This window comes from Arthrobacter sp. C2, from assembly GCA_024207135.1.
In the GTDB taxonomy this organism is placed as follows: Bacteria; Actinomycetota; Actinomycetes; order Actinomycetales; family Micrococcaceae; genus Paeniglutamicibacter.
In genome coordinates this window covers 3,523,888-3,985,260 of the sequence record CP042428.1, presented here as the reverse complement: position 1 = coordinate 3,985,260, position 461,373 = coordinate 3,523,888, and the positions used below count along the sequence as shown (strand labels likewise).

The 461,373-nt window shown below is 66.3% G+C and carries 402 protein-coding genes, 10 tRNA genes, 7 rRNA genes, 1 pseudogene and 6 riboswitches (2 of these 426 cut by a window edge); of the genes and pseudogenes, 200 read left to right on the top strand and 220 right to left on the bottom strand.

Features of this window, described 5'->3' with window-relative positions; translation table 11 throughout:
• From FPY90_RS18285 to FPY90_RS18260, 6 genes are all read right to left on the bottom strand, one after another.
• Positions 1-556 carry the 5' portion of an iron ABC transporter substrate-binding protein gene (locus tag FPY90_RS18285; protein WP_498682623.1) on the bottom strand. The gene continues 479 nt to the left of window position 1, outside the view, so 556 of the gene's 1,035 nt are visible here — the first part of the coding sequence; its start codon is at positions 554-556; its stop codon lies off the left edge, out of view.
• 468 nt (positions 557-1,024) lie between these two features.
• Positions 1,025-2,131 (bottom strand): fatty acid desaturase family protein, encoded by a 1,107-nt coding sequence (locus FPY90_RS18280; RefSeq protein WP_071215930.1) that lies wholly within the window; start codon positions 2,129-2,131, stop codon positions 1,025-1,027.
• 355 nt (positions 2,132-2,486) lie between these two features.
• Entirely contained in the window at positions 2,487-2,759 is a 273-nt protein-coding gene (locus FPY90_RS18275; protein ID WP_071215931.1) for an SHOCT domain-containing protein, read from the bottom strand.
• Between the two features lie 157 nt (positions 2,760-2,916).
• Positions 2,917-3,618 (bottom strand): response regulator, encoded by a 702-nt coding sequence (locus FPY90_RS18270; protein WP_498682621.1) that lies wholly within the window; start codon positions 3,616-3,618, stop codon positions 2,917-2,919.
• Positions 3,619-3,655: 37 nt separating this feature from the next.
• On the bottom strand, positions 3,656-4,783 hold the full coding sequence (locus FPY90_RS18265; protein WP_498682619.1) for a sensor histidine kinase: 1,128 nt from the start codon (positions 4,781-4,783) through the stop codon (positions 3,656-3,658).
• A gap of 85 nt (positions 4,784-4,868) precedes the next feature.
• Positions 4,869-5,891 (bottom strand): Lrp/AsnC family transcriptional regulator, encoded by a 1,023-nt coding sequence (locus FPY90_RS18260; RefSeq protein WP_498682618.1) that lies wholly within the window; start codon positions 5,889-5,891, stop codon positions 4,869-4,871.
• 146 nt (positions 5,892-6,037) lie between these two features.
• On the opposite strand from FPY90_RS18260, the gene FPY90_RS18255 reads away from it, so the two are divergent.
• The gene (locus FPY90_RS18255; protein ID WP_498682616.1) at positions 6,038-7,573 is read left to right on the top strand and encodes an AbgT family transporter; all 1,536 of its coding nucleotides are present in this window, start codon (positions 6,038-6,040) and stop codon (positions 7,571-7,573) included.
• Between the two features lie 48 nt (positions 7,574-7,621).
• Positions 7,622-8,797, top strand: a complete 1,176-nt coding sequence (locus tag FPY90_RS18250) for a M20 family metallopeptidase (protein ID WP_498682614.1) — start codon at positions 7,622-7,624, stop codon at positions 8,795-8,797.
• A 232-nt stretch (positions 8,798-9,029) separates the two neighbouring features.
• On the opposite strand, the gene FPY90_RS18245 is transcribed toward FPY90_RS18250, so the two are convergent.
• The 3 genes from FPY90_RS18245 to glyA (FPY90_RS18235) form a co-directional block, all read right to left on the bottom strand.
• Positions 9,030-9,635, bottom strand: coding sequence for a hypothetical protein (locus FPY90_RS18245; RefSeq protein WP_498682612.1), 606 nt, complete (start codon positions 9,633-9,635; stop codon positions 9,030-9,032).
• 120 nt (positions 9,636-9,755) lie between these two features.
• Positions 9,756-10,637: a bifunctional methylenetetrahydrofolate dehydrogenase/methenyltetrahydrofolate cyclohydrolase gene (locus FPY90_RS18240; RefSeq protein ID WP_498682610.1), complete on the bottom strand. Its 882-nt coding sequence runs from the start codon at positions 10,635-10,637 to the stop codon at positions 9,756-9,758.
• An 82-nt stretch (positions 10,638-10,719) separates the two neighbouring features.
• Positions 10,720-12,006, bottom strand: a complete 1,287-nt coding sequence (gene glyA / locus FPY90_RS18235; protein WP_498682608.1) for a serine hydroxymethyltransferase — start codon at positions 12,004-12,006, stop codon at positions 10,720-10,722.
• A 62-nt stretch (positions 12,007-12,068) separates the two neighbouring features.
• A riboswitch (ZMP/ZTP riboswitch) is annotated at positions 12,069-12,156 on the bottom strand.
• A gap of 93 nt (positions 12,157-12,249) precedes the next feature.
• Between glyA (FPY90_RS18235) and FPY90_RS18230 the strand changes: the two genes are divergently transcribed.
• The 5 genes from FPY90_RS18230 (at position 12,250) to FPY90_RS18210 (ending at position 16,702) form a co-directional block, all read left to right on the top strand.
• Complete coding sequence (locus FPY90_RS18230; protein WP_498682607.1) at positions 12,250-13,356, top strand: NAD(P)-binding domain-containing protein; 1,107 nt, start codon at positions 12,250-12,252, stop codon at positions 13,354-13,356.
• A 62-nt stretch (positions 13,357-13,418) separates the two neighbouring features.
• Positions 13,419-14,267 carry a formyltetrahydrofolate deformylase gene (purU, locus tag FPY90_RS18225; protein WP_498682605.1) on the top strand — a complete coding sequence of 283 codons (849 nt, stop codon included), beginning with the start codon at positions 13,419-13,421 and terminating at the stop codon, positions 14,265-14,267.
• A gap of 462 nt (positions 14,268-14,729) precedes the next feature.
• Positions 14,730-15,044 carry a hypothetical protein gene (locus FPY90_RS18220; protein WP_498682603.1) on the top strand — a complete coding sequence of 105 codons (315 nt, stop codon included), beginning with the start codon at positions 14,730-14,732 and terminating at the stop codon, positions 15,042-15,044.
• 423 nt (positions 15,045-15,467) lie between these two features.
• Positions 15,468-15,902 (top strand): hypothetical protein, encoded by a 435-nt coding sequence (locus tag FPY90_RS18215; protein ID WP_498682601.1) that lies wholly within the window; start codon positions 15,468-15,470, stop codon positions 15,900-15,902.
• Positions 15,887-16,702, top strand: coding sequence for an HTTM domain-containing protein (locus tag FPY90_RS18210; protein ID WP_498682599.1), 816 nt, complete (start codon positions 15,887-15,889; stop codon positions 16,700-16,702). The genes FPY90_RS18215 and FPY90_RS18210 overlap by 16 nt, the downstream gene beginning before the upstream one ends.
• Before the next feature lie 91 nt (positions 16,703-16,793).
• Here the strand turns inward: FPY90_RS18210 and FPY90_RS18205 are convergent, their stop codons facing one another.
• Positions 16,794-17,246, bottom strand: coding sequence for an OsmC family protein (locus tag FPY90_RS18205; protein ID WP_498682596.1), 453 nt, complete (start codon positions 17,244-17,246; stop codon positions 16,794-16,796).
• A gap of 72 nt (positions 17,247-17,318) precedes the next feature.
• On the opposite strand from FPY90_RS18205, the gene FPY90_RS18200 reads away from it, so the two are divergent.
• Positions 17,319-18,686 (top strand): APC family permease, encoded by a 1,368-nt coding sequence (locus FPY90_RS18200; protein WP_498682595.1) that lies wholly within the window; start codon positions 17,319-17,321, stop codon positions 18,684-18,686.
• Positions 18,687-18,761: 75 nt separating this feature from the next.
• Here the strand turns inward: FPY90_RS18200 and FPY90_RS18195 are convergent, their stop codons facing one another.
• Positions 18,762-19,298, bottom strand: coding sequence for a hypothetical protein (locus FPY90_RS18195; protein WP_498682593.1), 537 nt, complete (start codon positions 19,296-19,298; stop codon positions 18,762-18,764).
• 317 nt (positions 19,299-19,615) lie between these two features.
• Here FPY90_RS18195 and FPY90_RS18190 point away from each other — a divergent pair, with 317 nt between their 5' ends.
• From FPY90_RS18190 to FPY90_RS18175, 4 genes are all read left to right on the top strand, one after another.
• Positions 19,616-20,140: a gamma carbonic anhydrase family protein gene (locus tag FPY90_RS18190; protein WP_498682590.1), complete on the top strand. Its 525-nt coding sequence runs from the start codon at positions 19,616-19,618 to the stop codon at positions 20,138-20,140.
• A 43-nt stretch (positions 20,141-20,183) separates the two neighbouring features.
• Positions 20,184-21,245: a Gfo/Idh/MocA family protein gene (locus FPY90_RS18185; protein ID WP_498682588.1), complete on the top strand. Its 1,062-nt coding sequence runs from the start codon at positions 20,184-20,186 to the stop codon at positions 21,243-21,245.
• 97 nt (positions 21,246-21,342) lie between these two features.
• A complete protein-coding gene (locus FPY90_RS18180; protein WP_498682585.1) occupies positions 21,343-21,939 on the top strand; it encodes a hypothetical protein in 597 nt (198 codons plus the stop codon).
• Between the two features lie 169 nt (positions 21,940-22,108).
• Positions 22,109-22,408 (top strand): hypothetical protein, encoded by a 300-nt coding sequence (locus FPY90_RS18175; RefSeq protein WP_498682584.1) that lies wholly within the window; start codon positions 22,109-22,111, stop codon positions 22,406-22,408.
• A 123-nt stretch (positions 22,409-22,531) separates the two neighbouring features.
• Here FPY90_RS18175 and FPY90_RS18170 read toward each other — a convergent pair whose 3' ends face one another.
• The 6 genes from FPY90_RS18170 to FPY90_RS18145 all read right to left on the bottom strand — a co-directional run bounded on the left by FPY90_RS18170 (position 22,532) and on the right by FPY90_RS18145 (position 31,245).
• The gene (locus tag FPY90_RS18170; protein ID WP_498682583.1) at positions 22,532-23,539 is read right to left on the bottom strand and encodes a bile acid:sodium symporter family protein; all 1,008 of its coding nucleotides are present in this window, start codon (positions 23,537-23,539) and stop codon (positions 22,532-22,534) included.
• A gap of 207 nt (positions 23,540-23,746) precedes the next feature.
• Complete coding sequence (locus tag FPY90_RS18165) at positions 23,747-24,955, bottom strand: cystathionine gamma-synthase (RefSeq protein WP_498682582.1); 1,209 nt, start codon at positions 24,953-24,955, stop codon at positions 23,747-23,749.
• An 18-nt stretch (positions 24,956-24,973) separates the two neighbouring features.
• Positions 24,974-26,311: an O-acetylhomoserine aminocarboxypropyltransferase/cysteine synthase family protein gene (locus tag FPY90_RS18160; protein WP_498682581.1), complete on the bottom strand. Its 1,338-nt coding sequence runs from the start codon at positions 26,309-26,311 to the stop codon at positions 24,974-24,976.
• Between the two features lie 104 nt (positions 26,312-26,415).
• Positions 26,416-28,773: a 5-methyltetrahydropteroyltriglutamate--homocysteine S-methyltransferase gene (gene metE, locus FPY90_RS18155; protein ID WP_498682580.1), complete on the bottom strand. Its 2,358-nt coding sequence runs from the start codon at positions 28,771-28,773 to the stop codon at positions 26,416-26,418.
• 54 nt (positions 28,774-28,827) lie between these two features.
• Positions 28,828-29,754: a methylenetetrahydrofolate reductase gene (locus FPY90_RS18150; RefSeq protein WP_498682579.1), complete on the bottom strand. Its 927-nt coding sequence runs from the start codon at positions 29,752-29,754 to the stop codon at positions 28,828-28,830.
• Positions 29,755-29,859: 105 nt separating this feature from the next.
• A riboswitch (SAM riboswitch) is annotated at positions 29,860-29,977 on the bottom strand.
• Positions 29,978-30,408: 431 nt separating this feature from the next.
• The gene (locus FPY90_RS18145; RefSeq protein WP_498682578.1) at positions 30,409-31,245 is read right to left on the bottom strand and encodes a helix-turn-helix transcriptional regulator; all 837 of its coding nucleotides are present in this window, start codon (positions 31,243-31,245) and stop codon (positions 30,409-30,411) included.
• A 77-nt stretch (positions 31,246-31,322) separates the two neighbouring features.
• On the opposite strand from FPY90_RS18145, the gene ilvD reads away from it, so the two are divergent.
• The 4 genes from ilvD to FPY90_RS18125 all read left to right on the top strand — a co-directional run bounded on the left by ilvD (position 31,323) and on the right by FPY90_RS18125 (position 37,371).
• Entirely contained in the window at positions 31,323-33,191 is a 1,869-nt protein-coding gene (gene ilvD / locus FPY90_RS18140; protein WP_498682577.1) for a dihydroxy-acid dehydratase, read from the top strand.
• Positions 33,192-33,352: 161 nt separating this feature from the next.
• Positions 33,353-33,856, top strand: a complete 504-nt coding sequence (locus tag FPY90_RS18135) for a hypothetical protein (RefSeq protein WP_498682576.1) — start codon at positions 33,353-33,355, stop codon at positions 33,854-33,856.
• A 146-nt stretch (positions 33,857-34,002) separates the two neighbouring features.
• Positions 34,003-35,535 carry a deoxyguanosinetriphosphate triphosphohydrolase family protein gene (locus tag FPY90_RS18130; protein WP_498682575.1) on the top strand — a complete coding sequence of 511 codons (1,533 nt, stop codon included), beginning with the start codon at positions 34,003-34,005 and terminating at the stop codon, positions 35,533-35,535.
• Positions 35,536-36,078: 543 nt separating this feature from the next.
• The gene (locus tag FPY90_RS18125; protein WP_498682573.1) at positions 36,079-37,371 is read left to right on the top strand and encodes a glycosyltransferase; all 1,293 of its coding nucleotides are present in this window, start codon (positions 36,079-36,081) and stop codon (positions 37,369-37,371) included.
• Between the two features lie 374 nt (positions 37,372-37,745).
• On the opposite strand, the gene FPY90_RS18120 is transcribed toward FPY90_RS18125, so the two are convergent.
• Both FPY90_RS18120 and FPY90_RS18115 read right to left on the bottom strand, forming a co-directional pair.
• Complete coding sequence (locus FPY90_RS18120) at positions 37,746-39,968, bottom strand: NADP-dependent isocitrate dehydrogenase (RefSeq protein WP_498682571.1); 2,223 nt, start codon at positions 39,966-39,968, stop codon at positions 37,746-37,748.
• Positions 39,969-40,189: 221 nt separating this feature from the next.
• Positions 40,190-40,774, bottom strand: coding sequence for a TetR/AcrR family transcriptional regulator (locus FPY90_RS18115; protein ID WP_498682569.1), 585 nt, complete (start codon positions 40,772-40,774; stop codon positions 40,190-40,192).
• A 155-nt stretch (positions 40,775-40,929) separates the two neighbouring features.
• Here FPY90_RS18115 and FPY90_RS18110 point away from each other — a divergent pair, with 155 nt between their 5' ends.
• The 3 genes from FPY90_RS18110 to FPY90_RS18100 all read left to right on the top strand — a co-directional run bounded on the left by FPY90_RS18110 (position 40,930) and on the right by FPY90_RS18100 (position 43,660).
• On the top strand, positions 40,930-42,390 hold the full coding sequence (locus FPY90_RS18110; protein ID WP_498682567.1) for an MDR family MFS transporter: 1,461 nt from the start codon (positions 40,930-40,932) through the stop codon (positions 42,388-42,390).
• Between the two features lie 135 nt (positions 42,391-42,525).
• A complete protein-coding gene (locus FPY90_RS18105; RefSeq protein WP_071215963.1) occupies positions 42,526-42,921 on the top strand; it encodes a VOC family protein in 396 nt (131 codons plus the stop codon).
• A gap of 295 nt (positions 42,922-43,216) precedes the next feature.
• The gene (locus tag FPY90_RS18100) at positions 43,217-43,660 is read left to right on the top strand and encodes a YdeI/OmpD-associated family protein (protein WP_071215964.1); all 444 of its coding nucleotides are present in this window, start codon (positions 43,217-43,219) and stop codon (positions 43,658-43,660) included.
• Between the two features lie 583 nt (positions 43,661-44,243).
• On the opposite strand, the gene purH is transcribed toward FPY90_RS18100, so the two are convergent.
• Positions 44,244-45,911, bottom strand: coding sequence for a bifunctional phosphoribosylaminoimidazolecarboxamide formyltransferase/IMP cyclohydrolase (purH, locus tag FPY90_RS18095; protein ID WP_071215965.1), 1,668 nt, complete (start codon positions 45,909-45,911; stop codon positions 44,244-44,246).
• A gap of 90 nt (positions 45,912-46,001) precedes the next feature.
• The gene (locus FPY90_RS18090) at positions 46,002-46,550 is read right to left on the bottom strand and encodes a COG4315 family predicted lipoprotein (protein WP_498682565.1); all 549 of its coding nucleotides are present in this window, start codon (positions 46,548-46,550) and stop codon (positions 46,002-46,004) included.
• A 244-nt stretch (positions 46,551-46,794) separates the two neighbouring features.
• Here FPY90_RS18090 and FPY90_RS18085 point away from each other — a divergent pair, with 244 nt between their 5' ends.
• Positions 46,795-47,298 (top strand): sigma-70 family RNA polymerase sigma factor, encoded by a 504-nt coding sequence (locus FPY90_RS18085; RefSeq protein ID WP_498682563.1) that lies wholly within the window; start codon positions 46,795-46,797, stop codon positions 47,296-47,298.
• Entirely contained in the window at positions 47,295-47,963 is a 669-nt protein-coding gene (locus FPY90_RS18080; RefSeq protein WP_498682562.1) for an anti-sigma factor, read from the top strand. The genes FPY90_RS18085 and FPY90_RS18080 overlap by 4 nt, the downstream gene beginning before the upstream one ends.
• On the opposite strand, the gene FPY90_RS18075 is transcribed toward FPY90_RS18080, so the two are convergent.
• Positions 47,960-48,706, bottom strand: a complete 747-nt coding sequence (locus FPY90_RS18075) for a hypothetical protein (RefSeq protein ID WP_498682560.1) — start codon at positions 48,704-48,706, stop codon at positions 47,960-47,962. The genes FPY90_RS18080 and FPY90_RS18075 overlap by 4 nt on opposite strands.
• Before the next feature lie 267 nt (positions 48,707-48,973).
• On the opposite strand from FPY90_RS18075, the gene FPY90_RS18070 reads away from it, so the two are divergent.
• Positions 48,974-50,323 (top strand): MFS transporter, encoded by a 1,350-nt coding sequence (locus FPY90_RS18070; RefSeq protein ID WP_071215970.1) that lies wholly within the window; start codon positions 48,974-48,976, stop codon positions 50,321-50,323.
• A 28-nt stretch (positions 50,324-50,351) separates the two neighbouring features.
• On the opposite strand, the gene FPY90_RS18065 is transcribed toward FPY90_RS18070, so the two are convergent.
• Positions 50,352-51,269: an N-acetylglucosamine kinase gene (locus FPY90_RS18065; RefSeq protein ID WP_498682558.1), complete on the bottom strand. Its 918-nt coding sequence runs from the start codon at positions 51,267-51,269 to the stop codon at positions 50,352-50,354.
• A 543-nt stretch (positions 51,270-51,812) separates the two neighbouring features.
• Here FPY90_RS18065 and FPY90_RS18060 point away from each other — a divergent pair.
• A complete protein-coding gene (locus tag FPY90_RS18060) occupies positions 51,813-54,845 on the top strand; it encodes an alpha-mannosidase (RefSeq protein ID WP_498682557.1) in 3,033 nt (1,010 codons plus the stop codon).
• Positions 54,846-55,156: 311 nt separating this feature from the next.
• Here FPY90_RS18060 and FPY90_RS18055 read toward each other — a convergent pair whose 3' ends face one another.
• Entirely contained in the window at positions 55,157-56,623 is a 1,467-nt protein-coding gene (locus FPY90_RS18055) for an FAD-dependent monooxygenase (RefSeq protein WP_498682555.1), read from the bottom strand.
• A gap of 333 nt (positions 56,624-56,956) precedes the next feature.
• On the opposite strand from FPY90_RS18055, the gene FPY90_RS18050 reads away from it, so the two are divergent.
• On the top strand, positions 56,957-57,475 hold the full coding sequence (locus tag FPY90_RS18050; RefSeq protein WP_071215974.1) for a putative immunity protein: 519 nt from the start codon (positions 56,957-56,959) through the stop codon (positions 57,473-57,475).
• Between the two features lie 128 nt (positions 57,476-57,603).
• Positions 57,604-58,287, top strand: coding sequence for a helix-turn-helix domain-containing protein (locus FPY90_RS18045; protein WP_498682553.1), 684 nt, complete (start codon positions 57,604-57,606; stop codon positions 58,285-58,287).
• 228 nt (positions 58,288-58,515) lie between these two features.
• Here FPY90_RS18045 and purN read toward each other — a convergent pair whose 3' ends face one another.
• Genes purN through FPY90_RS18015 form a run of 6 tightly spaced genes read right to left on the bottom strand, consistent with a single transcriptional unit; the run spans position 58,516 to position 64,332 of the window.
• Entirely contained in the window at positions 58,516-59,082 is a 567-nt protein-coding gene (gene purN, locus FPY90_RS18040; RefSeq protein WP_071215976.1) for a phosphoribosylglycinamide formyltransferase, read from the bottom strand.
• A 22-nt stretch (positions 59,083-59,104) separates the two neighbouring features.
• On the bottom strand, positions 59,105-59,242 hold the full coding sequence (locus tag FPY90_RS18035; protein ID WP_175475517.1) for a YbaK/EbsC family protein: 138 nt from the start codon (positions 59,240-59,242) through the stop codon (positions 59,105-59,107).
• Between the two features lie 45 nt (positions 59,243-59,287).
• Entirely contained in the window at positions 59,288-61,015 is a 1,728-nt protein-coding gene (locus tag FPY90_RS18030) for a dipeptide ABC transporter ATP-binding protein (RefSeq protein WP_498682550.1), read from the bottom strand.
• Positions 61,012-61,839, bottom strand: a complete 828-nt coding sequence (locus tag FPY90_RS18025; protein WP_498682549.1) for an ABC transporter permease — start codon at positions 61,837-61,839, stop codon at positions 61,012-61,014. Before FPY90_RS18025 ends, FPY90_RS18030 begins: the two co-directional genes overlap by 4 nt.
• Positions 61,836-62,795, bottom strand: coding sequence for an ABC transporter permease (locus FPY90_RS18020; RefSeq protein WP_071215979.1), 960 nt, complete (start codon positions 62,793-62,795; stop codon positions 61,836-61,838). The genes FPY90_RS18025 and FPY90_RS18020 overlap by 4 nt, the downstream gene beginning before the upstream one ends.
• Before the next feature lie 10 nt (positions 62,796-62,805).
• Complete coding sequence (locus FPY90_RS18015; RefSeq protein WP_498682546.1) at positions 62,806-64,332, bottom strand: ABC transporter substrate-binding protein; 1,527 nt, start codon at positions 64,330-64,332, stop codon at positions 62,806-62,808.
• 153 nt (positions 64,333-64,485) lie between these two features.
• Between FPY90_RS18015 and FPY90_RS18010 the strand changes: the two genes are divergently transcribed.
• Positions 64,486-64,893 (top strand): hypothetical protein, encoded by a 408-nt coding sequence (locus FPY90_RS18010; RefSeq protein WP_071215981.1) that lies wholly within the window; start codon positions 64,486-64,488, stop codon positions 64,891-64,893.
• On the top strand, positions 64,890-65,432 hold the full coding sequence (locus FPY90_RS18005; protein ID WP_071215982.1) for a DinB family protein: 543 nt from the start codon (positions 64,890-64,892) through the stop codon (positions 65,430-65,432). The genes FPY90_RS18010 and FPY90_RS18005 overlap by 4 nt, the downstream gene beginning before the upstream one ends.
• A gap of 9 nt (positions 65,433-65,441) precedes the next feature.
• Here FPY90_RS18005 and FPY90_RS18000 read toward each other — a convergent pair whose 3' ends face one another.
• Positions 65,442-66,770, bottom strand: coding sequence for a cell division protein PerM (locus FPY90_RS18000; RefSeq protein ID WP_139194935.1), 1,329 nt, complete (start codon positions 66,768-66,770; stop codon positions 65,442-65,444).
• A 66-nt stretch (positions 66,771-66,836) separates the two neighbouring features.
• Positions 66,837-67,583, bottom strand: a complete 747-nt coding sequence (locus FPY90_RS17995) for a TSUP family transporter (RefSeq protein ID WP_498682542.1) — start codon at positions 67,581-67,583, stop codon at positions 66,837-66,839.
• 200 nt (positions 67,584-67,783) lie between these two features.
• Between FPY90_RS17995 and FPY90_RS17990 the strand changes: the two genes are divergently transcribed.
• Complete coding sequence (locus FPY90_RS17990; protein WP_498682540.1) at positions 67,784-68,938, top strand: Fic family protein; 1,155 nt, start codon at positions 67,784-67,786, stop codon at positions 68,936-68,938.
• A gap of 272 nt (positions 68,939-69,210) precedes the next feature.
• Here FPY90_RS17990 and FPY90_RS17985 read toward each other — a convergent pair whose 3' ends face one another.
• The 5 genes from FPY90_RS17985 to FPY90_RS17965 all read right to left on the bottom strand — a co-directional run bounded on the left by FPY90_RS17985 (position 69,211) and on the right by FPY90_RS17965 (position 74,459).
• Complete coding sequence (locus FPY90_RS17985) at positions 69,211-70,026, bottom strand: aldolase/citrate lyase family protein (RefSeq protein ID WP_498682538.1); 816 nt, start codon at positions 70,024-70,026, stop codon at positions 69,211-69,213.
• On the bottom strand, positions 70,011-70,796 hold the full coding sequence (hpaH, locus tag FPY90_RS17980) for a 2-oxo-hept-4-ene-1,7-dioate hydratase (protein WP_071215985.1): 786 nt from the start codon (positions 70,794-70,796) through the stop codon (positions 70,011-70,013). Before hpaH ends, FPY90_RS17985 begins: the two co-directional genes overlap by 16 nt.
• Before the next feature lie 169 nt (positions 70,797-70,965).
• Positions 70,966-71,697 (bottom strand): copper homeostasis protein CutC, encoded by a 732-nt coding sequence (locus FPY90_RS17975; RefSeq protein WP_498682536.1) that lies wholly within the window; start codon positions 71,695-71,697, stop codon positions 70,966-70,968.
• Between the two features lie 4 nt (positions 71,698-71,701).
• Positions 71,702-73,240, bottom strand: a complete 1,539-nt coding sequence (locus FPY90_RS17970) for a M81 family metallopeptidase (RefSeq protein WP_498682535.1) — start codon at positions 73,238-73,240, stop codon at positions 71,702-71,704.
• Between the two features lie 61 nt (positions 73,241-73,301).
• Entirely contained in the window at positions 73,302-74,459 is a 1,158-nt protein-coding gene (locus FPY90_RS17965; RefSeq protein WP_498682534.1) for an ROK family protein, read from the bottom strand.
• A 224-nt stretch (positions 74,460-74,683) separates the two neighbouring features.
• On the opposite strand from FPY90_RS17965, the gene FPY90_RS17960 reads away from it, so the two are divergent.
• Genes FPY90_RS17960 through FPY90_RS17940 form a run of 5 tightly spaced genes read left to right on the top strand, consistent with a single transcriptional unit; the run spans position 74,684 to position 81,093 of the window.
• Positions 74,684-76,525, top strand: coding sequence for a peptide ABC transporter substrate-binding protein (locus tag FPY90_RS17960; protein ID WP_498682533.1), 1,842 nt, complete (start codon positions 74,684-74,686; stop codon positions 76,523-76,525).
• Between the two features lie 59 nt (positions 76,526-76,584).
• The gene (locus FPY90_RS17955) at positions 76,585-77,586 is read left to right on the top strand and encodes an ABC transporter permease (protein ID WP_498682531.1); all 1,002 of its coding nucleotides are present in this window, start codon (positions 76,585-76,587) and stop codon (positions 77,584-77,586) included.
• Entirely contained in the window at positions 77,583-78,464 is an 882-nt protein-coding gene (locus FPY90_RS17950) for an ABC transporter permease (RefSeq protein WP_498682530.1), read from the top strand. The genes FPY90_RS17955 and FPY90_RS17950 overlap by 4 nt, the downstream gene beginning before the upstream one ends.
• On the top strand, positions 78,461-80,191 hold the full coding sequence (locus FPY90_RS17945) for an ABC transporter ATP-binding protein (RefSeq protein WP_498682528.1): 1,731 nt from the start codon (positions 78,461-78,463) through the stop codon (positions 80,189-80,191). The genes FPY90_RS17950 and FPY90_RS17945 overlap by 4 nt, the downstream gene beginning before the upstream one ends.
• Before the next feature lie 2 nt (positions 80,192-80,193).
• On the top strand, positions 80,194-81,093 hold the full coding sequence (locus FPY90_RS17940) for an ROK family protein (RefSeq protein ID WP_498682526.1): 900 nt from the start codon (positions 80,194-80,196) through the stop codon (positions 81,091-81,093).
• A 48-nt stretch (positions 81,094-81,141) separates the two neighbouring features.
• Here the strand turns inward: FPY90_RS17940 and FPY90_RS17935 are convergent, their stop codons facing one another.
• Complete coding sequence (locus tag FPY90_RS17935; RefSeq protein WP_498682524.1) at positions 81,142-81,633, bottom strand: DUF6328 family protein; 492 nt, start codon at positions 81,631-81,633, stop codon at positions 81,142-81,144.
• Between the two features lie 177 nt (positions 81,634-81,810).
• Between FPY90_RS17935 and FPY90_RS17930 the strand changes: the two genes are divergently transcribed.
• Positions 81,811-83,016: a MalY/PatB family protein gene (locus tag FPY90_RS17930; protein WP_498682523.1), complete on the top strand. Its 1,206-nt coding sequence runs from the start codon at positions 81,811-81,813 to the stop codon at positions 83,014-83,016.
• Between the two features lie 16 nt (positions 83,017-83,032).
• Here the strand turns inward: FPY90_RS17930 and FPY90_RS17925 are convergent, their stop codons facing one another.
• From FPY90_RS17925 to FPY90_RS17895, 7 genes are all read right to left on the bottom strand, one after another.
• Positions 83,033-83,713: a CE1759 family FMN reductase gene (locus FPY90_RS17925; RefSeq protein WP_071216079.1), complete on the bottom strand. Its 681-nt coding sequence runs from the start codon at positions 83,711-83,713 to the stop codon at positions 83,033-83,035.
• A 60-nt stretch (positions 83,714-83,773) separates the two neighbouring features.
• The gene (locus FPY90_RS17920) at positions 83,774-83,992 is read right to left on the bottom strand and encodes a hypothetical protein (protein ID WP_071215989.1); all 219 of its coding nucleotides are present in this window, start codon (positions 83,990-83,992) and stop codon (positions 83,774-83,776) included.
• Between the two features lie 87 nt (positions 83,993-84,079).
• Complete coding sequence (locus FPY90_RS17915) at positions 84,080-84,745, bottom strand: Pr6Pr family membrane protein (protein ID WP_498682520.1); 666 nt, start codon at positions 84,743-84,745, stop codon at positions 84,080-84,082.
• A 181-nt stretch (positions 84,746-84,926) separates the two neighbouring features.
• On the bottom strand, positions 84,927-85,214 hold the full coding sequence (locus FPY90_RS17910; protein ID WP_071215991.1) for a hypothetical protein: 288 nt from the start codon (positions 85,212-85,214) through the stop codon (positions 84,927-84,929).
• 86 nt (positions 85,215-85,300) lie between these two features.
• Positions 85,301-85,465, bottom strand: a complete 165-nt coding sequence (locus tag FPY90_RS17905; protein ID WP_175475519.1) for a hypothetical protein — start codon at positions 85,463-85,465, stop codon at positions 85,301-85,303.
• A 372-nt stretch (positions 85,466-85,837) separates the two neighbouring features.
• Positions 85,838-86,569 (bottom strand): cache domain-containing protein, encoded by a 732-nt coding sequence (locus FPY90_RS17900; RefSeq protein WP_498682516.1) that lies wholly within the window; start codon positions 86,567-86,569, stop codon positions 85,838-85,840.
• Entirely contained in the window at positions 86,566-87,363 is a 798-nt protein-coding gene (locus FPY90_RS17895) for a FadR/GntR family transcriptional regulator (RefSeq protein ID WP_498682514.1), read from the bottom strand. The genes FPY90_RS17900 and FPY90_RS17895 overlap by 4 nt, the downstream gene beginning before the upstream one ends.
• A 170-nt stretch (positions 87,364-87,533) precedes the next feature.
• On the opposite strand from FPY90_RS17895, the gene FPY90_RS17890 reads away from it, so the two are divergent.
• From FPY90_RS17890 to FPY90_RS17875, 4 genes are all read left to right on the top strand, one after another.
• Positions 87,534-88,598 (top strand): ABC transporter ATP-binding protein, encoded by a 1,065-nt coding sequence (locus tag FPY90_RS17890; protein WP_498682513.1) that lies wholly within the window; start codon positions 87,534-87,536, stop codon positions 88,596-88,598.
• Positions 88,599-88,677: 79 nt separating this feature from the next.
• Positions 88,678-89,877: an extracellular solute-binding protein gene (locus FPY90_RS17885; protein ID WP_498682512.1), complete on the top strand. Its 1,200-nt coding sequence runs from the start codon at positions 88,678-88,680 to the stop codon at positions 89,875-89,877.
• A gap of 137 nt (positions 89,878-90,014) precedes the next feature.
• Positions 90,015-90,944: an ABC transporter permease gene (locus FPY90_RS17880; protein ID WP_498682509.1), complete on the top strand. Its 930-nt coding sequence runs from the start codon at positions 90,015-90,017 to the stop codon at positions 90,942-90,944.
• A 10-nt stretch (positions 90,945-90,954) separates the two neighbouring features.
• The gene (locus FPY90_RS17875) at positions 90,955-91,758 is read left to right on the top strand and encodes an ABC transporter permease (protein WP_071215995.1); all 804 of its coding nucleotides are present in this window, start codon (positions 90,955-90,957) and stop codon (positions 91,756-91,758) included.
• A gap of 122 nt (positions 91,759-91,880) precedes the next feature.
• On the opposite strand, the gene FPY90_RS17870 is transcribed toward FPY90_RS17875, so the two are convergent.
• From FPY90_RS17870 to FPY90_RS17850, 5 genes are all read right to left on the bottom strand, one after another.
• Positions 91,881-93,440, bottom strand: a complete 1,560-nt coding sequence (locus FPY90_RS17870) for a molybdopterin-dependent oxidoreductase (RefSeq protein ID WP_498682508.1) — start codon at positions 93,438-93,440, stop codon at positions 91,881-91,883.
• Between the two features lie 124 nt (positions 93,441-93,564).
• On the bottom strand, positions 93,565-94,428 hold the full coding sequence (locus tag FPY90_RS17865; protein ID WP_071215996.1) for an anti-sigma factor: 864 nt from the start codon (positions 94,426-94,428) through the stop codon (positions 93,565-93,567).
• Positions 94,428-95,009 (bottom strand): ECF RNA polymerase sigma factor SigK, encoded by a 582-nt coding sequence (gene sigK, locus FPY90_RS17860; RefSeq protein ID WP_071215997.1) that lies wholly within the window; start codon positions 95,007-95,009, stop codon positions 94,428-94,430. The genes FPY90_RS17865 and sigK overlap by 1 nt, the downstream gene beginning before the upstream one ends.
• Positions 95,010-95,202: 193 nt before the next feature.
• Entirely contained in the window at positions 95,203-95,880 is a 678-nt protein-coding gene (locus FPY90_RS17855) for a fasciclin domain-containing protein (RefSeq protein WP_113763338.1), read from the bottom strand.
• Positions 95,881-96,280: 400 nt separating this feature from the next.
• Positions 96,281-96,472 carry a hypothetical protein gene (locus FPY90_RS17850; protein ID WP_498685647.1) on the bottom strand — a complete coding sequence of 64 codons (192 nt, stop codon included), beginning with the start codon at positions 96,470-96,472 and terminating at the stop codon, positions 96,281-96,283.
• Between FPY90_RS17850 and FPY90_RS17845 the strand changes: the two genes are divergently transcribed.
• Genes FPY90_RS17845 through FPY90_RS17835 form a run of 3 tightly spaced genes read left to right on the top strand, consistent with a single transcriptional unit; the run spans position 96,450 to position 99,460 of the window.
• Positions 96,450-97,589 carry a type III polyketide synthase gene (locus FPY90_RS17845; protein ID WP_498682506.1) on the top strand — a complete coding sequence of 380 codons (1,140 nt, stop codon included), beginning with the start codon at positions 96,450-96,452 and terminating at the stop codon, positions 97,587-97,589. The genes FPY90_RS17850 and FPY90_RS17845 overlap by 23 nt on opposite strands.
• Positions 97,590-97,598: 9 nt before the next feature.
• Positions 97,599-98,309 (top strand): class I SAM-dependent methyltransferase, encoded by a 711-nt coding sequence (locus FPY90_RS17840; RefSeq protein ID WP_071216000.1) that lies wholly within the window; start codon positions 97,599-97,601, stop codon positions 98,307-98,309.
• Positions 98,306-99,460, top strand: coding sequence for an FAD-dependent oxidoreductase (locus FPY90_RS17835; protein WP_498682504.1), 1,155 nt, complete (start codon positions 98,306-98,308; stop codon positions 99,458-99,460). Before FPY90_RS17840 ends, FPY90_RS17835 begins: the two co-directional genes overlap by 4 nt.
• 100 nt (positions 99,461-99,560) lie before the next feature.
• Here the strand turns inward: FPY90_RS17835 and FPY90_RS17830 are convergent, their stop codons facing one another.
• Complete coding sequence (locus FPY90_RS17830) at positions 99,561-101,030, bottom strand: MFS transporter (RefSeq protein ID WP_498682502.1); 1,470 nt, start codon at positions 101,028-101,030, stop codon at positions 99,561-99,563.
• Positions 101,027-102,070: an MBL fold metallo-hydrolase gene (locus FPY90_RS17825; RefSeq protein WP_498682500.1), complete on the bottom strand. Its 1,044-nt coding sequence runs from the start codon at positions 102,068-102,070 to the stop codon at positions 101,027-101,029. Before FPY90_RS17825 ends, FPY90_RS17830 begins: the two co-directional genes overlap by 4 nt.
• Before the next feature lie 243 nt (positions 102,071-102,313).
• Here FPY90_RS17825 and FPY90_RS17820 point away from each other — a divergent pair, with 243 nt between their 5' ends.
• Positions 102,314-102,799, top strand: a complete 486-nt coding sequence (locus FPY90_RS17820) for a cupin domain-containing protein (protein WP_083411405.1) — start codon at positions 102,314-102,316, stop codon at positions 102,797-102,799.
• Between the two features lie 84 nt (positions 102,800-102,883).
• Complete coding sequence (locus FPY90_RS17815; RefSeq protein ID WP_083411406.1) at positions 102,884-103,651, top strand: alpha/beta hydrolase family protein; 768 nt, start codon at positions 102,884-102,886, stop codon at positions 103,649-103,651.
• On the opposite strand, the gene FPY90_RS17810 is transcribed toward FPY90_RS17815, so the two are convergent.
• Positions 103,573-104,457 carry a PaaX family transcriptional regulator gene (locus FPY90_RS17810; RefSeq protein ID WP_286135475.1) on the bottom strand — a complete coding sequence of 295 codons (885 nt, stop codon included), beginning with the start codon at positions 104,455-104,457 and terminating at the stop codon, positions 103,573-103,575. The two genes, FPY90_RS17815 and FPY90_RS17810, sit on opposite strands and share 79 nt — an antisense overlap.
• 386 nt (positions 104,458-104,843) lie before the next feature.
• Here FPY90_RS17810 and FPY90_RS17805 point away from each other — a divergent pair, with 386 nt between their 5' ends.
• Both FPY90_RS17805 and FPY90_RS17800 read left to right on the top strand, forming a co-directional pair.
• Positions 104,844-105,803, top strand: coding sequence for an RNase H family protein (locus FPY90_RS17805; RefSeq protein WP_175475520.1), 960 nt, complete (start codon positions 104,844-104,846; stop codon positions 105,801-105,803).
• Between the two features lie 98 nt (positions 105,804-105,901).
• Positions 105,902-106,141, top strand: a complete 240-nt coding sequence (locus FPY90_RS17800; RefSeq protein WP_498682498.1) for a DUF8730 family Cys-rich protein — start codon at positions 105,902-105,904, stop codon at positions 106,139-106,141.
• A gap of 104 nt (positions 106,142-106,245) precedes the next feature.
• Here the strand turns inward: FPY90_RS17800 and FPY90_RS17795 are convergent, their stop codons facing one another.
• Together FPY90_RS17795 and FPY90_RS17790 are read right to left on the bottom strand one after the other, a co-directional pair.
• Complete coding sequence (locus tag FPY90_RS17795; RefSeq protein WP_498682495.1) at positions 106,246-107,232, bottom strand: HNH endonuclease family protein; 987 nt, start codon at positions 107,230-107,232, stop codon at positions 106,246-106,248.
• Between the two features lie 111 nt (positions 107,233-107,343).
• Entirely contained in the window at positions 107,344-107,943 is a 600-nt protein-coding gene (locus tag FPY90_RS17790) for a sunset domain-containing protein (protein ID WP_071216009.1), read from the bottom strand.
• 247 nt (positions 107,944-108,190) lie between these two features.
• Here FPY90_RS17790 and kynA point away from each other — a divergent pair, with 247 nt between their 5' ends.
• The 7 genes from kynA (at position 108,191) to FPY90_RS17755 (ending at position 114,957) form a co-directional block, all read left to right on the top strand.
• Positions 108,191-109,060, top strand: a complete 870-nt coding sequence (gene kynA, locus FPY90_RS17785) for a tryptophan 2,3-dioxygenase (protein WP_071216010.1) — start codon at positions 108,191-108,193, stop codon at positions 109,058-109,060.
• A gap of 9 nt (positions 109,061-109,069) precedes the next feature.
• Positions 109,070-109,894: a PaaX family transcriptional regulator gene (locus tag FPY90_RS17780; protein WP_071216011.1), complete on the top strand. Its 825-nt coding sequence runs from the start codon at positions 109,070-109,072 to the stop codon at positions 109,892-109,894.
• Between the two features lie 192 nt (positions 109,895-110,086).
• Positions 110,087-110,428, top strand: a complete 342-nt coding sequence (locus tag FPY90_RS17775; protein WP_071216012.1) for an ArsR/SmtB family transcription factor — start codon at positions 110,087-110,089, stop codon at positions 110,426-110,428.
• A 12-nt stretch (positions 110,429-110,440) separates the two neighbouring features.
• Complete coding sequence (locus tag FPY90_RS17770; protein WP_071216013.1) at positions 110,441-110,914, top strand: SRPBCC family protein; 474 nt, start codon at positions 110,441-110,443, stop codon at positions 110,912-110,914.
• Positions 110,915-111,675: 761 nt separating this feature from the next.
• On the top strand, positions 111,676-113,085 hold the full coding sequence (locus tag FPY90_RS17765) for a trimethylamine monooxygenase (protein WP_498682491.1): 1,410 nt from the start codon (positions 111,676-111,678) through the stop codon (positions 113,083-113,085).
• A 157-nt stretch (positions 113,086-113,242) separates the two neighbouring features.
• On the top strand, positions 113,243-113,608 hold the full coding sequence (locus FPY90_RS17760) for a PadR family transcriptional regulator (protein ID WP_071216015.1): 366 nt from the start codon (positions 113,243-113,245) through the stop codon (positions 113,606-113,608).
• The gene (locus tag FPY90_RS17755) at positions 113,608-114,957 is read left to right on the top strand and encodes a permease prefix domain 1-containing protein (RefSeq protein ID WP_071216084.1); all 1,350 of its coding nucleotides are present in this window, start codon (positions 113,608-113,610) and stop codon (positions 114,955-114,957) included. The genes FPY90_RS17760 and FPY90_RS17755 overlap by 1 nt, the downstream gene beginning before the upstream one ends.
• A 122-nt stretch (positions 114,958-115,079) precedes the next feature.
• Here the strand turns inward: FPY90_RS17755 and FPY90_RS17750 are convergent, their stop codons facing one another.
• From FPY90_RS17750 to FPY90_RS17740, 3 genes are all read right to left on the bottom strand, one after another.
• Positions 115,080-115,784: a transglycosylase family protein gene (locus FPY90_RS17750; protein WP_071216016.1), complete on the bottom strand. Its 705-nt coding sequence runs from the start codon at positions 115,782-115,784 to the stop codon at positions 115,080-115,082.
• A gap of 320 nt (positions 115,785-116,104) precedes the next feature.
• The gene (locus tag FPY90_RS17745; protein WP_071216017.1) at positions 116,105-116,794 is read right to left on the bottom strand and encodes a phosphonatase-like hydrolase; all 690 of its coding nucleotides are present in this window, start codon (positions 116,792-116,794) and stop codon (positions 116,105-116,107) included.
• 31 nt (positions 116,795-116,825) lie between these two features.
• On the bottom strand, positions 116,826-117,584 hold the full coding sequence (locus FPY90_RS17740) for a GntR family transcriptional regulator (protein WP_217641930.1): 759 nt from the start codon (positions 117,582-117,584) through the stop codon (positions 116,826-116,828).
• A 172-nt stretch (positions 117,585-117,756) separates the two neighbouring features.
• Between FPY90_RS17740 and FPY90_RS17735 the strand changes: the two genes are divergently transcribed.
• The 6 genes from FPY90_RS17735 (at position 117,757) to FPY90_RS17710 (ending at position 123,602) form a co-directional block, all read left to right on the top strand.
• Positions 117,757-118,953, top strand: a complete 1,197-nt coding sequence (locus tag FPY90_RS17735) for a TIGR03364 family FAD-dependent oxidoreductase (RefSeq protein ID WP_071216085.1) — start codon at positions 117,757-117,759, stop codon at positions 118,951-118,953.
• Positions 118,954-118,967: 14 nt separating this feature from the next.
• Complete coding sequence (locus FPY90_RS17730) at positions 118,968-119,882, top strand: phosphate/phosphite/phosphonate ABC transporter substrate-binding protein (protein ID WP_498682486.1); 915 nt, start codon at positions 118,968-118,970, stop codon at positions 119,880-119,882.
• The gene (locus tag FPY90_RS17725; RefSeq protein ID WP_498682484.1) at positions 119,882-120,691 is read left to right on the top strand and encodes a phosphonate ABC transporter ATP-binding protein; all 810 of its coding nucleotides are present in this window, start codon (positions 119,882-119,884) and stop codon (positions 120,689-120,691) included. Before FPY90_RS17730 ends, FPY90_RS17725 begins: the two co-directional genes overlap by 1 nt.
• Positions 120,688-121,506 carry a phosphonate ABC transporter, permease protein PhnE gene (gene phnE, locus FPY90_RS17720; RefSeq protein WP_498682483.1) on the top strand — a complete coding sequence of 273 codons (819 nt, stop codon included), beginning with the start codon at positions 120,688-120,690 and terminating at the stop codon, positions 121,504-121,506. Before FPY90_RS17725 ends, phnE begins: the two co-directional genes overlap by 4 nt.
• A 59-nt stretch (positions 121,507-121,565) precedes the next feature.
• Positions 121,566-122,426: an EamA family transporter RarD gene (rarD, locus tag FPY90_RS17715; RefSeq protein WP_498682481.1), complete on the top strand. Its 861-nt coding sequence runs from the start codon at positions 121,566-121,568 to the stop codon at positions 122,424-122,426.
• 66 nt (positions 122,427-122,492) lie between these two features.
• On the top strand, positions 122,493-123,602 hold the full coding sequence (locus FPY90_RS17710; protein ID WP_071216022.1) for a YihY/virulence factor BrkB family protein: 1,110 nt from the start codon (positions 122,493-122,495) through the stop codon (positions 123,600-123,602).
• A 13-nt stretch (positions 123,603-123,615) separates the two neighbouring features.
• On the opposite strand, the gene FPY90_RS17705 is transcribed toward FPY90_RS17710, so the two are convergent.
• Positions 123,616-125,106, bottom strand: a complete 1,491-nt coding sequence (locus FPY90_RS17705) for a TIGR01777 family oxidoreductase (protein ID WP_071216087.1) — start codon at positions 125,104-125,106, stop codon at positions 123,616-123,618.
• Between the two features lie 183 nt (positions 125,107-125,289).
• Between FPY90_RS17705 and FPY90_RS17700 the strand changes: the two genes are divergently transcribed.
• Positions 125,290-125,451 (top strand): hypothetical protein, encoded by a 162-nt coding sequence (locus tag FPY90_RS17700; RefSeq protein WP_175475521.1) that lies wholly within the window; start codon positions 125,290-125,292, stop codon positions 125,449-125,451.
• 21 nt (positions 125,452-125,472) lie between these two features.
• Here the strand turns inward: FPY90_RS17700 and FPY90_RS17695 are convergent, their stop codons facing one another.
• Both FPY90_RS17695 and FPY90_RS17690 read right to left on the bottom strand, forming a co-directional pair.
• Positions 125,473-127,221 (bottom strand): hypothetical protein, encoded by a 1,749-nt coding sequence (locus FPY90_RS17695; RefSeq protein ID WP_498682479.1) that lies wholly within the window; start codon positions 127,219-127,221, stop codon positions 125,473-125,475.
• A 92-nt stretch (positions 127,222-127,313) separates the two neighbouring features.
• Positions 127,314-128,045 (bottom strand): M50 family metallopeptidase, encoded by a 732-nt coding sequence (locus tag FPY90_RS17690; RefSeq protein WP_071216024.1) that lies wholly within the window; start codon positions 128,043-128,045, stop codon positions 127,314-127,316.
• A 152-nt stretch (positions 128,046-128,197) separates the two neighbouring features.
• Here FPY90_RS17690 and FPY90_RS17685 point away from each other — a divergent pair, with 152 nt between their 5' ends.
• The 16 genes from FPY90_RS17685 to FPY90_RS17610 all read left to right on the top strand — a co-directional run bounded on the left by FPY90_RS17685 (position 128,198) and on the right by FPY90_RS17610 (position 146,131).
• Entirely contained in the window at positions 128,198-128,539 is a 342-nt protein-coding gene (locus tag FPY90_RS17685; protein WP_071216025.1) for a hypothetical protein, read from the top strand.
• A 74-nt stretch (positions 128,540-128,613) separates the two neighbouring features.
• Positions 128,614-129,258 (top strand): DUF305 domain-containing protein, encoded by a 645-nt coding sequence (locus tag FPY90_RS17680; protein ID WP_498682476.1) that lies wholly within the window; start codon positions 128,614-128,616, stop codon positions 129,256-129,258.
• A 14-nt stretch (positions 129,259-129,272) separates the two neighbouring features.
• The gene (locus FPY90_RS17675) at positions 129,273-129,881 is read left to right on the top strand and encodes a thioredoxin-like domain-containing protein (protein WP_498682474.1); all 609 of its coding nucleotides are present in this window, start codon (positions 129,273-129,275) and stop codon (positions 129,879-129,881) included.
• Between the two features lie 35 nt (positions 129,882-129,916).
• Positions 129,917-130,213 (top strand): hypothetical protein, encoded by a 297-nt coding sequence (locus tag FPY90_RS17670; RefSeq protein ID WP_498682472.1) that lies wholly within the window; start codon positions 129,917-129,919, stop codon positions 130,211-130,213.
• A gap of 90 nt (positions 130,214-130,303) precedes the next feature.
• The gene (locus FPY90_RS17665) at positions 130,304-131,875 is read left to right on the top strand and encodes an AMP-binding protein (protein WP_498682470.1); all 1,572 of its coding nucleotides are present in this window, start codon (positions 130,304-130,306) and stop codon (positions 131,873-131,875) included.
• 102 nt (positions 131,876-131,977) lie between these two features.
• Positions 131,978-132,661 (top strand): SGNH/GDSL hydrolase family protein, encoded by a 684-nt coding sequence (locus tag FPY90_RS17660; RefSeq protein ID WP_498682469.1) that lies wholly within the window; start codon positions 131,978-131,980, stop codon positions 132,659-132,661.
• Positions 132,662-132,666: 5 nt separating this feature from the next.
• Entirely contained in the window at positions 132,667-134,454 is a 1,788-nt protein-coding gene (gene glsA / locus FPY90_RS17655; protein WP_071216031.1) for a glutaminase A, read from the top strand.
• A gap of 216 nt (positions 134,455-134,670) precedes the next feature.
• Positions 134,671-135,339, top strand: coding sequence for an alpha/beta hydrolase family protein (locus FPY90_RS17650; protein WP_498682467.1), 669 nt, complete (start codon positions 134,671-134,673; stop codon positions 135,337-135,339).
• 49 nt (positions 135,340-135,388) lie between these two features.
• Complete coding sequence (locus tag FPY90_RS17645; protein WP_071216033.1) at positions 135,389-136,141, top strand: FadR/GntR family transcriptional regulator; 753 nt, start codon at positions 135,389-135,391, stop codon at positions 136,139-136,141.
• Complete coding sequence (locus FPY90_RS17640) at positions 136,138-136,848, top strand: PDC sensor domain-containing protein (protein WP_071216034.1); 711 nt, start codon at positions 136,138-136,140, stop codon at positions 136,846-136,848. The genes FPY90_RS17645 and FPY90_RS17640 overlap by 4 nt, the downstream gene beginning before the upstream one ends.
• A gap of 117 nt (positions 136,849-136,965) precedes the next feature.
• The gene (locus FPY90_RS17635; protein WP_071216035.1) at positions 136,966-138,456 is read left to right on the top strand and encodes an APC family permease; all 1,491 of its coding nucleotides are present in this window, start codon (positions 136,966-136,968) and stop codon (positions 138,454-138,456) included.
• Between the two features lie 153 nt (positions 138,457-138,609).
• On the top strand, positions 138,610-142,074 hold the full coding sequence (locus tag FPY90_RS17630; RefSeq protein ID WP_498682463.1) for a TM0106 family RecB-like putative nuclease: 3,465 nt from the start codon (positions 138,610-138,612) through the stop codon (positions 142,072-142,074).
• Between the two features lie 88 nt (positions 142,075-142,162).
• Positions 142,163-142,384 carry a hypothetical protein gene (locus FPY90_RS17625; protein ID WP_498682461.1) on the top strand — a complete coding sequence of 74 codons (222 nt, stop codon included), beginning with the start codon at positions 142,163-142,165 and terminating at the stop codon, positions 142,382-142,384.
• A gap of 48 nt (positions 142,385-142,432) precedes the next feature.
• The gene (locus FPY90_RS17620; protein ID WP_498682460.1) at positions 142,433-143,443 is read left to right on the top strand and encodes an aldo/keto reductase; all 1,011 of its coding nucleotides are present in this window, start codon (positions 142,433-142,435) and stop codon (positions 143,441-143,443) included.
• A 620-nt stretch (positions 143,444-144,063) separates the two neighbouring features.
• A complete protein-coding gene (locus FPY90_RS17615; protein ID WP_498682459.1) occupies positions 144,064-145,059 on the top strand; it encodes a hypothetical protein in 996 nt (331 codons plus the stop codon).
• 190 nt (positions 145,060-145,249) lie between these two features.
• A complete protein-coding gene (locus tag FPY90_RS17610; RefSeq protein ID WP_139194938.1) occupies positions 145,250-146,131 on the top strand; it encodes a hypothetical protein in 882 nt (293 codons plus the stop codon).
• 9 nt (positions 146,132-146,140) lie between these two features.
• Here the strand turns inward: FPY90_RS17610 and FPY90_RS17605 are convergent, their stop codons facing one another.
• On the bottom strand, positions 146,141-147,448 hold the full coding sequence (locus tag FPY90_RS17605; protein WP_307577573.1) for a polysaccharide deacetylase family protein: 1,308 nt from the start codon (positions 147,446-147,448) through the stop codon (positions 146,141-146,143).
• 160 nt (positions 147,449-147,608) lie between these two features.
• Here FPY90_RS17605 and FPY90_RS17600 point away from each other — a divergent pair, with 160 nt between their 5' ends.
• From FPY90_RS17600 to FPY90_RS17580, 5 genes are read left to right on the top strand one after another with little or no spacing between them, the layout of a single operon-like run.
• A complete protein-coding gene (locus FPY90_RS17600; RefSeq protein WP_071216043.1) occupies positions 147,609-149,066 on the top strand; it encodes a DUF3375 domain-containing protein in 1,458 nt (485 codons plus the stop codon).
• A complete protein-coding gene (locus FPY90_RS17595; RefSeq protein ID WP_307577571.1) occupies positions 149,063-149,722 on the top strand; it encodes a DUF4194 domain-containing protein in 660 nt (219 codons plus the stop codon). The genes FPY90_RS17600 and FPY90_RS17595 overlap by 4 nt, the downstream gene beginning before the upstream one ends.
• Positions 149,719-153,042, top strand: coding sequence for an ATP-binding protein (locus FPY90_RS17590; RefSeq protein ID WP_498682455.1), 3,324 nt, complete (start codon positions 149,719-149,721; stop codon positions 153,040-153,042). Before FPY90_RS17595 ends, FPY90_RS17590 begins: the two co-directional genes overlap by 4 nt.
• Positions 153,043-153,085: 43 nt before the next feature.
• Positions 153,086-153,565, top strand: a complete 480-nt coding sequence (locus FPY90_RS17585; protein WP_498682453.1) for an RNA polymerase sigma factor — start codon at positions 153,086-153,088, stop codon at positions 153,563-153,565.
• Positions 153,562-154,152 carry a methylated-DNA--[protein]-cysteine S-methyltransferase gene (locus FPY90_RS17580; RefSeq protein WP_498682452.1) on the top strand — a complete coding sequence of 197 codons (591 nt, stop codon included), beginning with the start codon at positions 153,562-153,564 and terminating at the stop codon, positions 154,150-154,152. The genes FPY90_RS17585 and FPY90_RS17580 overlap by 4 nt, the downstream gene beginning before the upstream one ends.
• Before the next feature lie 188 nt (positions 154,153-154,340).
• On the opposite strand, the gene FPY90_RS17575 is transcribed toward FPY90_RS17580, so the two are convergent.
• Together FPY90_RS17575 and FPY90_RS17570 are read right to left on the bottom strand one after the other, a co-directional pair.
• Entirely contained in the window at positions 154,341-156,875 is a 2,535-nt protein-coding gene (locus FPY90_RS17575; RefSeq protein ID WP_498682451.1) for an ABC transporter permease, read from the bottom strand.
• Between the two features lie 3 nt (positions 156,876-156,878).
• Positions 156,879-157,631, bottom strand: a complete 753-nt coding sequence (locus FPY90_RS17570; RefSeq protein ID WP_498682449.1) for an ABC transporter ATP-binding protein — start codon at positions 157,629-157,631, stop codon at positions 156,879-156,881.
• A gap of 126 nt (positions 157,632-157,757) precedes the next feature.
• Here FPY90_RS17570 and FPY90_RS17565 point away from each other — a divergent pair, with 126 nt between their 5' ends.
• Positions 157,758-158,315, top strand: coding sequence for a VanZ family protein (locus FPY90_RS17565; protein ID WP_498682447.1), 558 nt, complete (start codon positions 157,758-157,760; stop codon positions 158,313-158,315).
• Between the two features lie 241 nt (positions 158,316-158,556).
• Here FPY90_RS17565 and FPY90_RS17560 read toward each other — a convergent pair whose 3' ends face one another.
• Complete coding sequence (locus FPY90_RS17560; protein ID WP_071216055.1) at positions 158,557-159,471, bottom strand: cation diffusion facilitator family transporter; 915 nt, start codon at positions 159,469-159,471, stop codon at positions 158,557-158,559.
• Positions 159,468-159,866, bottom strand: coding sequence for an ArsR/SmtB family transcription factor (locus tag FPY90_RS17555; RefSeq protein ID WP_498682445.1), 399 nt, complete (start codon positions 159,864-159,866; stop codon positions 159,468-159,470). The genes FPY90_RS17560 and FPY90_RS17555 overlap by 4 nt, the downstream gene beginning before the upstream one ends.
• 64 nt (positions 159,867-159,930) lie before the next feature.
• Between FPY90_RS17555 and FPY90_RS17550 the strand changes: the two genes are divergently transcribed.
• Both FPY90_RS17550 and FPY90_RS17545 read left to right on the top strand, forming a co-directional pair.
• Complete coding sequence (locus tag FPY90_RS17550; RefSeq protein WP_498682443.1) at positions 159,931-160,527, top strand: DNA-3-methyladenine glycosylase I; 597 nt, start codon at positions 159,931-159,933, stop codon at positions 160,525-160,527.
• Positions 160,524-161,375: a DNA-3-methyladenine glycosylase family protein gene (locus FPY90_RS17545; RefSeq protein ID WP_498682441.1), complete on the top strand. Its 852-nt coding sequence runs from the start codon at positions 160,524-160,526 to the stop codon at positions 161,373-161,375. Before FPY90_RS17550 ends, FPY90_RS17545 begins: the two co-directional genes overlap by 4 nt.
• Positions 161,376-161,457: 82 nt before the next feature.
• Here the strand turns inward: FPY90_RS17545 and FPY90_RS17540 are convergent, their stop codons facing one another.
• Positions 161,458-162,126 carry a biliverdin-producing heme oxygenase gene (locus FPY90_RS17540; RefSeq protein WP_071216059.1) on the bottom strand — a complete coding sequence of 223 codons (669 nt, stop codon included), beginning with the start codon at positions 162,124-162,126 and terminating at the stop codon, positions 161,458-161,460.
• A gap of 264 nt (positions 162,127-162,390) precedes the next feature.
• On the opposite strand from FPY90_RS17540, the gene FPY90_RS17535 reads away from it, so the two are divergent.
• From FPY90_RS17535 to FPY90_RS17520, 4 genes are all read left to right on the top strand, one after another.
• Positions 162,391-164,490, top strand: coding sequence for an HtaA domain-containing protein (locus FPY90_RS17535; RefSeq protein WP_498682439.1), 2,100 nt, complete (start codon positions 162,391-162,393; stop codon positions 164,488-164,490).
• A 318-nt stretch (positions 164,491-164,808) separates the two neighbouring features.
• Positions 164,809-165,657: a heme/hemin ABC transporter substrate-binding protein gene (locus FPY90_RS17530; RefSeq protein WP_175475523.1), complete on the top strand. Its 849-nt coding sequence runs from the start codon at positions 164,809-164,811 to the stop codon at positions 165,655-165,657.
• Positions 165,654-166,748, top strand: coding sequence for a FecCD family ABC transporter permease (locus FPY90_RS17525; RefSeq protein ID WP_498682437.1), 1,095 nt, complete (start codon positions 165,654-165,656; stop codon positions 166,746-166,748). The genes FPY90_RS17530 and FPY90_RS17525 overlap by 4 nt, the downstream gene beginning before the upstream one ends.
• On the top strand, positions 166,745-167,530 hold the full coding sequence (locus tag FPY90_RS17520; protein ID WP_498682435.1) for a heme ABC transporter ATP-binding protein: 786 nt from the start codon (positions 166,745-166,747) through the stop codon (positions 167,528-167,530). Before FPY90_RS17525 ends, FPY90_RS17520 begins: the two co-directional genes overlap by 4 nt.
• Here the strand turns inward: FPY90_RS17520 and FPY90_RS17515 are convergent.
• Positions 167,520-168,368 (bottom strand): siderophore-interacting protein, encoded by an 849-nt coding sequence (locus tag FPY90_RS17515; RefSeq protein WP_498682434.1) that lies wholly within the window; start codon positions 168,366-168,368, stop codon positions 167,520-167,522. The two genes, FPY90_RS17520 and FPY90_RS17515, sit on opposite strands and share 11 nt — an antisense overlap.
• 133 nt (positions 168,369-168,501) lie before the next feature.
• Positions 168,502-169,113, bottom strand: a complete 612-nt coding sequence (locus tag FPY90_RS17510; RefSeq protein ID WP_498682432.1) for a histidine phosphatase family protein — start codon at positions 169,111-169,113, stop codon at positions 168,502-168,504.
• A gap of 46 nt (positions 169,114-169,159) precedes the next feature.
• Positions 169,160-169,281: riboswitch (SAM riboswitch) on the top strand.
• A gap of 14 nt (positions 169,282-169,295) precedes the next feature.
• Here FPY90_RS17510 and FPY90_RS17505 point away from each other — a divergent pair.
• Complete coding sequence (locus tag FPY90_RS17505; RefSeq protein ID WP_498682429.1) at positions 169,296-169,730, top strand: hypothetical protein; 435 nt, start codon at positions 169,296-169,298, stop codon at positions 169,728-169,730.
• Here FPY90_RS17505 and FPY90_RS17500 read toward each other — a convergent pair.
• Entirely contained in the window at positions 169,727-170,158 is a 432-nt protein-coding gene (locus FPY90_RS17500; RefSeq protein ID WP_071216090.1) for an acyl-CoA thioesterase, read from the bottom strand. The genes FPY90_RS17505 and FPY90_RS17500 overlap by 4 nt on opposite strands.
• 29 nt (positions 170,159-170,187) lie before the next feature.
• Positions 170,188-171,270 (bottom strand): App1 family protein phosphatidate phosphatase, encoded by a 1,083-nt coding sequence (locus tag FPY90_RS17495; RefSeq protein WP_498682428.1) that lies wholly within the window; start codon positions 171,268-171,270, stop codon positions 170,188-170,190.
• Between the two features lie 129 nt (positions 171,271-171,399).
• On the opposite strand from FPY90_RS17495, the gene FPY90_RS17490 reads away from it, so the two are divergent.
• On the top strand, positions 171,400-171,831 hold the full coding sequence (locus tag FPY90_RS17490; protein ID WP_498682427.1) for a pyridoxamine 5'-phosphate oxidase family protein: 432 nt from the start codon (positions 171,400-171,402) through the stop codon (positions 171,829-171,831).
• Between the two features lie 215 nt (positions 171,832-172,046).
• Here FPY90_RS17490 and FPY90_RS17485 read toward each other — a convergent pair whose 3' ends face one another.
• The 8 genes from FPY90_RS17485 to FPY90_RS17450 form a co-directional block, all read right to left on the bottom strand.
• Positions 172,047-173,606 carry a nucleobase:cation symporter-2 family protein gene (locus tag FPY90_RS17485; protein WP_498685609.1) on the bottom strand — a complete coding sequence of 520 codons (1,560 nt, stop codon included), beginning with the start codon at positions 173,604-173,606 and terminating at the stop codon, positions 172,047-172,049.
• A 109-nt stretch (positions 173,607-173,715) separates the two neighbouring features.
• Positions 173,716-174,522 (bottom strand): xanthine dehydrogenase accessory protein XdhC, encoded by an 807-nt coding sequence (gene xdhC / locus FPY90_RS17480; protein ID WP_498682426.1) that lies wholly within the window; start codon positions 174,520-174,522, stop codon positions 173,716-173,718.
• Entirely contained in the window at positions 174,519-176,876 is a 2,358-nt protein-coding gene (xdhB, locus tag FPY90_RS17475) for a xanthine dehydrogenase molybdopterin binding subunit (RefSeq protein WP_498682424.1), read from the bottom strand. Before xdhB ends, xdhC begins: the two co-directional genes overlap by 4 nt.
• On the bottom strand, positions 176,873-178,381 hold the full coding sequence (locus FPY90_RS17470; RefSeq protein ID WP_498682423.1) for a xanthine dehydrogenase small subunit: 1,509 nt from the start codon (positions 178,379-178,381) through the stop codon (positions 176,873-176,875). The genes xdhB and FPY90_RS17470 overlap by 4 nt, the downstream gene beginning before the upstream one ends.
• 1,015 nt (positions 178,382-179,396) lie before the next feature.
• Entirely contained in the window at positions 179,397-180,278 is an 882-nt protein-coding gene (locus FPY90_RS17465; protein ID WP_498682421.1) for a 3-hydroxyacyl-CoA dehydrogenase family protein, read from the bottom strand.
• A 137-nt stretch (positions 180,279-180,415) separates the two neighbouring features.
• Positions 180,416-181,876, bottom strand: coding sequence for an aldehyde dehydrogenase family protein (locus tag FPY90_RS17460; protein ID WP_498682419.1), 1,461 nt, complete (start codon positions 181,874-181,876; stop codon positions 180,416-180,418).
• A 33-nt stretch (positions 181,877-181,909) separates the two neighbouring features.
• Positions 181,910-183,103 (bottom strand): acyl-CoA dehydrogenase family protein, encoded by a 1,194-nt coding sequence (locus FPY90_RS17455; RefSeq protein ID WP_498682417.1) that lies wholly within the window; start codon positions 183,101-183,103, stop codon positions 181,910-181,912.
• Between the two features lie 49 nt (positions 183,104-183,152).
• Positions 183,153-184,514, bottom strand: a complete 1,362-nt coding sequence (locus tag FPY90_RS17450) for an aminotransferase class III-fold pyridoxal phosphate-dependent enzyme (protein ID WP_498682414.1) — start codon at positions 184,512-184,514, stop codon at positions 183,153-183,155.
• A gap of 82 nt (positions 184,515-184,596) precedes the next feature.
• Between FPY90_RS17450 and FPY90_RS17445 the strand changes: the two genes are divergently transcribed.
• Entirely contained in the window at positions 184,597-186,159 is a 1,563-nt protein-coding gene (locus FPY90_RS17445) for a PucR family transcriptional regulator (RefSeq protein WP_498682412.1), read from the top strand.
• Here FPY90_RS17445 and FPY90_RS17440 read toward each other — a convergent pair.
• The 4 genes from FPY90_RS17440 to FPY90_RS17425 form a co-directional block, all read right to left on the bottom strand.
• Complete coding sequence (locus FPY90_RS17440; protein WP_498682410.1) at positions 186,130-187,329, bottom strand: CaiB/BaiF CoA transferase family protein; 1,200 nt, start codon at positions 187,327-187,329, stop codon at positions 186,130-186,132. The genes FPY90_RS17445 and FPY90_RS17440 overlap by 30 nt on opposite strands.
• Complete coding sequence (locus FPY90_RS17435) at positions 187,326-188,846, bottom strand: APC family permease (protein WP_498682409.1); 1,521 nt, start codon at positions 188,844-188,846, stop codon at positions 187,326-187,328. Before FPY90_RS17435 ends, FPY90_RS17440 begins: the two co-directional genes overlap by 4 nt.
• Before the next feature lie 137 nt (positions 188,847-188,983).
• A complete protein-coding gene (locus tag FPY90_RS17430) occupies positions 188,984-190,546 on the bottom strand; it encodes an MFS transporter (protein WP_071216298.1) in 1,563 nt (520 codons plus the stop codon).
• A complete protein-coding gene (locus FPY90_RS17425) occupies positions 190,539-191,039 on the bottom strand; it encodes a MarR family winged helix-turn-helix transcriptional regulator (protein ID WP_498682406.1) in 501 nt (166 codons plus the stop codon). The genes FPY90_RS17430 and FPY90_RS17425 overlap by 8 nt, the downstream gene beginning before the upstream one ends.
• Before the next feature lie 126 nt (positions 191,040-191,165).
• On the opposite strand from FPY90_RS17425, the gene FPY90_RS17420 reads away from it, so the two are divergent.
• Positions 191,166-192,026 (top strand): inositol monophosphatase family protein, encoded by an 861-nt coding sequence (locus FPY90_RS17420; RefSeq protein WP_071216300.1) that lies wholly within the window; start codon positions 191,166-191,168, stop codon positions 192,024-192,026.
• On the opposite strand, the gene FPY90_RS17415 is transcribed toward FPY90_RS17420, so the two are convergent.
• Both FPY90_RS17415 and FPY90_RS17410 read right to left on the bottom strand, forming a co-directional pair.
• Positions 192,027-192,782, bottom strand: coding sequence for a hypothetical protein (locus tag FPY90_RS17415; RefSeq protein ID WP_498682404.1), 756 nt, complete (start codon positions 192,780-192,782; stop codon positions 192,027-192,029).
• A 94-nt stretch (positions 192,783-192,876) separates the two neighbouring features.
• Positions 192,877-193,380, bottom strand: coding sequence for a DUF2087 domain-containing protein (locus FPY90_RS17410; RefSeq protein ID WP_498682402.1), 504 nt, complete (start codon positions 193,378-193,380; stop codon positions 192,877-192,879).
• Between FPY90_RS17410 and FPY90_RS17405 the strand changes: the two genes are divergently transcribed.
• A complete protein-coding gene (locus FPY90_RS17405; protein ID WP_139194967.1) occupies positions 193,379-193,639 on the top strand; it encodes a hypothetical protein in 261 nt (86 codons plus the stop codon). The genes FPY90_RS17410 and FPY90_RS17405 overlap by 2 nt on opposite strands.
• 39 nt (positions 193,640-193,678) lie before the next feature.
• On the opposite strand, the gene FPY90_RS17400 is transcribed toward FPY90_RS17405, so the two are convergent.
• The gene (locus FPY90_RS17400; protein WP_498682399.1) at positions 193,679-195,379 is read right to left on the bottom strand and encodes an FAD-binding dehydrogenase; all 1,701 of its coding nucleotides are present in this window, start codon (positions 195,377-195,379) and stop codon (positions 193,679-193,681) included.
• Between the two features lie 85 nt (positions 195,380-195,464).
• Between FPY90_RS17400 and FPY90_RS17395 the strand changes: the two genes are divergently transcribed.
• On the top strand, positions 195,465-196,277 hold the full coding sequence (locus FPY90_RS17395; protein WP_498682397.1) for an alpha/beta fold hydrolase: 813 nt from the start codon (positions 195,465-195,467) through the stop codon (positions 196,275-196,277).
• A gap of 10 nt (positions 196,278-196,287) precedes the next feature.
• Here FPY90_RS17395 and FPY90_RS17390 read toward each other — a convergent pair whose 3' ends face one another.
• From FPY90_RS17390 to FPY90_RS17360, 7 genes are all read right to left on the bottom strand, one after another.
• A complete protein-coding gene (locus FPY90_RS17390) occupies positions 196,288-196,698 on the bottom strand; it encodes a cupin domain-containing protein (protein WP_498682396.1) in 411 nt (136 codons plus the stop codon).
• Between the two features lie 15 nt (positions 196,699-196,713).
• On the bottom strand, positions 196,714-197,508 hold the full coding sequence (locus tag FPY90_RS17385; RefSeq protein ID WP_498682395.1) for an IclR family transcriptional regulator: 795 nt from the start codon (positions 197,506-197,508) through the stop codon (positions 196,714-196,716).
• A 51-nt stretch (positions 197,509-197,559) separates the two neighbouring features.
• On the bottom strand, positions 197,560-198,036 hold the full coding sequence (locus FPY90_RS17380) for a nucleoside deaminase (protein ID WP_498682394.1): 477 nt from the start codon (positions 198,034-198,036) through the stop codon (positions 197,560-197,562).
• Between the two features lie 89 nt (positions 198,037-198,125).
• On the bottom strand, positions 198,126-199,382 hold the full coding sequence (locus FPY90_RS17375; RefSeq protein WP_498682392.1) for an aminopeptidase P family protein: 1,257 nt from the start codon (positions 199,380-199,382) through the stop codon (positions 198,126-198,128).
• Positions 199,383-199,444: 62 nt separating this feature from the next.
• Entirely contained in the window at positions 199,445-200,845 is a 1,401-nt protein-coding gene (locus FPY90_RS17370; protein WP_498682389.1) for an MFS transporter, read from the bottom strand.
• A gap of 186 nt (positions 200,846-201,031) precedes the next feature.
• Positions 201,032-201,829, bottom strand: a complete 798-nt coding sequence (locus FPY90_RS17365) for a creatininase (RefSeq protein ID WP_498682387.1) — start codon at positions 201,827-201,829, stop codon at positions 201,032-201,034.
• Between the two features lie 170 nt (positions 201,830-201,999).
• Entirely contained in the window at positions 202,000-203,595 is a 1,596-nt protein-coding gene (locus FPY90_RS17360; RefSeq protein WP_498682385.1) for a purine-cytosine permease family protein, read from the bottom strand.
• 176 nt (positions 203,596-203,771) lie between these two features.
• On the opposite strand from FPY90_RS17360, the gene FPY90_RS17355 reads away from it, so the two are divergent.
• On the top strand, positions 203,772-205,274 hold the full coding sequence (locus tag FPY90_RS17355) for a PucR family transcriptional regulator (RefSeq protein ID WP_498682383.1): 1,503 nt from the start codon (positions 203,772-203,774) through the stop codon (positions 205,272-205,274).
• Between the two features lie 110 nt (positions 205,275-205,384).
• On the top strand, positions 205,385-206,848 hold the full coding sequence (locus tag FPY90_RS17350; RefSeq protein ID WP_498682382.1) for a hypothetical protein: 1,464 nt from the start codon (positions 205,385-205,387) through the stop codon (positions 206,846-206,848).
• Between the two features lie 68 nt (positions 206,849-206,916).
• Here the strand turns inward: FPY90_RS17350 and FPY90_RS17345 are convergent, their stop codons facing one another.
• On the bottom strand, positions 206,917-207,465 hold the full coding sequence (locus FPY90_RS17345; RefSeq protein WP_498682381.1) for a GNAT family N-acetyltransferase: 549 nt from the start codon (positions 207,463-207,465) through the stop codon (positions 206,917-206,919).
• Here FPY90_RS17345 and FPY90_RS17340 point away from each other — a divergent pair.
• Positions 207,459-208,184 carry an HAD family hydrolase gene (locus FPY90_RS17340; RefSeq protein ID WP_498682379.1) on the top strand — a complete coding sequence of 242 codons (726 nt, stop codon included), beginning with the start codon at positions 207,459-207,461 and terminating at the stop codon, positions 208,182-208,184. The two genes, FPY90_RS17345 and FPY90_RS17340, sit on opposite strands and share 7 nt — an antisense overlap.
• 287 nt (positions 208,185-208,471) lie before the next feature.
• Here the strand turns inward: FPY90_RS17340 and FPY90_RS17335 are convergent, their stop codons facing one another.
• The 3 genes from FPY90_RS17335 to FPY90_RS17325 all read right to left on the bottom strand — a co-directional run bounded on the left by FPY90_RS17335 (position 208,472) and on the right by FPY90_RS17325 (position 210,707).
• Positions 208,472-209,155: a DUF4166 domain-containing protein gene (locus FPY90_RS17335; protein WP_498682377.1), complete on the bottom strand. Its 684-nt coding sequence runs from the start codon at positions 209,153-209,155 to the stop codon at positions 208,472-208,474.
• Positions 209,139-209,885: an SRPBCC family protein gene (locus tag FPY90_RS17330; protein WP_498682376.1), complete on the bottom strand. Its 747-nt coding sequence runs from the start codon at positions 209,883-209,885 to the stop codon at positions 209,139-209,141. The genes FPY90_RS17335 and FPY90_RS17330 overlap by 17 nt, the downstream gene beginning before the upstream one ends.
• Positions 209,886-210,035: 150 nt before the next feature.
• Positions 210,036-210,707 carry a GntR family transcriptional regulator gene (locus FPY90_RS17325; protein ID WP_498682374.1) on the bottom strand — a complete coding sequence of 224 codons (672 nt, stop codon included), beginning with the start codon at positions 210,705-210,707 and terminating at the stop codon, positions 210,036-210,038.
• A gap of 166 nt (positions 210,708-210,873) precedes the next feature.
• Here FPY90_RS17325 and glyA (FPY90_RS17320) point away from each other — a divergent pair, with 166 nt between their 5' ends.
• The 8 genes from glyA (FPY90_RS17320) (at position 210,874) to FPY90_RS17285 (ending at position 221,438) form a co-directional block, all read left to right on the top strand.
• Complete coding sequence (glyA, locus tag FPY90_RS17320; protein ID WP_498682372.1) at positions 210,874-212,196, top strand: serine hydroxymethyltransferase; 1,323 nt, start codon at positions 210,874-210,876, stop codon at positions 212,194-212,196.
• Between the two features lie 4 nt (positions 212,197-212,200).
• Positions 212,201-213,418, top strand: a complete 1,218-nt coding sequence (locus tag FPY90_RS17315; protein WP_498682371.1) for a sarcosine oxidase subunit beta family protein — start codon at positions 212,201-212,203, stop codon at positions 213,416-213,418.
• A 17-nt stretch (positions 213,419-213,435) separates the two neighbouring features.
• A complete protein-coding gene (locus tag FPY90_RS17310) occupies positions 213,436-213,744 on the top strand; it encodes a sarcosine oxidase subunit delta (protein WP_498682369.1) in 309 nt (102 codons plus the stop codon).
• The gene (locus FPY90_RS17305) at positions 213,741-216,653 is read left to right on the top strand and encodes a sarcosine oxidase subunit alpha family protein (protein ID WP_498682367.1); all 2,913 of its coding nucleotides are present in this window, start codon (positions 213,741-213,743) and stop codon (positions 216,651-216,653) included. The genes FPY90_RS17310 and FPY90_RS17305 overlap by 4 nt, the downstream gene beginning before the upstream one ends.
• Positions 216,646-217,263 carry a sarcosine oxidase subunit gamma gene (locus tag FPY90_RS17300; RefSeq protein WP_498682366.1) on the top strand — a complete coding sequence of 206 codons (618 nt, stop codon included), beginning with the start codon at positions 216,646-216,648 and terminating at the stop codon, positions 217,261-217,263. The genes FPY90_RS17305 and FPY90_RS17300 overlap by 8 nt, the downstream gene beginning before the upstream one ends.
• A 202-nt stretch (positions 217,264-217,465) precedes the next feature.
• Positions 217,466-218,332: a formyltetrahydrofolate deformylase gene (gene purU / locus FPY90_RS17295; protein WP_498682364.1), complete on the top strand. Its 867-nt coding sequence runs from the start codon at positions 217,466-217,468 to the stop codon at positions 218,330-218,332.
• A gap of 158 nt (positions 218,333-218,490) precedes the next feature.
• Positions 218,491-220,602 carry a heavy metal translocating P-type ATPase gene (locus tag FPY90_RS17290; protein WP_498682362.1) on the top strand — a complete coding sequence of 704 codons (2,112 nt, stop codon included), beginning with the start codon at positions 218,491-218,493 and terminating at the stop codon, positions 220,600-220,602.
• 74 nt (positions 220,603-220,676) lie between these two features.
• Complete coding sequence (locus FPY90_RS17285) at positions 220,677-221,438, top strand: MerR family transcriptional regulator (RefSeq protein WP_498682361.1); 762 nt, start codon at positions 220,677-220,679, stop codon at positions 221,436-221,438.
• A 76-nt stretch (positions 221,439-221,514) separates the two neighbouring features.
• On the opposite strand, the gene FPY90_RS17280 is transcribed toward FPY90_RS17285, so the two are convergent.
• From FPY90_RS17280 to FPY90_RS17260, 5 genes are all read right to left on the bottom strand, one after another.
• A complete protein-coding gene (locus FPY90_RS17280; protein ID WP_498682359.1) occupies positions 221,515-223,173 on the bottom strand; it encodes a thiamine pyrophosphate-binding protein in 1,659 nt (552 codons plus the stop codon).
• Positions 223,170-224,159, bottom strand: coding sequence for an agmatinase (gene speB / locus FPY90_RS17275; protein ID WP_498682357.1), 990 nt, complete (start codon positions 224,157-224,159; stop codon positions 223,170-223,172). The genes FPY90_RS17280 and speB overlap by 4 nt, the downstream gene beginning before the upstream one ends.
• 132 nt (positions 224,160-224,291) lie before the next feature.
• Positions 224,292-224,597: a transcriptional regulator gene (locus FPY90_RS17270; RefSeq protein ID WP_498682356.1), complete on the bottom strand. Its 306-nt coding sequence runs from the start codon at positions 224,595-224,597 to the stop codon at positions 224,292-224,294.
• Positions 224,581-225,045 carry a hypothetical protein gene (locus FPY90_RS17265; protein WP_498682355.1) on the bottom strand — a complete coding sequence of 155 codons (465 nt, stop codon included), beginning with the start codon at positions 225,043-225,045 and terminating at the stop codon, positions 224,581-224,583. Before FPY90_RS17265 ends, FPY90_RS17270 begins: the two co-directional genes overlap by 17 nt.
• A 58-nt stretch (positions 225,046-225,103) precedes the next feature.
• A complete protein-coding gene (locus FPY90_RS17260) occupies positions 225,104-225,448 on the bottom strand; it encodes a hypothetical protein (RefSeq protein WP_498682353.1) in 345 nt (114 codons plus the stop codon).
• 427 nt (positions 225,449-225,875) lie between these two features.
• Here FPY90_RS17260 and FPY90_RS17255 point away from each other — a divergent pair, with 427 nt between their 5' ends.
• Entirely contained in the window at positions 225,876-227,687 is a 1,812-nt protein-coding gene (locus FPY90_RS17255; protein WP_498685608.1) for an amino acid permease, read from the top strand.
• A gap of 451 nt (positions 227,688-228,138) precedes the next feature.
• On the opposite strand, the gene FPY90_RS17250 is transcribed toward FPY90_RS17255, so the two are convergent.
• Entirely contained in the window at positions 228,139-228,714 is a 576-nt protein-coding gene (locus FPY90_RS17250; protein ID WP_071216327.1) for a helix-turn-helix domain-containing protein, read from the bottom strand.
• A 162-nt stretch (positions 228,715-228,876) separates the two neighbouring features.
• On the opposite strand from FPY90_RS17250, the gene FPY90_RS17245 reads away from it, so the two are divergent.
• The 5 genes from FPY90_RS17245 (at position 228,877) to FPY90_RS17225 (ending at position 234,896) form a co-directional block, all read left to right on the top strand.
• The gene (locus FPY90_RS17245; protein WP_498682351.1) at positions 228,877-230,403 is read left to right on the top strand and encodes a sodium:solute symporter family protein; all 1,527 of its coding nucleotides are present in this window, start codon (positions 228,877-228,879) and stop codon (positions 230,401-230,403) included.
• Positions 230,404-230,516: 113 nt separating this feature from the next.
• Positions 230,517-231,095 (top strand): DinB family protein, encoded by a 579-nt coding sequence (locus tag FPY90_RS17240; protein WP_071216329.1) that lies wholly within the window; start codon positions 230,517-230,519, stop codon positions 231,093-231,095.
• A gap of 12 nt (positions 231,096-231,107) precedes the next feature.
• A riboswitch (SAM riboswitch) is annotated at positions 231,108-231,220 on the top strand.
• A 20-nt stretch (positions 231,221-231,240) separates the two neighbouring features.
• The gene (locus tag FPY90_RS17235; protein ID WP_498682349.1) at positions 231,241-231,513 is read left to right on the top strand and encodes a hypothetical protein; all 273 of its coding nucleotides are present in this window, start codon (positions 231,241-231,243) and stop codon (positions 231,511-231,513) included.
• Positions 231,514-231,754: 241 nt separating this feature from the next.
• Positions 231,755-232,858, top strand: a complete 1,104-nt coding sequence (locus tag FPY90_RS17230) for a VIT1/CCC1 transporter family protein (protein ID WP_071216330.1) — start codon at positions 231,755-231,757, stop codon at positions 232,856-232,858.
• Between the two features lie 628 nt (positions 232,859-233,486).
• Entirely contained in the window at positions 233,487-234,896 is a 1,410-nt protein-coding gene (locus FPY90_RS17225; RefSeq protein WP_498682347.1) for a DUF222 domain-containing protein, read from the top strand.
• Positions 234,897-235,002: 106 nt separating this feature from the next.
• Here FPY90_RS17225 and FPY90_RS17220 read toward each other — a convergent pair whose 3' ends face one another.
• Both FPY90_RS17220 and FPY90_RS17215 read right to left on the bottom strand, forming a co-directional pair.
• Positions 235,003-235,965, bottom strand: coding sequence for an ROK family protein (locus FPY90_RS17220; protein ID WP_498682345.1), 963 nt, complete (start codon positions 235,963-235,965; stop codon positions 235,003-235,005).
• Positions 235,962-237,167: an LOG family protein gene (locus tag FPY90_RS17215; RefSeq protein ID WP_071216333.1), complete on the bottom strand. Its 1,206-nt coding sequence runs from the start codon at positions 237,165-237,167 to the stop codon at positions 235,962-235,964. Before FPY90_RS17215 ends, FPY90_RS17220 begins: the two co-directional genes overlap by 4 nt.
• A 102-nt stretch (positions 237,168-237,269) precedes the next feature.
• Here FPY90_RS17215 and FPY90_RS17210 point away from each other — a divergent pair, with 102 nt between their 5' ends.
• Positions 237,270-240,602 (top strand): SNF2-related protein, encoded by a 3,333-nt coding sequence (locus tag FPY90_RS17210; RefSeq protein ID WP_498682343.1) that lies wholly within the window; start codon positions 237,270-237,272, stop codon positions 240,600-240,602.
• Here the strand turns inward: FPY90_RS17210 and FPY90_RS17205 are convergent.
• Positions 240,599-240,799, bottom strand: coding sequence for a hypothetical protein (locus FPY90_RS17205; protein ID WP_498682342.1), 201 nt, complete (start codon positions 240,797-240,799; stop codon positions 240,599-240,601). The two genes, FPY90_RS17210 and FPY90_RS17205, sit on opposite strands and share 4 nt — an antisense overlap.
• Before the next feature lie 160 nt (positions 240,800-240,959).
• Here FPY90_RS17205 and FPY90_RS17200 point away from each other — a divergent pair, with 160 nt between their 5' ends.
• Positions 240,960-241,997 (top strand): agmatine deiminase family protein, encoded by a 1,038-nt coding sequence (locus FPY90_RS17200; protein ID WP_498682340.1) that lies wholly within the window; start codon positions 240,960-240,962, stop codon positions 241,995-241,997.
• An 11-nt stretch (positions 241,998-242,008) separates the two neighbouring features.
• Here FPY90_RS17200 and FPY90_RS17195 read toward each other — a convergent pair whose 3' ends face one another.
• The 3 genes from FPY90_RS17195 to FPY90_RS17185 all read right to left on the bottom strand — a co-directional run bounded on the left by FPY90_RS17195 (position 242,009) and on the right by FPY90_RS17185 (position 245,990).
• Positions 242,009-244,180: a bifunctional polysaccharide deacetylase/glycosyltransferase family 2 protein gene (locus tag FPY90_RS17195; RefSeq protein ID WP_498682339.1), complete on the bottom strand. Its 2,172-nt coding sequence runs from the start codon at positions 244,178-244,180 to the stop codon at positions 242,009-242,011.
• On the bottom strand, positions 244,177-244,773 hold the full coding sequence (locus FPY90_RS17190) for a hypothetical protein (protein ID WP_498682338.1): 597 nt from the start codon (positions 244,771-244,773) through the stop codon (positions 244,177-244,179). The genes FPY90_RS17195 and FPY90_RS17190 overlap by 4 nt, the downstream gene beginning before the upstream one ends.
• 158 nt (positions 244,774-244,931) lie before the next feature.
• A complete protein-coding gene (locus FPY90_RS17185) occupies positions 244,932-245,990 on the bottom strand; it encodes a zinc-dependent alcohol dehydrogenase family protein (RefSeq protein ID WP_498682336.1) in 1,059 nt (352 codons plus the stop codon).
• A 324-nt stretch (positions 245,991-246,314) separates the two neighbouring features.
• Between FPY90_RS17185 and FPY90_RS17180 the strand changes: the two genes are divergently transcribed.
• Complete coding sequence (locus FPY90_RS17180) at positions 246,315-246,599, top strand: hypothetical protein (protein WP_498682334.1); 285 nt, start codon at positions 246,315-246,317, stop codon at positions 246,597-246,599.
• A 96-nt stretch (positions 246,600-246,695) separates the two neighbouring features.
• Here the strand turns inward: FPY90_RS17180 and sucD are convergent, their stop codons facing one another.
• The 3 genes from sucD to pcrA form a co-directional block, all read right to left on the bottom strand.
• Positions 246,696-247,598, bottom strand: coding sequence for a succinate--CoA ligase subunit alpha (sucD, locus tag FPY90_RS17175; protein ID WP_498682333.1), 903 nt, complete (start codon positions 247,596-247,598; stop codon positions 246,696-246,698).
• A 16-nt stretch (positions 247,599-247,614) separates the two neighbouring features.
• Entirely contained in the window at positions 247,615-248,784 is a 1,170-nt protein-coding gene (gene sucC, locus FPY90_RS17170; protein ID WP_071216346.1) for an ADP-forming succinate--CoA ligase subunit beta, read from the bottom strand.
• A 239-nt stretch (positions 248,785-249,023) separates the two neighbouring features.
• Complete coding sequence (pcrA, locus tag FPY90_RS17165; protein WP_498682331.1) at positions 249,024-251,429, bottom strand: DNA helicase PcrA; 2,406 nt, start codon at positions 251,427-251,429, stop codon at positions 249,024-249,026.
• 72 nt (positions 251,430-251,501) lie between these two features.
• On the opposite strand from pcrA, the gene FPY90_RS17160 reads away from it, so the two are divergent.
• Both FPY90_RS17160 and FPY90_RS17155 read left to right on the top strand, forming a co-directional pair.
• The gene (locus FPY90_RS17160; RefSeq protein ID WP_071216348.1) at positions 251,502-252,137 is read left to right on the top strand and encodes a hypothetical protein; all 636 of its coding nucleotides are present in this window, start codon (positions 251,502-251,504) and stop codon (positions 252,135-252,137) included.
• Positions 252,138-252,238: 101 nt separating this feature from the next.
• A tRNA-Arg gene (locus FPY90_RS17155) sits at positions 252,239-252,315 on the top strand.
• 514 nt (positions 252,316-252,829) lie between these two features.
• Here FPY90_RS17155 and FPY90_RS17150 read toward each other — a convergent pair.
• Positions 252,830-254,059 carry an ROK family protein gene (locus tag FPY90_RS17150; protein ID WP_498682329.1) on the bottom strand — a complete coding sequence of 410 codons (1,230 nt, stop codon included), beginning with the start codon at positions 254,057-254,059 and terminating at the stop codon, positions 252,830-252,832.
• A 208-nt stretch (positions 254,060-254,267) separates the two neighbouring features.
• Between FPY90_RS17150 and FPY90_RS17145 the strand changes: the two genes are divergently transcribed.
• Positions 254,268-254,669 (top strand): NUDIX hydrolase, encoded by a 402-nt coding sequence (locus FPY90_RS17145; RefSeq protein WP_498682328.1) that lies wholly within the window; start codon positions 254,268-254,270, stop codon positions 254,667-254,669.
• A gap of 9 nt (positions 254,670-254,678) precedes the next feature.
• Here the strand turns inward: FPY90_RS17145 and FPY90_RS17140 are convergent, their stop codons facing one another.
• The 11 genes from FPY90_RS17140 to FPY90_RS17090 form a co-directional block, all read right to left on the bottom strand.
• The gene (locus FPY90_RS17140) at positions 254,679-256,532 is read right to left on the bottom strand and encodes an ABC transporter ATP-binding protein (protein WP_498682326.1); all 1,854 of its coding nucleotides are present in this window, start codon (positions 256,530-256,532) and stop codon (positions 254,679-254,681) included.
• A gap of 73 nt (positions 256,533-256,605) precedes the next feature.
• Positions 256,606-257,652, bottom strand: coding sequence for a DMT family transporter (locus FPY90_RS17135; RefSeq protein ID WP_498682325.1), 1,047 nt, complete (start codon positions 257,650-257,652; stop codon positions 256,606-256,608).
• A 110-nt stretch (positions 257,653-257,762) separates the two neighbouring features.
• Complete coding sequence (locus FPY90_RS17130; protein WP_071216352.1) at positions 257,763-260,102, bottom strand: FdhF/YdeP family oxidoreductase; 2,340 nt, start codon at positions 260,100-260,102, stop codon at positions 257,763-257,765.
• Between the two features lie 81 nt (positions 260,103-260,183).
• The gene (fdhD, locus tag FPY90_RS17125; RefSeq protein WP_498682324.1) at positions 260,184-261,017 is read right to left on the bottom strand and encodes a formate dehydrogenase accessory sulfurtransferase FdhD; all 834 of its coding nucleotides are present in this window, start codon (positions 261,015-261,017) and stop codon (positions 260,184-260,186) included.
• 56 nt (positions 261,018-261,073) lie between these two features.
• Positions 261,074-262,267, bottom strand: a complete 1,194-nt coding sequence (locus tag FPY90_RS17120) for a molybdopterin molybdotransferase MoeA (RefSeq protein WP_498682322.1) — start codon at positions 262,265-262,267, stop codon at positions 261,074-261,076.
• 11 nt (positions 262,268-262,278) lie between these two features.
• A complete protein-coding gene (locus FPY90_RS17115) occupies positions 262,279-262,557 on the bottom strand; it encodes a DUF6457 domain-containing protein (RefSeq protein ID WP_071216355.1) in 279 nt (92 codons plus the stop codon).
• 15 nt (positions 262,558-262,572) lie between these two features.
• The gene (gene mobA / locus FPY90_RS17110; protein ID WP_071216356.1) at positions 262,573-263,241 is read right to left on the bottom strand and encodes a molybdenum cofactor guanylyltransferase; all 669 of its coding nucleotides are present in this window, start codon (positions 263,239-263,241) and stop codon (positions 262,573-262,575) included.
• A complete protein-coding gene (locus FPY90_RS17105; RefSeq protein WP_209911237.1) occupies positions 263,238-263,735 on the bottom strand; it encodes an HNH endonuclease in 498 nt (165 codons plus the stop codon). Before FPY90_RS17105 ends, mobA begins: the two co-directional genes overlap by 4 nt.
• Positions 263,736-264,071: 336 nt before the next feature.
• On the bottom strand, positions 264,072-264,749 hold the full coding sequence (locus tag FPY90_RS17100; protein ID WP_286135564.1) for a C40 family peptidase: 678 nt from the start codon (positions 264,747-264,749) through the stop codon (positions 264,072-264,074).
• A gap of 155 nt (positions 264,750-264,904) precedes the next feature.
• Positions 264,905-265,059: riboswitch (cyclic di-AMP (ydaO/yuaA leader) on the bottom strand.
• Positions 265,060-265,186: 127 nt separating this feature from the next.
• On the bottom strand, positions 265,187-266,122 hold the full coding sequence (locus tag FPY90_RS17095; protein ID WP_071216359.1) for a M23 family metallopeptidase: 936 nt from the start codon (positions 266,120-266,122) through the stop codon (positions 265,187-265,189).
• A 75-nt stretch (positions 266,123-266,197) separates the two neighbouring features.
• A riboswitch (cyclic di-AMP (ydaO/yuaA leader) is annotated at positions 266,198-266,381 on the bottom strand.
• Between the two features lie 84 nt (positions 266,382-266,465).
• On the bottom strand, positions 266,466-267,161 hold the full coding sequence (locus tag FPY90_RS17090) for an iron-dependent transcriptional repressor DtxR (protein ID WP_071216360.1): 696 nt from the start codon (positions 267,159-267,161) through the stop codon (positions 266,466-266,468).
• Between the two features lie 196 nt (positions 267,162-267,357).
• On the opposite strand from FPY90_RS17090, the gene serC reads away from it, so the two are divergent.
• A complete protein-coding gene (serC, locus tag FPY90_RS17085; RefSeq protein WP_071216361.1) occupies positions 267,358-268,479 on the top strand; it encodes a phosphoserine transaminase in 1,122 nt (373 codons plus the stop codon).
• Positions 268,480-268,669: 190 nt separating this feature from the next.
• Here serC and FPY90_RS17080 read toward each other — a convergent pair whose 3' ends face one another.
• Both FPY90_RS17080 and FPY90_RS17075 read right to left on the bottom strand, forming a co-directional pair.
• On the bottom strand, positions 268,670-269,137 hold the full coding sequence (locus FPY90_RS17080; protein WP_286135568.1) for a DUF3027 domain-containing protein: 468 nt from the start codon (positions 269,135-269,137) through the stop codon (positions 268,670-268,672).
• A gap of 22 nt (positions 269,138-269,159) precedes the next feature.
• Positions 269,160-269,543, bottom strand: coding sequence for a cold-shock protein (locus FPY90_RS17075; RefSeq protein WP_071216363.1), 384 nt, complete (start codon positions 269,541-269,543; stop codon positions 269,160-269,162).
• Between the two features lie 248 nt (positions 269,544-269,791).
• On the opposite strand from FPY90_RS17075, the gene FPY90_RS17070 reads away from it, so the two are divergent.
• From FPY90_RS17070 to FPY90_RS17050, 5 genes are all read left to right on the top strand, one after another.
• Positions 269,792-270,022, top strand: coding sequence for a hypothetical protein (locus FPY90_RS17070; RefSeq protein WP_071216364.1), 231 nt, complete (start codon positions 269,792-269,794; stop codon positions 270,020-270,022).
• 135 nt (positions 270,023-270,157) lie between these two features.
• Complete coding sequence (locus tag FPY90_RS17065) at positions 270,158-270,868, top strand: response regulator transcription factor (protein WP_071216365.1); 711 nt, start codon at positions 270,158-270,160, stop codon at positions 270,866-270,868.
• 22 nt (positions 270,869-270,890) lie between these two features.
• On the top strand, positions 270,891-272,390 hold the full coding sequence (locus FPY90_RS17060; RefSeq protein ID WP_071216366.1) for a sensor histidine kinase: 1,500 nt from the start codon (positions 270,891-270,893) through the stop codon (positions 272,388-272,390).
• A gap of 190 nt (positions 272,391-272,580) precedes the next feature.
• Positions 272,581-272,871, top strand: coding sequence for a WXG100 family type VII secretion target (locus FPY90_RS17055; RefSeq protein WP_071216367.1), 291 nt, complete (start codon positions 272,581-272,583; stop codon positions 272,869-272,871).
• Positions 272,872-272,924: 53 nt separating this feature from the next.
• The gene (locus tag FPY90_RS17050) at positions 272,925-273,821 is read left to right on the top strand and encodes a DUF4031 domain-containing protein (RefSeq protein WP_071216368.1); all 897 of its coding nucleotides are present in this window, start codon (positions 272,925-272,927) and stop codon (positions 273,819-273,821) included.
• A 677-nt stretch (positions 273,822-274,498) separates the two neighbouring features.
• On the opposite strand, the gene groL is transcribed toward FPY90_RS17050, so the two are convergent.
• The 3 genes from groL to FPY90_RS17035 all read right to left on the bottom strand — a co-directional run bounded on the left by groL (position 274,499) and on the right by FPY90_RS17035 (position 277,476).
• A complete protein-coding gene (gene groL, locus FPY90_RS17045) occupies positions 274,499-276,136 on the bottom strand; it encodes a chaperonin GroEL (protein ID WP_071216369.1) in 1,638 nt (545 codons plus the stop codon).
• A gap of 280 nt (positions 276,137-276,416) precedes the next feature.
• Entirely contained in the window at positions 276,417-277,085 is a 669-nt protein-coding gene (locus tag FPY90_RS17040) for a LytR C-terminal domain-containing protein (RefSeq protein ID WP_071216370.1), read from the bottom strand.
• Between the two features lie 94 nt (positions 277,086-277,179).
• Positions 277,180-277,476 carry a DUF3263 domain-containing protein gene (locus FPY90_RS17035; protein ID WP_071216371.1) on the bottom strand — a complete coding sequence of 99 codons (297 nt, stop codon included), beginning with the start codon at positions 277,474-277,476 and terminating at the stop codon, positions 277,180-277,182.
• 135 nt (positions 277,477-277,611) lie between these two features.
• Between FPY90_RS17035 and FPY90_RS17030 the strand changes: the two genes are divergently transcribed.
• A complete protein-coding gene (locus FPY90_RS17030; protein WP_498682320.1) occupies positions 277,612-278,385 on the top strand; it encodes a uracil-DNA glycosylase in 774 nt (257 codons plus the stop codon).
• Here the strand turns inward: FPY90_RS17030 and FPY90_RS17025 are convergent.
• Positions 278,382-280,181 carry a threonine/serine exporter family protein gene (locus tag FPY90_RS17025; protein ID WP_071216372.1) on the bottom strand — a complete coding sequence of 600 codons (1,800 nt, stop codon included), beginning with the start codon at positions 280,179-280,181 and terminating at the stop codon, positions 278,382-278,384. The genes FPY90_RS17030 and FPY90_RS17025 overlap by 4 nt on opposite strands.
• A gap of 200 nt (positions 280,182-280,381) precedes the next feature.
• Here FPY90_RS17025 and FPY90_RS17020 point away from each other — a divergent pair, with 200 nt between their 5' ends.
• On the top strand, positions 280,382-281,440 hold the full coding sequence (locus FPY90_RS17020) for an LLM class flavin-dependent oxidoreductase (RefSeq protein ID WP_071216373.1): 1,059 nt from the start codon (positions 280,382-280,384) through the stop codon (positions 281,438-281,440).
• A gap of 82 nt (positions 281,441-281,522) precedes the next feature.
• Here FPY90_RS17020 and FPY90_RS17015 read toward each other — a convergent pair.
• Positions 281,523-281,599, bottom strand: a tRNA-Val gene (locus FPY90_RS17015).
• A gap of 474 nt (positions 281,600-282,073) precedes the next feature.
• On the opposite strand from FPY90_RS17015, the gene FPY90_RS17010 reads away from it, so the two are divergent.
• Complete coding sequence (locus FPY90_RS17010; protein WP_498682318.1) at positions 282,074-282,658, top strand: GNAT family N-acetyltransferase; 585 nt, start codon at positions 282,074-282,076, stop codon at positions 282,656-282,658.
• 30 nt (positions 282,659-282,688) lie between these two features.
• Here the strand turns inward: FPY90_RS17010 and scpC are convergent, their stop codons facing one another.
• Positions 282,689-284,215 (bottom strand): succinyl-CoA:acetate CoA-transferase ScpC, encoded by a 1,527-nt coding sequence (scpC, locus tag FPY90_RS17005; protein ID WP_083411477.1) that lies wholly within the window; start codon positions 284,213-284,215, stop codon positions 282,689-282,691.
• A 321-nt stretch (positions 284,216-284,536) separates the two neighbouring features.
• On the opposite strand from scpC, the gene FPY90_RS17000 reads away from it, so the two are divergent.
• Positions 284,537-285,271, top strand: coding sequence for a transglutaminase-like domain-containing protein (locus FPY90_RS17000; protein ID WP_498682317.1), 735 nt, complete (start codon positions 284,537-284,539; stop codon positions 285,269-285,271).
• 39 nt (positions 285,272-285,310) lie between these two features.
• Here FPY90_RS17000 and FPY90_RS16995 read toward each other — a convergent pair whose 3' ends face one another.
• The 3 genes from FPY90_RS16995 to FPY90_RS16985 form a co-directional block, all read right to left on the bottom strand.
• A complete protein-coding gene (locus FPY90_RS16995) occupies positions 285,311-285,904 on the bottom strand; it encodes a GNAT family N-acetyltransferase (RefSeq protein WP_498682316.1) in 594 nt (197 codons plus the stop codon).
• A 210-nt stretch (positions 285,905-286,114) separates the two neighbouring features.
• Positions 286,115-286,300, bottom strand: a complete 186-nt coding sequence (locus tag FPY90_RS16990; RefSeq protein WP_139194970.1) for a hypothetical protein — start codon at positions 286,298-286,300, stop codon at positions 286,115-286,117.
• A 543-nt stretch (positions 286,301-286,843) separates the two neighbouring features.
• Positions 286,844-288,124 carry a glycosyltransferase gene (locus tag FPY90_RS16985; protein ID WP_498682314.1) on the bottom strand — a complete coding sequence of 427 codons (1,281 nt, stop codon included), beginning with the start codon at positions 288,122-288,124 and terminating at the stop codon, positions 286,844-286,846.
• 146 nt (positions 288,125-288,270) lie between these two features.
• Here FPY90_RS16985 and FPY90_RS16980 point away from each other — a divergent pair, with 146 nt between their 5' ends.
• Both FPY90_RS16980 and FPY90_RS16975 read left to right on the top strand, forming a co-directional pair.
• Positions 288,271-288,888, top strand: coding sequence for a hypothetical protein (locus FPY90_RS16980; RefSeq protein ID WP_071216377.1), 618 nt, complete (start codon positions 288,271-288,273; stop codon positions 288,886-288,888).
• 104 nt (positions 288,889-288,992) lie between these two features.
• Complete coding sequence (locus FPY90_RS16975; protein ID WP_286135581.1) at positions 288,993-289,121, top strand: hypothetical protein; 129 nt, start codon at positions 288,993-288,995, stop codon at positions 289,119-289,121.
• A 142-nt stretch (positions 289,122-289,263) separates the two neighbouring features.
• On the opposite strand, the gene FPY90_RS16970 is transcribed toward FPY90_RS16975, so the two are convergent.
• From FPY90_RS16970 to uriH, 3 genes are read right to left on the bottom strand one after another with little or no spacing between them, the layout of a single operon-like run.
• Positions 289,264-290,235, bottom strand: a complete 972-nt coding sequence (locus FPY90_RS16970; protein WP_071216378.1) for a ribokinase — start codon at positions 290,233-290,235, stop codon at positions 289,264-289,266.
• Positions 290,236-291,657, bottom strand: coding sequence for a uridine transporter UriT (gene uriT / locus FPY90_RS16965; protein WP_498682310.1), 1,422 nt, complete (start codon positions 291,655-291,657; stop codon positions 290,236-290,238).
• Positions 291,654-292,634 (bottom strand): uridine-preferring nucleoside hydrolase UriH, encoded by a 981-nt coding sequence (gene uriH / locus FPY90_RS16960; RefSeq protein WP_498682308.1) that lies wholly within the window; start codon positions 292,632-292,634, stop codon positions 291,654-291,656. The genes uriT and uriH overlap by 4 nt, the downstream gene beginning before the upstream one ends.
• A gap of 194 nt (positions 292,635-292,828) precedes the next feature.
• Here uriH and FPY90_RS16955 point away from each other — a divergent pair, with 194 nt between their 5' ends.
• Positions 292,829-293,872: a LacI family DNA-binding transcriptional regulator gene (locus tag FPY90_RS16955; RefSeq protein ID WP_498682306.1), complete on the top strand. Its 1,044-nt coding sequence runs from the start codon at positions 292,829-292,831 to the stop codon at positions 293,870-293,872.
• A 9-nt stretch (positions 293,873-293,881) separates the two neighbouring features.
• Here the strand turns inward: FPY90_RS16955 and FPY90_RS16950 are convergent, their stop codons facing one another.
• On the bottom strand, positions 293,882-294,427 hold the full coding sequence (locus FPY90_RS16950) for an RDD family protein (protein ID WP_498682304.1): 546 nt from the start codon (positions 294,425-294,427) through the stop codon (positions 293,882-293,884).
• Between the two features lie 72 nt (positions 294,428-294,499).
• Here FPY90_RS16950 and FPY90_RS16945 point away from each other — a divergent pair, with 72 nt between their 5' ends.
• From FPY90_RS16945 to FPY90_RS16935, 3 genes are all read left to right on the top strand, one after another.
• Positions 294,500-295,408: a dihydrodipicolinate synthase family protein gene (locus tag FPY90_RS16945; RefSeq protein WP_498682303.1), complete on the top strand. Its 909-nt coding sequence runs from the start codon at positions 294,500-294,502 to the stop codon at positions 295,406-295,408.
• Positions 295,409-295,817: 409 nt separating this feature from the next.
• Positions 295,818-296,120 (top strand): hypothetical protein, encoded by a 303-nt coding sequence (locus tag FPY90_RS16940; RefSeq protein ID WP_498682302.1) that lies wholly within the window; start codon positions 295,818-295,820, stop codon positions 296,118-296,120.
• A gap of 127 nt (positions 296,121-296,247) precedes the next feature.
• Positions 296,248-297,453, top strand: a complete 1,206-nt coding sequence (locus FPY90_RS16935) for an IS1249 family transposase (protein WP_498682300.1) — start codon at positions 296,248-296,250, stop codon at positions 297,451-297,453.
• 129 nt (positions 297,454-297,582) lie between these two features.
• On the opposite strand, the gene FPY90_RS16930 is transcribed toward FPY90_RS16935, so the two are convergent.
• Positions 297,583-297,659, bottom strand: a tRNA-Thr gene (locus FPY90_RS16930).
• Between the two features lie 167 nt (positions 297,660-297,826).
• Positions 297,827-298,690, bottom strand: a complete 864-nt coding sequence (locus tag FPY90_RS16925) for a DsbA family protein (protein ID WP_498682298.1) — start codon at positions 298,688-298,690, stop codon at positions 297,827-297,829.
• Positions 298,691-298,843: 153 nt separating this feature from the next.
• On the opposite strand from FPY90_RS16925, the gene FPY90_RS16920 reads away from it, so the two are divergent.
• The 8 genes from FPY90_RS16920 (at position 298,844) to FPY90_RS16885 (ending at position 308,760) form a co-directional block, all read left to right on the top strand.
• The gene (locus FPY90_RS16920) at positions 298,844-300,319 is read left to right on the top strand and encodes an alpha,alpha-trehalose-phosphate synthase (UDP-forming) (protein ID WP_498682296.1); all 1,476 of its coding nucleotides are present in this window, start codon (positions 298,844-298,846) and stop codon (positions 300,317-300,319) included.
• Between the two features lie 162 nt (positions 300,320-300,481).
• A complete protein-coding gene (gene otsB / locus FPY90_RS16915; protein WP_498682294.1) occupies positions 300,482-301,264 on the top strand; it encodes a trehalose-phosphatase in 783 nt (260 codons plus the stop codon).
• Positions 301,265-301,320: 56 nt separating this feature from the next.
• Complete coding sequence (locus FPY90_RS16910) at positions 301,321-302,445, top strand: ABC transporter ATP-binding protein (protein ID WP_498682292.1); 1,125 nt, start codon at positions 301,321-301,323, stop codon at positions 302,443-302,445.
• 136 nt (positions 302,446-302,581) lie between these two features.
• Positions 302,582-303,907 carry a DUF4032 domain-containing protein gene (locus tag FPY90_RS16905; RefSeq protein WP_498682291.1) on the top strand — a complete coding sequence of 442 codons (1,326 nt, stop codon included), beginning with the start codon at positions 302,582-302,584 and terminating at the stop codon, positions 303,905-303,907.
• A 722-nt stretch (positions 303,908-304,629) separates the two neighbouring features.
• Positions 304,630-305,430 carry a phosphatase PAP2 family protein gene (locus FPY90_RS16900; RefSeq protein ID WP_498682289.1) on the top strand — a complete coding sequence of 267 codons (801 nt, stop codon included), beginning with the start codon at positions 304,630-304,632 and terminating at the stop codon, positions 305,428-305,430.
• Complete coding sequence (locus FPY90_RS16895) at positions 305,427-306,236, top strand: DUF1206 domain-containing protein (protein ID WP_498682286.1); 810 nt, start codon at positions 305,427-305,429, stop codon at positions 306,234-306,236. Before FPY90_RS16900 ends, FPY90_RS16895 begins: the two co-directional genes overlap by 4 nt.
• Before the next feature lie 22 nt (positions 306,237-306,258).
• Positions 306,259-306,942 (top strand): substrate-binding domain-containing protein, encoded by a 684-nt coding sequence (locus FPY90_RS16890; protein WP_498682285.1) that lies wholly within the window; start codon positions 306,259-306,261, stop codon positions 306,940-306,942.
• 63 nt (positions 306,943-307,005) lie between these two features.
• A complete protein-coding gene (locus FPY90_RS16885) occupies positions 307,006-308,760 on the top strand; it encodes a glycoside hydrolase family 13 protein (protein WP_498682283.1) in 1,755 nt (584 codons plus the stop codon).
• Here FPY90_RS16885 and FPY90_RS16880 read toward each other — a convergent pair.
• Together FPY90_RS16880 and FPY90_RS16875 are read right to left on the bottom strand one after the other, a co-directional pair.
• Complete coding sequence (locus tag FPY90_RS16880; RefSeq protein WP_498682282.1) at positions 308,757-309,809, bottom strand: FecCD family ABC transporter permease; 1,053 nt, start codon at positions 309,807-309,809, stop codon at positions 308,757-308,759. The genes FPY90_RS16885 and FPY90_RS16880 overlap by 4 nt on opposite strands.
• A complete protein-coding gene (locus FPY90_RS16875; RefSeq protein ID WP_498682281.1) occupies positions 309,806-310,918 on the bottom strand; it encodes an iron chelate uptake ABC transporter family permease subunit in 1,113 nt (370 codons plus the stop codon). Before FPY90_RS16875 ends, FPY90_RS16880 begins: the two co-directional genes overlap by 4 nt.
• Before the next feature lie 103 nt (positions 310,919-311,021).
• Here FPY90_RS16875 and FPY90_RS16870 point away from each other — a divergent pair, with 103 nt between their 5' ends.
• Positions 311,022-312,056 carry an ABC transporter substrate-binding protein gene (locus tag FPY90_RS16870; protein WP_498682280.1) on the top strand — a complete coding sequence of 345 codons (1,035 nt, stop codon included), beginning with the start codon at positions 311,022-311,024 and terminating at the stop codon, positions 312,054-312,056.
• Positions 312,057-312,207: 151 nt separating this feature from the next.
• On the opposite strand, the gene FPY90_RS16865 is transcribed toward FPY90_RS16870, so the two are convergent.
• From FPY90_RS16865 to rrf (FPY90_RS16835), 7 genes are all read right to left on the bottom strand, one after another.
• Positions 312,208-312,284: transfer RNA gene (locus FPY90_RS16865), tRNA-Pro, on the bottom strand.
• 71 nt (positions 312,285-312,355) lie between these two features.
• Positions 312,356-313,738: an FAD-binding oxidoreductase gene (locus FPY90_RS16860; RefSeq protein ID WP_498682278.1), complete on the bottom strand. Its 1,383-nt coding sequence runs from the start codon at positions 313,736-313,738 to the stop codon at positions 312,356-312,358.
• A 71-nt stretch (positions 313,739-313,809) separates the two neighbouring features.
• A complete protein-coding gene (locus FPY90_RS16855; RefSeq protein WP_498682275.1) occupies positions 313,810-314,310 on the bottom strand; it encodes an SRPBCC domain-containing protein in 501 nt (166 codons plus the stop codon).
• Positions 314,311-314,501: 191 nt separating this feature from the next.
• A 5S ribosomal RNA gene (gene rrf, locus FPY90_RS16850) occupies positions 314,502-314,618 on the bottom strand.
• Between the two features lie 175 nt (positions 314,619-314,793).
• Positions 314,794-317,926: ribosomal RNA gene (locus tag FPY90_RS16845) — 23S ribosomal RNA — on the bottom strand.
• Positions 317,927-318,481: 555 nt separating this feature from the next.
• Positions 318,482-320,009: ribosomal RNA gene (locus FPY90_RS16840) — 16S ribosomal RNA — on the bottom strand.
• Together the 16S, 23S and 5S rRNA genes form the textbook arrangement of a ribosomal RNA operon.
• Before the next feature lie 2,497 nt (positions 320,010-322,506).
• A 5S ribosomal RNA gene (gene rrf, locus FPY90_RS16835) occupies positions 322,507-322,623 on the bottom strand.
• A 288-nt stretch (positions 322,624-322,911) separates the two neighbouring features.
• Here rrf (FPY90_RS16835) and FPY90_RS16830 point away from each other — a divergent pair.
• On the top strand, positions 322,912-323,175 hold the full coding sequence (locus FPY90_RS16830) for a hypothetical protein (protein ID WP_498682272.1): 264 nt from the start codon (positions 322,912-322,914) through the stop codon (positions 323,173-323,175).
• Between the two features lie 495 nt (positions 323,176-323,670).
• Here the strand turns inward: FPY90_RS16830 and rrf (FPY90_RS16825) are convergent.
• The 8 genes from rrf (FPY90_RS16825) to FPY90_RS16790 form a co-directional block, all read right to left on the bottom strand.
• A 5S ribosomal RNA gene (gene rrf, locus FPY90_RS16825) occupies positions 323,671-323,787 on the bottom strand.
• 172 nt (positions 323,788-323,959) lie between these two features.
• Positions 323,960-327,091 (bottom strand): 23S ribosomal RNA (locus FPY90_RS16820).
• A gap of 555 nt (positions 327,092-327,646) precedes the next feature.
• Positions 327,647-329,174, bottom strand: a 16S ribosomal RNA gene (locus FPY90_RS16815).
• A 567-nt stretch (positions 329,175-329,741) separates the two neighbouring features.
• Positions 329,742-330,497: a GlgB N-terminal domain-containing protein gene (locus FPY90_RS16810; RefSeq protein WP_083411222.1), complete on the bottom strand. Its 756-nt coding sequence runs from the start codon at positions 330,495-330,497 to the stop codon at positions 329,742-329,744.
• Positions 330,498-330,741: 244 nt separating this feature from the next.
• Positions 330,742-331,740, bottom strand: coding sequence for a 23S rRNA (guanosine(2251)-2'-O)-methyltransferase RlmB (rlmB, locus tag FPY90_RS16805; RefSeq protein WP_071214869.1), 999 nt, complete (start codon positions 331,738-331,740; stop codon positions 330,742-330,744).
• A gap of 105 nt (positions 331,741-331,845) precedes the next feature.
• Positions 331,846-333,315 (bottom strand): cysteine--tRNA ligase, encoded by a 1,470-nt coding sequence (cysS, locus tag FPY90_RS16800; protein ID WP_498682268.1) that lies wholly within the window; start codon positions 333,313-333,315, stop codon positions 331,846-331,848.
• A gap of 54 nt (positions 333,316-333,369) precedes the next feature.
• Entirely contained in the window at positions 333,370-334,644 is a 1,275-nt protein-coding gene (ispD, locus tag FPY90_RS16795) for a 2-C-methyl-D-erythritol 4-phosphate cytidylyltransferase (protein WP_498682267.1), read from the bottom strand.
• 137 nt (positions 334,645-334,781) lie between these two features.
• Positions 334,782-335,264, bottom strand: coding sequence for a CarD family transcriptional regulator (locus tag FPY90_RS16790; protein ID WP_071214867.1), 483 nt, complete (start codon positions 335,262-335,264; stop codon positions 334,782-334,784).
• 312 nt (positions 335,265-335,576) lie between these two features.
• Here FPY90_RS16790 and FPY90_RS16785 point away from each other — a divergent pair, with 312 nt between their 5' ends.
• Entirely contained in the window at positions 335,577-336,104 is a 528-nt protein-coding gene (locus FPY90_RS16785) for a hypothetical protein (RefSeq protein WP_071214866.1), read from the top strand.
• A gap of 178 nt (positions 336,105-336,282) precedes the next feature.
• Here FPY90_RS16785 and FPY90_RS16780 read toward each other — a convergent pair whose 3' ends face one another.
• Both FPY90_RS16780 and FPY90_RS16775 read right to left on the bottom strand, forming a co-directional pair.
• Positions 336,283-336,963 carry a response regulator gene (locus FPY90_RS16780; RefSeq protein ID WP_071214865.1) on the bottom strand — a complete coding sequence of 227 codons (681 nt, stop codon included), beginning with the start codon at positions 336,961-336,963 and terminating at the stop codon, positions 336,283-336,285.
• Entirely contained in the window at positions 336,960-338,177 is a 1,218-nt protein-coding gene (locus FPY90_RS16775) for a sensor histidine kinase (RefSeq protein ID WP_286135363.1), read from the bottom strand. Before FPY90_RS16775 ends, FPY90_RS16780 begins: the two co-directional genes overlap by 4 nt.
• Before the next feature lie 181 nt (positions 338,178-338,358).
• Here FPY90_RS16775 and phoU point away from each other — a divergent pair, with 181 nt between their 5' ends.
• The gene (gene phoU, locus FPY90_RS16770) at positions 338,359-339,018 is read left to right on the top strand and encodes a phosphate signaling complex protein PhoU (protein ID WP_071214864.1); all 660 of its coding nucleotides are present in this window, start codon (positions 338,359-338,361) and stop codon (positions 339,016-339,018) included.
• A gap of 208 nt (positions 339,019-339,226) precedes the next feature.
• On the opposite strand, the gene FPY90_RS16765 is transcribed toward phoU, so the two are convergent.
• Positions 339,227-339,529: a DUF4193 domain-containing protein gene (locus tag FPY90_RS16765; protein WP_071214863.1), complete on the bottom strand. Its 303-nt coding sequence runs from the start codon at positions 339,527-339,529 to the stop codon at positions 339,227-339,229.
• A gap of 307 nt (positions 339,530-339,836) precedes the next feature.
• On the bottom strand, positions 339,837-340,580 hold the full coding sequence (locus FPY90_RS16760) for a phosphoglyceromutase (RefSeq protein WP_071214918.1): 744 nt from the start codon (positions 340,578-340,580) through the stop codon (positions 339,837-339,839).
• 86 nt (positions 340,581-340,666) lie between these two features.
• Between FPY90_RS16760 and FPY90_RS16755 the strand changes: the two genes are divergently transcribed.
• From FPY90_RS16755 to FPY90_RS16745, 3 genes are all read left to right on the top strand, one after another.
• A complete protein-coding gene (locus tag FPY90_RS16755; RefSeq protein ID WP_071214862.1) occupies positions 340,667-341,524 on the top strand; it encodes an SAM-dependent methyltransferase in 858 nt (285 codons plus the stop codon).
• Between the two features lie 66 nt (positions 341,525-341,590).
• Entirely contained in the window at positions 341,591-342,058 is a 468-nt protein-coding gene (locus tag FPY90_RS16750; protein WP_071214861.1) for an LpqB family beta-propeller domain-containing protein, read from the top strand.
• Positions 342,055-343,692, top strand: a complete 1,638-nt coding sequence (locus FPY90_RS16745; RefSeq protein WP_071214860.1) for a DUF5671 domain-containing protein — start codon at positions 342,055-342,057, stop codon at positions 343,690-343,692. Before FPY90_RS16750 ends, FPY90_RS16745 begins: the two co-directional genes overlap by 4 nt.
• 105 nt (positions 343,693-343,797) lie before the next feature.
• On the opposite strand, the gene FPY90_RS16740 is transcribed toward FPY90_RS16745, so the two are convergent.
• Both FPY90_RS16740 and FPY90_RS16735 read right to left on the bottom strand, forming a co-directional pair.
• Positions 343,798-344,103 (bottom strand): DUF2516 family protein, encoded by a 306-nt coding sequence (locus FPY90_RS16740; protein ID WP_071214859.1) that lies wholly within the window; start codon positions 344,101-344,103, stop codon positions 343,798-343,800.
• A 10-nt stretch (positions 344,104-344,113) separates the two neighbouring features.
• Complete coding sequence (locus FPY90_RS16735; RefSeq protein WP_498682265.1) at positions 344,114-345,259, bottom strand: trans-sulfuration enzyme family protein; 1,146 nt, start codon at positions 345,257-345,259, stop codon at positions 344,114-344,116.
• 65 nt (positions 345,260-345,324) lie between these two features.
• On the opposite strand from FPY90_RS16735, the gene tmk reads away from it, so the two are divergent.
• The 4 genes from tmk to FPY90_RS16715 all read left to right on the top strand — a co-directional run bounded on the left by tmk (position 345,325) and on the right by FPY90_RS16715 (position 348,966).
• Entirely contained in the window at positions 345,325-346,038 is a 714-nt protein-coding gene (gene tmk / locus FPY90_RS16730; protein WP_083411237.1) for a dTMP kinase, read from the top strand.
• A 1-nt stretch (position 346,039) separates the two neighbouring features.
• On the top strand, positions 346,040-347,188 hold the full coding sequence (locus FPY90_RS16725; RefSeq protein ID WP_498682263.1) for a DNA polymerase III subunit delta': 1,149 nt from the start codon (positions 346,040-346,042) through the stop codon (positions 347,186-347,188).
• A 72-nt stretch (positions 347,189-347,260) separates the two neighbouring features.
• Positions 347,261-348,811: an alpha/beta hydrolase gene (locus FPY90_RS16720; protein ID WP_498682260.1), complete on the top strand. Its 1,551-nt coding sequence runs from the start codon at positions 347,261-347,263 to the stop codon at positions 348,809-348,811.
• Between the two features lie 82 nt (positions 348,812-348,893).
• Positions 348,894-348,966, top strand: a tRNA-Thr gene (locus tag FPY90_RS16715).
• Positions 348,967-349,031: 65 nt separating this feature from the next.
• Here the strand turns inward: FPY90_RS16715 and FPY90_RS16710 are convergent.
• The 3 genes from FPY90_RS16710 to FPY90_RS16700 form a co-directional block, all read right to left on the bottom strand.
• Positions 349,032-349,400: a hypothetical protein gene (locus FPY90_RS16710; RefSeq protein ID WP_498682257.1), complete on the bottom strand. Its 369-nt coding sequence runs from the start codon at positions 349,398-349,400 to the stop codon at positions 349,032-349,034.
• Positions 349,397-349,762, bottom strand: coding sequence for a J domain-containing protein (locus FPY90_RS16705; protein WP_286135362.1), 366 nt, complete (start codon positions 349,760-349,762; stop codon positions 349,397-349,399). The genes FPY90_RS16710 and FPY90_RS16705 overlap by 4 nt, the downstream gene beginning before the upstream one ends.
• A 67-nt stretch (positions 349,763-349,829) precedes the next feature.
• Complete coding sequence (locus tag FPY90_RS16700; protein ID WP_498682254.1) at positions 349,830-350,252, bottom strand: Hsp20/alpha crystallin family protein; 423 nt, start codon at positions 350,250-350,252, stop codon at positions 349,830-349,832.
• Positions 350,253-350,520: 268 nt separating this feature from the next.
• Here FPY90_RS16700 and FPY90_RS16695 point away from each other — a divergent pair, with 268 nt between their 5' ends.
• Both FPY90_RS16695 and FPY90_RS16690 read left to right on the top strand, forming a co-directional pair.
• Entirely contained in the window at positions 350,521-350,874 is a 354-nt protein-coding gene (locus tag FPY90_RS16695) for a MepB family protein (protein WP_498682252.1), read from the top strand.
• A 9-nt stretch (positions 350,875-350,883) separates the two neighbouring features.
• Positions 350,884-351,447 carry a GNAT family N-acetyltransferase gene (locus FPY90_RS16690; RefSeq protein ID WP_498682251.1) on the top strand — a complete coding sequence of 188 codons (564 nt, stop codon included), beginning with the start codon at positions 350,884-350,886 and terminating at the stop codon, positions 351,445-351,447.
• A gap of 104 nt (positions 351,448-351,551) precedes the next feature.
• On the opposite strand, the gene FPY90_RS16685 is transcribed toward FPY90_RS16690, so the two are convergent.
• Positions 351,552-352,406 (bottom strand): aldo/keto reductase, encoded by an 855-nt coding sequence (locus FPY90_RS16685; RefSeq protein WP_498682250.1) that lies wholly within the window; start codon positions 352,404-352,406, stop codon positions 351,552-351,554.
• Between the two features lie 124 nt (positions 352,407-352,530).
• Here FPY90_RS16685 and FPY90_RS16680 point away from each other — a divergent pair, with 124 nt between their 5' ends.
• A complete protein-coding gene (locus FPY90_RS16680; RefSeq protein ID WP_498682248.1) occupies positions 352,531-353,058 on the top strand; it encodes an RNA polymerase sigma factor in 528 nt (175 codons plus the stop codon).
• Positions 353,055-354,287, top strand: coding sequence for a hypothetical protein (locus FPY90_RS16675; protein WP_498682247.1), 1,233 nt, complete (start codon positions 353,055-353,057; stop codon positions 354,285-354,287). The genes FPY90_RS16680 and FPY90_RS16675 overlap by 4 nt, the downstream gene beginning before the upstream one ends.
• Before the next feature lie 594 nt (positions 354,288-354,881).
• Here the strand turns inward: FPY90_RS16675 and FPY90_RS16670 are convergent.
• Together FPY90_RS16670 and FPY90_RS16665 are read right to left on the bottom strand one after the other, a co-directional pair.
• A complete protein-coding gene (locus tag FPY90_RS16670) occupies positions 354,882-355,535 on the bottom strand; it encodes a response regulator (RefSeq protein ID WP_498682246.1) in 654 nt (217 codons plus the stop codon).
• Positions 355,532-356,614 carry a sensor histidine kinase gene (locus tag FPY90_RS16665; protein ID WP_498682244.1) on the bottom strand — a complete coding sequence of 361 codons (1,083 nt, stop codon included), beginning with the start codon at positions 356,612-356,614 and terminating at the stop codon, positions 355,532-355,534. Before FPY90_RS16665 ends, FPY90_RS16670 begins: the two co-directional genes overlap by 4 nt.
• Before the next feature lie 225 nt (positions 356,615-356,839).
• Here FPY90_RS16665 and FPY90_RS16660 point away from each other — a divergent pair, with 225 nt between their 5' ends.
• Together FPY90_RS16660 and FPY90_RS16655 are read left to right on the top strand one after the other, a co-directional pair.
• Positions 356,840-357,331 (top strand): DUF6326 family protein, encoded by a 492-nt coding sequence (locus FPY90_RS16660; protein WP_071214844.1) that lies wholly within the window; start codon positions 356,840-356,842, stop codon positions 357,329-357,331.
• Positions 357,332-357,594: 263 nt separating this feature from the next.
• Positions 357,595-358,227, top strand: a complete 633-nt coding sequence (locus FPY90_RS16655) for a GNAT family N-acetyltransferase (protein WP_498682242.1) — start codon at positions 357,595-357,597, stop codon at positions 358,225-358,227.
• On the opposite strand, the gene FPY90_RS16650 is transcribed toward FPY90_RS16655, so the two are convergent.
• From FPY90_RS16650 to FPY90_RS16630, 5 genes are all read right to left on the bottom strand, one after another.
• Positions 358,224-358,694 (bottom strand): hypothetical protein, encoded by a 471-nt coding sequence (locus FPY90_RS16650; protein WP_071214842.1) that lies wholly within the window; start codon positions 358,692-358,694, stop codon positions 358,224-358,226. The genes FPY90_RS16655 and FPY90_RS16650 overlap by 4 nt on opposite strands.
• A gap of 55 nt (positions 358,695-358,749) precedes the next feature.
• Positions 358,750-359,457, bottom strand: a complete 708-nt coding sequence (locus FPY90_RS16645; protein WP_071214841.1) for a proteasome activator — start codon at positions 359,455-359,457, stop codon at positions 358,750-358,752.
• A gap of 139 nt (positions 359,458-359,596) precedes the next feature.
• On the bottom strand, positions 359,597-359,845 hold the full coding sequence (locus FPY90_RS16640; RefSeq protein ID WP_071214840.1) for a YbdD/YjiX family protein: 249 nt from the start codon (positions 359,843-359,845) through the stop codon (positions 359,597-359,599).
• Positions 359,846-359,847: 2 nt separating this feature from the next.
• Positions 359,848-362,094: a carbon starvation CstA family protein gene (locus FPY90_RS16635; RefSeq protein WP_498682238.1), complete on the bottom strand. Its 2,247-nt coding sequence runs from the start codon at positions 362,092-362,094 to the stop codon at positions 359,848-359,850.
• 123 nt (positions 362,095-362,217) lie between these two features.
• Positions 362,218-363,195: an NAD(P)H-quinone oxidoreductase gene (locus FPY90_RS16630; RefSeq protein WP_498685607.1), complete on the bottom strand. Its 978-nt coding sequence runs from the start codon at positions 363,193-363,195 to the stop codon at positions 362,218-362,220.
• Between the two features lie 196 nt (positions 363,196-363,391).
• On the opposite strand from FPY90_RS16630, the gene FPY90_RS16625 reads away from it, so the two are divergent.
• Positions 363,392-363,479 (top strand) — tRNA-Ser (locus FPY90_RS16625).
• 336 nt (positions 363,480-363,815) lie between these two features.
• On the opposite strand, the gene FPY90_RS16620 is transcribed toward FPY90_RS16625, so the two are convergent.
• A complete protein-coding gene (locus tag FPY90_RS16620) occupies positions 363,816-364,247 on the bottom strand; it encodes a hypothetical protein (protein WP_498682237.1) in 432 nt (143 codons plus the stop codon).
• A 524-nt stretch (positions 364,248-364,771) separates the two neighbouring features.
• Between FPY90_RS16620 and FPY90_RS16615 the strand changes: the two genes are divergently transcribed.
• A complete protein-coding gene (locus FPY90_RS16615; RefSeq protein ID WP_498682236.1) occupies positions 364,772-365,554 on the top strand; it encodes a VOC family protein in 783 nt (260 codons plus the stop codon).
• A gap of 95 nt (positions 365,555-365,649) precedes the next feature.
• Here FPY90_RS16615 and FPY90_RS16610 read toward each other — a convergent pair whose 3' ends face one another.
• Both FPY90_RS16610 and FPY90_RS16605 read right to left on the bottom strand, forming a co-directional pair.
• The gene (locus FPY90_RS16610; protein ID WP_498682234.1) at positions 365,650-367,683 is read right to left on the bottom strand and encodes an FAD/NAD(P)-binding protein; all 2,034 of its coding nucleotides are present in this window, start codon (positions 367,681-367,683) and stop codon (positions 365,650-365,652) included.
• Positions 367,684-367,787: 104 nt separating this feature from the next.
• Entirely contained in the window at positions 367,788-368,885 is a 1,098-nt protein-coding gene (locus tag FPY90_RS16605) for a type I restriction endonuclease (protein WP_498682232.1), read from the bottom strand.
• A gap of 145 nt (positions 368,886-369,030) precedes the next feature.
• Between FPY90_RS16605 and FPY90_RS16600 the strand changes: the two genes are divergently transcribed.
• Entirely contained in the window at positions 369,031-371,235 is a 2,205-nt protein-coding gene (locus FPY90_RS16600) for a prolyl oligopeptidase family serine peptidase (RefSeq protein WP_498682230.1), read from the top strand.
• 1 nt (position 371,236) lies between these two features.
• On the opposite strand, the gene FPY90_RS16595 is transcribed toward FPY90_RS16600, so the two are convergent.
• Positions 371,237-371,626, bottom strand: coding sequence for a hypothetical protein (locus FPY90_RS16595; protein ID WP_498682226.1), 390 nt, complete (start codon positions 371,624-371,626; stop codon positions 371,237-371,239).
• A 165-nt stretch (positions 371,627-371,791) separates the two neighbouring features.
• Between FPY90_RS16595 and FPY90_RS16590 the strand changes: the two genes are divergently transcribed.
• Positions 371,792-371,880 (top strand) — tRNA-Ser (locus FPY90_RS16590).
• A gap of 163 nt (positions 371,881-372,043) precedes the next feature.
• On the opposite strand, the gene FPY90_RS16585 is transcribed toward FPY90_RS16590, so the two are convergent.
• The 3 genes from FPY90_RS16585 to FPY90_RS16575 form a co-directional block, all read right to left on the bottom strand.
• Positions 372,044-373,009, bottom strand: coding sequence for a hypothetical protein (locus tag FPY90_RS16585; protein WP_498682223.1), 966 nt, complete (start codon positions 373,007-373,009; stop codon positions 372,044-372,046).
• A gap of 266 nt (positions 373,010-373,275) precedes the next feature.
• Positions 373,276-373,524 (bottom strand): SCO4226 family nickel-binding protein, encoded by a 249-nt coding sequence (locus FPY90_RS16580; RefSeq protein WP_498682222.1) that lies wholly within the window; start codon positions 373,522-373,524, stop codon positions 373,276-373,278.
• 170 nt (positions 373,525-373,694) lie between these two features.
• Positions 373,695-375,830: a RecQ family ATP-dependent DNA helicase gene (locus FPY90_RS16575; RefSeq protein ID WP_498682221.1), complete on the bottom strand. Its 2,136-nt coding sequence runs from the start codon at positions 375,828-375,830 to the stop codon at positions 373,695-373,697.
• A gap of 121 nt (positions 375,831-375,951) precedes the next feature.
• Here FPY90_RS16575 and FPY90_RS16570 point away from each other — a divergent pair, with 121 nt between their 5' ends.
• The 6 genes from FPY90_RS16570 (at position 375,952) to FPY90_RS16545 (ending at position 382,985) form a co-directional block, all read left to right on the top strand.
• Positions 375,952-377,373 (top strand): phosphomannomutase/phosphoglucomutase, encoded by a 1,422-nt coding sequence (locus FPY90_RS16570; RefSeq protein ID WP_498682219.1) that lies wholly within the window; start codon positions 375,952-375,954, stop codon positions 377,371-377,373.
• Complete coding sequence (locus FPY90_RS16565) at positions 377,370-377,852, top strand: hypothetical protein (RefSeq protein WP_071214829.1); 483 nt, start codon at positions 377,370-377,372, stop codon at positions 377,850-377,852. The genes FPY90_RS16570 and FPY90_RS16565 overlap by 4 nt, the downstream gene beginning before the upstream one ends.
• 265 nt (positions 377,853-378,117) lie before the next feature.
• Positions 378,118-378,564 carry an RrF2 family transcriptional regulator gene (locus FPY90_RS16560; protein WP_498682217.1) on the top strand — a complete coding sequence of 149 codons (447 nt, stop codon included), beginning with the start codon at positions 378,118-378,120 and terminating at the stop codon, positions 378,562-378,564.
• A 353-nt stretch (positions 378,565-378,917) separates the two neighbouring features.
• The gene (locus FPY90_RS16555; RefSeq protein WP_498682214.1) at positions 378,918-379,619 is read left to right on the top strand and encodes an ABC transporter ATP-binding protein; all 702 of its coding nucleotides are present in this window, start codon (positions 378,918-378,920) and stop codon (positions 379,617-379,619) included.
• Positions 379,616-380,905 carry an ABC transporter permease gene (locus FPY90_RS16550; protein WP_498682209.1) on the top strand — a complete coding sequence of 430 codons (1,290 nt, stop codon included), beginning with the start codon at positions 379,616-379,618 and terminating at the stop codon, positions 380,903-380,905. Before FPY90_RS16555 ends, FPY90_RS16550 begins: the two co-directional genes overlap by 4 nt.
• Positions 380,906-381,803: 898 nt before the next feature.
• Positions 381,804-382,985 carry a globin domain-containing protein gene (locus FPY90_RS16545; RefSeq protein ID WP_071214828.1) on the top strand — a complete coding sequence of 394 codons (1,182 nt, stop codon included), beginning with the start codon at positions 381,804-381,806 and terminating at the stop codon, positions 382,983-382,985.
• Positions 382,986-383,089: 104 nt separating this feature from the next.
• Here the strand turns inward: FPY90_RS16545 and FPY90_RS16540 are convergent, their stop codons facing one another.
• On the bottom strand, positions 383,090-384,139 hold the full coding sequence (locus FPY90_RS16540; RefSeq protein WP_083411219.1) for an Lrp/AsnC family transcriptional regulator: 1,050 nt from the start codon (positions 384,137-384,139) through the stop codon (positions 383,090-383,092).
• A gap of 69 nt (positions 384,140-384,208) precedes the next feature.
• Here FPY90_RS16540 and FPY90_RS16535 point away from each other — a divergent pair, with 69 nt between their 5' ends.
• Positions 384,209-385,477 carry a metal-dependent hydrolase family protein gene (locus FPY90_RS16535; protein WP_217641890.1) on the top strand — a complete coding sequence of 423 codons (1,269 nt, stop codon included), beginning with the start codon at positions 384,209-384,211 and terminating at the stop codon, positions 385,475-385,477.
• On the top strand, positions 385,474-387,045 hold the full coding sequence (locus FPY90_RS16530; protein ID WP_498682205.1) for an AbgT family transporter: 1,572 nt from the start codon (positions 385,474-385,476) through the stop codon (positions 387,043-387,045). Before FPY90_RS16535 ends, FPY90_RS16530 begins: the two co-directional genes overlap by 4 nt.
• A 93-nt stretch (positions 387,046-387,138) precedes the next feature.
• On the opposite strand, the gene FPY90_RS16525 is transcribed toward FPY90_RS16530, so the two are convergent.
• The 3 genes from FPY90_RS16525 to FPY90_RS16515 all read right to left on the bottom strand — a co-directional run bounded on the left by FPY90_RS16525 (position 387,139) and on the right by FPY90_RS16515 (position 390,939).
• The gene (locus FPY90_RS16525; RefSeq protein WP_498682203.1) at positions 387,139-388,377 is read right to left on the bottom strand and encodes an alpha/beta fold hydrolase; all 1,239 of its coding nucleotides are present in this window, start codon (positions 388,375-388,377) and stop codon (positions 387,139-387,141) included.
• A complete protein-coding gene (locus FPY90_RS16520; RefSeq protein ID WP_498682202.1) occupies positions 388,374-388,856 on the bottom strand; it encodes a PadR family transcriptional regulator in 483 nt (160 codons plus the stop codon). The genes FPY90_RS16525 and FPY90_RS16520 overlap by 4 nt, the downstream gene beginning before the upstream one ends.
• A gap of 253 nt (positions 388,857-389,109) precedes the next feature.
• The gene (locus FPY90_RS16515) at positions 389,110-390,939 is read right to left on the bottom strand and encodes a phosphoenolpyruvate carboxykinase (GTP) (RefSeq protein ID WP_071214911.1); all 1,830 of its coding nucleotides are present in this window, start codon (positions 390,937-390,939) and stop codon (positions 389,110-389,112) included.
• 308 nt (positions 390,940-391,247) lie between these two features.
• Here FPY90_RS16515 and FPY90_RS16510 point away from each other — a divergent pair.
• Positions 391,248-391,324 (top strand) — tRNA-Arg (locus tag FPY90_RS16510).
• 328 nt (positions 391,325-391,652) lie between these two features.
• On the opposite strand, the pseudogene FPY90_RS16505 reads toward FPY90_RS16510, so the two are convergent.
• The 6 genes and pseudogenes from FPY90_RS16505 to FPY90_RS16480 form a co-directional block, all read right to left on the bottom strand.
• Positions 391,653-391,862, bottom strand: a pseudogene (locus FPY90_RS16505) (DUF2804 family protein); the annotation flags it as partial.
• 61 nt (positions 391,863-391,923) lie between these two features.
• Positions 391,924-392,949 (bottom strand): LacI family DNA-binding transcriptional regulator, encoded by a 1,026-nt coding sequence (locus FPY90_RS16500; protein WP_286135355.1) that lies wholly within the window; start codon positions 392,947-392,949, stop codon positions 391,924-391,926.
• A gap of 80 nt (positions 392,950-393,029) precedes the next feature.
• Positions 393,030-394,448, bottom strand: coding sequence for a GH1 family beta-glucosidase (locus FPY90_RS16495; RefSeq protein ID WP_498682200.1), 1,419 nt, complete (start codon positions 394,446-394,448; stop codon positions 393,030-393,032).
• Positions 394,448-395,344 carry a carbohydrate ABC transporter permease gene (locus FPY90_RS16490; protein WP_498682198.1) on the bottom strand — a complete coding sequence of 299 codons (897 nt, stop codon included), beginning with the start codon at positions 395,342-395,344 and terminating at the stop codon, positions 394,448-394,450. The genes FPY90_RS16495 and FPY90_RS16490 overlap by 1 nt, the downstream gene beginning before the upstream one ends.
• Positions 395,341-396,474, bottom strand: coding sequence for a carbohydrate ABC transporter permease (locus tag FPY90_RS16485; protein ID WP_071214822.1), 1,134 nt, complete (start codon positions 396,472-396,474; stop codon positions 395,341-395,343). The genes FPY90_RS16490 and FPY90_RS16485 overlap by 4 nt, the downstream gene beginning before the upstream one ends.
• A 67-nt stretch (positions 396,475-396,541) precedes the next feature.
• The gene (locus tag FPY90_RS16480) at positions 396,542-397,867 is read right to left on the bottom strand and encodes an ABC transporter substrate-binding protein (RefSeq protein ID WP_498682195.1); all 1,326 of its coding nucleotides are present in this window, start codon (positions 397,865-397,867) and stop codon (positions 396,542-396,544) included.
• A 667-nt stretch (positions 397,868-398,534) separates the two neighbouring features.
• On the opposite strand from FPY90_RS16480, the gene FPY90_RS16475 reads away from it, so the two are divergent.
• Positions 398,535-398,611 (top strand) — tRNA-Arg (locus FPY90_RS16475).
• 48 nt (positions 398,612-398,659) lie between these two features.
• Here FPY90_RS16475 and FPY90_RS16470 read toward each other — a convergent pair.
• The 3 genes from FPY90_RS16470 to FPY90_RS16460 form a co-directional block, all read right to left on the bottom strand.
• Positions 398,660-399,838, bottom strand: coding sequence for a low temperature requirement protein A (locus FPY90_RS16470; protein WP_083411216.1), 1,179 nt, complete (start codon positions 399,836-399,838; stop codon positions 398,660-398,662).
• A 97-nt stretch (positions 399,839-399,935) separates the two neighbouring features.
• Positions 399,936-400,592 carry an esterase/lipase family protein gene (locus FPY90_RS16465; protein WP_498682193.1) on the bottom strand — a complete coding sequence of 219 codons (657 nt, stop codon included), beginning with the start codon at positions 400,590-400,592 and terminating at the stop codon, positions 399,936-399,938.
• An 81-nt stretch (positions 400,593-400,673) separates the two neighbouring features.
• Positions 400,674-401,699 (bottom strand): lactonase family protein, encoded by a 1,026-nt coding sequence (locus FPY90_RS16460; protein ID WP_071214818.1) that lies wholly within the window; start codon positions 401,697-401,699, stop codon positions 400,674-400,676.
• A 157-nt stretch (positions 401,700-401,856) separates the two neighbouring features.
• On the opposite strand from FPY90_RS16460, the gene FPY90_RS16455 reads away from it, so the two are divergent.
• Genes FPY90_RS16455 through FPY90_RS16445 form a run of 3 tightly spaced genes read left to right on the top strand, consistent with a single transcriptional unit; the run spans position 401,857 to position 405,652 of the window.
• The gene (locus FPY90_RS16455) at positions 401,857-402,732 is read left to right on the top strand and encodes a hypothetical protein (RefSeq protein ID WP_071214817.1); all 876 of its coding nucleotides are present in this window, start codon (positions 401,857-401,859) and stop codon (positions 402,730-402,732) included.
• Positions 402,729-405,047, top strand: a complete 2,319-nt coding sequence (locus FPY90_RS16450) for a YhgE/Pip family protein (RefSeq protein ID WP_498682190.1) — start codon at positions 402,729-402,731, stop codon at positions 405,045-405,047. Before FPY90_RS16455 ends, FPY90_RS16450 begins: the two co-directional genes overlap by 4 nt.
• Complete coding sequence (locus FPY90_RS16445; protein ID WP_071214815.1) at positions 405,044-405,652, top strand: TetR/AcrR family transcriptional regulator; 609 nt, start codon at positions 405,044-405,046, stop codon at positions 405,650-405,652. The genes FPY90_RS16450 and FPY90_RS16445 overlap by 4 nt, the downstream gene beginning before the upstream one ends.
• Here the strand turns inward: FPY90_RS16445 and FPY90_RS16440 are convergent.
• The 4 genes from FPY90_RS16440 to FPY90_RS16425 all read right to left on the bottom strand — a co-directional run bounded on the left by FPY90_RS16440 (position 405,633) and on the right by FPY90_RS16425 (position 410,206).
• Positions 405,633-407,393, bottom strand: coding sequence for an ABC transporter ATP-binding protein (locus FPY90_RS16440; protein WP_083411215.1), 1,761 nt, complete (start codon positions 407,391-407,393; stop codon positions 405,633-405,635). The two genes, FPY90_RS16445 and FPY90_RS16440, sit on opposite strands and share 20 nt — an antisense overlap.
• Positions 407,390-408,544 carry a DUF1611 domain-containing protein gene (locus FPY90_RS16435; protein WP_071214814.1) on the bottom strand — a complete coding sequence of 385 codons (1,155 nt, stop codon included), beginning with the start codon at positions 408,542-408,544 and terminating at the stop codon, positions 407,390-407,392. Before FPY90_RS16435 ends, FPY90_RS16440 begins: the two co-directional genes overlap by 4 nt.
• Positions 408,545-408,780: 236 nt before the next feature.
• Positions 408,781-409,302 carry a SixA phosphatase family protein gene (locus FPY90_RS16430; RefSeq protein WP_071214813.1) on the bottom strand — a complete coding sequence of 174 codons (522 nt, stop codon included), beginning with the start codon at positions 409,300-409,302 and terminating at the stop codon, positions 408,781-408,783.
• Positions 409,303-409,408: 106 nt separating this feature from the next.
• Positions 409,409-410,206 (bottom strand): winged helix-turn-helix domain-containing protein, encoded by a 798-nt coding sequence (locus tag FPY90_RS16425; RefSeq protein ID WP_071214812.1) that lies wholly within the window; start codon positions 410,204-410,206, stop codon positions 409,409-409,411.
• A gap of 588 nt (positions 410,207-410,794) precedes the next feature.
• On the opposite strand from FPY90_RS16425, the gene FPY90_RS16420 reads away from it, so the two are divergent.
• Together FPY90_RS16420 and FPY90_RS16415 are read left to right on the top strand one after the other, a co-directional pair.
• Positions 410,795-411,535 (top strand): response regulator transcription factor, encoded by a 741-nt coding sequence (locus tag FPY90_RS16420; protein WP_071214811.1) that lies wholly within the window; start codon positions 410,795-410,797, stop codon positions 411,533-411,535.
• Entirely contained in the window at positions 411,532-413,169 is a 1,638-nt protein-coding gene (locus FPY90_RS16415) for a sensor histidine kinase (RefSeq protein ID WP_083411214.1), read from the top strand. Before FPY90_RS16420 ends, FPY90_RS16415 begins: the two co-directional genes overlap by 4 nt.
• An 80-nt stretch (positions 413,170-413,249) precedes the next feature.
• On the opposite strand, the gene upp is transcribed toward FPY90_RS16415, so the two are convergent.
• Complete coding sequence (gene upp / locus FPY90_RS16410) at positions 413,250-413,888, bottom strand: uracil phosphoribosyltransferase (RefSeq protein ID WP_071214810.1); 639 nt, start codon at positions 413,886-413,888, stop codon at positions 413,250-413,252.
• Between the two features lie 133 nt (positions 413,889-414,021).
• Between upp and tadA the strand changes: the two genes are divergently transcribed.
• Positions 414,022-414,504, top strand: coding sequence for a tRNA adenosine(34) deaminase TadA (gene tadA, locus FPY90_RS16405; RefSeq protein WP_139194831.1), 483 nt, complete (start codon positions 414,022-414,024; stop codon positions 414,502-414,504).
• Between the two features lie 15 nt (positions 414,505-414,519).
• On the opposite strand, the gene FPY90_RS16400 is transcribed toward tadA, so the two are convergent.
• Positions 414,520-415,758 carry a DNA glycosylase AlkZ-like family protein gene (locus FPY90_RS16400; protein ID WP_071214808.1) on the bottom strand — a complete coding sequence of 413 codons (1,239 nt, stop codon included), beginning with the start codon at positions 415,756-415,758 and terminating at the stop codon, positions 414,520-414,522.
• Between the two features lie 70 nt (positions 415,759-415,828).
• Between FPY90_RS16400 and FPY90_RS16395 the strand changes: the two genes are divergently transcribed.
• Positions 415,829-415,919, top strand: a tRNA-Ser gene (locus FPY90_RS16395).
• Between the two features lie 352 nt (positions 415,920-416,271).
• Here FPY90_RS16395 and FPY90_RS16390 read toward each other — a convergent pair.
• Entirely contained in the window at positions 416,272-416,487 is a 216-nt protein-coding gene (locus FPY90_RS16390; protein ID WP_139194830.1) for a hypothetical protein, read from the bottom strand.
• A gap of 430 nt (positions 416,488-416,917) precedes the next feature.
• Positions 416,918-417,652 (bottom strand): NUDIX hydrolase, encoded by a 735-nt coding sequence (locus tag FPY90_RS16385; RefSeq protein ID WP_286135353.1) that lies wholly within the window; start codon positions 417,650-417,652, stop codon positions 416,918-416,920.
• A 109-nt stretch (positions 417,653-417,761) separates the two neighbouring features.
• On the opposite strand from FPY90_RS16385, the gene FPY90_RS16380 reads away from it, so the two are divergent.
• The gene (locus FPY90_RS16380; RefSeq protein ID WP_071214805.1) at positions 417,762-418,781 is read left to right on the top strand and encodes an SPFH domain-containing protein; all 1,020 of its coding nucleotides are present in this window, start codon (positions 417,762-417,764) and stop codon (positions 418,779-418,781) included.
• Between the two features lie 8 nt (positions 418,782-418,789).
• A complete protein-coding gene (locus FPY90_RS16375; RefSeq protein ID WP_071214804.1) occupies positions 418,790-419,689 on the top strand; it encodes an NAD(+)/NADH kinase in 900 nt (299 codons plus the stop codon).
• 136 nt (positions 419,690-419,825) lie between these two features.
• Here FPY90_RS16375 and FPY90_RS16370 read toward each other — a convergent pair whose 3' ends face one another.
• Complete coding sequence (locus tag FPY90_RS16370; RefSeq protein WP_071214803.1) at positions 419,826-420,599, bottom strand: SDR family oxidoreductase; 774 nt, start codon at positions 420,597-420,599, stop codon at positions 419,826-419,828.
• Positions 420,600-420,690: 91 nt separating this feature from the next.
• Positions 420,691-421,395 (bottom strand): phosphatase PAP2 family protein, encoded by a 705-nt coding sequence (locus FPY90_RS16365; protein WP_498682182.1) that lies wholly within the window; start codon positions 421,393-421,395, stop codon positions 420,691-420,693.
• Positions 421,396-421,494: 99 nt separating this feature from the next.
• Here FPY90_RS16365 and FPY90_RS16360 point away from each other — a divergent pair, with 99 nt between their 5' ends.
• The 6 genes from FPY90_RS16360 (at position 421,495) to FPY90_RS16335 (ending at position 431,434) form a co-directional block, all read left to right on the top strand.
• Complete coding sequence (locus FPY90_RS16360; RefSeq protein WP_175475464.1) at positions 421,495-421,953, top strand: 23S rRNA (pseudouridine(1915)-N(3))-methyltransferase RlmH; 459 nt, start codon at positions 421,495-421,497, stop codon at positions 421,951-421,953.
• Complete coding sequence (locus FPY90_RS16355) at positions 421,946-422,422, top strand: hypothetical protein (protein WP_139194829.1); 477 nt, start codon at positions 421,946-421,948, stop codon at positions 422,420-422,422. The genes FPY90_RS16360 and FPY90_RS16355 overlap by 8 nt, the downstream gene beginning before the upstream one ends.
• Before the next feature lie 56 nt (positions 422,423-422,478).
• On the top strand, positions 422,479-427,350 hold the full coding sequence (locus FPY90_RS16350; RefSeq protein WP_498682178.1) for an ATP-dependent helicase: 4,872 nt from the start codon (positions 422,479-422,481) through the stop codon (positions 427,348-427,350).
• Positions 427,351-427,463: 113 nt separating this feature from the next.
• Complete coding sequence (locus tag FPY90_RS16345; protein WP_071214799.1) at positions 427,464-428,297, top strand: DNA-formamidopyrimidine glycosylase family protein; 834 nt, start codon at positions 427,464-427,466, stop codon at positions 428,295-428,297.
• 64 nt (positions 428,298-428,361) lie between these two features.
• Complete coding sequence (locus tag FPY90_RS16340; protein WP_286135368.1) at positions 428,362-429,435, top strand: pseudouridine synthase; 1,074 nt, start codon at positions 428,362-428,364, stop codon at positions 429,433-429,435.
• 178 nt (positions 429,436-429,613) lie between these two features.
• The gene (locus FPY90_RS16335) at positions 429,614-431,434 is read left to right on the top strand and encodes a TspO-related membrane protein (RefSeq protein WP_498682175.1); all 1,821 of its coding nucleotides are present in this window, start codon (positions 429,614-429,616) and stop codon (positions 431,432-431,434) included.
• Positions 431,435-431,450: 16 nt separating this feature from the next.
• On the opposite strand, the gene FPY90_RS16330 is transcribed toward FPY90_RS16335, so the two are convergent.
• Positions 431,451-431,759, bottom strand: coding sequence for a hypothetical protein (locus FPY90_RS16330; protein WP_498682173.1), 309 nt, complete (start codon positions 431,757-431,759; stop codon positions 431,451-431,453).
• Between the two features lie 87 nt (positions 431,760-431,846).
• On the opposite strand from FPY90_RS16330, the gene FPY90_RS16325 reads away from it, so the two are divergent.
• Positions 431,847-432,623 (top strand): DUF1684 domain-containing protein, encoded by a 777-nt coding sequence (locus FPY90_RS16325; RefSeq protein ID WP_498682172.1) that lies wholly within the window; start codon positions 431,847-431,849, stop codon positions 432,621-432,623.
• A gap of 41 nt (positions 432,624-432,664) precedes the next feature.
• On the opposite strand, the gene FPY90_RS16320 is transcribed toward FPY90_RS16325, so the two are convergent.
• Positions 432,665-433,444: an SDR family NAD(P)-dependent oxidoreductase gene (locus tag FPY90_RS16320; protein WP_498682170.1), complete on the bottom strand. Its 780-nt coding sequence runs from the start codon at positions 433,442-433,444 to the stop codon at positions 432,665-432,667.
• A gap of 145 nt (positions 433,445-433,589) precedes the next feature.
• Here FPY90_RS16320 and FPY90_RS16315 point away from each other — a divergent pair, with 145 nt between their 5' ends.
• Positions 433,590-434,336 (top strand): glutamine amidotransferase, encoded by a 747-nt coding sequence (locus FPY90_RS16315; protein ID WP_498682169.1) that lies wholly within the window; start codon positions 433,590-433,592, stop codon positions 434,334-434,336.
• On the opposite strand, the gene FPY90_RS16310 is transcribed toward FPY90_RS16315, so the two are convergent.
• On the bottom strand, positions 434,333-434,905 hold the full coding sequence (locus tag FPY90_RS16310) for a YdeI/OmpD-associated family protein (protein WP_071214792.1): 573 nt from the start codon (positions 434,903-434,905) through the stop codon (positions 434,333-434,335). The two genes, FPY90_RS16315 and FPY90_RS16310, sit on opposite strands and share 4 nt — an antisense overlap.
• A gap of 98 nt (positions 434,906-435,003) precedes the next feature.
• Here FPY90_RS16310 and FPY90_RS16305 point away from each other — a divergent pair, with 98 nt between their 5' ends.
• The 3 genes from FPY90_RS16305 to FPY90_RS16295 all read left to right on the top strand — a co-directional run bounded on the left by FPY90_RS16305 (position 435,004) and on the right by FPY90_RS16295 (position 437,095).
• Positions 435,004-435,162, top strand: a complete 159-nt coding sequence (locus tag FPY90_RS16305; protein ID WP_498682168.1) for a ribbon-helix-helix domain-containing protein — start codon at positions 435,004-435,006, stop codon at positions 435,160-435,162.
• Positions 435,162-435,911, top strand: a complete 750-nt coding sequence (locus FPY90_RS16300) for a hypothetical protein (protein ID WP_498682166.1) — start codon at positions 435,162-435,164, stop codon at positions 435,909-435,911. Before FPY90_RS16305 ends, FPY90_RS16300 begins: the two co-directional genes overlap by 1 nt.
• Before the next feature lie 74 nt (positions 435,912-435,985).
• Entirely contained in the window at positions 435,986-437,095 is a 1,110-nt protein-coding gene (locus FPY90_RS16295; RefSeq protein ID WP_498682165.1) for an oxidoreductase, read from the top strand.
• A 105-nt stretch (positions 437,096-437,200) separates the two neighbouring features.
• Here FPY90_RS16295 and FPY90_RS16290 read toward each other — a convergent pair whose 3' ends face one another.
• Together FPY90_RS16290 and FPY90_RS16285 are read right to left on the bottom strand one after the other, a co-directional pair.
• The gene (locus FPY90_RS16290) at positions 437,201-438,574 is read right to left on the bottom strand and encodes an MFS transporter (RefSeq protein WP_498682163.1); all 1,374 of its coding nucleotides are present in this window, start codon (positions 438,572-438,574) and stop codon (positions 437,201-437,203) included.
• Between the two features lie 44 nt (positions 438,575-438,618).
• On the bottom strand, positions 438,619-439,851 hold the full coding sequence (locus FPY90_RS16285; RefSeq protein ID WP_498682162.1) for a M20 metallopeptidase family protein: 1,233 nt from the start codon (positions 439,849-439,851) through the stop codon (positions 438,619-438,621).
• A 159-nt stretch (positions 439,852-440,010) separates the two neighbouring features.
• Between FPY90_RS16285 and FPY90_RS16280 the strand changes: the two genes are divergently transcribed.
• Entirely contained in the window at positions 440,011-440,997 is a 987-nt protein-coding gene (locus FPY90_RS16280; protein ID WP_083411212.1) for an Lrp/AsnC family transcriptional regulator, read from the top strand.
• Positions 440,998-441,183: 186 nt separating this feature from the next.
• Here FPY90_RS16280 and FPY90_RS16275 read toward each other — a convergent pair whose 3' ends face one another.
• Positions 441,184-442,620, bottom strand: coding sequence for an MDR family MFS transporter (locus tag FPY90_RS16275; protein WP_498682160.1), 1,437 nt, complete (start codon positions 442,618-442,620; stop codon positions 441,184-441,186).
• 163 nt (positions 442,621-442,783) lie between these two features.
• Between FPY90_RS16275 and FPY90_RS16270 the strand changes: the two genes are divergently transcribed.
• A complete protein-coding gene (locus tag FPY90_RS16270) occupies positions 442,784-443,323 on the top strand; it encodes an NUDIX hydrolase family protein (RefSeq protein ID WP_071214786.1) in 540 nt (179 codons plus the stop codon).
• 15 nt (positions 443,324-443,338) lie between these two features.
• Here FPY90_RS16270 and FPY90_RS16265 read toward each other — a convergent pair whose 3' ends face one another.
• Together FPY90_RS16265 and FPY90_RS16260 are read right to left on the bottom strand one after the other, a co-directional pair.
• On the bottom strand, positions 443,339-443,959 hold the full coding sequence (locus FPY90_RS16265; RefSeq protein WP_498682157.1) for a maleylpyruvate isomerase family mycothiol-dependent enzyme: 621 nt from the start codon (positions 443,957-443,959) through the stop codon (positions 443,339-443,341).
• A gap of 52 nt (positions 443,960-444,011) precedes the next feature.
• The gene (locus FPY90_RS16260) at positions 444,012-445,085 is read right to left on the bottom strand and encodes an FUSC family protein (protein WP_498682156.1); all 1,074 of its coding nucleotides are present in this window, start codon (positions 445,083-445,085) and stop codon (positions 444,012-444,014) included.
• A 176-nt stretch (positions 445,086-445,261) separates the two neighbouring features.
• Between FPY90_RS16260 and tgt the strand changes: the two genes are divergently transcribed.
• Positions 445,262-446,563 carry a tRNA guanosine(34) transglycosylase Tgt gene (gene tgt / locus FPY90_RS16255; RefSeq protein ID WP_498682155.1) on the top strand — a complete coding sequence of 434 codons (1,302 nt, stop codon included), beginning with the start codon at positions 445,262-445,264 and terminating at the stop codon, positions 446,561-446,563.
• 16 nt (positions 446,564-446,579) lie between these two features.
• Here tgt and FPY90_RS16250 read toward each other — a convergent pair whose 3' ends face one another.
• The 4 genes from FPY90_RS16250 to FPY90_RS16235 all read right to left on the bottom strand — a co-directional run bounded on the left by FPY90_RS16250 (position 446,580) and on the right by FPY90_RS16235 (position 450,501).
• Positions 446,580-447,170, bottom strand: coding sequence for a DUF4126 domain-containing protein (locus tag FPY90_RS16250; protein ID WP_071214782.1), 591 nt, complete (start codon positions 447,168-447,170; stop codon positions 446,580-446,582).
• Positions 447,171-447,238: 68 nt separating this feature from the next.
• A complete protein-coding gene (locus FPY90_RS16245) occupies positions 447,239-448,912 on the bottom strand; it encodes a DUF6297 family protein (protein ID WP_071214781.1) in 1,674 nt (557 codons plus the stop codon).
• A gap of 7 nt (positions 448,913-448,919) precedes the next feature.
• On the bottom strand, positions 448,920-449,612 hold the full coding sequence (locus FPY90_RS16240) for an ABC transporter ATP-binding protein (protein WP_071214780.1): 693 nt from the start codon (positions 449,610-449,612) through the stop codon (positions 448,920-448,922).
• Positions 449,613-449,775: 163 nt separating this feature from the next.
• Positions 449,776-450,501, bottom strand: a complete 726-nt coding sequence (locus tag FPY90_RS16235) for a queuosine precursor transporter (RefSeq protein WP_071214779.1) — start codon at positions 450,499-450,501, stop codon at positions 449,776-449,778.
• Between the two features lie 292 nt (positions 450,502-450,793).
• On the opposite strand from FPY90_RS16235, the gene FPY90_RS16230 reads away from it, so the two are divergent.
• The 5 genes from FPY90_RS16230 (at position 450,794) to FPY90_RS16210 (ending at position 458,024) form a co-directional block, all read left to right on the top strand.
• Positions 450,794-451,441, top strand: coding sequence for a TetR/AcrR family transcriptional regulator (locus tag FPY90_RS16230; RefSeq protein WP_175475463.1), 648 nt, complete (start codon positions 450,794-450,796; stop codon positions 451,439-451,441).
• A 184-nt stretch (positions 451,442-451,625) separates the two neighbouring features.
• A complete protein-coding gene (locus tag FPY90_RS16225) occupies positions 451,626-452,282 on the top strand; it encodes a hypothetical protein (RefSeq protein WP_071214777.1) in 657 nt (218 codons plus the stop codon).
• Positions 452,283-452,373: 91 nt separating this feature from the next.
• On the top strand, positions 452,374-453,198 hold the full coding sequence (gene thiD, locus FPY90_RS16220; RefSeq protein ID WP_498682152.1) for a bifunctional hydroxymethylpyrimidine kinase/phosphomethylpyrimidine kinase: 825 nt from the start codon (positions 452,374-452,376) through the stop codon (positions 453,196-453,198).
• Positions 453,199-453,695: 497 nt separating this feature from the next.
• Complete coding sequence (locus FPY90_RS16215; RefSeq protein WP_498682151.1) at positions 453,696-456,983, top strand: S8 family serine peptidase; 3,288 nt, start codon at positions 453,696-453,698, stop codon at positions 456,981-456,983.
• A gap of 141 nt (positions 456,984-457,124) precedes the next feature.
• Positions 457,125-458,024 (top strand): serine hydrolase domain-containing protein, encoded by a 900-nt coding sequence (locus FPY90_RS16210; RefSeq protein WP_175475462.1) that lies wholly within the window; start codon positions 457,125-457,127, stop codon positions 458,022-458,024.
• A 6-nt stretch (positions 458,025-458,030) separates the two neighbouring features.
• Here the strand turns inward: FPY90_RS16210 and FPY90_RS16205 are convergent, their stop codons facing one another.
• A complete protein-coding gene (locus FPY90_RS16205) occupies positions 458,031-459,041 on the bottom strand; it encodes a glycoside hydrolase family 3 N-terminal domain-containing protein (protein WP_498682148.1) in 1,011 nt (336 codons plus the stop codon).
• A 487-nt stretch (positions 459,042-459,528) separates the two neighbouring features.
• On the opposite strand from FPY90_RS16205, the gene FPY90_RS16200 reads away from it, so the two are divergent.
• Positions 459,529-459,909: a hypothetical protein gene (locus FPY90_RS16200; protein WP_498682146.1), complete on the top strand. Its 381-nt coding sequence runs from the start codon at positions 459,529-459,531 to the stop codon at positions 459,907-459,909.
• Here the strand turns inward: FPY90_RS16200 and FPY90_RS16195 are convergent.
• Entirely contained in the window at positions 459,906-461,180 is a 1,275-nt protein-coding gene (locus tag FPY90_RS16195; protein ID WP_498682144.1) for a Y-family DNA polymerase, read from the bottom strand. The genes FPY90_RS16200 and FPY90_RS16195 overlap by 4 nt on opposite strands.
• An 84-nt stretch (positions 461,181-461,264) precedes the next feature.
• Positions 461,265-461,373, bottom strand: the 3' end of a protein-coding gene (locus tag FPY90_RS16190; RefSeq protein WP_498682143.1) for a hypothetical protein. The gene runs 179 nt beyond the window's last position; only the last 109 of its 288 coding nucleotides appear in the window; its start codon lies beyond the right edge, outside the window; the stop codon is at positions 461,265-461,267.

The following is a 461,373-nucleotide window of genomic DNA, read 5'->3' as shown; positions in this document are numbered from 1 at the left end:
CCAGCAGTGCTGCAACGATGGCCTGGAAGTCGGCGCCGGTCGGGGAAGCGGCCCACTTGCCCTTCCACTCCGGCTTAGCCAGGTCCAGCATGGACTTGGGCAGCTGGTCTGCGGTGATCTTCTTAGGGTCGAAGACGAACACGGTCGAGCGTGCTGCGATGCCTGTCCACTTGCTGGTGGACGGTCGGAACTCGGCAGGCACCTGGTCGCTGGTGGCCTTGTCGATGTCTGCGAAGAGACCGGCATTCTCAACCTGCGCCATTGCGGGAGAATTCTCGGTCAGGAAAACATCAGCCGGCGAGGCCGTGCCTTCCTGGATGATCTGGTTGGACATTTCGGTGTCTGAGCCGTTGCGTACGGTGACCTTGATGCCGGTCTCTTTGGTGAAGGCGTCAACCCATTCCTGGGTCAGGCTTTCGTGCTGTGCGTTATAGACCGTGATTCCTCCGGCATCCGATTCTCCTGTGGTCGGTGCGTTTGCGGAGCATGCGGTCAAGCTGAGGGCGGCGGTGGCAATGAGGGCCATGCCAGCCAGCACGTTTTTACGAATCGTCATGGATCGGCGCTTTCTTATGGAGTGAGAGTATCCGGCGGGTCAGACAGGTTCATAAGTGAGCCCGTCCACTTAGCTTAGGTATGACTAACCTAATTCACCAAACAAAGCAGGGGCCAATGTCCGCCATGCAGGGAAACCCAAACCCGGCTCGATGCAATGGGCCCGAAAAGCCAGTCAATGCGCTGAATTTAGCGAAGGTTTTCGTGCTTGAATTCAGCCTACTGAGCCGACCTTTTTGCGCGAACGCCGAGGTCGCACTCCGAGCACTTTGACCCACCGACAGGCGAAACCGTGAAGTGGGCCACACAAATTGTCACATTGTCACAATTTGCCGAAAACCATCGCCAGAGACTGCTGGCCAGCAGATTGCACAAAGCCCCCGGAACCGAATGAACGGCGCCGGGGGCAATGTGAAATATTCAAGTTCCGCAGTCAGCCGAGCGATCGGTCGACGACGTCCAGACCTGTCTACTTGTAGGCGCGGAACTCGCCGACCATCGGGCAGTCGAACGGGTCGCGGGCCGAGAGGCCGACCTTGTTCAGGTAGGTGATCACCTGTGCGTAGGACTGGCCTACGGACGTGACCGTGTACGGGACCTTGAGCTCGTGGCAGTATTCGCGCACGATCTCGGCGACGCCGGCGAGGTTGGCGCGGGGCATCGAGGGGAACAGGTGGTGCTCCACCTGATAGTTCAGGCCGCCGAATACGTGCGAGAGCACGCGATTGCCAAAGGTCGAGCGGGCCATGACGTTGCGACTGGTCAGCACTTGGCGGGAGAAGAAGTCGATGCGCGACTCCTTGGGGATCATCGGCATGCCCTTGTGATTCGGTGCGAACGAGGCGCCCATGTACACACCGAAGACCGCGAGCTGCACGCCCAGGAACGCCGAGCCAATGCCAACCGGCAGGAAGATGTAGATGGCCGCCACGTAGAGGGACAACCTGATGATGATGGAGATGATTTCACGTCGGCGGTCCTTGACCCGGTCGCCGGTGAACAAGTAGATCATCGAGCGCATGTGCAGGTTGAAGCCCTCGAGGGTCAGCAACGGGAAGAACAGGTAGCCCTGTCGCTCGGTGATCCACTTCAGGAAGCCCTTCTGTTTCTGGGCGTCCTCCGTCTGGAACGAAATGGTGTCCCATTCGATGTCCGGGTCCTTGCCAATGGTGTTGGGCATGGCATGGTGCTTGTTGTGCTTGTTCATCCACCACTGGTAGCTGATGCCCACCACGAAGTTGGCCAGGAAGCGGCCGATCTTGTCGTTGGCCGGACCCGATGTCAGGATCTGGCGGTGTGAGGCCTCATGGGCAAGAAATGCGAACTGGGTGAGGATGACGCCAATGACGGCAGCTATGAGCAGCTGATACCAGCTGTCCCCCAACAGCACAAAGCCGGTGACGGCTCCACCGAGAAGGGCCACCAGGACGCTGACAAGCCCAAGGTAGTGGCCCTTGCGGCGACCGAGCAGGCCGGCATCGCGAACGCGGATCTTCAGGTGGCGGTAGTTGTTGGCTCCTGCGGAACCACGCGATACACGTTGCTCCGGGGCCGAGGGGGACAAAGTGGAACTCATACTGCTCAAGGGTCACTCCCGATTAGCGAGTAGGGCGACGATTTCAGTCGTAAGAACTGAAAATCTCGGTTCCTATGTTCATGAGCTTACGTGCTATGCATGTGTAGCACCTGATCGTTGCAAGGTGATACCAAATATCCTGATTCATTTTCGGGCATGAACTTCCCGCAATCGCGCGGCAATAGGCGCGTTGGCCCGTACTTCCGGGACTTTTTGCAATCCTGTCCAAGTCGCGACATATAACTCTTTTGGCATGTGTTGCCTGCGTCACCCAAGCATTTTTTGCCCCGGCGCACACCGAACCACGGGCGCGTTCCACCCGTGGTTCGGCGCCGATCATCGGCGTTCGGAAGACTTATTTCCGATCTGCGCGCAACACTTCCAGGCGTTGACGGTACTCGGTCTCGTCAATTTCTCCGCGTGCGTAGCGCTCACGCAGCACACCTTCTGCGCTCGTGGGATCGCCCTGGACGCGATGGCGCCAGTACATGCGGCGGCTGAAGAAGATGAAGAAGCCGATGAGCAGGATCCAGAAGATCGGGATCAGGATGAACCAGCCCGGTCCGTATCCCGGTCCCCAAGCATGGGCCGGCATGGCTGCCAGTGCGGGAAGAATCGTGGTTGTCATTTTGGGTTGCTCCTCAAAGCATCGATAGCGGATTTCGAGGTCCTTTGCCTCATGTATCCACTTTCGTTCCCTGGGGTCCCTTGCCGCATCGGCCGGGTGGAGACACCTTGGACCGCCCGGCGTACTCCACCCGGTGCAGTTGCCGGTGCCACCAGGATTAGGGTCGGTCGCGTCGAGGCCCCTGCGCGGCCGGCAGCGCGCCTGGAGTGATCAGCCCGCTTTCGTACGCGATAACCACAAGCCCCGTCCGGTCGCGCACGCCCATTTTCCCGATGATCCTGGGGACATGGGTCTTGGCCGTGAGCGGGGTGATAAAAAGTTGTTCGGCGATTTCGGCGTTGCTCTTGCCTGTGCCAATGAGCAGCAACACCTCGCGCTCGCGTTCGGTCAGCACGTCCATGGCCGCAGGCCTCTTGGTGGTCGGCGGGGGCTGGGTGGCGGCAACCTGAGCCAGGAGCTTGCGTGTCACCGAGGGCGAGAGCAGCGAGTCCCCCGCCGCGACGATCCGCACGGCCTGGATCAATTCCTCCGGCTCGGTGTCCTTGACCAGGAATCCGGAGGCCCCGGCACGGATGGAATCGAGGATGTAGTCGTCGAGTTCGAAGGTGGTGAGCATGATGATCCGGGTGTGGGCCAAGTCGGGATCCGCGGTGATTGCTGCCGCGGCCGTGATGCCGTCTCCCTGGGGCATGCGGATGTCCATGAGCACGATGTCGGGTTTCAAGGCCCGGGCCTGGGCAACCGCCTGCATGCCGTTGGAAGCCTGGCCGAGCACCTGCATGTCGCCCTCGGCGCCCAGCAGCGCGGAGAAACCTGCCCGGATCAACGATTGGTCATCAACAATGAGAAGGCCGATCATGGGGCTCCTTGGTTTCGTGTCGTGGGGTGCCTGGTCTTCAGGCACGCGTCGTTCCTGGTGCCGGCAGCCAGGCGCTGATCCGGGTTCCGGGAGTCGGTGCTCCCGGGGCATTTGCCGCGTCGATCGTCAGCGTGCCACCGTGTGCACCCAGACGTTCGCGCATGCCGCCGATTCCGTTTCCCTCGTTGCCAATGCCAATGCCAACTCCGTCGTCGGTGACGGTGACCGCGGCGTGCGCGTCATCCAGGTGCACGGCGACCACCACGCGGCTCGCCTTGGCGTGCCGTACGACATTGGTCAGGGATTCCTGGACCACCCGGTAGAGGATGTTCTCCACCCGTTCATCGACCCACCCGGGCGGCGGCAACACCGGCGGGGTGAAGATGATCGACAAGTTGGCCCCGCGGACCCGCTGCACCAGCTCGTCGAGTTGTTCCAGCCGCTGGCTGGGAACCCGTGGCGCATCCTGGCGCAGGACGGCCAACACCTCACGCACCTCGGAGAGGGCTTCCTTGGAACCGGTCTTGATGTTTTCCAAGGCCTCGTACATACCTTGGGTGTCGCCGCCCTTCTTGGCCAAGTGAAGGGCAACGGAGGCTTGCACGTTGATCATCGACAGCGAATGCGCCACGACATCATGGATATCGCGCGCCAGCACTAGTCGGTCCTCGTCTCGCTGGTGCCTGGCCCGTTCCATGGCCGCGCGGCGGTATTCGTCCCGCCGGGTCTTGGCGCTGCGGCCCAGCTCGCCCACCAGCAGGACGACTATCAGCCACACGAGCACGAAAAAGACTCTGGTGCCTTCACCTTGCTGCATGGCCAGCAACAGGAATCCGAGTCCGGCAGCCGCCGCGCTCCCCCACGCCCACCAACGGGCGCCGGCCAGGACGGCCAAGACGAGCCCCACGGCAAAGGAAAGGGGGAAGGGTCCCCACGGAAAACCTGCCGCGACGTAGCCGACGGTCACCAACCCGATGCCGGCGACCATGGGGCCGGGAGCGCGTCGGCGCAACAGCAGCAGGGCCGGACCCGCCAACAGCAAGAGGACAGCAAACCAGGATAGCGATTCGTTGAACCTAAGCGCGGCAAAATGGCTGCCAACGATCTGGACGACCGCCACGGCCACCGGCAGGATGCCCAGTGGCGGACGGCGTCGATTGATCATGAGACGAGACTACTCGCAGTCGCTATCCGTGTTCATCCGGCCGAGGCCGTAGCCCCATGTACATCATGGGGAGTACGCCAGGGAATCAAACAAGTGGGGGTGGAGCGAACTCATTGAGTCTCTGACCGCTGCCACGGGACATCCAGAATCGCTTGGCTTCCGTCAGGAACAGGTCCACTGAAACGTCTCGAACCCCCGGCAGGGCACCGAAATCCTCATTGATGAGCTGGGCAAGATGTTCCCGGTCGCGGGCCATCCCCGTGCAGAACATGTTGTACTCCGAGGCAACCTGCGAGACAAAGCGAAGTGCTGGATGCTCCGTCAGGCGCCGGGCCACCTCACCAGCCGAGTCCAATGAGGTCTTGACGCTCAGGACGAACGGAGCCTCGAATCCCAGATATGCACCGTCAATCTCAACCCGGGGAGTGAACCATTGGTGGTCCATGAAGCGCCGGATCATGCGTTGTGCGGTCGAATTCGCAATGCCGAGCTCCCGGGCCAGCCGGGATGCCGACAGTCGGCCTTCGCGCTGCAGGAGCGACAGCGCTCGTTTCTCCACCGGGTCCATCCCAGACGGCGGGATTGCCTGGGCCGAGTCTTCGGCGCCGAGTTCCCCCGCGGCCACGGCCAGAACGCGGCAGGCCTCGCGCTGCGGGTCGGTGAGGAGCTGCGGATCCCACCGAGAACCCTTCGACCCGAACGTCAAGATGGGAAGCGTCATGATCGATGAGACGCCGTCCATGCCGTAGACGGCCTGCAGCACCTCTCCGGTCTCCTGTTCGCTGGCCGCATGGATGGTGGCGAACAACGGATAGAGGCCGTAAGTGGATGCCACGTGGATGGTCTGCGGAAGTGCGGCAAGGTCATCCAAGATCCGCGCCGGGGATGCGGAGTGCGTCTGGATGCGCAGGTGCACGGGGTACGTCGTGGAATAGGTGGTCCACGACAGCTCACCAACCACACGCAAGACATTGTCTGCCACGAGCCGCGAATACCTACGGGACACCGTGCTTGCGTCAACGCTGACAACCGAGGCGACCTCGTCCCAAGAAGCCCGTGGCAACAGGTGAAGCACACCAATTATTTGTCGATCCAAGTCATCAAGCATGATGCACCCATCCTACTTGGTCCGAATAAGTCGTGTGGACAAGAGCAGTTTTCGATCATTTCTTGCATTCAAGTGTTGTTCGTGCATAATTCTTGTAATCACGTGTCTCAAAACACACTTCCCATGCGCTGACGACAGGACTGGCTATGACCACGACCATTCAGACCGAACCACGGTCTGGCTTCATCCGTGCCTCCTTCAAGGCATTCGGAGTCATCGAGCGGGTCGGCAACAAACTGCCGCACCCCTTCTGGCTCTTCTGCATCCTGGCCGGAGTCATCATCGTCCTGAGCAGCATCCTCGATGCGGCCGGCCTCTCCGCAGTGAACCCGAGCACCGGCGAACCCGTCGTCGTCCGCAGTCTTCTGAGTGCCGAAGGCATGCAGACCATCCTCGGCGACGCCGTCAAGAACTTCGCAGGGTTTCCGCCGCTGGCGACCATCATGACAACCCTGCTGGGCATCGCCATCGCCGAGCGCAGCGGTCTGATCGATGCAGTGCTTCGCCAGACGGTCACCCGCATCCCCACGAAGTACGTGACGTTCAGCCTGTCAATGGCTGCCATGATCGGCCACGTGGCCGGAGATGCCGCCTACGTCACCCTCATTCCCTTGGGTGCATTGGTCTTTCGCGCCATCGGACGTAGCCCCGTTCTCGGTGCCATCGTTGCCTTCGTCTCGATCTCGGCCGGCTACGACGCGTCTCCATCGTTGACGACCACAGACGTCCTGCTGTCCTCGATCACCACCGCCGCGGCCGCCACCATCGACCCGACCGTCGTGGTTTCCCCGCTGGCCAACTACTTCTTCGGCGCATCTTCGTCGATACTCATCGCCCTGACCATCACCATCGTCGTTGAGAAGGTCCTGGCCAAGCGCTCCGACCTCGAATCCGACCCGACTGAAGCCGGGGACGTCGTCGATTTCAACGACCTGCTGGCCACGCCCGCCCAGCGTCGCGGACTTCGGTTCTCGGGCATCGCAGCCCTCACCTTCTTTGTCGTGTTGGTGGCGGCCATGATTCCACCTTCTTCCCCTTTGCGCGGCGAAGGCGGCTCACTGCTCACCTCCCCAGTCATTGGCGGAATGGCCTTCGTCATCGGCCTCTTCTTCGGCATCGTCGGCTACGTCTACGGCCGAACCGCGGGGACCTACTCCAAGGCCGCCGACGTCGTGGCCGCGATGACGCACGGCATGAAGGACATGGCCCCGATCCTGGTGCTGTTCTTCGCCATTTCCCAGTTCCTCGCGTACTTCAAGTGGACCGGGATCGGTGAGGTCATGGCCATCAGTGGATCAGCTTCCCTGGAACGGATCAATGCCCCCGGCTGGGCCATCCTCCTGGGCCTGGCCATCGTCATCTCCGTCATGAACTTCATCGTGACCAGCGGGTCGGCCATGTGGTCCCTGGCCGCACCGATCTTCGTTCCCATGCTGATGCTGTTGGACATCGAGCCGGCGACCACTCAAGCGATGTACCGCATCGCCGACTCGGTGACCAACTGCGTCACCCCGATGAGCCCCTACTTCGTCATGGCCCTTGGATTCATCCAGCAATACCGCAAGTCCGCCGGCATCGGCACGCTCGCATCCTTCACCATCCCGCTGGCCATGGTCATCTGGGTCGTCTGGGTCGCGTTCTTCATGCTCTGGTACGCCCTGGGAATCCCCTTCGGGATCTAACCGCGGCACATGCACCACCAAACATCCCCCACATACCAGGAGAAGAACATGAATCCGTTGCTCCGCGCAGCACAGTCCCACCACGACACCATGATCGGGCAGATCAAGGACCTGGTCGCCGTCGAAACCTACAGTTCCGATCTCCAGGGCCTCGCCGCTGGCCTGGACCACGTGCGGGAGCTGGCTACGGCCGTACTCGGAGAGCCGGCCGAATCCATCCTCACCCCGGGCGGGGACCATGGCGACATCCTGCAGCTGACCTACCCGGGAACCGGCGGCGGGAAGGTGCTCGTGATCGGGCACTACGACACTGTCTGGCCCACCGGCACCTTCGGCGACTGGGGAATCATCGAGGGCACCGATGCCCAGGGCCGGGCCACCCTCAGCGCGCCGGGCATCTTCGACATGAAGACCGGGCTGGTCCAGGGCTTCTGGGCCCTGAAACTCGTCCGCGACGCAGGCCTGCCCCACCCGGACGTGACCTTCCTGTTCAACGGCGACGAGGAAATCGGGTCCCTCGCTTCGCGGCCCGTCATCGAGGCCGCCGCGCTGGAGGCGGACGCCGTGTTGGTGCTGGAGCCGACGTCCGGCCAGGCGGTAAAGACCGGCCGCAAGGGCGTGGGCATCTTTGAGGTCAAGGCCACGGGAATCGAAGCCCACGCCGGACTGGACCCGAAGGCGGGTGCCAACGCCATCCATGGGCTGGCCGAATTCATCACCGCGGCAAGCCAGGTCGCCGATCTCGACAAAGGCACGAGCATCAGCACCGGTCTGGTCTCCGGAGGATCCGCAAGCAATGTTGCTGCCGGAACCGCCACGGCGGTAATCGACATCCGGGTCGAGAGCCAGGCGGAGATGGCCCGCGTCGATGCCGCCCTCGACGCGATCACCGTCAGCGACGAGCGGGTGTGCATCGAAATCGACCACTACTGGAACCGTCCACCGATGGACATGACAGAGCCGGGCCAACGGCTCTTCGACGTGGTCTCCGCCGCCGCCATAGAGCTCGGGCACGCATTGGAGAACACTTCCGTGGGCGGAGGCAGCGATGCCAACTTCGTGTCCGCTCTCGGTGTCCCGGTTCTGTGCGGCATGGGTGCGGTCGGAGACGGCGCGCATGCCCGGCACGAGTTCATCTACCCGGACGAGATTCCTTTGTTCACCGCCATCACAGCCAATTCCCTGGTGAAGCTGGCCAATGGCTGGATGGCGATAGCCGCTTAGGCAATTGGTTTCAAGGGGTCGGTGGCCGCCTGCGACTACCGACCCCACGAAACCCATCAAGTGGCCCATATAGTCGCATCGGGGGGGGTACCTGCACCGAGGAATCAACTACCGGATCCGAGCTGGTGTACTGGGAATGATTCTGCTTCCGGGTACGGCGAACAGGCGAATTAAATCGACCCCTGAAACATACAAAGGGCGTCAGAGGCAACGATTAAGGTCGGCGGTTACGCTAGAGAACCATTTCAATTCCCTGGCAGGAAAGGACCCAAGGCTCGGAATTGGTTTCCAGGGCGCAGACCTCGCTCTGGACATATCTCTCGGCCGGGAAGCTGCTGTCGGGCAGTTCCGCATACATGAACCGCGAGTGTGGAACCCATACCGCGGTGATGTCGCCATCGGCCATGCTGCGATCCAGGAGCACCCGTTTGCCGTCCGGGGCGGTGACCGGATCCATCGAGCCCATTCCAGCACCCATCATGATGAGAAGGCAGGCCCCCGCCCAGAACAGGAACAGCACGAGGCCCACGGCAAAGAGCAACAGCTGAACAATGACAAAGACTGCGGTGTTGCGGATTCGTGCGACCGGTGGCCCGACCAGCAGCAGCAACACCGCGCCCATTGCCAGTTCCCCGACCACGAATGCCAGGGCCGCGAATTCCCCGTCTTGCCAACCAAGGTAGAAGACCAACCTGTTGCCCGCGGCATCGTGGATTTCCCGGTCATACAACCACCCGAAGACCGCGTAGCAGGCCGCGGCGAACACCAGCAGCCCGATGACCCACTGCAGGCGCTCCGGCAGGCGGCGTCGCGTGGCAAGAGCGGTGTCGGCGGTCATGGAGCCATCCTACGCATGGGACCTTGGCATCCTTTCCGGACAGCAAGCGGCCCGTGTGTGGTTCCCTTCGATTGAAAGGGGAACCACACACGGGCCGTTGTCGTTCCGTGGCGGACCTGTTTATAGTCCGGCCGCGCGCTCCGCGGACTCGACCACGTTGGCCAGCAGCATGGCACGGGTCATCGGGCCCACGCCGCCCGGGTTCGGGGAGATCCAGGAGGCAACCTCGTAGGCCGCCGGATCCACGTCTCCGGTGACAACGGCCTTGCCGTTCTCGTCGTTGACGCGCGAGACGCCCACGTCCAGCACGATCGCGCCGGGCTTGAGGTCCTTGGCCTTGATCATGTGCGGCTGGCCAGCGGCGGCAACCACCACGTCGGCCTCGGCGAGGTGCTTGGCCAGGTCCTTGGTGCCGGTGTGCGCCAGGGTGACCGTCGCGTTGATGTCGCGGCGGGTCAGCAGCAGACCGATCGGGCGGCCAATGGTCACCCCGCGGCCCACGACCAGCACGTTCTTGCCGTTCAGGTCGATGCCGTGGCGCTCCAGGAGCACCACGCAGCCCTTGGGCGTGCAGGGCAGCGGCGAGGTCATCGGGCGGTTGACGTTTGCGACCAGGCGGCCAAGGTTCATCGGGTGCAGGCCGTCGGCGTCCTTGGCCGGGTCCATGGCCTCGAGGATAACGTCCTGGTCGATGTGCTTGGGCAGCGGCAGCTGGACGATGTAGCCGGTGCATTCCGGGTTCTCGTTCAGTTCGCGGACCTTGGCCAGCAGGTCTTCCTGGGTGGTGTCCTCGGGCAGGTCCACGCGGATCGACTTGATGCCGACCTCCGCACAGTCCTTGTGCTTGCCGCCGACGTACCAGGTGGATCCGGGGTCGGATCCGACCAGGATGGTGCCAAGGCCCGGGGTGACGCCGCGTGTGGCCAGGGCCGCGACGCGTTCGGTCAGTTCGGCCTTGATGGCCTTTGCAGTTGCCTTGCCGTCAAGGATCTGTGCAGTCATGGGTGGTGGTGCTCCGTTCAGGAAAGAGGTTGCGGGCGCGCGCTGTAGCGGCGGCCGTGCCGAGTTGGGGGCCAGTGGCCGATTACCAGTCTTCGAGGCCTTCGTAGAGCGGGAAGGCCTTGGCCAAGGTGTCAACGCGCGCGGCCAGGGCGGCCTTGTCGGCGTTCTGCCCGTCGCGCAGCGCGACACCGATGATGTCGGCAACCTCGGTGAAGGCCGCTGCGTCAAAGCCGCGGGTGGCCAGTGCCGGGGTGCCGATGCGCAGTCCCGAGGTGGTCATCGGCGGGCGCGGGTCGAAGGGCACCGAGTTGCGGTTCACGGTGATCCCGATTTCGTGCAGCAGGTCTTCGGCCTGCTTGCCGTCGAGCTCCGAGTTGCGCAAGTCCACCAGGACCAGGTGCACGTCGGTGCCGCCGGTGAGCACCGAGACGCCGGCCGCAGTGACATCCTCGGCGGTCAGGCGCTCGGCCAGGATCTTGGCACCCTCGAGGGTCAGGACCTGGCGCTCCTTGAATTCCTCGCCGGCGGCGATCTTGAAGGCAACCGCCTTGCCGGCGATCGCGTGCATCAGCGGACCGCCCTGGTGGCCGGGGAAGACGTTGGAATTGATCTTCTTGGCCAGGTCCGGATCGTTGGTCAGGATCAGGCCCGAGCGTGGACCGGCAAGGGTCTTGTGCACGGTGGAGGTGACTACGTCGGCGTACGGGACCGGGTTCGGGTGCAGGCCGGCAGCGACCAGTCCGGCGAAGTGGGCCATGTCGACCCAGAGCTTGGCGCCGACTTCGTCGGCGATGGCACGGAACTCGGCGAAGTCGAGCTGGCGCGGGTAGGCGGACCAGCCGGCGATGATGACCTGCGGCTTCTCGGCGATGGCCTGGGCGCGGAGCTTGACCATGTCCACGCGGAAGGTTTCCGGATCAACCTCGTAGGCGGCGACCTTGTAGAGTTTGCCGGAGAAGTTCAGCTTCATGCCGTGGGTCAGGTGTCCGCCGTGGGCCAGGGACAGGCCCAGGATCTTGTCGCCTGGTTCGATCATGGCCGAGAGGGCCGCGGCGTTGGCCGAGGCGCCGGAGTGCGGCTGGACGTTGGCGAACTTGGAGCCAAAGAGGGTCTTTACGCGTTCGATGGCCAGGTTCTCGGCCACGTCGACGTGCTCGCAGCCGCCGTAGTAGCGGCGGCCCGGGTAGCCCTCGGCGTACTTGTTGGTCAGGACCGAGCCCTGGGCCTCAAGGACTGCGCGCGGGGCGAAGTTCTCGGAGGCGATCATTTCCAGGGTGTCGCGTTGGCGGCCCAGCTCAAGCTTGAGGACCTCGGCGATTTCCGGATCGATCTCTGCGAGGGACTGGTTGGTCACGGGATTCTTGCTCATGGTGTTGAACTCCAGTGGGTGAGGGTTGGTCTTCGGGCAGGTACACATTGCGAAACATTCAACCCCCGGACCCAGGCGCGCGGTCCGTGGTTAGCTCATGTGCCGCTCCCCGGTGGTTCACCCCACCCAACGCCAGTCGCGACACCATTCAATATTAGTCGGAATAGGCCCGTGGTTGGGACTGTTACACACTAAGAACGTTGAATCTTCAATGAACACGTCCCTGAAGGAGGGCCACCAGGAATGCAGTCCACGAGCCACGAAATGCGCACGGTCGTCATCGGTGCCGGGCAGGCAGGGCTCTCGGCGGCCCACCATTTGCGGCGCAAGGGCCTTGTTCCCCACGAGGACTTCGTGGTGCTGGACGCCAACGACGGCCCGGGCGGAGCATGGCGCCACCGCTGGGATTCATTGACTTTCGACCGTGCCCACGGGCTGCACTCCCTTCCCGGCATGGACCTTGCCACCCCCGATCCCCGCGAGCCGGCCTCGGCGGTGGTTGCCCGCTACTACGGGGCCTACGAATCGGCCTTCGCACTGCCGGTGATCCGGCCCTTCAAGGTGCGCAACGTCACGGGTTCCCTCGAGGACGGATTCACGATCACTGCAACCGACGGACGCACCATCCGCGCGGCCACGGTCATCAACGCCACCGGAACCTGGGACAAGCCATATTGGCCGTATTACCCCGGGCAACGCGAATTCACCGGTCGCCAGCTGCACACCCACGACTTTGTGGCGCCGGAGCAGTTCCTGGGCCAACGAGTGCTGGTGGTGGGCGGCGGCACCAGCGCCGCCCAGTTCCTGCTGCAGCTTTCCACGCTGGGAATTGACACCCTATGGTCCACTCGGCGAGCGCCGCAGTGGAGGGAAGCGCCACAGAACAAGGAGTGGGGCATCGAGGTTGAGAACAACGTCAATGCGCGTACCCGTGCCGGATTGCCGCCGTTGTCCGTGGTCTCGGTGACGGGCCTCCCCTTGACCGATTTCTACCAGGAGGGAATCGATTCGGGGGTGCTGGTCTCACGCGGTGCGATCGACTCGCTCTCCGCCCGTTCGATCACCTTCGCCAACGGCAGCACCGAGGAGATCGACGTGATCCTGTGGGCCACCGGGTTCCGGGCTTCCCTTGACCACCTGGCGCCGCTGGGCCTGCGCGAGCCCGGTGGCGGGATCCTCATGGGTGAGGATTCGGTGTCTGTTCCCAAGGTCCCGGGCCTGATCCTGGTCGGGTACGGCGCCTCGGCGTCCACCATCGGGGCGACCCGTGCCGGGCGTGCCGCCGCCGTTGCCGCCGGCAGGCTCCAGGACGCCGCGGCCACCGACACCGCCACGGCCGATTCCCGGTAGTAGCGTCCGCATTCCACTTCACCGGATTCAGCCACGGCGTTGCCTGCATGTAGCGTGAATACGTGACCACCAACGAATTCATTGTCTCCCTGTCTTGTCCCGACCGTCCGGGCATCGTCCACGCCGTGTCCGGAGCCTTGCTGAGCGCGGGGTGCAACATCACCGAGTCGCAGCAATTCGAAAGCCCCGAGACCCACAACTTCTTCATGCGCATCGCCGTGGCCACGGCCCAGGACCTCGATGCGGTGCGCAACGCACTGGGTCCGGTGCGCGAGGAATTCGGCATGGAACTGGGCATCACCGCGGCCGGCTCCCAGGTGCGGACCTTGATCATGGTGTCCAAGGAAGGCCACGCGCTCAACGACCTGCTCTTTGCCCAGCGTGCCGGGACCCTGCCGGTGGAGATCCCGGTCATCGTCTCCAACCACCTGGACCTGAAGCCCATGGCCGACTTCCATGGCATTGAATTCATCCACATCCCGGTCACCGCAGCGACCAAGGCCCAGGCCGAGGCACAGCTGCTGGCGCTGGTGGACGAGCACAACATCGAATTGGTGGTGCTGGCCCGCTACATGCAGATCCTCTCGGACGATTTGTGCCGCGCGCTCAACGGCCGCGCCATCAACATCCACCACTCGTTCCTGCCCTCCTTCAAGGGGGCCAAGCCCTACCACCAGGCCCACGCCCGCGGCGTGAAGCTCATTGGCGCGACCGCCCATTACGTCACGGCGGACCTGGACGAGGGGCCGATCATCGAGCAGGAGGTCATACGGGTGGACCATGCCCGCACCGCCAGCCAGTTCGTGGCCATGGGTCGCGACGTGGAGGGGCGCACGCTCACCCGCGCCGTGGCCTGGCATGCCGAGCGCAGGGTCATGCTCGACGGCTACCGCACCGTGGTGTTCTCCTAGCCCCGGCAGCGACTCAGCCGTTCACCCTTCCCCTTCCCCTTGCTCACATACGGATTCCGCGGGCAACGGCCAAATACTCCCCTATGAACCGTGGACAATCCTGCCTCGTTCTGTAAGGCTCGTTTCCACGACGTAAAATGGGGGTTTTGCGTGACTGGCTTTGGGCTAATGCGGGGATGCATCCTGGTGTTCGACGCAGTGTTGTCAACGGCGGGGATAGGGCTGGCTGCCCAACAGGCGCATGCCGGCACGCCAACCACACAGGCATGTCAGCAATCGAAGACCCCGGGTCAAGAGGCAGCCGATGAAGCGAGAGACCCCTCGTCCGTTTCGAGAAGATGCGAAACTCCGCTTTTCGATCCGGACCGAAACAACGTGCTGCTATTTACCTACGTCCCGCTCATGGCCTGGGCGGGCGCGTATTGGGGAAGGTACCGATACGCCATAGCGCGGGACTCGAAGATGGACCGTGTTCTGGGCGGCATGAATGTCTTTAGCAACGCCTTGCTCGCCATACTTGCCACGGCGCTGCCAATCACCACCGGGTTCGTCGGAATCCCCGCCCTCGGATTCGCGGCGTCGGCAACGTTTCTGTTCTCTTTGTACCTCTACCGGGTGCGGATTCCCGACGTGCGGCTGGCGTTTGCCATCAACGGCGGACGGCGGGTGTTGCCGACAGATCAACAATTTGGGACAAGGTGGCCATACACGGTCGTCTATACAGTTGGGCACGGCTTCATGTTTGCATACGTGGCAACCATCATCACACTTCTGTGAGGCAATCCCCGTGGTGACTAGTTGCTCCCCCGATTCCTTTCAGGACGCGGCCCGGCCTCGATAACACCCTGTGCAGTCCTTTGCTTGCGCTGCATCGGTGAGACGGTGCCGACCCTCGAAGACTCGCAATTCCCCGGGGTGCCTGGTTCCGTCAGATTTGTCAGTCCTCAAGGCAGGAGGACATTCCGGGACAACGCGCCCATGACTCTCGGCTGGATTGCGGCCTGCTGCTTTTTGGATGCCATTCAAGCCCCTGGAGCTTGCAGTAACAGGCGGGGTGTCCAACGACGTCCTGCACCGGATACTCCCCCAACGACTGACAGCAATCCTTGGAAATTTCGAATGATCATCAAGGCGAACGGATTTGGGTGAACTTCCCCAAAGCCCTGACAGAACCGTGCAGCTGCCGCTAGACTCCGAAGCATGACATTGGGGGATGTTGGGGGCAAACAGGCAAGCACGCGCCGAGGCGACGTAAGCGGTCCGGATCGGGCCATGGCCGGTGCCGCGCCGCCATCGCGACCGAAGAAGGTGCTGCGCGCCGCAACTGTCGCAGCAGCAACTGGCCTGATGATATTGATCCCGTTACAGGCTATCGGGGGCTCTGAACAGGCAGAGCGTTTCAGCTGGCATATGTATACCCAATATGTTTCAACGCCGACCGTCGAGGTTCTCACCGCCAACGGGGCAACCGAAGACGTGCCCATGGGTGAAATCGTGTCCGGACTTCGGATCGAGATCGACTACTTCGTACCCGTCGCGGATTTCCTTTGCCGAACTCGCGACGACGTGGTCTCCGTGCGGATGTCCAGCGAAACCCCGCAGCGCGAGGAGGAATTGCCATGTCCCGGATCATGAGCGGCACCATCGACGCCCGTCCGCTGGCCATCGGGCGGATACTTTTGGGGATCGCTTCCTTGATCGTGGCCACCGAATGGTTCGTGGTCCTGGCCCTAGTCGCCGGCGGGGAGCGGCTGGCCATGCCGTATTTCGAGCAACTGCCCCCGCTCGGGGAACAGCTGGTGCTGGGCATGTTCGCCGTGGCCCTGATCGCCGGCCTTGGCTCGGTGCTGGGCATTGCCGGGCGACTGCCGATGATCCTGGTCTGTGCCACCTCGGTGGTTGCTCTGGGCGCAGACCAACAGGCCTTCAGCAACCACTTGGTCCTGCAGGCGGCATTGGCCTTCTTCTTGTCCTGCAGCGGGGCACACAAGACACTGCGGCCCGGTGCCTGGAACAGGGTGCTGCAGGTTCCCTACTGGCCGGCTTTTCTGCTCAAGGTGCAAATCACCACGGTCTACGCGTTCACCGCCGTTTCCAAGCTGAACGAGCAGTACCTCTCCGGCGAGGTCATCGGACACCACCTGCGCGATTGGGTCCCGGTGCCGGTGAGCCTGCTGCCCGCCTTGGCCATCGGGAGCGTCTGCGCGGAACTCTTCCTCTCCGTGGCGCTGTGGATTCCCGGGCTGCGCCTGGTCGCGTTTCTCATCGGGGCATCACTGCACCTCGGCATCGTGTTGATGCTCAACACCGCGATGCCGCTGATCGCCTTCGCACTGATGATGATGGCCGGATACGCGCCCTTTGTCCATGACGAGCTGTTGAAACGCCAGGCCAGGAAGGGAATCGGCATAGGACTTCCCGTGACTGCCGCGTAGCGGTCCGGCTCCGCGCACCACTGGCGATCCACCGGGCGCCGGTTTGTTGGGGCCACCGAAGGACCCACCCAGATGTCGCCGGGTGGTCCTCTCAGCCTTCGGCGTCGCCGAGCTCCACGTGGACGTCGTTCGTGACGGGAGTGCCGCGTTCCACGGTCCGTGACACGGTGCAGTACTTCGCGTGCGAGAGATCCACCAGGCGTTCGACCATGCCTGCGGCCTTGCGCCCCTCGACTGTGTCCGGGAACGCCATGTTGAAGGACAGGTGCAGCCCGTCCATGCGGTTGGCACCGTCCTCAACCACCTTGTGGCCGGTGGCCGCCACCTTGAAGGACGTGGGCTCGGCGCTGCGGGCCGTCACGGTGTCGACGTCGATGGACGAACAGCCGGCGATCGCCGCCAACAGCAGCTCCACCGGGCTCAACAGCCCTTCGCCCTGGCCAAATTCAATTTCCGCACCAGCCCCGTTGCGCACCGTGTAACGGCCAGTTGCCGTGCGGGTCAGCTCGACGGAACGCAGCGTGGGGTCTTCGTTTTCGCTCATGGGTTCATCATGCCACCAGCGCGCCGGCCGATTCCGTATGCGGCGTGCGGGTCGTGGTGCACAATGTTCCCCATGGACGAACACGCAACGGCCCCGGCAACCGGAACATTGCGGCGCAGCATCTCGCTGGGCCAACTCATCTTCTTCGGGCTCGTCTTCATCGGGCCCGCGGCCGCCGTGGGGATCTTCGGCACCCTGGATGCGAAGTCGTCCGGCGCGGTGGCCACCGTATACGTCATCGCCACCCTGGTCATGGCCTTCACCGCGCTCAGCTACATGCGAATGTCCCGCCAGATCCCCCGGGCGGGTGCGGTCTTCGCCTACGCGGGTGCGGGCATCGGCCCGCGGGCCGGATATGTTTCCGGCTGGATGATCCTGCTGGACTACGTGTTCATTCCCTCCGTCGCCTACATGTTCACGGGGATCGCCCTGAATTCCTTGTTCCCGGCCGTCCCCGTCTGGGCCTTCGTGGCCGTGGCCGTCGTTGCCACCACGGCGCTTAACCTCGCGGGGGTGCAGCTTGCCTCCAAGGTGATCACCGGCGTCGTCCTGCTCGAGGTGGCGATCCTATTGGTGGTGCTGGTGTGCGGGGCCTGGGTCCTGGCGACCCACGGAGCCACGCGGCCGTGGCTCAGTCCCTTCACGGGGATCGGCGGCTTCTCGACCACCGCCGTCTTGGCTGCGGTGTCCGTTGCCGTCCTGTCCTTCCTGGGCTTCGACGCGTTGGCCACCTTCGCCGAGGAGGCCAAGGGCGGGGCCCGGATGGTCGGCCGGGCCACGATGCTGTGCCTGGTCATCGCCGGCGTCCTGTTCGTGGCCCAAAGCTACGTCGGCGCACTGCTCTCCCCCACCACCCCGGCGGAGCTTGCCGCCAACCCAGCGCTCGAGGGCGCCGCCTACTACAACGCCGTCGGGACCGGCATCGGGCCGTGGCTGCATTGGCTGCTGGCCCTGTCCAAGGCCGCCGGCGCCGCCTTCGCCGCCATGGTGGGGCAGGGGGCGGGCAGCCGCATCATCATGGACATGGCCCGAGAACGGGGGCTGCCCGGCTCCCTGGCCAAGGTGTCGGTGCGGACGGGGGTGCCTGTGCGCAGCATCCTGCTCACCGCGTCCGGAAACATCGTCGTTGCCCTCTGGGCGGCCACCCGGGGCGACGGCCTGGACATACTCAGCTCGGTCGTGAACGTCGGGGCATTGACGGCATTCATCCTGTTGCACGCCTCGGTCATCGGATACTTCCTGGTCAAGAAGCTGGGCCCCGGGCCGGGGAACTGGTTCCTGCACGGGGCGGTGCCCGCCGTCGGGGCCGCCTTGCTGGTGGTGGTGCTGGCGTCCGCCACGCCCCTCGCCCTGGGAGTGGGGCTGGCCTGGTTTGTGCTGGGGCTCGTGGTGGCCGCGATCATGTACCGGCGGCGGACCGGTGTTGAAACCGCCGCCTGACGGACTCAACACCAGGCCCGTGGCCAACCCCTGCAAATTCGACGGCAGTCCCGGGTCCGACCCCGAATACCCCTGTCAGCTTTCGGTGGCCCACTGTTCGTGCTCGTCCAGGTGGTGGCGTTCGCTGGCTTCCGGCTGGGTCCCGGTAGCGGCTAGTTCTTCCATGCGCGCCATCAGGTCCACCGCGACCGTCCAGGTTTCCAGCGTGGAGGGCGGGTTGACCCCGGCCGCGCGGGCGATCTTGTTGCGCCACTTGTTGGTGAAGCCCAGGACCTGCTCCCCGGTGATGTCCCGGTCCCAGAGCCAGCGGGCCAGTTGCCTGGCCTTGGCCAGCCTGTTGGCCTCGGCGTGTGCACCGTGGCGGAAGGGATCGATGGCGGGCTTGGCGGCAGCCGGGGCGGGTTCGGCCGTTGCGGGTTCAACCACCCCGGGCTCGACCGGAGTCGGCTCGAAAGCCTCGGGTTCGGGGTCCGGGAGACCCACCGCCACGATTTCGGCGCCGGTCTCGATGGTGTGGACCGCGCCCCGGATGATCCCCTCCAGCCGCTGGCGGACCTGGGGCTCGATGCCCTGCGACTGCTCCTCGAGGGTGCGCCGGAGTTCTGCGACCATCCGCTCGTAAACCTCAACCTTGTGCTGCGGCCACATTGTTCCGGCTGCTCCTGTTCTGCTGTGTCCGATCCCCATGAAACACCCTGCAGTCCCATGGTGCGGAGCCAAGCATCAACACTATCTGCTTGCCCCGTGAGGTGGCCACCATGCACGGGTCCCGCGCATCCGTTCGACCGGGCGTGGCCGTCCGGCGACCTGCCCGGCAAGCTTCATGGGCGCATGGCCCCGGCAAGGTCTCCCCCGCTCCCGCATGCGCCCTCGACAACGTCGTGTCGTGCAACCAAATAGCCCGAAGGGCACCGGCTAGAGTGGGTGTCATGGCCCACATCATCACCATCGATTCAGTAACCCCGTCCGTCGATCCCACCGCTTTCGTGGCACCAACCGCGACGCTTTCCGGGGATGTTTCCCTGGGTGCGAATGCCAGCGCCTTCTATGGCGTCTCGGCCCGCGGGGATTCCGACACCATCACCGTCAAGGAGGGCACCAACCTCCAGGACAACGTGGTGCTGCACGCCGACACAGGATTCCCCTGCACCATCGGCGAGCGCGTTTCGGTGGGTCACTCGGCCGTGGTTCACGGGGCCACCGTGGGCAACGACTGCCTCATTGGCATGAGCGCGACCATCATGAACGGTGCGGTCATCGGGGAGAACTCCCTGGTTGCCGCCGGCGCCCTGGTGCTCGAGGGCACCCAGGTACCGCCGCGCTCGCTGGTTGCGGGGGTCCCGGCCAAGGTGCGCCGCGAGCTCAGCGACGAGGAAGTCGAATCCCTGAAGAAAAACGCCGCCCACTACCTGGTGCTGGCGGCCAAGCACCGTGAGGCAAACGCCGCACGTTAGGTCCACCCACCCAGCCCAATACTGCATAGGGAGCACACTTACGATGGTTCGTTACATCCAGGCACCACCCGCCGCCCATTCAAGCGCCCCCTCACCAATCAGGGCCACGGGCCGCTCGCTGAACTGGGGCATTGTCTCCACCGGGCGCATTGTTGAAAAGGTCCTTGCCGATCTCCAGTCCCTTGAGGACGCCAACGTGATCGCGGTGTCCTCGCGCAGCGAGGAACGCGCCCGCGCCTTCGCCGACGAGCATGACATCGAATGGGCCTACGGCTCCTACGAAGCCATGTTTGCCGAACCGGAGATCGAGGCCGTCTACATCGGCACCCCGCACGGGCAGCACTTCGAGATCGCCATGGCCGCGTTGCGGGCCGGCAAGAACGTGGTGTGCGAAAAGTCCTTGACCATCAATGCCTCCGAGGCCCGCGCCCTGGTCGCCGAGGCCGAGGACCGCGACCTGTTCCTCATGGAAGCCGTCTGGTCGCGCTTCACCCCCGCATTCGCCCGGGCCATGGAGATCTTGGAGTCCGGCGAGCTCGGAGACCCGTCCTGGGTCCAGGCGGACCTGGGATTCCTGGCCCCCTACGACCCGACCTGGCGCCTCTACGACCCGGCGGCTGGCGGCGGTGCACTGCTGGACATGGGGGTCTACCCGCTCACCTGGGCCATCGGGGCCATGGGCTTCCCGACCTCGGTGCAGGCCAGCAGCGACCTCAACGACGACGGAGTGGACATCCAGACCGCCATCACCCTGGGTTACACCGGGGTGCGCCACGCACAGCTGATGGTTTCGCTGACCAGCTCGCCGACCAAGGAAGCCCGGGTGGCTTGCACCGGTGGATGGCTGGGCACCAACGCCCCGCTGCACAACCCCACCAAGCTCTTCATCCATCCGGTCAACGGGCCAGCGCGGACCGAGGTCTTTGAGCCGGTGGGCGGGAACTACACCTACGAGTTCCGCGAAGCCACCCGCTGCATCCAGGAGGGGCTGAACGAGTCCCCCACCATGCCGTGGGAGCACTCAGTGAACACCATGGCCATCTTCGACGGGATCCGCCACCAGCTGGGGATCCGCTACCCGAACGACTCCTACATCAACCAGTAACCAGCACGGCAACAAGTGGTTTCGCGGTGTCGGAGAATTTTCCGGCACCGCGAAACCTTTTTGCATCCCGGCCCACTTCCCGAGAAAGAAAGATTCCATGCTGGCCCGTGAGTACATCGGCGAGGAATTCCGTTCCCTGCACCTGCTGCGGCTCTTCCTGCCCGCCTACGACAACCACGAGGAACCTCGCCGGTGGTCATCCCTGCTACCGCCCGGGGTCGTTTTGGAGGCCTCGATGGACTGCAACGAGCTGTGGAGCACCTACCTGGTGGATCACCCCGACGCCGAACCGCCTGATGCACCGTTGGGCAAGTTGGACAGGGAAACAGCCGCCGCCCTGCACGAGATCCTGGTCGCACACCTGGACACGGATTTGCTGCTGCACACCCGCACATGGGTCGGGCGCTCCAAGCCCTTCACGCCCCAGGCCACGACCAGCTTCTTTCACGGCCAGGAATACCTCCACGAAGACCTTGGCATCGAGGAAATCCTCTTCCGCGGCGTCCGGGACCAGGTCCCGGATTTCGTCGAGGATCCCGCTCATTCCTTTGCCTGGGGCACCGGACTATATCCGGACTCCTTGGTCATTGCCGCTTCGCCCGACTTGTTCCGGGCGTTGCACCAAGACCCGCGCCTGGAAGTCGTGTCCATCGTTTCGCACCTCGATGTGCTGCCCATTTCCTTTGGCGGATAGGCCTTCGGCGCTGTTTACGCTCGAGCACATCCGAACTAGATTTAATCCATGAAGCGACTTTTTTAGGCCATGGGGGATGAAGCCATCCAACCCGGCTGGACTGGCCGCAAGGAGCGGGGTGTGAATCCGGCCGCGACTGGAACCTCCCGGGCTGCAAGGTGAAGCTGAGATGGACACAGGGGCAGAGCTGTTTAGCCGGCTCAACACGTGGTGCAAGGACCACCGCCACTGGGTGCGCAACCGCAAACAGTGGAAACAGATGGCCTATGGCGCAGCGGAGGACATCCACCGGGATCTCGTCGCCAGTGGGTTTCCTCCGCTCAGTAATGGGCTCCTGCGCCGGGCCGCCTCGCACGCCGACTGGTGGTGGTGGAAACAGAACTCACGCAGCGCCTTTGGACGCGCACGCTCACACCACGACAAAGGCAACCCGGTGAAGCCGACGGTTTTGGATGAAGGCATCGAGTAGGCCGGGATATCTCGTGGACGGGCCAGGCCAGCATCGAATACCGCCACCAATTGCCGAAGGTTCCTTGGTCACAGGCCTTGCGGCGCGACGAAGGAACCTTCGGCACTTCGAATCAATCGTGGGTTACTTGGAAGCAAGCTCCGCTTCGGCGGCTTCGCGCTCGGCGTTCTTGGCGCTGCTGCGGCGCCAGATGGCGGCGATGACCGCACCGGAGAGGTTGTGCCAGACGGAGAACACCGCACCGGGCAGCGCTGCTTCCGGCGTGAAGTAGGTCTTTGCCAGACCCGAGGCCAGCCCGGAGTTCTGCATGCCGACCTCGATGGCCATGGTGCGGCGGGTGGCGATCGGCTGCTTGAACAGTTTCGCGGTCCCGTAGCCCAGGGCCACACCGCCGGCGTTGTGCAGGATGACGGCCAGCAGGATCAACGCACCTGCGCTGAAGATGGCCGCCGCGCTTCCCGCGACAACGATGAGCACCACGCCGGTGATGGCGATGACCGAGACCCAGGGAAGGGCAGGCAGCACCTTGGCAACCAGGCGCGGCAGGATCACGCGCAGCACCAGGCCCAGGACCACGGGGATGAGCACGATCTGCACGATCGACTTGGCCATCGACCCGGCATCAACCGGCAGGTACTGCCCGGCCAGCCAGAGCGTCAGCAGCGGGGTGAAGATGGGTGCCAGCAGGGTGGAGATCGAGGTCATGGTCACCGAGAGCGCGACGTCTCCCTTGGCCAGGTAGGTCACCACGTTCGAAGCGGTGCCTCCCGGTGCGCAACCAACCAGGATGACGCCGGCGGCCAGTGCCGGGGGCAGCTGCAGCAGCATCGAAACGCCCAGGCCCAGCAGCGGCATGATCACGTACTGCGCCACCACGCCCAGGAGCACCGGCAGCGGCTTGCGCACGACCAGTGCGAAGTCGGGAAGCGTCAGGGTCAGGCCCATGCCGAACATGATGACCATGAGCAACGGGTTGATGGCCTTGGAGAATCCGCTGAAGGTTTCCGGGGAGAACAGGGCGAACGCCCCGCCGGCCAGGACCAGCAGCGGGAAGAGCGTCACGGCAATCTTTGCGCTGCGCTCTTCGGCATCCAGTCCGGGCTTTGGTTGTACGTTTCGATCAGTTGACATGAATAGATCGTGGCAAACTGATCAACGCCTGTCCACTTGTGACAACAATCCGTTCACCGCTTGCCACTCATCGCAAACCACCTACCGCTTATCGCGGCATCACGGCTTCATTTGCTTCACGCATTTCCCGGCGACTTCGTTCCGGACGGGAATGCGGCGGCCCCTCCCCAGCCCCCTCAGACCTTCACAAGGGACCACCGCAAGTCTTTATCTGGCCCCGGCGTACTGGCGCGAGGCATTCCGCGCGGCGGCCAGCCCGAGCTCCAGGTCGGCGATGAGGTCCTCGACCTGTTCGATTCCGACGCTCAGGCGCACCAGGTTCCGCGGCACGGCCAACGGGGTGCCGATCACCGAGGCATGGGTCATTTCCGCCGAGTAGCAAACCAACGATTCGACCCCGCCCAGGGACACCGAGAGCGCAAAGAGCTTCATCGACTCGGCAAAGGCCCGGGCCGCGGCTTCCCCTCCGGCAAGCTGGATTGAGACGATTCCGCCGAAGCCGCTGGACTGGGTCTTGGCCAGCTCGTGGCCGGGGTGCGATTCCAGGCCCGGGTACAGGACGGTTTCGACTTCCTCGCGGGTTCCCAGCCATTCGGCAAGGGTTGCGGCGTTGGCGCAGTGGCGTTCCATGCGCAGCCCCAGGGTCTTCAGCCCGCGGGCGGCCAAGAAACAGTCCTGCGGCCCGGCCACCGCTCCCCCGGCGAATTGCTGGAATCCCACGGAGGCCGCCAGCTCCTCGCCGCGGAATTCCTTCCGGGCCACGATCACCGCTCCCCCGAGCACATCCGAGTGCCCGCCGATGTACTTGGTGGTCGAGTGCACCACGGCGTCCGCGCCCAAGGACAGCGGGCGCTGCAGGAACGGGGTCGCGAAGGTGTTGTCCACGACCAGCAGGGCACCTGCAGCCTGGGCGACCCTCGCCCAGCCGGCGACATCCGCGATGCCCAGCAGCGGGTTCGACGGTGTTTCGACCCAGAGCAGCGCTGTCTTCCCCGGTTGGACGGCCGCGGCGACGGCGTCCAGGTCGGTGATGTCCACCGGGGTGTTGGTGATCCCCCACTTGCCGTGCAGGCGGTTGACCAGGCGGTTGGTGCCGCCGTAGCCGTCGGCACCGAGCACGATGTGGTCGCCCGGGGCCAGCACCGCGCGCAGCAGGGCGTCCTCGGCGGCGATCCCGGAGGCGAAGGCGAAACCGGCATGCCCGCCCTCCAGGGCGGTGAGCTGGGTTTCGAATCCGTTGCGGGTCGGGTTGGAGCCGCGGGAGTACTCGTGCCCGTTGCGCAGGACGTTGATCCCGTCCTGCACGAAGGTGCTGGTCTGGTAGATCGGCGGGATGACCGCACCGGTGAGCGGGTCGGGCGCCTGGCCCGCGTGGATGGCTTGGGTGTTGAAACCCCGGTGGCTGGTGGTTCCCATGATGCTGCTCCCTGGTCCCTAGGCGTTGACGGTTTGGCGCGGCGCGTTGGCCACGGTTTCGGTGGTGTTGTCTTGGCCCAGGGCGTCGAGCCCAGCGATGAGGTCGGCGATCAAATCGGCGGCGTCCTCAAGTCCCACGGACAGGCGCAGCGTGCCCGGTGCGATGCCGGCGGCCGCCAGCTGCGCATCGTTGAGCCGGCAGTGGGTCATCGCGGCCGGGTGCACGACCAGCGAGCGGGCGTCCCCGATGTTGGCGGCCAGCGCAAAGAGCTTCAGCGAGTCGACCAGCTGCGGCACCGCAGAGGCATCCACCAGGTCAAAGGAAAACACGCAGCCGGTGCCATTGGGGAAATGTTCCTTGGCCAGCTCGTGGTCCTGGTGGGTGGACACCGAGGGGTGGTGCACCCGGGCCACGGCCGGGTGCCCGTCCAGGGCCTTGACCAGTTCGAGCACGTTGGCCTGGGCCTTGGCCACGCGCAGCGAGAGCGTCTCGATGCCGGTGAGGATGGAGCTGGCAGAGGCCGCCGAGAGCGTGGGGCCCAGGTCGTGCAGGAACTTGGAGCGGGCGAGCATCAGGTACGCCGTGGATCCGTAGCGCCCCAGCAGCGAGTCCCCGCCATATCGGGCCTTGGGACCGGCGATCTGCGGCCAGCGGGCGGCATCGGTGAAGTCGAACGTGCCGGCGTCAATGACCAGTCCCCCAAGAACCGATCCATGCCCGGACAGGGCCTTGGTTGCCGAGTGCACCACGATGTCGGCACCGAACTCGATGGGCCTGTATGCGGCCGAGGTGGCCAGGGTGTTGTCCACGACCACCGGGATCCCCGCCGCGTGGGCCAGATCGGTGATTGCGCGCAGATCCACCAGGGTGGCCAGCGGGTTGGAGACCGACTCGAGCAGGAATCCCCGGGTCTTCTCGGTGATGGCCGCGGCCCAGTTGGCCGGGTCTTCCGGGTCGACGAACGTGACGGTGATGCCGAAGTCGGCGAAGGTGTCGGTGAGCAGGTCGACGGTGCCGCCGTAGAGCTTGGACGAGGCCACCAGGTGGTTGGGTCCCTGAAGCAGCGCCAGCAGGGACAGCGCCACGGCCGCCTGCCCGGTGGCCGTGGCGATGGCCCCGATCCCGCCTTCCAGGGCGGCGGCGCGCTCCTCGAGCACCGCGACCGTGGGATTGCCGGTGCGCGAGTAGGTGAAGCCCGGTGCCTTCAGCGAGAAGAGCCTTGCCGCAGTGGCGTAGTCGGGGAACTGGTAGGCCGCGGTGTTGTAGATCGGCACGGTCATGGGTCGGTGTTCTCCCGCCGGGGAGTATCCGGCGTGGATTTCGGTGGTGGCGTGGTGCCAGGAGCTGGAGGCCATGATCGTGCCTTTCGGGCCGAGGGAGGAAGAAGTGCGTATTAGGGGATGGTGCGCGGGTGCGGCACCGAATTCCCCGGTGCCGCACCCGCACAACTGCGTGCAGGCTAGACCGTGGCGCCCAGGGTGGCGCGGGCGGCGACGGCCGCCTCCACCAGGTTGGCCAGCGAGGCCTCGGTCTCGGCGTAGCCGCGGGTCTTCAGCCCGCAGTCAGGGTTGATCCACAGGGCCTTGGGATCCAGCGAACCCAGGGCGATGTCGATGAGCTCGGCGACTTCCTCGGTGGAGGGAACGCGCGGGGAGTGGATGTCGTACACGCCCGGGCCGATGCCGCGGGAGTAGCCGTAGCTGGTCAGATCCGCGGTGACCTCCATGCGGGAACGGGCGGCCTCGATCGAGGTGACATCGGCATCCAGTGCGTCGATGGCCTCGATGATTTCGCCGAATTCCGAGTAGCACAGGTGGGTGTGGATCTGGGTGGCATCCACCGCGCCGGCGGTGGCCAGGCGGAAGGCATCCACGCTCCAGCCCAGGTACTTGGGCTGGTCCGCGGCGCGCAACGGCAGCAGCTCGCGCAGCGCCGGCTCGTCCACCTGGATGATGGAAATCCCGGCGGCCTGCAGGTCCGCGATCTCGTCCCTCAGCGCCAGGGCCACCTGGTTCGCGGAGACCGACAGCGGCGCATCGTCGCGGATGAAGCTCCAGGCCAGGATGGTGACCGGTCCGGTGAGCATTCCCTTGAGCGGCTTGGTGGTCAGCGAGGCGGCGTAGGAGATCCACGGGACGGTGAAGGCCGCCGGGCGGGAGACATCCCCCCAGAGGATCGAGGGGCGGGTGGCCCGGGATCCGTAGGACTGCACCCAGCCGTTCTCGGTCTCGGAGAAGCCGTCGAAGTTCTCGGCGAAGTACTGGACCATGTCGTTGCGCTCGGCCTCGCCGTGCACCAGCACATCCAGGCCCAGGCGTTCCTGCAGCTCGACCACCCGGTTGATTTCCTCCTTGAGGAAGCCCTCGTATCCGGCGTCATCCAGGGTGCCGGCCTTGTGGGCGGCGCGGGCGGTGCGGATTTGGGTGGTCTGCGGGAAGGAACCGATGGTGGTGGTCGGCAGCGGCGGCAGCTCCAGGGCATCCTCCTGGGCGGCCTTGCGGGTCTGCGCATCGGAGCGTGAGAAGTCGGCGGTGGTCAGGTTGGCCAGGCGCCCGCGCACCGCGGCGACGGTGGTCCCGGCGAATCCGGCACGGTGGGCGATGGCGGACTCGGCGGCCGAGAGCTGCGCGGCGATCGCCGATTCGCCCTCGGAAAGGCCCTTGGCCAGGGTGATGACCTCGGCGACCTTCTGGTTGGCGAAGGCGAGCCATTCGGGAAGGTGGGCCGGAAGGTTTGCTTCCAGGGCGACATCGTGCGGGACGTGCTGCAGCGAGGTGGCTGTGCCCACGGCCAGGGTGCCGTCGGCCTTCTCGACCTCGGTGCGCAGCGACTTGAGGATCTCCAGCGAGGCGGAGAGGTTGTTGCGCCAGATGTTGCGCGAATCCACGATGCCGGCCACGAGCGTGGAACCGGCCAGGTCGCCGAGGAATTCGGCGGTGGGCAGGGCGCCGCGGACCACATCGGCGTGCACGGCCTCGACACCGGCGCGGGCCAGCAGGCCCTGGGTGGCACCCGGGCGGGCGGGATCCCCGGCGGTGCCGTAGCCGAAGGTGACCAGCAGCGCCGGGCGCGCAGTGGCGGCCGCCAGCTTGGTGTAGACGGTCTCGGCGAGCGCGCCGGGGACCGCCAGTTCGGCGCCGCGGTCGGTGACCAGGCCCGGCTCGTCCAGCTGCACCCACGGTGCGCCGGCGGCGGACAGCTCGGCGAGGATCTTCGCGTAGGCTGCCACGACCTCATCGATACGGGCCAGCGGGTCGAAGCCCGGAGCTGCGCCGTCCTCGGCCTTGGCCAGCAGCAGGTAGCTGATGGGGCCGACCAGTGTGGGGCGGATGGTGGTGCCGTTGGCGGCGTGCGCCGTGAAGGATTCGACCAGTGCGGTGGCGTTGGCCCTGATCGGGGTGGTCTCGCCGATTTCCGGGACCAGGTAGTGGTAGTTGGTGTCGAACCACTTGGTCATTTCCTGCGGGGCGCGGGATTCGTCGCCGCGGGCCAGGACGAAGGAGGCGGCGGTGTCGATGGCGCCGTTGGCGTCGGCCAGGTCGGCAAAGCGGGTGGGCAGGGCCGAGAGGGCGAGGGTGGCGTCCAGGACCTGGTCGTAGTAGGCGAAGTCGCCGGGCAGCGAGGCATCGTCGGGCTTCAGGCCCAGTGCGGCAAGCCTGGAAAGGTTCGCCTTCTGCAGCTGCAGGGCGGCGGCGTGCAGCATGGCCTCGTCGGTCTTTTGGGCCCAGTGGGCCTCGAGGGCCTTTTTCAGTTCGCGGTTAGGCCCGATGCGCGGGTAGCCGAGGATGGAGGCGGCGGGGAAGATTGGCTTCGACATGGTGTTTCTCCTTGGTGTTGTTGACGTTGCTGAAAGCTGGAAAGACGGTGCCGGTCAGACCGCTGCGCGGGTGGCCCAGGCGTTGGTGAGGGTGGCGCGGGTCCGTGGCAGTTCGAGCTGCTCGATCACGTCGAGGGAGCCGCGGTGGTCGTTGAAGGTGTAGAGGTGCACGCCCGGTGCCCCGTCGTCGAAGGCCCTGCGGGCCAGGTTGACGGCGGCGTCCACGCCGATGCGGTGGCGTTCGGCCTCCGAGCTTGCGGTTTCCAGGGCGTGGGCCAGGATCGGATCCGGGGCAATCCCCGTCATCGACGCCAGCCGGTTCAGGCGCCGCAGCGAGTTCAGCGGGATGACCCCGGGGATCACTGGGATGGTGACCCCGGCCCGGCGGGCGGACTCCACGAGGTGTGTGTATTCCGCGGGCTGGAAGTACACCTGGGTGATGGCGTAGTTGGCCCCGGAGCGTTCCTTGGCCAGCAGCACCTCCACGTCATGCTCGAAGGACGGGGATTCGGGGTGCCGGATGGGGTAGGCGGCAACGCCCACGCCCAGCCGCCCGCCGGCCAGTGCTGCCGAGTGCTCGGCTTCCACCTCCCGGATCAGTTCGATCAGGTATCGGGCGAAGGGGAACTCCCCGCGCCAGTCCTGCGGATCGGTGGACAGGTCCCCGCGCAGTGCCAGCACCCCGCGGACCCCGAGGGAGATGAAGTGGCGAATCAGGTTCTGCAGCGATTCGCGGCTCTCCCCCACACAGGTCAGGTGCGCCAGCGGACGCAGCCGGGTGTTTTGGATGAGGTGCTCGATCAGTTCCAGGGACGCGTTGCGGCGGGCAGGGGACCCCGAGTAGGTCACCGACACGTAGTCGGGATCCGTGGACTCCAGTGCGGAGATGGTGTTGAAAACACCCTCGGAGGCATCGCGGTTCACTGGCGGGTACAGCTCGTAGGACAGTGACGGCGGTGCTGTTGTCGGTGCAATGCTCATTGAAATTACTCCTCGTCGACACGAGGGAGGCATCAAGGCTCGCCACAAAAGCCCCAGGCACCCGTCACGGGTTTCCTGCGGCGATGTGAGTGAACGCTGAAAGCGGCTCCATCGCTTCTGGCCTTAGCACCCTCGCGATCGGATTCCCCGGAAGGGGAATTCCATCGGGCGATGGTTGCTGCGGCGTCAACGAGCCAGATCTCTCAGCCGCTCTTGATGGTTGATGTATCCATCTTGGGCCTGCCGAAACCACGGATGCAAGGGCCCTGCCGGCCAGGCTGTCACGAACGGTTAAAGCACTTCACATGACCCCGCAGCGTCATTTACGCCCGCCGTGGGGGTCACATTGTTACGGGAGGAAATTCGACTACTTCCCTTGAATTGCAAGGATTTTTGCATCGGGCATGACGACCGGGTAGTTTCCGTGAAGCTTCCGTGACGTCCCGCGGCACTGCCAGCGGGAGCAGTGCCGGGGGCCGCAGGCGATGGCAAGCGGCGGCCGGGTTACCGCATTCGGGCTATGAGGCAGCCGCGGGCGGGGTTCCTTTCCCGGGCGCGGCGGGACCCCTGGATGGGCAGGAGGGGGTGCGTGCGGAACGACTCGGGCGCCGTGGCCGGCAACCCGGTCCGCGCCTTGGTTCGGCCCGGGCGGCGTCAGGCGGTTTCGTCCACCAGGAGCTTGCGCATCTTTTCCCCTGTCGGGGTTCCGGGCACCGGCACGTATATCACCAGGTGCAGCTCCGGGGCGTCGGAGGGCACCAGCCGGTGCTGCTCAAAGACCAGCTCGCCGGCCGCCGGGTGCAGGAACACGCGCTGCCGGGAGGCAAAGCGCTCCACGCCGCGGTCGGCCCAGAGCTTGGCGAATTGTTCGCTGGCTTCTCCCAGTCGCTTCAGCAGTGTTGTGTGGGCGGCCGATCCCAGGCGGGCACCGGCCTCGGCACGGAACTCGGCGACAAAGTGCCGCGAGGTTTCTTCCCAGTCGGGCAGCATCTGGCGCAGGTGCGGATCGGTGAAAATCAGCCAGAGCAGGTTCCGGTCCTCCGGGCCCACCGCGCCGATGCGCGTGTAGAGGCCCGCGTAGGCGCGGTTCCAGCCGGCGATGCCCCAGTCCGGGGCGACGGCGAACGCCGGGAAGTCAAAGGCGTCGAGCAGCCGCTGCAGGTGGTCCGGTGCCTGCTCGATCGCCATGACCTCGGTGGCGGGGACGGGCGTGTATCCGCCCAGGGCCAGCAGGTACGCCGTTTCGGCCGAGGTCAGGGTGAGCACGCGGGCGATGGATTCGAGCACCTGGCGGGAGGCGTTGATGTCCCGCCCCTGTTCGAGCCAGGTGTACCAGGTGACGCTGACCGCGGCGAAGGCGGCGATCTCCTCCCGGCGCAGGCCCAGCGTGCGGTTGCGCCCGATCGGCGGCAGCCCCAGTTCCGCGCGGACAAGGTTGCCGCGCCTGTCGCGCAGGAACTGCCCCAGCTCCCGCCTGCGTTCTTCGTTCATTCGTCTAAATCTATCACTGCCACTACTAGTATTAGGAGCGTCTTCCGCCGCGTGGACGGTGCTGGTTGACTTGGATCATGCCTGAATTACGTTCACGAACAGTCACCCATGGCCGCAACATGGTCGGAGCACGCGCGCTGCTCCGCGCCGCCGGCGTCAAGGGCTCCGACTTCGGTAAGCCGATCATTGCCGTCGCCAACAGCTTCACCGAATTCGTCCCCGGCCACACCCACCTCCAGCCGGTGGGCCGCATCGTCTCCGACGCGATCATCGAGGCCGGCGGAATCCCGCGCGAGTTCAACACCATCGCCGTGGACGACGGGATCGCCATGGGCCACAGCGGCATGCTGTACTCGCTGCCCAGCCGCGACCTGATCGCCGACTCCGTCGAGTACATGGTCAACGCGCACTGCGCCGACGCCCTGATCTGCATCTCCAACTGCGACAAGATCACCCCGGGCATGATGATGGCCGCCATGCGCCTGAACATCCCCACCGTGTTTGTTTCCGGCGGCCCGATGGAGGGCGGCACCGCGGTGCTGGTGGACGGCACCGTGCGCAAGCGGCTGAACCTGATCTCCGCCATCGCCGACGCCGTGAACGATGCGGTCTCCGACGAGGAACTGCTGAACATCGAGGAAAACGCCTGCCCCACCTGCGGTTCGTGCTCGGGCATGTTCACCGCCAACTCGATGAACTGCCTCACCGAGGCCCTGGGCCTGTCGCTGCCGGGCAACGGCACCACGCTGGCCACGCACACCGCCCGCAAGGAGCTGTACGAGGACGCCGGCCGCGCCATCGTGGACATCACCAAGTCCCACTACTTCGACGACGACGCCTCCGTGCTGCCGCGCGCCATCGCCAACCGCGCCGCGTTCGAGAACGCCATGACCATGGACATTGCCATGGGTGGCTCCTCCAACACCATCCTGCACCTTTTGGCCACGGCCCAGGAGGCCGAGCTGGACTTCACGTTGGACGACATCGACGAGATCTCCCGCCGCACCCCCTGCCTGACCAAGGTCGCCCCCAACGGCGACTACCTGGTCGAGGACGTCCACCGCGCCGGCGGCATCCCGGCGATCCTGGGCGAGCTGGACCGCGGCGGCAGGCTGCGCCACGACGTGCGTTCCATCCACAGCACCGATTTGCGCTCGTGGCTCGATGACTGGGACATCCGCGGCGGCAAGGCCACCGAGACGGCCATCGAACTCTTCCATGCGGCCCCCGGCTGCGTGCGCTCCGCCGAGGCGTTCTCCCAGTCCGAGCGCTGGGACACCCTGGACGTGGATGCGAAGAACGGCTGCATCCACTCGATGGAACACGCCCACTCCGTGGAGGGCGGCCTGGCTGTGCTGCGCGGAAACATCTCCTTGGACGGCTGTGTGGTCAAGACCGCCGGGGTTGACGAATCGATCTTCACGTTCTCCGGGCCCGCGGTGGTCTTCGAATCCCAGGACGACGCGGTCACCGCGATCCTGAGCAAGGAGATCGTTCCAGGAGATGTCGTGGTGATCCGCTACGAGGGTCCGCGCGGCGGGCCGGGCATGCAGGAAATGCTCTACCCCACCTCCTTCCTCAAGGGCCTGGGCCTGGGCGCGAAGTGCGCGCTGATCACCGACGGGCGCTTCTCCGGCGGCACCTCCGGGCTGTCGATCGGGCATATCTCCCCCGAGGCCGCCGCCGGCGGCGCCATCGCACTGGTGGAGAACGGGGACACCATTTCCATCGACATCCCGTCGCGTTCCATCACCCTGGAGGTCAGCGAGGACGAGCTGGCCCGCCGCCGCGAGGTCTTGGAAGCCAGCATTGGCTACCAGCCGCGCGACCGCGACCGCGTGGTTTCCCCGGCGCTGCGTGCCTACGCGGCCTTCGCCCAGTCCGCGGACAAGGGTGCGGTGCGTTACGTACCGGAGATCTCGGTTCCGCTGCCCGCGCGGGTCTAAAGACAACCGCGTCCGCGTGGTTCATTCGATCCAATAGCGGGTGCCCATCCACAAGGGATGGGCACCCACTATTGTTTTCCCCATGATGACGCCGGGTGCGGGATCGGGTGCCTGGCGCCCCAAAGCGTGGGACTAGCCTGAAAAGATTGAAGCCACATCCGATGGACGACACGTTTGGGGGCACACCCATGGATTTCAAGGTTCCGTTGCTGATCCTTCAGGCAGTGCACCACCTGCACCGGCAGGGATTCGGTTCACTGCGCATCCACCCCGGGATGAACGCTTCGGGCACAGCTTGGCGTATCACGGTCTTCAATGCCTTTGAAAACCCACAGGCCGATTCCGGTGAGTGGTTCGATCCGGAACCCGAAGATGAGGCAGACTGCTTGAGGTACTCAAGTGCCGGGTGGTACGAGTTCGCCGAAACAGAGGTCGATGACGATACCGCCGTGGAAAAGGTTGCTTTGCTGATCCTGGCACATCTTCCCGCACCCAGGGCAACGGGTTCCGATACCCGGTACGTGCGCTGGTACGACTCCTTGATGGACCGTGTCCATTGCATGGACGACCTGCCCGTGGCCTACGCCGACTACATGGACCCAGACCAGGGCTGGGAAATTGGCTGGGGAAGCGGCAGGTACCACCCGGCTCCCCCGCTGGGCTGAGGCACGCGTCCTTCCCCGGTCCGGAAACCCTGAAGACAACGGCCGGGGGCGGCAGACGCCATTGGTCCTGGGCACCGTGTCTTCCGACGTGTTTGCCGTGGTGCTGCGTGCCGCCCGGCCCGGCGCGAACTAGGCTGGAGCCCACCATGGATTACAGGAACACGACACACCTCAGCGGCGGACGGGACCGGGACATCGGCGAGGAATCGCGGCCCGGCGAAGACGAATTCCGCGTCGACATCGAACGCATCCGATTCTCCCCCTATTTCTCCCGGCTCTCGGCAGTCACCCAGGTCATCCCGCAGGCCGGCGCCGGCACCGTGGTGCACAACCGGCTCACCCACTCGTTGAAGGTCTCCGCCGTGGCCCGCTCCATCGCCATAGGCCTGCGCAACGCCGACGAACCCACGCAAAGGCTTGTGGAGGAACTCGGTGGTTGCGACCCGGTCGTGGTGCAGGCCGCCGCGGCGGCCCACGACCTGGGCCACCCGCCCTTCGGGCACCTGGGCGAACAGGAACTGGACCGGGCCGCCCGCCAGATCCTCGGGCTCCCCGATGGCTTCGAGGGCAACGCCCAGTCCTTCCGCATCCTCACCGCGCTGGACAGCTGCGACGCTTCCGCACGCGGGCTGAACCTGACCCGGGCCGTGCGGGCCGCGGTGCTGAAGTACCCGTGGACCCGCAACGAGTGGCGTTCCCTGCCGTCCCGTCCCCCGGAACTGCTGCCGCGCGGCGTGGGCCCCGGCGGCGGCCGCCCGGCGGTGAAGTACTCGGCCTACGACATCGAGGCGGCCGAGATGCGCGACGTGCTCTCGGTCTTCGGGCAGATCGCCGACCACCAGCAGACCCTGGAATGCTCGGTCATGGACATCGCCGACGACATCGCCTATGCGGTGCACGACCTGGACGACTTCTACCGTGCCGGGGTGCTGCAGTATTCCCTGGTGTCCTCCGAACTGCGGCGCTGGCTCGATTCCGGGCCCGCGCTGTCCGCGCTGGATGCGCGCGACCTTGACCTGCGCATCCCCGGCCACGGGCTGGAGCGCACCTGGCGCAAGGTCGCGGCCAAGGACCCGTGGATCGCCAACGCCGAGGCCTTCCGCGCCTCGGTTCAGCGGGTGGACCACGACCTGGTCGAAGGGTTGCTGGCGCTGCCCTACGACGGCGGCCTTGATGCCGACCGTGCCGTCACCGCCTTCACCCGGCGCTGGATCAACCGGCTCCAGGCCTCCATCGCGGTGGAGAAGGACCCGGTGGTCCGCAGCGGGCACGTGCGGCTGGCCGACGAGGCCTGGCACGACGTGGTGGTGCTCAAGTTCGTGCACGAGCGCTTCGTGCTCGAGCGTTCCGACCTGGCCCTGTACCAGCGCGGGCAGACCCGCATCATCAGGTCACTGGCCGAGGGGCTCGCCGCCTGGCTGGATGACCCGCAGGATGCCGCCCGGGCCCCGCGCCGGCTGCTGGACTCCGTTGAGGCCGCAACCGGCGAGTACCGGCGGCTGCATGCCGAGTCCCCCAGGCTTTTTGCCGAGGCCTCGCGCGGGGAGATCGAGCGGCTTGGCCGGGCCCGTGCCATTGTCGACTACATTGCCTCTTTCACCGACGCGCAGGCGGCCTCCGTCAATGCCCTGCTCACCGGGACCTCCGAGGGCATCTGGGAAGTCGGACGCGGGCTGTGACCGGCTTTCATGCAGGACACGCACTCTCCATATGGTTTTTGGAGGCCCTCCGTGCCTTGATTCCGGGTGGGCTTTCACCACTGACAGGGTGCAGGCAGATTCGAATGCCTACCTGCCGTGGCGCAACGGTGCTGTGAACGTCCCACCAGCGATCCAAGCATATGGATCTGGGTCCGGACCACACCATCGGCGTGGTCGAGCTTGACGAGGACTGGCTCGAGCAGTGCAATCCGACGGCTGTTGGGTAGGACAAACGCCCTGATCCCAAGCGTATTTGTCGCATCCCACAAGTACCCTGATCCCATGACTTGCAACGGCCATTCTGCCGGCACAACCAAGCACAACCCCCATGCCCGGCTGGCTGGGTTGGTCGCGCTTTCCTTGTCGCTTCAATACCGCGCTTTCCGCGGAGAGCCATGACGAACTGCCAGGTTCAACACGACGCCTTGTGACGCTGTAACCCCCGGCGTATTATCAGGCCAACACCATTGCAGCCTTCCCTATTGGGGGTCGGTGGCAGGTGTGATGGGTAGGGGTGCGAACGTGAAGATCCTGTTGGCGAGCCAAGCGATTGCCGGGCATTTCAATCCCATGACCGGAATCGCCATGCGTTTGAAGGACTCCGGGCATGACGTTGCCTTTTACACGGGGAGCGTTTTCGCAGGGAAACTGGCTGGGTTCGGCATTCGTCATTTTCCCTTCGTCCGGGCGATCGAACACACCGCGGACAATCTCAACGAGCTGTATCCGCAGCGCGCAAAGCTCAAGGGGCCCATGGCGATCCGCTTTGATGGTGAACGGATCTTCGCCAGCAACGTGACCAACTTTTTTGAGGACATTCGCGAGCTCCATTCCGATTCTGCATTCGATGCACTCGTCATGGACTCGTCCATGTTCATCCAGCGCCTCGTTTCGGTCTTGATCGGCAAACCGGTGGTCAGCTTCGTGCCCATATGCAACATGGAAAGCGACCCATGGGTGCCGCCATTGTTCTTTGGTTTCCTGCCGGCGCGCACCCTGCCGCAAAAGGTGCTGCAGGCTGGCGCCCGAATAGTGATCCAACAAGTGGTGGCCAAGCCCGCACGAGACAGTTACGCTAAGCAGCTCGAACTCTTCGGTCTCCACGCCGACACTAGTAGGCCTTTAACCGATGAGCCATACCTGTGGTCCGACGCCGTGATCCAAACAGGTACCGCATCGCTCGACTATCCGCGCAGCAAAGTCAATCCCAAAGTCGATTACGTAGGTGCCCTGCTTCCCTACCGGCGTGCCACGGCGGAGGCTGGGATCAAGCAGCTGGGCCGCTACGCCCGGACGGTGGTGGTTACCCAGGGGACCGTGGACAACAAGGATCCCAACAAGCTCATCATCCCGGCCATCGAAGCGCTCAAGGACCGGGACATGCTGGTGGTAGTGGCCACCGGCGGGGCTGGCACGGACGATCTCCGAAAACGGTACGCCGGGCCAAACGTAGTGGTGGAAGACTTCGTCGACTTTGAAGCGGTCTTCCCGTCCACCGACGTATTCATCACCAACGGCGGTTTCGGTGGCGTGCTGCTGAGCCTCGCCCATGGGGTGCCCGTGGTTTCCGCTGGCATCAACGAAGGCAAGAACGACGTCAATGCGAGGGTTGAGCATGCCGGGGTCGGGATAAACCTCCGGACCGAGTCGCCGGTCGCGGACGCCGTCGAAAAAGCGGTCGACACCATCCTGGCCGATCCAGGCTGGCGCGAGCGGGCACAGGCCATATGCCGCGAATTTGAGGCAACGGACGGCTGCGCCGCCGCCGCGGCCATCATCGAAAGGACCGTCAGGGACGCTGCCGCACCAAGCTGAGCCTTCACAGGCGTCTCCCTACGTGTATTCCCCACGAAGGTTCGGTATACGGGATGGCACTTTCCAGGACTTCGGTCGGGAATTGGGTGCGGCAGGTGATCCCGACTGTGAAGACCTTGTCCGTTGACAAATGAGTCTTCTGAACTTCTCCGGGGTAAAACGGCATGCGCCGGGAAGCAATTCTACCGGCTTGTTCGCCGTGGTGCTCTTTCCGGAGCCAAACGCCCCGTTGAGCCAAATGATCCTTGCCGTGGCACGACTACGCCCTGAGACTTCCCAGGCATGTGCGCACAAAACGCCGACGGCGGGCCGCGTGCTTCCCCGGAAAGGGAAAAGCAGGCGACCCGCCGTCAGGCGTTGAGTCAGGCGTGGAACTACTTCTTGAGCAGTTCCAGCGCGGTGTTCAGCGTGGCGCTCGGGCGCATGATGGCTGCGACCTTTTCCTCGACCGGGCGGTAGTAGCCGCCCAGGTCGACCGGGGTGCCCTGCACGGCTGCAAGCTCGGCCACGATGGCTTCCTCGTTGCCGCCCAGTGCCTCGGAGACGGCCGTGAAGTCCGCCGCCAGCTCGGCGTCCTTGGTCTGCGCGGCCAGTTCCTCGGCCCAGTACTTGGCCAGGTAGAAGTGGCTGCCGCGGTTGTCGAGCTCGCCGACCTTGCGCTTGGGCGACTTGTTCTCCAGCAGGAAGGTGCCGGTTGCGGCATCCAGGGTGTCTGCCAGGATCTGCGCGCGAGCGTTGTCCGAGGTGTTGGCCAGGTGCTCGAAGGAGACGGCCAGGGCCAGGAACTCGCCCAGGGAATCCCAGCGCAGGTGGTTTTCACTCACCAGCTGCGAGACATGCTTCGGGGCGGAGCCACCGGCACCGGTTTCGAAGAGCCCGCCACCGGCGATCAGCGGCACGATGGAAAGCATCTTGGCGCTGGTGCCCAGTTCGAGGATCGGGAACAGGTCGGTGAGGTAGTCGCGCAGCACGTTGCCGGAGACCGAGATGGTGTCCTCGCCGCGGCGGATGCGCTCGATGGTGTACTGGGTCGCGGCCTCGGGCGAGAGGATCTCGATGACCAGGCCCTCGATGTCGTGGTCCTTGAGGTACTCGTTGACCTTGGAGATCAGCACGGCGTCGTGCGCGCGGGTCTCGTCCAGCCAGAACACGGCGGGGGTCTGTGAGGCGCGGGCGCGGTTGACGGCCAGCTTGACCCAGTCGCGCACCGGCACGTCCTTGGTCTGGCAGGCGCGCCAGATGTCGCCCGGGAAGACCTGGTGCTCGATGAGCACGCCGCCGGTGGCATCCAGGACCTGGACGTGGCCGGAGGCCTTGATTTCGAAGGTCTTGTCGTGGGAGCCGTATTCCTCGGCTGCCTGGGCCATCAACCCGACGTTCGGGACGGTGCCCATGGTGGTCGGGTCGTAGGCGCCGTTGGCGCGGCAGTCGTCGATGACGACCTGGTAGATGCCCGAGTAGGAGGAGTCCGGCAGGACTGCCAGGGTGTCGCGTTCCTTGCCCTCTGCGTCCCACATGTGGCCCGAGGAGCGGATCATGGCGGGCATGGAGGCATCCACGATGACGTCCGAGGGGACGTGCAGGTTGGTGATGCCCTTGTCGGAGTCGACCATGGCGATGGCCGGGCCGTCTTCGAAGCCCTTGGCGATCAGTGCCTCGACACCGGCGCGCACGTCGTCGGAGAGCTCGTCGAGCCCGCCGAGGATGGCTGCCAGGCCGTTGTTTGCGTTCAGGCCGGCGGCCTCGAGCTGCTCGCCGTAGGTCTCGAAGAGCTCGGAGAAGTAGGCCTTGACGACGTGGCCGAAGATGATCGGGTCCGAGACCTTCATCATGGTGGCCTTCAGGTGTGCGGAGAAGAGCACGTCCTCGGCCTTGGCGCGGGCAATGGCTTCCTTGAGGAAGGCGTTCAGCGAGGCGGCGTGCATCACGGTGCCGTCGATGATTTCGTCCTTGAGGACCGGCAGTGCCTTCTTCAGGACCTTGACTTCGCCGTCTTCGCCGACGAAGCGGATGGACAGGGTCTGGTCCTTGTCGATGACCACGGACTTCTCGTTGGCACGGAAGTCGTCTTCGGCCATGGTGGCGACGTTGGTCTTGGAGTCCGCGGTCCAGGCACCCATGGAGTGCGGGTTCTTGCGGGCGTAGTTCTTCACGCTCAACGGTGCGCGGCGGTCCGAGTTGCCTTCGCGCAGGACCGGGTTCACTGCCGAACCCTTGATCTTGTCGTAGCGGGCGCGGATGTCGGTTTCCTCGTCGGAAGACGGGTTGTCCGGGTAGTCCGGCAGGGCGTAGCCGGCGGCCTGCAGTTCCGCGATGGCCGCCTTGAGCTGCGGGATGGAGGCGGAGATGTTCGGCAACTTGATGATGTTCGCATCCGGGCTCTTGGCCAGTGCGCCGAGCTCTGCCAGGGCGTCGGGAATCTGCTGCTCGGCGGTGAGGTAGTCGCCGAAGACGGAAATGATGCGGCCGGCCAGCGAGATGTCGCGGGTCTCGATCTCTACACCCGCGGTCGAGGCATAGGCTTCGACAATCGGCAGGAACGAGTGGGTTGCCAGCATCGGAGCTTCGTCGGTGTGGGTATAAATAATCTTGGCCATAGGTGAGGCGTCTCCCTGAACGGTCTTATCGGATACGTGTGGTCCGAACTGATCTCAACGTCCCCAACTTACCCGACTTTCCGCCCGTAAACACTTTTTGTGGCAAGGATCCCGTCACCTTGCGGGACCGTTTCGCCGCGCATTGGCGGGGCAATCGGGGCTTCCGCACTCGGGACGAGTTAAGTTAACCCGTCATAACTGAATGGTCCGAGCCGCCCACCTCAGCCTTCGTGAAACAACTTCCCCAATTCGCAAATGGTTTTCTCGAAGAGTTCCACCGGGTCGGAATCCACGCCGTCGACTTCGTTCCGCGCAAAGCTTTGCCAGGCGACCCGCCAGGCGGCCGTGACCACCTCGGCCACCAGCAGCGCCTGGATCGATTCCAGCTGCCCCCGCCCGACGAGCGCGGCACTCAGCGCCTCAACCAGTATCCGCTCTTGCCGCACGACCACCCTCGTCATCGCCGGCTCCTGCACCATCAGGCGGGAGATCCTCCGGAAATCGCTCTGCTCGACCTCCTGCGCGAACAGGTCCCGACACACGGCCAGCAGATCCCCCAGGATTCCGGAGGAAGTTGAATGGGCGCTTTCGCTGCCCACCAGGGTGTCGATCAGGCTCTGCTGGCCGGGCATGAGCGCATGCTCCTTGGACGCGTAGTAGCGGAAAACCGTGCGCTCGGAAATTCCTACGCGTGCGGCGATGTCGCCGATCGTCGTGGCGTCAAGGCCCTGCTTCTCCACCAGGTCCAGCGTGGCTCCCTGGATCTCTCGGCGCATCCGTGCGCGGCGTTCTTCGCGGATCCCCACAGTTCGTCCCACTCCTTGACGCGGCGGCGCCCCGGCGCGTTCCGGGGCTTGAAAAAGTATATCTTGTGTCACACTCTGACAACTTTAGCTTATCAAATGTGTCACACCGTGACATGATTTGGTTTGTTCACTTTTCACAGAAGAAGGTATTTTCGATGGCCCAGACCGCAGAAGACACGATGCCGCCGCCCCCGACCACGTCGCGACAGGCCCCGCCCACGTTGCCCACCAGGCAGCTCACCGGCATCATCGGGGCCCTGGCCCTGGCCGCCTTCCTGATGATCCTGAACGAAACGGTGCTCAGCGTCGCCCTGCCGGCCATCATGGCGGACTTGTCCGTCTCCGCGGCCGCCGGGCAGTGGCTGACCACCGGGTTCCTGCTGACCATGTCCGTGGTCATCCCCACCACCGGGTTCCTGCTGCAGCGTTTCAGCACGCGGGCACTGTTCATCTTCGCATTGTCCAGCTTCGTCGTCGGCACGGCCATCGCCATCGTTGCCCCGACCTTCGCGGTGCTGCTGGTGGCCCGCATCATCCAGGCCGTCGGCACCGCCATCGTGCTGCCGCTGCTGATGACCACCACCTTGCAGCTGGTCCCCGTGCACAAGCGCGGGGCCGTCATGGGGCTGAACTCGATCGTGATCTCCGTGGGCCCGGCCGTGGGACCCACCGTTTCAGGCGCCATAGTCAACTCCTTCAGCTGGCACTACATCTTCATCCTGATGGCCCCGCTGGCCGTGGTCATCCTGGTGCTGGGCATCGTTTTCATCAAGCTCCCCTCGACGGCCCGCAAGCTCCCGGTCGATGTCTTCTCCGTCGTGCTTTCCGCCTTCGCCTTCGGACTGCTGGTCTACGGCATCTCCACCCTTGAGCATGCCGCCGAGAACCCGGTGCTGGCCATCGCCTGCTTCGCCTTCGGCCTGCTGTCCCTGGCCCTGTTCATCAAGCGCCAGGTCCGCCTCACCCGCGACGGCAAGGAATTGCTGAACCTGACCCCGTTCAGGTCCCGCAGCTTCACCTTGTCCGTGCTGCTGATCATGATCGCCTTCGGCACGCTGCTGGGCACCATCGTGATGCTGCCGATCATCCTCGAATCCGGCGCGGGCATCGGCACGCTGGCCATCGGCATGATGCTGCTGCCCGGCGGCCTGGCCCAGGCCGTTGTCGCGCCGATCTTCGGGCGCATCTACGACCGCTTCGGGCCCCGCCCGGTCGTGATTCCGGGTGCGGCCATGCTCGCACTTGGCCAGTGGCTCTACGTCGGCGTGGATTCGGACACGGCCCTGTGGGTGTTCATGGTCAACCACATCATCTTCTCCATCGGGCTGGCGCTGCTGATGACCGGGTTGATGTCCTCGGCCATGGCCAGCCTCGAGCCCCGCCTGTACGGCCACGGCTCGGCCATCTTCAACACCGGCCAGCAGCTCGGCGGCGCCATCGGCACCACCGTCTTCATCACCGTCATGTCATTGCTCTCCACGGCTCGGCTTGAAGCGGGGTCCGACCTGGCCCACGCGCTGTTCTCCGGCGCCCACGTCGCCTTCATCGTCGGTGCCGTCCTGGCCACCATCGGCCTGGCCGTTTCGTTCTTCGTCGCGGTGGACAAGCGGCGCTGACGCGCTCCCCTGCCAGGGACCGGGCCCCGGGCGGATCAGTGGCTCGGGGCCCTCGCCTGCCGGAGGGCGATGCGGGCCCGCACCCATCGCAGCCGGTGGATGCCTGCCACCGAGCCGCGTCGGTACAGTGGTGGCATGACACTGACACCGTTCTTGATGTTCACGGGCCAGGCCGAAGAGGCCATGAACTTTTACGTCTCGGCCTTCCCCGACGCCGAAATCCTCGACATGGACCGCTATGGACCGGAGGAACCAGACCGCGAAGGCACGGTCAAAACGGCAAGCTTCCGGATTGCCGACCAGACACTGCTGTGCATCGACAGCCCGGACGTTCACGCCTTTGGGTTCACTCCGTCGGTGTCGTTCTTCTTCGACTGCCCCGACGAAGCTTCCTTGGATGCACTGTTTGACCGGCTCTCCGACCAGGGCCAGGTCTTGATGCCGCCTGGCGAGTATCCTTTCGCCCAGCGATACGCATGGGTGAGCGACCGTTTTGGTGTTTCCTGGCAGCTGAGTGCCACCGACAAGTAAATGAGTGCACCGCCTGGCTACTGCACGGAGCCAGGCGGTCCATTCTTGGGGCTGATGGCCTCCCGGGCAATTTTGGCGATTTTCAAACCCCCTTGGCAGGCGCGTGCAGCAGTGCTCTTGCTGCCCCGAACCTGGCCGCGGTTTCCCGGCGGACGGGGTTCATTGCACTGCCAGGGGCCCCGCTGGCCCTCCGCGTCGATGCCCTGTGGACTTGCCGATATTGTGTCCCGGAGCCATCAGCTGCTTCACGCACACCGCGCTAGCATGGTCAGCATCCCCTATTGGAGGAGCAACCATGGTCAACTTCCGAACAACGCTGTGGGCCGCCGGCGGCAACAACGTCGGCATCATCGTGCCCGAGGACATTGTGCTCGGCTTCGGCCGAGGGAAGCGCGTTCCCGTGGTCGTCACCATTGATGGCAATTACTCGTACCGAAACACCATCGCATCGATGGGCGGCCAATTCCTGATCTCGTTCAACGCCGAGACCCGGTCCGCCACGGGCAAGGGCGCGGGCGATGAAATCGAGGTCGGGCTCGAAGTTGACGACGCCCCGCGAACCGTCGAAATCCCCACCGAACTGGCAGGGCTGTTCGCCTCAAACCCGGCGGCGTCGAAGGCCTGGTCCGCCCTCTCCTACAGCCAACAGCGCGCCCACGAGCAGTCTGTCCAAAGCGCCAAGAGCGACGAAACCCGAATGCGGCGAATCCAGAAGATCATGTCGGCACTGGAATCCTGATACCGCGACGTGCCCGATCTTGCGGCGCAGGGGTCCAGCCATGGCCGACGCTCAAGAGGCCGCCGAGCGCCGATGCGGTCCACAGGATGCTTCCGCTCGGACCGGCACCTCGCAGATTGATCTTCCGGTCCGGCTGGCCAGCCTATCCACCGACCGGAAGCACCACCGGTAGCCTGGCAGCGCATCGGTCCATCGGTTGGCCCCGCGATCGGCAGGGGGCGGCTGGCAGGCCGCATTCCCGGCCCGCAGTTTCAGGAACCCACGTCCCCAGAGACATCGCGGCAGAACCTGCCGCCTATGCCATGGCCGGCTGCGCCCCGGCGGGTGTCATGCGCATCTAGTGATTCGTCGGCGCGAGTGCGTGCCTTGGCCGATGGAACTTTGGATGTTTTTCCCGCACGGGGTTCAACCCGGTATGTGCACCGCCGGTTGCCCCTGGCGTGAAGATCCAGTCCGGCCTCCCCCAGCCCCCGGGGGGCGGCGCCGCAACCCTGGCCGCATGGCAACGGCGGTTAAAACCGAAGGCTGCCGCCGGCGATCCCCCGGTGCGGGAGGTCGCCGGCGGCAGCCGGACCACTGGTTCCTAGTGGAAGAAGTGGCGTGCACCGGTGAAGTACATGGTGATGCCGGCTGCGTTGGCAGCGGCAATGACTTCCTCGTCGCGGACCGAGCCGCCGGGCTGGACCACGGCGCGCACACCGGCGTCCAGCAGGATCTGCAGGCCGTCGGCAAACGGGAAGAACGCATCCGAGGCGGCAACCGCGCCGCGGGCGCGCTCCGCCGAGGTGCCTTCGGCACCGGAGGCCCCGCCCGCGGCATCCACGGTTGATTCGACCGTGACGCCCAGGGTGTTGGCGCGCTCGACCGCGAGCTTGCAGGAATCCACGCGGTTGACCTGGCCCATGCCGATGCCCACGGCCGCGCCGTTGTTGGCCAGCAGGATGGCGTTGGACTTCGCGGCACGCACCGCGGTCCAGGCGAAGGCCAGGTCCGCGAGGGTCTTCTCGTCGGCGGCCGCACCGGCGGCCAGGGTCCAGTTCGCCGGGTTGTCGCCGTCGGCGTCGACCTTGTCGCTCATCTGGACCAGCACGCCGCCGGAGACCTGGCGGATTTCGCTCGGGTAGCGGCCGTAGCCCTCGGGCAGGGCCAGCAGGCGGATGTTCTTCTTGGCCGCGAGAATGGCCACGGCTTCGGCCTCGAAGGCCGGGGCGATGACGACCTCGGTGAAGATGTCCTTGACGGCGTTGGCCATGGCCACGGTCACGGTGCGGTTGGCTGCGATGACGCCGCCGAAGGCCGAGAGCGGGTCCGTGGCGTGTGCCTTGGCGTGTGCGTCGGCGATCGGGTCCACGGCATCCGGGGAGGCCACGGCGACGCCGCACGGGTTGGCGTGCTTGATCACGGCGACGGCCGGGGCGTCGAAGTCGAAGGCTGCGCGCAGCGCGGCGTCGGCGTCGACGTAGTTGTTGTAGCTCATGGCCTTGCCGTGCAGCTGGTCGGCCTGGGCAATGCCGGCCGGGGCGGCCTTGTCCACGTAGAGGGCAGCCTGCTGGTGCGGGTTTTCACCGTAGCGCAGCACCTCGGAGCGTTCCAGGGCCAGGCCGGTGTACGCGGGCCAGTCGATGACGCCGTCGCCGTCCTCGTCCAGGAACTGTGAGGCGGTCCAGGAAGCGACGGCCGTGTCGTAGGCCGCGGTGTGCGCGAAGGCCTTGGCCGCCAGGCGCTGGCGGGACTTCAGGTCGAAGCCGCCGGAGGCGGCCGCGGCGATGACCTCGCCGTAGGAGGCCGGATCCACCACGATGGACACCGCGGCGTGGTTCTTGGCCGCCGAGCGGACCATGGCCGGTCCACCGATGTCGATCTGCTCGACCACGGCGTCGTTCTCGGCGCCGGAGCGCACGGTCTCGACGAACGGGTAGAGGTTCACCACGACGAGGTCGAAGGCCTCGATCTGCATGTCCTCAAGGGTCTTCATGTGGGCCGGGACGCGGCGGTCGGCCAGGATGCCGCCGTGCACGCGCGGGTGCAGGGTCTTGACGCGGCCGTCAAGCATTTCCGGGGAACCGGTGACTTCCTCGACCTCGGAGACCGGGATGCCCGCGGCGGCGATGCGCTTGGCGGTGGAACCGGTGGAGACCAGGGCGACGCCGGCTGCGTGCAGGCCCGCGGCCAGTTCCTCCAGTCCGCTCTTGTCATAGACGGAAATCAGGGCCCGGCGAATCGGGACGAGATCAAGGACGGTCTGGCTCACAAAAGTCTCCCAGGGTGCGGAATTGAGGGGGTGCACTGCCCATCTTATCCCGCACCGTTGGGAGCGGCCTTCTTCCGTGTGCTGCGTGAACTATTTGATCATTTCCCCCGCAGGCGATGCCACGTACCAGACGTCCTTGACGCCCTGCCCCTTGACATCCCCGGGCTTGGAGTCCGCGGCGTAGTAATACAGCGGCATCCCGTTGAGCGTGAGCTGCTTGGCGCCGTCGGGGCTCGTGATTGTCCCGACCTTGCCGGTCACCCCTTCCACCGTGGGGGTGGCGTTGGTGGTGGTGGCGATCGGCCATGCGGCCAGGCACTCGCCGGTGCAGGCACTGGTGGTGGTGTCCTTGGCGTCCTTGGTGAAGTAGTACAGCGTCATGCCCTTGGAGTCGACAACGATGTTTCCGAGGGAAGTGGATGCGGTCTTCAGGTCCGTGGTTGCCGCGGCCGGGCTCGAGGCGGTGGCGCTGGGTGCCGGAGCCCCATACCCGTTTCCCCCTGCGGAGGAGCTGGCCGCGGAGGTTGCGGCGGGACTCTGGGCCGGGGTGGTGCTGTTGCCGCAGCCGGCCAGCAGCAAGGCGGCACCCAGGAGCACCGCGGCGGTGGAAGCGAATTTCGGGTGGTTGTTCCGGATCATGATGCAATTCCTAACACTTGGGGCGGGACTTGGGCCCCGGTGATCTTCGGGACCAGGGATCCCCCGGGGCACCAAGCCGGTGCATCCGGGAGACCTCTCACCGGCTAAGACGTACGAAAGCGCAAGGTGGTTCATGGTGTTGCAGGTTTTTTTGCGCATACTTGGAGGGTGTTTGAACCTTTTGCCGTCCCGATGCGTCTGAATGGGTGAACCCATGTTCCCGAGAAGACCCAATGGAGCCCATGTGCCGCTAGATGCGCAAGTGGTGTCGGATATCTACCGCGATCACGGAGATGCCCTGCGCCGCTTCGTGCTGCGCGTGGCCTCCGACCGCGACGAGGCCGACGACGTGGTGCAGGAAACCGTGCTCAAGGTGTGGAAGGCTGCACCGGAGTTGACCGGTTCGCTGCGCAGTTACCTGTTTGCCACGGCCCGCAACGTGATCATCGACCGACACCGCCGCGCCGCGGCACGGATTTCGGCCACCGGACTCGGCGAGCTGGACCCGGAGGCCGCCGGGGCATTCGCGGGCATGGAAGCGGTCCTGGACAAGATCCTCATGGAAGAGGCCCTGATGCGTTTGACCCTCGAGCACCGGCAGGTGGTGGTCCACCTGCACTATCTGGGTTCCACGGTGGCGCAAACGGCCACCAGCCTGGGGATCCCCCAGGGAACGGTGAAATCACGGGCGTACTATGCGATGCGGTCCCTGCGGGGGATCCTGGCGGAAATGGGGGTGGAACAGTGAACGAACACCTGGACCTGGGTGCCTATGTGCTGGGTGGGCTGGACCCCGAGGAAGCCCGGAACTTCGAGGCACACCTCGAAGCATGCGCCCAGTGCCGCAGGGAGCTTGCCTCCTATGCCCCGGTGACGACGCGCCTGGGTGCCTTGGACCCACAGGCCGCCCGGGCAATGCTTGAGGCCGAGCCGGCAGCGCCGGTGGCCGAGCCCGGGATTCAGCTGCTGGACCGGCTGCGGGCCAGGCGCCGGACGCGCCGGGCCGCATGGGGGTCTGCGGCGGTCCTCGCGGTTGCCGCGTCCGTGGCCGGAGGGGTGTTCCTTGCACCGGTGCTGAACCCTGCCCCGCCACCCGATGCCAGCTACCAGGTCGTTTCGGCCGCCGGGCCGCGCGTGGACGTGGGATTGAATGCCAAGGCGTGGGGCACCGAGGTGCAGTTCAGCGCCACCGACCTGCCCACCAACGGGACGCTGTCGTTGTGGGTCATCGATAGCTCCGGCCAGGTCGACCGGGCAGGATCCTGGAACGCGACCAAGACGGGTACGGCCCGCCTGAGCGGAGCCGTACCCACGCAGATGGGGCACATCTCGGTGATCCAGCTGCGCGACGTGGATTCAAGGATCCTCGCGCAGCTCAATGTTCCGGAGGGGCCTGCGCAGCTGCCGAGCTAAATCGCCAGTTCCGGGAAATGCTTGGCCAGCTGTGCCTCGGTGAGGCACCTGCGCAGCAGGGCATCGCCGTGGTCGTCATCCGAGAGGTAGACGACCATGTCCTTGTTGCGTCCCTTGGCCAGGGTGTTGCGCAACGACTCGGTGACGCGGATGAGCATTTCGTAGTACAGGCGGTTGGTCTTTTCCCACCCGTGGTCCTTGGCGACGTTGGTCAGCGCCTGGCTCCACAGCTCGGTGGCCGACTCGTCGAAGAGCTCGATGGGGCTCCACTGCCAATCGGCGGGGTTCCACTTGGATGAGTAGTAGCCCTGCTCGGCGCCGGAGGCCAAGGCGTCGAATTCCTTCAGGACCGCGTCGATGTCTTCATCGTCGTCGTCCTCGTCGGTGGCTTCGCCCTCGTCGTCGTCATCGTCCGAGTTGCTGTTGTTGTCGTCGCGATTCAGGTCCCTGTCGGACCCGTCGTCGTCGGCGTCGGCACGTTCCTCGAAGTATTCTTCCTCGTCCTCGTCGTCGAAGTCCTCTTCGTCGTTTTCCTCGTCGTCGCCGGCGAGGGAACGGGTCAGGGCTTGTTCGGAGTTCAGGGCCAGCACGGGCAAATCGATGTGGTCGGTTTCGTCCGCGCTCACCCCGTCAAGGGCAACGGCATAGAACATTTCGTCCGGGTGACGGTCAATTATTTCTTCCGCCTGGCGAAGAGCCGACACCCGTATCGCCTCTTCGAGAGCGGTCCAATCTACTCCCATAACCAGAGCCTACCCCGGGTTGCCCCGCACCGGAACAGCCCCGGCACATGGGGCTTCGGCGGATGCGCCGGGGCCGGAATGATGCCGGTCGGCGCAACACAAAGCCACAAAAAGTCAAGGCCTATTCTGTGGTTTTCCATTCCAGCGCGTAGCGTTGTTCCCGGCAGGCTCCGAAGGACTTCCTCCGCCCTGCCGCTTTGCCTCCATGTTGTCCTGGCTGTACCCCCGTCCTGCGTCGGTCCGCACCTTTCCGAAGGCCAATTCCTGATGAACAATTTCCTGAAGCTTCCCACCGGCGAATCGGTCGTCCAGAACCTTCCGTGGAAGTGGGGTGTGCAGGGAAGGATCTTCATCATTGGCGGGCTGGGCTTCATGTTCGACGCCTGGGATGTCACGCTCAACGGCGCCCTGATCCCCTTGGTCGCCGCCGAATGGGGCCTGGACCGGACCACCGCCGCGCTGCTGGGCACCGGCAACCTGGTGGGCATGGCCCTTGGCGCGTTCCTCTGGGGAACCATTGCCGACAAGATCGGGCGCAAGAAGGCCTTCACCTGGACACTGCTGATCTTCTCCATCTTCACCGTCGCCGGGGCCCTGGCCCCGGGCTTCGGCTGGTTTGTGGCCTGCCGCTTCATTGCCGGGGTGGGCCTGGGCGGGTGCATCCCGGTGGATTACGCGCTGGTCGGCGAGTTCACCCCGGCCAGGCAACGCGGCCGGGTGCTCACCGCGATGGATGGCTGGTGGCCCGTCGGCGCCGCGCTGTCATTCTTCGTTTCCGGCTGGGTCCAGGCGACCACGGGAAACTGGCGGCTGATCCTGGTGGTCATGGTGCTGCCGGCGCTGCTGGTGTTCTGGGTGCGGCGCAGCGTCCCGGAGTCCCCGCTCTACCTGGTCCGCAAGGGCCAGCGCGATGCCGCGGCCAAGGTCATCGACGACCTGGTGGCGCGCACCGGAGCCACCGCGGCGCCCTACACGCTGCCCGAGCCCCAGTCCGTCCCGCGCCTGTCCGCTGGGTCCTGGCTGGAGCAGCTGGTGAAGATCTGGCGCTTCAGCCCGCGGATCACCATGGTCTCCTGGTCGCTGTTCCTGACCATCCTGCTGGTCTACTACCTGGCCTTGACGTGGATGCCGTCCATCCTGGCCGACACCGGCATGGTCCAGTCCACGGCGTTCTTCATGACCTCGGTGATGGCGCTGATGGGATTGATCGGCGTGGGCATCGCGGCGCTGCTGGTCGAGCGGGTCGGGCGCAAGTGGCTGCTGGGCATCACCGGCCCGCTGTCCGCGATCATCCTGGTGATGGTCGCGGTGACCATCAACGCGCCCACCCTCGCGCTGATCTGGCTGCTGGTCTTCGGCGTGGTCGTGCAGATCGCCGTGCCGGTGCTCTACACCTACGTCTCCGAGCTGTACCCGACCGAACTGCGCGGATCCGGCTTTGGCTGGGCATCCTCGTTCAGCCGGCTGGGTGCCGGGTTCGGGCCGCTGGCCTTTGCCGCCTTGTGGCCCGTGGTGGGCCTGGGCAACCTGTTCCTGGTGGCCGGGGCCCTGGTGCTGGGCGCTGTCATCCTGATGGCGTTCTTCGCTCCCGAGACCAAGGGCCGCGCCCTGCAATAGGTCTTGCCAGGGTCTGGATCGGCGCAGCCTAGGCGGATTTTGCGGGCAAGGGAGTGTGGTCGGAGATGAACTTGGTCCCTTCCACCGGGTCGAGATCCAGGAAGCGGATCTCGACAAGTCCCAAGTCTCCCAGTGCCTGGCGCAGCATCTCCTGGTAGACGGGCTGGTGCATGCCCAGGCCGCCGCCGATGATGACCGGCCCTTGGGTTTCCAGCAGTGCGGAGAGGTCCGAGAGCATTTGGCACACATGCTCGACCGCCTCGCCAACGATCACGGCGCTGTCCGGGTCCCCGGCCGCGAGGGCCTCGAAGACCAGCAGGGACTGCTGGGCCCAGTAGCGGCGGTCGGTGTCACCGTGGAAGAGCGCAATCAGCTCGTCCGGGGAGGAAACCTTGTTGGCCGCGAGCACGCGCCGGCCCAGCTCGCCCGGGGCCAGTCCACGGTTGAACTCGCGCAGCGTGTGACGCACCGCCTCGCGTCCCATCCAGTAGCCGCTGGCCTCGTCCCCCAGCAGGTAGCCCCAGCCACCGGCCCGGCCTTCCTTGCCTTCGGCGTTAACGCCCCAGACCGCCGAACCGGTCCCCAGGATCACCGCCAAGCCGGTGGAGGCGTGGCCCGCGGCCAGGACCAGCCGGGTGTCGTGGACCACGAGGATCTCGGCATCCGGGGCGTGGACGGCGATCATGGAACGCAGGAGCTCGGCGTCCGCCTCGGTATCGATGCCGCCTGCACCAGCCACGACCCGGTCGATATGCCCGGCCCCGAGTGCGGCGAACACCTCGGCAATGTTGGCCTTGGCGGTCTCCACACTGACGTTCTGCACGTTGGCGCTTCCGCTCTTGGCCTCGGCAAGCCGTGTCCCACCGCTCCAGGCCATGGCGTGCGTTTTGGTTCCGCCGATGTCCAGGCCCACCAAGGCCAGCGGTTTCTGCCGGGTGCTACTCATGAATGTTCCTTCTCGTGGGTGATGCCCGTGCCTCGCCGGGGTGATGGTCCTTGCCCATTTTCCCCCGGATGCCTGGTGCCCGAGCCGTTCACGGACAGGCTGAACGGCGGCATGTCCGCGGCTCCCCGCCAGCCACGGTCGGTTCGGCGGGCCTTGCGGCAACGACCGTCGCTTGCGGGTGCAAGCCCTGAATCATGATGGCATCGTATCCGCCATTGCCTGCCCTTGCCCGTCCGCCACGGTGGATGGCTGCCGTCCCATTGCGGGACATCACTGCCCGGGCCCCAGGTGTTTCCCTCCGGGACGCGCCCACGCGACGGTCCGGCACCCGAACCCCCGCGGAGCCGTCTCCCGCGTTCTCGCCCCGGACGGGGGGCAGGTTCGGCACGGCCTCCCGTTGGCCTGGACCGGATCTTCCGGGACGGTGGAGGTCTTCTCGGATACGCTGACAAGACAGGTCAACGACGAAATCCTTGCAGAGCACCCCCGCCCGGCCCCTGGGACACCATCCTTCGGGCCGCGGCCCCGCGAAAGGCATTCTTCATGCATGACGACATCCCCCTGACCCTCGGACGTGTTGCGCGGGTCCTTGGGGAACGCATCCGCCCTGCCATCCACCCCGTTGCCCTCCCGCTGGAGGTTCAATGGCACGAACTTCCCGGCGAGCCCATCGCGCCGGCCGAAGCCATGGGCCTGGACTACATCGATTATTCGGTCGGCACCGCCTGGGGCGCGGCGTGGGGAACGACCTGGTTCCACCTGCGCGGCACCGTCCCGGCAGCATGGGCCGGCAAGCGCGTCGAGGCCCTGGTTGATTTGGGCTTTGACAAGAACATGACCGGCTTCCAATGCGAAGGCCTGGTCCACCGGGCCGACGGCAGCACCGTAAAGGCCATCAACCCGCGCAACCAGTGGATCCCCGTTGCCGACAGCGCCAAGGGCGACGAGAAGGTGGACTACTTTATCGAGGCCGCCGCCAACCCGGTGCTGCTGGACTACCACCCGTTCCTTCCGACCCAGGAAGGCGACATCCAGACCTCGTCCTCGCGCAGGCTTTACACCACCGGACGCATGGACCTAGCGATCTTCGAACCCGAGGTCCACGAGCTCTCCCTGGACCTGGAGGTGCTGCTCGAGCTGCAGGCCGAGCTGCCCGCGGGCCCGCGCCGCATGCGCATCCTGCAGGCCATGGACAACGCCCTTGACGTGCTGGACCTGCAGCGGATCACCGAAACCGCGCCCGCGGCCCGCGCCGAACTGGCAGGGGTGCTCGCCACGCGCGCCGACGAATCCGCGCACCGCATCTCCGCGGTGGGCCATTCCCACATCGACTCGGCCTGGCTGTGGCCGGTGCGCGAGACCATCCGCAAGGTCGCCCGGACCTCCTCCTCCATGGTGGAAATGCTCGATCACGACGAGGACTTCCTCTACGGCATGTCCAGCGCCCAGCAATACGCCTGGCTCAAGGAGCACCGCCCCGAGGTCTACGGCCGGGTCAAGGAAGCCGTGGCCTCCGGACGCTTCCTGCCGCTGGGCGGCATGTGGGTCGAGTCGGACACCGTGATGCCCTCGGGCGAATCCATGGTCCGCCAGTTCTACTACGGCCAGCGCTTCTTCCGCGAGGAATTCGGGATAACCTGCGCCGGGGTCTGGCTGCCGGACTCCTTCGGGTACTCCCCCGCGCTTCCGCAGCTGATGAAACGGGCCGGCTTCGAATGGTTCTTCACCCAGAAGATCTCCTGGAACCAGCAGAACGTATTCCCGCACCACACGTTCAACTGGGAGGGAATCGACGGCTCGCGCGTCTTCAGCCACTTCCCGTCCATGGACACCTACAACTCGCAGCTTTCGGGCGAAGAGGTTGCCCGCGCCTCGCGCCAGTTCCGCGAATCCCGCCGCGCCACCGGCTCCATTGCCCCGGTGGGCTGGGGAGACGGCGGCGGCGGCACCACCCGCGAGATGACCGGCAAGGCACGCCGCCTGGCCGACCTCGAGGGCAGCGCCAAGGTGAAGTGGGAACACCCCGACGAGTTCTTCAGGCGTGCCAAGACCGAGCTGGCAAACCCGCCGGTGTGGATGGGCGAGCTCTACCTGGAGTTGCACCGCGCCACGCTGACTTCCCAGCACCGGACCAAGCAGGGCAACCGCCGCACCGAGCAGCTGCTGGTGGAGGCCGAGCTCTGGGCCGCCACCGCCGCCGTGTACACCGGCTTCGAGTACCCGCACGAGGAGATCGACGCACTCTGGAAGACGGTTCTGCTCAACCAGTTCCACGACATCCTTCCGGGCACCTCGATCGCCTGGGTGCACCGCGAGGTCGTTGCCGAGTACGCGCGGGTCACCAAGGCCACCGAGGCGATCATCGCCGCGGCGCAGGCCGCCCTGGTCGGCAAGGGCGAGACCCCGATCGCGATGAACGCTGCGTCGTTCACCCGCTCGGGCATCCGCACCGGAGCCGGCATGCCGGTGGCCGAGCTGGCCCCGGTCGCCGACACAGTGATGGCCAGCGAGTCGGCCGACGGCTTCGTGCTGTCCAATGAGCTGGTCACCATCGTCATTTCCCGCGAAGGCCTGATCACCTCGGCGGTCGAGAACGCCACGGGCCGCGAAACCATCGCGGTGGGCACCGAGGCCAACCTGCTACAACTGCACCAAGACTTCCCGAACAAGTGGGATGCCTGGGACGTTGACAAGTACTACCGCAACCAGGTCACCGACCTGCGCGGACTCGATGCGATCTCGCTGTCCACCGATGAGGACGGCACCGCCCGCGTCATCATCGAACGCAGTTTCTCCGCCTCGACCCTGCGCCAGGAACTGACGCTTTCCCCCGGTTCACGGGTGCTGCAGATCGAGCAGGTCACCGACTGGCACGAGACCGAGAAATTCCTCAAGGTCGCATTCCCGCTGGATATCCGCGCCGAGCATGTGATCGCCGAGACCCAGTTCGGCTACCACAAGCGCGTCACCCACGTGAACACCAGCTGGGAGGCGGCAAAGTTCGAAACCTCGATGCACCGCTTCGTGCTCGCCGAGGAACCGGGCTTCGGAGCCGCGCTGGTCAACGATTCCATTTACGGTTTCGACGTCACCCGAGATTCCACCGAGGCCGGCGTAACAACCAACGTTCGCTTGTCGCTGCTGCGTGCCCCGCGCTTCCCGGATCCGGAGACCGACCAGGGCATCCAGACCCACCGCTACGGCCTGGTCATCGGCGCCGACATCGCCTCGGCCACCGAGGCCGGCGCCCTGCTGAACTCCACGCAGCGCACCCTCACCGGCGCCCACGGGTTCGACCCGCTGGTCACCGTCGACGGAACGGGCACCGTGCTCTCCAGCGTGAAGCTGGCAGGCGACAAGTCCGGCGACCTGGTCGTGCGCGTCTACGAGTCCCTGGGCCGCCGCGCCTCCGGCACCGTAAACATGCACCATCCGGTGGATTCGGCATCCGTGATCAGCCTCCTGGAGGACGCCATCGAGGGTGACGGCGGCATTGCCGAACACACCAACGGGTCGGTAAGAATTTCCTTGACGGCCTTCGAGGTGCGAACCCTGCGCTTCCGCCTCGGTCGCTAGCACCCGATTCTTCGTTTTGGTGCAGGTCCCGCAGGGCGATGGCCGGTGGGGTCAGGTCCAGCAGTGACGACGAAAACAAGTGGATGCGTTCCATCAACTCGAAGCTCGGCTTCCTCCCCGTCGAGACGGAAATGATCATGCACAAGGAACGCACCCGGAACCGCCGATGATCAACGGTCGCGGCAACGAAATAACTCCCGCTTTCCGCACCGGCGGTGGCCGTCCCCGCCAGGTTTCCGCCGCCGGTCATGGGGTCGTCGTGACGACGCGTGCGGACATCGCAGGAGTAACGGCGTACTCCCCTGGAACGATCACGTTCTGGCGGGCGTCCCCGATCCAAACCAGCGCGTGAGCGCGTCAGCAAGCCCTTGGTCGGAGCCTTCACCCACCCAGGCGACGTAGCCGTCCGGGCGGACCAACACCGCGGCGGGGGCCGCCACCTCACCCAGGAGAGGAAGCTTCAAAGGGCCGTTGAACCGGGCTTCGACTTGCTGCACCCGGTCTGCCCACGGCGCGATCTCGAGGCGGTTGGACCCGGCCAGCTTGAGCAGCACCGGCTTGGCATCATGAAGCAGGACGAAGACCCGTGTGGGGCCGTTGGGCGTGTCAAGGTCGAGATCGGGCATGCGTCGCCCGAGCAGCGGGTGTCCTTCCCCGAGGTCGTAGGCGATGTCGAGGCCGTGGATCAATGCGGCGAGGTGCTGGCGCGGCTGGTCCATGTGCATCAGCTCGCTGACGGTCTCGGCGAGCGCTGCGGAGCGTGCGTCATGGCGTTGCAGGGCCGTTTGCGCCATGGAGTGCTTGAGCGCGCGGAGCCCCACGGGATGCCGCTCAGCGTGGTAGGTCTCCAGCAGGGAATCCGGTGAGCTGCCCTTGAGGACCTGCGCGAGTTTCCAGCCGAGGTTCACGGCATCCTGCATGCCCAGGCCGATCCCCTGGCCGCCGGCGGGATAGTGCACGTGCGCGGCGTCCCCGACCAGCAGCACCCGTCCCTTGCGGTATGTTGCTGCCTGCCTTGTGGCGTCGGTGAACCTGGAGATCGAGGTTGGGCTGTGCACTCCGAAGTCCGTCCCGTACGCCGCGGTCAGGGAATCGGCCAGATCGCCTACTCCGGGTGCCTCCCGCGATCCGAGCTGCTGCTCCGTGGTGATGACGCGATAGGTGCGCCCGTCGTCGAGCAGGCTGAAGCCGTGGACTCCCGCCGCATCCAGCAACGTACCGGCGGGTGGTTCCTCGGACACTTCCACTTCGGCGATCAGGTTGCTGCGGGTTGCTTCCCATCCGGGGAAATCGATGCCGGCCGCCTTGCGAACCAGGCTGCGTCCACCGTCGGCACCCACCAGGTACGCCGTGCGGTGGTTGCCGCCGCCGGCGGTCTCGACCGTGACCCCGGTGTCGCCCTGGTCGAAGCCGATGACCTCCCGCCCATGGTGCACGGGCACGCCGAGCTGGTTGATCCAGTCTTCGAGGATTGGTTGTATCTGGCTCTGCCACAGTCCAAGCCCATAGGGGTGCCGCGTGGGAAAATCGCTGATGTCCAGCACAGTGCTGCCGAAGCGGGCGGTCTGCACCGTTTTTCCCGCCGCCAGGAATCGATCGGCAATCCCGCGCTGGTCGAGGATCTCGATGGTTCGGCAGTGGAAGCCCCCGGCACGGGATTCGGCCAGCGCCCCCGTCGGCCGCCGCTCCATGATCTCCACGTCGATGCCTGCCACGGCCAATTCCCCGGCCAGCATCATTCCGGCCGGGCCGCTGCCCACGATGAGGACATCCGCCATGTTCTTCCCTCCCGATGGTGTGCCTCCAAGGGCACTTTCGAGCAGTGTATGGCACGCCGCGGGGCTTGCGGCAAGCCCCCTGGCAGGCGATATCCTGAAAATGCAAGACGACGCCCACGGCGGCATCCTCGGTGATTTCAGGACGGTCCGCCAGGCCGCACGGATGGCCCTCCTATCGGGCAGTCCGTTCCCCACCCGCCAACCGTGCCAGATCCCTCGCTTGCGTTGATCAACGACGTGCCGATTCCCCTCGCCGTGCCACGTCCCGGAAAACCTGCAAGCTTCGCCCTGGACCCCCGTGCCTTGGAACTTCGTGAAGCGTATATTTGCAGCATGCCGATCCTTCCCAAGGAGCGCGATCCCCGGCTGGTCACCATCCGTCGCGGGGGCACACTGAGCGATGAACACCACCGGATGCTTGCCGCCTGGGCGCTGGACTGCGCCGAACACGTGCTGCCGCTCTTTGAGGACCGGCAACCTGGCGATACCCGACCCCGGCACGCCATCGAGGTCGGCCGGGCCTGGATCCGTGGCGAGGTCCCGATGCGCGAAGCGCACCGAGAGGCCTTCGTGGCCAATTCCGCCGGGCGCTCCATGCCCGATCCGGTGAAGTTCGCGGCCCTTGCGGCCGGGCAGGCCGTCGCCGTGGCCCACGTGGCAGCCCACGATCTGGGTGCCGCCGCATACGCCATCCGAGCGGCCGGTGCCGCTGCGGAATCCCGGGACGCCGCGGCGGCCCGTGCAGCGGAACGGGAATGGCAACGCTCCCAACTGCCTGCGGCGGTCCGTGAACTGGTTCTCGATGACCAGAAGCACCGCAATGCCATTTGCTGGAACGTCTTCACCGATTGACCCGCCAAGTGGACCTCGGAGTCGAGGCCGGGCGCCTCTGGAGTCGTTACGCAGCACTCATAAGTATTCCCAGGCAGATGGATTCACCAACTATGTATCAATAGTGTCGTTTCAGACATGATTGAAACATGGATCTCTACACGACTGCCATGGCCTCCGAGGTGCTTGGCATCTCCCCGGCAGCAGTGCGACGCCTGGTAAATAGCGGTCGGCTCCAGGCGACAAAAATGGCTGGCAGGCTTCTTTTCGAACCGGCATCCATCCACAGGATCCAACGCTGCTCGCAGGCCCCGGGACGTATCTGGTCTCCGAGAACCGCATGGGCGGCGTTGGAAATACTGCACCACCACCAGACGGAACTCATCGACCAGCCCCGTCGTTCCAGGCTCACCAGGCAGTTGCGCTCGATGGAAGCGTCCGAGTTGCAGCGTTTGGCGCGAAACCACTGCCAGGTGAGGCGATTCAGCGCGGGCTCGCGGGTTCGTTCCAGTCTCACCGGAATGCTGCTGCCAACCGGTGTCAGTTCGATCGCCCAGGAATCCGTTGCCGGCCGGTTCGGTTTGGCCGGTGTTCTGGATGAGGACCGTTTGGAAGGGTATTGGACCGGTTCAGCCGAGTCGTTGCTTGATCAGATTCCCCCTGCCAACGACGAAACGGGCGGCGTGCTTGTCAGGTTCTTAGACGACCCCGAACTGGTTTCGGGCGCAGTGGGTTCCGACGCCGTCATCGCACTGGATTTGATGGACTCCGACGACATCCGCGAACGCGGGGCAGGGCGGGATACATTGCAGCGGATAATCGCCAATGCCTGAGCAGCGTCTTCGCCAAAGCTTCCGTGTGCCCGGAAGGTGCTTTGCTTCGGTTCGCAGCACCCCAACCGCCTCGGCGTAGGCAAAGACGAGCTTGCCGATGCGGTACATTCCCTCCGCGAGCTGCTTAACCACGCGTGATGCCGTTGGGGCGGTCCTGCAAGCTCTGCCTAAACGGAAGGCCCGCCCGGATCCAATCCGGGCAGGCCTCCTGCTTCGAAAAGCCGGGTGCTACTTCCCGGCCAGGTCCGCCAGCGTGGCGATGAGCAGGCGGCGCTCGACGACCTTGATGCGCTCGTGCAGCGACTCCTCGGTGTCGTCGTCCTCGATCACCACCGCTTCCTGGCGCAGGATCGGACCGGTGTCCACGCCCGCGTCGGCGATGTGCACGGTGCAGCCAGTGACCTTGACCCCGTAGGCCAGCGCGTCGCGCACGCCGTGGGCGCCCGGGAAAGCGGGCAGCAGGGCCGGGTGGGTGTTGATGTAGGTGCCGTCGAAGGCGTTGATGAACTCTTCCCCGACGATACGCATGAACCCCGAGGAGACCACGTAGTCCGGCTCGTAGGACAGGCACTTTTCGGTCAGCGCGTGGTTCCAGTCCGCGCGCTCGGCATAGTCCTTGAAGTTCACCACGAAGGTCTCGATGCCGGCGGCCGCGGAGCGTTCCACGCCGTGGGTGCCGTATTTGTCTGCGCCGACGGCGGCGATTTCCACGTTTTTCAGCGACCCGTCGGCGACGGCGTCGATGACGGACTGGAGGTTGGACCCGGTGCCGGAGACAAGAACTACGATGCGCATGGGTACCAGTTTAGTGGGAGCTTCACCCGGCCTTGGCCAGCGGCAGGACCACCGCGCCGGGCAGGGAGGCCAGGACGGCTCCGGAACACAAGATCCTCGATGCGCGGATCCCGCTGCCGCTGACCGGGTGCCCGGCAACGGCCACCAACCCGGGGTTCACCGGGGCGGGGCGGATTCCGGCAATCCCGGTTCCGTGCCAGCCACCCTACGGGGTCGGAGCCAGCTCCTCGGCCAGGTCCAGCGAGCTGGCCACCAGCTGTGCCGTGTAGGGATGGGCGGGGTTGTTGTAGATCTGCTCGGTGTCCCCGGTTTCCACGATCCGCCCGTCCTTCATCACGATGACCCGGTCGCACAGGTGGCGCACCACCGACAGGTCGTGGGAGACCATCAGCAGCGTCAGCGCGTACTCGTCCACCAGGTCCGCGAGCAGGTTCAGCACCTGGGCGCGCACCGAGACATCCAGCGCGGAGACCGGCTCGTCGGCCACCAGGATGCTGGGGCGGTTCACCAGGGCCCGGGCGATGGAGATGCGCTGGCGCTGCCCGCCGGAGAACTGGTGCGGGTAGCGGGAGGCGGACTCGGGATCCAGGCCCACGAGCCCCAGCATCTTGTGCACCGCAGCCTCGCGCCCGCGGGCATCCAGCTTCCGGCCGGGCACCAGCAGCGGCTCGGCAATGATGTCGGCGACCTTCATCCGCGGGTCCAGCGAACCCATCGGGTCCTGGAAGACGATCTGCAGTTGGCGGCGCAGCGGCGCCAGGTCCGCCTCCTTGGCCCCGGCGACCTCGGTCCCGGCCACCACGGCACTTCCGGTGCTCGGGGCATCCAGCCCGGCCAGGATCCGCAGCAGCGTGGTCTTGCCCGAGCCGGACTCCCCCACGATGCCCACCCGTTCCCCGGCGGCGATGCTGAAGCCGACCCCATCCAGGGCCTTGACCACGGGGCGCGGGCCAAAGGCCTTGGTGCGGGCACGGTGGTAGGTCCGGCCCAGGTTCGTGGCGGTGATCAGCGCCGGGCCCGCGGCGGCCCGGCGGGGTGCCGGCGCGGCCGTGCCCGGTGCCTCGCGCAGTGCCGGGGGCACGTAGCCGGCGGCGGTGTCCACGGTGAACAGCCGGCCGCGTGCATCGGTGGCCGAGATGTCGCTGGCGGCCAGCAGCGCCCGGGTGTACGGGTGGGCCGGGGCCGTGAAGATCCTGTCGATGTCGCCGGATTCCACCAGCCTGCCCTTGTTCAGCACCAGCACCCGGGTGCACATGTTGGCGACCACGGCCAGGTCGTGGGTGATAAACAGCAGCCCGGTGCCGCGCTCGGAAACCTGGGCGGAGATCAGCTCCAGGACCTGGGACTGCACCGTGACATCCAGCGCCGTGGTCGGCTCGTCGGCCAGCAGCAGCTGCGGGTCGTTGGCCAGGGCCATCGCGATCATCACGCGCTGGCGCTGCCCGCCCGAGAGCTGGTGCGGGTAGGCCCCGGCCGCCTGGGCCGGGTCGGGGATCTTCACCGAGGCCAGCAGCTCGACCGCGCGCCGTTGGCCCGCGGCCCGGGTGGGCACGGTGCGGTGCACCAGCATCACCTCGGCGACCTGCGCACCGACCTTCATCAGCGGGTTCAGGGCCGAGAGCGGCTCCTGGAAGACCATCGAGATCCCGTCCCCGCGCAGCCCCCTCATGGCCTTGTCCCCGGCGGTGAAAAGCTCCGGTGCGAAGCCGCGCAGGTGCGCGCTGCCGGTCAGTGCCAGTTCCTCGGGGAGCAGGCCCAGCAGGGCCGTGGCGGTCAGGGACTTGCCGGACCCGGATTCGCCGATCAGCCCGATGCGCTCGCCGGCTGCCATGGAAAAGGACAGCTCGGAGACCAGCGGCGTGGCCCCGGCGGCGATGCCCAGGTTGTCGACGCGCAGCAGCGGCTCGTCTGCAATGCCTATTTCCTCGTTCATGCCTTGCCCCTGCCCAGCTTCGGATCCAGCCGGTCGCGCAGGCCGTCCCCGAGCAGGTTGAAGCCCATCACGGCCAGCGCGATGGCCAGTCCGGGCCAGATCGCCATGGCCGGGAAGCTGCCCCAGTATTGCTGGGATTCCTGCAGCATCCGCCCCCAGGAGGGCACCGGCGGGGGCGTGCCCAGTCCCAGGAAGGACAGCGCGGCCTCGGCCAGCACGGCCAGCGCGAAGGTCACCGAGCACTGGATCAGCAGCATGCCGGTGATGTTGGGCAGCACGTGGCGGGCGGCGATGCGCACCGGGCGCTGGGCCGCGGCCCGGGCGGCGAGCACGTATTCGGCGTTCATGACCTGCAGCGTCCCGGCGCGGGCCACCCGGGCGAAGCCCGGCACCGAGGCCAGCCCGATCGCCGCCATCGCCGAGACGGTGGAGGCCCCGTAGATCGCGGCGAACATGATGGCCAGCAGCAGCGCGGGGAAGGCCAGCAGGATGTCGGCGCCGCGCATCGTGATCTCCTCCACTGCTCCGCGTTTCATCCCGGCCCAGATGCCGACCGGGGTGCCGATGAGCACCGCGATGCCCACCGAGACCACCCCGACCAGCAGCGTGATCCGCGCCCCGACCAGGATGCGGGAGAGCAGGTCGCGGCCCAGGTTGTCGGTGCCCAGCCAGTGCTGCAGGCTCGGGCTCTGCAGCCGCGCCGGCGCATTGACCTGCAACGGGTCAAAGGGCGTATAGACGAAGGAGAGCAGGGCCGCGGCGGCAATCAGGGCCACGATCGCGGCCCCGGCGAGCAGGGCGGGGGTGGGGCGGGCGTTTTTCATCGTGCTCCCTGGGCGGCGGCGCGGATGCGCGGGTCGACGATGGTGTACAGGACATCCACCAGCAGGTTCACCACCAGGGTGAGGGCCACCAGCACCATCACCACCGACTGGACGGTGAGCAGGTCCCGGTTTGCCACGGCGGAAAGCAGCATCGAACCCAGGCCCGGGATCACGAAGACCCGCTCGATGACCACGGCCCCGATGATCAGCGCGGAAAACTGCACGGAGGTCACCGTCAGCACCGGGATCGCGGCGTTGCGCAGCCCGTGCCGCACCAGCGCCCCCAGCGGGGACAGGCCCTTGGCCCGGGCGGTGCGCAGGTAGTCCTCGTGCATGACCTCCAGCACCGCTGAGCGCACGTAGCGCACCAGGATCGCGGACTGCACCCCGGCCAGCGCGATGACCGGCAGCACGAGCCGGGAGGCGAACCCGGCGAAGTCGACCCCGGGGGCCACCCAGCCGTTGGCCGGCAGCCAGCCCAGGCGCAGCGCGAAGAAGGAGACCAGCACGATGCCCAGCAGGAAACCGGGGATCGCGATGCCCAGCTGGCTGGCCGCGGAGATCACCGCGCCGGAGGGCTTGTGGTGCCGCACCGCGGCGATCGTCCCGGCCGGGACCGCGATCGCCAGCGCGAGCGCCATGGCCAGGGTCACCAGGATCAGCGAGACCTGCACCTTGTCCGCCACCAGCGGCGAGATGTCGGTCCGGGTCACGTAGGAGATCCCGAAGTCCCCGCGCCAGAGACCGGAGAACCAGTCCCAGTACTGCACCGGAAGCGGCCGGTCGGTGCCGAATTGCCTGGCCAGGCCCGCCACCACCTCGGGGGTCGCGTTTTCCCCGGCGGCGATGGCCGCCGGGTCCCCGGGCAGCACGCGCATCAGCGCGAAGACCGCCAGGGTGGCCGCCAACAGGGACAGCACGAAGCGTGCGAGGTTCCCCGCAATGCGCACCAGCATGTGCGCCGCCCTAGGACCAGGCGATGGGCGCGAGGTTCAGCGCCTCGGTGACCGAGTTGGCGCCCAGCCCGGTGATCCCCGCCTTGGCCACCGAGATGTTCGGGAAGATGAACAGCGTGTCCACCGGGGCGTCCTCCACGATGGTGCGCACCACGTTCTTCATGCCCTCCACATAGGTCGCCTCGTCGCTCGCGTCCGCGGCGGCGGCCTCGTCCTTGATCTTGGAGTTGTCGTAGCCGATGTAGTAGTTGGGGTTGTTGAACATGGTCAGCAGGTCGCGGGCTTCCACGGCCAGGATCACCGACATCTGGTAGTCGTGGCGCGTGAACACCGTATCCAGCCACACGGCCGGGAACTCCGCGGAGGCGATCTTCGCGTCGATGCCCACGTCGCGCAGCTGCGACTGGACGATCTCCGAGACTGCGGTGGCGTACGGACGGGTGGGCACCGTGAAGGTGATCTTCAGGTCCTGGACGCCGACTTCCTTCAGCAGTTCCCTGGCCTTGGCCGGGTCGAAGGGGTAGCGGTCGTTGAGGTCCTCGTAGTACGGGTCGGTGGGCGGGACCGGCCCGCCAACCAGGGTGCCCAACCCGTTCCAGGCCGTGTCGCGCACGGCCTTGCGGTCGATGGCGTAGAGCACCGCCTGGCGCACCCGCTTGTCGTTGAAGGGCTTGGCCTTGTTGTTCATCGAGAGGATGACCTCGCCGTTGGAGGTGCCCTCGATGACCTGGTAGGCGGGGTTGGACTCGAAGGAGGAAAGCAGCTCGGGTGCCTGCATGTTGTAGATGACATCCACGTCCCCGGAAGACAACGCATTGGTGGTCGCGATGGCGTCGGCGAAGTAGCGCAGGGACACGTCCTTGATGCCCGGGGCCGCACCCCAGTAGTCGGGGCGGGCCTCCAGGTTGATCGATTCCCCGCGCGCCCAGGAGGCAAGCTTGTAGGGCCCGGTGCCCACCGGGTTGTTGGCCAAATCGTCCACGCCCGAAGGGTCGAACATGGCCCCGACCAGCGTGGTCATCGAGTACAGCCAGGCCTGCGAGGGACGGGCAAGGTTCACCGTGACCGAGTTCGGAGAGTTGACCACCACGTCCTGGACATCGTCCATCTTGGATTTGAGCCCGTTGAGCCACGCGGCGGACTTGACCCGCTCGATGGAGAACTTGACGTCTTCGGCATCGAAGGCGGCCCCGTTGGAGAACGTGGCTCCCTCGACCAGGGTGAAGGTGTAGGACTTGTTCGCGTTGCTCGTTTCCCACTTCGTGGCCAGCAGCGGGCGGATCGCGCCGGTCTGGTCCAGGGTCACCAGGCCCTCGTATACGTTGGCCATCATGGCCTGCGGGATCGCTGCCCCGGCCGTGGTGGTGAAGTCCAGGTTCACCGGTTCCCCGGTCAGCGCGACCACGAGCTTGTCCTTGTCCGCCGGTGCCCCGCCGGTGGATCCGGCGCTGCAGGCCGCCAGCATCAGCAGCGCAGCAAGCACGGCAGCGAGCCGTGCGCCCCGCCTGCCGCGTCGGGCCGTCAAGATTGCCTGCATCGAACCATCATTCCTCTAAAGGTGCTTGGGGGCCGGCGCCGTGCGCCGCCCGTGGTGCGAAAGCACCGCTGACAAACCATTATCGTACGCACCGGGCCCCGGCGCTAACCCGTCCCTGTAACGATCGGGCCCGTCGGGTCTAGTGTGGAAGATATGGGCAGCAACACCACCACCGGGGCATCCGATCCCGCACGCCCGCTTCTGGGCTGGGTCGCGGGCACCATCGCGGCCATGGCCGGGGCCCTGTGCTTCTGGTACCAGCCGCTGCCGTGGCGGCTGGCCGGCCTGCCCTTCGCGGTGGCCGGAACCGTCGTCGGGGCCATCACCTGCGTGCGCGCGTGGCGGAACCCCGCCGCCGGCATGCTGCGGTTGGCCGCCCCGGTCGCAACGCTGGCCTGCGGGCTCTTCGCCCTGCCGCTGGCCGGGCAGCTGGCCTTCTACGGGCCGTCCCTGCAATACCAGCAATGCCAGCGCGACGCCTTGACGCTGCGCTCCCAGGCGGCATGCACCCGGGAATACATCAAGCAACTGGAACCCAGTGGATTGAGGATCTTGAAATGAGCGAACAAATCATGCCCGACACCAAGGACTGGACCCTGGTGCTTAACGAAACCTGCGAGGAATGCGGAATCGACGTGCGGGCGCTGAGCACCGCGCAGGTCGCCGCCTTGGTGCGCGAGGCCTCCGGGCGCTTTGCCGAGGTCCTGGGCTCCCCCGGCGCGGGCACCCGACCCTCGCCGATGGTGTGGAGCGCGCACGAATACGTGGCCCACGTGGCCCAGATGTATCAGGTAATGACCGAGCGCCTGGCGCTGATCGTCGAGAAGGACGCCCCGTCGTTCGCGAACTGGGACCAGGATGCGGCGGCCGTCGCCAACGACTACGCCTCGATCCCGGCCCTCGAGGTCGCCCGGATGCTCGAGGAAGCCTCGCTAGCCTTCGCCGGGGCGTTGGAGGCGCTGACCGATGCGCAGATCCCGCGGATGGGCACCCGGTCCAACGGCGCGGTGTTCACCACCGCCACGTTGGCCCAGTACGCCTGGCACGACGCGGCCCACCACCTGCACCACGACCTGGGCGTGGCACGCGGCCGGGAATAGGACCGAACCCTAGCCGTCAAGCACCGGGTCGTGCTCCAGCAGCGGGGAGATGAGGTATCCGATGGCGGTGCCCAGGGCGACCTCGGCGGCCAGCAGCAGCGCGGTCATCATGACATCCGGCCCCACCTCGGTGAACCGCCCGATGCCCAGCGACCCGCCGGCCAGCCAGGAACCCACCAGCGACAGCGCCCCGGCGAAGGCTCCGACGAACACGCCCAGGGCGACGGTTGACAGGCCCAGGGAGGCCCAGCGGGAGCGGATGCGCTTGGAGACCCAGTCGTCCAGGTGGTTCTCCCCCACCCGCAGGAAGTACCAGCCGGCCAGCATCCCGGCCAGCACCGGCAGGCCCATGAATGCCCAGGCGTAGGACAGGTCCCCGGAAGGCAGGGCCGCGAGCACCGGGACCGCCGGCAGCGGCCCGACGGTGGTTTCCAGCGTGGACAGCGTGCTGCCCACCCCCAGGGTGAAGCCGCCGCCGGTGATCCAGGCCAGGGTCCACAGCGCCAGATTGGGCATGATGCCCAGCTGGCCCAGGGTCAGCACGGCCGAGCCGATGGGCCCGGGGCGCAGCTGCTGGTAGACGTTGGAGACATCGACCCAGTGCACGCCCAGGTTGATGGCCAGCAGCAGCGAGGACAGTGCAAAGGTGAGCATGTAGGCCAGGGTGCCGCCGCACAGCACCGCCCACACGTAGGACCCGGCCCAGCGCGAATGCTGGGAGGTCTTGGAGATCCAGGCCGCGGCGTCGAAGCCGATCAGCCGGCCCCAGGATCCGGCCTCGCGGCGGGCTCCGATGACCACCCCGGCGCCGGCAGGGATGGCGGGAATGAGGGTGGCGGCGAGCAGCGAAACCGAGGCTTCCTCGTTGTTCACCAGGAACCCGGTGAAAAGCCCGCAGAGCAGGTAGACGCCCAGCGCCCCGAGGATGCCCTGCCACAACGAGTCGGTGTAGGAGGCCCGCGCGATGCGCCGCCCGGCGCGCCAGCACAGGAAGAACGGGATCAGCGTGAGTCCCAGCGGGGTGAAATCCAGCAGCCCGGAGCCCTGGGAGGGGTCGGCACCGGTGCCTACCTGCAGCAGGTGCAGCGGGACGGCGTGGATCAGCAGCCAGATCTGTCCACCCATCTTCAGCACCGATTCGATGCTGCGGTCCGCGAAGCCTCCGCTGAACCACACGGCGAACCACGGGATGACCACGAGGAAGGCCGAGAACAGGGCGGCCTGCATGAACTCGAAGGCCCCTTGCAGGAACAACGGCATGGGCCAGCCGGTGCTCAGCCGTTGGCGTGCCGCGTTCAATGCCGCCGCGGCGGGCGGCTGCTTTTTCTTCTCACTCATTGCTTCCAATCGTGCCATCGATGCGTGCTTGCGGCCCTGATTGACGCGTTTGCGCGCACCCTGGCGTCACAGCGCGCGCAACCCGCTGACCAACGCGGTGACGGCACCGAAGAAGGCGAAACACAGCACGAAGAACCGCGCGTGCCGGTCGGTGACCACTCGTTGGACCTGCTCGCCGATGAGCACCCCGCCCCCGATGAACACGGCAACCGCGATCCAGGCCCACCCCGGCAGCGGCGGCAGCTGGTCGGGGGTGGTGATGAACTTCATGGCCACGGTGACGGCCCCGGTCACCACGAAGAAGGGCTGCAGGGTCGCGGCGAAGGGTCGCTGGGGCCAGCGCGCGAGCACCGCGTAGGCGCTCACCGCCGGACCGCCGACCCCGGCCAGGGAGTTGGTTAGCCCGGAGAGGAACCCGGCGCCGGCCTTGGGGACCTGCCCGTCCACGGTCACGTTTGCGCGCACCAGGATCAAGGAGAGCAGCAGCGCGGCGAGCACCGTGGCGCCGACCACGATCGACAGCGGGGCCTGGGGCAGGCCCCCGGCCAGCAAAGCGCCGGCCACCGAGCCGACGACGCTGAAGGAGCACAGCCAGCGGAACATCGACCAGTCGATGTCCTTCCAGACCCGGGGGACGATGATCGCCGAGGAGACCACTCCGCAGATGTTCACCAGGAACACCCCCTGGTGTGCGCCCAGGGCGAGGACCAGGAACGGGGAGATGAGCATCGCGAAACCGAGCCCCGCCACGCGCTGCGCAATGGCACCGAGCACAACCATGCCAAGGACGAGCAAGATGAGGGGAAGTTCCATTCGATCGAGCCTATCTCTTGTGGCCGCGCGTTTGTGCCGGTCTGTTTGCTTCCAGCGGACCGGTCGGCGGAGCCGGATCTGAAATCTCGGGCTGGCGGATTTAAATTCTTTTGATTTTACGAACTGCCAAAAACCCCGCAATCCCGGGCTTGGATCGACTACGGATTTAAATGCTGGTTTCGTCTGTCTAAAATGTTCACATGCAGCCGATCAGCTTCCCGGAATTCTCGTTCAACTCCCCCTTGGCAAAAGTGGTTATCGAGTTGGAACGACTTCGCGGCGATCTCGGGGCGGGCACAACCGATCAAATCGTTTTCTCCCAGTTGAAGTCGGTGTTCCAGCTCATGACCAGCATCATGAGTGCCCGGATCGAAGGCAACAGAACGTCAATTGTGGATGCAGTCGAGGGTGCCGCCCGTGCACAGGTGAACCCGCACGCGAATCCTTCCGATGGCGTCCAGGAAATCTTGCTGCTCCAGAAGGCCGCCGCATTCATTGACGAAGTGGTTTCTCCCGGGACCCCCATCACGCACAGCCTCGTGCGTGAATTACATCGAATTGCAGTGTCCGGTTTGGTACGCGAGGGTGATCGAACTCCGGGCGCGTACCGCACAACGGAGGTTTCCATTGGCGGGTCCCGACACGTGCATCCCCTCCCTGGTTCCGTGCAAGCCGACATGAGCGAATTGCTCGACTTCATCAACGCCGAAGCGGAGCAAAGCTACGACCTGCTGAAAGTAGCGATCGCGCACCACCGTTTCGTATGGATTCACCCATTTGGAAATGGAAACGGACGCGTGGGCAGGCTGCTCACATACGCGGTCATGGTGAGCCAGGGATTCTCAACAACTACGAATTACCGGGCTTTGAACCCCACGGCGGTATTCGGGGCGGATCGCACGAATTACTATCGAATGCTTGAAAGGGCTGACTCGCTGGAGACCGGCGCAATCGTTGATTGGTGCACCTACCTGCTCGAAGGCCTCCGCGATGACCTTGAAAAATTGAAGCAACTTGGCGACCGCAAATTCGTGACCGAGAGACTGCTACTGCCAGCCATCACAAAAGCAACGCGATCCGGAGCGATCGACGTGCAGCAATCCGAAGTGCTTGGGCTCCTCGCTCGACAAACGGAAATCAAGCCCCAGGATATCCAGCATATTTTTGTGGGCTCTGCCGCAAGACGGAGCCAAGGGATTCGTAAGATGCTTGACCAACGACTGATAGAACCGATCGCCGACGGCAAACGCAGCTACCGCCTCGTCATGGTGCCCGGTCCCCTGACTTCGTTCGTCATTCGCCAATTGGACGACCGCGGATTCCTCCCGAGCATCCTGCGCGACGATTTCGCATAGGGCATGAACCGAATCGACAAGTACTAAAATCCTTGGTTGACCTTTTTAAATTCTTTCAATTTTACGAACTGTAAAAAACACCGCGATCCCGGGCTTGGAACGACCTAAGATTTAAATGTTGGTTTTGCGGATCTAAAATGTTGCCGGATTTGCACCGGACGCAAGAAGTCTTCCGGGCGCCCTGGAGAGGACAAGAAACAGGCGGCCATGCAAGAGGAAAGTACCTCCCGCAGGACCGCTTGTCTTGCGCTCCAGGCCCCAGCCCGGTTCGGTCAGTAGCTGGCCGGGGCCCCGGCCTGGCTTCCGGCGCCGGGCCGGAACTTGGCGGCCAGCGCCTCGGTGCCGCGGGCCAGCAGCGCCACATCGGCACCGACACCCACGTAGTGGGCGCCGAGCTCGATGTAGCGCTTGGCGGTTGCTTCGGCGAAGGCGTTGACGCCGACGTACTTTCCGGCGGCCTTGCCCGCGGCGATCGCGGTCTCCACCGCGGCGACCACGTCGGGGTGGTCCTGCTGCCCGATCACGCCCATCGAGGCGGCCAGGTCGGAGGGGCCGATGAAGATGCCGTCCACGCCCTCGGTTTCCACGATTTCCTTGACGTTGGCCACCGCCTCGGCCGACTCGATCTGCACCATCAGCGTCAGGGTGTCCCCGGCGCGCGTCAGGTAGTCGGGGATGCGGTTCCAGCGGGCCGAGCGGGCCAGCGCCGACCCGACGCCGCGCACGCCCGTCGGCGGGTAGTGGCAGGCGGCGACCGCGGCGCGGGCCTGCTCGGCGTTGTTGACCATCGGGATGATCAACGACTGCACGCCCAGGTCAAGGTACTGCTTGATGACCACGGTGTCGTTGACCGGCGGGCGGACCACCGGGATGACCGGGTAGCCGCGCACCGACTGCAGCTGGCCCAGGATCGACTCGAGCCCGTTGGGCGAATGCTCGGCGTCGATGAAGATCCAGTCGAATCCGGCGCCGGCGCAGATCTCCGCAACCAGCGGGGATCCCGAGCACACCCAGATCCCCGACAGCGCGTGGTCTGCATGTTCCAGCGCATCCTTGAAGGACGGGTCCGGTTCTATGAGAAATGGCATGTCACGGTCCCCATTCGTCCGTAGTCGGCAAAGACGGTGTCGCCCTTGTCCACCCACATCGGGCGGGTGAAGGACCCGGCCAGGATGATCTCCCCGGCGTTGAGCTTGTCGCCGTGGGCGGCGATCTTGTTGGCCAGCCAGTAGACCCCGGCGGCCGGGTGGTTCAGCACGCCGGCGGCGACGCCGGTCTCCTCGACGACCTGGTTCTTGAACAGGATGCCCGAGACCCAGCGCAGGTCGATGTCCTGCGGCTTCATCGGGTTGCCGCCGATGACCATGGCGCCCATGGCCGCGTTGTCGGAGATGGTGTCGACGATGGTGCGGCCCTCCATCTCGATGCGCGAGTCCAGGATCTCCAGGGCCGGGATGACGTACTCGGTGGCGTTGAGGACGTCGAAGATGTTGGCGTTGGGACCTTCGACGTCCTTGTTGAGCTTGAACGCCAGCTCCATTTCCACGCGCGGGTGGGTGTACTTGTCCCATTCGATGGTGCAGCCCGAGTCGAGCACCATGTCGTCGAAGATGATGCCGTAGTCCGGTTCGGTGATTCCGGTGGCCATTTGCATGGCGCGGGAGGTCAGCCCGATCTTGCGTCCGGCCAGAACGCGGCCGTTGGCCTCGGAGCGCTGGCGCCAGAGGTTCTGGACCCGGTAGGAATCCTCCACCGTCATGTCGGGGAAGCGCGCGGTCAGGCGCTTGACCGGCACGCGGTCGTGGCCCGCCTGCACGAGTTCATCGGCTATCCGGGTGATGGTCTCATCGTTGAGCATGCTGGCCTGGGCCCCTTCTGAAGTTCTGGATGCACGTCGCGTGGCTCCCCGGCCATGGCTTGCGGGAACGGGGTCACACCCTGAACATGTTAGCCAATACGTCACCGGGGTCACATTCGGGCCGTCTTTGTGTCTGCGCCGCGCGGTGCCGCCCCGGGCTTCCGGACGGTTACCGGCATGCGGCCAGGGCCGCGGCGGCCGCGGAGACCAGCTCCGCGCTGGTCACGTCGAACGCCGATTCCCCGCCGCCGGGACCCGAGGCGCCCCGGGTGGTTTGGGTGCGCGCCGAGAGGTGGATGCCATCCAGCGAAGCCAGGGCGGGGATGTCCTCGATCCGCACGCCGCCGCCTGCCTGGATCTGTGGGTTGCCCGCCGCCTCGGTGCGCAACCGGTGCAACATCCCGGCGCCGGCGCCCGAGGCCGGTGCCCCTCCCGAGGTCAGGATCCGGTGCGCTCCCACGGTGCGCAGCTGCGCCACGATCTCGGCAATCGGCAGGCCTTTATCCAGCAGCACATCCACGCAGCGGTGCACGGTGATTTCGATGTCTTGGTTCACCAGGTGCGCCGCGGCCACCAGGGTGGCGAGCACCTCGAGGTCCAGCGCGGCGTCGCCCTCGGCCAGTGCGCCGATCACGATCCCGGCAGCCCCGGCCTGGGCGGCGTGGGTGATGTCCCCGGCCATCAGCTCGACCTCGGCCGGGGTGTAGGTGTAGCCGCCGCCGCGCGGGCGGATCAGCACATGCACGCCGATCCCGACGGCGACGACGGCCTCGATGGTGCCCAGGGTGGGCGTGAGCCCGCCCATGCCCAACGCGGTGCACAGCTCGACCCGATCCGCGCCGTTCTCCAGGGCGATCCTGGCTCCGGCGGCGTCCTGGACCGCGATCTCAAGTTTCGCCATGGTGCTAGGCACCCGCCGGGACGGCCGGGAACACGGTGGCGGTGAGGTCCGGGGCAGCCATGTCGACGTCGAAGGGGAACATGGGGCGGTCGATGTTCCGGTGCCCCAGGCGGATCAGGTCCTGGTCCACGCCGCCGGGGGTGAGCATCAGCATCCAGTCGGCTGCCAGTTCGAAGAGCTCGGGCTCCAGGTAGCCGATCTTCACCACGACGATGTCGGCGTCGGTGACTGTGAGGCCGGCCGCTTTGAAGTCGGAGATCCGGTGGTAGGGCTTGCGTCGTTCGGTGATGATGGCCTCGATGGAGCCGATCTTGACCACGGCGACGCGGCCGGAGGTGTCATCGCCCTCGGTCAGGTGCAGCACGGTGCCCGTGAGCATGGCGGGGCCCGAGTGCATGTGGTCGACCAGCGCACCGGCGCCAACCTCGATGTCCGAGCCCGCACCGGCGGCGAAGCATGCGGCGACCGCGTCCTTGTCGAAGACCGAGGCCACCACGGTGCGCGGGCCGCCGTGCCCGAAGCGCGGGTCGCCGATCAGCTGGGCCAGCGTCCAGGTGACGTCGCCGGAGCCGCCGGCGGTCGGGTTGTCGCCCGAGTCCGAGAGCAGGTAGGGACGCTTGGCGCCCGGTGCCAGGGCTGCGGCCAGGCAAGTGTCAAGGTCCGCGGCCGGGGCCACGAACTCGAAGTCGGCGCGGGCATCCCAGTAGCTGGTGGCCAGCTCGGTGGCCTTGGCGCTGGCCAGCTCGGCGTCGTCCCCGGTGACCACGACGGTGGCGTAGCAGCGCGGTTCGTCGGCCCAGGCGTAGCCGACCCAGATGGAGGCGTCGACGATGCCCGTCGAGGCTTCGATGGGCAGGATCGCCTCGTAGATTCCCTTGGCCGGTTCCAGTCGGGTGGAGGTCTTTTCGCCGGGCAGCAGCACCGGGATGCGCACGTAGGCCTTGGCCGGGGCGCCGGTTCCTTCGAGAAGCCTGGTGATCAGGTTGGCCATGGCACGGGTCTTGGTTTCCTGCTCGTCCTCGTGAGGTGCCATGCGGTAGCAGGTGATCAGGTCGCACTGCTCGACCAGGTCGGCGGTGACGTTGCCGTGCAGGTCCATGGTGGCCGAAACCAGCGTGCGCGGAGTGCCGGCTTTCGCGCTGACCTCATCGAGCGCGGTGCGCACGGCGCGGGCCAGATCGGCCTCAGCGTCCTGGCGTCCGACCACGGTCATGGCTCCGTGGATATCCAGGAAGAATCCGTCGAAGGGGCCCTGGGCATGGATCATCTCGATCAGCTCGGTCTTCAGCTTCTCATAGACGACCGGTTCGACCATGCCGCCGGGCAGCGAACGGGCGTGCACCAGCGGAATCCAGCTGGCACCGTCGGCCACTGACGCGTCGTAGTTCGCGTGCCCGGGCGCCAGCACCGTGTAGCGAGAGAGCAGCACCTCGCCCTGGGTGAAGTTGAAGGCCTCGAATCCCGAGCGGTGCGGGGAGAAGTTGGAGGCCTCGATAGACATGCCGCCGGTGCCGATGCGTGGACGGATTGGTGCTGCGCTCATGGGGAAGGGGCTCCTGTTTCCAAGGTGGATTTGGGGACGGTGGGTGGGAAAGTGGTTCGGTTCAGCCGGCCGGTTCGGAGAAGCGGGCCGGAAGCGAAGGTTGGTTCAGCAGGTGCAGGATGGCCAGTTCGGCCGCGCCGATGAGCCCGGCCTCGTTACCCGACTGCGTCGCTTCCACGCGCAACCCGGCCGTGGCAAGGGGCAGGCAGCGTTCGTAAAGTTGCGAGCGGACGGCCGCGACATACACGCTGGCGGCCGAGAGCGCGCCGGTGAGGTAGACGTCCCCTGGGTTGAAGAAGTTCACCACGGTGCTCAGGGCCAGGCCCAGCTGGCGCCCTGCCTCGCGCACCACGCCGTTGGCCGTGGGGTCGCCGTCGCGCACCATCTCGAGGACCTCGAAGATGTCTTTCGCCTCGATGCCGGCGTTGCCCAGGTCCCGCACGATGGCGGCGCCCGAGGCAATGGTTTCCAGGCATCCGCGGTTGCCGCAGGTGCACATGCGGTCGGCCGCGGCCTCGACCTTGGTGTGCGTGATGTCCCCGGAGGCATAGGTGGAACCCCGATAGAGTTCGCCCCCGGCAATGATGCCGGTGCCCACGCCGGTGCCGGCCAGCACCGTGATGGAATTTGCCGCAGCATCCGGGCGGCATAGGTATTCACCCAGGGCCGCAAGGTTTGCGTCGTTGTCGGTGATGGCCGGAACCCCCAACGCCTTTTCCAACAGTGCCCCCACGTCCTGGTTGTGCCAGCCGGGCATGCGCGATGGCGCAATGACGATGCGGCGTTTCACATCGACCGGCCCGGGGATACAGATCCCCACCGAGAGCAGCTCTCCCCCGTCCCCGCCCAGCAGGGCACGCACCTCGGCGGCGATGAGTTCCACCGTCGCCTCGGGTCCCTGGGCCACGTCGATGGTGATGGCCGAGCTGACGTGGATGGCGCGGGCCAGGTCTGCAAGCGCGACGTTGGCGTGTTTGGCCCCCATGGAGATCACTGCCACGCGGCCTGTGCGGTAGGTGAGGGAGAGCAGCCGTCCGGGGCGTCCCCCGCGCGAGGGCGCGGCCCCGCCCTCCTCGACGAGCCCGGCGGCCATGAGGTCGTTGATCTTTGCCGAAATGGTGGAGGGAGCCAAGCCGATTTCCTTGGCCAGCGCCGATCGGGTCACCGGCTCCACGGCGATGCGCCGCAGTATGTCCACTGCTAGGTCACCGGTGCTCATTGGCGCGTTCCTTTGTTTTTCATGATTCCGACTTTGGCTGGTCAGTGGCGCCTTTGTGCGCCCTCGATCGGAATCGTTACCTTCTCGAGATGCACAACCCACCACTTGTGCTCTATATTACACATAGTTCGTTCATCACGAAAGATACTTTGTTCGATGCCGAATTAAAAGTTTTTGGCTCCACCCTCCTCACCCACACGTCTAGCTTCAGGAGAGATCACCCAATGTCCAACGATCGCAAACGTTTGAAGGTCGGGCTTGCCGCTGGCATCACCGCTTTCGCATTGCTGCTCACCGGTTGCGCCGGCGGCGGCTCGGCCAACGAGCCAACCACCTCGGGCAGCGCCGCCACCGTTCCGGCCGGCGTCGACACCGACGCGGTGAACTACGCACTTCCCCCGAACGCCACCCCCAACTGGATCCTTCCCATCGGCATCGCCGGCAAGATGGCCACCCACAACTCCTCGATCGCCCAGGCACTCTGGTCCCCCATGATGACCTTCGACGGCTCCAAGGGCGAGATGAAGCTGGATCTGGAAACCGGCATCGCCGACAAGATGGATTACTCGGCCGACGGGAAGTCGGTCACCTTCCACATGCGCGACATGCACTGGGCGGACGGCGAGCCGATCACCACCCGCGACGTGGAGTTCTGGTTCAACCTGATCAAGGCGAACAAGGAAGCCTGGGGCGGCTACAAGGAAGGCCGTCTTCCGGACAACATCACCGACATCGACTACACCGATGAGAAGACCTTCACACTGACCTTCGACAAGGTCTACAACCAGGACTGGATGTCCTCCACGCAGCTGACCAGCATCAAGCCGCTGCCGCAGCACGCCTGGGCCAAGACCTCCGACGATGCCAAGGCCGGCGACGAGGACCGCACCGAAGCCGGCGCCAAGAAGATCTTCGAGTACCTTTCCAAGTCCTCCGAGGATATGGCCTCCTATGCCACCAATCCGTTGTGGAAGGTCGTCTCCGGCCCGTTCACCCTGGGCGGTTTCGACAACTCCGGCAAGGTCACCCTGAGCAAGAACCCCAAGTACGACGGCTTGGACGCCGCACAGGTCTCCACCGTGAACCTGCTGCCGTTCACCTCGGCCGACGCCGAGGTCAACTTGTTGCGCTCCAAGAGCATCGACTACGGCTACATCCCCACCTCGCTGATGGACCAGAAATCCTCGTTCGAGTCCAACAACTACCAGATCGACCCCTGGGAAGGTTGGGCAGTGACCTACATGCCCTACAACTTCAACAACCCGAAGATGGGCGACACCTACAAGCAGCTCTACGTCCGCCAGGCGCTGCAGTCCGCCATTGACCAGCCCACCATCTCCAAGGTGATCTGGAAAGACGGGGCCAACCCGGTCTACGGCCCGGTCCCGCAGGACATCCCGTCCTCGTACCTCTCCGAGGCGCAGAAGAACAATCCATATCCGTTCGACCTCGAAAAGGCCAAGACCCTCTTCGCCGACCACGGCTGGAAGCCGGGAGCCGACGGCGTGCTGGTCTGCGAGGACGCAGGCACCGCCGAGAACCAGTGCGGCGAAGGCGTCAAGGCCGGCACCAAGATGGAAATGACCATGATGGTCCAGTCCGGCTCGGACGAGGCAGACAAGCAGTTCGCCGCCATGCAGTCCTCTTTCCGAGACATCGGTGTCGCTGTCACCTTCGACCGTGCCCCGCTGAACACCGTGCTCAACCGCACCGCACCGTGCGAGTCCGACTCGTCCGACTGCAATTGGGAATTCTCCTACTTCGGTGCCGCAGGTTCCTGGTACTTCCCGGCTTACCCGACCGGCGAGCGGATCTTTGCCACCGGCGCCTCGGTGAACTTCGGCAACTACTCCAACGCGGATGCCGACAAGCTCATGGACGACGCGTTGACCACGAACGACCCGAAGACCATGCAGGAATACTCGGCGCTGCTGGCCGAGCAGCTGCCGGTGATGTGGCTGCCGAACCCGGTCTACCAGGTATCGGTCATCCGCGATGGCATGACCGGAACCACGCAGGACCCAACCGCCAACTTCTTCCCGCAGCGCTGGGGTTGGAACAAGTAATTCGGGCCACCTAGCCCACCAAGCGAGCCGAAAGGTTCACCAAGAAGGGAGGATCGTCGATGACGACCACCACCACCGCCACCCGCGATAGCTCAGGCATACGGCTGTTCAGTTGGTTTTTGGCCAAAAGACTTGTGCAGGCGGCGGTCGTCATCGCGATCGTCTCGGTCATCGTGTTCCTGCTGCTCCAGGCACTGCCGGGCGGTCCCGCCCGCGGCATCCTGGGCCAGCAGGCCACCGATGCCCAAATCGCTGCGTTCAACCACGAGCAGGGCTTCGACCTGCCGCTGATCCAGCAGTACTTCAACTACGTCGGCCAGTGGCTGCAGGGAAACCTGGGCCGTTCGTTCGTCATGAACACCGATGTTTCCTCGCTGATCATCCAACGCCTGCCCAAGACCCTGATCCTGGCCCTGGCCGCGGTGGGCGGGGCGTTGCTGGTGTCCATCCCGCTGGGCATGGCCCAGGCCCTGCGCCGCAACAAGGTCTTCGACTACGTCATGACCGGCCTGAACTTCATCGTCTACTCGACGCCCAGCTTCTTCCTGGGCCTGCTGCTGATCATGTTCTTCACCCAGCTCCTGGGCTGGCTTCCGGCCAGCGCGCCGCAGGGCGACACCGTCGCGCAGATCCTCTCCCAGCCCCGGGAAATGATCCTGCCGGTGCTGACCAGCGGCCTGGCCGGGGTGGCAACCTTTTCCCGCTACATGCGATCCTCCACGATCGATAACCTGCACGAGGACTACGTCCGCACCGCCCGGGCCAAGGGAACCCCGATGAACAAGGTCATCTCCCGCCATGTGCTGCGCAACTCGCTGACCCCCGTGGTCACCATGCTCGGCTACTACCTGCCGGTCATGTTCGGCGGTGCCCTGGTCGTCGAGCAGCTCTTCAACTATCCCGGCATGGGCCTGCTCTTCTGGAACGCGGCACAGACCACCGATTTCCCGGTGCTGCTCGGCTGCGTGCTGGTCATCTCCGTGGCCACCGTCATCGGCTCGCTGCTGGCCGACATCACCCAATTCATTCTCGATCCCCGCGCCCGTGGAGGAGTCAAGTGAGTACCGCAACCCTGAGCCGAACCGCTCCCCCGAAGTCCCCGGCCGCCCGAGCCGCGCACGAATTCTTCTCCAACAAGCTCGCCGTCATCGGCGTGGTCATCGTGGTCGCCCTGATGGTCTTCAGCTTCATCGGACCGCTGCTCTACCAAACGGAGCAGGTCTCCACCAACCTCATGCAGGCCGACCTGAAGCCGGGCGAGGACGGCCACCCGCTGGGCACCGACGGGCTGGGCTACGACGTGCTGGGCCGGCTGATGATCGCCGGGCGCACCTCCATCCTGGTCGGCCTGGCCGCCGGCGTGCTCGCCACCATCCTGGGCACCCTGTGGGGCTCGGTCGCCGGCTACCTCGGCGGCTGGGTCGATGCCACCATGATGCGCATCGTCGATGCCGGCATCGCCATCCCAGGCATCTTCCTGCTGCTGGTCATCTCCGCGATCGTGCGGCCCAGCGAATGGATGATGGTGCTGATCATCGGGGCCGTCTCCTGGCTGGTCCCGGCCCGGCTGACCCGCGCCGAGGCGCTGTCGCTGAAGAGCCGGGACTACGTCTTGGCGATCAAGGCCACCGGAGGCTCGAACTCCCGGGCCATCCTGCGCCACATCATCCCCAACACCATCGGCACCGTGGTGGTCAATGCGACTTTCCAGGTCGCCGACGCGATCTTGCTGATCGCCTACGTGAGCTTCCTGGGCATGGGCCTGCAACCGCCGGCCACCGACTGGGGAGCCATGCTCACCGACGGCATTTCCTCGGTGTACTCCGGAGCCTGGTGGCTCATTTTCCCGGCAGGTATTGCCATAGTTTTGATCGTCAGCGCCTTCAACTTCATTGGTGACGGCCTGCGCGACATGTTTGATGTACGAGGCCAGTCATGAGCACCACCATCGTAGAAACCCGCCAGGTCCCGGCGCTGAAGGTCGAGAACCTCGTCGTGGATTTCAAGACCAAGAACGGCACCGTCAACGCGGTGCGCGGGGTCTCCTTCTCCGTGGCCCCCGGCGAGGTGCTGGCCGTGGTCGGCGAATCCGGGTCCGGCAAGACCATCACCTCGCTGACCTCCATGGCGCTGCTGCCCTCCACGGCCCGCACCTCCGGGGTCGTCGAGGTCGATGGCCACGACGTGCTCAACGCCTCCGCGTCCGCCATGGATGCCAAGCGCGGCAACGTGGTCTCGATGGTCTTCCAGGAGCCGATGACGGCGCTGAACCCGTCCATGAAGGTCGACAAGCAGGTCGCCGAGGCCATCCTGAACCACCGCGGCGTCTCCAAGGCCGAGGCCCACGCCCGTGCCGTGGCCCTTCTGGAGAAGGTCGGGATCCCCGACCCCGAGGTGAAGGCGCGGAACTACCCGCACCAGCTCTCCGGCGGCCAGCGCCAGCGCGTGGTCATCGCAATCGCCTTGGCCTGCGAACCAAGGCTGATCATCGCCGACGAGCCCACAACGGCCCTGGATGTCACGGTCCAAGCCGAGATCCTCGAGCTGCTGCGCAACCTGGTGCAGGAAACCAACACCGCGCTGCTGCTGATCACCCACAACATGGGCGTGGTGGCCGACCTCTCGGATCGCGTCGTCGTGATGAACGCGGGCAAGATCGTGGAAACCGGCACCACAGTGCAGGTCCTCACCGCCCCGGAACAGCCCTACACCCGGGCACTGCTGGCCGCTGTCCCCACGCTGCCCGAGGCACAGTGGGACACCGTCATCGCTGCGGAACGCACGAAGGCCTCCTTCCCCGAGGCCGAGGTGAAGGAAATCGTGGCGGTGGACCCGGTCCTGGACATGCGCGGGATCTGCGTGGACTACGCCAGCGGCGGGCGCAAGCTGCGCGCCGTGAACGACGCCGACTTGCTGATCAACCGCGGCGAGATCGTCGGGTTGGTCGGCGAATCCGGTTCCGGCAAGTCCACCCTGGGCCGCGCCCCGCTGGGACTGGTTCCGGTCACCGGCGGCTCCATCACCCTCTTTGGCGGGAACGCGTTGAAGGCCTCGAAGCGGCAGATCCGCACACTGCGCTCGAGGATCGGCATCATCTTCCAGGATCCGGGCGGATCCCTGGACCCGCGCATGACCGTCGGCGACTCGATCGCCGAGCCGCTGGTGATGCACGGGGTCGATGGCAGGCGCCCGGTCCGGTCGGTGCGCGAGGCCCGTGTCGCCGAGCTGCTCGAGGCCGTTCGGCTGCCCGCCGCCAACGCCCAGCGCTACCCGCACGAGCTCTCCGGCGGCCAGCGCCAGCGCATCGGCCTGGCCCGTGCCCTGGCGCTGGCCCCCGAGCTACTGATCGCCGACGAGCCCACCAGTGCGCTGGATGTCTCGGTGCAGGACGAGGTCCTCACGCTGCTGCTGGAACTGCAAAAGGAACACGGCTTCGGCTGCCTGTTCATCAGCCACGACCTGGCTGTGGTCCACTCGGTCTCGCAGCGCGTGACGGTGATGCAGCACGGCAACGTGATCGAGAGCGGGGCAACCTCCCGGGTGCTCCAGCATCCCGAGGCTTCCTACACCCGACATCTGCTGGCCTCGGTCCCCTCCCCCAACCCGATCATGCAAAAGCGGCGCCGCGAGGCCCGCTTTGCCCTGCTGTCGTCCAAGGATTCCTGACGGTGTACCCACGACTCGGAATAGACATCGGCGGAACCGGGATTTCCGCGGTCGTCCTGGACGGCGCCGGAATCGTGCGCGGACGCGCCTCCGTGCCCACGCCCGCCGAGCACGGCGGGGATGCGATGGTGGCCGCCTGCCTGCAGGTCGCCACCGACGCCGCCGGGCAGTCGGGGCTGGCCCCGGCCGCCGCCGGCGTCGGTGCGGCCGGAATCATCGACGCCAACGGCGTGGTGCTGGCGGCCAGCGACTCGTTCACCGGTTGGGAAGGCTATGCGCTGGGGCAAAAGCTCCGAGAGGCCCTGGCCATGCCGGTGCAGGTCGGCAACGACGTTGCCGCCTTCGTGCTGGGCGAACAGCAATTCGGTGCCGGGCGCGGCATCGAGAATTTCTTTGGCATTGCCCTGGGAACCGGCGTGGGCGGCGGGTTGGTCCTCAATTCCCTCCTGCACACCGGCGAGCACGGGGCGGCCGCCGAGATCGGCCACATCCCGGGCTTCGGCAAGCGCCATTGCACCTGTGGACGGGTCGGCCACCTGGAGACCATCGCCGCCGGGCGATCCATCTCCGCCCGGTATGCCGAGGAAACGGGCAACATGCACAGCACCAAGGCCGTCGCCGCGCTGGCACGCGAGGGCGACGAGGTTGCGGCCGCGCTCTTCGAACGGGCCGGGGCGGGCGTGGCAAGGGCTGCGCTGATGATCTCCGGGATCCTGGACATCTCCGCTTTGGTGGTCGGCGGCGGTGTGGCCAGCGCCTGGGACCTGCTGCTTCCGGCGATGGAGAGCACCCTGCGTGCCTCTCCGCCGATCTCTGGAAACCCCATCAGCATCCTGCGCAGCGAACTGGGTGCCGACGCGGTGGCCATCGGCGCATCACGGTTCATCAGCCGGCACGCCTGATTCCTCCCGGTGCCCGCTTCGGCGGACACCGCGGGGAACTTGTCCGCGCTACAACTGCCCGTCGGCCGGCAGGACCGGGACAGAGGACTTGGGCTTGATGATCCGCGGCAGGACGACCAGCAAGAATACCACCGCCAGCATCACCAGCCCACCCACGAGCGCCCCGGCCGCCCAGCCGTAGAGGACCTGCACCACGAACCACACGCAACCGGCCACGAGGACCCCCACCCCGATGATCACGATCTTGGAAATCAGGTGGCCCATGCGCACCGTGGTGACCTTGACGCGCTGGCCGAATAAATGCCGGTGCACCGCCACCGGGGTGACCAGCAGGACGATGAGCAGTGCGGAGAACACCAAAAGAACCAGGTAGAAGGTCCGTTCCGGATGTCCCAGCGAGGCGAACCCGGTCTGGAACGGCAGCACCACCAGGAACGCGGCAAGGATCTGGGCACCGGTCTGCATGACACGCAGCTCCTGCATCAGCTCGTTCCAGTTCCGGTCCAGACGCTCCTCGACACTTTCATTTCGCCCGTTCATTGCGCTCCCTCCCGGGCAACCAACCCGTGGACCGGGGCCCGAAACGGATCCGGGAGGTATAGCCGGATCCGTCTTTTGCCCTCTTGACTTCCCAACCTACCGAAGAAGCCGCCCCGGGGGCAGAAGAAAAGAAAATCGGCAGGCGCATTCGCCGGCGAACGCGTCTAAGCTGGCTAGATGAGCGCCCACCCATTCGACCTGCTGACCGTTGACCAACTGCGCCAGACCGGATCGCTGAAGTGGTCCGAGTACCACGGGTCACTGGGTGCCTGGGTGGCGGAAATGGATTTCGGAACCGCTCCGGGCGTCATCGCGGCGGCCCAGGAAACCCTTGCCAACGGCCTGATCGGCTACGCGCCGACCCGCCTGATCCACGACATGCAGGAGGCCACCGCGGCCTGGCTGGACAACCGGTTTGAGTGGAAGGTGGACCCCGAGCAGGTGCGGCCGCTGAACTCCGTGGCCTCGGCCCTGGATGCGGCGGTCATGCACTTTTCCCCCAGGTACCGTCCGGATGCACCGCTGGTGCTGCTCACCCCGGCCTACATGCCGTTCATTTCCACGGCCTCGCGCTTCGGGCGGGATTCGATCCAGGTGGCCATGGTTCCCACGCCCACCGGCTGGGAGATCGACTGGAGCGCCCTGGAACGCGCCCTGGCCGGAGGCGCGCTGCTGGTGTTGGTCAATCCGCACAATCCCCTCGGCAAGGTCTACACGCGCGAGGAACTGCTGGGGATCGCCACGCTGGTCGAGGCCACCGGTTCACGGGTGTTTGCCGACGAGGTCCATGCGCCGCTGGTGTTCGCCGGTGCCACGCACATTCCCTATGCCACGGTGTCGGATGCGGCCGCAGCGCATTCGATCACGGCGGTCGCCGCCACCAAGGCGTTCAACCTGCCCGGGCTCAAGTGCGCGCAACTGGTGCTGACCAACGACGTGGACCGCATGGTGTGGGCGCGGGTGGGCGAAGTCCCCGAGCACGGGGCGGCAAACGTGGGGCTGGCGGCCACCACCGCCGCCTACCGCACGGGCACAGGCTGGCTCGATTCGGTGATCGGCTACCTGGACGAGTCCAGGATGCTGCTTGGCGAGATCATCACCGAGCACCTGCCGCAGGTTCGCTACGCTCCCCCGCAGGGCACCTACCTGGCGTGGCTGGACGTCTCCCGGCTGGTGCTGGAGCCCGGCCCGGCCCAGTTCTTCCTCAAGGAGGCGCAGGTCGCGTTGATCAACGGAAGCGCCTGCGGCAGCGGTGGCCGCGGATTCGTCCGGCTGAACTTCGCCACCCCGCACCCGGTCCTGGGCGGGATGATCCACCGCATGGGGGCCGCGGTCGACGGCTGCGACAACAAGGACGCAACCGACCCGGAGTTTGCCCAGTGACCCGGGTGCCGGCTCCTTAGCCCGCCTGGATGTTGGCCAGCAGCTGCTCGAAGGGCAGCGAGGTCATGTTGTCCCGCGGGTTCGCGGTCTCGCTCACGCGCGGGGCGATTGAGCGGGTGTCGCCGAGGTCCTGGGCCTGCGCGGCAGCCCCGTTCGGCCCGGCGATGGCCTGCGCCAGTTCGATTCCGGCTCGGCGCTCGCGTTCGGCCAGGGCACCGTGGCCCTGGTCCGCTCCCCAGTCCTCGGGCGAGGCAAAGATGGAGGTGGGCATGATGCGGGCGCGCAGGTAGGCGAAGATCGGGCGCATCGCGTAGTCGACGACCAGGTTGTGCCGGGCGCTTCCGCCCGTGGCGGCCAGGATCATGGGCTTGTCGTCGAGCGAGGTGGGGTCAAGGACGTCGATGAACGACTTGAAGAGCCCGGAGACCGAGGCGGTGAAGACCGGGGACACCGCGATCAACCCGCCGGCGTTGCGGACCGCTTCGATGGCCTCGGCCAGGCGCGGCGGGGCGTAGCCGGTGAGCAGGTTGTTGGTGATGTCCGCGGCGTAGTCACGCAGCTCCAGCACCGTCAGGTCCGCCTGGACGCCCATCGCTGCAAGTTCCTTGACGGCGGATTCGCCGAGCTGGCGGCCAAGCAGGCCGGAGGTAGAAGGAGTGCCCAGGCCGCCGGAGATGACTACGATGTTTTGGCTCATGGTGTGGTTCCCTTTCATGGAGTACATGTGTTTGCATGTAAAACCACGAAGGTCGCCGTTTCATTCCCGGGCGGTTTCCTGGGCCTTTTCCGCCGGTGGCGCATCGATGGCCGAAAGCGTGCACGCGTCGCCGAAGCAGCGTCCGCGGATGGCTGCCAGCAGGCAATGGGCCGCCGCGGACCCGGCGCCCAGGGCGGCAACCCACGCATCGGGCCACAGCGATGCCGCCATGGCGGCAAGGACCACGCCTACCACCAGCCAGATCACCCGATCCCGCATTTCGCCACGTCCCGCCATTGCCGCTTGAAGTCCCCGGAAAAGCCGAGATGCATACCCCCAAGGGTATCCCGGGGTCCGACGGAACGGCTACGCGGTGCGGCGCCGGACCCTGCTGACCCACAAGACGCCCGAGCCGACAACGCCGATGACCATGGCGATCAGCACCACGTAGAATCCGACGGAGTAGTACCCGTTGGGGCTCGTGTTCGGATCCAGGAACGGATAGGGGTACCACGGCTTGTCCGTGCGCGGGTCGAGAACCATCAGGCCACGCGCCAAGGTGTACCCGGCCCACAGGAGGGGGAAGGCGACGATCCCCCAGAGCGCCTTGGCGTGCAGCCGCCGGCGCCCGGGGGCGATGAGCCAATCGAGCACCATGATGGCGGGCCCCACGACGTGGAGGACTTCGTTGGACCAGGGAACGGTGGCACCCTGGGGAAGCTCGATGCCGCGCAAGAGCAGGTTGTAGACCACCCCTGTGGTTGCCATGTATGCGGTCACGGCCGCCCGGAACATGCTCCAGCCGCGGGGCTCGGGTCGTCCGGACAGGGTGAAGATGCCCACGAACAGGACGATCGCCGCCAGGACGTTGGATTCAATGGTGAAGAACGAGAAGAAGTTCTGGATGACAAAGCCGACTTCCCCCTGGCCCGACCCCTCATTGGTGATGCTTCGTTGCAATTGCACAACCACTGCGGCGCTGATGGCGATGCTTCCGCCAATTCGCAGCAGGTAGGCCAAGACGCGTCTCATATCGGGTGCAGGTCCCTTTCTAGGTACTGTGCTGCCCAGCCTAAACCGCCACGGCGCTACACCATGGCCAAGACACTTTGGCTTTCACAAGTACTTTCCCCGCGCCGGGCAGGGGAAAGGCCACCGTTCGGACCGGTGGGTGCCGAACGGTGGCCTTTCGCGGTGGTGTGCCCGAACGACGTCATGCCGTCGGGTGTTTGTGCTCCGTGTCGCCCAGGCCGAAGGCCTCGGTGCCGCCCACGAGGCGGAAGACTCCGAGGAGCGCGACCAGGACGCCGATGATGAATCCGATCCACAGCGGGCTGACCGCATCGCCCATCGTGGCGCCGCCGGTGATGATGAACAGCAGGAAGAGCAGTGCGGTGAGTGACCCTCCTACGATAAATCCGCGGGCAGGGTGCCTCTTCGGAATCCTCGGCGTTGCCTCGGGCTCCTCACGTGGTGCCGGAATGTGTGCATCTTGAGTCATGACTTTTCACTCCCTTCATGTTTTCCAGGCCGGATGTTGCTGTCACACGCGCCTATCGGGCGCGAGACCTCCGTCGTGATGCGGGGTTATCCCGCGTCGAATCGGTTTTCGTCGCCAAGTTCCGGGTGCTTGGGTGCGTCATTTCCCGAGCCGTCCGGCAGTTCATCCGGCGACAGCCTCCTGGGCCGGGCATCCGCGGAGTCGTCGGGCAGGACGTCCGTGGCTGGCTGGACCGTGGTTTCTTTGCTCATCATGCGCTCCTTAGTCGCCAAAGCATGGGCAATGATTTTCGGTGGTGGTTTCCGGGCCATCCCGGGTGGGTGCCGACAGTCGGGCCCGTCCGTGGAATCAAAGCAATGGGCCGGGGATCCTTCGGGGTCAAGGCGCTCCGCCAAGGAAGGAAGCCGTAAAACCCCGAACTCGAACGGGGGTCCATGTTGCGCACACCCCGGACCTGGCTACGGCCGAATGGCCGTTGGCACCGAGTTCTTTGCGTCATCCATATGAAGTCCCCGCGTTCCTTAGGGTGGCCGCTTGAGCGCGCGTTCGCTGCAACGACCTACATCCGAGACTACGCCGATATGGCTGGGCTAGCTAGGTTTATGGGTGCTTGGGGGCCCGGATCAGGCCGGTACGGCAATAGCCAGCGGCAACGTCCCGCAGCGGCCGACGGCAACCTTGTCAAAGCCAAGGTCCTTGTCGGCAACCGACAGGTTGGCAGCGTCGGATCCCTGCCAACCGCGGACCAGCAGCGCTCCGGCGGCCAGTTGCGGATCGGCCGAAACGATGACTCGGCCGCTGCCGTTGACAAGCGTGGCCCGCGGGTCGATGTCCTTGAGCCGGTCCATGAGCAGCAGCTCGATGGTCTCGACCAGGACGTCGGCACCGGCAACACCCACGATGGTCCCACGGGCCGTCACCGGGACGGTGAGCGTCAAGGTGTATTCGTCGGTGCACAGGAAGTCCACGTATGGCCCGGTGACGTGCCCTTCGCCCGATTCCATGGGGACGGTGAACCATTCGCGTCGCGAATACGTCTCGCCGGCCGATTCAATGGTGAGCATGAGCAGCCGCTCCTTGGCCGGCCCCTGCCACCAGGCCATGTGCCACGGCGTACCGGCCAACGCGTCCCGGGCGGCAACGAACCCCGCACCAACCAGCGGAAGCTCCTTCCGATCCAGGAACTCGTTGACCAGAGGATGGATCGCCGCATCGAGCTCCTGCGGACCGGGGGCTCCGTCGTGGGATTCAAAGACCTTGCCCATCCTGCCGGCCCACTCGTGCAAGTCTCGAAGCAGGGATTCGAAGAAGTAGGAAACATCGGCACCGGTGCCGGTGGTCTTGTCTTGGCTCATGAGGTCCTCCGGACGGGGCGTTCGGGCTTGGTCTTCTCTGGCTTCACGGCCCGGATCCCGGCCCGGGACTGGTCGGCGATGAGCCAGACGACACCCTCCCTGACATAGTCCCCGACCAGTTTTCGCGCCCTGGCCGGATCCCTGGCGGAAATCGCATCAAGAATGTCACCGCAAAGCTGGATCATCCGGGCGTCAAACTCCGGGTCGGCGTGCGCCAGGGCCAACAACGAACCAAAGTCCGTGTGCAGCCGGACATGCTCACGTGTGAGCCGCGCCGACTGGCTCAGCGCGGCCAGCTCCAGCAGGAAGTCACCCACCACCGATCCGCGGGCGCCATTGCCCTCGATCCTGCCTTCCAGCAGCTGACGCAGGATAACCACGTCATGCTCGTCCGCGGCATTCGCCGCAAGCTCGGCCGCCGTGGAGGCGATGGCCACGTAGTGGATCGCCAGGTCCCGCAATTCAACCCGGCTCATGGCCGCCAGCCGGTCTTGCAGGATGCCGGTCCGATCCCCAAGCGGCAGCGTGATGAACGTTCCGCCCTCGCGGCCCCGGGTGGTCTTCACCAGTCCCCGGGCGCGCAGGGAGACCAGCGCTTCGCGTGCTGTCATGGTGGCCACCCCGAGTGAGGCAGCCAGCTCGGACTCGCTGGGCAGCCGGTCGCCATCGAGCAGGATGCCTGCGGCGATACCCGAAATTATGCGGTCCTCGACGCGCTTGGCGCGACCCTCGTCTCCCAGCGACGCGAAGACGGAGGAGAGCTGGCGCTGGTACGGGGAAGAATCTCGAGGCATGCTCACCATCCTTTCGAATGCCGGGAGTTTGGGCATCGGCGACTCGCTCCCAAAGATCTTCTCACAGATTATTTTGCGAAAGTGATGGCTATTACATCTAACATCTGGTTCTATAGGTAACAGCCCAGAAGTAACCCGCACCACAACCCCACCGAGAAAGGACGGACACCGTGCCCGCCACAGCGACCTCCCCCAAACTCCCGGTCCAAGCCGAGAATTCCCGGAGCACTCCCGCGATCTCCCTGCAGCAAGTCGGCAAGTCCTTTGGTGACTTCGACGCGGTCAAGGGCCTCGACCTGGAAATCCGCACCGGCGAGTTCTTCTCGCTGCTCGGTCCCTCGGGTTCCGGAAAGACCACGGTCCTGCGCATGATTGCAGGATTTGAACTGCCCACCAGCGGCCGCATCGAGCTTGGCGGCCTCGACGTCACCAATGCGGCGCCCTTTGAGCGCGACGTCAACACCGTCTTCCAGGACTACGCGCTTTTCCCGCACCTCACCGTGGCGCAAAACGTCGAATACGGGCTCAAGCTGCGCAAGTTGCCCAAGGCCGAACGCACCAAGCGCGTGGCCGAGGCCCTGGAAATGATCCAGCTTCCCCAGGTCGCCCGCCGGCTCCCCTCGCAGCTCTCCGGCGGCCAGCGCCAGCGCATCGCCCTGGCCCGCGCGCTGGTCCTGCGGCCCCAGGTCCTGCTGCTCGACGAACCGCTCGGCGCGCTGGACAAGCAACTGCGCGAGCAGATGCAGATCGAGCTCAAGGCCATCCAACGCGATGTCGGAATTACCTTCGTTTTCGTCACCCACGACCAGGAGGAGGCACTCACGCTCTCGGACCGGGTCGCGGTCTTCAACGAGGGCAAGATCGACCAGGTCGGTTCGCCCTCGGACCTGTATGAACGTCCCGCCACCCGATTTGTCGCCTCGTTCCTGGGCAACACCAACCTCATCGAAGGTTCCCTGGCCCAGGAACTCACCGGATCACCCGCCTTGGTTTCCCTGCGTCCCGAACACATCGTGGTTCGTCCGCTTGAATCCGCCCAGGAATCCGCAACCTCCGCCGTCACCGCGGTCATCGAGGAAATTGTCTACACCGGACCAACCACCCGGTACATGGCACGCACCGATCACGGAACCCGGTTGATCGTGCAGGAACAGAACGGCGCATCCTCGGCCGGGGCCGCCCGCGGTTCCAGGGTCCGCCTCGAATGGCCCACCCGCTACAACTACACCGTCTGATCCATTTCCCCCCAACGGCCGGGGCTTTCGCCCGCTTGCAACCCGGCCGCAGCATCATTCACCCAGAAAGGCCACGATCATGAAGATCTCCAAGGCACTTCCCCTCGCAGCATTAGCCTCGCTCTCCCTCGTCCTGGCGGCCTGCGGTGGCGCCAGCTCCGGAGCCACTTCCGGCGGCGGCATCCAGGTCCCCGACCTCCCGGCCGCCACCGAAATAGGCGAGTCCGAGGGCCAGGTCAACATCATCGCGTGGGCCGGCTTCGTCGAGGACGGCTCCACCAACCCCGACGCCGACTGGGTCTCCGCGTTCGAGCAGGAAACCAGCTGCAAGGTCAACCGCAAGGTCGGCGCCACGAGCGACGAAATGGTCCAGCTCATGCGCGGCGGCGAGTACGACCTGGTCTCGGCCTCGGGCGATGCCTCGCTGCGCCTGATCGCCGGCGGCGACGTGGCCCCGGTGAACACCGAGCTGATCCCGAACTTCGGGCACATCGTCGAGGGGCTCAAGGGGCAGATCTATGACACCCTCAACGGCAAGAGCTATGGGGTCCCGATCGGCCGCGGCGCCAACGTGCTGATGTACAACACCGACAAGGTCGCCCAGGCCCCCACCTCCTGGGCCGACACCTGGGCGGCGGACTCCCCCTACAAGGGATCGGTCATGGCCTACGATTCGCCCATCTTCATCGCCGACGCGGCCGTCTACCTGATGGCCACACAACCCGAGCTGGGCATCACCAACCCCTACGCACTGGACAAGGACCAGCTGGCCGCCGCGGTCGAACTGCTCAAGACCCAAAACGGCGTCGTGGGCGAATACTGGAACGACGCGCTGAAGGCCGTCTCTTCGATCTCCTCGGGCACCTCCTCCCTGGGCACCGGCTGGCAGGTCGTGGTCAACCTGGCACGGGGCGACGGTGGCAAGGTCGAATCCGTGCTCCCGAAGGAAGGTGCCACCGGCTGGTCCGACACCTGGATGATCTCCGCGAAGTCCAAGAACCCGAACTGCGCCTACAAGTGGATGGACTGGGCCTCCAGCGCCGAGGTCAACGCCAAGATCGCCCAGAACTTCGGCATGGCCCCGGCCAACAAGCTCGCATGCGAAGGCTCCAAGGAGAACGAAGCCCACTGCGAGACCTTCCACGCAACCGACGAGGACTACTACAAGCAGGTCTGGATGTGGACCACCCCGGTCGAGCAGTGCATCGACGGCCGCACGGACGTCACCTGCACCAACTACCAGGAATGGACCAAGGCCTGGACCGAGGTCAAGGGATAGCGGTTCCCTGAGCCTCGCCCCGACTGCCGGCGCGGGAAGGTGACCCCCAAGCACCTTCCCGCGCCGGCCTTCCCCGCACCCCCGCATTCTTCACTCCCAGCAACGAGGAGGATCGACGAGCTTCGTCGGCAACCGCCATGACCGCACTGAAATCCCCGCCGGACACGGCGGCAGCACCCATCCGTTCCACCGCCCCGGCACGCAACTCGCTCGGGGACAAGATCTCCCGCTACCTCTACGTCCGCCCCAAGATGCGGGTCACCGGGTTGCTGCTGCTGCCCCTGCTCTGGCTCGGGGTGCTCTACATCGGCTCGCTCGCGCTGCTGTTCATCACCGCGTTCTGGAGAACCGACTCCTTCACCTCCAAGGTCATCCCGGCCTTCACGCTGGAGAACTTCACCGAGATCCTCACCCAACCCGCTTACCAGGCCACCGCGCTGCGCACCATCGGCATCGCCCTGGCCGTCACCGTGCTTTGTGCGGCGCTCGCGCTGCCGCTGGGCCTGTACATGGCCAAGGTCGCCTCCCCCAGGATGCGCGCGGTGCTGGCCATCGGCATCACCCTGCCGCTCTGGGCCGGCTACCTGGTCAAGGTGTTCTCCTGGCGCATCACCTTCTCCACCGGCGGCCCGCTGGATTGGCTGCTCGCCCCCTTCGGTGCCACCGGCCCGGGCTACGGCACCGCAGCCCTCGTGGTCACCCTGGCCTACCTCTGGTTCCCCTACATGGCGGTCCCGGTGTACTCGGCCTTCCGGCAGATCCCCGACAACCTCTTTGACGCCTCCGCCGACCTGGGCGCCAGGTCCTGGGCGACGGTGCGCACCGTGGCCATCCCGCTGCTGAAGCCCGCCTTCATCGCCGGATCCATCTTCACCTTCTCGCTGTCCCTGGGCGACTACATCGCCGCCCAGTTCGTCGGCGGCAAGACCCAGGTGATCGGCACCGTGATCGCTTCCAACATCAACCTCAACCCGCCCCTGGCCGCGGCGTTCGGCATCGTGCCGATCGTCGTTGTTGTCATCTACCTCTTCCTGGCGCGCAAGACCGGCGCCCTGAAGGCCCTGTAAGGAGACCGTCATGAGACTCTCTGCCCCCGCCAAGGTCACCCTGCGTGTTTTTGCCGGCATCGTCATGGCGGCCATCTACCTGCCGCTGGTGCTGGTCATCACCAACTCGTTCAACGCCACCACCTCCGGGGCCTTCCCCATCAAGGAATTCACCACCAAGTGGTGGGTTGCCGCCTGGCACAACGAGGGCGTCCGCGAGGCGTTGTGGACCTCCCTCAAGGTAGCCTCGGTGGCCACCGCCATCTCCCTGGTGCTCGGCTCGATGGTTGCCTTCGCCCTGTCCCGCTACGAGTTCTTCGGCAAGAACACCGTCAACCTGCTGGTGGTCCTGCCCATCGCCCTGCCGGGCATCGTCACCGGTGTTGCACTGAACAACACCTTCAAGACCGTGCTGGAACCCCTGGGCATCGGGCTCGGGCTGTTCTCGGTGATCGTCGGTCACGCCACGTTCTCCATCGTGATGGTGTTCAACAACGTCCAGGCACGCATGGGGCGGATGAACCGCGGCCTCGAGGAAGCGGCCATGGACATGGGGGCCAACATGTTCAAGACCTTCTTCCACGTCACCTTCCCCGGGTTCCGCTCGGCCTTCATCGCCGGCGGCCTGCTGGCCTTCGCGTTGAGCTTCGACGAGATCGTGGTCACCACGTTCACCGCGGCCCCCGGCACCGAGACCCTGCCGATCTGGATCTTCAACAACATGTCCCGCCCCAACCAGGCCCCGGTGGTCAACGTGATCGCCGCGGTGCTGGTGCTCGCCTCGATGATCCCGGTGTACCTGAGCCAGCGACTGACCGGAGACGACAAGAAGTAGCCAAGCCCCCGGTTCCACGGCGAACCCCGCGGGCCGGGGCGGTGAGTGACGGCGGTGTGGTGCTGGTCGATGCGGGCCGTGGGGCCCGCCCCCTCGCCCGCAGGAGTTCGTCCGGGGACGAGCTAGCCAACCGAGAACTGGACGCGCTGCCAGCCGCTGGCTCCGTCGGGCACGGGGTCGGCCTTCTCGCTGGTTTGCATTGTCCCGTCTCCGTCAAAGGCACGGACGCTGACCACGTGGTTTCCCGTGGAACCGCCGTCCCATTCGTAGCGCCACTGGCGCCAGGTGTCCACGGAGGCTTCGGCGCCCAGTTCCGTGTCCTGCCACTCACCCTCGTCGATTTGCACCTGGACCTTGGAGATCCCCCGGGTCTGTGCCCAGGCGGTTCCGCCCATGACAACCTTTCCGGACGGAACGCTGGCGAAGGACCGGGGCACGTCGACCCGCGAGGAGAGCTTGATGGGCCCGTGATCGGACCAGCCACGCGTGGTCCAGTAGGCGGTCTTGTCGGCGAAGCGGGTGACCTCCAGGTCAACGACCCACTTGGTGGCCGAAACGTATCCGTAGAGACCGGGAACCACCATGCGGACCGGGAATCCGTGCTCCAGCGGCAGCGGTTCCCCGTTCATGCCGACCGCCAGCAGTGCCATGCGGTCGTCGGTGAGGACCTCCAGCGGAGTGGACGCGCTGAAGCCGTCAATCGAGGTCGAGAGCACCATGTCCGCGCCGTCCCGCGGCACCGCCCGCTCCAGCAGGAGGCGCAACGGGTAGCCCAGCCACTTGGCGTTGCCCACCAGCTGGCCGCCGACGGGGTTCGAAACACAGGTCAGGGTCAGGTAGCTTTCCACCAGGTCCTCGGCCAACAGCTCCTCGAAGCCCATGGTGAATTCCTTCTCCACCATGCCGTGGACCCGCAACGACCACTCGGACGGATTGATGCGCGGCACCGAAAGTGCCGTGTCGATCCGGTAGAAATCCTTGTTCGGCGTGATGAACTTCGGCATGCCGGCGAGTTCGACCTGGGCGTTGGCCGGCGGGGGCGGTGCCGTGACCGCGGCCGGCGGAAGTCCCAGGGCCGAACGGGCGGCGTCCGCGACATTGCGCGCGGTCGCCAGGGACTTGCCGACGCCGGTGGCCACCGCGGCACCCACCAGCGACACGGCCGTGCCGATCAGGAAGTTCCTGCGTGAGGCCCCGTGGACGGGGGTGCCGCCGGGCACCGGCGGACGGGCCTTGGCGGCAAGGGCGGTGAGCCAGCGCAACGCGGCCAACCCCGCAACGGACCCCAGGATGGTCGGCGTGAGGTCAACGACCCCGGTGGCCGGCCGGGACAGCACCGCCGCACCGATCGCCACGGCGAGGAGGACGATGCAGGTCGCCGCCAGGGCATAGCTGCGCCTGGCCAGGATCCCGACCAGCACCGCGGCGATCGCTGCGATCACGCCGATGGAGATGAACAACGCGAGCTTGTCGTTCGTGCCGAAGGTGGCGATGGCGAAGTCCTTGAGCCATGGCGGTGTCAGGTCGATGAACACCGAGCCCATCGCCACCATGGGAGCCGACGCCGTGGCGAAGAAGGCCGACACAAATTGAGCCACGGAAAAGAGCACGGCAGCCGCCGCGAAGCCCGCGAGCCCGAAGGCCCCCAGGTCCCGCATCCTCGATGCTGTTGACTTGTTCATGATTTCACCCACCCGTACGTTGTGATGCTTCCTCCCCGCGGTTGCGGGGAGGAACCTGTCCACTACGTATTCGGAACGCTACCATCGGCGGATTGGACGCAAGGCGCCTTTTCCCCAAGAAATCCTAGAGCTCCTGGACCAGGATCGGTTCGGTGGTCGGTGCCGGGGAACCGGACGCCGGTTCCACCGTGATGCCAAAGTGCGTCACGCCCTCCATGGCACCGGAAACCATGACCATGCCATCGGCCTGGGTCCCGGGGACCATGCCCGCCGGCACGGCATCCGTGCCGGAGATCAGCCAGAGTTCGTAGGCCTTGTCGCTGGGCAGGGCGGGCAGGCCGGCTGTGGTCACCGCCATCTTGCCTTCCGAGGCCGAATAGGCCAGGGTGACGGTCGCCCCGTCCTCCAGCTTCTGGCTCTTGGACTGGGCATCGGCAGCGGTCAGGATGCGGGTCAGCTCGGACTGCTGGGTGCTCAGCGCGGCCAGCTGTTCCTCGAGCTTTTGCTGCTCGGCATTCTGGTTGACCACGACGCCGCTGAGCACTCCGGCGGCCACCAGCAGCACGCTTGCCGCCAGGGCGAACATCCTTTGGCTGGACTTCCCCTGGACCGGGTGCGATGCGGATCCAGCGCTCTGCGCCGTCCCGGACACGGGTTCCGCGGCGGCGTCGGTTGCCGCCTCGGGGGCAACCGGGGCGGATTGTTCCGCGGACCCGGATGTGGCACCGGACGGAACGTCCTGCGGGGAGACAAGCGGCGGCAGCTGCGGGGTGTTGCGGATGGAGGCCATGATGTTGGCCTTGACCCGGGCCGGAGGGGCCACGGGTGCGGCGGAGAGCCCCAGGAGCGCAGCGGTTTCCTGCAGTGACTCCACTTCCTGGCGGACCTCTTCGGAGGTTTCGGCGTGACGGAGGAGTTCCTCGCGTTCCGCGTCGCCCAGTGCGTTCAGGGCGAAGCTGCCGGTCAGCTCGTTCTGGTGCTTGTCCATCACGCCACTCCCATCAGGTCTCGAAGTTTGTTCATTCCGTCGCGTATTCGTGTCTTTGCCGTTCCCACCGGGATCTTGAGCAGCTCGGCGACTTCAAGGTGTGTATAGCCGCCGAAATAAGCCAGTTGGATCGCATCGCGTTGGTTTGCGCTGAGTTTTTCCAGCGCCCGGGTGACGCGCTGTCCCTCATCGTGGGCGATGGCAGTTTCCTCAACGTCATCGTAGCTCGCCTGGAAGTCCTTGATGCCTTCGCGCAGGTCACGGTCCTTGCTGGCCTGGCTGGCGCGGACCCTGTCAACCGCCCGGCGGTGCGCCAAGGTCAGCAGCCAGGTGATTGCCTTGCCGCGGGCCGCGTCATAGCGCGCCGCCTGCTGCCAGGCTTCGACGAACACCTCCTGGGTGATTTCCTCGCTTTGTGCCTGGTCCTTCAGGATGCGCCGGATCAGGCCGAAGACCTGGGGCGAGAGCCGGTCGTAGAGTTCCTCAAAGGCGTTCTCGTCACCTGTGGCGATCCCGAGCATCAGTTCTTCGGTGGTGGGGGCGGAGGTTTGGTCCGTGCCACCGGGTAGGTGTGAGCTCATGCGATATAGCGTCTCATGCATTCCGGGCCCCGCCATTCATCCGTTCTGGTGCGGCGGGCAGGAATCCAGGTTTCCTGCCCGCCGAAATTTCCGACCGGGGCAAGTAGACCGCAGGGGGCCGGCAACCGGTGGAGGGTTCCACCGGTTGCCAACCCCCTGGTGGGTTGACCTGCCGCAGTGCGAGGCGCTGCTACTACTTCTTGGCCGGGGGCATCAGCACGGTGTCCACCAGGTAGACGGTTGCGTTGGCGGTCTGGACACCGCCGCAGATCACCGAGGCGCCGTTGACCATGAGCTTGTCGCCGCTGCCGGTGACCTTCACGTCCTGTCCTTCGACGGTCTTGTGAGATCCGGCGATGTCGCTCGGGGCGATCTGGCCGGGGATCACGTGGTACGTCAGGATGGTGCTCAGCGTATCGGCGTCGGCGACCACCGCGTTGAGATCCTTTTCCGGGATGGCGGCGAAGGCCTCGTCAACCGGTGCGAAGACGGTGAACTCGCCGCCGTTGAGGGTGTCAACCAGGTCGACCTTCGGGTTGAGCTTGCCGGACACCGCCGCAGTGAGGGTCTTGAGCAGCGGGTTGTTCGAGGCTGCAACGGCCACCGGATCCTTCGCCATTCCGGCAACCGAGCCATCGCCGCTCGGGACGGCCTCGGCGTAGGCGGCGCAGCCGGAGCCCACGAGGTTGGCTGCCGGGTCCATGGCCGCGGCCGAGCTGCTCGGGGCCGCCGCGCTGCTGGACGGGGCGGCCGAGGAGGACGGTGCCATCGATTCGTTGGCCCCGGTGCCCGCCGAGCAAGCGGTCAGGCCCACGGTGGCAACTGCAATCAGTCCGAGTGCTGCGGCAAACTTGCTGTTCATGCGCTTCATGTCATGCTCCTTGCTTGGCGTCGGCCCCTGGGCCTCCGCGCCTTCCCGACCACTGTTGGTTCGGGCTGTCATGGAGCATTCGGTGCCGGTCCGCAAACGGATTGGAAACATGCCAAAAAACTTTTTCGCCGGCGCAGGGGTCCCGCGTTCCCGCATGCCGGCGGACATGGAAGAAGCGGAGAAGATGTCTGTTCTTCTCCGCTTCCCTTGAAGATATCTCCAATCATCAAGTTGCTCAGTGTTTCTTGATGTGGGTTACCTGCTCGGTGTCCGACTCCGGTGCGTTCTTCGAGCGCTTCTCCGCGCGTCGCGCCTTGATCGACTTGCCTGCAGGCTTTTTGTGTTCGTGTCTATGTGGTGATTTGTCTGGCATCAATTACCTCTCACCCTGGGGCGGGGATCAATTACGACCGATGCTGGTCTCCCAAAAATCACGATACTCCTGAGCCCGCGCGGAATCCAGCATTTTCTGGAAGTGCCCGGTTTCAGGGGCATTGGCCTTCCGATTCACAGGCAGCTGCCGGGCCCCGCCCTTTACCCGCACCGCGTCCGGCCATAGGCTCAGCACTATGCCGGTGATGCTCAGAACCATCCAAACAGCCGTTCCGCCCACCATCCTGTACCAAGACAAGGCCAGGGATGTCTTTGGCGCCCAACCAGGGCTGACCCGGTTGGGCCAGCGCCTGATCAGCACGTCGTTTGATTCGGCCCAGATCTCCACCCGGCACACCGCCGTCACCGAGTTCACCACCGAGACTGTGGCCGAGAACCCGCTGTTCTTCGATGCGGATTCCGGGCTCCTGCTGAGCCCCAGCACCAAGGAACGCAACGAGGTCTTCGTGGCCACCGCCCCGGGGCTCTACATCGAGTCGGCGCACAAGGCCCTCGAGGCCTGCCCCGACCTCGGCCCGGGCGATGTCACCCACGTGGTCACGGTGTCCTGCACCGGCTTCTACAATCCCGGCCCCGACTACCAGCTGGTCAGGGCGCTCGGCCTGCGCCCCTCCACGCAGCGCTACCACCTGGGGTTCATGGGCTGCTACGCCGCGTTCCCGGCACTGCGTGCGGCCAAGAGCTTTTGCGAGGCGGACCCGGAGGCCGTGGTGCTGGTGGTCTGCGCCGAGCTGTGCTCGATCCATGTGCGCAGTTCCAACGACCCGGACACCATCATGGGCTCGGCGCTCTTCGCCGACGGTGCCGCCGCTGCCATCGTCACGGCCCGTCCGCACGCCGGGACGGGCCTTCGGCTGGACCACTTCGAGACGGTCCTGACCCCCGTGGGCGAGGAGGCCATGGCCTGGAACATCGGCGACGAGGGCTTCGAGATGGTGCTGGGGACCTACGTCCCGCACATCATCGACGACCACATCATCGGGGCGCTGGAACCGCTGCTGGCCCGCGACGGGTCGCTGGGCCCCGACTATGCGGACATCGAGCACTGGGGCATCCACCCCGGGGGCCGGGCGATCCTCGACCGCGTGCAAAAGCGCCTCGAGCTGCGCGACGAACAGCTGATGCCGGCCCGCCGGGTGCTGAACGACTACGGGAACATGTCCAGCGCCACGGTGATGTTCGTGCTCAAGGACATCATGGACGAGAACCTCTCCAGGGACGCGGCATCCGGGCAGCGCGTCTGCTCCATGGCCTTCGGCCCCGGGCTCACGGTCGAGACCGCGCTGATGACCCTAGACACCGGGCAGCGGGGCTAGGCCGCGCCCATGCAACGGGACATCGCGGCCACCGAGGAAATGGACCGTCCCGACGCCGATCCCGCCCTGCTCGAACGCACCTACGCCCAGTTCCGCTGGGTGAACCGAGCCGTATCCGGGTGGCGCGGCACCTACGTGCGCCTGGTCCGCCCGCAGCTGCCGCGCCGGGGCACCGGCACCATCCTGGACATCGGGTGCGGCGGCGGGGACATTGCGCTGGCGTTGCTGCGCTGGGCGCGGGCCGACGGCCACGACGTCAGGGTCCTGGGCATCGACCCCGATGCCCGCGCCCACGATTTCGCCACCCGGGCCGCCGCGTCCGCCGGGTTCGGGGAACCGGGGATCGAATTCCGGCGGACCACAAGCTCGGCGCTGGTGGCCGAGGGCGCACGCTTCGACGTGGTGGTTTCCAACCATGTCCTGCACCACCTCGACCCCCCGCAGCTGGCCGGTGTCCTGGCCGACAGCCAGGGCCTCGCCCGCGGCCTGGCGATCCACAGCGACATCCGGCGCCGGCGCAGCGCGCTGCTCCTGTTCGGTTTGGCCACGTTGCCGCTGGCCGGTTCCTCCTTCATCCGGCGCGACGGGCTGACCTCCATCCGGCGAAGCTATACGCCGGGCGAACTGGCCCGCGTGCTGCCGCCCGGTTGGCACGTGCACCCCCAGGGCCCGTACCGGAACCTGGCGATCTGGCACGCCGGGGCACGGATGGCCCCATGATCGATGTGGCCATCGTCGGCGGCGGGCCCAGCGGGCTGGCCCTGGCGATCCTGCTGCTGGAATCCGGACACCGGGTGAAGGTGCTCGAATCCCGGACCGCCATCGGCGGGCACTCCCGGGCCATCGGCATCCATCCCCCGGGCCTGGCGGTGCTTGACCGGCTGGGCGTCGGTGCCGAGGCGGCGGCACGCGGGGTGCGGATCGGGCACGGGGTGGGCATCTCGCGCGGGAAGATCGTGGCCGAGCTGTCCTTCGGTTCGATCGAGGCGGAGCACCGCTTTGTGCTCTCGCTGCCGCAAAACGACACCGTCGCGCTGCTGCGGGCGCGGCTGCGCTCGCTGGATCCCGGCGCGCTGGCCACCGGAACCGCGTTCGCTTCCGTGGATGCGCACCCCCGTCACCTGCTCGCCCACACGCGGGACAGCGGCGGGAACGCGGGCACCGTGCAATGCCGCTTCCTCGTCGGGGCCGACGGCACGCGCTCGGAGGTGCGCCGGGGCGCCGGGGCGCCGTTTGCCGGCCACCGGCTGCCGGACACCTACCTGATGGGCGACTTCCCCGAGAGCACGGAATTCGGGTCCATTGCCGCGCTGTTCCTACACGAGAAGGGGATCACCGAGTCCTTTCCGCTGCCCGGGAACACGCGGCGCTGGGTGTGCTGGATCAGGGAAACGGAGACCGCGTCGCTGCCCGAGCTCATCGTTCGGCGGACCGGGCACACGGTGGATGCCGGGCGTAACTCCATGCTCAGCCGGTTCACGACCGCAAACCTGGCGGTCCGCTCCATGAATCCCGGGGACGTGCTGCTCATCGGGGATGCCGCCCACGAGGTCAGCCCCATCGGCGGGCAGGGCATGACCCTTGGCCTGCTTGATGCCGCCGGGCTGGCGGGGATCCTGGATGCCGCATTGGGCGGACGGATCGCCGGGACCGGCCTCCGGGAGGAATTGGATGCCTTTTCCCGGCTCCGGCTGGCCGCGGCCCGCCGCGCGGCGGTGCAGGCGCACGTGAACATGGCGCTGGGCAGGCCGCTGTGGCGCCCGGCAACGGGTGTGCGCGATGCCCTGGCCCGTGCGCTGTTTGCCTCGGACAGGTTTTCCGCCGCGGTCGCCTCCACCTTCACGATGACCCGCGGGGAAGGCGGTCGGTAGCCATTGCCCCTTGCCTGCCCGCCAAGCACGCGCGGGGAGCGCGGAAGATTGGCCTCTCCCCCGCTCCCGGCGCATCCGGCCGGGGCTCGCCGGCGGGCGGCTACCCGTTGAAGGCGAAGCGGGTCTGCAGCCTCTCCGCGGTGCGGTCCGGGTTCAGCAGCAGTACGCAGATGATGCCCACCACGATCAGGTAGACCCCGATCATCGCAAAGGAGGAGTTCATGCCCTGGGCCAGCAGCGAGGCCATCTCGGCGCTGTCGCGCATCCCCTTGGGACCCGGGACGTATCCGGCACGGTCCATCAGCATGCCCACCATGGCCGGGGCGATGACACCGCCGATGGAGGCGAGCCCGGTCAGCGTCGCCATGATGGCGGCGCGCTGCCTGGAACACACGCAGAAGGCAATCGCGGTGGGAGCCAGCGGGTAGATCATCGCCAGCCCCGCCCCCAGGGTCAGCGCCGTCACGGCGGCGTAGCCGTGCAGGTGCGGCAGCACGGTGAAGCAGATGCCCGAGACCAGCAGCGAGACCCCGAACAGGGCGCCCATGGCCCAGCGCACGGTGACGCCGCGGCGCATCAACAGCCGCGAGGCGTAGCCAAGCACCAGCAGCGCCAGGGCTCCGATGACCCACGGGAAGGTCGAGACCAGGCCGATCATTTCCGGCGAGAGCGCCACCACCGAGCCGAGGTACTTCGGCGACCAGGTGGTCAGGAAGCCCTGCGCCCAGAAGCATCCGGCGCCGGCCAGCACCGCGGCCAGGAACATCCTCGACCCCAGCACCCGGCGGATGGGCACGATCTTGAGCAGGTCGGCGCGTTCGGTGATGCTGCCGGAGCGCCCGGTGGCAGCGGGCGCCTTCGGCCGCTGCACCTCGCGCTGCGCGGGGGTCGAATCGGTGGCCGGGGCGGCCTCCACGCCCGCATGCTTCTTCGCGGTGTGGGAGTAGGGCCCGTCGCGGCCCAGCAGGAACCACAGGACGGACCAGGCGAGCCCGGCGATGCCCAGGAACCCGAACGCCCAGCGCCAGCCGAGGTCCGGGTGGGCAATGATCCCGGCCAGGATCGGTGCGGCGATGATGGGCCCGAGGGTCGAGCCGACGGCGATGATGCTGGAGGGGAACCCGCGTTCCTTGGCCGGGAACCAGCCGTGGACGTGCTGCAGGGAGATGGGCGTGGCGGGCCCCTCGGCCCCGCCGAGCAGGATGCGGGTGACCAGCAGGACCGCGGCTCCGCCGCCGAAGAGCATCGGGAACTGCAGCACGGCCCAGCTGATCCCCATGGTCAGCAGGATCCAGCGGGTGGGGACCTTTCCGGCCAGGAAGCCCACGGCAACCGCCGCGATGGCGAAGAGGAAGAAGAAGGCGCTGCCGATGAAGCCGAACTGGCCGGCGGTGAGCCCGAGGTCCTTGATGGCGGAGTCGGCGACCAGGCCCAGGACCGCCTTGTCGGCGAAGTTGATGATCTGGAAGATGACCAGCAGGAACGTGACGACCCAGGCGCGTCGGTTCATCTTGCCGTGCTTGACCGCCGCGCGCAGGGTGTGCGGCTGGATTTGTTCGGAGGTGCTCATGCGTTCACTCCCGCATGGCGGATTGCTGCGGTTTCAATGATCCCGGAATCGGTGCCCCGTGGGAAGAAGACATCGTTGTCTTCGGCGATGTGCACGGTGCCGGCGAAGTCGCGGCGCACCGCCGCGTCCATGGCCTCGAGGTCCGCGGTGCCGGGGGTGTTGGGCACGATGTGGTGCAGGACCAGGGTCTTGACACCCGCGGCGGCGGCGACCTTGCCGACGTCGGCGAAGGGCGTGTGCGATTCGCGCAGGTGCACCTCGATCCCCTCGCGGGTGGGGCCCTCGGGAAAGGTTGCCAGGATCGAGGGCAGGTCGATGACTTCGTGCAGCAGCATGTCGGCGTCCTTGGCCAGCTTGATGCAGTTTTCCGAATAGGCGGTGTCCCCGGAGACCACCACCGAGCCGTGGCGCGATTCGATGCGGAAGCCGAAGGCCGGGAAACACAACCGGTGGTCGACCAGGATCGCCGAGACGACCACCAGGTCGTCGCGGTAGACCTCGAACGGCTCCATCTCCGGGTGCCGGTTGGCCACCGGGTCGGCGCCCGCCGTTTCCGGGATCTCGATGTCGTGGGCGCGCACCCATTCGTGCGGCTCCCCGCGGCCCTCGTCGGCCATGCGGATGGCGATGTCGGAGGCGAAGACCGTGTCCAGGAGCGCGTCGACGATCTGCGTGGTGCTGCTCATCTCGCGCGTGCCCACCCGCGCGTCGATGTCCTTGGCGTGCGCCTCGTCCAATGCCGGAATGCGGGCGGGCCTGCCGGGCCCGAAGACCTCGATGGGTGCGGCGAAGGACTCGCCGGGCACCTGCCAGCCGGTGACCAGGAAGGAGCCGAGGTCGTAGATGTGGTCGGAGTGGTGGTGGGTCAGGAAGATTCCGCGCAGCTGGCCCCATTCGCAGTGCGAGCGGTAGTTTCGGATGCTGCCCATGCCGGCGTCGAAGACGTAGGTTGCATCGTCGACGCGCACCGCGGTGCTGGTGCCCGCCCGGGAGCTGGAAACGATCGGTCCGCCTCCGGTTCCCAGGGTATGCACGCTCATTCCGTTGAATTTCTTGCTACTCACGCTGGTGCCTCACTTCGTCGTTGAAGGGCAGTCGGATTGGTGCCCGGTATCTTTGTGGGTTGTGCGCACCCCGGCAGGTTGTCCCTGCCGCAGAACACGCCCCCAAGCGTGATCCACATCATATGCAGTGAAACTTGCGATCGCAATACCTATTGCATAGTGGATCGATCCTCTGCCATGCTGGGGACATCAAGAGAACGTTCGACAAGGAGAGCCACCATGGAAATCCAAGAAGGCCAAGAAATCATCCTGGGCGATCTGCCCAAGGGAATCACGCTCGCCAGCGAGGCGATGGGAAACAAGACCTGGAACGTCCTGGGGCACACCTATCTGTCCAAGGTCGAAAGCTCGTCGTCCTTTGCGTGGCTGTCCCTGGATCCGGTCGGCACCGGTGTTCCCCCGCACGTGCATCCCACACAGGACGAGCACATCTACATCATGGAGGGCGTCTACACGCTCTACCTCGACGGGGAGTGGACCACCGCGGGCCCCGGCGACACCGTGCGCATGCCGATGGGCCTGCCGCACGCGTATTACAACAAGCACGAAACCCCGGGCAAGTCCCTCTTCTGGGTCAGCCCGTCGGGGCAGCTTTCGACCCTCTTTGACGAATTGCACAACCTGACGGACCCCGAGGAAGTCGTCCGGCTCTCTGCCCTGCGCGATGTCAATTTCCTGCCACCGGGCTCGGTCCCGGGAGCCTAGGCGCCACAACCGCGGACGGGAAGCGCGGACCCCACCCCCTGGCCCGCCCTTCCCGTCACCCATTTCCACCAAGGAGCCCACACAATGGCACCTCGCGCACCGGGCACTGTTCCCATGCCCTACGGCCTCGATGCGGCACAGCACGTTTCGATCGAGTGGCCGGCACCCGGGATCACCCCTCGCGGCATCACCGCGCTGATCCATGGCGGCTACTGGCGCTCGCACCTGCACGCCTCGCTCATGGATCCCTTGGCGGCCTCACTGAGGGAGAACGGCTGGGTCACCGCCAACGTCGAATACCGCCGCGGCACCACCGGGCCGTGGCCGGCACCCCTGGACGATGTTCGCACGGCACTGGCGTTGGTGTCCGAGCTCAAGCAGGCCGAAAGGATCGGCGGGCCCCTGGTCGCGGTGGGGCACTCGGTGGGTGGCCAGCTCGCCCTGCTCACGGCCCCACTCGTCGACGCGGTCGTGGCGCTGGCTCCGGTCACCGACGTCGAGCGGACCTATCGGGAACGGCTGGGAGACGATGCGGCCGCCGAATACTTCGGGGTTTCCCCCGAGGACGCCCCGGAGGCCTATCGCGCAGCCTCACCCATGCGGCAACCACTGGGCAACACACAGATACTGGTCCTGCACGGCATCAACGATGACCGCGTGCCCCTGTCGCATTCCCGCGACTTCGTGGCTGCAGCGAACAGGCAAGCAGCGAGGGTGTCGCTGGTCGAATACAGCCACCTGGGCCACTTGGAGGCCATCGACCCGCTGGCCGATCACTGGCCCAACGCACTCTCCTGGATGTCCGCGGCGTCCGGCCCCACACCCCGCGAGCCCAGAAGCGAGAGCGCATAGGACTTGGCAATGGGTGCCAACAAGGCATCCAAGGCCCAGAACGCCTGCTTGGCCGCCGGGGCCTTCCACCCGTCCGGAAGGAATTCCAGCGGCAGGTTCGGGTCCCGGTAGGGGAAACGCCGCCACAACGTCAGCATGGGGACGTAGTAGGCGAAGGCCTCCCGGGCCAGTTCAGTGCCGGATTCGATGTCGCCATCGACCGCGTCGATTCGCGCCGCCCATTCCCCCTCGGCGGCACCGTACAGGTCGAGGAATTCCTGGTACTGGTCATCCAGGCCCTGGAGGTCCCACCATTGGGGAACCTTGGACTTGATGTCGTGCGCGCTCAGGTAATCGGCGCTGAAGTATTCGACATACCCATCGAGACCCCGGTCCTTGAGCCGCCGCACCGCCTGCGAAAGCACGTTGCTCGGCGCGATGGCCACACCGGCCCCGACCGCCCCAAATCCCAGGCTCGTCAATTCCGTTCTCAACTCGTAGCGGCGATTGCGTTCTGCCTCGGGTACGGAAAAAATCACCAACGACCACTGATCCCCTGGGCGCGACCGCTCGGGGGCATAGATTCGCTGGTCGCCCTCCTCGAAGGCATCACGCACATCGCCGGCGAGCGAGTAGCCGGCCGCGCCAGCTTGCCGACGGCTCACGAGCACGCCATTGCGCTTCAACCGAGAAACGGTCGAGCGGACCGCGGGACCCTCGATGCCCAGGGCACCAAGCATGTCCACCAGTACCGACACCGGAAAGACGCCTTCGCCCGCGCGGCCATAGAGCCCAAACAGGGTGACGATCAGCTGCTGGTGTTGCAACCTGGACGGCCGTGGATCCATGCCTGTGCGCGCTCACTTATCTAGACTCTCTTGCTCCTAGGACCATCCTAGACAGCCCGACCCAATGCCCGGCATACCAAGCCCGTCAGCGGTCGATCGCGTTGCCCGTGGAATGCCGGCATCGCCTTCAGGATTCGATGTTCGTGGCACCCGAAGCATCGCTGCCGTCTTCACCTCCCTTTGTTTTCCGCAATCCCTGCGGTGGCATCAAGGCCGGACCGGGCCAGGAGACGGCCGAGCGAAGTCGACAACTTCCGTGGTCCGGGAAGTGTCTTCTATCCACACGACGGAATATTTTGGGTAGCTTTGGGAGACGGGGGTTTCCGGATGCGGAAATACCCGAGCGCCGAACCGAGGAGGAGACCATGCAGGCACCACGCCCCATGCCTCCTGCCATGCGGTTCATCCCTGCTGTCCAAGAGGTCACCGAACGCTCCGGGGTCACCGTCGAGGTGGTGCCCCACAACCAGAACCTCTTCTGGGCCGTCGTGCGGACCCAGGCCATCGAGGTGGTTGGGCAAAGGAACGGGGTGCTTCCCGTCCACGAATCCGGGCAAAAGCTCGGCGTGCTCATGGCGCATATCGACAAGGCCATTCGTGCGGTGCGTTGCAACGCGGCGGAGTCCGTCTTTTGCGACAACGTGCTGCTCGAGGGGCACCTGAGGTTGCCCGAGGCGCTGGCACGGATGGGTTTCGAGGTCTCCGAGCAATTCCGTCCGCTGGTTGGAGCCCGCGCCGCCGCCGCACTGCTGCGTGAAAGCATCGACGACTTCCATTCCGAACTGACGATCACCACCGACGCCTCGCGCAGTTGGCACAGCCCGTTGATGGGCCATGGCTGGATCCTTGACTACGGCAGGGGCTCGTCGCCAACGATCAATGCCTATGCGGCCACCGGCAAGGAAATACTGCAAGGCGAACTGAACTCGATCCACTACGCCCTGCTGGATGCCAGCAGGTACCGCGAGGATCTGTTCACCGGACGGGTTCGCTTCCACATCCGATCCGATTCCCTCATGGCCATCGACCTGCTCAACAATCCGGCCAGCCACGCACGCAGCAGGTCGCAGGCGGCCCGGTCCATCGTCCACAGGATCCATGAGCTGCTGTCCCGCTCGGAGGTACGGTACAGCTGGGTCAAGGCACACGCGGGCGATCCCATGAATGAGCTGGCCGACAGGTTGGCACTGGTGGCCAGGCGTTGCTACGCGGCGGACATCACCGCCGGCGAACGCCAGCGCTTGATGCTGCAAATCGCTGCGGAGGGCGTGGATCTGGGCAAGGTGCTCCCCTTGCGCACCGGCCGCCACTTCCAGGTCCAATAGACTGCGTTCGAACCGGGGTCCCCGGCGGCGTCGGAGTAGCGGGGGCGGGGCGCCCGCAAGGACGGCCACGCCACCCATTTTGATACCCCCTGGGGTATATGAGATCGTTGGTTTGGGCGTCATCCAATCGGCCTTCGCCTTGGACCTATTCCTGGAGAACGAATATGTGTCGAGCAGTCACCTGCCGCAAATGCTCAAAGACGACCTGGGCCGGGTGCGGGCAACACGTCCAGCAGGTCATGAAGCACGTCCCGCGCACCGAACGATGCGGCTGCGACCCGAATGCGCCCAAGGAAAAGAAGGGCGGTTGGCTTGGGAGGCTCTTCTCGGCCAGGTAGTCCCGGGCCAACCGCGGGATGAAGCGAAATTGCCGCCCCTGCAAGCGCATGGGCGGCAATTTCACGTTCGTACCGGATATCGGTACGGCAATTGGTTGCGGGGGCTAGCGCCAACGCAACCGTGTGTCGGAGCTGCCGGTCTTGCAGGTGTAGCTCTTGCCGTTCTTCTTGCCGATGCCTCTGGAACCCTTGTCGGCCTTCGCGCAGTATGCGCCGGGCGACACCTGCTTGGGCGCGGCCACGCTGGTTGGCCGCTTCTGGGTCGGTGCCGCGGTGTTCTTCGGTGCGGCGGGTGGAGCCTTGGCCGCAACCACCTTGATTGGTGCCACCTTTGCGGCCTTTTGCTTCGGGCAGGAGTTGAGGACGCGCTTCATGGCAGTCTTCTCGGCAGCGGTCACCGAAAGGGCATACTTTTTCTTCACGCTGACCTGGGTGGCCACGTACTGGCAGCGGAAAGGCTTGTGGGTCGGCAACCATTCGGCGGCATTGGCATCGCCCTTGGACCTGTTTGCGGAGGCCTGCGAAGCCATCAGGTTCAACGGGTCGTTGGCGACCGCCAGCCGCTGGTCCTGGGAAAGCTTCTGGCCCCCGGAGATCCAGACGTTCTTCAGCGCAACCACGTGGTCGATGTCAACGGATCCGCTGTTCACCTTCCACTTGATCGAGGTTCCGGTGTAGGAGTCGGCCAGGACGCCCGAGGCCAGCTGGCATTTTCTGGCGTCCTTGTACTTCACCTTCGACATGTCCCGCGTAAGGGTGTCTTGACGCTCGTCGCACTTGTTTCGGTCGAAGTCCTTCCAGCCGTTCCCGAACTTCTTGTTCCGGTCATACCCGGTAGCCGGCGCCTTGCCCTTGACCGGCAAGGAATTCAGGACGGTCATCGCGGCAGGGCCGTCGAGCCTGGCACCCGGGAGGACTTTTGCGACCCCGGCCGGCGCCTTGGGCTTGGCCTTCGCGGCGGGAACGCTGACGGATGCCGAGGCACCGCTCGCGGCCTCCGACGGAGAAGCTCCGTCCATGACAGCGGGGTCCACGACCAGGGATCCGGTCAGGATCAACACGGTGAGAATAAAGGAAATCAGGTGTTTCAAATCGCTCTTTCAAGATGACTCAACGAGGCACGGCGCCAAAGGTACATGTAAACACCCGTGGCCCACAGTTTGACTGCGGGCCACGGCCGTCATGAGATTGCCGGAACGGCTTTAGCGCTTGGAAGCGCGGTATCCGGCCTTCCGCGCGTCGGAGGTGTTCTTGAAGCACTGCTCCGGAACCGTGCGGGTGTAGTACTGGCCACCGCGAACGTGGTACTTCCACTCCTTGTTGCTGCCGGTCTTATTGCCCTTGACCGGGAACCCTGCCGGGCAGCTCTTGCCCTTCGGTGCTGCCCACGACTTCTTCGCCGCGGCCTTCTTGACGATCAGGGTTTGCGTCTTGGAGATGGTCCCCTTCTTCTTGCCGATTTTGTAGCTCACCTTTGTCGTCACCTTGTAGGTGCCGGTTTTCAGCTTGACCGAAGTCTTGTTCTTGGCAACGGTCTTCTTCCCCTGCTTGACCGTCAGCACCTTGGAGGTGACTTTCACGCCCTTGGCCGCCTTGGCCAACGGCTTGATGGTGGCCTTCGCCGATCCCTTGACGGTCTTGGTGGGAATCTTCCCGATCGCAACGGCCGGCGCCTTCTTGGCAGCAACGACGGCGGCCCCCTGCACGGGTGCCACGGGTGCGGCAGTTGCCACGGCGGCCCCGGAAAACGCGATCGACACCGCCGCGGCAAGGGCAGTGAGCGTGCGAGTGAAAGTCTTCATGAATCCCCCATGTTTTCGGGCGCGTTTTCTCTGCGGCCCACGATCTCGATACAAACTTCAATCAAACCATGACAACGCCCGGGAAAGGCGCTCGACATGGGGCGGACCGGCGACGGCCCCGAACAGACCTCGCAACTCTACTGACCCGACGAGACCAGACATCCGTCCAGCATTTTTTGCCCCGGGGATCCAGATCCGGCTTATTTCACTCTCTTGACGCACGTTGAGATACTGATACGCTATTTCCATGGCCTGCCCACACGCACAGACACCCGAGGGTGCCCGCGAAATCGAAGACACCGTCCGCACCGATTTTCACAATGCCATGTCGTACGGAAGCTACCTGGACCTCGAACGACTGCTCTCGGCCCAGCACCCGGTCAGCGTTCCCGAGCACCACGACGAGATGCTGTTCATCATCCAGCACCAGACCAGCGAACTCTGGCTCAAGCTGATGCTGCACGAGCTCACGGAGTCGCGCCGGCTGATGGACAACGACGAAATCGGCAAGTCGCTCAAATGCCTGGCCCGCGTCAAGCACATCCAAAAGACGCTCACCGAGCAGTGGGCCGTGCTGGCCACGCTGACCCCGCGCGAGTATGCACAGTTCCGCGGGTTCCTCGGATCGTCCTCCGGCTTCCAGTCCTTCCAGTACCGGGCCGTCGAGTTCATCCTGGGCAACAAGCACGAGGGCATGCTCAAGGTCTTCGAGTCCGATCCGGAGGCGCACCAGCTGCTCACCCAGGTCCTGCACGAACCGACCGTCTACGACGCCTTCCTGCATGCACTTGCCCGCGCCGGTTACGCGATTCCCGAGGAAATCCTGGGCCGCGACGTCACCAAGCCCTGGGTGTTCCACGAGGCCCTGGTTCCCATCTACAAGGACATCTACGAATCCGACGACACCACCTGGAGCCTGTACCAGGCCTGCGAGGACCTCGTCGACCTGGAGGACAACTTCCAGGCCTGGCGCTTCCGCCACATGCGCGTCGTGCAGCGCACAATCGGATTCAAGAAGGGCACCGGCGGATCTTCCGGAGTGGATTTCCTCAGGCGCGCCCTGGACCTGACGTTCTTCCCTGAGCTGTACGCCGTGCGCACCGAGATCGGCAAGTAGCCTAAAGACGTGCTTTCCGAACTCGACGACCTGGACGCCCGCCCGGGCAGCACCACGTCCTTGGTCCGCACCATCGTGGGGCTGTACCTGCGCGAACTGGGCGGCTGGATTTCCTCGGCGCACCTGATTGCGTTGATGGATGCCCTGGGCACCAAACCGCAGGTGACCCGGACGGCGATCTCCCGCCTGAAAAAGAAGGGGATCCTGGACCAGCAGGAACGGGACGGGACCACAGGGCTCGAGCTCACGGCCACCGGCGAACGCATCCTGGCCCGCGGGGACCGGCGCATCTTCGAGCCACGCTCCATGGCAGCGGGCGATTCGTGGTGCCTGGCTTCCTACTCGATCCCGGAGTCCGAACGCGAACGCCGCCACCAACTGCGCAAGTACCTGCAGGGAATCGGCGGCGGGCTGGTGGCCCCGGGGCTGTGGATCTTCCCCGACTACCTGCGCGCCGAGGTGTGGGAGATCCTGCGCGTGCTCGGCCTGGAGGACCACGCGACCATCATCGTTTCCAACGTTTTGGAGTTCACCGGCACGCCGCAGGCCCTGGCAGCTTCATGGTGGGACCTGGATGCGCTGGCCGCCCTGCACCACGGGTTCCTCGAGCAGAACGGGGCGGTGGCCAAGGCCGGCTTCCCCAACGCCGGCGACAGCTTCGCGGCCTACGTGCGGGCCATCGACTCTTGGCGGACCATCCCCTACCTTGATCCCGGCCTGCCCGATGGCTACCTGCCCGGCAACTGGCCCGGGCACCGAAGTGCCGAGCTGTTCCTGGGAATCCAGGGGCGCCATGCTGTTGCGGCCCGCGAATTCATGCGCTCTGTTGCATAGACGGCACGGTGCATGGCTGCGGGCGCTGCCCTGGGGATTCACCGCGGCAACATCCGCACCGGCCGCGTCCCGGATCGTGCCGAATCGGGAAATTTTACAGGATTCCTTCCGCCCGCCCCTTGACTCCGGACGGGCATCGGCGGATCCTAGTAATCAACCGAAAGGTTGATAAAGGAATGAGTTGAATACGCGATGTTTGACGAGCAGGACCTCAACAGGGCGTTCCTCGCCCTCGCTGACCCGACGCGGCGGCAGATCATCGTCCGGCTCTCTGCCGGGCCGGCCACCGTCAACGAACTCGCCGAACCGTTCAAGATGTCCATCCAAGGCATCTCGAAGCACATTCAGGTCCTGGAACAGGCGCACTTGGTGACCCGCACACGCGAGGCGCAACGCCGCCCGGTCCACCTGAATCCTGCACTACTCACGGAACTGACCGGCTGGATCGACAAGTACCGGATACTTGCCGAGGCAAAATACGACCGCTTGGATGCCGTGCTCCAAAAGCATTCCGCACGCCGCGGACAATTTTAGGAAAGTCTCATCATGAGCACCCCATTGAACCTCAGCATCCCCGAAGGCACTCCCTTCATCGATTTCTCCCGGGAGTTCAACTTCCCCGTCGGGGCCGTGTTCGAGGCACATCGCGATCCCGCATTGGTCGCCCAGTGGCTCGGGCCGAACGGCATGGAAATGACCATCGACCACTACGATTTCCGCACAGGCGGTTCCTACAAGTACACGCACTCCAACGAGATCGGCTCGTACGGCTTCACCGGGGTGTTCCACACCGTGCGCGAGAACGATTTCGCCATCCAGACCTTCGAGTACGACGGCCAGCCCGATGTCGTCGCCATGGACTACATGCGTTTCGAGGCCCTTGATGGCAACCGTTGCCGGCTGGTGGGCCACTCGGTCTACCCCTCGATCGAAGCACGCGACGGCATGGCCGCATCCGGCATGGAAGAGGGCATGTCGCAGGGCTACGAACGGCTGGAAACCTTGCTCGCCGCCCGTTGACCAGCAGGTGTCCCGGGGTGCCTGCCCTGCCGCGGCATCCCGGTGCACCCGAGCATAGGACAAAGCGAAACCCACGGTGGGCAGGGGGGAGGAATCCACCGGCCGGGGCAGTTTTCCGCTTGGCGGTTCCAATAGCAGCTGTCCGGTGCAGCCGGGTTCGTCCCGCCAGGCCACCAGCTGCGTTTCGGGCCCGCCCGCGCGCCCGGGATGTGCCCGAAGTCAGCCACAACGCCTTCGGCAACCGAACTCGGACGAGCAATTTAGCATTTCAAATATCCGCCAATTCACTCATGTCATTGTCAAAATCGTGACGTTGGAACATGGACGCACGGGAACGCTTATCCCATCTGCCGATCAGCCTCAGGATCCCGGGGAATATTCCGACATATAACTATTTGGAACTCTTGCCCTTGGCTGGGTTCGCAGCCTTGAATTAGGGCACAAGATTTGACTAATTGGTCCGCTACTGTTGTTATGGAGAGAGAACCAGTCCACCCACATCGGGCCGAACGCTGGTTCATTCGGAACCGCAATGACCGCTATCTGCCGGTCTTTTTCTGTTATTGCGGCGCCTCTCCCCTTGTGGGGATCGAGGCCCGGGAGCATTTGACCTTGCGGCGCACGAAGCGCCTGGCCTTGTATTCGGAGGAGAGCACTTCTTCTTTCAAGGGTCGTACTTCCGCTGTCGCCTTTCATTGGCGCGGTCCCGAATTTCCCTTTGCCACGGGTAATTGAATCGGCCCCGGAATGAGGAGAAAAGCATGAGCTTGCGAGTCGGAATCATTGGTGCAGGACCCAGCGGCATGGCACAGCTGCGGGCATTCGAGGCCGCGCGCGCCAAGGGTGCGGACATGCCCGAAATCGTTTGCTTCGAAAAGCAATCCGACTGGGGAGGCCAGTGGAACTACAGCTGGCACACCGGCATCGACGGCTCGGGGGAATCGGCCCACTCATCGATGTACCGGCACCTGTGGTCCAACGGGCCCAAGGAATGCCTCGAATTCTCCGATTACACCTTCGACGAGCACTTCGGCCGGCCGATTTCCTCGTTCCCTCCGCGCGAGGTCCTTTTCGATTACATTGCCGGCCGCGTCGAAAAGTCCGACGTGCGCAAGTACATCCAGTTCAACACCGCCGTTCGCTGGGTCAACTACGACGAGGCAACCGAGGAGTTCACGCTCTTCAGCCAGGACGTGAAGACCGGCGAATCCAAGACCCATGTCTTCGACAAGCTGGTCGTCTCCACCGGGCATTTCTCCACCCCCAACATCCCGGACTTCGACGGGATCAACACCTTCCCCGGCGAGGTGCTGCACGCCCACGATTTCCGCGGCGCCGAGCGCTTCGGCGGCAAGCGACTGCTGATGATCGGGTCCTCGTATTCCGCGGAGGACATCGGCATGCAGGCGCACAAGATGGGCGCCGCCTCGATCACCCTGAGCTACCGCAGCGGACCCATGGGATTCGACTGGCCTTCGACCACCGTCGAGCGTCCTCTGGTCACCCGCTTCGAGGGCACCACGGCCCACTTCGCCGACGGCACCAGCGGCGAATTCGATGCTGTCATCATGTGCACCGGCTACCTGCACAAGTACCCGTTCCTGCCCTCGGACCTGGCGGTAAGCTCCCCCAACGTCTTGTACCCGGGCAACCTCTACAAGGGTGTGGTGTGGCAGCAGAACACCAACCTGTTCTACCTGGGCGCCCAAGACCAGTACTACACCTTCAACATGTTCGATGCGCAGGCATGGTTTGCCCGCGATGCCATGACCGGCAAGATCGCCTTGCCCTCGGCCGAAGCCCGTGCCGCCGACATCCAGTCCTGGCTCGATGCGCAGGCCGCCCTGGCCGACCACGACGCCGAGGCCGATTTCCAGACCGACTACGTCCGCGACTTGATCAACGCGACCGATTACCCGGAATTCGACCTTGACGCCGTCAGTACCCTGTTCAAGGACTGGATGCGCCACAAGTCGGAGGACATCCTGGGCTACCGCGACAAGGCCCACCGTTCGGTGATCACCGGAACCATGGCAGAGATCCACCACACGCGCTGGATCAACGCCATGGACGACTCGCTGGAGCGCTTCCTCAACGGCCCTTCCCAGAACATGGACACCAACGCCATGGCTACCGTGGATGCCAACGCCATCCTGGCCAAGGGCAAGTAGGCAACAGGCCCATCACCGGGCCACATCGCAAAGGTCCCGTTTCTCCCCACAAAGTGGGGGCAAAAGGGACCTTTGCCGTTGAATCGACACCGCCTTGGCTTGCTTTCAGGGACGCACGGGCGTTCAATACATAGAAGATCTATGTATAGGAGGAATCGTGCGCATCGACAAGGACCTGGTCGCCGCATCGGCGACCCCGCTCGTGCTGGGAATCCTCGCCGAAGGCGAGTTGCACGGCTATGCCATCATCAAGAAGGTCGGGGAGCTTTCCGGCGGGGACATGCAATGGACCGACGGAATGCTATACCCCTTGCTGCACCGCCTCGAACGGCTCGGCCACCTCGAGGCGAGCTGGGGCCACTCCCCGGAGACCGGGCGTCGGCGCAAGCACTACGCCATCACACCCTCCGGACGTGAGGCCCTGGCCGAGCGTCAGGAACAGTGGAGCGTGGTGGCCAAGGCGCTGCGGCAGGTCTGGCACAACGCGCAGCTGCCGCCGGCGATGGAAACGGGGTGGGCGTGATGGAACCGCATGAGGGGCTCGAAGCCCAAATCGCACACTGGCGCGGCTACGTCGCCCGACGCCGTGCCATCTCGCCCGCCGACCTCGACGAGCTCGAGGACCACCTGCGTGAACAAATCGCCGAACGGCGGGCCGGCGGGCTGGACGAGGATGAATCCTTCCTGGTGGCCATCAAGCGCATGGGCAATCTGGACGCCGTTTCACGCGAATTTGCCCGGGAACACTCCGAAAGGCTGTGGAAGCAGCTGGTGCTGCTTCCCGAGGACCCTGCGGCAACCGGCGTTCCGCCGTGGCGCGAGCTTGCCGTCGTGCTGTCACTGGCAGTGGGCGCGGGCCTGGCCCTGAAGGCCGGGCTATCCTGGCTGGGCGGGGACGAGGTGCTGTTGCGCAACACGGGCCTGTTGGTCTTCCCCTTCCTGGCCGCCTACTTCGCGTGGAAGCGGCGGCTCGCCGTGCGGCTCCTGCTCGCGCTGGTTGTTCCCTTCGCCGCGTTGGCCGTGGTGCTGAACGCCTACCCGTTCGCCCCGGAGGGTTCCACCGGGCTGTTGGCGGCACTGCACGCACCGGTGCTCCTGTGGCTGTTGGCCGGCGTGGCGTACGTCGGCGGGCGGTGGCGAAGCGACGGGCGGCGCATGGACTTCGTGAGGTTCACCGGCGAGTTGGCCATCTACTTCACGCTGCTGGGCCTCGGCGGCGGGGTGCTCATCGGGCTCACCGCCGCGGTGCTGCAGCTGGTGGGCCTGGACCTGGAACCGATCATGGAGGCCTGGATCCTGCCTTTCGCCGTCCCCGGGGCCCTGGTCGTCGCCGCCTGGCTGGTGGAGGCCAAGCAGGACGTCATCGAGAACATCGCGCCGGTGCTCACGCGCATCTTCACGCCGCTGACCATCGCCATGCTGCTGGCCATGTTGGTCGTGCTCACCACCGCGGGCGGGCTCATCGATGTCGACCGCGGCCTGCTGATCCTCATGAATGCTGTCCTGGTGCTGGTGCTGTGCCTGCTGCTCTATGCGCTGTCGGCGCGCGAGCCGCTGGCTCCGGCGGGCATCTTCGATGTCCTGCAGCTGGTACTGCTGGTCGCCGCCCTGGCCGTGGACGCGGTGATGCTTACCGCCATGCTGGCGCGGATCGCCGAGTTCGGCTCCAGCCCCAACAAGATCGCCGCTCTGGGGTTAAACCTGCTGCTGCTTGTCCACCTGCTTCGGGCAGCCTGGCTCTCGGCCGGGTTCCTGCGCGGCAGGTGCCGGTTCGCGGAGCTCGAACGCTGGCAGACCAGGTACCTGCCCGTCTATGGCCTGTGGGCGGCCGTGGTGGTGTTCGTTTTCCCGCCGGTCTTCGCGTTCGCCTGAGCCGCGGCCCCGGCATCGGGAAGCGGGGAGCGGACACGCAAAAGGACTGCTCCCTAGCCACTTGGGGGTTTGGCTAGGGAACAGCCCTCCTGGCCGTTCGTCCGCTCATGCGAGGGACCGGTTTACTTGGTTGGCAGGTCCAGCGACTGTCCAACAAAAATGAGGTCGGAGCTGGGAACGACATCCTGGTTCAGCGAGTACAGGCCCTGCCAGCTGCTCAGGCCCTGGGCCTGGGCGATCTTGAACAGGGTGTCCCCGGCCTTGACGGTGTAGTTCTTGCCCGAGTCCTTGACGTTGACGCTGATGACCGGGGCCTTGGCCACCGGTGCTGCGGCGCGCTTGCCGGAAGAGGCATAGCTCTTGGCCGGAACCGACTTGGTCTTGTAGGTCTTGGCCGAGGTTGACTTGTAGGTCGAAGCCTCGGTGGACTTCTTCGGGGTGGACTCGTAGGTCTTGGCGACCGAGCCCTTGCCGCCGGAGAGCCCCAGCTTGGCAGAGCATGCGGGCCATGCGCCCCAGCCCTGGCCGGCCTTCACACGTTCTGCGACGCGGATCTGCTCGGACTTGGAAGCGTTGTCGGCGCTTCCGCTGCCGCCGTAGGCCTGCCAGGTCGAGTTCGAGAACTGGAGCCCGCCCTTGTAGCCGTTGCCGGTGTTGATGGACCAGTTGCCGCCGGACTCGCACTGGGCCAGTGCGTCCCAGGTGCTGGTGCTGGCTGCCGAGGCAGGTGCCACCGACATTGCCATGGCTCCCCCCGCCAAGGCGATTGCGGCGACGGTTGCTGCGCCACGGCGAATGTTTTTGGTTTTGGTGTTCTGCTGGATCATGTTTCTCCAGTGCCATCCTCCGCTTAGGTCGTCCAGGACCATCATGGCGGCGTTGTCCGGCGTCGCAATCGACGTTCGAGTGGCTACCGCCGCCGTGGACAACGAGGGATACTCGGCGGTAGTTGTGACGCGTTCCGTAACCTGTTGTTATAGAAACGTTACTTAAAGACCGTACGGCACCACCCCGGGGCCAAGTCAAGTCGGGGGCCCACCCCATGTTCATCAGGCCTAGTCAAACCGTATAAAAAAGTTGATCATGCACCAAAAAGCGTCCCGGCGACCACACTGGCTCCCGGGACGCTGTTACCAAAACGATATTATTAGCGGCTGACTAGTGCAGACTCGAGAACGCTGGGAAGGTCCTTGGCGCCTTCCAACACCCAGCTGTGCGGGTGTCGCTCAAGCTCCTCGCGGCCCAGCGCCCCGGTGAGCACGCCGAGTCCCTTCACGCCGGCATGGTGGGCCGCCAGGAGGTCGACCACGGTGTCCCCGCCGGCCACGACGGCGCGCACATCGTGCACTCCGGTGGCCTCCATGACCCGGTGGATCATGTACGGCGCCGGCCGGCCGGCGGCCACTTCGTCGCTGGTGACCACGGCATCGAGCAGCTGGCCTTGGCCGATTTCCCACCCCAGCGTTTCCAGGATGGGTGCGGCAACGTCGCGCGAAAAACCAGTGGTCAGGCCGATCTTGATTCCGCGGGCCTTGAGTGCGCGCAGCGCGTCCTCGACGCCTGGCAGGGCCTCCGGCGGGTTCGCCGCGTAGCGCTCGGCCAGCATGGCCCGGAAGTGGGCAAACTGCTTGGCAACGACCCCGGGGTCCGCCTTCACGCCGCCGAGTTCCATCAGTGCGGCAATGGCCTCGGTCTTGTCCGCCCCCATCCAGGTCTGCAGGTCGGCTGCATCCACGGTGGCCCCCGTGGCCGTGACCGAATCCTCAAGGGCGCGGTAGACGATCCCGTGCTCGTTCACGGTGGTGCCGGCCATGTCCAAGACGACAAGTTCAATCATTGTTTTCATCCTTATGTTGGTGGTTCAGGTGTCAGGCAACCAGCGGGACGCGTACCAGCGCGGCCCTGGATGCCCTGGTGTTTTCGATGACGAAGTTTGCAAGGTGCGGCAGGTACCGGTCATCCGAGCATTCAAGGATGCGGCCGTCGGCCGCATAGGTCAGCCGGTGCTCGCGCAGCAGCGCCGCGCCCGGCTCCACGCCCAACAGCTCTGCGTCGGTGGCGTCCGCGCCGACCGCATCAATCACGTGCCGGCCCCGGGTCAGGTCCACGCCCCGGCTCGTCAGGTATCCGAAGATCGAGCCGCTGTCGGTGTCGAAGCCAAAAAGGGCGTTGCCGACCTCCGCAATGAAGTTGCTGCGTTCGACCATGGTCGGTTTCCCGTCGAGGGACCGCAGCCGCAGCACCTGGATGACCGGCTCCCCGGGCCGGAGCCCCATCTTTCCCGCCAGGTCCTCGCCGGCCGGGCGCCGGGCGATCTCCACGGTCCGTTGCCCCGGTTCCCGGCCCAGCGAATGGGCCCACTCGGAAAAGGACATGAAGGTGGCAAACGACTGGGACGGCACCGGGCGGGCGACCACCGGGGGTTTTCCCCGGCCACCGGTGACCATCCCCTCGCTGCGCAGGCTTGCCAACGCCTGGCGGACCGTTCCACGGGAAACACCGTGCTGGGCGCAAAGCTCCGCCTCGCTGGGCAGCGGCCTGCCCTCTTTCCAGTCGCCGGAGGAGATCTTCTCGCGGAAGAGTTCGCTGAGTTGCTGGTGGATGGGTTCATCGGATATTGACGGCACGTACTTGAGCATACAAGTGGATTCCGCGACAATCCGGGGTCCTGAGTGAACTGCAAATGAACAGGTCATGAAGTAATTGTCGACCAAATGAACCGTTGGTGAACTTGTTTGGACAAGTGCCGTTCTGGCTTGATCCCGGGTGCCCCGAGCGGCAAACATCAATGCCGTGAACATGATCAAAACAAATTCCGAGGCCACCGCAGAACCGGTGGCAAGCACCGACGTCCTGGTCGTCGGGGCAGGCATCATTGGCCTGGCCCACGCAGCACTGGCCCTGAAAGCGGGCTTGAGCGTCACCGTCATCGAACGCGACCACCGTGCGGTGGGCGCCTCGGTGCGCAACTTCGGCCATGCCTGCATCACCGCCCAGCACGGCGAGCTCTACGAACTTGCCCAGGCCGGCCGGAAGCATTGGCTCGACTTCGCGGCCAAGGCAGGATTCTGGGCCATCGAGTCCGGCGCCCTGGTGGTGGCCGCGACCGAGACCGAGCTGCAGCTGCTGCGCGAATTCTCCGCCTCGCGCCCCGAGGGCCAGGTCACCGTCCTGGACCCGGACGCCGTGCGGGCCAGGCTCGGCCGCGAAAACACCGACGGCATCCGCGGCGGCGCCTTCCTGGCCGACGACCTGCGTGTCGACCCGCGCACCACCGTCGCCACCCTGGCAGGCTGGCTCGACGCCCAGGACGACGCAGCGGTGCACTTCAACACCGCCGCCCTGGGCCTCGGCGCCGGCACCTCGCGCAAGGCCCGGGTGGACACCGGCCGCGGCGCCTTCGAGGCGGACAGGGTATTCATCTGCGTCGGCCACGACGTGGATTACCTGTTCCCGCAGATCGCCGCCGAGCACCGAATCACCCGCTGCGCCCTGCAGATGGCCGCGGCCCCCGCCCCGGAATCCACCACCATCATCCCGGCCGTGCTCACCGCGACCTCAATGCTGCGCTACGACGCGTTCACGCAGCTGCCCTCGGCGAGCGCACTGCGCGCCCAGGTCGCCGCCGCACGCCCCGACCTGCTGGAGATCGGCGCCAACGTGATGTTCACCCAGCGTCCGGACGGCACCTTGCTGCTCGGGGACTCGCACTCCTACGACCTGTCCCAGGACCCGTTCCTGAACGAATCCACGACCCAGACGCTCCTGCAGGCCGCGGCAAAGGTGCTCGACGTCGATTCCTTCGCCCCCTCCGAACGCTGGCAGGGCATCTACGCCTCCTCCGAGGTCTCCCCGCTCCTGGTCCGCGACATCACGGAGGCCATCACCCTGGTCTCGGTGACCAGTGGCATCGGCATGACGCTCTCCTTCGGCCTGGCCGAGGCAAACCTCAACTCCCGTCCCGTCTCCCGGCCCACCGCCTCCACCACCCGCTAAGGACCAGACTTTCCATGAAAACCACTCGCACCCTCGCCCTGTCCCTGGCCGCCCTCGCCGCCTTCACGCTGGCGGGCTGCTCCTCCACCGAGGCCCCGGCCAGCGCCGATTCCAATGCCTACTGCCCCACCGGGGAACTGAAATTCGGCATCGAACCGTTCGAGGACCCCACCAAGCTCGAACCCGCCTACCAGGTCCTGGCCTCCGCCCTGGGCAAGGAACTGGATTGCAGCATCGAGGTCCAGGTCGTGGAGGACTACGCCGCCGAGGTGCTCTCGATGCGCAACGGGAAGCTGGACATCGGCCAGTTCGGTCCCATGGGCTACGTCTTCGCCTCCACCAAGGCCAACGCCGAGCCGCTGGCGTCCTTCGGCACCTCCGACGGCAAGCTCTCCTCCTACACCGCCGGCATCTGGGTTCCGAAGGACTCGGACATCCGCTCCATCGAGGACTTGCGCGGCAAGGACCTGGCCCTGGGCTCGGTCGGTTCCACCAGCGGGGACGTGCTTCCGCGCTTCGGCCTGAAGAAGGCCGGAATCGCCGAGGACGAACTGAACATGAACTACGCCGGCGGGCACCCCGAGGCCCTGCTGGCCCTGGCCAAGGGCACCGTGGACGCGGCCCAGATCAACTCGCAGACCCTGGCCAGCGCCACCGAATCGGGCAACTTCGACCCGGCCGGATTCCGCCAGGTCTGGGAAAGCGAATCCATCCCCAACGACCCGATCACCGTCTCGGCGGACGCGGACCCGGCCTTCAAGGCAGCGGTGAAGGACGCGCTGCTGAACCTGGCCCCGGCCGACATCGAGGCCGTGGGCAAGTTCCTGGACGTCACCCCGGCCGGACCCCTGATCGAGGTCACCAAGGAAACCTACAGCCCGCTCTTCGACCTGGCCGAAACCATGGGCCTGACCGAAAAGGACATCTAATGACCACCCTGCATCTTCCAGTCCCCCGGCTGGCCGAAGCCACCGTGCCCGGCGAACCGATCCTTGAGGTGGAACACCTCACCAAGTCCTTCGGCGGACGCACCGTGCTGGACGGGGTCGGCTTCACCCTGGCCCGCGGCTCCGTGGTCGCCTTCCTGGGCGCCAACGGCTCGGGCAAGTCCACCACTCTCAAGTGCGTCATGGGCCTGGAGACCCCCGAGGCCGGTTCCATCAAGCTGGCCGGGACCGAGCTGTCAGCGCTGCGCGGAACCGAATTGGCCAGGGCCAGGTCCTCGGTGGCCATGGTCTTCCAGAAGATCCACCTGGTCCCGCGCCGCACCGCACTGGAAAACGTGTGCGCCGGCGCCCTGGGCAGGCTCGGCGGACCGGCGTCCATCAGCCCGATGTTTTTCCCCCGCGAGCTGAAGGAGGAGGCCATGGCTGCGCTGGCCCGCGTCGGCATGGCCGACCGCGCCCACGAGAAGGCCGGCCGCCTTTCGGGCGGGCAGGCCCAGCGCGTGGCGGTCGCCCGCGCCCTGTGCCAGCGCGCTTCCGTGTTGCTGGCCGACGAACCGGTCTCCGCCCTTGACCCGCGCGCCGCCGAGGAAGTCATGGCGCTGCTGGCCGAACTGGCCCACGAGGAAAACCTGGCCGTGGCCGCGGTGCTGCACCAGCCGGACCTGGCGCTGCGCCACGCCGACACCGTGATCGGCCTGATAGACGGCCGCATCGAATACTCCGGGGACATCTCCGGCCTGGATGCGTCCATGCAGGCCCGCCTCTACACCCCGAACCGGGCAGCGGCATGAGCGCGCCGGTCGCACGCCTCTCGGTCCCCAAGCTCCCCAACGCCGGGTGGCGGATCACCTCGATCCTCACCGCCATCGCGGTCTTCGTCGTGCTGCACGTCTTCGCGCTGCGCGGCACCGACTTCGAGGTCGCGGCACTGGTCACCGGCGCCGAGGGCATGGCCTCCTTCCTGGCCGATGCCTTCCCGCCGGACCTGGACTGGGAAGGGGTGCTGGCCCCGGCACTGAAGGCCACCACGGTGACGTTGTGGATCGGCCTGCTGGGCACCACGCTCTCGATCCCTTCCGCCCTCCTGCTGGCGGTGTTCGCCTCGCGCACCACCACCCCGCACCGGGCCGTGTACCAGCTTTCCCGCGCGGTCCTGTCCTTCTTCCGCGCGGTCCCCGACATCGTCTTCGCGCTGATCTTCGTCACCGCGGTGGGCCTTGGCCCCTTCGCCGGGGTGCTCGCGCTGATCTGCCACAACACCGGGGTCATGGGCAAGCTCTGGGCGGAGTCCATGGAGGAGGCCGACAACGGTCCGCAACAGGCGCTGTCCACCGCCGGGGCCTCGCGCCTGCAGCAGGTCACCCATGCTGCCCTGCCCATGGTGCTGGGCCAGTTCGTCGGGTTGCTGCTCTACCGCTTCGACGTGAACGTACGCTCCTCGCTGGTGCTGGGGCTCGTGGGGGCGGGCGGCATCGGGCTGCTGATCAACCAGTCCATCAAGTCCTTCCGCTTCGACGCGATGGCCACGCAGATCATCGTGGTGCTGGTGCTGATCATCCTGGTCGACCAGCTCTCCTCCTTCATCAGGCGCAAGCTCGAGGTCTAGCCAAGGCCGGTGAATTAGGATGGAGGAACAGTCAAAACCCCAGAGACGGAGCGTCGTCGGTGAATCGTGGCGTTCTTGCCTCCCTTGTTGCCTCGGCGTTGTTCGCCGTGATCTTCCTGGTCTCCGGGTCCCTCAAGGACATCGGGCACACCGAGGTCTACGGCTGGCGGATCGTGCTGACGCTGGCGATCATCGCCCCGGTCTACGCGTTGGTTCCCTCCCGCCGGGCCCAGATGCTCGCCCTTCTCGGACGCATCAGGGCCCGGCCCTCGCTGCTGTTCTTCGGGGTCATCGCCAGTGCCCTGGTCGGCGTCCAGCTCTGGCTGTTCATGTACGCACCCATGAACGGGTACGCCCTGGCGACCTCGCTGGGCTACTTCCTGCTGCCGCTGGTCATGGTCGTAGTGGGGCGGGCGGCCTTCGCCGAGCGGCTCTCCCGGGGACAGAAGATCGCGGTGGCGCTGGCTGCTCTCGGGGTGGCACACCAACTGGTCTTCGCCGGAGGGCTGGCCTTGCCCACCCTGCTGATCTGCCTGGGCTACCCCATCTACTTCGCCGCCAGGCGACGGGCACGCTTCGAATCCAATGCCGCCTTCACCCTGGAGATCCTGCTGCTGACCCCGCTGGCGCTCTGGTTCATCCTCACCGGGGCACGCGGACCCGGGGCCGAACTGCTGCCGGTGCTCTCCATCGGAGTGCTGGGGGCACTGGCCATGTTCCTCTACCTGGGCGCCGCCTCGCTGCTGTCCCTGTCGGTCTTCGGGCTGTTGAGCTACGTCGAACCTGTGCTCCTGCTGGTGGCAGCGGTGGCCATGGGCGAACAACTCGTCGCCCGCGATGCCTTCACCTACGCACCGATCATCCTGGCGCTGGTCCTGCTGGCCGCCGACGGATTTCGCGCGTCGCGTTCCCTGCGTTGAGGGGGCCAAGGCCGTAGGGTGGGAAAAAGTCCAAGCCAAGCCCGCCGAAAGCCGGTGATTTCCCCAGTGGAGAAACCAGAACACAACGATCCGACGCTACGCCGGGATTCCTGGCTCTATGCCCTGAAGCGAACCGTGCGCGAGTTTTCCCGCGACGGGGCCACCGACCTCGCCGCCGCCCTGACCTACTACGCGGTCCTGTCCCTGGTGCCCGGGCTGCTGGCGATCCTCTCGCTGCTCTCCCTGGTCAGCGGCGGGTCCGAGGCCCGGGACTGGATGGTCCAGGCCATCGGCGCGGTCGGCACCCCGGAGATGCGAACGAATGCCGAGGCGCTGCTGAAGCAGCTCGGCGAGCAGACCGGGGCAGGATGGGCCCTGCTCGTTGGCCTGCTCGGTGCCCTGTGGTCGGCCTCCGCGTACGTGGGGGCCTTCGGGAGGGCGCTTAACCGCACCTACGCCACCACCGAGGGGCGCCCGTTGTGGAAGCTGCGGCCGCAGATGTACCTGCTGACCCTGGTCATCGTGGTCCTGGCGGTGCTCGCGCTGGCCCTGCTGGTGCTCTCCGGGCCGGTGGCCCGCGGCATCGGGGACGTGCTGGGGCTGGGCGAGGCGACGCTGCTGGCCTGGAACATCGCCAAGTGGCCCGTGCTGGTGCTGATCGCCGTGTTCATGGTTGCCCTGCTCTACCACTTCACCCCGAACATCCGCCAGCCGAGGTTCCGCTGGATCAGCGCCGGGTCCCTGGGTGCGCTGTGTGTGCTGGCCTTGGCCACCGCGGGGTTCTTCTTCTATGTGGCGTTCGGGACGTACCAGAGCGGCTACGGGGCGCTGGCCGGGGTGATCATCCTGCTGCTGTGGATCTGGCTGGCGAACATCTCCCTGCTGCTGGGCTCGGAACTGGACGCCGAGCTGGAGCGCGCCCGGGAACTGCGCCAGGGCCTGGCCGTGGAAGACGAGTTGGCGTTGCCGGCCCGCGACGACACCGGGATCGCCAAGGCGCGCCTGGCGATGCTCGATGACCACCAGGACGCCCGGGCGCTGCGGATGCGGGCGGGCGGGGAGGCCCACCCCGACGTGGATCTTCCCGGGCCGCGCATCCCCTGGGGACTGCTGGCCGGGACCCTGGGTGCCGTGGGCGCGTACCTGGCCGGGCGGCGGCACGGCGCGGGGCGTTAGCAGGCCCCTTGGCTCAGGACCGGCCCAGCACGTGGCGCAAGGCCGACTCCAGGTCCGGCTGCCGGAATTCGTAGCCGCTGGCCTCGACCTTTCCGCTGTCCACCAGCTGGTTGGCAAAGGCCAGCTCGGCGGCGCCCTCGCGGCCCAGCAGCAGCCGGGGCCCGAAGGCCGGGACCGGGACCCGTGCCGGGCGGCGCACCACCTTGCCCAGGACCCTGGCGTATTCGCGCCCCTGCACGGGGTTCGGTGCCACGGCATTGACCGGACCGGACAGTGAATCGGTCAGCAGCGCATGCGCGTAGATGCCCACCACGTCATCGAGCCCGATCCAGGACTGCCAGGCGTCCGCGGCCAGGGGCCCGCCCAGGCCCAGGGCGAAGAGCGGCAGCATTTGCGCCAGGATGCCTCCGGCCGGGGACTGCACCAGCCCGGTGCGCACATTGACCACCCGGACACCCGCCGCGGCGGCCGGCGCGCAGGATTCCTCCCAGGCCGTGCAGACCCCTGCGAGGAAGTCGGTGCCGGGCTTCGCGTTCTCTGCCAATGGCACGGCCGGGGACGTGCCATGCGGGTTCGCCCCGTAGATGCCGATGGCGGAGGCAACGATGAAGCTGCGTGGCTTCCCGTCCCCCGCCAGCGACGCCAGGGCGCGGGCAAGCAGACCGGTGCCCAGCACGCGCGAGGAGCGGATCGACTCCTTGGTTCCCTGCGTGAACCGACCGCCAATGGTGTGCCCGGCCAGGTTCACCACCGCGTCGACCCCGCGCAAATCCTCCGGGTCCAGCACCGCGTTCTCGGGGTCCCAGAAGATCCGCTCCTTCCCGTCGGCCGCGGCCCGGTCCCGGACCAGCCGGATGACGCGGTGTCCTCCCCCGCCGAGCAGGGCGCAGAGCTGGGTGCCGATCATTCCGGAGGCCCCGGCCACGGCAACCACCAGGGGCCGGGCCCGGTGGCCGGCGTGGAAGGCCAAATCGGCCCGGAGCATTCGTTCGCGGTAGCGGAAGACCTGGATCAGCTCGTGCCTGAAGGCCTTCTCGGTGAGCCGGTGCGCCTGCTGCCACGGCAGCCGGTTGAGCACCGGCAGTTCGTACTCCACCACGTCGCGCATCACCGTGCCGGGCGTTGCCGGGGAGCCGTCGTCGGCAAAGAGGTGCCGGTGTTCCCATCGGACCAGCGGGCCCGATTCCATGATGTCGGTGAAGGCGTGCCCGGGGTTCAGCGCGATGTGCTTGGCGTGCCACGGGACTTGTGCCCGCACCCACCCGGGAAGCCCGAGGGTCCGGACGCCGGTCTCGACGGCCGCGGCCAGCGAGGTGCCCATGGTTCCGGGGGCCGCGATGTCCATGACGGCACGCGAGCCCACGGCCAGGCCCTTGTCGGGTTCCTGCCTGATGGTTCCGGTAAAGGGTGCGGCCAGCCGGGGCAGGGCCCCGGGGCGGGCAAACCAGTCGAACACCATCTGGCGCGGGTAGGGCAGATGCGTGGTGTATTCAAAGGTTGCCATGGCCGTGCCCATCCCTAGGTGTCGTGTTCGTTGCCCCCTTCCACCCACACTAGGCGAAATCCGTCTCTTCGGTCAGGCCCCGGCGGCGGCGGGGCTCCGGCGGAACCAAATTGTCCTAGGGACGTGGTTTGCTGGTGGCATCGATCCATCGTCAAGTCAGGGGGAGCGAAAATGGGTATCGGCATGCCGGCCTATCCAACCCTCATGGAGCTGCGCACCGCCGGGTGGACGCTGGAACAAATAGCGAGCACCTACGGGGTCGAGGAACCTGCGATCCAGGACGTGCTCACCTGGCATTTCCTCCACGGGGCCCCGGCCGGCAGGATTCCGCCCGCCGGGACGTAGCAATGCCTCCGGGCGCCGGGATCAGATGCCGAAGGTGTCGTGGGAGACGAGCTCGTGGAGTTCGATGCGCCCGTCGGGCAGCTTCCAGTAATGCACGCGGCGGGCCGCGGCCACCCCGATCTCCACGCTCATCCGCCAACAGGTTGCCCCGTCCGTCTCCCGGATCTCCTGCGGGTCGTCCCCTCCGGGACCGGTCCGCTTGGGGTGCACCTCGCGCGCGGCCATCCGGTCCGCCCTCCCGGTCAGCAGCTGGGTCAGGGCCTTGAGGGTCTTGCCGCGCAGCGCGGCACCGTGCGCGTAGAACGAGGCGGCGAACTTCGGGCCGATGACGAAGCCCGGGTCCCAGGGATAGACGGCCTTCTCGTTCGCCGGGACGCGGTGTGCCCACTCCAGGTACAGCTCGTGGCGCAATGCCGCCTCCGCGGTGGTGAACAGGTCCCGGGCGTCGCTCGGCGCCGGCTCCACGGTGGTGCGGGCCTTCCGCCGGGCCATCCGGTGGTTCTGGTTCAGCGCCTCGGACTTGTTGCGCAGCAGGGTCCGCAGTTTGAGCGCCTCGGCACGGTACCGGCCCAGCTGTTGCAGCGCGGAGGCCAACTCGGGTTCCGCATTGCCGGCCTGCTGTTGGCGCAACGCCTTCAGTTCGGACTTGAGCGCATCGATCTGCAGCAACGCCTGGCGCAGGGCCTCGCGCTGCTTTTCCGGCGTCGGAACCACCGGCATTCCGGTCGTGGATTCTGCGGCCGGCGGTTCTCCGGGTTCCGGGACGTGGTCCCGGTCGACGACCAGCCAGGGGGTGCCGCCGCGCACCAGGGCCGGGGCTACGGCCACCGGTTCGTTGTCATCGACATCCACCAGCACGAGCTTGCGCACCCCGGAGGCATTGACCAGCCGCGCCGCAACGACCTGCCCCGGTGCCAGCAGCGAGTCGACGTCGTCCAGTTCGTTGGAGGAGACATCTGCGCGGTGCACCGTGATGTTCTCCCCCGGCACCGGGACCAGCACCGCTGCATCTTTCCCGGCCTCGAACACCAGGCACGGGACGACCTGGTTCCAGGAGTAGTGCTGCAGCAGGCGCGGGTGCAGCAGGGATTCGCGGATCAGCAGGCGCCCGCTGCCCGGTTCCCGGGCGCCGGCGAGACGGCTTCCGGTTTCCAGCATCCAGGTCAACGGGGCGTGCGGATAGATGTCCTCGCTGTGGATCTCGGCGCTTGCGCCGTTGTCCAGGGCAATGACGGCGGTGAAGCCGTGGTTCCGGAATCCGGCAACCGCTCCGGCCACCAGCACCGAGTGGCTTCCGGTGCCCGTCGACACCGGCACCGGGGAGCCCACGGTGCGCACCGGGTCCGCGGCGTGCCGCCCGGGTCCGGGGGTCGGGGACGCCGAAACCACCAACGTGCGGGGGTCGGGCAGGAAGAGCACCTCATCGATCAGCTCATTGCTGATCCGCTCGATCGAGTCCCCGGCGCGCACCACGTGCGGCCGCCCGGGCGCGATCCCTTGGCTGCCGGGCCCGGTGGGATAGACGCGGGCAGCGGTGCCGAACACCTCCCACCCGTAGGGCAGGTGGTCGCGCAGCTCGTAGGTCAGCCAGCCCGTGGGAACCACGATGACCTCGGCCCAGTCCTTGACTTCCTCGTAGATCGCCTGGGCATCGAACCCGGCCGCTTCCGCCCGTGCGCTGAGGGTGATGACGACCGAATGCAGGCGTCTCGGTTGCATGAGGTGCAGGGCGAGGTCTTCCCCGGAGCGCGTCCAGCGGTGGACTCCCATCCGGATTCACCTCCCTGGCTTGGCCCGGCACCGTTCCCGTGTGTTTCCAAACCTACCGGAGCGACGCGCCTGATGGATGGGCCAGGGTTGTCTCAGGCCAGCATACCCGCGAGCATCCAGCCGGAGAGCACGACCGAGCCGCCCACCACCACGGTGAAGCCCAGGAGCCAGAACCAGGCCGGCAGCCAGCTGCGCGTGGCCAGGATGTACGCGTCGGAGGAAGAAACCAGCTCGCGCCGGCGGGTGTGGACCCCGATCACCTTGAACAGGTCTCGCACCGAGCCCACCAGCAGCATCAGCCCCAGGCCGAGAACCACCCAGCCCATGGCCTGGGCCGGGGTGTAGAGCACCAGCAGCTGGGCCGCCAGCGCGGAACACAGCGCCACCGCAATCCCGGCCCAGTTGCGCAGGAACACCAGCGACCCCAACAGCACCAGTGCCCCGATGGACAGGGCCGCGGAGGCATGGCCGAAGTACGTCGAGGCAACCAGGCCCAGGCCGACCGCGGCGGGTGCCGGATAGCCCCAGAAGCCGCTGAAAACCGCGGAGAACCCGGGCTTCCCGCTGCTGACCAGTTCTCCGGAATGATCCAGCCGGATCTTCAGTCCATGGACGAAGCGCCCGGTGGCCAGCGCGGCAAAGGCGTGGCCCAATTCGTGCACGAAGGTCACATACAGCCCGAAGATCCGCCAGGTGGCCCGCGGCACGGTCAGCAGCACGCACAACGCCAGCAGGCCGAGCACCGGCCACGGCGCCAGCACCAACGGTTCGGTGCCGCCGAACCCGGCCAGCACCGCCTGCCACCAGCGGTCAATGATTTCCATCCCCCAACCCTATGCCGCGATCATGCATGCCCTTTGCAGCCGGGCAGCCGGAGCCCGGGTCTGCGCACCTGGCTCACAGCAAATGCACATCTCGCATTTATATCGTTGATTCCTCAACCAACATCTGGTCCGCGATCCGAAGGGCGGCACACGTGAAGCGACTGCTGGGGCTGCTGCTTGCCCTCTGCGTCCTGCTTCCGCTGTGCCACACCCTGGCACCGGCATCGGTGGCCGATTCGGCCACCCACTTCGGCATCTCGGCGAGCGCCTCCGCAGCGACCGGGGCCACCCATTGCCCCACGGATGCTCCGGACAAGCAGCACTGCGCCCCGAGCACGGATCCGCAGTTGAACATCGCCCAGATCGCCCCGCGCCCGGACTCCTCCGGGGCCTTCGGCGCGCTACCGGCAACCCTTGCCCCATCGTCCGGGGCTCCGCGGGCGCAACAGGCACGGGCCCCCGACTTGCACGCACTGTCCATTTCACGCACGTAGAACGCGGCCCCTTCCCCCCTGCCGCCAGCGCGCCGCCTTGCGGTGCACCGCATCCGTTTCTCCAAGGACCGCTCATGTCCGAACCCAAAACTTCCCGTGCCCTGGTCATCGCCGTGGTGGTGCTCATGCTTGCCATGGCCACCGGCGGCTGGATCCTGGGCTCCGCCAACCCACGGGGCACCTTCCCCTCCGAGGCCTCCCCCGAGGCCGGCTTTGCCCGCGACATGCAGACGCACCACCACCAGGCCGTGCAGCTGTCCATGATCATCCGCGAGCACTCCGCCAACAAAGCGGTGCGCTCCATGGCCTACGACATCGCCCTGACCCAGCAACAGCAATCCGGGCAGATGTATGCCTGGCTCGAAACCTGGGGCCTGCCCCAGACCGGCGAATCGATGACCTGGATGAGCAATCTGCTCACCGACGACGGCACCCATGCCGCGCACCGGACAGCTGCCCCCGGCAAAGCCCACACCATGGCCTCGACGGGCATGGCCAGTGCGGCCGACATCGACAAGCTCACCGCCGCGCGCGGGAGCACTGCCGACCGCCAGTTCCTGACCCTGATGATCGCCCACCACAAAGGCGGGGTCGAGATGGCACAGGCCTACCTGCAACGCGGGAACGACCCGATGGTCACCGCGTTCGCCAACAAAATCGTCATGACCCAACAGGCCGAGATCTCGGCCCTGACCCAGCTGCTCGCGCAGCTGAGCTAAAGGATTCCCTTCCCATGAACAAGCGCCAAGAAGCCCAAGAAATCCTTGCCAAGGCCCAGGCCAAGGAAAAACGCACCAAGCTCCTCACCGTTGCGCTGGTCGCCGCCGCTGCGCTGGCCATCATCGTTCCCACCGCGGTGGTGCTCACCGGTGCCGCCCAGGAGAAATCCGCGGTCGCCGCGGCCGCCGCGAGCCCGATCGAGGGCGTGAAGGACTACAAGGTCGCCTCCGCCAACCACGTCGATGCCAAGGTGACCTACGCGCAGAAGCCCGGTGTCGGCGGGGACCACAACCCCGTCTGGCTCAATTGCGGCATCTACGAAAAACCGGTGCCGGAAAACAACGCCGTGCATTCCCTGGAACACGGCGCGGTGTGGGTCAGCTACGACGGGGTATCCGACGCCGAGCTGGCCACGCTGAAGCAGGACGTGGGCGAAAAGACCTACATGCTCCTGAGCCCGTATCCGGACCAGGGCGCCAAGATCAAGCTCACCGCCTGGGGCGAGCAGCTCAGCGTGGATTCCGCCGACGACCCGCGCATCGCCGCGTTCGTCAAGAAGTACCGCCAGGGTCCCCAGACCCCGGAGCCGGGCGCACCGTGCACCGGCGGCATCGGCCTCTAAGCTTGAAGGACAAGGAATAAGGAGAACACCGAACCATGTCACTGCTTCCCTCCGCACTAGCCGGAACCGGACTCATCGGCGGCTTCGCCACCGCCCGCACCACCAAGAACCGCCCCGCCGGCGGGGCCGTGCTCGCCGTCGCGGGAACCGGCGCCTTCCTGGCCTGGAAGGCCAACGTCGGGGCCCCCAGGGCCGCGGCGCTGACCGGGCTCTACCTGGCCGCCTTCGGCGCCTCGCACCCGCTGGCCAAGAAGATCGGTGCGTGGCCGGCGGTCAACGCCGTCACCGCCGCGGTCGTGCTCGCTTCCCTGGTGGCGGGGCGCCGCAAGTAGGTTCACAATCAGTGGTTTTGCCTCCCCGCGCTGGTAGCTTTGGCGGCGGGGAAGCAATCCCCGCCTCACGAACCAAGGCAGGCAACAGGCATGCATTCATTCAATATCCCGGTCCTTTCCACCCTGCCGCGGGACGTGCAACCGGCGGTGCTCCTGTGCGACAGGCACCCCGGCGACGCGGTCGCCTTCACCGTCATCGATGCGGACCTGGGCTCGGTGGACCTTGACTATGCGACGCTGAAGCTGCGCTCCGAGCAGGCCGCGGCGCTCTTTGCCTCCCGCGGCATCAAGCCCGGGGACCGCGTGGCCACGCTGATGGGCAAGAGCGCCGAGCTGCTCTACACGTTGCTGGGGCTCTGGCGGCTGGGAGCAGTGCATGTGCCGCTGTTCACCGCATTCGCCACGCCCGCCATCGAGGTCCGGGTTGCCGGGGCCGATGCCAAGCTCATCGTCGCCGACACCGCCCAGGCGCCCAAGCTCGCATCCCTGCCCCACCCGGTGCTGGGCACCGGGGAGCTGGCGGCCCTGCTCGAGGCGCAGCCGGCCGGCTTCGCACCGGCAACCCGGTCGCTGGATGACCCGCTGGTGGAGATCTTCACCTCCGGCACCACCGGAACCCCCAAGGGGGTTGCCGTTCCGGTGCGTGCGCTGGAAGCCTTCGACACGTACTTCCGCTACGGCCTGGACGTCACGCAGGACGACACGTTCTGGAACGTGGCCGACCCCGGCTGGGCCTACGGGCTGTACTACGGGATCCTCGCCCCGCTCTACGCCGGTAGGCGGAACCTGCTGCTGTCCACCGGGTTCAGTGCCGAGACCTGCTGGGCCGTGCTGGAAAAGTTCAACGTCACCAACTTCGCCGCCGCCCCCACCATCGTGCGCTCCCTGCGCGCCGCCAAGCCCAAGGGGGTTCCCGGGCTCACGCTCGCGAAGGCCTCCTCGGCCGGCGAACCGCTGGACGCCACCACCATCGCCTGGGCCCAGGCCGTGCTCGGGGTCCCGGTGCGCGACCACTACGGGCAGACCGAGATGGGCATGTGCATTGTCAACGGCTGGGCACCGGAGGTCATCGACACGGTCAAGGCCGGATCCATGGGCCGGCCCATGCCCGGGTACTCGGCCTGCGTGCTGCAGCCCGACACCGACGAATGCGCACCGGCCGGAACCCGCGGACGGGTCGCGCTGAACGTCGCCGGCTCCCCGATGCTCTGGTTCAACGGATACACCGGGGACCCGGCACGCACCGCCGAACGCTATTCCGCCGACGGCCGCTGGTACCTCACCGGGGACGCAGGGACCATGGACGAAGACGGCTACATCTTCTTCTCCTCGCGCGACGACGACGTGATCATCATGGCCGGCTACCGGATCGGCCCGTTCGAGGTCGAGTCCGTGCTGGCCGAACACCCGTTGGTGCTCGAATCCGCGGTCATCGGGGTCCCCGACGAGCTGCGCGGCGAGGTCCTGGTCGCCCACGTGGTGCTCAAGGACGGGGCAACCGGCAGCGACCGGCTCACCGCCGAGCTGCAGGCCCTGGTCAAGACCCGCTATGCGGCCCACGCCTACCCGCGGAAGATCACCTACGCCGCCGAGCTGCCCAAGACCCCCTCGGGGAAGCTGCAGCGCTTCATCCTGCGCGAACGCGAATCGTTGCAGGATTGAGTCCGTCCCGCACGTTCCCGGGCATGGTGCACCCTTAGGCTTAAAGGCCAGGAAGGGGGCAATACCTTGGGAACTCGCAAACCCTTGCTCATACTCGCAATCGTGTCCGTCTTTGCCGGCCTGCTCGGCCTCTCCGGAGGCCCGCGCGCCGATGAAACGGTGCCGCAGGCCTTTGCCCTGCCCGCCGGCGGGGTCCAGGTGAGGTTCATGGTCGCCGGGGACTCGATCACCGCCGCCGGCAGCCACACGGTGGCCGACGGGCATGTCGGGGAGGCCTCCTGGATCAACTACGTGAACACGCCCGGGGCACCCCCGGCCCTGGCCTGGACCGGCGGGTGGGCGCTGGGCGGAGCCCAGACCGGGGACATGGCCGCGGCCCTGCGCCACGGCAGCGCCGACGCCCTGGTGCTCCTGGCCGGGACCAACGACCTGGCCCGGCACACCAAACGTGAGCGGACCGCGGCAAACCTCATCCGGATCTCACAGATCGTCCAGGCCCCGAGGGTCCTGCTCTCCAGCGTCCCGCCGCGCGACGACGCGGTGGAAGCCACCGTGGAGTACAACGGCTTCCTGCAATCCCTGGCCGCCGAGCGCGGGTGGATCTTCGTGGACGCCGCCGCCGGGCTGCGCAGCGACGCCAACACCTTCGCCGCCGGACTCAGCGACGACGGGGTGCACCCCAACGTGGAAGGCGCGAAGATCCTGGGAGCGGCCATCGGCCAGGCGCTGGGCACGAAACCCGTCGTCGCAATCGCCGACACCGAGGGGCCCCAGCCCCTAGGCTAGGAGCCATGCGCTCCCCCATCGACAGCTACCTCGCCGACCTGCACGCCGACCTGCTTGGCCGTTCCTCCGGCACCCCCTACCAGGGCATCCCGGCGATGAAGGATGCGGACAACACGAAGTTCGCCATCGCCATCGCCACCGTCGACGGGCACGTCTACCAGGTCGGGGACGCCGAGCTGGAATTCTCCATCCAATCCATCTCCAAGCCCTTCTCCTACGCGCTGGCACTGGACGACATCGGGCTGGACGCGGTGGATGAGAAGATCGACGTGGAACCCAGCGGGGATGCGTTCAATGAGATCTCGCTGGCCAGGGACTCCGGTCGTCCGGCCAACGCCATGATCAACGCCGGGGCCATCGCGACGATCTCCTTGATCCGGGACACCGAGGCCCCGCGCTTCGGCCGCATCCTGCAGCACTTCTCGGCGGCCGCCGGGCGGCAACTGGAACTGAGCGATTCGATCTACGCCTCCGAGGCGCTGACCGGGCACCGCAACCGCGCCCTGGCCTACCTCCTGCGCTCCTTCGACATCATCGAGACCGACCCGACCCCGGTGCTCGAGGACTACTTCCGCGCCTGCTCGGTCATGGTCAACACCCGGGACCTGGCCCTGATGGCCGCGACCCTGGCCAACGGCGGCACCCAGCCGGCCACCGGGGTGCAGGTCATGGGCAAGGAAGCGGTCCAGCGCACCCTGTCGGTCATGACCACCTGCGGAATGTACGACGACGCCGGGGCCTGGATTTCGGCGGTGGGGCTGCCGGCGAAATCCGGGGTCGGCGGCGGACTGATCGCGGTGCTGCCGGGCCAGCTCGGCCTGGCCATCTACTCCCCGGCGCTGGATGCGCACGGCTCCTCGGTGCGCGGGGTCGCGGCCAGCGAGCGCATCAGCGCCGACATGGGCCTGCATTTCGTGCGCGCCGCGAGGCTGGGCCGCTCGACGATCCGCGAGAACTACGACATCACCGAGGCACCGTCCTACACCCGGTACAGCGATGCGGCCAACCGGCTGCTGGCCGAGTACGGCGAGCGCGCACATGTGGTGGAACTGGCCGGGGACCTGCTCTTCGCCGGCACCGAGTCCATGGTGCGCGAGGTCAGCGGGCTGGAGCCGTCCGTGGAGCTGGTGATCCTGGACCTGCGCCGGGTCGACGAGATCGACAGGATCGCGGTGCAGATGATCCACCAGCTGGGCCGGGAGCTGGAGGCCGAGGGACGCACCCTGGCACTGGTGCAGGAAAAGGCCTTCGAACCGCTGGCGTCCCTGCGCTGCTTCCCCAGCCGCAACGACGCGGTGGAGTGGGCCGAGACCATGCTGCTGCAGCGCCACGGCAGCGAGGACCTGGTGCCCAGCGAGGTCGCGGTCCGCGACTTCGCGGCGCTGGACCCGCTGGATTCCGCGGACATCGACCTGCTCGAGTCCCTGATGGAGGAAAGCCGGATCGAGGACGGACGCATTATTCGCCGGCCCGGCCAGGAATTCGGCGGCGTGTACTTCATCCTCAGCGGCAAGGTGGTCACCTCGACCCTGCAGAACGGCAAGCCGGTGCGGCACGCCAGGCTCTCGGCCGGCATGACCTTCGGCGAGATCGCCCTGGGCGGCGAGGGCGAGCAGACCACCCGGGTCACCGCGGTGGGCAGGCTGCACCTGAAGGTGCTTTCGGCCGCGTCGATCGCCAGGCTGGAGGCCGATGACCCGGGAACCGCCTTGCGCTTCTGGAAGGCGGTGGCGCGCGATGCCTACACCCGCGTCGAGGCGAACATAAAGGACACCAGCTACCCGCTGCACTGATCTCCTCGGCTTCAAGCACCGCTTCGCCCACGTGGGCGGGGCCAGGCGGTGAGCGGCGGCCGGGAACGGCAAGGGGCAGGCCGGGTTCGGGGACCTGCACCAGCAGGATCCCGTTGTCCCACTTGGCCATCTAGCTTGGGGGTGCCCGCCGGATCGCCCGCCGGGCAGGGCGATCGGTTCGATCCAACCGCAGGCACGAACGCTAGGCTGGAAGGCATGAGCCAGGAACTGACCATCCCGTGGGGCGACGAAACCCTCACCGCGTTGCTTGACGAGGCCGAGAACCCCCGTGTCTTCCTGGTCCTCGCCCACGGCTCCGGCGCCGGCAAGGACCACGATTTCCTCTCCGGCTACGCCCGGGCGATGGCCAACCAGGGCATCTCGGTGCTGCGGTTCAACTTCCCGTACATGGACGCGGGCAGGAAATTCCCCGACCGTGCACCCGTTGCTGTCACGGTGTGGAAGCAGGTGCGTTCGTGGGTCGGCTCGAACCTGTCGGGGGACCTTCCGGTGTTTGCCGCCGGCAAGTCCTTTGGCGGCCGCATGGCGTCCCTGGCCGTCGCCGAAGGCATGGACGCCCGGTCCCTGGTCTTCCTGGGATACCCCCTGCATGCCCCTAAAAAGGAAGACAAGCTGCGCGACGAGCACCTCTACGCGTTGGCGGTGCCGATGCTCTTCCTCGAAGGCACCCGCGACCCGTTCGCGAACCGGGACATCATGACCCGCGTTTTCTCCAACCTCAACCGGGACAGCGAACTTCTCTGGTTCGAAGGCGGCGACCACTCCTTCAAGGTGGCCCGCTCCGGCCGCACCGTTTCCGAAGATGGCGCCGGGCTCGCCGAAGCCACGGCCGAATTCATCCGAACGCAACTGGCCAAGGACTGAACACCGCGTCCCGGGGCATGCCCGTTGCGCTGCGGATAGAGTTGCAGCCATGACCCAAAGTCCCTCCACTCCGCGAGGGCCCCGCAGCGCCGTGTTTACGCCGCTGGACGGGGCTACCCGGTCCCTGCAGGTGGCCCGGCGCCTTACCGACGCCATCTTGCTGGGCGTCATTTCCCCCGGCGAGCGACTTCCGACCGAGGCTGAGCTGGCCCAGCGCTTTGGCGTTGCCCTGGTCACCGCGCGCGAGGCGCTGAGCGAGATCCGGAGGGCAGGGCTGGTGGAAACTCGACGCGGACGCGACGGGGGCTCCTTCGTCCTGGCCTCGAGCGACACCCCCACCCAGGTGCTCACGGCGCGGCTGCGCGGCATTTCGCGAATCGAGCTGGCCGATGTCGGCACCTACGAGGCCACGCTGTGTGCCGGGGCGGCCGAACGCGCCGCCGAACTGGCTTCCGGCGAGGAAGCCACCCGGCTCGCCCATTGGCTAGCGGATGCCGATTTCACCACCGCACGTACCGCCGCACGGAACCAGGGCGGATTCCTGCTGGAACTTGCGGTGATCTCCCAATCTCCGCGCTTGGTGCGGGAGCAGATCCGTTTCCAGGCCGAGTTCGGCCAGCTGCTGTGGCTGGGGCTTGGCGAGCAGGCCATCCGCCATGAGGTTTACGGCTGCAACGAAACCATCGTCGCGGCCATTTCCGCCGGGGACATAGACCTGGCGCGCAGCACCGTGCGCCGGCTGCTCAAGACGCTGACCACATGGCTGCTGAAGACCAAGGAACGATTGGAGCGCGCGGCATGACCACGACCCAGGAAACCGCTGAGCGCATCGGCGCACTTTTCAACGAACATTTTTCCATGCTTGACGCGTTGCGCACCCAGGTCGAGGGCGGAATGGAACGCGGTGCGGATCTCGACGCCCTCGTTCTTGGTTTCGTGCAGCCCAGGCTCATGGTCGAAGGGGCCACGGTGGCAGGGGCCGGATACATCGGCGGTCCCGGCTCCTCGCCCACCCCCGGGGTCGGAGGCGCGAAGGCCATGCACTTTGCCTGGTGGCTCGGCCCGCTGGCCGAGAACCCGCTGTCCGGCACCACCACCGAGGTCACCCGACTGGACCTTGCCGCCAGGGAATACGCAGACTATTTGCGGGACTTCAGTTCGCTGGAATGGTATTCGGTCCCCGAATCCACGGGTGCCCGACACATTACCGGACCCTATGTAGACCACCTGTGCACCTGCGACTACATGCTCACCCTGACCACCCCGGTGGGCGCCCGGGGAGCTGGCATCGTGGGCTTGGACATCCTGGTACGGAAGATCGAGCCCCAAATCCTGCGGCTACTGCGCGCCATTGACGGACCCGCGGCGCTTGCCACCGCCGGAGGGCGCATCATCGTCTCGACCGCCGACGACTGGGACCTGGGTTCAAGCCTGAAGGAGTTTTCGGGATGCCCAGTCCCGGGAACCACACTGGTGGTGGCCACCGGAGAAAATAATCATTCTATTTAGGATGATAAGCGTGTAGCCTAACTCTTGTGACGACGGTCACGAGGCGGGCTCCCGGTGCTACGCAGGCCATGGTCCACCGCCATATCCCACTCGCAGCCACCAAAGGTCCCACACGCCATGAGCAGCCAAAATATCGAAGACGGCAACCACCTCGCCGTCCTGGGATACGAGCAATCCTTTGATCGCTCGATGTCCCTCTGGGCGAACTTCGCCCTCGGCTTCACCTATCTCTCCCCCTTGGTCGGGGTCTACTCACTATTCGCCCTAGCCCTTTCCACTGGAGGTCCGCCCTCGGTATTTTGGATCCTCGTCGTGGCCGGCGGCCAGTTCCTGGTGTCCTTGGTCTTCGGCGAGGTCGTCTCCCAGTACCCGATCCATGGCGGCATCTACCCCTGGACCCGGCGTCTATGGGGACGGCGCTACGCCTGGATGGCCGCCTGGATCTACATCTGGGCGATGGTCGTCACCATCACCGCAGTTGCCCAGTTCGGCTCAGGATTCGTGGCCAGCACCTTCGGGGCGGAATTGAACCGAGGAACCACACTGGCGTTCTCCGTCGCGCTGCTCCTGATCGCCCTGGTACTCAACTTCACCGGCACCAAAACCCTGGCCCGGGTGGCCCGCATCGGCCTGGCGGCCGAACTCATCGGCGTGATCGCCGTGGGACTCTACCTGCTCATCTTCGCCCGCAAGCAGCCCTTCAGCATCTTCATTGATTCGATGGGGGTAGAGGGCAGCGGCAGCTACTCTGCGGCTTTCATGGGCGCGGCCTTGGCCGGGCTGTTCCTCTTCTACGGCTTCGAAGCCTGCGGCGACGTGGCCGAGGAAGTCAGCAACCCGGCACGCCGCATTCCCACCGCCATGATGATGACCATCCTGGTCGGCGGCATCTCCGCCCTGCTCTCCTTCGGCGGCTACGTGCTAGCAGCCCCGGACCTGCAGTCGATCGTCAACGGCGAGGACACCGATCCCATCCCGGCCATCCTGGAGTCTTCCCTCGGCCCGGTGGGAGCAAAGATTTTCCTGCTCGTCGCACTGACCGCGTTCTTGTCTTGCGTGCTCTCCCTGCAGGCGGCCGCTTCACGGCTGATGTATTCGTTCGCCCGAGACGGCATGGTTCCCGGCCACCGATGGCTGGCGCGGGTCTCGCCAACCACCAAGGTGCCCACCAACGCACTTATCGTGGCCTGCTCCATCCCGTTGCTGATCTGCGTCATGATCTACTTCGGTCCCGAGTCCCTGCTGACCCAGGTAACGAGCTTCGCCATCCTCGGTATCTACGTCTCCTTCCAGGCCGTGGTCCTGGCCGCGCTGCGCCAACGCCTCAAGGGCTGGAAGCCAGCCGGGCCCTTCAGCCTGGGAGCAGCAGGTCTCGTGATCAATGTTCTTGCCCTGGTCTACGGTGTCTTTGCCATGGTGCTGCTGGCCAGGCCCGGGGCCACCGGTGACTTTGTCGCCGACTGGATTGTGCTGATCGGACTGGCTGTCGTTGCCGGATCCGGCGCCCTGTACCTCTTTGTTGCCCAGCCTGACAAGAAATCCGACGCCCCCAGCGGGGACGCAATCGAGGTCGCCCAAAAGCTGCGTTCTGCCCAGCCCGTCCGCTGACCTGTGCCCAGGTGGAAAGTCCCGGCGTGCACCGCATGCCGGGGCTTTCCGCCTCGCTGCACCAGTACCTGGAACCGTCACTGGAATCCAATATGTCGGCGCCTCAGTGCTAGCTTCGAAGCTACGACACTTCGCCAAAGGAGCACCGTCCCCGTGTTTTTCCTCGATCAGGACTTGATCTATTCCGCATCCGACCTCGTGGTGGCGGCCGGCTGCGAGTTCGCTTCCCTGAGCAAGCTCGACGAACGCCTGGGACGCAGCGCCAAGGCCGACTTCGGCCCCGACGAAATGCTCGAACGCACCGCGGTGCTCGGTGATGCCCACGAACACAAGGTGCTCGAGGAACTGCGCGCGCAATTCGGCGACCACGACCCCGCCACCGGTCGGGGCGTCAAGATGCTCGCCGCCGGGGTCCGCGGGGACCGCGCCTCCCTGGTGGCCGCCCACGAGGAAACCCACCAGGCGCTGCTCAACGGTGCCGACGTGGTCTTCCAGGCAACCTTCTTCGACGGGGAATTCGTGGGCTTTGCCGACTTCCTCATCCGCGAGGCCGACGGCTCCTACGCGGTGTGGGACACCAAGCTGGCCCGCCACGCCCGCGTCACCGCCCTGCTGCAGCTGGCCGCCTACGGCGACCAGCTCATCGGCGCCGGGATCCCGGTGGCCGGGCAGACCACCCTGGTGCTCGGGGACAAGACCCACTCGGTGCACCAGATGCACGAACTGCTGCCGGTGTTCAGGGACCGCCGCGCCCGCTTCAAGGCCCTCACCGCCGCCCACCGCGCCGGAGACGACCCGGTCGCCTGGGGCCAGGACGGCATCGGGGCCTGCGGCCGCTGCGACTACTGCGCCGCCCAGGTCGCGGCCCACCGCGACCTGCTGCTGGTCGCCGGCATGAGCTCCACCCGGCGCAAGAAGCTCCTCGAGGCGGGCATCACCACCATCGACGAGCTCGCCGCCTCCAACACCAAGGCCCGGGATCCGCACCACAAGCTCGCCGAACAAGCCCGCATGCAGGTCGGGCTCGGCGCCACCGACGGAACCATCGGCGGGGTCGCCTACAAGATCAACGCCAACCAAACCATTTCCCGGCTCCCGGAAGCCGATCCCGGGGACATCTTCTTCGACTTCGAGGGCGACCCGCTCTGGCAGGACCCCTTCGACGAATCCTGGGGACTGGAATACCTCTTCGGCGTCATCGAGATCGACACCGCCGAACCGGTCTTCAAGCCCTTCTGGGCCCACTCGCGGGCCGGCGAGCGCAAGGCCTTCACCGACTTCGTCGCCTACGTCGAGGCCCGGCGCGCGATCTTCCCGAAGATGAAGATCTACCACTACGCGCCCTACGAGAAGAGCGCACTGCGGAACCTCTCGCTGCGCCACGTGGTTGCCGAGGACACCATCGATGCGTGGCTGCGCGAGGGACTGCTGGTGGACCTCTACGACACGGTCCGCCACTCCCTGCTGATCTCCGAACGCTCCTACTCCATCAAGAAGCTCGAGCCGCTGTACATGGGCGAGCACCTGCGCGGCGGGGACGTCAAGGACGCCGGAGCCTCCGTGGTCGCCTACGCCAAGTACTGCGAGCAGCTCGAGGTTGATGAGGCAGCCGCCGCACGGATCCTGGAATCCATCCGCGACTACAACGAATACGACTGCCTCTCCACGCTGCGGCTGCGCGACTGGCTGCTCGGCCTGGTCCCGCACCAACCGCACACGCAATGGGTGGACGAGGCGGCCCTGCCCGGCGTCGATGACGTCGAGCCCAGCGCGGAGGAAATCGCGCTGCGCGAATACCTCGAATCCCTGCCCGCGGACCGCGCCCTGAGCAACGACGAGCGGGCCATCGCCATGGTCGCCGCCGCCACCGGCTACCACCGCCGCGAGGCCAAGCAATTCTGGTGGGAGCATTTCGACCGCCTCGACCAACCCTTCGACGCGTGGGCCGACACCCGCAACGTGTTCCTGGTCGATGACGCCCAGGTGGTTGAGGACTGGCACAAGGCCACCGCCCGCGCCCAGGTGGAAACCCGCGTCACCGAGCTGACCGGCACCATGGCCGAGGGCTCGGACTTCAAGGTCGGCAGCTCCTGGTTTGCCATGTATTCCGCTCCCCTGCCGCCGGAACTGGAACCCAGCAACGCGCAGCGGGCCGGGCTGTTCAATGCCGTGGTGCGGGAAAACGAGGACCGCTTCGTCGTTGCGGAGAAGTCAAGCAAGAAGGTGGCCCCCTTCGGGACGCTGCCGGTGGCGCTGACCCCCGACCAGCCCATCAACACCGCCTCGCTGCGCGAGGCCCTGGCGGAGCTCGCGCGCACCGTGGGCGGCGCCCTGCCCTCGATGCCCAGGCACCCGGGCATCGACATCCTGCGCAAGTCCCCCCCGCGCTTCAAGACCCTTTCCGCCCCGCCGGCCCCTGCGCTGGCCAACGGGCAACGCAACGTCGTCGGCGCCATCGTCGAGGCCCTGAACGACCTGGACCATTCCTACCTCGCGGTCCAGGGACCTCCCGGGACGGGCAAGACCTTCGTGGCCTCCCACGTCATTGCCGCCCTGGTGAAACAGGGTTGGAAGGTCGGGGTCGTGGCCCAGTCCCACGCGGTCATCGACAACGTGCTCACCAAGGCCATCACCGGCGCCGGGGTGCACCCCGAGCAGGTCGCCAAGAAGCTGAAGGCCGGGGACAAGACCGAGGTCCCGTGGGCCGGCACCACCGACGACGCGGTGGAGGAACTGCTGAATTCCGAGGAGGGCGCGCTGATCGGCGGCACCGCCTGGACCATGACCGGCAAGCGGGTCCCGGAGGGCTCCCTTGACCTGCTGGTCATCGACGAGGCCGGACAGTATTCGCTGGCCAACACCCTGGCGGTCTCCCGCGCCGCAACCCGCCTGCTGCTGCTGGGCGACCCGCAGCAGTTGCCGCAGGTCACCCAGGGCTCGCACCCGCAGCCGGTGGACGAATCCGCGCTGGGCTGGCTCAGCGCCGGGCACCCCACGCTGCCCGAGGAACTGGGCTACTTCCTGGCCGACTCCTGGCGCATGCACCCCGAGCTCTGTGCCAAGGTCTCGGCCCTGAGCTATTCCTCCAAGCTGCATTCGGCCCCCGCGGCCGCCAAGCGCTCGCTGTCCCACGTGCCTGCCGGGGTTTCCACCGTCTTCGTGGAGCACCGGGGAAACACCACCCAGGCGGTGGAGGAGGCGCACGAGGTCATCAACCAGGTCCGCGCCCACATGGGGCTTTCCTGGATCGGGGACGAAGGCAAGGAACCCCGGCCGCTGCTGGCCGAGGACGTGCTGGTGGTCGCCGCCTACAACGCCCAGGTCAACCTGCTGCGCACCGAACTCGACGACGCCGGGTTGGCGGATGTGAAGGTCGGCACCGTGGACAAGTTCCAGGGCCAGGAGGCACCGGTGGTGATCGTGTCCATGGCATGTTCCTCGGCCGACGACGCGGCCCGCGGCATCGACTTTTTGCTGAACCGCAACCGGATCAACGTGGCGGTCTCGCGCGGGCAATGGCGCGCCGTGATCGTGCGCTCCCCCGCGCTCACCCACTTCCTGCCCGGCACCCCCGCCGCCTTCGCCCAGCTCGGCGCATTCCTGGCCCTGGGGTCCTAGAAGCCGTCCGCCCGTCCGACCCCGTGGTGCCCCGTCGAATTCATGCCCCCGTCGCCTTTGCGCCATCTTCCCGGGGGAAGGTGGGGGCATGATAATTGCCGATTCCGCGCCGCACAGCCGTTTCTTCACCACCAACCCCATCGCCGGCAGGGCCCTGGCCGCCGAGCTGCACCGCAAGTCCCCGGCCTGGGACCTTGCGGGTTTCCGGTTACCCTGCACCGATCTGGGGCCCGTGCCCAACCGGAAGCATGCCGGTGATCCGGAGCCGGTCGCTGCGGGCACCGGAAGCACGGTTTCCGTGACGCCGTGAGGCGGCAAATTCCCCGCCGGCCCGTGCCCGCGTGCTAGAAATGAAGTCATGACAACGCGCGCACTGGCCGGAAAAAACGTCAACCCCCTGGGTTTTGGCGCCATGAACATCACCCATGGCTACTCCAACTTCCCCACCGACGACGAGGCCGGGCGGCTGCTGCACGAGGTGCTGGATGCCGGGGTCGACCACCTGGACACCGCCACCCTCTACGGCGGGCACCGCAGCGAAAACCTCATCGGGCAGCACCTGAAAAAGCGCCGCGACGAATACTTCCTCGCGTCCAAGGGCGGCCTGTCCCTGGTCGAGGGCCGCGGGAAGATCGACGGGCGGCCCGACACCCTGCGGGCCCAGGTGGATGCGTCCCTGCAGCGGCTGCAGACCGAGCACATCGACCTCTACTACCTGCACCGACTGGACCCCGCCGTCCCGGTCCAGGAGTCGGTCGGCGCGTTGGCCGAGGCCGTGGCGGCCGGAAAGATCGGCGGCATCGGGCTCTCGGAGATCTCGGCCGCGACCCTGCGCGCCGCCCAGGCGGTGCACCCGATCGCCGCGGTGCAAACCGAATACTCGCTGGCCACCCGGAATCCCGAACTGGGGACCCTCCAGGCCTGCGCGGAGCTGGGCACCGCGTTCGTGGCCTTCTCGCCGCTGTGCCGGGGATACCTCTCGGGCAACCTGCGCGAGACCGCCTCGCTTCCGGCCGGGGACATGCGCCACTCCATGCCGCGCTTCGAGGCGCAGAACTATGCGCACAACCTCGAACTGGTCGACCGGCTGGTCCTGCTGGCGACCCGGCTGGGCACCACCGCCGCCGCACTGTCCCTGGCCTGGGTGCTGACGCAGGGCGATCACGTCCATGCCATTCCCGGCACCACACGCGGCGACCACCTGGCCGAGAACCTCGGGGCGCTGTCGCTGTCGCTGGCCCCCGCGGAGCTTGCCGAGGCCGGGGAGATCATCAACCAGTCCACGATCGCCGGGGACCGCTACAACGTCCACCAGCAGAAGACCATCGACACCGAGGAATTTGCGCCGGTCCAACAGGGAAAATACTGAACCGCCGTAAAGCGTTGGGGAGCACCTCCGGGGTTCCCACAGTCCGTGGATCTGAAATATTCGGTCCACCTTTCGGGGATCGGTTCCCATTCCGTCGTCCAGGGGTCCCGCGTATTCGAAGACGCCACCGCTAAAGCCAGAGAGCCCCCTTTGCGGCTAAAATGTCGCACCGGGCGCCGTCGTCCACACGGAAGGTTGGATGGGCTACGCGAAGCATCCCAGAAAGGGTTTCGACCGCCGACCACGCCCCTGGTCCATGATCCCATCAGCAACTTCGAGTCTTGCCTGCGATGCACCCACCGTGCCGACAGCACCGGGCAACTACGGGTCAAACGGGTCGGGTTCACCTTCCGCTACCCCCATGCGGCACACCCTTGGTTACGTTTCCTCGGCTGCTTGGCCTGGAATCGCATCACGAACCAGCCCGTCTGCGCCAGCTCACCAACGAAAGGCCAAGGAGCTGCCAAAGGCAATTCGGGCTAACCGGCCATGTGCTGCTCAGGTATTCTCAAAGCAACACATGATCGGGATCACTGCAGGCGTAAGTCCCTCGGATAGACTAGGAATAATTCGCGGTCTCACCAGATGCTTCAGACCGCATTAAATCTTGGGGGATACATATGGGCAGACTCAGCACGCGCCCGAAAATGACCATGTGGGCGGGTATGGCGATTTCGGCAGCCCTGCTGCTCACCGGGTGCGGCCAGGCGGCTACGTCGCCAGGAACCACGGTGCCGCCATCGGCGGCACCGGCGTCCGTGACAGAAGCTTCGAGCAGGCCGTCGACTCCAGAGGCGATAGAGAGCAGTCCACCCAGCCCCACCAAGGCGACGCTGGAAACGCACAAGATCGCCAACGCCCACTTCCAGATAACGATGCCTTCAGACTGGAAGCTCGAGAAGCTCACCAATGTTGCCGCCCAGGTTCACAAGGACAGTACCGCAAGCTTCAAGATCGTTGCAGCCGACGGCCGACAGCTTGCGGAGATCCGCACCGGTGGTGAAGAAATCTGGGACATCGTCCCCTTGGCCGGACTGGCAAAGAATACGGTTTTCGATTCAGCGGGTGATGGCGAGTTCGGGGGCCTGAACTATGAATTCCTTTCCTACGATGGCCAGGCGGACCAGGCAGAAATGATGCTCACGGCGCTTGATAGCGATTCTGCCGAGACCTGGGGAGACAGGCTCGAAAGTCTCATTTACGCCGGCGGTTCGGGCGAGTTCAGCGCCGCACTGACCAGTAAGTCTGTGCTTCCCGGCGTAGCCGATTCGGTGAAGGGCGCCGAGCGCTTCAAGGCGTATGCCAAGACGGAGGAGTACTCCCAGCTCAAGAAGGCAATGCTCTCGTTCAAGCAGCTCAAGGACGTAGTTCCGGCCGGCTCGGAATCAGCAACTACTGGCCGATGCGCCGGTGCCAAGTTCACCTACGAGCTGGGCGACTCGGGGCTCTCCTGCGATGAGGCCAAGACCTTGTTGACGCGGCTGCTCAAGCAACCCATCCACACCGGCGCGGTGGAACTCACGGGGGTCGGCGCCTGCATGTTGCCCGGTCCTACCCAGCCTGGGCACTGCAACGTCGAAAGCACTGGCGGCACCTTTGAATTCTCGATGAGGTAACCCCTCGCTGCCATCCAAAAGCACCCGTGGAGCACTCGTCACGGACGCTTTTGGATGGCAGTCGTGCGAGTGCCTCCACTGCAAGTGGATCAGGGTCGGTTGAACCAAGCCGTACCTCGACGATGGATAGCGTCCTATTTCTCAAATAATTTAGCTGACCCGCATTTATTGAATCAACGCAGCATCGTCATTGAAAGGCATCACTTTGAAAACACCTCGTATCCTGCCCATCCTGGCTCTTTCTTTTGCCGGCACCATGCTTTTCGCTGGCTGTGCTGCCACCGGGGCTGCAACGCCAGAGGAATCCCCAACAACTTCAGCCTCAGCATCCGAGAAGGTGCCCACCCCGATCGAGCTTGTGCAGAAGACCGACCCTGACAACCTTGGTGAGGGCCTGGTCTACACCAAGATTTCGAAGAATAAAGCGGGCCAGTACGTTGAACTGGGTGCCGACAAGGAGTCGGACTTCGCAACATTCGACCCCACTCTGTGGACGAGCACCGGCAAATCATGGACTGAAGCTGACATGGCCAAGGCACAGCTCACGGCAGTGGACTTCGTGTTCGTTGACATCCTTTCGGGCCCTGCCATCGGTGGAAACAAGGAGGATATTGCAGCTCAAATGGAAGGCTTCAGCAAGCGGCTTACTAAGTCGGATCAGGACCGGGGTGGTGCCAAGGAGTGGGCATCACTTTTTGACGGTCCAGTGAGCGAAAACGGACTCGTTGTATGGGCTGAGCCATCTTTGAACTACTTCTCCGGATACGAGATTTACCAGGCGAAGGACTCCAGCCGCTTCCTCAACCCGACGGTTAAGTTGACCTCAGCCAACTCGTACGACAAAGGCGACTTCCTCGATTCGTCCAAGTCCGAAACCGAGATTGATGGTGCCACCGTCACTGTCGAGGCCTACGTCGATTTGAAGCTCACCAAAGACAAGACTTCTTATTCCAAGCCGGTGCAGGTTACTTACGATGTGTTTTTCATGAAGGATAAGGGCGTGATCGGTGTCCACGGTGCCTCCCTTACGAGTGGCCCCACAGAAAACGAGCCAATGACAGCAAACTTCTAGCCCCGGCGGCTACTTCGATGTGGGCCGGTCGGGGTCGATGACGTCCTTGACGTCGAAGAAGTGCTTCAGCACGGGCCGGTCCCCGCGGTGTTCCTTGGCGAATTGCAGCCCGTCGATGTTGATGCGCGCCTGGCGCAGGTAGCCATCGCCCTTCTGCATCCAGGCCGGGGTGGTCCCGTCGACGCCGTAGAAGAAGTCGAACCCGTCCTTCTTGAGCATGTCGTACTTCGTGCCCTTGTACTTCGGGACCCCGGAGATATCGGCACCGAAGGGGTAGATGAACTGGTCGGTGTCCCCGAGGATGGGGCGCACCTCTTCATCCCACAGCAACAGGTCGTGCTTGATCCGCCGGATCGAGCTTGTGGTCATGTTGATGTGTCCCCAGGCGTGCGAGGCAAAGACCCACCCGTCCTTTTTCAGCGCGGTGGCGACCTCGGTGGCCGTGGCGATGTCCGCATCCAGGGACTTCGAATCCGGGTACTCGCTCTTCGAGGTGCGGTAGCCCAGCACGCCGTTGTAGCCGGTCAAGGCGAGGATGCCCTTGGCCCCGCGGTAGGAAAAGTCAGGGTGCTTCTGAACGAACTCGTCAACCACCGGGGGCATGTCGTAGGCGCCGAGGTGCTTCTTGCCCGCCGCATCCACGTATTCGTTCGTGACCTTGCCGTCGTCATCGATCAGCAGCTTAGAGGCGAACCCGTCACCCTTCATGTATTCGTAGTAGCTGACGTCGTCCTCGGAGAGCACCAGCGGCTTCTTGCCCTTGGGCAGGTGGATGTCCCTGTACTTCATCTTCCCGTTGGCATCCAGGGACGCGATGTCCGCCGGGTTCACCAAGACGTAGTCGCGTGCGTAGAGCTCCGCGAGGATCTTCTTGAATTCGTCCAGGGTGACCATGTAGTCGAGGTAGCCCTGCTCCTTGGAATCCCCGTCGAAGGCCCGCTTGGTGTCAACCACCAGGGAGTGGACGAAGAGGTGGGAGATCTTCGAGTTGTCTTCCCACACCACAGTCTTGGCTGCGGCGGCCTCGATGTCCGCCAGTGCCGCCTCGGCCTCGGCCCCCTCCAACCCGGCCAGCGCCTTTTTCGCCGCCGCATAGTCGTAGCCGGCGGCCAGGGCCTTGGCCTGCTCGATCCGTTCGGCCTCGGTGGGCCCCTCGGCGTGTTCGCTGGGGGAAACCAATGATTGCGGGGCAGAGCCCACGGACGTGGGGTCGTACTGGCTCGGGGGCATGTAGGGCGGGGTGGTGCACCCCGCCAGGACCAGCCCCGAGGCAGTCAAGAGGGCCGCGGCTGCGGCCAGGCGTATCCGAAGTTTCATGGCGTGCCCCTCACTTTTCGTCCCGGTGCGGGGATGGACAGTCCCTCGCGCCTCGGGTCACCGGTGTGGTTCAAACGACCTTACCCAGATTGGGGGCAACCTTAAACGGGCGCGCCGATGGACTAGGATTGTTTGGTCAATCCCCAGCAAAAGGACCGTGATGCGACCTACCCACCAGGCGAGCCCGCTGTGGAGTCAGACGCAACAATTCAGGTCGTCCGCCGCCTGGAAATTGCTCTCCACCGCACCCTGGGCCGTGGCCTTCCTGCGCGCCGAATTCACCAGCGCCAAGCCCCGCGTCGGGCTGGAGGTCTTCCATGCCTCCCTCGAATCCTTCCTCAAGGTCGTGCGTTCCGAGGACCCGGCCTTCAACGACTCGATGACCGCCGCCCAATACGCCGATGCCTGGGTGCGCAACCAGTTCCTGGCCCGCCCGCTGGTCGACGGGCACTTCGTCTACGAACCGACAGCGCAGACCGCCCGCGTGCTGAAGTTCCTCTCGGACTTCTCCGGGGACCGCACCAACCTGAACTCCTCCCGGTTGAACACCCTGCTCACGTCCCTCGAATCCCTGGCCCACGAGACCGACCCGGACCCGGCCGCGCGCATCCGCGCGCTGGAGGCGGAGATCGCGCAGCGCCAGGAGAAGATCGCCTCGCTGCGCGACGGCACCACCCCGGCGGTGCTGCCCCGGGAGGGCGCACTGGCCGCGACCCGCTCGGTGCTCGACATGGCTTCCGGGCTGCCGGCCGATTTCAAGCGCATGCGCGACGGGGTCCAGGAGATGCTCCACGCGCTGCGCGGGGAAATCATGGAATCCTCCTCCGTGAAAGGCGTCGCGGTCGGCGCGGTGCTCGAGGGCGACAAGCAGCTGCGCAGCACCCCGCAGGGCGAAACCTTCCGCGGCTTCACCGAGTTCCTGAACTCCCCCGAGGCGCAGGCGCGCTTCCGCGAGGCCGTCAACGAGGTGCTCGAACGCGACTTCGTCGACGCGCTGGACGCGCAGGAACGCCACACCCTGGCCAACATGCTGCGCGAGCTGCGCCGCCAGGCCTCCGAGGTCCACCAGTCCTACGGCCGGCTCTCCGAGTCCTTGCACGCCTACGTGCAATCGGCCGAGTTCAAGGAGGCGGCGATCCTGCGCGAGGCCGTGCGGGCCGCGGAGATCGCGGTGTCCTCCTCCCGCGTGCTGCACTCGCGCACGCCGGTGGCCCCGATCCGGCTCTATGCCCCGCGCTTCACCTCCATTGCCGCGCTGGGCATCTACGACCCGGACGAACATGTCGCCCCGCCCAAGCTGGCTGCCCCGCCGCCGCTCTCGGTCGCCGACATCCGCCGCACCCCCTCCACCCCCGCCCCGGACATCCCGGCGCTGCACCAGGCGATTGCTTCCTCCCGGGCCAAGGCCGGCGGTTCCGTGGGGTTGCGGGACACGTACGAGACGCTGTCCGCGGAACACCGGCACCTGAACACCATCAGGTACCTGATCGAGACGGCTCGCAACGGCGGGGATTCGATCGACGAATCCTCCCTCGAGGAAATCAGCTTCATCCAGGTCAACGGCGCCACACGCACCGCGTTGGTGCCGTCCATGAGCTTTACGAAGGATCCCGCATGAGCAGCACACTTCCATCCGGCGCCGTCGATGAACGCCGCCTCTTCACCGGCGACACGGGTTCCTTCGAACTGCCGCTGCGCCAGCTGCTGGTGCGCCTGCTGCGCGGTCCCTACCTGGACGGGGTCGCCGACCCGCGGCTCTGGCAGCTGCTGCTGGACCGGCGGGCCGACATCGCAGCCTACGTCGCGGAGATCTTCCTGGTGCTCGAGGTCGATGCCAACCGCAAGATCGCGCTGCTGGCCCCGGTGGACCTGGAGGCCGCGCACACCACCGCGATCGCCCCGCGCCGGGCCCTGAAGCGCGAGGAAACGCTGCTGGCCCTGCGCCTGCGCCTGCTGCTGGAACGCCACGCGGGATCCGGGACCGACGCCGTGATCACCCGCGCGGCCGCCCGCGAAATCCTGCTCGAGCACCGTGTGCCCGGGGACACCGATGACAAGAAACTCGAGGAGAACACCGATGCGGCCCTGACCCGGCTGCTGAACCTCAAGCTCATCCTGCCCACCGAGCTGGCCGACGAGTACAAGGTCTCCGGTGCGCTGGCCCTGGCCCTGCCCTTTGCCGCGATCGAGGAAATCCCCGACTACATCAAGGCCATCGAGCGCGTGGGCACCGATGACACCGACGAATTCGAGCTGGAGACAGAAGAGCCATGAGCATTGAAATGACCCTCCCGCTCTCCGATGCGTTGAACCCCGGACAGCACCGACTCACCCAGATCCAGGTCATCAACTGGGGCACCTTCCACGGCCGGCACACCCTGTACGTGGACCGCGCCGGAACGCTGCTCACCGGGCACCCCGGCGTGGGCAAGTCGACCCTGTTCGACGGCATCGGGCACATCTTCCATGCCGCCCCGCGGCTCAACGAATCCGCGCACGAGGCCTCAACCCGCAAGGACCGCCGCACCACCTACTCGTACATGCGCGGGCGCCGCTTCAAGACCGAGGCCGGGACCCTGTACCAGCGCCCCGGCGCCACCTGGAGCGCCCTGGCCCTGGTGTACGAGGACGGACTGGGCTCGAACGTGTGCATCGGCGCGATCTTCGACCTGCCCGCCAACGGCCTCGAGGGCCAGGTCGGCAAGCACTACGTGATGGGCGACCGGGTGCTGGACACCGCGGCGCTGGAGGAGCACGGGGCACGGCGCTTCACCCCGTCCTCGCTGCAGAAGTCGCTGCCCGGCTTCGAGGCCTTCGACGTGCACCGCGCCTTCGCCGAGAAGTTCCGCCGCCGCCTGGGCATCGACAACGACAAGGCGTTCTCGCTGCTGCGCACGCTGCAGAACGGCAAGGGACTGGACAAGGGCGTGAACCAGTTCTTCCGCTACGAGGTGCTGGAAATCCCCGCGACCATCAAGGCCGCCGCCGGGGCCATCGAGGACTTCTCCCACCTGCGCGGCATCCACCGCCAGCTCGAGGAGGCCCGCGCCCAGCGCGACGCCCTGGCCTCGGTGCCCGAGCAGAAGCTGCGGCACGACGAGCTGAACGCCGAGCTGGCCACGCTCAACGCCCTGGTTTCCACGCAATTGCCGGCCTACGGGGCGCAACTGGCGACCCGCGCCCTGCAGGGCGAGACCGGAACCCTCACCGCGGCGGTCGAGGCCAACTCCGCGCTGATCGAGGAGAGCGCCGCCCGCAAGGAGACGCTGGAGGCCAAGGTCTCCTCGCTGAACGAGCAGCACGAGGCCGGAGGCGGCGCCGGGCTGGCACTGCTGGAGCGCGAAGCGCAGGCCGCCCGCAGAAACCTGGCCGACCGCGAGGCCGTGCTGTCCACGCTGCGCGAAAACTTCGAGGCCGTGGGGCTGAACTTCACCTTCACCGCCTCCGGGCTGCAGGCCATGCGCCGGCAGGCCGCGGTCAGCGCCGAGAACCTGGCCTCCATCGCCAAGGACGCGCGCACCATGGAGTACGAGGCCATGGCCTCGGTCATGAACCTCAAGGACCGCGCCAAGAAGCTGCGGCTCCAGATCGACTCCTACGCCAAGCGCGGCTCCAACATCGACGACCGGTCGATCGCCGCCCGCCGCGCCATCGCCGCGTCCACCAACCTGGACCTCGAGGACCTGCCCTTCGCCGGGGAACTGATCGACCTGTCCCCCTCCCACGGCCAATGGCGTCCCTCCGCCGAAAAGGCGCTGCGCTCCCTGGCCACCACGCTTCTGGTGAAGGGCGAGGACATCAAGTCGGTCACCCGGGCCATCGACTCGCTCTCCGGATTGGGCCGGATCCGCTGGATGGACATCTCCAAGACCCCGCGCGAGGTCGTCTCCGGCCCCGGGGACCTGGTGGGCAAGCTCGACTTCAAGCACTCGGAGGCAGGCATCTGGCTGCGCGCGAAGATCGCCGCCGACTACCCGCTGGCCTGCGTCGAATCCGATGCCGGCCTGCACATCCACGACAAGGCCATCTCCCTGGCCGGCACCATCAAGACCGGGTCGGGCACCTTCGAGCGCGACACCCGCGGCGTGGCGGCCTCCGACTACCTGCTGGGCTTCACCAACGCGGAGAAGATCTCCGAGCTGGAAACCAAGCTGGCCGCCCTCGAGGCGGAGACCACCCGCGCCGCCGCGGTGGCCGATGACCGCTCCGCGGCCAAGGACCAGCTCGCCGCCAAGCTGGCCCTGCTCGGCTCCCTGGCCGGGGACGACCGCTCCTTCGCTTCCCTGGACGCCTCCGGCGCGCTGAACACGCTGCAGGACCTGGAGGCCCGCATGGCCGAAGCGCTGTCCAAATCCGGGGACCTGTCGCATGTGCGCCGCTCGCTGGAGGCGGCACGTGCCGAACTCGAGGAATGCGTGGGCACCCTGGCGGTGGCCCGCGCCGAGGCAACCACGCTCGCATCCGCCCTGGACAGGGCGCAGAACGCGTTGCGCGCCGCATCGGTGCGCGAGACCACCACCGAGGCCTGGGCCGTCGAGAAGCTGGCCGCCAGCGAGCAGCTGGCCCCGCTCATCAAGCGCCTGGACGAGGGGGCCGCGATGTCCACCACCGAGCTGGAGGCCGCGCTGAACGCGCTGGCCCTGGCCCTGTCCGAGTCGGGGGCCGAGCTCAAGCGCGAGGCCTACACGCTCGAGGCCTCGCTGAAGGACACCTTCAAGGCCTTCGCCCGCGAGTTCGGCAATTCCGCCGCAGCCTCCTACGGCACCTCGGTGGAGTCTGCCGAGCACTACGTCGCCCTGCACCAGGGCATCATCGAGCAGGGGCTGCCGCAGCACGAGGAGGAGTTCCGCGAGTACTTCTCCAACCGCTCCTACGAGCGTTTCTCGGACCTGTTGCAGCTGCTGGAGGAGGAACGCCGGTCGATTGCCGAACGCATCTCCCCGCTGAACCAGATCCTGGCCGACGTCACCTTCGAGCACGGGTCCAGGCTGGCCCTCGAAGTCGCCACGACGGTCCCCGACGAGGCGCGGGCCTTCCGCCAGGCGCTGAAGGAGGCGCTGGCCGGGGCGTACTCCTCCCGCGGCGCCGGGACCCTGAGCGAAAGCTACAAGGCGCTCGAGGCCCTGGTCGACGCGCTGGATGATTCCTCGCGCGCCGCCTGGCGCGACACCGTGCTGGACGTGCGCCAGCACGTGACCATCAGCTGCAACGAGCACAAGCCCAACGGCGAGGTCGAGACCGGGCTGGAGCCCGGAACGCTCTCCGGCGGCGAGGGCCAGCGCTTCACCTCCTTCATCATGGGCGCGGCTCTGGCCTACCAGCTGGGATTCGCCACCGCCGGGTTCACCGCCTACGGCACCGTGATGATCGACGAGGCTTTCATCCAGGCGAACTCCGAGTACGCGGCCGCCGGCATCAACGCGCTGCAGGAATTCGGCTTCCAGCTGCTGCTCGCGGCCCCGGAGGACAAGATCGACCTGTCCCGCCACCTGGGGTCGGTGTGCGACATCATCAAGCACCCCGAATCCAACGTCTCCGGATTCGTGGCCTCGGGCCGCTCCCCGGCCGTGGCCACGAGCATCATCTTGCGATAGCACCTCACATAATGGTGCTCCGGGGCGTTTACAGGGTGTGGAGATGACAACGAACCCCGCCTTCGAGCTGGTGGTGCGCAGGCACGGCACCTCGGTGCTGCGCATGTGCACCGCCCTGCTGGGCCCGGGACCCGATGCGCAGGACGCCTGGAGCGAAACGTTCCTGGCGGCCCTGCGTGCCTACCCGTCCCTGGCCGCCGGAGCCAATATCGAGGCGTGGCTCATCACCATCGCCCGGCACAAGGCCATCGACATCCTGCGCGCCAACCACCCCGTCCCCATGGACGAGCTCCCGGATTCCGTGGTGCTCCCCGAGCTCACGGGCCACCTGGAAATGCTGGATTCGCTGGCCTCGCTGAGCGAGCTGCAACGCAAGGTCATCGGCTACCACTATCTGCTCGGGTTCCCGTACGCGGACATCCCGGCGTTCCTGGGCGGCAATCCCGCATCGCTGCGCCGGGCCGCCGCGGACGGCATCAAGGCCATGCGCGGCCAACACCACGAAGCGGAGGAAGAATCATGAGCGAACTTGCCATGCACGAGATGGATGTCCTGCGGAGCCAGCTGGCCGAACGGGCCGCGGCCGAGGGGCTGATCGATGTTTCCTACCGGCTGGTGGACTCACCGGTGGGGCAGCTGATGCTTGCCGCCACGGAGCGCGGGATCGTGCGCGTCGCCTTCACCGCGGAGGACTTCGACGCGGTGCTCGGCACCCTGGCGCAGAAGGTCGGGGTGCGGGTGCTGCACCGTGCCGCACCGCTGGATGCGGCGGCGGCCCAGCTCGACGAATACTTCGCGCATTCGCGGACGGGCTTCGAGTTGTCCCTCGACCACCGGCTGTCCAGCGGCTACCGCTTGGAAGTGCAGCTGGCCCTGCCGAAGATCGGCTACGGGCACACCGTCAGCTACAAGGAGATGGCTGCGCTGACCGGTCGCCCGGCGGCGGTGCGTGCGGTGGGCACCGCGTGCGCCACCAACCCGCTGCCGATCCTGGTTCCCTGCCACCGGGTACTGCGCAGCGACGGGTCCCTGGGCGGCTACCTCGGCGGCCTGGAGGCCAAGAAGGTCCTGCTCGATCTCGAACACGACCCCGGCACGCGCGGGGACTAGCCCGATTCGCGGCCCTTTCGGCACGGTGGGAGTGCACGGGGCAGCAGCCATCACGAAGCATGCCTGGCCCAACGGGCTGCACCGACCGGCGTTCGATCGCCAGGTTTCCTCCTACCGGGGCACGCCGAAGGGCCGGTCACTTCATGGTGAAGTGACCGGCCCTTCGGCGAACCAGCTGCCCCTTGGCGCTATTCGCTGGCCAGCCCTTGCACCGGGGCAAGCTTCGCGGCCCGGCGGGCCGGGACGATCGAGGCGGCAAGCGCCGCAACCACCGACACCGCGATCACCCCGGCCAGTTGCGGCCACGGGATGGACACGTTCATGGCACCGAAGGCGCCCATGACCGACTGCGCGCCGAGCAGGCCGTAGGCCGATCCGAGCAGCACGCCCAGCAGGGCCGCGACCCCGCCGATCAGCACGGCCTCGGTGGCCAGCATCTTCTTGAGCTGTCCCCGGGTCAGGCCCAGCGCGCGCAGCAGCGAGTTCTCCCGGGTCCGCTCCAGCACCGAGAGGCTCAGCGTGTTGGCCACGCCGATCAGCGCGATCAGCACCGCGACGGCCAGCAGGCCCGAGACGATCATCAGCAGCATGTCGATGACGGTGTTGAACATCTGCTTTTCCATGACCCCTCCGCCCACGGCGTACTCCTCGACGTTCAACTCGTCGGCGATGTCGGTCTGCAGCGTGCGAAGCTCCGCATTGCCCAGCGAATCATCGACCTTCAGCCACAACACGGTGCGGGCGTTGGCGTCCTTGGCCACCGATTCCTTGGTCACTCCAAGCATGGAGGTCGCGGTGTCCCAACCAACGGCCGGCTGCAGCGAGTTGCTTTCGGTGATGAGCATTTCCAGCTTGCCGGTCTTCCCGCCGAAGCCGGTGGCCTCCATGGTCTTGCCCTCGTTGTTGGAGGAGACCAGGACCTGGCCGGCGGCCGGGACCTGGCTGCCGTTGTTGAGCACGGATTCGAGTGACCCGGGGTCGGTGGCGAAGAGTTCCTGGCCGCTCTTGGAGTTTCCCACCGCGGTGAGTTCCGCCAGGTCCTGGACGCCGTTCATGGCCTTGACCTTGGCCAGGGACTCGGCGGGGAAGGTGGTGCCGGAGTAGTCGTTGACCTCGACGTCCACCAGGTATTCGCTGCCCAGGGCAGCGTCCAGGGACGCCTTGGCCGTCTGCGCGCCGACCATCATCATGGACACGAGCGTCACGCCGATCAGCAGCGCCGTGGCGGTGGCGGTGGTGCGCCCGGGGTTGCGGACCGCGTTGAGGCTGGCCAGCTTCCCCGGCACGGTTCCGCCGGAGGTGAGGGCACCGATCGCCGAGACGGTCTTGGGCAGGAAGAGCGAGCCGAGCATCAGCACGCCCGGGAAGGAAAGCACTCCGCCGCCGAAGGCGATGAGGATGTCCCCTTCGGCTGCGCCGTAGGCAAGTGCCGCGGCGCCGGCGGCCACCAGCAGCGCACCGAACACGATGCGCACCTTGCCGGCCTTGTTTCCCACGGCGGCGTCGTCGGCCGGGCGCAGTGCCGCCAGCGGGGAGACCCGCATGGCCTTGCGGGCAGGCATCCATGCGGCCACCAGGGTGATCGCGGTTCCGGCCACGATGGGCACGATGACGGCCTGCGGGTTGACCGCAAGGGTCGCGATGGACATCTCGGGCACCGTGGCGACCAGGATCTTGATCAGGGCCGCCATGATGCCGGTGGCCAGCAGCACGCCGGCGGCCGAGGCCAGCAGGCCGACCAGCAGGGCCTCGATGAGCACCGAGGAGCGGATCTGCGCCCGCAGCGCGCCCAGGGTGCGCATCAAGGCCAGCTCGCGGGTGCGCTGGGCGATGAGCACGGCGAAGGTGTTCATGACCACCAGCCCGGTGACCACCAGCGCGATCAGGGCAAAGACCAGCAACACGATCGTCAGCTGGTCGTTGCCGCCGGAGAACGCGGCGATGTCCTTGACGATCTGCTCGTCGGGGGTGTTGACCTGGAAGTACTTCAGGCCGGTTCCCTCGAGGGCGGAGGTGATCGGTGCCTTGAGCCCTTGCAGGTCGATCCCGTCCTGTGCGGCCACCACGATGCTGCCGTAGCTGGTCTCCCCGGGGCCGGAGAGCGCATCGAGCAGGGACTGGCCGATGGTCAGGTTCATGGCCGAGCCGGTCATCGGGTCGTTCGAGGCCGCGGTGATGCCCGAGACCTTGACCTGGCGGCTTATTTCCTTGCCTTCGGCGGTGGTGGTGCCGATCTCGAGGACGTCCCCCACGGAAATGTTGTATTCGCCGGCATAGGTGGCATCGATCGCCACCTGCTCGCTGCCGGTGGGCAGTGCCCCGGATTCAAGCACCGTGGAGCTGAGCTTCTTGTTGGTGGCCGCGGTGTTGGCCGAGGCGTAGTAGTCCCTGCCCCCGGCGTTGACGCTCACCCCGACATTGGCGGAGCCGTGGACGGCTGCCACGCCGTCGACGGATTCAATGGCCTTCAGGGCCTTGGGGCCAAGGACGTGGGTTTCGGGCTTGTCTTCGTCTCCCGCTGCCATGTCCATCATGTAGTCCTGCCCGATGACCAGGTCGGCATTGGCGTAGGAGGAACCAATGCTGTTTTTCAGGGTTTCGGTGGCCGAGGCGTTGACCATCAGGGTGGCTGCCAGGAAGGCGGTGCCGATCATGACTGCCAGGGTCACGGCGATGAAGCGCCGCGAGTAGGTCTTGAGGTTGGCTAGTGCGAGTTGCAGCACGACTTATGCACCCAACCCGGAAAGTGCCTGGGTGACCGTCTCGACGGTGGGGTCTTCGAGCTGGCCGACCAGCTCGCCGTCCTTCATCAACAGCACGGTGTCGGCGTAGGATGCGGCCACCGCGTCGTGGGTGACCATGATGATGGTCTGGCCCATCTCGCGGGTGGAGGAACGCAGCAACGAGAGCACCTCGGCTCCGGTGCGCGAGTCCAGGTTGCCGGTCGGCTCGTCGCCGAAGACCACCTCCGGGCGGGTGAGCAGGGCGCGGGCCACGGCCACGCGCTGCTGCTGGCCACCGGAAAGTTCGTGCGGCTTGTGGTTCAGGCGGTCCTTCAGCCCCAGGGTGGCAACGATGGTCTCCAGCCACGCCTTGTCGTGCTTCTTGCCGGCCAGGGCCAGCGGCAGCAGGATGTTGGCCTCGGCGGTGAGCGTGGGGACGAGGTTGAAGGACTGGAAGACGAATCCGACCTTTTCACGGCGCATCTTGGTCAATGCATCGTCATTCAGCGTGGAGATGTCTGTCCCGCCAATAAAGATCTGCCCGTTGTTGGCGTCGTCGAGGCCGGCCAGGCAATGCATGAGCGTGGATTTGCCCGAACCCGAGGGGCCCATGATCGCGGTGAACTTGCCGCGGACGAAGGAGACGTCGACACCGCGCAGCGCCTCGACGCGGGTGGTGCCCTCGCCGTAGATCTTGGTCAGGTTCGTGGCGTGGACAGCAAAATCGGTGCTGGTATGTGGTGCAGTAATGGTCATGGTTCCACGCTATGTTGCCGTTGGATGGTTTTGGATCATCCGCAGGGACCGTTTATTCCATCCCTTGGCTCATACTCGGGTATGAGACAGCACCTTCACAGGGTCCGGCGATAGGATCGCAAGCCTATGCTCTATTTCGCGGTTCCAACCGTTGCCCTGCTTGTTGTCGTCGGCCTGGCCGCAAGCGCAGCCCTGCTGGCGGTGTTGCTGCACTTCACCTCCCGCGGCCGCGAGCGGGCAGTGCGCAAGGTGCTGTTGGTGGCCCTCGCGGTGTGGACGGTGGGGTTGGCCGTGGCGGTACTTCCGGCGGCCCCGCAGCCGGATCCCTCAATCCCGACCGGAACCTTCAACTGGATTCCGTTCCTCGCGCACCAGGAACGCGACCTCGGAGTGGAGATGGTGGCGAACCTCGGGCTCTTTGCGCCTCTGGGGTTGGTGCTGGCCTTTTACTGGCGCCGGTTCGCGGTGCTCAAGACCACGGTCTTGGTGCTGGGGCTATCCGCCTGCGTCGAGACCACGCAGCTGTTGCTGCGCAACAACCGCGCCTCGGATATCACCGACGTCATCACCAACACCGCCGGTGGATTTGCCGCGGCCCTCATCGGCTGGGCCCTGGTGACCGCTGCCAGGCGCAGGCGGACCGTTTCCGATGCCGCCGCCCCGGAATCACTGCGCCAGCTGTAGCACCTCGCATTCCGCGTCCACCGGGTCCAGGAACGTGCTCCACAGCCAACTTGCCCGGTCGCCCGCATGCGGCCCGTCCCAAGACAGGTCCTACTCCGGGCCCGCGTCCTCCATCAGGACGTCGGGGCCATGCTCCAGGATCCGCACCGCAGGCACCGTTTCGATGCCCATCAGGCGCTGGGCGATGCTTCCCCGCCTCCTCCGTCGGTGAGGGGCTCAATGTACCGTTCGCGGCGTCGGCTCAGTCGTGCCGCCCATGCTCCGGGGTCTGGTGGCTGTACGACTCGATCTGGAAGGTGGAGTGCTCGATGCTCACCTCGAAGTGCTCGGCCACACAGGATTGCAATTCGCCCAGCAGGGTGGCCGCGGCACCGGTGTGGAACGCCGCGTCCTCGACGACCACGTGGGCCGAGAGGATCGGCAGGTTCGAGGCGATCTGGCTGGCGTGCAGGTCGTGGACGGCCAGCACCTGGGGGTGCGCAACCAGGTGGGCCCGGACATCCTCGAGGTCAAGTCCCTTGGGCGTGGACTCGAGCAGGATGTGTGTGGTCTCCCCCAGCAGCTTCAACGCGCGCGGGATGATCAGGATCGCGATCAGCATGGCGGCGATCGAGTCGGCCTGCATCCAGCCCGTGGTGGAGATGACGATCGCGGAGATGATCACGGCGACCGAGCCCAGGGCATCGTTGACGACCTCCAGGAAGGCCGCGCGCATGTTCAGGTTGTCGTCCTTGCCCGAAGCGAGGATCAGCATCGAGGCGACGTTGCCGAGCAGGCCGATGATGCCGAAAATGAGCAGCCCGCTGCCGGCAATTTCCGTCGGCTGGAAAAGTCGGCGGATGCCGTCGACGAGCGCGTAGACACCCACCCCGAGCAGCAGGGTCGACTGTAGCGTTGCCGAGAGCACCTCGGCGCGGCGGAATCCCCAGGTCCGCTTGGACGTGGGCTTGCGCATGATCAGTGTGGCAGCGGTGAGTGCCAGCAGCAGGCCGGTGGAATCGGTGAGCATGTGCGCGGCGTCAACCAGCAACGCCAGCGAGTTGGTCAGGAACGCACCGATGACCTCGGCCACGAGGATCGTCGCGGTGATGCCGAAAGCCCAGGCCAGTTTCTTCCTGTTGGTGGTTGCCGAGCCGTGGTCGTGGTCGTGGCTCATCGGCTGGCGCCTTCCTGTGCCGGGGCCGGGCCGTGGACCTCGGTGAAGTCGTGGGTGTCCAGTTCGTTCTCGTCGCTGGTGCCGATGTAGTGGTTCGCATCGCCGAGCAGGTCGAGCAGCAGCCGCGGGTTGGCCAGCGAGAACATGCTGGCCCGTCCCTGCGCGCGCGAAGTCACCAGGCCGCAGTCGCGCAGGCACGACAGGTGGGCGCTGACAGTGCTTTGGGCCAGGCCCAAGTGGTCGGTGAGTTCCTTGACCTTGTGTTCCCCGGTACGAAGGTGGGCCAGGATCATCAGCCGCGTGGGGTCGGCCAGGCCGTGGAAGAGTGCCGCCGCCGCCGCATGGCTTTGGATGGCTTCGTGGCGCTCGTGGTTGACCCGATCTATCATCGTCATATTACGATGATATCGAATCATTGCGATAAAACAAACGGACGCAAGGCCGTGGCAGGATTGGAACATGAGCACCGGAATAATCATCGGCGACGACAACCTGGCCCGCCCGGCGTGGGCGGCGGCCGACCCAATGATGCGCACCTATTACGACACCGAGTGGGGCATGCCGGTGCGCGACGAACACGGGGTCTTCGAACGGCTGAGCCTCGAGGCGTTCCAGTCGGGACTTTCCTGGGCAACCATCCTGCGCAAGCGCGAAAACTTCCGAGAGGCCTTCGCCGCCTTCGATCCCGAGGTCATCGAGGGCTTCGATGAAGCCAAGGTCGAGGAACTCCTGGGCAACGCAGGGATCATCCGCAACCGCGCAAAGATCCTGGCGACCATCAAGAACGCGAAGGCCACCATCGCATTGCGCGAGGATGGCGGACTGGCCGAGCTCATCTGGTCGTTCCAACCGGATTCCACCCCGATGCCTTCCGCCATCGAAGAAGTCCCGTCCACCAGCCCCGAGTCCCTGGCCCTGTCCAAGGCGCTCAAGAGGCGCGGTTTCGCCTTCGTGGGACCCACCACCATGTTCGCGCTCATGGAAGCGCTTGGAATCGTGGACACACATCTTCTCGGCTCACACCGCCGCGGCACCTCGGGCGTCTGGCCGGCATGAGTTCGCGCTTCCTGGCATCCAACGGTCCGCTGGATCCCGGTCACATGATGCGCACGCTGGGCATCCACTCGATCCCCACGCTCGACATCCACGAGCCCGCCGAACGTCGACACACCCGGGTGATCGCCGTCGACTCCGGCCCGGAGGCCGTTGAGCTGGAGTTCGCCGTGGAGGGAGTCCAACTGACCTGCTCCGGGGCCAGCACCAACGACCTCGACCAGCTTGAAGCCGCGGTCCGCGCATGGCTGGACCTGGACTCGGATCTGTCCGGCATGCAGGCGTCGTTCTCCCCCGATCCCGTGCTTGGCCCGCTGGTCGAGGCCCGCCCGTGGTTGCGGCTGGTCGGCTATCTCAACGGGTTCGAGGCCGCCGCCACCACGATCCTGGGCCAACAGGTGACGCTGGCAGCAGGCAGGACGTTTGGCGGACGCTTTCTGTCAGCATACGGAAGCGAGGGCCCCGGCGGACTGCACCTCTTCCCGACGCCCGAGGCCGTGGTTGCCCAAGGCGTTGACACCCTGCGCGAAACCATCGGTTTGACCAAGACCCGGGCGGGCACGCTGTTCCTCATGGCGCAGGTGTTCGCCGACAAGGGTTTCACCGGAACGCCCGGCATCCCCCTGTCTCGCTCGGAACTGCTGGCCTTGCGCGGAGTGGGCCCATGGACCGCGGACTACCTGCAGATGCGCGGCCGAAGCGATCCCGATGCCTTTGTGCCCGGGGACCTGGTCGCGCGTCGGGCCCTGGACAGGATCACCGAACGCGAAGCGGCGGCGTTGGCAAGCTCGTGGGCGCCATACAGGTCCTACGCCATGGTCCACCTCTGGGCATCGGACGCCGTGGACTAAAGGAAGAAACGGGCCCGCAGGGAGTTACCAAACCCCGCGGACCCGACTTCCCTCCGACGGAATTGGAGTCCGCCGGCGACTGCTATGCCGACAGCAATGCCGACAGCTGTGATTGGGTGAGCAAATCCCTAAACAGCGCCTTGTTAAGCGTGAATCCCTTCGCCGCTTCTTCAAGCAGGGCCTCGGCCCGCTCGGGTGTCACCGCATAGTCGTTAAGCCTAGCGCGGTATTCGTCCTTGTAGGGCTTGTGTTTGTCGATCCCCTCAAAACGCCACATGGTGAGCGCTTCCTGGTCGATGCCGTAATGCCGACCCACGAGCCTGCGAATAATCTGGCCCCCGGAAAGATCCCCGAGATAGCGCAGATAGTGGTGCGCGACCAATCGCGCAGGCTCCTGGGCGGCGTCGCGGATGTGCCGGATGTAGTTGGCGGTTGCCTCGAGAGGTGCGGGGATGTCGGTGAACCCGTGGGCAGGGAGCAGCAATTCGAGATCATGGTGGATGTGTGCGGCACGCTCCAGCCGCAGGTCAAAGATCAGCGACAGCTCCGGGACCGTCGACAGGGCGCGGACTTCGGATTCCAGCGCTGCGTAGATGTAGGTGTATTGCGACAGCAGCAGCACATAGTCTCGCGGGGCCCTCGATCCGGCCATTAGCGTCGTGATGAATTCACTGGTTTCCGCCTCGCTGTGGTCCTTCTGGGTCACTTCGCGCAGCCGGGTGGCAAAGGTCTGTTCGTGTTCGCCGGGCATCTGACGTCACCTTTCATCGGGTTATGAATGCCATCCTAACCACGATGCAGGAAATAAGGAAACATCACAATGCCTATTTGCGATTAACCAAGGTTAGGCATACCTTAACAAGAGTCTTGCGTCCGAGGTTCGGCGCCCGTCTTGCTTGCCACCCGAAAGAGGTTTCAACCCATGCATCACCCTGCCCGGCACCGACTGCGAGCGATATTCGCCGCCGCCGGGGTCCTAGTCTTGTCTTCGATCGGCTTGACAGCCATGCCCGCCATGGCAGCGCCTGTCCCCACGATTTCCGTAACCCAGGTACCCGACGGTGGTGGTTCGGTCACCATCAAGGGTTCCGGATTCAACGGCGATCCAGGTATCTACCTGGGCGTCGGACCGCAGGGACTGCCAGGGTTCTATGCCGGCGCCGGAAGCCTGGTCGATGGCCTCACCCATTTCATTGGCAAGGGGCTGGAAGCCGGGAACTCGGACATGGGCCAAACCGCGCCCATGCGTGATGGCAGCTTCTCGATCACCGTCGCTTTGCCTGAGCAGCCTGAATCCGGGCTGGCGATCTACACGTCCAAGGCACACGGACAGGGCTTCAGCGATCCGTCACAGAACACCGTTACCAAGATTTCCTACGCCGAACCAATTCCCGTTGCCGACCCGAAGCTGGTGTCCACCAAGATCCCGGCCGGTGGCGGAAAAATCACGATTTCCGGAACCGGATACCTCGCCGTGGAGCCAGGAATCTACATCGGCGTCGGACCAGCGACCGCTCGCAGCTTCTATGCAGCTTTCGAGTCAGGGCAAATTGACCGCGCCGACGTACTTTGGGTTTCACCCAGCCGTACATCCGGCAGCGGCACTGCCCCGATGAAGGCGGATGGCTCGTTCAAGGTCACGTTCACCATTCCAGCAGGAACCGAGGATCTGGCCGTATTCACGTCCAAGGCACACAACCAGGGCAAAAGCGACCCCCGCCTCGATGCCAAGCTGTCCGTCGGGTCCGTTCCGGCACCGAGCCCGGAGCCGACCGAGGCGCCGAGCCCGCAACCCACCGAGGAGCCGACCAAGGCGCCGAGCCCGCAACCCACCGAGGAACCCGGCACCAAACCAAGCAGCGAACCCACCAATGCCGCCACGGCTCCAAGGCTCAGCACGACCAAGATCCCGGCCACGGGCGGCAAGGTCACCGTCACCGGTTCTGGCTTCTCCACCTCCGGCCCGGGAATCTATCTAGGCCTGGGCCCGGCAGGACTGCCCGATTTCTACAAGGCCTCCGAGCATCTCATAGAGGGATCAACCGTCTACATTTCCCGCACCAACACCGATGGCACCACCGCGCTGGGACGCACCTCACGACTGGACGCCGACGGCAGCTTCAGCGTCACCATCGATGTCCCCGCCCCATCGAAGAAGGCGCTGGCGCTCTACACCTCCATGGCCCACGGCCAGGGCGTGAACGACCCGTCGCAGAACGTCCAGCTCAAGCTCGCCTACGGACAGTCCCAGACGGCCACCGCTCCCCAAACCACACCGGGCACCAGGCCAAATGCCGACCCAAACGTTTCTGCAGTGCCCACCGCTGAGGCAGTCACAGCTGTGCCCAGCACTTCGGCAAGTCCCGCCACCGTGTCCAGGAAGCCGGTTTACAAGGAAGTCTGCACTGCCAACCAGATTTCCGGTGCAACCCTGAGCTGGGGGCTGAAGTCCTCCTTCAGGAACTACATCCGGTCCGGTGTCGCCAAGGGCGGCTGGACGTTGGGTTCTGTTACCTACTCGGGTTCGACATTCAACTTCGCTTCGGGTTCGGGCACCTTTGACAAAACCAAGCGCACTGGAACCGTGGGGTTTCCGGGCTCGATCCACTTCACCGGACATGACGGCACTTTGGATCTGAAGCTCTCCAATGTCCGCATCGCCCAAAACGGGCCTTCGGCCGGAACGTTGTATGCGAACGTCGCCTCGAGCGACACCGACGGAAAGAAGACCAACCGCAGCAACATCGCCTTCGCCACGTTGGATCTCTCCGGGTTGTCGGTTTCGGCCAACACCGTCTCGGTTTCCGGAGCCCCGGCCACATTGACCGCTGCGGGAGCCGCCGCCTTCGCAGGGTTCTACAACGCCGGCACGGCTCTTGACCCGGTCAGCTTCTCCTTCCCGTTGGGCAAGGCAAGCGGATGCTCCAATGTGCTGGTCAGCGCCGGCACGGGCATCTACGCAGGAACCGAACTCGACAATGAATCCGGGGTCGGCACCCTTGCCAGCACCGGCGCCGAATCGGCCATCGTGCTCTCGGTCGGCGGCGCCCTGCTGCTCGCCTCCGGGGCCGGCTTGCTGATGTTGCGCCGCCCGCGCCTCGTGCGCTCGCACTAAGAGAACATTCCATGGTGGTGGGCGGAGCGCGCTCCGCCCACCACCATTCATGCCCACATCCCCAAAGGTTTTCAAGTGAATCGTCGAACCGTTCTGGCCTTCTTGTGCGTCGGGTCCCTGTCATTGGCCGGCTGCACAGCGGGTGCCGAGACCCCAGTCATGCCTGCGCCGGAACCCGTCGCGGCCTCCCCCACAAGCCCGGCCTCGTCATCGACCCCGCCCCTCGACGCCTCAACGCTACGCGGACCGGCCACGGCACCGTTGATTCCGGACATCGTGCCCCTCCAGGAGTCCTTTCCCCAAACGTTGCCAACGACCGTGACCGACCACGAAAACAAGGCCGTCACCATTCCCTCGGCCGAGCGCATCCTCGCCCTGGACATCTACGGCACGCTGGCCGACACCGTGGTTGGCTTGGGTCTGGGCGACAAGCTCGCCGGGCGAACGGCATCGAACGCCGGGGCCTCGCTCAAGCACCTTCCCCTGGTCACGGCCGGTGCCCATGAACTGAATGCCGAGGCGATCCTGGGCATGCGCCCGGATGTGGTGCTGGCCGACTCCACCATCGGACCCCCGGAAGTCCTGGCGCAAATCGCCGCGGCAGGGATACCCGTCGTGTCCTTCACGCCCGACCGCACCGTTGCCGGGATTGCGCCGATGGTCACCGACGTGGCCTTGGCCCTGGGCGTACCGGAGGCCGGCGCCGCGCTAAACAAACGGATTGCCGGTGAGCTGGCCAGCACCCGCACGGCCATCGCCGCCCTGTCCTCGGGCACCCGGTCCCCGTTGCGCACCGCCGTGCTCTATGTCCGTGGCACCGCCGGGGTCTTCTTCATCATGGGTCCGGGCACCGGTGCCGAGGACCTCATGCATGAGCTGGGGCTGCAAGACGTAGCCGCCGGTGCCGGGTTGAAGGGGTCCCGCCCGGCCAATGCGGAGTCCCTGGCGGCACTGGACCCACAGGTGTACCTGATGATGAGCGACGGGCTGGAGTCCACCGGAGGCCTCGACGGACTGCTCAAACGACCCGGTGTCGCCAACACCGAGGCCGGGCAGCACCGGCGGATCATCGACGCGCCGGACGGTCAGCTGCTCTCGTACGGGCCCAACACCCCGTCCGCACTGCTGGCGCTGGCACAGACCATCTACACCAAGGGCAGCAAGTGAGCCAGCAAACCCTGGCCGACGCCCCGCCCGCAACGGCAGCCCCGTCCGCCGTCCGTGCTTCTCCGCGCCGCGGGCGCGCCTGGGCCACCGGGGTCGCGCTGTCGGCGGCATTGCTGGCGGTATTGGTGCTGTCGGCCGGCTCCGGACAGTTTCCGGCCTCGCCGGCCGCGGTGCTCGCCGGGTTCTGGCACGGGGTCTCCGGCACCGGCACCCCGGAGTCGGCACTGCTGGATGCCACCTTGTGGACCGTGCGCTTCCCGCGCCTGGTCCTGGGCCTGCTGGTCGGCGGCGCCCTGGGCCTCGGAGGTGCACTGATGCAGGGCGTCTTCGCCAACCCCCTGGCCGAACCCGGGGTCATCGGGATCGGGTCGGGCGCCGCGGTGGGCGCCTGCACGGTGATCGTGCTGGGCCTGGGCACCGCGTCCCCGTTCATCCTTCCGGCGGCGGCCTTCGCCTCGGGGCTGGCCGTGACGTTGCTGGTGTACTGGCTGGCCCGCGGGTCCGGAGCCTCGGCGGTGCTCACCCTGGTGCTCACCGGCATCGCCGTGAACGCCGTCGCCGGGGCCGTGATCTCGTTCCTGGTCTTCGTTGCCGACACCTCCAGCCGCGAACAAGTCATCTTTTGGCAGATGGGGTCGCTCAACGGCGCCACCTGGTCGGCAGTGGCCAGCACCGCCTGCATCGTGGTGCCGGCAGCCCTCGGGGTCCTGCTGCTGGCAACGCGGCTGGACCTGTTGGCGCTGGGCGATTCGGCGGCCTCCCACAGCGGCGTCAATGTGCCACGCCTCCGGGTCCTGTCGATCGTCGCGGTGGCGCTGCTCACCAGTGCGGCCGTCGCCCACGCGGGAATGATCGGGTTCGTGGGGCTGATCGTTCCCCACGCCCTGCGCTTGTTCACCGGGCCCTCGCACCGCTCGCTGCTGCCGCTCTCGGCGCTCGGCGGTTCGTTGTTGCTGGCCGTCGCCGACCTGGTCTCCCGCACCGCGATCCCCTACGCGGACCTGCCCATCGGCATCTTCACCGCGCTCGTCGGCGGCCCGGTGTTCTTCATCCTCTTGCGAACCACGCTCAAGCAACAAGGTGTCCTGTGAATCCCCTGCTTCAGGCCGAGAACATTTCCTACTCGATCAAGGGGAAACTGGTCATCCACCCGCTGGATGTGCGGCTGCATGCCGGGGAACTCTGCGTGGTCATCGGGCCCAACGGGGCCGGGAAGTCCACGTTGCTCTCGCTGCTGGCCGGATCGTTGCGCCCCGATGCCGGAAGCATCGAACTGGCCGGAAAGCCGTTGCGTTCCTGGGGTGCGGCGCAGGCCGGTCGGCTGCGTTCGGTCATGGGCCAGGACTCGCACGTGGCCTTCGGATTCAGCGTCGCCGAGGTCGTCCGATTCGGGCGCACCCCCTGGCGCAACACGCCACAGGGCGCGGAGGACGAGCACGCCATCGATGCCGCCCTGGCACGCACGGAACTGGACGGGTTGGCCGGACGCACCGTCACCACCCTCTCCGGCGGCGAGCGCCAGCGCACGGCGTTCGCCCGGGTGCTGGCCCAGCGGGCCCGGGTGGTGATGCTCGATGAACCGGTGGCGGCCATGGACATCAAGCACGCCGAGTCCACCCTGCAGATCGCCCGCGAGCTGGCCCGCGAGGGCCATGCCGTGGTGGCGGTGCTGCACGACCTTGATGCGGCAGCGGCCTACGCAGACCGGCTCATCATGCTGGATGCCGGCCGCATCGTGGCCCAGGGCGAAGTTGCGGATGTGGCCCGCGGCGCGCTGCTCTCCCAGGTGTACGGCACCCGGATCGACACAAGGATCGATCCGGTCGACGGGCGGGTCCGCGTGGCCCCGGCCCGAAACTTCGCTAGGCGCTAAGCGCCTCGGGGAAGATCTGCCCGACGGGAGTCTTCTTCTCGGCCTGGAACTCATCCTCGGCTCGGCCATAGGCCCAGTAGGCCGACAACGACATGGCCCGGCGGTCCACGCCGCGCTCGCCATTGAGGTAGGCCCGCAGCGACTTCATGGTCTCCCGCTCGCCGTGGGCAAAGACCTGGACACTGCCTTCGTGCCATTGCGCGTTGCGTACGGTTTCCTCGAGCTTGGTGTTTTCCGGGGTGAAGTACCCGCCCCGGTGCAGCCAGTGCACGGTAACTCCGGTCGGCACATCCAGCTGGACCTCGTCTTCGGGACCGGATACCTCGAGGTAGATGTCACCAACCATCTCCTGGGTCATGTCCTCGACGGCGGCGGAAATCGCCGGAAGCGCCGTCTCGTCGCCGATGAGCAGGTGCCGGTCGAATTCCGGGTTCGGCGTGTAGAGCCCGCCGGGGCTGTTGAAGCAGATCTGGTCGCCGATCGTGGCGTTCTGCGCCCATGGGCCGGCCAATCCCTGGTCGCCGTGAATGACGAAGTCGATCTGCACGGTTTGGGCTTCGAGGTCCACGTGGCGCAGCGTGTAGGTGCGCCGTACCGGGAAGTCCTCCGGGGCCAACTGTTCACGCAAGGCATCCAGGTCGTACGGGGGCACCAGTCCGAGCTCGGGCTTGGCGAAGAGGATCTTCACGTAGCGGTCCGACACCGCCTTGTCCTGGAAATCCACGAATCCCGGACCACCGAAGGTCAGTCTCATCATGTGCCGGGACAGTTGCTCGCTGGCCAAAACCTCGAGGACAACCTGGGGCCGAACCGGACGTGCCGAACGCTGGATGCTCACCAATTACCGCCTTTGTGGATTAGGGAAGATAAGCCTAGCCTAATCGACCAAGCCCCTGCTTAGCCAATGCCCGCGTCATGTGCCCGAGACCCAGCACGCTGCACAAGCGGTCCCGGTCCCCAAAAAAATGCCGTTAGTCCAGGTGCCGGCCCTGCCAGCTGCGCAGCCTCCAACTCGATCCCGTCGCATTCTCCAGGGTCACTACACCGGTGTTGGCCAACGGCACGGGGGCCAGCAGCTTGGAGTCGAAGTTTGCGCTCCGGGACGCAAGCCAGGTCACCAGCATGGCCGCGTGGCTGACCACCACCAGCTTTCCGGTCCCGGCGTTCCTGGCCCCTTCGATGACCGCGTCGAAGCGATCCAGGGCGGTGCGGGCGTCCTCGCCGCCGGGGACCCGGGCCGAAAGGTCGCCCGAGAGCCAGCGGAAGAACACGTCACGGTAGGCCAATTGGGCGTCGCGGTCGGTGCGCATTTCCAGTTCGCCGGCGGAGATCTCGGTGAGCCCGGCGTGCTCGGCCACTTCCAGGCCGCGGGCTTGCGCCAACGGACCGGCCGTCATCGTGGCGCGCAGCAACGTCGAGGAATACACCGCGTTGACGTCCTGCCCTTCGGCACCCAACCGCTCCACCAGCGCCTGCGCCTGCGCAATCCCGGTCTCATCCAGGGGCGCCCCGGGGGCTGCGGTGTCCAGGGCCTGCGCCACGTTCGAGGCGGTCTGCCCGTGGCGGATCAAGATCAGTCTCATACCTTCACCCTAAATCTTCAGCCCGGTTTTGGTACGATGAAACCAGCTTCACGAGATGCGCGCCAGATATGGGCTCCGACCCGGCGACACACCAACCCCATGCTTCACGGGTGGTTCGGATGACGAAGCGGTCCTTGGCGGCAACCGCCCCGGGGACAAGAGCACACGAAAGGCGCCATCCCTTGCGCAACCAGCCATGCCCGTCCGGATCCTGTACGTCCTTCCACCCCGGCCACCGCACCAATCCGCGGGCGGTCGAGTCCCTGATGGCCCGACCCACCCTGTGGGTTCCGGCCGACGTGGAGGTCATGGTTTCCCCCGTCCAGGGGCTCACGCTGCACGTCTTTGCCGGCGGCGCGCACCACCAGGTCTTCACCCACGACCTTCCGGTGATCGCGCACCTCCTGCGCATTGCCCCCGCCCGTCCCGAGGGTGTCTCGCTGGGCCGGGTGAATTTCCACAACAAGGCGCTCGCGCTTCCGGCCGACCCGCGGCGCAGCGCGGGGCTGGGTTACTTCTCCTTCAGCACCGAGCCGCTTGAACCGTGCAGCTTCGAGCGGGACGAGGCCCTGGCCCGGGACTTCGACGCGTTGACGGCCGAGCTGCAACGTTCCTAGCGGAAGATCGGCTCGGCCCCGAAGCGGGCCATTGCTTCCTTGTTTTCCGCGGAAAGCCGCAGCAGCCGCTGGGTCTCGACGGAAAAGAACGCCAGGGTCGTGGCGGCGCGTACGCACACCCCGCCGTCGACCGGATCGTGGAATTCGTAGCAGATGTCGAAGCTTGCGGCCTTGATGGCGCTGATCCACAGATCCACGTGCGCCGGGACGTTGCGGTAATCCAGCGGCTTGACGTAGCGCACCCGGTGCTCGACCACCAGGATCTGGGTGTTTTCCGGGACCGCGGAGAACAGGTCGACCATCGGCTCGATCCCGGGCTTGCCGGTGCCGCCGGGCACGCCGAAGCCGGCGATGCGTGCCTCTTCCATCATGCGGACCAGGTTCACGTTGTTGATGTGGCCGTACGCGTCCATGTCTCCCCAGCGCATGGGGACCTCGACGCGGAGCTTGGGTTCGTTCACTGGCCCGGCCCTTGCTCGGCGTCGGGGCTGATGAGGCCCAGCGCCTGAAGCTTTTCGGCGATGCGCGCCCCGTCGGGTTCGTACACCCACGGCACCCCCGGGGTGGAGTTCAGGATCCCCTGGCTGCGCCCGCCTGCGAGCACGGCCTCCGAGGGGGTCAGCTGGCGGATCACGATCGCCGCGACGTGGTCGGGGTAGCGCCTGGCGAATTCGGCGTAGAGGTAGGGGTCGTGTTGGCCGTCGTCCCCGATCAGCAGCCACTTCAGGCCCGGGAACTCGTTGGCCAGCCGGCGCAGCTGGTCGGCCTTGTGCTGCATGCCCGACCGGAACCAGCCCCTGTCGGTGGGTCCCCAGTCGGTCAGCAGCAGCGGGCCCTGCGGGTAGAGGTTGCGCGAGAGGAAGCGGGTGAGCGTCTGGGCGACGTTCCAGGCTCCGGTGGACAGGTAGAAGGTGGGTGCGCCGGGCTTGTCGCGCATCAGCTTTTCCATCATCACCGGCATCCCCGGGGTGGCCAGCCGGGCGTGCTCGGACAGGACGAAGGAATTCCAGGCGGCCAGCAGCGGGCGTGGCAGCGCGGTAACCACGATGGTGTCGTCCACGTCGGAGAGCAACCCGAACTCGGCGGCCGCGTCGACCATCATGACCGGGGCGGCCACGGCCACGGAACCCTCGGTGTGCAGGGTGATCTCGTGCCAGCCCGGTGCCAGCGTGGCGGCGACCTTGACATCGAGCACTCCCCCGCGGTCGGCCTGCACGGCAAAGCGTTCGCCGTTGATGTGCACTTCGAGCTGCCCGTGCGGGACGATCGGGGAAATGAAGTTCCGCCAGCCGCGCACCCCGTCGGCGATGACCTTGGCGCGGTGGCGCCCGGCATCGAACGCGCCGGGCTTGGCCAGCACCAGGCGGGCGAAGATGCGGACCCAGCCGTTGGCCGGGTCCGAGAGCCCGTAGCCGGTATAGGGCAGGACGGTGGGCACCAGGCCGCGCTCGTGGGCCCGTGCTGCGCGCAGTTCCAGGGCGCGGTCCTCGAAGCGTGCGGCGATGTGCCGGGCGCGTTCGGCTCCTGTTTCCTTGACCATGAAACCCAGTCTTTCATGAGCCGGGGACCTGGAGTGGATCGAAAGGATGAATTGGGTCCCGTTGCCGGAAAGTTCACCTGGCCGTCGCCACCTCTGGTATTTTTCTACAATTCGTAGAATTATAGAGACATGATGTTTGACCATGATGCAGATGAACCCGTACTGATGCTGACCGAAGAGCAGGCCTGGAGCCTGCTCGAGAGGACCTCCCACGGCCGACTGGCCACCGCGGTGGGCGGCGCCGTCGATATCTTCCCTCTCAACTTCGGCCTGGTGGGCAAGACCATATACATCCGCACGGCTCCCGGCGAAAAGCTTGCGGCGCTGACTGTGCACGATTCCGTGGCCTTCGAGGCCGACGGAATCCTCTCCGACGAAGCCTGGTCGGTGGTGGTCCACGGACACGCGCACCAGCTGCAAACCAGCGCGGAGATCGAGGAGGCGCGCAGCTCAGGGGTCTCCCCATGGATCCCGACCCCGAAGGAATCCTGGGTGAAGATCGAGGTCAGGAACATCTCGGGGCGCCATTTCCGCCTCGGGGCGCAGCCAGAGGCCGACTAGGTACTTCGGTCGCGGTTATTTCGGGGTTCTCGGCGCTCCAACCGGCAAGGCTTGATTCGTCCGTGCAGCTTCATGAATCAGGTTCTGGCCATGAAATGCCAACCGCCTGCTAGTCCAGTGTCAGGCCCCGGTCATGCCGAGGCTGTCTTGCGTCACCGGCGGGTGGGGCAAGACAGCCTCGGCAGCGACCGACAAGGTCCTGTCAGGGCATGAATCTACTCTCCAGCACCGCCTTCGTGTTTTCTCGGGACCGGCCTGTCCATGTCACCGGTCTCGATCTGGGCATATTCCTCCTGGGTGACCACAGGAACTTCGCGCCCTTCCTTGTCGATCAGCTTGCCGTCGGCATATTGGTCGCCGTCAAGCAAGGCGCAGATGTCGTCCTGGCAAACGACCCGCGGCGGGGCCGCGGCAAAGACCGAGGCATCCTTGGCTGGTGTGCCAAATTTCATTTCGTTGAACAGCAGGTTCAGCACCACGGCCATGAGCGTGCCTGAAGAGATCCCCGAGGCAAAAATGGTGGAGAACCAGTCAGGAAAGCTGTTGTAGAAGGTCGGGCTGACGATCGGCAAGCATCCGAAGGCAATGGACGCGGCCACAATCACCAGGTTCAACCCGTCATACTTGACTGTCGCCAGGGTGCGAATGCCCGAGGCTGCGACGGTTCCAAAGAGTACGATTCCCGCTCCACCCAGTACCGGAGCGGGCACCGCGGCGACCACGCGTCCCAACACCGGCAGCAACCCGAGAACCACCAGGATGCCGCCACCGGCAGCCACCACAAACCGACTGGTGATGCCCGTAATGGCCACCAGCCCCACGTTCTGCGCAAACGCCGTCTGTGTAAAGGTGTTGAAAATCGGGGCAACAATCGAGGAAGCCATATCGGCGCGCAACCCATCGGCAATCCGTTTGGAATTCACCTTGGATTTGGTGATTTCACCGACAGCCAGCATGTCCGCCGTGGTTTCGGTCAAGGTCACCAACACCACGATGGTCATGGAGATGATGCCGCCGATCTCGAAGACCGGCCAGCCGAAGGCAAACGGGGTCGGGACCGCAAAGAAGGGGCCTTCGAACACCATGGAAAAATCCACCATCCCGCTCAGCGCGGCAATCACCGTGCCAATGACGATGGCCAACAGGATCGAAAGTCGGGAAATCGCGGCCGAGCCGACCTTGGACAGCAGCAGCACTACCAGCAAGGTCACTGCCGCCAAGCCGATATTGGCCAGACTTCCGTAGTCCTTCGCTTCGGAGTCCCCGCCCATGGCCCAATTGGCTGCCACCGGGGTCAGTGACAGGCCGATCATCGTGATCACCACACCGGTGACCACCGGCGGGAAGAACCGAATTATCCTGGCAAAGAATGGCGCGATAACGAATCCGATCACCGAGGCAACCAGCACCGCACCAAACACCGCCGGCATGCCACCACCGCCGTTGACAATGGCCACCAAGGTGGCCACCGAGGCAAAGGAAACTCCTTGGACGAGGGGCAATTGCGCACCAAAGAACGGGAGCCCAATCGTCTGCAAGATCGTGGCAAGCCCACCAATAAACAGGCAGCTGGCCACCAGCACGCCTTGTTCGGCCGGGGTGAGTCCCGCGGCACCGCCAACGATCAGGGGCGGGGCAATGATTCCTCCATACATGGTCAGCACGTGTTGCAACCCGTAGGTGAAACTGCGACCAATCGGCAATTTTTCGTCTTCTGGCCTTGAACCACGCATGGCCTGCCCTTCTGCAGCACGCACAGAGGACCTCCTCGTCATTTTTGGGTGCACGAATTCCCCGGTGGCACCCCGGTTGGGCGCCACTCATGGAAATAGTTGGATTTTGCCGTAAACAGCCCACACATCCACCAGGCCGAACGGCTGAGGGTCAGACTTTGACAGTGCTGACCTTGTTCATGCGTTTGAGCAGGTCTGCTGCCACGCTAACCGCGATGGTGGCCGGGTCCTTGCCGACCACCTCGGGGTCCCCGATGGGGCAGTCGATCCTCTCAATGGCATTTGCCTTATGGCCGCTGTCCGCAAGGTTCTTGCGAAATCGCTGCCATTTGGCGTTCGACCCGATCAGCCCGATCGAGCCAAGATTCGGATGCCGCAACGCGGCATCGCACAGATGGAAGTCCTCGGCGTGATCATGGGTCATGATCAGCACGTGCGTTCCGCTGGGCAACCGGCTGAGCACCTCCTCGCCAATGACGGCTGGTCTCGGATGAATTCGCGCCACCGACGGTTCAAGCGCTTCCAAGCCCTGCAGGTTTTCCGCACGCGAGTCGCTCAAGTACAGTTCAATGTCTTGTCGTGAAAGGATGCGGGCAAGTTCGAGGCCCACATGGCCAACGCCGAAGATCGCCACTGCTTCGGGCACTGCCATCGGTTCCAGCAAAATCGTCACTTCGCCTCCACAGCATTGCCGGCCATAGGTCGCCGGAGCCTTGTCATTCAGCCGCAAGGTCATGGTTTCGGGCACGTCCTGCGAATCGGTGAGCATTTGCCGTGCCCGTGCCACCGCGGTCATCTCCAGGTTGCCGCCACCGATGGTTTCAAAAAGCTCATCAATGGTGGCAACCATCTTGGTTCCGGCTTCACGAGGTGCATGCCCGCGCACTTCAACCAGGGTGATCAACACCGCCGGGGCACGACGGGATCGAAGCCGCATCACCGTATCAATCCAGGTCATGAGGATCGCGGGCTGACTAATTCGCTGGTCTCGCGGGCCGCCTGGACCGCCCAGAACACCGCTTCGGGCGTCGCCGGCGAAGCCAGGTCCACACCGGTTCCGGGTTGGGCAAAGCCGGCAATCGCTTGGCGCAAGGCTTCCCGCACGGACAGGGCCAGCATCAGCGGAGGTTCCCCCACCGCCTTGGAACCGTAGACCGCGCCCTCTTCATGGGCTTTGTCCAGAAGCGAGACGTTGAAGACTTCGGGCATTTCCGACAGGCTCGGGATCTTGTAGGTGCTGGCACTCTGGGTCGCCAGCCGCCCCCTGGTGGGCCGGTCGCTGGTATCCCAGCGCAGGTCCTCCAGGGTCAGCCAACCCGCACCCTGCACAAAACCGCCTTCGATCTGCCCCAGGTCAATCAGCGGGGAGAGCGAATCTCCCACGTCATGCACCACATCCACCCGGCGCAGGGTGTACGAACCGTCGAAACGGCTGACCTCCACTTCACTGGCCGCCGCCCCATAGGCGAAGTACTTGAATGGTTCCCCCCTCATGATGCCCAAGTCCCAGTGCAGCCCTTCGGTCCGGTAAAAGCCCGCGGCGGACAGCTGGACCCGCTGGAAGTAGGCGGCGTGGACGAGATCCTTCCAGTTGATGGATTCGCGTCCGTCGAGGCTGGAGACCGTACCTCGGCTGAACCGGATCTCGTGGGCGGGAACGCCCAGCTTGACCGCGGCTACCTGGGCGAGCCGATCACGGATTTGTTCGCAGGCATCCTTCACCGCCCCGCCGTTCAGGTCGCTGCCCGAACTGGCTGCCGTGGCCGAGGTGTTGGGGACCTTGTCGGTACGAGTCGGTGCCATCCGGATGGTGTCGAGGGTGACTCCGAGCGTGGTGGCGGCCACCTGCAGCATCTTGGTGTGCAGCCCCTGCCCCATTTCGGTGCCACCGTGGTTCACCAGCACCGAACCGTCCTTGTAGACCAGCACCAGGGCGCCAGCCTGGTTGAACGCGGTGAGGTTGAAGGAGATCCCGAATTTCACCGGGGTCAGGGCCAAGGCCCGCTTTGCATGCTCGTGATCCTTGTTGAACCGGGCAATCTCGGCCTCGCGACGTTCAATCTCCGCACCGTCCAGCAGCTGCTGCCAAGCGGCTTCCATCCGTTCGGGGTGGCGCACCGGCTGGTGGTAGGGGGTGTCCTGGCCTTGGACGTAGAAGTTTCGGCGACGCAGTTCCCGGGCGCTCATCCCGAGTTGCGGTGCCACCCGCCCCAGGATGTCCTCCATGACCAGCATGCCCTGTGGTCCCCCGAAGCCGCGGAACGCCGTCTGCGAGGTCTTGTGGCATTTGGCAACTCGGCCGTGGACCCGGATATTGGGTATCCAGTAGGCATTGTCGATGTGGCACATGGCCCGGGTCAGCACCGGCTCGGACAGATCCAGGCTCCACCCGCCATCAGCGGTCAGGGTCGCATCCAGGCCCAGGATCTTGCCTTCGTCGTCGAAACCGATTTTCCAGCTGGCATGGAAACCGTGGCGCTTGCCGGTCATGGTGATATCCACCGTCCGGTCCAGCCGCACCCGCACCGGCCGTCCGGTGAGCAGGGCCCCGAGGCCAGCCACCGCGGCATAGCCGTGCGACTGCATTTCCTTGCCGCCGAAGGCGCCACCCATGCGTATCACTTGGACGGTGATCTGGTGTGCGGGGATCCCCAGGATGTGGGCGACGATGTCCTGGGTTTCGGTGGGGTGCTGGGTGGAGGAATGGATCATCATCTGGCCGCTTTCGTCCACCAAGGCCAGCGAGTTCTGGGTCTCCAGGTAGAAGTGTTCCTGCCCGGAGAATTCGAATTCCCCTTCAAAAACGTGCGCGGCGTCCCTCAATGCGGCTTTGCTGTCGCCCTTGTCGATCACCGGCTGGATTCCGTGGAAGCTTTGCGCGGCGATTGCGTCCTGCAAGGTGATCAACGAGTCGAGCGGTTCGTAGTCCACCTCGACGGCAGCCGCCCCGGCCTTGGCGGCTTCCAGGTCCTCGCCGAGAACCCACGCCACGGCCTGGCCGTAGAACATGACCTCGTCCACCGGCAGCATTGGTTCATCGTGTTTTGCCCCCTGGTCATTGACCCCGGGGATGTCCGTTGCAGTGATCACCCGGACCACGCCGGGAACCCGGTAGGCCCCGTCACTGTCCAGGTTCAGGATTCTTGCGTGTGCCTGGGTGGATTGCACCGGGTAGGCGTGCAGCACACCGACCATCCGCCGGTCCAGGTCGTCGGTGTACAAGGCGCTTCCGGTGACATGTCCCACTGCCGATTCATGCGGATGGGCTTCCCCGACGATGGGCAGGTCTGGACGTTGGGATAACTGGCTCATTTGCCTTCTCCCTTCAACAGGTTGGTCTCGTGCAGTTGTTCGGCGAAGAACCGCTCCAGCGAGGATGCGAGCATCGCCCGCCGGTAGTCGGCGCTGGCCCGGTGGTCATCCATCGGGGTTCCCTCGTCCCCCATGACCCGGGCCGCGGCGCGGATGGTTTCCAGCTCCCAGGACCGGCCTTCCAACATCTTTTCGGTGGCGGTGGCCCGCAACGGGGTGGCCGCCACCCCGCCCAAGCCGATCCGTGCCTTGCCGATGATGCCGTCTTCGACGGCGAGCGCATAGCCGATGGCCACGCTGGAAATGTCGTCGAAGCGGCGCTTGGAGATTTTCTGGAAGGACGTCAAACCGGAGAGCGGCAGGGGGATGCGGATGGCGGTGATCAGCTCGCCGGGCTGGCGGACCGTTTGCCGGTACCCGGTGAAGTAGTCGGCCAATGGCACCACCCGTTGGCGGCTGGCCGAGCTGAGCAACAGCTCGGCTTCCAGGGCCAACAAGGCCGGAGGGGTGTCGCCGATGGGCGAACCGGTTCCCAGGTTCCCGCCGATGGTCGCGCTGTTGCGGATGAGTCGGGAAGCGAATTGGCCAAAGAGCTTGCCCAGCAACGGGATCCGGCCCTGCAAGCCGCGTTCCAGTTCACTGAGCGTGCAGGCCGCCCCGATTTCAATGTGCGTGTCGGTGAAATCCAGTTGCCTCAGTTCATCCAGCCGGTCGATGGCCAGCAGGGAACGGGCCCGTGTCCCCTTGATGTTGACCTCCACACCCCAGTCGGTTCCACCGGCGAGGGGCAACACCTCGGGTTCCTCGGAGAGGATCCGCAGTGCTTCCTCCAAGGTTCCGGGCCGCCGGTAGCGCCCGAGCTGGCCCGTGGGGGCATCGGGGCGAGACAGGTCGGTGGCCACCACTGTCGGTGCCGGCTGGTCCCGGCGGGCGGCCAGCGCGTCATCGACGGCCGGCGTGCCCAGTGCGAAAGCTGCATCGCGGATGGGCCGATACCCGGTGCACCGGCACAGGTTGCCCGAGAGCGCATGCAGGTCAAAGCCGTTCGGCCCGCAGTGCTGCTCCCTTGCATCCTCGTCCTCAGGCAGGGTTCCGGTGGGGGTTGCTCGTTCCGGCCGGTAGTATTCGGCGGCCATGCTGCAGACGAATCCCGGGGTGCAGTAGCCGCATTGCGAGCCACCGCGCTCGGCCAGCTGCTGCTGGACCGGATGCAGGTCGGTGCGGTCCCCCAGCCCCTCGGCTGTAACCACTTCCTGCCCGTCGAGGGCTGCGGCCGGCAGGAGGCAGGCATTCATTGCGGTCCAGCGTGCGGCATCGCCGTCGGGCCGGGCCACCAGGATGGAGCAGGCCCCGCACTCGCCTTCGGCGCAGCCTTCCTTGCAAGAGGTAAGTCCTTCACCGCGCAGGAAGTCCAGGGCATTGGTATGCGTTGGTCCGGTGAATTCCCGCACCGTTCCGTTAACGGTAATCAAACACTGAGAATCTGGGGTTGTCTTGGCGGTCATGCCGCTTCCTCCTACTTCCCACCAGTGTGGGAAGCGCTGTGAACGAACGATTGATGATGGGCGCGCAACAAAGCGGCCTGCGTATCAGCGCCAGGAGCCAATATCTGGTTCAGCTGGCTCGCTGCATGCAGGCCAGCTTAGGCTCCGTGGGCAATCTGCCCTTTCGGCCATGCAATCGTTCCACCCATGAGGTCCTCCGATAATTTCAGATCATCAATGTGGTTGGTTCACAAGACACTTAAAGTGCTCTTGAAAGCTTGCTGCGTTCAGTCGGCGTTTCCGCATTCCAAACCGGCTCTCCCGTTGTTCATAGACGCGACTCCCCTTGTTCCTTGAATGAGTGAATCGGCAATCCCGTTGCGTCCGGTACCGCTGGCCACTCATTTAGAAACATGCCCGGTAGATAGCGACCATTTGCATGCTCTGACCATAGCAGTGACTGTGATCCATGTCATGCTTTTCGTGGTATTCGGTTCCCACGATACGGATAATCTGGCTCCGCAGTACCGTTCAACGGCCCCGTTGCACTTCCCGTTTGAGCCGTTCACTGCCGCAGTCCATGAGCGTCCACGCTCAAATGCATGGGTGTCAACGCAATGCCAAGGGTCGGACCAGCGACGAAGATGACCGAGTTGGCGATTGACGGCAGGGCCGCACGGCACCGTCCCATGGGGCAAGCTTGCAGAATCCGGCCTTGGCTGGCCACTCTTGAAGGTCGCCAAGCCCGGGACACCATGCATCACACGGCAAACCTAACGACCCGGATGAATTCTTGGTGCAGGAAAAGGCGACCCGTGAATTCCACGGACGCTCCAACACCCCAGGTAAGCAAATAGGCCCGCTGACTTCACCCCGAACGCGGCGGCCAGAACCTGCGTACGGCTCAATGGCATCCATAATCCGGTTCAGTGCCGATGGCTGATTGCCCTTCAATTAGATGGTCCCCTTGGCTACGGGACAGGAAGCCGGATCCGTCTTGATTCGGTCCCCATGCGCCGGAGCCGGCCGGCCTCGGCTAGCCCTTGTAGTCGTAGAACCCGGCGCCCGACTTGCGGCCAAGTTTGCCCTCGGCCACCAGGGCCGCGATGCGCTCATTGGGGGCGTCCTGCACCGCGCCGGTTTCCGCGTGTGTGGCCTGGGCGATGAAGTCGATGACGTCCAGCCCGACCAAGTCCATCAGCGCGAAGGGACCCATGGGGTGGCCGAGCGCCGTGCGCGCAGTGGTGTCGATGTCCTCGATGCTGGCGATGCCGGAGTCGGCCAGGAAAAGCGCCTCGCGCTGGATCGCGCCCATCAGGCGGTTGGCGATGAAGCCGGGGATCTCGCGGTTGATCAGCACCGGCTCCTTGCCCAGCCGTCGAGCCAGCTCCATGGTGGTTTCAACCGTGGCGTCGCTGGTTTCCCCGTGGCGCACCACCTCGACGCATTTCATGACCAGGGCCGGGTTGAAGAAGTGCATATTGCACACCTGGGCCGGGCGGCCGGTGGCCTCGGCAACCTTGGAGGAACCCAGGGTCGAGGAGTTGGTGGCCAGAATGGCGTGGGCCGGCGCCAGCACTCCGAGCTTCTCGAAAATCTGCGTTTTGATGTCCAGGCGCTCGGTGGCGGCCTCGATCACGAAGTCGGCGTGGGCGGCCGCCGCATCCAGGTCGGTGCTGTAGGCCAGTGCGTCCAAAGCCGCGGTGGCGGCACTTTGTTCCAGCTTGCCCTTGGCCACCCGCGAGGCTGCCCAGCCCTCGAGCTCGGTGCGGGCAGCGGCCAGCCCGTCCTCCGAAATGTCCTGGATGGTGGTCGCGTATCCTGCCAGCGCCGCACTCATGGCGATTTGCCGTCCCATGGTTCCGGCTCCAATGACCAGGATGCTGGAAATGTTCTCGATGCTTGTCACTGCGCTCATTGCTGGCTCCACATTTTCGTCAATTGTTCGCTGGCTCACGTTTTCGGCCATGCCCGATGCCTATCCTAGACAGGGCTCGGGGCGCCGGCCGCATCCGGTCTTGCCGGATGACGGCGGGCGCCCCGTCTCGGGTATTGCTAGGCCCCGCGCAGGTACACGGTGGTGGTGTGCGTGAAGAATTCCTTCGCCGCGCCACCCTGTTCCTTCGGGCCGTAGCCGCTCTTCTTGGCCCCGCCGAAGGGCACATGCGGATCGGCGCCGGCCGATTCGGAGTTCACATGCAGGATTCCCACGTCAATGGATTCCATGGCGGCCAGGGCCTTGGACAGGTCCTGGGTGAACAGCGCACAGCTGAGGCCGTACTCGGAGTCGTTGGCCAGCGCAAAGGCTTCCTCGGTGGTGGCCACTCGGCGCACCGCGAGGACCGGTCCGAAGAATTCCTCGCGCCACGCGTCGTTGACCGCATCCGGGACCTCGAGCACCGTCGGAGCCACGAAGGCGTCTCCCAGGCCCGAGACATCGCCCTCAAAGGCGATGCCGGCCCCCTGGGCGATCGATGTGGCGATCCCCGCGCGGATTTCCTCGGCGGCAGAGGCAGAGACCACCGGGCCCATGTGCACCGACGGATCGGTCGGATCCCCGGTCTTCCACTGGCCCAAGCGCTCGCGCAGGCGTGCCAGGAATGCGTCGGCGATTCCCTCCTGCAGGATCAGCCGCGAGGTCGCGGTGCACTTCTGGCCGGTGGAGCGGAAGGCCCCGAAGAGCACCTGTTCCACCGCGAGTTCCAGGTCGGCATCCTCCAGCACGACCGAGGCGTTCTTGCCGCCCATCTCGGCCTGGATAGGCACCCCGGCACCGGCGGCAGCGGCGGCGAGCTTGCGCCCCACTCCCGTGGATCCGGTGAAGGTGAGCCCGTCAAGCTCCGGGTGGTTCACGATCTCGTTGCCCAGCGCACCGGATCCGATGACGAGGTTCAGCACGCCGTCGGGCAGGCCCGCCTCCACCAGCGCCTGGGCCAGGCGCATGGCCAGCAACGGCACCGCGGAGGCGGGTTTCCACACCACGGTGTTGCCGAAGACCAGTGCCGGGGCGATCTTCCAGGCCGGGATCGCGATGGGGAAGTTGAACGGGGTGATGACACCGACGACGCCCAGCGGCTTGCGGGTCACCAGGATCTTTTCGCCGCGGCGCGGGGAGGAGAAGACCTCCCCGGCCAGCCGGTCGCCTTCGGCCGAGTAATAGGTAAGGATCTGCGCGGAGCGCAGCACCTCTCCGGTGCCCTCCGCTGCGGTCTTTCCTTCCTCGCGGGCCAGCTCGCCGCCCCACGCGTCGGCGTTGGCCGTGATGATCGCCGCGGCACGGGCCAGGTATCCCCCTCGTTCGGCCATCGGTGTTGCGGCCCATTCGGCGGCCGCCGCGCGCGCGGCCACCATGGCGGTGCGCACGTTGTCCACCGTGGCGGTGCCTCCGGCGGCGACCACGTGCCCGGGATTCGCGGGCGAGGTGGATTCCAGGCCCGCACCGGTGCCGTCGATCCATTGCCCGTCGATGAGCAGGCGCAGCGCAACGGTCTCGGTGTGCGTCATGGTTTCGGTCATGGCGTTCCTCTCGAAACGATGGTGGGGGGGTGTTTAGCGGAAGGCCGGGACGCCGGTGAGCTTGTTGCCCAGGATCAGGGTGTGGACCTCGTCAGTGCCCTCGTAGGTGCGCACCGATTCCAGATTGTTGGCATGGCGCAGCGGCGAGTAGTCAAGGGTGATGCCGTTGCCGCCCAGGATGGTGCGGGCCTCGCGGGCGATCTTGATGGCCTCGCGGCAGTTGTTCAGCTTGCCCACCGAGATCTGGTGCAAATCCAGGGTGCCGGCATCCTTCATGCGCCCGATGTGCAGGGCCAGCAGGTAGCCCTTGTTGATTTCCAGGGCCATGTCCACCAGCTTCTGCTGGGTCATCTGGTACCCGGCCAGCGGCTTGTCGAACTGCAGGCGCTGCTGCGAGTAGGCCAGGGCGTCCTCGAAGGCGTCGCGGGCCGCGCCCATGGCGCCCCAGATGATTCCGTAGCGGGCCTCGTTCAGGCAGGAGAACGGGCCCTTCAGGCCCACCACGTTCGGCAGCACCGCGTCGGAGGGCAGGCGCACGTCGGTCAGTTCGATCTCGCACTGGATGGAGGCCCGCATCGAGAGCTTCTGCTCGATCGGGGTCGCCTTGAAGCCGGCGGTCTGCGTGGGGACCACAAATCCTCGGATGCCCTCGTCGGTCTGTGCCCAGATGACGGCGACCTGCGCGACGTTGGCCAACCCGATCCAGCGCTTGGTGCCGTTGATGACCCAGTCGTCGCCGTCACGGCGGGCGAAGGTCTTCATCGCCGAGGGGTCCGAGCCGGCGGTTGGTTCGGTCAGCCCGAAGCAGCCGATGGCCTGCCCCGCGGCCATCTTCGGCAGCCATTCCTGCTTTTGCTCCTCGGAGCCGTGCTTGTAGATCGCGCTCATCGCCAGCGAACCCTGCACCGAGACGAAGGTGCGCAGGCCCGAATCCCCGGCCTCCAGCTCGGAGCCGGCCAGGCCGTACTCCACGGCGGTGGCGCCGGCACAGCCGTAGCCCTTCAGGTGCATGCCCAGCAGGCCGAGCTTCGCCATCTCCGGGACGATTTCCAGCGGGAAGACCGCGTCGGCGTACCAACCGGCGATGTTGGGCTTGATGGCCTCGTCGACAAAGGTGCGGACCTTGGCGCGCAGGGCGAGCTCCTCGGCGGAAAGCAGCGCGTCGAAGTTGATCAGGTCGGCCGGGTCCAGCTGGTGGGTTTCGTGGTCGTGCAGGGTGAGGCTCATGGTGTTCTCCAAAGAAAGTCGTGGGGGTGGTTCGGGGATGCCGGGCAGGCTACTTGGCGGCGTCGGCGATGGCCCGGGTCAGGATGTCCAGTCCGTCGCGCAGCAGCTCTTCGCCGATGACCAGCGGCGGCAGCAGGCGCACGACGTTGCCGTGGGTGCCGCAGGTCAGGGTGATCAGGCCCTGCGCGTGGCAGGCCGCGGAGATTTCCTTGGCCAAATCCGCGCGCGGTGCCAGGGTCCCGGCATCGGCCAGCTCGATGGCAAGCATGGCCCCGCGGCCGCGAACCTCGGCAACAATGTCGGTTGAAGCCAACAGGGGCTCGAGGACTTCGCGGGCGATCTGCTCGATGCGGCGGGCGTTGGCCAGCAAGGTGCCGTCCTCGAACTGCTCGAAGACCGCCAGTGCGGCCTCGCAGGCCAGCGGGTTGCCGGCGTAGGTGCCGCCCAGTCCACCGGCGTGGGGTGCGTTCATCAGTTCGGTGCGTCCGGTGACCGCGGAGAGCGGGACGCCGTTGGCCAGTGCCTTGGCGGTGAGGATCAAATCCCCGGCGACGCCCTCGTGCTCGGAGGCGAAAAGGTTTCCGGTGCGGCCCATGCCGGCCTGGATCTCGTCGATGACCAGCACGATGCCGTACTTGTCGGCGAGTTTGCGCAGGCCCGGGATGAACCCGGGCGCCGGGACGATGAAGCCGCCCTCGCCCTGGATCGGCTCGATGACCATGGCGGCGAAGGTGTCGGCGCCGTGTTCGAGGATGGTGGCTTCGACCGAGGCCAGCGCGGCCTCGGCGCCGGCGGCCAGGCCCTGGGCGGGGCGCAGCGGGTTGGCGGAGGCCGCGCGGATGATCTCTGCCGGCAGCGGGCCGAAGTTCAACTTGTATGGATTGACCTTGGCGGTCATGGCCATGGTGAGCAGCGAGCGGCCGTGGTAGGCCTCGTCGAAGACCAGCACGTTCGCCCGTCCGGTGGCGGCGCGGGCGATCTTGATGGCGTTTTCCACGGCTTCGGCGCCGGTGGAGAACAGGCCGGTGCGCTTCTCGAAGTCGCCCGGGGTGTTCTCGTTGAGCCACTTGCAGACCTGGGTGAAGGATTCGTATTCGGTGACCATGAAGCAGGTGTGCGTGAAGGCCTCGAGCTGGGCCGCGACGCGCTGCGCCACGCGCTTGTTGCTGGCGCCCAGCGAGGTCACCGCGATGCCGGAGGCGAAGTCGATAAGCCGGTTGCCGTCGACGTCCTCGATGATGCCGCCGTCCGCGCGGGTGACGAAGACCGGCAGGGCGATCCCGAAGCCGTTGGTTACCTGGGCTGCGCGTTCGGCGTGCAGCGCGATGGAACGCGGGCCGGGGATGGCGGTGGCGAGGTGGCGGGACTGGGGAATGGTGGCGGCGTCGAGGGCCGGGAGCGTTTCGGTCATGCGTTCCACGTTATGCCAGGGCGTGACACGCGTCATTGGATGATTCACCCAAGACACCCGTCCGTGTTGGATAATTCAACCCATGATCTCCTTGTTGCAGATGGGTGCCGAACTCGGGCCCGAGCTGGTGCCCGTCCCGGGCGTGCAATTCAGTGCCAAACCGGTCACCGGCGTCCACGTCTCCGAGCTGGAAGACCCGACCCCGTACCTCGAAGGCGGGGAGCTGCTGCTGACCACCGGCATGCCCTTTGCCAGGTCCGCCGCGCTCTCCGCCGCCTACATGGCCAGGCTCGGCGAAAGGAAGGTGCGGGCCGTGGGCCTGGGTCTGGGGCCGTGGCTCACTGAGGTCCCCGCGCACGTGCTGGCAGCAAGCCAGGCCGCGGGCATCGAGCTGGCGATCGTTCCCGACGGCGTGCCGTTCCAACACGTCTCACGCGCCTATTGGCGCCTGTCCGCCCGGGACAACACCGCGAACTTGATGGATTCGCTGGGCACGCAGACCGCGCTGGCCCGGGCCGCGATGCGCCCGGATGCGACCAATGCCGTGGTGCGCGGGCTCGCCCAGGCGCTGGGTGGCTGGGCCGCGTACCTTCCGGCGGATGCCGGAACCGAGACCGTATGGCCGGCCTCGGCCGGTTCGCTGGTGGGGCTGCTGCGCGCCGAATCAATCCGCTTCCACAAGGCCGGGGTGCCCTCGGCCGCCACCTTCGAGGTGCAGGGCCAGCCGGTGGTGCTCTACCCGATCCTGCTCGGCACCCGGATCCACGGGTTTCTGTGCATCGGTTCGGGGCGCACGCTGACCCGCGCCGACCGGCAGGTCATCATGACGGTCTCCACGCTGCTGGCCCTGCGCGCGCGGCAGCGCGAGGTGGTCATCGGCACGACCAACGCACTGGGCGCGGCGACCACCAAGCTGTTGCTGCACGGCCAGACCGAGGCCGCGCACATGGTTGCCGAGGATGTGGGACTGGCCGAGCTGCCCACACGGGTCCGGCTGCTTGGCATCAGGCTCTCCGACGGGGACGATCCCGGGCTGGCGGCGCGGGCAGCGGCAAAGCTGGTGGCCGATCCGGGGTTGCCCGATTTGGCCGCCGCGGTGGACGCCTGCACGTTGCGCCACGCGCAGGACGGGATCCTCTATCTGGTGCTTCCTGCCTCCGGGATCGGCAGCAGGCCGGTCGACGGGCGCGGGCAGTCCCTGGAGCAAGATGCGCTGCTGGGGATTGCCGGGGCCGCCGAGCCGGAGGCCTTTGGGTCGCTGGCCGCGGCATTGGGCGACCCGGTGTCCCTGGGCGAGATCCCGGGGAACCTTGCGGTGTTGCGCCGAGCCGTGCTGCAGGCTCCGGCCGGGCACCTGGTTGCGGTGGACGCCAGCGAGGACGCGAAGGCCGTCGGCTGGGTGCGGGCGCTGGCGGAGTATCCGCGCGCCGACCTCCTGGCCACCGTCCACGCCTACCTCGGGGCCCGCGGCACCTGGGAAGATGCGGCACGGGCCCTGGGCATCCACCGGAATTCGCTGCGCCACCGGATCTCGGTGGCATCCGGCCTGTTGGGCGTGGACCTGGACGACCCGGATGTCGCCGCGCACCTGTGGCTGGCGATGCGCCGCGAGGAATCAGGGGTTCAGCTGCGCCATGTCCCGTGACCCGGGAACGGGGCCGGTAGCGCTTTCCAGCCAGAAGCGGATGCTCTCGGTGTGTTCGCCCAGCTGCGGCGGGGCGACGGTGGGCGCATCAAGCTCCGGGGTCCAGGTGATCGGGTGGCGCACCTGCTTGCCGACCGTCAGGCCTTCGGCATTGTGCACCTCGATGACAGGTTCGAGTCCCAGGGACTGTGCGTAGGCCAGCCCCTCGTCGATCCCGGCCACCTTCCCGGCCGGCACCCCGATGCCGGTGAAACGGGACTGCCAGTTGGCGCCGGTGTCGGCACCCAGCGCGTCCTCGAGCAGCGGAATGAGTTCCACGCGGTGGGCCACGCGGGCCGAGTTGGTCGCGAAGCGCGCATCTGAGGAGAGCTCGGGGGTCCCGATCTCGGCGCAGAGCCTGGCGAATTGGCGATCGTTGCCGCAGGCCACGGCGACGGAGCCGTCGGCGCACGCCAGCAACTGGTAGGGCACGATCGAGGGGTGCTCGTTGCCCATGCGGGTGGCGACCTTGCCCGCCCCCAGGTACGCCTGGCCCTGGTTGGCCAGGGCACCTTGCAGGCTGGAGAGCAGGTTGACCTCCACGTGCGCGCCGTGCCCGGAGGAGCTGCGGGCGGCCAGCGCCGCGAGCACCCCGATGCTTGCGTCCTTGGCTGTGAGCACGTCCACCAGCGCGACCCCGGCCTTCATCGGGTCGGCACCGGCTTCCCCGGTGATCGACATGAGCCCGCCCAGGGCCTGGACGATGAAGTCGTAGCCGGGCAGATGGGCTCCCCCGGCGGAACCGAAGCCGGAGATCGAGGCGTAGACCAGTCCGGGGTTCCGTGCGGAGAGTTCCGCATAGCCCAGGCCCAGCTTGTCCATGCCGCCGGGCTTGAAGTTTTCCACCAGCACGTCGGCGCGCAGCGCCAGTTCCCTGGCCATCTCCCTGTCGGCGGACTCGGCGAGGTCCAGGGCGACCGACTGCTTGTTGCGGTTCACCGACTCGAAGTAGGTCGAGCCGGTGGCGGAGAACGGCGGGCCCCAGCTGCGGGTGTCGTCCCCGGTGCCGGGGCGTTCAACCTTGATGACCGTGGCCCCGAGGTCGGCCAGCGTCATGGTGCACAGCGGGCCGGCCAGGACCCGGGAGAAGTCGGCAACGATGATTCCCTCAAGGGGGCGGATCTTGCTCATGCGCGTTCGGATTCCTTCACGTTGTTGTCCACGGCGGCCTGCGGGACCTGCCCGAAGCTTGCCCCCACTTTGGCGGCCTTGCGCATCGCCAGGCGTGCCAGTAGTTCCTCCTCGGCGTTGATGCCCGGTTCGATGCCGCGCGGCACCCGCAGCAGGAAGACGACGCCCAGGGACCACCAGGCCCCGAAGAGCAGCCACGGCTGGATCCCGATCGCTGCGGGCATGCCCGGCAGGTAGAGGCTGATCAGCCCGGCGCAGAAAATCACCGAGGTGACGCCGATGGCCTGGCCGAAGTTTCCCTTCCCGCCGATGCGCAGCGGGCGCTCCATCATCGGTTCGCGCTTGCGCAGGATCACGAACGCCACCCCGACCAGCAGGTAGGCGATCACGATGGACGGGGAGCCGGAGTCGACCAGCCAGCCGAGCATAGCCGAACCGAAGAACGGGGCCAGTACCGAGAGCCCGCCGATGAACAGCAGCGCATTGACCGGGGTGTGGAACTTGGGGTGCAGCTTGGCGAACCAGGCCGGCAGCATGCCGGAGGCGGCCATCGCGTAGAGCAGGCGGGAGGCGCCCATCAGCAGCGAGTTCCAGGAGGTCAGGATGCCCGCGATGCCGCCGGCGATCAGCACCTTGGCCATCATGGCCGAGCCGAAGAGCGCGCCCATGGCATCGGCGGTGGCGAGCTCGGAGGTGGCCAGCGCCCCCTGCCCCATGCCGGAGGAGGTCGCCAGGATGACCATGACGTACCAGGCGGTGGCGATGAGCACGGCGATCACGACGTACTTTCCGATGCGCCTTGGTTCGATGTCGCATTCCTCGGCGGACTGCGGAATCACGTCGAAGCCGACGAACATGAACGGCACGATGATCATCACGCCGAAGAACCCCGCGACGCCGTTGTTGAAGAACGGTTCCATGGTCGCGGTGGAGCCGCCGGTGAAGGACCCGAAGAGCAGGACGGCGCCGATGGCGAAGAGGAAGAGGACCACGAAGGTCTGCACGACCCCGGCGGTCTTGATGCCGCGGATGTTGATGGCCGTGATGACCACCCCGCCTAGGACGCCGACCAGTGCCCAGGTCAGGTAGACCTCGGATCCGGCGATGTCCCAGAGGTGGACCTTGTTCAGGTCGGGGAAGAGATAGAGCGCGGTCTTGGGCAGGGCCACGGCTTCGAAGGCGACGATGGTGATGTAGCCGCCCACGATGGCCCAGGATCCGGCGAACGACCAGCGCGCGCCCATGGCGCGCAGCAGGTAGTTGTGCTCGCCGCCGGCCCGCGGCATCGCGGCCACCAGTTCGGCGTAGGTCAGCCCGACAACGGCCATGATTCCGCCGCCGACGACCATGGCCAGGGATGCGCCCAGCGGGCCCGCGGTGGTGATCCAGTCTCCGGTGAGCACCACCCAGCCGAAGCCGATCATGGCGCCGACGCCGATGGCGAGGGTGTCCCATCGGCCCAGGACCTTCTTGAGCGCGGGTGCTGCGGTGCTGCCTTGCGTGGGGGTGCTGGTCATCGCGGTTCCTTCCGTCGGTACGACGCAGCTCACACTACGCAAGGTACGTGACGGGAGTCTCGGATGCATTATCCAAAGCCCGGGTCACTTCATCCGAAATGACCGATCTTTGCCCACGTCAACCACCGATAACATCCTTACACGGTCCGGCGCAGCGGCACTTCCTTGATGAACAGGATGCACACCAGCCCGATGACGGCGACGATGGCCGAGGTCATGAACACCACGCCGGTGGCATCGCCGAGCGCGTTTTCATACATGAGGCGCACCGCCGGCGGCATCTCCGTGAGGTTCAGCGAGGTGCCCCCTGCCGCGACTCCCGTGGAACCGTCCGGCGAGACCAGGTGCGCGGATTTCAACGCATCGAGCACCAGCACCGAGACCTTGTCCGAGAGCATCGCCCCGAGCACCGCCACGCCGGCGGCACCTCCGACGGCCCGGAAGAAAGCCACCGAGGAGCTGGCGGTGCCGATGTCGGTGACCTTGACGGTGTTCTGCACCGCAAGGACCAGGTTCTGCAGCATGAACCCCATGCCCAGGCCGTTGAAGAACATGCCGGTGGCCAGGATCCAGTAGTTGGTGTCGTGGGCCATCATGCCCAGCAGTCCCAGGGCACCGACATTGACGAAGCCGCCGATGACCAGGAAGATCTTCCAGCGCCCGAAGCGGGAGATCAACTGGCCGGAAAAGACCGAACCAAAGAGGTTGCCCGCGATCATCGGCAGGGTCATGACCCCGGCCAGGGTGGGGGTCGCCTCGCGGGCCACCTGGAAGTACTGGCCCAGGAAGGCTCCGGAGCCGAACATCGCCACGCCGATGGAGATCGAGGCGAGGATCGCCAGGGCGGTGGTGCGGGTGGCGATGATGCGCAGCGGGATCACCGGTTCCGGGACCCGGCCCTCGACCCAGAGCAGCAGGGCGATGAGCACCAGCGAGCCGCCGACCATCGCGTAGGTCTGCCAGGAGTTGAACTCGTAGAAGCCCTCCTTGCCCACGTAGGACACCCAGATGAGCAGCACGGAAACCGAAATGGTCACCAGCACCGCGCCGGCCCAGTCGATGTAGACCTTGCGCGGGATGTGCGCGATGTGCAGGGTCTTGTGGATCAGCCACATGGAGATGATGGCGATGGGGATCCCGATGAAGAAGGTCCAGCGCCAGCCCAGCGGGGAATCGACGATCAGGCCGCCCAGCAGCGGCCCGCCGGCCGTCGCGGCCGCCATGACCCCGCCGAAGTAGCCGGAGTACTTGCCGCGCTCGCGCGGCGGGATGACCGTGCCGATCACCGCCATGCCCATGGCGGTCAGCCCTCCCATGCCGATGCCCTGGATGACGCGGGCGCTCATGAGCATGGGGATGTTGATGGCAAATCCCGCCAGCATGGATCCGGTCACGAAGATGACGATGCTGATTTGCAGCAGCTTCTTCTTGTCAAAGAGGTCGGCGAGCTTGCCCCAGATCGGGGTGGTGGCGGCGTTGGCCAGCAGTGCTGCGGTGATGACCCAGTTGAAGTCGGTCTGCGTGCCGTCCAGGGCATCCATGATGGTGGGCAGCGCGATGGCAACGATGGTGGTTGCCAGCATGGCGGCGAAGAAGGAGGCCAGGACGCCGGTGATGGAGCGCAGCACTTCCTTCTGGCTCATCTGAGGTTGGTCGCCGTGGCGCTCCCGCGTCAGATCGACCGACTGCGGCTCAGACATTGGGGCTCTCCTCTGGGCCTCGCGGGGCCATGGTGGTCTTTCCTCCACGGGCATCCAGGCCGACGCGAAGCACGCCCTGGATTTCGTTCACGGTGGCTGCGGCGGCTGAGATTTTCGCCTCGTCCCAGTCCTTGAGCATTTCCGCGAGCAGGCCGGCACGCCTGGTGTAGGCCTGGCCGAGCTCTTCGGCGCCCCTGGGGGTGAGCGAGATCAGCTGGGCCCGGGCGTCGGTGGGGCTCGGCGAGCGCACGAGCAATCCCGCACCCTCGAGTTCGGCGACCTGGCGGCTCAGCGCGGCGGGGCCGATGCCGATCCATTGGGCGACGTCGGTGGCACGGGTGGGCTGGTGCCGCTGGATGTAGGCCAGCACGCCCAGGGCGGCAAACCCCAGGGATCCGCTGGTCTCCCCCGCGTGCTCAACGCATCGCAGCGTGCGCCGCAGGGCCATGAGGCTTTCGACCAGTTCAAGGGTTGGTGTTTCGCCGCGCGACAAGGGATCGAGCTCCTTCAAGAATATGGTTGACCAAGGCAAATGTTGCCCGAGGCAACCATATTGGCAATTTAGTTGCCTAGTCAAACTAATTTGATGCTTCTCACAGCGGCGCTAGGCTGGTGGATCGTGAGCACCGCAAACTTCAGCACCTCCGAGATCGACCTGGCCGCACGATTGCGCACCATCGCGCTGGACGCCGCGCGGCTGGCCGCACCGATTCTGCGCGACGCGTTCCGGTCCGGGGTGGAACGGGAGAACAAGACCAACGCCCATGACCTGGTCACGGCCTTCGACAGGCACAGCGAGGCGGTCATCCGCGAACACCTCCTGGCGGCCGAACCGGACTCCTGGGTGCTGGGCGAAGAGGGTGGTCGCACGGGCGCCGGTTCCATCCAGTGGATCGTGGACCCCATCGACGGCACCAGCAACTTCACCCACGGAGTTGCCTTCTTCTGCATCTCCATTGCCGCAGCCCGCAACGGGGAACTGCTCGCCGCCGTCGTACTGGATCCGGTCGCCGACCTGGAGTTCACCGCCGATGCCGCGCATGCCTACCTCAACGGGAGCATCCTGGCCCCCTCGGCCCGGCCCGAGCAGCGGCACGCGAACATCATGACCGACTACCCCTCGGCCGAGGCAATCGCCCGCGACGGGGACTCGGCGCTGCGCGAGTTCGGCTCCTGGGTCACGTCCTTTGCCACGGTGCGCCGAAAGGTCTCTGCAGCCCTGGCCTTGGCCCACGTGGCCGCCGGATGGTGCGATGCAACCATCGGCTTTGACACCAAGCCCTGGGACGTCTCCGCCGGCGCACTGCTGGTGCGCCGTGCCGGCGGACGCTACCTGGGCTTCCGCTATGACGGGCCCATGCTCCCGGACCACGAGGCCCCGTGCTTCTTGGCACTGGGTCCCGGCGCCGACTACCCCGTGCTGGATCTCTCGATCCGCCGGATCATCGAGGCCCGCAGGGATCGGGACGCCGGGAAATAGTCAGTCCAGCTCGCGCGCGTTGACCTGGTCGGGGAATTCAATGTCCTCGACCTTGCGCACCAGCACATCGCTGAGCTCGCATACGGCCACCGCATAGGGGCCGGAGTGCGAGTCCTCCACCAGCAGGTTGCCCGCCGTGTCGTGGATCCGGCAGCTGACGAACTCGTCGCTGCCGTCCGGATTGGTGGCCGTGATGCCGCCGAAGAGCGTGGAGGCCTCCACCGTCTGCGCATAGGGCCCGCGCTGGCGGGTGGTTTTCGGCGGGTCCGCGGTCTTGGCCACCGTGACCTGGTATTCCCCGCTCCCGTTGGCGGTGAATTCAAAGCTTTGGGTGTTGTCGAAGTACGAGAGCATCGTGGAGAACAGCACCGCGTAAAGGATCGACACAAGCAACGCAAAGGTTCCTGTCACCAGTGCCGTGATGCTGAAGCCGCGGCTGTTGATCCGCTTGGCGATGCCCACGATGCCCAGCACCATCGCCAGGGGGCCCAATACAAAGGAAACGAAGCCCACGAAGGGGACCAGCGAGACGACCGCGGCCACGATGCCGGCGACCATCGCGAAGACCGTCATCCCGTGCGTGCGTGGGGGCGGGTAGCCGCCGCCGGTGCCGTAGTAGCCCTGGGGAGGATACTGCCCCGGGTACGTCCCCGGATAAGGCCGTTGGTTCTGGGCGTATTGCCCCGGGTACCCGCCGGGGGTCGGCCACGATCCATGGTTCGGATCGCCACCGGGGCGGGCATAGGGGTCAGACATGGGGCTCCTGGAACGCGGGGACGGAGGGTGGCAAATGCCGGAAACCGTTCACAATGAAGTTACCCCGTGGGGAAGGTTGGCACAATTTCCGTTCCTAGTCGGAGCCGTCGGCCAAGCGATACACCGAGCCGTCCGGCTGGCGCAGCAGCATGCCGTGGTCGACGAGGTAGCGGCGCAGCAGCACCGGGTCGTCGGTGAACTCCCCCAGCCTGGCGGTCAGTTCCACCTCGGTGAGCTGCTGCCCGTGGCCCATGACCTTGCCTGCCACCACTCGCAGCAAGCCCAGGCGCTCCTCTTGGCTCTTGGGGTAGCGATCGATGCGTCCGGCGGCGTCGAGGAAGCGGTCGACCCCTTCTTTCCGGGCCTTCCGTGCACCTGAGGCCAGGACGCGCGCGAACAGCTGGTCATCCACCGCTCCCTCCCGGTCCAAAAGCCCCGCGTTGGCGAGGTTGGCCCTGGCCTTGGCCGCGCGTTCGGGCCGCAGGTCGCTGTCCAGGCCCAGGACCTGCTGGGCGTAGTAGCGGCGGGTCTCATCGTTGGCCAAGGCACCAAAAACCTGGCGCCATTCACCGGCCGTTTCCTGCAGTGGATCCTTCATGATTCTTTCCCTCGTATTTCCCGGTTCTTCGGCTTACCCTGAGGTTATGGCTACTCTATTTCATCGAAATGTACAGACTGCCGTGCACCACCACGGCGGTGGATCGATCATCCTCGGCGGAATCCTGGCGACCTTGCTGTTTGCGACGTTCGCCGTCTTCTTGATTGCTGCCCAGGGAACCTGGGCTCCGATGATGATCGGTGTGGCGTTCAGCCTCTCGGCGATTCTCTTCGGAACGGTGTACCACTTCACGCACTGACCTTTCCGCCCACCTTCGAGCCACGGGCTCCCCGCATCTTCACGGGGAAGCCGGTGGCTCGACCCATGCCCGCGCCCGGGCCGTCGCGGCATGCCGGCCGGCCGCCCTTCCGCTGAAGAGGCAGCCGCCCAGGAATGTTCCCTCCAGCGCACGGTAGCCGTGGAGTCCGCCGCCGCCGAATCCCGCGGCTTCGCCCGCCGCGTATAGCCCGGCGACCCGGTTTCCGGAGGCGTCGAGCACCCGCGAGTCCAGGTCGGTTTGGATCCCGCCGAGCGACTTGCGCGTCAGGATCCTCAGCCGCACCGCAACCAGCGGACCGGCCTGGGGGTCGGTGATCCGGTGCGGCTTGACGCTGCGGACCAGCTTGTCCCCCAGGTACTTCCGGGCCGAGGAGATGGCCGCGACCTGTCCGTCCTTGCCAAAGGGGTTTGCCACCGCCGAGTCCCGGGCCTTGAGGACCTCGGCCACCTGGACGGGGTCCAGCAGATCGGAGCCGGTGAGCCGGTTCATCTTGCCCACCAGTTCGTCGATCGTGGGCGCCTGGAGGAAGTCTTCCCCGTGGTCCAGGAAGGCCTGGACCGGGCCGGGAACATCCACGCGGGCCCGCGCCAGCACCGCACGGATGTCCTTGCCGGTGAGGTCGGGGTTCTGTTCCGATCCGGAAAGCGCGAATTCCTTGCCGATGATGCGCCGGTTCAGGATGAACCAGCTGTAATCGTGTCCGGTGGCGCGCAGGTGCTCCAGGGTGCCCAGGGTGTCGAAGCCCGGCCAGAGCGGATCGGGCAGGCGCTTGCCGGTGGCGTCCAGCCACAGCGAGCTGGGTCCGGGAAGGATGCGGATCCCGTGGTTCTTCCAGACGGGGTTCCAGTTGGCGATGCCCTCGGTGTAATGCCACATCCGGTCCTCGTTGACCAGCCGCGCACCGGCCCTTTGCGCGATGTCCAGGCCGCGCCCGTCCACGTGGGCCGGCACCCCGGACACCATGGTTTCGGGCGGTGTCCCCAGCCGCTGCGGCCACGCGGCGCGCACCTTGTCCAGGTTTCCCCCGATGCCGCCGGTGGCGATGACAACCGCCGGGGCGAAGTATTCGAAGTCCCCGGCCTTGGTGCGGTTGCTAGCCATGCCCCGGGGTGCCGGGTCGGGTTCCAGCACCGTGCCGCGCACCCCGGTGACGGCACCGTTCTCGGTGGCCAGCTCGTCGAGCCGGTGCCGCCAGAGCATGGTCAGCTGGCCCTTGGCTTCGGCCGTGCGGGCTGCTTGGATGAAGGGTTCGAGCAGGCCGGGACCGGTGCCCCAGGTGATGTGGAAGCGCGGCACGGAGTTGCCCGGTCCCTGGGCCCCGGCTCCGCCGCGTTCGGCCCAGCCGACCACGGGGAAGAAGCGGATGCCGCGTTGGTGCAGCCATTCGCGCTTGCCGCCGGCTGCCCACTGCACGTAGGCGCGCGCCCATTTGCGTGCCCAGTCGTCCTCGTCGCGGTCGAAGCCCGCGGTGTTTTCCCAGTCCTGCAGGGCCAGGTCCTCGGAGTCCTTGACGCCCAGCCGGCGCTGTTCCGGGGAGTCGACCAGGAAGATCCCGCCGAAGCTCCAGTGGGCCTGGGCCCCGAGGTTGGTCTCGGGTTCCTGGTCCAGCAGCAGCACGCGCGCTCCGGCCGCCGTGGCTTCGGTGGCGGCGACGAGCCCGGCCAGGCCGGCGCCGACGACGATGACATCGAAGTGTTGCGAATGCGGGGTGTTCGACATGGATCCACACTATCGCCGAAGTGGTCAGGACCACACGCCTTGGCAGGCGGGGCGTGCCACCTCGGCCTGCTGCTAGCGTGCAGGGGTGAACTTCGTTGAATTCGGCTCCGGTACCCCGATCCTGATGATCCACGGGCTCTGCGTGGACCACCGGCTGCTGCTCGAGCTTGACCAGGTCTTTGGCGCGCGGGGCGGGTGGCGGCGGATCTACCTCGATTTGCCGGGCATGGGCGCTTCCGTGGCCGGGCCGGGCATCCGCAGCTCCGACGCGGTCGCCGCGGCGGTGGTGGACTTCGTCCGCGAAAACCTTGGAAGCCGGCGCTTCGCCGTCCTGGGCAATTCCTTTGGCGGCATGCTGGCACGCCACCTCGTGGCCGAATTCGGCGACCAGGTCGTGGGCCTGGGGCTGCTGTGCCCGGTGGCCGTGGCGGAGAAATCACGGCGCACACTGCCGCCCCGATCGATCCTGCGCACCGACCTGCAGCTGCTGGCCTCGTTGGACTCCCACGACGCGGCGGACTACGCCGAGCTGGCGGTCATCCAGTCCCCCGCGAATTGGGAGCGCTTCCGCGATTTCGCGCTGCCGGGCCTGCGCTCATTCGACCGCAGGGCCGTCGGCCGGATTGCCGGGAACTACCCGTTGGCCGTCGAACCCGAGGACCGCGCGTCGTCATTCGGCGGCCCCGTGCTTCTCATCGCGGGCCGCCAGGACCATGTGGTGGGGTTCGAGGACCAACTGGTGTTGGCGGGTCGCTACGGAAACTGCACCGTTGCGGTGCTCGATGAGGCCGGCCACAACGCCCACCTTGACCAGCCGGGGCAAACCGGCGCGCTGCTCGATGCGTGGCTCGCGGACATGGAAGGCATCCTGCCCCCGGGCACCTCCGGTGCGCGCTAACACCGCTCGTTCAGGGCTTGGTGCCCCGGGCCGCCAGCCCCGCGGCCAGGGACCCGAATGACGAGAAGTCCTTGTGTCCGGGTTCGCCCCAGACCACCAGCACGCGCAGCACCCCGTCCCCGGTGTTGCGCAGATCGTGCTCCACCCCGGCCGGGGCCAGGACGCTGTCCCCGGCGCGCAGCCGGTGGTGTTCCGCGCCGACCTGCATCTGCGCGGTGCCCTCGAGGACCAGGTAGAACTCCTCCAGCGCTACGGTGTCCGGGTCGTGGGAGTGCATGCCCTCGTGTCCCCCGGGGTCCAGTTCCCAGGTCTGGATGGCCACGGGCATGGCCATGGAATCGGCAAAGTGGAATTGCATGCGCGTCGGCGTGCCTTCGTGCAGCGAGTAGTCGAAGGTGTGCGCACCACGTGGTTCAAACATCACAGGATCCCGTCCCTAGGTCGCCGGAGAGCCCAGGCGAAGGCTGATTTGCCGTGCGGCCCGCATGCAGGCGGCACCGAGCTGGTGGAGTTGTTCCTCGGAGACCCGGTAGTACGGGGCGGCGATCATGGCGCTGGCGACCACGGTGCCGCGGTGGTCGAAGACCGGTGCGGCCACCCCGACCTCGTCGGGCGAGGTTTCCCCGTGGTTGGCCGCGTAACCGCGGCGGCGCACGGCCTCAAGGCGCGCGAGGTAGTCGGCGCGGGCGCCGGCGGTGCTTTCCGGCAGCACCACGGTCCCGGATTCAAGCAGTGCCGCGGCGCGTCCCGCGTCCTCGTGAGCCAGGAATACCTGCACCGAGGCGCTGAGCGCGGTGTTGTAGCGGCTGCCCATGGCCGAGGTGTGCTTGACCTGGTGGATGCTGGGGATCTGTTCGACCGAGACGGATTCAAGCCCGTCCCAGATGGTCAGCACCGCGGTCTCCCCGGTGTCCCGGGCCAGTTCGTTCAGGAACGGGAAGGACACCCGGCGCACGTCCAGGTTGGCCAGCAGCGGTCCGGCCACGGCGATGAGCCCCAGTCCCAGCGAGTACTTGCGGGTGGCCTCGTCGCGGGCCACGATGCGTTCCTGCTCCAGGGTGACCAGGATGCGCGAGACGCTGGATTTGTGCAGTCCCACCTGCGCGGCGATCTCGGTGACGCCCAGCACCGGGTGCTCCACGGTGAAGCAGCGCAGCACGTCGATGACGTTGACGATGACCGAGGCGCCGCGCGGTTCCGCGGCGGGGGTTTCTGCCGTTTGGGCAACCATGGGGATTCCTCCGGTGGATGGGGTGCTGGTGGGTGCGTTCACGGGTGCACGCTACTGCTCCGGATCGGGCTGGGCCTCGTCGACGCCGATGTCTTCGTTCCACACCCCCGGGTTCCGGGCGGCGAAGTCCTCCATCAGCGCGGTGGCCTTCGGGTCGTCGATGACCACGACCTCCACGCCGCGGGAGCGCAGCAGCTCGAGTTCCCCGGGGAAGTTCTTCTCCTCCCCGACCACCACGCGCCGGATGCCGAAGAGGATGATCGATCCGGAGCACATGGCGCAGGGTGCCAGCGTGGAGTACAGGGTGGTCCCGGCGTAGGAGGCACGGCGTCCGGCATTGCGCAGTGCGTCGATTTCCCCGTGCGCCGTCGGGTCGCCGCTTTGCACGCGGCGGTTGCGGCCTGCCCCCAGCATCACGCCGTTCTCGTAGATGCTCGAGCCGATGGGCACCCCGCCCTCGCCTGCACCCAGGCGGGCTTGTTCCAGGGCGGTGGCGTATCCGGCGCGGTCGTGTTCGTCCAGGTTCATGGCGTGCGGCTCGATTCTTCGTCGGATGCGGAAAGGGGGTGGCGGGGCGCACGCGTGCACTCCACCACCCCCATCATGCCAGTTCGAGGCTAGGCGTCGATGATGTTGTTTTCCGGTCCGAAACCGAACTTGGTGATGTTTTCCACGCCGCCGTCCTCGCCGATGACCAGGATGTCGTGCTCGCGGTAGCCACCGGCACCCGGCTCGCCGTCCAGGATGGTGACCATCGGTTCCATGGAGACAACCATGCCCGGCTCCAGGACCGTATCGATGTCCTCGCGCAGTTCCAGGCCGGCTTCGCGGCCGTAGTAGTGCGACAGGACGCCGAAGGAGTGGCCGTAGCCGAAGGTGCGGTTGGGCAGCAGTCCGTGGCCGATGAAGATCTCGTTGAGCTCCGCGGCGATGTCCTTGCAGACCGCGCCGGGCTTGATCAGTTCCAGGCCGCGCTTGTGCACCTCGACGTTGGCGTTCCATACCTGCAGCGAGCGGGCGTCCGGCTCGCCGAGGAACAAGGTGCGCTCCAGGGCGGTGTAGTAGCCCGAAGTCATCGGGAAGCAGTTCAGCGAGAGGATGTCCCCGCGCTCCAGTTTGCGGGTGGTGGCCCAGTTGTGGGCGCCGTCGGTGTTGATGCCGGACTGGAACCAGACCCAGGTGTCGCGCACTTCGCGGTGCGGGAAGGTCTTGGCGATTTCGTGCACCATGGCCTCGGTGCCGATCAGTGCGACCTCGTACTCGGTGATGCCCTCGCGGATCGCTGCCTTGATGGCTTCGCCGCCGATGTCGCCGATGCGTGCACCGTGCTTGATGACCTCGATCTCCTCGGCGGACTTGATCATGCGCTGGCGCATGGCTTCCTGCGAGACATCCACCAGGGTGGCACCGTCGAAGGTCGCGGCGATGGCCTGGCGGGTGAACAGCGGCAGGGCGTCGTCCTCGACGCCGATGCGGGTTGCCTTGACGCCGTTGCGCTTCAGGGCCTCCTGCAGTCCGTAGTAGAAGTTGTCGCGCTTCCAGTCGGTGTAGACGATGTTGTCGCCGTAGCTGGTGCGCCACGGCATGCCGGCGTCGATGTTCGCGGTGATCGTGGTCGAGCTGTCGGCGGTGACAACCAGCGCGTAGTTGCGCCCGAAGGTGGTGTAGAGGAAATCGGAGTAGTACTTGATGCCGTGGTAGCTGGTCAGGATGACCGCATCCAGTTCCTTGGCGGCCATGATTTGGCGCAGGCCGCCCAAGCGACGCTCGAACTCGGCGTCCGAGAAGGTGAGCTGCTGCTTGGTGCCGTTGTGCAGGGTCTTGAGGCGCTCGAGTTCGGAAACGTTGGTTGCGGTGGCCGATGCAATGGTCATGATGACTCCTTCTGGTTGTTGATGTGCATTGTTGGTCGTGGGGTAAAGAATTGGAGGTGGCGTTATGCCAGGGCCTTCTTGCTGGTTTCCACGGAGCAGGCGACCGCGATCAGCGAGATGGCTGCCGCGCCCATGAGGTACCAGCCAGGGGCGAGCAGGCTTCCGGAGCTGGCAATCAGCAACGTGGCCACAAAGGGTGCGGTTCCGCCGAATAGCGCGTTGGACAGGTTGAAGCTGACGGCGAAGCCGGAATACCGGACCCGCGTGGGGAACATTTCTGCCAGGAAGCTCGGCAATGTTCCGTCGTTCAGGCTGAGCATGCCGCCGAGCAAGATCTGGACGAGGACGATGACCAGGAAATTTCCCGTATCAAGGAGCATGAACGCCGGAACGGTAAGCACCACGAACAGGATCGAGGCGGTCATGAGGACCTTCTTGCGTCCGAAGCGGTCGGAGAGCATTCCGGTGAGGAAGATGAAGCCGATATAGGTCACCAGTGCCACGGTGGTTGCCATGTAGGACGAGGTTTCGTCCATTCCCAGCTCCTGTGACAGGTAGGTAGGCATGTAGCTGAGGATGACGTAGAAGCCGACGGCGTTGAGCAGCACCGCACCGACGGCCTGCACGAGCTGGCGCCAGTGGTTCTTGAACAGCGCGCTGACCGGGGCCTTGACGGCGTTGTCCTCCTTGGCCAGTTCCTTGAAGACGGGTGAGTCTTCGAGCTTGGTGCGGATGTAGCGCCCGATCAGGCCCATGGGCGCTGCCAGCAGGAACGGCAGGCGCCAGCCCCAGGACTGCATCTGTTCTGGATCCAGCATGCCAGTGAGCAGTGCAGCCAACAGCGAACCGAGCAGCAAACCCGTGGCGGTGCTGGCTGGTACAACGGCGGCGTAGAGGCCCCTGCGGTGGGCCGGCGCGTATTCCACCAGGAAGGCGGATGCTCCCGCATACTCGCCGGAGGCCGAGAAGCCCTGGACGACTCGGATGATCAGCAGCAGGATCGGAGCCCAGATGCCGATGGTGTTGTAGGAGGGGATCAGGGCGATGCAGAAAGTTGCCGCGGACATGATCAGGATGGACCAGGACAGGGCCTCGCGGCGGCCGATCCTGTCGCCGAGGTGGCCCCAGACGAACCCGCCCAGGGGACGAACGAGGAAGGAGATCGCGAAAAGTGCGAAGGTGAGCATCAGGCCGGTCGACGGGTCGGATTCCGGGAAGAACACCGCGGTGATGGTGACGGCCAGGTAGCCGTAGACGGCGTAGTCGAACCATTCCACGAAGTTGCCGATAAAGCTTGCGGCCACGACCTTGGTGCGGGTCTGTTTGCCGATGCCCGCCGGGTCCGGGCGCTCCTGGCCGCTCAAGGTGGGGCCAAGGTCGGATGTTGGGACGTTGGTGAGCGTGCTCGTTGCAGAACGCGCGTTGGCATCATTGCCGTTCGCGGGGTTTTTGCGCTGAATCATTTGGGAACCACCAGAAGGTTTCTTGAGTTGCATTCATTGCAACGCTGTTGCAATCACTGTATTTGTGTGCTGGGTCACTGTCAAGGGCTGGGTCAGCCTGTACCTCATTCGAAATTTCCGCCCCCGGGGGTTGGGCAACTGCTACCTACCCCGATGCGGGTTCACAGCAACGCCCACGCCGCTGGATCATGACTTCGCACCGAGCATCTCCAGTGGAAGTGAGTATTCGGCTTCCACTGCCTTTGCCACGGCATGGGTCACCGCGTCCAGGAGCAGCTGTCCGCGTTCGGCGCTGGCGCCGGTTGGCGCTGACAGGCACCCGCTGGCCGGTGTTCGCGCCGGGTCCTCGGGGAAGACGTCGTAGGGCTTCAGCTGCGCCGGCGGATGGTCGACGGCACGGGACATGTCCACCTTCTCCGGATGCAGCAGCATCATGAGGGATGTTTCCAAAACGCCTCCATGCTCGATGTCCCAACCGAGAAAGCCGTCGGGGAAGACCATCTCCAAGGTTTCCTCGTCGACGAAGTCCCAGTAGGACAGCAGCATGGCCCGGGCGTCGAGGCCGATTTCCCGGGAACGACCCACTGCTATTTCCAGCCCCTCGTAGATGAACTGGTAGTTCTCGAAGTGGCCGTTGAGAATGACGACCCTTGCAAACCCTTGCCCGATGAATGAGCGTGCAATGTCCTCGACCTGTCCGGTGAGCGTTGAACCGCTCAGGCTCGTGGTTCCAACCCGGTGGTTTCCGCCACCGGAGCGAGGCTGCGACTTGTATCCATAGGAAAAAGTCGGCGCAACCAGGGCACCCAGCTTCGAGGCCACCGCCCCGGCAATTGCACGCGACAGCATCGCGTCGACCCCCAATGGCATGTGCGGACCATGCTGCTCGGTGGCACCAGCGGGGATGATGACCATCGCATGGGGCTGGGCCACGTATGCGGCGTAGGTGTCCGCATCAATGTCTTCAAGAAATACCGATTGCATCGGGATGCTCCTAGTGATGTTGAACCGGCTCGGACCGATCTTGGCTGACCGCGTTCTTCCGGCGGGCTTCGGTGAAAGATGCTTCAGGAAAGGTACTGGGTTCGCTTCCTCGCGAGGCGGGACCCGCTGCGACAATGCGAACCCCGAGGTCCGCGCCTTCCGGCGGTCGGCTACGAGCCGATCTTGTGTTTTCCCTGGGCCGCCCCAGCACCCTCGCCCACAGGCTCTGCAGCGTCGTCGATCCGCTGCTCGGCGAGCAGGAACTCGGCGCTGCCGTGCTGGCGGATGAATTCCGCATCGGAGCAATCAATCTTCAGGCCCAACGGAACACCCTGTTCAATGCGGGACTTGAATCGGCGGTGGCCCAAGGCGTAATACAGGCCCGCACTGGTGGCTGTTCCGGCCAGCCACGAAAAGTCGATGCCGCCCACGGCCGTTGCGATCGGGCCTTGGAGAGCCGGCACCGAGCCGTACATGCACATCCACGTCATGAAGATGCCCCCAGCGAAGGCAACGAATGCCGCCGGATTGATGGACTTGAGCTTCGATGACTTCGGGTCAAGGAACAAGTAGGAGAAGTCCTTGTGGCGGCGTTCGAAGACGAAGTAGTGAACGGCCATGATGCCGCCCCAGGTCGCCACCCATGCCGCGATGGCGATGATCCAGTTATGCAGGACCTCGGCGAAGTCGGTGGCGAAGAGGAAGGCAATGACCGCCCCCATGGCCAGCACGCCGACGGTGATGGAGAGCTTCTTGCGTGAGACGTTGATGTCAAGGGCCTGCGTTGCAACACCGAAGGTGTACATGTTGATGATGTTGGTGGCGATCGGTCCGTGGATGACCAACAGGATCACCGGGATCGAGAGTGTGCCGAAGCTTTCGACAATCAATTGTCCGGGATCGGCCGTGCCGTTCTTGGTGGCAAGGCTGGCGCCCAGGATCCCGAGCCAAACGACGGGGAGGAACTGGCCGAGCACGCTGACGGCGTAGAGCTTGTGTGATTTGATGCGCTTGGAGACAAATCGGGAGTAGTCGGGTGCGTAAGTGAACCAGCCGATTCCCCAGCCGATTCCGATCGCGGTCATGATCGAGGACATTGCCGCGATGCGTGGCATGCCGGTGAGCACCTCACCGACCGGGCCCTGGTAGGACCAGTCGATGTCCAGTTGCGTCCAGGCGAGGATCGACATCGCGATCAGCACGATGATGGTCGGCGGCATGGTGATGCGTTCGAAGCGCGCGATGGCCTTGTATCCGCGGTAGCAGATGGCCACCTGGATGGCCATGATGACGGCGGCGGTGCCGATGCGCCAGAGCATGTTGCTGGCCGTGGGATCGACCCAGCCGATCATGCCGAACAACGCCATGATGAGGTCCAGGATGACCCAGGTGTTGACCGCGGACCAGCCAATGGCGATGACCGCCTGGATCGCCGCCGGCAGGTAGGCTCCCCGGCGGCCGAAGGCGCCGCGTGCCAACAGCATGCCGGTCGCCCCGGTCTTCTGCCCCAGGACCACGAAGAACCCGAAGCCCAGCATGCCGATGACGTTTCCGGCAATCAATACGGTCAGGGTGTCGGCGAGGCCGAGTCCCAAGTGGATGCCCAGGGCACCGAGGATCCAGTTGATGGGGGCGACATTGGCCCCTGCCCAGATCCAGAACTGCCCGGAGAGCTTGGTGGTCCTGGCCGATTCGGGAATGGGCTGCAGGGAGTCTTCAACTTCGTGGGTCACGCTTTCCGATGAACTGGCTGCGTTGCTACTCATGATTCACTCTTTCGGCTGCGAATGGCTCGGTAAGAACTTATCCACCAGCGTAGGAGTGATCCACGCCACCCAGTACACTCAAAATGTATATTTTTTGCCCCAGATTGATGACAAACAGTCACTTTACGCCCGGTAGGAATTCTCATTCGCCCTAAATCCCGACCCAAGGAGCCCTCATGCCGATTCACCTGAAGGACGTCCTGGCCACCCCGCTCTTCAAGAAGGCACGGCCCCGGATCGTGGCGGGCGCCGCAAATCTCGAGACCAAACAGGTGCGCTGGGTGCATTCCAGCGAGGTCCTTGAGATCGCGCCTCTGTTACGCGGGGAGGAACTCCTGCTTAGTGGAGGCCAGACGCTCCTGTCGCTGCGTCCCGAGGCCCAGATCCAATACATCCGGAGCTTGGCAGAACGGAGGGTCGCGGCTCTGGCCATTGACACCGTAGGCCTGAACCGGACGTTGTCGCTGGAAATCATCGAGGCGGCAGAGGCCGCCGGCCTGCCGCTGATAGAGCTCCGCGCAACCGTGCCCTTCGTCGAACTGGCCGAGGCCATCAACCGCGGGATCGTTTCCGCGCAGGCCTTGGCCCTGCAACGCGCCGATGAGATCTCCCAGCTGATCGCTCACCGGATCGCCACTTCGGGGCCAAACCTGCCGCCGCTGATTGAGCTGATTGGCCAGACCCTGGGTGTGAACGCCTTGCTGGTCGACATGGCTGGCATCACCTTGGCCAGCAGCCGCAATATCCGCGATGACGACATCGGAGTCGAGGTCGTCTGGGACATCTTTCTCAGCGACGTGGTCGCCGCACGCCTGCAGCTGGAAGGCCGCCATCCGGCAGACGATGAGCTTTTGACCACCGTTGCCGAGCGGCTCGGCAGCATCCTGGCGCTCGCCTTGTCGCAGCACCACCGACCCACCCGTGCACAGATCGCCGATTCGGCTCTCATGCAGGCCATCATCGGCGATTCCAGCGCCAGCGAGATCCGGGACCTCTGCGCCCAGGTCGGGCTGGCGATTGGTCTTCCGGTGGCCGTTCTTGTTTTCCGCGGCGTCGAATTAGGTCGGGTCCGCAGCGCATTGGAGAGGATCCTGCGGCGCAACAGCCCGGAGGTCAAGACCTATCTGGATTCCGAATACCTCTATGGCGTCATTCCGCTCAAGGGTTCCTCTCCCGCGCAGGAACGTCGAAGGATCCTGCGTGGTTTGCGCGAAGACATCAAGGTCGTGGCGGTCCAAGGCGTCATGGGTCCGTGGGTTGCCGATGCCACTCACGGCTCGTGGTCGTTGCAGGAGGCTCTGCTGGCGGAGCGGCTTGCCCTGCCCATGCCGAACTCGGGCGTGCTTCGTGATTGCGAGGATGTTGTCCTTGAACGCCTGTGCGTTCGGGAACTCGGCCGCAAGAGCATGGACCGCTTTGTCCAGGAGAATCTCTCGGACCTACTCCACCATGACAGCATTCGCGGAGGGGACCTGGTCGCGACCCTCGATGCGTGGTTGTCCGCAGGGTGCAATTCCACCGCCGCGGCAGCAAACCTGTTCATGGAACGCCAGACGCTGCACAAGCGACTAAACAAGATCTTTGAGTTGCTCGGCGGCGATCCTCGTGGCACCTCTCGCCTTGCAGCATTGCATCTGTCGACCAGGTTGGCCACGTCCAACTTGGCTGCGGGAAAATAACGCCGCATCCCGGCGGGGTTGCAAGTGCGTGCCGTCTCCCAAAACCGTGTGCTTACCGTGAAAGTATGGCTAGGAGCTTCATCGTCCCTAGCCAAAAGGAATATTGTTCCGTGAAAAAGCCCTTAGCCATCGCCGGCGCGATTCTTCTTGCCGTCTTGGCAATTCCGTTGCTCGACCCACTGACCAGGGCGCGGGTCTTCACGGGCGTCTTCCTGGGCGGCGGATTGGCACTGACGCTGCTGGTCGCAGGCATTCTAGTCGCCTTGATTGGTTTCTTCGCCGGCAAGCGTCGGCTCGCCGGTCTCGGGATATTGGCTGCGGTCATCGCCGTACCGTTGGCCTTGGCCGCCAGCTGGAACGCCAACGTGCACCTGCGCGACACCGTTGCCGTGGTTGCCGCCGAGGACGAACTTCTCCCGGAAACCGGGCTGCGCGCGCCCTACCTGGTGGCCGAGCGGCAGGCATCATCCAACAGCTCGGGCACCGTGGGAGATATCACCGGCACCACGTACCTGGCAGGCAAGAATGTGTACTCGACCCTGGTGGAGCGTCGCGGCTGGCTGGGCCCGGGCTACGAGACCATGATCGTGCAGGAACTCGCGCTGACCGGCCAGGCAACCGGCGAGCGTTGCGATTTCGCCGCGCACGCCAACAAGCGGATGAACGGATACTTCGGCAACAGCCTGACGAGGGCCATTGCCCGCATCGACACCGGCTTGATTGCCAAGGACGTGGACACCTGGGGCTACTGCGACAACGGCATCCCGAAAATCGTTGTCCCGGTGACGAAGCTCGAAAACTGGTTGGCGCCGCGCGACGTCCCGGCCGGCATCGTCATCTACGACGGCAGCACCGGCGAACTGGAGCACAGGCCCGAGGTCGCTTCCGGCGAGCTTCCCGGCCCGGCCGTATCCATTTCCCAGTCGCGCCGCATCAATGCCTCGCTGGCCACGCTGAACGGCGGCTGGTGGAGCACCCACATCCTGAAGTCCACGGGCATCACCGACGAACCCAAGGACGAAGACGACACGAACCTTGGAAGCCATTCGAACTTCAGCCTGAACCACGGAGACACGAAGTTCGGGTTCTTTTCGCCGTTCACCTCGCGTGCTTCCTCGCGCACCATCGACCACGTGGCGGTGCTCGACAGCTCGCAGGTGACGGCCGGAACGAGCGCCTCAGCGAAGTTGTACGCCCTGCGCAGCCCGCGCCAGTCGAACGCGGCCACCGCCGACAAGATCAAGGCCGACTACTCCTCCCTGAGCGACTGGGCCACCGGCATGGCTGTCATGGAGATCGTGCCGGGCGGCGAAGGGGTCTGGCACGCCAGCATCGGGCAGAAGCAGAACGTGAACTACCGTGTGCAGTTGAACGCCGACGGCTCGTCCTGCCTGCTCACCGCCACCGGCAACAAACTGCGTTGTTCCACCGATGCCGAAGCCTCCCCGGGCGATTTGCCCGAGGGCGAGCTCGGCAGCGGGATTGTCGACCCGTCGGGCCTGACCAACGACCAGCTCAAGGCCCTGCACGAGGCCATCGTCAAGGAACTCCACGAGCGCCTCACCGAACAGTAGCTACCCGAGGCGTCCGGAACCCTATCGGCAAGAGAACTCCCCTACAGCTCCACAGGCCACGGACATGGTCACCACGGCAGACCGCGAAGGTCGATGGTGCCCGCTGGCCAGGAGCCTGTTGCCTTGGTGCCTGGGCAAATCATCGTCGGGCCGTGGCTCTTGACAACCGTCATGGCGTCTTTCGGCGAAACATCGAGGATCGGCGCCTTAACCCGGGTGTAACCGCATGCTTCGTAGAACGGGACGATTTCTTCGCGGCATCCGAGGAACCCGAAATCGGCGGGAGCGACGTCGCGGCTGGCGCCCTGCAGTCCGGTAAGCAGCATCCGGCCGATGCCGGTCCCACGCGCGTCTTTCCGGGTGAGAACACCGCCGGTTCCTGCGATCAGCACTTCCCCGGCGCCAACACCGATGAACCGTCTTGCGCTGGCTGCGTATCCGAGGAGCTGGCCGTCCCGACGGACCAGGACATGCAGTTCGCCGCGCGCATAGCCGTAGCCGGCCCTGGGGTCCCAGGGACCCCAGGCCGCGGCGTACTCACTGTCACAAAGGGCAGCTATTTCCGCGTAAGCGTCCCGGGTCAGTTGGGTCGTCCAGCAGAGCTCAAGGGATGGCATTGGCCCACTCTAGCAATCGTCCGGAAGGCGTCCACATCCGTGCCGGAGGCTATTCTGGGGTGGTGCTACTACTGGTGGATCTTGACAACACGCTGCTGGACAGGGCTTCGGCATTTGATCTATGGGCCACCGGATTTGTTCGGGCACTTGGCGGAGCTTGTTCGGAAGCCGCGTGGATTGTCGATGCCGACCGCGACGGGTACGAGCCCAGGGAATCACTGGCCGGTGCCATCAAGGAACGGTTTGGGCTGGATACGGCCATCGCGGATATCGTTGACGAGCTCCTCTTTGGCCACGTGGACCTGATGAACCTGGATACCGCCACGGCCAACGTACTCAAGAACGCCCGAGACCAGGGTTGGAAGATAGCTGTCGTCACCAACGGGACAACCGCTCAGCAGTCACTAAAAATCCGCACGGCGGGGCTGGAATCCTATGTGGATGCAGTCGTCATATCCGAGTCGGAAGGCGTCAAGAAACCGGATCCCGAAATCTTCCGCATCGCCGCGGGCCGCCTGGGATTGGAACTGACCGGCGGGTGGATGGTCGGAGACCACCCCACCGCGGATATCGCAGGAGGAAAGGCCGCCGGCCTGAAAACGGGCTGGGTATCCCGAGGCAAGAAATGGGCCGACAGCTCGATGATCCCGAACCTCGCGGCCGACACGGCTGCCGAGGTCATCGAGGCAGTCGTGTCGGGGGTCGCACGACCCTGCTGACCCTTGGGCTCCGGATCGGCCGAGTCCGCAAACGGACAGGCGCAAACGCCGTCCCGGGCCATCGGCGCTCGTTCCCCACCCGGCTCATCCACGGAGGCATCCTTCACCGGAATGTGCAGCTTGGCTCTTGGCGTTCAACATGGAACCCTTGTCCAGCGAAAGAGCGGTGCCGCTCGTATTCGCGCTACCCGGAATTCCCGTCGAAGGCCACGCGGCATGGGGCGCGCCGAGGCCGCCCCAGGGCAAGGACATGCGTTCAGGTACCCGGCTTCCCTGGCTGCCGGCCGCTACTCGCGGATCTCTTCCCTCAACGGCCTGAGGCCCGATGGGGCAACGGCGTCAGACAGCAACGGATACGTGCAGGTGAACTCGCCTCGGTACCCGAAGAGGAATCCAAAAACAGGGTTCCGCACCTGCATCTGCATGGTGAATACCCCGCGTTCGTCGTCATAGCTTTCATACAGGTCCGCGGTGCCGGTGAAGATCGCCGGAACCGTGAAGGCCAGCGGTCCTTCGTAGAAGCGGAGGGCGCCGGTTTGCAGATGGAGCGTCCCGTCGGCCAGGACCTCCAGCATGAGATCCGTGGCAAGGTGCTGGTGCGTGCCCAGGTAATCGACGATTCCGCGGCGCCGGGGACTGTGCACCATGGTGGCATCGAAGCGGCGCTTCTTGGCGCGAGGCAGGCCCAAGGTCCGCACGAAGGTGAGCGTCGGGCGGCCGAACCCGTCGAGGTAGGGGTAATTCTCTACGGTGAAGGGGATGTTGTTTCCCTGCTCGGGAAACAGGATGTTGCGGTAGGTGCCCAGGTGCAGGAACGGCAGGGTCCACCAGGCACCGCGCCGGACCTCGGAAAAGACGCCCTGCCCGACGCACCCATAGCCTGCCTCCACGTCGACGCCGAAGCGTTTCCGGAGCATGGGGTGCAACCGCCCGAATTCCTGTCCCAGCGCCAACTCAAAGATCGAGGCCATGTTCGTCCTTTTCCATTCGTCGGGTGCCTGATCCGCGTTCTTCACTCGTCTTCAGCCCGGCAAGGGCTGATGGTGCACGTGCCGCCCGGGCATCGGGCGCCCGACGCAGACACCGGCGCGCCCTAGGAACCGTCCAATGGGACGGAATCGTGAATGACGACAGGGCCGCGGCCGCGCCGAGCACCGCAACGGTCTTGCTTGACGTTGTTCGGGCGCGGCGCAGCAGGAGACCGGCAGCCAGCAGGCTTCCCGCCCTCGCCCCCGCGTCCAAGAACCACCGGTTGCGGGCCGTTCCGGGATCCACGTCCGATTCGGCCCAGAGCCTCAGGCGGTCAAAGCTCAGGGCCGTCGCCCACCCGAGTACCGGACGAATCACGCCGGAGTCCAGGATCCTGCCGACCCGACCCATGCCGGGGCGGTAGTTGTAGCCCGTGATGAAACGCAGTCCGTCCGGAGTGGGGATGTACCGCCAGTAACCGGATCCGGCTCCGATCGGGGACAGCGGATCGGTCGTGTCGAACTTGAGCACCGAGGTTGCCTGCCCGTCCTCTCGATGCCGGTGCCCCAGTGATGTCCCGGTCCCGTGGATGGAGTGCAGGGGAAGGTGGAACTCGTAGCGAAAGTCGACCGGTCCTTCATCGCCATGGCGCAGGGGCACTATCCGGGAGAACCGCAAATCCCACCGCGGGTGCAGGTCGGTGTCCTGGCTCAGCCTCCACACACGTTCCATGGGCGCCCGAACGAGAATCTCAACGTAGATCGGGGCGCGCTTCGAAGAGTTCGCCGTGTCCGGTTTTTCCCGCATCCACTCATCATAGGTTCCGCGGGCCCCACCCCTTGCAGGGGCTTGCGGGCATTCCGGGTTGGTCCGTCGGCACGCCTACAGGACGGCGCGGATCGTCTGCTCGAAGCTGGTGATGTGCGCCAGGGCCATGGCCTCGGACCGCTCGGCTTCCCCCGCCACGATGGCTTCGAGCAGGTCGACGTGTTCCTCGATGTGCCCGGAGACGGACGGGACCTTGTCCAGCACCAGGCACCAAATGCGGGTCGCCAGGTTGTCCAGGCGGATCAGCGTCTCCTCGAGGTGGGGGTTTCCCGCCGCGCGATAGATCAGCCGGTGGACGCTGAGGTCGTATTGCATCAGCCCGCGCTTGTCGACCTTCTTCTCCCCCAGCAGCCCGATGTCGCGGGCCAGGGCGCGCAGGGCGTCGCGGTCCGCGTCCGAGGCACTGAGCGCAGCCTTGCGGGCGGCCAGCGGCTCGAGCGAACGGCGCAGTTCGGACACGTCGGCGAGTTCGGTGATGTCCACGATGGTGGCGAAGGTGCCGCGGCGCGGATAGGAAATGACCAGGTGGTCGATTTCCAGGCGCTTGAGCGCCTCGCGCACCGGGGTGCGCCCGACCCCCAGCTCGAGGGCCAGTTGGCCGTCGTTGATCGGCTCCCCGGGGCGGATGTCGAGCATGATCAAGCGGTCGCGGATGTCGCGGTAGGACTGCTCGGCCAGCGAAATTTGCTCGCCCAGCACCTCCGGGCTTGCGGAGATAGTGCTCATTGGTTTGTCTCCTTGTGTTGCCGAGGGTACGGATTCACTGTAGTTGGATGGGCCCGACGTCTTATTTTCCGTCACCCGTTGACACCGTGTGATCCTCATCATAGCATTGCGTCTAGTTCTGATATATCAATCATAAACAACTTGTACTTCAAGGAGTGAGCACTGGATGACGGCCACGAACACCACGCTTGTCGAATCGACGCTGACCGAAAGCATCGCCACGCTTGATCCGGAGATCGCGCAGCGCATCGACGCGGAGCTGGCCCGCCAGCAGCGCGGCCTGGAGATGATCGCCTCGGAGAACCACACGGCCCTGGCCGTGATGCAGGCCCAGGGCTCGGTGCTGACCAACAAGTACGCCGAGGGCTACCCGGGCAAGCGCTACTACGGCGGCTGCGAGGAGGTCGACGTGGTGGAGACCCTGGCCCTGGAGCGGGTCAAGGCCCTGTTCGGTGCCGGGTTCGCGAACGTGCAGCCGCACTCCGGCGCGCAGGCCAACGCCTCGGTGATGCACGCGCTGATCCGCCCGGGCGACACCATCATGGGGTTGAACCTGGCCCACGGCGGGCACCTGACCCACGGGATGAAGATCAACTTCTCCGGGCGCCTCTACAACATCGTCCCCTACGGGGTCGAGGAGGACACCCTGGTGGTGGACATGGACAAGGTCGAGGCCCTGGCCCTGGAGCATAAGCCGAAGATGATCGTCGCCGGCTGGTCCGCCTACCCCCGCCAGCTGGACTTCGAGCGCTTCCGGGCGATTGCCGACAAGGTCGGTGCGTACCTGTTCGTGGACATGGCGCACTTCGCCGGCCTGGTCGCCGCGGGGCTGCACCCGAACCCGGTGCCGCACGCCCACGTGGTCTCCTCCACCACGCACAAGACCCTGGCCGGGCCGCGCGGCGGGATCATCCTGACCAACGACGCGGACATCGCCAAGAAGGTCAACTCGGCGGTGTTCCCGGGCCAGCAGGGCGGCCCGCTGGAGCACGTGATCGCCGGCAAGGCCGTGGCGTTCAAGATCGCCGCGACGCAGGAGTTCCGCGAACGCCAGGAACGCACCCTGGCCGGGGCCAAGATCCTGGCCGAGCGCCTCACCGCACCGGACGTGGCGGCGGTCGGCATCAGCGTGCTGACCGGCGGCACCGACGTGCACCTGGTCCTGGTGGACCTGCGCAACTCCCAGCTGGACGGGCAGCAGGGCGAGGACCTGCTGGCGAAGGTGGAGATCACGGTGAACCGCAACGCGGTCCCCTTCGACCCGCGCCCGCCGATGGTCACCTCCGGGCTGCGGATCGGCACCCCGGCCCTGGCCACCCGCGGCTTCTCCGAGGCCGCGTTCGTGGAGGTCGCGGACATCATCGCCGAGACCCTCATCGCCGGCACCCAGGAAAACAACGAGGCGACGCTCGCGGCCCTGAAGGACCGCGTGCATGCCCTGGCCAACGCCCACCCGCTGTACCCGAACCTCGCCCCGATTGGAGCATAAGACCATGGCCGACATCCTTCCCGAGCACCCGGACTTCCTCTGGCGCAATCCGGAGCCCAAGTCCTCCTACGACGCCGTCATCGTGGGAGGTGGCGGGCACGGCCTGGCCACCGCCTACTACCTGGCCAAGAACCACGGCATGAGAAACATCGCCGTGCTCGAGCGCGGCTGGCTGGCCGGCGGCAACATGGCCCGGAACACCACCATCATTCGTTCCAACTACCTCTGGGACGAATCCGCGGGCATCTACGAGCACTCGCTGAAGCTCTGGGAGCAGCTGCCCGAGGAACTCGAATACGACTTCCTCTTCTCCCAGCGCGGGGTCATGAACCTCGCCCACACCCTGGGGGACGTGCGCGAATCCATGCGCCGGGTCGGGGCCAACCAGCTCAACGGCGTCGACGCCGAGTGGATCACCCCGGAGCAGGTCAAGGAGCTGTGCCCGATCATCAACATCGGGGACGACATCCGCTACCCGGTCATGGGCGCCACCTACCAGCCGCGCGCCGGCATCGCCAAGCACGACCACGTCGCCTGGGCCTTCGCCCGCAAGTGCGACGAGATGGGCGTGGACATCATCCAGAACTGCGAAGTCACCGGCTTCATCAAGGACGGCAACCGCGTGGTCGGCGTCGAAACCAACCGCGGGCGCATCAACGCCGGCAAGGTCGCCCTGTGCGGGGCCGGGCACTCCTCGGTGCTGGCCGAACAGGCAGGCTTCGACCTGCCGATCCAGTCGCACCCGCTGCAGGCACTGGTCTCCGAACTGCACGAGCCGGTCCACCCGACGGTCGTCATGTCCAACCACGTGCACGTCTACGTCTCCCAGGCCCACAAGGGCGAGCTGGTCATGGGCGCGGGCATCGACACCTACAACGGCTACGGCCAGCGCGGCGCCTTCCACGTGATCGAGGAGCAGATGGCCGCGGCCGTCGAGCTCTTCCCGATCTTCGGCCGGGCGCACGTGCTGCGGACCTGGGGCGGCATCGTGGACACCACCATGGACGCCTCCCCGATCGTCTCCAAGACCCCGATCGACCAGCTCTACGTGAACTGCGGCTGGGGCACCGGCGGGTTCAAGGGCACCCCGGGCGCCGGCTACACCTTCGCCCACACCATCGCCAACGACGAGCCGCACCCGCTGAATGCGGGCTTCTCCATCGAACGCTTCGAGACCGGCCACCTCATCGACGAACACGGCGCCGCAGCCGTGGCCCACTAGAAGGGACCCCCAGAACCATGATGCTCATCGAATGCCCCTGGTGCGGGCCCCGCAACGAGACCGAATACGGCTACGGCGGCGAGGCCCACGTGGCCTACCCGGCAGATCCCTCGGCACTCAACGACAACGAATGGGCCAAGTTCCTGTTCTACCGCAAGAACCCCAAGGGGCTCTTCGCCGAACGCTGGGTCCACTCCGCCGGCTGCCGCCGCTGGTTCAACGCCGTGCGCGACACCGTGACCTATGAATTCAAGGCCGTCTACAAGCCCGGCGAGCCGCAACCGATCAAGACCACCAACGCCCCGGCACAGGGAGGAACCAAGTGAGCACCACCTCTTCGCACCGACTCGGCGCGGACGCAGCCTTCTCCGCCCGCATCGACCGCAGCAAGCCAATTTCCTTCACCGTCGACGGCAAGTCCCTCACCGGCTTTGCCGGGGACACCGTGGCCTCGGCCATGCTCGGCGCCGGACTGCGGGCCTGCGGCGACTCGCTCTACCTCAAGCGCCCGCGCGGCATCGTCTCGGCCGGCGTCGAGGAATCCAACGCGCTGGTCAAGATCGGCGCCCGCTGGGCCGGACACGTGAACGAATCGATGCTCCCGGCCACCACCGTGGAACTCACCGACGGCATGGACGTCACGCTCCTGGAGGGCCTGGGCCAGCTCGACCCGCGCACCGACGAGGCCATCTACGACCGCAAGCACGTGCACACCGACGTGCTCATCGTCGGTGCCGGCCCCGCCGGGCTGGCCGCGGCCCGCGAGGCGGCGAAGTCCGGCGCCCGGGTCATCCTGATCGACGAGCAGCCCGAGGCCGGCGGCTCGCTGCTCTCGGCCTCCACCGAAACCGTCGACGGCAAGAGCGCCGCGCAGTGGATCACCGAGACCCGCGCCGCCCTGGATACGGCCGAGGAGTTCACCTACCTCTCGCGCAGCACCGCGTTCGGCAGCTACGACGCCAACTACATCGTCGCCGTGCAGCGCCGCACCGACCACCTGGCCGGCGAGCTGGGCGCCGGGGTGTCCCGCGAGCGCATCTGGCACATCCGGGCCAAGCAGGTCGTGCTGGCCACCGGCGCCCACGAGCGCCCGCTGGTCTTCGAGAACAACGACCGCCCGGGCATCATGCTGGCGGCCGCCGCCCGATCCTACCTGAACCGCTACGGCGTTTTGGTGGGCAACAACATCGTCGTGGCCACGACCAACGACTCGGCCTACGCGCTGGTCGAGGACCTGCTGGCCGCCGGCACCGCGGTCGCCGCGGTCATCGACGCCCGCGAGGAGCCCACGATCCGCGCCACCGAGCTCTCGGCCCGCGGCGTGCGCGTCGTCCTGGGCTCCGTCGTGGCCGACACCGCGGCCGGCCCCGACGGCTCCCTGGCCTCGGTCACGCTCAGCGCCATCGACGCCAACGGTGCACTGGTCGGGGACACCGAGACCATCGAGGCAGAGGTCCTGGCCGTCTCCGGCGGCTGGAACCCGGTGGTGCACCTGCACTCCCAGCGCGAACGCCGCCTGGGCTGGAACGAGGCGATCTCCGCATTCGTGCCGGCACACCCGGTGGCCAACCAGCAGACGGCAGGGGCCATGAACGGCCGCTTCGAGCTGGCCTCCGCACTGGCCGAGGGCGCCCGCGCCGGAGCCGACGCGGCCACCGCCGCCGGGTTCACGGCCACCGCCTCGGTGCCCAGCGCCCCGGTGGAAACCCCCGGCGAGACCCGCGCCATCTGGCTGGTCCCCTCGCTGCAGGGCGAGGGAGCCGACTACAAGAACCACTTCGTGGATTTCCAGCGCGACCAGACCGTGGCGGACGTCCTGCGTTCCACCGGGGCCGGCATGCGCTCGGTGGAGCACGTGAAGCGCTACACCTCCATCTCCACGGCCAACGACCAGGGCAAGACCTCCGGGGTCAACGCCATCGGCGTGATCGCCGCCGCCCTGGACATCAACGACGTGGCGGGCATTGGCACCACCGCGTTCCGCGCCCCCTACACCCCGGTGGCCTTTGCGGCGCTGGCCGGGCGCGAGCGCGGGGAGCTCTTCGACCCGGCGCGCCTGACCTCCATCCACCCGTGGCACGTGGCCCGCGGCGCGCTATTCGAGGACGTCGGGCAGTGGAAGCGCCCCTGGTACTACCCGCTGGCCGGCGAGGACATGGACACCGCGGTCTACCGCGAGTCCAAGGCCGTGCGCGACTCGGTCGGCTTCATGGACGCCAGCACGCTGGGCAAGATCGAGATCCGCGGCAAGGACGCCGGCGAGTTCCTGAACCGCATGTACACCAACGCGTTCAAGAAGCTCAAGCCGGGGCTGGCCCGCTACGGGCTGATGTGCAAGGCCGACGGCATGATCTTCGACGACGGGGTGACCCTGCGCCTGGACGAGGACCGCTTCTTCATGACCACCACCACCGGCGGCGCCGCCGGCGTGCTGGACTGGCTGGAGGAATGGCTGCAGACCGAATGGCCGGAACTCGACGTCAAGTGCACCTCGGTCACCGAGCAGGTTTCCACCGTCGCGGTGGTCGGGCCGAAGTCCCGCGCCGTGCTCGCGAAGCTCGCCCCCGAACTGGACCTGGACAACGAGTCATTCCCGTTCATGGCATTCAAGGAGACCGTGCTGGCCTCCGGCATCGCCGCCCGGGTCTGCCGCATCTCCTTCTCCGGCGAACTCGCCTACGAGATCAATGTGCCGTCCTGGTACGGGCTGAAGGTCTGGGAGGACGTGGCCGCGGCCGGGGAGGAATTCAACATCACCCCCTACGGCACCGAGACCATGCACGTGTTGCGCGCCGAGAAGGGCTTCATCATCGTCGGGCAGGACACCGACGGCACCGTGACCCCGCAGGACGCCTCGATGGAATGGGTCGTCTCCAAGGTCAAGGACTTTGTGGGCAAGCGTTCCTTCGACCGCAAGGACAACAAGCGCGAGGACCGCAAGCAGCTGGTCACCGTGCTGCCGGCGGACAAGAGCCTCCGGTTGCCCGAAGGCACCCAGCTGGTGAACAAGGGCACCGAACTGACCCAGTCGGTATCGCCGGTGCCGATGCAGGGGTTCGTCACCTCCAGCTACCTGTCCCCGGCACTGGGCCGCAGCTTCGGCATGGCAATGATTTCCAACGGCCGGGCGCGCATCGGCGAGGAGCTGTCGGCCTTCGTCGACGGCAAGCTCGTGGATGTCGTCGTGGGCGAAACCGTACTTTTTGATTCCGAAGGGAGCCGTCGAGATGGCTGAGCAGGTATTGACCGACATTTCCGCATTGCGCACGAGCCCGCTCGCGCACCTGGCCTCGGCACTTGTTCAAGGTGCCGTGTCGGGCGAGCGCGGGGTGGGGCTGCGCGAGATCGCCTTCACCACCCAGATCGGGCTGCGTGCCGAGCCCGGATCCGCGGCCCACGCGGCGCTGTCCGCCGCGGCCGGGGTGCAGTTGCCCTCCGCGGTGGGCCAGGTCTCCGGATCCGCCGACGGCACCGCGGTGCTATGGCTGGGTCCCGACGACTTCCTGGTGGTGGCACCGGAGGGGTCCGAGCTGCTCGGTCCCCTGGTGGACGCGCTCGGGGACGAGCCGGGCCAGGTCGTTGACCTCTCGGCCAACCGCACCGTCATCGAGGTGTCCGGGCCCAGCGCCCGGGCGGTGTTGGAAAAGGGCTGCCCGGCGGACCTGCACCCGCGGGCCTTCGCGGCCGGAACCGCGATCACCACGGTGCTTGGCCCGGTGCCGGTGCTGCTGTGGAAGACCGAGGCGGAGACCTTCCGCGTGCTGCCGCGTGCCTCATTTGCCGACTACACGGCGCGCTGGCTGCTTGATGGCATGAGCGAGTTCGCTTCCGACCCCGTCGACTAGTCGCACCACGGCCGGGCCGCGGGCGGGCGATCCACCTTTCAACCGGGGGTCGCCCGCCCGCGGTCGCGGTCGCAACATCGCGGCGGTGAATCGGGATGGTGGCCACACGCACCTAAAATAGTCTGCGGAACACCAGCAGCATAGAAAACCAGACCACCCTTCGCGCGGCCCCGTCGGCCGCGCATGTATCGGAGTGCCGAACATGGATACCACCACAGAAGTCGAACACATCCTCACCGTCGCCTGTCCCGAGCGCCCCGGCATCGTCCATGCGGTGACCGGGTTCCTGCTCGATGCGGGCCGGGACATCGTCGAGCTCAAGCATTTCGGGGACCGCCGCGCCGGGCAGTTCTTCATGCGCGTCGAGTTCGCCGGCCCCGACGCCGAGGGATTGACCGAGTCCATGCGCGACGGTTTCGCGGCGCTGGCAGACGAGTACGGCATCACCTGGACGCTGGCCCCCAAAGGGACCAGGAAGCGGGTGCTGATCATGGTCTCCAAGTTCGACCACTGCCTCAACGACCTGCTGCACCGCGCCCGGCTGGGCGAGCTGCCCATCGACGTGGTCGCGGTGGTCTCCAACCACACCGACCACCAGTCGCTGGCCGAGTGGCACAACATCCCCTTCTTCCACGTCCCCGTCACCCCGGCTACCAAGCCGGCCGCCGAGGCGAGGCTGCTCGAGCTCATTGACGAGTTCGACGTGGAGCTGGTGGTCCTGGCCCGCTACATGCAGGTGCTCAGCGACGAGCTCAGCCGCAAGCTCACCGGCATGACCATCAACATCCACCACTCCTTCCTGCCCAGCTTCAAAGGCGCCAAGCCCTACCACCAGGCCTGGGACCGCGGGGTCAAGACCGTGGGCGCGACCGCGCACTACGTGAACGCAGAGCTCGACGAGGGCCCGATCATCTCCCAGCAGGTCCAGGACGTCGACCACACCTACTCCCCCGCGGAACTGGTCGCCGCGGGCCGCGACACCGAGTGCAAGGCGCTGTCCAACGCCGTGAAGTGGCACGCCGAGGGACGGGTGTTCCTCTACGGCAACCGCACCGTGGTGCTGCGCTAGCAACGACGCTTCCGGCTTCGGGCCGGCGGGCTCCCTTCCCGGGGGCCCGCCGGCCCGAAATCGTTTAACCAGCGGCAGGCCCGCGTGCTCCCGTCGGCTCCAAGCTGAAACGACGCACCGCCCTTGAAATATACCCCCATGGGGTATATGTTGTGGGCATGAACGAGCACCAGCACCACACGACCACCCCGATGGAAACGGAGCCCCACCCTCCAAACGTGGGGTCGCACGCCGGGCACGCGGAGCACCAGCATGCAGGAATGGACCACGCCGGGCACGGCCATGAAGGACACGGGGGCCACGTCGCGGTCTTCCGGAAGCTGTTCTGGATCATGCTTGCCGTCTCCATTCCGGTTTTGGCCTTCAACCCCATGTTCACCATGCTCATCGGCGTATCCCTGCCCGAAAACGCCTGGATCCCCTGGGTGTCCCCGGTTCTGGGCACCGTGATGTACCTCTGGGGCGGGCGCCCCTTCCTGGCCGGGGCACGCGACGAGCTGGCGGCCCGCAAGCCGGGCATGATGCTGCTGATCGCCCTGGGCCTCACCGTCGCGTTCTTCTCCTCCTGGGGTGCAAGCCTGGGAATCCTGGACCACGGGCTGGACTTCTGGTGGGAGCTGGCCCTGCTGGTGGTCATCATGCTGCTGGGCCACTGGATCGAGATGCGCTCGCTGGCCCAGACCACTTCCGCCCTCGATTCCCTGGCCGCGCTGCTGCCCGACACCGCCGAACGGCTCGTGGGCGATGCCTTCGAGCAGGTGGCCCCGGCCGACCTGGAATTGGGCGACGTGGTGATCGTGCGCCCCGGCGGGCGGGTCCCTGCCGACGGGATGATCACCGAGGGCACCGCCGAAATGGACGAATCCATGATCACCGGCGAGTCCCGGACCGTGCCCCGCGGCCCCGGCACCCACGTGGTGGCCGGCACCGTCTCCACCGACACGGCCATCCGCGTGAAGGTCACGGCCATCGGCTCCGACACCGCCCTGGCCGGCATCCAGCGGCTGGTCTCCGACGCGCAGGCCTCCAGCTCGAAGGCCCAGCGCATCGCCGACACCGCCGCCGGCTGGCTGTTCTGGTTCGCGCTGGGCGCCGCCGCCATCACCGCCACCATCTGGTCGCTGCTGGGCGACCCGGACACGGCCGTCGTGCGCACCATCACGGTGCTGGTCATCGCCTGCCCGCACGCCCTGGGGCTGGCCATCCCGCTGGTGGTGTCCATCGCCACCGAACGCGCCGCCGCCGGCGGGGTGCTGATCAAGGACCGGCTGGCCCTGGAAGGCATGCGCCAGGTGACATCGGTGCTCTTCGACAAGACCGGAACCCTGACCGTGGGCGAACCCGTCCTGACGAACATCGCGACCGTGGCCGGCCACAGCGAGGAGGCGGTCCTCGCGCTCGCGGCCGCCGCGGAATCCGACAGCGAACACCCGCTGGCCAGGGCCATCGTGCGGGCCGCGGCAGAGCGCTCGCTGCAGCTCTCCCCGTCCACCGGCTTCCGCTCGGCCGCGGCCGAAGGCGTGCAGGCCACCGTCGACGGGACCGTGGTCGGGGTCGGCGGCCCGCACATGCTGGCCAACCACGTGCTCGACCCGCTTCAGGCCAGTGAACCGTGGAAGGAGGACGGCGCGACCATCCTGCACGTGATCGCCGATGGCCGGGTCATCGGGGCGCTCGCGCTGAGCGACGAGATCCGTCCCGAATCCCGGGGCGCCGTTGCCGCCCTGCACGCCCGGGGCGTCGAGGTCGTGATGATCACCGGGGACGCGGCCGCGGTGGCCGAATCGGTGGCCCGCGAATTGGGGATCGACAGGGTCTTTGCCGGGGTGCGGCCCGAGAACAAGGCCGCCAAGGTCGCTGCCCTGCAGGCCGAGGGCCAAAAGGTCGCCATGGTCGGGGACGGGGTCAACGACGCCCCGGCTCTCGCCCAGGCCGACGTGGGGATCGCGATCGGGGCCGGCACCGACGTGGCCATTGCCTCGGCCGGGGTCATCCTGGCCAGCGACGACCCGCGCTCGGTCATCTCGGTGATGGACCTGTCGAGCGCCAGCTACCGGAAGATGAAGCAAAACCTCTGGTGGGCGGCCGGATACAACCTGCTCTCGGTCCCGCTGGCCGCCGGGGTGCTGGCCGGGGTCGGCTTCATCCTGCCGATGTCGGTCGGCGCGGTGCTGATGTCGATCTCCACCGTCGTGGTGGCCCTGAACGCGCAGTTGCTGCGCCGGCTTGACCTGCGCCCGGGCGCAGCAAACGACACCAGGAACACCTAGGGCCCACACCGTCCGCGGGCCGGCGTCCACCGGCCCTTGACATTGACGCAGCGTCAAGCTTTACCGTTGGTTCCATGGAACGCTCGATACAACAGGTCGCCAAGCTCGCCGGCACCACCAGCCGCACGCTGCGCCACTACGACGACATCGGGCTGCTGCCGCCCAGCCGGATCGGGCACAACGGCTACAGGTACTACGACGAATCCGCGCTCATCCGCCTGCAGCGCGTCCTGCTGCTGCGCGAGCTGGGACTCGGCCTGCCGCAGATCGCCGATCTCATCGCGGCCGAGGCCAACGAGGCCCAGGCGCTGGGAACGCACCTTTCGCTGTTGCGCGCCGAGCAGGACCGCCTGGCCCGGCAGATCGCCGCGGTGCAGCACACCATCAATTCACTGAAAGGAAGCGAAAAGCTCATGGCAAAAAACATGTTCGACGGTTTTGACCACACGGTGCACCAGGACGAGGTGGAGCAGCGCTGGGGCAAGGAGGCCTACGCCCGCTCCGATGCCTGGTGGCGTTCGCTGGGCAAGGACGGCCAGGAGGACTGGAAGCGCCGGCTCCGGGAACTGGGCAACGACTGGATCGCCGCCGCCCGGGATCCCGGAACCACCCCGGAATCCCCTGCGGCCCGGGACCTGGCCCGGCGCCACGTCCAGTGGCTCACCGGCATCCCGGGAACCCCGGCCGCCGACTCCCCCGAACACACCAGGGCCTATGTCCTGGGCCTGGCCGAAATGTATGTGGCGGACGAGCGCTTCGCGGCGAACTACGGCGGAGCCGAGGGCGCGTCCTTCGTGCGCGATGCCCTGCAGGCCTACGTCAAGACCATGCCGTAGCCGAAAAAATGCAGGCCCCGGACCGATGCATCCATCGATCCGGGGCCCGCACCACCGCTAGGAGGCGTGCCGCCTGCTACAGGTGCGTGGGCGCGAACATCTTCAGCAGCGTCTGCACCACCACGACGTTGGGGCCCTGCGCGGCGAAGGACTCCTCGAGCGCCCCGCGCACGTTTTCCGGCTCCACCAACCGGGCCGGGATCCCGAAGGATTGCGCCAGCGCCACGAAGTCCGGGCGGGCCAGCTCGGTGGCCGTGGCCTTGCCGAAGGCGCCCTCCATGTACTCGCGCAGGATCCCGTAGCCCCCGTCGTCGACGATCAGCCAGGTGACCGGCGCGTTGTGCTGCTTCGCCGTGGCCAGCTCGGCGATCGAGTACATGGCCGAGCCATCTCCCGAGACCGCCAGCACGCGCTTGCCCAGCCCCAGCGCCCCGCCGATGGCCGAGGGGAAGCCGAAGCCCAGCCCTCCGGCGCCCTGGGCGGAGTGGAATTCCCCGTCCCGCGCGTCCCAGCAGCTCCAGCCCCAGTAGGCGGAGATGGTCATGTCCCAGAAGGTCTGCATGTCATCGGGAACCGCGGCCCGGATGTCGGCCATGAAGGTGCGCTCCTTGGCCAGGTCCTGCGCATCGAGCCGTGCGAAGACCTTGGCCAGGGTGTCGGCCACGACCGCCTCGGGGCCCTTCCCGTGCCAGTCGGCCGCGGTCCCGCCTTCGAGCTTGCCGAGGGCCTCGCCGAGGTATTCCAGGGCGGCCTTGGCGTCGGCCCGGATGCCCAGGGCCGGGCGGTTGGATTCGAGCACGCGCGGCTCGGCATCGATCTGGATCAGGTGCCCGCGCGGTTCCAGGGTGAAGTAGTTGCTGGTGACCTCGCCCAGCGCGGAGCCCACCACGATCAGCACGTCCGCGTCCTCCAGGACCTCGGTGACGTGCCGGTCCTCGACCCAGGACTGCAGCGACAACGGGTGGTTCCAGGGGAAGGCCCCGTTGCCGCCAGGCGAGCACACCACCGGCGCGCCCAGGGACTCGGCCACGGCAAGCAGCGCGTCCTTGGCCCCGGCGCGGCGGACCCCTCCCCCTGCCACGATCACCGGACGGCTGGCCTTGGCGAGCCAACGGACCGCCTCGTCGATGAGCTCCACGCGCGGCGGGTGCTCGTAGGCCTCGGCCAGCGCGTCGATGACCGGCGGCACCAGCACCGGGGCGAGCAGGACGTCCTGCGGGACCTCGACCCAGACCGGGCCCTGCGGCACGGTGATCGCATCGGCCCAGGCATCCTGGATGGCCGAGGGGATGCCCGAGGCGTGGTGGACGGTGCGCTGCGACTTGGTGACGTTCGCCGCGGAGGCCTTCTGGTCATCGAGCTGGTGCAGCATTCCCTTGCGGCGGGCGCCGAGCCCGTCCAGCGGGATCTGGCTGGCCACCACGACCATCGGCACACTGGTGGCGTATGCCTCCTGCAGCCCGGCCAGCGAGGTCAGCGCGCCGGGGCCGGTGGACAGGAAGAGCACCCCGACCTCGCCGGTGGCCCGGGCATAGCCGTCGGCGGCGAAGGCGGAGTTGTTTTCCACGCGGGAGGAGACGAAGTGCAGCTTCGAGCGCGAGAGCGCGTCGAACAGGCCCAGCGCATGCTGGCCGGGGATGCCGAAAACCGTGTGGGCGCCGAGCGCCTTGAGGGTCTCGATGACCAGGTCCCCGCCGTTGCGCGTGCCCACCTCGGCGATGCCGTCCGGGCTCATGCCTTTGCCGCTTTGTCGTTGGCGCGCTTGTCGGCGATCAGCGAGATCAGGTCGTAGGCGACGTGCGAGGCGGCGACGCCGGTCATTTCGGCGTGGTCGTAGGCCGGGGCGACCTCGACGATGTCCGCGCCGACGATGTTCATGCCGCGCAGCCCGCGGAGGATCTCCAACAGCTCGCGGCTGGTGATGCCGCCGGCCTCGGGGGTTCCGGTGCCCGGCGCGTGGGCCGGGTCCAGCACGTCGATGTCCACCGAGATGTACAGCGGGCGGTTGCCGATGCGGTCGCGCAGCTTGTCCACGATCTCGCGCACGCCCTGGTAGTAGACATCCGAGCTGGTGACGATGCCGAAGCCGAAGCGCTTGTCGTCCTCGAGGTCCTTCTTGCCGTAGAGCGGGCCGCGGGTGCCCACGTGGGAGATGGCCTCGGTGTCGAGGATGCCCTCCTCCACGGCGCGGCGGAAGGGGGTGCCGTGGGTGTATTCGGCGCCGAAGTAGGTGTCCCAGGTGTCCAGGTGCGCATCGAAGTGCAGCATGGCCACGGGGTTTCCCGCGCGTTCGGCGGCGGCGCGCAGCAGCGGCAGGGCGATGGTGTGGTCCCCGCCCAGGGTGACCAGGGAGGAGCCGTCGGCGGTGAGGTCCAGCGCGTTCTGCTGGATGGTCTCGATGGCTTCGTTGATGTTGAACGGGTTCACCGCCATGTCCCCGGCGTCCGCGACCTGGGCCAGCGCGAACGGCGAGACGTTCAGGGCCGGGTTGTACGGGCGGATCAGGCGCGAGGACTCGCGGATGTGGGTGGATCCGAACCGCGCACCGGGCCGGTAGGAAACCCCCGAGTCAAACGGCACCCCGACGACCTTGATATCCGCGGAGGGCACCTGGTCGATGCGCGGGAGCCTGGCATAGGTCCCCAGTCCGGCGAAGCGCGGAATCTTGGAGGCATCGATGGGACCGATGTTTCCGTTGTCTTCAATGCGGATTTCTTCCACGATCTTCTCCCTCAGGGGTTTCCGGCGGTACCCACCGCCGACCACGTCTTGTTGCTCAATATGAAACAACCGTTGCCCTGTATGCTATTTGTGGTGCGGCTTACAGTCAAGGCTCCCGCGCGGGCCCCTCGGTTACATCTCCTGCTCGAGCATGGTCCGCAGCGCCGCCACGTGCCCCACGTAGGCCCTGCGGCCCTCCACCGTCAGTGCGACCCTGGCATGGCTCCGGCCGCCCTTGGTGAAGCGCTCGACATGGACATAGCGCGCATCGACCAGCTGCTTGAGATGCTTGCTCAGCACCGAGTCGGCAACACCGAGCGCATCGCGCAACTGCGCAAACTCCGCCCACCGCACCGGGGCCAGGGAAGCGCAGATGCGCAAGCGCGCCGGCGCATGGATCAGTTCGTCAAACGCGGGAGGATCAGATGGGTCGCTCATTGGCGTCCTTGAGTCGGTTCTTGATGGCGGCAGCCCGCATGCGGGACATGGCGTACCAGCAGATCGCAAACACGACCACCCACTTGGCGGCCACTTCCCACCACGACCCCGGCTCCCAAAACCGGCCAGCCTGCATGACGAACATGAGCAGGAACGCGTACAGCACGTAGGGCCCGGAATGGCTCAGGATGGGCCGCGGCTTGGGCCGCTTGCGCATCACGAGCAGGTACCACGCAAGCATGGGCACAAGGAGGGCCCCGATCCCCAGAAGGGCCGGCCACGGAGCGACGCCGAGCAGCGCCATGACGGTCGAAATGAACAGCACCAGGGCCAGCATGAATCCGCGAGGCGCCTCGGTGGAGTGCACCATGGCCCCGGAGGCGCCGTCGACCTCGGCGAGCGCCTCACGCGGGTCGATGCCGGCGGGCCAGGTTTTTTCGTCGGACATGCAAGCCCTCACTTTCCGTTATGGAAAGTCTTGTCTTTCCAGAACGGAAAGTCAAGGATCAAGCGGGCCGGCCCGGCCTCTCGCGCCTGGCGAAGGACGAGAACAGGGCGCGGTCGGCCCCGTAGATGCAGATGGAAATGCCCGCGGACAACGCCAGGGCCTTGATGACGATCTCTTGCGGGTTGGCCGGCAGGAGCATCACCTGTACGGGCCCCACCAGGAAAACCAGCAAGACCATCCACAACACATACGACAGGGACATCGGCGGCTCGAGAGCCTCGGGATGAAATTGCCTGCGCATGATCGTGGCCACGGTGATGAAGACGATGACCAGGGCCAGGGCGATGGCCCCGGGAATCACGAACTCCCTGGAGGCGCGCAGCAACGTCAGGGTAATGCCCATTGCCCCGCCCAACAACACGGCCAGCCACCAGGGTGCCCAGAGCCGCTTGGGTCGCCAAGGAACCGCAGCGGGATCTTCGGGCCGGGAACTCACAAGCAATGTCCTTAAACGAGCGGGCGCAAACCAGGAAACGACTTCCCTGCGTATCCCGCTACAAAATGGTTGCTTTTCGCCAGCTAAATGTCAAAGTAGAGCATGTCAGGCATGTCACTAAAAGCACTTGTCCCCAGCTATATCCCGTGATGCGCAACCAGGAGTAGGGTTCACACTCGTGAAGAAAACAACGGGCGCCAAATACCCCGCCCAGCCCCTGCGCCGAGCCGGCCGGACGAAGCCCATCGCGGCGTGGCTCAAGGACACCGACATCGGTCGGGAAAACCCCGAAGAGGTAGCCGCCAAGCCGGCCGGACACCGCTGGTGGCAGGTCATGTGCCTCTCGGGCCTGGACTACTTCTCGACCCTGGGCTACCAGCCGGCCATCGCGGCACTGGCCGCCGGCGCCCTGGCCCCGTTGGCCACCCTCATGCTCGTGGCAGTCACCTTGGGCGCGGCGCTGCCGGTGTACCGCCGCGTGGCCAACGAGTCCCCGCACGGGCAGGGATCCATCTCGATGCTCGAACGCCTGCTTCCGCACTGGAAGGGCAAGGTGTTCGTGCTGGTGCTGCTGGGCTTCGCCGCGACCGACTTCATGATCACCATCACCCTGTCCTCGGCCGACGCCTCGGCACACATCATCGAGAATCCCTTCACTCCCGACTGGTTCAACGGGCAGCAAATCATCATCACGCTGGTGCTGATCCTGCTGCTCGGGGCCTTGTTCCTGCGCGGCTTCCACGAGGTCATCTGGCTGGCCGTGGGGCTGGTGGCCACCTACCTGCTGCTGAACGTCGTGGTGATCGCGGTGGCCGTGGCCTCCCTCGTCGCCGACCCGGCGCCCGTGGACCACTGGTGGCTGAACCTCACGGCCACCCATTCGAGCCCGTGGATGATGATCGCCATCTCACTGATCGTGTTCCCCAAGCTGGCCCTGGGCCTGTCGGGCTTCGAGACCGGCGTGGCCGTGATGCCGCAGATCCGGCACACCCCCGGGGACACCGAGGAGAACCCGCGCGGACGCATTGCAGGGGCCCGGAAGCTGCTGCTCACCGCCGCACTGACCATGAGCGTGTTCCTGGTCTTTTCCTCGGTGGTCACCACCTTGCTGATTCCCGCCCCGGAATTCCAGCCGGGCGGCGACGCCAACGGCCGGGCCCTGTCGTTCCTGGCCCACGCGATGCTCGGCGACGGCTTCGGCAGCATCTATGACCTGTCCACCATCCTGATCCTGTGGTTCGCCGGGGCCTCGGCCCTGGCCGGCATGCTCAACCTGATCCCCCGGTACCTGCCGCGCTTTGGCATGGCGCCCGAGTGGGCCCGCGCCATCCGCCCGCTGGTGCTGGTGCTCATCGGCATTGCCGTGGTCATCACGATCGCCTTCGAGGCCAGTGTCGATGCCCAGGGCGCCGCCTACGCGACCGGCGTGCTGGTGCTCATGGCCTCCGCCGCGGTGGCCGTGACCATTTCCGCCAAGCGCCAGGGCCAGCGGTGGCGGACCATCGGGTTCGGCATCGTGTCGGTCATCTTCGTCTACACCACCGCGGCCAACGTCGTCGAGCGCCCCGACGGCATCCGGATCGCGGCGTTCTTCATCGCCGGGATCATCGCCGTCTCGCTGGTTTCCCGGTTCCGCCGCTCCACGGAGCTGCGTGCGACCTCGGTGACCCTGGATGCCGCGGCACTGGAGATCATCAAGACCTCCACCGAGGATTCCATGGTGCGGATCATCGCCCACGAACCGGTGCGCCTCTCGGCCGCCCGCTACCGGCACAAGCTGGCCCACGCCAAGATGGCCAGCCACCTGCCCGAGGAGGCCCGGGTGCTTTTCATCGAGATCAAGGTCTCCGACTTCTCGGACTTCGCCCAGGACATCAAGGTTTGCGGGATCACCCGGCACGGCTACAAGATCCTGGTCGCCGAGGCTCCCTCGGTTCCCACGGCCATAGCCGCGATCTGCCTGGAAATCCGCGATGCCACAGGCGTGATGCCGCACATCTACTTCCGCTGGACCGAGGGGAACCCGGTGCGCAACCTGCTGCGCTTCCTGTTCCTGGGCCAGGGCGAGATCGCGCCGCTGACCCGCGAGGTGCTGCGCGAGGCGGAGCCGTCGATCGCCCGGCGGCCCTGGGTGCACGTGGGCTAGGGTGCGCCCGAAAACCACGGGCCCGCTCCCCGGGTCGGCGGGCTCACCTGTCGAGGTTGTCGCGAACTTCGTGCTTCTTGCCCCTTCAGCCTTGTACCTCGGGTTGCTTGCACCGTCCCTGCTATGGCGGCATGCCGCGGGCGCGGCCGCCGGGGCGGGCCTGGTCCTGGAGATCGCCCAGTACCCCTTGGCATGGGGAGCTCGGACGTCACCGACCTTGTCGCCAACGCCGCCTGCTGCGGGCCCGGACCTCCCACGTCACGACCAGGGTCTGCCAGATCGGGACCGAGTTCGCCCTGCTAATGACCGGGATTTTCGTTGCCCCTCCCCTGCACTATGCGCCACCGCGGGATGTCGCGGGAGGACCCTTCACACCGGCCGGGGACCACACCCGGGGAATTGATCGGCTCCTCCCGAGTGCCGCGGCCACGGGGGAGCTTGGCAACATGTCCTAGCGCGAAGCGGCCGGCACCAGCGTCCAGGTCACCACGGCTTCCTCGCCCGTGGGGTTGAGCCAGCTGTGCGGTTCCCGGCCCGGGAAGGTCACGGTGTCCCCCGCATTGAGGTCAAAGCGCTCGTTGGCGAAGATCAGCACGAAGCGCCCGGAGAGCACGTGGAGCACCTCGACCTCGCAATCCACCGCGTAGAGCTCCTTCTCGCCCTCGCCGCGCGGGGCGATGACCGCCCGAATGACCTGCAGGCGCCGCTCGGAGCGGGCCGTCACCAATTGCTCGACGATGCCTTCGCCGCCCAGTGAGATCCGCGGGGCCTCGGCGAGGCGCACCACGTGGGTGTCCGGCGCCGTGAACAGCTCGCCGACCTCCATCGAGAGCACCTGGCACAGGGTCACCAGCGAGGCGACCGAGGGGCTGGTCAGGTCGCGTTCCACCCGGGAAAGGAAGCCCTTGGTCAGGCCCGTGGAATCGGCGACCTGGTCGATGGTCAGTCGTTGGGCGTGCCGCGCCGCACGGATCCGCGAACCGATGGCCAATGCGGCACTGCTGGGCTCGACGGGCAGGGCTTTCATGGGCAAGGTTCTCCAGGGGTGCTCAAAGAAATATTTGGTGTGTCCAGCTTAGGGCAATTGACGTGTAAGGCATCTCACATTAGCCTATGGGAAAACAAATGTTTACTGACAGGCATCATCTGCTGGCTGTTGGCCCCGCTCCCGAAGCAAAGGCACCCCCTCATGGAATTCATCAATGGCACCATCGTCGCCGTCTACCTGGCGGCCATGCTCATCTTCGGCTGGTGGGGCAAATCACGCACCAAGAACAGCAGCGACTACCTCGTCGCCGGCCGCCGGCTCGGCCCGTTCCTCTACACCGGGACCATGGCCGCGGTCGTCCTGGGCGGGGCATCCACCGTGGGCGGCGTCGGCCTGGGCTACAAGTTCGGCATCTCCGGCATGTGGCTGGTCGTGGCGATCGGCGCCGGAGTCATCCTGCTCTCGCTGCTCTTCGCCCCGACCCTGCAGCGCCTGAAGATCTTCACGGTCTCGCAGATGCTCACCCTGCGCTACGGCAGCAAGTCGGCAACCAACACCTCGGGCATCGTCATGCTCGCCTACACACTGATGCTCTGTGCCACCTCCACCAGCGCCTACGCAACGATCTTCGTGGTCCTCTTCGGCTGGGAACGCTGGATGGCCATCGCCATCGGCGGGGTCATCGTGGTCATCTACTCCACCATCGGCGGCATGTGGTCGATCACCCTGGCCGACCAGGTCCAGTTCATCATCAAGACCGTGGGCATCTTCTTCCTGATGCTCCCCTTCGCGCTGAACGCCGCCGGCGGCATGTCCGGGATCCGCGAACGCGTCGGGGCCGAGTTCTTCAGCTTCACCGGCATCGGCGTGCAGACCATCATCACCTACTTCGTGGTCTACACCCTGGGCCTGCTCATCGGCCAAGACATCTGGCAGCGCGTCTTCACCGCCAAGACCCCGAAGGTGGCCCGCTGGGGCGGCACCACCGCCGGCATCTACTGCGTGCTCTACGGCGCCGCCGGCGCCATCATCGGCATGGCCGCGAAGGTCGCCCTGCCGGACATCATCGGCGCGGACACCAACAAGGACGTCGTCTACGCGGAGGTCGCCACGCAGCTGCTGCCCGTCGCGATCGGCGGACTGGTGCTGGCGGCGGCCGTTGCCGCGATGATGTCCACCGCCTCGGGCGCCTTGATCGCCGCTGCCACCGTGGCCCGCACCGATGTCACCCCGTTCGTGGCCAGCTGGTTCGGCAGGAACGTGCAGGTGAACACCAATGAAAACCCCGAGCACGACGTGCGCGCCAACCGCATCTGGGTGTTGCTGCTGGGCATTGTCTCGATCGTGCTGGCCATCATGGTCTCCGACGTGGTCGCGGCGCTGACCATCGCCTACGACATCCTGGTCGGCGGCCTGCTGGTGGCCATCATCGGCGGGTTGGTTTGGAAGCGCGGCAACGGATTGGGCGCCGCCGCCTCCATGGCAGCCGGAACCATCGTCACCCTGGGCACCATGATCACCCTGGAAATCCAGGCGGAGAACCGCTTCGACGGCATCTACGCCAACGAGCCGATCTACTACGGCCTTCTGGCCTCGGCGCTGACCTTCGTCGTGGTCTCGCTGCTCACCCGGCCCACCGCCGCGGCAGTCATCACCGGGTGGAACGCCCGGGTCGCCGGCCAGGGCGACGCCGAGGGCGCAGACCTCGAGCAGGTCGCCGGACACTAGGGCATATCCGCACCACCGATGGCCCCCCTTGGCGCGCACCGCGTCGATGGGGGCCATCGCCCTTTTGGCCTGCCGCCATTCCCAACCGGCCCCGGCGCTTCTAGGCTGGGGCCATGGACGATTTCAAGGACCACCTGGCGACCTACCTGACCAATTCCCGCGAGGCCATGCTCTGGAAGGCCCGGGGACTCAGCGACGGGGAAGCGACCCGGCCGATGGTGCCCACCGGCACCAACATCCTGGGCCTTGTCCAGCACCTGGCCTTCGTCGAGTACGGCTACTTCGTCCAATGCCTCGGCTTCACGATCGAGGACGAGTACTACGCGGCCCTGGCGGCCGATCCGGATGACAGCGCGGACATGTGGGTGTCGGCCGAGGTCCCCTGCGCCGAGGTCCTGGCCTTCTACCGGCGGGCCATCGAGGCGGCAAACCGCAACATCGCCGCGCTGTCCCTGGATGCCCCGGCAACCGTTCCGTGGTGGACCGGGGAACGGCGCCACACCACGCTCGGGCGGCTGATGCTGCACATGAACGTGGAAACCGCGCGCCATGCGGGGCACGCCGACATCCTGCGCGAGCTCATCGACGGGTCCACCGGGATGCGCCAGGACAACGACAGCATGCCGCCCTATGACGGCACTGCGTGGAACGATCTGCACAAAAAGATCCTGCGGGCCTCCGAATCGCGGTAATGTGGAACCCAGCTTCACGAGACGCGTCGGCAAGCTCCGACTCTAGGCGCGCACCAACCCCAGGTTCATGGGTGGTTCGGATGAAGAAGCGGCCGCGGTCCACTTGGCCCCGGCAAGAGCTAGTGAAAGGCCGTCCCGTACCGCCATGGCACCTTCCATCCCCGTCCTGCCCCTGCTTGATGTGCACCGCGCGGTGCTTCAGTTGCGGCTGCGCGGTTCCTGGCGCAGCTTCCACGTCGCGGACCCCGCCGCCCTGGCTGCGGCCCTGGCCAACGCCGTGGCACCGCCGAGGTGGGAAGAGGCCTCCTCAACGCTCACGGTGCGGGTGCCGGAAGCGGGAAACAGCGCTGGTGGGGCCAGAATTTTTAGCCTCAGCGAATTCTCTCGGACCCTTCCGAACGCTACACTCGTGGGTTGAAGGGGAGTAGTTCCCAGCCCCGCCGGCAACGGCGGGACAGCGGTGCGTCGACATACTGGTTACAACGTTGTAACCCGGCAATCCACCCAGGGCCAGAGGCGGCAACGCCGGGTCCGGGCGAACGAGACCTTCGGTCCACACACTGGTGGCCCGAGGTCCAACGCACCCCAGAAACAATCCCGCTGGGCCTCCCCATCGCATGGCCTCCCGAGGCCGTGAACGCCCACACGAGGATGAGAGCATGACGCCGCAAGCGCCGACCCCCACCCCAGCCCAAATCAGACGATGGCGCAAGTACCTGGCCGACGAAGTCGCCGAGGGCGCGGTCTACCGCGAACTGGCCAACAAGCGCCACGGCGAGGAACGCGCGGTCCTGCTGGGACTGGCCGAGGCCGAAACCCGCCACGAGGAACACTGGCGGGCACTGCTGGGCGAGCATGCCGGCAAGGCCATGAGCCCCTCGATCCGCCGCACCATGCTCCGCTTCCTGGCCCGGCACTTCGGCTCCGTCTTCGTCCTGGCCCTGGCCCAGCGCGCCGAGGGCAACTCCCCCTACGCCGGGGACACCGACGCCAGCCGCCAGATGGCCGCCGACGAGCTGGTCCACGAAGAGGTCGTGCGCGGCCTGGCCACCCGGGGCCGCAACCAGCTCTCGGGCAACTTCCGCGCCGCGGTCTTCGGCGCCAACGACGGCCTGGTCTCCAACCTCGCCCTGGTCATGGGCATCGGTGCCACCGGGGTTGCCACCTCGATGGTGCTCTTCTCCGGCATTGCCGGCCTGTTGGCCGGCGCCTTGTCGATGGCCGCCGGCGAGTACGTCTCGGTGCGATCCCAGCGCGAACTGCTCTCCGCATCCAAGCCCACACAGGTGACCCTGGCCGCCGCCCCGGACCTGGATCTGGACGCCAACGAACTGGTGCTGGTCTACAAGGCCCGCGGCATGAGCGACGAGGATGCGGCCCACCGCGCCGCCGAACGCATGGGCATCTACTCCTGCGACTGCAACCCCTCGCTGTCGCTGCAGCCGGAGCTGGCCGACATCGCCGAGGCCCAAGAACACGAGGAAATCGGTTCGGCCATGGGCGCGGCCTCCTCGTCCTTCTGCTTCTTCGCCTCCGGTGCGGTGATCCCGATCCTGCCGTTCATCTTCGGCATGGGCGGCACCCCTGCCATTCTGCTCTCCGCCGTGCTGGTGGGCATCGCCCTGTTGCTCACCGGCGGGGTGGTCGGTCTGCTCTCCGGCGCCTCCCCGACCAAGCGCGGACTGCGCCAGCTGGCCATCGGCCTGGGCGCCGCGGGCATCACCTATGCCCTCGGCTTGCTCTTCGGCGGGTCCGTGGCCTAGCGGTCCACTTGAAAAGCGACGGCAGGGTGCCGCCATCTCCCGGAATCAGGGATTTGGCGGCACCCTGTTTCTTTGCAGCCCGCAGGTTGGAGTGATCCGCGTAGGCTAGCAGGCCATGACTAGAACTAGAACATATTTCCGACTTACGATTCCAGTGGGATGGGATCGGGCGTAAAATTGGGCTATGGCTGGTGAAGTCCCGGCTTGTCCTCGTGGACATCCGGATGGTCGGATTGCGCGTGACGGCATCCAACTGGATGGCGGGCGGCCCCGGAAGGGCATGCGGTGCATCCTCCCGGGAGGCTCCTGTCGCGGCCTCCTCGGTGTTGTCAGCAGGACCTGCACAAACGTTGAGACCCGTGTTGAATGCGAGAACCACCTGGCCCCTCACTGGGGGTCGGTTATGCCGGCACAGTTTGAGTATTTGATTCGGGAGATGAAGCGCAGTTGCCGTGAAGACCGGAGCAACGCGAACAGCCACTGGTACCCGGCAGCCCAACTCAGGTTGCACACCGATTCTGACGAAAAATCCGTCGATCTCATCCCACAGGAATCGTGAGTAGGACGCATTTTCTAAATTTCTTGAACAGCTGTTTCAATTGTAGGTCTCTAGTTCTACAATGGAGGTATGGCAACGACGTCATCGAGCGGCTTCCCTTCCGCCGGCACCACCACCGGTGGCGCCAGCAGGAATCTGGGCTACGAAGCGCTGCTGGACGACGGGGCGGACATGGACGCACTGGTTGCCGAACACCTGGCCCGCACCGGCACCGCCGGGATCCTGTCCCTGGCCGCCGCGGTGAACGAGGCCCCGGTGCTGACCGGTACCCATGAGGCGGTGGCTGCGGTTGGCGCCCTGGAAACCTTGAAATGCGCCGCCACGGCGAAGCAGGCCGACCACAGTGTCGCCTACCAGGACGCCCTCATCGCCGACCGGCAGCGCGCCGGGGTCAGGGAGAAGAACCCCGCGTGGGGCTCCGGCGGGGACGTTGCCCTGGCGATGCGCTTGTCCCCGTGGAGCGGAACCAAACGCACCAACGATTACCGGATCCTCGCCGAAGACCTTCACCGCTGCCATCAGGGACTGCGCCAAGGCATCTTGACTTGGGACCAGGCACACGTGGTCATCAGCGGCACCCGGAACCTCAAGATCGAAACCCGGAGAATGATCGACGAGCTGCTGTGGGAGGACACCCACACCTGCTTCGAGGCCGGGACTGCGACGCTGCGTGAGCTGGTCAACTACTGGGCCCTCGTCCTGGAACCCGACACCGCCGAACAGGATGAAGACGACGCCGCCGAGAAGCGGTACGTCAGCGGCTACCAGATGAACGAAAACTCCGTGCGGATCGTCGGCGAGTTCCCGCTGGACCAGGGCATTCCCATCTTGCAGGTCATCCACCGGGAGACCGAGCGTCCCCGGGAGGCCGGAGACGACCGCACCAATGCCCAGGTCGCGGCTGACGCGGTCTTCGAGGCGGTGACCGGCACCAAGGCCACCGGCTCACGACCGGTGGAGCTACTGGTGATGATGGATCCAGAGAGCCTCGCCGGTGACAGCAACGAACCGGCGCTGATCCCGGGCCACGGTTACATCAGCGCCGCCAAGGCCCGATCGCTGGTGGCGGGCGATCCCGAGCACCCGCTGGACACCTGGTACCGGCGCGTCTACGCCGCCCCGGACACCGGCAAGCTGGTCGCGATGGATTCCGCGGCCCGCCGTTTCGCAGGAAACCTCAAGCGCTTCATCACCCTCCGCGACCAACGGTGCCGCACCCCGCATTGCAACGGCCGCATCCAGGAACTAGACCACGTCGTGCAGGTGCGCCGCAATGGCAAGACCACCGAGATTAATTCCTCGGGTCGCTGCCGGACATGCAACCAATCCAAGGAGGCGCCCGGCTGGCACGAGGAACCGCTGCCCGGACGGGGCCGCCATTCCTTCAAGATCACCACCCCCAGCGGCCACAGCTACACCTCTACGGCTCCGCCACCGCGTCCCGGCACCGGCATGGCCCGACCACCCCAGCGAATTTAGCCGACCGCCGCCACGCGCGGGAAGCCCACACCATTTCACCACCGGGGATGCAAGCACGCATCCCCGGCAAAACCCATGCGCTCAGGGGGGCACAGGAGACGGTGAATCAGTCGGCGAGCGCCCTGCGGGCCAAGTCTGCGGCACCCACCAATCCCGCGTCGGCACCCAGCTCTGCACGAGCCACTTCCGCAAAGGGCCGGTAGCCGCGCCCACTCAGGTTCTCCCGGTAGGTGACTTCGGCGGTTTCCACCAACAACGGCACCGCAGCACCCAGCCCGCCCCCAATGACAAAGATTCCCGGGTCCAACACCGCCGCCAGGTTGGCCAACCCACGTCCCAGCCATTGACCGGCCTCGATGATCAACTCGCGGCAGGCCGGGTCCCCGTCGGCGGCAAGGGCGGTGACAAGCTCACCGGTCACCAGGTGCGGGTCGTTGCGCGCGGCCTCGCGGAGCGCAAAGGCCACCGGCGAGTGCACCGCCATCAGGCTGCGCCCCTCGCGGGCCAGCGCATTGCCCGAGGCATACTGCTCCCAGCATCCACGGTTCCCGCAGGCGCAGCGCTGCCCGCCGGGAACGATGGTTTGGTGGCCGAATTCCGAGCCCACCCCGAACCTTCCGCGCTGCAGCTGCCCGTCAACGACGATGGCGCCGCCGATCCCGGTGCCAAGGGTCAGGCAGACCACGTGGCTGTGCCCTCGAGCGGCACCGAAGCGGTATTCGGCCCAACCGGCGGCATCCGCGTCGTTGCTCAATAGCACACGTCGTCCCGTGGCGGCCTCGAGCTTGGCCCGCAGCGGCTCGTTGCGCCAGGCCAGGTGCGGGGAGAAGAGCACCGAGCCGCCGTCCGGGTCCATCCATCCTGCCGCACCCACGCCCACCGTGGCCTCCGGGGCATCGGCGCCAAGCGCGGCGATGAGCGAAGCCACGGTGTCCAGCACCGCGGCCGGATCATGCCCTGCCGTCGCGTGCCGAAGGTGCCGGGAGACCCTTCCGTCCGGGCCCACCAGTCCCGCGGCGATCTTGGTGCCGCCGATGTCGATGCCGATGGCAGGGGAACCGGCACTCATGCCAGTCCCCGGACCCCGGAGATCGAGCCGTCGTTCAGGTCCACCAGGATCCGCACGGCCTCGGCCGCATCGTCGACCAGGAAGACCTTCTCCTCCATGGCCCTGCCGCGGGCCAGTTCGGCCAGCAACGGGTAGGCCGGCAGCGTCCGGGTCCAGTGCTCGATGCCCACCAGCACCATCGGGCTGATGCTGCCTTCGGCCCCGTAGAAGTTCTCGCACGCGTCCTGGAAGATTTCCTGCACGGTCCCGGCGGCGCCGGGCAGGAACACGATGCCCCCGGGGCAGCTCTTCAGCAGCACGGCCTCCCGGGTGGCGTTGGCGAAGTACTTGGCGATGTGGGTGGCGAACATGTTCGGCGGCTCGTGCCCGTAGAACCAGGTGGGGATCCCCAGGTTCGCCAGGCCGGCGGGCCAGCGTTCGCGCACGCGTGCCGCGGCCCGCGCCCAGCGGGTCACCGACGGGGCGAAACCCGGCTCCTGCGCCAGCATGCCCAGCGCCTCGGCCAGGTTCTCGGTGCTGCCCGATCCCAGGTAGGCACCCAGGTTCGCCGCCTCCATGGCCCCGGGCCCGCCTCCGGTGGCAACGATGAACCCGGCGCCGGACAGGGCGTGGCCCAGCCGTGCGGCCCGCTCGTAGCCGGCGGTCCCGCGCTCCTGGGCGTGCCCGCCCATGACCCCGACCAGCGGGGCGTGGGCCAGCGCGCCGTCGCGGATCTGCGAATCCAGCCGCGAACCGATGGCGTGGTCGTGCAGCGTGGTGGACAGCGCGGCGTTCAATGCGTCGTGGGCCCCGGCGCCGTAGCGGTGCGAGGCCCAGGCGTAGATCCGGGCGTCGGGCACCGACTCGTAGTTCCCGGCGTCCAGGCCCGCATAGAGCTCGCCCCCGGAATACAGCTCCCCGCGGTACGGGTCGAAGGGCAGCCCGGGGATCTCGGGGAAGACCAGTGCCCCGCCCCCGCGCAGCCGGCGCTCGGTCTTGCCCTCGATGTCGCAGCCCATGAACACCGAGCCCGCGGAGCGCAGCTTTTCCAGCACCGCGCTGCGGGCGCGCAGGTCCACCGACTGCACGTGCCAGCCGTGCATGGAGGCAGCCAGGCGCTTGTCCGTCAGCGCCAGCGCCGTGGCCGCATGCCTGTCGAAGTCGCCCAGCGACGCAATCTCAATGACGCGCGGGAGCGGATGCAGGGCCGGAGTGCTGTTCATGACACCTTAGACTAGCGACTTTCGGGTTCCCGGGCCGTATTCTTCGGCACGGCGACCCGCCCGGGTTAGGGCTGGGGGTCAGGAACGTGAAACGATGGGAGGATGACCGAATCTGCTTTTCCCATGGTCGATGCGCGTGAAATCCTGCGTGTCGTCGGCGGTGTCTCCTTCACCCGCGGCAAGGTGCTGGCCACCGACGCCGCGCTGAGCGGGTTCGCGTGGGATCCGGTCGACCAGGCCATGTCCGCCACGGTGTCCGAGGATTCCGAGCCCGCCCACGAGGTGCGCATCACCCTGGCCACCAAGAAGGGCGAGCGCGTCATCGACGACGCCACCTGCCCGTGCGGGGCCGCCCCCGCATGCCGCCATGTGGCGGCCGTGCTCATTTACTCGAACTCCATGCACCTGCGCGCCAAGGACGTGGTGTACCGCAACACCGCCGTGGCCGTCCCGGCCTGGCAGCAGGCCCTGCAGGAGCTGCTCGCCCCGGCGCCTGCCACCCCCACGTCCCTGGGCGGGGCCAACTCCAAGCACCCGGTGCTGCAGATGGGCTTGCAGTTCGAGCTGCAGGACACCACGCTCTCGGCGCACCAGCAATGGGCCCCCGGGTCCGGGGTGGGGCAGCTGAAGGTCGCCTCGAGGCGCTGGCGGCTGGGCGTGCGCCCGGTGGTGCGCTCCGGGTCCGACCGCTGGGCGCGGTCGAACCTGCGCTGGAACACCATCAGCTTCAAGACCTTCGGGCTGAACCTGGACATCGCGCAGTACCGCTGGTTCTGCCAGTTCGTGCCGCTCTACCGGGCCAAGGGCGAGCTCTACTTCGGCGAGGACAACGACTGGCTCTACCTCGACGAATACGCCTCCGCGCTGCTCTGGGAACTGCTGCCCACGGCCAAGGCCCTGGGCATCGCGCTGGTGGGCATGCGCACCAACACCCGGATCCTGCTCGCCTCTCCCGCCCACGTCGCCCTCGGCGCGCAGGCCGGCGAAGACGGGCTGGCGCTGGCACCGTCGCTGTCGATGGGCGGGCACCGCTTCATCCTCGACGCGCAGGCGCCGGCCGGTTCCATCGGCAACCACGGCGTCTACGCCGCCACCGGGGACCAGAACGAGATCTTCCTGGGCCAGGTCCCCGGCGGGCTGAGCCACACCGAGCTGTCGATGCTGCACCACCCCGAAACCCTCAACGTCCCGGAGGCCGAGACCGAGGAATTCTTCTCCCGCGTCTACCCGCGCCTGGCCCGCAAGCTGCGGGTCACCAGCCCCGACGATTCCGTGGCGCTGCCGGCGGTGCTGCCGCCCAAGCTGGTGGCCAGGATCCGCTACGGCACCGGCGAAACCGTCGACGTGGACTGGGTCTTCGACTACCAGGGCATGGTCGTGGACGCGGCGGACCGCGACACCGCGGTGGAATCCGCGCTGGAATCCGAAGTGCTTGAAATCCTGAACCACTACCCGGCCTTCGAATCCACGGTGCTGGGCCCCAAGCACCTGGCGGGACTTGAGGTCATCGACTTCGTGCGCCGCGTGCTGCCGGCCCTGGCCGGGATCAAGGACCTGGTGCTCAACGAGACCGGCACCCGCCCGGTGTTCCACGAGCTCACCGAGGCCCCGGAGCTGGTCATCACCACCGTGGAATCGGACCGCCGCGACTGGTTCGACCTGGGCCTGCTGATCTCCATCGGCGGGCGCCAGATCCCCTACGCCGACATCCTGCGCGCCCTGGCCCAGGGGCAGACCAAGCTGCTGATGCCGGACCGCACCTACTTCTCCCTGGAGGATCCGCTCTTCGCCAAGCTCCGCGCCCTGGTCACCGAGGCCAGCGGGCTGCGGGACATGAAGGACAAGGAAGCGGACATCTCGCTGACGCAGTACCAGTACGCCATGTGGGAGGAACTGGACGCGCTGGCCACGCACATCGAGGGCCCGGACCAATGGGTCAGCGCGCTGAACTCGCTGGTGGACTTGAAGACCACCGCCGTCACCGACCTGCCCGAGACCCTGAACGCGACGCTGCGCCCCTACCAGGTGGAGGGCTTCGGCTGGCTGGCCACGCTGTGGCGCAACGGGCTGGGCGGGGTGCTGGCCGACGACATGGGCCTGGGCAAGACCGTGCAGACCCTGGCCCTGATGCTGCACGCCCACCAGGTGTGGGCCAACCCCGACGCCTTCGAGGGCATCACCGCCCAGGCCAAGGTCCGCGCCCCGTTCCTGGTGGTCGCCCCGACCTCGGTGGTGTCCAACTGGAAGGACGAGGCCGCGCGCTTCGCCCCTTCCCTGCGGGTCGTGGCGGTCACCGACACCGAGTCGCGCGCCAGCGCCTCGCTGGCGGCCCTGGCCCGGGAGTACGACGTGGTGGTCACCTCCTACACGCTGCTGCGCCTGGACGACGACGCGTACGCGGACATCAACTGGGCCGGGCTGATCCTGGACGAGGCGCAGTTCGTGAAGAACAAGGCGACCAAGGCGCACCACGTGGCCCGTGACATGCCCGCCCGCTTCAAGCTGGCGATCACCGGCACGCCCATGGAGAACAACCTCATGGAGCTCTGGTCGATCTTCGCCATCGTCTCCCCGGGGCTCTTCCCCTCCGCGGTGCGCTTCGCGGAGAACTACCAGCGGCCCATCGAGCGCCAGGGCCTGCCCGAGCCGCTGGTGCGCCTGCGCCGGCGGATCCGCCCGTTCATGCTGCGCAGGACCAAGGACGCGGTGGTCACCGACCTGCCGCCGAAGCAGGAACAGGTGCTGCACGTGGAGCTGGGCGAGGCGCACCGGAAGGTCTACGACACGCACCTGCACCGCGAGCGGCAGAAGGTGCTGCGCCTGGTCGATGACATGGACAAGAACCGGTTCACGATCTTCCAGTCGCTGACCCTGCTGCGGATGCTGGCGCTGGATGCCTCGCTGGTGGATCCCGACTACGCCGACGTGCCCAGCGCCAAGCTGGACGTGCTCTTCGAGCAGCTCGAGGACGTGCTGGCCGAGGGCCACCGCGCACTGATCTTCTCCCAGTTCACCTCCTTCCTGAAGAAGGCAGCGGACCGGCTGGATGCCGCCGGGGTGCCCTACGCCTACCTGGACGGCTCCACGCGCAAGCGCGCCGAGGTCATCGATTCCTTCAAGTCGGGCCAGGCGCCGGTGTTCCTGATTTCGCTGAAGGCCGGCGGCTTCGGGCTGAACCTCACCGAGGCCGACTACTGCTTCCTGCTGGATCCCTGGTGGAACCCGGCCGCGGAGTCGCAGGCGGTGGACCGGGCGCACCGCATCGGGCAGACCCGCAACGTGATGGTCTACCGGATGGTCGCCAAGGACACGATCGAGGAGAAGGTGGTGGCGCTGCAGGATTCCAAGCGCCAGCTGATCTCCTCGGTCATGGACGAGGGCGCGGGCTTCGGCAAGGTGCTCAACGCGGACGACATCCGCGAACTGCTGCGCTAGCCAGCCGGCGCCTTCGCGGCGGCCTGGAGGGCGAATCCCGCCAGCAGGAGCTCCAGGCCGTATTCGAAGGTCCGCAGCGCGCGGTCCCCGGACCCCAGGCCCGCCTCGAGCGCCTCGCGCCAAGGTCCTGCCGCGTTTTCTCCGGCCAGTGGCGCCTCGGCGCCGAACCCGCCCGCGGCCAGGGCGCAGGAGCGCATGCAGCCGGTCGCGATCCGCCGCAGGGTTTCACCCCTTGCGCCACGTGACGCAAGCCACCATACTAAAACGAACGACATTCATTTATGTGACGGCGATCTCCGCGCAGGGCCTCCCGCCTCGACCGCCTCCCACACACCCAGCACCTTGCAGGAGTCAGACATGAACTGGATCATGCCCGCCGAGACCTCGGCCCAGAAGCGCGTGTGGATGGCCTTCCCCCACGGGGGCTACACGCTGGGCGACACCGAGGCCGAGGCCCACGCGGCCCGCAGCACCTGGGCCAACGTCGCCCACGCCGTGGTGGAGTTCGCCCCGGTGTCCATGGTGGTGGACCCGGAAGACACCGAGGTCGCCGCGCAATACCTCGACGAGCGGATCGAGATCCGCACCGCGGAGCTCAACGACGCCTGGATGCGCGACATCGGCCCCACCTTCGTCACCAACGACGCCGGGGAACTCGCCGCCGTCGACTGGGTCTTCAACGGCTGGGGCGCCCAGGACTGGGCGGCCTGGGACAAGGACGCGCTGATCGGCGCGGCCGTGGCCGGCTGGGCCGGGGTTCCGCGCATCGCCTCCGCGCTGGTCAACGAGGGCGGCGCCATCCACGTGGACGGCGAGGGCACCGTGCTGGCCACCGAATCGGTGCAGCTGGACCCGGGTCGCAACCCGGGGACCACCAAGGAAGAGGTCGAGGCGGAGTTCGCCCGCACCCTGGGCGCCACAAAGGTGCACTGGCTTCCACGCGGGCTGGCCCGCGACTCCCAGGAGTTCGGCACCCGCGGACACGTGGACATCGTCGCCACCATCCCCTCCCCAGGCACCGTGCTGGTGCACAGCCAACTGAACCCCGAGCACCCCGACCATGCCATCTCCCGGGAGCTGATCGACACCTTCCGCGGCGCCACCGACGCCAGGGGCCGCGAATTCAACGTCGTCGAGGTCCCCGCCCCGACCGTGCTGCGCGATGCGGAGGGCTTCGTGGACTACAGCTACATCAACCACCTCGTGGTCAATGGCGGCGTGGTGGCCTGCACCTTCGACGACCCGAACGACGAAGCGGCCCTTGCCGTGCTGGCCGCGGCCTACCCGGGGCGCAAGGTCGTGGGCGTGGATGCCCGGGAGCTCTACGCCCGCGGCGGCGGCATCCACTGCATCACCCAGCAGGAACCCGTGGCCGGGGTACTGCGCCCGGCCTGACCGCCGGGCGGCTAGCGCGCCGAGGCCCGGGGCTGTGAATCCATCGGGGCGCGCAGCGAACCGTAGCGTTCCATCCGGTGCCAGCGCAGGCGCACGCCGGCCAGCGCGGTGACCACCGACTGGATCACCACCAGGTACATCAGCTGCCGGTACACGAACTGCTGAAGCGGCAGCGTCCACAGGGCGCGCAGCGGCTCGCGGTCGAGCCGGAACGCGTAGGCCGCCATGATGAACTGGATCAGCAGGAAGGTGCCCCAGAGGAGGGCAATCCTGACGGGATCCAGGAACACCAGGCCGTAGATGGCAAAGATGTCGACCACGGGCGCGAAGAGCGGAAGCAGCACCTGGAAGAGCAGCAGGTAGGCCAGCCCCCGGCGCCCCAGCTTCCCGGCCGCACCCGACTGCGCGATGGCCCCGCGGTGCTTCCACATGGCCTGCAGCGTGCCGTAGCACCAGCGGTAGCGCTGCTTCCACAAGGCCCCGAGGGTCGCCGGGGCCTCGGTCCAGGCCAGGGCGTCGTCCTCGTAGACGACCCGCCAGCCGTCGCGGCACAGGGCCATGGTCAGGTCGGTGTCCTCGGCGAGGGTGTCGCCGCTGACCCCGCCCACCCGGGCCAGGGCCTCGCGGCGGAAGGCGCCGATCGCCCCGGGAACCGTGGGCATGCATTCGGCGACGTCGAACAGGCGCCGGTCCAGGTTGAAGCCGACGACGTATTCGATGTGCTGCCACGCACCGAGGATGCCGCCGCGGTTGGCGATCTTGGTGTTGCCCGAGATGGCGCCGACCCGCGGATCGGAAAAGCGCTGGATCAGCACGTGGACGGTGTCGGGTTCGAAGACGGTGTCCCCGTCGACCATCACCACCAGGTCGTGGCGGGCCGCGGCGATCCCGGCGTTCAGCGCCGAGGGCTTCCCGCCGTTCTCCTTGCGGATGACCTCGACGCCGGGCAGCCCGAGCGCCTCGACGATGTCGGCGGTGCCGTCCGTTGAACCGTCGTCGACCACGATGACCTGCACCGGATGGGTCGAGGCGGCGATGGACCGCACGGCCGCCTCGATGCCGGCCGATTCGTTGTAGGCGGGGACGATCACGCTGACCGGGTCGAGGACCTCGGTGCGCATCGGCGAGGTGAACCAGGCCCGGCCGCGCTCGGCCTCGCGGCTGCGCCGCACGGCCCGGCTGTGCCGGAAGGCAACCACCATCACCAGCACCGCCCGCCCCAGAGTCACGGTCCCGGCCGCGACCAGGCCCCAGGAGATGGCCGTGGCGACGGCATCGGTGAAGCGGACACCGAAGACGAATGCGGTCCCGATCAAGGAATCGGCGGCGGACGCCTCCCGGGTGCTGTCCACGCCGATCGAGTCGCCGACCGTGGTGAAGCGGTGGCCGGGCCCGTCCTGGTTTCCCAGTGCCGCGGACAGCGCCTCGACGGTCTGGGAACGGTTCCCCCCGCCGTCGTGCATCAGCACCACCTGGCCCCCGGCCCCGTGCAGCAGCAATTGGCCGGCGATCACCTTGGCGCCGGGGGCGCGCTCGTCTGCGCTGTTGAGCGTGCTCAGCACGGTCAGGAAGCCCTCGTCAGCTGCCGTCTGCATGGCCGACCACTGTCCGTTCGTCGTGGCCGCGTTCCCCGAGCTGTGGGGCGGGCGCAGCAGCGACGGCGATTGGCCGGTGATCCCCGCGACGACCTTCTGGGCACCCCGGATCTCGAGCTCGCGCCGCCACGAGGGGGCCCCGGAGAGGTCGGCGTGCGTGAGGGTCTGGATGCCGATCTCGTGGCCCTCGGCGGCCATGCGCCGCAGCAGCTCGGGATGCCGGATCGCCGAGGTACCGGTGACGAAGAAGGTGGCATGGACCCCGTGATCCCGCAGGACATCGAGGATCTTCGGGGTCCAGGCCGGGTCGGGCCCGTCGTCGAAGGTCAGCGCCACGGTGCGGTCGGAGGGGCCGGCCGTGCGGACATCCTGCCCGCGGGCATCAATGACCGGGCCACCGTCCCGGACTGCCGCCGGGACCTCCCCGGCGGCGCGGCTCACGGGCGCGGGGCCGTCGCCGATGCCTGCCAGGTGGTTCATGTACCCCTGGATGGCCAGCGACAGCCCCAGCGTCAGGACGACGACAACCATGAGGAACCAGTGCGCCGCGATGCCGCCGGTGCGGGCCGCCCGGCGTCCGCGGCTCACGGAAGGGTTTCCCGGGTGGGCTTGGCCGGGCCGGTGCCGCCGTGCCCGGGAGCGGTTGCGTTGCGGCCTGGTGCGTCTTGGCTCTTTCCCGGGGTGGTCGGCTCGCTGCCGGGGCTCGGTGCGGCACTCGCGGGAGCTGTGCTCGGTGCCGCTTGCGGGGCCGTGGTTTCACGGGGAACGGCCGAGCTGGAGGGGGCAGCGGATTCGGTTGCGGAAGGAGGCGCGGCGGTGGGCGCGGTTTCTTCAGGGGTGCTTGTGGCCGCCTCGGTGCCGGCGGGCGCATCGGGTGCCGCCACGGGCGGTTCCTCGGCGCGTTCGGATGCCGGGGTTGGTGTTGGCCGCGGTTTCGTCGAGGCTTCGGGCCCGGCCGCGACCGCTGGCTGTCCCCCCGAAGCGGGCAGCCTTGGTGCCGCGGTCGTGGAGCCGCCCAGGAAGGCGACCAGGAGCAGTGCCACGTACAGCGCCATCAGGCCCGCGACCACCACCCCGGCTTTCTTGAGCCGCTGCAGGCGCCTGCCGGAGGGGTCGACGAAGACGGGTTCGCTTGCGGCGGTGGACGATCCTCGGACGGGGTTTTGGGTAAAAGCTGGCATCGCCACCAACGATAACGCACGCCGCAAAGGTCACAAAATGGTCACGATGACAAGTCCCGAGGCCCGTCGCCCTTGAATTGCGCGGCGCACGGGACTAGGGAAAAAACCTTCCGACGTGTGGTCCGGGGGGCTGCCGGTCCGCACGGCGGGAGGGTGCATCAGCCAAGCTTGAGCATGACCTTGATCGAACGTCGCTCGTCCATGGCCCGGTAGGCCTCGGGCACCTGCTCAAGGCCCATGACGGTGTCGAAGACCAGGCCGGGGTTGATCGTGCCGGCCAGCACATCCTCGAGCAGCTCGGGCAGGTACGCCCGGGTGCTGGCGGCACCGCCGGCGACCGAGATGTTCTTGGAGAACAGCACCGAGATCGGCAGCCCGTCCTGGCCGTGCGGAACCCCCACGAAGCCCAGCGAGCCGCCGGGCCTGGTGCAGCGCAGTGCCTGGTCCATGGCCTCGGCGGTGCCCACGCATTCGAGCACCGAATCCGCCAGCACTCCCCCGAGCAGTTCGCGCACCTTCACGGCGGCCTCGGCCCCCCGCTCGGCAACCACATCGGTGGCCCCGAATTCGCGGGCCAGCGCCGCCCGTTCGGCGTGCCGGGACATCGCGATGATGCGCGTCGCCCCCAGGCGCTTGGCGGCAAGCACCCCGCACAGGCCCACGGCGCCGTCGCCAACGACGACGACACTGCGCCCGGGTGCCACCCTGGCTCCCAGCGCGGCGTGGTGCCCGGTGCCCATCACATCCGAGAGCGCCAGCAGCGACTTGGACAGCGCCTCGTCCGGATCGGTGACGCCCGGGACAGGAACCAGGGTGCCGTCGGCGTTGGGGACCCGCACCGCCTCGCCCTGTCCGCCGTCCACCGGCAACCCGTTCTCGTCGTTCCCGCCCCAGGACGCCCGGTGCTCGCAGGCTACCTGGACGCCGTTGCGGCACGGCGGGCAGGTGCCGCAGCTATTGGCCCAGGGGGCCACCACGAAGTCGCCGACCTTCAAGGTTGCGACCTTGCTCCCGAGCGCCGTCACGGTTCCAATGAACTCGTGGCCGATGCGCCGGGGCTCCGGGGTCGGGTTGATGCCGCGGTAGGGCCACAGGTCCGAGCCGCATACGCAGGCCGCGCCGACCTTCACGATGGCGTCGGTGTCGGCGAGCAGGACGGGATCGGGGCAGTCCTCGACGCGGATGTCCCGCGGTCCGTGGATCAGTGTGGCGCGCATGGTTGCCTCCGCAGGCTGGGATTGGTGTTTTCGCTTCCCAGCCTATGCCCGTTCGTTGGACACGGAGCCGCAAAACGCTCCACGCGCAGGGCTCCCGGGACATATGACCCCGTGTTGCTCCCCTTGACCCGTGGTGGCAAGGTGTCCCCGATTCAACGTATGGTTGAAACAGCTTCACGAATTCTGGCTGCCGCAAGGCAAGGCTCCGACCTAAACAGATACCAACCCCATAGTTGCACGGTGGGTGGTTCGGATGACGAAGCGGCCCTTTCGCGCATCCCGCACGCAGGGGCAAGGACAACGAATATCAAGGACGTGTGCATCATGTACAGCCCCAGCCTGGCCACCGCTTCGCCCGCCAATCCCCTGCCGCGCTTTGCCGGGGACTGGATCACCGCGTGGCTCGACATCGACAACGACACCAGCCTGCTGCATGTGGGCTCCGGGCCCGGCGAATGGGTCCTCGAGGCGCTCGCCCCGCAACGGCTTTCGGCCGCATTGGACGGCCGCGGGCCCGTCGAGGTCCAGTTCAACCCCGAGCTGCTGGTGGTGCTGGTTCCCGGGGCGCACGAACTCGTGGGCAGTTCGTTCTTTCGCCTTCGGGCCTGAACCGGGCGGGACCACAAACGCTTAAACGACCGGTGGCGGCCACCTTGCTACGTGAGTAACAAGGTGGCCGCCACCGGCTTGGTGCTCTCTATGGAATTAGAGGGCGGCGTAAACTTCGCGCAGCAGCGTTGCGGTTTCCGACGGGGTCTTGCCGACCTTTACGCCGGCAGCCTCGAGTGCTTCCTGCTTGGCCTGTGCCGTACCGGCCGAGCCCGAGACGATGGCGCCAGCGTGGCCCATGGTCTTGCCCTCGGGAGCGGTGAAGCCTGCCACGTAGCCGACGACCGGCTTGGTGACGTGGGCCTTGATGTACTCGGCGGCACGCTCTTCGGCGTCGCCGCCGATTTCGCCGATCATGACGATGGCCTTGGTCTCCGGGTCCGCCTCGAACGCAGCCAGGGCGTCGATGTGGGTGGTCCCGATGACCGGGTCGCCGCCGATGCCGATGGCGGTGGAGAAGCCCAGGTCGCGCAGTTCGTACATCATCTGGTAGGTCAGGGTGCCGGACTTGGAGACCAAGCCGATCGGGCCCTTCTGGGTGATGTTGTTCGGCGTGATGCCGACCAGTGCCTCGCCCGGGGTGATGATGCCGGGGCAGTTCGGGCCGATGATGCGGGTGACCTGGTTGCCGTCGGCGTCGACCTTGGACTGGGCCAGGGCCCAGAACTCGGCCGAGTCCTGTACCGGAACGCCCTCGGTGATGACAACGACCAGGCCGATGCCTGCCTCGATGGCCTCGACGACTGCATCCTTGGTGAAGGCAGGCGGCACGAAGACGATGGAAACGTCTGCACCGGTTTCGGCGATGGCTTCCGCCACTGCGCCGAAGACCTTGATTTCCTTGTCGCCGTGCAGCACAGTGGTGCCGGCCTTGCGGGCGTTGACGCCACCGACGATGTTGGTGCCGGCCTTCAGCATCAGGGCGGTGTGCTTGGTACCCTCGCCACCGGTGATGCCCTGAACGATGACCTTGGAATCCTTGTTAAGGTAAATGCTCATGTTCGCGTATCCCTACTTACTTCGCTGCGTTGGCGAGCTCGGCGGCCTTGTCGGCGCCCTCGTCCATGGTTGCTGCCAGGGTGACCAACGGGTGGTTGGCCTCGGCAAGAATGCGGCGGCCCTCTTCGACGTTGTTGCCGTCCAGGCGCACGACCAGCGGCTTGTTGGCTGCGGAACCGAGCTCGGCCAGTGCACCGACGATGCCCTTGGCAACGGCGTCACACGCGGTGATGCCACCGAAGACGTTCACGAAGACCGACTTGACCTGCTCGTCGTTCAGGATGACGTCAAGGCCTGCGGCCATGACCTCGGCGGAGGCTCCGCCGCCGATGTCCAGGAAGTTGGCGGGCTTCACGTTGCCGTGGTTTTCGCCGGCGTAGGCAACGACGTCCAGGGTCGACATGACCAGGCCTGCACCGTTGCCGATGATGCCCACTTCGCCGTCCAGCTTGACGTAGTTCAGGTCCATCGCCTTGGCCTTGGCCTCGAGCGGATCCGCTGCGTCCTTGTCTTCGAGCTCGACGTGGTGCGGGTTGCGGAATTCGGCGTTCTCGTCGATGGAGACCTTGCCGTCCAGTGCAACGATGTCGCCGGCGCCGGTGCGAACCAGCGGGTTGACCTCGACCAGGGTTGCGTCTTCCTTCTTGAAGACGTCCCACAGCTTCAGGATTGCCGCGGCGACCTTTTCGGTCAGCTCCGGCGCGAAGCCTGCTGCGGCAACGATCTCGTCGGCCTTGGCCTGGTCGATGCCCACGGCCGGGTCAACGGCGATGCGGGCCAGGGCCTCGGGACGCTCAACGGCGAGTTCCTCGATTTCCATGCCGCCTTCAACCGAGCACATGGCCAGGTAGTTGCGGTTCGCGCGATCCAGCAGCACGGAGAAGTAGAACTCCTCGGCGATGTCGGCGCCCTGGGCGATCATGACCTTGTTCACGGTGTGGCCCTTGATGTCCATGCCGAGAATGTCGGATGCGTACTTGAACGCCTCGTCGGCGGTCTTTGCGACCTTCACGCCACCGGCCTTGCCGCGGCCTCCGACCTTTACCTGGGCTTTAACGACCACGACGCCACCGATTTTCTCGGCAGCGGCCTTGGCTTCTTCAGGTGTGTAGGCAACGATGCCGGCCAGCACGGGTACACCGTGCGACTCGAACATATCGCGCGCCTGGTATTCATACAGGTCCACGGGCTTGTGTCCTTCTTGTCGAAGTCTATGCTGACTCAAGGCACGGCTCCATAAACACGGATCCATGCTTTGAGGGGGAGAGTCCATCCTGGAAACAGGGCGGGCTCCATCCCACAGCCTAGCGCCTTGGCGCCCAATGGCACAGTTCTACAAACGGTAGAGCCCAAGGTGCCGTGACACCCGCCACAGCCCCCGCAAACATGGCGTTCGCGGGGGCAGCCTCGCGCTTGGCAACGTAGCTAGTCAAGCTTGGCCAGCGGGGCGTATCGCAGCAATAGCCGTTTCTCCGCGTCCGCGAACTTCACCTTGGCCACGGTCTTGTCCCCGGCGCCTTCCAGGGCCAGGACCACGCCCTCGCCGAAGGTGCCATGGCTGACCTTGTCCCCCACCGACAGGGAAATGATTTCCTTGTTCGGCTGCACCCGGCCCTTGGCCCGCGCCGTGGGCGCGGTGCTCAGCGTGTGGATTTCCGGGGCGCCGGAGAGACTGCCCCCGCCACCGGATCCGGTGCCGGCACCCCAGTAGGAGCCCGACTCGTAGCGGCTGGTGGCGAAATTGCTGCTCCCGCCAAAGGACTCGAAGCTGGAACGCTTGGTGCCCTCGCGCTTCCACTCGACCAGGGTTTCCGGGATTTCCTCGAGGAACTGGCTGGCGGGGTTGTACTGCGACTGGCCCCACAGGCTGCGGTACTCGGCGCGGGTCAGGTACAGGCGCTGGCGGGCCCGGGTGAGCCCCACGTAGGCCAGCCGGCGTTCCTCGGCCAGCTCCTTTTCATCGGTCAGGGACCGCTGGTGCGGGAAGATGCCGTGCTCCATGCCGGTGAGGAAGACCACGGGGAATTCCAGGCCCTTGGCCGTGTGCAGCGTCATCAACGTGACCATTCCCTCACGGTGGGCCATGTCCACGCCCTCCGCGTCGGAGGGTGCGTCGGGGATCGAGTCGGCGTCCGCCACCAGCGCCACGCGCTCGAGGAAGTCGGTGAGCGTGCCTTCGGGGTTCTCCTTCATGAAGTCCCGGACCACCGCCACCAGCTCGGCAAGGTTCTCCACGCGGGACTCGTCCTGGGGGTCGTTGGAGGAACGCAGCATCTCCAGGTAGCCGGTCTGCTCCAGCACCGCCTCGAGCGCCTCGGCCGGGCCTGATCCGTCGGCGACCACGGCCAGGTCGTCCATGATCTTCACGAACGCCCCGACCATGTTCTGGCCGCGGGTTCCCAGCCCGGGTGCGTCATCGGCCCGGCGCAGCGCCTCCATGAAGGAGATCCGCTCGCGTTCGGCCAGCGCGGCCACCGAGTATTCGGCCCGGTCCCCGATGCCGCGCTTGGGCTCGTTGAGGATCCGGCGCACATTGATGTCGTCCTCCGGGTTCACCAGCACCCGCAGGTAGGCCAGGGCGTCCTTGACTTCCTTGCGGTCGTAGAAGCGGGTTCCGCCAATGACCTTGTACTTCAAGTCCACGCGGATCAACTGCTCCTCGAGGGAACGGGACTGCGCGTTGGTGCGGTAGAAGATGGCAACGTCGCCGGGACGGATGGACTCCTCGTCGTTCAGGCGCAGGATCTCCTCGGCGATCCAGCGGGCCTCGTCCGACTCCGACTCCCCCACGTAGCCGATGATCTTCTCGCCGTCGCCCTCGGCGGTCCACAGCCTCTTCTCGGGTCGGTCCGGGTTGCGCTTGATGACCTCGTTGGCGGCCGAAAGGATGGTCTGGGTGGAGCGGTAGTTCTGCTCGAGCTTGATGGTGACCGCGTCCGGGTAGTCCTTGGCGAACTCGACGATATTGCGGATGTCGGCCCCGCGGAAGGCGTAGATCGACTGGTCGGAGTCGCCCACCACGGTCAGTTCCCCGCCCGGGGTCGGGCCGTCGGGCCCGGTCAGCTCGCGCACCAGGGCGTACTGGGCATGGTTGGTGTCCTGGTACTCGTCGACCATGACGTGGCGGAAGCGCCGGCGGTAATTGTCCGCCACCGCCGGGAAGGCACGGAAGATGTTGACCACGTGGGCAATGAGGTCATCGAAGTCCAGGGCGTTGGCCGCGCGAAGCCGCTCGGTGTAGCCCCGGTAGACCTGCGAGACCGCCGAGGCGAACGGGTCGTTGGAGGCAACGGTAGCCGCATATTGCTCGTCGTCGATGAGCTCGTTCTTCAGCGCGGAGATCTTGTGCGCCATGGACTTGGGCGTGAACCTCTTGGGGTCCAGTTCCAGGCCCTTGGACACCAGCGTGATCAGGCGCAGGGAATCGGCGGAGTCGTAGATGGAGAAGCTGGACTTCAGTCCCACCGAGGCCGCCTCGCGGCGCAGGATCCGCACGCACGAGGAGTGGAAGGTGGACACCCACATCTTCTTCGCCACGTCCTCGCCCACCAGCGCCGAGATGCGTTCACGCATCTCGGCTGCGGCCTTGTTGGTGAAGGTGATGGCCAGGATCTCGTGCGGTCGCGCCCTCCCGGTGGCCAGCAGATAGGCCATGCGGTGCGAGAGTACGCGCGTCTTGCCGGAGCCGGCACCGGCAACGATCAGCAGCGGGGACCCGGCGTGCTTGACGGCCTGCTCCTGCTGGGGGTTCAGCCCGGCAAGCAGCGCCTGGGCATCTGGGAGGGGCGGGGCTTGGGCGGGCGCGACGAAGTCATCGAAAAGAAAATCCATGATGGCCCCAGTCTACGGCGGTGCGCCCACCCGTTGGCCTGGCCCCGATCATTTGGCGGCATAATTGGGGTCATGGCCAAGTCAAAGAAGAAAAAGAAGCAGTACAACCGTCCCGCCCCGGCAGCACCGGCTCCCAACCCCTCAACTCAGCGCTCCCCGGAGAAGGCTGCCAGCAACGGGAGCCTGATCCTGGTTGCCGGGTTCGTCGTGGTGCTCTTCCTATTTTGGTACTACCACCTGCTCGTGCTTAACCAGATGACGGATCTGTCCAACGAGTTGGCCATGCCGGACCAGATGATCGGCGGCTACTCCGCGGGGCACGTCGAGGCGTTGCGCCAGGCCATGGATGCGGACGCCGTCGGACAGTTGAACTACGTGCACAAGACCGCTGGCCTGCTCTTCCCGCTCTTCCTGGCGCTGGTCACCATGCTGGCGGTGAACATCAACACCTCCCGCGGCATGGGCCGCTGGCTCCTGTGGGCGGTGCCCATGCTCTTCGCGGTCGTCGACCTGTGGGAGAACCGTGCCATCGATGCCTTGTTCACCGGTGCACTGGACCCGGCCGCCGTGACCCTGGCCTCCACGCTGACCACCACCCGCTGGATCCTGCTCTTTGCCACCGCGGCAATCCTCTTCGGGGTGCTCATCGCTTCGTTTGTGCGCACGTTCCGCGAAAAGTGGGAATTGTCCAAGAAGGGCCTGCTCTAGGGCCTGGAAGTTCGCGGCCGCCGGGCGGCGCGCTGCGCCACATTGACCAAGCTTCGCCAAATACCGTTAGTATTGACCCGGATCGTTTTTTGGCGAAACGCGCCCCTGTAGCTCAGTTGGATAGAGCGACTCTCTCCTAAAGAGTAGGCCATCGGTTCAATTCCGGTCAGGGGCACCAACCAAGAGCGCGACCTGCAAACCTGCAGGTCGCGCTCTTGCCGTTGGCCCTGATTCGGGCGTGCCCGGACACCTGGGCCCCGCCGCAGGTTGACCAAGTGGCACGTGCCTGACGGCCCCGCCGATGCCCGGTTTCCTGGGTTAGGCACATGCAGGCCGTGGTCGTCATGGCATCCATCGCCCCGTGTGGTTTCGGGCCGTGCCACACAATCCGGCGTTAAGAAAAAGGTGCCGCCGACCGGTGAAACCGTGGGATAACTCCCATTACATCCCACGGCACCGGTCGACGGCGTTAAGAGCCGGGTCCCCAGCAGCCGACCTGCCGTTCCCCCACGCGTTAGCTTTGCGGAAAATCAAGACTGTCACACAAACAACGGTGGGCAGCTCGGTTGCAACCAACTCTTACCGGTCATCTAAATCCATTAGAGATAGATTGTCAACCGACCCATCAGTAGTAAGACAATGGGTCGTCAGATAGTCACATCCGACGACCCATCGACGCAATATATGACCGTTTAGCGCAACAACAGCGCGGCGGCCTTGGGCGAGAGGCTCTCGTCCATGACGACGCAGGCACCGCCAATCGCACCCACTTCATGGCCCAAGGTCGAGGATCGGACCTCGACCGCATGGACGTTCTTGGAGCTGAAGCGTTCGTTGATGATTGCCCGCACGTCTTCCAGACACCACTGGCCGACCTCGGACCACAATGGCCCGGCAAGGACCACCAGGCCTACGTCCAGGGTGTTGCACAGCTGTCCGGCGACCTGGCCGACGTGTCCCATGCATTCGCGGATCAGTTCCACGGCGGTTTCATTGCCGGACTTCGCCAGCGCCACGATTTCGTTCATGCCTGCAGCACGCTGTTCCGCGGTGCCGTCGTCGGGCACCGTGAGGCCCAGCCCTCGTGCGCGGGCACGCTGCGCGATCAGGTTGAACGACAAGGAGGCGTGCAGGCAGTCGTTGCGGCCGCAGATCTCGCATTCCTGGGAAACGACACCGGTGGAGTAGTGCCCGATCTCGCCGGCGTTGTTGCTGATGCCGCGGTGGATTTCCCCATTCAGGACCATGCCTGCGCCGATTCCGGCACCCACATACATCGTGACGAAGTTGTCCCGTTCGGCGTCGTTGCCCTTCCACTGCTCGGCGATGGAGGCGGCAATGGTGTCTTTTTCGATGACCACGTCGAGCTTGAGCATCCGGTGCAGCGGTTCGACCATGTCGACGTCTTTCCAGCCGTCGAGCAACGGCGGGTCGATCATGACCCCGCGCACGGGATCCAGCGGTCCGGGGACCACCACGCCCACGCCAAGCACGTTGCTGCGCGGCACGCCGGATTCGGAGATGATCTCGTCCACGGTCTGTGCCATGGTCTCGATGGTTTTCTCGGGAACCTCGACGGCAGGGATGTCCAGGCGACGCGAGTGCATGATTTCGCCGCGGAGGTTCAGCATGACCACGGTGATGACACCCGGGTCGAGGTGGATGCCCACGGCCACCATGCGGTTGGCTTCGAGTTCCAGAACGGTTCGGGGCTTGCCCGGACCGGAAACAATCGTGCGGTCCTCGCGGACGAGCCCCTCGTCCAGAAGACGCCGCACGACGTTTGAGATGGTTTGCGGGGAAAGCCCGGTGGAGCCGGCGAGCTCTACGCGACTGACCCCGTCGGCTGCACGGCGGATCGATTCAAAGATGACCGCCTGATTAAAATCCCCGAGTCGACCTAAGTTGGTGCCCCGCTGCATCAATTCTCCATTTGTAGATCCACATTTGATCCCCCGTTGGCCTTGCCCGAACCGTTAGTCCCCAATGACTAGGCCGGTTCATCGGACGTGGCGCCTGGCCGAATTGACTCCAGTATCCACCGTTAAATGGAAAAACGCGCGCCGAGGCCTGTCCACAAAGCACGTTATCACCCCCACCTGTGCTTTGAATGGTTGTTAAGCTCAAGTTGTGCCAAAGATTCTTACCATCGCCGCCCTGCAATTGCTCGACCCCTCCGGACGCATCCTCTTGGTGCGTAAACAGGGCACCGTGATGTTCATGCAGCCCGGTGGCAAGCTCGAACCCGGCGAAAGCCCGATGGCCGCGGTATTGCGCGAAGTCCAGGAGGAACTGGGGCTGGCCTTCGCCCCTGGCCAGGTCGATTCCATGGGCCTGTGGAAGGGCCCGGCGGCCAATGAGGCCGACACCGATATCCATGCGCACCTCTTCGGGGCATGCACTTCCGACACGCCCAAGGTCCAGGCCGAGATCGAACAGATGCTCTGGATCGACCCGGCGGCAGCGCTCACCCGCGGCGACATCGCCCCGCTGCTGCGGGACAAGGTGCTGCCGGGACTGCTGGGCCGCTGAGCCCGGCGATCACTGCGCGAACTGGGTGTCGTGCAGCTCGGCGTAGCGCCCGCGCACGGCCATGAGCTCGGCGTGGGTGCCGCGCTCGGCGACCCGCCCGTCCTCGATGACCAGGATCAAGTCCGCCGAGCGGATGGTGGAGAGCCGGTGGGCGATCACCAGCGCGGTGCGGTTCTGCAGGGCCTCGGCCAGTGCCGCCTGCACGGCGGCCTCGTTGGCGGAATCCAGCGCCGCGGTGGCTTCGTCCAGGATGACCACCTGCGGGGCGGCCAGCAGCAGCCGGGCGATGGTCATGCGCTGGCGTTCCCCGCCCGAGAGCCGGTAGCCGCGCTCCCCCACCACGGTGTCCAGCCCGTCGGGCAGCGCCGAGATGGTCGGTTCCAAGCGTGCCCTTTCCAGGGCCTGCCAGATCTCCGCGTCGCTGGCCTCGGGCTTTGCCAGGCGCAGGTTCGACCCGATGGTCTCATGGAAGAGGTGCCCGTCCTGGGTGACCATCGAGACCGTGGAGCGCAGCGAGTCGAGCTTGAGCTTGCGAATGTCGACGCCGGCCAGCTGCACGCTGCCCGAATCCACGTCGTAGAGCCGCGCCAGCAGCGAGGCGATGGTGGACTTGCCGGCGCCCGAGGAACCAACCAGGGCCACCGTGGACCCTGCCGGGATTTCGAAGTCGATGCCGTGCAGCACCGTTTCCCCTCCCCGGGTGTCGAGCACCGAGACGTCCTCCAGCGAGGCGAGGGACACCTTCTCGGCGCTGGGGTAGGCGAAGGAGACGTTGGTGAACTTCACCGACACCGGTCCGGCATCCAGCACCCGGGCATCGGGTGCATCGTGGATCAGCGGCTCGAGGTCGAGGATCTCAAAGACGCGGTCGAAGCTGACCAGCGCGCTGGTGATCTCCACGCGGGCGTTGGCCAGGGCTGTCAGCGGGGCATAGAGCCGGGTCAGCAGCATGCCCAGGACCACCACGTCGCCGGCGGCCAGTTCCCCGCGCATGGCGTAGACCCCGCCGAGCCCGTAGACCAGGGCCAGGGCCAGGGCGGCGACCAGGGTGAGCATGGCGACGAAGAAGAACTGGCGCATGGCCATCTTCACCCCGATGTCCCGCACCCGTCCGGCGCGCAGCCCGAATTGCGCCGATTCCTCGGCCGGGCGGCCAAAGAGCTTGATCAAGGTGGCGCCGGGGGCGGAGAAGCGCTCGGTCATCTGGGTGCCCATGGAGGCGTTCAGGTCGGCCGATTCCCGGCGCAGCATCGCGATGGACTTGCCGAAGTGCCGGGCCGGGAGCAGGAAGATCGGCAGCAGCACCAGCGCCAGCGCGGTGACCTGCCAGGAGGTGGAGAACATGACCCCGGCGGTGAGCAGCAGGGCCACGGTGTTGGACACCAGGCCCGAGAGCGTGCCGGCGAAGGCGGACTGTGCGCCGATCACGTCGTTGTTCAGCCGGCTGACCAGCGCGCCGGTGCGGGTGCGGGTGAAGAAGGCCACGGGCATCTTCTGCACGTGGTCAAAGACCGCGGTGCGCAGATCGTAGATGATTCCCTCGCCCAGGCGCGAGGAATACCAGCGCACCACCAGCGAGACGACGGCATCGGCGACGGCCACGATCGCGATGATCCCGGCCAGCTTCAGCACCACCTGGACCCCGGTCTGGGCCACGATGGCATCGACCACGCGCCCGGCCAGCACCGGGGTGATCACCGCCAGCACCGCGGAGAACACCGAGAAGAGCACGAAGACCAGCAACCTGTTCTTGTAGCTCGCCGCAAAGGACAGCACCCGCCGCGGGGTCGTGTCCGCGTAGGCCTTGCCCTTGTCGCCGGACATCCGCCACAGCGAATGCCAGGCCGCGTTTTCCATGCTCATGTGGTGCTCTTTTCATGCAGACGGGGCCAACAGGCACGCAGCGGGGACCCCGGATGCATGCCATTGGCCGATACTAGTCGGCAGGCGAACCGCCGACTGTGGTTGCAACCGATTCTGCCCCGCTTTTCTTCCCCTGTTCGCCACCGGCACCCCGGCCGGCCCGCGGCCGGCTCGGGCCCAGGGCGGCCAGGAACATGGCGGCCAGCACGATCGCGATCCCCACGACCGTCTGCACGTAGATGGCGGTGCCCTCGGCGGGCAGCAGCAGGTCAAGCAGCAACGCCCCGATCAGCTGGCCGGCAATCATGCCCAGCCCGGTGACCAGGATCCCGATATGCCGTGTCAGGATGGCCGAAAGGATCAGGTTCCCGGTCCCCAGCGCCCCGGCCACATACAGCCACGGCTCGTGGGGCAGCACCGGGACGTGGCCGCCGAGGGCCAGCTTCACCAGCCATACCGCCAGCAGGACGGCCGCCCCGAGGAGGTAGTTCACCAGGGTCCCGGGCAGCGGGGAACCCGCACGCGCGGCCACGGTCCCGTTGAAACCGTGCTGGAGGCTCATGATGATGCCCGAGGCAAACACCGCCAGGATGGGCACCACCAGGGCGGCGGGGTCGGCCAGCCCGGACAGCCGCGGGGACACCGCCACCAGCACCCCGGCGATGGCCAGCAGCACCCCGAGTCCCCGGACCGCGGTGATCCTGCGCCGGCCTCCCGGCCCCAGTCCGAGGCGGTCGACCATCAATCCGGACAGCGTCTGGCCCGCGACCACGACCACGGTGTAGATGGCCAACCCGACGATTGGAGCGGTGGCCGCCATCACCACCACGAAGACCGCACCCATGACCCCGGCCAGGTAGTTCCACCAGCCGATGGATCCCGCGCGGGTTTCGGTGCGCAGGCGGTCCAGGCCCCGGCGCCCGCCGGGGGTGCCGGCGGTGACGGCGAGGATGACCGCCAAGGCCACCACCATGCTCACCAGCGCGGCCGCGACCGCGTCCTGGAGCCGAATCCCCATTTCCCCGTTGATGCGGGCCTGCAGGGGCATTGCGTGGCCCGCCAGCACGGCCAGCAGGACGCCGACAACCATGATCGTGCGCGGGGAAAACCTGGTGGACAAGGCGGTACCTTTGGATCTTGGGGCTGGACGGATCGATGAACCGCCCAGCCTATCCCTCACCGGGCCGGCACGGGGCCAACATGCCCAATGAATGGGATTGCCGGTGCGGCCTAACCGACCGCTACGGCGTCCTCGTCGAACATCCGCGCGGCCTCGCGGGTGTGCGGCACGAAGCGCACCGTGATGGCCTTGAAGCCCGGGGTGTTGGACTCGCGGGCCACCAGGTCCCGGTGCACCAGCGCGTTCGCTTCAGGGAAGTAGGCAGCGGCGCAGCCCTTGGCCGTCGGGTAGGAAACCAGCCGGAAGCGGTTGGCGCGGCGCTCGGTCCCGCCGAAGGTGGAGATCACATCGACAAGCGACTTGTCTTCAAGGCCCAGCTCGGCCAGGTCCTCCGGGTTGATCAGGATGACCCGGCGCCCGTTCTTGATGCCGCGGTACCTGTCATCGAGCCCGTAGAACGTGGTGTTGTACTGGTCGTGGGACCGCATGGTCTGCAGGATCAGGTGCCCCTCCGGGGCAGAAAGAGCCTCGAAGGGCGAGACCGTGAACTTGCCCTTGCCGATGTCGGTGGCGAAGGAACGGGTGTCGCGCGGCGGGTTGGGCAGCACGAAGCCGTTGCGCCCGCGGACCCGGCGGTTGAAGTCCTCGAAGCCCGGCAGCACCCGGGAGATGTGGTCGCGGATGACGTCGTAGTCGTCGGCCATGGCCTTCCAGTCCACCACGTGGTCCTCGCCCAGGATGGCGGTGGCCATCCGCGCGACGATGACCGGCTCGGCCAGCAGGTGCTCGGAGACCGGCTTGAGCCGGCCCTGCGTGGAGTGGATGACGGACATGGAGTCCTCCACGGAGAGGAACTGCGGTCCGCCGGGGTGCTTGTCGTCGCGATCGGTGCGTCCCAGGGTGGGCAGGATCAGCGAGGTCTGCCCGTGCACCACGTGGGAGCGGTTGGGCTTGGTGGAGATGTGCACGGTCAGCTTGGCCCGCTGCATGCCGGCCTCAAGGGCCTCGGTTTCCGAGTTCGCCAGGGCGAAGTTCCCGCCCATGGAGACGAACACGTCGACGGTGTCGTTTTCGAAGGCCACCAGCGCCTCGGTGGAGTCGAAGCCGTGGGCCCGCGGGGAGTCGATCTTGAACTCCTCATCCAGGGCAGCCAGCAGCCCCTCGCCGGGCTTCTCCCAGATGCCCATGGTCCGGTCGCCCTGGACGTTGGAGTGCCCGCGCACCGGGCAGGCACCGGCGCCGGGCTTGCCGAAGTTGCCCTGCAGCAGCAGCAGGTTGATGATTTCCTTCAGCGTCGGCACCGAGTGCGGCTGCTGGGTCAATCCCAGCGCCCAGCAGAAAATGGAGGCCTTGGACTTGATCAGCAGGTTGGCCACCGTGGTGATCTCGGCGCGGGTCAGCCCCGTGGCTTCCTCGGTGGCCTCCCAATCCAGGGTGGCGCGGGCTTCCTTGTAGGCGTCAAAGCCGTCGGTCACCGAGTCGACGAAGGCCTTGTCCACCACGGTGCCGGGGTTCTTGGCCTCGGCCTCGAAGAGCAGGTGGCCGAAGGCCTGGAAGAGGGCCAGGTCCCCGCCGACCTTGATCTGCAAGAAGTGGTCGCTGATGTCATCGGACTTGCCGAGCATGCCCCGCACGGCCTGCGGGTCCTTGAACCCGAAGAAGCCGGCCTCCGGCAACGGGTTCACCGCGACGATATGCGCCCCGCGCTTGCGCGCATCGGCCAGGGCCGAGAGCATCCGGGGGTGGTTGGTTCCGGGGTTCTGGCCGATCACGAAGATCAGTTCGGCGTGCTCGAAGTCCTCCAGCGAGACGGTGCCCTTGCCGATGCCGATGGTGGGGTTCAGCGCGGAGCCCGAGGATTCGTGGCACATGTTCGAGCAGTCCGGCAGGTTGTTGGTGCCCAGGGACCGGGCCATCAACTGGTACATGAACGCGGTCTCGTTGGCCGTGCGCCCGGAGGTGTAGAAAACGCACCGCTCCGGGGTGGTCGCCCTGACGTGCTCGCCGATGGTCGCGAAGGCCTGGGCCCAGGTGATCGGGGTGTAGTGGCTTTCGCCCTCGCGGATGATCATGGGCTCGGTGATGCGGCCCTGGGAGCCGAGCCAGTACTCGGTCTTCTCGCGCAGCACGTTGATGGGGTGCTTGGCCCACCACTCGGGGGTCACGGTGCGGGCGCTGGCTTCCTCGGCAATGGCCTTGGCGCCGTTCTCGCAGAACTCGGCCGGCTTGCGGGCACCGGTGATGGACTCGGGCCACGCGCAGCCCGGGCAGTCGAAGCCTCCGCGCTGGTTGATGCGCAACATCGAACGGAGGGTCCGGCTCACGCCAGCCTCGGCGAAACCGCGCTTCATCGAGACCATCACGGCCTCGACACCGGCCGCACTGCGTTTGGGCTCGGTGACTACCAGGTCGTCTTCATTGATGTCCTGCGTTGGGGCTGGCCGATGCATGTATCCTCCACGTTCAACAACGGTTTCGCGGACCGTGGCCGCTCGCGTGCGCTGAAGGGGAAACCCGGTGCTGGATGGTTCCTAGGAACCGGATCCAACCCTGTCGGCATGCGTATATATGTTTACCGTACTACCCCGGGAGAATGCCGCAAGCGTCAACCCGGTTTCATCGGCCAATTCCACTGCCAGCGAAGAGGGGGCACTGACGGCCGACAGCACCGGGATCCCGGCCATCGCGGCCTTTTGCACCAGTTCGAAAGAGGCCCGCCCGGAGACCTGCAGGACACAGTCATGAAGCGGTAACTTATGCTCGCGCAGCGCGGCCCCGACGACCTTGTCCACGGCGTTGTGCCGCCCGACGTCCTCGCGCAGCACCAGCAGTTCCCCGGCTGTGGTGAACAGGCCCGCGGCGTGCACTCCGCCGGTGGCGGAGAACAGTTCCTGTGCGTCCCGCAGGGTGTCGGGCATCTTCAACAGCGTCTGGACCGGCAGGTGCCCGCGGGCCGGATCCAGCGGGTAGGAGGATTTCTTGGTGACCTCGTCGATGGAGTTGGTCCCGCAGATCCCACAGGCCGAGGATGTCACCACGTTCCGTGCCGCGGACATGTCAGGGGCCTGGGCCCCGAAACCAAGCTGCACGTCGATGACGTTGAAGGTTTGGTTGCCGTCCTCGTCGGTGCCCGCGCAATAGCGCATGGACACCAGGTGTTCGGTGCGGCTGATGAGGCCCTCGGCCAGCAGGAACCCTGCAACCATGTCGAAGTCGTCGCCCGGGGTGCGCATGGAGGTGGTGAAGGAGGTGCCGTTGAAGCGTATTTCCAGCGGTTCCTCGACGGCCAGCTTTTCCTCGCGGGCTATCCGGGCCCCGTCCAGGGTTGCCCTGGTGATGCGCCTGCGGACTATTTTCCGTCCCATGTCCTTCTCTTGCCCTTCCGGCCTTGGCTGTTGGTCTTAGGTGTTTTCATGTCCGGCTACCACGGTAACCGAAGGTAGGAAGCCGGTGCACCGGCAATCGCCCCGTCCGGCCCGACCACCAGGATCGCATCGGCCGCGGCCAGCCCGCGCAGCATCGCCGGGGAGACATGCTCGGCCGGGGCCAGGGCGTCGGGGCCGGCGGCTCCGGGGACCCAGCGGGCCGGGACCAGGCGGGTGCGCCCGGGCAGCGGGGCGAAGTCCGCGGCGCAGGTCGCGGAGCGCAGCCTGGCCGTTTCGCACCCGGTGGCCCCGCGCAGCAGCGGGTCCAGCAGCGTGGCGACGGCCATGAGCGCGGCCAGCGGGTTTCCGGGCAGGGCGACCAACAGCCGGTTTCCGGGCAGTGTCGAAAGCATCGAGGGGTGGCCGGGGCGCATGGCGATGGAGGGGACCACTTCCGTTCCGCCCACTTCGCGAACCGCGGCGCGCACGAAGTCCCGATCGGAGAACCCGGTGCCGCCGGTGGTGACGATGATGTTCGCCGCCCGGGCCGGTGCCGAGTCGATCGCCGCCACCGTGGCTTCGAGGCTGTCCCCGATGCGCACCGCGCTGCCGACAGTGCCGCCCAGGGCGGCCACGACCTGGGGCAGCACCGGGGAGAACCCGTCGCGGACCTGTCCGGGGGCCGGGTGCCCCACGGCGATGACTTCGTCGCCCGTGAACACCAGGTGCACCGAGGGGGTTGCCGCAACCAGGAGTTCGTCGTGGCCCGAGACCGCCGCCGTGGCGATCACCCCTGCCCGCAGGGGGGTTCCGGACCGGGCCAGCAGCTCGCCCTTGGCGGCTTCGGTTCCGGCGGGGCGGATGTCGGCCCCGAGGCGCAGTTGGCGGTCGCCGTGGAGCAGCCCGCCTTCCAGCCGGGAGTGCTCGACGCGCAGGATGGCTGTGGTGCCCTCGGGAACCAGCGACCCGGTGACCACCGCGGTGGCTTCTGAGGAACCAAGCACCAGGTTTTCGCCCGCGCCCGGGTTGCCGGCCAGCGCCCTGAGCAGCTGCCAGGGCCCAGTGCCGTTGACCGCGTATCCGTCCATGGCGGAGGTCGCGCAATGCGGCATCGGGTAGGCGGTCACCAGGTCGGCGGCGAGGATCCGTCCTGCGGCAAGGTGCAGGGGAACCGTTTGGGGCGCGGCGGCGATCCGGGTGCCCAGCCGGTGGGCCTCGGTGCGGGCGCCGTCCCAGGATTGGTCTTTCAACGCGGCACGGCTCAGGCGTCGTCGGTGGAGGCGGGGCGTGCGGCCAGCACTGTCCGTGCCAGGGAGTCTGCCGACTCCATCGCCGGTTTCGTGCCGGCCCGGCCGCTGCCCACGGCAAGGCCTGCCACATAACCGGCCACGTAGGTGGTCAGCGGGGCGGCGGGGCGGACGATGGTGTGCGCGGCAACGCCGGCCAGCGAGAGCACCTGGTCGATGTCGATTTCGGTGTCGTTGAGTTCATACGCCGCCAGGAGTTCCCTGATCCATTGATCGAGCTGGGCTTCCGGCATGATGCATTCTCCTTGTCAGTGGCCGTTGGCCACCGCTATCCCGTGCCGCCCGGCATCCCCGGGCGTATCGATGTCGCTGAAGTCCGCGTCGGGAAGCTTCAGTCGTTCCATCTGCACTGTAGCAAGCAGACGCATCATTGACGCATTCTCGAGACTTCCTCGGGGTTCGGAGGCCCGGCTGATGGCTTCGCGCAGGGAGGAGGTGAGGACAGCGCAGGAGAGCGTCTGCAGCACCCCTGAGGCATCCTGGGGCACCCATGCCTCGGTTCCCTGAACCGGGTTGTCGGTGGCGGCCAGCAGTGCCGCGACCACCGGGCCCGGATCCAGGAGGTCGGAGGCCAGCACGATTGTCAGCTCGGAAGCCTCGTTTTCGCGCTGCGCGCTTTCGTCGTCTGGTCCGTCGTCCAGGGCGGCCCGTCCGGCGGCGACCGCCGCGGCGGGGCCCGCAAAGGTTGGATACTCGCGGGTGATGACCACGCGCTGGTGGTCCGGGGCACAGTCCATGTACCGGGTGACGGCTTCGGCCAGGGCATGGGCGCCGACCACGGCGATGGCCTGGGCATCACGGACGGCGTTGAGCGAATGCTCCAGCAACGTCTCGCCGCGGTGTTCAAGAAGGGGCTTGCTGACCCCGCCGAGCCGGGACCCACGGCCACCGGCCACGATGATCGCATCGAATTTCATGCTGCACTCCGTAAAAAGGGACTCCAAGCCTCTGCGGGGCGTTCCAGTTCGGTGATGAACCATTGGGCGCCTCGCGGTCGGCTCGGGGCGAACCGCAGCTTCCAGCCCAGCTGTGCCAGCGTCCGGTCTCCCTTGGCGCTGTTGCAGCCTTGGCATGCCGCTACTAAATTCTCCCATGAATCCTCGCCGCCGCGGCTCCGCGGCACGATGTGGTCGATCGTGTTGGCGCTTCGTCCGCAGTACGCGCAGCGGTGCCCGTCGCGGCGCAGCACCCCGCGGCGCGAGACATTGACGACGGAGCGGTACGGCAGGCGGATGTAGCGGTTCAGCAGGATCACCGTGGGCCTGGGCACCACCTGGTTGACCCCGACGACCGGGTCCCGGTCGTCATCGGCAAGGACGGTGGCCTTTCCGGTGAGGACAAGGAGAAGTGCCCGGCGGAAGGTAATGACCGCCAGCGGTTCAAATCCTGCATTCAGTACAAGGGTTCGCATGTGCGCATCCTCTGATCCTGACCCGGCGCAACAGAGGGACCCGTCCACGACGGAAATCCCTCACGGTGGCGCACGCGGCACTCGGCTTTGGCTCCTGTGCCCTAGCCTAAGACAATGGATGACTGTTTTGCTCGCATTTGTCGGCAACTGGTTAAAAAATCCACCGGAAATTTGCCCGCGGTACACCCCCCTGGAGGGGCGTTTCGGCCGTTCCCGTGGGCATCGGGCGCCACGGGCGGCACCTGCCGTCCCGGACGCACGCCCTGTTGGGGGGATTAACAGACAAGGCCCCCGTCGATCCTTGCGGATCGCCCGGGGGCCTTGGAACGCTTGAGCTTAGCCCTTGAGGGTGTAGTAACCGTAGAGGGGGTTGCGGGAGACGTCGTGAAGGATCGTGTCGACGGTCGGGTTCTGTGCACCGATCATCTTGCCGCCACCGAGGTAGATGCCGACGTGGCCGCCACCGTTCTGGAACACCAGGTCGCCCGGCTTCGGGCTGGAGGTGCGAACGAACTGGCCCGAGCCACGGATGGCCGAGGTGCCGCGGGCGATGTTGATGCCGTGCTGTGCGTAGACGTACTTGACGAAGCCGGAGCAATCCCAGCCCGACGGGGTGTTGCCGCCCCATACATAGGGAACGCCCACGTACTTGGCAGCGGTTGCCGCGATGCCGGAGAGGTTGGCGGTGTTGACCGAGTCGCTCTTGACCTTGGGGGCCGAGGAGGTGGATTCGGTGGTGCCGCGGTTCGAGCGGGTTACCGGTGCAAAGGCGTCGGCATTGCTGGAACGCGTCGAGGAAGTGGTGGAGCGCGGGGTGACCTCGTTGGCCACGGCGATCACGACGGGAGCCGGAGCCGGCTTGGAGGTGAACGCTGCGCGCTCGATGTTCAGGTCCTTGGCGCGTTCGGTCGAGACCGAGACGGCTTTGACGGCTACGCGCTCTGCGGAAAGGCCTTCAACGGGGACGGCGCTTGCTTCGCGGGATACGTTGCCCTGGGCTGCGGGAACGCCCAAGGTCAAAACGAGACCTGATGCGGCTGCAATGACTGCGGCTTGGCGGCCAACCGATCCAGCGTTCGAGGCTACGGCCTTCGAGATGGATTCTAGCGGGTTGGTCCGAACCGGGGTCGCGCGGTGGCGGCCCAATGCTTGACGTGTAGTCACGTAGTAATGCCTCTCCTGATGCCTGCGAGGTGAGCTGTCGGGTTCGAGTGGGAGTCACTCGGCAATCCGGCCGCCAGGCCGAACTACTTAACCCCAAGGCTTCCTGGTGTGGAAACCGAAAGTGGGTCCCCCGCCACTGCCAAACGAGTTTTTGAACGGACACCGTGGGCTGGCAGTGCTCGGCACTTCCCGCGGCGGTGATCAGGGTTGGTCCCTGAGCACTTACTTAGAATATATGAAGCGAATCCAAAAGTCACGTTCCGGTCACGGAACGGTGACAATTGCCGTTATAACCAGCCCTCGGGGTTTACCCACTTGCCGTTGACGATGACCTCGAGGTGCAGGTGGGGGCCGGTTGAGTTACCCGTGCTGCCACTGAGCGAGACAACTTCTCCACGCTTGACCTTTTGCCCCACGGCGACCTTCAAGGACGAGTTGTGGTTGTAGCTGGTGTGCAAGCCGTTCCCGTGGTCGATCTCCACGCGGAAGCCGGAGTGGCCCGCCCAGGCTGCCTGCACGACGGTGCCGGCGGCTGCGGCCTTGATCGGCGTACCCATCGGAACCGCGTAGTCCAGCCCGTTGTGGTTCATGTAGCCGGGGCCGGTCGGATTCTTGCGGTGGCCGAAGCGCGAAGTCAATCGAATGCTGTCGACCGGCTGGGCCAGTACACCGCTCGTGGCGATCTTGGTGACATCGCCGCCGGCGGCCGTCATGACCGTGGCCAGCTTGTCTTCCTTGGTGAATTCGCTGGTCAGCGAGGCCCGTTCGATCTTGACCTCGTCACCGGTCGGGGCCTGGACATCAACCACGACCGATTGGGCAACGCGCTGGGCGTCGGCGACGGCGCCCTCGGGCTCCTGCCCGGGGGATGCTGCGGCGAAGGCCAGGCCCGAAACGGCGGCAACCGCGGCAATCTTGTGCGTGAACCCCATGCGGGAGCGCTGCGGCCGGGGAGCGAACTTGATGACGTTGTCCAGCTCGTCGGCTTCGGCCGGGGCGGCCACCGGTGCCGCAGGGGCGGCCAGGGCCACGGGGATCTCGGTGGCGGCAATGGCTGCTGCGTCCGGGGATGCGCCGTACCGCAGGCCCGCATCGAAGCGTCGGCCGATGTACTGCAGGGAACCAGTTGCCTCGACGGCTTCCGGGACCACGCTCAGTGCGCGGCGGCCGGGACGTCGGGAAGTGTTTTCACCGCTCAGGGCGGTGTCTACGATCTGCTCCAAGGAGCCTTCAGCAGGCAAAGCATCAACGGGTCCGGACGCACGACGGCGGCCGGAGGTGTGCTGCTGAGTCAAATGTCAACCTCTCATATATCGCCTGCGAAGTTAGCTGTCGGATTCGAGTCATGAGATCAACTCGGCCGAGCCCACCTAGGCGGACTCAACTTCACCCCAAGATCCGTGGCCAATGGCCAGGAACGGTTGAAATGGGTCCTCCGCCCCTACCGGGCATTCTTGCTCCTGGATCCGCCGGTAGGGTTATGCGAACCGGATCAGGACTGGATTGCCTAAGTGCAACCCAACGAGAAACCCTACCGGGGTTTATGCCAAAGTTACAATTCCGTTATCAATCCATGCGGCGGACAAACACATGGGCGCTGACCTCGGTCGGAAGCTCCAGTGCGCCCTCGATGCCCTCGACCCGCACCACCACGTACTCCCCGGCCCTTTCGAGCGTGACTAGGGCCCCCGGGCGGATGCCGCCCTCATCGAGCTGCACCAGCAGCTCGGGTTCCACCTGGATGGTTTCGGCCAGGCGTTCGATGCGGACCGGGCCCACGTTTCCGTCCAGCAGTGCCGAATCGAGATTTTGGACACTCACGGAGATCTCGGTCAATCCGGGCCCGCCCAGCGCCTCGAGCCCCGGGATCGGGTTTCCGTACGGGGAAGCCGCCGGCTGGCCCAGCAACTTGTACAGCCGCTGCTCCACGCGCTCGCTCATCACGTGCTCCCAGCGGCAGGCTTCCTCATGGACATACTCCCACTCCAGGCCGATCACGTCGGCCAGCAGGCGCTCGGCCAGGCGGTGCTTGCGCATCACACCTGTGGCGACTTCCGCGCCAAGCTCTGTCAGTTCGAGGTGCCGGTCGGTGGTGACCACGACCAGCCCGTCGCGCTCCATGCGGGCCACCGTTTGCGAAACCGTGGGCCCGGAGTGCCCCAGGCGCTCGGCAATACGTGCGCGCAGGGCAATGATGCCCTCCTCCTGGAGTTCCAGGATGGTGCGCAGGTACATTTCGGTGGTATCGATCAGGTCTGACACGTTTGCAGCTCCCGCATGGGTTGATTTTTACAAGAGATCACTACGCTTCCCACTCTACCTGCGTTCACATTTCCGACTCGCTATTACGCATTGGGCGTCCGAGTGCGGGATTATTGAACAACTGGGCATCCCCGAATCGCATCAGACAGCGGATGCGAGGGTGTCAAAGCGTAAAACCCCCCTTATGAGGAGCAACATGAGCACCGGCCTGACTATTCCCCAAGACCTCTTGCCCGTGGACGGCCGATTCGGTGCCGGACCTTCCAAGGTCCGCCCCGAGCAGGTCCAGGCACTGCTCGACGCAGGTACGCAGCTTCTGGGCACCTCGCACCGCCAGGCTCCCGTGAAGAACCTGGTCCGCGAGATCCAGGAGGGCCTCAAGTCCTTCTTCAACGCCCCGGCCGACTACGAAGTGGTCCTCGGCGTAGGCGGATCCACCGCGTTCTGGGACATCGCGGCCTTCGGCCTGGTCCGCACCAAGGCCCAGCACCTGTCCTTCGGCGAGTTCGGCTCGAAGTTCGCCGCCGCGACCAACAAGGCCCCGTTCCTGGAGCCCTCTTCGATCATCACCTCCGAGCCCGGTTCCCGTCCGGTTCCCGTAGCCGAGGTGGGCGTGGACGTATACGCTTGGCCACAAAACGAGACCTCCACGGGCGTTGCCGCCCCGGTGCACCGGGTTGAGGGTGCCGACGAGGGCGCCCTGGTCGTCATCGACGCGACCTCCGCCGCCGGCGGACTGGACGTGGACGTCTCGCAGGCCGATGTCTACTACTTTGCCCCGCAGAAGAACTTCGCCTCCGACGGCGGCCTGTGGATTGCACTCTTCTCCCCGGCGGCAATTGCCCGCGCCGAGGAAATTGCCGCCTCGGGACGCTGGATCCCCGACTTCCTGAACCTGAAGACGGCGATCGACAACTCGCGCCTGAACCAGACCTACAACACCCCGGCCCTGTCCACCCTGGTTTCGCTCAACGCCCAGGTGCAGTGGCTCAATGCCAATGGCGGCCTGAAGTTCGCCGCAGCGCGCACGGCCGACTCGGCTTCCCGCATCTACGACTGGGCCGAGGCCTCCGAGGTTGCCACCCCGTACGTCGCCGCACCCGGGGACCGCTCCAACGTCATCGCCACCATCGACTTCGACGATTCGATCGATGCCGCCGCGGTGGCCAAGACGCTGCGCGCCAACGGCGTGGTCGACGTGGAGCCGTACCGCAAGCTGGGTCGCAACCAGCTGCGCGTGGCGACGTTCGTTGCCATCGAGCCAGAGGACGTCTCTTCGCTGCTCAAGTGCATCGAGTACGTGCTGAAGAACAGCTAGCGACTTCGCAAGGCATACGGGCGGCGCCCCGGCACGGGCCAACACCACGTGCCGGGGCGCCGCCTTTTCGCCGTTGACCGCATTGCCGGAGGGCAAACCGGGCACGGGAAAGGGGGCTGGCAGTGACCATTCGGTCACCGCCAGCCCCCTTCGACACTCCAGGAGACTAGTCCCCCGGGTGCCTATTCGACTACTTGGCGTCCGGGTCTTCGGAATCCTGCGCTTCGGTGCCCTCGGGCGCCGCCACCTCGCCGTCCGTGGGAGCATCGGCATCGGCCTCGCCGGATTCCTGGCCCGGGGCCTCGACGCCGGCTTCCGCGGCAGCGGCCTCTTCGGCGGCGCGACGCTCGGCGTCCATTTCCTCCGGGCGGACACGTTCGGCCCAGGGCACCCAAGCCGGGGCCAACAGTGCGTCCTCGCCGGGAAGGATCCCGACCTCGCACACCGTGATGTCCTTGGCCTGGGCGCGCGGGATGCGGGTCAGCGTCGCGAACCAGCACCAGCCCTCGTAGCCGATGCGCAGCGCCTCGAAGCGGTGGGTCACCAGGCGTTCGCCGTCGTTGACCGCCTCGAGGTGTTCGCCGATCATCGATTCGTCGGTGATCTCCAGCAGCGCTGCGCGTGCCTGGTCAACGGCCTTCGCCAGGGTTGTGTCCATTATCGGTTTGCGTGCCATGTGATCAGGCGTCCAAGTCGTCGGCTACGGCGCGCAGCACGGCTGCGATCTTGGCGCCATGGGCTTTTTCCGGGTAGCGGCCGTGGCGCAACCCGTTGGAGACCGAGTCGAGCACCTTGATGAGGTCCTCGATCAGCACTGCGGTGTCAACGGCCGGCTTGCGCTTGGCACGGGCCACCGAGGGTGCATCGTCAAGGATGCGCACGCTAAGCGCCTGCGCGCCCTTGCGTCCCTCGGCAATGCCGAATTCCATGCGTGTGCCTGCGCGCAGCTCGGTCACGCCCGCGGGCAGCGCCGAGGCGTTCAAATACACTTCCTGGCCCTCGTCGGTTACCAGGAACCCGAACCCCTTGGAGGGTTCGTACCATTTCACTTTGCCGGTTGGCACGTCTAGCTACCTCGTCCTTGGGTCACAATGGGCCAACCACGGGGGTCGAAAACCGTTCCGCGTTCCCATTTCTGGCGATCTCCCGGCGCGAAACCACGCAACCCGGCCCCGATGGGGCTTGTGGGCGGGCTCTTGCGTCCGGGGAAGTCTATATCTTCTAGGGTACGACATCAGCGGCTTGCCCCCTTCCATGGCCCGGGGCCGGTTCCCGATGTGGCTCTTTGCCCGGTGCGCGGTAGTTTTAAGGGGTGAACACCACCGCCCCGACCCCGGCTTCCCAGCGCATCCTGACCTTCCTGGCCGGAGGCATCGCCATCGTCTCGCTGGCCGCCCTGGCCGTCATCCTGATCCAGTACATGGTGCAGGCGGCCCCGGCGCCCGCATTGCTCGCCGTTGCGCTCTACGGCTTGCCGTTGGCCTTCATCCTGCTCATGGTGGTCCTGGTCCTGAACTTCCGCGAGCGCCGCCGCTCCCGTTAGCCTCCCCGAGGTTGCTTCCCGGGGCCCGTCTCCGGCAAGTTCCGGGCACCTTGGCGGCGTTCGTGCTGCCAAGCGCCCTTGCATGCACAACGAACACACAGGGTTCTTACAGATAGCGGTTGCAGACTGGTACCCATGAATGCCAAAACCCCCGAAGCAAAGCTCCTGGTCGTCGACGACGAACCAAACATCCGCGAATTGCTTTCCACCTCCCTGCGCTTTGCAGGCTTCGAGGTGGTGGCGGCAGCAAACGGCCGCGAGGCCCTGGCTGCCGTGGAGGCAGAGACCCCGGACCTTGCGGTGCTCGATGTGATGCTCCCGGACATGGACGGCTTCACCATCACCCGCCGCCTGCGCGCCGCAGGCAAGCACTTCCCCGTGCTGTTCCTCACCGCACGCGACGACACCGAGGACAAGGTCACCGGGCTGACCGTGGGCGGGGACGACTACGTCACCAAGCCGTTCAGCCTCGACGAGGTCGTGGCCCGCATACGCGCCGTGCTGCGCCGCACCCAGCCGGCGGAGGAGGACAGCGCGGTCATCCGCGTCGACGACCTCGAGCTCGACGACGACGCGCACGAGGTTCGCCGCTCCGGCGAGGTCATCGAGCTCTCCCCCACCGAGTTCAAGCTGCTGCGCTACCTGATGATGAACCCCAACCGGGTGCTCTCCAAGGCGCAGATCCTCGACCACGTCTGGGAATACGACTTCAACGGGGACGCCTCGATCGTGGAGTCCTACATTTCCTACCTGCGCCGCAAGATCGATTCGCGCCCCGAGTGGCCCTCGCTCATCCAGACCAAGCGCGGTGTCGGCTACCTGATGCGAACCGCCGACCGCCGCTAAGACGAAAGACCGGTTCCCCCACGTGGAAAGCGCCCGCAGGTTCTGGCGACAGGTGTCGCTGCGCACCAAGCTCGTAGCGCTCATGAGTTCGTTGATGATCCTGGGAATCGTGGTCACGGCCGTCGGTTCGGCCCAGTCGCTGCGGCTGATGCTGACCGCGCAGCTGGACACGGACCTGAAGTCCAACACCGCCACGATCACCGCCACGATGCTCAACGACTATGCGGGCATCGCCTCAATCAACCCCAAGTCCAACGGGCTTGCCCGGTTCTACGGGGACTTGCGCAACGAGTCCGGGGCCATCCTCTACACCATGCCGCGCAAGGCGGCCGCGGACAACAAGCCGCTGGACGCCCCTGACCTCGACACCCAGGCCCTTGACCGGCTGCGCGAGGATCCCGCCGCATCGCTGACGGTGCGCGGAACCAACCTCGGATCGGCCGGCTGGCGGGTGCGCATCGTGGATCTGCCGCGCACCGACTACGACCTGATCTATGCGCTGCCGATGACCTCGGTGCAGGACACCGTAACCAAGGCCACGATGCTGGTGATGTCCACCGGCATGCTCGCCACGCTGCTGATGTCGATGATCGCCTACGGCATCACCACCCGGGCCCTGCTGCCGCTGCTGCGTGTCGAACGCACCGCTGCTGCCATTGCCGCCGGAGACCTCTCCCGGCGCGTGGAGGACTATCCGCCGGAGACCGAGGTCGGGCGGCTCTCGCGCTCGCTGAACGCGATGCTGGCGCACATCGAGCACGCCTTCCGCGGGCGGGCCGCCTCGGAACGCAAGATGCGCCGCTTCATCCAGGACGCCTCGCACGAACTGCGCACACCGCTGGTGACCATCCAGGGCTACTCGGAGTTCTACCGGCAGGGCGGGCTGAACGACCCGGAAATGCTGCGCACCGCCATGGGGCGCATCGAGGCCGAATCCAAGCGCATGGCCCAGCTGGTCGAGGACCTGCTGACCCTGGCGCGGCTCGACGAGCAGCGCCCGCTGGAGCGCAAGCCCATCGACCTGCTGCTGCTGGCCGGTGACGCCGCCGAGGACACCCGGGTCAACGCCGTGGACCGCAAGGTGCGGCTGATCGGCCTGGACGGCGGGGCACCGCAACCGGCGCCCACTTCCGGGGACGAAGCCCGGCTGCGCCAGATCGTGGCCAATTTGATGACCAACGCCCTGCGCTACACCCCGGAGGGCACGGACATCGAGATCGCCGTCGGCGTCAAGCCCGTCATCGACGGACGGTCCGATGCGGTGCTGGAGATCCGCGACCACGGGCCGGGCATCTCGGAAGAGGACGCCGGACGGGTGTTCGAGCGCTTCTACCGCGCCGACTCCTCCCGGCAGCGCGAGACCGGCGGCACCGGGCTGGGCCTGGCCATCGTCGCGGCGATCGCAGCACAGCACGACGGGTCCATCAGGCTCAGCGACACCCCCGGCGGCGGGGCGACCATGTCGATCCACCTGCCCTACGTCGCTCCCGAGGAAGACCCCGAGGACGACGAGGAGGACTAGGTCCACGCTCCCCACGCGTTATCCACACCCCGTTGCGGCCTTGCCCGCAGCGGGGTGTGCCGCTTCTAGCCTGAATACGGAAGCACGCAGCGAACACACCGGCGCGCTTCCCGCCGGGAACCGGGCGGGGGCGAACCCCGTTTGCACGGCTCGGCGCCACGGAACCCAATGCACGGGAGTGAAAAGCAACATGAGCACGTTTGCCGCCAACACCAACGAGATGCAGGCCCGGTCCACGAACCTGCATGCCACCATCGAGCGCGTTCGGGCGGAGGTGAATTCGTTGACCTCCTCGCTGCAGGACCTGCAGGGCACCTGGCAGGGTGCGGCCTCGGCAAATTTCCAGTCCGTGGTCGCCGACTGGCGCAACACCCAGGCACGCGTGGAGGAATCGCTGTCCTCCATCGGCACCGCGCTGAACCGCGCCTCGGTGCAATACGACGAGGCCGAGGCCGCCAACGCCTCCCTGTTCACCTACTGAAGCCCTCGGGGTCGGAGCCGGTGCGTGGCCCGGGCGCGTATTACTCTGGGGACGTGTCCATCCTCATTGATCCCCCGTCGTGGCCGGCCCACGGAACGTTCTTTTCCCACCTGGTCTCCGATGCGTCCCTCGGCGAGCTCCATGGCTTTGCCCGGGCCCACGACCTGCCGGAGCGCGCCTTCGACCGCGACCACTACGACGTGCCGCAAAGTCGCTACGCCGACCTGGTCGCGGCCGGCGCGCTCCCGCTCCCGGCCACCGAGCTGGTGCGCCGGCTGATAGCCTCCGGGCTGCGGGTGCGCGCCAGGGAGCGTCCCGAACGCCTCGACGCGGTGCTGCTGGCCCGCTGGGAGTCGCTGGGTCTGGGCGCGCCGGGACTGGGACGGGAACTGCTGGCTCGCTGGTCCGAGCAACAGCGGGTCTACCACGACCGTGCGCACCTGGTGGCGGTGCTCGTATCCCTGGACACCCTGGCCGGTCCGCACCGGCAGGAGGCCGCTCACCTGCCCGTATACCTGGCCGCCTGGTTCCACGACGCCGTGTACCGGGGCGCCGCAACCGACGAGCAGGATTCCGCCGCGCTGGCCGCGGAACTGCTGCCGGGCGTTGGCGTTGCCGCAGAGGTGGTGGACGAGGTGGTTCGACTCGTCCTGCTGACCACGACCCACAAGCCCGCGCCCGGGGACCATGCCGGGGCGCTGCTCTGCGACGCGGACCTGGAGGTGCTGGCACGCAGTGATTCGGCCTACCGCCGGTACACCGCGGCGGTGCGCCGCGAATACGCCCACGTCCCGGATGCCGACTTTGCCCGCGGACGTGCCTCGATCCTGCGTGGGTTGTTGGAGGGTGGGTCGTTGTACTCCAGTAACCGGGGCCGGGAATTGTGGGAGGAACAGGCCCGGGCCAACCTGGAATCCGAGCTTGCGGAGCTGGAGCCCCTGGCTCGATAGGCTCGGGCCGAAATACCGGAAGCGGGCTACGCACGCCGGGCTTGGGCCCAAAGGGTTTCATGTTCCTTCACGAACCCCGTGGCCCGCGCCCGGTGTTCCCCGTGCCCGTCCACGAACATCCGCACCCGGGGCGAGGCCATTGTGGCAGACCAGCTCCGGGCCGACGGCCGAGTTCCGGGTGCTCCAGGCATCGTCCGGGGACACCTGGAACGTTTCGGCCGCATCGTGGAGCCGTCGTATCCGGCGCCCGACTTCCCGCAGGGCATCCCCGGCAACGGCCGGTCATGCGGTGCCGCGGTGCCGGGCACGAATTCACTTGCCGACCCTGTGCGTCCCGGCCGCGGGGTTCGGGGACCTCGCCCAGGCCTTGTTCCCGCAGATGGGCCATGAACCTGTGGACCGACGGGGTGCTTCGGTGCCAGGGCTTGCGCACCGTCGTTCCACGGCGAACCACCGCCCCGGCGGCATTCCCGCCCTGCAACGGCTCTTCGATTTCAGCACGGAACCATGGTAAACCGGCGCCATCGAACATCCCCTGCGGTCAACGCGTTAACGCCGCGGGCCGCCCTCCCGTGCGGCGAACCTCCTCCGCAAGGGATGAGGTCCACCGCCGGGAAAGCGGCCCGTAGTTTTGGCTGGTGAAGCCTACGCGCTAGGCGCGGTGTGTGCCAGGGGGATTAGAATCCGCCCATGCCGCCCATGCCACCCATGTCGTCGCCACCCGGTGCTGCTGCGCCGGCCGGAACCGGCTTGTCAGCGACAACGGCTTCGGTGGTGAGGAACAGGCCGGCGATCGAGGCGGCATTCTGCAGTGCAGAACGGGTCACCTTGACCGGGTCGTTCACGCCGGCTGCCAGCAGGTCGACGTATTCGCCGGTTGCTGCATTCAGGCCGTGGCCTGCGGGCAGTCCCTTGACCTTGTCGGCAACGACGCCCGGCTCAAGGCCGGCGTTGAAGGCGATCTGCTTCAGCGGGGCTTCGATGGCAACGCGCACGATGTTTGCACCGGTTGCCTCGTCGCCTTCGAGCTTCAGCTTGGCGAATGCGATGGCACCGGCCTGGATGAGGGCCACGCCGCCACCGGCGACGATGCCTTCCTCGACTGCTGCCTTGGCGTTGCGCACAGCGTCTTCGATGCGGTGCTTGCGCTCCTTGAGCTCAACCTCGGTTGCGGCACCGGCCTTGATGACTGCAACGCCGCCGGCCAGCTTGGCCAGGCGCTCCTGCAGCTTCTCGCGGTCGTAGTCCGAATCGGAGTTCTCGATCTCGGCGCGAATCTGGTTCACGCGACCGGCGATCTCCTCGGCGTCGCCCGCACCCTCGACGATGGTGGTCTCGTCCTTGGTGACAACAACCTTGCGGGCGGAGCCCAGCAGGTCGATGGTGGCGTTTTCGAGCTTCAGGCCGATTTCCTCGGAGATGACCTGGCCACCGGTGAGGATGGCAATGTCGGCCAGCATGGCCTTGCGGCGGTCGCCGAAGCCCGGTGCCTTGACGGCGACGGACTTGAACAGGCCGCGGATCTTGTTCACGATCAGGGTTGCAAGGGCTTCGCCCTCGATGTCCTCGGCGATGATCAGCAGCGGCTTGTTCGACTGCATGACCTTCTCAAGGATCGAAACCATGTCCTTGACATTGGTGATCTTCGAGTTGGCAATCAGGATGTACGGATCTTCAAGGACCGTTTCCTGGCGCTCGTTGTCGGTGACGAAGTAGGCCGAGATGTAGCCCTTGTCGAAGCGCATGCCCTCGGTGAGCTCAAGCTCGAGGCCGAAGGTGTTCGACTCCTCGACGGTGATGACACCTTCCTTGCCGACCTTGTCCAGTGCCTCGGCGATCAGGGCGCCGATTTCGTTGTCGCCGGCGGAGATCGATGCGGTGGCAGCGATCTGCTCCTTGGTCTCGATTTCCTTGGCGGAGGCCAGCAGCTCGGCGGTGACCGCGTCGACTGCCTTCTCGATGCCGCGCTTCAGGGACAGCGGGTCGGCGCCGGCAGCAACGTTGCGCAGGCCTTCCTTGACCAGGGCCTGGGCCAGGACGGTTGCGGTGGTGGTGCCGTCGCCTGCGACGTCATCGGTCTTCTTGGCAACTTCCTTGACGAGCTCGGCACCGATCTTCTCGTACGGGTCTTCGAGCTCGATCTCCTTGGCAATGGAGACACCGTCGTTGGTGATCGTGGGGGCGCCCCACTTCTTTTCCAGAACGACGTTGCGACCACGCGGGCCAAGGGTGACCTTGACGGCGTCGGCCAGGATGTTCAGGCCGCGCTCAAGGCCTCGGCGTGCTTCCTCGTCAAATGCAATGATTTTGGCCATAGCGGCTTATGTCCTTTCGGGACGTTCATGCGTATCTACGACCTGAGGCAACGCCCGCGACGGACGAAGAATCCACGATGTCATGGGACGATCGCAAAAGCTTCTCGCTGCCTTGGTCAAGGACTCACTCAAACAACATCCCGAAACCGCACGGATCCGGTCGAAACTTCGATCGAATTAGCAGTCGGGACGTGTGAGTGCTAATACAAATCTTGGCACTCAACCACCCGGAGTGCAAGCTGTGGGTCTTTGCCGACAGCGTAGTTCGCCACGCTTCGGCCTAGCGGTAGTTGCTTCCCAGCACGATGGCGATATTGCCCGGGATGTTTGCGCTCTGCATGATCGAGGTGATGCCCAGTTCCCCGGCCGCCGCTTCAGCCGTGGCCCGCTGGGTCTCGGAGCGGTAGTAGACCGTGGAGTAGGTGACCTTCTTGGTCCAGTTCGATGCCGAGACATTGCTGAACCCGGCGTTCAAGAGCTCGGTGCGGGCCTGGCCGGCAAGGCCGCCGACCTTTGCCCCGTTGTAGACACCCATGACCATGGTCGTGTCGACATCCTCCGGCAACCCGCTTGCGCTGGCATCGGTGGATTCGGAGGCCGCGGTCGACTCGCCGGGGTCCGTGGAGCCGCTTTCGGAGGGCGTTTCGCTGGGATCCTCGGTGGCGGACGGCGATTCGGAGGCGTCGGAGGAAGCCGGGGCCGAAGTCGAGTCCGAGGAGCTCGCGGCCACCGGTGCGGGGTCGTTCGAGGTGCCCATGAGCTTGGGCAGGACCATGAAGGAGAAGAGTCCCACCACCAGGGCAAGCGCCCCGAAGACCATCAGCCAGCGCAGCCCGGATCGGGCTCCGCCCACGGATGCGGCGGCAGCCCAGCCGTTTTCGCGGTGCGAGCCGCTACGGTTGCTGAACTCAGGGACGCGATCAAATTCATCGCGCGGATAGTTGGTCATGCCCGTCCTCGGTGATGTGTCGTGCAATGTGGGCATGCGCGGGTGCAGGAACACAAGCGCCTCCGGGCCCCGAAACGCCCGACGTGCGTTGCATTCATGCCTCGGATTCGAGCCGTTTCGCCGACCGAGCGCGATGCCTCGTCGTTCGTAGTCTACGCAATCGCTTGACCAGCATGGGGTCATGGGCCAGCGCCGCGTCCGTGTCGATCAGCGTATTCAACAACTGGTAGTAGTTGGTTGGCGAGATGGAAAACATCTCTGCGATGGCTTGTTCCTTGGCTCCGGCATACTTCCACCACTGGCGTTCCAGCGCGAGAATCCGCTGGGAACGCTCATCCAGCTCGCTGGATTCATCAAGCTCAAACTCGAGCCCAAGTGCCTCGGATGACATTGCACTTCCCTCAACAATCCAGTTCCCGGTACACGGCGAACGACCGGGCAATCTGCCTCAACTGTAATTATTCTAACGCGTCTGCCCGACACTTCGGCTGTCCAACCGGGCCGCCATCTGCCCACAATGGATCCCATGGACACGCACGAAACACCCCTGTTCGAGCTCCCCGCCCCGGCCGTCGACACCGCCCCCTTCCCCTTTGCCAACGGGCTTGCACCCGCCGTGGCCGGAGGATTCGTGGCCGAGGACTGGGCGCAGGCGCTGGCCCCGGTGGAGGGCACGCTGGTTGGAATCGCCCGGGTGCTGGAGGCCAGGCGAGCCTCCGGCGAGCGCATCCTGCCGGCTCCGGGGAACATCCTGCGGGCCTTCAAGCGACCGCTGGCCGAAGCCCGGGTGCTGGTCATGGGACAGGACCCCTATCCCACGCCGGGGCATTCCATGGGCCTGAGCTTTGCCGCGCTGCCTCAGGTGCACCCGTTGCCGCGCAGCCTGAAGAACATCTACATCGAGCTGCACGAGGACACCGGCGTGCCGATCCCGTCGCACGGGGATCTTTCCGCATGGGCAGACCAGGGCGTGGTGCTGCTGAACAGGGTGCTAACCGTGGGTGCCTCCGCGACCGGGTCGCACCGGAAGCTGGGGTGGGAGGCGGTGACCGATGCGGCGATGGCGGCGCTGGCCGCGCGCGGCGGTCCGTTGGTGGCGGTCCTGTGGGGCAAGGATGCCCAGGCCCTGGCCCCGGCGCTGGCCCCGATCCCGATCATCGCCTCGGCACATCCCTCGCCGTTGTCGGCGCGGCGCGGGTTCTTCGGGTCCAAGCCCTTCACCCGGGCCAACGCGCTGCTGGTGGAAGCCGGAGGGGCGCCCATCGACTGGGCCCTGCCGATGGCGGCGCCCCGATCCTAGCGGCGGCGGATGTTGCGGCGCTCGGCGAGCGCCTCGGCGCCGATCAGCGGGCGGGCGAGCGTGTCGCCGAACACCACCCCGCCGGCAATCGCCATCATGATGGTGAAGGCGGAAAACATCTCCACCATGGCCGAGGACATATCCGCGACGTCAAAGACGATCCCGTACATGGAGCGGAAGATCATCAGGCCGGGCAGCAGGAACACGATCGCGGGGGCCGCGAGCACCAGCTGCGGGGCGCGCATCTTGTAGGCCACCCAGCGCCCGGCCATGCCGACAAAGGTCGCCGCGACGGCCGGTGACGCCCGCTCCCCCACGCCCAGGGCCTGGATGCCCAACAGGATCAGGTAGCCCAGCAGGGCAATGGCCCCGGTGGGCAGCAGGAGCTTGGGCTCGGACTGCTCGGTGATCGCGCCGGCGATGACGGCCACCACCACCAGGACGGCCAGCAGCCATCCGGGGTAGGCGATCGGGTCGATGGCGCTGACATCCAGCATCGGGGCGCCCAACAGCTGCCCGGAGACCAGTGCGGCCATGATCCCGGTCAGGATCGCGGCATAGGTCAGCCCCGCGGAGAAGAAGCGCCCGGCGGCGGTGACGGGGAACCCGTTGATCGCATCCTGCAGGGCCGAGACGAACCGGGAGGAAGGCAACAGCAGCAGGATGCCGCCGGCGACCACCAGCGCCGCGTCGATGGGTGCATGCAGCGCATGGAAAAGCACGGCGATGGCCGTGATCACGAACGTGGCAGTGGCGACCGAGAAGAACTCGGGGACCCGCCAGCGCGCGGCATACTTGAGGAGCTGCCCGACGGCCACCGAGGAGACGAAGGCCAGGGCTGCACCCATCAGCGAGCCGCCGATGAAGACCACGAAGAAAGCGGCAAAGGCTCCGGCCGCCGAGGCGATCATCCAGCGCGGGAACGGCTTGGGCTTGCGCGAGACCTCCCGCAGCCGGTCCACCGACTGCTGCCTGGTCACGCCGCCGGCAACGATGTCCGAGACCAGCCGGTGCACCTGCGCCAGGCCGGCAAAGTTGCTGGTCCAGGAGCGCACCACGCGCAGCATCGAGTACGACTCGCCCTCGGGTGGGGAGAAATTCAGGTGGATGGACTGGTTGGTGATGTCCACGTCGGTGTGGCTCAGCCCCAGGGCAGCGGTCACCGCGATGACGCTGGTTTCCACCTCCAGGGCACCTGCCCCGTAGCGGAACATGGTCTCGGCCAGGTCCAGGGCGAATTCGAGGGTCTTGCGCGCCGAGGCGTCCTGGGCGGCATTCACCTTCGGGTTGGCATAGGGGGTGCCCTTGAGCCGCTCCACGATGTTGAACGCCTGGGTGGGAGGGGTGTCGGAGGCCAGCAGGCGCGAAATCATGCGCCGGGCCGCCGGGTTGGCCCGTGGAGGCAACGACGGGGCACCGGTGAAGGTCACGCCCACCTGTCCGGTCTTGGCGTTGATGGCGTCCTGGGCCAGCGTGGTGGGCCGCTGCCTGCGGGCGGGCCGAGCCGGCTTTGCGGGCCGCGGCGGCCGCGGGCTTCCCGGGCGCTTGGCGGCCGGCTTCCCCTCGGATCTGTCTGCGGACGCGGCGGAGGGCTTCGCTGGCACTGCCGCGTCTTTCGGCACGGCGGCGTGCGGGATTCCGGGGGCGCTTTGCGCGTGCGCGGCAGCGTCCTTCAAGGCCTGGGTAATGTGGACCATTTCCCGCGTCTGGACACGTCGAATGCTCGAGACCTGCGGGTTGGGATCCTCGCCCGGGGACTCCGTCGTGGTGGTGTCCGGTCCCTTACCTGAAGACACGCTTTCTCCTGTCAATTGCGCTTGTTCCCACCCACCATACAGCCGCTTTATTGCCCAGCGATCCACCCGCCGCGCGCCCGGCAAATGCGGCTTCGTTTGATACCGGCGATACAGCTGCGGGAATAACCGCAGGACCTCCCGCGTTGAGCCACTTTGAATGCAAACGCATATAAATTCTGTCGGAAGAAACACGGGAGATCATGAGTAATTCCACTGGCAACGTTCAGCCTCTTGAGATCGGGATCGAGACCTTCGGCGACATCACCGTCGATGCCAATGGCGTGCCGCTGCACGCGGCACAGGTGTTGCGCAACGTGGTCGCCGAGGCCCGGGCCGCCGAAGCCGCAGGGCTCGACTTCTTCGGGGTGGGCGAACACCACCGCGACGACTACTCGATCTCGGCACCCGAGGTGGTGCTGGGAGCCATCGCCTCGGTGACCGAGAAGATCCGCCTCGGCACCGCGGTGACGGTGCTGAGCTCGGATGACCCGGTGCGCGTTTACGAACGTTTCGCCACCCTCGACGGCCTGTCAAACGGCCGGGCCGAAGCCATCTTGGGACGCGGCTCCTTCATCGAGTCCTTCCCGCTCTTCGGCTACGAGCTCACCGACTACGAGCTGCTCTTCGAGGAGAAGCTCGCCCTGTTCGCAAAGCTGCGCAAGGGCGAACCGGTCAGCTGGTCCGGCCAGACCCGCTCGGCACTGCGCAACCAGGCGGTCTACCCGCCCATCGAGCGGGGCACGCTGGATGCCTGGGTGGGTGTGGGCGGAAGCCCCGAATCGGTGGTGCGGGCGGCCAAGCACGGACTGCCGCTGTTCCTGGCCATCATCGGCGGACAGCCCATGGCCTTCGAACCGCTGACCCGGCTCTACAAGCGCTCGCTGGAGGAGTTCGGCCACCAGCCGCAGAAGATCGGCGCGCACTTCCACGGCCTTGTCGCCGACACCGACAAGGAAGCCATGGACCTGTTGTGGCCGCACTACAAGACCACCATGGACCGGTTGGGTGCCGAGCGCGGCTGGCCGCCGGCAAGCCGCATGCGCTTCGAGGCCTCCACCGGACCCGATGGATCGATGCTTGCCGGCAGCCCCGAGACTGTGGCCCGGAAGATCGCCCGCTTCGCGCAGGGGCTGGGACTCTCGCGCGTCGACATCAAGTATTCGGCCGGCTCGCTGCCGCACGAGACCATGATGCGAAGCATCGAGCTGCTCGGCACCAAGGTCAAGCCGTTGGTCCTGGAAATGCTCAGCGACAAGTAGACGCGGGCCGATGGCAGTAACTTCGGCGGTAAGCAGGCCCGATTAACGAAAAGAGCCCCGGACATCCGGGGCTCTTTTCGTTTGGTGGTTCTTAGCAGACTCGAACTGCTGACCTCTCGCGTGTGAAGCGAGCGCTCTAACCAACTGAGCTAAAGAACCGTCACGCAACTCCCGAAGGAGTACCTAGCAAGATTAGCCGAGCACTGCGGCACACACCAAATCGAATGCACAGATCCCTTTACCGGGCTTCGCACTGGACCCGGAGCCGGTGCCCGCCGCACCCCTATTTTCGGCCACGCCCGGGCGTGAAACCCGAAGGTTAATTGTTGGTGAATCCACACCCCCGCTACGTCGCAAAAAACCGCGGTATTCCGGGCCATTTTGGCCCCTGGTCCGGTTCCGCGCGAGGGAAGTTTCCGGGTGTCCGGCGAGTCGCTCGAAAGCAGTGTTTACAACGAGGCTTCCGGCGGGTAATAATTTCACTGTCGAATCCTTCGACGCCCAAACTGGGCCCTACAAGGAAGCTGCCGGGAACCGCCGGCAGCGGTCCCCTACCGGCCAAAGAACCGGCCCGGCGTAATTCCGGGAACCACTTCTTTTGTTCGCTCTATTTTTCCTAGAGGACCGCTCCCAGTGCTTCCCATCATTGAGTATTCCCTGTCCTATTGCGCGCCCACCGGCGCCGAACGAGATGCCCTGTCCGCACTCACCCTGAACCCCGATGCCCGCTGGCACGAACGCATGGACCAGGCAAGGTTCGTGGTCACCGCGCTGCACGAGGGCACCCGGGTGGGTGTTGGAATCGTGCACACCTCCGTGACCGCACCGACCATGGCGCCCAGCCCCATGGAGCTCGGCGGCATGTTCGTGCACCCCGCCTACCGCCGGCTGGGCATCCGCCAGTACATGGCCGAGGCCCGGCTGACCTATGCGCTGTCCATGGGCGGCACCCCGATCACCGTCATCGACAACCGCAACCAGGCTTCGTGGGGCTACTACGAGCGCTCCGCCCGATGGACGCCGGAACGCGAGTACACCGGCTACGTCACCGGGCTGCCCATGACCATCTGGGTGTCCACCGAGTCGTCCTGGTACCGCACGGGCATGGGCCTGGACCCGCTGGTCCCGGCCCAGCCCAACACCGTCCTGCCGCACGCTGCGTCCCCGCAGCGGCCGCTGTCCCTCGGGCCGGACCAGGACAACGCGGTACCCGCCTAGGAAATATCGGGCGAAGGCGATGCAAAGGGACTATGCCCGTGCGGCCCCGGGGCGCATGTCGCCGGTGTCGATGTAGCGCTGGTGCCAGGACAGCGCCTCCCCCAAAAGGTGCGGGGTGTGCTTGCCGTAGCTGGAAACCTTGGCGCGGTCGAAGTAGTCCTGCAGCATCGGGCGGTACTCCGGGTGGGCGCAATTGTCGATGACCACCTGGGCGCGCTGCTTGGGCGAGCGCCCGCGCAGGTCGGCAAGGCCGCGCTCGGTAATCAGGATCATGGTGTCGTGCTCGGTGTGGTCAACGTGGCTGGCCATCGGCACGATGCCGGAAATCTTCCCGCCCTTGGCGGTGGACGGGGACATGAACACCGAGAGGTAGCCGTTGCGGGCGAAGTCACCGGAGCCGCCGATGCCGTTCATGACGTGCGATCCGACGACGTTGGTCGAGTTCACGTTGCCGTAGATGTCGGCCTCGATCATTCCGTTCAGCGCGATGCAGCCCAGCCGGCGCACGAGTTCGGGGTGGTTGGAGATCTCCTGCGGGCGCAGCAGGATGCGCTCGCGGTAGAAGTCGACATGTTTGTTGAACTCGTCGATGCCGTCGGAGGACAGGGAGAAGGAGGTTGCGGAGGCGAAACCGATCGTCCCGTCCTTGAGCAGGGACAGCATGCCGTCCTGGATGACCTCTGTGTAGGCCTGCAGGCCCTTGTAGCCGCCGCGGGCCAGGCCGGCGAGCACGGCGTTGGCAATGTTCCCGACTCCGGACTGCAGCGGCAGCAGCTTGTCGGTCAGCCGACCCGCGCGGATCTCGTGGTCCAGGAAGTCCAGCAGGTGGTCCGCGATCTGCTTGGAGGTCTCGTCAACCGGTGCGAACGGGCTCAACCGGTCCGGGGCGTCGGTTTCCACGACGGCGACGACCTTGGCCGGGTCCACCCGCAGGTAGGGCTCGCCGATCCGCTGGTCGGCGGTGGTCATTTCGATCGGCTTGCGGTGCGGGGGCAGCGCGGTGCCGTAGTAGATGTCGTGCATGCCCTCCATGGCGGCGGACTGCTGGGTGTTGACCTCGATGATGACCTTGTCGGCCATGTCCAGCCAGGTCTTGTTGTTGCCCACCGAGGAGGAAGGGATCAATCGTCCGTCCTCGGTCACGCCGACGACCTCGATGATGGCCAGGTCGATCTTGCCGTAGAAGCCGAACCAGGCGTGCTGGGCCACATGGGACAGGTGGATGTCCATGTATTCCATTTCGCCGGCGTTGATGCGGCGGCGCAGCTCGGGGTCGGACATGTAGGGCAGGCGCAGCTCCATGCCGCCGGCGCGCGCCAGCACCCCGTCGAGCTCCGGGGCGGTGGAGGCGCCGGTCAGCACGTTGATCTTGAACGGCTTCCCCGCGGCCTGTTCCTTTTCCATGAGCGTGGCGAGCGCGCCCGGGACGGCCTTGGGGTATCCCGCGCCGGTGAACCCGCTCATGGCCACCGTCATGCCCGGCTTCACCAGGTCTGCGGCTTGCTCGGCCGACATGCGGAGGTCAAGGAACTTGGAGTAGTGGATCCGATCGTGCACGGTTGCCCTTTCCGAGGAGTTGCGACACACCAGCTTCGTGTCATCTGCGCCACTTTAGCCCTTGGCTGCATCACATTTGGTCCGTTTTGCGCCCGCATGGCGCCAACGGTTCCAACGCTCGGTGAGCCGACCCGATTTTGCGGTGACCGGCAGGTGAAAGCCGGTCGCCGGATTGCATTGCAGGATGACCGAGAAGCAGAAAATGATCTGGACCATGTCCGCCAGCGGAATCCTGGTGGTCGCCGGTTGGGTGTTTGTTGGATCCGGTGGCCTGGCGCTGCTGCTCGATTCCTGATCCGTTGGCGTGGCAGACTCGGTCCCATGACCTGCACACTGACCACGACAGCCCGGTTGCGCCGCGCAGACGCCGTCTCCGGCGATCCGGTGGCCGGCACGACCGACTTCACCCCGATCCTGGACGGCGGCGACCCGGTGCTGCTGGAGCTCGGGGCCCGGCTACGTGCCAGCACCGGCAGCGACCTGGAGTTCCTGCGCGAGGCCCACCGGTGGATCCAGCAGCGGATCCGTCCCGTGTATTCGCTCAACGAAACCCAGCCGGCCTCGGCCACGCTGGCCAAGGGACGAGGTTCGTGTTCGCAGCGCATCGCTTTGCTGGAGGCGTTGGCCAGAGGAGCGGGACTCGCCACCCGCTCGGAGGCCCTGCTGATCCATGGATCGTTTTGGCATCCGCGGTTCAGGTATTTGCGCCGCGCGGTCCCGGCGCGCATCCTTGTCGCCTGGCCGGATTTCAGGCTCGATTCCGGGTGGGTGAATCTCTCGGATCTCTTCGAGGCGGATGCCAAGAACCCTGCCCAGGCTTTCGCAAACCAGGGCGCCGAGACCCTCTTCGATGCCATTGCCACCGGGTCCGCCCACTGGGTGTCAAGCGGCTGCGCCGAGGGATCCTGCATGCCCGCCGACCTGGCCCAGGTCGATCGGTCGCTGGGCAGGTTCGCGGACCGGGACGCGGTCTTTGCCCGTTACGGCCAGAACCTGCCGGGCATCATGCGCGTGCTCCTCGAACCCGTTTTCGGCCGATGGGCGGCCAAGGGCTAGGTTTCGGGCCATTCCCACGGCCGTTGGCCGGGACAGCAATCAGGCCGGCCCGAGCCGCCGCACGTATTGCCGGCACACATACACCCGCTTGAAGGCCCGGCGCATGCTCTCCTCGTCCTTGATGTCTGCATGCATGAAGGCCAGCACGGGCCGGGACAAGCCCTCCGGGCATTGGAACCCGTCATTCGGTTCACTGTAGCCCTTGTACACGTGCAGGTATCGGTAGGCTTCTTCAAAGCCGTTGCGTTGGTACCAGCCGTTTGCCGCGGCATCCTCCCGCGTCCAGGCATCAAGGGTCCTGGTGCCGGAGGGGAGGCGAGCCAGGGCCTCGTCCAGCAGCGCCGACGCCATCCCCTGCTGCCGGGCGCCGGGGTGCACGGCGATGGAATCGATGGTTGCCGCATCGCCGTCCAACTCGATGTCGATCAGGCCCACGATCGTGCCGTTGTCCTCTGCCACCAGGCTCAGGTTCGGTGCCTCGATGTCGCTGCGGTCGGTGCGGACGTCGTCGTAGTAGTTGCTGTCCAGGAAGCTGAGCAACCTGCACTCGAGCCAGCCGCGTTCGTCTGCCGGTTGGTATTCACGGATATTGAACATTGCGAGCGTGACCTGTCGGTGGACGGTGTGGATCATGCATTGATCGTGCTGGGCGCTGGCGGTATTCGGGCAACCTCACGCCACACCACCAAGCTATCACCGACCGATTGAGCATTTCACGGGCACCCGGGCAGGCATTCTTGCGCGACCCAACGCAAAACAGGTGTGCCCGCCACTGAAGTGGCGGGCACACCCGTTTGTACCGTGCATTGGCCCGGGCCGTTCATTCCCGGGCCAACCACGAAGCTATGCGACCTGCTCGGCGCCCGGTTCCTCATGCGCGTTGTGCGCCTTGCGGTAACGAGCGACCATCGCAAAGGTCAGTACGCTCAGTAGTCCGATCATCGTGAAGGCCGTAATGATGAGTGCTTCATGACCTGGTGTCATTATGATTCGTCCTTTCATGACAGTGCGGCGATTTGACGGGCTCATGCCCCATCTCTTATCAACCGCCGGAAGTGCCGTGCTCGTCGCCGGGAGGCGTCAAGCCCTGGGCCCGTTCCGTTTCTTGCTTTGTTTCTGCTGCATGCCCCGACACCGCTGGAGGGGCGTTCCTGCGTTTCGGACAGTCTTCGTCAAGTGGCCAAGCCTGCAACTTGCCTGGCCGCTACGCGCCCTCGATGACCCGCATCGATGCGCGAGCGAAACGTGCCGGCAATGAATTCCGACAGGCTTGCCTCATCGAATCGCACGGCACACCCCCGGTGTTGTCCGATCCAGGCGGCCGTTTGCGGAGCTCGGGATAAGTTGGCATTGCCATCAGCGCTGCATCCGGCCTTGACCAATGCATCCCGGGACCACCGTCCGAACCTCCCCTGGGTCCGCATGGGATTTTGAGCGGCGGTACGAATCAATTCGACTGCTCACGCTCTTCTAGCAACCCTTGAGGAGGTCTCTAATTGTCGCATATTTGTACTAAATAAACAAGCCTGTGGTCCGTTGAACGCGGCACCATCACCTCGCGGCCAAGGGCATTCACCATTCCAGTTGCTCGAGCAGGAGCGACTCGTCGGCCGCATCCCGGGCGATGGCCACGCCGAGCCGCCGGGCGCAGAGGCGGTAGTCGTCGTTTTCCGAGACCCTGGTGATAGCCCTGGCGATGGTGCCGGCCGAGGCAAGGCGGGACACCGCGACGCCGGCGCCCCGCGAGGTGACGCGGATGGCGTTTCCGGACTGGTCACGGCCGTGATGCAGGATGACCAGCGGCACCCCCGCCGCCAGCGCCTTGACCACGGTGCCGTGCCCTCCATGGGTGATGACCAGGCTGGCCCGGGCCATGGCCTGGTGGTGGGGTGCGGCGGCCACCACCGCCACATTGGCCGGCGCATGGATCTGTCCGGGGTCGACCGCGGGGCCGGTGGTCACCAGCCCGCGCACCGGCAGGCTCCCGAGCGCGTCCACAATCCGCTGCATGCACTGCACATGGTTCTGGAACGTCGAGGACATGGCCACCAGCACCAGCGGCGCCTCGCCTGCGGGCGGCGCCCACGGGGCGTTGGAGGTCCAGGCAGGATCATCGAGGATCGGCCCCACGTAGCGGGCATTGTCCGGAAGCTCGGCGGGGAAGTCGAAGGCCGAGGAGGTGAGGATCAGCTGGCGCCTGGCGCGATGCACCTGGGCCCACGTGTTCTCCACCGGGGCCAGCCCGTGTTCGGCACGCAATGCGTTCAACGGGCCCAGAGCGAACCTGTTGGCCAGCTTGGTGGTGCCAAAGGACGTCATCCGGTCACGCAGTGCACCCAGCGGCCCCTTCGCCGGGGTGAAGCCGGTGCCGACCTGCGGCATGCCCCTGGCGGGCAGCGGGTAGGTGTTGGACATCAGGACGTCGAAGGGAACCCCGCGCGCCTCGGCCCCCACCATGGCGCCGAAGGCGAAGAACGAAGCCAGCACCAGGTCCGGCCGCACCTCGTCGATGGCCTCCGCGGTGTCGCGGGCCTGCTGCGGGGCCGGGAGCCCGATCATGTTTTCGAACATGTCCCGGGCCAGTGCCATCGGGCTGCGCAGCGCCCAGTCGCGGACCTCTCCGGTGTGGCCATCGGTCCAGGAACGGAACGAGGCCCCGGCCCCGGCAGTCTGGTCTTCCATGGAATCGTCGGCAAGCAGCACGACCTCGTGCCCGCGGCGGGCCAGCCGCCGGACGACTCCGAGCTCCGGCGGAACGGTGCCGCCCGCGTCCTTGAGCGCGAAGAGGTAGGTGCGGCGTGCCGCTTCCGGCGCGGTTCCTGCACCCCGGGGGCTGGCTGGTGTCTGGCTCATGGCAGCTACGGTACGCCGCGGGTTCGGCGTGAAACATCCGTGCCTGTACCCGTTTTTCCCGGTTCCGGGCGCGGCTCACACTCCCGCCAGGATCAGCGGCCGCCTCGCGATATCCCCAGGTGCCGGAGCCGAGTAGGCTTCGGGACATGACCATCGCCATCGTATTCACCGCAGTGCTCGCCCTGCTGGTCCTCTTCCAGCTGGCACTGGCGTTCGGCGCCCCGTGGGGCCGGTTCGCGTGGGGCGGGCGGCATCCGGACTCGCTGCCGGTTCCCCTCCGGATCGCTTCGGCGTTCTCCGTGCTGGTCTACGGGTTCATCGCGTTGCTCGCCCTGGACCGGACGGGCGCCATCGAGTTGTTTCCCGCAGGGTTCTCCCGGGTCGGCATCTGGGTCGTGTTCGCCTACCTGGCCCTCGGTGTGGCGATGAATGCGATCTCCCGGTCCAAGCCGGAGCGCTACGTGATGACGCCGGTGGCGCTGGTGCTTGCTGTCCTCGCGCTGCTCCTCGCGCTTTCACCCGCGCCCGACCGGGCCTTCGCCGGCATGGTGCTGGATGACGGCAGCGGTCCGGTGTACTGCACGACCGTCATGGAGTCCTATCCGCCGCAATGCGGCCACGATTCCCCCGCGGTACTCGGCTGGGACTGGAATGCCGTGGGGCACCAGCAGTCGCAATCGGTACGCTGGGGCGAATACAGCTTCCAGGGCGTGCGCGGGCGCGGCACGATCACCCTGGAAGGCACGGCGATGCCGCTGCGCTGAGCAGTCTCCAGGAAAGGCGGCGCCCCCATGAAGAAGCCACTGCGCGGCGCAGGGCAGGTTTCGGTCCTGCTGGCTGCCCTGTTGCTGGCCGGCTGGAGCTGGTGTTGCCAAGAAACAAGGGGCCATGCTCCGCGGACATGGGCGTGATGACCCACGAGCTGGAAGTGCCCGGATCGGTCACCCGGCGCCCGGTCGCCCTGGTCCTGCACTACGCGGACGGACCTGACACCTAGACGCTGGTCCTGGACCAAACCCCTGCCGCAACGCACCAGCGCCAGGGCCCTCCCGGGGAAGGGACCGGGAGGGACCTGGCGCTTGGGTGGCGGCCCGTCCCCGGGGGATCGGGAACGGGCCTGGCAACGGGCCGGGAATCGGCTAGGCGTTGAGCCTGGCGAACACCTCGGCGGCAGCCGGGTAGGCGGCCTGCGTGCCCTTCTTGGTGGCCGCCAGTGCGGCGCCCACCGAGGCGAAGGCGGCTGCCTCGGCCAGCGGGTCGCCGGCGGCCAGGCGTGCGGCCAGCCCGCCGGTGAAGGCGTCGCCGGCACCGGTGGTGTCCACCGCGTCCACGCGGGTCGGGGCGATGCGCACGATGCGCTTGCCCGCTTCCGCCCTGGAATCCAGCACCACCGAGCCTTCGGCACCGAGGGTCACCACGGCGCTGGGCAGCCCGCGGGCCACCAGGTGCTCCAATACCGGTTCCCAGGCCGGGGCCTCGGCATCGGGGCCCGGGATTTGCTCCCCGTCCAGGAACTGGGAGGCCTCGTGCGCGTTGACCAGCAAGACGTCGGAAAGGGCCGCGAGGCCCGGGCGGATGGGTGCGTACGGGGAGAGGTTCAGCAGCACCGTGGCCCCGGCGTCCGCTCCGGCCCGGGCAGCGGCCTCGACGGTGTCCAGGCCCACCTCCAGGCACAGGCAGAGCACCGCAGCATTCTCGAAGGCGGAGCCGGCGGCCGCGACGTCTTCCGGGGACAGGGTCCCGTTGGCGCCGGCGGAAATCACGATGGTGTTCTCCGCGGCGGCATCCACGGTCACCACCGCGACCCCGGTCTCCACGCCCGGCACCCGGCGCACGTGCGACATGTCCACGCCGGCCTCGGTGCAGGACTCGAGCAGCATGGTGCCATTGGCGTCCCGGCCCACGGCGCCCACCAGGGACACGTCCGCCCCGAGCTTGCCGGCGGCAACGGCCTGGTTGGCGCTCTTGCCGCCGGGGTTCACGGTGAAGCCCGTACCGTGCAGGGTCTCCCCCGGGGCCGGCAGGCGCTCGGTGTAGATGGTCAGGTCCGCGTTCAGCGAGCCGACCACCACGATCTTGCCGGGCTGGTGCTCCGGGGCTTGGGTATCCAACTACTTCACCTCTGCGTCGACGGGCTTGGGGATCAGCAACGAGGCGGCGAAGGCGGCCACGGTGATGAGCAGGCCGACCACCACCACGGTGACGTAGGAAGCGCGGTCGCCCAGGGACGAGGTTCCCACAAGCACTGCCGGGAGCACAAGGAAGCTCAGTCCGGCGCCCAGGTTGAAGGCCCCGGCGTTCATGCCCGGCAGGAAGCCGGGGTTGCCCTTGGGCGAGAGCACCACGCCCAGGCCGTTGAGCATGATGTTGGCGGTTCCTGCATACATGATGCCCAGCAGCGCGGTGCCGGCAACCATCAGGGGCAGCGAATCCATGCCGAAGAACACGATGACCAGCAGCGCTACCACCGAGCCGAGCATGCCGATGCGCAGCACCAAGGTGTAACCCCAGACCGGGGCCAGGCGTCCGCTGACGGGTCCGAAGATCCAGCCCAGCAGCGCGTACGGGGTCAGGATCAGCAGCGCGGTCTGCGTGGGGCCGACGCCGAAGCCGGGACCGGCTGCCTGCACGTAGGCCGGGACGATGCCGTTGATGACCGCGAAGATGCCGGTCATGGTCAGCACCGTGGTCAGCAGCGGTGCCCAGGTGGCACGCTGGCGCAGGTGCTCGAGCTGCACCATGGGCTCGGCCACGCGCTTCTCGGTGGACCAGAAGCCGTAGAACGCCGCGGCGGACACGGCCAGCAGGACCAGCGACAGGATGACGGTGGCCGGGTCGATGCCCGAGACCAGCTTGGCTGCCTCGTTCAGGGCCGTGAGCAGCGCGCCGACGGCCACCACGATGAAGAACACCCCGAGCCAGTCCATCTTGGTGCCGGCCTGCGGCTTGGACTCGCGGGTCAGCAGGGCCACCGCTGCGGCGGCCAGCACCGCCAGGACGACCATGAACCAGAAGATCGAGCGGAAGCCGTGGTTCTCGGCCAGGTAGCCGCCGAGGAAGGAATCGACGCCGGCGACCCCGCCGTTGACGGCGAGGATCAGGCCCATCAGGGTTCCGTAGCGGCGCGGGTTGGGCACGGCACTGCGCAGCATCAGCAGGGCCAGCGGGACTGTGGGCCCGGAGATGCCCTGGATGATGCGCCCGGCGAAGAGCCAGCCGATGTTCGGGGCCAGTGCCGCGACGACGGAGCCGACCGCGGTCAGCAGCATCATGATGACCAGGATGCGCTTGCGGCCCACGACGTCCGAAAGCCGGGGCAGGAACAGGGAGAACAGCGCGGCGGTGGTGAAGAACCAGGTCTGCGACAGGCCGATGGCGGCCTGGTCGGTGCCCAGTTCCTCGCCCATGGTCACCAGCGCGGGGCTGAGCATGGAGGCATTGAGCTGGAACGCCACGCAGGCGGTGAGCAGGGCGGCGGTCAGTGCCACCGCGCCACCGCGGGTGCCGGTGGCTTTCTCGGTCAGGGTGCTCATGCGCTTGCGAGCTCTACGTCGCCGATGCGCACCAGGGCGTCGGTCACGAGGTTCCAGAAGCGCTCGTGGTCAAGGTCCACGGCCACCGAGGTGTGGCAGTCGGCCGGGGCCGGGGCGCGGAAATCGGCGACCGTCATGCCCAGGGTCAAGGTGCCGGCAAGCTCGATGTCCACCGGCACCTTGCGGGTGGTGACGATGGTCGGGTCGATGACGTACGCGACGGCGCAGGGGTCGTGGACCGGCGGGAAGTCGAAGCCCTGGGCGTCCTTGTAGGTTGCCTTGAAGAAGTCCATGAGTTCGCGCACGAACTTGGCCGGGCCGGTGCCCACTGCCTCGATCTGCGCGACGACCTCGTCGGTGGCAAGAGCCTGGTGGGTCAGGTCGAGTCCGACCATGACGACCGGCCACTTCTCGTTGAAGACGATGTGCGCGGCCTCGGGGTCGATGATGATGTTGAATTCGGCCACGGCGCTCCAGTTTCCCACGTGGTAGCCGCCGCCCATCAACACGACTTCCTTCACGCGCTCGACGATGCGCGGCTCCTTGCGGGCGGCCATGGCAATGTTGGTCAGTCCTCCGGTGGGGACCAGGGTGACGGTGCCCGGCTCGTGGGCCATGATCGTGTCGATGATCAGGTCGACCGCGTGGCGGGGGTCCAGCTCGATGGCCGATTCGGGCTGCAGGGGCCCGTCCATGCCGGATTCGCCGTGGATGTCGGGGGCGTTTTCGATGGTGCGCACCAGCGGGCGGTCGCAGCCTGCGGCGAAGGGAACGCCGGTGATGCCGGCGATGGTTCCAACCGACAGGGCGTTCTTAGTGACCTTGGCCAGGGTCTGGTTGCCGACCACGGTGGTGACGGCAAGCAGCTCGATGGCGGGGCTGCCGTGCGCCAGCAGGATGGCAACGGCGTCGTCATGTCCCGGATCGCAGTCCAGGATGATCTTCCGCGGCTCGGTTGTAGCGATGGGTGCACCCATTGTCGTTCTCCACATCTTCGGGGATACTCCTGCCCGCGGTTTTGCGGCCGTGGACAGGAAATGCTGTTTCACCGGAATTCTGGCACCTTTGGCACCCGCGCGTCAAACGCTTAACTACCCGCCGGGAAATACCCTAGTCAAACGCTTGACGCCAATCGGTTCGCGGAGCCCGGTCCTCGACTAAGATAAAAGCCATGCATTCGACCCAAAAGCCGCGGCCCACCCCACCGAGCCGGCGACGGGTCACGGCCGCCATGGTGGCCGAGCGTGCGGGGGTTTCCACCGCGACGGTGTCCCTGGTTGCCAACGGCAAGGCCAGCGGCCGGGTCTCGGCCACCAACGAGGCCAAGGTCCGCGAGGCCATCCGCGCCCTGGGCTACGTGGTGGACGGCATCGGAAGTTCGCTGGCCAGGGGCGTAAGCAACACCGTGATCATGGTGGCACCGGACATCTCCAACCCGTTCTTTGCCACGGTCATTGCCGGGGTGCGCTCCGCGCTGGGTTCCAAGTACCAGTTGCTGCTCTCCGTCACCGACGCCGGCCAGCTGCCCAGCGCCGATGACACCCGCCGGCTGCTGGGCCTGCGCCCGGCCGGCCTGCTGGTCGACGCTCCCGAACTGTCGTTCCTCGAGGAGCTTTCGGCCCCCGGCCCGCTGGTGCTGCTCGACGCACCCGGCTTCGGCCCGGAGGTCCCGGCGGTGAACCTCGATGTCGCCCACGGCGCGCGACTCGTGGCCGGGCACCTGGCCGCGGCCGGCCACCGGAAGGTCGCATACCTCGACGGCACCACCGGCACCGCCACCTTCGAGCTGCGCCGCACCGCTTTCCTTGAAACCGCTGCCGAACTCGGCATGGAAATCCCCGCCGGCGCACTGGCCGCCACCACCATCAACGTGGGGCTGGCCGCCGATGCGTTTGCCGAGGCCTGGCCCCGCTGGAAGAAGGCAGGGGTCACCGCGGTCGTCTGCGCCACCGACACCCACGCCTACGGAATCCTGCAGGAGGCGCGCGCCACGGGGATCTCGATCCCCGGCGAACTCGCCGTGACAGGCTTCGACGACCTGCCCTACTCGAGAACCAGCTCCCCGTCCCTGACCAGCGTGAACCTGCCCGGCGAGCTGCTGGGCCGGAGGGCCGCCGAGCAGCTGCTGCGGCTGATTGACGGCGAGGAACTTCAAACGCAGCAGGTCACCCTCGAGAGCACGCTCATGGTGCGCGGTTCCACGCTCGGGAGCTGACCCGGGACTTCAGGAAGCGGGCACCGCACGCAAGCGGACCCTGGTGCCCGCGGCCAGGTCGTGCGGACCGCGCCCCGTGGCCAGCACCATCACGGTGTAGACGATGGCTGCTGCCGTCGCCGTATGCATCCCCACAAAGATCCAAGCCCGGGGCGTGGCCTCGTTGCCGTCTCGGTAGATGACACCCATCAACTGCCAGATGAAGAAGTGGGCCGTTTCCCACGGCAGGAGCTTCACGATGGTGCGCAGCAGGATCTTCGTCGGCTTAGGCACCGAGCTGTCAAGGCCGGTGACCTCCAGTCCCATCCGGCGCTTGCCCCAGGTGCTGCGGTGCGGGCCGGACTCGGTCTTGTAGAGGTAGATGCCGACCACGAAGGTCAGCAGCAGGAAATACAGGATCTCGCTGCCAATCGGACCGAACTTGCCCAAGGTGTCGGGCAGCTCGCCGCGGGTCAGGAAGATGATCGCGGTGACCAGGCCCAGGACGATCATCCAGGCCAGGATGACCAGGTAGTCCAGTCCCAGGGCGGCCAAGCGCCGCGTCCGCTCGCTCATCCGCCCAGCCTAACGCGCGCGGACCTGCGTGCCAACGGCCATCCGGGAAAAATTGCTATATCCTCGGTGACCATGAAGCCATCACCGATTCTCACCGGTCTCAGTGCCTTTCCGCTGACCCCGCTCGCCCATGACGGCATTGACGAGCCCGCCTTCGAGCGTCTCGTCGCACGGGTCGCAGCCGCGGGCGTCGATTCCATCTGTGTCCTCGGTTCCACCGGCAGCTATGCCTACCTGGACCGGGCAGAACGCGCCCGCGCCGTGGAACTGGCCGTGGCCGGCGCCGGAAGCATCCCGGTGCTCGCCGGTGTGGGTGCCCTGCGCACGCGGGATGTGCTGCGCCACGTCGACGATGCCCAGGATCGCGGCGCATCCGCCGTCCTGCTGGCCCCGATGAGCTACCAGCCCCTGACCGATGACGAGGTCTTCGGCCTGTACGAGGATGTCACGGCGAACCTCTCGGTTCCGCTGGTCGTTTATGACAACCCGACGACCACGCGCGTGGTCTTCAGCGACGAGCTTCACGCGCGGATTGCGCAGCTGCCCGGCGTTGCATCGATCAAGATTCCGCCGGTGCCGGCCAACCCGGCCGAAGCGGTGCAACGTGTCTCCTCGCTCCGGGCCCTGGTTCCCGGGAATGTCACCATCGGTGTCAGCGGCGACGGTGCCGCCGCAGCCGGTCTTCTTGCCGGTTGCGATGCCTGGTACAGCGTCATTGCCGGGATCCTGCCCGAGCAGTGCCTGGCGATCACCCGTGCGGCAACTGCCGGCAACGCGGATTTCGCGCGTTCCCTTTCACTGGAATTGGAACCCTTGTGGCAGCTCATGGCCCGGTTTGGAAGCTACCGGGTCGCCTCTGCCGTGGCCGAGGACCTCGGCCTGGTTTCCGCGGGCAATCTGCCCGCTCCCGTCCGGGGACTGGATGGCAACGGGCGGGCTGCAGTGGCAAGGGCCTTGGCAGAAATGAAGATCCTCGGGTAAGCCACCGGGAAAACCGCGTCCTGGCCCGGCTTGGCTCTGGTTCCCTGCCGCAATCACCGATACAACAACCATGATCCGGCAACCGTTCCGGGAGGCGCCGGGAAAGAGCGGAATGTGATGACCGGGGAATCCGGAACTGCACCAACCAACGGCCTGCTGGCCGGCGAGATGGTGTTCCGGCTTCTGGTGGCAGCACCGGCGTAGACCCTCGCCGCGGTCACAGTCCTCCACTTGGCGCAGGAACCGAGTACGTGCACGGCAGAAAATCGCTCTTCCAATTCGGGATGACGCACCGACTTCTGGGTGGCAAAACCCCACGATCACTAGGTACGACGGGGACCCGCCAAGATTGTCCACAACCTGTTGCAACCATCCCCCGGTGTGCAATTGACCGTGGAATAATCGCTGCATGGCCGCCGAAATCTCTTCAGGTACATGCCGCATCACGACAGCGACTGGCAGCGTCTACGACTTGGCGATCGGGCCCGAGGGGCCGACCCTGACCCGCTGGCCCGGGGAGCTTCCGGTGCATCCGTCCATGGATGGTGCCGAGACCGATCCCTTGCGCCGCGACACCGAGGCAATCACGGTACTGGCTGTCCACCAGTTAGCGGTGGGCCAGCCAGCAGTTTTTGTCCTGGATCTTCGCCGCGACGGCATCCCAACGCTTCGAACCACGTCCACCGTGCTCACAATCAACCATCTGAGTTGACCATGCAATTTCGAAAAGGGCCTTCTAGGCCGCAATTCGATGCACAAAGAAAAGGTAGGCCACCTTCATATTGCAACGGAGGCTTATAGGTCAGAAAGTGTGTCCATGAGGGGCCTGCATCCCAACGATGGCGCGGCAGAACGGGGTTTCTTATAGCCTTGGGCCATTAACCGTGAATGGTTCTGGAAATTCGAGGCACTGTGAAGTATGTGGATCTCGTCTGAAGCGCAATGGAAAGACGACGGCCGGGACCCAGCGCTGGAGGTGCATTGACTGCGGGGCCAGCAGCGTGCGCAGGCGGGCGGACCTGGCCCGCAGGGCCGAGCTGGACCGGTTCGTGGCCTGGCTGATGGGCAAGGATTCCCAGGCCGAGATCGGACCCGGTGGCGGGCGAACCTTCCGCCGTTCCACGCAGTGGTGCTGGAACATCGAACCCGTGGTCGCGGTGACCGGGGAGATCCACGGGCAGGTCCAGATGGACGGCATCTACCTGGGCCGGGGCTGGTGCTGCCTGATAGCGATCGCCAACGGGCACGTCATCGGCTGGCAGTGGTGCGACACGGAAAAGTCGGCAGCCTGGCTGGCCCTGATGGAAACGATCCCGGCCCCGCGGGCGGTGGTCATCGACGGCGGCTCGGGGCTGGCCTCGGCCCTGTCGCGGGCGTGGCCCGAGACCCGGATCCAGCGCTGCCTGGTCCACGTCCAGCGCAACGTGCGCACCTACCTGACCCTGCGGCCGCGCACCGACGCCGGCAAGGCGCTGCGCCGCATCTCGCTGGCCCTGACGCGGCTGAAGACCACGCAGGAGGCCGCCGCCTGGGTCCAGGTGCTGAACCAGTGGAACACCGAGCACGGGGACCTGATCAAGCAGCGCACCTACCAGCAGGGCCCGACCGGTTTCCGTCCAGCCGGGGTCCGTTCGGGCCAGGCCTGGTGGTACACCCACGACCGGCTGCGCAAGGCCTACCGGCTGATGGAACGCCTGGCCAAGAACGGTCACCTGTTCACGTACCTGCACCCGGAGCTGGCCGATATCGGCGTCGATCCGACGACCAACAGGATCGAGGGCGGGGTCAACACGCACCTGCGCGCCCTGCTGCGCAACCACCGAGGGATGCCGCCGGCCCACGCCAAGCGCGCCGTCGAATGGTGGCTCTACACCCACACCGAAAACCCCGCCGCGCCGCACACCCTCATCCGTCCCGAGCACCTGAAGCCGGCACCCAAGGCGGTGCACCGGGAAGAACGGGTCGGACCGGAAACACTGGGCACGGGATACAGCGCAGAGGAAGGGCTTTGGGCCAGAAAAGGATGGGCCGGCAGGCCCTGCTAAAACCCAAGCCAGACCGTGGAAACCCCGGGTGACACACCCGGGGCAGACACACTTTTTGTCCTATAGGCCGCAACGGACACGCAGAAAGCCCTACCTCCCTTTAGATGAAAGGAAGTAGGGCCTGCGGTGTGGAGCCCCCTGCCGGATTCGAACCGGCGACCCTCGCTTTACAAGAGCGATGCTCTGGCCAACTGAGCTAAGGAGGCGTGCTCCCCGGGTCCGTGTGAACACGACCCAAGTGCAGGAACTAGCGTAACCGACATTCATCGGCAGGATGAAACCGGCAGCGTGAAAGCCGCCGGCCCCGGCTCCATCGGTTGGGTGGTTCACGTGCACACTGCGAACCACCCAACTTCATGCTGGAACTACGTTGCTACTTGTTCGCCTTGATTGCGGCGTCGACGACGGCAACGAAGTCGGGCTCGGCGTTCGGATCCCAAAGCTTGCCTTGGATGAACACGCTCGGGGTGCCGCCAATGGCATCCACGCGGGCGGCCGCATCGGTGAACTTCGCGAACGGGCGGAAGGTGCCTTCATTGATGCAGCTGGCAACATCGGCACCGTTGTCCTTGGCCAGCTGGATCAGCTGCTTGTTCTTCATTTCGCCCTCAGGATAGTGCGCAAACATTGCCTTGGAGAACGGAAGGTACGAGGCCGGAGCCGCATCCGCCACGCAGGCCAGTGCGTTGGCTCCGCGCGAGGAGAAATTGGTCGGCGATCCCGCATCGAGGAACGCGACGTTGCGGTACTCCACAGTCACATCGCCTGCGGCAAGCCAGGTGCTGATCTGGTCCGCGTACTGGGTCTCGAAGTCGGCGCAGTGCACGCAGTTGACATCGACATACAGCAGCATGTTGATCGGTTCGCCCTTGGGCGCCGCCTTGTAATCCCGCGGAGTCGGCGTCGCGCCTTGGGCCGGAGCCGTGCCCACCTTGTTGATGTCGACGCTGAGTCCGGAAGTATCGGCAAGGGTCTTGTCGGAGGTTAGCGTAATACCGCCTGCCGCGTTGCCGCCCTTCGGCACCGCGCCGGTGTCGGCAACAGTGCCCGAGTTCTTCTGCAGGACGAGGGCCACGACCAACGCAATCACGGCAAGCACCGCCACTAGGACGCCCAACTTGATGAACAGGGATTTGCGCTTGTCAGCAGCTTCTTGTGCCGCGTGCATTTTCTGTGCCTGCTCGCGCGCGCTTGCGGTCCGCTCGGCCTTGCTCGGCCGCTGGCTATTCGATGCCATAGGTCAAAACGTCCTTTAAGATTGAAATGATACTCCCCCGACCAAACCAGTTTAGGGTACGGGGGTCGCGTAGCTTAGCGCCGCCGTGTCGCTTACATCACGTAGTTACCCTAAGCTCAAGATCAATCTTGAGTATTAGAACGGAGGGTCAACATGCAAACGGATAAGAAGACCGAATATAAATCCGGTAGCGAGAAACAAAGCTACGACTTCATCGTGGTGGCCAATCGACTTCCAGTGGACCGGGTGGAAGGCGAAGACGGCGAGCTGTCGTGGCGCCGCTCCCCCGGAGGCCTGGTAACCGCCATCGCCCCGGTCATGCAGGAATCGGACGGAGCCTGGGTCGGCTGGCACGGAGCCACCGACGAGGAACTCGAGCCATTCGAAAACGACCGGATCCACCTCATCCCCGTCCCGCTGGACGAGGAGGACCTGGAACTCTACTACGAGGGATTCTCGAACTCGACTCTCTGGCCGCTCTATCACGACGTGATCGTGCCGCCAGAATTCCACCGAACCTGGTGGGACAACTACAAAAAGGTCAACAAGCGCTTCGCCGACGCCACGGCAAGGATTGCCGCCCAAGGTGCAACGGTCTGGGTGCAGGACTACCAGCTGCAGCTCGTGCCCAAGCTCCTGCGCGAGGCGCGCCCGGACTTGCGCATCGGCTTCTTCAACCACATTCCATTCCCGTCCCCCGGGATCTTCTCCCAGCTTCCCTGGCGCAAGCAGATCCTCGAAGGGCTGGCCGGCGCCGATGTCGTGGGTTTCCAGCGCACCGCCGATGCCAGCAACTTCCTGCGCTGCATGCGCCGCTACACTGACCGCACGGTCAAGGGCTCGCTGGCGATCCCGCCGGCATCGCCCGAAGCCAGTGGCTCCAGCTCCAACATCTGCCGCGCCGAGGCGCACCCGATCTCCATCGACACCCAGCAGGTCGCGGAGCTCGCGCACGATCCGGAGATCATCGCCCGGGCAAAGCAGATCCGCCAGGAACTGGGCAACCCGAAGACCATCCTTCTGGGCGTGGACCGGCTCGATTACACCAAGGGCATCCGCCACCGGCTCAAGGCCTACGGCGAGCTGTTGGCCGACGGGGACATCACGGTCGGCGAGGCTTGCCTCGTGCAGGTTGCCAGCCCCAGCCGCGAGAATGTCGAGCGCTACCAACAGCTCAAGGACCAGGTCGAGCTCATGGTCGGCAACCTCAACGGCGAGCACGACACCATGGAGCACACGGCCATCCGCTACCTGCACCATTCGTACCCGATGCGCGAAATGATTGCCCTGTACCTGGCCGCCGACATCATGCTCGTGACCTCGCTGCGCGACGGCATGAACCTGGTGGCCAAGGAGTTCGTGGCGGCCCACACCGATGACACCGGCATGCTGGTGCTCTCCGAATTCACCGGTGCAGCGGACCAACTGACCCAGTCCGTGTTGGTGAACCCGCACGACATCGACGGCATGAAGTCCGGGATCATGCGCGCCCTGCTGATGGATCCGCAGGACTCGGCGCGTCGGATGCGCCGCATGCGCCGGCACCTGCGCGACCACGACGTGGCCCGATGGTCCCAGACCTTCCTCTCCTCGCTGGCCTCCCCGCTGCCGGTGGACACGCTGGTCTAGGCTTGAAGATGTCTTGGCGCGGGTGCACATCGGGAATTCTTCCCGTAGCACCCGCGCATTGCATTTGCACCCATTGCCATGGGCCAAGCCGGGAAACCTGCCCCGGCCCGGGCGTTCGTTCCATGCCCGCTTCAACTGCCTGAAAGGATCAGCTGGTTAACTATGGGTCCCATCACTCCCGACCTCGCCGATGCCATCGAATCCCTGGTCGACACCCCGATCCTGCTCGTTGCCCTGGACTTCGACGGAACCTTGGCGCCCTTGGTCGACCGTCCCGAGGACGCGCGTCCGTTGCCTGCCGCCTCCGAGGCCCTGGCCAAGCTGGCCGCCCTGGAGAACACCGTCACCGCGCTGATCTCCGGCCGCGACCTGGCCTCGCTGCGCGCCGTGGGCAGACCGCCCGAGCAAACCCTGTTGGTTGGCAGCCACGGCACCGAACGCTGGGCACCGGAAATCTTCGGCGCCGAGGACGAACACATTGATCTCAGCGGCTCGCAAACCGCCGCCTTGGCCAAGGCCACCGGGATACTGGAAGCCATCAGCGCAGCCAATCCGGGCACCACCCTTGAATACAAGCCCGCCTCGATCGTCCTGCACGTGCGGCAGGCCGCACCCGAGGTTGCCACCGCGGCGCTGCGCGCCGCCCATGAGCAACTGGATGGAATCGAGAACCTGCAGGCCCTGGACGGCAAGGCCGTGCTAGAAGCCAGTGTGCTGGTGGGCACCAAGGGCGACGGCCTGAACTGGCTGCGCGAGGTCGCCGACGCCTCAACCGTGTTCTTTGCCGGAGACGACGTCACGGACGAGGACGCCTTTGCCGCGTTGCGCCCCGGGGATATCGGGGTAAAAATCGGGTCCGGGAAATCCAAGGCACAATTCCGACTTAATGGGCCCGGGGAATTGCCTGCCCTTTTGGAATCCATCCTTGATATGAGAAGCTTGTGATTCCATTCACTACGGATCGTCGGGCACGTACCTGCCCGTGAAAGGATTGCTGGCCCATGGCATCTGTAACTTTTGACCAAGCCACCCGAACCTACCCGGGTGCCACCAAGCCCAGCGTTGACAAGATTTCCCTGGAGATCGCCGATGGCGAATTCCTGGTTCTTGTCGGACCCTCCGGCTGCGGAAAGTCCACCACCCTGCGCATGCTCGCCGGCCTTGAAGACATCAACTCCGGACGCATCCTCATCGGCGACCGCGATGTCACCAACGTTCCGCCCAAGGACCGAGACATCGCCATGGTCTTCCAGAACTATGCGCTCTACCCGCACATGACCGTGGGCGACAACATGGGTTTTGCCCTGAAGATCGCGGGCATCGACAAGGAGGAGCGCGCACGACGCGTGCAGGAAGCGGCAAAGCTTCTTGACCTCGAGGACTACCTGGACCGCAAGCCGAAGGCTCTTTCCGGCGGCCAGCGCCAGCGTGTTGCCATGGGCCGGGCCATCGTGCGCAGCCCGCAGGTCTTCCTCATGGATGAGCCGCTGTCGAACCTCGATGCCAAGCTCCGTGTGCAGACCCGCACGCAGATCGCGTCGCTGACCCGCCGTCTGGGCGTCACCACGGTATACGTGACCCACGACCAGGTCGAGGCACTGACCATGGGCGACCGCGTCGCAGTCCTCAAGGACGGCCTGCTGCAGCAGGTCGGCACCCCGCGCGAACTCTATGACACTCCGCAGAACGTCTTCGTCGCCGGCTTCATCGGTTCCCCTGCCATGAACTTGTTGGAGCTTCCGGTGGCCGACGGCGGTGTCGCCTTCGGCGGCACCATCTACCCGGTCGCTTCGGCAACGTTGCAGGCCGCAACCGGCAACTCGGTGACCTTGGGCGTGCGTCCCGAGGATCTGGACCAGGTCGGTGCGGACGAAGGCCTCTCGGTCGAGGTCGACGTCGTCGAGGAACTCGGCGCCGACGCCTACGTCTACGGACACACCTTTGTGGGCGGCACCGAATACCAGATGGTCGTGCGCGTCGACGGCCGCAAGCCCCCGTTCAAGGGCGAAACCATCCACGTGCTGCCGAAGGTCGGACACGTCCACCTCTTCGACACCGACTCCGGCGAACGCCTGGCCGAGCCGGCCAGCAGCGGGGCTCACGCACAGGTGGCCAGCGAGGCCTAGACCTCCCTGCCTGTCGTCGTGGTTTTTCACGACGACGGCCAATGGCGGCCGTATTCAGCCCAGCGCTGGGTACGGCCGCCTTTGCATCTCCATCATTTCCCCCCTCCCCACCGCAGCAAGAAACGGCATCCACGCCATGATCCGCCACACCGCCAATTGGCACGACGAACCCACCAACCATGCCCAGTCCGGCAAGCTGCCGCGCGGGAATTCCTCGACCCCGGCCGTGTCCGGCTCGCTGTCGATCACCGCGGCCACTGCCGACCCCGGCCTGCTGGATTTGCCGTGGCAGCTCCCGCTGGAGGACTGGCCGGCCGACACCCTGGCCCCGCTGCCGCGCGGAATCTCCCGGCATGTGGTGCGCTTCGCCATGATGGGCGGAGCGGTCATCGCCATCAAGGAAACCGGCGAACACGTGGCCCGGCACGAGTACCACATGCTGCGCAAGCTGCGCCGGTTGGCCGCCCCCTGCGTGGAACCGGTCGCGGTGATCACCGGGCGCAAGGACACCGAGGGCAACGACCTGGACCCGGTGCTGGTCACCCGGCACCTGAAGTACTCCCTGCCCTATCGCGCCCTGTTCTCGCAGAAGCTGCGCCGCGATACCCTCACCCGACTCATCGATGCACAGGCGCTGCTGCTGGTCCGCCTGCACCTGATCGGCTTCTACTGGGGTGACGTGTCCCTGTCCAACACCCTCTTCCGCCGCGATGCCGGTTCTTTCGCCGCATATCTGGTGGACGCCGAAACCGGCGAGCTGTACCCGGAGCTGTCCTCGGGGCAGCGCGAGTACGACCTGGAAATCGCCCGGGTCAACATTGCCGGTGAACTCATGGACCTCATGGAGGCTGGGCTGATCGAGGACACCGTGGATCCGGTGGCCACCAGCGAGGACATCCTGCACTCCTACCGCGGGCTCTGGGCCGAGCTGAACGACAAGGAATCCTTCGACCTGTCCGAACGCTGGAGGGTGGACGAGCGCATTCGCCGGCTCAACGAACTGGGTTTCGACGTGGAGGAGATCAGCCTCAAGACCTCCCCCGACGGCGGCCAGCTGGTCATCCAGCCCAAGGTCGTCGATGCCGGGCACCACACCCGCCGGCTCTTGCGGCTCACCGGGTTGGATGTGGAGGAAGGCCAGGCCCGCAGGCTGCTCAACGACATGGATGCCTACCGGGCCAAGAAGCACCCGGACCTGGATGAGGAGCTCACCGCGGCCCACTGGGTCACCGATGTCTTTGACCGGATCACCGGCGCGATCCCCCGCGAGTTCCACGGCAAGTTGGAACCGGCGCAGATCGTGCACGAGGTCCTCGAGCACCGCTGGTACATTTCCGAGGCCCGCGGTTCCAACGTGCCCATGGAGGAGGCCGTCGCTTCCTACGTGGAGGCGGTGCTGCGCCACCGCAGGGACGAGGCCCGGCTGGTATTGGGCCCGGACGAGCAGTCAACGGGCGCATAGCCGGCCTGAATCGTTGGGTTGGTTTCCGGCTGTCAGACGAACAAAATATGGTCGATTTTTCTACCAGGCTCCTTGTCCCCTGATGACTGTCTGACAAATCCAAGCAGAGTATTGCCGGCCGTTACTCGTGCCGCCCCACATCAATTGCTTCGCGCCTCGAGACACGAAGTCTGTTGCGTGGCCGGATCCTGTTGCGCCTTGAACATTGTCATTCGACCTTGGCGGAACGGTGTCCATTTTTTCATCCGCGCCAACACCGTAACCAGCAACTGCGTCGAAGAAGTCCAGCGGCTTCGGCAAGCACTTCACCTGAATTTACAGCGGTTCGCTTCTGCTGCTCGTCCTGACACCCGGCTTCATCTTCATCCCGGCGGCGCTCGTCAAGTGGGCTTTCATTGCCGTGTTGCGACAGGACAAAAAGGCGTTTGGTGAACCGGCCGGGTGATTCGGGAACAGTGCCGAGAGCATCTACCGCACCAATCTCGCGGCGCTTCCCGTCCCGGCGAAGGACCCGAAGGCCTATACCGATGAGATGTGTCAAGCGATTTTGCGGATGCTTAGGGCCTTCTGACTATTTACTCGGTGTGTCGCCCGCTTGAAGGTGTAGTTCCATTCGCTTAGGCGGGTCCAAACACTATCCGAGCAAACCAAATGGGGGGCATACTTACCGCAAGAGGCCAAGCGCTGTCGGAAATGCCATCGGATCGAGTACGGAGAACCCTTTGGAAGACGAGAAGAAAACCGGGCAACCCCCGGTGCCGCACGACACCGGACAACGATCCGGATGGCGCCAAAAATTCGTGGTCGAGGAGCGCTTTGTGCCGGCCGCCACCCGGCGTCGGCTCTACGCCACCTCTGCGGTTTTGGTGGCAACGGGTCTGACCGTGTTCTTCGTGATGCTCTTCGGGGTTCTGGGCCATACCGGGTTCCAGCATTTCGACCAACCGGTCAACGAGTGGTTCATGGCCCGGCGCCAGCCGTCGATCACCGGATTCATGATCATCCTGACGATCGTCTTCGGGCCTATCGCCATGCCGATCATTGTTTTTATTGTCGTTGTCGTATGGCTCATCTTGGCAAAACACGCCTGGCGGCCACTGCTGCTTGCCGCGGCCATGTCCATCGGGATGGTGATCGCAATGACGTTGCTCCCGGTGGTGCGGCATCCGCGGCCACCGGTCGATCTCATGCTCTTGCAAGCCGACACCAGTTTTTCCTTCCCGTCGGGCCATGTCATCGGCGCAGCAGACTTCCTGCTCATCCTTGCCTATCTCATCGCCAGCCGGCAGCGCAGGATGTTGGTCACGCTGCTGCTTTTCGCCGTGGCCATCGTAGGGACCCTGGCCCAAATCGCCAGCCGGCTCTATCTCGGCTACCACTGGATCAGCGACACCACGGCATCAATAGCCGTTTCCCTCGTGATGCTCGGTGCAGTCATTGCGGTGGACACTGCGAGAACCGTGAGGATACCGGGCGAACCGGTCCGCGGCGAGTACTCCCAGAATCAGGTCGATGGCACGTGAGAGCCGGAGGAGAAGCCCGCCGAGCCGCCAGCCGCGTTGGAAACAGCGCAGCGCTTTCCACGATCGCGCGCATCGGGTTTGCCGCCAGCGGCCTCATGCACTTCCTGATCGGATACATCGCCATCCGCATTGCACTGCACCACGGCGGGGAAACCGACCAGTCGGGCGCCTTCGCCCAACTGGTCAAGCTGCCCGGTGGAATGATCGCCGTGTGGATCGCCGCAATCGGACTCGCCGCCCTGGGACTGTGGCTGCTGCTGCAGGCGGGGCTCGGAATCGGGTCTTCATCCAAGAAGCGCTGGGCCCGAAGCCTGGTGTCGTTTGGCAAGGCGGTGGCCTACCTGGCATTGGCCTGGACCGCACTTTCGATCGCCCTCAGGAAGCCGGCGAACTCGGCTTCCAACACGCGTCAGGCCAGTGGAACCTTGCTCTCCCTTCCCGGCGGCCAGGCGCTACTCATCGGCGTTGGGGTCATCACGGCGATCATTGGGGCCTACTTCGTGTACAAGGGATTGCGCCAAAAGTTTCGTGACGACATCCGGCTTCCGGCCGGTGGTGCAGGGAAGGCCGTCGTGGTCCTGGCCGTGACCGGGTACGTTGCCAAGGGCGTCGCCGTCATTGCGGTGGGGTTCTTGTTCATCGTGGCCGCAATCAAGGTGAAGCCAAATGATGCCAGCGGTCTCGACGGCGCCCTGAAGTCGCTCAACGACTTGCCCTTCGGCGACGCACTGCTGTTTTTTGTCGGCGCCGGCTTCATCGCCTACGGCTTGTACAGCTTTGCCCGGGCGCGGTTGGCACCTCTGTGACCGGCACGTGCGCCCGGATGACATGCACCAGTCCTTCAACTTCCCCCTCCGGCACACCGACGGGGACGCGAGCGCGCTCAAGCCCATCACCACCCGCTCGCTGAAGGCCTTCGACGCGGTCGGGGCGCCGGGCACCTGGGTGCTGTCCAACCACGATGTGCCCCGCCACGCGACCCGGCCCAGGCGCGCGCACCAACGGCGAGCGCCTGGGCCGCGACGGCTGCCGGGTCCCGCTGCCCCGAAACGATTCGACCCGATCGCTGGGTTTCAGCGATGCCGCCACCGGGTGGCTCCCCAGCCCGCGGGCCGGGATTCGGGAACCCCGGGTGCTGGTGCTGTTGAACCTGGGCTCGACCCCCGTGGGCGTGCCTGCCAAAAGGTCCGCAGCCTGCTGTCCAACCCCCGCGGAAGGCCCACCGCGCTGCTCTGCGCCTCCGACGAGATGGCCTTCGGCGCGATCAGGGCGGCCCGCTACCTGGTTTTGTCGCTGCCCGGGGACTTCTCGGCAATCGGCATCGACGGGCACGAGCTCGGCGAACTGCACGGGTTGGCCACCATCGCCCAGCACCCCGGAGCCCAGGTCCAGGCAGCGGTGACCCGCATCTTCGAACTGCCCGGCGCCGACGAGCCCGCCGGCACTCCGACTGCCGACGAGTTCTACCCCACCGGGTTCGTGCCGCCCACCTCCACCGCGCAACCGGCCTGATCGATGGCCAACACCCCGGGCCTGTGCAGGATCCCGGGCCCCACAAGTAGATAGGCTGGAACCATGTCGCTACCCCTTGACGCACCCAACGCGTCGGATGCCCTGGCCCAAGATCCCTCGCCCTATGCGTTGCAGCCGGTGCTGCACGGACCATCGGCTGGCGACCAGTGGTGGCGCCGCGCGGTGATCTACCAGATCTACCCGCGCTCCTTCAAGGATTCCACCGGCTCCGGCATGGGCGACCTGGCCGGCATCACCGCCGAGCTGCCGAAGATCGCCACCCTGGGCGTGGACGCCATCTGGCTCTCCCCCTTCTTCCCCTCCCCGCAAAAGGATGCCGGATACGACGTGTCCGACTACCGGGGCGTGGACCCGCTCTTTGGCACCATGGAGGATGCCAAGACGCTGATCAAGACCGCCGCGTCCTTCGGCATCAAGATCATCATCGACATCGTCCCCAACCACTGCTCCAACGAGCATGCCCTGTTCACCGCGGCCCTGGCCGCCGCACCCGGCTCGGCCGAACGGGCCATGTTCCACTTCGCCGACGGGCTGGGCGAGGGAGGGAACACCCCGCCGAACAACTGGCAATCGCTCTTCGGCGGCTCGGGCTGGACCCGCGTTCCGAACCCCGACGGAACGCCCGGCCAGTACTACTTCCACCTCTTCGACGCGACGCAGCCGGACTTCAACTGGCGCAACCCCGCGGTGCAGGAAGAGTTCGAGAACACCCTGCGCTTCTGGCTGGACGCCGGGGCCGGGGGCTTCCGGATCGACGTCGCCCACGCGATGTTCAAGAAGGAAGGCCTGCCCGACTGGGGCGGGGCACCGGACGGCACCCCGCGGCCCGGCTTCCCCTTCGCCGAGGCCCCCATGTTCGGGCAGCCCGAGCTGCACCAGGTCTTCGCCCGCTGGCGGGAGATCTGCGATCAGTACCCCGGGGAGCCGGTGCTCTGCTCGGAGGCCAACGTGCGCCCGCTGACGCGGCTGGCCGACTGGGTCGCCCCGGGCCAGATGCACCAGAGTTTCAACTTCGATTTCCTGCGCACCCTGTGGGACCGCGACGCCCTGGCCGAGGTCATCGGCGACTCGCTGGCGGCCTTCGACGCCGTGGACGCGCCGACCACCTGGGTGCTGTCCAACCACGACGTCTCCCGCCACGCCACCCGCTTCGGGTACGACGGCCGCGCCATGGACCTGGGCGACGGGATCGGCCCGCGCGACCCGCAGCCCGACACCGTGCTGGGCCTGGCCCGGGCGCGCGCCGCGACGGTCTTCATGCTCGCGCTGCCCGGGGGCGCCTACCTGTACCAGGGCGAGGAACTGGGGCTGGGCGACAACACCACGCTGGAAGACGCCTGCCGCCAGGACCCCACCTTCCTGCGTTCGGGCGGCGAGCGCATCGGCCGCGACGGCTGCCGCGTGCCGATCCCCTGGGTGCACGATGCCCCGGCCTGCGGGTTCTCCCCCACCGGGGAAACCTGGCTGCCGCAACCGGAAGACTGGGCCGGGTTCTCCCGCGACCTGCAGGAAGAGGACCCGGATTCCACGCTGAACCTGTACCGCCGGGCCCTGTCGCTGCGCAGCGAGCTGGACCTGGGGCTGGGATCGCTGGCCTTCTACGCGAACCCGCAGCTGCCCGGGGTGCTGGCCATCCGCAACGGGGACACCGTCAACGTGCTGAACCTCTCCGGGGCCCCGGTGCCGCTGCCCGCAGGCGAGCCGCTGCTCTTTTCCGCCGCCGACGGGCCGGCGCTGGCCGCCCGGGGCCTGCTGGGTGCCAACTCGGCGGCCTGGCTGCGCGCCACCGAGGGCTAGATCCGGTTGGCCGCCCGCCCCTCGCGGGCCAGCAGCCAGATCAGGTAGATGCCGCCGATGCTCACGGTCACCACGCCCACCGGCAGCTGCACCGGGGCGAAGAGCCGCTGCGCCACCAGGTCGCTGGCCGCCAGCAGCAGCGCTCCCATGCAGGCGGCCGGGGCCAGGCGCATGCCAGCGGCGCGGTTCAGCCGCTTGGCCAGCTGCGGGGCCACCAGCGCCACGAAGGCGATGGGCCCGGCAACCGCGGTGGTGGCGGCGGTCAGCAGCACGGCCAACACCACCATCGCCAGGCGGGCGGGTTCGACGCGCACGCCCAGCGCGGTGGCGGTGTCGTCACCCATTTCCAGCATGTTCAGCGTCGTCCCGCCGGCCAGGACCAGTCCCAGGATCGGGACGATGGCGATCAGCGCCGGAATGAGCACCGGCCAGCCGACCCCGTTGAGGGTTCCTGCTCCCCACACCGCCGCGGCCATGGCCACCTCGATCTCCGCGCGCAGCACCAGCCACTGGTTCAGGGCCGCGAGCATCGCCGAGATGCCGATGCCCACCAGGATCAGCCGGAAGCCGTGGGAGCCGCGCCGCCAGGCCAGGAAGTACACCGCCAGGGCGGTGAGCAGGCCCCCGGCGAGCGCACCGAGCGAGGTGGCCAGGAAGCTGCCGCCCACCAGGGTCAGTGCCAGCAGCGCCCCGGTGTAGGCGCCGGTGGAAAATCCGATGATGTCGGGAGAGCCCAGCGGGTTGCGGGTCAGCGACTGGAACACCGCGCCGGCCACGCCCAGCGCGGCGCCGAAGGCCAGCGCGGCTACGGCGCGCGGGGCACGCCACTGGAACACGATGGTGCCCTCCAGCCCTTCCCCTCCGCCGAGGATGACGTTGACGACCTTTCCCGGGCCCATGGGGTAGTCGCCGCTGCCGACCACCAGCAGCGCGAAGAGCACGGCCAAGGCCGAGAGCAGCAGGCACAGCGCGGTCTCGCGGCCCAGGCGCCGGGCCCGGCCCGGCATGCGGACCCGGGAAGCTGCCCGGGCTTCCGGCCCGGCGCTCATACGGCGACCGGCTTCTTGCGGCGGGCCAGCAGGATCAGCACCGGGGCGCCCACGAACGCGCAGACCACCCCGGCCTCGAGTTCCCCGGGGATGACGACCCGGCCCAGCACGTCGGCCAGCAGCAGGATGATCGGGGCGAGCACCGCGGTGTAGGCCAGCATCCAGCGGGCGTCGGGCCCGGAAAAGCGACGGGCCAGGTGCGGGGCCATCAAACCCAGGAAGCTGATCGCGCCCACCGCAGCGGTGGCAGCACCGGCCAGCACCGTGACGGCCAGCAGGATCAGCACCCGGGCCCGTCCCACCTTGTAGCCCAGGGCCAGGGCGGTATCGTCCCCCAGGGCCAGGGCGTTGAGCGAGCGGCCGGTGAAGGCCGCCAGCACGACGCCCACCAGCACCGCGATTCCCAGGGGGGCCAGCACGTCCGCGGAGCGGCCCTCCAGGGAACCGATGGTCCAGGCCCGCAGCTGGTCGAAGGCCGAGGGATGCACCAGGGCCAGTGCCGTGCCGATCCCCGAGAGCACCGCGCCCAGGGCCACCCCGGCCAGCACCAACCGGACCGGGTCGCTGGATCGGGCCCCGGCCATGCCCACAAGGTACACGGCGCCCGTGGCCAGCACCGCCCCGCCGAAGGCGAACCAGACGTAGCCGTTGAACCCGTTGATTCCGAAGGTGCCCACGGCAATGACGATGGCCAGCGAGGCACCGGCGTTCACGCCCAGGATCCCGGGTTCGGCCAGGGCGTTGCGGGTCATGGATTGGACCAGCGCCCCGGCGATGCCCAGCGCGCTTCCGGCCAGGATGCCCAAAACGGCACGCGGGAAGCGGGAGTCGCGGATGATGGCGTGGTCGGCGGAGTCGTTGGGGTCCAGCAGGGCCTGCCACACCGCCACAAACTCGATGTGCTTGGAGCCCACGGCCAGGGAGAAGAGCGCCAGCAACACCAGCAACAATGCGAAACACAGCAAAAGGCCCATGCGACGCGCAAGCGCGCCCGGAATCTTCGCGGGCAGCAGCGGTCCCACGGTCGCCGTCGAGCCGCCACTGGCTGCTTTTTCAGCGCTGGCTTGGGCGTTTTCGGGGTTCACCGCAGCTGGGGTGGTACTGGCCACGCATAGTCTCCTTAGCTTCGAACCGTTCAACACTACCGCGCCGAAATCGCCCTCGAACAAAACCGCTTAGGCACGGGCAACATCAATAGGATACATTCGTGTGGTGAAATTGATTTCTTCGAGCCTTCGGCCGCGCTTCGGCGCCGCCAAGGCGGCAGCCGCACTGTTCCTGATCGCACTGACCGCGGGCTGTGCAGCCGGCGGCTCCACCGACACCGCGCCGGGCAACTCCGATGTCGCCGTCGGCGGGGAGCGCTTCTCCACCGCGGACGAGGCCACCGCCAAGTTCGGCGCCAGCACGGCCCCGGGCGTGTTCCCGCGCACGCTGACCCATGCCAACGGCACCACCGATATCGCCAAGAAGCCCGAGCGCGTCGTGGTGCTGGACACCGGCGAACTCGACGCCGTGCTGTCCTTGGGCATCACACCGGTCGGCATCCCCTCCACCGAGGGCGCCAACTCGATCCCCAGCTACCTGGCCGACGCGGTCAAGGACGCCAAGACCGTGGGCACCATCCAGGAACTGAACCTGGAGGCCGTCGCGGCGCTGAAGCCGGATTTGATCATCGGCTCCCAGCTGCGCGCCGACAAGCTCTACCCGCAGCTGGAGCAGATCGCCCCGACCATCTTCTCGATCCGCCCGGGCTTCCCGTGGAAGGAAAACTTCCGGCTGGCCGCCGCCGCGCTCGGTGAGGAAACCAAGGCCGTCGAGGTGCTCAACACCTACCAGGACAAGGCCACGGCGTTGAACAAGGACGTTGAGGGCGATCCGAAGATCTCCCTGCTGCGCTTCATGCCAGAGAAGATCCGGTTGTACGGCAATGCCTCGCTGATCGGCGTCATCCTGGACGACGCAGGGTTCTCCCGCCCGGCCAACCAGGACATCGAAGACCTCGCCAAGGAGATTTCCGCCGAGAACCTGGCCGAGGCCGATTCGGACTGGATCTTCTACACCTCCTACGGCACCCCGGAGGCCACCGGCGAGAAGGCCGCGCTCGAGGGCCCGATCTGGGACAAGCTCGAAGCCGTCAAGGCCGGGAACGTGCAGCGCGTGAACGACGACGTCTGGTTCCTGGGCCTGGGCCCGACTGGTGCCTCGATGGTGCTCGACGACCTGCGCGGCTACCTGGTGAAGTAGCTTCGCACCTCCTGACTGATTCCTGCTTCGCGTGGGGCCCGGCCGATGCCGGGCCCCACAGCCAATTAACCGTCAGGCCTGGACCTCCCCGAAACGGCCGTTAAATGGGACGAGCCCCGCAGGAAACCGAAGTTTCTTGCGGGGCTCACATTGGTCGGGATAACAGGATTTGAACCTGCGACCTCGTCGTCCCGAACGACGCGCGCTACCAAGCTGCGCCATATCCCGGTGTTGTACCAACGAATAAAAAGTTTACCGACTTTTCACTCCAACACCTAATCGAAGCCGTTGGCTCTACATCACACGATCGCCTTGCCGGGGTTCAGGATGCCCTGCGGGTCGAAGACAGCCTTGATCTTTCGCTGCAGTTCCAGCACTTCCTCGGACTGTTCCCACGCCAGCCATTCGCGCTTCACGGTGCCCACGCCGTGCTCACCGGTGATGGTTCCGCCCACCTCCAACGCAGCGCGGATGGACTCGTCAAGGGCTGCATCGAGCCGGGCCACGCCCTCGGTTCCTTCGTCGGGGTCCACCCAGAAGGTGGGATGCAGGTTGCCGTCACCGGCGTGGGCGACGATGCGCACCATGACGTTGTTGCTGGCCGCAATCCTGTCCAGGGTCCCCATGTAGTCGACCATGGCCGACCGGGGCACCGCGATGTCCTCGCCAACCCGGTACTGGTCGTCCTGGCCATCGCCGCGGCTGGCGCGGCGCATCTCGATCAACCGCACGGCTTCCTCGTCGTCGGGTTCGCTCACCTGGGCCCCGAGGCCCTCCAACGCCGAGCGCACGATACCCGCCTCGATCTCCGCTCCGTGTCCGTCCGTACGCACCAGCAGCAGCGCGCCGCCGCGGGCGCTGAGGTCCGAGCCGTAGGCCGCATCCAGCACACGCATGGTCCCGATATCCAGCAACTCCAGGATCGCCGGCTGCACGCGCACCCGGGCGATCGCCACTACCCCGGCCGCAGCCTGGACGACATCCGTGAACACCGCGGCGATGGAGCAGGTCCTTTCACTGAGGTAACGCAGGCGAACGGTCACGGAGACGACAACCGCCAGGGTACCTTCCGAGCCAACCAACAGCGAGGTCAGGTCGTAGCCGGCGACACCCTTGAAGGTGTTTCGCCCGGTGCTGATCAAGGTGCCGTCGGCCAGCACGACCTCCAGGCCAAGGACCGAGTCGGTGGTGACCCCATATTTGGCGCAACGCAGTCCCCCGGCATTGGTGGCCACGTTTCCGCCGATGGTCGATTCCTTGTAGCTGGCCGGGTCAGGCGCATACATGAGACCGTGCTTGGCGACGGCCCTGTTCAGCACCGCGTTGATGACTCCGGGCTGCACCACTGCCACTTCGTCTTCCGCGCGGATCTCCAGGATCCGATTCATGCGTTCGAGTGAGAGCACGATGCAGCGCGCCACTGCATGGGCGCCGCCTGAGACGCCCGTCCCGGCCCCGCGCGGCACAACCCTGACCCCGGCCGCCGAGGCGAGCCGCAGGGCCGCCTGGACGTCTTCCACGCGCTCGGCAAAGACCACGGCCAAGGGCAGCTCGTGGTCGACGATCTTCCCGAAGTCGTGGCTGTGGGACTGAAGCACCGTGGGGTCGGTTGATACAGCTCCCTCACCGATGTGCTGGACCAGGTCTTCAATCAACGCCACATCGGCGATTTGTTGGCTCATGCCGCCCTTTCGAAGCATCTTGGCTATGGCTGTGACGTCATGGGGGGGCACAGCCGTCTGTGTCAGGGGGCTTAGCGCTCGGCCTGGCCGCTGGCTCCCATAAAGCGAGCATAATACTCGAGGACCTCGGGCCAGTCCGTGTACCGATCGTATTGCTGCTGGCCGATCTCCCCGGAAGCCCAACCGTCATGTGTCAGGACCACTTCGGTTCCGCTGCCTTGTTCGTGGAATTCCAGGCTCAAATGGGTGGGCGGGGCTGTTTCCATGCCGAGGGTGAAGTCCAGGACGATGCTATCTGGTGCTTCGAGGTGAACGACCTTGCCCCAGAGGTGCTGGTCTCCGTCTTCCGACTCCTCAAGCAGACTCCCCCGTTCGAAGGTCACATGGCTGCCCGGGCCGAACTGCGAGAATTTGCCTACAGGCCACCAGAGGTGGATGTACTCGGAGAAGCCTTCAAATGCCTGGTCTGCTGATACCGGAACGTTCACCGTATGCCGATGCTCCGGCAAGTGGTAACCGTCTTGGGAGCTTGGCTCATTGGCCGATGCCGCGTGTGAAAATAGTCCGTCCATTCCTCAACCCTAACGGCTTTGGCCATGAAGGTGGCTTGCGAGACGTCCGGCCCGGTGCCCTGGTTCCCGCGGGCCCGGCCTGCGGTGCCGGTCCTTAAGCGGGTGCGGCCCCCGGCGGGTGCCGGGGGCCGGGAACGGGCGTTAAGCATCGGAACCCCCAAGCCACAGGCTTGGGGGTTCCGGGACAGGGTGTCCGGCGGTGACCTACTCTCCCACACCCTCCCGAGTGCAGTACCATCGGCGCGGTGGGTCTTAGCTTCCGGGTTCGGTATGGGACCGGGCGTTTCCCCCACGCTATGACCGCCGTAACTCTAGCCACGCACTGCCCGGAGGTGGTCCGGGGGCGTGAAAAATGGGTTACGACCACAATAGTGGTTGTTGTGTTGTTGTGGTTCCGCGACAACAGGGTTGTTGTTTCGGGACCGCATAGTGGACGCAGCGTATCTTGCCAACCACCCAACAAAGGGGGTGGTGTGGTGTTTGTGGTTGAAGTTGTCGGCCTATTAGTACGGGTCAGCTTCACGAGTCTTTGGTCCTCGCTTCCACATCCCGCCTATCAACCCAGTGGTCTGGCTGGGGGCCTCTCGCCACACAAGGTGGCGTGGAAATCTCATCTTGAAGTGGGCTTCCCGCTTAGATGCTTTCAGCGGTTATCCCTTCCGAACGTAGCTAATCAGCGGTGCACTTGGCAGTACAACTGACACACCAGAGGTTCGTCCGTCCCGGTCCTCTCGTACTAAGGACAGCCCTTCTCAAATTTCCTGCGCGCGCAGCGGATAGGGACCGAACTGTCTCACGACGTTCTAAACCCAGCTCGCGTACCGCTTTAATGGGCGAACAGCCCAACCCTTGGGACCTACTCCAGCCCCAGGATGCGACGAGCCGACATCGAGGTGCCAAACCATGCCGTCGATATGGACTCTTGGGCAAGATCAGCCTGTTATCCCCGAGGTACCTTTTATCCGTTGAGCGACGGCCGTTCCACAACGTGCCGCCGGATCACTAGTCCCGACTTTCGTCCCTGCTCGAGCTGTCGCTCTCACAGTCAAGCTCCCTTGTGCACTTACACTCGACACCTGATTGCCAACCAGGCTGAGGGAACCTTTGGGCGCCTCCGTTACTCTTTAGGAGGCAACCGCCCCAGTTAAACTACCCATCAGGCACTGTCCCTGACCCAGATCATGGGCCGAAGTTAGGTGACCGGTACAGCCAGAGTGGTATTTCAACGATGACTCCACCCGAACTGGCGTCCGGGCTTCAACGTCTCCCACCTATCCTACACAAGCTGCACCGAACACCAATACCAAACTATAGTAAAGGTCTCGGGGTCTTTCCGTCCTGCTGCGCGTAACGAGCATCTTTACTCGTAGTGCAATTTCGCCGAGTTCATGGTTGAGACAGCGGGGAAGTCGTTACTCCATTCGTGCAGGTCGGAACTTACCCGACAAGGAATTTCGCTACCTTAGGATGGTTATAGTTACCACCGCCGTTTACTGGGGCTTAAATTCTCAGCTTCGCCCACAAGTGGGCTAACCGGTCCTCTTAACCTTCCAGCACCGGGCAGGAGTCAGTCCGTATACATCGTCTTGCGACTTCGCACGGACCTGTGTTTTTAGTAAACAGTCGCTTCCCCCTGGTCTCTGCGGCCCACACCCGCTCCGGAACGCTAGGTCCCATCACGGGGCAGGCCCCCCTTCTCCCGAAGTTACGGGGGCATTTTGCCGAGTTCCTTAACCATGATTCTCTCGATCGCCTTAGTATTCTCTACCTGATCACCTGTGTCGGTTTGGGGTACGGGCGGCTAAAACCTCGCGTCGATGCTTTTCTTGGCAGCATAGGATCACCGAATCACCCCCCAAGGGGGGCGCCTATCGGATCTCAGGCATCATGAGTCACGGATTTGCCTATGACTCGCCCTACATCCTTGGACCAGGTCAATTCCATTGCCTGGCTCGGCTACCTTCCTGCGTCACACCTGTTAATACGCTTACCTCCCTGGTTCGGGTCCCACGCCGCACACCCGGTACCGCTCCCGAAGGAACGATGGTGGGCACTTGGGGTGGTTAGCATCACCAGGTCAATATGGGCGGTTTTTCGCCGGTACGGGAATATCAACCCGTTGTCCATCGACTACGCCTGTCGGCCTCGCCTTAGGTCCCGACTTACCCAGGGCAGATTAGCTTGACCCTGGAACCCTTGATCATTCGGCGGACGGGTTTCTCACCCGTCATTCGCTACTCATGCCTGCATTCTCACTCGTGTGGGCTCCACCGCTGGTTTACACCGCGACTTCACTGCCCACACGACGCTCCCCTACCCATCCACACGGCTGGACCACGAAGGCCTGCCAAAAATATGAATGACGCAACTTCGGCGGTGTGCTTGAGCCCCGCTACATTGTCGGCGCGGAATCACTTGACCAGTGAGCTATTACGCACTCTTTCAAGGGTGGCTGCTTCTAAGCCAACCTCCTGGTTGTCTTCGCAACTCCACATCCTTTTCCACTTAGCACACGCTTAGGGGCCTTAGTTGGCGTTCTGGGCTGTTTCCCTCTCGACTATGAAGCTTATCCCCCACAGTCTCACTGCTGCGCTCTCACTTGCCGGCATTCGGAGTTTGGCTGACGTCAGTAACCTTGTAGGGCCCATTAGCCATCCAGTAGCTCTACCTCCGGCAAGAAACACGCAACGCTGCACCTAAATGCATTTCGGGGAGAACCAGCTATCACGAAGTTTGATTGGCCTTTCACCCCTACCCACAGCTCATCCCCTCCATTTTCAACTGAAGTGGGTTCGGTCCTCCACGCGCTCTTACACGCGCTTCAACCTGGCCATGGGTAGATCACTTCGCTTCGGGTCTAGATCACGCCACTGACTCGCCCTATTCAGACTCGCTTTCGCTACGGCTTCCCCACACGGGTTAACCTCGCGACGTAACACTAACTCGCAGGCTCATTCTTCAAAAGGCACGCTGTCACCCCAACAAGGAGGCTCCAACGGATTGTAAGCGCACGGTTTCAGGTACTATTTCACTCCCCTCCCGGGGTACTTTTCACCATTCCCTCACGGTACTTGTCCGCTATCGGTCATTGGGTAGTATTTAGGCTTACCAGGTGGTCCTGGCGGATTCAAACGGGATTTCTCGGGCCCCGTCCTACTTGGGATGCTCTCACAAAGCGGCGGAACGCATTCGCACTACGGGACTCTCACCCTCTATGGTCCGGCATTCAAGCCGATTCGCCTATGCGCCCGCACCTCACTTCACCAGTCCGGCAGAACTGGTATGGAAAGTCCCACAACCCCGACCATGCAACGCCCGCCGGCTATCACACATGGCTCGGTTTAGCCCCATCCGCGTTCGCTCGCCACTACTAACGGAATCACTTTTGTTTTCTCTTCCTGCGGGTACTGAGATGTTTCACTTCCCCGCGTTCCCTCCACGCAGCCTATGTGTTCAGCTGCGGGTCGCACCACATGACATGGTGCGGGGTTTCCCCATTCGGAAATCCTGGTCTCAACGTCCGGTTATCGACTCCACCAGGCTTATCGCAGATTCCCACGTCCTTCTTCGGCTCCCAATGCCAAGGCATCCACCGTGCGCCCTTAAAAACTTGACCACAAACAAGGGTCAAAAATTTACATGAGCTTCATACATACAATCGAAAGAACCAAGAAACACACACCGCGAACGATGCGCATACCAGGTTCAATAATTCATAAGAAATTGCTTATGCAAAACAAGGACAAAGTCCCTGCTTCACAAGATGCTCGCGTCCACTATGCAGTTCCCAAACAACAACCCCGTCGCACCCACCACCCACACACCCGCAACAAAGGGGAACGTGTCGGCTTAGGCCATGCGCGGGAACACTGAAAAAACAAAACCCGGCCCTCCGCACACCCCAAAGGGGCAGCGAAAACGCCGGGGCCTGTTGTTTCAGGACCCAACAGTGTGCCAAAGACCACCCGCGCTCACCGATGGTCCCCGTTCCAGCCACCGGACAAGTCCGGAAGCGTACTAGAAGACCATCCACCAGCGATGGACGGCCGTGATTTGTTGATATTCCACCCTTGAGCACTCGCCCACCAACACAAGTGGTGGATGCGAGCAGCACTGAGCACCCGTGACACACGCGCTTTGGCGTGCACACCTGGTGCTAGTTGCTCCTTAGAAAGGAGGTGATCCAGCCGCACCTTCCGGTACGGCTACCTTGTTACGACTTAGTCCCAATCGCCGGTCCCACCTTCGACGGCTCCCTCCCACAAGGGGTTAGGCCACCGGCTTCGGGTGTTACCAACTTTCGTGACTTGACGGGCGGTGTGTACAAGGCCCGGGAACGTATTCACCGCAGCGTTGCTGATCTGCGATTACTAGCGACTCCGACTTCATGGGGTCGAGTTGCAGACCCCAATCCGAACTGAGACCGGCTTTTTGGGATTAGCTCCACCTCACAGTATCGCAACCCATTGTACCGGCCATTGTAGCATGCGTGAAGCCCAAGACATAAGGGGCATGATGATTTGACGTCGTCCCCACCTTCCTCCGAGTTGACCCCGGCAGTCTCCCATGAGTCCCCGCCTTTACGCGCTGGCAACATGGAACGAGGGTTGCGCTCGTTGCGGGACTTAACCCAACATCTCACGACACGAGCTGACGACAACCATGCACCACCTGTGAACCAGCCCCAAAGGGGAAACCGTGTTTCCACGGCGGTCTGGCACATGTCAAGCCTTGGTAAGGTTCTTCGCGTTGCATCGAATTAATCCGCATGCTCCGCCGCTTGTGCGGGCCCCCGTCAATTCCTTTGAGTTTTAGCCTTGCGGCCGTACTCCCCAGGCGGGGCACTTAATGCGTTAGCTACGGCGCGGAAAACGTGGAATGTCCCCCACACCTAGTGCCCAACGTTTACGGCATGGACTACCAGGGTATCTAATCCTGTTCGCTCCCCATGCTTTCGCTCCTCAGCGTCAGTTAATGCCCAGAGACCTGCCTTCGCCATCGGTGTTCCTCCTGATATCTGCGCATTTCACCGCTACACCAGGAATTCCAGTCTCCCCTACATCACTCTAGTCTGCCCGTACCCACCGCAGATCCGAGGTTGAGCCTCGGACTTTCACGATAGACGCGACAAACCGCCTACGAGCTCTTTACGCCCAATAATTCCGGATAACGCTTGCGCCCTACGTATTACCGCGGCTGCTGGCACGTAGTTAGCCGGCGCTTCTTCTGCAGGTACCGTCACTTTCGCTTCTTCCCTACTGAAAGAGGTTTACAACCCGAAGGCCGTCATCCCTCACGCGGCGTCGCTGCATCAGGCTTTCGCCCATTGTGCAATATTCCCCACTGCTGCCTCCCGTAGGAGTCTGGGCCGTGTCTCAGTCCCAGTGTGGCCGGTCACCCTCTCAGGCCGGCTACCCGTCGTCGCCTTGGTGAGCCATTACCTCACCAACAAGCTGATAGGCCGCGAGTCCATCCCTGACCAACAAGTCTTTCCACCAAGGACCATGCGGTCCACGGTGCATATCCGGTATTAGACCCAGTTTCCCAGGCTTATCCCGAAGTCAGGGGCAGGTTACTCACGTGTTACTCACCCGTTCGCCACTAATCATCTTGTGCAAGCACAAAAGTCATCGTTCGACTTGCATGTGTTAAGCACGCCGCCAGCGTTCATCCTGAGCCAGGATCAAACTCTCCGTAAAAAAATACAGACACAACCAACACGACCCTGGAAAAAGGGTTGCGGGTTGCACCAAGTAAAAAAATCCCGGCAAATTGCCCCAGGCGCCCACACGGGGGTGCGGACCCTGAAACCATTCACCAATAAAATAAATAAATTGGTATCAACAAACTTGGCACACTATTGAGTTCTCAAACAACAGACGCTTCCAACTTCCACGACCCGGACTGACGTTTCCTGCCGGCGCTTCGCTCTGGAGCAACTTGTCTACCTTACCCCACCGCGTGTCCCGACGCAAATCCACCGTTTCCGGCCCGACCTGGTCTAGCATGCGATTCCCGCCGTACTTTTTCCGGCGCACGAAGGCACCGGGAAAATCCTGGGTGGGGGTTTTGGTAGAGATTTCGGTCGCCCGGCGATTCCTCCAGCGGCTTTCCCGCTGTGTCCCTCGCGGCGACTTAGAAAACTATACACACCATTTCCCACCACCGCAAATCGTGCCCTCTCTTCGCTAAAAACCGCGGGATAGAAGCCCGGAAGCGGCCCTTGGGGGCGGTTTTGACCACCGGAACCCCAAAAGTGACATTGTGACCCCGGCGACACCTTAGATGGCCAATGCGGCCTGATCCTCAAATGGCACCTTGCCTCAGTCGCGGTGGCGAGCTGTTGAACAGAAGAGCGTCACCGGGGATGGACCGCATTCCCTCCACGAGAGATGTGGTCGAGCGTCAGTGCATAAAGGGATCTATTTCAACGGGCGGGTGCAAGGCAAGGCCCGAATTTGCAGTCGCATGATTCGGCCGAACGCAATGCCTCGGCGAACTTGCGGCCTGGTTCCGGGTCAACTCTGAAACGTTCGGCATAGAGTTCATGGCTCTCGGCCCACCACCCACGTGCATTCGCCTCGGTTAGCTGCTCACCACGAAGATACGGATCAAGTCGCATGAGATAGCTTTCCCACCCCGCTGCAGTCTGCACTGCAAGTGGAAGCTCATCGAAGACTAGGACGAAGGCAGACCTGCAACCGTCTCCCACATCCGCAAGCTCAAAGCTTTGCAATTGGCCGGCATATGTTCAGGCCAAGTGATGCGGCGCATCAACTTCGGTCACCTCAAGCAGGGCACCTCCTGATTCGAAGGTCTCCCCGCTTCTGGGGTCCAGTCAACTGCTCCGATGAACCATCGCCGAAGTTCATCGGCTACGCTGAGCGCCCGCCAGACACTCTCGACTGTATGATCCACGTTGAGCTCGAATCGAAGGCATACCCGACCGTCAAACATTTCCAGGGTCCCGTGGATGGCGGATCCTCCCTCAGTGGCATTCTCCGGCTTCTGGTTGGTCAAGGTTATCCATCAAGAAGGTCCACGTATTTGCAATGCTGCATTCAAAGCGCTTGATAAAGGTCTGCCTCACGTGTTCCACACCAGGGGTAGTTTGGGCACGGACGCGAGGAGACTTCATATGCTGGCTGCAGTTGTTCAACAAGTGGGGCTCCCGTCACTACATCCTTCCGCACGAGAATGCGTGCAGCAAGGCATCGTCATGCACAACGGCGATCTCAAGAACCTGTCCGAAAGCCTTGGAGCACTTCAACCCACATTGTTGTTCTCTTGGCTCAGGGATGTGCCAAGGAGTACGGCAACCCCTGGAATCGCATATGCCAGAGCGGCTCATCCCGCTGGTTGTCCGACCGTTTCCCACTGCAGACCGGTGCATGCGTAGCGAAGATCCGACGTTCGTGGAACTGGGTGCAAGGCCATCGCAAGCTGTCGAGTCGTCGAATCGTTCGAGCCGGCGGAGTTGCTGGCATTCCACGCACGATATCGACCGTCGCGAATACTAAATATCCAGGAGCTGCATTCTGCTTGCTACAGGTGTTCGTCCACACGAACGAGGAGCCCATCGGGTTTACCGCTGTAACCATGAACAGGTTGTTCAAACGCTAGCCGGCGGAATGGTTGCCCGCTACCAATGCCCGAGCAACAGAGGAGGCAGCGACTCGGTCCGCCATATGGCAGGCACCGTATGCATCCAGCGTCAGGACTTTCGCCACAACAGCTTAAGCGGATTAATGAAACGCGGTGAGATCCAGCTTCCGGCTTCAATCCTGTGCGCCTTCCAGGATCAGCGCGGCTCTGGCATCGTCCAATCCGATGAGCGGTTCCATCCATGAGCCACTAACCGCAATCGCTCCCTCGCGGATATTTCCGAGAAGGGGCGAGAATGAGAATCAAGCGGCAGCTTCGAGCCAAAACGCCAGTAGCCGACGTCGTTGATCTCCACTGATGCCAGACAGCAAGACAAGCGCACGATCCGCTGACACTGAAGGGATGGGCCGACTGGCCCTGCTTAGGTTCTGTCCGGCAGGCCAAGGCCTCAGGTAACGCACCCGGCCAGACACACTTCTATAGGCTCTTATGGGCCCAAGTGTCATCCGGAACCGAGGTCTGGATTCAGGCTCTCGCCTGTTAAACATCGGAACCCCCGAACAATTATGTTCAGGGGTTCCGGGACGTTATGTCCGGCGGTGACCTACTCTCCCACACCCTCCCGAGTGCAGTACCATCGGCGCAGTGGGTCTTAGCTTCCGGGTTCGGTATGGGACCGGGCGTTTCCCCCACGCTATGACCGCCGTAACTCTATTACCGCGCATTCCTTATTCAGGAACGCTGGTGGCTTTTATCGAGTCACAACAAGTGCTGTGGTTCTTCATAAATAACTATAGCGGAACGATGGGCTCCGCGCGAACGAATAGCCGCCTATTGGCCGGTGAGGGCAGTCACAGCCACGTTTTCCTGGTCCGAGATGCTTCTCCAAACCAATGGATATCGATTCATAGCCCGGGGACTCACAGAGCTTGCGGGCGCCGACGTCGTACCCGAAGACGTTTGGGCAAGTTCAATGGCCCCGGCTCATCTCGCCTCGTGCTCGGCCAGCAGCATGGCATCTCGTCCGTATCCCCTGCGTTGGAACGGCTCACAGATTTCTACATCCCAAACCCACCATTTGCCGGCACGGTCATTGGTTTGCGGGCCGACCCAGAGCTAACCAACTGCATCGTCATCGGCAACGACGTTGAACACCAATTGATTCTCTCGGTGCCGGCCATTGGGGGTATTTCTGCGCCAAGCTTGTGTCTGCAGCCGCTTTCGCCTCCGACGGTGACTCGCCGGCGGTCATTCGACTAACGATGTACTTAGCTTTAATCGGGGCGATCCATTCAGGCATCTCCTCGATTTGCAGTGGCGACAGGTTCGCGTGCATGGGTTCAGTCCTTGCAGCTGCGCAGGGTCCAGGCAATATGCATCAGCGCGGACCAGTCATTTCAAACGACGAAGTCCAGCAAGTCGTTAACCATCCGACCATGACAAGCGCTTCAGATTCGAAACTTCAATGGGCAGGAGTCAAGCAATGGATCGCAGAGGTATCCCGGAACCGCAGTGATGATCGGTGTCTGCCGGTCCCGCCAGAACACCTGGCACGGCACAATACGACGTCCGCCATCAACGGCTTTGGCCATGAAGGTGGCTTGCGAGACGTCCGGTCCGGTGCCCTGGTTCCCGCGGGGCCGGCCGGGTGCCGGTCCTTAAGCGGGTGCGGCCCCCGGCGGGTGCCGGGGGCCGGGAACGGGCGTTAAGCATCGGAACCCCCAAGCCACAGGCTTGGGGGTTCCGGGACAGGGTGTCCGGCGGTGACCTACTCTCCCACACCCTCCCGAGTGCAGTACCATCGGCGCGGTGGGTCTTAGCTTCCGGGTTCGGTATGGGACCGGGCGTTTCCCCCACGCTATGACCGCCGTAACTCTAGCCACGCACTGCCCGGAGGTTCTCCGGGGGCGTGAAAAATGGGTTACGACCACAATAGTGGTTGTTGTGTTGTTGTGGTTCCGCGACAACAGGGTTGTTGTTTCGGGACCGCATAGTGGACGCAGCGTATCTTGCCAACCACCCCAGGGGGGTGGTGTGGTGTTTGTGGTTGAAGTTGTCGGCCTATTAGTACGGGTCAGCTTCACGAGTCTTTGGTCCTCGCTTCCACATCCCGCCTATCAACCCAGTGGTCTGGCTGGGGGCCTCTCGCCACACAAGGTGGCGTGGAAATCTCATCTTGAAGTGGGCTTCCCGCTTAGATGCTTTCAGCGGTTATCCCTTCCGAACGTAGCTAATCAGCGGTGCACTTGGCAGTACAACTGACACACCAGAGGTTCGTCCGTCCCGGTCCTCTCGTACTAAGGACAGCCCTTCTCAAATTTCCTGCGCGCGCAGCGGATAGGGACCGAACTGTCTCACGACGTTCTAAACCCAGCTCGCGTACCGCTTTAATGGGCGAACAGCCCAACCCTTGGGACCTACTCCAGCCCCAGGATGCGACGAGCCGACATCGAGGTGCCAAACCATGCCGTCGATATGGACTCTTGGGCAAGATCAGCCTGTTATCCCCGAGGTACCTTTTATCCGTTGAGCGACGGCCGTTCCACAACGTGCCGCCGGATCACTAGTCCCGACTTTCGTCCCTGCTCGAGCTGTCGCTCTCACAGTCAAGCTCCCTTGTGCACTTACACTCGACACCTGATTGCCAACCAGGCTGAGGGAACCTTTGGGCGCCTCCGTTACTCTTTAGGAGGCAACCGCCCCAGTTAAACTACCCATCAGGCACTGTCCCTGACCCAGATCATGGGCCGAAGTTAGGTGACCGGTACAGCCAGAGTGGTATTTCAACGATGACTCCACCCGAACTGGCGTCCGGGCTTCAACGTCTCCCACCTATCCTACACAAGCTGCACCGAACACCAATACCAAACTATAGTAAAGGTCTCGGGGTCTTTCCGTCCTGCTGCGCGTAACGAGCATCTTTACTCGTAGTGCAATTTCGCCGAGTTCATGGTTGAGACAGCGGGGAAGTCGTTACTCCATTCGTGCAGGTCGGAACTTACCCGACAAGGAATTTCGCTACCTTAGGATGGTTATAGTTACCACCGCCGTTTACTGGGGCTTAAATTCTCAGCTTCGCCCCCGAAGGGGCTAACCGGTCCTCTTAACCTTCCAGCACCGGGCAGGAGTCAGTCCGTATACATCGTCTTGCGACTTCGCACGGACCTGTGTTTTTAGTAAACAGTCGCTTCCCCCTGGTCTCTGCGGCCCACACCCGCTCCGGAACGCATGGTTCCATCACGGGGCAGGCCCCCCTTCTCCCGAAGTTACGGGGGCATTTTGCCGAGTTCCTTAACCATGATTCTCTCGATCGCCTTAGTATTCTCTACCTGATCACCTGTGTCGGTTTGGGGTACGGGCGGCTAAAACCTCGCGTCGATGCTTTTCTTGGCAGCATAGGATCACCGAATCACCCCCCAAGGGGGGCGCCTATCGGATCTCAGGCATCATGAGTCACGGATTTGCCTATGACTCGCCCTACATCCTTGGACCAGGTCAATTCCATTGCCTGGCTCGGCTACCTTCCTGCGTCACACCTGTTAATACGCTTACCTCCCTGGTTCGGGTCCCACGCCGCACACCCGGTACCGCTCCCGAAGGAACGATGGTGGGCACTTGGGGTGGTTAGCATCACCAGGTCAATATGGGCGGTTTTTCGCCGGTACGGGAATATCAACCCGTTGTCCATCGACTACGCCTGTCGGCCTCGCCTTAGGTCCCGACTTACCCAGGGCAGATTAGCTTGACCCTGGAACCCTTGATCATTCGGCGGACGGGTTTCTCACCCGTCATTCGCTACTCATGCCTGCATTCTCACTCGTGTGGGCTCCACCGCTGGTTTACACCGCGACTTCACTGCCCACACGACGCTCCCCTACCCATCCACACGGCTGGACCACGAAGGCCTGCCAAAAATATGAATGACGCAACTTCGGCGGTGTGCTTGAGCCCCGCTACATTGTCGGCGCGGAATCACTTGACCAGTGAGCTATTACGCACTCTTTCAAGGGTGGCTGCTTCTAAGCCAACCTCCTGGTTGTCTTCGCAACTCCACATCCTTTTCCACTTAGCACACGCTTAGGGGCCTTAGTTGGCGTTCTGGGCTGTTTCCCTCTCGACTATGAAGCTTATCCCCCACAGTCTCACTGCTGCGCTCTCACTTGCCGGCATTCGGAGTTTGGCTGACGTCAGTAACCTTGTAGGGCCCATTAGCCATCCAGTAGCTCTACCTCCGGCAAGAAACACGCAACGCTGCACCTAAATGCATTTCGGGGAGAACCAGCTATCACGAAGTTTGATTGGCCTTTCACCCCTACCCACAGCTCATCCCCTCCATTTTCAACTGAAGTGGGTTCGGTCCTCCACGCGCTCTTACACGCGCTTCAACCTGGCCATGGGTAGATCACTTCGCTTCGGGTCTAGATCACGCCACTGACTCGCCCTATTCAGACTCGCTTTCGCTACGGCTTCCCCACACGGGTTAACCTCGCGACGTAACACTAACTCGCAGGCTCATTCTTCAAAAGGCACGCTGTCACCCCAACAAGGAGGCTCCAACGGATTGTAAGCGCACGGTTTCAGGTACTATTTCACTCCCCTCCCGGGGTACTTTTCACCATTCCCTCACGGTACTTGTCCGCTATCGGTCATTGGGTAGTATTTAGGCTTACCAGGTGGTCCTGGCGGATTCAAACGGGATTTCTCGGGCCCCGTCCTACTTGGGATGCTCTCACAAAGCGGCGGAACGCATTCGCACTACGGGACTCTCACCCTCTATGGTCCGGCATTCAAGCCGATTCGCCTATGCGCCCGCACCTCACTTCACCAGTCCGGCAGAACTGGTATGGAAAGTCCCACAACCCCGACCATGCAACGCCCGCCGGCTATCACACATGGCTCGGTTTAGCCCCATCCGCGTTCGCTCGCCACTACTAACGGAATCACTTTTGTTTTCTCTTCCTGCGGGTACTGAGATGTTTCACTTCCCGCGTTCCCTCCACGCAGCCTATGTGTTCAGCTGCGGGTCGCACCACATGACATGGTGCGGGGTTTCCCCATTCGGAAATCCTGGTCTCAACGTCCGGTTATCGACTCCACCAGGCTTATCGCAGATTCCCACGTCCTTCTTCGGCTCCCAATGCCAAGGCATCCACCGTGCGCCCTTAAAAACTTGACCACAAACAAGGGTCAAAAATTTACATGAGCTTCATACATACAATCGAAAGAACCAAGAAACACACACCGCGAACGATGTGCATACCAGGTTCAATAATTCATAAGAAATTGCTTATGCAAAACAAGGACAAAGTCCCTGCTTCACAAGATGCTCGCGTCCACTATGCAGTTCCCAAACAACAACCCCGTCGCACCCACCACCCACACACCCGCAACAAAGGGGAACGTGTCGGCTTAGGCCATGCGCGGGAACACTGAAAAAACAAAACCCGGCCCTCCGCACACCCCAAAGGGGCAGCGAAAACGCCGGGGCCTGTTGTTTCAGGACCCAACAGTGTGCCAAAGACCACCCGCGCTCACCGATGGTCCCCGTTCCAGCCACCGGACAAGTCCGGAAGCGTACTAGAAGACCATCCACCAGCGATGGACGGCCGTGATTTGTTGATATTCCACCCTTGAGCACTCGCCCACCAACACAAGTGGTGGATGCGAGCAGCACTGAGCACCCGTGACACACGCGCTTTGGCGTGCACACCTGGTGCTAGTTGCTCCTTAGAAAGGAGGTGATCCAGCCGCACCTTCCGGTACGGCTACCTTGTTACGACTTAGTCCCAATCGCCGGTCCCACCTTCGACGGCTCCCTCCCACAAGGGGTTAGGCCACCGGCTTCGGGTGTTACCAACTTTCGTGACTTGACGGGCGGTGTGTACAAGGCCCGGGAACGTATTCACCGCAGCGTTGCTGATCTGCGATTACTAGCGACTCCGACTTCATGGGGTCGAGTTGCAGACCCCAATCCGAACTGAGACCGGCTTTTTGGGATTAGCTCCACCTCACAGTATCGCAACCCATTGTACCGGCCATTGTAGCATGCGTGAAGCCCAAGACATAAGGGGCATGATGATTTGACGTCGTCCCCACCTTCCTCCGAGTTGACCCCGGCAGTCTCCCATGAGTCCCCGCCTTTACGCGCTGGCAACATGGAACGAGGGTTGCGCTCGTTGCGGGACTTAACCCAACATCTCACGACACGAGCTGACGACAACCATGCACCACCTGTGAACCAGCCCCAAAGGGGAAACCGTGTTTCCACGGCGGTCTGGCACATGTCAAGCCTTGGTAAGGTTCTTCGCGTTGCATCGAATTAATCCGCATGCTCCGCCGCTTGTGCGGGCCCCCGTCAATTCCTTTGAGTTTTAGCCTTGCGGCCGTACTCCCCAGGCGGGGCACTTAATGCGTTAGCTACGGCGCGGAAAACGTGGAATGTCCCCCACACCTAGTGCCCAACGTTTACGGCATGGACTACCAGGGTATCTAATCCTGTTCGCTCCCCATGCTTTCGCTCCTCAGCGTCAGTTAATGCCCAGAGACCTGCCTTCGCCATCGGTGTTCCTCCTGATATCTGCGCATTTCACCGCTACACCAGGAATTCCAGTCTCCCCTACATCACTCTAGTCTGCCCGTACCCACCGCAGATCCGAGGTTGAGCCTCGGACTTTCACGATAGACGCGACAAACCGCCTACGAGCTCTTTACGCCCAATAATTCCGGATAACGCTTGCGCCCTACGTATTACCGCGGCTGCTGGCACGTAGTTAGCCGGCGCTTCTTCTGCAGGTACCGTCACTTTCGCTTCTTCCCTACTGAAAGAGGTTTACAACCCGAAGGCCGTCATCCCTCACGCGGCGTCGCTGCATCAGGCTTTCGCCCATTGTGCAATATTCCCCACTGCTGCCTCCCGTAGGAGTCTGGGCCGTGTCTCAGTCCCAGTGTGGCCGGTCACCCTCTCAGGCCGGCTACCCGTCGTCGCCTTGGTGAGCCATTACCTCACCAACAAGCTGATAGGCCGCGAGTCCATCCCTGACCAACAAGTCTTTCCACCAAGGACCATGCGGTCCACGGTGCATATCCGGTATTAGACCCAGTTTCCCAGGCTTATCCCGAAGTCAGGGGCAGGTTACTCACGTGTTACTCACCCGTTCGCCACTAATCATCTTGTGCAAGCACAAAAGTCATCGTTCGACTTGCATGTGTTAAGCACGCCGCCAGCGTTCATCCTGAGCCAGGATCAAACTCTCCGTAAAAAAATACAGACACAACCAACACGACCCTGGAAAAAGGGTTGCGGGTTGCACCAAGTAAAAAAATCCCGGCAAATTGCCCCAGGCGCCCACACGGGGGTGCGGACCCTGAAACCATTCACCAATAAAATAAATAAATTGGTATCAACAAACTTGGCACACTATTGAGTTCTCAAACAACAGACGCTTCCAACTTCCACGACCCGGACTGACGTTTCCTGCCGGCGCTTCGCTCTGGAGCAACTTTTCAAGCTTAGTCCCATTCGAACCCGGAGTCAAATCGACTTCCGAAATTCATTTGGAATTCTTTGCATCCGCCTTCCGCTGCTCTCCCTTTCGGGCTACGCTGCGGGGCTCGGTGCGAGAAACAACTCTACGCGCAACCCGCCCGAATGTCCAAACGCAGGCTTTCTTCGCCCTGCGAAGCGTGCAAACCGCAGAATCACGGGGAATCTCGGTCATATAACGGCCCAAAACCAGCACAAATTGCCAAATTGGATTCCTGTGAACTGGCCCACAGCATTTGCCGGTCCGTGGCGGGTGGTCATTGCATTGAAAATTCCTGCATTCCTAAGCTTCGAATCCCTCGGGTTGGACCACACAGATGGTGTCCGGATCCTCGGTCGAATAATGGCCAACCGGGTCGGCGTACTCAACCCATGTACCGGTGGGTTCCAGGTACTCGAAACGGTATTTGGCCCCGATGGCCACACCGGGGATGAAGATCTCCCAGATCCCGCTGTTTCCAAGCTTGCGCATGGCGTGGGAGGAACCGTTCCAGATATTGAAGTCGCCGCACACACGTACGGCCACGGCTTCGTCCTGCTTGACCACGAAACCGGTGCCTTCCACCTCCCCCATGGGTGATGAGTAGTGCTGGGGGTGTGCACCAAGCAGGAGTTCCTGCACCTGCACTCCCCCGGTCCTGATTCGATGCAGCTCCATCTCGCCAAGGCGAGGTGTGTGCCGGTACGGATCGTCGACCACCCGTACCCCGTCGGGCTCAATGCGTTGGATCCGGTAATCGGGAACCCGCCCGATCTCCTTGGCTTCAAGCAGGCCCACCCAAATGTCTCCGTGTTCGCGTGCCATGGGAACGATCACGGTTTTGGTCAGGATGTTGATGGCCAGGGCATCGCGTTGCAGGGTCCGGACACCCACATGACCCAAGCGGTTCAGGTGCGGGCCGAGGACCGCATGCGGGGATTTGTCTTCGCCGCGTTCAACCGCTTCCAAGACCTCGGGCCGCACGTGCAATGGTGCACCCAAGGATTCCTCAAGCCGTTGCGGAGCATAGTCGTCGGCATCTAGCTGCGTTGGACCCATGGCGTTTCTCCATCCCTTCGCTGCGACGAGAAGTTCCCCCCCAGCTGCAATCCGGAGCCCGGGGTTCCCTTGTGTCTCACGCTATCGAGAATCGCCAGGCTTGGGAATAGTCCGCTGGGCCGCCACGGGGCACCGGAACCCGCGTTAACGAAGAAAGCGGTCCGACGAATCCTTGCCAGAAACGTCGAACCACTTTCATGAAAGCCTAGCGCCTTCCGGGCAGTGCCCGGTGCACGGTGTTGCCCTACTTGCTGCGCTTGCGCGAAACCTCGTACAGCGTGATGCCAACTGCCATCGATGCGTTCAGCGACTCCATGTTGGAGTTGATCGGGATCGAGACGATCAAGTCGCAGTTCTCGCGCACCAGGCGGGACAGGCCCTTGCCCTCGGAACCCACAACGATGCACAGGGGATCGGTGGCCAGGCCAAGATCCGGAAGCGAAACGTCGCCTTCGCCATCGAGTCCGATGACAAACACGCCGGCTTCCTTGATGCCCTTGAGAGTGGAAGTCAGGTTCGGAGCGCGGGTAACCGGGACACGCACCGCGGCACCGGCGCTGGTCTTCCACGCCGAGGCGGTCATGCCCACCGAGCGGCGCTCGGGAACAATCACCGCGTGGGCGTTGAAGGCCGAGGCCGAGCGAATGATGGCACCGAGGTTGCGCGGATCGGTGATTCCGTCCAAGGCAATGAATAGCGGGGCGTTCTTGATATGGCCCTTGTTGTACTTGGAGATGGTGGCCTTGACGGTTTCCAGCGCATCGGCGTAGTTGTACGGCGGTACCTGAAGAACCAGGCCCTGGTGGATGGCCTCGTCGGTCATCCGGTCCAGTTCAGGCTTGCCGGTTTCCATCACCGGGATGCCGCGCTCGGCAGCGATCTTCAAGACTTCGCGGACACGCTCGTCCACGTCGATACGGATGGCAATGTATAGGGCCTTGGTCGGGATGCCGGCGCGAAGTGCCTCGACGACGGAGTTGCGCCCGGTGACCAGCTCTTCGCTGTTCTTCGAACGTCCTCCGGTGCTGCGGCCACGGGGAGCAGCACCCTTGGCCGGGCCGCGCTTGGCGGCGGAGCGCTCGGCGAGCTCCTTGTTCTTGTACGCCTTGTGGTAGGGGCGGTCCTCGGCCTTGGGCGTGGGGCCCTTGCCCTCGAGTGCCTTGCGGCCATATCCGCCGGTTCCGACGGAGGGGCCCTTCTTGCTCTTGCGTATGGCGCCGGAACGCTTCTGTGCAGCAGACATGATGGTGTATTCCTAGGATCGGGGCGGACGGCACGGCGATTTCACACACCGCCCCGCCCATTTTAGCGACAAAGAACGTCGATTCCTTGCCCTTTGTGGGGCAACTTACGCTTTCAAGCTCCAGCGGGCGCCGTCGGCGGAATCCTCGACCACGATTCCCGCCGCGGCCAGGGTGTCCCGGATGGCATCCGAGCGTGCCCAGTCCTTGGCTTCGCGGGCGGCGGCCCGGTCGGCCAATTGCGCGGCAACCAACACGTCAAGAGCCGAGCTCAGGGCCGAGTCGGCACCGCCGCCGGCCTCGATGGTGTCATCCAGTCCCAGCGCGTAGGTCATGGCCATGACCTGCTGCATTGCCTCGTCCGCGGTATCCATCTCGCCGGCTGCGAGCGCGGTGTTGCCGCGGCGCACGGTCTCGTGCAGGGCGGCAAGCGCCTGGGGCACGTTCAGGTCGTCGTTCATGGCGTTGGCAAACGCCTCGGTGACCTCGAAGTGGTGCATGTCGATGGAGAAGTCGTCGTTCGGACCGACATTGTGGATGCGCAAGAGCGCGTTGGCGACGAAAGTGTCGATGCGCTCGACCGCGGCCGTGGCCTCGGCCAGCGAGTCGGGTCGGTAGTCCAGCTGCGAGCGGTAGTGCGCCTGGCCCAGGAAGTAGCGAACCACGCGCGGGGTGGCCAGTTCCAGCATCTGCGTCGGAGAGATGGTGTTGCCGATCGACTTGGACATCTTCTCGCCCTGGTACGTGACCATGCCGTTGTGCATCCAGAAGTTCGCGAAGTCGTGGCCCGCGGCCATCGACTGGGCCATCTCGTTCTCGTGGTGCGGAAAGCGCAGGTCCAGGCCGCCGCCGTGGATGTCGAAGGCGGTGCCGAGGTACTTGGTGACCATGGCGGAGCATTCCAGGTGCCAGCCCGGGCGGCCGGCGCCCCAGGGGCTCGGCCAGGAGGCAGATTCCGGGTCGGTGTCCTTGTGTCCCTTCCACAGGGCGAAGTCGCGCGGGTCGCGCTTGCCGCGCGGATCGGCGTCCGGGGCACCCTGCATGTCGTCGACGTTCTGGTGCGTCAGCGAGCCATAGGCGGGGAAGGAGCGCACATCGAAGTACACGTCGCCGGAGTCGTCAAGGGCCGGGTAGGCGTGGCCGCGCTCGATCAGCGTGGCAATCAGCTGGTGCATCTCGGTGATGTGGCCGGTGGCGCGCGGCTCGTAGGTCGGCCGGCGCACACCCAGGGTGTCGTAGGCGGAGGCGAACTCCTGCTCGAAGCGGTAGGCCAGGGCGAACCAGGCCTCGTTGGCGAAGTAGTCCTCGTCGCCCTCGAAGTCATCGGCGAAGGAGGCCGCGGACTTTTCGAGGATCTTGTCGTCGATGTCGGTGACATTGCGGACCACGGTGACCTCGAAGCCGCGGTTTTCCAGCCAGCGGGTGAGGATGTCAAAGGCGATGGCGCTGCGCACGTGGCCCACGTGCGGCATGCCCTGGACTGTCGCGCCGCAATAGTACAGCCCGACCTTGCCCTCGATCAGGGGAACGAAGTCCCGGGTCGCTGCCTGCTTGGTGTCGTAAAAACGGATGCTCACCAGTACAGGTTATCCGAGGCGGTCAAACCCCCGGTGCGCTGCCGTCGAGGTGTATCAGGGGCGGACCGAGTACACCAGTGCGGTGGCGTAGGCGGTCAATCCCTCGCCCGTCCCTTCGTAGCCCAATCCGTCCGAGGTGGTGGCGGTGACGCTGACGGGGGCGCCGACAGCCTTGCTCAGCACGGCATCGGCCTCCAGCCGGCGTGCGGCGAACTTGGGGCGGCGGCCCACGAACTGGACGGCCACGTTGCCGATCTCGAACCCGGCCTCGCGCACCAGGCGGGCCGCCTCGGCCAGCAGCGTGGCACCCGAGGCACCGGCGTATTCGGGACGGTCGGTGCCGAAGTGCGTGCCCAGGTCACCGATCCCGGCCGCGGAGAAGAGCGCGTCGCAGGCGGCATGTGCCACGGCATCCCCGTCGGAGTGCCCGGACAGGCCCTGGTCCCCGGGGAAGTGCAGCCCGGCCAGCCACATGGGCCGGGACTCGGACGGATCGGCGACGGCATGCACGTCGATCCCGATTCCGGTGCGCGGGATCAACAGCGGGGCCGGGTGGCCGGTGGGCTCGGTCATCGGGGCTTCCTTCTCTGGATGGCGCAGCAGTATGGATTCGGCCAGGACGAGGTCCGGTTTGGTGGTGATCTTCAGCGCCGCGGCTGCTCCCGGCACGGTGTCCACGCGCTCGCCCAGCATCTCCATCAGCATCGCGTCGTCGGTGATCGCCTCGGCTTCGGCCCGGTCCCGGCCGGCAGCGTGTCGGTGGGCGGCCAGCAGCGTGGGGGCGTGGAAGCCCTGCGGGGTTTGGACCGCGCGCAGCGTTTCGCGGGCGGGGGTGCCGGTGATGTGCGGCTGCCCGTGGCCCGGGTCGGTGGCGACCTGCTTGATGGTGTCCACCACCGGCACCACCGGAATCACCGCGCGGGCCCCGGCAACCAGCGCCGTGGCCACCTGGCGGAAGACCTCCGGCGGGGTCAGGGCGCGGGCCGCATCGTGGATCAGGACCCGTTCGGTTCCCGCGTCCAGGGCAGCAAGCCCGGCCCGGACCGAGTCGTTGCGGGTCTCCCCTCCATCGACGCAGCGTGGTTTCAGCGGATGGCCGGCGGCGCGTGCCGCCAGTTCCGTGTCGCCGCCGGGCAGGACGACAATGACCTGGGTTGCGCAGCCTGCCTGCTGGATGCGGTCCAGTGCGTGCTCAAGCAGCGACCGCCCGGCCAATGGAACCAGTGCCTTGGGGATGCCGAAGCCCAGCCTGGTTCCAGAGCCGGCCGCAACCACAATGATCGCCGTTTGTTGGATCTCTGGCCGGCTTAGAGAAATGGGGGAATTCACGCACCCAAGCCTAGCGGTGTTCGTTTCCCCGTCGGCGATGCCCGGCAGATGGCGGGTTAAATGCCGGTGGGGGTCCGGGGCTCCTTGCGGAGTCCGGACCCCCACCGGGGTTCAAATCAAATAGTGCTGGAAAGCTGCTAGGAAGCCAAGACCTCGTCGAGGACGGTTTCTGCCTTTTCTTCGTCGAGCTTCTTGGCCAGCGCAAGTTCGCTGATCAGGATCTGGCGTGCCTTTGCAAGCATGCGCTTTTCGCCTGCGGAAAGACCGCGGTCGTTGTCACGGCGCCACAGGTCACGAACGACCTCTGCCACCTTGATCACGTCGCCGGAAGCCAGCTTTTCCAGGTTCGCCTTGTAACGGCGTGACCAGTTGGTAGGCTCTTCTGTGAACTCGGCACGCAATACCTCGAATACGTGGTCCAAGCCCTCCTGCCCAACTACGTCGCGCACACCAACGAGATCGACATTTTCTGCCGGAACCTCGATGGTCAAATCACCCTGGGCAACCTTAAGCTTGAGATACATCTTCTCTTCGCCCTTGATGGTGCGCATTTTGATCTCTTCGATCATTGCTGCACCGTGGTGCGGGTAGACAACTGTCTCGCCAACCTCAAAAACCATGTGGATAAACCCCTTTCCCGTTAACCAGTTTATCACGATAATTGGTCAAAACGATTCGGGGCCCTCCCCTACTCCCTAGCAATGGCGCGGTTTTGGCCCTTCCCAAGCGGCCGATCTAGTGCTATGTCAAGCGGTCATTTCGGGTCGGTTCAGTGTCTTGATCAGCGCATTGATGACACTTACGCCGGGGGCCGAATCATACATTCGGAACAAAACCCATTAGGCTAGGGGACGAGAGTGGCTCCCTCGGGTGCAACCCGTGTGCCCACGAGCTCACCCGAACTCGAACCTGATTGAGGAGTTTGTGCCGTGATGACCGCACAGAAGAACCGTGGACGCCGCGTCGTTGCAGCAGCCGCACTGGCCATGTTGACCCTTGGTGTTACAAGCTGTGGCGCCATCAACGAACAAGCGACGACGTTCCAGTACGCCGCATCCGATGGAATCGTGCTCAATGTCGGCGAACTTGATGTCCGCAACCTGATGCTCGTCACCAAGAGCGCCACCGACGAGGCCCGCGTACTTGGCTCCCTGGTCAACAACACCGACACCGCCCAGTCCCTGGAACTGAAGCTGTCGACCGGCTCGGTCACCATTGCGGTCCCCGCCAAGAGCGCCGTCCAGCTGGAAAAGACGGAGAACGAAAAGCTCCTGCCTTCCACCGGAGTGGCCCCCGGAGCCCACGCCAAGGCAACGCTGATTGTTGGACCGAACTCCGATGAGGTCGGTGTCCCGGTGATCGACGGCACGCTCGAGGAATACCGCCAGTACGTTCCGGGCGGATTCGACCCGAGCGTCCTCAACCACTTGACCCCGTCCCCGAAGCCAGCCGAACACTAGGCGGCCCGGGCGCCACGGCGCCGACGGTGGAATTCAAGATTCAAAAGCGATGGGCCCGGAGGAATCCTCCGGGCCCATCGTTTTTGTCGTTAACCGTCGTTGGCCCCAGATGCCCGGGCGAAGCATGCGACGGACCCCGGCTTGGCAGCGCCAAGACGGGGTCCGTCGCACCGGCCGACTAGGCCTCGAACTTGTAGCCCAGCCCGCGCACCGTGACCAGGTGCACCGGGGCAGCCGGCTCCGGCTCGATCTTTGTCCGCAGCCGCTTCACGTGCACGTCCAGGGTCTTGGTGTCCCCCACGTAGTCCGATCCCCAGACCCGGTCGATCAGCTGCCCGCGGGTCAGCACCCGGCCGGCGTTGCGCAGCAGCATTTCCAGCAGTTCGAATTCCTTCAGCGGCATCGGAACCTCCGAACTGCGCACCGAGACGACGTGGCGTTCCACGTCCATGCGCACCGGGCCCGCGGCCACGATGTTGGATACCAGCTCGTCGCCCTCGCCCTGGCGCCGCAGCACCGCACGGATGCGGGCCACCAGTTCCCGCGAGGAGTACGGCTTGGTGACGTAGTCGTCGGCGCCCAGCTCCAGGCCGACGACCTTGTCGATTTCCGAGTCCTTGGCGGTCAGCATGATCACCGGCACCTGGGAGGTGATGCGGATCTGGCGAAACACCTCGGTGCCGGGCTGGCCCGGAAGCATCAGGTCAAGCAGCACCAGGTCGGCGCCGTGGCGCTCGAACTCGGTGACGGCATCCAGGCCGTTCTCGGCCACGCGGACCTCGAAGCCCTCCTTTTCCAGCAGGTACGTCAACGGGTCGGAAAGCGATTCCTCGTCCTCAACCAGCAAAATACGGGTCATCCCCGGCCTCCTTCCGGCAGAGCGCCCGAAGGGCGCGCGCCGTGTTGTATGTGATCGTTCCGCGAGGGAAGCGATCTGTCTTGTTCGCTGGATTCCTCGAGCATCGGAAGGCGCACCGTGAAGGTCGAGCCCTGTCCGGGCTGCGACCACAGGGTGATTTCGCCGCCGTGGTTGGCCACCACGTGCTTGACGATGCTCAGCCCCAGCCCGGTGCCCCCGGTGTGTCGGGAGCGTGCCGCGTCAATGCGGTAAAAACGTTCAAAGATCCGTTCCTGCTCGTCCGGGGCTATGCCCGGGCCCTGGTCGGTGACGGAGATCTGGATCAATCCGTCGCGCGCCCGCAGCCCCACGCCCACGGTCGTGTCTTCCGGGGAGTAGCGGATCGCGTTGTCGATGAGGTTGCGCAACGCCGTCATCAGCAGGTCGCGGTCGCCGAAGACCGCCTGTTCCACGGTGCCGCCCACGGAGATCTTGATGCGCTTTTCCTCGGCCGGCAGCTTGTTGCGGTCCACCGCCTCGGCGAGCACGTCGTTGAGGTCGATGGACTCTCCGGCCTGTACCACGTCGGTGCCCTGCAGGCGGGAGAGCTCGATGATGTCCTGGACCAACGCGGCCAGCCGGGCCGATTCCTTGTGCAGCCGGGTGGTGAAGCGGCGCACGGCAACCTCGTCGTCGGCGGCACCGTCGATGGCCTCGGCCAGCAGCGAGATCGCCCCGACGGGGGTCTTCAGCTCGTGGGAGACGTTGGCGACGAAGTCGTTGCGGACCGCGGCGGTGCGGGTGATTTCGGTGCGGTCGTCGGCCAGCAGCAGGATGTATTCATCCCCCAGCGGGGCGACCCGCACGTGCACGAACATGCTGGTGGCACCCATGGTGCCGCGCTGCAGCTCGAATTCGCGCTCGGCGATCACGCCGTCGGCGCGGACCTTGCGGGCCAGGGCGCGCAGCTCCTCATGGATCAGCGTGTGCCCGCGCACCAGTCCATAGGCATAGGAGGCGGGGTTTGCGCGCACCACCCCGTCGACCTCGTCGAGGATCACGAAGGCGCGGCCAATGACCGAGAGCACTTCGGCGGAACCTTCGGGCAGCGTTGGTTCGCCGACCACGGGCAGCCCGCCGCGGGAGAGCATCGAGCCGCGGTACGCCATGATGCCCACAATGCCCAGGGCCAACCCGACGAGGCCCGCAACCACCGATAGCAAGACATCATTCACGCCTCCTAGCCTAGCCGGGGTTCGAAGCCCGACCCGCGCCAAAGCGGGGAAATCGGCGACTCATTCACCAAACGTTCACCTCGTTCCCCCGGATGATTCACCCGGTGCTGTAACAATGGACATGAACAGTTCCGTCGTCCGTGCCGGACGCGGTGCCCCACCGTAGTGAAAGGACGCCCGCGTGCGTAAGGTTTTCCAGGCCGATCTGCAGCAAATCGGAGAAGAACTCATCGAGATGTCTCGTTTGGTGGCCTCGGCCATGGAACGGGCCTATGAGTCGTTTGCGAATGCGGACATCGAGTTGGCCCAGGAAGTCATCGGCGAGGACGCGAAGATCGATTTCCTGCAGAACCAGCTCGATGAGCGCGCCATCGACGTGCTTGCCCTCCAGGGCCCGGTGGCCTCGGACCTGCGCATGATCGTCGGATCCCTGCGCATGAGCGCCTCGCTGGAGCGCATGGGCGATTTGGCCCGCCACGTGGCCCAGTTGGCCCGCCTGCGCTTCCCGCAGCAGGTGGTCCCCGATTCCATCGCCCCCACCTTCAAGGCCATGGCCGAGCTGGACATCGCGATCGCGAAGAAGGTCGGGGAGTTGCTGGACAGCCGCGATCTGGCCGTGGCACGGGAAATCATCGAGCTGAACACCAAGATCGATGAATTGCATGTCTCGATCTTCAAGGCGGTCGCCGCCCCCGAGTGGAACCACTCCGGGCCGATGACCGCCGACGTCACCTTGACCAGCCGCTACCTGGAGCGTTTCGGCGACCACGGCGTCTCGGTGGCACGAAAGGTCTCCTACCTGGTCACCGGGGAATGGGATCCGGACATCACCGGCTTCTAGCCTTCAAGACGCGAAAAACGCGCCGGGATCGACCCCCACGGGGCCGGGCCGGCGCGTTTTTTGTGCTGCGCCTTGTGCGCTTAAACGCCAAACCGCCACAACCATCCCGCACGCGGACACCCTCGGCACCGAGGACCATTGGCCGTCGATGGGCGGGCGCCGTTGCGCGAAAAAGTGCAGCGGCAGAGCTTGGTGGGCGTTGGCTTCCTTAGCCTTCGCAGTCGCGGCAGTATGCCACGCCATTTGCCTCGCGCGCCAGCAGCGTGCGGTGGCGGATCAGGAAGCACGAGCCACAAAGGAACTCGTCTTCCTTCTGCGGAACGACGGTGACCGTCAGTTCCTCGTTCGACAGGTCGGCACCCGCCAGCTCGACACCGTCAGAGGTGTCTTCCTCATCCAGGTCTCGGGAGACGCTGCGTGCGTCGGGAGCGTTTGCGGACTTGACCGCTTCAAGGGAGGCCTTACGGGCCTCGGCTACGTCTGGCCGGACCTCGTCATAATCAGTTGCCACGAAATGCAATCCTTACGTGATTCAGGGGTACGTCGAGACGACACAGTACAGCATGAACCCGTGTGCGCAAGTGCCAATTCTTCTTTTTAAGCCCGTCGCGCACATTTTGTGATCAGACACACATTCGGGGCGCCTTGGCCCGCCGCATCCGCATGGCGCCGGACACAGTGGGCGGCCTTGCTTGCGGGCTCCGCAAACCGCCAAAAACGCACCTTCCACCCAACGGATCGGGGCCGTGTCCCCCGCCCGCCCGGGCAGGGGACACGGCCCCGAGAATCCCCCTCGGAGGGGAATCTCGTGCTGGACCCTAGCGGCCCTGGTTGGCCACGGCCTTGATGGCGTCGGCCGCTGCGTCCGCATCCAGGTACTGCCCGCCACGGGTGACCGGGGTGAAATCCTCGTTCAATTCGTACACCAGCGGGATCCCGGTGGGGATGTTGAGGCCGGCGATGTCCTCGTCGCTGATGCCGTCCAGGTGCTTGACCAGGGCGCGCAGCGAGTTGCCGTGCGCGGTGACCAAAACGGTCTTGTGCGCGGCCAGGTCCGGCTTGATCTCGTCTTCCCAGTACGGAAGCATCCGCACCAGCACGTCCTTGAGGCACTCGGTGCGCGGTGCGTCGTCGCCCAGGTTGGCGTAGCGCGGATCGTTGATCTGGCTGAATTCCGAGTCGTCGGCCAGGGCCGGCGGCGGGGTGTCGTAGCTGCGGCGCCATTCCATGAACTGCTCCTCGCCGTATTCGGCCAGGGTCTCCGCCTTGTCCTTGCCCTGCAGGGCGCCGTAGTGGCGTTCGTTCAGGCGCCAGCTGCGCTTGACCGGGATCCAGGACAGGTCCGCGGCCTCCAGGGCCAGGTTGGCGGTGATGATGGCGCGCTTGAGCAGCGAGGTGTGCAGCACTGCCGGGGCCAGTCCGGCCTCGGTGAGCAGCTTGCCGCCTCGGGTTGCCTCGGCACGGCCCTGCTCGGTGAGCGTGACGTCGTACCAACCGGTGAACAGGTTCTTTTCGTTCCACTCGCTTTGCCCGTGGCGCAGCAGGATCAGGGTGTAAGTCATGAAACCCATTCTAGGACGCGTGAAGTGCCTTACTTTATTCCGTGACACGCGCGGGTCGCGGCACCGGGCACTTTACGCTTAAGCCAATGGTTCAGAAAGCGACTCGGCTCGGCGGACGGTCGCTGACCGGTCGCCCGCTGGGCAATACGACCCGTGGGACCACCAATCCCAACCGCATGCGCCGCGTGGACCGCTGGATGACCGGGCCCCAGGCCTGGCGCCTGCGCCCCGGAACCACCGGGGCCCCGCCCATTGCGGTGGATCTGGGCTACGGAGCGTCCCCTGCCACGGCCGTCGAGTTCTTCGACCGCGTGCGCTCCGTGTCACCCTTGGCCCAAGTGGTAGGCATCGAGATCGAACCCGAACGCGTGGCCCGCGGAACCGCCCTGCACCTGGAAGGGCTCGACTTCCTGCTGGGCGGCTTCGAGATCCCCATTCCCACGCAGGCCACCGTGATCCGCGCCTTCAACGTGCTGCGGCAATACGACGAGGAAGACGTGGCCGGCATCTGGGAAACCATGGCCGGGCGGCTGACCGAGAACGGCGTGCTCATCGAGGGCACCTGCGATGAGATCGGCCGGCGCAGCTCCTGGGTCGCCGTGACGAAAAACGGCCCGCAGACCCTGAGCATTTCCCTGCGCTTCGGCGCCTTCACCCGCCCCTCCGATGTCGCCGAGCGCCTTCCCAAGGCACTGATCCACCGCAACATCGCCGGCGAACGCATCCACGAATTCCTCGCAGCGGCCGATGCCGCATGGCTTTCCGCCGCACCGCTGGCCTCCTTCGGAAACAAACAGCGCTTCGTGGCCATGTGCCGGGCCCTGCGCGAGAACGGCTGGCCGATCTGCGACTCGGCCTCGCGCTGGCGCCTCGGCGAGCTGACCGTGAAGTGGAAGGCCGTGGCCCCGCGCACCGGCGCCCTGGCCTTGGCGGAACTGAACTAGCCAGCCCCGGATTTCACGATCCCGCGCGGGTGTGCAAAACACCCTCCGTGGCCCCATACTTGTGCCATGGCCAAAGATGTTGGGCGGCCCGGGAAACCTCTTCTGGTCCTGCTGTGCGTGATCGCCGCACTCGTGCTCGTTTCCGTTGTCGTCGTGCTCACTCGGGGAGCACCGAAACCGCTGGATGCCTCCACTCCGGCCGGGGTGGTGCAGGGCTATGTCACCGCCGTCATCGGCGGGGACGAGGCCGCCGCCGCACGCTTCCTCGAGCCCGGTGCGGACAGCCGGTGCAAGGGGTTCGAGTCAGTCACCCCGGAGCGGAACATCCGCGTTGCGCTCATCTCCACGACCCAGCGCGAGACCACCGCCGATGTCGCGGTTTCCATTTCCTACACCAACGTCGGCGGCCCCTTCTCCGGCCCCGAATACGCCAGCGAGGAATCCTTCGGCCTGTCCCGGATCGGTGACAGGTGGCTGATCTCCAACGCCCCGTGGCCCCTGCTCACCTGCCAGGACACGGAAGTCGGGCCGTGAGCGCCCCCGTCGCGGCAACCAGCCGCCCCGGCGCCCCCGCCCTGGGCACGCTGCGCCGCATCATTCTCTTTGCTCTCCTCTTCGTCTTGGTGTCCCTGGCCGCCTCCGGAGTCGGCGGGCTGCTGGGCAGGGTGTTCACCGCGTCCGAGACGATCGCGTTCAATGATTCCTCGTCGCTGGCGCTGTGGCTGGCCCTGGCCCTGGTTGGCGGACCGCTGGGTGCCGTGGCGTTCTGGGCCTCCTGGCGCATGCTGGCGGATCCGGCCGAACGCCGCGCCACGGCCTGGGGCATCTACGTCTCTGCCATGTATGTGACCTCCTTGGTGACCGCGACCAGCTTCGGCATCGGCGCCCTGGCTTCGCTGGCCGGCGGGGACACCGGTTCCTGGAAGTCCTCCCTGGCCCAGGCCCTGCCCTGGGCGGGGGTCTGGGTGTGGCACCGGTGGATCCTGGGGCACCGCAGCCGGGGCCCGGAGGCATTGGCGAAGGTCCCGCTCGTGCTGGGCACCGTCCTGGGCCTGGCAATCGGCCTGGGTGCCGGCACCAACGCGCTGGCCGTGCTCTTCGAGCGTGCGTTGGGGACCGACGGGGAACTGGCGGCCATCGGGGTTCCGTGGTGGCGGCCCGGGCTCGGCCTGTTGGTGTGGGCCGCCGGGGGCATCCTGATCTGGTGGTGGCACTGGGTCCGCGAGGGCGCCCGCGAGCTGCACACCAAGCTGGCCGGCGTGGGGCTGGTGGCAATCGGCGTCGCCGGGTCCGCGCTCCTGGCCCTGGGCGGGGCCGGGGTGCTGCTCTACGTGCTGCTGCGCCTGGGCCTGGATCGCACCGACCCGGTGCCGGCGATCCTGGAACCGGCACCCGAGGCGCTGGCCGCCGCGCTGCTTGGCACGCTGTCCTGGCTGTACCACGCCCGGATCGCGCGGGCTCGGCCCGAGCCGGTCCCGGCCGCGGCGCAGCTGGCGATCTCCGGGATCGCCCTGGCCGCCGCCGCCTCGGGGATCGGGGTCGTCATCAATGCCGCCCTGGCCACGGGCACCACGCGGCTGGGCGGCACCGACGCGACCGCGCTGCTGCTGGCGGGCCTGAGCTCCCTGGCCATCGGAGGGCCACTTTGGTGGTTCACCTGGCGTCCGGCCCGTCCAGCGGAACCGCACGGCCGGCGGATCTACCTGGTGCTGGTCTTCGGGATCAGCGCCGTGGTCGCCCTGGTCACGCTGCTGGTGATCGGCTTCCGGCTCTTCGAGTTCATGCTCGGGGACGCCGGCGGCACGGGCCTGCTCGAACGCGTCCGCGCACCGCTGGGCCTGCTGGTGGCCACCGGGCTGGTGGCCGGGTACCACTTCGCGCTGTGGCGGCACGACCGTGCCGCGGCCCCGGCGCCCGCCAAGGAACAGGCACCGGCAATCGGGGAGGTGCTGCTGGTCGCCGGCGCCAACGCCCGGGACCTGGCCGCGGCCATCGCGGCGCACACCGGCGCCGTGGTCACGGTGCTCCCGCGTGCCGAAGGCGGCACCACGGCCCTCGAGGCGGTGCTGCCGGCACTGGAAGGCCTGGAGGCCGCGCGCGTGCTGCTGCTGGCCGGGCCCGGGGACCGGGTCGAGGCCATCGAGCTGGATGCGGACACGGTGCGCTAGCCGCGAGCACCCGGAACCGGGAAACGCGGCCGGCACGCTCCCGCGAGGGGGCGTGCCGGCCGCGTTCGAGGCACCGGTGCGGCGGGTGCGGAACCCGCCGGATGCTCAGTAGTTGTAGTAGCCGCCCTTGCCGGACACCGCCGGCTTGACGTCCGCCAGGTACACGCAGGCGATGCAGGCGCCGATGAGCTGGAAGATCCCGCCGCCGCCGCCGGAGAGCACCGAGAGCACGCAGACCAGGGTCGCGGCGGCGGTCATGCCCATCCAGAACGGCTTGGTGCGCTTGTTTTCGCGCTGGTAGTTGGCGGCCGGGTGCCGCACGGCGTCAATGAGCGCCAGCAGGGCCAGCACCGCGGCAACGATGCCAAGGGCGAACAGCAGATAGTACTCAAACAAGTGCGCGTAGACCATGGGGTTCAGCTTAGCCGCCAACGCCCAGCGCGGCGACGAGGTCGGCGTGCAAGTCCTCGATGTTTTCGATTCCGACACTCAGGCGCACCAGGTTCTCCGGGACCGTGTCCGGTTCCCCCTGGTGGCGCCGGCGCCGCTCGGCCAGCGACTCGACCCCGCCCAGCGAGGTTGCCGGGGTCCACAATTCCAGCCGTGCGAGCATGGCGTCGGCCGCGGCAGCGCCTCCTGCGACCTCGAGGCACAGGATCGCCCCGAACCCGTCAAGCTGCGCCGCGGCACGCTGGTGCCCGGGATCGGTCGGCAGCCCCGGGTAGCGCACCTTGGACACCGCCGGGTGGGAGGACAGGCGCACGGCCAGTTCCATCGCGTTGGCCTCGGCCCGGTCCAGGCGCAGGGCCATCGTGCGGATGCCGCGCAGCGTCAGCCAGGCCTCGAAGGGCCCGGGGATCGCCCCGTGCAGGGTCCGCATGGTGTGCAGGCGGGTGCGCAGCTCCGGGTTCCCGGTCACCACGGCGCCCAGGACCACGTCCGAATGCCCGCCCATGTACTTGGTGGCCGAGTGCACCACCACGTCGGCGCCCTGCGCCAGCGGGCGCTGGCGCAGCGGGGTGGAGAAGGTGTTGTCAACCACGGACAGCACGCCCGCGGCGCGGGCGGCGGCCAGCAGCACCGGCAGGTCGGCGACCTCCAGCATCGGGTTGGTGGGCGATTCCAGCCAGGCCATGTCGGCCCCGGCGAAGGCGGCGATCGCGGCCTCGGTGTCGGCCAGGTCCACGTGGCGCACCGTGAGCCCCAGGGTCCCCTGCAGCTCGGCCACCAGGGAGAGCGAGCCGTTGTAGGCGTGGGCCGGGATCACGATGGTGCCGCCGACCGGCAGCAGCGAAAGCGCCGCGGCCACCGCGGCCATGCCCGAGGCGTAGGCCAGCGCCGGCAGCTCGCACCCCTCGAGGGTGGCGATGGTCTCCTCCAGCGGGTCCCAGGTCGGGTTGGTGAAGCGCCCGTAGACCTTCTCCCCGGCTCCCGGGGCCCCCAGCGAGTGGAAGGTCGAGGAAAGCACGATGGGCGGGTTCACGGGCTGGTCGATGGCGTGCGGCGGGCGTCCGGCGGACACCACGACGGTGTCCGGGGCCCACGGAGCGGAAGCGGGGCGAGTCATGTTTTTCAGGTTACTCCCTGGCCCGGCCCGCGCCCCAGATGGTGACGCGCGCCGACGCCCGCTCGATGAGCCGACAGGGGCTCGGTGCGGATAGGCTAGAAGGCGTGAGCAACGCGCAGCCAAACCCCGTCAACGCAGGCCGCTTCATCGTCTTCGAGGGCGGTGACGGTGCCGGAAAATCCACGCAGGCAGCCCTGCTGGTCCAGGACCTGCGCCAAAACGGGCACACCGTGCTGCACACCCGCGAGCCCGGCGGCACCCCGATCGGCGAGAAGCTGCGTTCCCTGGTCCTTGACCACGGGCAGGGCACCGTCGATGCACGCACCGAGGCCCTGATGTATGCCGCGGCCCGTGCCGCCCACGTCGAACAGGTCATCCGCCCCGCCCTGGCCGCGGGCACCATGGTCGTCTGCGACCGCTACGTCGACTCGTCGCTGGCCTACCAGGGCATCGGACGGGAGTTGGGCGAGGACGCGGTGCGCTCCATCAACGACTTCGCCACCGGCGGGCTGGTCCCGGACCTGACGGTGTTGCTGGACGTCACGCCGGCCGACGGCCGCTCCCGGCGCACCGTTGGCGCCGACGGACAGCCGGTGGCCGAGGACCGCCTCGAATCCGAACCCGACGAGTTCCATTCCCGCATCCGCGATGCCTTCGTGCACTTCGCTTCCCGCGAGCCGGGCCGCTACCTGGTCCTGGATGCCGCCACCGGGGTCCAGCCACTGGCCTCCTCCATCGCCGTCGCCGTCGCCGCGCTGCTCGAGCGGCCGGGGGCCTAACGTGGAGGTCTGGGACGATTTGCCGGGGCAGGACAAGGCCATCACCGCGCTGCGCCGCGCGGTCGCCGAGGGCAACCCGGCGCACGCGTGGCTGTTCACCGGTCCCCCGGGCTCGGGGCGCTCGAACGCGGCCCGCGCCTTTGCCGCGGCCCTGCAATGCCTGGTGCCCGATCCGGCACAGCGCGGCTGCGGGCAATGCAAGGCCTGCGTGACCGTGCTGGCCGGAACCCACCCCGATGTCGCGCTGATCGCCACCGAGAAGGTCAACTACCAGATCGAGGACGTCCGGACACTGATCACCAAGGCCCAGGACCGGCCCTCCACCGCACCCTGGCGGGTGATCATCGTGGAGGACGCGGACCGGATGACCGAGCGCACCACCAACGTGCTGCTCAAGTCCATCGAGGAGCCGCCCCCGCACACCATCTGGATCCTCTGTGCCCCGTCCCCGGCCGACGTGCTGGTGACGATCCGCTCGCGCTGCCGCTCGGTCTCCCTGGCGGTGCCCACCCGCCAGGCCGTCGCCGAGCTGCTGGTGCGCCGCGACGGGCTCACCGCCGAACAGGCCGACTTCGCCGCCCGGGTGTCCCAGTCGCACATCGGCATTGCCCGCCGGCTGGCCCGCGACGAGGAGGCCCGCCGCCGCCGGGACCGGACCGTGCGCATGCCGCTGCGCATCCGCTCGGTCTCCGACGCCGTCATGGCCGCGGCCGAGCTGGTGGAACTGTCCACCGCAGAGGCCACCGCTTCGTCCACCGAACGTGCCGAGAGCGAAGCCGCGGCGCTGCGCACCGCCCTGGGCATGGATGCCGATTCGCCCATTCCGCCCCAGCAACGCGGCCAGTTCAAGGCCCTGGAGGAAAACGCCAAGCGCCGCGCCCGGCGCTCGACCCACGATGCGTTGGACCGCTCGCTGATCGACCTGACCACGTTCTTCCGCGACGTGCTGCTGCTGCAGCTCAACAGCGGCACCGAGCTGGTCAACGAGTACCTGAGCGAGAACCTGCACGCCTACGCCAACGCGTCGCGGCCCGAGGCCACGGTGGCGAAGATCGACGCGATCGCAGAGGCCCGCGCGCGCATCGGCGCCAACGTGGCCCCGTTGCTGGCCATGGAAGCCATGATGGTCGCGTTGCGCCCGGCCAAGTAGCGTCGTTTTCATCATTACCCGCCTTTCCCGCCCCGAGATCCCAGATCCGCCACCAAGGAGCCCGAAGCCCGCATGAGAGCACCCCGCCGCCTGTCCGTGATTGCCGTCCTGGGGTCGGTGGCCCTGCTGCTGGGCGCCTGCTCCACGGCCACCGTCGAGGCACCGGCACCCGCGCCGGCCACCGCCCCGGCAGCCCAGCCTTCCGCCGGTGCGCCGGCGGACGCGGTCCCCGCCGGACTGGAGAAGTTCTACGCGCAGGAGCTGGACTGGAAGTCCTGCGGCGGGGTGCTGCAATGCACCGAACTGAGCGTTCCGATGGACTACGCGAACCCGGGCGGGGACACCATGACCCTGGCGCTGAACAAGCGCCCCGGCGCCAAGAACGCCGCAGGTTCCCTGCTGGTGAACCCCGGCGGGCCCGGCGCCTCCGGGCTCGAGATCGTCCGCGACGCGGTCCCCACGATGTTCGGACAAAAGCTGCAGCGCGGCTTCGATGTCATCGGCTTCGACCCGCGCGGGGTTGGCTCCTCCACCCCGGTGAAATGCGAGAACCCCGAGGAGCAGGACGCCAGCCGCGCGGAGCAATTCGACGCCACCACCGATGAGGGCCTGGCCGCCATGCGCAAGGCCAGCGCCGGGTATGCCGCGCTCTGCGCCGAGCGCACCGGAGAGGCCCTGGGCTTCGTGGACACCGTCTCCGCGGCCCGCGACATGGACGTGATGCGCGCGGCGCTCGGCGACAAGCAGCTGAACTACCTCGGCTACTCCTACGGCACTTCGCTGGGCGCCCACTACGCCCAGCTCTTCCCGCAGAACGTCGGGCGCCTGGTGCTGGACGGGGCCCTGGACCCCACGCTGGACAACAACGAAATCACCATGGGCCAGGCCGTCGGGTTCGAGCACGAGATCCGCGCCTACATGCAGGACTGCCTGGATTCCGGGGACTGCCCGTTCACCGGCGAGCTCGAGGACGCCCTGGACCAGCTGCGGGAGCTCTTCGATTCCGTCGAGGCCAACCCGATGGTCTCCAGCGACGGTCGCCGCGTCCCGATCATCGACTTCGTCAACGGCTTCATCATCCCGCTCTACGACAATTCCACCTGGCCCATGCTCACCGAGGGGCTGCGCAACGCAATTGCCGGGAACGTCGATGACATCTTGTACTTCGCCGACCTGAGCGCCGGGCGCGAATCGGACGGCAGCTACACCGGCAACGGCACCGCCGCCTTCACCTCCATCAACTGCCTCGACTACCCCACGGATGCCGGCATCCCGGCCATGCGCGCCGAGGCCGAAGCCCTGGTGGAGGCCGCCCCCACCATCGGAAAGTACCTGGCCTATGGCCCGGTGGGCTGCCAGGACTGGAAGTACCCGGCCACCGGCAAGCCCGGGGAGCTGACCGCCAAGGGCGCCGCCCCCATCGTGGTCATCGGCACCACCGGGGACCCCGCCACCCCATACGCCTGGAGCCAGTCGCTGGCCGAACAGCTCGAGTCCGCCTCGCTGGTCACCTTCGAGGGCCACGGGCACACCGCCTACGGCCGGTCCAACGGCTGCATCTCCGACGCCGTGGAATCCTATTTCCTTGACGGCACGGTTCCGGCCGACGGATTGCGCTGTTGAGCCGGGACCTGCGCCGGGCCGTTTTGACCGCTGCCGATAGACTCCTATAAAGTGTTCACTTGTGGTGCTTGCGCACCACGGTGCCTCCTTAGCTCAGTTGGTAGAGCGTTTCACTCGTAATGAAAAGGTCGCCAGTTCGATTCTGGCAGGGGGCTCGTTTTTTGGTTCGAGGGCCCGTCACCACCAGGTGACGGGCCCTCGTGCTTTCAACAACGATTCCCTATGGCTCGGTCCCGTGGATAAACGACCGAGCATGTTCCACGGCCTTCTTGAACGAGTCGTTGCGCAATTTGATTTCCTCCTCGTTGCGGGATTCGACGTAGTCGGTGACGCCCGGACGCAGGATCCAGATCCCACTCACGGGCGGCAGGTAGAGCACGGCGAAACAGCGGCGCCGCTCATCCACGGTCCACATCGGGGCCACCGCCAGCGCGGCCCCGGTATCCGCGTTGACCCACTGGGCGCGAGGAACCGGCAGTTCGTGGATCTCGGGATCCAGGAACGGCGCCGTGCCCTTGCCCCATCGCGCCTCGAAACGCTCCAGGAACTCGGGTAGCAGCGGCGCATCATAGCGATGCCAGGCATTCAAGGCGCCCCCCTTTTCCGGGGCGGGACCCAAACAAGCGGCCCGGCCACCACATCCGGCTTGCCGACGCGCACTGCGTGCCGTCGCCGCACCGGCACCGAAGTCCGGTGGGTGGACTCCTGGTGTTCGCGGTCGTACGCCGATCGGGCGGCGGCGTTTCCCAGGACCGCATAGGCATCCATCACTGCCTGCAGCTGCAAGCGTTCCTGCAGGTCATGTTCTTCATTGTCCGGTCCCGCCCTGGTATCGGGGTGGTGCATACGCAATTGGGCGCGGTAGGCACGGGAAATCTCTGCGGCACTGGCCCGGGAATCCAGGCGAAGCACCGCGTAGGGATCGCGGAACTCCACTGCTATGCCTTTCAATTTTCCTGGCCCGGACCGGGCGGGGATGCCCGTTGGCGTCCCCGCCCGGCAGGCGTCTTCGGATTCCTTACGCGCTGATGGAAGGGCGGTCGGATTCCTTGCTGGTGATGGCGATCTTGCGTGCCTTCGCCTGTTCGGCAACAGGGATCCGCAAGGTCAACACGCCCGCGTCATAGCTGGCGTCGATGTTCGCCGTGTCAAGGTTCTCCCCCAGCACCAGCTGGCGGCTGAACACTCCCCGCGGACGCTCAGCGGCAAGGATTTCGAGGTTCTCTCCCAGTGCGCCGCGTTCGGCCTTCACGGTCACGACGTTGTTTTCAACATCCAGGTCGATCGAATCGGGGCTTACCCCCGGGAGATCGAACTCGACCTGGAACGTGTCGCCCTCACGCCAGGCGTCCATGCTCATGGCTGCCGGCCGGGTTGCGGTTCCCCATATCTGCTGGGCGAGCTTGTCGAGCTCACGGAACGGATCTGAGCGCATCAACATTGTTCTCTCCTTCACAGCTTTGACATCTGACGATCCCGCTGCCCCGCTTGGCTGCGGGTATTAATTTTTTAGCATCGCCACGCCACCGGCGCAACACTGAATTTCCTGGGAATCCGGTGAAATTCCGCACCGCACGCCGGCCGCCATTGCCCGTCTAGGCGAAGTCGCTGACGGCCGTGTAAAGCAGAGCCTTCGGATAGCAGGTGCGGGACGTACCGGTGGCAGCCGCGGGTGGATGCGATAGCGCTTTCGGCCGCAGCCGGTGAGGATGGCTTTCGCCCGCGACCTTGGAGTCGAGGTTGATGAAAGGAAACCGACCGATGCGCTCGGCACCCCGGCGGTGTTCAGCTCGGCCAAGGTGACGCCCACGAAGGCGGGCCTCTTCACGGCCCTGTGGCAACGCGACGAGAACGGCGTGACGAGGCCGTACTCGCTCTCCGACGAGGTCGAGAACTTCATCCTTGCGGCCAAGGATCTGCCCGACCACGGCATCCTGGCCACGGGCGGCAAACCCGGGAAGCGCGGGTTTCGGCTCTACACCCCGTGGGACACCGGGTTGAACAGGAGCGCGAGCGCCACGTGGGCTTGGCAGCGCGCCTTCGTCACCATCGTGAACGGCTAGTCTTTTTCCATGGAAAGACTTTCGCTGGCCACCGCGAACCTGGAGCTTGTTCCTCCCGCACCCGATGATGCCGAGGCGGTTTTTACCGCCTGCCAGGATCCCGAGATCCAGGACTGGGTGCCGATCCCGGTGCCCTACTTGCGCGAGCACGCCCTGGAGTACGTCACCTCGCACACCGAGACGACCTGGGCCGAGGGCACCGAGCACACCTGGACAATCCGTTCGGCGGGCACCCTGGCCGGGGTCGTGGGCCTCTACCGGGTCGCCAACGGCTCCGCCGACCTGGGCTACTGGATGGCACCGGACTTCCGCGGCCGTGGCTTGCTGACCGAGGCCTGCAATGCCGTGCTGGACTTCGCCTTCGCGCCCGAGGGGCTCGGCCTGGCGCGGGTCGGCTGGAACGCGTACGCGGGGAACCTCGGTTCGGCCCGCGTCGCCCAGAAGCTGGGCTTCCGGTTCGAGGGCACCGCGCGACTGGGGGCGGCGCTGCGCGGCCAATTGCGCGACGACTGGGCAGCGGGACTGCTCGCCGGCGACGACCGTTCAGCCACCCCTTGGGCCATCCTGGACTGAGCCGACGCCATCTTCAACGGCCGGTGGACGTGGAATTCCGTAGGGAACTCCACGGCCACCGGCCGTTGGACGAGCTCGGGCCTCGAAGGGGCCCGAATCATGGATCAGGCGAAGTCGCTGACTGCCGGGTCGGCGGCAATGCGGCCGGCGGCGCCCTTGTCCAGCGCGTTGATCGCGGCGAGGTCCGCCTCGTCCAGCTTCACGCCCAGGGACGCGTGGTTTTCCACGATGCGCGAGGGGGTCACCGACTTCGGGATCACCACATTGCCCAGCGCCAGGTGCCAGGCGATGACGACCTGCGCAACGGTGGCGTTGTGCTTTTCGGCGATGGCGACCAGGGCCGGATCGGCCAACAGCTCGCTGCCCTGGCCCAACGGCGACCATGACTGGTGCAGGATCCCCTTGGAGGCCTCGAACTCGCGCAGTTCGGTCTGCGGGAAGTACGGGTGGGTTTCGACCTGGTTGATCACCGGCAGCACCCCGGTGGCTTCCTCAAGCTCGGCGAGCGCCTCGACGGTGAAGTTGCAGACGCCGATGGATTTCACGCGTCCGGACTTCTGCAGCTCGATCATCGCCTTCCAGGTGTCCACGTACTTGCCCTGCTTGGGCTGCAGCCAGTGGATCAGGTACAGGTCGAGGTATTCCAGGCCCAGGCGCTCCAGGGAGGCGTCGAAGGCGGCCAGGGTCGAGTCGTAGCCCTGGTCCGCGTTCCAGACCTTGGTGGTGATGAACATGTCCTCGCGCGGGACGTCGGTGGCGGCAATGGCGCGGCCGACACCCTCCTCGTTGCCGTAGATGCGGGCGGTGTCGATGTGGCGGTACCCGGCGGCGAAGGCCTGGACGACCACGTCGGCGGCCACGTCGTCCTCGACCTTCCACACCCCGTAGCCGAGCTGCGGAATGGTGTTGCCGTCATGGAATGAAAGTTCTGGGGATACAAGGTTGGTCATGTTTCCCATCCTGCCACCGTGCATTGACTGGAATTGGCGTCGGCGGGAATGATCAGCGCTGGGCGAAACAAGGAATTTCCTGGGTGCGTGTAACACTGCGCCCACCTGCGGACATAAGTGCAGTATGGAGGGAATGACGACACTACCGCGGCCGGCGCCAAGCGCCGAGGAACGTTTCGCCGCCGTGCATGCGGCCTGCCACGACACCGTGTACAGGTACCTGGCCCGGCGGATCCTTCCGGCGCACCTGGCCGAGGACCTGACCGGCGAGGTTTTCGTGATCGTCTGGGAGAAGGTGCTCGACGGCGCACACCCGCAGGTGCCCTACGTGGTGGCCATTGCCCGGAACCTGCTGCGCAACGCCTACCGGGTATCGGCGAAGGCCACGAAGCTGCGCACGGCCCTTTCCCTGGCGCACCAACGCCCCGCGGTGCAGAACCCTTTGGTGGCCCTGGGCCTGGCGGCCCTGAAGGAAACCGAGCGCGAGCTGCTGCTGCTCACCTACTGGGATTCGTTCACCTCCGAGGAGATCGCCGTGATCCTCGGGGCGAGCCCCGGCGCCGTCCGCGTGCGCCTGCACCGGGCACGCAAGTCCTTTGCGGCGGCCCTCGAATCGGAATCCACCCAGCACGGGCCCACTCGAAAGGCGGTACGGCCATGAACACCCTTCCAGTCCCCCCAGCCAACGACGAGCTTGATCCGTCGCTGGCGGCGCTGCTTCGTGGCTCCGACCCCTGCGGCGCGGAGCATGACAGTGCCCTGGCCCGCAGCCGCGCCCAGACCGCCGCCATCCCCGGCGGCGACTATGCGCCGGTGTTTTCCCAACGTCCCTCCCCAGCGGCACCGGGGACTGCGAGGGGCACCGCACTGGCACGGGAAACCGGACGGCACCCCCGGTCGAGGAACCACCGGCGGGCGGTGGCCATCCTCGCGGTTGCCGCGGCCGGTGCGGTTGTAGCCGGGGTCGGGGTGCTTGGTCCGTGGGGGGATGCCCCGCAGCCTGCTGCTCCCCCGGCCGTGGCACCCACTCCCACACCCACTCCGTCGGAAAGCTACTTCAACCCGGACGACAACGCGAGGCTGAATGCCTTCTCGGAAGCCGGCGGCGTGCGCATCACCGGATGGTTGCGACCGGCGTTGCCCTCGGACGCGCCCGTGGCACGCAGCACCGGCTGGCTGCTGATGCCCTCCGCCGCCTTGGGCGAGGGCGAGGCGTTGTTCCAGGCCACCGATCCCTGGCTGCCGATCGCGCTGGATGCCTCCGACGCCGCCGCGCTGGGCGATCAGGCAGGGGAAGGGATGCTGGTGGTCGTGGCCAGCACCGATGCGAAGCCGAGCCTCATCACCCCGGTGCCGGGACCCTACGGCGTCTTGGTCTCGGATCCTGCGCGGCTCGCTGCCGACTCCGTGGGCGAGGCCAAGAGCCTGAAGACGCTTGACGGGACCTACCTGCAGCGTCCCGACGTCGAATACAACGGCACGGTGCTAGCCCAGTTCGCGACCTTCAAGATGATCTACGCCTACACCGGCAAACCGTCGGGCACCACCGAGCGATTCAAGGCCAAGGCCTTCCATTCCCACACCGATGCCCAGGCCCGTTCCTGCATCGCGGCCTCCACGCGCCAGGGAGTCAAGATCCTGTCGTTCCCCGAGCGGTCCACCGCGTCGGCGTCGATTGCAGAGTTCGCCGGACAGGAGAGCCCCGTGGCCGGGTACCCGTTGCGGATCATGCCGCGCGACGGGTGGCTCGGCGAGGGAGACGATTCGACGTTCATCTTGGACACCGGGGACACGCCCACTGCCGAATTCACGGGATTCCCCACCGCCACCAACGGAACCTGCGGGGAATACTCCGGGGAGGTCATCCAGTTCGAGGCACTGGCCAAATAGCCTAGTGTCCCGCGCCGGTAGTTCGTTGTAGAAGTCGCCCGAGTGATCCGAGGATGTGTGGACCGATCACGTTGTTGCGCCGGCAGGGAGTAGAGGGTGGCTGAGGCGCTACCTGTCGACGCGCGCGCCAAGCGGACAGTGCCAACAGGGCCGCGATCGGCGTCCAGATGGCCCGCCCTGGCCAGGAGGGAGAGATGCCGTTCACGACTGCGCCGACGCCCATGAGGCCGGCGACCCCAGTGAGAAGTCGTCGGCGCAGTTGCACCGGCGTCCGCGTGCTCACCACAGCCCACGACAGTCCGGAATAGAGCAGTGTGGCACCGGCGCTGACGACTCGGAGGTGGTCCGGCAGTACTCCGGGATGCGCGCCCCCATAACTGGCGCGACCCCACGGGGCGCCTGTCGCGAGTGCCAGTTGGAAGAAGGCGAGCCCGCGCAGTCCGACAGCGGTGGCTCGACGTCCGACCGAGGGCACGTGTCGTTCTGCAGCTGTTCCATGCGATCGCAGCTCGTTCATGGGTTCATCATCTCAACACTCTCTATGGCCTCCGACCGTGCCTATGGCAGCGCCATCAGCTTTGGCCGTGTTGCTCTTCAACCTTGGATGCGGCCGGTCTCGTGAGCCCACATGGCCACCTCGACGCGGTTGCGGGCGCCGAGCTTGCGCATCAGGCTGGCCAGGTGGGTCTTGACGGTGCTGGGACTGATGTGGAGATCAGCGGCGATCTCGTTGTTGGTCTGGCCCCGGGCCACTTGGACGAAGACTTCTTCTTCGCGGTCGGTGGGCGGTTCGACCGGCTGGGCGGGCGCTCCGGTCGATGAGTCGGCGAAGGCTGCGAGCAGGCGGACGGTGACGCTGGATGCGATCAGGGCTTCACCGTCGGCTGCAGCGTGGATTGCCTGGGTCAGTAGCGCGGGTCCGGCGTCCTTGAGCAGGAACCCGCGGGCACCGGCCTTGAGCGCCCCGTGGACGTACTCGTCGAGGTCGAACGTGGTGATCACCACGATCGGCAATGGGTCGGCGACGTCGGGGCCAGCGAGCTGACGGGTGGCTTCGATGCCGTCCATCAACGGCATACGGATGTCGAACAGGCACACGTCGGGGCGCAGTTGACGGGCCAGGCTCACTGCTTGGAGCCCATCGGCGGCGGCGCCGATCACCTCGATGTCGGGTTGGGCGTTCAGGAGCATCGTCAGGCCGGAGCGCACGATGGCCTGGTCGTCGGCGATGAGCACCCGAATGCTCATGCTGTGTCTCCGATGCGGGGCAGCATCGCCTCGACCCGCCAGCCGCGGGCGGCGGTCGGGCCGGCCTGGAACGTTCCGCCCAGCAGTGTGGCTCGTTCCCGCATACCGACCAGGCCGTAGCCACCCGTGGTGCCACCGGCCGTGCTGGGGTCCCCATCGTCGTCGACGGTCAGCCGCACCCGCTCGGTGTCACCGTCGACATGCACGGTGACCAGGGTCGCGTGTCGGGCGTGTCGTCGTGCGTTGGTGATCGATTCCTGGGCCAGGCGGTAGAGTGTGGCCCCGACCGCGGGGCTGAGATCGTCGAGCTCACCGGACAGCTCCACGTCGACCTGTGGCCCTCCCTCGGCTTGACCGGCGAGCCGCCCGAGGTCAGCTACGCCCGGGCGTGGCGCGAAGTCCGCCCCCTCGGAGGCGCGCAGGACACCGACCATGGTGCGCAACTCGGTCAGCGTTCGCGAGGCCGCGTCCTCGATGACAGCAAGGACCTCAGTGGCACGCTCGGGGTGCGACGTTGCGACGGCACGCCCGGCCTGGGCCTGGATGACGATGCCGGAGACGTGGTGGGCGACCGTGTCGTGGAGGTCACGCGCCAGCTGCTCGCGCTCCCGGGCCTTGGCCACGTCGATGTCGCGGATGCGCGTCTTCGCGTGGTAGCGGATTGCGGCGCCCAGGGCTGCGGCGAACAGGAAGAAGCTGTAACCGGCAACCTTCTCCGCAGGTGAGGTCGGGTCCACTACGAGGGTGACGGGCAGCCAGATGAGGATGATGCCGAGTCCGAGTGCAGCCTCGCGACCTGCCCCCCAGCGCAGGAGGGCGTAGGGCAGCACGAGCACCCCGGCGATGCTCTGCAGGCCGGTGGTATCGACGGCCACGATCCTCGCTATGTCGAAGGCAAGCAGGGCTCCGAAGGCGACGGCGACCGCGGCCAGCGGACTCGTGCGCCGCCACAGCAGGCACGCTGCCACCACGAGGCTGACGCTGACGACCAAGGGCGCCCAGGCTTTGTCCTCGCGCAGCAGCATCTCGACGAACGAGCCCGAGACGAGAACCGCCACGACAGCCCAGTCTCGCCACACCCGCCGCGGAGGGTTCGCCGGTCGAGTCTCGGCCCACAACGAGCGCAGCGCCTTCGTCACCATCTGTCCAGCATAGCGACAGCGCGGCAGCGGCGGATCAGCCGAAAGTACGAGACAGAGACCGTGCAATCGGCCAGGCGAACGCCGGCCTCCGGGCCGATGTGCCCGCCACCGGGCTCAGCGATAGTGGAACCACCGATCCTCACTACAACAACGGAGCCCACGATGAGAACACGTCAACCCACCACCACCACACTGGAAGACCAGCGGATCCCAGTGCAAGCCAAGCTCGCCGCAGCCTGGACCAGCTTCATGTTCTTCTACATCTACGTCGACTACTTCCACCTCTACAAGGCCGGCGTCATCGACGACATCCTCGCCGGCAACGTCTTTGTGTTCGACATCAGCGGGACATTGTTGACCATTTTCCTCGCGCTCGTAGGGATCCCGGCCCTGATGGTGATGCTCTCCATGACGTTGCCCGCCCGGGTGAACCGCGCCACGAACCTTGTCGTGGCGTCGCTCTACATCCCCGTCACGGTGTTCAACGCGTCAGGGGTGTCCTTGGACTGGGCCTCCTTCTACGGCCTCTCCATCGGACTCGAGGTGCTGCTCCTGGCCTTCATACTGCGCTCCGCCTGGAGCTGGCCCCGCACCGCACCGTCGGCGACCATGCCGACCCGCCGTGAGGCCGATCGCGCCCAGCAGCAAGCGTGAACTCAAGAGCAGTCCCCGTCCTGTTCGGAGCCATCTGCCTCGGTGCCGCAGTGTGGGCCTCCTGGCGGTTTTACACCAACTACCACTGGGACGCCGGTAGGGGCCTTCCAAGGCCCCTACCGGCAGGTCCCGGTCATCGAATGCGCACACAGGCCCACCGCACCGTCGGCTACGCTGTCATCCCCATCGCGGCGGCCGCCGTCACGCTGCACCGACGCGACGCCTGACGCCCTGCATCCCCCTACCCCAAGGAACTGATCACTGTGACCGCGGAGATCCGGGCCGCCACCGAGCATCTGGTGCTGCGCCGAATGACCAACGACGACGACGACGCACTGGCGGCGTACCGAAGCGACCCGGCGCAGGCCCGCTACCAGTCATGGGAGACGCCATACACCCTCGACTGCGCCCGGGTGCTCTTCGCCCAGATGCGCAACGTGCGATTCGGCCAACCCGGTGTGTGGCTCCAGACCGGCATCGAGACCGGTGGGCGGCTCATCGGCGACATCGCGGTCCGCGTCGAAGGCGACCAGGCCCGCCAGGCCACCGTCGGGTTCACCCTCGCCGTTGACGCGCAAGGCCGCGGGTTCGCCACGGAGGCCCTGGGCGCGGTCATGTCGCTGTTGTTCACCGAGCACGAGGTGCACCGGATCTCCGCCGCGTGCGACACCCGCAACGACCGCTCGGTCGCACTGCTCGAACGCATCGGCATGCGCCGCGAGGCCCACCACCACAAGTCAGCCTGGTGGAAAGGTGAATGGACCAACGAGTACGTCTACGCCATCCTCGCCGAGGAATGGGCAGACAAAAAACCACGGAGCAGACCCACGACCGCCGAACACATCCTCGGATCGCTCGGACGACTTCTACAACGAACTACCGGCGCGGGACCCTAGCCGGCCAAGGGCCCCTGGTGCCGGGCCAGCTCGGCCTCGGCCGCGGCGATCCCGTCGGCGACCAGGTCGGCGCGCATCGCGACGTTCTCCAACCCCGCCGACGCGTAGCCCCAGCGCTCGCCATCCATGCGCGACATGGCGGCTACCTGCGCGGTGGTGGCCAGGTCGTTGGCGGCCTTGGACAGCAGCCGGTGCACCTCGTGGAGTTCGTTGGGGATGTTCTGGTCGTCGCTGGGGCATTGGGCCTGGGCGGCCACGCACACCGTGCGCACCCGGGACTGCAGGTCGGCCAGGTGGTTGGCGATCAGGACCAACGCGTTGTGCAGGTCGTCGTCTTCGATGCCCTCGAGGATCTGGTGCACCCGGTCAAGCGAGCGCCCGAACCTGTCGTAGGCCCGGCGCCAGACCCCGTCGCCGAGTTCCTTGTTGTCGCGGCGTGCGCTGCGCGCTGCGGAGAACAAACCCATCTACGTGTGTGCCTTCGTTAATGCCGCGGGAGTTGTTCCCTCGTGCAAATCCAGTCTAGAGGTATTGCCCAAAACCGCCGTCGCCCTCGGTTCCCTGGCCCTGGGTGGGTGACTGCGGGCCCGGTCCGGTGCCGTGGCCGGGTGCGCCCATGCGTTCGGGTTCGCCCTGCTCGTTGATGACGATGCCCGGGGCCACCTGCGTGCCCGGGGGAAGCTGGCGCATGGCCATGCGCTGGGCCAGCTGCTGGTTGGCCAGTTGCTGGGCTGCCATCGCGGCCTGCAGCCCGTGGAAGACGCCCTCGAGCCAGCCCACCAGCTGGGCCTGGGCCACGCGCAGCTCCGCGGCCGAGGGGGTCTCCCCGTCGGCGAAGGGCAGCCGGATGCGGTGCAGTTCCTCGGCGAGCTCCGGGGACAGCCCGCTCTCCAGTTCGTGGACGGAGCGTTCGTGGATGTCGGCCATGCGGGCGCGGGCTTCGGCATCCAGCGGCGCCGAGCGCACCTCGTCGAGCAGCTGCTTGATCATCCCGCCGATGCGCATGAGCTTGGCCGGCTCCCCGATGCTCACCACTTGCACCGCGTCCTTGCCCGGGGCGTGCTTGCCCTCGGCGCCGGGTTCGCCGGGCCGGGCCGCGGGGCCCGCCGGCTGGGCGCCGGGACGGGTTCCGGCCGCGGCCGCCGCCAGGTTCGCCCACGACGCGTCGTCGGGCTCGGAAGCGTTGGATGCGGCGTGGGGATCGGGGATCTGTTCACTGTGCTCGCTCATGGCTCCATCTTGCCATGTGATCCCTGCGCCCGGTCCGAAGATTTCTCCGGTGGTTCCGGGCACGTCACACGCCACGGGCCGGCGGACCTGTGGTCCACCGGCCCGTGGCCTTCATCAAGCGGTGCGACCCCCTGGGGGATCAGCAGCACCGGCCTTGCGGGTTTTTCTCCTGCCAGTCGGTGTAGTCGCGCCAGAATTCGCGCTCGCCCATGGGTTCGACGCCCGGATGCGTGCGGGCCTGGTGTTCCAGGTAGACCCGGTATTTGTCCGCGCCCAGCACTCCCTCCAGGTAGCGCCCGAGGCCGCGGGCTGCGTTGCCGACGGCGCACAGCCCGCGCACCAGTGCGGAGGTTCCGGCACCCTGCGGGGTTGCCCCTGCGGTGTCCATGCTCAGTGTCCTCCTCGTGCGATCCGGTGTTCCGGGGCGACCTGCTTCCAGGCCTTCTCCAGCTCCTTCTCCGCCGGGGAAGAAACCAGGCCGGCCGGTGCGTAGATCCTTGAGGGGATCTCCGGGTCCTCGGTGTTCTTGCCGCCGCCGTTGGGGTAGGCCCGGATGGTGGCGATGATCGCCGCGATGATCACGATCACCGAGAGCACCAGGAAGATCACCGAGAGCCATCCCTGCACGCCGGTGTTGCGCACCACGGCCTCCATGGCCTCGACGTTCTTGGCGGAACCGAAGCTGGTTTCCCCGCGTTCGAGGGCGCCCTTGTGTGCGTTGTGCTGGGCGAAGTAGCCCACGGCCGGGACCGTGGAGAAGATCTTCAGGAACGAGGCGTACACGGTGACCACCGTGGCGAAGGCCAGCGGCAGCACCACGATCCACAGGTACCTGAAGTTCCCGCGCTTGGCCACGATGGCCATGACCACGGCCAGCGCGATGGCGGCCAGCAGCTGGTTGGCGATGCCGAAGAGCGGGAAGAAGGTGTTGATTCCGCCCAGGGGGTCGGTGACGCCCAGGATGAGGATGTATCCCCAGGCCGCGACCATGATGGCAGTGCACGCCCAGGCCCCGGGACGCCACGAGGTGTCCTTGAACCTGGGGATGAAGTTGCCGATGGTGTCCTGCAGCATGAAGCGGGCCACGCGCGTGCCGGCATCCACCGCGGTGAGGATGAACAATGCCTCGAACATGATCGCGAAGTGGTACCAGAAGCCCATCAGGTTCACGCCGCCGAACCACTGGTGCATGATGTGCGCGATGCCCACGGCCAGGGTCGGTGCGCCGCCGGTCCGTGAGACCACCGATTCCTCACCCACGCCCGCGGCCAGGTCGGTGAGCATGCTCGGGGTCAGGTTCACACCGGTCAGGCCCAGCGAGTTCACGAACGCCACGGCGCCCTCCACGGTGCCGCCGGTGGCGGCCGCGGAGGAGTTCATCGCGAAGTAGATGCCGCGGTCGATGGAGATCGCCGCAACCAGCGCCATGATGGCCACGAAGGACTCCATGAGCATGCCGCCGTAGCCCAGGAAGCGGGTCTGTCGTTCCTTTTCCACCATCTTCGGGGTGGTGCCCGAGGCGATCAGTGCGTGGAACCCGGACAGGGCGCCACAGGCGATGGTGACAAACAGGAACGGGAAGAGGTGCCCGGCAACCACGGGGCCCTTGTCGGAGCCCGCGAACTCGGAGATCGCCGGAACGGTGATTTCCGGGCGCACCACGAGGATCGCGATGGCCAGCAGGCCGATGACACCGATCTTCATGAACGTGGAGAGGTAGTCGCGCGGGGCCAGCAGCAGCCACACCGGAAGCACCGCGGCGATGAAGCCGTAGATGATGATGAACCAGGCCAGGGTGGTGCGGTCCATGTGGAAGAGCTCGGCACCCCATGCGGATTCGGCAACCCAGCGTCCGGAGATGATGGCGAACATCAGCAGCGCAAAGCCGATCACGGAGATCTCCAGGACCTTGCCCGGGCGGATGAAGCGCAGGTAGACGCCCATGAACAGGGCGATCGGGATGGTCAGGCCGACCGAGTAGACGCCCCAGGCGGATTCGCCCAGTGCGTTGACCACGACCAGGGCCAGGATGGCAACGATGATGACCATGATGGCCAGGGTCGCGATCAGTGCGGCGGTGCCGCCGATGACGCCGAGTTCCTCGCGGGCCATCTGTCCCAGCGAGCGCCCTCCCCGGCGCATCGAGAAGAACATGACCAGGTAGTCCTGGACGGCACCGGCCAGCACCACGCCGATGATGATCCAGATGGTGCCCGGAAGGTAGCCCATCTGGGCGGCAAGGATCGGGCCGACCAGCGGCCCGGCACCGGCGATCGCGGCGAAGTGGTGCCCGAAGAGCACGCGGCGGTCGGTCGGCATGAAGTCGCGGCCGTTGTTGTTGTATTCGGCCGGGGTCGCCCTGAAGTCATTGGGCTTGGCGATCTTGCGCTCGATGAACTTGGAGTAGAAACGGTAGGCCACCAGATAGGTGCACACCGCGGCGAACACGAACCAGATCGCGTTGATGGTTTCCCCGCGGGAGAACGCGAGGATGGCCCAGGCGACGCCGCCGAGCAGCGAAATCGCCACCCACAGGGCGATCTTGGCCGGCGTCCATTTGCGTTCCTCGGCATCCGCGACCTGCGGATCCACACCTGCCGGGGGAAGCTCGGGAGCAGAAGGTTGAGACGTGCTCATGTTTTCCTCTCAAGTGACTGTTGGATCGGACGATGCGAGTGGTCCTGTGGGCACATGCCGCGGATACTTGTGGTCCGCGACACCACCCCATGTCATACACCGTAGCCCTTGGGAAAAACAGATTCAGGTCTTTACGATGATTTTCCCCGTGTGCTTCCCCGAATCGAAGTATTCATGCGCCGAACGGGCCTGGGTGAAGGGGAAGCGGCGGTCGATGGACAGGGCAAGGCGTCCGTCGGCCAGCATCGGCAGGGCGTGGTCCTTCACCGCCGCGACGATCTCCGCCTTTTGTTCCAGCGGCCGGGCACGCAGCGTGGTGCCCACGACACGGGCACGCTTGGCCATCAACACCCCGAGGTTCAGTTCCGCCTTGGCGCCTCCCTGCAGACCGATGACCACCAGGGTCCCGTCCTTGGCCAGCGCACCCACATTGGCCTCCAGGTACTTCGCACCCACGACGTCAAGGATCACGTCCGCACCGGTGCCGTCCGTGAGATCCTTGGTGCGCGCGGCAAAGTCCTCTTCGCGGTAGTTGATGCCCGCCGTCGCACCAAGCGCCAGGCAGTGGGCGATCTTTTCCTCGCTGGAGGCGGTCACCAGGACCTTGGCCCCGGCGGCCACGGCCAATTGGATGGCCATGGACCCGATGCCTCCGGCTCCGCCGTGCAGCAGCACCGTGTCGCCGCGGGCCAGCCCGGCTTCCAGGAAGAGGTTGGACACCACGGTGCATGCGACCTCCATGAAGCCCGCGGCGTCAACCAGGTCCACGGTCTCGGGAACCGAAAGGACCTGCCCCGCGGCAACCGCCACGTACTGGGCGTAGCCGCCGCCGGCCAACAGGGCGCAGACCCGCTGGCCCACCGCAAGTCCCCCGGTGCCCTCCCCCAGCGACTCGACGGTGCCCGAAACCTCGAGCCCGGGAATGTCGCTGGCACCGGGCGGAGGCGGGTACACGCCCCGGCGCTGCTGCACGTCGGCACGGTTCAGTCCGAAGGCCGCCACCTTGATCAGCACTTCCCCGGGCCCGGGGACCGGCATGGGCCGATCGACCTCGGTGAGAACCTCGGGGCCGCCGGCACCGCGGTATTCAATGGCACGCATCATCGTCATGGTCGTCTCCCGACTTCGTTGGCTTCGCTCGCGGCACGGCCCGGAGACCCGTGTTTCAGGGCCCCGGCGCCCGCGTCCTGTCTTGCTGGGGTCACTCTAACCCCCGGGGAATTCCGGCTCCCGTTTGTGACTGCCGGGGCGTGGCGGTCCGGCGGCACCTCGGGGCTGGCGTATACTTTTTGGGTCTGGATGGTTGTCCGAGCGGCCTAAGGAGCTGGTCTTGAAAACCAGTGTGCGGTAACCCCGTACCAAGAGTTCAAATCTCTTACCATCCGCTCACGGATAAGGCCCCGGCTTCCCTTTGCTTACAAGGGGGCAGGGGCCTTTCTTGTGCCCGAAAACAAACACTTTGGGCAGAAGTCATCTTGGGACGGCGGCATCCAGGGCCATGGCAACGGCGTCCAAGTCGTCATCGAACGGCTCTGCCTAGAGGTCCAGCGTCTTCACGGCAAACGCCACGTCCTACAACCTTGACGGAAATGCCGGAATTGGCAGTGGCTGGCCGCAATGCCGGCTCAGCCTTGGATAGCAGGAGTTCTTGGGCTACAGCCGCTAAGCGCCAAAGCGCCCAACCGGATCTTGCGATCCGGCGGGACGCTCTGGCAGGTGGATTAGTGGAGTCCATTGATGTCGGCGCGCTGGGTGTCCGCCCACATCGAGCCGTCGTGGGAAGTGACGCGGACCAGCTTCAAGCTGTGGTCTGTCCAGCCGGCTTTGCCCATCATGTCGAAGGAGAGAGAACTGAGGTACTTTTCTTCCCAGTTGTTGCTCGACAGCACAACTACCAGGACACCTTCTTCAGGAGAAGACCAAGAGTCGATATTCCGGTGCGGAGTTCCTTCCAGGAATCCCCGGAAGCTTGCCGCGCCGTAGCCGTTCAAGAAGTGGTTGATCTGGGCGTCCGCCCATTTCTGTGAGAGGTCTTCATTCACTGGCGCGACGGAGTGGGTCCGATGAGGCTCAGACGATACTTCCATACTTGAGGTGCATCCGGTCAGTGCGAGGGCCGCAGCGAGCAGCGCAGCAACCTTGTTACGCATCATTCAAGTCCCTGCGGATGGAGACTACGGCGTACCCGAGCGTTACCGCGCAAACAGCCCAGATGATGCCGAACGCTACCGGGTAGGTGGAGCTGGGAACGTAGCTTCCGGCCGCTATCACGACGGCGAGTACCGCCAAGCTGATTGTTAGTCGGTGCTTCAGTACGCGTTTCATGCTGGATTCCTAACTTGCGAGCGATTGATTCGAGTGTAGGCAGGCGGGGCGACGAATGGCGAAATGCCCATCATTTGCCCACGTCATGCATCAAATGTTGTTACCTGGAGTGATGCAAATCCGAGTGATTACAGGTTTTTTTCGACTTCCCATAGCACTTTAAAGAATTCAAATCTCTTACCATCCGTGCCATTCAAGGAGTCGGTTCCCGTGCCAACGGGAACCGACTCCTTTCGTTAACCCGCAGGCCATGGTCAGCACCGGGTGCGGCACGTAGGATTCATGGCAACCGGGCAGGCAGGATTCCCGGTTCACGAACCAACGGCAACCCCAAGATTGGAAGCGTTCGAAAATGCCCCTGCGCGATACCACCCCCGCCGGAAACCCGGTCTGGACCGACATCATGAGCTCGGATATCGATGCGAGCAAGAAATTCTATGCGGCCCTCTTCGGCTGGGAGTTCGATGAGCCCGTTGCGGAGGAGTACGGCGGATATCTCAGCGCCCGGCGCGACGGGCGGCTGGTGGCGGGAATGTCTCCGCACAATCCGGATTTCGGCGGCATCCCCAACATCTGGTCGCTGTACCTAAAGAGCGATGACATCGCCGCCACCGAGGCCAGCGTCCAAGGCGCGGGCGGCAAGGTCCTGATGCCGCCGATGCATGTGGCCCCGTTCGGGCACATGGGCATCTTCCTTGATGCCGGCGGCGCCGCGTTCGGCGTGTGGCAGCCCCAGGAGCACCAGGGCTTCGGTGCCGACTCCGAGCACGGCACCCCGGCGTGGCACGAGCTGTACTCGAAGGACTATCCGGCGGCGGTGGAGTTCTATTCCAAGGCCTTTGGCTGGGACACCCACGTGATGGCCGATTCCCCGGAATTCAAGTACACCACCTACGGGCAGGGCGACGATGCCAAGGCGGGGCTGATGGACGCCTCCGGCTTCCTGCCGGTCGAGGTCCCCGGATTCTGGGTGACCTATTGGGGCGTGGATGACGTGGATGACGTGGATGCGGCTTGCGCGACCGTGGTGGCCAACGGCGGCACCGTGACCGAGGGCCCGCAGGATTCCGAGTTCGGCAGGGTTGCTGCGATCACCGATTGTTGCGGGGCCACCTTGAAGCTGGTGGGCGTGTAGCAGGGCTTGGAAATTCCCTGCGCGGGGAGGGAGCGGGCCTTGGCGTCCGGTCCCTCCCCTTTGGCCATTTCGTTCCATGCTCTGGGGCTTGTTTCTCAGCGCGGCTGGTTCAAGTCCTGGACCTGGCTCAGGCGCAGCAGTTCCCGGGCAATGTCCTGGGCGTCGCCCAGGGTCCGGGCCGCACCGTCGAGCGCGGCCCCGGCCTGGGCCGCGATGGCGGTGCCCCATTGTGCGGAGGAAAGCTGGAGCCCGAGCACAAAGATCGCCCGGTGCGCCACCCCCTGGGCATCAACCATCCGGTAGGGCTCGCCCATGACCTCGAGTCCCGAGCCCGGGAACGGTTCTCCTTGGTCGTTGCGCATGTGGAACGCGGTGGCCAAGCCATCGTCGAGCAGCTGCCGCAGCAACGGCGAGGCAGTCTGCAGCACGCGGTTGGCCGGCATCATGGCCTCAATGAGCGTGCGCGCCGTACACGCCGGGGCGTCGACCCACGGCGATGAAGCGGTGAACACCCCGGAAGGCCGGTCAATCTCGAATTCCGGGTCCGGGCCGATGAACTCCACGATGTTGGCCCGGGCCAAGGCTGCGAGTTCCTCGATGCGTTGCAGCGGAGGACCGGAGGCCAGGCCCTCGACCAGCGGTTCAAACCATCCCTGCACCTCGCTCTGGCGCGACTCGTCCGAGATCAGTCGCTCGGCGATCATCTTCTTGACGACCATGCGCCCGGCGTTCAAGGTGGCAATGGCCATCTTCAACGGGTCTTTCTCGCCTTCCACCGAAGAGATCGCATCGACCTCCAGGTACTCCATGACGGCCTTCTGGTATTCCTTCAAGGAGGAAAAACCGCGTTCGGCGAAGGGGTGGCCCAGCCGAGGGACATCAAGGAATCCCAAGACGGGTGCCTGCTCGTCCACGAGCCGGCGAGCGCCCTCCAACCACACCTGGGAGCCTGCCTGGTGTTCGGCGTCGAGCACCGCAATCAAGTTGTCCACGAATTCATCCGGGTCCACCTCGAAGCGGGACGGGTGTCGCTTGGCCGCGGTGCGGTAGTAGGCCAGCAGGACGTCGCGGTGCAGCAATGGCCAGACGTGCGCGTCAAAGCGGACGGCTGCTTCCGGGTTCAGTGCCCGGGCCTCGGCAACCTTCTGGACGATCACGTCGAAGTCCAGGTAGCGCAGGCTCACGGAGTCCGGGATGAACTCCTCGATGCAGGATTTTGCGCGGTACGGCGTTCCGCGGCGGGAGGCCGCCGCGATCCGTGGTTCCCGGCCCGAGGGCCAGTATTCCAGGGCACGCCCCGGGCCCCCGTTGATTTCATTGAACTGTCCGCCGCGCCCCACGGTCAGGGCAATCATCACGTCAAAGAAGTTCAGTCCCAGGCCGCGGACCAAGACGGTTTCCCCCGCTGGAACCTTGTCCCAGGCGACGTCCCCGGGAACGTTGGGACCCTGGTAGGCCAGACCGGCGTCGTCAGCGGCCTGGGCCATTGCCTGCTGTGCCGGGTTCAGGTGTGCCGGAACGTGGCCCAATGCCAGCACCACGGCGTCGGCACGCAGTTCAAGGGCATCGCCGGAGTGTGGTGTTTGTGCGCCGGTGCCATCGATCCGGTGCCCGGTCAGCAGGTAGTCGGCCGCGCCGCGGTGCAGGGCCGTGATCTCGGCGCGCTCCACACGCACCTCCATCACGGCAGTGTTGGCGCGCAGTGCCGCCACCGACCGGTCAAAGACGTGGCGCAGATACCTTCCGTAGAGGGCCCGTGGCGGGTAGGTTCCCCGGCCCATCCGTTCCAGTTCCTCGCCTTCCACGCTGCTGAGCACCGCGCCGTCGCCGCCGGCCAGACGCCATTGGTCGAAGCTCAAGCCCGGTTCGCCCGGGGCTTCCCGTTCCGGGGCAACGGTGGGGAATCCTGCCGGGGTGTTCATCAGGAAGAGCCTGGACTGGGACGTGCTCCAGACATGCCCGGCACCCGGGTCGTGGACATCGAAGACGACCACGGTGATCGCGCGCGAATGGTTCCGGGTGCGCCCCAGCTCGGATGCCAAGCGCTCAAGAACCGAGGTGCCACGCGGTCCGGCTCCCACAACGGCAATGACATACGGTTCTCGACCGGGATTCTGCTGCTCACTCACGGTTTCAGCCTAGTCTGCCGTCATGCCGTATCGGTCCGCTTGGACACGGGATTTGAAGTTCGTGCCCAAGCGAACCGCTGGTTCAAGACATCTATCCCTTTCGGCTACGCCGCTTCATAGCTTTCCACCGTGGCGCGCAGGGCATCTGAATGCAGGTAGATTTCGTCGAGGCTTTCAATGGGGATGCGCGATTCTGTCTTGTCTTCCCCAAACAGCCCCAGGTATTTTTGCGCCCTGTTGAAGTGCAGCCGGGCTATCGGTTTGCGGTTATTGTCATCGAGCAGTACCGCAAAATAAGACTTCGCATCTCGGTGCGCAATACGGTTGACCTTGACGTTCTTGCAAACTATGGCACGAACAATGTGGAAGCCTTCGAGTTCTTCCAGCGTCGTTTCAACGCCGTCGTCCGGTTCAAGGTCTGCTTCGACCACGGATTCGCTGGTTACGCTGGCGGCCGCTTCCGTACTCGACATCATGGGGATGTTCGGTTCTCCGAGCGCCGCCTTGAGGCGGTCGTTGACTTGATCCGCAAGGTATTGCTTCGTGGCCTTGGCCACGAGGACTGTGAATTGCTCGCGAACCCGCTGCGTAAATTGACCCTCGTAGACGCCAGCAGACAGGAATTTGACCCACTCCGCCGTTGGTTCCTGGAAGTTGGCGGCGATGGCGCGCTTGATCTCCCCGACGTAGCGGAGTTCCTCCGCGGCGCTGACTATGGATTCAAGATCGAACGCATCACGGGACAGCTTGCGTAGCTCCGGGATCAGTGTTTCGTCGATGTCGTTCATGTCGAGGATCAGGAACGGCTTCGCGTCCATCTTGTTCGGGGCATCGAGGTCGGTATAGAACTGGTAGACCTCACCGTTGGTCAGAATCGCGATTCTTGCGGTTGTAGCGGCAAAGTACCGGTAGAGCTGCGATGCATGTTCATACTTCAGGCCACCGACCGAACGCTTGCACTCGATCAGGATCTGCACCTCGCCACCAAGCATGATGGCGTAGTCAATCTTTTCGCCCTTCTTGATCCCGACGTCGGCGGTGTACTCGGGGACAACTTCCAGCGGGTTGAACACGTCATACCCGAGGATCGTCGAAATGAACGGCATGATGAATGCGTTCTTCGTGGCTTCCTCGGTTTCTATGATGTTGCGTTGCTGCTGAATCTTTGCCGCCAGCGCTGCTAGCCGTTCTCCGAACTGCATCGTTTTCCCCTATTCGACGAAACTGAGACCTTCTGCTCAACCTACCCACCTACCCCGACAAAAAGGGGCATCCCACCACGAGTCATATAACGAATCGATTACGAATCCCCAGTGCCCAAACAGCCGGTTTCCCTAGACTGTCCATATGAGCACCCCTCACCTTGAAACCCCCGCGTCCGCCAGCCTCGCCGAAATGACCGGCAGTTCCGAAGCCCCGGCCTCGGATGCCCTCGTGCAGCACGCCCAAGCCCAGGCGTCCAAGAACACTCTTGAGGACCCATTCCTGTGGCTCGAGGAACTGGACTCGGACCGCTCCATGGATTGGGTGGTCGGCCAGAACGACCGCACCGAGGAAGAACTCTTCGACGCGGATTTCGCCGCCACCAAGGATGCCATCCTCACGGTGCTGGACGCCGCCGACAGGATCCCCATGGTCACCAAGCGCGGGGAGCACTACTACAACTTCTGGCGCGATTCGCAGCACCCCAAGGGATTGTGGCGGCGCACCAGCTGGGAGTCGTACCAGCAACAGGAGCCGGAGTGGGAAATCCTGCTGGATGTGGATGCACTGGCAGCGGCCGAGGGAATCGACTGGGTCTACTCCGGGGCGCAGATGCTCCGCCCGGCAGCTGGCACGGAGTACACCCGGGCGCTGGTCAAGCTCTCCCCCGACGGCGGGGACCAGGTGCGCGTGCGGGAATTCGACCTGCCAACCCTGGCCTTTGTCGCCGGAGGCTTCGACTTGCCGGTCGCCAAGACCAACGTCTCCTGGGCGGATGCGGACACCTTGTTTGTCGCCACCGATGTCGGGGAAGGATCGCTCACGCTGTCATCGTATGCCCGCACCGTGCGCCGACTGTCGCGCGGCCAGGAGCTGGCCGAGGCCGAGGAAATCTTCGCCATCGACCAGTCGCACGTCCTGGCCTATGTTTCCCATGATTCGACCCCGGGGTTCGAACGCGACGTGGCCCACGACGTCATCGATTTCTACAATTCCAAGACCTACGTGCGCAGCGGCGATGAATGGGTGCACCTTGACGTCCCCACCGACGTCGGGGTCTCGCTGCATCGTGGATGGGTGATCTTCTCCCCGCAAACCCCCTGGACCCGCAACGGGGTCACCCACATTCCCGGCTCACTGGTCCTGGCAGAGCTCGAGGGATTCATGGCCGGCACCGGGGCCCTTCGCGAGATCTTCGTCCCCACGGACTCCGCCTCCCTGCAATCCATTGACTTCACCGCCAGCCACATCCTGCTCAACGTCCTGCAAGACGTCTCCTCCCAGATCCTGATCTGCGATCCCGCCCGCAACTTCGCGCTTCGCACCCTGAACGTCGGTGCCCCGTTGCACAGCTTCAGCATTTCGGCCGTGGACGACGAGGATCCCGAATGCGGCGAGGATTTTTGGTTGACCCTCACCGGGTTCCTCACGCCCACCACCCTGGCACGCGGTACCGTCGGCCCGGACGCGGCCAACGACCCAACCCCGTTGCCGGTGAAGAGCGCACCGGCTCGTTTCGATGCCGAAGACTTCGAGGTCACTCAGCACTTTGCCGTTTCCGATGACGGAACCCGCGTCCCCTACTTCCAGGTGTCACCGCACGAGCTTCCGCTGGACGGGAAGAACCCGGTGCTGATGAACGGCTATGGCGGGTTCCAGGCCAGCTTGACCCCGAGCTACCTCGGTGCGTTGGGGCCCGGCTGGCTGGTTCGCCGCACGGAACAGGGGCGTCGCGGCAGCTACGTGGTGGCCAACATCCGCGGCGGCGGCGAGTACGGGCCGCGCTGGCACCGGGCTGCGCTGCGGGAAAACAGGCACCGCGCCTACGAGGACTTCGCGGCCATTGCCCGCGACCTCATCAACCGCGGGGTCACCTCGCGCAAACACCTGGCCGCGACGGGTCGTTCCAACGGCGGGCTGCTGATGGGCAACATGATCACCGGCTACCCGGAGCTTTTTGGGGCCATCTCCTGCGGTGTCCCGTTGCTGGACATGCGCAGGTACACGCGTCTGGCCGCCGGGCATTCATGGATTGCCGAGTACGGCGACCCGGAGGTGCCCGCTGACTGGGAATTTGTTCGCACGTTCTCCCCGTACCACCGGCTCGACGATGCACTCCCGGAGGGGACCGCCTACCCGGCCTCGCTGATTTGGAGCGCCACCAGCGACGACCGGGTCGGCCCGGTGCAGGCCCGGAAGATGGCGGCGAAGATGATGGACATGGGTGTCGGCAATGTCCGTTACCACGAGTCCCTTGACGGCGGGCATGCCGGGGCCAGCGACAACGGCGCGACCGCAACCATGCTGGCGACCAGCTACGAGTTCCTCTGGCGGCACGTCGCCGACTGATTCATCTTCCGGTGCGCGTGCCGCCCAGGTCGTCGAGTGCGGCATCGAGTCGCTTGAGCAGACGGTGGCTCAGCCGGACTTCGTGGGGCAGCTCGCGAAGTTCGGCGGGGCCGATGTCGAGATCCAGTTGTTCCAGGATTTCACTCAGGGATTCCCAATACTCCGTGGCCATCCCTTCCTTGTCTTGGTCCTCCGTCGGGGCATCGGGTCCCATGAGATCGAATGCTCTCTTTTCGATGTCGCCAACCGATGCGTCCGCCCAATGCTGGCTGGTCGACCACCCGCGGTTGTCGAGCAGCAGAACACTGCCGCCGTCTTCCAGAAGCAGCCCAAGCCGGGCCGCGACCGAAACACGGGTTTTGTCGGGCGAGCTGAAGTCGAGGTCAGCCACGGTGACCAATTTGGAAGCACTTGCCATGCGGCCAACGTTAGCGCGTCGGGCCTCCGATTGGCGGCGGCAGTCGGTCGTTCCCGCGCGGTTGTTGCGGCCCTTTCGGGCTCGTTTTGTGCGGCGCGCCAGCTTTGGGTAGTCTAGGGGAGCTGGAAACAGCAATATGGACACGTGCCAGAGCGGCCGAATGGGCTTCACTGCTAATGAAGTGTCGGGGTTATACTCGACCGGGGGTTCAAATCCCCCCGTGTCCGCTGAAACAGCCTCGATTTTTCGGGGCTGTTTTCGTTTAACCTGCAGGAACCGCCGCTGCGGGAAATTTGCCTCGGCAAAGACAAAACCGCGCATACCCGGCCCCTTCGGGGCTCCAGGTGCACGGGGCCTCAAGCGGTCCCCTTGGGGATCCCGCTAGGGGATCTACTTGTCGCCGTCCCCGAATGCGTTGAGCAGGGTTCGCACCATCTCATCGGGCAGGCCCGTGTGGCGGACGACAATGGTGGTTGCTTCGTCCAGCTCACCCAAGCGCAAGTGGTCCAGCAACTCCGAACGTTCGGGTTCCACCAGGTCGTTGATGCTGAACTTCACGGCGCCGTCCGGTCCCTGTCCCTCGAAGCTGAAGTCGGCAATGTTCGCGGTGGAGGCTTGGCCTCCACCCAGCGGGGAAGCCGCAAGCATCTTCAGGATCTCGGCCTGTTCCAGGCCCGAATGCTTGGCGATCAGTCCCGCGGCCCCGGGCAGGTCGTTGTCCCGCACCAGCGACAGGAACTGGTCGTATTCGGCCGGCGGAAGGTCCTCGCTGGCGAACTCCCGGGATTCCCCGTCCACCAGGTAGGAGACCTTGAACTGCGTGGAGGTCCGCTCCGCGTCGCTTCCAAATTCCTCGGCCCATTCACTGGGCACCACCCATGCGTCCTCGAGGTTCTGCTCATTCGCGGAAGCCGGAGTGGAGTCATGGGGCGGGACGGGCTCGCTCGGGATGCCGGTCGCCGCGCTGGGCTCCTGCACCTGCGGGACCTGGGGCTCCGCGGCCTTCGCCGCCTCGCGTTCCGCTTCGAGCTGCTGGGCAATGGTGGGTCCGAGGTCTGGTTCCTTGCGGACCTGTGGGAAACGTTCCAGGCTCCGCACCGCGATGATGCTGGCCTTGTAGCCTTCCCCGGTCATGGCCTTGTAGTTTTGCACCGCTGCCATGAAATCGCCCTGGGCCAAGGACTTGTAGACGGCTCGGTGTCCTTCCCCGGTCAGCTGCGCGGCTGCGGCCTGCGCCGATTCCGGGGTGATTGCAGCAGAAACCTCGGCCGAGTTCTTGATACGCAGCTTCTTCAGTCCCATCCACGCAAGACCGAGAATGAGCAGCGGGACGACGACCCAAAGCAGAATTTCCATATCTCTAGCGTACGGCCCGGCGAGACCCAGCGCTAAGTAGCACGGACCAAAGATTGTCCCTGCCCGGACCCGCAGGCCATGTTCCATCGGCCGCTTCCACTCAAATACGAGAGCGCTCCATGGCGGGCGTCCGCCTCCAGGTCTGTTCAAGTGGCAATCGGGTCGCGTTGCCGCTGCCAAGCCCGCGGCAACGCGACCCGATTCCCCCCTATTCACTTTTGCCGGTGGACCGGTACTCCTTGTGGTCCTTGTGGCCGCATCAGGGTTCAGACCACCAGCGGCACCTCGTAGATCTCGTCGGCCAGGTGGCCGGCCCGCTCGTGGACCCGTTGGACCGCTTCAGCGGAGGGGCCTTCAGAGAGGCAGAAGATCTTCCCGCTGACCGGGTCGGCCCACGCCTTCTTGAATTCCACGCCTTCCTCGCCCTGGAGGGCGAGATCAGCCTCGTGCGCAGCCTTGAGGTCCGCTGCGGACAAGCCCTGCATGTGGTTGTGGACATCCATGAATTCAGCCATAGCAACACTTCCTTGGATTGTGGCAAACGCATTCATGACTCTGCGTTGGCCCCATTCTAGGAGCAGCTCGGACGCATAAACATAGCTGCCGGCCACGAATCTTGCCGCGGGCCGCCACCCTGCCGGCACGCCCCGAAACCTTCGGCAAACGTGCCGCCTCGCGAACGCCGTTAGCCGGCCACGCCCAGCACAAACGGAAGCACCCCGGGGGCCCCGGCCTCGCGCAGGATCCTGGCCGCCTCGGTCATCGACCACCGGCTGTCAGCCAGGTCGTCGAGGAGCAGGATCGGGCCCGGGGCGCCGGCCAACTTCTCGGCCATTTCGGCAGGAACCACGAACTGGTCCCAGACCGCAGCGAGCCTGAAGGCCGAGTTGCCGCCCGAGCCGCCGCGCGGCCCATGATCCCGGTATTCCAACTGCCCCAGGTAAGGCAGCCGGCCGATGGTGGAAATGCCTTGGGCGAACGATCCGACCAGTTGCGGGCGGGAGCGCGAGGGCATGGAGACCACCGCGACTGGCCTGGTCGACCATTTCCACTCGCTGAGCACCTTCACGCAGGCATCGAGCATGGCCTGGGGCACCGGTGCATCCGGCTCGTCCGTGCTTTCGAGCAGGGCACGCAACCGGCCGCCCCAGCCCAGGTCGGTCAGCCGGGCCAGGGCCCGTCCGTCCTCGGCCTGGAACTCGGGCTTGATCTTGCCCTTGAGCGGAACACCCAGTTTTTCCATGCCGCCGGGATACATCCGACGTGCCTCAACCAGGGCCCCGACCCTGCCCAGGGCAGTCTGCGCCGAGTCCTTGGCGGAGGCCTGGATGTCATCGCTGAACCAGACGCCCGCGCAGTTGTCGCAGCGACCGCACGGGGCAGCGGCCGGGTCGTCAAGGGCCCGGGACAGGAATTCCATGCGGCAGGTTTTCAGGTTTTCGTAATCGAGCATCGCGTTCTGCTCGGCCACGCGGGCGGCAGCCACCCGGGTGTAGCGTTCGGCATCGTAGAACCACTGGGCGCCCGAACCGATCCACCCTCCGGAGACCCGTTCCACGGCGCCGTCCACGGCCAGCACCTTCAGCAGCAGCTCAAGCGGCGTGCGCTTGATGTTGACCCGGGCCTCGAGCGCGGGCACCGACAGCGGCCCGGACGTGGCGGCGAGTTCCTGCAGCACGGCGTTGGCCTTCTGCTGGTCCGGCATGGAACTTGTGGCGAAGTATCGCCAGATCTCGCGGTCCTCCGGGCCCGGAAGCAGCAGGACGTCTGCGTTGATGCTGCCGCGGCCGGCGCGGCCCACCTGCTGGTAGTAGGCCACCGGGGAACTGGGCGCCCCGACGTGGATGACGAAGCCCAGGTCCGGCTTGTCAAAGCCCATGCCCAGCGCGCTGGTGGCCACCAGCGCCTTGACCTCGTTATTCTTCAGCGCGGTTTCGGCACGGTGGCGTTCCTCGGTGTCAGTGCGACCCGAGTACGCGAGCACCTTGTGCCCGGCCTCGGCCAGGAGCCGGGTGATGTCCTCGGCCGCGGAGACGGTCAGCGTGTAGATGATGCCCGAGCCGTGGAAGTCGTTCAGGTGCGTCAGCAGCCAGGCGAACTGCGAGCGCGGCGAGGCCAGGCGCAGCACGCCCAGGCGCAGGGACTCGCGGGCCAGCGAGCCGCGCAGCGTGAAGACCTCGGCGCCTCCCACGGCCAGTTGCTCCTGCACGTCGTGGACCACCCGCTCGTTGGCCGTGGCGGTGGTGGCCAGCACCGGGACGTTGCCCGGCAACGCCTGGATGAGGTCCTTGATGCGGCGGTAGTCGGGACGGAAGTCATGGCCCCAGTCGGAGATGCAGTGCGCCTCGTCAATGACCAGCAGGCCCATCCGCGCCACCAGCGCCGGCAGCTGGGTGTCGCGGAAGACCGGGTTGTTCAGCCGCTCCGGGGACACCAGCAGCACGTCCAGCTCGTCGTTGTCGAGCTTCTGGGCAATCGACTGCCAGTCCAGGGCGTTGGCGGAGTTGATGGCCTCGGCCCGCACCCCGGCCCGGGAGGCGGCGGCGACCTGGTCGCGCATCAACGCCAGCAGCGGGGAGACGATCAGCGTGGGACCAGCTCCCCGGGCCCGCAGCAGCAGCGAGGCCACGAAGTACACCGCGGATTTTCCCCAGCCGGTGCGCTGCACCACCAGTGCCCGGCGGCCACCGGCCACCAGTGCCTCAATGGCCTCGAACTGGCCGTCGTGGAACTGCGCATCGTCCCGGCCGACCAGGGAACGCAGGATGGAAGTGGCAGCGGAGCGCAAGTCCGAATCAATGCTGGGTGTATAGGCGTCCATGGCCCCCAGTATTCCAGTGTCCACCGACACTTGCCCCCACCGGCGGCAAACGCCGCCCCTATGTCGCTACTCACCTTCATTGCGCCAATTTCCCGGCGGGACGGACCAACCGGATAAGCTCATGGGTGTGAGTGTGGAAATCGATCTTTCAGAGTCCTTCAAGGCCTACGACGTGCGCGGCATCGTCGGGGCCACCATTACCACAGAGGCGGTCGAGGCCATTGGCGCCGCATTCGTCGACGTGTTGGGCCTGGCCGGACAGGACGTCCTGGTCGGCGGGGACATGCGCCCCTCCTCCCCCGAATTTTCCGCTGCCTTCGCGCGCGGTGCCGCCTACCGCGGCGCCAACCCGAAGATGCTCGGGTTGATCTCCACCGACGAGCTGTACTTCGCCGCCGGTTCGCTGGGCTGCGCCGGGGTGGTGTTCACCGCCAGCCACAACCCCGCCGCCTACAACGGCATCAAGATGGCCAAGGCCGGTGCCGTCCCGGTCTCCTCGGACACCGGGCTCTTCGACATCCGCGACCTGGCCCAGTCCTACCTGGACGAGGGCCTGCCGGTGTCCACCGAGGCCCCCGAGGGCACCGTCACCGAAGCCGACGTACTGGCGGACTACGCCGCTTACCTGCGCGAACTGGTCGACCTCTCAGGCATCCGCCCGCTGAAGGTCGTGGTCGACGCGGCCAACGGCATGGGCGGGCTCACCACCCCCGCGGTGCTCGGCGACACCTTGCTGCCTGGGCTGCCGCTGGAAATCATCGAGATGTACTTCGAACTCGACGGCACCTTCCCCAACCACCCGGCCAACCCGCTGGAGCCGGAAAACCTGCGCGACCTGCAGGCGGCGGTCATCGAGCACGGAGCCGACATCGGGCTTGCCTTCGACGGGGACGCGGACCGCTGCTTCGTGATCGACGAAAAGGGCGCGCCGGTCTCCCCCTCGGCGATCACCGCCCTGGTCGCGGTGCGCGAGATCGCCCGGGCCCGGGCCGCGGGCGAGGACACCCCGGTCATCATCCACAACCTGATCACCTCCCGCGCCGTGCCCGAGGCCGTCACCGCCGCCGGCGGCCGCCCGGTGGTCACCCGCGTGGGGCACTCCTTCATCAAGGCCGTCATGGCCGAGCAGGGCGCGGTCTTCGGCGGGGAGCACTCCGCCCACTACTACTTCCGCGACTTCTACAACGCTGACACCGGCATGCTCGCGGCGATGCACGTGCTGGCGGCCCTCGGCCACCAGGACACCCCGTTGAGCGAGTTCGCCGCCGAGTACGAGCCTTACGTTTCCTCCGGCGAGATCAACTCCGAGGTCCAGGACAAGGCCGGGGCCGTGGCCCGCGTGCTGGCGGAATTCACCGATGCCCCGGTCACCGTCACCCGCATGGACGGCACCACCGTGGCCGCCGTCGATGGGTCGTACTGGTTCAACCTGCGCCCCTCGAACACCGAACCCTTCCTCCGCTACAACGGGGAAGCAATAGACACCGCGACCATGGAATCGATCCGCAACCAGGTCCTCTCAATCGTCAGGAGCAACGCATGAGCACCCCCGAAAACAAGATCGCCGAACTCGACGAGGCCGCCCAGGCCGAGCTGAACAAGGTCCTGGGCACCGCCCTGGGCGTGGCCCGCGAACAGCTGGAGGAACAGGGCGTCTTCCTGCCCTTCGCCATCGCCGTGGAACCGGCCACCGAGGAAAACGCCGAGCCGGAATTGCGCCTGCTGGCCGTCCAGCCCACCGAGGACCTCGACGACCCGGAAGCCGACATCGACGCCGAGGTCATGATGGCCGATCTCGTCCAGCTGCTGCAGGACCAACGCGAATCGTTCAACGCCGTGGCCTTCGTCTCGGATGTCACCTTGCTGGACGACGCCACGGACGCCGTCCACGTGCTGGCCGAGCACCGCAACGGCGGTTCGGTCGCCATCGTGCAGCCCTACACCGCACCGGATCCGGAAACCGGGATCTGGGAGTTCTCCGAGCCCAGCGCCGAGGGCGGCCAGATCCAGGTCTGGGCCTAACCCCCCGTTTGCTTTTCGGCCTGTGGCCCGGAACCGGTTCCCCGGATCCGGGCCACAGGTCTTTGAACGGCTGCCAGGTTTCCGCCCCGAGCGGGAGGTTTCCGGTATTCGGCTCCGCGGCGGGAGCCAGGGCCGCCCGAAGTCGAAGGCGGGGCAGGATCACCGGGGGCCGGGAAAATGATCGAAGCGGTTGCGGGAGCAATACCGGGCGGGCGCCGGCTGCCGGAGGCATGGATCACTGCGCAGGATTCCAACACCTGCGAGAATGGAACACGTGAAACTCAGCGCCTATGCAGACGTGTGCCTGCGCACCTTGATGTTTCTCGGCTCCCGTCGCGACCAGCAGGTCACCACCAAGGACATCGCCGAGCAGATCGGCGTGCCCTACAACCACGTGGCCAAGGCCGTCGTGGAGCTGCGCAACCGCGGCGCCCTGGACGTGGCGCGCGGGCGCTACGGCGGATCGCAGATCACCGGCCGCGGCCTGGAGCTGCGCGTGGGCACCTTGATGCGCGACCTCGATCTCCGCGAGGATGTTGTCGACTGCATCTCCGAGGCCGGTGTTCCATGCCCGCTGCTTGCCGGGTGCAAGCTGCGCAGTGCCCTGCGCCGGGCGCGCGAAGCCTTCTACGCAGAGCTGGACCTGCTCAGCATCGATGATCTCACCCCTGTTTCCACCAAGGCACCGCTGCCTTTCCCCTCCATGCCCTGACGGTCATTTGCCAACGCCAAGGGACCACCGTGTTGCCACGCGCCTGGGACCACCTGCGAGTGCTACCGGGCATTGCTGACCCACCATTTTCGTCATGCCTTCCTCTGGATGTTGGCTCCACGAGGGACCTTCGACAACGAGCAGGTGGGCGCCCTGCATCAGCCGGCCGATGGCCGACTGGGCCAACAAGATATCGATGGCCATCGCCACGGCAGCACACCGATTCCATCTTTCAGACACCGAAACCTTGCAGTCCGTGTACCTTCAACGCATATGATTCAAGTTGGTTTATTGAGATGGCAGATTCCCGCGCGGTGCTTCCCGCGCGGTTCCCACGTCCAGAAAGTTCACCGATGACCATGAAAATTCTTGAGGCCCGGGGGATCACGAAATCCTATGGCCACGGCCCATCCAGGTTTGATGCGCTCAAGGGAGTTTCGCTGACGATCAATGAGGCGGAATCCCTGGCCATCGTAGGCAAGAGCGGATCGGGGAAATCCACGTTGATGCACCTGCTGGCGCTGCTGGACACGATTGACGGCGGGACGCTCAGGGTGGGGAACATCGACTCGGCCGACATCAAGGGCAAGGACCTGAACAGGATGCGAAACCGGGACTTCGGTTTCGTGTTCCAGCAGTTCTTCCTGACCCCCAATGCCTCGGTCCTGGACAACGTGGTCCTTCCCCTGGTGATTGCCGGGGTGCCCCCCGGGGAACGCAAGAAGCGCGGCATGGCCGCCCTGGAGCAGCTCGAGCTGGCTGACAAGGCGAAGAACAAGGCCACCGACCTCTCCGGCGGCCAGAAGCAGCGCGCGGCCATCGCCCGCGCCCTGGTCAATGACCCCAAGGTCATCTTCGCCGACGAGCCCACCGGGAACCTGGACACGGCCACGGGCGCGGTCGTGGAAGACATCCTCTTCCGACTCAACAAGGAACGCGGCATCACGCTGATCATCGTGACCCACGACCGCGACCTGGCCTCGCGGTGCGACCGGCAATTTCATGTGCGCGACGGGCTCCACAGCACGGCAGACGATCTGGCGGCCCGGGCATGAAATTCACCGATATCCTCACCTCGGCCATTTCCAATACCTTCCGCAGCAAACTGCGCACCACGCTCACGATTGTTGCGGTCTTTATAGGGGCCTTCACCCTCACCCTCACCAGCGCCGTGGGCACCGGCGTCTCCCGCTACATCAACACCCAGGTCGCCGCCATGGGCGCCACCGACGTCATCATCGTCAGCAAGGCAGACGACGCCGGGGCGGAGGGTCCGGCGAAATACGATCCGGCGGCAGCCAAGGCCTCCAGCAGCATGGCAGGTCCCCCGGGCAGCTCCATGGGCATGCTGGCCCACAGCGACCTTGATGAGATCGCAGCCACCAGCGGGGTCCTGCACGTTGAACCGGTTGTCTTGGTTGCTCCGGACTACATCGAGTTCGCCGACCAGGGCAAGTACGAGCTGGCACTGAACCCGAACCTGGGCATCACCCAAGTGGACCTTGCCGGGGGCGCCCAGCTGGACAATCCCGGCAACGAACCCCAAATCCTGCTGCCCTCCACATATCTCGAGACCCTGGGGATGGGAAGCCCCGATGACATCGTCGGCTCCACGGTTGGCATCGGGGTGACCAGCCATGCGGGCGCGCAAAGCAGCATCCAGGCCACGGTGGTGGGCGTGCAGCACGAGACCCTCCTGAGCGGCGGCTCCGGCATCAACCAGAACCTCACCGACAAGATCAAGGCCATTCAGGACACCGGCAAGCCAAGCAATGCCGTTGAGGGCTTCATCGTCGCAACGGCCTATTTCGACGAGGCACTCGGGACCGAGCATGCGCAGGGCATCAAGGATTCCCTTGCCGCGCAGGGCTACACCGGGCAGACCATCCAGGACCAGCTGGGTACCTTCCAAAGCGTCATCAACGGCATCGTCGGGGTGCTCAACGCCTTTGCGGTGATCGCGTTGATTGCCGCGGGATTCGGCATCATCAACACGTTGTTGATGAGCGTGCAGGAACGAACCCGGGAAATCGGGCTCATGAAAGCCATGGGCATGGGCGGCGGAAAGGTCTACGCGCTGTTCAGCCTCGAAGCCATCTTCATTGGCTTCCTCGGAAGCGCCATCGGCGCCCTTGCCGCCATCGGCCTGGGATCGCTGCTTAGCAACGTCTTGGCCGACACCGTGCTCTCCGACCTCCCAGGGCTGCACATCATGCAGTTCGACCCGGGATCCGTGGCGTTGATCATCGCAGTGGTCATGCTCATCGCTTTCCTGGCCGGAACCTTGCCGGCCCGCCGGGCAGCCAGGCAGAACCCGATCGACGCCCTGCGCTACGAATAACCCACCGGCCCCGGAGGCAACCTGCCCACCCAGCCCTGGGCTGGGTGGGCCTTCTTCAGCGCCGCGCTGGTAGATCTTCACCAGCTCCTTGTCGGCGCACCTGCACCTGCGAGCCAATGTAGTCCCCGGGCACCGGATACAGGGCCTTGCCGACCTCGATGTGTGGCCACGGTACACCTTCGCGTCCCGGAACATCGGCACGTCGCAGGCGGCCCGGACCGGCAGCAGGAATTCGTGTTCGACCTCGTCGAAGACCTGAAGCGGGCGGGCTTGTTGAGGGGCACCAGCAGCTCCCGTTGCTGTCCGTGGCCGTTGGGACGTGTCGGGCGCACCCCGGCAACCACGGCGCCGGCCAGATCGTCGGTCACCGCCGTCTCCGCGGTGTCCCGCACCAGCCCGGCAGCCTGTGCCGCCTGCACGTAGCGGCGGGCCGTCTTGCGGTCCACCCCCGAGCGTTCAGCAGCCGTACGCAATCCCTGGCCCTCCAGCCACGACGTCAAAGCTTCCCTGCTCCAAAACTCGCTGACCGCTCTGAAACCCAACTTCCTGGACCTCCGCCTCGATGATGCCGATGCGTCGATACAACAAGTGATCCGAGGGCACACGGCTAGGCACGCCGGGTGGTCCCACGGGAGTGGCAAAAATTGGGGGTTGATGGTCCCCAGCTCGTGGCGAACCACCTCCTGACCGCCAGATCGCCGAATTCCCGGCCCTCATGGCGGCTTCACGGACATTGCGCGGGCGCCAAGGCCCAGGGGTTTGATGCCCCAAAAAGACTTCCTCCTTCACGAACCCAGCGGGCCGATTTGCATCAACCTTCTACGCCCTGTAGAAATGAAGTATCAATCTTGCATGAAAGATGCAAGATAAGAGCCACCCTTCGTCAAGGAGCCACAAGATGCTTTCCGACAAGTCCCGCCCGGTCATCGAAGCCACGCTGCCAATCATTGGCGAGCGGATCTCCCACATCACCCCGAAGTTCTACGACCGGATGTTCGCGGCCCGCCCGGAACTCCTTGACGGACTCTTCTCCCGCGCCAACCAGAAGAACGGTGCACAGCAGCAGGCCCTGGCCGGATCCATCGCCGCCTTCGCCACCCACCTGGTCAACAACCCCGGCACCCTGCCCGAGGCGGTGCTTTCCCGCATCGCCCACAAGCACACCTCGCTGGGCATCGTCGAGGAACAGTATGCCATCGTCTACGAGCACCTTTTCGCCGCCATCGTCGACGACCTGGGCGAGGCGGTGACCCCCGAGGTCGCGGAGGCCTGGTCCGAGGTTTACTGGCTCATGGCCGACGCCTTGGTCAAGATCGAAAAGGGCCTCTACGCGCAGCAGGCCAACGACAAGATCTGGACCGACTGGAAGCTCGTTGCCAAGGAAGCCGCCGGGACCGGTTCGGTCACCTTCCGCTTCGTCCCGGCGGACGACACCCCGGTGACGGTGGCCAAGGCCGGCCAGTTCGTCTCGGTGCGGGTCCCGCTGCTGGACGGACTGCGCCAGTGCCGCCAGTACACCCTCAGCGATTCGGTCACCTCCACGACCGAGCGCGTGATCACCACCAAGTTCGACGGCGGCGGCGAGGTCTCCCCGTTCATGCACCAGCACCTGAACGTCGGGGACGTCATCGAGCTTTCCAACCCGTACGGCGACCTGGTCATCGACACCACCGGCGCCCCGATCATCCTGGCCACCGCGGGCATCGGCTGCACCCCGAGCGCCTCCGCGCTGGCCACCCTGGCCGCGGCGGGCTCGGACCGCCAGGTCATGGTGCTGCACGCGGAGGCCAACGAAGCTGCCTGGGCGCTCAAGGAGCAGATGCTCGAGTCGGTCGATTCCCTGCCCAACGCCGAGCTGACGCTGTGGCTCGAGGACATCAACGCCAAGGCCGAAGGCACCGAAGCCACCGAGGGCTACATGTCCTTGGCCAACCTGGAGCTGCCGGCCGATGCCCGCCTGTACCTGTGCGGCCCGCTGCCGTTCATGCGCGCGGTCCGTTCGCAGGCCATCGAGGCCGGCATCCCGGCCACCAACATCCACTACGAGGTCTTCGGACCCGACCTGTGGCTCGCAGCCTAACGGCCCGGAAGCCGCGGGTCCCGCGACGGTAGGCATCTCAGCGGAACCCGCTTGGGGGGCGAAGGCCGCCACCGATCACTCGGTGGCGGCCTTCGCGTTTAATTTCAGTACCCCACGGGAACCACGTCGCCAAAGACCTCGGACTCGGTGATCCTTGCACCGTTGTATTTGAATGTCCTTAGAACGATCCGCCGGTCATCGATGGTCAGACCGGGAACGGCACGCAGGATCTTGCGCTCGATGGCTAACAAATCGGCTGGGCTGTTAAGCCAGACCACCATGTGGATGTTGTGCGCGCCGGTCACAGCCATCATGATCCGGAGTTCCGGTATTTCAGCCCCGAGATCTCGGTCAATAAGAAGCATGGTCTCCGGCGTCATGGTTCCCCAAAACACGGCACTGACGTTGCGTCCCAGCCCGTGACGCACCAGATCGCAGCGCACATTGATGAAGTTCCCCGCTATCAGCCGGTTGACGCGTCGGGCCGCGGCCGGCGCGGAGATTCCGGCGCGATCGCCAATTTCCCTGAAACCCATCCTCCCGTTGGTACTCAAGGAACGCGCCACCTCGCGGTCGGCTTCATCCATCACAACGCTGCGGTCTTCGCGAGCGGAACCGGCGCTAGAGGAAAGGCTTCGAAGCGTGCGCACCGTAGCCGCCGGCAATGCACGAAAATGCCATTTGCTGGCTTCCACCAACTGACCGGTCACCGTGCGCACCGAGTAGTGCAACACTCCGTCCATGGACCCAATGGTGGCGATCAGGAAGTCCGCCAGTGAGCCCCCGGGAGCGGCAACCGTCACCAAGAGGTGAGCAGACCCTGCAATGAACTGGACGGTCATGGCCCGGTGGTCCATGAAAAGCTCGTTAGCGACCTGCGTGACCTGACTGTTTCTGCATGTCAGCTCGACGAATGCCATTTCCAGTTGCGTGGCACTGCCATGGCCCGGGGAGGTGGAGATGCGAGCCAGTCCGGCCTCCGCGATGCGGTCCCAGCGGCGTGAGAGTGTGGTTGCATGCACATCCAGGACCATCGACAGCTCGCTCCAGCTGGCTCGCGGTGCCAGCTGGAGGGCGTTGACAAGCTCCAGGTCACTTTCGGAGATGCCATCAATTTTCTGCAAATTTTTTGCCATAATATCTTTTTCCTGCATTCTGGAGAAAAGTCATGTCTATCTCCTTACGTTTAGTTGAAATTATGACACAGCGCACATGGAGGAAAGTTGCAGCAGCTGCAAACGGTATTTGAACACGTCACCCTTATCGATGGCACGGGGACTGCCCCGGCCGAAATGCACACCGTCGTGGTGCGGGGCCGCGAGATCGAATGGGTTGGCCCGGACGCACATGCACCGATCTTCGATATCGATGCGATCCGCATTGACGGACGTGGACAAGTCCTTCTCCCGGGATTCATCGATTCCCACGTCCACTTGGCCATGTCCGCCGGCCAGTTCAGCGGAACCGAAATGCTGCACCTGCCTCCGCGCTTTGGTTACTACGCAGCGATTCCGCTGCTGCGCGCCACCCTTGACGCCGGGATCACCACCGTCCGGGATTTGGGCGGCATAGACATGGCAACCGAGGTGGCCGTCGAGCGCGGACTCGTCGAGGGACCGGAAATCATCTTCGCTTACCGTGCGCTGGGACCCACTGGCGGCCACGGCGATTTTCGCACCTGCTGCGGCTTCAACCAAGGCTCCGCGATTTCCCCGAACGGGGACATCGGGTTCCTGACCGACGGGACGGATGAGGCCTTGCGCAACACCCGCGAGGTCATGCGCCTGGGCGGAAAAGTCATCAAGGTGATGGCCAGCGGCGGCGTGTGGTCCCCGCGCGACACCCCATGGCACGACGGCCTCAATATCGCCGAAATGCGCACGGTGGTCGACGAGGCCGGAAGCCACGGCGTTCCAGTTGCTGCCCATGCCCAGTCGGCTCGTTCCATTTCCAATGCCCTGGTCGCCGGTGTGCGAAGCATCGAGCACGGCTATGAGATCGATGAAAAGGCGATCGAGCTGATGCTCGATAAAGGCAGCTTCCTGGTGCCAACCCTCAGCACGGCAACGGTCCCAGCCGACCCGGCGACTGCCGCTTCCTACGCTGTTGAAAAGAAGCAGCGCCTACAGAAAAGCCTCTACGGCTGCGTTTCGAATGCCATATCCGCCGGAGTCAAGGTGGCCATGGGAACCGACGCAGGGATTTCCCCGCACGGCACCAACCTCACCGAGTTGGGCCTCCTTGTGGACTTCGGCATGTCGCCGATGGACGCCCTGGTCGCCGGAACCCTCAACGCGGCACGGTTGCTGCAGGTGGAGGACCGGGTCGGCTCTGTCGAGGTCGGCAAGGAAGCGGACTTGGTCCTGACAAGTATTGATCCCTTGACGTCCATCCATGCCTTAGCCAATGCCAAGAACATCGAGCTCGTCATGGCCAAGGGTCGCATCGTCAAGGACAGCCGCGTCGGTGTGCCGGCAGAGGCCGTGGCATGAGCACCCTGATGAGCAAGAAGCCACCAACCAAGCCCCGGGCCGGAAAGAAGAAGTTCGGCGCCGGGGCACTGGACCATATAGAACGCGTTGGCAACAAGCTGCCCGAACCCTTCGCGCTCTTCCTTTACCTTTTCCTGGCCATCGGGATCATTTCCACCGTGGTTTCCTGGTTCAACGTGAGTACCACGCTGCCGGGAGCCGAGACACCAACCTTGGTCAAGGGGCTTTTCACCGGCGAAGGCATCGTGTGGCTCATGACCACTGCCGTCCAGAACTTCATCGGGTTCCCGCCGTTGGGCGTTGTGGTCACCTTGTTGTTGGCGGTCGGGGTCGCCGAGCGCACCGGGTTGTTGCTGGTCCTGGTCAAATCGACATTGGGCCGCGCCCCAGGTTGGGCACTGCCATACGTCATGGCGTTGGTGGCGTTGTGCGCCCACATCATGTCCGATGCCTCGATCCTGGTAATCCCGCCCATAGCGGCCATGGTTTTCCGCGCCGCAGGGCGCAACCCAGTGGCAGGCCTGCTCGGGTCCTATGCCATCGGGCTGGCGGCATTCAGCTGCACCCCGTTCGTCACCTCCACGGATGCGTTGCTGGCAGGCATCTCCAATGCCGCAGCCGCTCCGGTCGCGGGCATGGTGCTGCCGGTGACGGCAGTGTCGAACCTGCTGCTGAACATCGTCTTGGCCGGCGTGCTGACGATCGCCGGAGGTCTGGTCATCGATAAGGTGCTCGAGCCACGGCTGAACCGCGCCGGAGTGGGCGTGAATTCGATGGTCTCCGAGGACGCGAACACGGAAGTCACCGCCGCCGAGAAATCCGCACTGCGGTGGGCAGGACTGGCCCTTTTGGCCGTCGCCGGACTGGTCCTGGCTCTAGCTCTTCCCGAGGGGGCACCGCTGCGTAACGAGGCCGGCGAATTCCTGCCCAAGTCGCCGCTGCTGAGTTCGGTCATCTTCATAGTGTTCTGCGTATTGCTGGCACCGTCGATCGTCTATGGGGCGCGTCTTCGATTGATCACCAATATCCAGTCCGTCGTGGAAATGATGGGCCAGGCCGTAAAGGACGCGGTGTCCTTCATCATCGTGGCTTTCATTCTCGCCCAGTTCCTGGCGTTGTTCACATGGTCCGGTCTTGCCTCATGGGTTGCCGTCAACGGGGCCCAGATGCTGAAGGACATGAACTTCACCGGTTACGGCGCCATCATCGCATTCATCGTCGTCGTCTCGATCCTAAACCTCCTGATCAGCTCGGGGTCTTCTCTGTGGACGCTGATTGCCGCCGTGTTCATCCCGATGTTCGCCCTAATCGGCTACGAGGCCGGTTTCATCCAGGCGGCTTTCCGTGTCGGCGATTCCGCAACCCAGGTGTTGACTCCGTTGAATCCGTATCTGGTGGTTGTCCTTGGGTTCCTGCGTAGGTACGAGCCGGAAGCAGGCATTGGGTCCATCATTGCCCGTCTTCTCCCGTTCACGCTGGTCTTCTGGGTGCTTTGGGTGCTGGTATTGACGGTGTTCTTCTTGACGGGGACCGGCACCGGCCCTGGCATGGACATCATGATCGGCTAGGGAACCCGTTTCCCCGGAGGCCGAAGGGCCGGGGTCGTTGCAGGGAGCTTCCCGCAACGACTCCGGCCCTTCTGTTTCGCGCTTGCGTGCCGTCTATTGCCTTGGCTCCTGCAACCGCGGGTGTGCGGTGCCCTTTTCGACCCAGGCGCGCACGGTCGCGTTGAAGAGGATCGGGTCCTCGATGTTCCACTGGTGGTGCATGCCGGCAGCGGTGCGGAACCGGGCCTGCGGCAGCGCGCGGGCCAGCACCGGGAAGGACTTGGCCACCAGCTTGGGTTCCTTGCCGCCGGCAATCACCAGCACCGGGCCCTTGTAGTCCCCGAGCTTGGCCGGGACGCCACCGGGGTCGACCTCGTCCATGATGGCGCGCATGTTGTCGGCCCGCAGGTGCGTGCCGTGCTCGGTGAGCAGGTCCTTCTCATCGGCAACCATGCCATAGGCGCCGGCCTGGAAGCGCCAGTACCATTCGCTGCCGAAGAGGCGCAGCTGCATCCGGCTCATGGTGCGCATCGAGGCCGAGACCCCGGCAGCCGGGACCCCGGAGATCAGCAGGGACTCGACGAGCTCGGGGTGCCGGGCCAGCACGCGCAGTGCCACGACGCCGCCCAGGGACAGGCCCACCAGGTGGGCGCCGCCGTTGGAGACCTCGTCGGCAATGACCGCGGCCACGTCGTCGGCGGCGCTGTCCAGGCCCGCCCAGTCTTCCTGGGCGCGTGCGCCGAACCCGGGAAGGTGCGGGGTGAGCACCTCGTAGTCGCCGAAGGCCCGCACTTGCGGGTCCCAGGTCCAGTTGGCCACGTTTCCGCCGTGCAGGAACACGATGGTCTGGGCCGGCTTGCCGTCGCGGCGGGCACGCGTGGGCGCATGGAACTCCGGGTAGCCGCCCGGGTCGCGCGGACCCGCGGGCTTGGCCGAGACGCTGGCTGCTGCCGCTGCCGCAGGGTCCTGCGGCTCGGTGCTGGCATCCGGGACTGCCGGCCGGGGTTGCCTTGGCGCCTTGGCCGGGCGCGCGGGCTTTTCCTTGGCGGGAACCTGCGGCCGGTGCTCCGGGGACTTCGGGTCAGCCGGGCCGCCGGCCGGAACCCCGGCCGCTTCGGCTGCGGGCTTCGCCTCGTCCTTCGCTGTGCCCTTGTCCTGCCCGGGTTCGGGGCGGGGCCGGTGGTCCTTGGGCGCGCGTTTCGGGTTGGCCTCCCGGGCCGGCCTGTCGGCCCGGGATGCCTGGCCCGCCCCGTCTTCCGGGGCCGGGCGCGCGGTCTCGTCGGACAGCGAGCGGTCCACGAATTCCTCGTCCGTTCCCGCGTCGCCGCCGGAGGCGCCCTCGTGCTGGCTCATGGGAGGTACTCCGTCACGGCATCCAGCCATTCAAGCTCGGCGGCCGCATGCCGGATTCCGTTGTCGAGGGTTGCTGCCATCAGGAAGCTGCGGCGGTCCGCTGCTGCGCGCATGTCGATGTCCTCACGCTGGGAGAGGTAGTCGTCCAGCACTTCCTGCGTGGCCTCGCGCCGGGCGCGGATCAGTTCGAGCACCGACTCTCGGTCGAGTTCGGCGGCGAAGAACACCCGGGCCAGGAACGGCTCGCGGGGCGTGTGCGCGGTGACCTCGCCGCCCAGCCATTCCACCAGGGCCTCGCGCCCGGCGTCGGTGATGTGGTGTTCCTGGCGGTCCGGGTAATTCTTCTGGGCAACGGTGGTGACGGTGGCGTGCCCGTCCTTCACCAGTTGGGCCAGTGTGCGATATATCTGCGCCTTGTCGGCATTCCAGAAGTGATTGATGGACGAGTCGAAGTGCTTCTTCAGTTCATACCCGGTCATGGGCGCCAAACTCAAGAGCCCGAGGATCAAACGCGCAAGAATCATGCTTTCATCCTGACACATCCCCTAGGGGATTGGTCCAGCAGCCACGCATTTTGCTGTCGAAACCGTGCCCGACCACTGGCGATGAGGCCGACGCCGGGACCCTGGAAGGGGAAACGGAAGGGCCCCGCCGACCATCCCCAGCCATCCCGTAACCGGGTGGCGGGTGATGGCAGCGGGGCCCTTCACGAAGGTTGCCGTGCCGGGAACGCTAGGCTCCCAAGCGCTCCTTCAAGCCATCAAGCTCGGCGCGCAGCGAGGCGGGAAGCGCCTCGCCGAACTTGGCGTACCACTCCTCGATGCTTGCCAGCTCGGTGGCCCATTCGCCCTTGTCGACGACCACGGCGGCCTCGACGTCGGCCGGGGTCATGTCCAGACCGGTCAGGTCGATCGAGTCGCCGGTCGGTACGAAGCCGATCGGGGTCTCCACGGCGTCGGCCTTGCCCTCGATGCGCTCGATGGCCCACTTCAGCACGCGGGAGTTGTCACCGAACCCGGGCCAGGCGAAGCCGCCGTCGGCGTTGCGGCGGAACCAGTTCACCAGGAAGATCTTGGGCAGGCGCTCCGGGTTGGCCTTGGACTCGATCGAGTCCCAGTGGTTCAGGTAGTCGCCGGCGTTGTAGCCGATGAACGGAAGCATGGCCATCGGGTCGCGGCGGACCACGCCCACGGCACCGGCTGCAGCGGCAGTGGTTTCCGAGGACAGGGTCGAACCCATGAAGATGCCGTGGGCCCAGCTGCGGGCCTGGGTGACCAGCGGGATGGTGGTCTTGCGGCGGCCGCCGAAGAGGATCGCGTGGATCTCCACGCCGTCCGGGCTGTAGTACTCCTGCGAGAGCATGTCGACCTGGTCGATCGGGGTGCAGAAGCGGGAGTTCGGGTGTGCCGCGACGCGACCGGACTCAGGGGTCCAGTCGTTGCCCAACCAGTCGGTCAGGTGTGCCGGGACCTCGTCCGTCATGCCCTCCCACCACACGCCGCCTTCGTCGGTGAGTGCAACGTTGGTGAAGATCGAGTTGCCCTTGGTGATGGCGTTCATGGCGTTGGGGTTGTTGGACCAACCGGTGCCCGGAGCCACGCCGAACAGGCCGTATTCCGGGTTGACGCCGCGAAGCTCGCCGTCCTTGCCGATGCGCATCCAGTTGATGTCATCGCCCAGGGTCTCGGCTTTCCACCCCTCGATGGTCGGATCCAGCAGGGCCAGGTTGGTCTTGCCGCAGGCAGACGGGAAAGCTCCGGCAATGTTGTAGCTCTTGCCTTCCGGGCTGGTCAACTTGAGGATAAGCATGTGCTCGGCCAGCCAGCCCTCGTCGCGGGCCATGACCGAGGCGATGCGCAGCGCGTAGCACTTCTTGCCCAGCAGAGCGTTTCCGCCGTAGCCCGAACCGTAGGACCAGATGGAGCGCTCTTCCGGGAAGTGCACGATCCATTTGTCCTCGTTGCACGGCCAAGCCACATCCGCCTGCCCGGGGGCCAGCGGGGCGCCGACCGAGTGCAGTGCGGGGACGAAGAATGCGTCCTCTGCCTCGATCTGGCGCAGGACCTTGTCGCCGATGAGTGCCATGATGCGCATGGAGGCGACAACATAGGCCGAGTCGGTGATTTCCACGCCGTACTGCGGCTGCTCGGCATCCAGCGGGCCCATGACGAACGGAATGACGTACATGGTGCGGCCGCGCATGGCGCCGTCGAACAGGCCCTTGAGCATCGACTTCATCTTGACCGGGTTTTCCCAGTTGTTGGTGAAGCCGGCGTCCTTCTCGTTTTCCGAGCAGATGAAGGTGCGCTCCTCGACGCGGGCAACGTCCTTGGGGTCGGAGAAGGCAGCGAAGGAGTTGGGGAACGAAGGGTCGGTCAGCTTCTTCAGCGTTCCGCTCTCAACCAGCTCGGCGGTCAGGCGATCGTTTTCCTCCTGCGTGCCATTCACCCAATAGACACGGTCAGGCTTCGTCAGTTCCGCGACTTCCTGCACCCAAGCGGCTAGCTTTGCGTGCGTGGTCGGTGCTGCGTCGATGACCTTCTGGTCCGAGCTCTCGCTCATGTCCATTCCCTCCATTGGGCTGAATTTGCAATGATTCGATGCTATTGGGCGGAAATCCCGGGCCCATGTGACCCGGATCCCAAAAATTTCGCAAATTTGGTTTAGCTTCAACGAAAAGCCCGGCTTCACGGGCATTGCCCCTCCCCCATCAAACCACAAAAGTGACGAAGGACACGTAGACCGGTATACTTCATGCAACGCCACTCGAAGACAGCCCACCGTTCACTCCCCCGAATTTTGCGTGGCAGGCATTCGTCTGTATAGTTATTCGAGGTCGAACCGCGAGGTTGGTACCGAAAACAGAATATGCGCCCATAGCTCAGCTGGATAGAGCGTCTGTCTACGGAACAGAAGGTCAGGGGTTCGAATCCCTTTGGGCGCACCAAGAAGAAAGGCCACGAGAAATCGTGGCCTTTCGCATTTCCTCCAGGCCGGCCATTCCCCGGGCGTTGCCGACCCAAGTGGCGCTGCTGCCCTTGCTTCACAGGCCCTTCTGGATCGACTCGATTCCACCGCACCCGTGCGCGACTTGCCTCACGGTCAACTGCGGGTCGAAAGCGGTCCGTGGCGCCACTTCGAGGGCGGCCAATGGCTTCACGAAAAGGCCGCGGACACGTCCGAATCCAACTCATGGAGTCGGATTGCCGGGGCCGGGGCACCGGTTTCGACCAGCCAGTGTCTGGGCGTTGACGTTTCTTCCGGAGGCTCGTGGCCTACCACCTGTTGTGCATTTCCCCGGCCCAACCGAGCAGTCCGTCAATCCGGACCCGGCGCTCCTCGACCAGCACCGAACCGGTGAAATGCCCAAAGCATTGGTGGCCGCGGCTGGCGACGAGCAGCTGCTCGGTGCGGCTCGTCCTGTCCCGGAACGACGTGAATTCCAGTTCCACGTTCTGCCCGGAGATCCGCCAGGGCGCCAGCCAATCGGCAGTATCGTGGTGCCAGTCGAGTTCCTCGCTGGTCTTGTGCCGCCGGCCGGAAACTCTAGTGCGATCCGCGCTTGATCAGCTCGGTGGGGATGATGGTCCGTTCCGGAACCTTCCCGCCGGAGATCAATTCCACGAGCAGCTTGGCCATGGTTGCACCCTGGCGCTCGGCGGGCTGCGCGACGGTGGTCAGCGGCGGGGACGCGCTTTGCGCATAGGAGTCGTTGTCCACCGTGGTGATCGAGACGTCCCGGGGCACCAGGATCCCGCGCTCATGCAAGACCTTCAGTGCACCGAAGGCCATCTGCGCACTGGCGATGAAGATCCCGTCCAGCGGTTGCCCGCGCTCGAGCAGCGCCGTCATGGCGGCTTCTCCCCCGGACGGGGTGAAGTCCCCGAACTCCACCAGGTCGGCATCCAGCCCTGCGGAATCGAGGGCCTCCCGCCAGCCCCGCAGGCGATCCTGCCCGGCTCCCATGTTTTGCGGACCGGCAATCGTGGCCACCCGGCTGCGGCCCGATTCCAGGATGGTTCGCGTTGCGGTGGCGGCGGCGGCAACGTTGTCCACGTCCACCACGTGCACGGGGCCGGTCTCCTTGCTCATGGGCCTGCCGCCAAAGACCATCGGCAGCGATCCGGCCAGTTCCACGTAGGAGCGGTCGTCGCTGTGGTGGGAAAGGATCAGCGCGCCGTCGACGTTCCCGCCGCGCAGGTACCTCCCGGTCTTGGCGGGATCGGCCTCGGTGGCGATGAGCAGCGTGAGCGTGAATTCGGTGTCGGCCAGGTACATCGCGGCACCCTGGATGACGGTGGCGAAGTAGGGGTCGGCGAAGAACCTGGCGGCGTTCTCCGGGATCACCAAGGCGATGGAATTGGTGCGTCCGTTGGCCAGCGAGCGTGCTGCCCGGTTCGGGACGTAGTTGAGTTCGGCGATGGCCCGGTTGACCTGCTCGATCACCTCGGCCTTGACGTTGGGCGATCCGTTGACGACCCGGGAGACGGTTGCGCGTGAGACCCCCGCCCGCGCCGCCACGAGCTCGAGGGTCGGCTGCTGCTTGGCTGGATCGCCCATTGCTGCTCCCATGCCCCTTCCATGACAAGTCCGTGTCCCCGTCGCGGCGACGGAGAGGTGCCGCGGAGCGTCAAGCATCCGCGGCACCCGGTTCATGCCAGTGTACGGCTCGCCGCTATCAGCTTGGCGTAGGCGAGCCCGCTGTCCTTGATGGTTCGCTCCTGCGTGTCGTAGTCGACCCGGACTATGCCGAAACGCTTTTCATACCCCCAGGCCCATTCGAAATTGTCCAACAGCGACCAGACGAAGTAGCCCCGGACATCGGCTCCGTCCGTGATGGCTTCGGCAACGGCCCCGATGTGCTCCGTGATGTAGCCCGAACGCCGGGCATCGGCCACGCTCCCGTCCGGTTCCACCGCGTCTTCGAAGGCCGCACCGTTCTCCGTGATGTACAGCGGCGGCAGGTTCGGGTAGTCGGCCGTGAGCCGGTTCAGCAACGTGCGCAGCCCGGCGGGGTTCACCTCCCAGCCCATGGCGGTCAGCGGCAGGTCGCGGGCGGGGAAGGAGACGTGTTCGCTGCCGACAAAGGGCGAGCTCTTGGGCCGGTCGGTGGGGACCACCGCGCCGGCCGCGTCCGCGCCGGCCGGATGCCCGCTGACGTTGTCGTCGTGGTAGTGGTTCACGCCCAGGAAGTCGAGGGGCCGGGCGATGGTTTCCAGGTCGCCGGGCAGGATCAGTTCCGCCAAGCCGTGGTCCTTGAGGTCCTCGAGCAGGTCGGCGGGGTAGGTGCCGCGCAGGATCGGATCGAGGTACATGCGGTTCCACAACGCATCGATGCGCCGCGCGGCGTCAAGGTCCACCGGGTCGCTCGGGTCGTGGGGCACCGCATTGGTGAGGTTCAGCGTGATGCCGATCTTTTCGACGCCCGCCTCGCGCAGCCGCGCGGTTGCCAGTCCGTGGGCCAGGTGCTGGTGGTGCATCGCCGCCAGCGCAGCGCGCGGTTCCCTGCGGCCCGGCGCGTGCTCGCCCGCCGCATAGCCGATCAGCGAGGAGCAGAGCGGCTCGTTGAAGGTCGTCCAGTGCGTGACCCGGTCCCCCAGGGCGCCGTGGACCGCCTCGGCATACTCCACAAAGCGGTGGGCGGTGTCGCGGTTGGCCCAGCCTCCGCGCTCCTCCAGCGCCTGCGGCAGGTCCCAGTGGTAGAGGGTCAGCCATGGCAGGATTCCGGCCTCCAACAGTTCATCGACCAGGCGGCTGTAGAAGTCCAGGCCCTTGGCATTGACGCTGCGCCCACCCGGGACAACCCGGGCCCAGGAGGTGGAGAACCGGTAGGAATCCAGGCCAAGGTCTTTCATTATGCCTACGTCCTGGGCGTACCGGTGGTAGTGGTCCACCGCCACTTCCGGGTGGTCGCCGCCGGCGATGGCCCCGGGGACCCGGGCGAACGCGTCCCAGATGGAGTCTTCCTTGCCGTCCTCGTGCGCGGCTCCCTCGATCTGCGCGGCGGCCGTGGCCGATCCCCACAAAAAGTCTCGGGGCCAGGAAAAGTCGTGAAGTTTTTTGTTGTCCATTAGCCTTTTACTGCTCCTGCCATGATTCCTGATACAAGTTGTTTGCCGGCCAGCACGAAGAGCAGCAGCAGCGGGATGGTCGCCATGACGGCTCCGGCCATCACGATGGTGTGGTCCACGTACTTGGCCGATTGCAGTTGGCTCAAGGCCACCTGCAAGGTGGGGTTTTGCGGGGCCACCAGCAGTGGCCAGAGGTAATCGGTCCAGGCCGTCATGAAGGTGAACAGCCCCAGGATCGCCATGGCGGGTCTCGCTGCGGGGACCCCGACGTGCCAGAAGGTCTGGATCATGGATGCCCCGTCGACGCGGGCGGCCTCGACCAATTCGTCGGGGATGACATCAACCAGGTACTGGCGCATGAAAAACACCCCGAACGCCGTGACCAGCGTGGGGACCATGACAGCCCCGATCGATCCGGTCCAGCCGAATTCCTTCATCATCATGAACAACGGGATGATGCCCAGCTGCGTGGGCACCGCCAGCGTCGCGATGACAAACACCATCAGTCCGGATTTTCCGCGGAAGGGCAGCTTGGCGAAGGAGTAGCCGGCAAGCGTGGAAAAACCGACCACCGAGATCGTGATGACGCTTGAGACGATGACGCTGTTGCCCAGGGCGGCCCAGAAGTCGATGGTCGAAAAGACCTCGGCCACGTTGGAGAGGAACGCGTCTCCCGGAAAGAGCGGCGGCAGCGGCCCGGCGAAGGCACCGGTGGAGCCGGAGCCGGTCACAAACGACCACCACAGCGGATAGGCCCCGCCCAGGAAGAAGGCGATCAGCAACCCGTAGGTGAGGAATCCCGGCCGCCTGTCGATGCCAAGGGGTCGTTTGCGCCGGGTCTTGGCGGGCGCGGTCCGGGTACCGTGCCCCGGGGACAACTCGGTTTTGGTGCTCATGACGGATCCTCCTTCGAATCATGGGCGGCCTGCCCGTGTGCGCGCCGCAACGTGCGCTTCCGTGCCGCCCGGCGGGCCGCCCGGCGGGCCGTCCGGCCGGATTTGGCGTGGTGCTTCGCATCGGCCGAGGCGATCGAGCGGGAGATGAAGAAGTTGAGCAGTCCCACGCCGATGATGATCAAGAAGAGCAACCAGGCCACGGCCGAGGCCTTGCCGAAGTCTCCCCGGTTGAAGGCCAGGTCCCAGAGGTAAAGGACGGTGGTCTGGTATTCGCGGTTGGGCCCGCCGAGGGTCGAGCTGCTGGGGTTGAAGAGCTTGGGTTCGGTGAAGATCTGCAGGCCGCCGACGGTTGCGGTGATGATCACGAAGATCATGGTCGGGCGGATGCCCGGCAGCGTGATGGAGAAGAAGCGGCGCAGGGCCCCTGCGCCGTCCAGCGACGCCGACTCGTGCAGGTCCCGAGGCACGGCCTGCATGGCCGCCAGCAGGATCAGCGCGTTGTAGCCGGTCCAGCGCCAGTTCACCATCGAGGCTATGGCCAGGTGGGAGGGCAGGACCTCGGACTTCCAGCCGACCGGGTCGATGTCGAGCATCTGCAAGAGGTTGTTGATCAGCCCGTATTTCTCGTCGAAGGCGCTGGAGAAGATCAGCGTCACTGCCACAGGGGTGACCACGTAGGGTAGCAGGACGCCCATGCGCCAAAAGGTCTTCGCGCGCAGGTTCTGGTCAAGCAGGGCGGCAATGAAGGTTGCCGCGACCAGTTGCGGGACGGCTGAAAGCAAGAAGATGCTGAAGGTGTTGAACAGCGAATTCCAGAAGTAGGGGTCGGTGAGCTCGGCCGCGTAGTTCTCCAGGCCCACCCATTCCCCGGCACCCGAAAGCAGGTCCCAGTCGTTGATCGAGACCACGAAGGTGTAGACCAGCGGGAAGAGTCCGACCAGGGCGAACAGGATGAAGAACGGCGCAACGTAGAGGTAGGGCGACGCCTTGACATCCAGGGCCCCCAGCCTGCTGCGCAGCGCGCTGCGGGGGCGTGGGGCTTCCGCGGCATTGGGTGTTACCGGGGCTCTCCCGGAGCGTGGGCCATGCTTTTGCGCCGGCCCCGAGGGCGGGCTGAGGGTGCTGGTCATTGGTTTCTTCTCCCAGGGGTCCGGGCTCGGCATGGTGCCCATGCCGAGCCCCGAACCGTTCGGTGGCCTATTTCAGGTCGAGGTTCTTCAGCGTGGCCAGTGCGTCGTTCCACGCGGTGGTCCCGTCGGTTCCCTTGTCCAGTGCGATGGTCGCCGGGCCGAAGACCTGCTCCTGGATGACCGAGTCGTTCGGGCCCTTGTACTGGGCCTTGACTCCCTCGGCACGCGAGGCCAGGATCTCCCCGACCGGGGCGTCGTTGAAGAACTTGCTCAAGGCGTTGCTGCCGCTGACACCGGGATCGCCTTGGGCTGCCGTCACGCTCGGGAAGGTTCCGGCGGCCTGGAAGGCGGCCACCTGGGCCTTGGCGTCGGTGAGCCACGCTGCGAGTTCGGCGGCCTCGGCCGGGTGCTTGGACTGGGTGGGCACCGTCAGGAAGGTTCCGCCCCAGTTGGTGGCGCCGCCCGGGAACACGTCGGCGAAGTCCCAGCCGGAGTCCGCGTTTCCGCCGGCGGCCTCGACCTGCCCCTGGACGACCCCGAGCATCCAGCCCGGGCAGACGAAGGTGGCAAAGGAACCGTCGACAAATGCCTTGCCCTTGCCCCAGTCCCATTGGGTCTGGCCCGCAGACAATCCGGCCGCGGCCCCGCCGGCGAGTTCGCCCCAGCGTTCGGCCAAGGCCGCGTTGCCATCGATGTCCAGCGTTCCGTCGGCCTGGTAGTAGCCCTCGGGCAGCTGGTTGACCATGGAATTCCAGACGAAGCCCGACTGGTCGTACCAGGCGTTGCCGGTGGCTTCCTTGTACTTCTTGCCGGTCTCGAAGTAGTCGGCCCAGGTGGAGTTGTCCCCGCCAAGCAGCGAGGCGACCTCGGCCCGGTCGGTCGGCAGGCCGGCCTCCTTGAACAGGTCCTTGTTGTAGCAAAGTCCCACCGGTCCGATGTCGGTGCCGTAGCCGATGACCCGGCCTTCCGGATCGGTGGCCTGGTCCATCTTCCAGGACACCCAGCGGTCCTTGATGTCGGCGGCGCCATACTGGCCCAGGTCAGTGAAGGCGTCGGAGACCGCCATGACCTGCCCCAGCCAGCCTTCCTCGACGGCCTGCACGTCAGCGAGTCCCGAGCCCGCCGCCTGCTTGGTCTTCCAATCGGTCAGGGCGTTTCCGCCGGTGTCGATGTTGGTGGCCTCGATGGTGATGCCCGGGTGGTCGGATTCGTACTGCTTGTAGAGGTCGCCAAGACCCATGGTGCCGAAGGTGGTGACGGTCAGGGTCACCGGGTTGTCCGACGAGGCGGGCTCCGCCGAGGAGGCGCCTGTTGAGCAACCTGCGGCCAAAAGCGCGAAAGCTGCTGCCCCGGCGACGGCCGCGGCGGTTCTAGTGTGGCGTGAGAACTTCACGTTCACTCCTTTGAGTGCGTTGGTGGTGCTGCGAATACATGGTGGTGGAACTTTGTTGAGAGCGCTCTCAATTTGCGCCGACGAGCACCCTTCGCAAACCTGGCCGGGGATTCGTCGAACCTGAGAGCGCTCTCAAGCCTGAATGTGAGCGCTCTCACGAACTTTCTAGATACAAGATTCCACGGCCCGGTACAAATGTCAACGCCCCGGGTGCAACGCATCCGGCTTCGGCCCGGCCATGAATTGCGGCGCCACCGGTATCGCCGCCGGCCATCACGCGGCTTTCCCTGCCGGCGATCCAGTGATGGCCGTCCGAAACGGCAACCTAGAGCCCGACCCCGGCACTGCAGATTCCCCCCATGCGGCCCATGGTCGGACACCTCGATCCGTCCACACCCGATCCACCGCTCCGGCGGGCCGGGCCCCCTCGGATACGCACCGGCCGGCTCCGAGCCGTCCGGCACCCGCCCCCGACTCGGTTGGTAGACACAGGACGGCATGTCCCGATGGGCCGGGATTGCGGGCCCCGGGACCGATCTCGTTGCCGCGCGGTCGGCGCGCAAAGCGTGAGATCGCGCACGATTCGACCTCGCGGATCGACCATCCAGCGAAAGCTATGTATAGTTGTTCGAGGTCAAGTCGCAAGACTGGTCCGACAACTGCATATGCGCCCATAGCTCAGCTGGATAGAGCGTCTGTCTACGGAACAGAAGGTCAGGGGTTCGAATCCCTTTGGGCGCACCAAGACGAAAAGCCGCGAGAAATCGCGGCTTTTCTGCATTCACGCCGGAATCAACGCCCGTACCAGCGCCGGGAAAGCAACGCGTTCGCCCCGTCGATGGCCCCCAGGGCCAGCGCAACCAGGGCCAAGGTGCACCAGGCGGGCAGGGCCCAGCTGAGCAGGCAGGCCACGAGTGGCAAGGCAATTCCCAATCCCAGCACCAGCAACACCCGCCGCCACGGGCGCCCGAGTCGCAGGGCAATCAACGCGTTGGACAGGTAGTAGCCGCCAACACCCATCGCGAGCAGGGCCCTGGATTCCAGGTCCAGCGGATCCTGCGCATGCTCCACGGCAATGCCGACGGCCGCCGAGACAAATGACAGGGCAGTGACCACGAGGAAGGGCAAATACATCACGACATCGCGCATGACCCCATAGGATTGCGCCAGGCGGGCGTCCCCCAGTCCCGCGGCCGCCGTCGGCACGCCCCAGTGGAAGAACGCCCGGGCCAGAAACGCGCAGGCCACGAATCCGGAGAATGCCGCCGCGGCTCCACCCCCGCTCGGATGCTCGATCAGCCCGGTGACACCCAGATACACCGCCTCGCCGATCACGATGACAACAAAAAGACCGATCCTCTCGAGCAAGTGGGGAATGGAGACCTGCTCATACACCTCGTAGGCGAACCCGGCACGCAGCACCAGCAGCAGCATCTCGGCGAGCACGGCGAGGGCCCACATCCAATAGCGGTAGGGAGCGGGCACGGCGATCGACCCCAACCACAGCGCGGCGGTACCCACGTTGTACCCCAGGGTCCGCCATAGCGGCACCCGGATCGCCCCGCGGACCGTGGCCGTCATCCACATCAGCAGCAGCACCAGCCGGATCCAGACGGCACCGAGGGCGTAAAGCCAGGCATTGCCGGAGATTCCTCCCGCGACCGCGACGGCCATCGCCGCCGGACCCGGCATGGCGGCCACCACCAGCATCCCGATGGGGGCATAACGCCGGCCATAGAGGTTGTTGGTGACCATCAAGTTGACCCAGGCCCACCAGAGCGGAAAGAACAACAGCACGAAACCGGCCACCGTGCCCGGCGTGGGCCCATGTTCGAGCACCTCCGCCGAAACGGCAATGACCACCACAAAGACCAAGTCGAAGAACAACTCGTACCAGTCGGCGGGGCGATGCTCCCCGGCATCCCTTCCCGGAATTACTGCTCGGTGCGGGTCGGATTCCGTGGAAGACACCGGACACCCATCTCTTTTCCCTCACCGGCAGCGGAAAGCCTGACAGCCCATTATGGGCACCCCGGGGCCCCGCGCACCAGAGTACGGCCCGGCCCGTTCAGCGGCCGGCGGCCAGTGTCGCGACCGCGTCGCTCACGGCGGCCAGCACCAGCGGATCCTTCAACGTCCGGAAATGCCCGGACACCGGCAGCCGCACATTCGTGCCGCCGGCCAAGGCGCTGCCGCCGGGGATATGCGGGTCGAATTCAGGGAAAATGGAGGTGATCCGCCCATTCGCCTCCACCTGGGCCTGCAGGGAGAGCAGGACAGCATCGCCGGGCGAGAACTGCCGCAGGGCCCGCGGGAAGAGGTACCTGGCGTAAACGGATCCGGCAAACGGGGTATTGATGGCCACCATCCCCCGGATCTCGGGTCCCTCCGGTCGGAGTGCCGATTCCGGCGGCAGCAGGGCATCGAGCATCGCGTGCTTGCCGATCAGCCCGCCCTTGCTGTGTGCCAGCAGCAGGCATTGCTCCACGCCGTGCGTTTGGCCCAGTTCCACCAGGCGCCGGCGCACCCGTGCGGCGGACTCGGGCACGGAGCGGTGGTTGAATCCCAGAGCAGGAACGGTGAAGACGCGGTACCCGGCCCGCCGAAGGCCCTCGGCCGCGGGTTCGAGGAACAGCCATGTTTCGTACACGCCGGGCAGCAGCACGACGGCCGGGAGCCCCGGATCCCCCGCGGCGAAATCCCTCGGCGCGCTCCGCCGAAACACCGAACGGGCTTGGACCTGCGCGGCATGGGAATAGTCAAGCAAACGCCACCACGGGTTTCCCGGGCGCATCAGGCAGCCACGCTACACGTCCACTTGCGCTGCAATGCAGGTGGGGCTTTCCAGCGCCAGGGAGCTGAGACGCCGGTTGGGCAGCCCGTCCGCGGAGTCCAGCCCGATGGCCTCGATGGTGTTCGAAAGCTGGTTGGCCACCAGCAAGGAGTTGCCGACGTGCACGTGGTGCCGGGGCCACTCCCCCGCGCACGGTGCACTGCCCAGGAAGACCGGACGCCCGGCGTTCAGTCCCAGCACCGCGATCACCCGGGCACCCCGGACCCCGACGTAGAGCCGGTTGGTGGGCAGGTCCAATGAGATCTCCGCCGGGAAATGCTCACCGGCCCGGATCGATTCACCCAGCGTGCTCCGGGAGACTTCCCCGTAGTGCCCGGCGGCATCGGCGCCCAGCGCGATGACCTCGGCGCTGTGTTCGGTCACCACATAGATGAGTCCCGAGGGATGCTCTACCAGGTGCCGCGGGCCGTCCCCCTTGCGCAATGCAACCTGCTGGCGCAACTGCAGCTCCCCTGCGACCAGGTCCCAGATCCGCACCGAATCATGGCCCAGGTCGGTGGTGATGACCCGGCCCGAACGCAGCACCGTGCTTTGGTGCGAGCGAGAGGCGCGCCTTTGGTGCCCCGGCACGGCAAAGGGGTCGCTCGAGGCCGGTGCGGTCGCCGGTCCCGCCAGGGACCCGTCGGGGTTGATCGGGTAGGCGAGCACCTTCCCGTCCCCGTAGCAGCTGGCAACCAGTGTGCCGGATGCGGCCGCGACGGCCAGATGGCACACCAGCTCCCCGGCCGGCACGGGCCTGCCCAGGGGTTCGAGCCGGTCGTCGCCGAGGATGCGGTAGGCGGCGACCTCTCCGCGGTGTTCGAGCGCCGCATAAAGCACCGGCAGCGTCGGGTGGGTTGCCAGCCACGACGGCGAATCGGCGGCGTGGGCCAGGCCCAGGTCGTTCAGCACGCCGTTGCGGATCCCGATGGCCCGGATGCCAAGGCTAGTTCCGCCGCCGTCGGGCGAATAGCCGCCAACCCAAAACCGCTTGTCCATACCCCCAATCCTCCCCCGCCGCCCCGCCCATGTGGTGGTCAGCGATGAAATGTTGCCCGATCGTGTCGTTGGGCCCGTTGTGCGCCACACCCCGAGGTGGGGAATCCGACATCCCCACTATTTGTACTGACCGGTCAGTTCGGTTTACGCTTTAGACGTGCTCATTGCCGATAACCTGGCCATTGCCGGACGCCACCTGCCCCTGCTGAAACCCACAAGCCTTGCCGTTGCGCGCGGCGAACTCCTGCTGGTGGCGGCCGAACCCCAGCCCACCCGCACCGCGCTGGCCCTGGGCCTCAGCGCGCGCATGCGACCCGGCGAGGGCACCGTGAGCTGGTCCGGGACCACCGCCCTGCGCTCGGTGCGGCGCATCAGCGCACTGGTCGACTCCCCGGAAATCAATGAACCCGAGGCGCACCTGAAGGTCCGTGACCTCGTGGCCGAGGACCTGGCACTGCAGCCCGGACCGATTTGGCGGCGCAGCGGCATCGACGCCTGGATGAACAAGCACGGCATGGAATCGCTGGCCAACCAATGGCTCGACGCCATCGACCCGCTCGAGCGCCTCACGCTGCTCACCCATCTGGCCCTCGAGGACCGCTCCATCGAACTGCTGGTCTTCGACTCCCCCGACCGCCACGGCATCCCCGGGGACGACTGGACCGGCTACCTTCAATCCGTGGCCACCTCCCGCCGCGCGCCGGCGGTCGTCGCGGTGGTCCAACGCATCCCCGAAAGCTGGGAAGGCTCCAGGACACACGCGGGCCAGGTCCAAGAGAAGCTGGCCGTGGGCCGGGAACGGCCACCGGCGCACCCCACCGAAGCCGGGCCGCGCTCCGAAACGGCCGCTGCGCCCGTCGAGGCCGCGGAGAACGCATGGGCCCCGGCATTCTCCCCCACCGGGGAAACCCCGGTCCCCGAGGATTCACCTTCACCGCAGGAACCCGAAATCGCGCACGCGGACGAGCCCGCAACCGGCCCCGCCCCGGACCAACCCACCGTCTCCCTGAGAGCACCGAAGGAAAATTCATGACCACGTTGCGCCTCGCCCTGTCCGAACTCAAGCGCATGACCTCCGGGGCCCTGCCGCGGATCGCGATCATCGCCATGTGCCTGGTCCCGCTGCTCTACGGCGCCTTGTACCTCTATGCCAACTGGGACCCATACGCGCACCTGAACAACGTCAAGGCGGCCATCGTGAACCTCGATGCGGGCTCCACCAAGGACGGCAAGGAACTGAAGGTCGGCGACGACGTCACCACCGAACTGCTTGGGGACGGGACCTTCGGTTGGAGCGTGGTCACCTCCGAGGCCGAGGCCAACGCCGGGGTCGCCTCCGGCGACTATGCATTCTCCATGACCATCCCGAAGGACTTCTCCGCGAACCTTGCCTCCCCGGGCGACTTCGAAAAGGCCAAGCAGGGCATCTTGAAGATCACCACCAACGACGCCAACAACTACATGGTCGGCACCTTCGCCGACAAGCTCGCCGGACAGGTGCACAACACCGTGGCCAAGGAGGTCGGCACCCAGACCGCCGACGCCCTGCTGACCGGCTTCTCCGACATCCACACTTCCATGTCCAAGGCCGCCGACGGCGCCGGCGAACTGCACACCGGAACCGTCAAGCTCTCCGACGGGGTCACCACCCTGGCCAACGGGGTGGGAAGCCTGCATGACGGGGCCACCAAGCTCGACACCGGCACCGCGGATCTTGCGGACGGAGCCGACACCTTGCACGGCGGCACCGGCTCATTGGTGGCCGGGCAAGGGAAACTGGTCTCCGGCGCCGACCAGCTCGCCGACGGAGCCGACGCCCTCGCCCAGGGCACCTCCGAGCTGGGCACGGGGATGGGCGAACTGAAATCCAAGACCTCCTCCCTTCCGGCCAAGACCGCGCAGCTCGATGGCGGGGCGCAAAAAGCCGCCAACGCCTCCCAGCAGCTTTCCTCCGGTGCCGCCCAGGTCGCCGCGGGCAACAAGGCCCTGGATGACAAGGTCACCCAGGCGGCCGACACCCTCACGGCCTTGGAGAAGGATGCCGAGACCCGCATTGACTCGGCCACCAACACGTTGGATGCCCGGCTGGACACCTTGGTCAAGGACGGGGTCCTCACCCAGGACCAGGCACAGAAGCTCCGCAGCGACGTCAAGGACGCCGCCGCTTCCAGTGGCGTGGCCAAGCAGGTCGCCGACACCAAGAAGCAGCTGACCACCGCCAAATCGCAGATCTCCGCGCTCGCCGACGGATCGGCCCAGGTCGCCGCGGGCGCCAAGGAACTCTCCGGCGGTCTGAGGACTCTCGCCAACGGAACCCACCAACTGGCCGGGGCCATGCCCGCCCTGAAGACGGGCATCTCCGATGCCGCTGCCGGCGCGTCCAAGCTCAACAGCGGCGCCCACACCCTGGCCACCGGGGCGGGCACCTTGGCCGACGGGCAGCACGACGCACTGGCCGGGGCCAGGAAGCTCGACTCCGGCGCCGGCTCGCTGGCCAAGGGCGCCGACACCCTGCACGCGGGCACTTCCTCGTTGGTTTCCGGGGTCGGCGAACTGCGCGACGGCGTGGGCGAGCTGGGCGACGGCGCCACCGAATTGCGTGACGGCTCCGGGGAGCTGTCCACCAAGCTGGCCGACGGCACTTCCGAGGTGCCCAACCCGGATGCCGCGGCCCGGGAACAGGTCTCCTCGGTCATCGGGGATCCGGTGGACATTGCCCGCACCGACCAGGCCAAGGCCGGGGTGTACGGCGAGGGCCTGGCCCCGTTCTTCATGACCCTGGCCATCTGGATCGGCGCGTTCATCCTGGTGCAGATCATGCGCCCCATCACCAAGCGCGCGCTGGCCTCCAACGCCGCGAACTGGAAGATCGCCGTCGGCGGCTGGTTGCCGTTCCTGGGCATCTCGATGCTCCAGGGCACCATCCTCTACGCCGTGGTGCTCTACGGGCTGGGCCTGGACACCGCCCATCCGTGGATGACCTGGGGGCTGTTCCTGCTGGCCTCCATGGCGTTCACCGCGATCATTCAGGGCATCTGCGCGCTGGCCGGGACCCCGGGAAAGATGGTGGTGCTGGTGCTCATGGTGCTGCAGCTGGTCTCCTCCGGCGGCACCTTCCCCTGGGAAACCACCCCCGAGGCGCTGCACGTGGCGCACCGCTGGCTGCCCATGGGGCACGTGGTCACGGGCCTGCGGCACCTGATGTACGGGGCGGACCTGTCGGTGCTCGGACCGATCGTTGCGGGCCTGGTTGGCTACACCGTGCTGGGCCTGGTGGCCAGCACCGTGGCGGTACGATTGCACAAGACCTGGTCCCTGAAAACCCTGCATCCGGAGTTGAGCGCATGAGCGACCCAAGCGCCCCGCGCACCCGCGTGCGGGCCACCGATTCAAAGCACCGCCTGTTCACCGCCTCCATGGAGCTGATCGGTGCGCGCGGGCACCACGAGGTGAGCGTCGACGAGATCGCCAGGGCCGCCGGGGTCTCCAAGGGGACGGTCTACTACAACTTCGGGTCCAAGTCCGAGCTAATCGGCGAGCTGCTGAACTACGGCGCGGCGATCCTCTTTGAGCGCTTCGAGCGGGCCGCCGAGGTTCCCGACGCGGCCGACGGCCTGCGGCTGATGATCGCCGACGCCCTGGAATTCATTGCCGAATACCCGTCGTTTGCGCAGTTGTGGATCTCCGAGCAATGGCAGTCCGACAGCGACTGGGCCAACGCCCTGGCCACGCTGCGCCACGAGGTGATCGCCCTGGTGCGCAGCGCCCTGGCCCGGATGGCCGCGGACGGTCCGCCGGCCCCGGGCAGCCCGGAGGCGGACCTGGACACCCTGGCCACCGCGATCTTCGGCGCGGCACTGATCCTGGGCCGGGACCGGCTGGTGTTCCACCCCGAGCGCGGCATCGAAAGCTGCGTGGAGGCGGTCATGGCCTTCACCGCGCCGCTGCGCTGAGCCGCTCCGTGCCGTCGGCCGGCGCCTGCGGGCCGTCCAGGTTCCATTCCCGGTAGCCGGAGCACCAGTCGGCACCGGAGCCGACGACCACCACGCCGCGGTACCCCTCAAGGATGGCCTCCAGCTCGAGCCGGGCCGCGGCGTCAAGGTGGGAGTCGATGTCGTTGAGCAGCAGCAGGGCCGGGGAGCCGAGCATGGCGCGGGCGACCATGAGCCCTGCGCGCTGCGCGGCATCCAGCGGCATCCCGCCGCGGCGCAGCTGCGTGTTTTCCCCGTGCTCCAGCCGGGCGGTGTCCAGTCCCAGCCGCGCGGCCAGCGCCAGCGCCTTGGCCGGGCTTGCCTCGGGGCGCCGGTAGCGCAGCGCCCGGAGCACGGTCCCGCGCTCGGGCAGCATCGAGCCGAAGGCCGCGCCGATGAGCCGGCGGCGCTTCTTCTCCTCCACGGCCGCGGGAATCCTCCCGGCCACCACGTATCCGGCAGTGCGGTCCGAGGCGGCGGTGCCCAGGTCCCCGAGGACCGGGCCGCGGGGAGTGCGGGCCGTGGCCAGCACGCCGAACAGCTGGGCGCGCAGCCGCGCGTCGCCGCCGGTCATCCGGATCCTGGCACCGGGTTCGGCGAGCAGCTCGGGGACGGGGCGCCCCTCGAGGGTGATGCCGCGCAGCCACACCCCGGACACCCGTTCGGCCTGGATCCGTGCCGCGGCGTGCCGGGCGTCCTCGCGCAGAGGCGGAGCGGCCGACAGCTCGCCCTCCTCCTCGAGCAGCGGGGCGATGATCCGCGCGGCGGCGCGGTGGTTCTGCCGGTACTCCACGATCCGCCCCCATTCGCCCACCGGTGCCGCGCACAGCCCCAGCAGGGTCAGCGCCGTGGCGATCTGCCCGGCATCCAGCAGTGCGTGCCGGGCGAGCAACACCACCAGGGCGGTGGCCAGCAACGGCATGCCCAGCGAGAGCGCACGCAGCACCGCGGCCAGTCGCGCCCGGTGCACCGCCGCGTCCACGACCTTTTGGCCGCTGGCCTTGACCCGGGCCAGTTCGCGGGCCACCCCGCCGGCGGCGACCACCGCGGAGGACGCCGCGACGGTGTCGGCGATGCGCGCGGCCAGGTTGCCGCGGTGCCGCCGCAGGGTGCGGGCCCGCTCGAAGGCGGGGCCCGCCAGCAGCAGCAGGGCACCGGCCAGGGCCAGCACCGGGAGCCCCAGGGCGAGGGCCAGGACGGGGTGCAGCATCCAGAGCCCGGCCATGGAAATGGCCACCAGCGGGATGCCGGCCAGCATCGGTGCGATGCCCTGGGCCACCCAGTTCCGTACCGAGGAGAGGTCGTTGCTGGCCCGGGCCACGGTGATCCCCAGCGAGGGGACCTTGCTGGCCAGCATCGAGTGTGAAATCAGGCCCACGCGCAGCTGCGCCACGTAGTGCTGCCCGAGCTTCTCGGCCAGCACCCGCTCCTGGTAGCGGCCGTAGCCCAGGAGCAGCACCAGTGCGGCGATGCCCATGGCGGCCGGGAGCACGGCGGCGCCGTTCACCAGCCGGCCGACCTGCAGGGCCACGAGCAGCCCGAGTCCGGCGCAGCCGACGGCGATGGCCAAGAGCGCGGCGAAGAGGGCCCGGCGCGATCCGGTGACGAGCTTCGGCAGCCGCGGGGCCGGCGCGCGGTCCTTCACCGGCACGGCGGGAACGATCTCCAGCGGTGCCGTGACCGGGGCCTGCTGCTCATTCATCAGCGCGTCGAGGCCGCTCACAGCGAGTCGGCGCGCACCGGGATCAGGGCGGTGGCGACCTCGGGGTTGCACAGGGAGTAGGTGTCGATGACCGGGACCTCGAGCCGGGCCGCGGCTTCCGCGGTGGCCAGCGGGGAGGCGGTGAGCAGGCCGGAGACCGCGGCAACCGGCACGGCGGCATCCTGCAGCACGTCGAGCCCGGCACGGGCACCCAGGGCGTCCTGGGCGGAGAACACCACGGTGTCCACACAGGCGGCGAAGAGCGGGTCGCGCAGCAGCCGGGAGGTCTCGCCCTGGTACAGGCCATCGGCGATCTCGATGACGACCACGTCCGCCCCGGAGGCGGCCTGCTCGTCGATCATTGCGGCCAGCAGGTCGCGGACTTCTTCGTAGGCGAGCTTGAAGGTGGTGGGGTAGCCGAAATCGGTGAAGTCGCAGACCGGGAAGGCTCCGGCGTCGATGAACAGGTTCGGGTCGTTGCCCGCTCCGGTTCCGGTGGCCTTGCCCGCCGCGACGTGCAGCCCGGCGTTGGCCAGCCCGTTGACCAGGCAGCCCAGGGTGGTGGACTTGCCCGAGTTCATCGAGGTGCCCAGCACCGCGATGACCGGCGGGCGCACGGTGCCCACGGCGCGGACCACGGCCAGCGACGGGGTGCCGACCTGCAGCGGCGCGAAGTCGCGCAGGTTCACCACGCCGTCCTTGGTGGCCAGCAGGCCGATCGGCTCGATGGCGGTGGCCGCGTCGATGGAGGCGTGCATTTCGGTCACGTAGCCGGCCAGCCCGCCGCCTGCTACCAGGTGGCAGGGCTCCAGGGTCTCGGGCACGTGGGCCAGGAACTGGTCCGGGGCGTAGCGGTTGCCGTAGGCGACCATGATCTCCTGGCCGACGAACATCAGCTGGCGTCGGGAGACCGGGGATTCGAGGCGGGTGTGCTTGCCAATTTCGGCGACGCGGGCAATGACCACGTCCCCGGGCCGCGGGGTGACGTCGGCACCGGCGATCAGGTGGAAGTCCTCGGGGCGCTTGGAGAACTCGGTGGCAACGAAGCGGGTGGTGTAGGCGGCACGGATATCCAGCGCCCGCCGGGCCCCGAGCGGCAGGTGGCGCAGCTGGCCTTCGGCGGCCGGGGCTGCATCGACGGTGCGGGTTTCAAGGCTGGGGCTGATGCTCATGGGGACAATCCTTTTCAAGGCCGGGAATCAGGTGCCGCGCTGTCGCGGCCGCAAGCCTCGGTTGCTTGCGTTGCTCCTAGTCAAAAGCCCCAAAGTTAGCAAAGGATGAACAATCCATGAGGGCGTTCTCATAATCGGTCCATCCGCTCTCATGTTCGTGGTGGCGCACCGCGGAAAGCCGGGGTTTCGGCCCTGCCCAAATTCTCATCGAACTATTTGCGGCGCCCTGCCGGACCTCAGCGCGGGACCACGAAGTCGGTCACCCGCATGTCGCGCCCGTCGATTTCCGCCCACGATTTCTCCGTCTGCAGCATGGTCATTCCCAGCGTCGGGTAGTTCATGGCCAGCTCGTAGACCGCTTCCTCGTCCGAGTCCGCCGAGGCCAGGCGCATGGCCAGTTCCTGCAGCACCGGCTGGTGCCCGATGACCAGCAGCGTGGTGACGGTGTCTGGGGTTTCGTTGATGATGGAGCACAGCCTGGTGCTCGAGGCGCCGTAGATGCGTGAATCCATGTAGGGCGTGGGGGCCTTTTCGCCGAGCTCGCTGATGACCCACGCGCAGGTGGCGCGGGTCCGCTGGGCATCGGAGAGCACGATGTAGTCGGGGACCACCTCGTGATCGCGCAGCCAGGCACCGGCGGCGGGAGCCTCACGGTTGCCGCGGGCGGCCAGCGGCCGGTCGTGGTCGGACACGCCCAGCGGGTAGTCGCTCTTGGCATGGCGCAGCAGCACGAGCCGCTTCAGATGATGTTCGCTCATGCCTCCAAGCCTAAGGCGCGCGGGGGCATCCGGCCGCCTGAGCGGCTTAAGCGACTGCGGGGCCCGCATCCGTGGATGCGGGCCCCGCAGGGCGTAAAGGCAAAAACTAGATGGTGTATTCCGGGGCGGCCCAGACGACGACCTCGGGGTGCTCGTAGAATCGGTAGCCCTGGCCGCGCACGGTGCGCACGGTGTTGGCCAGGCGGCCCAGCTTGGAGCGCAGGCGGCGGATGTGCACGTCGATGGTGCGCTCGTTCGGGACCTCTTCGGCGTTGCGCCACAGGTTGGTGAGCAGCTCGTCGCGGCCCACGGTGCGGGTGCCGTTTTCCACCAGGTAGTTCAGCAGCTCGAATTCCTTGAACGTGAGGTTCAGGGTCTCGCCGTCCAGGTGGACCTCGCGGCGGGACAGGTCGATCAGCACGCCCGAGGGGCGCGGTGCAGCGGGGCGGGCGTCGACGCGCGGGCGGCGGTTGACGGTGGGGTCTCCCAGCGCCTGGCGCACGACGTCGATGTTTTCGCCTTGCGCGCTGGCCGGGGCCAGTGCGACGGCGGCATGGGTCTGCGCATCGGGGGAAAGCGTGGCCAGGAAGGCGCGGACCTGGGTTGCCAGCTTGCCCAGCGAGGTTCCCTGCGCCTGGGCCACCGACTCGTCAAGACCTACATAGAGCACGAAACCGCGTGCGGTGGTGTCACCCGCCACCGGCTGCGGGCCGGGATTTCCGCTGGGAGCCACAATGGGGGTCGGAGCAGTCATCGGTCGAGTCTCATGGGCCGCCGGGACCGCATGGAGCTGGCGATAGCCGGCAGGGGTGTAGCCGCCTGGAGCAGTGTTGCGCTGCGCTGCCGCGGCGCGGGACTGGGCGTTGCGGATTGAGACATGGACGTATCCGGACGTTACCGACATGCTTCTTTACCTCTAACTCGTGTGAATGCCACGGAATGGCGCGAATACCTAGGTGCTCCGCTCGCCTCGCCGGTGCGAGGGGCGGGAGCGATGCGAGTGTCACTGAGCGTCGAAAGGGTTCCGACACTCAGCTGGGCATTCGACAATGACACTGGCGATGAGTCATCGCCACGCCTTCAAAAAGGCTTCGAGGTGTCATTGCTGCGCTATTCACAAATACTAGTTTCCTCGTAATATAAGGAACCCGCAAGTAACAAACTTCGATAGTGTCCACCATGTGAGACATAAAGCGCTTGAAGTGATGATCATCACATTGCGCAGATATGTGATGTGATGGCCTTGAGCAATGCGGTATGCCCTGTGATTTCCCATCGGGCAAGCAATTTGATCAATGGCCCCGATCCATAGCTTCTATGCGTCCAGACTTACACCCGAAGCGGGCTCCAAGCAACGGCTCGGCCAAGCATCGGCGCCGCAGGCACCGGACCCGCGGCGTTTGCAGGCCGTAGGCTTGGTGGAGCAGGCCTCACAGCCCGCGCACAGCCGGACCACAGGGCCGACCCACACCACGGAGGGAAAGTTAGAAACATGCCAAGCTCCCGATTTTCTCCCACGCAACTTCCCCGACTAACCCACCCGGACGGAACGGCCATCAAGGTGCTGGTCGTCGACGACGAACCGTCGCTGGCCGAGCTGGTTTCCATGGGCACCCGCATGCTGGGTTGGGAAGCCACCGTGGCGCATGACGGGCCCTCCGCGGTTGAAGCCGCCCGGAAGTCGACACCCGACGTCCTGGTGCTTGACTGGATGCTGCCGGGCTTCGAGGGCCCGGAGGTCCTGCGCAAGGTCCGCACCTTCCTTCCCGAGGTCCCGGTGCTCTTCCTGACCGCCAAGGACGCGGTGGAGGACCGCATCGAGGGCCTGGGCATCGGCGCCGACGACTACGTCGCCAAGCCGTTCAGCCTCGAAGAGGTGCTGCTGCGGCTGCACAAGCTCGTGGAACGATCCGGCGCCACCGCCGCGGACGGCGCCGAACTGGTGGTCGGGGACCTGGTGCTGAACTCCGATTCCCACGACGTCACCCGGGCGGGAGTTCCCATCAACCTCACGGCCACCGAGTTCGACCTGCTCTCCTACCTGATGGTCAACGCCCGCCGCGTGGTCTCCAAGACCCAGATCCTGGACAACGTCTGGCACTACGACTTCGGGGGCCAGGCCAACATCGTCGAGCTCTACATTTCCTACCTGCGCAAGAAGATCGAGGCCGACGGCCCGGCCATGATCCACACCGTGCGCGGGGCCGGGTACATGCTCAAGCCCGCGTCATGAGCCAGGCTGCACGCCCGTTGCTTCCATCCGACGCGCCGGAACCGCAGCCGGACGAAGAGTCCCGGCCCGATGGCGAGGATGCCCCGACCCCCGAGGCAGCCTCGTCCGAACCCGGCGGGCCCGGGCAGGTTCCGCTCAGCGCACGGCTGAGGCAACGCTTCGGCCGGCTCACCCTGCAACGCAAGCTGCTGCTGGCACTTATCGGGTCACTTGCCCTGATCTGCACCGTCATCGGGCTGCTGCTGAATGCCGGCATGCGCCAGGCCATGGCGTCGCAGCTGCACGAACAGCTGGATTTCGCTTCCGAACGCGCCGCAACCTACTCCGCCCAAAACGGACGCGACGCGTCATCCGGCCCCCTTTTCGCCCCCGGCCAGGCCTCCGGCACGCTCAATGCCCGGCTCGTCCCCGGCTACCTGATTTCCGGGGCCGTGCTCGACTCCAAGACCGGAGAACGCAAGGACATCACCGACGCGGACGTGCTGCCGTTGTCCTCCGTCACGGTCGATGCCCCGCCCGTGGTCAAGCACCTGAGCATCGGCGACTACCTGCTCTCGGCCCAGAAGGACCCCGGATCCGGAGGCGTCCTGATCACCGGACTGCCGCTGGCACCCAACGAGCGGACCCTGGCCGCACTGGGCGTCCTGACGCTGACCATTTCGCTGGCCGGGCTGATCGCCATCGGCCTGGTCGGCTCGATGATCATCCGCCGCTCGCTGGCCCCGCTGCAGCGGGTCTCCGCCGTGGCCTCCTCGGTGGCCAACGCCGAACTCGAATCCGGCACCGCCGCGCTGGAGGCACGTGTCGCCCCCCGCGATTCGATCCCCGGCACCGAATCCGGTGAGGTGGGCAGGGCGTTGAACGCCCTGCTGGACAACGTGGGCTCCGCCTTCGCGGTGCGCGAGGCCTCGGAGACGCAGATGCGCCAATTCGTTGCCGACGCCTCCCACGAGCTGCGCACCCCGCTCTCGGCCATCCGCGGCTACACCGAGCTGATCAGTGCCACCGAGCACTTCTCCGACGACGGGCAGCGCTCGCTGAACCGGGTGCTGGAACAGAGCACCCGGATGAGCTCGCTGGTGGAGAACCTGCTGCTGCTGGCCCGGCTCGACGAGAAGCACCACGTCAAGAAGGCCCCGGTGGACCTGGGGAAGCTGGCGGCCGAAATCACCGAGGACTTTGCCATCACCGCCCCGTCCCACCACTGGATCCCCCAGGTCCCGGACACCCCGTTGGTGGTCTCGGGCGACGCCTCGGCGCTGCGCCGGGTCATCACCAACCTGTTGGCCAACGCCCGCAAGCACACCTCCGAGGGCAACACCGTCACGGTCTGCGTCGCCCGCGATGCGGCCACGCACCAGGCGGTGCTGCGGGTTGCTGACACCGGGGAAGGCATCGCACCGGATTTCCTGCCGCTGGTGTTCAAGCGCTTCACCCGCGCCGATGCGGCGCGCTCCGGCGCGGACGGCACCACCGGGCTCGGACTGCCGATCGCCAAAGCCATCGTGGAGTCGCACGACGGAACCATCGATGTCACCTCGGCCCCCGGGAACACGGTCTTCGAGGTGCGCCTGCCGCTGCCGCTGCCGCTGGTGGTCCCGCCCAAGCCCTCGACCCCGCCGAAGACTGCCTGAATCCAGCCCCCAACACAAACGCCGCCGCGGATCGGAACCTTCGTTCCCATCCGCGGCGGCGCCGCAAAAAAATGTCGCTGCTAGTGGGCCACGCCGTAGAGGCGGTCCCCGGCATCGCCCAGGCCGGGAACGATGTAGGCGTTCTCGTCCAGCTTCTCGTCCAGGGCGCCCAGGACCAGATGGACCTTCTCGTTGTCCCCGTAGGCCTGCTCCAGGCGGGCCAGTCCCTCGGGCGCGGCGATCAGGCAGATGCAGGTGACATCGGCCGCGCCGCGGTCGAAGAGGAACTTGATCGATTCGATCAGCGTGCCGCCGGTGGCCAGCATCGGGTCCAGCACGAAGACCTGGCGACCGGTCAGGTCCGAAGGCAGCCGCTCGGCATAGGTGATGATGTCCAGGGTTTCCTCGTTGCGGGCCATGCCCAGGAAGCCGACCTCGGCGGTCGGTACCAGTCGGGTCATGCCCTCGAGCATGCCCAGGCCGGCGCGCAGGATCGGCACCACCAGCGGGGTCGGCTTGGCGAAGGCGATGCCGGTGGTCGTTGCAACCGGCGTCTCGACCTGGACCTCAACGGTCTTGACCTCGCGCGTTGCCTCATAGGCCAGCAGGGTCACCAACTCATCGGTCAGCTGCCGGAAAACCGGCGACGGGGTGTTCTTGTCTCGAAGGACCGATACCTTGTGGGCCACCAACGGGTGGTCAATTACCTGTACGCGCATGCACCAAAATCTACCAGCCGATCGCGCCCTTGGCCGGGTTTTCACATTCCGTCCCCGGGTGATTCCCACCATGGGCGCCGTGCTGCGGCCAGGCGGCCGGTAGGCGCGCGGACAAACTAGCATGGGAGGCACGATGATCGATTCTTCCCACCTGCCGCTCATGGACCTTGCCCTCGCCGAGGCCCGGGCCGCCCTGGCCACCGACGACGTCCCCATCGGCGCGGTGGTCCTCGGCCCCGACGGCAACGTGCTGGCCGCCGGCCGCAACGAGCGCGAGGCCCACGGGGACCCCACGGCGCACGCGGAACTGGTGGCGATCCGTGCCGCGGCCCAGGCCCTGCGCGATGCCGGGAACGGCGACGGCTGGAGGCTGGAGGACTGCACCCTGGTGGTGACCCTGGAACCCTGCGCCATGTGTGCTGGGGCGATCGTGCTCTCGCGCATCCCGAAGGTCATCTTCGGCGCCTGGGACGAGAAGGCCGGTGCCGTCGGCTCGGTGTTCGACATCCTGCGCGAACCGCGGCTGAACCACTGGGTCGAGGTCTACCCCGGGGTCCGCGAGGAGGAATGCGCCGCGCTGCTCAGCGACTTCTTCCGCGCCCGGCGCCGCGACTGATCCGCACCCGCTGCCCTACCCTGCGCGCAGCGAGTCGAGCCTGGCAATGTTCTTGGCCCGCGACTTCGGCGAGTCCAGGGAGAAGGACCTGAAGTCCCCGAGGTCCGCGGTGATCCAGTGCTCGACCTGTGCAATGCGCGACAGCACCGCCGCGCTCGCCGGATCGAACGTCCACCAGGCAATGCGGGTGTTCTCCGGGTCGTATTGCCACAGCCCGATGATGCGTCCGCGGTCAAGGATCGGGTGGTCCAAGAGGTCGGCGGCCAATGCCGAGCCGCTCATTCCCTCCACCGCCGTGGCCCCGGTTTCGTCGAACAGGTCGGCCGAGTTGCGGCGCAACAGCACCAGGGAATCGGACCCCGACAGCAGCTGGATATCCTCGGTCTCCGGCGCGTTGAATCCGGCCAGTTCGTTCATGTCGTCCGGCAGCATCCACAGCACCTCGCCGACGGCGGTGGGAACCTGAACGGCGCCGGTTGCCTCCAGGGCCTTTTTGGACTGGGCCACGGTGAAGGCCGTGAACCAGCGGACCTGCCCCAGCGTGGCGCCTCCGGTCCAGCTGAGGAACCGCTCGAGCATCCGCGCCCTGACCGCTTCGTCGTCTTCCCCGCTGCCTTCCAGCTCCCAGGCCACGTAGGAGTAGCGCTGCTGGTCCAGCCGCCCGTTCACCGGCACCCGGCGGATCCGCCCGTCCGCCTGCAGCAGCCCGAGCGCGGCGGGCAACGTGGTGGAGGCACCCTTCTTCTTGCCTTCCTCGCCCATGTTGCGGACCTTGTCCCCCAGGACCTTCTTGAGGCCCTGCGGGTCCAGTGCTTCTCCGGCGGTTCCCCGTGCCTCAAGCAAGACCTGCAGGATGTCTTGGGCCAAGGCCTCGATCTCGGCCCGTTGGACGCCCAGGCGCTCGAGCACCTTCACCGAGGCTTCGGCCGAGGCATGGCCCAGTTGCAGCCCCCAGGCATAGTCCGTGGCCGGCAGCACGTAGGTGCAGCCCCGGGCCGTCGGCAGCTCGTGGATTTCCCGGGCGGCGGCCGCCGCGTCGACCTCGGCCCGGAGCATGCCGGCCCGGGAGAACAGTGTCAGGTAGATGTTGGCCCCACCGATCGACCGGCCCCAGCCGACCCGGTCCAGGACCTCTGCCGCTCCCCTGGAAGCCAGCGACCCGTCAAGGCCCTGGCGGTGCCAGGACCACGCGCGCAACAACTGCGCGTCCAATTTCACCGGCGGGATCGGCGTCGTTTCATGCTGCGTGTTCATGGGTACATTGTGCCTCGAAAGATCCCACGTTTTTGCTGTGGACCATTCTTCCGATAGAGTATTCAGGTCTGGAGACGTGTCCGAGCGGCCGAAGGTGCAACACTCGAAATGTTGTGTACGGTAACCCCGTACCGAGGGTTCAAATCCCTCCGTCTCCGCCAATGAAAACCCCTGGTTCGCCAGGGGTTTTCTGTTTTTCGACATGCAGTCATGCTGCCTGTGAGGTGCGCATTTCGCCGGGGCGCGGCAGTGCGGGCAGTGCGGCCGTCACCACGCCGGACCCCACGCTCGTGGCCGGGGCCACCCCCGAGCCGCCTGTCCCCATCGGGCAGGGCATCGCCGACAGAGCACGCCCCCTCGCCGACTATCCGGTCACATGGGCCCCGACTGCAGCGGTGCACCCCGCAGCTCAGGCGCTCGCAACCGTCCCGCCGTCAGGGAAGAAGCAAGACCCCGTGATCGCATTAACCACGCAGGTCCCCCGTCCGGATAAACCAGGCCGGCCGGCCGGCATCAGTCCGAGGCCCCGGCCCTGACCTGGCCGCGGTAATTGCTGATCGCCAGCCCGAGGGCCGTCAGCAGCAGCGCTCCGCCGAGCAACCATCCGGCGGCTGCGTAATCAGTGAACCGTGGAATGCGGGGCGCGTTGATTGCGGCCACTGCGAGGAAGAGGAGTGCCGCGACGGCGCCCCTCCTTGCGGATGTTGCCTTGCCTCGTTCTGCTGTCATTGGCCATTCCCTTCCTGCGGCTACCGGCTCGGGCGTTGCTTGGCGCATGCTCCTGCCGCGGCGGCGGCGGCACAGGCGATGCATCCTGCTTCCACCGTAGCAGCGCAAAAGCCGCTCGGGCGGACGCGGTTGCCGGGGCCGGCGACGTCGAGATGCCCAAGTCCCCCAGGCCCTGGATCATGGCGGTGCCGGCCGCAGAGGTGCCTACCGGGTGGCTGCCGTCGGCCCCTTTCTTGAGGTCGGCAAACAGCGACGGGGCGAACGCCGCAGTCGTGCAGCGGACGCACGGGCACAAGTCGGAGAGGGTCACGTTCGACACGTGCGCGGTGCCGTTGCCCAAGGCTCCGGGCAGCGCCGTCAATGCAACGATGCGGACGCCATCCAGCGTTTAAGGCTCGGTTGCGCGAAAGCACCCTATGGTGAGACTGCATCAGGAATTCGGTCGCATGAGCGGCGGATTGAGCACCGCACGGACCGGCTCGCCCGCCGCGGAACGGGCCTGGGCCGCAAGCCGGAAAAGTGCCGCGGGGCGCCCGGCGTCGCCCGCGGTCATCCGCCCGGTGTCCTCGAGGAAACCGGGGTTTCCCGTGGCCTTGCGGTGGAAGTTCCGGGGATCCAGGCGGGTGCCCCACACCGCCTCGTACACGGCGCGGAGCTGCGCGATGGTGAATTCCTCCCCGCAGAATGCTGCCCCCAGCGGCGAGTACTCGAGCTTTGACCGGGCCCGCTCCACGGCGTCGGCCAGGATGCGGCCATGGTCGAAGGCAAGTTCCGTTGCCCCGTCCAGGACGTGGCCGACCGGGTACCAGGCGGCATGCTCGGCGTCGCTCCCGGCAGAGAGCACGGGAAAGTCGGGAGCCAGCAGCAGGTGGGCCACGGTGAGCACATCCCCGCGCGGGTCGCGCCCCTGCGGTCCGTAACTCTGCAACTGTTCCAGGTGCCCCGGCACCCGCTCGACCCCGGTTTCCTCCGCCAGTTCGCGGATCGAGGCCTCCTCCAGGCCTTCTCCGGCCAGCACGAACCCTCCCGGCAGCGCGAGCCTGCCGCGGAACGGCTCGATGAGGCGTGTAATAAGCAGGACGTTCAGGGCATTGTCGCGGACCGTGAGGGCGACGATGTCCACCGTCACCGGGAAGCGCGTGGGTGCCTGGGGCGAATCGGTCATGCACCCATCATAAATACTTATCGTCATATTGACAATAATTCAGGAAGCCTCCTAAGCTGTTGTTATCGTCAAAGCGACGATAACTTGAGTTCTTGAGGAGCACCCCACTATGGCCACCATCAAGCGCTACCCCTGGATCAGCCACTTCCTGGGCAGCCCCACCGGCTACGTCGTCCACCTGCAAAAGGGTGCCGTCAGGCACCGCGGCGTGGGCCAGGCGTTTTGGTTCCGGCCGGCGGCATCCGTACTGAGCGAAGTGCCCGTCGACGACCAGGAACTGCCCACGCTCTTCCACGCCATCACCCGAGACCACCAGGACGTCAGCATCCAGGCAAACGTCACCTACCGCTTCGTGGACCCGGTGTCCGTGGCCAGCCGACTCGACTTCGGCCTTCAGCAGGCCGGCCAGGCAACATCCGGCGGCAAGGAGCAGGTGGCCACCATCATCGGCCAGCTCTGCCAAAGCCACGCGATCGACCACGTCGCCACCACCACGCTTGCCCAGGCACTGGAACGCGGGGTCAGTGAGCTGCGCCAGCTGCTCACCGAGGCCCTGAGCGCCGACACCCGGCTGGCGTCCACCGGCATCGAGATCCTCGGCGTGCAGGTCCTCGCCGTCCGGCCGGAGTCCGAGGTCGAACGGGCCCTGCAGACACCGGTCCGCGAACAACTGCAGGCCGAGGCCGACCGGGCCGTGTACGAACGCCGGGCCGTCGCGGTCGAACGCGAACGGACGATTTCGGAGAATGAGATGGCCAGCCAGATCGAACTGGCCTCCCGGCGCGAACGCCTCGTGGCCCAGGAGGGGGCCAACGCCAGGCGCGAGGCCGAGGAACAGGCCGCTGCCGGCCTGGTCCAGGCCAATGCGGAGGCCGAACGCCGGGGCATCGGCGCCACCGCCGAGGCCAACCGGATCCGCCTGGTGGGCCAGGCGGAAGCAGCCCGGGAAGCCGCCGCCATGGAGGTCTACCGGGGCATGGACCAGGCCACCCTGCTGGCGTTGGCGGTCCGCGAGGCCGCCGGCTCGCTGCCGAACATCGGCAACCTGACCGTCACCCCGGACCTGCTCAGCGGGGCCTTGGCCGGGTTGATCCGGGAACCGGGCGCCGCGGCCGCCGGCGGAAAGTAGGCCCGGCCGTGGCAACACCTCGCCTCGTCATCGTCCATCGCCGCACCGAGCTGGCCGAATTGCTGGACCGGCACGCCACCCTCGGCCAGGCCGAATTCTTCCTCCGGGTCCGCGGCCGAACCCTTGCCGCCGTCCAGGAGCGCCATGAGCTGCTCGGCACGGCCCTGGCGACCATCCGCGCCACGGTCCCGCCCGACTGGCGCCTCGCCGAGGTGGAACGGAATGACCTGAACAGGTTCATGTTCACGCCCGAGGACATCATCGCCGTGGTGGGCCAGGACGGACTCGTGGCCAATGCGGCCAAGTACCTCGCCGGCCAGCCCGTCATCGGGATCGACCCGGAACCGGGAATGAACCCGGGCATACTCGTCCGGCACACAGCCGCGGATGCCGCACGGATGCTGCTGGGCCTCGCCCAGGCCAACCAACGACAGGCATCCTTGCCCTGCCGGGAGCTATCCATGGTGAGAGCAAGGCTCGACGACGGTCAGGAGCTGTCGGGGCTCAACGAGATTTTCATCGGGCACCGGACCCACCAGTCGGCCCGCTACCGGCTGACGACGCCCGACGGCCGGAGCGAGTCGCAGTCGTCGTCCGGCCTCATCGTTTCCACCGGGACGGGCGCCACCGGGTGGTGCGCCTCCATCGCGCAGGACCGCGGGGGACGAACCCTGCCGGCCCCGACGGACCCGGCCCTGGCATGGTTTGTCCGCGAGGCGTGGCCCTCCCCCGTGACCGGCAGGTCCCTGACCGACGGCGTGCTGGAGGCGGGCGAACCGCTGCGCCTCACCGTGGCCTCGGACCAACTGGTGGTGTTTGGCGACGGCATGGAGCAGGACCTGCTCACCGCCTCGTGGGGCCAGGAAATCAGCATTGAACTCAGCGACCGGCCCCTTCGGCTGGCATAGCGCCGTCGCCTGAGGCTACGGGAACCTCGACAAAGCCAGTGCCGGGGACGGCATATGCCTCCACGGGGCGGAACCTTTGGTGGGCCTCCGGTCGGCCGCGCGGCTGGGTCGTCTACGACCGGCGCACGTTCCGGTTTCAGGCCTTGCGGCCCCCGGCCAGCCATTGCTCGAAGGTCGTGGAATCCCGGGGAACCGCTGCCGACGGCAGCAGCCCGCCGTTCATCACCTTCACTCCCGGCACCGGGATGCCGATGACCTTGGCGTGCGGGCCGCCATTGCGGGATGCGGCATTGTTCTTGGCAACCAGGCGTGCCAGGCTCGCCATGTTCCGCGGCTCGGGCCCGGCAAGTTCGAGTCCGGCCGGGGCGTTCCTTCGCGCTTCGACCGCCGAGAGCACCAACCTGGCCACGGCATCGGCGGCCACAGGTTGGCTGTCCATGTGCGGCACCACCGCCACCGGGCCGATCGTGAGTTGCTCGATCAAGGTTTCGGCCAGCTCGAACCATTGGGTGGACCGCACGATCGTCGTGGGCACCTTCGCATTTTGGTAGCGCGCCTCCTGCGCCGCCTTGCCGCGGTAGTAGCCCATGTGCTTGTTGACCTCGGGCTTGCGGGCATTGATGATCGAGACACACACCAGGTGCTTGACGTGTTCCTCCTCGGCGGTGCGGATGATGTTCCTGGCCGTGGTTTCATAGAAATCAATGGCCGTGGCAGCCTTCGTGGTGAGCACGTTCAGGCAGTCCACCACCGCGTCGGCACCGCGCATCGCCGCCGCCAGGCCAAATCCCGTGTAGGCATCGACCCCCGTTCCCCGGCCGGCCGCCACCGCCTCATGTCCGGCTTCCTGCAACAGGTGCACGACCCGCTTGCCCAAGTTTCCGTTGCCGCCGAGAACGATCACCTTCATGCAATTCAGCGTACGCCTGAACGCGGGTTGGTTCGAGGGGATCGGTCGGCATTGCCCGCCCCAGCCCGGTTTCGTGTCCTTCAGGAAGCACCTAAACGTGCAGCCACCTGTGCCAACGCCGGTTCTTGAGAACCACGAAGTGGTGCAGCACGATCACCACCGTGGCCCAGCAGCCGCCGATGAGCAGCCCGCCGGCCACGTCGCTGAGCCAGTGGTGCCCCAGGTAGATCCGGCTCCACCCCACCCCGAGGACAAAGCATCCCAGCGCACACAGGGCCAGGATGCGGGCAAGCCGCGTCCGCAGGATCAGATACGCCAGGTAGCCAACGACCGACAGGATCGCGACGGCATTGAGCGTGTGCCCGCTGGGGAAGGAAAAGGACGCCGGAATCGGCACCAAGGCATCGGCCAACGACGGCCGGGCCCGGCCCAGTGTGCTCTTCAGGACGATCGTCAGCGCCACCGAGCCTGCGGCCGTCACCGCGATCAAGGCCCCGGGCCACGCGCTTCTGGTGCGCCAGGAGAACAGGGCGATGACGCACAGCAACATGATGGTCATGCCCAGGGTGTTCCCCGCAATGGTGAAGAACCAGGCGACAGCCGTCGCGGCCGGGCTCCGGTGGCCCGCCATCCAGTCGAGCACCGGGATGTCCCAGGCATCGGGGACCCCGCCGACCCGCACCGACACCCACAGTCGGCGTGCCACGGCGAAAAGGCCCAACACTATGGCAAGAACAAAGACCAGGATCGAACCGGCACGTTGCCCGCTCTTGCCGGAACGGCGCGGTGAATTCATGTATGCCAGCCTAGCGTTCGCACCTTGGCATGGTGCGATGGGGGCACCCGGCCTTCGCGCATGCCCGAGGGTCGTGCCGCAATGCGGGAAGATGGAGGCATGACAATCCGCGTGCTGGCCATCGGCAAGAAACACGAATCCTGGGTGGCCGAGGGCATTGACCGCTACGAAAAGCGCATGAAGAAGCCCTTCGACCTCAAATGGCAGCTGCTTCCGCATTCCTCGCGCGAGGGGGATGCGGCCCGCACCGAGGAATCCGAGCGGATCCTGGCCAAGGTCGAGGCGAGGGATTTCCTGGTGCTGCTGGATGAGCGCGGCAAGAACATCGACTCCCCCGCCCTGGCCAAGACCCTGCAGCGGCCCTTCGACACCTCGCGGAACATCACCGTGGTGATCGGCGGGGCCTACGGGGTCGACGCCTCGGTGCACGAACGGGCGGATTTCACCTGGAGCTTGTCCAAGCTGGTCTTCCCGCACCAACTGGTGCGGCTGATCCTCACCGAGCAGCTCTACCGCGCCCAGGAAATCTCCGGAGGCGGGAAGTACCACCATGTCTGACGCGCCATACGGCACCACTCGGCCCGCCAGGAAGAACCCGCAGCCGGTGGTGAATCGAATGTGGCGGTATGTGCCGGTGGTCTGTGCGGCTTCCATGCTCCTGGTGATCTGCGTGGTGGACCCGTCCATGGCCGGGTCACCATGGTGGGAACTGGATGAGGAAGGGCTGTGGTTGGCGCTGGCATTTCCGTTGGCGCCATGGTTCATCTGCGCGGCCCTGGCGGTGCTGGTTGGCTTCACGACGGGGTCGCGAACGGCCATCGCCCTGATGTCGCTGCTGTCGTTGGCCTCCGGGATCATCCCCGCCTTGATCTGGACCCTGCTGTTGCACGACGTGTTCCCGGACTCGGGACCGCTGCGGCTATCGATGGGCGTACCCGCGCTCGCGGGCGCCGCCTTGCTGATCTTCCTGGTGGGGCTGGGCCTCAGGCACACCGTGCGCGCCGCCCGCCGCCTCGGTGCCGCCTGACGGTGGTTCCCGCGGCCGAACCCGAATTGACGCTTCGAGCGTTTAGGCTGGGATCGATGGCTAAGAATGTTGATGCGGCGCACGTCCTTGAGCGGTTCACCCCCGCGACGCGGGCCTGGTTCGAGGGAGCCTTCGCCGCGCCGACCCCCGCCCAGATCGGGGCCTGGGACGCGATTTCCACCGGCCAACACGCCCTGGTCGTTGCACCCACCGGTTCCGGCAAAACGCTCTCGGCATTCCTCTGGGCACTGGACTCCTTTGCCCGCACCGCCACCGAGATCCTGGACCCGGCGCTCCCGGGCCTGGAAACCACGGGTTCTCCCGGGGCCAAGGACAAGAAGACGGCCGGCAAATCCGGTGGCACCAAGGTGCTCTACATTTCCCCGCTCAAGGCCCTGGGCGTGGACGTGGAACGGAACCTGCGCGCCCCGCTGGTGGGCATCAAGGCCACCGCCGCGCACCTGGGCCTGGCGGTCCCGCAGGTCTCGGTGGGCGTGCGCTCCGGGGACACCCCGGCGAACGAGCGCCGCAAGCTGGTGACCAACCCGCCGGACATCCTGATCACCACCCCCGAATCGCTCTACCTGATGCTCACCTCCCGGGCCCGCGAGTCCCTGGTGGGCGTGCACACCGTGATCATCGACGAGGTGCACGCGGTGGCCGGGACCAAGCGCGGCGCCCACCTGGCGCTGTCCCTGGAACGCCTCGATAACCTGCTTCCCTCCCCGGCCCAGCGCATCGGGCTCTCGGCCACCGTCGAGCCGCGCGACGAGGTGGCCCGCTTCCTGGGCGGCACCGCCCCGGTGAGCATCATCGCCCCGCCGATCACCAAGACCTGGGAACTGAGCGTCCGGGTGCCCGTCGAGGACATGACCGACCTGCCCGCCGCAGCCGCCGCCCACGACCTGGGCCCGGGTTCCGGGCTGGCCCCGCAGGCCAGCATCTGGCCGCACGTCGAGGAACAGATCGTCGACTTGATCGAGGCGAACCGCTCCACCATCGTCTTTGCCAACTCCCGCCGGCTGGCCGAGCGGCTGACCGGGCGGCTCAACGAGATCCACGAAACCCGCCTCACCGGGACCGTCGCCGGGGCAGGCTTCGCCCCCAACGGGATCGGCTCCACCGGCGCCGAGATGACGGCCGGGACGCCCGTGGCCCGGGTGCAGCCGGGAACCGGGATGCCCGCGGCGATGATGGCGCAGGCCGGGACCACCGCCACCAGCACCCCCGATCCCGGGGACGGGGCCGTGGTGCCGCTGGCCCGCGCCCACCACGGTTCGGTGTCCAAGGAGACCCGGGCCAACATCGAGGACGACCTCAAGACCGGGGTGCTGCGCGCCGTGGTGGCCACCAGCTCCCTGGAGCTGGGCATCGACATGGGCCTGGTCGACCTGGTGATCCAGGTCGAGTCCCCGCCCTCGGTGGCCTCGGGCCTGCAGCGCGTGGGCCGGGCCGGGCACCAGGTCGGGGAAACCTCCACCGGCACCTTCTTCCCCAAGCACCGGGCCGACCTGCTCTCCACCGCGCTGACCGTCTCGCGGATGCGCGAGGGGAAGATCGAGAAGCTGCACATCCCGGCCAACCCGCTGGATGTCCTCGCGCAGCAAACCCTGGCCGCCTGCGCGCTGCAGGACCTGGGCGTCGAGGCCTGGTTCGAGACCGTGCGGCGCTCGGCCCCCTACGCCACGCTGCCGCGCGCCGCGTTCACCGCGACCCTGGAGATGCTTGCCGGCAAGTACCCCTCGGACGAGTTCGCCCAGCTGCGCCCCCGCCTGGTCTGGGACCGCGATGCGGGGGTGCTCACCGGACGGCCCGGCGCCCAACGCCTGGCCGTGATCAGCGGCGGGACGATCCCGGACCGCGGGCTCTTCGGCGTGTACCTGGCCGGGGCGGAGGATTCCGGGGCCAAGGGCGGGCGCCGGGTCGGCGAGCTCGACGAGGAAATGGTCTACGAATCCCGGGTCGGGGACGTGTTTGCGCTGGGGGCCACCAGCTGGAAGATCGAGGACATCACCCATGACCGGGTGCTGGTCTCCCCCGCCTTCGGACAGCCGGGCAAGCTGCCCTTCTGGAAGGGCGACACCCAGGGCCGGCCCGTGGAACTCGGCGCCGCGCTGGGCGCCTTCACCGCCCGGCTGGCCAACGCCACCGGGGAGGCCGCCCGCGCCGAGCTGGAGGACATCGGCCTGGATGCCTTCGCCGCGGGGAACCTGCGCAACTACCTCGGCGCGCAACAGCAGGCGACCTCCGTGGTGCCCAGCGACAAGACCCTGCTCATCGAGCGCTTCGTGGACGAGCTCGGGGACTGGCGGGTCATCCTGCATTCGCCCTTCGGGCTGCCGGTCCACGCGCCCTGGGCGCTGGCCGTCGGCGCACGGCTGCACGAGCGCTACGGACTGGACGGCTCGTCCATGGCCGCGGACGACGGGATCGTGCTGCGCGTCCCGGCCATGGACGACGAACCTCCCGGGGCCGAGCTGTTCGCCTTCGAGCCCGAGGAGATCGAGGACCTGGTCACCGCGCAGGTGGGCAACTCGGCCCTCTTTGCCTCGCGCTTCCGCGAATGCGCGGCCCGGGCCCTGCTGCTGCCACGCACCGACCCGTCCAAGCGCACCCCGCTGTGGCAGCAGCGCCAACGCAGCAAGCAGCTGCTGGACGTGGCACGGAAGTACCCGGACTTCCCGATCATCCTGGAAACCGTGCGCGAATGCCTCAACGACGTCTACGACCTGCCCGCACTCAAGTCCCTGCTGGGCGGCATCACCTCCCGGGCCATCGCGGTGCGCGAGGTCGCCACCCGCACGCCCTCCCCCTTCGCCCAGTCGCTGCTCTTCGGCTATGTCGCCCAGTTCCTCTACGAGGGCGACTCGCCGCTGGCCGAACGCCGCGCCGCGGCCCTGTCCCTGGACCCGGCGCTGCTCAACGAGTTGCTGGGCCGCACCGAGCTGCGCGAACTGCTCGACGCCCAGGTCATCGCCCGCACGCAGGACCAGCTGCAGCGCCTGTCCAAGGACCGCAGACTGGCCGGCTTGGAAGGCACCGCCGATCTGCTGCGGATGCTCGGCCCGCTGGATGCCGAGGCCGTGGCGGCCAGGCTGCGCCCCGAATCCGAGGATGCCACCGAGGCCGATGCCCTTCGGTCCGCGGCCGGGCACCTGGCCGCGCTGGTGCACGCCAACCGCGCGCTCGCCGTGCGCCTGGGCGGCAGGGAGCTGTTCGCGGCGATAGAGGATGCCCCGCGGCTGCGCGACGGGCTCGGGGTGCCGCTGCCGCACGGGGTGCCGCTGGCCTTCATCGAACCGGTCGCCGACCCGGTGGGGGATTTGGTCTCCCGTTTTGCCCGCACCCACGGTCCCTTCACGGCCGGGGACGTCGCGGCCGCGCTGGGCCTGGGCGTCGCGGTCGTCGTGTCCGTGCTGGAACGCCTGGTGGCCGATTCGCGGGTCATGGCCGGGGCGTTCCGGCCCGCCGAAATGCTCACCGGGCTCCCGGCGACCGGGGTCAATGCCACCGAGTATTGCGATGCCGGTGTCCTGCGGATGATCCGCACCAGGTCGCTGGCCGCCCTGCGCGCCGAGGTCGAGCCCGTGGACCAACAGACCTTCGCCCGCTTCCTGCCCGGCTGGCAGGGCATCGGTGCGGGGCTGCGCGGCATCGACGGGGTGCTGGCCGTGGTCGAGCAGCTGGCCGGGGTGCCGGTCCCGGCCTCCGCGCTGGAGTCCTACGTGCTGCCGGCCCGCGTGCGGGACTACCAGCCATGGATGCTCGACGAGCTCATGAGCGCCGGGGAGGTCCTGGTCTCCGGGGCCGGGGCGCTGGCCGGGACCGACGGGTGGATCGCCCTGCACACGGCCGAAAACGCGCCGTTGAGCCTGCCGTTTCCAGACACCTCCGCGCTGGGCCCGCTGGCTTCCCGGCTGCATGGGCTGCTGGGCTCCTCCGGCGCCCACTTCGTGCCGCAGCTGGCCGGGCTGCTGGCCCGCGGACCGGGCGAACCGGGTCCGGAGCCCACGGGCGGCGCGGTGCTCGAGGCCCTGTGGGAACTGTTCTGGGCCTCGGCCGTCTCCCCCGACACCCTGGCACCGATCCGCCAGCTGGTCACCGGCGGCAAGAGCGCGCACCGCCTCCCCGCGCCGGCCCCGCGGGCGCGCACCGCCCGGCTGGGGCGCATGGCCATGCTGCGCGCTTCGAGCCCCGGGGCCCCCGTCGAGCTGACGGGACGGCGACCGGCACCGGAGGCGGCCACCGGGCGCTGGGCGGCGCTGCCGGCACCGCTGAACGACCCCACCATCCGGGCGCACGCCGCCGCGGAGTTCCTGCTGGAGCGCTACGGGGTGGTGACCCGCGGCTCGGTCGCCGCCGAGGCGGTGCCCGGCGGCTTCGGGCAGCTCTACCGGGTGCTCGGGAGGCTCGAGGAGGCCGGGCACACCCGCCGCGGCTACTTCGTCGAGCGGCTGGGCGCCGCCCAGTTCTCCACCTCCGCAACGATCGACCGGCTGCGAACCCTGGTGCGGGAGCCCGGGCACGGGCAGTTGCCCACAGCCCTGGGGCTGGCGGCCACCGACCCGGCCAATCCCTACGGGGCGGCGCTGGGCTGGCCCGAGTCCGCCGGCGGGCACCGTCCCGGGCGCAAGGCCGGGGCCCTGGTGGTGCTGCTGGACGGGGCCTTGGCCCTGTATGTGGAACGCGGCGGCAAGACCGTCCTGGGCTTCGGCTCCCTGGTCCCGGACACCGAATCCGCCGGCGCCGAGGCAGCGGTGCTCGATGCGGTGGCCGTGGAACTGGTGGCGGTGCTGCGCCGGGCCGGGACGGTGAAGCTGGGTATCGAGAAGGTCAACGGCTCCCCCGTCAACGATTCGCCGCTGGGGGCGGCGCTGCGCCGCGCCGGGTTCTATTCGACCCCTAGTGGACTGCGGTTTAGGAGCTAGTAATTTGGGGCTTTTTCGCCCGCCGTTGCCCGGTACCGGCTAGGCTAGGTGACTAGGGTCACCTGAATACTTGGGCAGGTGAACCCCGTCTAGCGAGTTAGGTGGTTTTGGCGATGCCCGAAGGGGACACAGTTTTTCGCACGGCCCGTCGATTGGAGGCCGCGCTGGGGGGCAAGGCGTTGAGCCTGAGCGACTTCAGGGTGCCCGCCCACGCGACCTTGTCGCTGGTGGATTGGATGGTCGAATCCGTCGTCTCGCGCGGCAAGCATCTGCTGATCCGCACCCGCCCGCCGTCGCGGGTTTCCGCCCCGCCGCTGAGCATCCACTCGCACCTGCTGATGGAGGGCCACTGGGACGTCTACGCCACCGGCGAGCGCTGGCGCTCCCCGGCGTTCAAGGCCCGTGCCGTGCTGGGCAACCCGGCCTTCACCGCGGTGGGCTTCGAGCTCGGGTTCCTGCATGTGCTGCGCACCACCGACGAGGTCGAGGTCATCGGGCACCTGGGCCCCGATCCGCTGGGGCACTCCTGGGACCCGGCCGAGGCGGTGCGCCGGCTGCTTGCGGCCCCCGAACGGCCGATCGGGCTGGCGCTGCTTGACCAGCGGCTGATCTGCGGGCTGGGCAATGTGTACCGCTCCGAGTTGCTCTTCGTGGCGCGGGTGCACCCGCGCACCCCGGTGGGCGAGGTCGAGGACCTGGGCCACCTGGTGGATCTGGCGCATCGGCTGCTGAACGCCAACAAGGACCGTGCCCGGCGGGTGACCACCGGTGCGGACGGGATGAACCCCTACTGGGTCTACGGCCGTGCCGGGCAGGCCTGCCTGCGCTGCGGGGAAGCCCTGCAGAAGGAGTCGATGGCCGAATCGACGCGCAGCGCCGAACGCGACGTGTTTTTCTGCGCCTCCTGCCAGGGATCCTACGTGCCTTCCGGGGAAGGGGCCCGCTAGCCGCGGGAACGGGCCAGGGCGGCCGAGGAGGCCATGCACCCGTGAAAGACTGGTGTGCATGGCCATGATCTCTCCCCTGCCCGTACGCAACGGCGTCAATGCAACCCGCCTGCGTGTGCCCTCACACGGCCAGTGGGCGACGGTGTGCGAGTACATGTTGCACCGCTTCGGGCACGTCGACGCGGCGGGCATCACCCGGCGCTTCCGCAACGGCGAGGTGGTCGGCCTCGACGGGGTCGTACTGGACGAGCACACCCCGCTGGGCGGCCACGAGTTCATTTGGTACTACCGCAACCTGCCGGCTGAGGAGCCCATACCCTTCACCGAGACGATCCTTCACCACGACGAGCACCTGCTGGTCATCGACAAACCGCACTTCCTGCCCACCACCCCGGGCGGGCGGTTCATCCAGGAATCGGCACTGGTGCGGCTGCGCAACCGGACCGGCAACCCGGAGCTGATCCCCATGCACCGTCTGGACCGTGCGACCGCGGGGATACTGCTGTTCTCCACCAACCCGGCCACGCGCGGGGCTTACCAGACGCTCTTCGAACGCCGCGAGATCTCCAAGACCTACGAGGCCGTCTCCGCGCTCGAGCCGGTGGCGGGACGCCCGGCCGGCGAGGTGCTTGGCCTCGGCGGGCTGGGCGGAAGCGCCGAGGAACGCAGCGGCAACGCGATTGACGGGACGGCGGGGCCGGGCAACCACCTGCTGTCCCCGGACGAATTGGAGGCCCGCCTCGACGCCCTGGCCGCGGACCCGCTGGTGTACCGGAACCGGATGAGCAAGATCAAGGGGCAGCTGCGCTCACTGGTCGAGGAGGGCGAGCCCAACGCCGAATCCCTGGTCGAGCTGCTGGGCACCGGCACCTCGGCCGGGCACTTTTCCGGGGCGAAGGTGGCCAGGTTCAGGCTGCGCCCGCACTCCGGCAAGACCCACCAGCTGCGCGTGCACCTGGCCGCATTGGGCCTGGGGATCCTCAACGACCCGTTCTACCCGACGCTGCTGGATCTGGCCCCCGACGACTACGCGCGCCCGCTGCAACTGCTGGCCCGCAGCATTTCCTTCAACGACCCGATCACCGGGTTGCCGGTGAGCTACACCTCGAAGCTGGAACTGGCCGAATCCCCCGCCTGACACCAGGCAAACGGCCACCGCTTTCCGCCGGTGGGGCGGCATTCATGGCGCAACTCACCTGCGGACGCGGGCGTGCGGGCGTGGGAATCGGGCATCCGCTCGGGGTTGTTCGGTACGCTGGTAGCCATCCGATGGGCCGGTGCACCACGGGCAGCACGGCGCGAAGAAGGGACTGAACATGAGCAATTCCAATACCAGGACCTCCTCCTCGTCAACGAACCCGCCCAACACGGCCCCGGAACAACCTGCCAAGGCCCCGGCACCGGCACCGGGCAAGGATTCGGGCAAGGATCCCGTCTCCTCCGGCACCACGCCGGCGAAGAGCCCCGCGGCACCCGAATCCGAAGCCCCCAAGTCCACGGACCCTGCCCCGCACGGCCCGACCGACCTGGTCCGCGCCGCCGGGGAATCCGCACCGGCTGCCCGCACCGACCGGGTCTCCGAGCGCATCGCCCACCCGGTTCCCCATCGCACCGTTCCCGAGCCCGGCTCCGTCGACGAGGTGCTCAACTCCCCCGAGGCACCGGCCGCTGGCGAGTCCCCGCTGCGCCACCTGACCGACAAGCAGGCACCGGCGGCCAAGGCCGCGGACGAGCAGCCCGAACGAACGGTCTCCGGCGGATTCTCCGGAATCAACAACTGGCTCGATTCGATGCCCGAACCCGATTGGGAAGCCCTGGGCGACAAGATCTACGCGGCCCCCAGGACCTTCAAGGCCCGTTGGCAGCAACGGCGCATTGAACGGGCCAAGGCCGCCGAACTCAAGGAACAAGACCGGTTGCTCGAGGTCGCCCGCGCCGAGGCAAAGGCCGAGGCGGCCAAGCGCGAGGCCGTGCGCCTGGCCCACCAGGCCAAGCTGGAAGCCGCAGCACACCAGGCCGCCGAGGCAAGGATCGCGGCGCAGGCGCAGGCCGAGGCCCGCGCCCGGGCCGCCGAAGCGGCCCGGAACAAGCCAATGGCTCCGCCCCCCGAAGTGCTTCCGGCCTTCGAAATGCCCGAGGCCGACCAGGCGCCGGACGCCGAGGTGACAATTGCCGGCACGGGGACCCCGGTGGCCTGGGTTCCGGCCCCGCAGGTGGATCCGGAGCAGCTGGCCGCGCTGGTTGCCAGCGCCAAGGCCGCGATCGACCACCAGCAGGCCACCGCCGAACCGGTGTACGTGGCCCCCTACGCCCTGCCCGAATTCGAACCCAACCCGGCCGAGGAACCGACCGACCTGCGCCGCAGGATCGCCGGCAGCTCCGCAGCGCTGGCGGCAGCAGTCCTGTCGCTTACCGCCTTGGATACGCTGTCCTCCGGCAGAGTCGAGTCCCTGGGCTCCAATTACTCGATGCTGTCCCTGGCCCCCACCGCGCACCTGGTGTGGCCCGTCATCTTCGTCTGGGCCCTTTTGGGTGCCGCCTACTCGTGGGCTCCCTCGCAACGTTCGGCGGTGCGGCAGCGCGTGGTCGGCTATCCGTTTGCGCTGGCCTGCGTGGCCTCCGGGCTGTGGATGCTCAGCGCCCTGAACGATTGGCAGTTCCCGGCGCTCGTGTGCGCCGCGGCCAGCTGCTGGTTCCTGTTCACCGCGGTGCGCGGACTGAACGCCAAGACCGCCCGCACCCGGCGCGAACGCATGCTCACCGACGCCCCCGTCAGCCTGATGACCGGTTTCAGCTTGGTCGTGCTGGCATCCACCGTTACCAACCTGCTGGCGTCCTGGGGCGCCGGCGGCGGGGTGGGCATCTGGGTCGCCACGCTGCTGGTACCCGCGGCGGGCTACGCGGCCATGTCGCTGTCGATGACCGAACGCGGGCGCATCATCCTGGCCATCGGCTTTGGCTGGGGCATGTTCTGGATCCTGGTGCCCCGGGTGCTGGGGACCAGCAACTCCATCTGGGTGGCCATCCTGGCCGGCATGGCCGGGTTCGTGGTCCTGCTGGCCACCGAGAACCGGCGCTACCAGATCCACCATGCCGAGCACCGGGCCGCCCGCGGCAAGTCCACGGACTTTTCCTGACCTTCCTGGCCCGGGGTCAGGGGCGCCGCAGGGCGATCCAGCGTCCCTTGGTGCGGCGCAGCACCACCAGCTTCTCGGTCACCGCCACGGTTTCCACCGCGGCGCGCATGGCCGCCGCCGAGGAAACGGCTCGCGCATCCGGGTTCCCGTCCTCTTCCACGGTGTAGCGCACCGTGATGCGCGGGAGCCCAGCCACGACGTCGAGCTGGTTCGCGTCCACGTGGTGGCCGATTGCCAGCGAGGCCACCGCGGTGTCCATGACCGCTTCGGGCAGGTGCCCGGGCCGCAGCCCCATGATGTTCAATTGCGCGCGATAGGAAGGCATGCAAACAAGCCTAGCGGCGCGATCCGGGTGTCGTCGCCGCACCCCGGGGCCCGAAGCCACCGGTCGCAAAGGTGGGACACTGAAACCATGAATGCAGCAGAAGAATTCACGCAGTGGCGCCGGATGCGCAATGAAGGCCTGGCCGCTCCCTTCGGGTGGCTCTCGCTGAGCAGCTACCAATGGCTCCCCGCGGATCCCGGCCACCTGGACCTGGTCCCCGGCACCTGGAGCGCCGACGCATCCGGAGCGAGCGCCGGCTTCGCGGCAGCCGAATCGGTCACCACCCCGGACGGCGACCCGGTGTCCGGAACCCTGGAAAAGTCCCTGCACGAGGACGAGTCGATGCACTTCGTCCGCCACGGCGACACCCTGGTGGAGCTGGGAGTGCGCGGCGGACGCTACATGATCCGCACCCGCGAGCGCACCCACCCGCGGCTGAAGGCCTTCTCCGGGGTTCCGGTCTTCGACCACGATGCGCGCTTCGTCGTGGCCGGGCACTTCACGCCCTTCCACTCCCCGAAGGTAGTCCCGGTCGACAGCTTCCGGGCCGACACCACGCTGAAGGCAGAGCTGGTCGGCGAGGTCGCCTTCACGCTCGCCGGACACACCGCGTCCTTGGCCGCGACGCAGAACGCCGACGGCGCGCTGACCCTGGCCTTCAGGGACACGACCAACGGGGAGCAGACCGCGCCCTGGCGCTTTGTCACGGTCCCGGCCCCCGGTGCCGACGGTTCGGTCATGATCGACTTCAACCGCACCTTGAACTATCCCATGGCTTTCTCGCCCTTCGCGGTGTGCCCCGCCCCGGTGCCGGGCAACCGGCTCGGGATCGCGGTGCGCGCCGGGGAAAAGCTGCCGCACTAGAGCTGCCGGGCCGATGGCCCCGGCAGCGGTCGCGGTGTTTCCTACTTCGGGCCCATGCGGATGGCGCCGTCAAGGCGGATGGTTTCGCCGTTGAGCATCTGGTTGGCCACAATGTGTTCCACCAGGGCCGCGTATTCGGCCGGTTTGCCCAGGCGTGCCGGGTGCGGCACCTGGGCGCCCAGCGAGGCCTGCGCCTCGGCGGAGAGCGAGGCCATCATCGGGGTCTCAAAGATGCCCGGGGCGATGGTCATGACCCGGATGAAGTGGCGGGCCAGCTCGCGGGCCAGCGGCAGCGTCATCGCGGCCACCGCGCCCTTCGACGCCGCGTAGGCGGGCTGGCCGATCTGCCCGTCGAAGGCGGCGACCGAGGCGGTGTTGATGATGACCCCGCGTTCTTGCGTGCCGGTGGCCGGGTCCACGAGCGGCTCGGTCGCCGCCATGGCCTCGGCCGCCAGCCGCACCACGTTGAAGGTGCCGGTGAGGTTGATGGCGATGACCTTTTCGAAGGTGGACAGCGGCAGCACGCCCTCGCGTCCCAGCACCTTTCCCGGGGTGGCGACCCCGGCGCAGTTGACCACGATGCGCAGGTTCCCCATTTCCCCGGCCGCGGCAATGGCCTCCTTGACCTGGGATTCGTCGGTGACATCGGCGGCCACGAAGCTGGCCCGCTCCCCCAGTGCGGCCGCGGCTGCATCGCCGTTGGAGGAGGGCAGGTCCACCAGCAGCACGTGGGCCCCGGCGTCGTAAAGCACCCGGGCGGTGGCGGCCCCGAGGCCCGAGGCGCCTCCGGTGACCAGTGCGACTGAGTCGGTGATGAGCATGCTGAAATTCCCTCCATAGTGTTGCCGGCGGCCGCCAATTGGGTTAGGGGCCATTAACTCACTCCAGCGTAGGCGAGCCGGCTCCCGGACAAAAGGGGTGGTGCGACAGTCCTTGCGGCCGCCACAGTGGCCGTAGACTGCACAAATGGGGCGCTTCATCTTGATATCCACGCGGGAACACGACCTGGCCACCTCCGACGAGGTGCGCGGGGTGCTGGCCGCCAGCGGGCTGGCCGCCGATGCCCTGCGGGTCATCCGGCTCGACCGCGAGCCGCTGGGCCCGATCAACGAGTTGGGGCTGCAGGACTGCCCGGGCATCATCCTGGGCGGCAGCCCGTTCAATGCCTCGGACCATCCCTCGGTGAAATCCGCGACGCAGAAGCGCTGCGAGGCGGATCTGTCCAGGCTGCTCGATGTGCTGGTGGCCGAGGACTTCCCGTTCCTGGGTGCCTGCTTCGGGGTCGGCACGCTGGGAATCCACCAAGGCGGGACGATCGACACCCACTACGGCGAGCCGGTGGGCACCTCGCGGATCCGGCTCACCCACGAGGGTCGGATCGATCCGTTGCTGGCCGGGCTTCCCCAGGAGTTCGACGCCTTCGTGGGCCACAAGGAAGCTGTCTCCGTGCTCCCCGCCTCGGCGGTCCTGCTGGCGGACTCGGCGGCCTGTCCCGTGCAGATGTTCCGCGTCAGGACCAATCTGTACGCCACCCAGTTCCATCCCGAACTCGACCCGATGGGGTTGGCCCAGCGCATCCTGATCTACCGGGATGCCGGATACTTCCCGCCGCACGAGGCCCAGCGCCTGCACGATGCGGCCCTGGGCTCGCGCGTGGAGTGGCCCGCACTGATCCTGCACAACTTCGTGCAGCGCTACGGGGCCGAACGCTAGACGATCCCCTGCCCGGCCTCGAGCCGGGCCACGTAGTCGGCGATCTTCCTGCGCCGGGTCTCGACGCCCTTGACGGTGTGCAACCTGTAGTAGATGGCGAAGCGCTCACTGGCACCGAGGGTTGCCAGCATGTCCCGTGCCCGGGGAGATCCGGACACCGCCTCGAGGAAATCGGCCGGAAGCTGCGCCGAGGCCTGCCCCGCATAGGCGTCCTCCCACCTCCCGTCGGCCTTGGCCGCCTGGACCGCGGCGGTCCCCGCAGGTTCCATCAAGCCGGCGGCCTCCAGCCGCTGGATGTGTTCCACGTTCCTGGCGGACCACTTGCTGCGCGCGGTGCGCGGGGTGAACCTGTTGGTGAAGCTGTGCTCGTCGCGCCCGTTGCGCTGGCCGTCGATCCAGCCGAAGCACAGTGCCTCGTCCAGCGCCTGGGCGTAGGTGAGGCTCGTGGTGGTTCCGCCCTTCTTGTGCAGCACCACGCGGACCCCGGGGTGGTCCGCGTGGTGCTCGGCGAGCCATTGGCGCCAAGCCGCGGCGTCGGGGAGCAGGAGTTCTTCCAGAAGGATTGCCATGGCACCAATCCCACCACGCCAGGCCGCGTTGGCGCCACCGCAGGCGCCACCGTCGGCGCCCCTTCACAAATCATTGCTAACTTGCTAGCATCCCTTGCATGGCAACGAACGAGGACGCATCCAGTCCCAGAATCCAGTTCAACGTCTATTTGCCCGCCGCCCTGGTGCGGCGGGTGAAGCACGCGGCCATCGACGATGAAGCAAGTCTGTCGGCCTTTGTCGAAAAGGCGCTGGAACACTACCTGGAGGATCACTGATGCTGCGCGTCCGTCCCACCCTGCACACCCCGCACGTAGCGCAGTGGGCACGGCTGCTCACCGCGCTGGGCCTTCGGGAAATGCCGGTGCTGCCGGCCAACCTTGCCGCGCCCGGCACCGTGCAGCGCTGCTATGCCGCCGATGCGGGCCGCATCCTGCTGCAGGACTCCGCCACGTTTCACACCGAGCTGGTCTTCGAGGTCCGCGACCTGGAGAAATTCGCGCAGTGGACCATCGGCGACGGAACCCCCGTGACGATGCTGCCGGCACCCCACGGCGACGGCCCCCGGGCACAGGCGCGGATCACGGCCCCGGACGGGCTGTCCTTCACCGCACTCGCGGTGGATCCGCTGGCCACCGAGGGAACACCGCCGGACACGGCAGGCGCCGACGGGCAGCTGGCGGTCCTGGCACTGTGGAACACCCCCGATGTGCCCGGTGCCCAGGCAACCCTGGCCAACATCGGGGCAAAACCTGACACCTTCTCCAACGGCGGCGCATGGGCGCAGTACCGGGCCAAGCACGGCGGCCTCGTCGCGGCACACGCCGGCCAGGCTCCCCGGGTCGAGCTGTCCCTCGAATATTCCGGGAAGCTGGAAGCGTTGGCCGGCCAGCTGCCTTCCGCCGGCTTCGAGTCGCAGCTGGTCGACGAGGCCTACGGGCGCACCCTGTTGGCGGAGCACCCCGACGGCGGATCGTTGTGGATCAACGAACGCCAGCGGGACCTGTACGGATACACGCGGCACTGATGCCGCCGAAGCCGGGGACCGGTGCCGGGGCACCGAGGGGAATAGCCCGGGCGGCACGCCGGTTGGCACCCGACATGAGCAAACTCTTTACGCCGGTCACCCTGGCCGCCCCGACGGGCCCCGGCCTTCGCCTGCGCAACCGCACGGTGCTGGCCCCGATGTGCCAGTACTCCGTCACCCAGCACGACGGGGTGCCGCACGCCTGGCACCTGGCACACCTCGGCGCCCGGGCCGCCGGCGGCTTCGGGCTGGTGTTCACCGAGGCCACCGCCGTGGCCGCCGCGGGCCGGATCAGCGACGCGGACACCGGCATCTGGAACGACGCCCAGGGAAGCGCCTGGACACCGATCGTCGACTTCATCCACTCCCAGGGCGCGGCCGCCGGCATCCAGCTGGCACACGCCGGAGCCAAGGCCTCCACCCACCCGTGGCTGCCGGGCCCCATCGCCGCCGGGGAAACCGGGAACCTTCCGGTGCCCGGCCGCGGCTGGGAAACCGCCGGCCCCTCGGCCACGGACGCCTTCGGGCTGGCCCCGGCCACCGCGATGTCCACCGGGCAGATCGCCGCCTCGGTCCGGGACTGGGCCGACGCGGCAACCCGCGCAGACGCGGCAGGATTCGATGTTGCCCAGATCCACGCCGCCCACGGGTACCTGGTCCACGAGTTCCTTTCCCCGCTGACCAACACCCGCACCGACGAGTACGGCGGAAGCTACCAGAACCGCACCCGCTACGCCCGCGAGGTCATCGCCGCGGTGCGCACCGCCTGGCCTGCGCACAAGCCACTGGCCATCCGCTTCTCCGGAGACGACTGGGTCGAGGGCGGGTGGCGGATCGCCGACACCGTGCGCTTCGCCGCCGAGGCCTTCGAGCTGGGGGTCAGCGCCTTCGACCTGTCCAGTGCCGGGATCGGCAAGTACCACGGACCCTCCGGCCCGGGCTTCCAGGTGCCGCTGGCCGCGGCCGTGAAGCAGGCGGCCCCCGGGGCCTTCGTGACCGCTGTGGGCATGATCAACGATCCTTCGCAGGCCGAGCAGGTGCTGGTCACCGGCGCCGCCGACGGGGTCTCGATCGGCCGCGCGGCGCTAAAGAACCCCAACTGGCCCGCGGTGGCCGCCGCCGAATTGGGGGTGCCGCGCGAGCAGGTGCCCTTTGCCGCGCAGTACTGGCGCGCCCACTGGTAGGCGCGCCCGCGCTGCAATGTAAAAGGTGAGGGCCGTCCGGGAGGGGATTCCCGGACGGCCCTCACCTTTTTTGCGGGGTTATGGCAGTGCGCCCTGCCCCGCCGTCTAGCCGCGCAGGTCCTTGCCCACCGATTCGGGCATCTTGTAGACGGTAAACGCGCTGACCAGCAGCAGGATGATGGAGTAGACAGCGAAGACCGTTCCGCCGACGGAGTGCCCGAACCAGGCGTTGAACCCGGCTTGCAGGAAGGCCGCGGTGCCGCCGAAGGCCGCCACGGCGATGGCGTAGGGGATGGCCACGCCGATGGTGCGGATGGCGGTGGGGAACAGCTCGGCGTACACGGCCGGAACGATCGAGGCGGAGGCTGCGATGAAGATCAGCATCACCGACATTGCGACGAACAGCTGCCAGGCCTCACCGCGGACCAGGGAGGACATCGGGAACTGCAGCACCGCGGCACCCAGGGCCGAGATCAGCAGGACCGGACGACGGCCGATGCGGTCCGAAAGCTTGCCCCAGAACGGCAGAGCCGTCATGAACACCAGGTTGGCGGCGACGCCGGTCCACAGCGCGGTGGCCGGATCCATCTTCAGGTTGGCGATCGCGTAGGCGGGGGTCGAAACGGACCAAATGTAGTAGACCACGGTCAAACCGACGGTCAAACCGATGACCCGCACCGCTTGGCGCCAGTTGGCCATGATCTGCGAGATGACCGAGGGACCCTTTGTGGCGGCCGCGGCCTTGGCCGACTTCTGTTCCTCGAACTGTGCAGTTTCCTTCAGGCGTGAGCGCATGATCAGGGTGTACAGGCCCATCAACGCCCCGACGGCAAAGGGGATGCGCCAGCCGAAGGCGCCCATCTGTTCCTTGGTCAGGGTGACGGTGAGGATCGCGCCGAGCAGGGTGCCGGCCACGATGCCTGCGGTGCCGGAGAAGTACATCAGCGTGGAGTAGAACCCGCGCTTCGGGGCCGGGGCCACCTCGGCGAGGTAGGTCTGCGCGCTGGGCATCTCGCCGCCGTGCGCCAGGCCCTGCAGCAGGCGGGCCACCAGCAGGATCAGCGAGGCGCCGGCTCCGATGCTCCCATAGGTCGGGGTGACCGCGATGATCAGCGAGCCGACCGAGGCCAGGCCCACGGCCATGGTCATGGCCGCCTTGCGGCCGACCTTGTCCCCGATCAGGCCGAAGAAGGCCCCGCCGAAGGGGCGGGCCACGAAGCCGACGGCAAAGATCGCCATGGTCGCCAGGAACGCGGAGGTCGGGTCGGCCTTGGAGAAGAGCTGGCCGGAGATGAAGGAGGCGAACGTGGCGTAGATGGCCCAGTCGAACCATTCCACGGCGTTGCCCGCGCCGATGCCCAGCAGGGTCTTGAAGGTGGACTGGCCCGGTGTCCCGTGCGGGGACGGTGCCGCGGCGTGCTGGGGCCGGACGGTGGTCTGGGGGCTGCCGGCCGGGGCCAGCTCTTCCTTGATGCTCATGGGAGTGTTTCCTGGGTTCTGTGTGGGAGGGGGAACGGGGGGGGTTAGCGTGTTGCCAGGGAAGCGAGCTTGGCGGTGGCCAGCTGCGTGTAAAGCGCGGTACCGCGGCCCAACACCGAATCATCGAAACGTGCATACGGGGAGTGGTTGTACTCCGCCGCGTCCGCATCCACGCCGGGGGCCAGCGCGGACAGGAAAACAAAGGCACCGGGAACCTCGTTGAGCACCCGTGAGAAATCCTCGGACCCGGCCAACGGGCTGGCCATGGTGGTGAAGGACCCGGTGCCGAAAAGCTCGTGCACCGCATCGGCGGCGAAACGGGTCTCGGCCTCGGTGTTGATCGTGGTGGGGTACTCGGTGCGGTATTCGACATCGATCTCCAGCCCGTGGGCCCGGGCGATCCCCTCCAGCAGCGCGGGGACCACGGCCCGCAACTTCTCGTGCGCGGCATTGCTGAAGGAACGGATGGTTGCCTCGAAGTAGGCGGTTTCGGGGATGATGTTGCGCACCGTCCCGGCGCGCAGCACGCCCACGGAAACGACCACCGGATCGAAGATGTCGAATTGGCGGGTGACCATGACCTGCAGGGCCGTGACCATTTCCGCGGCCGCGGTGACCGGGTCCTTGGCGGCAAAGGGCGCCGAGCCGTGCCCGCCGGCGCCGCGCACCGTCACGAAGAGCCCGTCGGAAGCACTCATCATGGTTCCGGGCTTGGCGGTGAAGACACCGGTGGATCCCATTGAGCTCATCACGTGCAGGCCGAAGGCCGCATCGACCTTCCTGCCGCTGGCCTCCAGCACGCCTTCGCGGACCATGTGGCCCGCACCGTCCCAGCCTTCCTCGCCGGGCTGGAACATCAGCACCACGTCCCCGGGCAGGGACTCGCGGCGCTCGGCGAGCAGGGTGGCCGCGCCGGCCAGCATCGCGGTGTGCAGGTCGTGGCCGCAGGCGTGCATGGTGTCCCCGGTCTGCGAAGCGAACTCGACACCCGATTTCTCGGTCAGCGGCAGCCCGTCCATGTCCCCCCGCAGCAGCACCGCGGGGCGCTCGCCGGCGGGGGCGTTCGATGCCCCGCCGCGCAGCACCGCTGTCACCGAGGTGAGGTCCTGGCCCAGGGAAATCTCGAAGCCGAGGGGCTCGAGCCACTGCAGGACCCGTTCCTGGGTGCGCGGCACTTGCAGCCCGACCTCGGGCTCGCGGTGCAGCGCGTGGCGCAGGCGGGCGATCTCGGGGGCGAGTTCCCGTGCGTCCTGCAGGATGGCGGTGGTGGTGCTCATGCCCTGTGGTCCCTTCCTTCATTCCGTCGCCCACCCGGTGGTGAGTTGTGTCACTTTCGATAGTGGGGCCCGGGAAGGATAATGGATGAAGATTCAAAGATAATTGCGCAGGATGGCCTTCAAACTGCGAAAATGTGCACGGTTGAAAAAAGGGGTTCCATGGAGCTGCCGGTCGAGGACCTGCAATTGGTGAACGCGCTGCAGATCGCACCGCGGGCAAGCTGGGCCGAGCTGGGGACGATCCTTGGCCGGCACCCGGCGACGCTGTCGGCGCGTTGGAACCGGCTGCGGGAGGACCGCATGGCCTGGGTGCTGGGGCACCTGGGCGGCCACCCGGAACAACATTGCACGGCATTCATCGAGGTCGTGGCCGACCCGGCCCTTGTTCAGGAGGCTCGGCAGGACCTCTGCGCCATCTCGGAGGTGCTCACCGTGGATGACGCGACTAGCAGCGCCGACTTCCGGCTCACCTGCCTGGCCGCGGATTGGCTGGGCATGGCCCGGGAGGTGCTTCCGCGCATCCGCGCCGCCCGCGGCGTCAGGCGCACCAAGGTCTCGCTGTGCACCAAGCTTTACGCGACAGGAAACGTGTGGCGCCTGGATGTGCTTTCCACCGCACAGCAGGCGCAGCTGCAGCGCCTGAGCCATCCGCCCTCGGCCGCCCCGACGCTGATTCCCGACACGTTCTGGCCCATGCTGCGGGTGCTGATGCGCGACGGCCGGGCCACCGCCTCGGAGATCGCCCAGGCCACCGGACAGCATCCCTCGACCACGGGCCGGGCCCTGAAGACCGCCTTGGAAACCGGGATGGTGACGTTGCGCTGCGAACTGGCCAGCCACTACACCGGCTACCCGCTCACGGTCCAGTGGTTTGCGAAGGTCCCGGCCGGCGCCGCGGATGCCGTGGCAGCGTTCCTGCGCGAACAGCGAACGCTGCGGCTCTGCGCCTCCACCACGGGGGCAGCGAACATGACGTTCATGATGCAGCTGCGCACCGCGGCGGACATCGCCGATGTGGAGGCCCGGTTGGCCCAAGCGGTGCCCGGGGTCGACATCATCGAGGCATGCGTGGGCGTGCACTCGTTCAAGCGCATGGGCTGGATGCTCGATCCCGATGGCAGGCCCACCGGGGAGGTCGTCACCTGAGGTTCGGCGCGTTGGGATCCGGTGCCGTTCCGCGGCGCCGGTGAACACGGCCATGGGGCCGGGCAAGCCCGCGGCCCGGCATCACACGCCATCGGCGGGGCAGTCACCATGGACAACCCCACAAACAACAATGCCTCCGAATCCGGGTAGCAGCCGCGGATCGAAGGCACGTCGATGGAGCAGGGTCTAGTGCGCGTGCACCTCGACCTCGGCCGGGTCCTTGGCCTTGGTCAGGAAGAGGGCAATGACGACCATGCCCGCGGCGCAGATCGAGGCCACCGTGAATCCGGCGGAGAACCCGTTGATCTGGGCCTGGAGCGGATCGATCCCGGCCTCGGCCCCGGCGCCGATGCGCGAGGCCAGGACCCCGACCAGCAGGGCCGTGCCTGCCGCTCCGCCGAGCTGCTGCAGGGTGGACAGCACGGCCGAGCCGTGGGAGTGCAGTGAATGCGGCAGCGGGTTCAGCGCGGTGGTGAAGGCCGGGGTGAAGATCAGGGCCAGGGCCAGCGACATGGTCAGGTGCAACCCGATGATCACGCCGATGGCCGTCTCGGCGCCCAACAGGCGCGAGTAGCCAAAGAGCACCCCGGTCAGGATCACGGTGCCGGGGATCATCAGCGGGCGCGGACCCACCTTGTCGAAGAGCCGCCCCACGAACGGCGCCAGCAGGCCCATGAGCAGCCCGCCGGGAAGCAGCATCAACCCGGTGGCCAGGGTGTCGAGCCCGCGCACGTTCTGCAGGTACAGGGGCAGCAGGATGATGACCCCGAACAGCGCCACCATCGCCAGCACCATCAGCGACAACGACAACGTGAACGGCCGGTAGGTGAAGGTGCGCAGGTCAAGCAGCGCATGGTCCTTCTTTTGCAGGCGCAGCTGCAGCATCGTGAAGACCACCAGGGCCATCACCGCAACGACGAGGACGACCAGCGTCTCGGCATCCAGCCCGTTGGCCGAGAGCCTGCTGAGCCCGAAGACCAGGCCGCCGAAGGCCGGGACGGACAGGATCACCGAGGGGATCGACAGCGGCATCTTCGAGGCCTCTGCGACCTTGTTCAATCGCGGCGCACCGATGAACAGGGCGGCCAGCGCGATGGGGGCGACGATGAGGAACATGTAGCGCCACGACAGCGAATGCAGGATCAGCCCCGAGATCGTCGGACCGATGGCCGGGGCCACGGAAATCACGATCGACACGTTGCCCATGATGACCCCGCGCCTGTTGGCCGGCACCAGGTCAAGGATGGTGGTCATCAGCAGCGGCATCATGATCGCGGTGCCGGAGGCCTGGATCACGCGGGCGGCGAGCAGCAGGGAAAAGCCCGGGGCCGCGGCGGCAAGGAGCGTACCCAGGGAGAACAGGCCCATGGCCAGCATGAACACCCCGCGGGTGCTGAAGCGCTGGAGCAGGAAGCCTGTGGCGGGGATGACCACGGCCATGGTGAGCATGAAGATCGTCGCAAGCCACTGGATGGCTTCCTCGCTGACCTGGAACTCGTGCATGAGCACCGGCAGCGCCACGTTCATGATGGTTTCGTTCAGGATCACCACGAAAGCGGAAACGATCAGCACCGTGATGGTGGCCAAATCCTTGGGGTTGAGTTTGGTGCTGGTCTCGGTCACGGGCGTGGCCTCTTCCATGGGTGTTGGAATGGTATTTTTCAGAACATTTCATTCTAGCGTCAGGGAACGTCAGATGATTCCCTGAAAACGAAAACATGTCCGGGATTACACAACACGGCCGCCGACGTGGCCCGGCGGCGTCTCGATGGGCGAAGATGGGAACATGAACGTTCGCACTCCGGATCCCTATCCCGGCTGGTTGTCCGATGAAGACCTCTACGAGGCCCGCGCCCGGTTGCCCATGCTTTACATTGAAGCCATCCCGGTGCGCCTGGATCCGCTCGGCTATGTCACGGAGATCGGCCTGCTGCTCACCGCCGATCCCGAGGGCAGGATGCTGCGCACCTTCGTCTCGGGCCGGGTGATGTACCGCGAGACCATCCGTGCGGCACTGACCCGCCACATCGAGAAGGACCTGGGGCCCATGGCGATGCCGCAGCTGCCGCCCAGCCCAGCCCCCTTCACCGTGGCCGAATATTTCCCGTCCCCGTCGGAGACCGGGTTGACCGACGAACGGCAGCACGCCGTGGCACTGGCCTACATCGTGCCGGTCCGCGGGGAGTGCTCCCCGCGCCAGGACGCACTGGAGCTGACCTGGTTGACGCCCGAGGAAGCGCTGAGCCCGAACATCCAGGAGGAGTTCGCCGGGGGCCGGGAGAACCTGGTCCGCCAGGCCCTGGCCCACGTGGGGCACGTCGGCTAAAGGGCAGCAGCGTCCCTAGCGGCGTTCGAGTCGGCCGGCCAGGATCGCCTGGCCGGGTCCGATCAGTTCCGCGGTGATGCCGCGGCGCCCCGCCATCGCCATGAGCAGCGCCTCGCCGGTGCCCGCCACCTCGGGGCCCTTGCCATGGGCGAAATCCAGGTCGGTTGCCACGAGGCGCAATCCGCGGATCCATCGCCAGGGCGCGAGCCGCGGGTTGCCCGGGGTCATTGCGAGCACCCGCAGCAGCCGTTCCTCGGGGATCTGCCGTTCCATCCCCAACGGTCGCCTGATGTCTTGGTGGTGGATCATGCCGTCGGACAGTCCGATCTTCCCGCCCAGGCCGGCGGCCAAACCGCTCGGGCGGGCATGGGCGCGGAGGTTGGCCAGCAGCTCGGCGGTGGTGGCGTCCTTCATGGCGTCGACTCCAACCTGGTTGGCGCGCACCACCCGGCCCTTGGCGAAGCGTCGCAGCAAGCCCAGGGCACCGAGGTCGTCGTAGGAAACCACGTGCGCCACCACGTCGCGCACGCGCCAACCGGTACACGAGCTCGGCGCGTCCCATTGATCGTCGGCAAGGCCTTCCAGGAAATCGGCGAGGTCGGTTCTTTCGGCCTGGGCCAGGTCCATGTCGTTCATGGGGCAATTCTTCCACCACTCCGGCGACGGCTGGAACGGCGCAGGGTGCCTGCTACGCCTTCTCGGGCATCAGCCTGCGCCGCAGCCAGGATCCGTAGAGCGCACCGAGCAGCACCACCAGCATCCCCACGAGGGCGCCGATGATGGTCTCCAGCATCCGGTCGTAGAGCAGCACCGTGTTGAGCCCGGTCCCGAAGGAAACGCCTACCAAGGCCAGCGGAGTGACGAAGATCTGGGCCAGGAAATAGTTGCGGGCGATGAACATCTCGGCCGCAAACTGCAGCAGCCCGATCATCGCCAGCAGCACCCACACGGGAGGCGCGAAGGCGATCACGGCCGCCATCAGCACCAGCCCGGTCAGGGTCCCGAGGATACGGTGGACGCCGCGGCGCACACGGTGCCGGGTGGTGTGCCCCACCAGCGGAACCACGGCCGCCACCATGGCCCAGTAGCTGTGCCCGGTGGACAGAACCGGGGCCAACAGGTTCGCGATGGTACCGGCCAACCCCGCGGCGAGCAGGTACATCAGCGCCTCGATCCAAATGGCCAGGCGCACCGGTTTCGAAAGCGGCGCCGGGGCCGTGTACCGGCCCCACGACGCCCCCTTGACGAACACGATCCCGGAGAAACCCAGCACGATCGACAGCAGCACCGCGGCGGTGGCCGCTGCCATCGATTCCGCCGGCGGCGGCTGGTGCGGCATCGAGGCAATGGCGGCGAAGGCGAAGATGTGGAAGAGCGAGCCGCCGGGACGCAATTGCAGGTACCCGGTGACGACCGAGCAGATCCCCGACACCACGGTGGTGAGCCCCACGACCATCCACGCGCTCGCCGCCACGTCGTCGTGGTCGACGAGGTAGTGCGAGGCAAGTGCCGCGGCCAGGATCACCACCAGGAACAGGCCCCCGGCCTTTGCCTGGGCCGCCAGCCGGTTCGCGTAGCCCGGCACCCGGCCATAGACCCCGGTGAAGGCGCCGAAGATCACGAACACCATCAAATCCAGCCGGTCGATGGCCAGCAAGCCGAAGAGCGGGACGAAGATCCCCACGGCCGTGCGCAACGCGATCCACTGGTCGTTGTTGGCCGGGCCCAGCGTCAACAGGCTTCCGAACTTGTTGGTGCCCATGGTTTCCTTTGGTCGTTGCTTGCGTTGCTTGTGGCCCCGAGCTGCTGCCTGCCGGGTGCCGAGATCGGCACCCACGGATTAACGCTACGCCTTGTCACGCGGCGCTGCCCGGTCCTATGAGCCATCCCACGCGAGCATTTTGCCGGGGCCACGGGTGCATGCGGCACACTGGATAGGTGCCCCACGAATCTTTTGACCCCACAGCGCCCCATCCCCGCCAGTCCGACTTTTCCTTTGAGGTCGGCACCCGCCTGAACAACCCCGACGGTTCGGTGTCCAACGGACGCACCGGCGTGATCACCACCCCGCACGGGCAAATCAAGACCCCGGCCTTCATTGCCGTGGGCACCAAGGCCACCGTCAAGGCCATCCTGCCCGAAGCCGTGGAGCAGCTCGGAGCCCAGGCGGTGCTGGCCAATGCCTACCACCTGTACCTGCAGCCGGGCTCCGACATCCTCGACGCGGCCGGCGGACTGGGCCGGTTCATGAACTGGTCCGGGCCCACCTTCACCGATTCGGGCGGATTCCAGGTCATGAGCCTGGGCTCGGGATTCAAGAAGGTCATCGACATGAAGTCCGTGGACCAGTCCGGCCCGGACGACGCGGTGGCCCCGGGCAAGGAGCGCCTGGCCAACGTGGACGACGACGGCGTCTGGTTCAAGAGCCACATCGACGGCACCAAGCACCGCTTCTCCCCGGAGATCTCCATGCGGGTCCAGCACGAGATCGGCGCGGACATCATGTTTGCGTTCGACGAGCTGACCACGCTGCAGAATTCCCGCGGCTACCAGGTCGAATCCCTGGAGCGAACCCGGCTCTGGGCCGAACGCTGCGTGGCCGAGCACTTCAACCTGACCGACGATCGCGTCGGCAAGGACTACCAGGCGCTCTTCGGAGTCATCCAGGGCGCCCAGTACGAAGACCTGCGCCGCAAGGCCTGCCAGGACCTCGGGGCCATGGCCTTTGACGGCTTCGGCATCGGCGGGGCGCTGGAGAAGGAGAACCTGGGCACCATCGTGGGCTGGTGCGCGCAGGAGCTTCCGGAGAACAAGCCGCGCCACCTGTTGGGCATCTCCGAACCCGACGACATCTTCACGGCAATCGAAAACGGGGCCGACACCTTCGATTGCGTCTCCCCCACCCGGGTGGCCCGCAACTCCGCGTTCTACACCCCGCACGGCCGCTTCAACCTGTCGGGCACCCGCTACAAGCGGGATTTCACCCCGCTTTCCGAGGACTGCGACTGCTATACCTGCGAGCACTACACCCGGGCCTACATCCACCACCTGTTCAAGTCCAAGGAGCTGGTCAGCCACACGCTGATCTCCATCCACAACGAACGCTTCGTGGTGAAGATGGTCGACGACGCCCGCCAGGCCATTGAGGACGGCACCTTCTTCGAACTCAAGGAGAAGGTCATGTCCAGCTACTACGCCGGGGAACCGGATCCGCAGGGCCTGGCAACCCTCGCTGTCTGACCCGCGGCGGCGATTGCTAGGCCGTGGTGCCCGAACGCCGGGGCCGCAGCCTGCGCACGCCGACGAAGAGCAGCACCGCCAGGGCCGCCGCGGCCAGGAGCACCAGCACCGGTAGCACCACGGCCAGCAGGCTCAGGCCCAGCGCCGCCCCGTCTTCCGCGGTGCTCACCACCGGGGCGGCGACCCCGGCGGTGCCCAAGTTCAGCAGCGGCCTGGCCCCGGATTTCAGCAGATGGAAGACCAGGGCGATCCCCGCGCCGATGAGCAACGGCACCCACGCCGTGCTGCCGAACGTGTTCCCGGGATCCGCCACCGCAACGGTCTGGGCACCCACTCCGGAGGCAAAGACGAGCCCTCCGGAAGCCGGGCGCACCACCGTTTGCAGCGCGTCGTTGACCGAGTCGATGACGGGGATCTTGTCGGCGACCACCTCGATAAGCAGCAGCACCGCAAGGATGCCCATCGCCCAGCCGTTGGACAGCCAGCCCCAGCCCTCGGGCAGCGCCACCCACGAGGTGAAGCGGTTCAGCAGCCCCAGCACCAGCAGGGGGATATAGGCGTTCAGGCCCGCGGCCGAACTCAGCCCGGCGGCCGTGAGTAGTTCCATGGCTTCAGCGTAAGTGCCGCGGCGGTGCAATCACCGCATTGGTGGCGGTGCCGCGCGCGGAACACCTGCTACCGCTGCGAACGGTGGACGTTGGACCCGATCGAGGTCGAGGTGCCCACGCCCCAGGCCACGGCGGCCACCACCGCGCCAAGCAGCAACACCACCGGCGGGATCGGCGCCAGCAGCAGGCCTGCAACCAGCGCGACGACCGACACGGCCATCACCTCGTACCCGTAGGTGAAATGCAGGACCATGGGGCCGGCGGCCTTGCCCATGGCAGCCATGAGCATCACCGACCCCCAGTCGATTGCCGGCCGAAACGCCATGCGCACTGCACCCGCGGCAAGCCCCGCACCGGCCAGTGCACCCAGGCCGAGCAGCACCGGGATCTGTGCCGCGTCGATTCCCACGGCCCACCCCAGGAATCCGGCCAGGCACACGCCCCACGGAACCAGCAGCAGCGCCGCCACCAACGCGTGGGTTTGCCGCACACCCACACGGCCCAGCGGGATGATCGCATCCAGCGACGGCACGTCCGCTGCCTGCGCGGCCGCCTTGGATGCCGCCCGTGCGGCCAGCACCGAGCCGACGAGCACCAAGACGGCCAGGACCAGAGGTTGACCGCCGGGCACGGCGAAGACCCCGGCGGCCGGGACGTACCAGCCGGCCAGCATCCCGCGCCAGGTCTTGGGCGTGCGCAGCAGCACCAGCAGCTCGGCACGCACCAGCGCCGCATGGGGGCCGCGGACCCAGCGGGCCGGAAGCATGCGCGCGAAGGAATCCGAACCGCGGGCCCGGACCCGTTCCCGCCTGGCCCGGGCACGCTTGCCTTCCCGGGCGCCCGCGACATCCAGCGCGCTGCCCAGTGCCTTGTCATCCAGCAACGCCAGTGCCGCTCCCGCGTGCTCGCTCGCGGCCCCGCTCGAAATCAATTCCCTGCCGGGAATACGTTGCAATTGACCCGCCAGGGCGGCAAACCCTCCCGCGCAGAGCACCGCCAGCACCGCCGGAACCCACCAGGCCCCGGCCTGGGCCAGCAACGGCAGGGAGGACGGCAGCCACACCCACAGTGGCTCGAGGCTGCCCCGACCGGTGATGCGCAGCAGCACGTCGAACAGGTACGCCAGCAACACCGCGATGGCCGCGGCATCCAGGGCGGCGCGGAAGCGCCCAGCCGCCTGGCGGGTCTGGAACCATGCCGCCAGCAGCGAAAGCCCCACGAACAACAGTCCCAGGGCCGCGGCACCCAACAGCACCCCGGCGAACGACCCCCGGGCCAATCCGCCGAGCACGGTTCCGTAGCCGATGGGCAGCCACAGGAAGGCCCCATACAAGAAGGTGCTCACCAGGCGTTGGCCCAGCAAGCGTGCCAGGAAGCCGGTGCGTGCCACCGGAAGGCTTAGCCACCAGAATCCCTGGGCCCGGTCCACCGCCGTCGGGCCAAGCTTGGAAATCAGCAGCAGGGCCCCGAGCATTCCGAGCATCACCAGGGCGGAGGCCGCCGAGGAGCCGGGAACCACGCCGACACCGGCGCGCACGATGCCCGACCCGGGACCGCCCCGGAGGTTGTCGAAGAAGGCCAGAGCAAGCCCGGCCGCATAGCCAAAGACGATGGCGGCGGCCAACAGGGCGATGTAGGCATCGCCCATGCGTTCCCAGAAGTCCTCTCGCTTGGCGCGTTTCTCGACCACGCGGTTTCGCGCCCACGGATCAAAGTCGACCGGCTCGTTGTCCAACGGCATGCTCGGATCAACCGTGCGCAATGGCCGCAGCCCCCTGGGCGACGCTGGCCGGGATGACCTGCCCGCCGGAAACCAGCAGCACGGAGTCCGCAACGGTCGCGAGGAAGACCGGGTCGTGGGTGACGACCAGCAGGGCGGTTCCCGCGGTGGCCAGTGAACGCAGGCGGGCGGCCAGGGCCACCCGCATCACCGGGTCGAGCCGCTGTTCGGGTTCGTCGAGGACCAGCAGGCTGCAGGGGCGCAGCAGGGCGGCGGCCAGCAGCAGGCGGCGGCGCTGCCCGGAGGAAAGCCGGTGCGGATATTCCGTGCGGGCCGCTTCCAGCTCGAAGAAGGCCAGCTCATGCTCGACGGCAGCCTGCGGTTCGGGCATCCCGTGCCCGCCGGCGATGAGCTGGAGGTGTTCCTCGACGCTCAGCGAGGGGAAGAAGGCGTCCTCGTCGAAGACGACGGATACGGCCTTGCGGTAGATGAAGCTCGAGTCGTCGGTGAAGGATCCAAGGATCACTGATTCCCCCGCCACGGGTTCCTGGTAGCCGACAAGGGTGCGCAGCAGCGTGGATTTGCCGGCGGCGTTGAAGCCAACGATCCCCAGCGCCTGGCCAGGTTCCAGCAACAGGTCCAGCGGCCCGCACACGTCCTGACCGCCGTAGCCGGCGACAAGTCCCGTGGCCCTGAGCAGTTCGCGGTTCATGGTGTCCATGGTTTTGACGCTACCAACCGGCACCGCCGGCGCACCTCAGCATTGCGGATGACATCGCACCCTCGTGCGGATGGACTGGGTGCGGGAACAAGAAGGCGGTGGCCGGCTTCGCCAAGTGCAGACGAAGCCGGCCACCGCCCACGGAATGTTTCGCGGCTGCCCCCTATGCGGCGGTGCCCTCAGCCTGCGGCCCGAAGGCGTAGCTGGGTTCGCGGCGCTTGAACCAGCGGATGACCAGCGTGGTCACCGGCACGAAGAGGAATTCCACGGCCGTCTTGTAGACGAAGCCGACCAGCACGTAATTGATGAACGTGGGCATGTCGGTGATGCCGATGACCGTGGCGGCGATGGAACAGAAGATCAGGGTGTCGGCGAATTCGCCCACCCCGGTAGAGCCCATCAGGCGGCCCACCAGGCCGCGTTCGCCGAAGCGTTCCTTCATCTTCACCAGCACCCAGGAGTTCAGGGTCTGTCCGACCAGGAAGCCGAGCAGCGAGGCCAGGACGATGAGCCAGACCGGACCCAGGGTGCGTTCGAGGGCTTCCTGCCCGTCGTACCATTCGGCCGCGGGCAGGTGGATCATGATCCAGAAGCAGGCAGTGGAGAAGGCCGCCAGCGCGAAGGTGGTGATGATGGCCCGGCGGGCGACCTTGAATCCGTAGACCTCGGAAATGACGTCGCCGATGATGTAGGCCAGCGGGAAGAGGAAGAATCCGCCGTCGGTGACGATGGAACCGAAGGTGACGCCCTTGGCGGCACCGATGTTGGAGAGGATGACCACGACGGCCATCAGTGCGAGCACGGTGGAGAAGTAGGGGCTTCCTGCGGACGCAAAAACGGCGCGCGAGGCCTGTGAACGTGATGAAATGGAGGCGGTTTTTTCGCCCATGGTGGTTCCCAATCGAAGAAGTGGTTCGCCAAGCCGGTCCCGGGGGCCTCGATTCCGGCTCCGCGCAAACGGGACGGGGCGGTCGAGGCGGGTGGGACCGCTCGCTGTATTAGCACTTGAGGTTCAAGTATCCCACGACGGCTTCCCAACCACTTTGCGGTTTCCCCCTCGCAAAGCCCGCTTCTCTCCGCGGCAATGGCCGTACCGTCGCTTTCTGCTTGGAATTATCAATTTTTGAACATGTTCAAAATTGGTTATCATGGAGACCAGGCCAACAATGGAGGCAAGTGCCATGAGGACACCAACCGCCAAGAGTTCCCAGACCCGCCAGCTGCTGCTGGACACGGCACTGGAACTTTTCGCCACGAAGGGCTTCTCCGGGACAACGATGCGCGCGATTGCCGCGGAATCCGGGCTTTCGCTGGGCAACGCCTACTACTATTTCGAGTCCAAGGACGCCATCGTCCACGAGCTTTTCCGCAACCTGCTCGAAAGACACCGGACCGCCACCTGGCCGCTGCTGGTGCCGGGAAACAACCTCGAGACCAACCTGCGCATTGCCCTTGACCAGGCGCTGGAAATCATGGCGCCGTTCCACGAGTTCGGACCTGCATTTATCCGCACCGCATTTGCCGGCGCCCACACCGAGCTCGGCGACATCCACCGCGCCCTCGAATTCGGGCTGTGGCGCCAGGTCGTGGCAGCCAGCAGGCCGCTACCCCCGCTGGCCATCCGCAACGACCTGCCGGAACTGCTGTGGCTGATACAGCGCGGGATCTTCCTCTTCTGGGCCTACGACTCCTCCCCCGGGGCCGCTCGCAGCCACCGGCTCATCAAGAATGTCGCCCCCGTGACGGCCCGTCTCGTCGTGCTCTCCCGCATGCCGGTGGTCCGCAGCATTCTCGACGACGTGCTTTCACTGGTTCGCACCGCGTCCTGAGCCGGGCAGGTCCCCGGATCCCGCGCATCGCGCTGTCGCCCAACTTGGAATCGGCCGCCGCAGGCGTAGAGTCGGTAATGAACCGTCAAAGGGACGCGAAGGCACACCGTCACCGGTGATCAGTCATGCATTTGCGCCCCCGAAGAGGTTCTTCATTGACCGTCCTTGGAACAGGAGCCGCCAGATGCCATTCGAACCTTCAAGCCTTCCGCGCTGGGTCCACGCCTTTGCCCTGCTGCGGGACCGCACCGTGACCTGTGAAGATTCCGGCCGGCTGCACAGCGTCGCCGAAGACGGGAGCAACTACGAGATCACCTGCGCCTGGCCTGGCCCCGGCGGCCTTGCCTCCCTGCTGGGCGACGCCGATGGTTCATCCCACCAAGGCCAAACAAGGCTCACGTTCCTGGGCACCCCGGACGAGTCCGCCGGCCGTGAGCTCGTTGGCCGGGGCTGGAGCCTCAGCGACCGGCGCGTGCTGCTTGCCGCGCTGGCCAACGATGTGGAACAAGTGGTCTCGCTGCCGGAAACGGCCACGCTGTTCGAAGCCCCGATGGCCGAATACGACGTGGTTGAAATCGCCGATTTCGACTCGACCGCAGGCCGCGGCCGGATCCGCTTTGGCGAGGACTTCGCACTGCTCGGCGACCCGAGCATCACCGCAACCTCGAACACCGAGCAGTTCCGCGCCGCGATCCTGGCCAACCTGGCCGCGGCTGCGGCACGCCAGGGGCTGTCGGTGCTGTTCATGGTCACCAGCGCCGACACAGCCACCGGATTGCGCGCCGAACGCGCCGCCGGCTGGTCCAACGCAACCCAACTGACCACCTTCACCCGGGCCTGATCCGGGTTGCGGTGCCCCGACCGGCACCGAGGAGTGGCAGCGCCCGCCCGGGTGGAAACGGCGGGCAGGAAAACCACCCTAAAATGGATGCATGACTTCTGCCACCACCGGGACCCGTCCCGCCATCACCTTGACCATCGCCGGTTCCGAAGCAACCGGCGGAGCCGGCGCCCAGGCCGACCTGAAGACCTTCCAGGAACTGGGCACCTACGGCATCGTTGCCCTGACCTGCATCGTTTCCTTCGACCCGAAGGACAACTGGAACCACCGTTTCGTCCCGGTTGAGCCGCAGGTCATCGCCGACCAGCTCGAAGCTGTCCAGACCTGCTATGCAGCGGACCTGAAGACCGTCAAGCTCGGCATGATGGGCTCCCCGGCCACCATCAACACCGTTGCCGCCGCGCTGAAGAACCAGGCATGGGACAACGTCGTCCTGGACCCGGTATTGATCTGCAAGGGCCAGGAACCGGGCCACGCCCTGGACACCGACGAAGCACTGAAGGCGAACCTGCTGCCGCTGGCCACCTTCGTCACCCCCAACCACTTCGAGGCCGAGTCGCTGTCCGGGATGAGCATCAACAACGTCGAGGACCTGGCCGAGGCCGCAAGGAAGATCCACGCACTTTCCGGCGCGGCCGTGCTGGCCAAGGGCGGGGTCCGCCTGGCCGGCTCCGAGGCCGTGGACGTGTTCTACGACGGCGAAACCCTTGAGATCCTCTCGGCCCCGAAGGTCGGGGAAGTTGCCGTGTCGGGTGCCGGTTGCTCGCTGGCCGCCGCCATCACCGCCGAGCTGGCCAAGGGCGAGAGCCCGCTGCAGGCTGCACGCAATGCCAAGATCTTTGTCACCGAGGGCATCAAGAACCGCGTGGCATCCGCCGCCCCGTTCGACGCCCTGTGGCAAGGCGGAACACGGTAAGGCCGCCGCAACCCGAAGACCTTCCAGGCAGAACGCTGGTCCCATGCACGCATGGGACCAGCGTTTTTGCGTTTCCCCCCAGAAACGCCGCCGCCTCGTCGGCGCGCGGACAAACAGGTTCGCGGCAGCGGCGTCCTTGCCCGATGCCAGCCGTCGCTTCCCCGTCCGTCCCGCGCCCGCGGTGCGGGCGGTGGTTCCTCCCCAAGAGGCCCACCGACTGCCCAAAGGCTATCGGCGACCTCCGACACTTTGCCGGGCCCGGGTCCTGGTCTTCCCTCCAGCGTCTGCGGGCACTGAACCAAAACGGTTTCCCGGGTCCGGATCCCCCCTCCCCGGATCCGGCCAATTCCCCGCGACATTTTCCAAGGAATCTCAAACAACCCCTTGATATGTGCCGCGCCTCACATAGGATGTGGCGTGGGACGGTGCCCATCAATCCGCTCGCGGGAATCCGTCCTCATCACTCCCAGTCACTCCCACCGGATTCAAGGAGAACCATGTCCAACCCGCGTCGTCACAGACTTGCGCGGACGATCTTGGCGTCGGCTTCGGGGCTCGCCCTGGCCGTCACCATGTCCGTCCCATCCCTTGCGGCACCGCCGACGATCGACCCGGCACCGGGTGCCGATTCGCCGTCCCTCGGCGGAACCGTCCCCAAGTCGCTGAAAAACCTGAAGGTCTCCGGCCCGCTGGCCGCGGCCCAGGGCGATGTCTCCGTTTTCGTCCAGTTCGATGGAGAAGGCGCCTTCGAAGCGACCCAGCCGGACAGCGCCAAGTCGCCACGCGGCAAGTCGGTCAAGAACCCCGACAAGGTCAAGAAGATCCGCGACGGCATCAAGGCCCAGGGCAAGTCCGCCGCCAAGGCCGCCAAGGCCGAGGTCATCTACACGACCACCAACTCCCTGCCGGGCGTGGCCCTGCGCGGAGACGCCGACGCCTTGCGCGCCCTGGCCTCGCGCCCCGACGTCAAGAAAATCACCGCGATCGTCCCCAAGACCCCCGACAACAAGGGCTCGGACATCGACACCCGCGCCCTCCAGGCCTGGAACACCCTGCAGGAGACCGGCGAGGGCATCACCATCGCCGTGCTGGACACCGGCATCGACTACACGCACGCCGGCTTCGGCGGCCCGGGCACCCTCGAGGCCTACGCAACCGCACAGGCCTCCAAGGACCTGCCGTCCAAGACCTCGGGGCTGTACGACCCCGAGAAGTTCATCGGCGGCTGGGACCTGGTGGGCGACGACTACAACGCGGACCCCAGCGCGCCGAGCTACCAGCCGGTTCCCAAGCCGGACTCGAACCCGCTTGACTGCGCCTCGGCCGGACACGGCTCCCACGTCTCGGGCACCGCTGCCGGATACGGAGTGAAGGCCGACGGCACCACCTTCACCGGCGACTACACCAAGCTGACCGCAGACGAGGTGGGCTCCATGCTCATCGGCCCGGGCTCCGCCCCGGAGGCATCGCTGGTCGGCATCCGCGTCTTTGGCTGCGAGGGTTCCTCCTCCGTGGTCGGACAGGCACTGGACTACGTCCTGGACCCGAACAACGACGGCGACTTCTCCGACCGCGCCCAGATCGTGAACATGTCCCTGGGCTCGGACCACTCGCCGGTCGAAGACCCCGAGAACGACATCGTCAACACCCTCACCGGCCTGGGAATCCTCTCGGTGGTCGCCTCCGGCAACGCCGGGGACGTCACCGACGTCGGCGGCTCGCCGGGCAACGCCCGCTCCTCCTTGACCGTGGCCAACTCCGTGGGCACCAAGGTCACCCTCGACGGCATCAAGGTCAACGCACCGGCCGACGTCGCGGGAACCGCGGCAGGCCAGTACTCGGCCAACTTCAACTACACCACCGCCGACCCGGCCACGCTGACCGGGGATGTCGTCATGGCACCGGCAGCCAACGCCTTCGGTTGCGCCCCGTTTGAGCCCGGCTCGCTGGCCGGCAAGTGGGTCTGGCTGCAGTGGAGCGAGAACCTCCAGTTCCCCTGCGGCTCTGGCACGCGCTTCAACAACGCCGAAGCCGCCGGAGCCACCGGTGTCATCCTGGACTCCGAGGTGGCGGTCTTCGAGGCCGGCATCGCCGGCAACGCCACGATCCCCGGCGCCCAGTTCACCAAGGCCTTCTCGGACCAGTTGCGCCCCGCGGCCCAAGACGGCACGCTGAACGTCACCCTGGATCCGAAGCTGGTCGGCACCGCCTCGGTCGAGTCGGGAATCGGGGACACCCTGAACTCCTCGTCCTCGCGCGGTGTGCATGGCTCGGAGGGCATCGTCAAGCCGGACGTGGCCGCACCGGGCACGCTCATCGGTTCGGTGGGCGTGGGCACGGGCAACGGCCCGGCCGTCATGTCCGGCACCTCCATGGCAACCCCGCACACCGCGGGCATTGCCGCACTGGTGGCAGGCAGCGGAAAATACACCGCATTGCAGGTCAAGTCCCTGGTGATGAACACCGCCACGGTGGACATCCTGGCCGCCAACGGCGAGGCCTACGGGCCAAACCGCGTGGGTTCCGGGCGCGTCATTGCCGATGCGGCGATTAATTCCCCCGCCTACGCCTTCGCCACCGCGGACCCGGAGCTGGTCTCCGTGACCTTCGGCGTCATCGAGGTCGACAAGACCAAGTACAAGGCCGCCAGGTCCATCACCGTGGTCAACAAGTCCGACAAGACCCAGACCTACAAGGTGAAGTACCTGCCAGCCACGCAGATCCCGGGTGCGGGCTACTCCCTGGACAAGAAGACCGTGACGCTCGCGGCCGGGGCAAGCACCCAGGTCAAGGTCACCCTTGACGTGGATGCACGCAAGTACGCCAAGACCATCGATCCGACCATGGACCGCACACAGCTTGGCCTGCCGCGCGCCTGGGTCGCCGATGTCTCCGGCCGCGTGGAGCTTTCCAGCTCCACCGCACCGACGCTGCGCGTCCCGGTCCAGGCGGCACCGAAGCTGGTTGCCGACATGGGCGCCAAGAAGATCAAGCTCGACGCCGGCGCCACCTCCGGCACCGTCGACCTGGCCGGCGACGACATCCGGGCCGGTTCCGCCGACACCCAGGTGGTATCGCTGCTCTCCGCGTTCGAGCTCGGGGCCTCCTCGGGCAAGCTGCCCGGCAGCGCCGACGCGATCCCGGGCGCACGCTCCATGGACCTGCAGCTCGTCGGTGCCTCCTCCACCGCCCCCACCACGGGCGCGGCCGACGGTCTGCTGAACTTCGGTGTGAGCACCTGGGGCAATTGGGCCCACCTGGCCGGAGCCACGGAGATCGACGTCGAAATCGACACCAACGGCGACGGCGCGGCGGACTTCGTCACCTTCAACAGCTACTTCGACGAGTTGGATGCCGACCTGGCCGCGACCTTCGATCTGCGCACCGGTTCGCAGGTCGACCTGCAGTTCCTCAACGGGCTGGGCGGCGATGTCGACACCAACACCTTCGACACCAACGTGGCATCCCTCCCGGTGTCGCTCGCGGCGCTGGGCCTGAGCGGTTCCAGTGCACCGATCAGCTACCGCGTGAGCACGTACTCCGTGTACAACGCCGATGAATCCGGTGCCCTGGCCCCGGTGGATGAAACCGATTGGATCGCCTTCAATGCGATCGCCCCGGAATTGTCCTTCGTTGGCGGCGGAACCGCGTTCGCGGACCTGGACAAGGCCAAGCTGACCGCGGCCGTCGCCTCGGACGGCACCGATGCCAAGGCGCTGTTCCTGCACCTGCACAACGCCTCGGGCAACCGCGCCCAGGTAGTGGATGTGGAGGTGCGCAAGTAGCACTGCGGCCTGGTGCAGCAACAGGCACCGGCGGCGCGGCCCGTCGGATGGCGGTGGAGTGGTTTCCACCGCGCATCCGGCGGGCCGCGCCGTTTCCGCATGCCGGCAACCGGCGGGCTTAAGCTCGAAACCATGGATGGAATGCCACTCCCCGCTTCCCTGGGCCGGATGCTGCCCCCGGGTGCCGCCGCCGCCTGTCGCGGAGGCGAGGGAGCCATGCAGGTTTTCGGTACGTCGGAGCCCCTGCCAGTCTTCAGCGTAACCAAGATGTTCATAGCCGCAGGCGTCCTGCGTGCCGTCGATGCGGACCGCTTCACGCTCGCGGATCCGCTGGCTTCCCGGCTGCCCGGCGCCCCGGCCGGCCGCACGATTTCCCAGGTGCTCACGCACACCGCGGGGATGGGCAATTACGCCTCAAACCCCGGCTACCTGGCTGCCGTCCGGGACCGGCCAGCGGACCCGTGGTCGCTTCAGGACATTGCCGCCGCCGGCGACCTGACCGGGCCCGGGCCCTTCGCCTACAGCAACACCGGCTACTGGTACCTGGGTGCGCTGCTCGAGGAGGTCTCCGGGATGTCGCTGGGCCAGTACCTGCATCGGGAAATCTTCGAACCGGCGGACATGGCCTCGACCCGCTACCCGGATCCGGAAACCGCAGTGACGGATTCGGGCTACTCGACGCTGTGGGCCGGGCCCGCCGGGGCCGCGTTCTCCACGCCGGCCGACCTGCTGCGCTTCGGCGACCTGGTGACGGAGCGCAACCCGCTCTTCCCCTCGTCCCTGTCCCCCGCCATGCGTGCCGCGTTCATGGACTCGGTTCCCGTGGCTGCGCCGGCCCCGTGGCGTGCACCGCGCTATGGGGCCGGGGTCATGATCGACACGGACCTGCAACTGTGGGGGCACGGCGGCGCGGGGCCCGGGTACCGCGCCGCGGTCTTCACCTCCCGGGCGACCGGGATCTCGGCCGCGGCGATTGCCCCGGAATCCAGCGGTTTCAGCCCGGAGGAGGCCTTGGTGTCGCTGCTGGGGCCCCGGGGCTGACTCCGCTCAGCGCCGTTCGTCCTTGACCCGCAGCACGTGCAGCGCCGCGGCGTCGATGAGGCGGGCGAAGGCGGGGTCCTTGCTGGCCTTGGCATGCAGGGCGTTGGCGATCGCCGGCATCTTCGGCGCGTCCACGCAGAGCATCATGGTCCCGCCGGCCTCGAAGAAGCGCAGGGCCCGGGTGCCCAGGCCCCAGGGCGCCAGCTGCTCGGCGTCGCACATGTCGTCCGAGACGATGATGCCGTTGAACCCCAGGTCCTCACGGAGCATCGAACGCATGATGGTCGAGGAGAACGGGGCGATGTTCTTCGCGTCGATCCTGGAGTAGTAGGCGTTGGAAACCATGACCCAGTCGTCGCCCGCGGCAACGCCGTCGCTGAAGGGCTTGAGGTAGGCATCATGCCGGGTGGTCTTGGTGTCGGTGACGTTCCGGGAGATGTCGGTGTTCTTGGTGACGCGTCCGAGCCCCGGGAAGTGCTTGATGACCGGGTCCACGCCCGCGGCCAGCATGCCGGAGGAGAAGGCCCGCGTTGCGGCCGAGACCGTTGCCGGGTCGTACCCGTATTCGCGCTTCCAGTAGCCGATGGGCGCATTCGACGGGGCGAAGGACGCCGAGGGGACGGTGTCGGCCACCGGGGCGAGGTTGACGTTGATCCCGGCCCCGGCCAGTTGCCTGCCCCAGGCCTCGGCACGCCCACGCAGCGTCGCGGTGCCCCAGCTGCCCTGGACCAGCGCCGTGGGCAGGGTGGAGAAGCCGCTGCCCTTCAGGACCTGGACGTAGCCGCCCTCCTGGTCCGTGGCCACAAACGCGTCGACGTCCACCGACAACGACTTCGAGATGGTTGACTCGACCCGCTGGACCGCGCTGGCCGTGCCGGCAGTCCCGGCGCTGCTGCGGCCCTTCAGGAAGAAGTTCCCCAGCTCGTGGGTGGAAATGGTGGACCTGTCGGCAGCGCTGCTGCCAGTTGCCGGGACGCCCACCATCAGGACCTGCCCGATTCGTTCCTTCAGGCTCATGGCGGCCAGCGTTTTTTCGGCCGGGCTGGGCGGCGCGGTCGGGCCGGGCTTGGTGCTGTGCGTCGGCGTTGCGCCGGGTTTGTGGCTCGGGGCCACCGACGGCAACTGGCTTGCGGACGACGGGCTCGAGGACGGTGCCGAGGTAACCGACGGTGCGGGGGCGCTCGAGGTCGTTGCGCTTGGCGGCGGGGGCGCCGGGGTCGGGGCGCAACCGGCCAGGACCATAATGGGCAGAACCAGCAGGGGAAGGACCACCCGATGCCCAAAATTCCTTGCTCGCGAATTGTTCATGGTCCACAGCCTCTTTTCTCCACCACATCCAGCGTGCCAGAGATTCCGGCGCCCGGAAGCCAATGGGACCGAAATCGTGACCTGTGTATCAGTTGTCCATCGTTGCGTGGCACATGGGCCCGCGCGGTCGCAGGAACTGCGGAACCTGTCGGTGGGCGCACCTAAGCTGGGCACAGGACTATTGAAGGAGGATCCCATGGCATCGGAAGGTCCTTGTGACACCGAGTTGGTTCCCGAGGTCTGGACCATGCCGTCCCGCGGCATCGAGTGGTGCGACTGCGGGCGCCACCATGTGCTGGACCGGGGCATCGTGCTCGGTTTTGCCCAGGACCTGGTTGAAGACCCGGACTGGATGACGCACGACGAGGTCATCGACACCGCCATGGACCTGTGGAACTACGTGTCGGTTTGCGAGTTCTTCCTGTTGGCCATCCGGCGCTCGGCGAGCGCCGTGAACGGCGGGCCGGCACCCAGGTACCGCTTTGAGCTTGGCCTGGAAATCGTGGCGTATTTTTCCAAGACCTGGCAGGGGTGCCCGGAGGAAATCTGTTCCCCGTCGCGCGACCGCGAGGACTAGGCCTTCACCACCGGGATGTCGGCCCAATCGGTGGTGAACTTGGGCGAGGAGTAGTCCCGCTTCATCGACCATCCCGGTTCCACGGCCAGTCCGCCCGAGCCCAGCCCAATGGACTTGTTCCCGAATTTGGCCTTGACCGCGCCCAGCACGTCCCCGACGTGCGTTTCGGCCATTTCCTCTTCAAAGATCCCGAAGGCTGCCTGCCCGGGTTCGGGCTGCAAGCCGGAAAGCACGACCCCTCCGCGGACGTACGAGGCCCCGGGGTGCATGATTTCACGCATGGCCCCGACCGCGAGGCGGGTGAGCAGGATCGGGTCCTGGGTGGGCGAGGGCAATTTGAGCGTGATCGAGGGAAACGAGGCCTCCCCGGAGGCGAAGCGGCTGGTTCCCGCGGTGACGGTCAGCAGGGTGGCCCACAGTCCGTCGGACATCAGCCTGGCGGCCCCGCGCTGCGCATAGATGGACATGACCTCGACCATGTCCTCAATGGTTGTCACCGGGTTGGAGAAGGACCGCGAGTACATGATCTGTTGCTTGTCGGCGCGTTCCTCGTTGTGGGGAATGCACGGGGTCCCGTTCAGCTCAAGGACTGTGCGCTGGAGCACCACGGAGAACTTCTTGCGGATGTCGGTCACGTCGGCCGCCTTGAGGTCGGCGATGGTGGAGATGCCCATGCCCGACAGCCTTGCTCCGGTGCGGGCCCCGACACCCCACAGGTCGGTGACGGGAACCCTGGACTGGATGTCCCCAACCACATGCGGGTCCATGGAATCCAAGGAGCACACACCGTCCAGGTGCGCATTGCGCTTGGCGACATGGTTGGCGAACTTGGCCAGGGTCTTGGTCGGTGCCACGCCCACGCAGACCGGGACCCCGACGCTGCGGCCGACCGCGGAACGGATGCGAGTGGCCAATTCACCGAGTTGTCCGGGGTTCCCCTGGACGCCGATGAAGGACTCGTCGATGGAGTAGACCTCCTGCCAGGTGCCAAAGCGCGAGAGCACCTCCATGACCCGGGCGCTCATGTCCCCGTAAAGTTCGTAGTTGCTCGAGCGCACGGCCATGCCGTGGCTTTGGATGAACTGCTTGACCTTGAAGAAGGGTGCGCCGGTGGTGATCCCCAGGTCCTTGGCCTCCTGCGAGCGCGCCACCACGCATCCGTCGTTGTTGGACAGGACGACCACGGGCCTGCCGATGAGCTTCGGGTCGAAGACCCGCTCGCAGGACACGTAGAAGTTGTTCACGTCCACCAGCGCAATCCGCTCCGTCATGGCGTCTCCTCCGGGTGGTGCAGCCGCAAACCGGCGGCCGGGGACGTGCGCGGTTCCGCAAGCAGGAGGCTCAAGTTCCCTGGTTCAGAGCGGCCGCCCGTAGGGATAGTCCACCCATTGCCCGGTCCCCTCCTCTGGGCATTGCTGCTCGGCACCGTGGCGCACGCACCATGCGTCGGCGGGGTAGCGCCAC

Coding starts and splice junctions, on each gene's coding strand:
- FPY90_RS18280 (WP_071215930.1), bottom strand. CDS start 2,131: ATGAGTTCCACTTTGTCCCCCTCGGCCCCGGAGCAACGTGTATCGCGT.
- FPY90_RS18275 (WP_071215931.1), bottom strand. CDS start 2,759: ATGACAACCACGATTCTTCCCGCACTGGCAGCCATGCCGGCCCATGCT.
- FPY90_RS18270 (WP_498682621.1), bottom strand. CDS start 3,618: ATGATCGGCCTTCTCATTGTTGATGACCAATCGTTGATCCGGGCAGGT.
- FPY90_RS18265 (WP_498682619.1), bottom strand. CDS start 4,783: ATGATCAATCGACGCCGTCCGCCACTGGGCATCCTGCCGGTGGCCGTG.
- FPY90_RS18260 (WP_498682618.1), bottom strand. CDS start 5,891: ATGCTTGATGACTTGGATCGACAAATAATTGGTGTGCTTCACCTGTTG.
- FPY90_RS18255 (WP_498682616.1), top strand. CDS start 6,038: ATGACCACGACCATTCAGACCGAACCACGGTCTGGCTTCATCCGTGCC.
- FPY90_RS18250 (WP_498682614.1), top strand. CDS start 7,622: ATGAATCCGTTGCTCCGCGCAGCACAGTCCCACCACGACACCATGATC.
- FPY90_RS18245 (WP_498682612.1), bottom strand. CDS start 9,635: ATGACCGCCGACACCGCTCTTGCCACGCGACGCCGCCTGCCGGAGCGC.
- FPY90_RS18240 (WP_498682610.1), bottom strand. CDS start 10,637: ATGACTGCACAGATCCTTGACGGCAAGGCAACTGCAAAGGCCATCAAG.
- glyA (WP_498682608.1), bottom strand. CDS start 12,006: ATGAGCAAGAATCCCGTGACCAACCAGTCCCTCGCAGAGATCGATCCG.
- FPY90_RS18230 (WP_498682607.1), top strand. CDS start 12,250: ATGCAGTCCACGAGCCACGAAATGCGCACGGTCGTCATCGGTGCCGGG.
- FPY90_RS18220 (WP_498682603.1), top strand. CDS start 14,730: ATGGACCGTGTTCTGGGCGGCATGAATGTCTTTAGCAACGCCTTGCTC.
- FPY90_RS18215 (WP_498682601.1), top strand. CDS start 15,468: ATGACATTGGGGGATGTTGGGGGCAAACAGGCAAGCACGCGCCGAGGC.
- FPY90_RS18210 (WP_498682599.1), top strand. CDS start 15,887: ATGTCCCGGATCATGAGCGGCACCATCGACGCCCGTCCGCTGGCCATC.
- FPY90_RS18205 (WP_498682596.1), bottom strand. CDS start 17,246: ATGAGCGAAAACGAAGACCCCACGCTGCGTTCCGTCGAGCTGACCCGC.
- FPY90_RS18200 (WP_498682595.1), top strand. CDS start 17,319: ATGGACGAACACGCAACGGCCCCGGCAACCGGAACATTGCGGCGCAGC.
- FPY90_RS18195 (WP_498682593.1), bottom strand. CDS start 19,298: ATGGTCGCAGAACTCCGGCGCACCCTCGAGGAGCAGTCGCAGGGCATC.
- FPY90_RS18190 (WP_498682590.1), top strand. CDS start 19,616: ATGGCCCACATCATCACCATCGATTCAGTAACCCCGTCCGTCGATCCC.
- FPY90_RS18185 (WP_498682588.1), top strand. CDS start 20,184: ATGGTTCGTTACATCCAGGCACCACCCGCCGCCCATTCAAGCGCCCCC.
- FPY90_RS18180 (WP_498682585.1), top strand. CDS start 21,343: ATGCTGGCCCGTGAGTACATCGGCGAGGAATTCCGTTCCCTGCACCTG.
- FPY90_RS18175 (WP_498682584.1), top strand. CDS start 22,109: ATGGACACAGGGGCAGAGCTGTTTAGCCGGCTCAACACGTGGTGCAAG.
- FPY90_RS18170 (WP_498682583.1), bottom strand. CDS start 23,539: ATGTCAACTGATCGAAACGTACAACCAAAGCCCGGACTGGATGCCGAA.
- FPY90_RS18165 (WP_498682582.1), bottom strand. CDS start 24,955: ATGGGAACCACCAGCCACCGGGGTTTCAACACCCAAGCCATCCACGCG.
- FPY90_RS18160 (WP_498682581.1), bottom strand. CDS start 26,311: ATGGCCTCCAGCTCCTGGCACCACGCCACCACCGAAATCCACGCCGGA.
- metE (WP_498682580.1), bottom strand. CDS start 28,773: ATGTCGAAGCCAATCTTCCCCGCCGCCTCCATCCTCGGCTACCCGCGC.
- FPY90_RS18150 (WP_498682579.1), bottom strand. CDS start 29,754: ATGAGCATTGCACCGACAACAGCACCGCCGTCACTGTCCTACGAGCTG.
- FPY90_RS18145 (WP_498682578.1), bottom strand. CDS start 31,245: ATGAACGAAGAACGCAGGCGGGAGCTGGGGCAGTTCCTGCGCGACAGG.
- ilvD (WP_498682577.1), top strand. CDS start 31,323: ATGCCTGAATTACGTTCACGAACAGTCACCCATGGCCGCAACATGGTC.
- FPY90_RS18135 (WP_498682576.1), top strand. CDS start 33,353: ATGGACGACACGTTTGGGGGCACACCCATGGATTTCAAGGTTCCGTTG.
- FPY90_RS18130 (WP_498682575.1), top strand. CDS start 34,003: ATGGATTACAGGAACACGACACACCTCAGCGGCGGACGGGACCGGGAC.
- FPY90_RS18120 (WP_498682571.1), bottom strand. CDS start 39,968: ATGGCCAAGATTATTTATACCCACACCGACGAAGCTCCGATGCTGGCA.
- FPY90_RS18110 (WP_498682567.1), top strand. CDS start 40,930: ATGGCCCAGACCGCAGAAGACACGATGCCGCCGCCCCCGACCACGTCG.
- FPY90_RS18105 (WP_071215963.1), top strand. CDS start 42,526: ATGACACTGACACCGTTCTTGATGTTCACGGGCCAGGCCGAAGAGGCC.
- FPY90_RS18100 (WP_071215964.1), top strand. CDS start 43,217: ATGGTCAACTTCCGAACAACGCTGTGGGCCGCCGGCGGCAACAACGTC.
- FPY90_RS18090 (WP_498682565.1), bottom strand. CDS start 46,550: ATGATCCGGAACAACCACCCGAAATTCGCTTCCACCGCCGCGGTGCTC.
- FPY90_RS18075 (WP_498682560.1), bottom strand. CDS start 48,706: ATGGGAGTAGATTGGACCGCTCTCGAAGAGGCGATACGGGTGTCGGCT.
- FPY90_RS18070 (WP_071215970.1), top strand. CDS start 48,974: ATGAACAATTTCCTGAAGCTTCCCACCGGCGAATCGGTCGTCCAGAAC.
- FPY90_RS18065 (WP_498682558.1), bottom strand. CDS start 51,269: ATGAGTAGCACCCGGCAGAAACCGCTGGCCTTGGTGGGCCTGGACATC.
- FPY90_RS18060 (WP_498682557.1), top strand. CDS start 51,813: ATGCATGACGACATCCCCCTGACCCTCGGACGTGTTGCGCGGGTCCTT.
- FPY90_RS18055 (WP_498682555.1), bottom strand. CDS start 56,623: ATGGCGGATGTCCTCATCGTGGGCAGCGGCCCGGCCGGAATGATGCTG.
- FPY90_RS18050 (WP_071215974.1), top strand. CDS start 56,957: ATGCCGATCCTTCCCAAGGAGCGCGATCCCCGGCTGGTCACCATCCGT.
- FPY90_RS18045 (WP_498682553.1), top strand. CDS start 57,604: ATGGATCTCTACACGACTGCCATGGCCTCCGAGGTGCTTGGCATCTCC.
- purN (WP_071215976.1), bottom strand. CDS start 59,082: ATGCGCATCGTAGTTCTTGTCTCCGGCACCGGGTCCAACCTCCAGTCC.
- FPY90_RS18030 (WP_498682550.1), bottom strand. CDS start 61,015: ATGAACGAGGAAATAGGCATTGCAGACGAGCCGCTGCTGCGCGTCGAC.
- FPY90_RS18025 (WP_498682549.1), bottom strand. CDS start 61,839: ATGAAAAACGCCCGCCCCACCCCCGCCCTGCTCGCCGGGGCCGCGATC.
- FPY90_RS18020 (WP_071215979.1), bottom strand. CDS start 62,795: ATGCTGGTGCGCATTGCGGGGAACCTCGCACGCTTCGTGCTGTCCCTG.
- FPY90_RS18015 (WP_498682546.1), bottom strand. CDS start 64,332: ATGCAGGCAATCTTGACGGCCCGACGCGGCAGGCGGGGCGCACGGCTC.
- FPY90_RS18010 (WP_071215981.1), top strand. CDS start 64,486: ATGGGCAGCAACACCACCACCGGGGCATCCGATCCCGCACGCCCGCTT.
- FPY90_RS18005 (WP_071215982.1), top strand. CDS start 64,890: ATGAGCGAACAAATCATGCCCGACACCAAGGACTGGACCCTGGTGCTT.
- FPY90_RS18000 (WP_139194935.1), bottom strand. CDS start 66,770: ATGAGTGAGAAGAAAAAGCAGCCGCCCGCCGCGGCGGCATTGAACGCG.
- FPY90_RS17995 (WP_498682542.1), bottom strand. CDS start 67,583: ATGGAACTTCCCCTCATCTTGCTCGTCCTTGGCATGGTTGTGCTCGGT.
- FPY90_RS17990 (WP_498682540.1), top strand. CDS start 67,784: ATGCAGCCGATCAGCTTCCCGGAATTCTCGTTCAACTCCCCCTTGGCA.
- FPY90_RS17985 (WP_498682538.1), bottom strand. CDS start 70,026: ATGCCATTTCTCATAGAACCGGACCCGTCCTTCAAGGATGCGCTGGAA.
- hpaH (WP_071215985.1), bottom strand. CDS start 70,796: ATGCTCAACGATGAGACCATCACCCGGATAGCCGATGAACTCGTGCAG.
- FPY90_RS17975 (WP_498682536.1), bottom strand. CDS start 71,697: ATGGCGAAACTTGAGATCGCGGTCCAGGACGCCGCCGGAGCCAGGATC.
- FPY90_RS17970 (WP_498682535.1), bottom strand. CDS start 73,240: ATGAGCGCAGCACCAATCCGTCCACGCATCGGCACCGGCGGCATGTCT.
- FPY90_RS17965 (WP_498682534.1), bottom strand. CDS start 74,459: ATGAGCACCGGTGACCTAGCAGTGGACATACTGCGGCGCATCGCCGTG.
- FPY90_RS17960 (WP_498682533.1), top strand. CDS start 74,684: ATGTCCAACGATCGCAAACGTTTGAAGGTCGGGCTTGCCGCTGGCATC.
- FPY90_RS17955 (WP_498682531.1), top strand. CDS start 76,585: ATGACGACCACCACCACCGCCACCCGCGATAGCTCAGGCATACGGCTG.
- FPY90_RS17945 (WP_498682528.1), top strand. CDS start 78,461: ATGAGCACCACCATCGTAGAAACCCGCCAGGTCCCGGCGCTGAAGGTC.
- FPY90_RS17935 (WP_498682524.1), bottom strand. CDS start 81,633: ATGAACGGGCGAAATGAAAGTGTCGAGGAGCGTCTGGACCGGAACTGG.
- FPY90_RS17930 (WP_498682523.1), top strand. CDS start 81,811: ATGAGCGCCCACCCATTCGACCTGCTGACCGTTGACCAACTGCGCCAG.
- FPY90_RS17925 (WP_071216079.1), bottom strand. CDS start 83,713: ATGAGCCAAAACATCGTAGTCATCTCCGGCGGCCTGGGCACTCCTTCT.
- FPY90_RS17920 (WP_071215989.1), bottom strand. CDS start 83,992: ATGCGGGATCGGGTGATCTGGCTGGTGGTAGGCGTGGTCCTTGCCGCC.
- FPY90_RS17915 (WP_498682520.1), bottom strand. CDS start 84,745: ATGAGACGCGTCTTGGCCTACCTGCTGCGAATTGGCGGAAGCATCGCC.
- FPY90_RS17910 (WP_071215991.1), bottom strand. CDS start 85,214: ATGACTCAAGATGCACACATTCCGGCACCACGTGAGGAGCCCGAGGCA.
- FPY90_RS17905 (WP_175475519.1), bottom strand. CDS start 85,465: ATGAGCAAAGAAACCACGGTCCAGCCAGCCACGGACGTCCTGCCCGAC.
- FPY90_RS17900 (WP_498682516.1), bottom strand. CDS start 86,569: ATGAGCCAAGACAAGACCACCGGCACCGGTGCCGATGTTTCCTACTTC.
- FPY90_RS17895 (WP_498682514.1), bottom strand. CDS start 87,363: ATGCCTCGAGATTCTTCCCCGTACCAGCGCCAGCTCTCCTCCGTCTTC.
- FPY90_RS17885 (WP_498682512.1), top strand. CDS start 88,678: ATGAAGATCTCCAAGGCACTTCCCCTCGCAGCATTAGCCTCGCTCTCC.
- FPY90_RS17880 (WP_498682509.1), top strand. CDS start 90,015: ATGACCGCACTGAAATCCCCGCCGGACACGGCGGCAGCACCCATCCGT.
- FPY90_RS17875 (WP_071215995.1), top strand. CDS start 90,955: ATGAGACTCTCTGCCCCCGCCAAGGTCACCCTGCGTGTTTTTGCCGGC.
- FPY90_RS17870 (WP_498682508.1), bottom strand. CDS start 93,440: ATGAACAAGTCAACAGCATCGAGGATGCGGGACCTGGGGGCCTTCGGG.
- FPY90_RS17865 (WP_071215996.1), bottom strand. CDS start 94,428: ATGGACAAGCACCAGAACGAGCTGACCGGCAGCTTCGCCCTGAACGCA.
- sigK (WP_071215997.1), bottom strand. CDS start 95,009: ATGAGCTCACACCTACCCGGTGGCACGGACCAAACCTCCGCCCCCACC.
- FPY90_RS17855 (WP_113763338.1), bottom strand. CDS start 95,880: ATGAAGCGCATGAACAGCAAGTTTGCCGCAGCACTCGGACTGATTGCA.
- FPY90_RS17845 (WP_498682506.1), top strand. CDS start 96,450: ATGCCGGTGATGCTCAGAACCATCCAAACAGCCGTTCCGCCCACCATC.
- FPY90_RS17850 (WP_498685647.1), bottom strand. CDS start 96,472: ATGGTTCTGAGCATCACCGGCATAGTGCTGAGCCTATGGCCGGACGCG.
- FPY90_RS17840 (WP_071216000.1), top strand. CDS start 97,599: ATGCAACGGGACATCGCGGCCACCGAGGAAATGGACCGTCCCGACGCC.
- FPY90_RS17835 (WP_498682504.1), top strand. CDS start 98,306: ATGATCGATGTGGCCATCGTCGGCGGCGGGCCCAGCGGGCTGGCCCTG.
- FPY90_RS17830 (WP_498682502.1), bottom strand. CDS start 101,030: ATGAGCACCTCCGAACAAATCCAGCCGCACACCCTGCGCGCGGCGGTC.
- FPY90_RS17825 (WP_498682500.1), bottom strand. CDS start 102,070: ATGAGCGTGCATACCCTGGGAACCGGAGGCGGACCGATCGTTTCCAGC.
- FPY90_RS17820 (WP_083411405.1), top strand. CDS start 102,314: ATGGAAATCCAAGAAGGCCAAGAAATCATCCTGGGCGATCTGCCCAAG.
- FPY90_RS17815 (WP_083411406.1), top strand. CDS start 102,884: ATGGCACCTCGCGCACCGGGCACTGTTCCCATGCCCTACGGCCTCGAT.
- FPY90_RS17805 (WP_175475520.1), top strand. CDS start 104,844: ATGCAGGCACCACGCCCCATGCCTCCTGCCATGCGGTTCATCCCTGCT.
- FPY90_RS17800 (WP_498682498.1), top strand. CDS start 105,902: ATGAGATCGTTGGTTTGGGCGTCATCCAATCGGCCTTCGCCTTGGACC.
- FPY90_RS17790 (WP_071216009.1), bottom strand. CDS start 107,943: ATGAAGACTTTCACTCGCACGCTCACTGCCCTTGCCGCGGCGGTGTCG.
- kynA (WP_071216010.1), top strand. CDS start 108,191: ATGGCCTGCCCACACGCACAGACACCCGAGGGTGCCCGCGAAATCGAA.
- FPY90_RS17775 (WP_071216012.1), top strand. CDS start 110,087: ATGTTTGACGAGCAGGACCTCAACAGGGCGTTCCTCGCCCTCGCTGAC.
- FPY90_RS17770 (WP_071216013.1), top strand. CDS start 110,441: ATGAGCACCCCATTGAACCTCAGCATCCCCGAAGGCACTCCCTTCATC.
- FPY90_RS17765 (WP_498682491.1), top strand. CDS start 111,676: ATGAGCTTGCGAGTCGGAATCATTGGTGCAGGACCCAGCGGCATGGCA.
- FPY90_RS17755 (WP_071216084.1), top strand. CDS start 113,608: ATGGAACCGCATGAGGGGCTCGAAGCCCAAATCGCACACTGGCGCGGC.
- FPY90_RS17750 (WP_071216016.1), bottom strand. CDS start 115,784: ATGATCCAGCAGAACACCAAAACCAAAAACATTCGCCGTGGCGCAGCA.
- FPY90_RS17745 (WP_071216017.1), bottom strand. CDS start 116,794: ATGATTGAACTTGTCGTCTTGGACATGGCCGGCACCACCGTGAACGAG.
- FPY90_RS17735 (WP_071216085.1), top strand. CDS start 117,757: ATGATCAAAACAAATTCCGAGGCCACCGCAGAACCGGTGGCAAGCACC.
- FPY90_RS17730 (WP_498682486.1), top strand. CDS start 118,968: ATGAAAACCACTCGCACCCTCGCCCTGTCCCTGGCCGCCCTCGCCGCC.
- FPY90_RS17725 (WP_498682484.1), top strand. CDS start 119,882: ATGACCACCCTGCATCTTCCAGTCCCCCGGCTGGCCGAAGCCACCGTG.
- phnE (WP_498682483.1), top strand. CDS start 120,688: ATGAGCGCGCCGGTCGCACGCCTCTCGGTCCCCAAGCTCCCCAACGCC.
- FPY90_RS17705 (WP_071216087.1), bottom strand. CDS start 125,106: ATGGCAACCTTTGAATACACCACGCATCTGCCCTACCCGCGCCAGATG.
- FPY90_RS17700 (WP_175475521.1), top strand. CDS start 125,290: ATGCCGGCCTATCCAACCCTCATGGAGCTGCGCACCGCCGGGTGGACG.
- FPY90_RS17695 (WP_498682479.1), bottom strand. CDS start 127,221: ATGGGAGTCCACCGCTGGACGCGCTCCGGGGAAGACCTCGCCCTGCAC.
- FPY90_RS17690 (WP_071216024.1), bottom strand. CDS start 128,045: ATGGAAATCATTGACCGCTGGTGGCAGGCGGTGCTGGCCGGGTTCGGC.
- FPY90_RS17680 (WP_498682476.1), top strand. CDS start 128,614: ATGTCCGAACCCAAAACTTCCCGTGCCCTGGTCATCGCCGTGGTGGTG.
- FPY90_RS17675 (WP_498682474.1), top strand. CDS start 129,273: ATGAACAAGCGCCAAGAAGCCCAAGAAATCCTTGCCAAGGCCCAGGCC.
- FPY90_RS17670 (WP_498682472.1), top strand. CDS start 129,917: ATGTCACTGCTTCCCTCCGCACTAGCCGGAACCGGACTCATCGGCGGC.
- FPY90_RS17665 (WP_498682470.1), top strand. CDS start 130,304: ATGCATTCATTCAATATCCCGGTCCTTTCCACCCTGCCGCGGGACGTG.
- glsA (WP_071216031.1), top strand. CDS start 132,667: ATGCGCTCCCCCATCGACAGCTACCTCGCCGACCTGCACGCCGACCTG.
- FPY90_RS17650 (WP_498682467.1), top strand. CDS start 134,671: ATGAGCCAGGAACTGACCATCCCGTGGGGCGACGAAACCCTCACCGCG.
- FPY90_RS17645 (WP_071216033.1), top strand. CDS start 135,389: ATGACCCAAAGTCCCTCCACTCCGCGAGGGCCCCGCAGCGCCGTGTTT.
- FPY90_RS17640 (WP_071216034.1), top strand. CDS start 136,138: ATGACCACGACCCAGGAAACCGCTGAGCGCATCGGCGCACTTTTCAAC.
- FPY90_RS17635 (WP_071216035.1), top strand. CDS start 136,966: ATGAGCAGCCAAAATATCGAAGACGGCAACCACCTCGCCGTCCTGGGA.
- FPY90_RS17625 (WP_498682461.1), top strand. CDS start 142,163: ATGATAATTGCCGATTCCGCGCCGCACAGCCGTTTCTTCACCACCAAC.
- FPY90_RS17620 (WP_498682460.1), top strand. CDS start 142,433: ATGACAACGCGCGCACTGGCCGGAAAAAACGTCAACCCCCTGGGTTTT.
- FPY90_RS17615 (WP_498682459.1), top strand. CDS start 144,064: ATGGGCAGACTCAGCACGCGCCCGAAAATGACCATGTGGGCGGGTATG.
- FPY90_RS17605 (WP_307577573.1), bottom strand. CDS start 147,448: ATGAAACTTCGGATACGCCTGGCCGCAGCCGCGGCCCTCTTGACTGCC.
- FPY90_RS17600 (WP_071216043.1), top strand. CDS start 147,609: ATGCGACCTACCCACCAGGCGAGCCCGCTGTGGAGTCAGACGCAACAA.
- FPY90_RS17595 (WP_307577571.1), top strand. CDS start 149,063: ATGAGCAGCACACTTCCATCCGGCGCCGTCGATGAACGCCGCCTCTTC.
- FPY90_RS17590 (WP_498682455.1), top strand. CDS start 149,719: ATGAGCATTGAAATGACCCTCCCGCTCTCCGATGCGTTGAACCCCGGA.
- FPY90_RS17585 (WP_498682453.1), top strand. CDS start 153,086: ATGACAACGAACCCCGCCTTCGAGCTGGTGGTGCGCAGGCACGGCACC.
- FPY90_RS17580 (WP_498682452.1), top strand. CDS start 153,562: ATGAGCGAACTTGCCATGCACGAGATGGATGTCCTGCGGAGCCAGCTG.
- FPY90_RS17570 (WP_498682449.1), bottom strand. CDS start 157,631: ATGACCATTACTGCACCACATACCAGCACCGATTTTGCTGTCCACGCC.
- FPY90_RS17565 (WP_498682447.1), top strand. CDS start 157,758: ATGCTCTATTTCGCGGTTCCAACCGTTGCCCTGCTTGTTGTCGTCGGC.
- FPY90_RS17560 (WP_071216055.1), bottom strand. CDS start 159,471: ATGAGCCACGACCACGACCACGGCTCGGCAACCACCAACAGGAAGAAA.
- FPY90_RS17555 (WP_498682445.1), bottom strand. CDS start 159,866: ATGACGATGATAGATCGGGTCAACCACGAGCGCCACGAAGCCATCCAA.
- FPY90_RS17550 (WP_498682443.1), top strand. CDS start 159,931: ATGAGCACCGGAATAATCATCGGCGACGACAACCTGGCCCGCCCGGCG.
- FPY90_RS17545 (WP_498682441.1), top strand. CDS start 160,524: ATGAGTTCGCGCTTCCTGGCATCCAACGGTCCGCTGGATCCCGGTCAC.
- FPY90_RS17540 (WP_071216059.1), bottom strand. CDS start 162,126: ATGCCCGGCGAACACGAACAGACCTTTGCCACCCGGCTGCGCGAAGTG.
- FPY90_RS17535 (WP_498682439.1), top strand. CDS start 162,391: ATGGCAGCGCCTGTCCCCACGATTTCCGTAACCCAGGTACCCGACGGT.
- FPY90_RS17510 (WP_498682432.1), bottom strand. CDS start 169,113: ATGAGACTGATCTTGATCCGCCACGGGCAGACCGCCTCGAACGTGGCG.
- FPY90_RS17500 (WP_071216090.1), bottom strand. CDS start 170,158: ATGCGCTGGGGAGACATGGACGCGTACGGCCACATCAACAACGTGAAC.
- FPY90_RS17495 (WP_498682428.1), bottom strand. CDS start 171,270: ATGGTCAAGGAAACAGGAGCCGAACGCGCCCGGCACATCGCCGCACGC.
- FPY90_RS17490 (WP_498682427.1), top strand. CDS start 171,400: ATGATGTTTGACCATGATGCAGATGAACCCGTACTGATGCTGACCGAA.
- FPY90_RS17485 (WP_498685609.1), bottom strand. CDS start 173,606: ATGACGAGGAGGTCCTCTGTGCGTGCTGCAGAAGGGCAGGCCATGCGT.
- xdhC (WP_498682426.1), bottom strand. CDS start 174,522: ATGACCTGGATTGATACGGTGATGCGGCTTCGATCCCGTCGTGCCCCG.
- xdhB (WP_498682424.1), bottom strand. CDS start 176,876: ATGAGCCAGTTATCCCAACGTCCAGACCTGCCCATCGTCGGGGAAGCC.
- FPY90_RS17470 (WP_498682423.1), bottom strand. CDS start 178,381: ATGACCGCCAAGACAACCCCAGATTCTCAGTGTTTGATTACCGTTAAC.
- FPY90_RS17465 (WP_498682421.1), bottom strand. CDS start 180,278: ATGAGCGCAGTGACAAGCATCGAGAACATTTCCAGCATCCTGGTCATT.
- FPY90_RS17460 (WP_498682419.1), bottom strand. CDS start 181,876: ATGACCGAAACCATGACGCACACCGAGACCGTTGCGCTGCGCCTGCTC.
- FPY90_RS17455 (WP_498682417.1), bottom strand. CDS start 183,103: ATGAGCCTCACCCTGCACGACCACGAAACCCACCAGCTGGACCCGGCC.
- FPY90_RS17450 (WP_498682414.1), bottom strand. CDS start 184,514: ATGACCGAAACGCTCCCGGCCCTCGACGCCGCCACCATTCCCCAGTCC.
- FPY90_RS17445 (WP_498682412.1), top strand. CDS start 184,597: ATGATCTCCTTGTTGCAGATGGGTGCCGAACTCGGGCCCGAGCTGGTG.
- FPY90_RS17440 (WP_498682410.1), bottom strand. CDS start 187,329: ATGAGCAAGATCCGCCCCCTTGAGGGAATCATCGTTGCCGACTTCTCC.
- FPY90_RS17435 (WP_498682409.1), bottom strand. CDS start 188,846: ATGACCAGCACCCCCACGCAAGGCAGCACCGCAGCACCCGCGCTCAAG.
- FPY90_RS17430 (WP_071216298.1), bottom strand. CDS start 190,546: ATGTCTGAGCCGCAGTCGGTCGATCTGACGCGGGAGCGCCACGGCGAC.
- FPY90_RS17415 (WP_498682404.1), bottom strand. CDS start 192,782: ATGTCTGACCCCTATGCCCGCCCCGGTGGCGATCCGAACCATGGATCG.
- FPY90_RS17405 (WP_139194967.1), top strand. CDS start 193,379: ATGATTCTTTCCCTCGTATTTCCCGGTTCTTCGGCTTACCCTGAGGTT.
- FPY90_RS17410 (WP_498682402.1), bottom strand. CDS start 193,380: ATGAAGGATCCACTGCAGGAAACGGCCGGTGAATGGCGCCAGGTTTTT.
- FPY90_RS17400 (WP_498682399.1), bottom strand. CDS start 195,379: ATGTCGAACACCCCGCATTCGCAACACTTCGATGTCATCGTCGTCGGC.
- FPY90_RS17390 (WP_498682396.1), bottom strand. CDS start 196,698: ATGTTTGAACCACGTGGTGCGCACACCTTCGACTACTCGCTGCACGAA.
- FPY90_RS17385 (WP_498682395.1), bottom strand. CDS start 197,508: ATGGTTGCCCAAACGGCAGAAACCCCCGCCGCGGAACCGCGCGGCGCC.
- FPY90_RS17380 (WP_498682394.1), bottom strand. CDS start 198,036: ATGAACCTGGACGAACACGACCGCGCCGGATACGCCACCGCCCTGGAA.
- FPY90_RS17375 (WP_498682392.1), bottom strand. CDS start 199,382: ATGACCATTGCATCGGCCACCGCAACCAACGTTTCCGAACTCGAGCGC.
- FPY90_RS17370 (WP_498682389.1), bottom strand. CDS start 200,845: ATGATTCAGCGCAAAAACCCCGCGAACGGCAATGATGCCAACGCGCGT.
- FPY90_RS17365 (WP_498682387.1), bottom strand. CDS start 201,829: ATGCAATCGGTATTTCTTGAAGACATTGATGCGGACACCTACGCCGCA.
- FPY90_RS17360 (WP_498682385.1), bottom strand. CDS start 203,595: ATGAGTAGCAACGCAGCCAGTTCATCGGAAAGCGTGACCCACGAAGTT.
- FPY90_RS17355 (WP_498682383.1), top strand. CDS start 203,772: ATGCCGATTCACCTGAAGGACGTCCTGGCCACCCCGCTCTTCAAGAAG.
- FPY90_RS17340 (WP_498682379.1), top strand. CDS start 207,459: ATGGCATTGGCCCACTCTAGCAATCGTCCGGAAGGCGTCCACATCCGT.
- FPY90_RS17345 (WP_498682381.1), bottom strand. CDS start 207,465: ATGCCATCCCTTGAGCTCTGCTGGACGACCCAACTGACCCGGGACGCT.
- FPY90_RS17335 (WP_498682377.1), bottom strand. CDS start 209,155: ATGGCCTCGATCTTTGAGTTGGCGCTGGGACAGGAATTCGGGCGGTTG.
- FPY90_RS17330 (WP_498682376.1), bottom strand. CDS start 209,885: ATGGAACGTGTGTGGAGGCTGAGCCAGGACACCGACCTGCACCCGCGG.
- FPY90_RS17325 (WP_498682374.1), bottom strand. CDS start 210,707: ATGAGCACTATCTCCGCAAGCCCGGAGGTGCTGGGCGAGCAAATTTCG.
- glyA (WP_498682372.1), top strand. CDS start 210,874: ATGACGGCCACGAACACCACGCTTGTCGAATCGACGCTGACCGAAAGC.
- FPY90_RS17315 (WP_498682371.1), top strand. CDS start 212,201: ATGGCCGACATCCTTCCCGAGCACCCGGACTTCCTCTGGCGCAATCCG.
- FPY90_RS17310 (WP_498682369.1), top strand. CDS start 213,436: ATGATGCTCATCGAATGCCCCTGGTGCGGGCCCCGCAACGAGACCGAA.
- FPY90_RS17300 (WP_498682366.1), top strand. CDS start 216,646: ATGGCTGAGCAGGTATTGACCGACATTTCCGCATTGCGCACGAGCCCG.
- purU (WP_498682364.1), top strand. CDS start 217,466: ATGGATACCACCACAGAAGTCGAACACATCCTCACCGTCGCCTGTCCC.
- FPY90_RS17290 (WP_498682362.1), top strand. CDS start 218,491: ATGAACGAGCACCAGCACCACACGACCACCCCGATGGAAACGGAGCCC.
- FPY90_RS17285 (WP_498682361.1), top strand. CDS start 220,677: ATGGAACGCTCGATACAACAGGTCGCCAAGCTCGCCGGCACCACCAGC.
- FPY90_RS17280 (WP_498682359.1), bottom strand. CDS start 223,173: ATGAGCCCGGACGGCATCGCCGAGGTGGGCACGCGCAACGGCGGGGAC.
- FPY90_RS17270 (WP_498682356.1), bottom strand. CDS start 224,597: ATGAGCGACCCATCTGATCCTCCCGCGTTTGACGAACTGATCCATGCG.
- FPY90_RS17265 (WP_498682355.1), bottom strand. CDS start 225,045: ATGTCCGACGAAAAAACCTGGCCCGCCGGCATCGACCCGCGTGAGGCG.
- FPY90_RS17260 (WP_498682353.1), bottom strand. CDS start 225,448: ATGGGCATTACCCTGACGTTGCTGCGCGCCTCCAGGGAGTTCGTGATT.
- FPY90_RS17255 (WP_498685608.1), top strand. CDS start 225,876: ATGTGCCTCTCGGGCCTGGACTACTTCTCGACCCTGGGCTACCAGCCG.
- FPY90_RS17250 (WP_071216327.1), bottom strand. CDS start 228,714: ATGAAAGCCCTGCCCGTCGAGCCCAGCAGTGCCGCATTGGCCATCGGT.
- FPY90_RS17245 (WP_498682351.1), top strand. CDS start 228,877: ATGGAATTCATCAATGGCACCATCGTCGCCGTCTACCTGGCGGCCATG.
- FPY90_RS17240 (WP_071216329.1), top strand. CDS start 230,517: ATGGACGATTTCAAGGACCACCTGGCGACCTACCTGACCAATTCCCGC.
- FPY90_RS17235 (WP_498682349.1), top strand. CDS start 231,241: ATGGCACCTTCCATCCCCGTCCTGCCCCTGCTTGATGTGCACCGCGCG.
- FPY90_RS17230 (WP_071216330.1), top strand. CDS start 231,755: ATGACGCCGCAAGCGCCGACCCCCACCCCAGCCCAAATCAGACGATGG.
- FPY90_RS17225 (WP_498682347.1), top strand. CDS start 233,487: ATGGCAACGACGTCATCGAGCGGCTTCCCTTCCGCCGGCACCACCACC.
- FPY90_RS17220 (WP_498682345.1), bottom strand. CDS start 235,965: ATGAGTGCCGGTTCCCCTGCCATCGGCATCGACATCGGCGGCACCAAG.
- FPY90_RS17215 (WP_071216333.1), bottom strand. CDS start 237,167: ATGAACAGCACTCCGGCCCTGCATCCGCTCCCGCGCGTCATTGAGATT.
- FPY90_RS17210 (WP_498682343.1), top strand. CDS start 237,270: ATGACCGAATCTGCTTTTCCCATGGTCGATGCGCGTGAAATCCTGCGT.
- FPY90_RS17205 (WP_498682342.1), bottom strand. CDS start 240,799: ATGCGCTCCTGCGCCCTGGCCGCGGGCGGGTTCGGCGCCGAGGCGCCA.
- FPY90_RS17200 (WP_498682340.1), top strand. CDS start 240,960: ATGAACTGGATCATGCCCGCCGAGACCTCGGCCCAGAAGCGCGTGTGG.
- FPY90_RS17190 (WP_498682338.1), bottom strand. CDS start 244,773: ATGCCAGCTTTTACCCAAAACCCCGTCCGAGGATCGTCCACCGCCGCA.
- FPY90_RS17185 (WP_498682336.1), bottom strand. CDS start 245,990: ATGCGCGCCACACTGATCCACGGACCGCGGGACATCCGCGTCGAGGAC.
- FPY90_RS17180 (WP_498682334.1), top strand. CDS start 246,315: ATGTACAGCCCCAGCCTGGCCACCGCTTCGCCCGCCAATCCCCTGCCG.
- sucD (WP_498682333.1), bottom strand. CDS start 247,598: ATGAGCATTTACCTTAACAAGGATTCCAAGGTCATCGTTCAGGGCATC.
- pcrA (WP_498682331.1), bottom strand. CDS start 251,429: ATGGATTTTCTTTTCGATGACTTCGTCGCGCCCGCCCAAGCCCCGCCC.
- FPY90_RS17160 (WP_071216348.1), top strand. CDS start 251,502: ATGGCCAAGTCAAAGAAGAAAAAGAAGCAGTACAACCGTCCCGCCCCG.
- FPY90_RS17150 (WP_498682329.1), bottom strand. CDS start 254,059: ATGCAGCGGGGCACCAACTTAGGTCGACTCGGGGATTTTAATCAGGCG.
- FPY90_RS17140 (WP_498682326.1), bottom strand. CDS start 256,532: ATGAGCATGGAAAACGCGGCCTGGCATTCGCTGTGGCGGATGTCCGGC.
- FPY90_RS17130 (WP_071216352.1), bottom strand. CDS start 260,102: ATGCATCGGCCAGCCCCAACGCAGGACATCAATGAAGACGACCTGGTA.
- fdhD (WP_498682324.1), bottom strand. CDS start 261,017: ATGGGACGGAAAATAGTCCGCAGGCGCATCACCAGGGCAACCCTGGAC.
- FPY90_RS17115 (WP_071216355.1), bottom strand. CDS start 262,557: ATGCCGGAAGCCCAGCTCGATCAATGGATCAGGGAACTCCTGGCGGCG.
- mobA (WP_071216356.1), bottom strand. CDS start 263,241: ATGAAATTCGATGCGATCATCGTGGCCGGTGGCCGTGGGTCCCGGCTC.
- FPY90_RS17105 (WP_209911237.1), bottom strand. CDS start 263,735: ATGCGAACCCTTGTACTGAATGCAGGATTTGAACCGCTGGCGGTCATT.
- serC (WP_071216361.1), top strand. CDS start 267,358: ATGAGCACCGGCCTGACTATTCCCCAAGACCTCTTGCCCGTGGACGGC.
- FPY90_RS17080 (WP_286135568.1), bottom strand. CDS start 269,137: ATGGACACAACCCTGGCGAAGGCCGTTGACCAGGCACGCGCAGCGCTG.
- FPY90_RS17065 (WP_071216365.1), top strand. CDS start 270,158: ATGAATGCCAAAACCCCCGAAGCAAAGCTCCTGGTCGTCGACGACGAA.
- FPY90_RS17055 (WP_071216367.1), top strand. CDS start 272,581: ATGAGCACGTTTGCCGCCAACACCAACGAGATGCAGGCCCGGTCCACG.
- groL (WP_071216369.1), bottom strand. CDS start 276,136: ATGGCCAAAATCATTGCATTTGACGAGGAAGCACGCCGAGGCCTTGAG.
- FPY90_RS17040 (WP_071216370.1), bottom strand. CDS start 277,085: ATGACCAACTATCCGCGCGATGAATTTGATCGCGTCCCTGAGTTCAGC.
- FPY90_RS17035 (WP_071216371.1), bottom strand. CDS start 277,476: ATGTCATCCGAGGCACTTGGGCTCGAGTTTGAGCTTGATGAATCCAGC.
- FPY90_RS17030 (WP_498682320.1), top strand. CDS start 277,612: ATGGACACGCACGAAACACCCCTGTTCGAGCTCCCCGCCCCGGCCGTC.
- FPY90_RS17020 (WP_071216373.1), top strand. CDS start 280,382: ATGAGTAATTCCACTGGCAACGTTCAGCCTCTTGAGATCGGGATCGAG.
- FPY90_RS17000 (WP_498682317.1), top strand. CDS start 284,537: ATGACCTGCACACTGACCACGACAGCCCGGTTGCGCCGCGCAGACGCC.
- FPY90_RS16995 (WP_498682316.1), bottom strand. CDS start 285,904: ATGATCCACACCGTCCACCGACAGGTCACGCTCGCAATGTTCAATATC.
- FPY90_RS16990 (WP_139194970.1), bottom strand. CDS start 286,300: ATGAGCCCGTCAAATCGCCGCACTGTCATGAAAGGACGAATCATAATG.
- FPY90_RS16985 (WP_498682314.1), bottom strand. CDS start 288,124: ATGAGCCAGACACCAGCCAGCCCCCGGGGTGCAGGAACCGCGCCGGAA.
- FPY90_RS16980 (WP_071216377.1), top strand. CDS start 288,271: ATGACCATCGCCATCGTATTCACCGCAGTGCTCGCCCTGCTGGTCCTC.
- uriT (WP_498682310.1), bottom strand. CDS start 291,657: ATGAGCACCCTGACCGAGAAAGCCACCGGCACCCGCGGTGGCGCGGTG.
- uriH (WP_498682308.1), bottom strand. CDS start 292,634: ATGGGTGCACCCATCGCTACAACCGAGCCGCGGAAGATCATCCTGGAC.
- FPY90_RS16955 (WP_498682306.1), top strand. CDS start 292,829: ATGCATTCGACCCAAAAGCCGCGGCCCACCCCACCGAGCCGGCGACGG.
- FPY90_RS16950 (WP_498682304.1), bottom strand. CDS start 294,427: ATGAGCGAGCGGACGCGGCGCTTGGCCGCCCTGGGACTGGACTACCTG.
- FPY90_RS16945 (WP_498682303.1), top strand. CDS start 294,500: ATGAAGCCATCACCGATTCTCACCGGTCTCAGTGCCTTTCCGCTGACC.
- FPY90_RS16940 (WP_498682302.1), top strand. CDS start 295,818: ATGGCCGCCGAAATCTCTTCAGGTACATGCCGCATCACGACAGCGACT.
- FPY90_RS16935 (WP_498682300.1), top strand. CDS start 296,248: ATGGCGCGGCAGAACGGGGTTTCTTATAGCCTTGGGCCATTAACCGTG.
- FPY90_RS16925 (WP_498682298.1), bottom strand. CDS start 298,690: ATGGCATCGAATAGCCAGCGGCCGAGCAAGGCCGAGCGGACCGCAAGC.
- FPY90_RS16920 (WP_498682296.1), top strand. CDS start 298,844: ATGCAAACGGATAAGAAGACCGAATATAAATCCGGTAGCGAGAAACAA.
- otsB (WP_498682294.1), top strand. CDS start 300,482: ATGGGTCCCATCACTCCCGACCTCGCCGATGCCATCGAATCCCTGGTC.
- FPY90_RS16910 (WP_498682292.1), top strand. CDS start 301,321: ATGGCATCTGTAACTTTTGACCAAGCCACCCGAACCTACCCGGGTGCC.
- FPY90_RS16905 (WP_498682291.1), top strand. CDS start 302,582: ATGATCCGCCACACCGCCAATTGGCACGACGAACCCACCAACCATGCC.
- FPY90_RS16890 (WP_498682285.1), top strand. CDS start 306,259: ATGCACCAGTCCTTCAACTTCCCCCTCCGGCACACCGACGGGGACGCG.
- FPY90_RS16885 (WP_498682283.1), top strand. CDS start 307,006: ATGTCGCTACCCCTTGACGCACCCAACGCGTCGGATGCCCTGGCCCAA.
- FPY90_RS16880 (WP_498682282.1), bottom strand. CDS start 309,809: ATGAGCGCCGGGCCGGAAGCCCGGGCAGCTTCCCGGGTCCGCATGCCG.
- FPY90_RS16860 (WP_498682278.1), bottom strand. CDS start 313,738: ATGAGCCAACAAATCGCCGATGTGGCGTTGATTGAAGACCTGGTCCAG.
- FPY90_RS16855 (WP_498682275.1), bottom strand. CDS start 314,310: ATGGACGGACTATTTTCACACGCGGCATCGGCCAATGAGCCAAGCTCC.
- FPY90_RS16810 (WP_083411222.1), bottom strand. CDS start 330,497: ATGGGTCCAACGCAGCTAGATGCCGACGACTATGCTCCGCAACGGCTT.
- rlmB (WP_071214869.1), bottom strand. CDS start 331,740: ATGTCTGCTGCACAGAAGCGTTCCGGCGCCATACGCAAGAGCAAGAAG.
- FPY90_RS16790 (WP_071214867.1), bottom strand. CDS start 335,264: ATGGTTTTTGAGGTTGGCGAGACAGTTGTCTACCCGCACCACGGTGCA.
- FPY90_RS16785 (WP_071214866.1), top strand. CDS start 335,577: ATGACCGCACAGAAGAACCGTGGACGCCGCGTCGTTGCAGCAGCCGCA.
- FPY90_RS16780 (WP_071214865.1), bottom strand. CDS start 336,963: ATGACCCGTATTTTGCTGGTTGAGGACGAGGAATCGCTTTCCGACCCG.
- FPY90_RS16760 (WP_071214918.1), bottom strand. CDS start 340,580: ATGACTTACACCCTGATCCTGCTGCGCCACGGGCAAAGCGAGTGGAAC.
- FPY90_RS16755 (WP_071214862.1), top strand. CDS start 340,667: ATGGTTCAGAAAGCGACTCGGCTCGGCGGACGGTCGCTGACCGGTCGC.
- FPY90_RS16750 (WP_071214861.1), top strand. CDS start 341,591: ATGGCCAAAGATGTTGGGCGGCCCGGGAAACCTCTTCTGGTCCTGCTG.
- FPY90_RS16740 (WP_071214859.1), bottom strand. CDS start 344,103: ATGGTCTACGCGCACTTGTTTGAGTACTATCTGCTGTTCGCCCTTGGC.
- FPY90_RS16735 (WP_498682265.1), bottom strand. CDS start 345,259: ATGACTCGCCCCGCTTCCGCTCCGTGGGCCCCGGACACCGTCGTGGTG.
- tmk (WP_083411237.1), top strand. CDS start 345,325: ATGAGCCGACAGGGGCTCGGTGCGGATAGGCTAGAAGGCGTGAGCAAC.
- FPY90_RS16720 (WP_498682260.1), top strand. CDS start 347,261: ATGAGAGCACCCCGCCGCCTGTCCGTGATTGCCGTCCTGGGGTCGGTG.
- FPY90_RS16700 (WP_498682254.1), bottom strand. CDS start 350,252: ATGTTGATGCGCTCAGATCCGTTCCGTGAGCTCGACAAGCTCGCCCAG.
- FPY90_RS16695 (WP_498682252.1), top strand. CDS start 350,521: ATGGCTTTCGCCCGCGACCTTGGAGTCGAGGTTGATGAAAGGAAACCG.
- FPY90_RS16690 (WP_498682251.1), top strand. CDS start 350,884: ATGGAAAGACTTTCGCTGGCCACCGCGAACCTGGAGCTTGTTCCTCCC.
- FPY90_RS16685 (WP_498682250.1), bottom strand. CDS start 352,406: ATGGGAAACATGACCAACCTTGTATCCCCAGAACTTTCATTCCATGAC.
- FPY90_RS16680 (WP_498682248.1), top strand. CDS start 352,531: ATGACGACACTACCGCGGCCGGCGCCAAGCGCCGAGGAACGTTTCGCC.
- FPY90_RS16675 (WP_498682247.1), top strand. CDS start 353,055: ATGAACACCCTTCCAGTCCCCCCAGCCAACGACGAGCTTGATCCGTCG.
- FPY90_RS16670 (WP_498682246.1), bottom strand. CDS start 355,535: ATGAGCATTCGGGTGCTCATCGCCGACGACCAGGCCATCGTGCGCTCC.
- FPY90_RS16660 (WP_071214844.1), top strand. CDS start 356,840: ATGAGAACACGTCAACCCACCACCACCACACTGGAAGACCAGCGGATC.
- FPY90_RS16650 (WP_071214842.1), bottom strand. CDS start 358,694: ATGGGTTTGTTCTCCGCAGCGCGCAGCGCACGCCGCGACAACAAGGAA.
- FPY90_RS16645 (WP_071214841.1), bottom strand. CDS start 359,457: ATGAGCGAGCACAGTGAACAGATCCCCGATCCCCACGCCGCATCCAAC.
- FPY90_RS16640 (WP_071214840.1), bottom strand. CDS start 359,845: ATGGACACCGCAGGGGCAACCCCGCAGGGTGCCGGAACCTCCGCACTG.
- FPY90_RS16635 (WP_498682238.1), bottom strand. CDS start 362,094: ATGAGCACGTCTCAACCTTCTGCTCCCGAGCTTCCCCCGGCAGGTGTG.
- FPY90_RS16630 (WP_498685607.1), bottom strand. CDS start 363,195: ATGCGTGCCATTGAATACCGCGGTGCCGGCGGCCCCGAGGTTCTCACC.
- FPY90_RS16620 (WP_498682237.1), bottom strand. CDS start 364,247: ATGATGCGTAACAAGGTTGCTGCGCTGCTCGCTGCGGCCCTCGCACTG.
- FPY90_RS16615 (WP_498682236.1), top strand. CDS start 364,772: ATGCCCCTGCGCGATACCACCCCCGCCGGAAACCCGGTCTGGACCGAC.
- FPY90_RS16605 (WP_498682232.1), bottom strand. CDS start 368,885: ATGCAGTTCGGAGAACGGCTAGCAGCGCTGGCGGCAAAGATTCAGCAG.
- FPY90_RS16600 (WP_498682230.1), top strand. CDS start 369,031: ATGAGCACCCCTCACCTTGAAACCCCCGCGTCCGCCAGCCTCGCCGAA.
- FPY90_RS16585 (WP_498682223.1), bottom strand. CDS start 373,009: ATGGAAATTCTGCTTTGGGTCGTCGTCCCGCTGCTCATTCTCGGTCTT.
- FPY90_RS16580 (WP_498682222.1), bottom strand. CDS start 373,524: ATGGCTGAATTCATGGATGTCCACAACCACATGCAGGGCTTGTCCGCA.
- FPY90_RS16575 (WP_498682221.1), bottom strand. CDS start 375,830: ATGGACGCCTATACACCCAGCATTGATTCGGACTTGCGCTCCGCTGCC.
- FPY90_RS16570 (WP_498682219.1), top strand. CDS start 375,952: ATGGGTGTGAGTGTGGAAATCGATCTTTCAGAGTCCTTCAAGGCCTAC.
- FPY90_RS16565 (WP_071214829.1), top strand. CDS start 377,370: ATGAGCACCCCCGAAAACAAGATCGCCGAACTCGACGAGGCCGCCCAG.
- FPY90_RS16560 (WP_498682217.1), top strand. CDS start 378,118: ATGGAACACGTGAAACTCAGCGCCTATGCAGACGTGTGCCTGCGCACC.
- FPY90_RS16555 (WP_498682214.1), top strand. CDS start 378,918: ATGACCATGAAAATTCTTGAGGCCCGGGGGATCACGAAATCCTATGGC.
- FPY90_RS16550 (WP_498682209.1), top strand. CDS start 379,616: ATGAAATTCACCGATATCCTCACCTCGGCCATTTCCAATACCTTCCGC.
- FPY90_RS16545 (WP_071214828.1), top strand. CDS start 381,804: ATGCTTTCCGACAAGTCCCGCCCGGTCATCGAAGCCACGCTGCCAATC.
- FPY90_RS16540 (WP_083411219.1), bottom strand. CDS start 384,139: ATGCAGGAAAAAGATATTATGGCAAAAAATTTGCAGAAAATTGATGGC.
- FPY90_RS16530 (WP_498682205.1), top strand. CDS start 385,474: ATGAGCACCCTGATGAGCAAGAAGCCACCAACCAAGCCCCGGGCCGGA.
- FPY90_RS16525 (WP_498682203.1), bottom strand. CDS start 388,377: ATGAGCCAGCACGAGGGCGCCTCCGGCGGCGACGCGGGAACGGACGAG.
- FPY90_RS16520 (WP_498682202.1), bottom strand. CDS start 388,856: ATGACCGGGTATGAACTGAAGAAGCACTTCGACTCGTCCATCAATCAC.
- FPY90_RS16515 (WP_071214911.1), bottom strand. CDS start 390,939: ATGAGCGAGAGCTCGGACCAGAAGGTCATCGACGCAGCACCGACCACG.
- FPY90_RS16500 (WP_286135355.1), bottom strand. CDS start 392,949: ATGGGAGCAGCAATGGGCGATCCAGCCAAGCAGCAGCCGACCCTCGAG.
- FPY90_RS16495 (WP_498682200.1), bottom strand. CDS start 394,448: ATGGACAACAAAAAACTTCACGACTTTTCCTGGCCCCGAGACTTTTTG.
- FPY90_RS16490 (WP_498682198.1), bottom strand. CDS start 395,344: ATGAGCACCAAAACCGAGTTGTCCCCGGGGCACGGTACCCGGACCGCG.
- FPY90_RS16485 (WP_071214822.1), bottom strand. CDS start 396,474: ATGACCAGCACCCTCAGCCCGCCCTCGGGGCCGGCGCAAAAGCATGGC.
- FPY90_RS16460 (WP_071214818.1), bottom strand. CDS start 401,699: ATGGACAAGCGGTTTTGGGTTGGCGGCTATTCGCCCGACGGCGGCGGA.
- FPY90_RS16450 (WP_498682190.1), top strand. CDS start 402,729: ATGACCACGTTGCGCCTCGCCCTGTCCGAACTCAAGCGCATGACCTCC.
- FPY90_RS16445 (WP_071214815.1), top strand. CDS start 405,044: ATGAGCGACCCAAGCGCCCCGCGCACCCGCGTGCGGGCCACCGATTCA.
- FPY90_RS16435 (WP_071214814.1), bottom strand. CDS start 408,544: ATGAGCATCAGCCCCAGCCTTGAAACCCGCACCGTCGATGCAGCCCCG.
- FPY90_RS16430 (WP_071214813.1), bottom strand. CDS start 409,302: ATGAGCGAACATCATCTGAAGCGGCTCGTGCTGCTGCGCCATGCCAAG.
- FPY90_RS16425 (WP_071214812.1), bottom strand. CDS start 410,206: ATGTCGGTAACGTCCGGATACGTCCATGTCTCAATCCGCAACGCCCAG.
- FPY90_RS16420 (WP_071214811.1), top strand. CDS start 410,795: ATGCCAAGCTCCCGATTTTCTCCCACGCAACTTCCCCGACTAACCCAC.
- FPY90_RS16415 (WP_083411214.1), top strand. CDS start 411,532: ATGAGCCAGGCTGCACGCCCGTTGCTTCCATCCGACGCGCCGGAACCG.
- upp (WP_071214810.1), bottom strand. CDS start 413,888: ATGCGCGTACAGGTAATTGACCACCCGTTGGTGGCCCACAAGGTATCG.
- tadA (WP_139194831.1), top strand. CDS start 414,022: ATGATCGATTCTTCCCACCTGCCGCTCATGGACCTTGCCCTCGCCGAG.
- FPY90_RS16400 (WP_071214808.1), bottom strand. CDS start 415,758: ATGAACACGCAGCATGAAACGACGCCGATCCCGCCGGTGAAATTGGAC.
- FPY90_RS16390 (WP_139194830.1), bottom strand. CDS start 416,487: ATGACAGCAGAACGAGGCAAGGCAACATCCGCAAGGAGGGGCGCCGTC.
- FPY90_RS16385 (WP_286135353.1), bottom strand. CDS start 417,652: ATGACCGATTCGCCCCAGGCACCCACGCGCTTCCCGGTGACGGTGGAC.
- FPY90_RS16380 (WP_071214805.1), top strand. CDS start 417,762: ATGGCCACCATCAAGCGCTACCCCTGGATCAGCCACTTCCTGGGCAGC.
- FPY90_RS16370 (WP_071214803.1), bottom strand. CDS start 420,599: ATGAAGGTGATCGTTCTCGGCGGCAACGGAAACTTGGGCAAGCGGGTC.
- FPY90_RS16365 (WP_498682182.1), bottom strand. CDS start 421,395: ATGAATTCACCGCGCCGTTCCGGCAAGAGCGGGCAACGTGCCGGTTCG.
- FPY90_RS16360 (WP_175475464.1), top strand. CDS start 421,495: ATGACAATCCGCGTGCTGGCCATCGGCAAGAAACACGAATCCTGGGTG.
- FPY90_RS16355 (WP_139194829.1), top strand. CDS start 421,946: ATGTCTGACGCGCCATACGGCACCACTCGGCCCGCCAGGAAGAACCCG.
- FPY90_RS16350 (WP_498682178.1), top strand. CDS start 422,479: ATGGCTAAGAATGTTGATGCGGCGCACGTCCTTGAGCGGTTCACCCCC.
- FPY90_RS16345 (WP_071214799.1), top strand. CDS start 427,464: ATGCCCGAAGGGGACACAGTTTTTCGCACGGCCCGTCGATTGGAGGCC.
- FPY90_RS16340 (WP_286135368.1), top strand. CDS start 428,362: ATGATCTCTCCCCTGCCCGTACGCAACGGCGTCAATGCAACCCGCCTG.
- FPY90_RS16335 (WP_498682175.1), top strand. CDS start 429,614: ATGAGCAATTCCAATACCAGGACCTCCTCCTCGTCAACGAACCCGCCC.
- FPY90_RS16330 (WP_498682173.1), bottom strand. CDS start 431,759: ATGCCTTCCTATCGCGCGCAATTGAACATCATGGGGCTGCGGCCCGGG.
- FPY90_RS16325 (WP_498682172.1), top strand. CDS start 431,847: ATGAATGCAGCAGAAGAATTCACGCAGTGGCGCCGGATGCGCAATGAA.
- FPY90_RS16320 (WP_498682170.1), bottom strand. CDS start 433,444: ATGCTCATCACCGACTCAGTCGCACTGGTCACCGGAGGCGCCTCGGGC.
- FPY90_RS16315 (WP_498682169.1), top strand. CDS start 433,590: ATGGGGCGCTTCATCTTGATATCCACGCGGGAACACGACCTGGCCACC.
- FPY90_RS16310 (WP_071214792.1), bottom strand. CDS start 434,905: ATGGCAATCCTTCTGGAAGAACTCCTGCTCCCCGACGCCGCGGCTTGG.
- FPY90_RS16305 (WP_498682168.1), top strand. CDS start 435,004: ATGGCAACGAACGAGGACGCATCCAGTCCCAGAATCCAGTTCAACGTC.
- FPY90_RS16300 (WP_498682166.1), top strand. CDS start 435,162: ATGCTGCGCGTCCGTCCCACCCTGCACACCCCGCACGTAGCGCAGTGG.
- FPY90_RS16295 (WP_498682165.1), top strand. CDS start 435,986: ATGAGCAAACTCTTTACGCCGGTCACCCTGGCCGCCCCGACGGGCCCC.
- FPY90_RS16290 (WP_498682163.1), bottom strand. CDS start 438,574: ATGAGCATCAAGGAAGAGCTGGCCCCGGCCGGCAGCCCCCAGACCACC.
- FPY90_RS16285 (WP_498682162.1), bottom strand. CDS start 439,851: ATGAGCACCACCACCGCCATCCTGCAGGACGCACGGGAACTCGCCCCC.
- FPY90_RS16280 (WP_083411212.1), top strand. CDS start 440,011: ATGGAGCTGCCGGTCGAGGACCTGCAATTGGTGAACGCGCTGCAGATC.
- FPY90_RS16270 (WP_071214786.1), top strand. CDS start 442,784: ATGAACGTTCGCACTCCGGATCCCTATCCCGGCTGGTTGTCCGATGAA.
- FPY90_RS16265 (WP_498682157.1), bottom strand. CDS start 443,959: ATGAACGACATGGACCTGGCCCAGGCCGAAAGAACCGACCTCGCCGAT.
- FPY90_RS16260 (WP_498682156.1), bottom strand. CDS start 445,085: ATGGGCACCAACAAGTTCGGAAGCCTGTTGACGCTGGGCCCGGCCAAC.
- FPY90_RS16250 (WP_071214782.1), bottom strand. CDS start 447,170: ATGGAACTACTCACGGCCGCCGGGCTGAGTTCGGCCGCGGGCCTGAAC.
- FPY90_RS16245 (WP_071214781.1), bottom strand. CDS start 448,912: ATGCCGTTGGACAACGAGCCGGTCGACTTTGATCCGTGGGCGCGAAAC.
- FPY90_RS16240 (WP_071214780.1), bottom strand. CDS start 449,612: ATGGACACCATGAACCGCGAACTGCTCAGGGCCACGGGACTTGTCGCC.
- FPY90_RS16235 (WP_071214779.1), bottom strand. CDS start 450,501: ATGGGCGAAAAAACCGCCTCCATTTCATCACGTTCACAGGCCTCGCGC.
- FPY90_RS16230 (WP_175475463.1), top strand. CDS start 450,794: ATGAGGACACCAACCGCCAAGAGTTCCCAGACCCGCCAGCTGCTGCTG.
- FPY90_RS16225 (WP_071214777.1), top strand. CDS start 451,626: ATGCCATTCGAACCTTCAAGCCTTCCGCGCTGGGTCCACGCCTTTGCC.
- thiD (WP_498682152.1), top strand. CDS start 452,374: ATGACTTCTGCCACCACCGGGACCCGTCCCGCCATCACCTTGACCATC.
- FPY90_RS16215 (WP_498682151.1), top strand. CDS start 453,696: ATGTCCAACCCGCGTCGTCACAGACTTGCGCGGACGATCTTGGCGTCG.
- FPY90_RS16210 (WP_175475462.1), top strand. CDS start 457,125: ATGCCACTCCCCGCTTCCCTGGGCCGGATGCTGCCCCCGGGTGCCGCC.
- FPY90_RS16205 (WP_498682148.1), bottom strand. CDS start 459,041: ATGAGCCTGAAGGAACGAATCGGGCAGGTCCTGATGGTGGGCGTCCCG.
- FPY90_RS16200 (WP_498682146.1), top strand. CDS start 459,529: ATGGCATCGGAAGGTCCTTGTGACACCGAGTTGGTTCCCGAGGTCTGG.
- FPY90_RS16195 (WP_498682144.1), bottom strand. CDS start 461,180: ATGACGGAGCGGATTGCGCTGGTGGACGTGAACAACTTCTACGTGTCC.